The following is a 461,373-nucleotide window of genomic DNA, read 5'->3' as shown; positions in this document are numbered from 1 at the left end:
TATAACTAGAGAGTAAACAAAATACAATGTCCCCACATGTCCGTCAAACTGGAATAACGCCGCCACAAGCATAAGAAAAGGCACAATAGTGGTAACCACGCTTACATTTTGCATGTCTTTAGCCACTACTGTTTTACGCGCGAAAAATGTGAATATAAACATCATAGGCGACAACACTATAGACGCGCCCAAACTTACATTAATAACAAAATCACTCTTGGCTTCCAATATAAACGCCAGCAGCACCCACGCCGCCATTATGGCATAGGCGTACAGCCAGCCTTTATAACCGTATTTTATAGCGTTAAATATGCCCATTGCCGCAAGTACAAACAGAAATGGCAGAACAGTAAATACATTATTGCCAAGCATAAATGTGGCTATTGATATCATAAATAAGAAAGGTACGGCAAGCGCCACTTTATTACCGTTTTTAAACGCTTCGTCTGTTTTAGGAAACAGGTAAGAAATGCCTACGTTTATTATTGTAAAAATAAGATAACTGGTAAGCGCAAGTACTGCCTGCCCCGCCTGCGGCGTCCACAACATAAGTATAGCGGCCGAGGCGCCGGTGGCAATCTGGAACGGTGTGGCGTTTTCTTTTGGTCTATGCACAAACAACGCGGCCATAAGCACATTTATAAGCAAAGTAAAAAGTAATATTTCCACTATATTTACATTACTTATAGCGCCTATATTAGTAAGCACCGCCATAAGCGGGAAGGAGAGGTTTGCCAACACATAAGCGTTGCCCCCCTTAACTTTAAACCTGTAAGAAGCCAGGCCTACTACCGTCACATATACGGCAAAAATACACACCATGGTAACTGTTTTGGCAAGTGTATAGTGCTCCAGCATCCAGCCAAACTGCATAAGAAAAGTAGCGCCAAGACAAAATTGTATAAGCCTGCTCCAGCCATTTTTAACACCGGTGGCAAAAGCGGCTATGTTAACAATGCCCAGAAAGCCGAACAACACAAAAGGCCTGTCCACACCCGTGCTTAAAAGTATCGGCGCGAGGAAGGCTATTACCACGCCCAAGTAACCTATATACTTAACGTCCTTTTTGACAGCAACATAGAATGAGGATACGGAGATAACGCCCATTATTACGAATGCCGCGCTTACGGGTATAAGATTATAAAAACTGTGCGCGGCGTAAGCGGCGGCGTACATTATGGCAAGGCCGCTGCCGCAGAATGTATCGGCTGTAATTTTGTACTTTTCGCCTTTCATTATAAACCCGGCGGCAAGCAGGGCGGCGCCTAAAAGGCCGCTGGAAATTACGCGCATTGTTTCGCTTATAAGGTTGTTTTCTATAGAATATTTAACAAAAAATACCATGCCTAAAAATAAGGCAAAGCCGCCTGTCCAGGCGAATATTTTGGCAAGGTTAAGAGGCTCTTTTTTTACCGGTTCCGCCACGGACGTTGCCTTAACGGCCGCAATAGCTGGTTTGGGGGCCGCTGCGGCAGCAACAGGTACAGGTTTAACTTCAGCGGGTTTTGGCTCAGGCTGTGGCTGCGGGGCCGGCTGGGTTTGCTGCGCCGCAGGCGCAGCTTGTTTTGGCTGAGCGGCTGGCATAGTTTTAACAGCCTGCTTAGGCACAGGGGCGCCAATTGCGTTTAAACGCTCTTCTAAGGTTTTTACTTTTCCCCTTAAATCCGCTATAGACACAAACAGCGCTATAAAAACCGCCGCCAGTATAAATAACGGCACCAACAATACTATGCCAATAAAAGTAGCCATACACTCTCCCTAATATTAAAGCGTCTTTATAAATAAAATTGTAGTATAGTTTAGTTTACCTGTCAACTATTTTTTAAATCTGGGTCTTAAGACCTATTTGCTTATGGGTCTAAAGACCCTGGATGATATTTTACATATTTAATAGAATATACTTGAAGCTAATTTTAAAGCTAATTTGAGAAGGAGACTCAAAATGAAAAAAACAATCGCATTACTTACAGTATTTACCCTCGGCGCGGCTATGCAGGCGTCCGCGTTGTCATTAGAACAGGTCAAACAGACCGCGCAGCAAAAAGCTTCTAAACAAGAAGTAAAAGCCGCAACATCAGCTGAAGAACTCAGCTATATAAAAGAAGAATACAGAAAAATCGGTTTAGCTATCCTTAATATTAAAAATCCTTCATACGCGGGTAAGCTCAAATCAGTAAAAACATTTGCCACAAATATCAATGTTGCAATCATCAAATCAAAATCTGGTGATCTTGACAGCAAAATTGAATCGGCTATTATCGCTACCATGGCTAATGATTTATTAAAAGAAATTGAAGCCATCCCCACAGTAACAGCCGCCCAAAACCAAGCTTTTTTGAAACAAATTATAGCACAGGCAGATGTGGATATGGCAAGAGGCCTCTCTAAAGAACAAATTGTAAATAACGCGTTCAATACCGTTGCGCAGAAATACGAAGACAACCTTACGGTTATAAACAACAACTACAAGAAAGCTCTTGGCGAATTTGAACCCGGCGACCTTGCCGACCATATGTTACGCGTTTACCAGGCCGAAAATGAAACTTTATTCAAAGCTTCAGTAGTGACTGTCCTTGCCGGCAAAGGTATTACCGCAAGCAAAACCGCCGAGCCTCAGATAATCGGCATTGACCCTATGTTCCAATAAAATATTTTAAGCCACACAAAATCCCCGGTTTCTACCGGGGATTTTCTTTTTTATCTTCTGAGAAATTTACATTTTATACTTTTTCACGTCGTAAAAAATATTTTTACCCCTTGATTTTTTAATATTTTACATTTATATTAATAATAAGCATTAGCAAGGAGGCGGTATGAAACGTGTATTCATTGTTATGACGGCCGTGGTTGTTGCCTTACTTGCATTAACTGTTGTGGGATGTAAAGGCAGAGGCCCCGGTTACGATATAGAACAAGAAGCGGCTTACCTGACGGAAGCGCAAAGCATTTTAAACGCGCTTAACTCTTCCGTCGCAAGATACTATTTTAAAAATGGGGACAAATGTCCCACCGCGCTAAAAGATTTAGACTTAAGCCCCCCCGAGGGCTTTCAAAACCCGATATCATATACCTCAGAAAGGTTTAATATCTCTCTTACGGCAAATAACAGCGCCGGGCCCTGTAAAATGATTTTAATAAAAAGGCTAAACCCAAAGTTAGAATATTATTTGTGGTATGACTTTGAAGATATGCAGCCAATTATGCGCTGTTGGGCAAAATGTCCGCACGCGGAAGCGTTTTGCAAAGAACATAAAATTGATATAGCCAAAAACCCCGCTTTTTAAAAAACTCCCCGCTTTTAGCGGGGAGTTTTTTTATATTTACACAGGTCTTTTTTATACTTTACAAGGCCATAAAAATTTGCGACTATTACTTTAGACCGTAAATGTATATATAAGAGAGGTAAGTATAATGAACATACCGGCAGAGATTTTACCTGAAGTTACCTTCGCGTGCGGCCCCAGCCAGGGCCACCCTGAAATAAGAAACACTCCCCTTTGTGAAACATTGTTTGAACGCTCCCACCGCGCGGGCGACGTTGCCCAAAACGGCCTTTATAAAGAAGCTACAGACAATATTAAAAAACTCTTACAAATACCGGACGATTACATACTTATCTTTTACCACGGCGGCGCAACAACAGCTATGGACGCTGTGGCCTGGAATTTAACTAAAGACTCTATTTCAGGCCTGGCGTTTGGCTCATTTTCTAAACTCTGGTGTAAAAAAATAGGCGGCGCTTTACCAAAAAATATTAAAAAAGATTTTAAATCACCCGCCGAGGGTGAGTACTTCCCTAAAGACTTGCCGGACTTTAACGCCAGCCTTGTTATGTTAACCCCTAACGAAACCTCCATGGGCGTGCAAATATCGGACGAATACCTGGAAAACGCCTGGAAATCTAAAGGGCCCGATACCTTAATAGCGTGGGACTGCACGTCATGCGCGGGCGGGCGCGATTTACCGGTGGGCAAGTTTGACGTAATGTTATTTTCTATGCAAAAGTGTTTTGGCACAGGCGGCGGGTCAAGCGTGCTTATTTTAAGCCCCCGCGCCGTAGCCCGCGCGGCGGAAGTAGCCGCAAGCGGCAGAGAAATACCTTACATATTGCAATTTGCCGAAGCGGTGGAAAAGGTAAAAAAATACCAAACGGTTAACACCCCCTCCACTACTAATATTTGGATGGCCAACGCCGCCGCCAAATGGATGCTGGCCAACGGCGGTATTAAAGGCATGGACGCCCTTTGCCGTAAACACGCGCAGTATCTTATAGACTTTGCCGCCAAAACAGATTACCTGGAGCCTTTAATTAAAAACGAGGGCAACCGCTCTTACGTTACCTTAACGCTTAGAGTGACTGACTCTAAACTTAAAGACGCGGATATTTCTAACGCCATTAAACAAAGCGGCAAAGCCTGCCTGAAAGACGGCATAAGCAAATATTCCGGCGTGGAAGATAACTCGCTCAGGATAGCGTGCTTCCCGTTTGTTGACATTAACGGCACGGGTGAGTTTGAAAAACTGGCCAAAACAATAGACTACGTTGTTAAAGAGTTAAGAAAAGGGGTATAAAAGTGAAAATATTAATAGCGGATAAGTTTCCCGACAAAAAAATAACGGTGTTAAAAGAACAGGGACATGAGGTGGCCTGCAACCCTTCTTTAGACGAAACAACTTTGAGTGAGGAAGCCAAAACTTACCAGCCTGATATTATTATAGTAAGAAGCACCAAGGTAAACGCCGCCACCATAGACGCAAGCGCCGCGCTTAAAATGGTAATACGCGCCGGCGCAGGCTATGATACTATAGACACCGCCCACGCTTCTTCTAAAGGCGTCGCCGTGTGCAACTGCCCGGGCACCAATTCTATAGCGGTGGCCGAGCTTGCCATGGGCCTTATACTGGCGCTTGACCGCCGTATTTACGACAATGTGGCCGACCTGCGCGCGGGCAAATGGAACAAAACCAAATACAGCAAAGCCAAAGGTATTTACGGCAGAACAATAGGTATAATAGGCCTGGGTAATATTGGCAAAGAAGTTGCCAAAAGGGCCAAAGCGTTTGGCCTTAACATAATAGGGTTTGACCGTTCTATGACGGCGGAAACAGCTAAAGAATACGGTATTACACTTTACAATGATGTATACAAAATAGCGGCAGAAGCGGACATTATTACCCTGCACATACCAAACACGCCTGAAACCAAAGGGTTTTATAACAAAAAATTCTTTGACCTCATGAAGCCGGGGGCGTATATTATTAACACTTCCCGCGGCGGGCTTATTGTGGAGGGCGACCTTATTGCCGCCTGTAAAGAAAAGGGCATTATGGCGGGCCTGGACGTGTATGAACACGAGCCCAAGGCCGACGCTTTGGAATTTAAAGACCCAATTTGCCAAGAACCCAATATTTACGGCACACATCATATAGGCGCGTCTACAGACCAGGCGCAGGACAGCGTGTCTGACCTTGCGCTTTTTATAATAGACAAGTTTGTTAAAGAAAAAGTGTTTTTACACCAGGTGAACAAATGATTACGGTAAAAGCTTTTAAAGCGTTACGCCCCGCGGGAGACCCGGCCAAAACAGCCGCCTTACCCTATGACGTAATGAGCACGCAAGAAGCCCTGGCTATGGCTAAGGATAACCCCGCGTCGTTCTTACATATAGACAAACCGGAAATTGACCTGCCTGAAGGCACAGACCTTTACGACGACAAAGTCTATGCCAAAGGTAAAGAAAACTTTAAACGGTTTATAGACCAGGGTATTTTTACCAAAGAAGATAAACCCTGCTTTTATGTTTACGCGCAAACCATGAACGGCCGCACGCAGTACGGCTTTGTGGCGGCGGCCAGCACGGCTGAATATGGCGCGGGTAAAATAAAAAAGCATGAGTTTACCAGAAAAGATAAAGAAGCTGACCGTACCCGCCACGTAAACACACTCAACGCCACCACAGGGCCTATTTTCCTGGCTTACAAGCATAATGAGCCGCTGGACAAAATATTGCAGGAAACAGCAAAAACAACGCCTTTATATGATTTTACAGCGGAAGACGGCGTAAGACACACTGTTTGGCGCATAACGGATGAAGCGGAAATTAAGAAAATTGAGGGCGAGTTTTTAAAAGTAGACGCTTTATATATAGCCGACGGCCACCATAGGGCCGCCAGCGCTTATAACGTGTCACAAGAGCGCATGAAAGCCAATATGTCGCATACAGGGCTGGAAAGCTACAATTTTTTCTTATCGGTTATATTTCCCGCTGACCAGCTTTATATTATGGACTATAACCGCGCGGTTAAAGATTTAAACGGTATGACGGAGGAGTCCTTTTTGGCAAAAATGTCAGAGCATTTTGACGTTGAAAAAACTGACGTTAAAAACCCGTCAGGCCGCCATGAGTTTGGTATGTATCTTAAAGGCCAGTGGTATAAGCTTGCCGCAAAGCCGGGTATTGTGCACGAGGATGACCCTATAAAAAGGTTGGATGTAAGCATTTTGCAGGAAAATGTGCTTGCCCCCCTCCTGGGCATAGGTGACCCCAGGACAGACAAACGCATAGACTTTATAGGCGGCATACGCGGCACGGCTGAGCTGGAAAAATATGTGGACACACTTGGTTATGCCGTGGCATTCTCAATGTACCCCACTTCCATGGAGGAACTTATGAAAGTGGCGGATGCGGGCCTGGTAATGCCCCCCAAAAGCACATGGTTTGAGCCAAAGCTGAGAAGCGGGCTTTTGATATATCAGTATTAAGCAAAAAATAAAAAGCGGCCCTCTTAACAAAAGAGGGCCGCTTTTTATTGTAAAAATTTACCTGCCTGTTTTAGTACCGTAAGAAGAAAACTTATCTCTCATTGGATTAAAGGTAATTTCCTTTTTAGCGGCCTCATATTCTTTGCGGTAGGCTTCTTTTTGCTCTTCTGTACCTATGGCTATTTCATGACGGGTGTCCAAAATAGCTTTAATAACCGCTGCAAACTCTTTGTCTTTTTCTATAACAGCTATAGTATGGTCATCTGCCTCAAAAATTAAATTGAAATTATTTGTTATTCTTTCAATTTTTTGTGAGGTGGCCGCGTCCGCGCTGACAGCCACGGTAAGCAACGCGCCCACTATAAAAAACCTTTTAAAAAGTCTGTAAAACTTAACCTTTGCCGGGGTAACACTCTTTAATGTATTTAACTCATATTTGATCACGCGTTCATTAATATATGCATCAAACAAAGCTTCCGGGCCGGCTTTACCGGCGTGGTTATATATAAACCGCCTTATTCGGTATGTTTCACTCGGGTTTAATATGCCTGCCGTCTCTAATATCATATAAGCTGATTCTTTAGCGGCAGTATTAATTTTGCCGGAAGGAAGCTCTCTAATAATTTCTCTAAGTTTCCCGGTTTCTCTTAGATAACTAAAAAAACCATAAAAGTTTCCTATGGTTTTGTCAGCCATAAAAGCATCCGCCATTTCTATATTCCTCTTAATTTCAAAAGCCTCTACCGCCGCAATCGTTGTGGTGTAAGAAGCGTTGTTTTTCTGCAAGGAAGATAGAAGTCTGTAAAGCTCTTTATCATTTTTTAAAGCGTACTCCATAGCCTCTTTATTAAATTGCGCGCTGAGTTTAACATAATTATCAGCCGCACAGGCATTTTCAGCAAAAGCGTCTAGCTTTGCCAGCAGCTTAGGCCCGCCAAGCCTGACAGCAACGCCAAGGGCTATACCTGTTGCCACAATAGCGCCACTGTTGTTGTTGCCGGCAAGCATAACATTATCTTGCTTACCTCTTTCTATATATTCTTTTAAGGTGTGGGGCTTTTTAACATTTTGCCCATGTCCACCCGCATGTAAAAAGGTGTTACCCAACATTGTAATAGTTAGAAAACAAACACAAATTTTATTTAATTTCACAATAAACGCTCCATTTTAAGTTAAGTAGATTATAACATTAACTTATCTTCCGCTTTTAACACCGGCGGATGTAAATTTGTTATTTCTGGTGTTGAAATTTATTTGCTTCTTTTTATTTTCAAATTCTTTTTTATACTCAGCCTGCTCCGCGGCGGTGGCCAGCGCCGCTTCGTGGTGCTCGTCAAAAATTACTTTTATAAGTTCTGTAAGTTCTTTTTTCTGTTCGATAGCTTTTATAGTGGCGTCGTCAGCTTGAAATATTAAAGAAAAGTTATTTTCTATTCTGTTAATTTTTCCCTCAGTGGCGGCGTCCGCCGATACGACGGCTGTTAACAAAATGCCCACTAAAAGAAATTTGTTAAGATTTTTTAATATTTTTATTCTGCGTGATGAATATTTCTTTAAAAACTTTTGTTCAAAACTTAAAATTTCTTGATCCAAATAAGCGTTTACCACCCTGCCGCCCGGCGTTTTGTTGGCGTGGTTAAAAACAGCGCTTCTCAACCTTAATATATTAGCGCCATACCCCGTAGTTTTAAGTTCGGCGTAAAGGGCTTCTTTTTCTCTCAGCATTTCCACGGTAACTTTACCGCTGTAAAACTCGTTTTTTAACCTTTCCAGTTTAATAATACAATTTTTAAAAATGCGAAAACTGTTTTCAGGCATGTTTTTAAAAGCAAGCGGTTCCGCTTTTTTTAAAGCGTTAATATTTCTGCCCAACTCTTCATCTTCTAAAAGTGAAAGAAGCCCGCTGTAACTTACTTTCTCTTTGGATCCATACCATTGCAGCAGGTTACGCAGTTCTATATCCTTAACCGAGACAGTGTAATCCAACGCCTCTTTAATAAGCTCTTTTGTAGCGTGCACGTCTTTCTGCCACATAAGCGCGTCCGGGGTTAAAGTCTTTTTTAAATAGTAAGACAGCCCCTCTTTGACAATAAACCTTGTGGCTAACGCTGTAATTGTTACCGCGAAAAAAAGTTCTGCGGAAAAATCTCCGCCGGCAGTTTGTAATTTAATATTATCTTGTTTTGCCCTTTCTACATACTGTTTTAATGTTTTAGGCTTTTGCGTATCAGCGCTTTGCGCGTAAATAAAATTATTTGATAACAATAAAACTGACAAGACAATAGTTACTATTTTTTTCATGTTAATCCTCATTATTTGCCGGTTTTTGCGCCGGAAGATGAAAACTTATTATTTCTTGTGGTGAAGTTTATCTGCTTCTTTTTAGTCTCAAATTCTTTCTTATACTCAGCTTGTTTATCTGCTGTGCCTACAGCCGCTTCATGGTGGTTATCAAGCAGCAGTTTTATAATATCGGCAAGTTCTTTGTTTTTTTCTATCAGTAAAATTGTCTGGTCGTCCGCGTCTAAAATAAGCTCCACGTTATTTGTTATCCTTTCCACACGTTGCTGTTGGGCGGAAGCGGAGGTTACGGCCACTAGCAAAACCGCGGCTATAAAAAATTTATTTAACAGCCTAAACGCCTTCATTCTGGCGGGATTTATTTTGCTTATAACAGTCTTTTCCGCCGCCAGCAAGTCTTTGTTGATATAAACACGTGTAGCGCGGATGGCGGTGCCTGAGTTAGCGGTATTAAATATTTCCCTGCGCAGCCTTATTGGGCTGGCGGACTTTAACTCTTTGGTCATATCTATTACTTTATAAATTGCTTCTTTTTGCACAAGCAAAACGTCTGTAAGGCGCCCGGCTTTAAGCTCCATCACAATCCACTCCAACTCCATAATACTTTTGTTTAACAAAGCGTACGCCTGGGCATAGTCATTGCCGGGAATAGCCTTTAATAAATTTTTCATGGTGTTTAATGTGGCAAGATTCTTTTTTATTTCAAAAACTTCAATAGCGCTTAAGGTGTGGATATATGTGCCGGGGGCGGAGTTTTTCATACCGACAAGCAGGTTGCGCAGTTCGCTATCCCCGGTTTCCGTGGCGTAAATAGCCGCGTCCTGCAGTAAGTTTTGCGAGGCGGCCATATTACTTTGCAGCAGCGCCATTTCCGCCTTAACCCCTTTGCCAAAAACCGCTTTTAGCGCGTAAGAAGAAACCAGTGTAATAATACCGGCGGAAAGCAAGCCTCTGCCGTCAATACCCTTTTTTTCAAATGTCACATTATCCCGCTTTGCCCGTTCTACGTACCCTTTTAAAGTTTTAGGCTGCGCGGCATTTTGGGCGTAAAGCGTGTTGCCGCACAACATTGTTAGTATAAGTATAAGCGAGATGATTTTGTTTAACTCTTTCATTAATATCCCCAAAAATAAATATTTGATAACAACTATCCTTTTTATATTAGTAATATTCCCCCCTGCTCCGCATGGGCCAAAAGGCCTATTTTTTGTATAGGCCCACCAAACATTATCTGCACAGGCGCGAAAAGTAAAAATTTGTTAAAATATTGAAAATATATAAAGGCGGTTTTATGAAGAAAACCAAAAAAGTAAACAGAATCCTGCTCAAACTTTCCGGAGAAGCCTTAGTAGAAGAGGGTAAAAGAGGTATTACCCCCTTTGCTCTTAAAGATATAGCCAAAGAACTTGCCTCAGCACTTAAAGCGGCGCCCAACTGCCAGCTTGCCATTGTAATTGGCGGCGGCAACATATGGCGCGGCGTACGTGACGGCGGCGGCATTATAGACCGCGTGAACTCAGACAATATGGGTATGCTGGCCACGGTTATCAACGCTCTTGCCCTTCAGTCGGCCTTAGAAGACGTCGGCCTGCCTACAAGAGTTTTAACATCTATTAATATTTATGAACTGGCCGAAGCGTTTATCCGCCGCAAAGCTATACGCCACCTTGAAAAGGGGCGTGTTGTTATTTTTGCGGGCGGCACGGGCAACCCGTTCTTTACTACAGACTCAGCCGCCGCGCTGCGCGCCAGCGAAATTGGCGCAAACCTGCTGCTTAAGGCCACACAGGTTGACGGCGTGTATGACTCTGACCCGCGCAAAAACCCCAAGGCCAAGCTTATTAAAGAAATTACGTACGGCGAGGCTATTTCCAAAGGCCTGCAGTTTATGGACACCGCGGCCCTGGCGCTTTGTATGGAAAATACTTTACCAATACAGGTATTCAATTTACATAAAAAGGGCAATATAAAACTAGCCCTGCAAGGCAAAAAGATAGGAACTACAATATATTAGTGAGGAAATTATGGAAGGCATAAACGCTTTAATATCCAAATCAAAAACAACAATGACGGAACATGTGGAAAGACTTAAAAGAGATTTGTCCACAATCAGAACAGGCCGCGCCAGCGCGCAGTTAATTGAAAACATACGCGTAGACTATTACGGCACGCCCACACCGCTTAAGCAAATGGCCATGATTAACGTGCTTGACGCTAAAACATTAGAAGTACAGCCGTGGGATATATCCGCCCTTGGCGAGATTGACAAAACCTTACAAAAGGCCGACCTTGGCGCCAGCCCGGTTAACGACGGCAAAGTCATACGCATAGTTTTACCCTCTATGACGGAAGACAGACGCAAACTGCTTGTTAAAAACGTTTCTAAAATGAGCGAAGACTTTAAAGTTTCTGTACGCAACGAGCGCCGCGATATTATTGAAAAAGTAAAAAAAGCGCAGAAGGCAAGTGAAATTACAGAAGACGACGTTAAACGCTATGAAGGCGATATACAAAAGTCTACAGACGCCGCCATCGCTTTAATAGACAAAACAATAGCGGACAAAGAAGCCGAAATCATGAAAATATAGTTTTGGTTTTATAGATAGTTTTATAACAGAAGCCCCAGTTACACTGGGGGCTTCTGTTGTTGCAAGTTTAAATTACGTCTTTTACTTCCCAATCTTCTTCCTCAACTAAATCTGCGGGGGGTCCTGCTCATCTCCCGTCGTATCCATTGCGCTCTGCATTTTTTCGAACTCTTTAATAAGATATTTTAAATGCCCTGCGTCAGCAGGTGACAGATCGACCGCTTTTTTATAATCCGCTATAGCAGCGCTGTAAATGGACATTTTAGAGTAAACTTCCCCTCTTCTTATATAAGCGTCTTTAAAATCGGGTTTAAGTAAAATTACCTTTGAAAACAACCCCAGCGCCATACCCATGTGGGCGTATTTAGCCGCCATAAGCGGGCCTGAAAGCAAAACACCGCCGCTGCCTTGCGTATTATAATTAATACCGTCGGCCAGCATAGCACTGTGTACGCCTGAAACATAATACCAAAAGTAGTCGTCCGGCGCGGCGTTTGTCTTACGCTCCATTACATCTTTAAACTCTTTTGTATCAGCAATTTCAACAATAGTCTCTTTGTACATATCAACATCCGCCTTTAAGGCGTCAATCTGCTGGCCTTGTTTATACATTTGATAAAAACACAAGGCAAACCCCGCCGCTACCGCTACAAATATAAATATCCTGATAACTTTTCTCATTATTTTTTATCCTTTTGCTGGGCTTTCAGTCCTTCTAAAAAAGACTGTTTAATAGTGTCGCTTACAGTGCGCCAAAAGTCTTCCGTTTCGGTTTCCTTTTGTTTAATAAGCGCCCTTGTTTCAACCAGCTTTTCCTCGCATAAGGCACACTGCGGGTTTAACCTTAACGCTTCTTTCAAATCATATTCCGCCATGCCGGTAAAAGTAGCGGCTTCTTCGGTTTCCGAGGGCATTATCCCCCTTACGTCAAAGGTGGTTTTGGCAAACTCCATATAAGCCACGCCTCTATAATAGTGCCAGCGGTAATTGCCGGGGTACTCTTTAACTTTTTCGTCTAACATACGTAAAAGGCGCGTTGCGGGGCGGCCTTTTAAAAGTTCCGTTACCAAGACTTCATGCTCTGCCAAGTCACGCTGCTGCTGCGTAGAGGACTGTGCCGTCCTGTCGTTTGCCGCGCGCATATTGTTAATCAAGTTTTCTTGCGCGTTTAAACGTAAATAGAAGTATAACGCCGCCGCGCATATAGCGCACAGCGGGATTATTAATAAAATACATTTTAAAATTTTTTTGGACATAAATTTATTCTACAAAATAAGCTAAAATTAAATATGGCAAAAAATAATCTACCCGCGCACGTAGCGTTTATTATGGACGGCAACGGCCGCTGGGCTAAGGCCAAAGGTTTAAACAGAAACCAAGGGCACGAGGCCGGCGCAAAGGCTGTTAACACCGTTATAGATTACGCTTCACAAAAGGGTATTAAATATATTACGCTTTACGCTTTCTCCACAGAAAACTGGTCCCGCCCCAAGCTGGAAATTAAAGGCCTTATGGACCTGCTTATGAAAACGCTGGAAGATTACGAGACAAACTCCGCCAAAAACAATGCCAAGCTTATAGTAAGCGGGCGCCGCAGCGGGCTGCCGTCAAATGTGGTTAAAAAGATTGATGATGTTATAGCCAAGACAGCTAAAAATACAGGATTGGTTGTAAATATAGCGCTTAACTACGGCGCCAGGCAGGAGATTACCGACGCTGTTAACAAACTTATCGCTCAAGGCAAAAAAGCAGTAACAGAGGCCGACATTACCGCAGCACTCTACAACCCCATACCGGACCCTGACCTTATTATAAGAACATCGGGCGAATATAGATTATCTAACTTTTTACTTTGGCAGGGCGCGTACAGCGAACTATATTTTACCGACGCGCTGTGGCCTGATTTTGATGAAAAAGAATTTGATAAAGCCTTAGAATCCTACGCCGACAGAGACCGCCGCTACGGCGGGATATAGGAAAAATCCCTCGCCCTATTAGGGGAGAGGGAAGCGAGCGAAGTGAGCAGGGTGAGGGTGAGGTACACAAATATAATGCAGTAAAGCTTAAATTGAAATTCTCATTTTATAACAACAAAAATACCCTCACCTGCTTTTTTGCATGCTGCTACGCAGCAAACAACGCAAAAAAACTTCCTCCACATCTTGATATATGCATGCTACGCTATCCCCTAAAAGGGAGAAGAAATAAAAAAACACTCTAGCTTGCTTCTACAATAAAACTTTTACTATTCCGTTATCTCAGGGTAACCTAAATCTACAGTAAATATTTTTACAATATCTTCAAATTTAGCAACGCTGTTTACCGCGCTGGCGCAGAACGGGCCGCCGTAACGCATATTAAACTTCATCATAGTCGCTATTTTGGGCGAGACCTTGACAAGGTATTCCTCAGGGTTTTTGACGCCGAGCACAAGCATTTTTTGCCCATGTATATCAATACGTCTTACATGCGTAACATCAGCCCTGTTAATAATTGTTGTATGGAATGGCCCCGGGAAAATGATTTCTTCGTCATTAATAATAAGCGTAAACTTTGGCCCATATGCAAGCTGATATATAAACATACCTATACCGGCAAAACCTAAAAGAATTCCGGCAATAGCGAAAAGCTTAATAACAATCGTGCTTTTTTCAGGCTCAATATAAAAGATACCAAAGTAAGCCCCGGCGATAAAAATTATCGCGGCAATAATAAAAAAGAAATTTTTAACTTTACTTACCCTTATTTTAATATCAGTCATTATTTCTTCTTAAGCCTGCTCATATGACCTGTTGTATCGGGCACCGCTCTGTCGTATTCCGTGCCAAACAGCGGGGAAGATATTATAAAGTCCGCGCTGGCCCTGTTAGACGCCGTGGGTATATTCCATAGTACCGCAAGGCGCAGGAGTGCCTTTATATCAGGGTCATGCGGCTGCTGCGAAAGCGGGTCCCAAAAGAATATCAGCAGGTCTATTTCCCCCTGCGAAATTTTAGCGCCTATCTGCTGGTCTCCGCCGTAAGGGCCGCTTTGCAAAAGACGCACCTTCATGTCCAGCGCTTCTTCTATCAGCCCGCCGGTGGTGCCCGTGGCTATAAGGCTGTGCTTGGAAAGGGAATCTTTATTAAACATAACCCATTCCAACAAATCTTTTTTCCTGTTATCATGCGCCACAAGGGCGATTGTTTTTCTTGCGGGTAATTTGGCTCTTATTGTCATAAATTTTCCTATAATATAGTCATGAGAAAATATTTTCTTACTTTTATTATACTTAGTTTTAGCGGTATTTGTTTTTGTGAAGTAAAAGTACCGCTGGACAGTCCCCATTTGCAAAATACCTCATACTCCTTTTACGCCAAATATATTAACGGGGAAGAAATTATAAGCATCAACCCCCGCCTGCGCCTTACCCCCGCCAGCACAATAAAACTATTTACCACAGCCACCGCCGTTGCCGCGCTGGACGCCGACAAAACCTTTGAAACTAAAATTTATTATGACGGCGTAATAAACTTTTGGGACACGCTTAACGGTAATATTTATATACAAGGCGGCGGGGACCCCGCGCTTGGCTCTGACAGAATAAAAGACAACGCAGACATGCGCACAGTGCTTGACCGCTGGACGGCGGAAATAAAAGCCCTTGGCGTCAAAAAAATAAACGGCAATATTTATGCCGACACCTCACTATTTGGCGGTCTCAGCCTGCCCCCCAAAACCCCGTGGGAAGATATGGGCAACTATTACGGCGCTACGGCCGACGCGCTTAGCATAAACGACAACTCTTTCACCATCTACCTTAAACCGCAGCCAATTGAGGGCGCTATTGTGGAGATAGACACAATTACCCCGGCTGTTGACGGCCTGCAGGTCAGCAGTATGATTACGGCTTCCGCACCGTCAGAACCTGCCAGCGTATACGCCTTTGGCGCGCCAAACCAGTTTAATGTTATGCTTTACGGTACCATACCCGCCGGCAAAGCCGACTACCTGGCAGCCTCTCTGCCTAACCCGCCGTTGTTTGCCGCGCAAGAATTAAAAAAGGCTTTAAAAGCGGCAGGGGTAAAAGTAACGGGGAACACCAAGCTTATTACCTTACCCGTCAGCTATGAGGGCAAAAACCTGCTTTTGACGCAAACCTCCCCCACCGTTGGCCAAATTATAAATATTATTAATAAAAAAAGCTTTAACCTCTATTCAGAAGTTATGCTCAAGCAACTTGGCGCAATTTTGGGCAAAGAAGGTTCCACCAAAGAAGGTATAGAAGTAATAAAAGTATTTCTTGAAGCCAATCAGATAAGCGCGGAAGACTTTTTGATTTACGACGGCAGCGGCCTGGCGCGGGATAATTTTACCAATACATACACAGTGGTATCACTGCTGGAGGCCATGCACAGCCATGAGGATTTTGAAGTATTTTATAATTCACTTATTATCCCCGGCCTAGATGAGGATGAAAAACGCTTTACCCGTGTATTTGCCGGTACCGCGGCCGATAAAAACCTGCACCTTAAAACAGGTTACATGTCATCAGTACGGGCGTACAGCGGCTATATTAATGATAAAAACGGGCGTATGATAGCGTTCTCATTTATAGTTAACAACTACACGTCCAAAACAGCAGAGATTAACAATATTTTTAACAAACTTATAATAGCCCTAGCCAACTTACAAGAAACGAAAACAACAAAACCGGCAATAAAAAATGCCGCTAAAAATTAGCGGCATTAAGTTATTTATTAAAACAAAAAATTAATAATCAAACATCAATATATACTCGCCGTCCGCCTCACTTACGTAATGGGCGCCAAGGTCTTCGCAGAAGAAAGACGCCTTCTCCGTCAAAGCATGGCACATGCGCGGGGCGGAACCGTCTAAAGGAATAGTAAAATAATACTGCGCTATATCCTTATCACAACGCTCACGCCAAACAACAAGGTTCATAAGATTATCATAAGAATACGAAAACCGCCCGGAGTGAAAGCATCCGCCGTGGTTACAATTACCACCTTCTCTATACGAGGAATCCTCTTTCATTTTAAGAGTAAGGTTTTTAAACTGCGGCGTATAGGCGCCGTAATTTTCCATCCTTATACGCTGCTGTTCAAGCACTTCCTCTATATTAGCGTTAGCCTCACGCACCGCAAGACGTTCCGCGATATGCACTGTTATTGGATAACCTATCCACACAACAAGCACCGCAATAGCAATGATACAAACCCATTTTTTTAGATCCGCGTTTCTTTTCTTTTTGGCCATTATAAGGCCGGCTACTTCAGTCGCCATTTCATTATTCATATTAATTAGTTAATCATTTTTTTTAGTATCTTTACAAGCAAAATATAATCAGCCAGGGCTATTTCCTGCGCTCTGGCGGCCGGGTTTACGGCGGCGGCGTTAAGCGCGGCGGTAAAAATATCTTTATCCACGTCCATTCCTTCCGTCAGAGAATTAATAATATTTTTTCTTTTATACGCAAAAGCCGCGCGGGTAACATTATCAAAAAGCGGTAGCAGGTTTTCTTCTATTTTTAAGTTTTTACTAAAAGCAAGCACTTCGCTTTCCACTTTTGGCGGCGGGTTAAAGCTGCCGGGGCTTACCCTGGTTACGCTTGTAATATCCGCGCGGACCTGGCTTTGCAGGCTTATTGGGCCGTAAAATTCACTATTTTGCGCCGCCGTAATACGCCTGGCCTGCTCACGCTGGAACATGTATACGGCCGCTTTAAAATATTTATAGCAAAGCGTTTTACGCAAAATTTCCGCCGCCCATATATAAGGCAGGTTGCTTATAAAAACAGTATCTTCCGCGGGCAAGTCTTCTGTAGGAAACTTTAAAAAGTCTTCATTAATTATTTTTACCCCCGCTTCGGCGGGCAAAGCGGAAGAAAGAAAATTAACCATCTCTGAGTCAATTTCCACAAGGGTAAAATTTTTAAAACCATGTTTGATAAGCGCAAACGTAAGAGCGCCTTTGCCGGGGCCTATTTCCACCACTCTGGCACCTTCAGAAACGGCAACTGCGGCGGTGACTATTTTATTTATAATCCCCTCATTAACCAGAAAATTTTGGCCGTATTGCTGCCTCATTTTTTCCCCTTTTCTATATATTCTAAGTTGGCGGCGGCTATTTTGTTCTTGGGGTTAAGTGTCAGCACTTGTTTATAAATCTCAGCGGCGCCGTCCTCGTCACCTATAACTATAAGCGCGGTGCCTTTGCCAAGCAAGGCTATTTCGTCTTCAGGGGCAAGCGTAAGCGCGTTATTAAAGGCAGCCTTAGCCTCCGCGCCTTTACCCACGGTAAGAGCGCCAAGGCCAAATAAAATGTAGTCCATCGCCTGCGCCTGTTTGCCGGCGGCCTCAGCGTCTTCTATACGGTCCTCAATATCCTCCATAACGTCCACTATCAGCATTACCCAAGAGCGGCCCATTTTCCACACACCCATATCATTGCCCACCGTCCTGGGGTTGTAGGCGGTGGCCTGGTCAGACTGTGTCATTTTTGGCTGGCTGTCTATAATATCGGTTTTTATATTAAGGTTAACTTCTTTACCATCAGGGGCGGTGTCTAACACTTTTTGCAAAGCGGCGGTAAGGGTTTGTATTTGTACGGCACGCTCGTCCTCTTCAGAGGCGCTTAAAATAAATGTGCGTGACATGGCGGGTAAAGACTGCAGTTCTTTTTCGGCCGCGCGCATGCGCATTTCACGCTCAAGCGCGGTCATTTCTTTGGTATTGGACATTAAATTTTTTGATTGGTAAGAAACTTCAGTCTCTATTCTTACCTCGGTCCCAGCAGGCAGGCGTGAGAGAGAGTTTTTAAGCGTTTCTAACTGCGGCGCAAGCTTGGCCTGCGACTGGGCGGGCTTTTTAACACCGCTGTAGGCCAAATTAAGCGCAAGCCCTTTACCTTCTGAACTTGTTATGGCAAACGCTTTTACCAGCACTTCACGCGCCTCTTTAGTTTTGCCTGTAACCGCCAGCAGGTTGGCGTAACGCAGGCGGGCAACAAAGTCGCCGGGTTTGGTGCGTACGGCTTTTTTGTACCAGGTAAGGGCGTCTTTATCCTCGCTGCGTTTTTCATATAACGCGCCAAGTGAGAGCATTGCGTCCTCGTAATAAGGGTAAAGTTTTATTGCTTTTTTAAAAGCTTCCTCGGCCGAAAGGTCACGCCCCATAACATCGCTTATAAGCCCCTGCTGGTAAAAAAGCAGCGGGTCTCTGGGGGATAGTGCGGTACCCATGCGTATATTATCAAGCGCTTTTTCATACTCTTTAAAAGCCATGTAAACGGAACTTAAATTTAATTTAATGTCAGAACGTTTGGGGTTAAGTTCGTCGGCTTTTTCAAAAAGCTCGGCCGCTTTGGTGGTGTCGCCCTTCCAGCCGTAGGCTATGCCAAGCAGCTGGTAAGCATCGGCGTTTTTTTTGTCCATTTTTATGGCGGTGTTGTACTCGTTAATAGCGGCGTCTATTTTACCGCTCCAGTACAGCCCCATGCCAAGGTAAAGGTAAACGTTTGGGTCTTTTGGGTTTTTTATGACTGCTTTGGCAAAGGAGTTTACGGCCTCGTCATATTTATACATGGCCATGTATTGAAAGCCGCTGCGCACGTCGCTGTAAGACTGGCGTTCCATTACGCTGTCCCACACGCTTTTGGAGTAGTCTGGGTTAACGCTTTGCTTGTATTTGCCAAGCAGTCCGGCCGCGCCTAACGGCGCGGCAAGCATGCTTATTAAAATTAAAGTAATAACCCTTTTTAAAGCCATATCAAATTTTATATTTTTTAACGGGGTATGTGTATATTTATAAGGTATTTTTATAAGGCTAAAACGTATTAAGATATTATTTCACCCTTTCGTAAAGGGAGAAAGAACGGCATATTAACTAGGGAATTTAACATAAATATTATTCGCCGCATAATACTCCTATTCACCCTCTCCTGCTTTTATTTGTGCATACGCCCAAATAAAAACTTCCTCTCCCGTCAAACAAAGGAGAGGAGTAATTAATAATGCTTTTATTAGGATAAAATTATTCGGTTTTTAAAAGCCCCTCATTAATAAGCTTCTTTTTCATATCATCAATTTTAGAATCTTTTACTTTATCAGGACAGCCGATAATTGTACCTTTAACTGTCATAAATTCCCAACAATCGCTTAATGGTATATTCTGCGCCACGCTGCAATTGCCGGTGCCGGATTTTTCCCTAAGGCCGCAAGCCTGCGCAAGAGCTTTTTGAGCGTCATTATAGGACTCGCACAAGGTTTCAACCACATTTTTAGATGCGTTCCATGCACTTGACCCCCGGCATCCCCAAAAGCCGCACTGCGGGTGTATGTTATCATTATAAAGCTGCTGCACCGCTGTATTGATAGAATCTAACAAAGTTTTTATCTGCGGCTCATACGCCTGGCGGGCCTGCCTGCAAATATTAATTCTGTCTTCTTGCGACATAAAGTCGTCTTTGTCAGACGCTATGGCGCCCTGGTCCAGCGTAATATTACTGTCGCCTTTGCTTAAAATTACGTCGTCTGGCAGTTCGCTGCCGTCAAAGGCGGCGCGGGCAAGCAGTTTTTTACTCTCGTACACTTTGGCCCTGTTGGCGGCGCGGCTAAGCACCCAGGCGTTGCCCGTTTGGTTAATAGGTTCATTACCGTTAAACCTGATATCGCCTATACGCACCCAACCGCGGCGGTAGTTGCCCTTGGGGTCAACAAAAGCGTCTACTTTGCCGCCCTTGGCTTTACCCAGGCCCCAGTCTTCAATATCTTTAGAGGCAACGTCCGGCCCGTCTTTATTTACAAAAAATTTTTTATTACCCATGGGTTTAACAAAGCCGCTTTCCGAAGGGTCGCCCATGTCATACTGAGACAGCAAAAGTTCAGTGTCATAAATTGTGTTTTGCAGTGAGTTATAGGCGTTAGGGTCAAGGTTATAGTCAGAAGGTAAAAACCCTGCGTCCGGCATGGGGCTAATAATACTGTTTACGCCTGAAAATTTGGAACCCTCTCTAAGCATTTGCTGACGCATTAAACGCGCGTTAAGCAGACGGTCACCCGTCATATCCTCATAAGACACAGGCTGTACAGAAGTAAGCATAGAGTTTAAATTACTATTCGCGCCGTAGCCGCTGCCGCCGTATACGCCCGCGTTACGCACAAAAAAACCGGTAGCGTCTTTAGACACTATGCCCGCGCTCTCGGCAAGCAGCCTAAATAATGAGGCCGGCCCCCTGTTAACCACGTCCTCCATACCTAACGCAATTAATAAGTGGGTAACACCCGGTATTTTATTAACAGGCACGGTGGAACCAAAGAGCAAAAACAAAAGCAGCAACAAAAGATAAGGCCATTTTTTACCTTTCTTTTTTTGCCCGCCTATTTTAACATTGTTCACTCTTTTAATAATTTGCGCCATAATTTAACCTGTACTGTATGAATATCATATATATTATAAATATAAAAGGAACATTTGCAAGGTATATTTAATATTTTTTATCCTCTCCCTTTTAGGGGATAGCGTAGCATGCATATATCCAGTATGTGGAGGAAGCGAGTATATATGAGCAGGTGAGGGTGATGTGCACAAATATATGCCGTTATAAAACAAAATACTTTTGAGAAGCAGAAGCATCACCCTCACCTATTTTTTTGCAGCTGCTACGCAGCAAACAACGCAAAAAAACTTCCTCTCCCCTAAGAGGGAGAGGATAATTTCAATTTGACAGGTATAACCAAAATGTGCTATTAAATAAATAGGAGCGGCCGTCAATAACACCAGTTATTGCGCGGCCGCTGCTTTTTTGTGCCCCGCTAACTTACCATAAAAAATGAACCTAATTGAAAAAATCACAAAATCATTCAGAAGTAAAAGCGGTGAGGAAAAGTCTTTTGTCTCACCTACGGTAGTGGAACTTACGGGCGGCGCGGGCCGCTTGCCCTCCCCCTCCGGCCACAACTACGCGCCATACGTGGAAGCGTACGCCGACAAGCCCTGGGTATACGCCTGTGTTAACGTAATATCAGAAACAGTTTCCGCCACAGACTTTCAGCTTAAAAACGCTGCGGGCGATATTATTACAAAACACCCTGTGCTTGACCTGCTGTACAAACCGAATACGTTTATGACGGGCAGACAGTTAAGGCAGTGGATATCGGCCAGCCTGGAACTGACGGGCAACGCCTATATTTTAAAAGACGCTCCCGCCGCCAACGGCGCACCCAGGGAGCTATTCCCCCTGCTTAGCCACTTGGTGGAAATTGTGCCCGGCAACACCAGCGCCGAGCCTGTGCAGGGCTACAAATACCGCGCGGGCGGCAAAACGGCGTATTACAGAGCGAAAGACGTTATACATATAAAATATTTTAACCCCTTCGACTTTTTTTACGGCCTTTCGCCTTTAGCGGCCGCCAGAAGCGCGGCGGACTCTTACGAAGCGGCGGAAACGTACAACCGCGCTTTCTTTGACAACTCCGCCACACTCTCAGGCATACTCTCTACCGAGGGCAGACTGGACGACGCTGCCCGCGCCCGTATTATAAAAGGGTGGACGGACAAATATTCATCCGCCGCCAAGGCGCATAAAGTAGCCTTGCTAGAAGGCGGCCTTAAGTGGCAGAACATTGGCATGAGCCAGAGAGATATGGACTTTATAAGCGGCCTTAAGGTTAGCAGAGAAACCATACTTTCTATCTTCCACGTTCCCCCCGCGCTTGTAGGTATATTTGACCACGCGCCGCAGTATAATACGCGTGAACAGCAGCGCATTTTCTACCAAACCTGCGTACTGCCAAAGTTTACGCATATCCTTGAAACTTTAACGGAGTTTTTAGTACCGGACTTTGACAGAAAGCGTGAGCTGTATTTAACGCCTGACATTTCCGGCGTCTCCGTACTGAAAGACGACGAGGCCACCCGCGCCCAAGTTGCCAAGCTTTACCTAGACATGGGTTTTGAACGTGACGAAGTTGTTACCGCGCTTGGCCTGCCCTTTGGTGTTGGCATCGCTAAAAAATCTAAAAGGAGAATTTATGAAAACCGTTAAAGGAAATAAAAATAACCCCGCCGTAAAACTGCTGGCTATAGAAGATGTTAAGATAACCGAGACAGAACAGGGCTTAGTATACCTGCAAGGTTACGCCAATACCAAAAACGCGGCCGACCGTTACGGCGATATCCCCACCATATACCACAAAAAAAGAGATTACGTGTACGAGCTTAAAAACTTTGCCAAAAACCCTGTTTTGTTAATAGACCATGTTAACAGGATAGATCATTTGGCGGGCTCGGTAGTAAATATAAGGGAGGATGAAAAGGGCTTGTATTTTAAAGCTTTATTTTCCACCTCCAACCACCCCGTGGTAGCGCACGCGCGCCATATTTATAAAGAGGGGCACGCCAAAGCTGTAAGCATTGCGGGCAAGTTTCATTACGAAGACCCGGCTAACCCCAGCCACTTAACATTGGCTGAGATTTTTGAAATCAGCCTTGTAGCTGTACCCGCCGACCCTGACAGCCTGGTGGAAGCTGTGGAAAAATCTATAAAAGAAATGCAGGACGCCGGCGACATTAAAAAAATAAGCGAAGCCGCGCTGCAAGCGGAAATAGACTCCTGGATAACCGCGCTTAAAAAATAATTCGCATAAACAAAACAATCCCCGTCATATGACGGGGATTATTTTATTTAATAAGCGTTACAATATCAGTTTTCCTTTTAGGCACGGGCATTTCCGCGGTGTCCTGCGGGTAGCCAACCGCTATTGAGTAGAAGGGTAAATAACCCTTAGGCACGCCGAGTTTTTGTAAATAAAACTCCCTTTCTTCCGTACCCATTAAAAAGCCCATACCAGCTATAAAGCAGGTGCCCGCGCCTATAGAGTGCGCGGCAAGCATCATATTCTCCGCCGCAAGCGCGCAGTCCACATAAGCAAAAGAAGAGGTTTCTTCCCCGCATATAAGTATGACTGACGGCGCGTTAAAAAAAGTGTGAAACCCCGGGGCAGAAGCGTGCGTATATTTTTTTGCCTGCATAACCTTGGCTATGTCTTTACCCATTTCGTCTATAATAGTTTTGTTTTGCACCACTGTAAAATGCCATGGCTGCAAGTTCATTGCGCTGGGCGCCAGGCGGCCGGCCTCAAGTATAATTTTTAAATCTTCTTCTTTTAACTGCTCGGCCTTATACTTACGTATGCTGCGTCTTGTAAGAATATTTTTCATTACCTCATTCATATTACCCCCGTTACGCCTGTTTAATCTTGTTTAAGAGTTATGGTGCATGTGCCGTTGTCTATATATTTTTGTATGGAAACAGTATCGGCAATCTTTGGCTCAGTGCTGAACTGTATGGACAGCGGGTCCAGCGCGGACGCTTTGCGGTAAACATCGGCAACCGCCGGCAGCTCACGCTGGGCAAAGCGGCATGTCATAAGGCCGCTTTCAGGCATTTGCTCTCTGTAAAGGCACCTTTTATTTTTATCTAAGCCTGAAATGTTACGCAGCATGCTTTCACCCGTCATAGGGTGTTTAAAGTTACATTTAAACGGGGTGCAGTTTGTCATATACGCCGGGAAGTTTGCGCATGGGTCAGCCGCTTTGGGCTGCGGGTCGGCAAGTAAATCCGCCTGGGCGGCTTGCGCCTGGGCTTCTTTTTCTTGCGGTGTAATGGGGTTATTAACCCTTGTCTTTTTTACTTCGGGCGCTTTCTCGTTTACCTTAGAAACACGGGTTGCCTTAACCTCTGGCGCTATCTCATTTACTTTAACAACTTCTGTCTTTTTAGTTTCGGATACCTCATATGTATCGCTGGATTTGTTTACTCTTGTTTTTTTAGGTTCATTTGCCTGCGCGGACAAAACTGCGCTTATAGTTAAAACTGTTAAAAATATAATTGTTTTTTTCATATTAATACCCTCTGAAAGAATAATAGTATTTTTTACCTTAAAAATCTACATAAAATTATAACTTTATTGTAATTGGCCAATATTTTTTGTATTCTATAAACATGGTTAATTTAAATACAGTTACAACATCCAATAAGAAAAACTCCGAGAAACTTCCTCAGGGGATCTTGTAATTTTGTATAAAACAAATTTTAAAGTCCCCTGGTAAAAACTAAGGGGGCTTTTTTTATGCAGTATATATAAGGAGTAATATATGTTCCACCATGAAGACGGTATTTTAAAAGTAGAAGAAACGTCCGTAGAGACCATAGCCAAAGCGGTAGGCACGCCTTTTTACGCGTATTCAAGCGCGGTGCTTAAAAAGAATTTTAAAGATTTTGACACAGCCTTAAGCAAATTTAAAAACACAATATGCTACTCCATCAAAGCAAACAATAATTTGGCCATAGTTAAAACCATTGCCGAAATGGGCGGCGGCGCCGACGTAGTAAGCGCCGGCGAAATGTATGTGGCTATTAAAGCCGGCATACCCGCAAATAAAATAGTATTTTCTGGCCTGGGCAAAACAAGGGCGGAACTTAAAGAAGCTATTAAAAACCAAATTTTACAAATCAACGCCGAAAGTGAGGCTGAGGTAGATACCATTAATGAAATAGCCTTAGCACTTGGCATTAAGGCCAACCTCGCCCTGCGCGTCAACCCTGACGTGGACGCCAAAACACACGTAAAAATTACCACAGGCAAAAGAGAAAATAAATTTGGTGTGGATTGGGAAGAAGCTAAAGACCTTTACATAAAGGCCGCCAAACTGCCGGGCGTAAATGTAGTGGGTATAGCCATGCACATAGGCTCGCAGCTTTTAGACCTGGACCCTTTCCGCCTTGCTTTTACAAAAATGGCTGTTATGCTTGAGGAACTGGAAGCGGAAGGCATTACCCTGCAAAACCTGGACCTTGGCGGCGGCCTTGGCATTAACTATAACGTAGAGCTTGCCCCCACCAAAGCAGACTACGCCCAGGTTATAGAGGAAACACTTGGTAAATTTAATAAACATATTATTATAGAACCGGGCCGCGCCATGATAGGCGAGGCGGGTATTTTGGTAACCGAAGTTATTTACACCAAACAGTCGGGCGACAAACACTATATAATAGTAGACGCCGGCATGAACGACCTTATGAGACCCGCCATGTATGACGCCTGGCACACTATTGTGCCCGTGCATAAACGCGGCGCGGCGCCTATAACGGCCGATATTGTGGGCCCTATATGCGAGTCCAGCGACGTTTTTGCCAAAGACCGCATTATCGAGCCTGTTAAACAAGACGAACTGCTTGCCATGATGTCTGCGGGCGCGTATGGTTCGTCCATGTCATCTATTTATAACTTCAGGCCGCTGGTGCCCGAGATACTTGTAAACGGCAAAGAGTTTGCAGTAGTTAGAAAAAGAACATCTTACGAACAAATGCTGGACGGCCAGGAAATACCCAAATGGCTTTAATTTAACATAAAGGACAAACTATGAGCGCGAAACGGAAAAAAGGAAAATTGGACTGGTACTTTAAAACAAGCCTGTTAACACGTATTATGACAGCACTTGTCTTGGGCGCGGTTACAGGTATATTTTTTGCCCATGTAAATATTTTCGGCATGGAACTGTGGCAGGTAGTGGCGCCGCTGGGCACAATATTTATAAGACTGCTTAGAATGGTTGTTGTTCCCATTGTTCTGTTCTCACTCATAGTCGGCACCGCCAGCATAGAGCCAAGCAGGCTTGGCCGTATAGGCACCAAAATTATGATGTTCTACATTGGCAGTACGGTGGTAGCGGGCGCAATGGGCCTGTTGTTTGCCAACTTCTTTAATATATCAGGCAGCATCAGCCTTAAAGCCGGCACGGATACAGGTGTAATAACAGCCGTAGAAGCAAAACCGCTTTCCACAATGCTGATGGAAATTATACCCACCAATATTTTTGATTCACTTAACAATATTAACATGCTGCAAATAATATTTTTTGCCATGGCGTTTGGCTTAGCTTTAGCGTTTTTAAAAGACAGCAAAAAAGAAAACCTTAAAGAAATGGGCAACCTTGTGTTTAAGTTTTTCAGCGGTGCGGCTGAAACAATGTACATACTTGTACGCTGGATTATGCAGTACGCCCCTATAGGCGTGTTCGCGCTTATCACAGGCGTTTTTGCCGAGAACGGTATATCAGCGCTTAAACCGCTTTTTAAATACATAGGCGTATTATATTTAGCGTTTATCACACACTTTATTTTACGGCGGCGCGTTAGCGGCTGTAAGAATAAAACTTACCAAGTTTGTCAGCCTGGCAAAAACAGCCATTATTACAGCTTTTGCCAGCCGCAGCAGCAACGGCACATTACCCGTAAGCCTTGAAACGGCCGAACACCAAATGGGCATTAACCGCAGCGTGGCCTCATTCACACTGCCGCTGGGCGCTACAATTAACATGAACGGCGTAACCATACAACAATGTATGAGCGTGCTTTTTATAGCGGGCGCGGCGGGCATGTCGCTGGGGCTTAGCCAGCAGTTATTTTTACTTTTAGTAACGGTACTTGCGTCTATAGGCGCGGCCGGCGTGCCAAGCGGGTGTATGATAATGCTGCTGGTGGTGCTGGAATCTATGGGTATGCCCGCAACAGAAGGCACCGTGGTAGCGGCTGCGTACGCCATGCTGTTAAGCGTAGATCCTATACTTGATATGGGCCAAACGGCGTTAAACGTATCTGGCGATTTAGTTGGCACAACAATAGTAGCCAAAACAGAACCCGGCGAAATGGATTTATCTAAATGGAAATAATAAACAATATAATAACAGCTATAAACGATAACTTTTTAGGTTATATTCTAATGTTTTCGCTTGTGGGCGCGGGTATATACTTTACGCTTATTACACGCGGCGTACAATTTACAAATATACGTGAAATGATGCGCCTGCTTGTAGCTAGTGAGGAAGAAGCTACCAAGCACCACATTTCCCCCTTTCAGGCGTTCGCCATAAGCACGGCGGCGCGCGTTGGCACTGGTAATATAGCGGGCGTGGCAATAGCCATTACCACGGCCGGCCCAGGCGCCATATTTTGGATGTGGGCTATAGCTGTTGTAAGCTCGGCCTCGGCGTTTGTAGAAAGTACTTTGGCGCAGATTTACAAGGTAAAAGACGGCAAACATTTTCGCGGCGGCCCCGCGTATTATATGCAGTACGGGCTGGGTAAAAGATGGCTGGGCGTAGCGTTTGCTGTTATAATATCTCTTACTTTCGGCTTTGTATTTAACTCTGTGCAGTCAAACACAATATCGCAGGCGTTTTGCTCTTCCTTTTCTGTAAGCACATGGGTAAGCGGAATAATTGTGTGTATTATTACGGCTATAATTATATTTGGCGGGCTTAAAAGAATAGCGCATTTTACACAAGTGATAGTGCCGTTTTTCGCTATTACCTATATACTGCTTACGCTGGTTGTGGTTATCATAAATATTGATAAACTGCCCGCTGTAATAGCGGATATTTTTACACAGGCGTTCAGCCTGCGCAATATAGCCGGCGGTACGCTTGGCGCCACTATAATGATGGGCGCGCGCAGAGGTTTATTTTCTAACGAAGCCGGCATGGGCTCCGCCCCAAATGCGGCAGCCACGGCCAAGGTTTCGCACCCGGTTAAACAAGGCTATGTGCAAGCCTTAAGCGTGTTTGTTGACACTCTTATAATTTGTTCCTGTACAGCTTTTATTGTGCTGCTCTCAGACTACCAGAGTTCAGACGCCGTGGGTATTGCTTTAACGCAGTTTTCGCTCACACAGTCTATAGGCGCGGCGGGCGGATACTTTATAACTTTTTGTTTATTTTTATTTGCTTTTACTTCTATAATAGGCAACTATTATTACGGGCAAAGCAATATACAGTTTATTACGCAAAATAAAAACGTTATGCTGGCGTTTCGTGTTTTAGTTATAGGCATGGTAATGTTTGGCGCGTTGACAGAAGTTGCCGTAGTGTGGAACCTGGCCGACTTATTTATGGCTGTAATGGCTATAATGAACATAGTCAGCATAATACTGCTGGGCAAGTTTGCCGTGGCAGCGCTGCAAGACTATTTAGCGCAAAAAAAGAACGGCATTAAAGAGCCGGTTTTTAACCCCGCCAATATAAAAGGCCTTACCAACACACAAGTGTGGAAAAAATAATATTTACTTATAAAAAAACCCCCACTCTTTTGAGCGGGGGTTTTTATATTTTTACTATCTGTATTCACAGAAAGCAGTTGAAGCTTTGTAGTACGGTTTTTTATCACAGGTATACGTAAAAGCACCTACGTTTACATATGAACTGAAATCAACCTCAAAAAACACTTTACACTGCGCTCTTGTGGCTCCCGCGGCATACGTAGCGTCTTCACAAGGGTCTGTTTGAAAATGATTTCTTATCTGCGCGGGGGTAGGCATAGGGCCGCCCGTCCACACAACCCATGAGTCATCGCCGCAAGCGCCGTATGCTTTGGGGTTAGATTTTATCTGGTCTCTTCTTTCATAAGACATAACGTTCCCTTCGCTGCCGCCGTTGTCAAACGGCCACTCGGGCCCGCTGGCGCTGTAAACCCAGTCTAAGTCTGAATGTGAGTCCACATACACGTCTATGTGATAGCCGGGAGTGCTGAAAGATGAACCGTTAGCCGGGAACCAAGCCCCGCTGCTAAAGTAATCAGGTTCGTTAATAGTGTAATCATTATAACCGTCCTGGTCCTCACACTGGGGCAGCAATTCACCCAAACCGCAGTCTTTAACCGTTATAGAATGGTCATACTTACACATAAGTAGTTCTTCTCCGCCAACGTTTGACCCTGCCGGCGGTGTATATTCATCGCAGCAGCTTACCATTCTTAATTTTATTGTGTCAGGTAACTGTAAGGTTGTCGGGCACATTATGTTGTGCATTCTGGCGCAAAGCTGTCTTTCGTACTCTGTAGGGCGCGATGCACAGCCCTGCCAGTATTCACACGGCAATACTGCCTGTATACCGCCGCCGCCCGGGCCTATTTCAAGTTCTACACCCGGAGGGAACTGCGTATAGCCGCCCGCTCTAAGTTGAGGTGTGGTAGACCCTGTGCCAGAGCTGGTGGACGCAGCCGCTGACCTTTTGCCCGGAGTATAGGGCAATGCTATACCCTGGAAGCCGTTAAACGGTATCCAGTTCCATTCCCCGGTCTCCGCCGTTAAATCTACTGTGCCGCCGGGTACTGACATTACGTCTATACATCTTTTCGGTTCAAGAGTTTCGCAGGTGTATAACACTTCCTCGTTATCATCGCAAAGGTTTGCTTCTATTAAAGCTTCGCAGTATCTGAAGGTTTCGTCTATAACATCAACGTCGTCCGTTACAAAAATATCAGACGGTACGGGATAACCTAAAAACTGGCAGGCCGCCACTACTTCTATTTCGTATTGGCTTATTTCTTCAGTTGCGCCGTATGGAACAGCGTAAGCGTGTTCAGAACAGGTGTTTTCCACGTCTATAACTAAGAACTTGCCTTTCTTCTTTTTACCGTCCAGCCCTTTAAAGGTAATTTCTTTCCAGGATAAAGTTTCAGCGGACGGAACAGCCGCTTTAGCGTATGGAAATACCTTGCCGCCAAAATCTATGGTGTCAACTATATGCGCCTGCGCGGCTTCAATATTATTTGCTTCTAAATCAGCGTTAAGCCTTATTTTAGACGCTTTTAATTTACCGCCGGATGTGCTTGCCGCCGGGCCAACTCTAAGAGTTCTGGCCTTAAGCTGCGTAACATTATCAGCAGTTAAAGAACCGCCAACTTCCAACGTGGTAACATTAAGGTTTTGTGTGGCCAGCGCGCCGCCGCCGCTCTCTGTGCCTATGTTAGTTTCCCCCACAGTTACTGTCGAATACGACGCGTACGGCGTGGGGTAATAGGTTGTCATCTTCATCGGCTCTGCCGCTTGCACCACATATGCAACGGCTAAAGCTACAAAGAAAAAGACAACTTTTCTTTTTGTGTTCATTGGGTGTCTCCCTTTGATTAAATTAAGACCTATAATTATTATTATAATAATATTCATACTTTTGTAAAGGGGTATTTAAAGGTTATGCGGGACGCCACTATACGTAAAATGCAATTTTTAGTAGAATTATAATATGTTACTTCCCAGAATTATTACAGCCGTTATAGGCATACCTTTAATTATCGCCGCCATACATATGGGCGGTCTTGTTTACATGGCTTTTGTTGGCTGTGTTATCGCCCTTTGTCTTTATGAGTACGGGCTTATCATGAAAGCGGGGCGTAAGCCGGTGCACCTGTTTTCACTGGTATTTTTTGGCATTATAATGGCCGCTGTGGCTATTGTGGGCAGGGGCGTAGTGCCGGTTGCTCTGCCTGATAACCTGTACCCTTTTACAATCAGCGTGGTAATACTGGGAATAATGTTTGTTGAGGTTATTACGCCCAACCGCTCGCTTGAAAGAGTGGCTTTCACATTTTTTGGCGTATTTTTTGTGCCGTGGACGCTGGCGCATTTAATTAACATACGCGACATACCAACCTACGGTGAATATCTTACCCTTTTTATGCTTATAACAGTATGGATTTGCGATTCTATGGCATATTTTGTAGGCCGCGCTATTGGCAAACATAAAATGAACAAAGAAGTCAGCCCAAAAAAATCTTGGGAAGGCGCAGTGGGCGGCACATTGTTTGCCGTGTTGGCGGCCATAGGGTTAAGAGCTTTATTTTTACCTACTCTTATGACCGTATGGCAGGCCGCGGTTTTAGGGCTTATTATAGCCATAGTGGGCCAGGTGTCTGACCTTTCGGAAAGTATTATTAAACGCAGCACGGGCGTAAAAGATTCTTCTAACTTACTTCCCGGCCACGGCGGTTTTTTAGACAGGTTTGACTCTTACCTTCTTCTTGCCCCTGTATTTTATTACACGGTATTATTTTTTATATGAAAAATATAGTTGTTTTAGGCTCAACCGGTTCTATAGGCGTAAGCGCGCTGGACGTTATCAGCCGCCTGGGGCCTGAGTACAGCGTACTTGCAATTACAGCCAACGCAAACGCCAAACTGCTTACAGAGCAAATGCTTAAATTTAAGCCCCGTTTTGTTGTGGCTATGAATGAGGACTCATACCAGCAGGTTAAAGAACATGTCCCCCCGGGCACCAAACTTTTGCCGCCGGACGCGGACTCTTTAATATTTTTATCATCACTGCCAAGCGCTGATTTAATTATAAATGGCCTTGTGGGCGCGGCGGGCTTTATGCCGCTGGTAACAGCTATTAAAAACGGCAAAACCATAGCGCTGGCCAACAAAGAACCTATTGTTATGGCCGGCCAAAGCATTATGGAAGAATGCCACCGCTGGAACGCCACAATTTTGCCGGTAGACTCTGAACCAAGCGCCATTTTCCAGGCTTTGCAAGGTACCCCGGCAGGCAGGAAAGAGGAAGACATTTCAAAAGTTTTATTAACAGCTTCCGGCGGGCCGTTCTTTAAAAGAAAAGGCGCTTTAAGCCGTGTTACGCCTGCTGATGCGCTGGCGCACCCGCGCTGGGTAATGGGCAAAAAAATTACTATAGACTCCGCCACTTTAATGAACAAAGGCTTTGAGGCTATTGAAATAATGCATCTTTTCAATTTGCCGCTTGAAAAAATACAGATTGTTATTCACCCGCAGTCAATCATACACTCGGCGGTAGAGTTTAACGACGGCAGTATAATTGCGCAAATGTCGCTGCCCGACATGCGTTTGCCCATACAGTACGCTATTACGTACCCCAAACGCCTGCCAAGCCCCGTGCCAAAAATGAGTGTGGCTGATATGGCCAAACTTGAATTTGCCGAGCCTGACTTTAAGCGTTTCCCCTGCCTTGAAATGGCTATGTGGTGCGCGCAAAAAGGCGGCGGTTTACCGGCGGCGTTAAGCGCGGCGGACGAAATAGCGGTAGACGCCTTTTTAAAAGAAAAGATTTTATTTACGGACATACCCAAACTTATTTACAGCGTGCTTAAAGTATGCAAAACGCCCACAGGCAAAATAAGCCTGATGGAAGCGCTGGAAATAGACGGCTGGGCGCGCGAAAAAGCAAAGGAATTATTAGACAACAAGTTATACAAAAAAACTATTGTTTAAATAAGTTCTCCTCTCCCTCTTAGGGGAGAGGAAGCGAGCAATGCGAGCAGGTGAGGGTGATATATGGGCGAATCAGAATTTATTTCAAACATCATAAAGTATAACCGCCGCAATATGACCCCTGCTGAAAGAAAACTGTGGAACATGTTAAAAGCTGCCCAAACAGGTCATAAATTCAGAAGACAGCATTTAATAAAGAAGTATAATTACATAGCTGATTTTATTTGTATAGAAAAACGTCTTATTTTAGAAATAGACGGTGGGCAGCATTGCGAAAATATAAAAGACAAACAAAGAGATTTGAATTTAAAACTGGAAAACTATAAGGTTTTAAGATTTTGGAATAATGAGGTTTTAAAAAATCCAGAAGCAGTTTATGAAGTAATATTAAATCAGTTAAGGTAGTTATATTCTTATCAGTCTTTACCTCTCCCTCTTAGGGGAGAGGGCAGGGAGAGGGTGATATACACAAATATTTTGTTGTAAGCTAATTCACCTTATAACAGCAAAAAATACCCTCACCTGCTTTGCCGCAAGCTGCTACGCAGCAAACAAAGCGGCAAAACTTCCTCTCCCCTAAAAGGGCGAGGAAATAATAACAAGTCAATTTTTTCTCTTATAAAAGCAGGGAGAGAAAAAAGTTTTTTAAATTAATAGTCTAAGGAGTCATTATCAATATGTTTTCATCAATATCAAGCGGGGTAATTACGCTTATAGCCGTACTTGTAGCGCTCAGCCCCATAGTGCTTATACACGAGTTTGGCCACTACATTGTCTGCCGTATGGTAGGCATAAGAGTGTATGAATTTTCTTTCGGCTTCGGCCGCCTGTTATGGTCAAAAAAAGTAGGGCATACACAGTATTCACTGCGCGCGATACCCTTTGGCGGCTACGTCAACCCGGCGGGCGAAATGTTTGTGGATAAAGACAAAGAAACGCCTAAAGATTATGAGTTTGCCTCTAAAGCCTGGTGGAAAAAACTTTTAATGGTGCTAAGCGGCGCTATTATGAACTATGTGCTGGCGTTTATTGTGTTTACGCTTTTGGTTATAATTATGGGCACGCCGGAAACTGATATCAACAAAATCCCCCCCGTGGTAGGCGCAGTAGTACAGGGCCACCCCGCCGCAATACACGGCATGAAAGAGGGCGACAAAATTTTAACAATTAACGCTACCGCAGTAACAACATGGGCTCAAATGACAGACGCTATTACGGCTAACAAAACCGACATGAAATTAACCTATCAGCGCGGTGAGGAAATTACCGCCGTAACAATCCCATTAAAAGATTTTGACGGTAAAGCTGTGCTGGGTATACAAATGATGCAGGTATACAAAAAAGCCACCCCTTTAGGCGCAATCAGAGACGGCGCTTACCAGTGTTATTACTGGACGCATATGTCGCTTTCGTCCATATACAAAAGCTTCGCCGCTAAAAAAGCGCCGGATTTGGCCGGCCCGGTTGGCATCATAAATATTATCCACACCGCCGTGCATACTGACCTTATGTACTTTTTGTGGCTGATAGGCCTGCTCAGTTTAGCGGTAGGCATGTTTAACCTTTTTCCTATACCGATACTTGACGGCGGTTACGCCTTGGTATTTATCTGGGAAGGCATTACAGGTAAAATACCGTCTGAAAAAGCTATAAATAAAGCTTTAAATGTTGGTTTTACACTAATTATAATTTTAGTTCTATACGCTACTTTTGGCGACGTAAAAAGAATATTTTTTAAAGCGTCGGCTGAAAAGCCGGCCGCTGTAGAAACCGTGGAAACAGGTAAATAATATGGAAGAAAACACCGAGGAAACTAAGTATTCCCCCGCTTGCGAAAAGTTTCAAGAAGATGCTCTTATTAACATAAAGGCCAACTGTTATAATAACGCTATGTCAATACTTGTTGACGGCATAGATAACGCTAATTACCACGGCCTGACTGATGAAGAAAAAGAATATCTTACCGCTTTGCACGCGCATGTTATGGAAAAGAAAAAACAGCGCGACGGCTGGGGTTTAACCGATGGGCAGGCGCTAACACCCGTAAAATCAGCCCCACCAATGTTTACGTGGAATGGGATAGGCACAAAAGTTTACGGCAATACGTTATATCTTGTGCTTATATATATTCCGGTATTGCCAATTGGCAGGTACGCGGTAGAGAAAGAGGGCTACAATTCTTATTATTTCCACGGTAAATTAAAACTTACAAAAGCGCAAAAAATATGGCTGTGGGTTGGATTAGCGGCGTTATTTATTGCACTTTTACCTATTTTAAAAGCGATGGTTACGGGTATAGGTTCGGCCATTATAAGCAAATTTTAATATGATAAAAAACACAAGAGAAGTTAAAGTAGGCAAATGGACGTTAGGCGGCAAAAACCTAGTCCGCGTGCAATCTATGTGCAACACTGACACACGTGACGCCGAGGCCACCATAGCGCAAATTTTACGCCTTGAAGCTGCCGGCTGCGAGATTAACCGTGTAGCGGTGCCCGATATAGCGGCCGCACAGGCGCTTGGGCAAATTAAAAAAGCTATTAACACGCCTCTTGTGGCGGATATTCACTTTGATTACAAACTGGCGCTGGAAGCGATAAAGCAAGGCGTTGATAAGGTGCGCATTAATCCCGGCAATATCGGCGGGATAGACAATGTTAAAGCAGTTGTAAAAGCAGCGCAGGATAACGGCGTAGCCATAAGAATAGGCGTTAACTCAGGCTCGCTCAAATACCTTAAAAGCTTTGAGGGTAAACCTAATTTGACCACCCAAGAATGGGCTAAAATTATGGTTGACGAAGCGTTGGAGCAGGTTAACACCCTTGAGCAGCTTAATTTTAAAAATGTTTTAGTATCGCTTAAAGCGGACGATATGCCCCGCACAATTGCCGCTAATGAGCTTTTTGCATCACAATCTGACGTGCCGCTGCATATTGGCCTGACGGAAGCGGGCAGCTTTTTGGCGGGTACTGTTAAAAGCAGCATCGCCCTTGGCACGCTGCTTAGCAAGGGCATTGGCGCTACAATACGCGTTTCTCTGACGGAAGACCCTGCCATGCAGGTACGCACCGCCTATGAAATTTTAAAGGCTGTAGGACTGCGTGAATTTGGGCCGGAAATTATTTCCTGCCCCACCTGCGGCCGCTGCCAGGTTAATATTGGCGCAACAGTAAAAGAACTTGAACAAATAATATATTCTGACGCTGACCTGCTTAAAAAGGCAACAGGCCTTAAAATAGCCGTAATGGGCTGCGTGGTAAACGGCCCCGGCGAGGCGCGCGACGCTGATTTTGGCATAGCCGGCGGCATTGGCGAGGGCCTGTGGTTTGAGCAAGGCGCGGCGGCGGGCAAAATACCGCAAGCCAAATGGATAGAAACCATAATAAACAAAATAAAAGAAAGGAAATAATTTTATATCCTCTCCCTCTTAGGGGAGAGGAAGCGAGCGCAGCGAGCAGGTGAGGGTGAGATATGGGCGCACCAGAATTTATTTTAAACATAAAAAAATATAACCGCGCATATATGACTCCGGCAGAAACAAAACTTTGGAATTTATTAAAAGGCAACAAAACAGGTCTAAAATTTAGAAGACAGCATTTTATAAAAAAGTACAATTATATAGTTGATTTTATTTGCATAGATAAACGTTTGATTGTTGAAGTTGATGGCGGTCAACACTGTGAAAGTGAAAAAGACAAACAACGGGATTTGAATTTACAATCAGAGAATTATAAAATCTTAAGATTTTGGAATAATGATGTATTAAAAAATCCAGAAGCAGTTTATGAGAAAATATTAAAAGAAGTAGAATAATACCCTCACCTGCTTTGCCGCAACCGCGATGCGGTAAACGACGCGGCAAAACTTCCTCTCCCCTAAAAGGGCGAGGAAATAACAAAATTTTTTAAATAATAAAAAGGAACCAATGAATATGAAACTCTCTAACTACTACTTACCCACTTTAAAAGAAGCGCCTAAAGACGCTGATACGCTATCGGCCAAGCTTATGATACGCGCCGGGCTTATACGCAAAACCGCCAGCGGTATTTTTGAATGGCTGCCGCTGGGCCTGCGCGTGCTTAAAAAAGTAGAACAGATTGTACGTGAGGAAATGGACGCCGCCAACTCTAACGAGGTCTGGCTTCCCCTCATACAACCCAAAGAACTTTGGGAAGAAAGCGGCCGCTGGACATTCTACGGTAAAGAACTGCTGAGAATAAAAGACAGAAAAGGCGCCGAGTTCTGCTTTGCCCCCACCGCCGAGGAAGTTATTACAGACATGGTACGCAGAGACGTAAGCTCTTACAAGCAATTGCCCGTATCGCTCTACCAGTTTGCCAGCAAATTTAGGGACGAAATACGCCCCCGTTTTGGCGTTATGAGAGCAAGAGAGTTTTACATGAAAGACGGCTACTCTTTCCACGCCACGGAAGATTCTATTAACGAATACTACCTGAGAATCTACGAGGCCTACAGCAAAATTTTTACACGCTGCGGTTTTAACTTTAAAGCAGTTGAGGCTGACACAGGCACGATAGGCGGCAACTTCTCGCACGAGTTTATGGTACTTGCCGACACCGGCGAAAACGAAATTGCCGACTGCCCCAAATGCGGTTACGCCGCCAATACCGAAAAGGCCGAAATAGCAGTGCCTAAGTATGACGCCCCCAAAGCGGAAGATTTAAAAGCTATGGAAAACGTGTCAACACCTAACGCAACAACTATTGAAGACGTGGCAAAAATGCTTGGCCAAACCGCCGATAAATTTATAAAGCTGCTTGTATTTATGGCCGACGGCAAACCGCTTGTCGCGTTAGTCCGCGGCGATCATGAACTTAACGAGCACAAATTAAAAGCGCTCCTTAAAATAACAGAACTTGAAAAAGCTAACGAGGAAACTTACACCAAAGTCACAGGCTCTTTTGTAGGCTACGCAGGTCCCATGGGGCTTAAAGAAAAGAACAAAGATATTAAACTAGTCGCGGACCACCACGTTCAAGGCATTATCAACGGCATTGCGGGCGGCAATGAGAAAGACACGCACACAATTAACGTTAACCCCGGCCGTGATTTTACACCTGATATGTACGCCGACCTTAAAGTAGCTGTAGCCGGCGACCATTGCGGCAAATGCGGCACGCAGTTTAACTTTACACGCGGCATTGAAGTGGGCCACACATTTAAACTGGGTACCAAATATTCCACAGCCATGCAAGCCACTTTCTTAGACGAAAACCAGCAGGCAAAACCGTTTATTATGGGCTGCTACGGCATAGGCATCAGCCGTGTGGTGGCAGCAGCCATTGAGCAAAGCCACGACAATAATGGCATTATCTGGCCCGCGCCCATCGCGCCGTTTGACTTCTATTTAGTTTCTATTGACGCTGACATTAATGAGGCCGTTAAAACCAAAACCGACGAAGTTTACGCAAAGCTTACGGAACTTGGCTTCAGCGTTTTATTAGACGACCGTAACGACCGCCCGGGCGTTAAATTTAAAGACGCTGACCTTATAGGCCTGCCGCACCGCCTGGTAATAAGCAGCCGCACAATAGAAGCCAACCAGTGCGAATACAAAGCCCGCACATCTAAAGAGGCCGTGCGTTGGAACCTGGCTGAGTTAGACGCAAAACTAAAAGAACTTAAAAAGTAATAGAGAAAAAAGTATTTGTAGGGGCGGAGCTAGTCTCCGCCCTTTATCTATTAATTAAAAAAGTGCCGCTCCCTCAGCGAGGTACGGGCGTGAGGGTCTCAAGCAAAAAATTGTAATATACGCCTGCCCTAAGCAAGTTTTAAAGACAACAGTACTAATTTAAAAGGTAGTTTTACTTCTGAGATTGCAATAAATTAAGTTTTTTTGATATAATATATTATCACGTCACCGTAGCTCAGCTGGTCAGAGCGGGCGTTTCATAAGCGCCAGGTCGGTGGTTCGAGCCCACCCGGTGACACCAGATTTGATATGCAAAAAGCCGCCTTTTTAAAGGCGGCTTTTTGTGATATAATTAGTTATCATTTTATATGGAGGAAGTTATGAGGAAAATATTTTTAGCAATATTTACACTTACTATTTTTTCTTACTTTAATCTATATGCAGGATCATATGAAAATTATATCTCTGCCCTAAAAGACCCTGCAACCAGCAAATACTATAATCTTTCTTCTGATGAAGCTATGAACAAAATCTGTGAAATCAGAAAAAAAATTATAAACACATTAGAAAAACAATATTTAAAAGAATTTAAAAAAGATAAAAATATAACTAAAGAAAATATTGAGGCCAAACAGATTCTTACTACTTTTGCAGAAGAATCTTCTTCTAATGCTATTGATGGTCTTTCTAAAAACGTACTTAAACCTTTAACCATTTCTGACAATTTTATTGAATCTTTTGAAAAAATAATAGCAGCGGATTCTTCTTCAGCACTTTCTGGTTCCTTAAAAAGTATTCTCAAAAGCGTATGGAAGACCATTCCAAAAACAGACTCTGCCCGTATATATGATTTAAACTCTGTGTGGATATACGAACAAATTATAAATGATTACAAAGAGCCTAAAAATAAAATTCAAACATTGCAGATATTAGCAGCTCTTGAAGTTTTTCTTGAAAAAACAAAAAAAATCGATACAACAGACCAATATAAAAGAACAGCCGAAATATCCAAAATACAAAAGGACCTTAACGATACGGCAAAGCAGTACCGCCGTTAAGCTGCCTAAAATGACAATATATATGTTTTAATTTCAAAGCCCCGCAAATGCGGGGCTTTTTAGATTGTTCCTGCTATTGTAATCTTATTGAGGATTTTTTGTTTTACAAAAAATAAAAAACACAGTAGTAAAATGTGTGAAAAAAATGTAATAATATGGGTAATATTATTTTACCCTAACGGGGACCTTAAAATCCCCCCTCACAGGAGAGTTATGAAAAAGTTTATTTTGCTGCTGTCTATGTTTGCCTTAACAGCGTCCGCGCATGCGTTTATTATGGAGCCGTCCGTAAAAGGCGCCGCTTTAGGTTCGGCCTATATAGCGGGGTTTGAGGATGATATTTTTGCCGCCTCATACAACCCGGCGTCACAGGTTTCCAGCCAGGGCCAAGTTGGCGGCGCATGGCACAAACGCGAACACGCGGAGCAAATTTACTCTCTCGGTTTAGGCTATAACTTTAACTACGGTATAGCGGTGCAAGGTTTTGGCAACTACCTTTACGACTCTGACGCGGACGCCAAAAACGGCGAGGCCAAAATAGGCGCCAGCATATCACTTTTAAAAGCGGGTATAAACGTGCCGGTAACCTTCGGCGTAAACTTAAAGCAAGGCTGGTACAATGTAGGCGACGATAAAGAAAACGCCCTTGTAGGCGACGTGGGTATGATTATCCGCCCCGTGGGCAACCTTACCATAGGCGCCGTTTACTCCAACATCGGCGGTAAAAAGAATTTATATACGGACGACACTTACGGCGCGGGCGTATCTTACGTAATCAACATGGACCGTAAAAACGCCTTCGACCTGCGCTTTGACATAGGCAAAGAGGACGACCACACCAGATGGGGCGCGGGTATAGAATACGCGCTTAGAAATATTTTCGCTTTAAGACTGGGCTACATAGACACAAACTATACAGACAACTTTACCTTTGGCGCGGGCGTAAACCTGGGCCAATGGGGCCGTATAGACGGCGCCTACCTGCCCTATGACCATGGCAACAAAACATACAAACTTGCCTTTGTTATCCCCTTTGGCGTAAGCGGCAAGCAGGTTACCTACGGTGGTGATTTTGAACAGGAAGAGTACAAACCGGCAAGACCCGTTGTGCAGGAAGTTAAACAACAGCCCGCGGACACGGTAACCTACAACCAGCCCGCTACAATAACGGACTCTGACAATGCCTACCGCCCTTATTCCTCAGGCCCGGTTGATACCACTTACACAACCCAGCCAACATATAACACAACATATGTCCCCACAGCAGCCACCGGGACCACGGTAAACACATCAGGCAATGTTACAAACTCTAAATACCCGTACCAGCGCCCGCAACGCTGGATGAAATAATTTGCTACTATAAAGAGGGATTAAACTATGACAATGGTAAAAAATTTCTTAAATAATTACTTTTTAATGCCTTATAAAACACGCAATGTTTTTTGGGCTACGCTTGATGTGCTTTTCAAGCTGGTTATGACCGGCCTGTGGCTGGTGGTAATGCGTATAATAGGCTCTTTTGTATACTACGCTTTCGCCGTAGAGCCCAGCCCTAAGGCAAAAGCCTGGTGGCTGTGTTACTGTCTGGTGCTGTTTATAGGCACATCGCTGCTATCTTACACCGGCGTTTTTGTAAGAAAAGATTACTAAAATTTAAATCCGGGTTTTTCTTTAGCCCGGATTTTTTTATAAATTATGAATAAAAAAATATGCGCTTGGGCCACCACGCCGGAATATATAAAATACCACGACAGCGAGTGGGGCAAGCCGCTGCATGACGACAGAGAACTGTTTGAAATGCTTATACTTGAGGGCATGCAGGCGGGGCTTAGCTGGATTACTATTTTAAATAAGCGCGAGCACATGCGTAAAGTGTTTGATAACTTTGACGCCGTAAAAATATCCAAATATACCCCGGCTAAAATAGAAAAGCTGCTGCTTGACCCCGGCATTATAAGAAACCGCCTTAAACTTAACTCAATGATAACCAACGCCAAGGCCTACCTTAAAATACAAAAAGAGTACGGCACCTTTGACAAGTTTATTTGGCAGTTTACCGGCGGCAAGCAGATTGTAAACCACTTTACAGACATGCGTGAAATTCCCGCCAAAACCGCTGTTTCAGATACAATGAGCAAAACCTTGCTGGCTAACGGGTTTAAATTTGTAGGTTCCACCATATGCTACGCCTTCATGCAGGCTACAGGCATGGTTAACGACCACATGACCTGGTGCCCGCAGCATAAAAAATCTAAAAAACGTTGATTTTACCCACTTAAAAAGCCTGCCAAATTACTTTGGCAGGCTTTTATTTTGTGTTAATTAAAATATTTTATATAAAATAAAGTCATCCTGAATTTTTGCGCCAACGCAAAAATGTAAGGATCTACTTTATAAAAAATAACTATAGTTTCAAAGCGGTAGATGTCTACGTCGGCGCGTTGACGCGCCTCCTCAACATGACCTTATTTTATAACAGTACTAATTTAATGCGCTCGTACCTCGCTCATTAAATCCCTCCACTGCTTTGCAGGTACTCCCTTTACGAAAGGGAGAAATTATATGAATTTTATATTTTTACCGCTTTGGCGGCGGCGCGGGCGTCTGTGCCAAGCTGTTTGATAAGGGCGGGTAAACCGTTAAACTTTTTCTCCCCTCTTATTTTAGAAACAAAATTTATAGTTAGCGTTTTACCATAAATATCACGGTTAAAGTTAAGTATATTAACCTCCACCAACGGCACATTGGAGTGTATGGGGTTTACTGTAGGGCGGTAACCTATATTTGCCATTGCTTTAAACTTTTCTTTGCCAATCACGGCCTCTACGGCAAATACGCCAAGCGGCAGTATTTTATATATGCCGATATCCAGGTTTGCCGTGGGGTAGCCCAGCTGGCGGCCAAGCTGCTTGCCCTTTACCACAATGCCGCTAACGCTGTATGGGCGGCCGAGGTATTTATTAGCGGTTTTCACATCCCCCTCCGCCAAAGTCTTGCGTATGAGAGAAGAGGATATTTTGTGCCCGTCGGTTTTTGCGGTTTTAAAAAAGTCTTCCACTTCCAGCACTATACCCGCCTTAGCGCAGGCTTTGCGTAAAAAATCTATATGCCCCTTTCTGTCTTTACCAAAAGCAAAGTCACGCCCCACAAGCAGGCCGCCCATATTATAAGTTTTAAGCAAAATATCAAAGTAGTTTTCACGGCTGATGTTTTTACAGGCTTTAAAATTAAGCGCGTCCGCATAGTCAGGCTTAGCCTGTTTGATTAAAGCTAATTTTTCGTCAGGCAGAGTAAGTACGGTAAGCTCCGGCACGGGTGACATAAGCGTTTTGGGCGGCAGCGGAAAGTACAAAACCATGGAGTTCATTTTATGCTTTTTAGCCAAAGTTTTTAGGCGGGCAAACAGCATGCCGTGCCCTTTATGTACCCCGTCAAATGTGCCTATTGTTATAAAATTTTTTTTCATAAGCCTGTATTAAAATTTTACAGTATTTTTATGTGTTTAAACAGCTCTTCCTGCGGGGCGGTACGCAAATATTCCACGGTTATAGCGTCCCCCACATTATAGTCGCCAACAGTTGTCCTTCTAAGTTCAGATAAATGCGCCACTGTATCAAGAGCACGGCCAAGCATGTAAGCCAGTGAGCGTACATAGGTACCGCTGGATACGTTTACGCTAAAATTTATTTTATCCCCGTCCACGGCAATATCTTCCCATTTATATACGGTTATAACTGCCTTTTTCTCGTCCAGCTCCATTTTACCCTCGCGCATGTGGCGGTGCATGGGCTTGCCAAATACTTTTTTTGCGCTGTAAAAGGGCACTATGTGCTCAAATGTACCTGTGAGTTTAAGCGCCTCAGCCTGTGCCTGTTCAAGAGTAACGGGCGGAGGTATAGTTTCCGACAATGTCGCCCCGTGCGCGTCCCAAGTCTCGGTCTCTATGCCTAGGTGGGCCTGCGCTTTATATGATTTGGGGAATTTGAAAAAATCGCTTTGAAGTTTGGTTGCCTGACGTCCTACAAGGAGCACCAACAGCCCCGTGGCCATAGGGTCCAGCGTGCCCGCGTGGCCTATTTTACGAAGCCCAAGCGCGCGGCGCGCCACGGCGATAACGTCGTGCGACGTCCAATCTGCCGGTTTATCTATAAGTAAAATACCGTTGGGACAAGGATTATCTGCAGTTAAGGTTGTTTCAGTCGACATTTTCTATAACCGCTTTAGCGGCGGCGATAAGTTTATCCGTAAGATCAGCAAGGTTTGCGCCTTCCGCCTTAAAACCGGCGGCTCTGGCATGCCCGCCGCCGCCAAACTGCGCGGCAAGGGCGCTTACATCCACATTACCTTTAGAACGAAGATTGACGGAAACACGGGTCTTTTCTTCTTTAATTAAAAGAGATACTTCCACCCCGGGTATCATGGTAGGCTGGCTGACTATGCCTTGTGTAAAAGACGGCTCCGCGCCAAACATAGTAAAATCTTCCTGCGTCAGCACTATTACGGCCAGACGTTTGTCAGACAAAAGCTCCATCTTCTCAAGCGCGCGGCCAAGAAGCTTGGTTTCCACGTAAGAACGTGTAAAATATAAAATCTGGTTAATTGTTTTAACATCAGCCCCGGCGGCAAGCAGGCAAGAACCCACGCGCAAAGCCTCTGAGCTGGTGTTGGAGTGTAAAAACCTGGCGGTATCTGTAACTAAACCTGTATAAAGGCAGGTGGCTTCGTCTGGGTTAACGTAAACCTGCATGATTTCAAACATTTGCCATATAATTTCAGCGGTGGAGGAGGCTGTAGGGTCTATATAATTATAGTCGCCGTAAGTATCACTGGTTAAGTGGTGGTCAATATTAATAATTGTTTTGGCGGCAGCCAATACATCGTCCAGTTCCCCGCCGCGCGCAGTGTCGGAACATTCAAGTAAAATTACTGTGTCTATTTTGCTTATATCTTTAGGTTTTTGGCCAATATGCACGGTGGAAAGCATAGGCAGAAATTCAAGGTCTTTACCGGGGGCATTGTCCGCGTAAGAGTAAACGTGTTTACCCAGGCGGCGCAGTACTGAACTTACCGCAAGCGTGGAACCAAGCGAGTCCCCGTCTGGGTTTTGGTGCCCCGCCACAAAAAAGCTGACGCCGTTTTTAATGGCAGAAATAATTTCCGGTAAAGTATTCTGCATTTTACTTGTCATTATTTTTCTCTTTTTCTATTACTGAAAATATAGATTCAACCTTAGAGGCCTTTTCCGGCGTAGAATCATAATGAAATGAAAACGACGGAATACGCTTAAGATGCAGGCGGTGGCGCAGCATGGCGCCTATTTCACTGCGTAAAATGGAAAGTGTGTTTGCGGCGTGCTCACGCTCCGCCTCGCTGCCAAATACCGAGTAGTTTACGCGGGCGGTTCTCAAATCTTTGGAAACTTTGACACCTGTAACGGTAATAAACCCCTTAAAACTGCCGGTGCTTATCATTTTGCTTATTATAGCGCTGATTTCTTCTAAAAAAAGTGCCTCTAGGCGTTTAATTCTATCTATCATATTCCTATTATATCAAATATGGAAATATGTGTCTGACGCGGATTTTATTATTTAGTAACATATATATGTTATGCATTCTAAATACAGAGCGGATATTGACGGCCTGCGCGCCATAGCGGTTTTAGCGGTAATAGTTTTTCATCTTAATCCATCCTGGCTGCACGGCGGGTTTATAGGGGTGGATATATTTTTTGTCATATCAGGCTATCTTATTACCAGAATAATCTTTGCTGACGTTACAGCAAACTCTTTCAGCTTTAAAACATTCTACCAGAGAAGAATTAACCGTATACTGCCAGTATTCTTTTTTACCGGGTTTATAACTATGTTAGCCGCGTGGTTTATAATGTTGCCGGAAGACTTTGACTTTACTTTAAAATCATTTAAAACCACAGTTTACTTCTGGCAAAATATGTTTTTTGCCGCCAATACAGGTGGCTACTTTGACGCCGCGGCCGAAACACTGCCCATGCTGCACACCTGGTCACTGGCGGTGGAAGAGCAGTTTTATATATTCCTGCCGCCCTTAATACTGGCGCTGCATAAAATGGGGTTTTCGGTTAAAAAAGTTATTATAACCTTAGCCGTTATAGCGGCCGTGTCTTTTACACTGGCGCAACTCTCACCCAAAAGTATGTTTTTGGCTAAATATAACTATTATTCTCTTTTTACCGGCAGGGCCGGAGAGCTGATGATAGGCAGTATAGCTGGCATAATATCTTTGTATAAAAGAAAAACTTTTTCATTTTTAACTAACAATATTATACTGTCTGCCGCCATGCTTGGGATAGCGCTTTCTTATATTTTTATTTCCAAGAAAACACTTTTCCCCTCTTTTATTACTTTACTGCCGGCGCTATCGGCGGGAGTAATAGTTTACTTTGGCAGTACAGATAATTATATTTCGCGCTTCCTCTCACTAAAGCCGCTTGTTTTTACAGGTAAGATGTCCTATTCACTCTACCTATGGCATTGGCCGCTTATAGTGTTGGCTAAAGAGTATTTTTTAATAACCAAAATATCAACTTTACAGGCGGTTGCATTTACGGCGGTAATGTTCGCACTCTCCGCTTTTTCATATTTTTTTATAGAAACGCCGTGCAGAAAAAAGAAAAGAAGTTTTTTATCCTCCTTTCTCCTTTTTTATTTGCTGCCCGCATTACTGCTGACAGGCGTTTACTATACGCATAAAAAGACGGATTTTTTAAATAAAATAAGAGCCTCAGGCATACAGGAAAAACAAAAAATACTTGACCTGCAGGCAGGCTTTCTTTTACCGGACAGCGCCGCCAAACAATGTTTTGGCAATATAAAAGGCGACTGTGTATTTGGCGACGTATCTAAAAAGCCTGAAATACTGCTGATGGGCGACTCGCACGCCGCGCATTATATACCATATCTTGATATTGCCGGGCAAAAGTACGGGTTCTCCTTTAGAGCAGTAACGTCCAGCCAATGTACTTTTATACCTAAGCAGTATGAAACTATAACAATAACCAACCCCAGTTTGGTTACCTGTCAGAAAAACATAGCGGCCCATATTGGAGAAATAGAAGATTACGGCATAATAATTATGGCTTCGCAATGGACAGGCACTATGAACGGCCAGATTGTAAGCAGGCCCGCGTTTTTAAATATGCTTGAAGAACGCATAAAAGAATTAAAATCTAAAAATAAAAAAGTAATATTACTAGCCCAGGCGCCGCAGGTATGGCCAGAACACCTAAATTCCTGCAAAAAAAGATTTTTACGCGGCCTGCCCTGCGCCACAGAGCAAATACTCTCCCATTTTGAACAAAAAGCTAATGAGCAAATGCTTCAAATAACGCAAAAGACCGGCGCTGTATTCCTGGACCCTATCGGCGCTTTAAATGAAAGCAGCCGCAAAAAATGGCCGTTATATAAAGGGGTTATAGTTAATTCAGACTTTCACCATATAAACGAATACGCCACACGCCTTTGGGCGCAGGAAGCGGCGGCAAACCAAAAAGATATTTGGCAAAAAATATTACATCCGTAGTTACAACCTTTTATTACCGTCTAATACAAAGGACCTACCCGTAAAATAGGCCTTTTGGCCCTGGACGAAAACTTACAAAACAATTAAAATATAACTAAGAAGTTTAAAGGAGAATAAAATGAAAAAGATAATTTCTTTAACCGCACTAATGATGATATTGGGTACAAATTTATTTGCCGTGGATGAACTTTTTACAATTAACCAAAATGAAAAAGTTCAAATATTCCCGGGCAGGGGTACGACAATGCACTATGAGGTTTGCTTTGATAAATATGTAACGCCTGTAAAAGATAAACAAACTTATAACGTGTCGGAATTTTATTCTGCCATAACGGGCCCCGCGCTTGAAGGGCAAATTGATTTTAACATAACCTCTAACGGTAAATGTCTGAGCATAGAAACTAAAATTGCAGACAAACGCTATCTTGAACAAACAGACATTGTAGTAACTACAGAAAAAGATAATGTTAAAATGCAGCTTACAATGAAAGGCAACCAGGCGGACCCTACTTTAACAGCGCACAAAGATTATACATTAGCAAAATTGTCAGACTCATATGAAGTAACATATGAAAAAAATAAAACATACTTTCATGAATTAACAAATGAAAACCTTATACTTAAACAAAAACATGGCAGGTATGTAGTGTCTGACCATTACAGCGTAAGCATGGGCAACCAATTTGCAGGCGAGCTTGAATTTAACTTTAACATAGCCGCCCAAAACGGTAAAAAATATTTGGTTATCAATACAAAAGAACTTAATGATGACGGTATAAACTACTCCAAAACATTCTTAAGAGTTAGTGAAAATGATAAAGGCGTGTTTGTGTCTTTCATCATGGCGGGCAACCAGGCCGACGCAAGAGCTACGTCTGAAACATTTAACCCGCTTGCCAGACCCGGCGCCTCAAGACCCGGTGCAGTTGCCGTGCGCGCGGCCGACATGGCTACCGCCAGAGACCGTGTAGCAGTGTTTGCGCCGGCGGCAATCAAAGTTCCTGCGGCGTCAGCGGCACCTAAAACAAAATAGTTAAAAGATTTAATAAACACAAAAGCCCCGCCAAACGGCGGGGCTTTTGTATATCCCTTATAACAACACAAAGCATTTCTATCAAAATACTAATGTGCTATACTTTAAAAAGAGCGCAAACTTGAAGAGGTTTTATGAAAAAATTTCAATCGCGTCGTAGTATCTTAGACCGCGGCATAACACAACGAAGACGGGTAGCGAAGACGAACGGCTTCACTTTAATTGAACTGCTGGTGGTAGTGTTAATAATAGGTATTTTAGCCGCCATTGCCCTGCCCCAGTACCAGGCCGCTGTTATAAAAAGCCGCACCGCCGCCGTTATACCTAATTTAAAAGCGCTTGCGCTGGCGGAGGAAAGGTATTTCCTTACAAACGGCAGCTACACCAATAACTTTGCGGATTTGGACATTGAACTCAACTCCTCCTGCTCCGGCGAGCGCTGTATTATTAATAACAATGAATATTACCTAAACACAGGCGGCGGGTATGTTGTAGCATATCCCAACGGTACTTTTGCCACCGCCGCCAGCACTATTACAATAACACTTACCTTTGACGAAACCAAACAGTCTGACCTGCAAAAAAACGCGATAGCTTGCATAGACCGCAACAAAGCAATTTTTACAAAAGTATGTAAATCACTTGGCGGCAAAACGCAAGTCACCTTTAACGGCACCGGCAAAATGTGGCTGCTGCAATAATAGGTTTAATATAAATTCAAATAAAAACCCCCGCTCTAAAACGCGGGGGTTTTTACAATTGCTGGGTAAAATTAACTTTTTATTACTTTGGTGCCGGTCCTTTCGTTTTCAATTAAATACTGATTATAACCGGACGGGTTAATAGAGGCCCCCTCTCCGCTGTCCACAGCTTTTTTAAGAGCGTTGCTTGTGTTATCTGTGTATATGATTGTTACGTAGTACTTCCAAAATGTAGCGGGTCTGCCTTTGCTTACTCTGGGCGGATTAATGCCGCTTTTTTTCTTCTCAGGATAAATATTTTTGGTGTATTTTTTCTTTTTAACCGAAATGTTCTTTACAACACGGCCATTATGTTTAAATTGCCACATATCGCTGCTTTTAAACATTTCTGTGTTATTATTAAAAAATGTGGTTACACTGTCTGATGTAGTGTAAAGAAATGTGTGAAATTCTTCAGGTTCAATCAAGGTATATCTTATATCTTCAACTGCTTCATCCAGCCCTTTAGCGGCTACGCTAAGCTTGTTTTTTAAGCTGCTTTTCCAGCCCTGGGCATTTGCGCTGCCTGCGCATACAAATAATATTAATGCGGTTAAAACAGCAGTAGTTGTCTTTACATTCATTTTCATTTTCTTCTCCGGTTTTGGGTAAATTAAAGGTAATTTTTTATATGTTAGTTTTGGTTAACAAGTATATTATACCTTATTTTTGTTAGGCTTAACTATCTTTTTTCACAAAAAAATTTGACTTTCTCAGAGGTGACAAAACTTAGCGCTGCCTAACTATATATATAATTTACAAATATTTTAAAAACCGCACATGGGCCAAAAGACCTATTTTTAGCGTAGGTCCTATGTACCTTTTTTAATTATTTTTTGTTATCATCCTTATGTATAGAACATATAACAGGAGGAGCATAATGAACAAAAAAATAATACTGACTGTTTTAGCAGCAATGTTGCTAAACCCATTGTTCGCCTTAACTACAAATGAACTTGATGATGTTTTTAAAGAGCGTCTTGCCATAGCGCAAAAACAAGAGACTACCCAACAAAATTCCCCCACAGAGCATAAATTCTCAAAAGTATTGCCAGGCGGAAAAATAAAAGAAGTCCTTGCCTCGCAACAACTTGCCAAAGCAAAAAACAATATAAAGGCAAATGGAGAAAGCGTGCTTCTTTTTACTATGCCTGAAGTAAAATTTGAACATGCTATAAGACCTTGGGGTGGTTATGATAATATTAAAACAAATATTACATATTACAAATATCAGGTGCATGCAAATAAAGATTTTAATAAATATGCATGGGATAGTTTTATGCAAACCATGGCTAATTTTTATAAAAATGAAATTTCTTCAGAACCTTCAGAACTTACAAAAGAAATTCTTTTAGAACCTTATGACAAAACTAAACATATTGCTTATGCTATAAATAAATATCATCAAACTGCCGGAAATGAAAAGTATCTTTACGCATTTAAGATTTTACTTAGTTTTCAGGAGGATCTTATAAAAGCGCAGAAAACAGAAGCACAGACAAAACGCAACCGGGATAAATATCCCGGGATATATGAAGCGATATCAAAACTTCTGAGAGAAACGTCATCAGATTACTATATACATATTTATGACAGCGCTGATGTAGACATATTATATACAAGACATCATAAAAACGCACCAATAATAAATAATATCAATATAGAATATTCCAAACAGAGTGAAATGTTTTCCTTAACAAACCAGTACCCGTTAATTGGCGCTAATCATATCTTTCCCGCTGCAAATATTAACACAATTCCTGAAATGACATTTGTTAGCCAAACATTTCCCAAAAAGAATAGAGAATACTCAGAAAAATATATTTTTGCCGGTTTTACTTGGGTAACATTACTATCTGACGTAAAATATTTCTACGATATATCAACATCACATATATATAACTTGTACAATTATTAATACTATGGTTCTACAAAAAGCCCCGCTCTAAAGAGCGGGGCTTTTTATCTGCATATATTCTTGCGTATTATTCACAGGGGCCCCGAAGATTTGGGGATAAAAAAGCCCGGTTAAAACCGGGCTTTTTTGTTTACATTGTTATGCGGCGGGTAATGGTGTCTTTACGGAATGTCTCGACAACGTCCCCCTCTTTAACCGCTCTGTATCCTTCCAGCAGGATACCGCATTCATAACCTTTTTCTACTTCTCTCACGTCTTCCTTGAAGCGTTTAAGGCCGCCTATTTTGCCCTTAAACACAACCTCGGCGCCGCGCATTACTTTACACTCGCTGCCTCTTGTGATTGTGCCAAACTCAACCATTGACCCCGCGATAATGCCGGAGCTAAGGTTAAATACCTGGCGCACAATGGCGCGGCCTGTAACAACTTCCACCACGTCGGGCTCAAGTAAGCCTTCCATAGCGGCGCGGATGTCTTCGAGAAGTTCAAATATTATTTGGTACTGGCGTATTTCTATGCCCTCACGTTCCGCTTCCGTAGCCGCGGCGGACTCAACGTCTACGTTAAACGCTATAACAACAGCGTTGCTGGCCTTGGCAAGCAGGATGTCGCTCTCGTTAACGTTACCGGCGGCGGAGTGGATGATTTGCACTTCCACTTCATCTGAGGGTATGCGGCCCATAGAGTCTTTAATAGCCTCAATAGAGCCCTGCACGTCACCCTTAAGTACGATTTGCAGTTTTTTAATTTTGTTCTGGTCAACTTCGCTCTTAAGACTCATAAGAGATATATGTTTCTTATGCGCAAAGCTGTCTTCTTTATGGGCAAGCTTACGTTTTTCGGCTAAATACTTAGCTTCACGTTCAGACTCGGCCACATAAAACGCCTCACCCACGTGCGGCGGTTCGCCGTTGATACCAAGTATCTCTGCGGGTGTGCTGGGGCCTATGCTTTGGTGTCTTACAGTGTTTTCGTCAATAAGCGCGCGTACTTTACCCCATGTTGTGCCTACCAGGAAAGGGTCGCCCACTTTCACGGTACCTTTCTGCACAAGCACAGTGGCCACTACGCCGCGTTTATTATCCCTTTTACTTTCCAGGATAACGCCCACGCCTAAGCGGTTGGGGTTGGCCTTTAACTCAAGCATTTCCGCCTGAAGTGAAACCATTTCCAACAGTTTATCTATATTAATACGTTTTTTAGCTGAGATTTCCACGTAAATAGTGCTGCCCTGCCATTCCTCAGGTATTAAACCTCTGGACGCAAGTTCCTGTTTGACTTTTTCAGGATCGGCGCCTGGCAAGTCAATTTTGTTAACAGCCACAATTATAGGCGCGCCGGCCGCTTTAGCGTGGTCCATAGCTTCTATAGTCTGGGGCATTATGCCGTCTGTGGCGGATACTACCAATATAACGATATCGGTAGCTTGCGCGCCGCGGGCGCGCATGGCTGTGAAAGCCTCGTGGCCCGGTGTGTCTAAAAAGGTAATATAACCTTTGCTTGTTTTAACGCGGTACGCGCCGATATGCTGCGTAATCGCGCCCGCCTCGCCCTCTACAACGTTGGACTTTCTTATAGCGTCAAGCAAGCTGGTTTTACCGTGGTCCACGTGGCCCATGATGGTAACAACAGGGGCTCTTGGTTTAAGGTCTTCGGGTTTATCCCCCTCTTCGGCCTGGGTGCTTATTGCGTCTTTGGCAAATTCTTGCGCCATTTCCGCCTTAAAGCCGCACTCCGCTACCACCAGTTCTATAATTTCAGGTTCTAAACGCTGGTTAATGGTGGCGAATATGCCAAGGCCCATGAGTTTTTTAATAAAATCACCAATTTTAATTTCCATCTTTTCAGCAAGTTCTTTAACCGTAGGCGTACCCACAATCTTAATAACCTTTTCTGCCGGCTGCGTTGGCACTGCTTCAACCGGTTTAGGTGCCGGAGCGGGCTGCGGTTTGGGTTGCGGTTTATGCTGGGGTTTTTGCTGATGCTGCGGCGGACGCTGTTGCTGCGGGCGCGGATAATGCTGCTGCGCCGGGCGCGGCGTCTGCTGCGGGCGTTGTTGTTGCGGCTGCTGCGGCTGTTGTACCTGCGGGCGCGGGGCCTGGGCAGGCTGCGGCTGGGCAGCGGGCTGCTGCACAGGGCGCGGCGCGGGCGCCGGTTGTTGAACTGGTTTAGGCGCTTCTACAGGGCGTTGGGCCGGGGCAGGCTGTACCACAGGTTTAGGTTGCGGCGCGGGCTGTACCGGCGCTGGTTTAACCACAGGCGCGGCAGCTGGCTGAACCGGGGCCGGGGCAGGCTGTGCTGCAGGCTGGGGCGCTTCTACCGGTTTTTCTTCCGGTACGGGCGCGGGCCTTACTACCTGCGACGCCGGTGTAAAAAATGATTTACGCTGAGGGGCCTCCTCCTCTTCTTCCTCTACCGCTTTCTTTTTGGTAGACGGTTTTTTTACGGCAGGCTTTTTAACGGGTGTTTTGGCCGTTTTTTTAGCTGTAGGCTTTTTGTCGTCCGTTTTTTTAGCCGCCGGCTTTTTAGCCGCGGTTGTTTTTTTGGTTTTGGAGGTTTCCTTATCGTCTTCTTTATTAGTTGTTTTCTTGGTTGGTGTCATCTGTAACCTCCTGCTCTGAAACACTGCTGTTTTGAGCTTCTAAATATTTTTTGGCGCCCTCAATAATCTTAGCGGCTGACTTTTCGCCAATGCCTTGTACTGTTTCTAAATGTTCGGGTGAGAGAGCTGCAATTTTTTCTACGCTGTTAAACCCGGCTTTTACCAGGGTTTCAGCGGTTTTGGGGCCGATGCCTTCTACTGAGGCTAAAATGCTTTCAAGAGCGTCTGTAACCTGCTGGCCCTCTTCCGCTTTTTGAGACTCGCTCTTTACTTCAATTTCCCAGCCTGTAAGCTTAGAGGCCAGTTTAATATTCTGCCAGTCTTTACCAATGGCTATGGCCAGCTGGTCGTCGGGCACAATAATAAGAGCTTTCTTTTCTTCGGCGCTGATAAGCTTAACTGAAGAGGCTTTAGCCGGGGCGATAGAGTTCATAAGCATGGTAGAAACGTCTTCGCTGTAGGCAATAAGGTCAATGCGTTCGCCGCTGAGTTCGTTCATTACGGCGCGTATTCTTATGCCGCGCATACCCACGCAGGTGCCGATAGGGTCCACTTTGTTATCATAGCTGGTTACCATGATTTTGGCCCTGTACCCCGGGTCGCGCACTATGTTTTTAATTTCAACAATCCCCTCGCCTATTTCGGGTACTTCTACTTTAAAAAGGTCTTCTAAAAATTCCGGGCTGGTGCGGGAAAGTATAACGTATGGCCCGCGCTGGCCTTTGTCCATTTTAAAAGCGGCGCTTTTGTAGCGGCCCATAACCGGGTCGTCGCCAATGGTAATTAAATCCTGCTGTGAAAGCACTTTTGTGATAATGGCTTTAATGCGGGAACCGTTGGAATAGCGTTCTTTTTTAATTTGCTCGGAGTAGGGTAAAATTGCTTCTACTTTACCAAGGTCAACCACAATGTCTCTGTCAGAAAATCTGCGTACTGAACCTGTGATAACTTCGCCCTCTCTGGGTTTAAATTCTTTGTAGGTGTTTTCGCGCTCAATGCCGCGTACTTTTTGTATTAAAACCTGTTTGGCTATCTGGGCCGCTATGCGGGAAAAATCTTCTACTTCCAAAATATTGGTGATTGTGCCGCCCACTTCTGAGCGTTTATCCATTTTTTTGGCTTCTTCTAAAGAAATTTCCATCTCAGGGTTTACAACCTCTTCCACAATGTTAAGCACCTGAAACGCCCTTACCGTGCCCTCTTCCAGGTCAATTTTGGCGCTGATTTGCGCTGTTTTACCAAGGTTTTTGCGAAGCGCGGAAACTAAAGCGTCTTCAATAGTTTTAATAATGTCTTCTCTTTTAATGTTTTTTTCTCTTTCTAAGCTTTCTAAAGCTAAAAGTAAATCTTTGGGGTTGCCTTCCATATTTCTGTCCTCTCTTTTTATTTTGGCTCGCTTCGCGCAGCTTTGCGCGCGAATCATGTTTAAATTTTTAAATTAAAACTCCAGCACAGGGTCTAAGTTTGCTTTTTTAATATCTTCGTATTTGAAGGTAAATTGCGTGGTGCCGTCGTCCAACACTATTTGCTTATCATCGGCCGAAGCTATAACGCCTGTAAAGTTGGCGCGGTTTTCTATGGGCGCCTTGGTCATTACCTTAGCGCGTTCACCTATAAACTTTTTAAAATGTTCAGGGCGTTTAAGCACGCGTTTAATACCGGGGGACGAAACCTCCAGTATATAAGCGCCGTCAATAATGTTTTCCATTTCCAGCACGCTGTCAATAAGGCGGGACGCTTTTTCACAATCGTCCAAATTAATGCCGCCCTCTTTGTCCACAAAAAACTGTAAGAGTTTTTTGCTGCCCTGGTTTTGTATGATTAAGTCAACCACTTCAAAGCCTGAGGCGGACACATGTTTGGCCACTACTTCTTCTATCTTGCTAATGTCTTTCATTTTACCTTCCTTAAGAGCATAAAACCAAGGCCACAATCATGACTTGGCATTATACTCTTGAAATTCTTAATAAAAGAGCGACTTGGAATGCCAAGTCGCTCTCAGTAAGAGTGTGTTTCTATGTATTTATTATAGCACAACGGCACCTTATAGTCAACCTGCAGAGGCGCATTAGTTGGCACCCGCTATAAGAGGGTCTGCCTTTTGCGCCGCCTTTTTGGCTATGCGCAGGTTTTTAAAGTATTTTTTATGTTTGGCGACAACCTTTTGCAGGGGTATCTCACGCACGGTGCCGTCCTCTAAGCTTATTTTAAAAACGCCTTTTGTGTCATTTTCCATATAATCAAGAAAAGTTTTAATGGTTTCAAGGTTTACGGCGTGGCTGTTGGTTTTATCGTTATAAGTACCGGCATGCATACCCACCAAATAACCTTTTTCGTCAACCAGCGACGCGCCGCAATACCCTACACTGCCGTTGGCCATAACGGGAGTGGTTACAACTCTGGAAGCGGTTTTACCAAGTACTGTGCGTAAAATGGCGCGGCCCTCAAAATCGTTGACTCTTACATATCCGTAAGAATAAAGTTCATCCCCCTCCTTAGGGTCTGTATCGGAGAGTTCTATAGGCGTAAAAGCGGCCTCAGCCTCCGGGCTGAGCGCTAAAATGGTAACATCGGGCGCACCGGGCAGCCAAAATCTGTTTTTACCTGCGGCTATTATTTGCGCGGCGTACTCGTTGCCATTACTATCCGCTATTTTTACAGTTTTACCTACGCGGTTGTCGCAGTGGGCTGTCATCAAACCGTAAATAGTGCCGTTATATTTAATAACAGTACCGCTAGCTCTTACAGGTTTGTAGAAGAAAGCCGAGGCGGCGTGCCTAGCGTTATCACCGTCAAGCATAAGAGACTTTTTGTCTGACTTTATAACAGGTCTGTTTTCTTTAGGAATTTTAAAAAATTTTCTATAGGCTTTTCTGGCAATCCTTTCAAGACGGTTTGAAACTCTAAGAGTAATGGTTTCGGGATGATTAAAAAAATCGTTAAAAAACAACTTCAAATAACCGTTATGATGGACATTGCGTAAGGCTATTTGAGGTACGGTAAAAGTTAACTTATTTGTAATAGCGTTACGCCCGTAGTTTATTTCCAGCACGTCGCCGGGTTGAATATCAAGAGTATTGGCCAGGTTCTCATAATCTAAAAGTTCTTTGTTCACAGTAACGACATAACTGTCCACTTCAGAATTTTCGCGGAACACTCTGGCTTGGTAAATGGTAAAGTCATAGGGTAAGTCTAAAATTTTTAAATTGTTAACCATTACGGGGTATGTTTCTTTAACGCCTGAAATAACCTCTTCAAGAAACTTCTCTATAATTTCCGCGCGGATAACATAACTTTGATCTTTTTCAAACTGTGTACCCGTATTAAGACCAACCACGCGGTATAGGCCGTTATCGTCATTATAAGAAGGATTTAGGGGGTCAAGCGCGAACGGCTTGGCGCTAAGCACAGGACCGCCGCAAAGGCCGCTTTTACCGCTTCTTACATGGCTGGTGGCAAACTGCATCGATTTTACATGCTCAACATTACGTTTTTCCACAACATAATTAGTTTTATCCGAAACCCCCACGGTAAAAACCTCGTCGCCCACCTCTATAGCGTCGGAAGAACCCAGAAGAAGCGGCTTAAATTGCTTTTCATCCTCTTTATTTAAAAACTTAACCAACGCCACGTTAGTGGAATAAGTGCCGCCAAAAGGTGTGTAGGCGCCGCTGCTTATAACGCCAACCTTATACTCTCTCCAATCAGTGTCATATACGTTAAAAATATTTCCTTTTGCCACGCCTATACGCGCGTTTGTAACGCCGTATACCTGCCCTTTATATTTAATAACATAGCCTGTGCCATATGTATGCCCAAAGGTAAAAACCGAGTCCCTGTAAAAGTGCGGATTGAAAGGTATTTGGCTTAATTCAACTACAAGTGTCTTTTTTACAAATTGGCTAAGACCTAATAATTTTAACACCAGGCCGCGTGTTGTGGCAGCAAGAACGGAGAGGTCTTTATATAAAGCCTTTGCTACGCTTATAAGCCCCTGCAGAGTAATGCCGTTATAATGCAAAGTATCGCCGCGCAGGCCCCTGCTAATGGCAAGCTCAATATCCTGCTTATAGCGGCCTACGGCGCCGTTATCTGAAATATGGTTCTCTTTTAGCCAGGCAAGGTCTTTAAGGCGCTGTTCAACATCAAATATAAGACTTTCAGCTTCCTCTGTACCGTCTTCATCTTTGTTAATTTTCATTGATTTAAAAAAGCGTGAGCCTAGAACCTCAGGCACTAAAAACGCCGCCGCGCCCACAAGCGCTACAGCTGGCACCACAAGCCCTGTGGTGACAGAATCAAACATTGTGGAAACCTGCCCCATTATGGGCGAGATTACCGCCCCGCCAAGAAGAGTAAGGCCTATTGTCTGCCCTACAAGGTTTCTTATTTGCATAGGATTACGGCTGAGAACGATGTTCTGCAATTGTGAGAAAAAGTTGGACGTGCCTATAACGTTAAGCACTATACCGGTAAGACCAAGCGGGGTAACACCCTCTGATATATACATACCAAGACCAAGGCCTGAGAATGTAATAGCCAAAAACACTACGTCTTCAGAAGATAACCAGCCTTTTAGCATCCATTTTTTAACGGTAGAGCGCACCATGATAGCGGGTAAATAACTGACCGAGGCAACCGTAACCAACGCCACATTATCTACGGAAAGAGACTGCTTAACAATCTCCGGCATCCATGAAAAAGCGGGGTGGTTAAAAAGCGTTTCATGGTTAAGCCCTTTAAAGAAGCCTCTTATTAAAGAACTTGCGCTGGAACGCGTGGCTATTTCTGAACCTGTAAAAAGGAAGCTGGCGGCAAACAGCCTTCTTACCAGCTTATTATTTTTAAGCAGAGCCCCCATTTCTTTAGCGCCGCCAAGACCTATACCCACAACGCTGTCTGCGGGTATAACACGGGCTATTTTTTTGCCTTCCAGAGACACCAGCTGCGCCAAACGCTCCTCACTTATAACGTTTCTAATATTAGACCTTTCCAGCATTACTATAGTAAGACCTGTAAGACCAAGGAATAAGAAATATGAAACAGTAAAATCTATACTGGAAACATACGGTAAATCTAAAGCGTTAAATAGCAAGTTACTGCCAAAGCTGAGCGCCACAGGTATGAGAAGGAACGCCACCGCGCCAAGCGAACGGTACAACTGCAACCCCGCCATACGGCTGCCGGAAACGTCGGCGTTTTCAGATATTTCGCGCACGAGTGAACTGCTTACGCCGCTGTTAAGCGTGCCGCCAAGGCCAAGCACAAACAGTGAGCCCGCCACAACGGCCTTTTTAATTAAAGTAGGTTCAAAACCCATTACCCCGCCGTAAGCCACCAGGCCAGACATAGCGGCGTAAGATGCGAACGTAAGGTATTGCCCAACCTTAAGTACCTTTACTTTGCCGTAACGCTCAACAAACGGGTTAACAAAAATTGAGAATAAAGCGGAAATATAACTGAAAAACGGTATCATCTGCGCCAGGTTTTCGGGCAGCATAAAAAGCCCTTTTAAAAAACCCAACACGCCGATAGACGGGTTAGAGGTATCGGCCGCGGCAAACTCTATGGGCAGTACTTTGTTATAGTTGGAACGGATACGCATTTGCATATCGCCGGTTTTATTAGGAGTGGTTGAAAACACTTTTGCCCAGTGTTTTATTTCCTCTTTGCGCAGCCTTATGTCAAAAGCCGGCACAACTCTGGTGGCGCCGTTATATTCCTGCACAACAAGGCTGCCGTCTTCTAAAAGTATAAGCTTTTGCGCAGCGGAAACTTCTATTTTATTATCTACAAGAAATTTGATATTGGGCAGAATATTATTTTCTGTTTTATAATAAACAGTTCTTTCCGTTCTGCCTATCTCTCTTCTGAACAAACGGCCGTTGTGGTAACCGTCACGGTCTATTTTAACTACAAAAGGCTCGTCAAATTTTTGGTTAGCTTCCAAAACGCTGTCAACTATTCTGAGTAAATTGCTACCGAATGTTTGTATGTAAAAATAACCCAAGGTATGGTTTTTCTTACCGTTTTTAATATATAGGTTAGAGTCTTTAGCGTCTATAACAAGACGTTCGTTTTCTTTTATTTTAATGCTGGTGGCCAGCGATACCTGTAAAGGCAGTCTTACTTCGCCAAAAGCCGTGTCTTGAAATACTTCGACATTATGTTTGTAGCCGTCTTCTTCATAATGGTGAGAAACATAGTTTTCGTCCTTCATGGCGGCTTGCGCCGGGGCGGTTATTTTGACGTCATCATATGTTTTGTTTAACGTGTCTACAATTATCCGGTTAATAGCTTGGGGCAGGTTGGCCTCTCTAAGCGCTCTTACAAGATTAACTGTCAAAAGCTCTTTAAATTTAGCGTTGCTATTTTTTCTTGTCTCACCTGTTAACATGGGTTTTATTGAGGCAAAAACCCCTTTAAAGCTATCTTTTTTATACTCAAAATACTGTTTAACCGCATTATCATAACCCGCTGAAATGGTGTTTTTAACAACGGCTTTTTCCGCGTCGGTAGCGGAATTTTTCATATTATAAAGCGCGGAAGATATTATCATCTCCGCCGCTTTATCCGCGCTTACGTTTTTAGAGGTTAAATCTATAAGCGCCTTACCCCCGCCCTTTGTAAAATATTTTGGAGTAAAGAAAAGGAATGAGAGGTTAAGAGTGTCGCCTTTGCCAAATTGGTTTTTAAATATTTTGGCAAGCGGCGCGCCAACATATTTTTTAACAGGCGCGGTTACAGGTCTTATAAAGCTGCCAAAAGCGGCTTGCAACTCGTCTTTTTTAATAAAAACACGTTCCACAAAGCGTAAAAATTTACCGGGTTCTTTTTCCTGGTGCAAAGCGCCGCTCTTAAGTTTTACGCCAAAATTCATAAGCATAAAAGCAAAGCCCACAGGCAGCACAAAAACAAAGCTTATGGAATCAAAAGTATACGCCAGCAAAGCGGAAGCCGTGGGAAATATTAGATTACCTACCGTACCGGAACCTAAAATACCAGATACCTTAGCCGCGGCGTTAGTTCTCTTTTCTCTTACATACCCCTCGGATGTATAGGCTATATTAGCCACGCCCCAACCGGTTGTTCCTATACCCACCGCTTTTACAATAATCTCCGGCAGAGTATCAAAAGAAAGCAGCGTATCGCCAATAGTCACATTTAAGTTATTTATTTCAGGTACAGGCAACAAAAGTCCTGCCAAAACTATGCTAAGCCCCAAAACAACAGTTTTGGAATCTTTAATAATAGTATTAGCTGTTTCAACGTCAGAACCTTTGCCTTTTTTAAATTCTCTTGTCAGTCTCTTTACAAACATGGGCAGCGAATATATTGCCGCAGTTATCCCCATAGCCAGGCCGGCGCTGGGTTTTCCCCCAAATACCAGTTCCATAGAGTTAATCATAATCCTGTTAAAAAACAAGCCTACCGTGCCCATAAGGCCCATATATGACACTGTTGTAAGCCAGCCGTTTCTTACCAAGCGGTCTCTGGTTAAAAGCTCCCACGATTTTATGCTCTCGCCCTTTTGGTCTGCAATTGTCTGATTTTCCTTAGCTTTAAAAACATTTAATGTTCTTATATTCGGCTTAAAACCGTTGTAAAAAATAGCGCCTAAAAATGTGAGTCCCGCGTACATAGGAAACAACATGCTCATATCCAAACCAAAAAATTGTTCCCCTATCAAAACGCTCCCATTGCCAATAATTATGCCAAACATCTGCTTAAACCATGATGTTCTGTCATAATTTGTTCTAAACTTGCCCTCGGTAGAACTTTCCTGCATTATAGGCCCGGAAGTAACGCTCACCATAGTGGCGCCCAAGCCGAGCGGCACCATTGAAATTAACAAAATATCAAGCATTTGCGGGGTTATAGTGCCAAGCCTGCCGTACATACCATTAAGCATAGGTATTGTCAAAGCACCTATTATTAAAGTAAATCCTAAATTGACTAAAACTTTTCTGCTGAAATGTGTTTTAGCAAGCCCGGCTATCGGAATAGAAAGAAATGTGGGCAGTAAATAACCCATAGCCTGTATAAGAGCGCCCTCAACCTCGCTTAGGCCAAGTGGTTTTACCGCCATACTGGCGACAGCCGTAGCAATACCGCTAAACCCGGCTATTACGGAAACACCGTACACTGGCCACAGTTTTTGCCCTATAAGCCCCACGCCTTCTTTAAGCTCATTAGCAAATGTTTTATTGGCTGATATTCTGCCGTTATCACTTACTATAAGGCTAGTGGTAAGTAAAACTTTTTCTCTGGTTTCACCGTTTTTTATTGTTTTTTGTACAAGAAAAGCCTTTTCCACCCCGTCGCGTTCATCAAACGCGTAGTTTATATAAATCTCGTCCCCGGCACTTTCGTTTATTTTTATGGGGGTTTTGGTTTTAAGGGTTATTACCCTTGTTTTATTTATAGACGGGGCTACTATTTCAATATTAGTAATATATTTGCCGCTGCCTAATACGGTGTTATCCTCTACCCACATTCTGCTGGAGTCTATTATCCCCGTTTCTTCCACGTTAATAACAATATTATCCGGGCTTTCCACCATCATTGTCGGCGTACCGTTTTTCTTAACTGTGGCAAGCAGCCTTTTCTTTTGGTTTCTGGTAAGAATATCGGCTGGCTTTAAAGATACTCTTCCTTCTGCCGCCTCCACAAAAGTTTTATTTAAAACTTTAGCCACTTCTCTTACAATAATATGCTTATTACTCTGTAAAATTACATTACTAATAGATATTTTGTTAATAAGAGATTCTATTATTAAATCCTGAACAGCGGGATCATTAAGAATGTTTGTATTAAGCGCTTGGCCCGGGTGCTCTTTGTTAAATTTAAGCACGGCCTGTTTTTCCACGGCTTTGGCTATTTTACGTAACGCTGCCCTCTCTCTGCCGGGTATGGCTAAATCATTCATAATATAAGAGGTAAAAGGCACGCCGGAAAATAGTAACGGGCCCTTTTTATTCCTATTTATATTATCCACTGCCTTGTCTGTTAGGGTGGAAAGCGACTTTAAGGTTTTTGCGTTACCCGCGGCAACAGGCGCGGCAAAAACCGCAGGGCCTATGGCTTGCAATATTGTTTCTTTACTCTGGGCAGGCAGCCTGCTGGAACGTATTATATTATCCAGTTCAGCTTCTACAATATTTTTAAATTCAGCGTTACCCGGCTCCGCTTCAATAGTTTTGCCTGTTTTTTGCACGTAGGCCGCCTCAGCGTTAGCGTAACCCACCTTTAATAGGGCGGCAACCATTTGTTTTTCAGTATCAGAAATGGCTGCGGCTACTGAAATTTGCTCTATTCTTTGCGCCATGGACAGTGGCGCGGCTTCATTTCTTGCGGGAAGTAAATTAACTATAAATGTTTTAAATTTCTTGAAAGAATTTATCAATATCTGCGGGTTAAGGCCGGAGTTTAGCGTATTTGCGGTTTGCTCTTGCGCGGGTGTACGGGTAAAAAACTTTACATATCCTTCTTGGTTAGAATTATGACTTGACGCGGTTGCGGTAGCGGGAGTTTCTTCTATAAAATTTATTGGAGTTGTTTTTTGCGCGGTTTGGTAGCCCGCTTTTATTAACGGGACTTGGCCGTCAGCTAACGCTACGTTGGTTTCTTCCCACGCGTAGTTTACCACCGGTCTGCCGCTGAGAGGTTTAATTGTTTCTGTTTCGTTAACCGCGTATGGGCGGGCTAGTGATAAATCTTCTTTCGGCATTACAACAGGCCTCGCGGCGGACGCGTAAAGTGCACTCGGGCGTGACATTACCGGCAGGTCTTGGTGTGATATTGTTGGCGCCATAGGTGTGGTTATTTGGGGGCGGGGGGTGGTGGGATTGGACGCTGTGGTCTGGTTTTTTACTTCTCTGGGTTGTACGCCCGTAAAGTAATTGTTGTTTAGGTGCGTTATCGCTTCTTGCCCCGATTGCGTGTATTGCTTTTGCCAAACGCCGCTTTCTTTATTTAATACCCAATGCTGGTTGTTACCCTCTATATCATTTATATAACCTTTGACAGCGCGCGTTTCGCCAACTGTCAGCATTCCTTCTCTGCCAGAGGCTTTCGCGTTTTGGTAAATTGCATCTATCGCCGCTACGCTGCGGGCAAGGCGCGTTTCTCTGGACACATTATATTGTTGGTCTACACTTCTTGTAAAACCGTCCGCCTTTGTTTTATTACTTAATCTTTGCGCTGCGTACCTTAGCCCCATCTTAGCGCCGTTGGCCAAGTTGCCCGCTAAATTATCCGCCTTTACTATCTGACCGCCTACTTCTTTGGCAAACGGGTTCATCGCTTTTAATAAATATTCAAAATCACTTATACCTTTATCTTCTTCCGCAGTTCGCCCTTGCATAGGCGTGCGGATGTCGCGCCCGATTATCCTCGGCGCGCCTAACGATAAGCCCGCGCTCGCCCCGGCGCTTACAGGTATATTTAATTTGCCCAACGCTTTGTTTATACCGCTGTTTTCCCCCACTAAACCATTTAACGTCTTGGCCGCCGAACTTACAGGACTTGCCGTTGTTACTTTTGTTACAGGCGCTGTTTTGCTTACACTGCCAACACCTCTTATCGCCGTGGGCGCGCCTGACTCCGACAATATGCTTGCTGAGGGCATACCACTCTTCATAGACTGCATTACCGAGAACTCCGCCGTCGCAGCCCCCTGCGTGCTTACAGCTTGACCCGCAGGCGTTATTAACGACGCCGCTACATACTTCTTGTTGCTCCCCTGCAAACCGTAGCCTATATTGTCTTTTAATATCTCTAAACTTAAACTTAACTCTCGGCTCCTATCAAGAAGGTTCTGGCGCCAGCCTGACGCCTCGCCATAACTCTTTCCTCCCAATATCCTGCGCTCTATAAAATTGTTTCCCGTCTCACTGCCCAACCTGCTAAACTTCTTCCCCTCCAAACCTTCCACGCTAACCTTATTCCCTCCCGATGCCAAGGTCTTACTTATATTTGGGTCTACCTTGCCTATCTTTTTACCGCTTATTTGGTTTAATTGCTGCTCCCTTGCCAACGACCTCTCTATACTTAACTTCTCGCCGGCCAGCTGCTTCGCCCGCGCGTCTACCTTCGCGCGGCCTATACTCGTCCTCAAATGCTCACGAGTTAAAATGTTCAACGGGTTCGCCGCGTTGTTCGCCTTAAACTGACTGCCGCTAAACGCCTTAAAATTACTACCACGCCCTGCTCTCGTCGCTTGCGATAAGTTCTTATACATCGCGTAATGCCTTAGGTTCTTTATACCGTTCGTTCCCTTCCTGCCCACCTGCGTCAAACGGTACATCTTTAAACCTATCTGTCCGCTCTGACGTACTAAACTTACACCCATTCGACCTATAAAAAATACCGCCAGCGCTACATCCGCGCTGCCCGCAAACGTCGTCATTATACCCGTCTGGCTTACCTCACTCCCCTTCCATAACTCACCCTCTCGATTAATTACCGCGTGCTTCGTTACGTTCTTCTTCAACGCAGCACTGCTCTCTGTCCTTAATAAATAATTGTATATCCTCTTATCCAACTTCCCCTCATCTACCTCGTTCATATCTCCAAAACTCGCGTTCATTATATGCGCCAATAACATCCCTCGCTGGCTTAACCCCGCCGCCGCTGCCTGTCCGCTAAACTCTATACCCAAATCTACCTTAACCTTCCCGCTTAACAAACCCTCCGCTATAAACGGCATCACTCCACTACAACCCACACTCCTCGCTCCCATATACGTCCTTACTCCACACGCCCCAACACTGTACTTAGACAATATTGACAAACTCTCCGCGCTGCCTTCCGCCAACAATACATCCACAACCTGCGTCCAAGCATTACCCATGCTCGTCCTGTCTATTGGGTACGCCGCATTCACACTCTTCTTCCCCAAATACTTCCCGTGACGGTCCTTCCACTCACGCGCATACGTGCTTAATAATAATAAATCATAATCCCCGCTAACCTGCTTCCTTTCCTCCCTCGTCGCGTATCCTACAACGGTGTCCAATTCACTATACGCCCCTAACGACAACAGCGTCCCCGCGCCTGCCATCAATAACGCGCCGCTTCCCGCAATATCCATACTGTTTATTAACAAACGCCTAACATCCCCACCGTCACTCCTGCTGCCCAACATCCCTATACCCATCACCGCGTACATCTCATCCACACAACCCGCCTCCAAACAATTACCCTTCGATACTTTACTCTTATACAAACTAAGTAATTCCCTTCGCTCTCCTACATCAAACATCCCCTCAACCGTCAACAATAACGGACTCACCCTCAATACATACTTGCCATACGTATTAGGCTCACGCCTCCATAAACCAAGCAACTCACTCTTCTTCTTCGATAGCTCTCGGTGCGTCTCCCTCAATAACCTCTCCTCTACCTTCCCCCACTCTGCCTTGTATTGCGCGTACCTAGACTTGCTGTCTACTCCCAATACTACCCCCAACTCACCATGCAATTCTTTGCTCCAGGCCGATATCTCACTAGTCTTGTATCCCTCATACAACGCCAGATCCGCCGCACTCATCCCCCTCAACGAGTACTCCCTCAACTCCCCAGCCAATATCCCCTCCTGCTCTCCTACCTTGCGCGATATCTCACCTAAATACTTTACCTCCAAATCCCTTCGCTCCTTATCAAACTCCTTCTTATAAGATTCATATCCCAACGGCCCAGATTCTACCCCTTCATTTAATCCAAAATATCCCTCTATTACCTCACTCAACTCGCGCCCGCGCTTATCCGATATACTCTCCACTACCTCCTCTGCCTTCTCTCCAGGCCCCATTGGTACATACACAACTGTAGTGTTATCTCGACGCAATACTATATCTTCATTCGCTTTTGCAGCCGCCTGTGATTTGATCTCTTCTATACTAAATGTTTTTAACTTGCTCAAATCATATTTTGATAAAGAGGCATTCGATAAATCTTCCCCCAAACTAGAAGAAGAACTTATAGGAGTGGTTGTTGATTTTTGGTTAGAATTGGAAACGGTGCCGGAACCTCTGTTTACCCTCTTGCTGGAAACCTGCGCGTATACGTCGGCAGGAAGCAAAGATGACAGTAAACTGGCTATGAGTGTTACGCTGATTATTTTAATTAAAGTTTGGCTGAGGTTCATTGTTGTCCTTTATATTAAATCAGTATATTTATATATTATATTTATACCGTCAGAAAAAACAGGGCCAAAAGACCTACGCGTAAGTAGGTCTTTTGGCCCATAAAAAACGTAAAAAAACACCCGCTATATAGCCGGTGTTTGAAATATTTTGAGGCAGCCTTGGTGTAAAAAAATGCGAATAAGCTGTTTTTCCTATACAATCCGGAAAATACTGCTTATAGTTGTGAGCGCACAATGTTACAAAGCGGGACATTTTCTCTCCACAAATTACACTAATAAAGCCAACGGCAGAGGCCTGCGTTGGGAAACTGCGGAACTGCTGAAAATTTGAAGTGAAACTTACTGCGGATAACCCTTAAACCCTTAAAAGTTATTAAACCTTACTTAGATATTTTATTTTTTTTGAAGACAGAAAGCAAATCTTTATAATTTCTCTTCTGAGCAATTTGATACGGGGTCACCCCTTCTTTTGTTTTTAAGGCCGGGTTTGCCTTAAGCAAAAGCAACTGGTTAACAGATTTAACCATATTATTAGCGCTGGCCCAGTAAAGCGCGGTTTCACCTTTTTTATTCTGCGCGTCTATATTGGCGCCTTTATCAAGCAAAAGCTCTACTACCTGCGGTTTTTTATACCTTGCCGCGCCTATTAACGCGGTGGAACCGTCCGACGCCGCTGCGTTAATATTTGCCCTGTAAGAAAGCAGCCACTGCACCATCTCCGCCTCGCCAAGGCTGGCCGCCATATAAAGCGGCGTAAAACCAGAGTTATTGGTAACATTTGGGCTGATACCGCTTTTGAGCATAGCCGTTACGCCCACAACGTTCTTTTTGGTTATAAAATAGAATAAATTATCAGTCTTAGCCCCGGCAATGGCGCCGCGCGCTATAAGGCGCTCCACTATAGAGTTGTTTTTGACTTCCGCGGCTAACAAGAGCGGCGTTCTGCCATAGTTATTGGTAGCGTTAACATCCGCGCCCGCTATGAGCAAAAGCTCCGTCATATACTCGTCATTTTTATTAATGGCTACCATAAGCGCGGTATCACCGGTGTAGGGGTTAGATTTATTGATGTCGGCGTTACGGCTGAGAAGCAGCTGCACAATATCAAGATTGCCGTAACCAACCGCAGCTATCATAAGAGTGTTGCCCTTAGCGTTGGTGGCGTTAATATCTTTGACCTCCGCCTTAAGACGGTCGTCAAAGGTTTCGTAATCATTTTCTTTAATTAAGGGGATAAGTTCGTTAATAATTTCCTGCTGGGATTTGAGAGAAACCTCTATAGTGCCGATGTTCTTTTTCTGAGGGTCTTTACCCTCGTTAATACCGCTAAAAGTGTAAGCCAAAACAAGAATTAGTGGAAGTGTGACAAAGAGCAGCGCAACAACAATCATGTTTTTGCGCAAAAAAACCGCTAGTTTTTCTAGTATATCTGAAATTTTACCCATATTTTACCTACTAGTATTTTAGCATTTTATAATGCAGATTGTAAGAGGGAAATAGAAAATACAGAGTAAAACATAGCCAGCTAAACAATAGCTTTTCACCCTTTAAAAATATAGCACCCTCACCTGCTTTTTTGCAGCCGCTTTGCGGCAAACAACGCAAAAAAACTTCCTCTCCCCTAAGAGGGAGAGGAAATATAATTAAAATATAAAATAAAGTCTCTTTAAGAAGGTTATTTTATACTTTCTAAAGCGGCTTTGGCGGCGGCTTGTTCGGCCAGTTTTTTGTTGGTACCTTTCCCCTTGCCAAGCACCTTTTTACCGGAACTGACTTCTACGGTAAAAACTTTTTCATGCTCAGGGCCTACCGTCTGGATAACTTCATATGAGGGAACTGTTTTATATTTTTTCTGCACCATTTCCTGCAAGGTGCTTTTATAGTCCGCCGTGACTTCAACCACGCTTTGCGTGACAACCCATGCGTCTATTATAGCTTTGGCGGCGTTGTAGCCGCCGTCTAAGTAAACGGCGCCTAACACGGCTTCCATAGCGTTTGAGAGTATGCTATCTCTGGTTCTACCGCCGGTGGAGGCCTCGCCCGCGCCAAGCAGCATGTATTTACCCAAATCAAGCTTACTTGCCCATAAATATAAATTATGGCGCGAAACTAAACCAGATTTAATTTTAGAAAGCACCCCCTCTTCCACGTCGGGGTAATTGGTGTAGATATAATCCGCCACCACGCTCCCAAGTACGCTGTCTCCAAGAAACTCCAGCCTTTCGTTATGCTTAACGGACTTTCGTTCACCTGTGTAAGACTTATGAGTGAGTGCTTCCTTAATTAATTCTTTATTAACAAACCTGTAACCTATTAGATTTTCAATATCGCCTAACACGGTTTATTTCTTTGCGTTTGCTTTAATGTGGTCGATAGCTTCGCCAACAGTTTTGATTTTTTCGGCTTTTTCGTCGGGAATTTCGATATCGAATTCTTCTTCTAAAGCCATAATAAGCTCAACTGTGTCTAAGGAATCTGCGCCAAGGTCATTGACAAACTGGGCTTCAGGTTTAACCTGGTCAGCTTCAACGCCTAACTGTTCCATAATAATATTTTTTACTCTTTCTTCAACATTTTCTACAGCCATTGTAGACCTCCGTTTATATATACAAACCACCATTTACTGCTAAAATCTGCCCCGTTATATAGGAAGCATCTTCGCTGGCCAAAAACAATATTGCTTTGGCGATATCATTTACATTTGCAAATCTCTTTAAAGGGATTGCCTCAAGCAAACTATCTTTTACTTCTTCTTTAAATTCACCCGTCATCTCCGTCATTACAAAGCCCGGCGCGACGGCGTTTACTCTTACGCCCCTGCTGGCAAACTCTTTGGCTAACGTTTTGGTTATGCCTATTAAGCCAGCCTTGGAAGCGCTGTAGTTTACTTGCCCGGCATTCCCGCTCTGCCCTACAATAGAGGTCAGATTAATGATACTCCCGCTGCGGGCCTTCATCATGTGCTTAAGCACAGCTTTGGACATAAAAAACGCGCCTTTCAAATTAACGTCGAGTACGGCGTCCCAGTCCTCTTCAGTCAGCCTAACGGCAAGGTTATCTCTAGTTATACCGGCATTGTTGACAAGTACGTCCACACTGCCCAGAAACTTAACTGCGTTATCAACAAATTTTAGTGTTTCTTCCACTATGCTTACGTTAACAACTTCCGCGTATACTTTTACGCCGTAAGACTCTAGTTTTTCTTTGGCCGGAGCAAGTGACTTTTCAGACGTGGCGCATATTGCAACATTGGCGCCCTTAGCGGCAAACATTTCTGCCGTGCCCAGCCCGATACCCCTGCTGGCGCCTGTTATGATAACATTTTTTCCTTTCATTGTATCTGTCATTTTGCTTCCAGTTTGTCAAAAATCTCTTTGTATTCGGCTATATGGTGCTTAATAGCGTCCACATATCTGCTGTCTACCAGCTTTTTAGCGGCTTTAAGCGCGTTGAAAATAGCCGTCTCGCTCGATTTACCGTGTGAAACCATGGCTACCCCATCTATACCAAGCAGCGGCGCACCGCCGGCTGTGTCAGGGTCGGTAATTTTTTTGACGGAGGCGAAAGCGCCTTTTGAAAGTAACGCGCCGGCCATGGCAAGCGGGTTCTTTTTAATTTCCATCTTAATCATTGTAAATAATGCCTTGGCCAAACCTTCTTCTAATTTAAGAACTATATTGCCGGTAAAACCGTCCGTCACTACAACATCCGTAGTGCCAAAGGGGATATCCCTCCCCTCAACATTGCCAAAAAAGTTTAAGCCCAAATTTTTCAAATAAGGAAATGTAGCTTTTACAAGCTCATTACCTTTACCCTCTTCTTCCCCTATGGAAAGAAGCCCTACCTTGGGGTTTTTAGCGCCCCAAATTTTGTGCGTGTAAATAGAGCCCATTACCGCGAACTGCATTAAATGCTGCGGTTTACACTCTGTATTGGCGCCCGCGTCCAACAGTAAACAAAAACCTTTTACCGTGGGTAACGGCGCGCCTATAGCCGGGCGCAAAACGCCGTCTATACGGCCCATTTTCATAAGCGCGGCTACCATTGTAGCGCCGGAGTTGCCGGCTGATACAAAGGCGTCCGCCTTTTTTTCTTTAACCAGGCCCGCAGCCACTACTACGCTTGCGTGCTTTTTGGCGCGCACTTCTTTGGCCGGGTCCGCGTCCATATCAATAATATCTGGCGCGTGCTCTACTGTAAGACCTTTTAAATCAGAAAGGCCCAAGACGGACAGTTTTTCTTTAAGAACCGCTTCGTCCCCTACGAGAACCACGTCACAACCAAGTTCACGTACGGCACGGGCTGCGCCTAAAATATTAGGCTCGGCTCCAAAGTCTCCACCTGCGGCGTCTAGGGCTATTCTCATAAAAACTCTTATTTTTCTTCAGCTTTGTCTGCTTTCTTAGCGACGGCTACGACAACTTTGTCCTTGTAAAAACCACAAGCAGGGCAAATGTTGTGCGGAAGTCTCTTAGAGCCGCAATTTGAGCATGAAACTAACTGAGCTACTTCAAGCTTGGAATTCTGGCTCCTTCTAAGATCTCTTCTTGAACGAGTATGTTTTCTCTTTGGATTAGGCATTTTTACAACTCCTTAATAATTAACTAAATCAATTAAATAAATTATTTCTTGTCCTTTAATACGGCAAACGGTGAGTAAGATTCTTTCACACATTTACAAGGCTCTGTATTTTTGTTTTTACCGCACATATCGCACAGACCCTTACAGGTATCCTTACAAACAAATGTAATATTTTCTGTAAGCGCCAGTGTTTGGACAACTTGATACATTATATCAATTATTTCTAACTTAGTGCTATATGTTTCAATAAATTCATCGTGAAAACCGGTGTCAAAAAACTCTAAACATCTGCCGCACTGCAGGTGCAACGTACCATCCACCTCGCCCTGCACAAGTATCTCTTTTTGGTTGAGTGAAAAGCTAAGTTTAACTGTGGCCGAGGTTATATAGTTAGGCTCGTTTAAAATATTTTCAAAGTCTTTAGGCGCAAGTTTAACAGTGCACTTAAGGCCCTTCATTCTTACTATATCTATAGTTCTAAAAATTAAATCTGAGGGCACATCATAATCAATATATTTCATATTTATATTTTACTATTTTTTAAGTTAACTTAACATAACAAAAACCAAACAACTATTAAATAAAAACACGTTTGTCCGCCTAACAAAAGATATGTCCCGCGCCATTATGGCGCGGGACGCTATAAAATTAGTCCAGCTGGCCGTTTGCCGCGGCACGGTATTCTTTATATGTTCTAAAAATGGCCTGGGCTGTCTTATCATAGGCTCTGCTGGTTTTAAATAAATACTGCCTTACAGGCAAGGTATAGTCTTCTTCTGCAAGTTTGCAGCAGGTTTTTTCGTTATCATAATACCAGTTGGCAAGTTCTTTTTTAACGGCTTTGTCAGTAATGGAATCAGAAAAAACTATTTCTTTTATTTTGCTATTGTATAAAACCCAGAACCCCTCGTAAGCCTGGCTAAGATTAAGCTTTACGGCTTCCATATTCTCGTCCTGCGCTTTATAATCAGCTTTGGGCATAAGCATTTGCAATTTATTTAAACTTATATTATAAACAGTATAGGCCCGGGCAAAGGCGTTAAGCGATTTTGTTTCCACCATCACTTTAAGCTGCGCTTTAGCGTCTTTAATGTTGGCGGAGCAAGAATTTAAATTTGCCTGATTTTCCGCAAAAGAGGTTTGGCAAAGCGCCGCGATAGAATTGAGAGACACGTCAAGATTTTTTACATACTCACGAGCGGCGCCGATATAACCCTGGTATATTTTAGCATACGGCCCGCTTAGCTCAACCGTTTTTACCGCCGCGTTCTGCGCCACAGCGCTGACTTTTTTATTAAAACTGGTATTTATCCCGCCATGGGCAACCGCGCCCGCAACTAAACTTACCACAAACAACAACCCTATTTTTTTCATAATATCCTCTAATAATCTCATTTTAAACAAAGATAAAGAAGCTTCCGGCATTTGCCTGAGCTTTGGTATGATAATCAACTATTTATATTTTTTGTTTCACAAAAATAAAAAAGTCTTTTCACTGCGTTCAAAACAACTGACTTTTTTATCTTATTAATACAGCCGTCCGGTTGGGCGGCTTTTGGGTAGTTTGAAGCAGTTACTGCAGCCGCTGTAAAAACAAAAACCCTTAATAATCTTTTTCATATCTTTTATCTGTATATATTTTACTATTTATGAGGATAAAATTCAAAATTATTTGGCGGCGGCTTCCAACGCGTCCAGGTATGAGTTTACCCTTTGGGCAATTTTATCGTAATTTTCTTGGTGGACTGAAGTTTTAAATACGTCGCGCATATTTTTACTATACCCGCCGTTAAAAATCTTTTTAAATTTTGACACGCTGTCCAGCACTGTGTCCGCATCCGGGTTAGAGCGCATATTGGTAAGCAGCTGCTTAAGCATTTGTGTTTCCGTCTCAAGTATTTTACCTGTGTTGGAATATCTGTCATAGGTAAGAGAATAGCTTACGCGGGCGTCTAAAAGCGGAAACTCCTCCTCCAACTTTTTAAAAAATTCTTGATCCTTGGCGGAAAGTTTTTTAATTTGTTTTTGGGCGTTTTTTTGTTTTTGTTTATAGTTTTTAATTTTTTCCAAAACAACAGTATCAAAATTATTAGAGGAAAACGCCGGTACTGCTAAAAAAGTAATAGTTAAAATTAATAAAATCTTTTTCATATTCACATCCTTAAGCAAGTTATATATAAATTTTAATAAATACCCCACCGGGGGCGAAAGGGCCAAAAGACCTATTTTTAGTGTGGGCCCCATAATCTAAAAAACACCCCTTACAATGTGTAAGGGGTGTTTAGTTGGGGTTAAACTTATATCTTGGACGGCTGTAAATATTTGCTTACTGTTTTTTTGGCGGTTTCGGCGTTAATATCCGTTTCCGCAGCAAAAACTTGTTTCGTTTCTATGCGGTTTATACCATATTTGCCCGCTTTTACTTCTTTATCAAAGGCCCTTAACTCTGTTAAAAACATTCTTATAACAGGGTAAGAAGACGCGTTTTCTTTATTTATAAATTCCATTTTAGGGTATATCTGCGCGAATTTATAAACCATTATAACATCGCCGTATTTGGCGTTTAAATCTATAAAATCTTCCACGTCGATAATCATCTGTCTTACATATTTACCGTATTTCGCGTCTCTGCTTAAATCAAGCACAGCGTAAATATTTTCTTCGTTGCCCAAAATTCTTATAGGTTCATTTTTTAAAAGTTCCATTCTTCTGTCGAAGGTTGTGTCAGGCAGTAAAAATTCCGGCAGACTCTTAAATGAACTGCAAAATAAAAAAATGATAGTTGACCCCAATATTACAATACTACCAGCGCTAATAGCGCCCATACCAATTCTGCCCATCCACACGCCGGCGCCAAGATCTGCCCACATTGCAAGATAGAGCCCAGAAACCATCAATCCGCAAGCAGCCGTAAAAAACGCTGGGTACCCATCTTTTATATGCCTAACAACATCTGTTCTAAAGCTTTTCACATCATTAACAGCTTGAGCGATTTCTTTAGTAGTGGGCATGGCTGAAGCTGTTTTTACAGCCGCGCTGTCCGTTAGAAAAACAGCTACCTTACCGGCCAGAGTATCGTTTGCGGCCCAAGCAAAAGCTTCTTCTTCAGAAACACCTGTATCTTGGTAGCTTTTCGCGCGACTTTCTACTAGTTTTAAATCATTATCTTTTTTCTCAGCATAAGTATTATACTTTTGCTTAATAGCGCCCATGCGTTGGCGCATATTTTCTATTTCCTGCTTGTTCGGCATGTTATTATTGCCAACGGCATAAACGGCGGAAGTGTTAAACAGCATTAAAGCGCTTAAAAACAATGTTAGAATTTTGTTCATTATATCCCTCTCAACTGAAAACTATTTTTAAAGTTTAAAAATTTTACTGCCGCATGTAAAGGGCCAAAAGACCTATTTTATGTATAGGCCCAAATAAATTGCCCCCGCTTTGCGGGGGCCGTGTAAAAGAAACACAAGTTATAAATCAACCGGACAGGCCTGCGACAATTTTAATTGCGGCGCGCATTGCAGCGTTTTAAACAGGTTTTTATTATATCTGTCTTCAACATATTTTACCGTTTTAACGCTTATTTTAAGACGTTTGGCTATATCGGCGGGCTTCATATTTTTATCAAGATACAGGTGCAATATTTTATCTAAAATTGCGTAGGGCACCAGGTCGTCCTCATCCTTTTGGCCGTGCGCCAGCTCGGCGGTAGGCGGGCGGGTTATGGTACCAAGCGGGATAAGTTCTTTATCTTTATTTATATAAGCGGCAACTTTATAAACCATTTCTTTATAAAGGCCGGCTATAGGGGCGTAAGCGCCGCAGGAGTCTCCGTATAAAGTATAGTAACCGGTGGCAATCTCGCTTCGGTTGCCGGTGGCAAGCACCACGCCGCCAACCTCGCTGGACACGGCCATAAGTACGTTGGCACGCACACGGGGCTGAATATTTTGCACGGTTAAAGGTTTTAATTTTTTTGCGCCGCCAAGTTCTTTTACTATAGAATTAAAAGCATCGTCTATTTTTACTATGCGAAAATGTATATTTAAATTTTTGGCTAATTTTTTGGCTAAGGTTATACTTTCCTTAGAAGTATATTTTGTGGGCAAAGATACGCCGTATACATTTTTATTGCCAAAAACTTTTACAGCCACTGCCGCCACAACAGCGCAATCAATGCCGCCGCTTAGGCCTATTACGGCGCGCTTAACACCGTTTTGCTTGGCCCATTTTTTAAGGCCGTCCACTAACTCTTTATAAACATGCGCTTCTGTATAGTTTGTCATAATCCTCTCTCCCATCACACATATAAATTTTACAAAATTATTAGTAGGCGCTTTCAATAATAATACCCCCGCGCCGTGAGGCGCGGGGGTATATTAGTTAAGTCTTTTCAACTTGCCGTACGTCTTAACATTCTGCTATCGGCTGCCGTATAAAGTTTACAAGGCAAACCTGAGCAGCAAGCGTTAGAAACGAACGAAGCGGACGATTTTGAGGTTGAAGCCCAAATCTTTGGAACAATCCGCCAGATACTGTCTTACAGTTACTTTGTTGTCTTTAATTGTGCCTTGTTCAAGTAAGCAGTTGTCTTTGGCAAACTTTTTGATTTTGCCGGGCATCATTTTTTCAATAGAAGCTTCGTCTTTGCCTTCTTTAAGCGCAAGTTCTTTGTAAATTTCTGTTTCCTTTTCAATAACATCGGCAGGAACTTCAGATTCATCTAACCACATTGACTGCATGCCTACCGCGTGCATAGCAAGGCCGCGGGCAATTTCTTTAACTTTGTCGGAATTGCAGCAAGCGCCTTCGCCATCACAGGTAACTTCAATCATAGCGGCTTTTTTATTGTCAGAATGTACGTAGGTTTCAATTACGCCGCATTTACCGGAAACTTCCCAGTTATACGCGCCTTTGAGTGAAACGTTTTCGCCAAGTTTAGGGGCTACTTCGGCAATTATGTCTTTAATTTTCTGGTCTTCGTCATAGTTAAGACCGGGGTTATTTAAAACATATTCGCAAACGTCCTGGGCCAACTTTTTAAAGTCGTCCGTGCGGGCGACAAAGTCTGTTTCGCAGCCCAAAAAGGACATAGCGTAGTTTTTACCGTTATTTTTTACAACTACCTGCCCTTCTTTGGTTTCTCTGCCGGCTCTTTTGGCCATGCCTGCTAAACCTTTTTTGCGCAGTTCAGTTACGGCCGCGTCAATGTCGCCGTTGCAGGCGGCAAGAGCGTTCTTGCAGTCCATAAGACCGGCGCCTGTTTTTTCTCTTAAATTCTTAATATCTTCTGCTAATGACATGGTTCTCTCCTAAGATTGCCCGCGGCGCTATTAATTAACGCCGCGGCGCAGTCTAAATTAGTCTTCTTTTTTGGCTTTTGTTGGTTTTTTAACTGCGGGTTTCTTTTTGGTAGAAACAGCTTCTTTTTTGGCTTTCTTTTCTTCTCTGCCGTGAAGCTTTTCTTCGGACTCAACGTCCTCGTCACCTTCAGCTAATATTTCTTCAACAACTTCCACTGTTTTAGCGTCTTCCGCCGGGTTGTCAGCGGGTACTTCAGCGTTAAAAGCCTGTTCTAAAGCTGTAGGCATAGCCGGGGCAGCGGGTGCTGCTTCTACTGCGGCTACAACTTCTTCCTGTGTGGGCTGAACGGGGCCTTGCGCTTCTGTGCGGCCTTCAATGATAGAGTCTGCCACTGCGGCGCAGAACAATTTGATTGAGCGGGCTGCGTCGTCGTTACCCGGGATAGGGTAGTCTATCGGGTCAGGGTCGGCGTTTGTATCGCAAACCGCGACTACGGGTATGTTTAAAATTTTTGATTCTTTTACCGCGCCTTGTGTGTCAACGGGGTCGATAACAAAAACTACGTCCGGTAAAGATTTCATGTCTCTTATACCGCCCAGAAGTGTTTGTAAGCGCACCATTTCTTTGCCTAAGCGTGAGGCTTCTTTTTTAGAAATAGCTTTGAATACGCCTTCTTTTTCCCATTTTTCAAGTTCGTTAAGGCGTTCTACTGATTTTTTAACGGTTTGAAAGTTTGTTAATGTACCGCCTAACCATTTTTCACTTATTACGTAAGCGCCGCATCTTTCAGCTTCTGATTTGATAGCTTCCTGCGCTTGTTTTTTTGTGCCGACAAAAAGGAATCTTGCGCCTTTTTTGGCTTCGTCTTTAATAAATGCTGTGGCTTTTTTAAGTTCTTTTGCGGTTTTCTGTAAGTCTAAGATATGTACGCCGTTTCTTTCACCAAAAATATAGTGCCCCATTTTAGGGTTCCAGCGGCTTGTCTGGTGGCCAAAGTGCACACCGGCTTCAAGCATAGCCTTCATTGATACATTGCTCATTTTATCCTCGCAAGTCTTTGCATAAATTTGGGTTGCCCCATGGCGCAAAGTACTTGGGCAAAAAATAACTGCGCATTGAAATTTACTGACAGTTTCGCGCAGTCAAATTCTTGCTTACTAATATTATAGCATAAAAAACGCCGCCCCGTACCGTGTACGGGGCGGCGTTAAAACCATTGTTTAGAAGCGTCCGTTTACAAATACCATTATGGGTAAAAAGCCGTTTTCCGCAATGTTGAGAAAACCAAGCTGCACACCCTGGCCGATTGTTCTGGCATAGTTGACAAAGCCAAGCTGAAGGCCTGTCATGTTTTCCGCGTAGTTGGCAAAGCCAAGCTGCACGCCTTTTACGCTGTCAACCCAGTTTACCGCGGCAAACTGTATACCTGTAAAAGAACCTGTGTAGTTAACAAAACCAAACTCTACACCGGCGCCGTCATCAACCATGTTTAAAAGTGATGTTTGTAAACCTGTAAAATCACCGGCTTGGCTGATAATCCAGCCCCCCTGCCAGCCTACCATAGTCTGTGATTTCGCCCAGATTAAGTCAAACTGAATACCTTTTGTTTCAGCGTTATTACCGCCGATACCAAGTTCTAACCCGTGTACTGTTCTGTCAGAGGGAACAGCTATACCGTCCCAAAGAGAAAGTTTTACCGGTGTTACCGCCATAGCGGGAACCGTAACGGCAAATAAAGCAACTGCTAATAATAATTTTTTCATTTTCCCCTCCTAGTTAATACTACGAAATAATTGTATCAAATATATTTTACTTGGACATATTATTTTTAGGTTAGAAAATACCCAAATAAGGTCATGTTGAGGAGGTGCGTCAACGCACTGACGTGAACATCTACTGCGTTAAAACTACTGTAATTTTTATAAGGTAGATCCTCACGTTTTTGCGTTAACGCAAAAACTCAGGATGACTTTATTTATATTAATATCTATAAAAAACCGCCGCTCAAATTTGAGCGGCGGTTAAATATTAAATAATATTTTACTGCTTTTATTTCTTTACCGCGGGCCGTTTTTCAACATAATCAAATGTTGACCTGGGCGTTTCGTTCTGCGGTACTTCCACGGCTACCACACGGCGCCTTGGCTCCGACTGTTTGCGTTTAAGTTCATCCAAGTACGCTTGCTCTGCCTTAGCCTCGTCCCTCACGCCTGACACATAACAACCGTAGGCGGAGGCCACAACTATAAACACAAACAACCCTATTATAATACGATACAATGCTAGTTTCATATATAAACCTCTTTATTAAACTTATGTTCCCCTTTTGTTATGCTTAATAGCCTCTTCCAAAGCTTTTCTCTGCTCATCGGTATTAAGAAAGGCGTTAGGAATCTGGGTCATAGCCGCACCGGCCACTGTACTAAGCCCCAGCTGCATAATCCAGCTGCCGTTGGCAACTTTTCCGGCTAAGGTTTTTAACAATGTGGTAGTACCGGGTATCCAGGCCATACCTATGGCGCCTATACCTAATACAAGCATTGAAGTTAACACTATCTTACTTGTATTAGACAAGCTTACGCCATTGTCGTTATTAAAGATCTGTGTAAAGGCATAGACAACGGCTGTCAACGCCGCGGCCGTGATGGCCGCTTTGGCTATGACTTGGAATGGGTCGGTCATTGAAAGGAATGAAGCCCCAATCGCGCCGCCAACACAAGCTGTAATAGCCAATACAGCCGCGCCAAACGCTTTTTTGGTTCTGGCGTTTCTAAGGTCTTCTTCCAGTTCTCTAATATTTCTGGGGTCAAAGGTAGAACTGGTGGATTTATTAAGGTTATCCAAAGAAAGATCACTGGCTGTAGGAGCAACTGTATTGCCGCCAATACCAACAGCGTTTTGCCCGGCGTTTTGGTATGTGTCGCCGATGAATGACGCGCCCACATTTTCCCCTTTAGCGCTGGCTAAAGTTTTACGTATTGAGTAGGCCTGTTTTAAAGCGTCCGAACTGCCTTGCCCGCCGCTGCGCGCGCTGCCGTCAACGCTGGAGCTGGAGTTGTTAAATTTATCTGTCCTGCCGCCTCTGCGCGCTTTTGCCGCCGCGCTGTCAAGGCTGCTGGGGCTGTTGACCTGGCCAAGCGCCATACTTCTGACTGAAGAATCCTGGCCTGAAGATCTGTTGGCGTACTGGTTAGCGCCGCCCGATATGCTTCTGCTTTTACCGGAACCTATGCCTGAGTTACCCGCGAGGCTTTTTAAATTATCCTGCCCGGTCGCTCTGGCCTGGGCCGCCGCCTGGGTAGCGTTATCCTGAACACGTTTTACCTGTTCGTTCACACCCGCCATAATGTCAGACTGCGCCTGACTTTGCCTGGCTATACCCATGCCCTCAAGCGTGCCGCCGCTGCCGCCCGAGCTGGTAAATGAGCTGGAGGCTTCTTGCCCGCCCGCACCGCCTGAAGCGTTGCTTCTTGTTGCGGAAGCTAAACGCCCGTCTGTACTGGACCTGTAGGCTGATAATGACGCCGTGTCATTACCCAATGAGCCGCCGTACTGGTTATTTGTAACGGGGTTATAAGCCCCGCTGCCGTACTGCGCGTCCCTATAGGCTGAGGAGGACTGCGTAACTCTTGGCGCGTTCATACCGCCCTGGTTACCGCCGCCGGCCATGTTATAGACCAACGCGCCCGTAACGCCTGTTACGGCTATAAGCCCGGCGCCCATTACAACATTTTTGGCCGCCCAGCCTAAGTTATTTAATATTTTATTAAGTTTCATAATGGTACCTCCAAGTACCGTTTAACTGTAATTATATTTTCACAAAAATCTATTTATTTCTATTGCTGCCTTTTTTAATACTTTCTATCATATCATCGGCCGTAGGAGCCTTTGGTTTATATGCGTCAGGTAAAGTTACTGAGCTAGTGTCAATCTTAACAGCCTTGTCGCCAGATCCTGTAACAACGTCTGTTATCACCCCCGCGGCATTACCGTAAAGCTGCTCACAGTTACCAGGGTTTTTGGCGTCTTTCATACAATTTTTATAGTTGTCCATTAACTTGCCTTTGGCATAATCGGCACCTATGTTGGTGGCTTTATCTACCAGGCCTTTTAAAGCCTGCTGGCCAAGACATTCCCAAAAACCGTCGCAGTCTTTAGCCTCTTTGTTATTATCTTTGGTTTTAGACTCGGCGTCTTTAAGATTGTCTTCCTCGTCGTTAGTGGCGCCGGGGTCTTCACTGCCCATTTTTTCTTCCGCCTTAGCCACCATGTCTTCTAAGGTAAGAGATTCTAAAGCTTTTTCTAAATCACTGTCCAGCTCTGCAGTGCTTTTAGAGTTTTTGAAAGCGGCTATAGCGTCCGACATAGCGGCTTCGCCCGATTTATTGGAGGCGGACATTGTCTGCGCGTAAGCGTTTAACAGGTTGCGCCCGGCCTCGGTCTTTTTAAGTTTTTCCACAGATTCTTTGGTTAACCCTTTACCGCCTGTACCCGCTGCTTTGGGTACCGCGTTGCCCGGCGTCCAGGTTCTGCTACCGCCGCCACCTGACATTCTGGCCATGCCGGCACTGCTAAGGCTGCCAATAGGGGTGGTGGTGCGGGTATAACTGCCGCGGTTTGTGGAATATGACGCGGCAGCCGCGTTACGCGCGTTTCTGGCGTCAATCTCTTTTTGGGCGTCTTCGTATTCTTCATCCGGCGCGTCCGGTATGCCTACAAGAGCGTCCATTTCCTGGCGGGCTTCCTTTTCTTCAGCGGAGTAAAGCGTGCTGGTAACGGGGTTGCCGTTAATGTCATTATATCTGGCTAAAAGTTCTTGTTCGGCCTCGTCATTTACAAAGGGCAGCTGGGCAAGGTCAACCGCGCGGGATTTAAGGCCGTCAAACTGGTCCGGGTTACCCTCTTCACCGCCCATTACTGAGGCTAGTGTAGAGATAACAAATATAAAAAGTAACGCGCACGCACCCCAGGTGTATGCTGTTTTTTTATCCATGTTCTTAAGGGAAGTTCCCTTTTTAACTATAAATGCCATATTGCCCTCTGTATGATGTTATATATATAATAAATAATATTCTTTTATAAAGCAAAACATATAAAAAAATTCCTGCCCTTGTTGACCCGTACTTAAAATAAGTACGCTCAAACACAGAGCTTAAACTAAACGGCGCTCTAATGCGCCTACTACTAGTATAATAATTATTATTATAATGTCAAGGGTTTATTTAACTATTAATACTAACCCTAAAACACTTTCCCCCGCTAGTAGCCGCCTTTTTTATCTGTTATGGCCTGCAATTCGGCCGCTGTGACATATTTTTTAATACTGCGTTCTATGTCAGAAACTTGCTGGTACGGCAGTACCCTGTAAACAGTTTTAGAAGGCTCAAAAACTTCCGTCCACTTGGCAAGCGTAAGCGGGTATTTATATAAATCATAATCCAATACAAGATAGTATATATTACTTTTATCCGCCACAACAATCATGGTGGCGTCGTGGTACATCCATAAATTTTCTTTATCCGCGCCTAGAGTATAGGGCGGTGAAATAAGATTGCCTTTAAAACGTAAAGGCTCGGCATTGTTGTGCAAAGCTATTATTTTATAAACGCTAAGCAACCTGTGCCCGCTGGCCGACACGCTGCGCTGTATTAAAGACTGAGCGCACGCGCTGTATGAAGCAGGGTTACACGCCATGGCGCGGCGGCCGGCGTAATATTTGCTGTCCGGGTTAGAGTTTTTTTCATTTTGAAACATGTCCAGGTACGAATGGTTAAAGTTAAAAAGGTCAACCATAAAACTGCTCAGCTGGCGGTTAAGCGCCGGCGGTATGGTAAAATTTTTAATAGCGCCTTTTACATAAGCGCCTTTATTTTCGCCGTAGGCTCTGGACATGTTGGAAAGAAACATCATCTCAAGCTCTTGGTTATAGGGTGAATCCACGTCGTAATCTAAACCAAACTGCTCTCGGAATATTTTTCTGAGTTTGGTTCTTACGGCGGTAGTGTTTTCAGAGTAAAGTTTATTTACGTGGTCGTCCATACCCGTTATTTTATTTTCTATGATTCTGAAGGGAAACCAACGCATTTCAAGCGGGTCAAAAACGCCGGCGGATTCTAAACCTATTTCATAGTTAAGCAGTTCATTATCCACGGTGTATTCCAAAAAAGCGTTGTATAAAAATAATGCCAGCGCGTCTAAATCTTTATCTATTTTTTGGCTGACAAGCCCCCTTACACCCGTCACAGGAGTGTAAGACAAACTATAGTTCATTATGGCAGACTTATATACTTTTTTATATTCTTTAAAATTGTAGTCGCGGTAGATGCTCTGGCGTTCGTCAAAGTATTGCTTAAGCCCGGGCACAATGGAAGAGTGCTGCGCGAACAACCCCGCAGAAAAAGTAAGAAGCAAAACAAAAATAATAAATTTAAATTTAGTCATATTTATATTCTAACAAAATAGAAATTATATTAAACATTAAAGAGAAATATCTTTTTGCAAAGGGCCGGAAAGTATTTTACGCAAATGTTGTATAAACGCGTACACCGCGAACACAAAAATTACCGCGCCCACAGCGTAAAAAATATTACCTATAAGCACATCATGGTAAATAGTGCCAAAGTATTCGTGCAAGTATTCCCAGTCACTCATATTACTGTCCGCGGTAGCGTTAAGAAGCGTGATTTCAGGCAGACTGGTGGAGGCGGCGTAATTGCCCACGCTGTACATGCTAAAACCAAACCACGCAATACAAAAATCAGCCTGGCAAGGTTTGCCTTTACGCAGGAAAATTAGAAAAGCTATCCCGGGCACCAAAAGTTCGGTCAGGCCGCCGCCGGCTATACGCCAAAACTCATTACCCATTGTTATAAAACCAAAAACAGGGTGCCCAACCTCATGTATGCCGATATTAAAAAACTGCAGGAAAGAAAAAAGTGTTTTTAGCTCATCAGTAGAAATTAAGTGGTATAGAAAAAACGACAGCACGCCAAGCACAGTTAAAATAACCGCGTCATATTTTACCGTCCAGGGAGCGCAATGGTAGGGGTCAATAAAATCATGAATATCAGCTAATAAACTTTTTAAACCGGTAACCATTTTTTGGCCTCTGCCATAGCTCCGGTTTTATTTTTTATTTTGCCTTTATATTGCAATGAGCGTAAAAGCGTGTGAACCTGCGTTATTTGCGGCCCTTTAAGGCCAAGGGCGCTAAGTTCCCCGCCTGTAATAAAACTGGGTTGTAACGCGGTTTTGCGCAGCCTTGGCTGAGACAAAGTAACTATTAGACGTTCTTCTTTGGTAAGCTCTTTAAGCGGCGCCTGTTTGGAGAAAAATACTTCCCACGCGCGGTAAAGCGTTTGGTAAATTTCGCGCTTTAAACGCAATTGCTGCAAAAACTCCCCCCCGTACTTATCCAAACCGCAAGCTAAAACGCCAAGGCGTATATTTACATCCTTTGTCTTAAGTATAGAATTGAAAAATTTAATACGAGGAAAAATAAAATCTGTAAGGTCGTACTCATCCATCAGCGCGAAAATCTCTTTTACTTTAGGTTCTTCAAGTATTTTTAAAAGTTCCTGGCGCACACGCTCGCGCGAAAGCAAGTCAGGCAGTTTATCCTCCACCGCTTTTTTAAGAAGTGATGATGTGGAATCGTCCACCGTCCACCCAAAGCGGCCCGCAAAACGTAGCGCGCGGAACATGCGGGTAGGATCGTCCACAAAACTTTTATCGTGCAGTATTTTTATGTATTTGCCGTCTATAGCTTTTTGCGCTTCAAAAGGGTCAAGGTAGGTGTCAAAATCAGCGGGCAGTAAACTTAACGCCCAGGCGTTTGCGGTAAAATCACGTCTGAAAAGGTCTTCCTCAATGGTGCCGGGGCTAACTTTGGGCAGCGCGGCGGGGTGCTCGTATTCTTCTTTGCGGGCGCGGACAAAATCTATTTTTATTCCGTTTTTAAGATCCGTGCGGAAAGTGCCAAAAGTATCAAACTTTTCTTTTTTTCCGCCATATTTTTTTATAACAAAATCTACAAGTATTTCGGGGTCGCCAATTACGGTAATATCAAAATCTTTAGTAGGGCGTTTTAAATAAAAATCTCTCACCGCCCCGCCCACAATCCATACTTTAAGGTTGTGTTCTTTGGCATGCGTGCCAATGGCGCGCAGCATGGGGAGAAATCTTTTTTCTATCATAAAAATAACGCTGTCGTTTTGCCGCCTTTAAGGTCTGCCTCAAACTTTTTAAGACGCGCGGAATTAACGCCTGAGGCCAAAACCCCGTGCGCGGATTTAAGCAAATCTTCCTGCGTGTTACCAGCCTTTACGGGAACATAAAGCGGGTAACCGCTGTTGCGCGCGTACTCAGGTTTAAGCGTGGCAAGTTTATAGCCAAGCGACGCCGACGCCGCGGCGACAACTTCAGACTCTTCCACAAAATCATTTTCCTCAGCGATAAGATTTTTTAGCGCTTCCAAACCAAACACGTAAAGCGGCTCTGAGCCTATCTTCATTTCTTTAGCTATACTGTGTTTGATAAGCTCAAAATCATGATGCATTTTTTCTTTAATTTCTTTTTCGTTTTTCTTTTCTTTTTCATCAAATACAAAAACAAGCAGGCCTGTTGGCGCGTCAAAATAAATCAAATTGTTTTCATGGTAAAAATAATGCTTGCAGGTGGGGCAAGACATTAGGTTAAGCTCGCCGCCAAGCGCGGCGTCTTTAAGTTCCGGGGCGCTGGCCGCGTCTATAAGAGACCAAAACTCGCTTTCAAACTCCTCGCACCCGTGCGGGCATTTAATATTTGCACTACCTTTAATAGATTTCATAAATTCTCCTTAAATAACAACATATACTTTAGCAAATTAGCTTTATTATGGAAATTACTAATATAATAGATTTTTCTTGTCCGTAATGATTATCCGCATTACAAAAACTCCCCGGTGTTAGCCGGGGAGTTAAATAAATTTACAATCAAAACGCTTTACTGCTGCGTTTGCGGCGCGGCCCCGGCGTTATTATCATAATGCCAGCCATTGCCCCATGACGCGCCGTTTGCCCAATCCTGCGGGTTAACAGTGCGCAGGTGACGCCTTCTGGCGGCGTTAATCTCGCGCCTGCTAATGTCAAATGTCTGGCTTAACGGGCCTTGATACGCCCTTACTGTTGAAATACTCTTAATAACATTCCATATATAACCGCGCTGCCAAATTATGGGAATAGCCACCAACAACGCGGCAACCCAGCCTGATTTTAATTGCGCGATACATTTTAAAAGCATTTTAAGATTTTCATCCGCGTCTACCATTTCTACCGTAAGCCCGCGAACATCTATTTCATGAGCAAAAACTAAGGTGGCAACAATACCCACTAAGAATGTAAGCCCGCCCACACCTGCCATAAGTCTGTTAAAAAGGGCTGATATATACGGGCTGTAAAGTTTTTTAGCGTTTTCGGTTGTTTTATAAATATCCGCAAACTCGCCCTCAACCTGTCTGCCGGCTTTGGCGGCTGAAATTTCTTTATCAACAGCGCTATATATGGTTTTTTCTATAACGCCCATAGCCTGCGCCTGGTAGTTAGATAAACCAAGCGTTGCAAAAAACACAAACATTGACCCTAGCAGCGGGTTTGCCGCATAGGTTAATAAAAACCCGGGCACACCTATAGCACCTATAGGCGCGGCCATAGCTAAAACCTCGTCGTCACTAATAATTTTTTTGGTAATTAAATACTTTGCTAACATTCTGGCTAAAATAGCCGGTATCATAGTGGTGGCAATTGTAATAAACAGCCCAAACGCCCCGTCCTGCTGGTATTCCAACATTACTGTGCCCGTACCAAGTATTACTATAGACGCGTCCATAGCCTGCTGGCCGCCTATGGCTATAGTGGTATTATAAATAGTACTGCTTAATTTATTTTTAATGCCAAGCCTTTTTAACTCAGTTTTTAAATGAGCGTTTTTTAAACCATGCTCCGGCCCCAAATATTCAAGTTTCTCACCGGTAATTTTACGTTTAACAGCCGCAAACATACCTCTAAAACCGTTTGCTATACTTCCGCCCATATACCTGCGTAAAGACATGGGATTTTCCGCCTTATCCTTATACCCCGCACGGTAAACCTTATATAAAGTGCGTGCAGTAAAAAAGGTAAGTAACGGATATGTAATTGTAAAAAAGTTTGCGTCAAAAACACCATAAAAATCTATAGAGTCGCTTAAAAGATTAATATTTTCACTAAGAAAACCGCTGTCATTTAAAATCATTGTAATCAGTTTTAAACCAGCATAAGGCAACGAAACAAAAATACTGCCGTATTGCTTAAACAACTGCCATTGCGCGTTGTTAGCAGAGTTGTGCTCACTGGTTACAGAATTTTTACTTACCAAATCTTTGGTTGTTTGCTGTGTAAGAGATGAGCCCAAACCCAAACCAAGCGCAATCAAAATCATAGCCCCGACAACCCAAAACGGCGCACCCGGCTCTATAATACCTTTAAATGCCATAACGTCGGCAATTACCAGAGTTCCCAGAGTTGTTTTAAGCCCAAGCTTAAGAATTTTGTCATTACCCAAATCACGTATTAACTTTTGAAAATAACTTGCCAGAAGATTAGGCGCATACGCCGCCATAGGCAACGCTTGCACAGCCATAGGAGTAAGGTCCATACCTTTACCCACTACACCTATCATATTTCTAACTAACGAGCTCAAACTCATGGCAGACGCCCAGTTTAAAGCGTTAAGTTTGTCTCTATTGAACCTTACTAAAACATCTAACTTAGCAGCAGATGATTTGCCGTTAATAGATTTAATAAGTTTTACAAAATTGCCAAATTTATTTTTAGGCAGTCTTAACTGCGCGGAGTCTAACACAGTTTCGCTACCGTGCGCTGTTTTCATGATAATATTGTTATCATCAATAACAACCCTATACCCGTCTTTAAATTCAAATACTACGGACGGGTCTATAAGCAGGTTTGTAAGCACGTCCCCTTCCGGGGTTCTTACATAAAGAGGATATTTAGCCGTCTCGCTAGATGTAACATCCTCATGGCCTGAAATAGATTTATATGATTGCACATTAACCAGCTTTAACACATAATCATTTTTTTCATAGTCATTAGCTACTATAGCCAGTTTAGCCAACTGATACGGCGCCACTTCCATATACCACCTGGTAAGCGCGTCATACCTGCCGTTATCCATAACCTGCAAAATATATTTATCTTTTTCCCATTTCCAAAAAAGCTTGTCTGACTTTACTTTTAAACGCGGGTCTACAAAAAAGTTTACATTTTTAAGGTCCGCATCCTCTGAAGAATCCATTATTCTCAGTGGTTTAGGCTTACCCATTTGTTTTTTATCCGCCAATTTATGGTATTTTCCTTTTACGCCTTTTATAAGTTTGTCAGCCTTTACCTTAGGCGCTTTAAAGGCAATATTTTGCGTCTCATGCATTATTTGGTTTAAAATAGAAAGTTTAACAGAGCGCGGCACATCTAAGTCATTAACATTTTTGTAAACAATATCTCTTAAAGTGTTATTAAACATCATATTGTTTTCTGTTCTTGTCTTGCCGGTCAGCCAGCCCAAAAAAGCTGCTATGCGTGTTTTTGCCGCCGAGGTTTTTTTGTCATTAGTATATTTTTCTAAAGCCTGCTCAACGGAAACTTTTTTAACATTTGCAAATGTATTTTGCAGAGTTTCGCCAAACGGCACGATATCGGCGTCATACGCTATGTCAAATTCAAGCGCGGAAGGACGCGCCATCTCAATAGACGGCGTAAACTGCGCCGCACGCAGGTAATCTGCCGCCGCGTTTATAACATCGTTTTTACCCTGGGTGGTAATATTAAGATTGTTAACAACGTTTTTAATATTGGTTTTTAAAATTGTTCTATAATAAAACCCCGGGTTACCCGTAACGGAACTTATAACAAAATCCACCATGTCGCGCATATGGCCCATAACCCTGTGCCCGTACCATCTGTTATCTTGCGCAATTGCGTAGCGGCCGTCAACGTGCGGTTTAACAATCTCTACCGCTTGCTTTAAAAGAATGGCAGACGACTGGTTGGTTAAATGCTGCATATTAAGCGCGGCGTCTTTCAACGCGTCCTTAGCGCCCACAATGCCGTCTTTCTTGGCGGACAAGGCGCGCAGAAATTGCACCTCAGCCACCGCTTTGGCGTTAAAGACATCCGTCGCGCCCTCAAGCATAGCCCAGTGCGAGACTTTATTACTTCTTTCTTCGGAACGTTTTTTGATAAGAGAAAATACTTCCAAATCTCTTTCATTACTTTTCTTAGCGTCGGCGGAAGATTTGAAAACGTTACGGTTCTCTTCCAATATAACGCTTGTTTCCTTCGCAAGTTTTTCAGCGGAAGCGGACATATTTCTGGCGCTGTCAATAACATCGGAGAGATTTTTATTTTCTCCGTTAAGATACGCAATTTGGCGCTCTAAATGTTGTTCTCTTTTAGAAAAATAGTCAGCGTAAGCTTTGTAATAAGCTATTCTCTGCAAAGCGTCTCTTTGCTTATCTTGAGCTACTTTTAACTCCTGGTTAACCTGTTGGCGCTCTCTTCTTATTTTCTTATAGTTTGCGTCAGCCTCTTGGTACGCGTCTCTCCCCTCAGCGTCAACAGCGGCTGCGTCTAAATCAGCCAGAACCTCTTTAGCTTTTTGTAGTTTCACTTCAAATTCGGCGACGCTCTTTTCCTTAAGATCCAATTCTTTGGTGCGGTTTTCATAAAGAATATTGTTAACTTCAATTTCGGAAACCAACGGTGAAAGCTGTCTCTTAATATCAGTCAAATCTTTTTTAAGATCTTTAACCAGCTTTTTAGAAGCAGTTACATCACCTGAGAAAGCTGATATAATTTTCTGCGCGTTTACATGCGCCGTATTAATCTGTTTTAAAATATCTTTTGTGTTAACGGCATAGCCGGCCAAAGCCATTTTCTCAAGAAGAAGGTTGTTAACCTCTTTTTGTATAGAATCCACAATTTTTGTCTTTTGGGCATTTTGCATGCCGGAGGCTAACACCTCTGCCTTAATATTATTGACAAGACTTGCAACCTCGTCCTGTGTGGTTACAATATCTGTACGGCTATTTGACAGTACTCTGGAATATTCCCTGTCAAAAATATATTTTTTTATCCTTGCGTCTTCCGTTGAAATCCTTTGGGTTTTGGCTATAATTTTACGCACGCCGCCGCGCAGCGCGGTAAATGCCTTTGTCACAAGATTCGGCGCAAAACCGTTCATTGTCAGGTAACCCGCGCCTTCAGATACAGCCGTGGCTTCTTTATCAAAAAACTTTATGAAACCTTTTTTATCTTCCTTTGCCGCCACATGCTGTTTCAAGTCAACAACGCTTACGCCCGCAGCGGTCTGCGCGGACACTAGCGCCGCGCCGCTTAATGTGGAAATTTTTTCAGGTGTGTTTAACGCCTCGGTAACTTCGGTATTGGGCGCATCACCCATAGGCATAACAGATTCTTCTAACCCTACTTTAGGCGCGGCCGAGGCTAATAAAACAATATTACCGTCAATAAGCAAATTGCTCTTTGCCGCCTTAGGCTCCTGATGGCTATAATCAACAGCAGAAGGCTTTGAGGCATTAGCCTCAGCATGGGTTATTTGGGGGCGGGGGGTGGTGGGATTGGACGCTGTGGTCTGGTTTTTTACTTCTCTGGGTTGTACGCCCGTAAAGTAATTGTTGTTTAGGTGCGTTATCGCTTCTTGCCCCGATTGCGTGTATTGCTTTTGCCAAACGCCGCTTTCTTTATTTAATACCCAATGCTGGTTGTTACCCTCTATATCATTTATATAACCTTTGACAGCGCGCGTTTCGCCAACTGTCAGCATTCCTTCTCTGCCAGAGGCTTTCGCGTTTTGGTAAATTGCATCTATCGCCGCTACGCTGCGGGCAAGGCGCGTTTCTCTGGACACATTATATTGTTGGTCTACACTTCTTGTAAAACCGTCCGCCTTTGTTTTATTACTTAATCTTTGCGCTGCGTACCTTAGCCCCATCTTAGCGCCGTTGGCCAAGTTGCCCGCTAAATTATCCGCCTTTACTATCTGACCGCCTACTTCTTTGGCAAACGGGTTCATCGCTTTTAATAAATATTCAAAATCACTTATACCTTTATCTTCTTCCGCAGTTCGCCCTTGCATAGGCGTGCGGATGTCGCGCCCGATTATCCTCGGCGCGCCTAACGATAAGCCCGCGCTCGCCCCGGCGCTTACAGGTATATTTAATTTGCCCAACGCTTTGTTTATACCGCTGTTTTCCCCCACTAAACCATTTAACGTCTTGGCCGCCGAACTTACAGGACTTGCCGTTGTTACTTTTGTTACAGGCGCTGTTTTGCTTACACTGCCAACACCTCTTATCGCCGTGGGCGCGCCTGACTCCGACAATATGCTTGCTGAGGGCATACCACTCTTCATAGACTGCATTACCGAGAACTCCGCCGTCGCAGCCCCCTGCGTGCTTACAGCTTGACCCGCAGGCGTTATTAACGACGCCGCTACATACTTCTTGTTGCTCCCCTGCAAACCGTAGCCTATATTGTCTTTTAATATCTCTAAACTTAAACTTAACTCTCGGCTCCTATCAAGAAGGTTCTGGCGCCAGCCTGACGCCTCGCCATAACTCTTTCCTCCCAATATCCTGCGCTCTATAAAATTGTTTCCCGTCTCACTGCCCAACCTGCTAAACTTCTTCCCCTCCAAACCTTCCACGCTAACCTTATTCCCTCCCGATGCCAAGGTCTTACTTATATTTGGGTCTACCTTGCCTATCTTTTTACCGCTTATTTGGTTTAATTGCTGCTCCCTTGCCAACGACCTCTCTATACTTAACTTCTCGCCGGCCAGCTGCTTCGCCCGCGCGTCTACCTTCGCGCGGCCTATACTCGTCCTCAAATGCTCACGAGTTAAAATGTTCAACGGGTTCGCCGCGTTGTTCGCCTTAAACTGACTGCCGCTAAACGCCTTAAAATTACTACCACGCCCTGCTCTCGTCGCTTGCGATAAGTTCTTATACATCGCGTAATGCCTTAGGTTCTTTATACCGTTCGTTCCCTTCCTGCCCACCTGCGTCAAACGGTACATCTTTAAACCTATCTGTCCGCTCTGACGTACTAAACTTACACCCATTCGACCTATAAAAAATACCGCCAGCGCTACATCCGCGCTGCCCGCAAACGTCGTCATTATACCCGTCTGGCTTACCTCACTCCCCTTCCATAACTCACCCTCTCGATTAATTACCGCGTGCTTCGTTACGTTCTTCTTCAACGCAGCACTGCTCTCTGTCCTTAATAAATAATTGTATATCCTCTTATCCAACTTCCCCTCATCTACCTCGTTCATATCTCCAAAACTCGCGTTCATTATATGCGCCAATAACATCCCTCGCTGGCTTAACCCCGCCGCCGCTGCCTGTCCGCTAAACTCTATACCCAAATCTACCTTAACCTTCCCGCTTAACAAACCCTCCGCTATAAACGGCATCACTCCACTACAACCCACACTCCTCGCTCCCATATACGTCCTTACTCCACACGCCCCAACACTGTACTTAGACAATATTGACAAACTCTCCGCGCTGCCTTCCGCCAACAATACATCCACAACCTGCGTCCAAGCATTACCCATGCTCGTCCTGTCTATTGGGTACGCCGCATTCACACTCTTCTTCCCCAAATACTTCCCGTGACGGTCCTTCCACTCACGCGCATACGTGCTTAATAATAATAAATCATAATCCCCGCTAACCTGCTTCCTTTCCTCCCTCGTCGCGTATCCTACAACGGTGTCCAATTCACTATACGCCCCTAACGACAACAGCGTCCCCGCGCCTGCCATCAATAACGCGCCGCTTCCCGCAATATCCATACTGTTTATTAACAAACGCCTAACATCCCCACCGTCACTCCTGCTGCCCAACATCCCTATACCCATCACCGCGTACATCTCATCCACACAACCCGCCTCCAAACAATTACCCTTCGATACTTTACTCTTATACAAACTAAGTAATTCCCTTCGCTCTCCTACATCAAACATCCCCTCAACCGTCAACAATAACGGACTCACCCTCAATACATACTTGCCATACGTATTAGGCTCACGCCTCCATAAACCAAGCAACTCACTCTTCTTCTTCGATAGCTCTCGGTGCGTCTCCCTCAATAACCTCTCCTCTACCTTCCCCCACTCTGCCTTGTATTGCGCGTACCTAGACTTGCTGTCTACTCCCAATACTACCCCCAACTCACCATGCAATTCTTTGCTCCAGGCCGATATCTCACTAGTCTTGTATCCCTCATACAACGCCAGATCCGCCGCACTCATCCCCCTCAACGAGTACTCCCTCAACTCCCCAGCCAATATCCCCTCCTGCTCTCCTACCTTGCGCGATATCTCACCTAAATACTTTACCTCCAAATCCCTTCGCTCCTTATCAAACTCCTTCTTATAAGATTCATATCCCAACGGCCCAGATTCTACCCCTTCATTTAATCCAAAATATCCCTCTATTACCTCACTCAACTCGCGCCCGCGCTTATCCGATATACTCTCCACTACCTCCTCTGCCTTCTCTCCAGGCCCCATTGGTACATACACAACTGTAGTGTTATCTCGACGCAATACTATATCTTCATTCGCTTTTGCAGCCGCCTGTGATTTGATCTCTTCTATACTAAATGTTTTTAACTTGCTCAAATCATATTTTGATAAAGAGGCATTCGATAAATCTTCCCCCAAACTAGAAGAAGAACTTATAGGAGTGGTTGGGGCGGGATTTCTGGAGACGGTTTTACTGCTTACTTGGGCAAGAAGGTCATGCGGCAAAGAGGAAACAATGAGACACTGGATTAAGATAACACTGATAATCTTAACCGCAGCACCAGGAAAAACGGAAATTAAGTTATAAACCATTTTTTTCATAAAGTTTCCCAAAAATAAATCTTACCAGCCGCACACATAAAAATGAAAAAGCATAATATATATATAAATATAAATAAAATACTCCCACATCAAAAGTATTGATAATTTGCCGCCAAACCACAAGGGCCAAAGGACCTATACGACACATAGGTCTTTTGGGTACTTATCGACGGTAAATTAGAAGCATATAAAAACAAAAACCCCTTTTGTAAAAAAAGAGGCTTAAACGCGCAAAAATCAATTGCCGGAATTTGTTAAAAATAAATTAAAACAATTAGCGTTAACCGTTGTTTTTAGTTGCATAACCCACCGTAAGCGTAACATAATATCATTTATATAGATATTTTATCACTTAGGACGTAAATGTCAAGCATCATAAAGGGTTATACCAAAAAAGCATAGCAAAAAACCCCCGCTTATAAAAGCGGGGGTTAAAAAAACTATTCCACAGTCAACTTACCTGTTGTATTATGGCCGAAATTTTCGGGCTCGTACATTTGGCTGGCCCATGCCGCGGGCGCGCTGTAAGTGCCTGGTAACGTGGCCTGTACAACGTATTTATAGGTGTGTTTGCCTTTGGTCAGATAATCGGCAAATACGGCTATGCGGTCGTCGTATTTTTCATTGCGCTCAAAGGTGCCCCATTTGCTGTAGTAGGAATCATAATCATCATATTCCCCCTCATCATTATTTGCAAACTGAGACTCTGTGGCAAGCGTGCTGTCCACAATCTCAAAGCCCGCGGGCAAGAAGTCTTCCACCACAACAAACTGCCTGTCTTGGTTTGTGGTAACTGTTAAGGTAACTTCCGCCTTTTGGCCGGCTTTAAACGCTGTGCCCTCACCTGACACGGGCGTTACTTTGCGCTCAATTGCAAAGCCTGCGTTTACGGGTTTATCCAGCTTAAGCGGCGCGTAAATTTGGCGCATTGTATAATAGAGTCTGCCATCGCCTTTTTTGGTTATAAGTATGTCAGACTCGCCTTTCTTATTAAACAAATTGGAGAAAGGTACTACGGCAAGTTCCGCTTTCATTTCGCGGCCTTTAAAAACGCCTGTCCATGCGGCGGCGGAATTTACTTTAAGCTCCGCCTTAAAGTCCGGCGTTACATTTTCTTTTACTGTATAGTAAGAGTTTAAAGCGCGGAATACGGCCGAGTTGTTGGCCGTTGTAGCCCAGTGCCCTTCCTGCGTGGCTTGGTTAAGCAGCCATCTTACGGCCTTTTCGTCGCCTGTAAAGCCGCCTTTGGCCTGCAGCATAGCGTCCAGCACCACAGCCGTTGTTGTAAGGTTAGAGGCATGTATCCACGGCATTTTGTTGTCCAGCTCAAAGTGCATTGTGGTGGGCGCAACTTTGGCGGTGTTCATAAGCTCGCGCGCGAGCTCTTCAACCTCGGTTGTTTTACCCAGGTTTTTGCCCGCTTTTATAAGATAGGCTTTGCCTTGCAAGCTGAGCTCCGCCCTGCCGCTGTAAGCCTTTGAAAACTGGCTGCTGCCCCCCTTTTATAGAGGCTGAGCACGTAAGCGGCGTAAGCCTGCGTGGTTTTGTTTTCCAGCCTGCTATATGGGTAGGCCCAGCGTTTTGTGTCTGAAGCAGACATAAAGCTGTCCAGCCACTTTAAAGCTTTATTACTAACGTTGTCGTCCACTTTGTAGCCCTTTTCTTTTGCTAAGTGCAAAACCTCAAGCGCGTAAAGCGTAACAAACGGGTCAGGCTGGGTTGAGTAAGCGTCCGCCCAATATTTAAACCCGCCGTCTGATGACTGATACGCGCCAATATTGCTGATAACCTCCTGCGCCGCCGCCTCCAGGTTAGAGATATTGCCAAGTTTAAAATCGCTTACAATACTCTTAGAAAGTATAACAGGCAGTATCTTTGACATTTTTTGCTCAAGACAGCCGTACGGGTAAGAAAGCATGTAAAACAAGCCTTCTTTAAGCCCAACTAAAGCCGTAGAGGCAAAGGTGAACTCCGCCCTGTTATCGGCAAACGGTACGTAACCTGTGGGGGCCTTCATGCCTTCTTTTACTTTAGACTCTGTTACGCCACTGGTGGCAAGCGTGTAATATTTTTCAATACCGTTAATGGGGATATTCCACCTAAGGCCGTCTGTGTCTTTGCCGCTGGCGGCCGTAAACTCAAATACCGCGGGTTGCGCGTTGGCGGCCTGGCAGTTCCATAAAATCTCTTTAAAACCGCCCTTTTCAATTTTGGCGTTTACGGTTGACTCGCCGCCGTACATGGCCACGCCGCCGCTGACAATACCTTTTACGGTAATGTCTTCTTTAGCGTCTTGGTTGTACACTATTACGCCGCATTTAAATATGTCGCCAAGTCTTGCGAACCTGGGCAGGCTGGGCTTTATCATAACAGGTTTATTTACAGTAATGTTTGTATCGGCCGAGCCAAACTGTTTTGTATTTAAACTTACAGCCATTACACGGAATTTGGTAAGGTTATCGGGCAACTTAAACTGTACTTTTGCTTTGCCGTCTTTATCTGTAAATACCTTCCCGTTCCAGTAGGGCGCCATGTCAAAGTTGGTACGCAGGTCAATGCCGCCAAGCTTACTGTCGTCACCGCCGCCGCCGCCTCTATTTTCGCCTTTTTCACCGAAGGAACGCTGGCCTATTACAAACGCCCTTGTGTCTACCGTGCCAACAGCAAGAGCGCGCGGGCCATAAAACTCATTAAATAAGTCAGGCGTTTTGTACGCGGTAAGTGAGAGGACACCCTCGTCCACCACAAACACAGCTACTTCTGATTCTACCGCTTTGCCGTTGACCGTATTGTGCAGGTTAATTGTTACTGTTTCACCTGGTAAATAGGTGGCTTTATCTGTGGTAAGCTTGGTAGCTATTTTTCTGGCTTCAGGCTCAACGGTTAAGTTGGCGTAGCCTACTTTAAGCTGCGGCTTGCCAAGGTCAAGGCCCTCTTTATCATAAGAGTTTTCCGCGCTGCGGCCTTTAATAAGTATTACGCTTACAAAGGCGTTGGGCAGGTAATCTTCCGTCACGGGTATTACTATACTATCCGCGCCGCCTTTAAGTTCCTGCGTAAATTTGTGCATTATTTTTTCGCGTTCAACGGTTACAAGCGCTGTAGCGTTAGCGTAGGGTGACTGCACCATAAGTTTGGCTTTGTCGCCTACCTTATAAGTGGCTTTGTCGGCGACTAATTTAATAATATCATCGTCGTTCTTAGCCCAATATGCGCGGCCTTTGCCGGCTACGCTGAAAGAGGCTGTGTTGCGCACCTCATTCCCCTTATCGTCAACAGCGGTAAAGGTAACCTTATAGGAACCCGGGGTTTTTGGGGTGTATTTAAATGCATGCGCTGTTTTACCTGTTGTAAAGGTAACTGTGTCCGTGCTTTCCACACGGTTTTCACTCACCCATTCCAGGCGGCCGTTAATGCCTGTTTTGCGTATGCTGTAGTATTGCCAGTTTTCAATTTTGGCGGTTACTTTAGCGGAAACAGCCTCGTTAGTAACGGGGTTAACTGTTAAAATATCAGCGCCGAAAGGCTTTTCTACCTCAGTATATGTTTCGCCCGTTTTTATACCTATATAGAATTCTGAAGGGTGAACGGGCGTTGATGTTCTGCTGAAAAGCTGCTGCCTGTTGGGCGCGGTTATGCCGGCCTCAACAAACATTCTGTACGGCCTGTCAAACTTGGGCAAGGCCTGTGTATAAACAAAGCGGCCGTTGTTATCAAGCTTATTTGTTTGTTCAGAATACGGATAATTTTCTGATGAATCGTCGTAAGAATTAAAAAAGTAATCAGAATACTTTGAATTTCTGTAATAGTTTTCAGTATATCTTACCGCCAGTTTAACATCCGCGCCCGCAAGCGGGCCGCCAAACATGTAAGAACCATCCACGGTAATTACGGCGTTGTCCTGAGAACGGTAGTCCGGCTTGTCAGTATTTACGTTTACTTTAAACTCAGCGGGTTTCAATGCTTCCACGCGGAAAGATTTGTATACGTTAAAATAATCAGCAGAACCTTCATCTTCTTCATTAACAAGCTCTACACTGTAAGTGCCTGTTTTATCTGCCGAGCCTATGTTAAAAGTTGTTTCAAAGGTGCCGTATTTTGTGTTAACCGGGGCGTTAACAAGCTTCCACTCGTTACCCGCCGGGTCAGACACTCTGAGCGTAACCGTGCTGATTGACGGGATTGCCCAGTCGCCCTCTTTAAGCGTTCTTAAAGCGCCTTTGAGGTTAAGCTTTTCGCCTGGTCTTAAAATGTCTCTGTCAAAAAACACAGCGGCGTTATTGGTAATTTCCTTGGGGTACCAGTCATAGCTTATGTTAAAGCGCCACGGCTCCACACCCTGCGTCCAATTGCTTGACACTATAGCGTCGCCGCCATCGGAGTACGCTATAGCGTAAACCTCCGGCCTGTCCCAGCGGCCGCCAACTACGCCAAGCTCTTTAAACCCGGGCGCCTCGGCCATGCCGTTGCCTTCCGTTTTACCGCTCCATAAAAGTTCGCCGTCGCCTGAATAAAGTTCCACGGATTTGTTTGCGACCGGTTTACCGTCACGCAGTGTGGTTACCCATATTAAAGAGTTTTCAATACCTGTTTTAAGCGTGACGCCAACGTCTGTCACGTTATCAAAAATATCTGTGCGGCAGTAGTCTCCGTTATCTCTTTTTTTAAATACCGTCAGCTTATTAAAACCTTTGGCGTTACCGTTAAATATCTTATTTAAATCAAAACCCGTTCTTAATGTTTGGTTGCGTTTTGTTTTAAAAGCATAAGAGCCGTAAGCCGGGACAGTGGTATTTTTACAATAGGTATTGCCCTCTTTATAAGCTTTAATAAATTCTTGCGCGTTATTAAGTTTTACAGAGTCTATGCCTGTGGCTTCCACGTTAATAACGTCAACAGGATGCATAATGGGCAGGTAAGATTCCAACACGCCAAAGCCTGTGCTAAAATCAACATTAGGGCAGTACTGCGGGTGTGTATAAGTTAATGTTTTCTTTTGGCCCAGTTTGTTGCCGTAAATATCTTTAAGGTTTGCATCTAAAGTGATTTTATAGGTTTTGCCTGGCTCAAATTCCGCAATGTTAAAGGGCAAAGCGTAGCCTGTGGGGCCGTTATAAATGCGGCTGCCTGTTTCATATTTCGCGCCCTCTTCAAGCGGTTTAAATTTGACTGACGGGGATATTTTTATATTATCAACAACGTCTTTAAGGTAAACGGGGTTGGTAAAGCGCAGTTCTGTATTGCCGGGCAGGCATTTGGGGGAATTGGTATCTATTACGGCAAAGTTTTCATATGTGTAAAAAAATATATTTTTCTCTTTTTGGAATCCCAACGTTCCTTGTTCGCCGGGCATCCCCTCCGCAATTTTTATGTTGTATGAGGCGGCCTGCTCAAGCTTGGCCTTAGGCATAAGCACTAACATGTTTTCAGCCTGGTAATAATTGCCGCCGTACTCTTGCTTAACAGCCTCTTTGCTTGGGCGTATTAAATCAAAACTTAGCTGCGCTGCCTCATTGCTCTTTTTAAAAGAAATATACTCGCGCGCAGTCTGCGGGTTAACCGGCTGGTTAAAAACTAAAAAAATGTTGGGGTTAAGGCCTACCCATAGTTCAGCATCAGCAGGTCTGGAGTGGGAGAAGTTAATACGCGGGGTATTAAACGTCCAGCTAAATTCTCTGCTAAGGCTGTCAGAAGAAACTTCTGATTTCAAATTGCCGTCAACGGTTACCTTATATTCTGTTGAGGGGATAAGTTTTTCAGCTTCAAAGCTTAAGGTTTGGGTGCCTGTCCAGCGGCAGTTGCCTTTAGCCGCGGGCACCAGTTTAATGGGGCAGGCGTCATTGCCAAATTGGTTGGAGTCGCCCAATCTTACAACCGGTTTATTAAAAGTTACGTTGATGTCAACATTTTCAGTGGAATATGTATTACCTTTAGGCGTGTAGGAAATTACATTTAAACCCTGCGCGCTTAAAGCGCCCGCGCAAAGCATAAATACAACAGCAAGAACTTTCTTCATAAGCTACCTCAAACATATAAATTTTATATACTTTAGTATAACATTTTCAGAAAAAGAGGACGAGATGGCCTTAGACATTTTAAAAAATATAATAAGCTTTAAAAACTACACATTGCTGTTGGAAAAGGGCAAAGGTTATGTATTTGGCTACCTGGCAGTAATATTTATAATAATGACGCTGACAGGGTGCTATGTGGCGGACAAGTATTTAGACACGCATTTACCTGCCATACTCAAATCCATACCATCTATAGAAGCTAAAGACGGCGCACTGCTTATTAATGACGGCAAAGACTATACTATTAATTTACCTTTAAACACCAAAAGCGGCGTGCAAGCGCAAACCGCCCACATATTATACAGGCCGGGCATGGAATTCCCCCCAACTAAAAGCGATTTTACAAGCGGCGCAACAGTAGCCATAGTAACCAAGACAGACATGTATTATGTTAACGGGGAAAAGGTAGTGTCTGAAAAGTTCCCCAAAGACCTTACTTTTAAAAAGCTTGAGGGCGAGGAAATTATGGCTAAATACAGCCAAATATCCTCTACTATTAAGGTAATGACATACCTTGTCACACCGGTTTTTATGCTGTTTATGCTTGCGTACTGGGTGTGCGCCAGCTTTTTGGTGGGGATGGTGGTGCAGTCGTTCATGCTGCGCGTTACGCCGCGTTTTGGCATTATGCGCCTGGCCGTTTATGTGCAGGCCCCGGTACTTGTTATTTTTATGATAAACATACTCTCGCCCTACAGAATACCGCTGTTTAATATAGCGCAGCTGTGTATAAGCGGTATGTTTATACAACAGGCTTTATCATACTTACCAAGAAGAGGACAAAAAAATGCTGCTTAAAGTTAAAAGAAAATTCAGCGCGGCCCACAGGCTGCCCAGTTACGACGGGGACTGCAATAACCTGCATGGCCACACATGGGCGGTAGAGTTTATTATAGAAGGTACGGTAAAAGAGTCCGGCATGGTGGAAGACTTTAAAATTTTAAAAAGCCTTATAGACGGCGCGTTGCCTGACCACAAATATCTTAACGATTACGTGGAAAACCCCACCGCCGAAAACCTGGTACAGTACCTTTTTGACAAAGTGTCCGCCCTGCTTAAAGAGCGCGGGCTAAAATTAAAACAAGTGGAACTTTGGGAGAACGAAAGTGCCAGCGCAATCTTACAAGCTTAACGAGATTTTCTACTCCATCCAAGGCGAAGGCGCCCACACAGGCGCGCCCGCCGTATTTGTGCGCTTAAGCGGGTGCAGCATGGGGTGCGATTTTTGCGATACGGACTTTTCGCATAAGCTTACCATGACCGCGCCTGAGGTACTGCATGAGGCCGCCAAATACCCCGTTAAAAGAGTAATTTTTACAGGCGGCGAACCGGGCGAGCAGAATATAGCCGCGTTAGCCAAGTTTTTTAAAGAACAAGGTTACGAGACGCACATAGAAACAAACGGCTCGGTATACTTTGACACAAGCAGTTTGGACCATGTGACATTATCACCAAAAGCGGCAATTGACGAGCGTATGCTTAACGCCGCCCACGTTATAAAAATAGTAGTTGGCGCGGGCACAAAAATAAAAGATTTAGAAAAATACTTCAAATACCAGTCTGCCGGCAGGCAAATATATTTACAGCCGGAAAGTAACAAACAGGAGAATATTGATTTATGCGTAAAAATAATAAAAGCAAACCCCTTTCTAAGGCTAAGCCTGCAAACACACAAGTTCGCAAACCTGCAATAACCGAGGCTAAGGCGCATCAAAATTGGCGTGAATTACTGGCATATATAGGTGAGGACCCGAACCGTGAAGGTTTACTAGAAACCCCCAAACGCATAGTAAAATCATGGGACAAACTTTTTGGCGGGTACAAACAAAAGCCCGAAAGCGTGCTAAAAACCTTTGTGGAAGGCTCTTGCGACGAGATGGTAGTACTTAAGGATATTGAGTTTTACTCTACATGCGAGCACCACTTCCAACCGTTTTTTGGCACCATCAGCATAGGCTACCTGCCAAATAAACGCGTGCTGGGCGTATCCAAACTGGCAAGACTGGTAGAAATATATTCCCGCCGCCTGCAAATACAGGAAAAGCTGTCAGCCGAAATTGCCGACAGCCTTATGAAGCACCTTAACCCGCTTGGCGTAATGGTAGTGTGCAAGGCCCGCCACATGTGCGTGTGCAGCCGCGGGGTTGAAAAGCATAACGCCGTTATGATAACCAGCGCCATAAGAGGCGTATTTAAAAAGCCCGAGGTCAGAAGCGAGTTTTTAGACTTTATACAGTAAATATAATTCTGTAAATAAAAATACCCCCGGTGTTGCCGGGGGTATTATTTTTTATTTTCGCAACTAAGACTTAATTTCTGTAACCTTTTTTAGGTAAAATTCTTTTAATATAAACATCATCATTTAAAGCAGCGTGAACTAAAGAAGCGTTTGATGTTGTACCGTCAAAAATATTAACTCTGTCCACAGTGCTTACGCTTACGCCTGATAAGTCTACACCGGCCATTCTTGCGCTTTTAATAAGTGTTGACAAAGAAGTGCACTTTGAAGAAGACTTATAATCAATATTTTGCACTTTGTCTTTAATATATTCTTTAACAGAACCCGGGTTAAGCTTTTCTATAGCCGCAAACACTTCCACAATAGGCTGTTGTATTGCAGGCACTATTTCAGAAAAATGCAAATAGTTAAATATTCCTTCTAAAAACAGCCACGAATCCAAGTCGCCTTTAGGCAAATAAAATATAGATTTTTCACCTCTTTTAACATCTTCTCTGGCTACATAGCTAAGCATTTTTAAACCGTTATCATTAACAGGCAAGTCATGCACAAGTAAAAGACTTTTTAATAAAGATGCCTGCGTTTCTATGCTGACTGTTTCAATATAGCGGTTAATATCCGAGATGCTTTTAGCCGCTATATCCCCACGCAGATTATCTATAAAACCACGCGGAAAATTAACCTCTTGCGTATTTTTGTCAGTTCTTACTTTGGCAATATTATCAAATGCCTCAAAATCGCCCTTAATAAAAGCCGCTGCCATAACTTTAGCCTGGCTATTATGAAAAAATTTCATTATTTTAGCAGAAGTTGTCTGCGCGGCAATAGTTTCGATATTAGAAACAGCGCCGTTATCAATAAGATATTTAAGCTGCTCTACAGAAGCGTTTTCCCCTTTCTGTATTTCTTTATCTAAAAGTGTGTTAAGCCTTGCCTGCTGCGCCTCTTTTTCTTTATCAATGGCGGCATATCTGGCTTTGGCTTCCAGTTCAAGCTGGGCTATTCTGTCGCTGCTGCTTTGCACCATTTTTTTTGTCACAGGGTCTTGCGCGGCGGCAAATGTGCTAAGAGTTAAAACTAATGCAAGCGTTCCTGCTATATATTTTTTATTCATGTTATTCTCCTTCCTTAAAGGCTATCTGTCATAATATAAAAGTTTTTAAGTTTTTATACCAGGGTCTAAAGACCCAGCGGCAAATAGGTCTTTAGACCTAAAAGTCTAGGCAGTATATTAGTTGATAAGTTTATAATATTTATAAAAATTGTAAAATTATAATATGAACAAACCACTTATCATGGGTATATTAAATGTAACGCCGGATTCTTTTTTTGACGGCGGCGCACACACAAACCCGGTTGCCCATGCCGCGCAATTAATTAAAGAAGGCGCGGATATTATTGATATAGGCGGCGAGTCCACCCGCCCCGGCGCGTCCGTTGTTTCCCCGGCTGATGAGGCCGCGCGCATTATACCCGTGCTTAAACAAATAAGACTTATGTGTCCCAAAATAACAATTTCCATAGATACCTACAAGGCAGCAACCGCTTTGGCCTCGGCGCAACATGGCGCGGATATCATTAACGACCCCAGCGGCCTGGCAGACCCGGAACTGGCAAAAATTGCCGCCAAGCACAACAGAAAACTTATAATAATGCACACACGCGGCACACCGCAAACCATGAACACTCTTACAAATTACACAGATATTTTGGCTGAGATAACAGAGTTTTTTAAAGAAAAAGCGGCGCTGGCCACAAACCTTGGCGTGCCGCCGGAAAATATAATTATAGACCCCGGCTTCGGCTTTGCCAAAACAAAAGAACAAAATTTATTTTTGTTGGAAAACATATCACACTTCAAAGCGCTCCAATACCCGCTGCTTATAGCGCTCTCACGCAAACGTTTTTTAAGCAGAAAAGAAGGCGACACCGCCGCAGACCGCCTGCAAGCTACGCTTGAGGCTAACGCCAAAGCAACTGCACAGGGCGCTGACATGCTGCGCGTGCACGACGTGGCCGCCACAACAGATTACCTAAAATAATTATACTCAAATACCCAAAAGACCTAGCGCCGTTTAGGTCTTTGGACCCTGGTGTGTTTTTAACCAATACTCTATCATATAGATATATTATTACTCTTTAGGAGACCCAATGAAGAAATTATTTATTTGCGCCCTTATATTAACACTGAGCACATTTTCATATGCCGAGGACGGCATTGCAAGCGCACTTCAAAAAGCTTTTAACTATAAACCCGACGCAAAACTTGCGCAAATAAGGCAAGAGGCCGCCAAACATTTACAAGAAGAAATAAACGCAAAAACTTTAGAGTCATTTACAACAGGCTCAAACGAAGAAGCGTTGAAAAAATTTTACAGAGAAGTAACCGTAAGCATACAGATAACAATACCCAAAACAGATTTTGACGGCAACGAGTACGAAGACATAATCTACTGCAGCGGCGTATATGTAGAGCCCGGGCTGGTAGTAACACATGACAACAGCCTAATGATAAGACCATATAAAAAATATGAAATAAAAATAATTTTTCATAATGGTTTAACAATACCCGCCAATCAGGTTTTTCTTACACCTACGAGGGTATCGCATTATTCATTTTTTGATTTGCAGCCTATATTTGAACTTAGGCCGGAACTTAAAAATATGAAGAAAGCTATCATAGGCTACCTAAATACAAGTGAAAGCTTTTTTAGAATTATTAAGACCCCCGCCCCGGTAAAAGTTAATTATGTTTATACCGATAAAAATGATTTTAAGGTGCTCATGAACCGCTCTATACAAGATGATGAAGAATTTGGCGACAGAGGCAGATTTTTACTTGATATCAGACAACAAAAAACAACAGGAGACCCTGTGTTTTACGGTAAGCTATTAATAGGTATGAACAGAACAGGCAACGGCGGCAGCGCTTTTGACTTTGGTATTACGGGTATAGAACGCCCTGAAATAGCCTCCTTTAACAGTCATACACTTTCTTCTCTGCGAAAGTCCGGCCTCAACCCCGTTATGTACAAAATATACCAATAAACACTTAAATATACATGAGAAAACCCTAGGGCCCCAAGAGCCGTAGGGTTTTCTTTTAAAGGTACGGTACCCTTTTACCCCCCGTCTTATATTGCAAGTATACTTATCAACTAATATAACTACTTTGAGCTAGTTTTCAATATGTAAAAAAGTCCCATATAAAATATGAGATAGGCGTTATGTAATTTAAGGTAAAACAAAAAACATCCCCCCTCCCGCTTCCGATGGGGAGGGCATAAAAAAGCCCCGCCGTTTGGCGGGGCTTTAAAATCACATTTACTTAACAGGCATCCGGTTAATATGCTGCGGCAAACTGCCAGACTGCGCAGTTTCAATATCTAACTGCATCTTGTCCGTATTGCCCATTTGCTCATGCACGGCGGCGCGCGCGGCGTATGCGGAAACTGACGGCTTTAAAATAACCACCATATCATAATCAGCCAAAGCCGCCGGATAGTTACCCATGGCAAAGTGTATGCTGCCGCGGCTCATAAGCGCCTCGGCGCTTTCGGGGTTCATCATGATTGTATAGGAGACAAACTTAAGCGCGTCTTCATACCTCTGCATGCCGGCCAAAGCCGCGCCCAGCGCGGAGTAGGCGGCAATATTTGTAGGATTATTTTCTACCACTACAATAAAGTCATTGGCGGCCTCTTCATATTTAGCCATGTAAAAATACGCCGCGCCTCTTGATGCGTACGCGTCCACATTGTTGGGGTTAATTTTTAAGGCTTTATCATATTGCTTTACGGCCTGCTCGGGCTTGCCGTCTTTATGGTAGCCTTCCCCCCTTGCTATATATTCGGAGGAAGTCGGCAGAGGCATTAATGTTGTACACGCGCACATTGTTAGCGCCGCAAATATTATTGGGAGTTTAAAAATATTTTTCATAGCGTTTTTCCTTTAAAACTGCGGTATTATAGTTTCAAGTAAAGCCTTAAACTTGCCTTCAATCTTTTTAGTTTCGGACAATGTTTCGCTGTGTGAAAGCGGTGTTTTGCTAAGGCCGGCGGCCAGGTTGGTAACGGTGGCCAGGCCGCACACTCTTATACCCGCCTGTCTTGCCGCTATAACCTCGTGCACCATAGACATGCCTACCAAATCCCCGCCCATTGTGCGAAAGGCTTTTATTTCAGCCGGGGTTTCAAAGTTAGGGCCCGTCACGGCAAAGTATATGCCGCTGCCATGTTTTATTTTTAATTTTTTAAGCGCGTCTAACGCTATTTTGGAAAGTTTTTTATCATAAGCTTCGCTCATGTCTATAAACATAGGCCCAAACGCCATGTCGTAGTTGCCTATAAGCGGGTTAGTAGCCATAAAGTTAATATGGTCGCTTACCACCACAATAGCGCCCGGCGTAAATTTAGCGTTTATAGAGCCTACGGCGGCCGATACTATTAAACTTTTTACGCCCAGCATACCCATAACGCGCGGCGCCAAGGCTATGTTTTTAATATCATGCCCTTCATAGTAGTGAAACCTGCCCTGCATAACCATAACTTTTTTACCTTTATAGGTGCCAAAAATAAGGTTGCCGCTGTGGCCGCTTACAGTGCTTTTTAAAAACCCGGGTATAGTTTTGTAAGGCAGCACAATTTTATCTTTAAGCTCCGGCACACTGCCCGACAGGCCAGAACCTGTGATAAAAGCCACTTCCGGTTTAAAATTTTTTGTTTTCTTATTTATATACGCCGTAATCTTTTTAACTGCCGCAAGCTGTGTCATACTGCCTCCTATAATGTCGTCCTTGCGGGCGCGAAAGCGCCCTCTATATGGTTGATGTCACTACCTAAAACTGTTATTACGTCAAACCTTATACTATCAAATTTTGGCTGTTTTTCTTTAATATAATTAGTTGCGGCTAATGCTACTTTATGCTGTTTGCTTTTGGTTACCGCGCCAAGCGGCCCGCCAAAAGCGCTGTAAGCGCGGGCTTTTACCTCTGTAAAAACAAGGGTTTTACCGTGAATGGCAATAATATCAACTTCCCCTTCTTTTACACGGTAGTTGCGGGCGAGTATTTTATATTTTTTGCCTTCCAAATATTTAGCGGCGGCATCTTCCCCGGCGGAACCAAGATTGTTCATAACATTACCCCGTGAGTATGCTTTAGCGGGGCAAAAGTCATGCGGTGTTCACGGCACGGGCCGTGCGTGTTAATACATTCTATATGAGTTTTACTGCCGTAACCTTTGTGCCCCTCAAAGCCGTAAGCCGGGTGCAGAGCTGCGGCAATTTTCATATATCTGTCACGGTTAACTTTGGCTATAACGCTGGCCATGGCTATACAAAATGACTTGGCGTCGCCGTCTATAACTTCTTGCTGCGGTAAAGGGAAATCTTTTATTTTATGGTTGCCGTCCACAAGGGTTAGAATATCATTAATATCGTAAAATTTTTGCGCGGCGCGGCGCATGGCCAGGAACGTGGCCTGTAAAATATTTATGCGGTCTATTTCATACGCGCTGGCGTAGCCAACGGCAAAAGGAATGCGGTGCTCAAGTATGCGGGCGTAAATTTTTTCACGTTTAACTTCGGTTAATTTCTTGCTGTCGTTAACGTCCTCAAAAATGGTGTACATGTCCGGCGTTACGCAAACGGCGGCGGCCACTACGGGGCCCGCCAGCGGGCCGCGGCCCGCCTCGTCTATGCCAAGTAAAACGCAGTTTTTGGCGGTAATAAGCGTGTTATCATATTGTTGCAGTTCATTCATACCACATGATATAAAATTTTGTTTAAAAGATTTTAATTTCTCCCTTTCGTAAAGGGAGTGGCCTGGCAAGGCCGAGGGATTTATCACGCTGCGTAGCAGCTTACTACAAGATGCCGTTATAAAATAAAGACAACAACAATATTAAATCCCTCCCCCCTACGGGGTACTCCCTTTACAAAAGGGAGAAATAAAAAAAATACCATTTATATTCTGCCCTTCGGTGCAAAGTTATTAATACGGGAAGTAAGCTTACTTCCCTTTACAAAAGGGAGAAAACGGCTGTTCATCTATTTTCCAATTTGTTCACGAAATTTTGTTAAAATTTTTTAAAATGATAAAATCATTATATGCAGAAAAAATTTTTACTTATCCGCACTGACCGCATAGGCGACCTTATTTCTATTACGCCCGCAATATCTGTATTAAGGCGTAACTTCCCGCACGCCTATATCGCCGTGCTGGTATCGCGCTACGCCGCCGATGTGGTTAAGAACAACCCTGAAATTGACGAAGTTATTATAAAAGAATCCTTTTTTAAAACACTTAGTATTATAAGAAGTAAAAAGTTTAATACCGCCGTAATATTTTTTCTGGACGCATACGCCGCGCTGCTTACGTTTTTCGCGCGCATACCGCTGCGCATAGGCCCCGTATCCAAAATTTGGGCAATATTTTTAAACAAAGGCATACGCCAAAACCGCTCTAAAGTTACCAGGCACGAGGCTGACTTTAACATGGAACTTTTAAAGCCGTTATTTGTTTACTTCCACCCGGCAAAACCCAAAATTTATGTACCTAAAAAAGACGATATCAGGGCCAAAAATTACCTTAAAGATAATTTTGCCATAGACCGCTTTGACACGCTTATTATGGTGCACCCCGGGTCAAAAGGTTCGGCGCAAAACTGGCCGTCATCCAATTACGCGCAGTTAATCAGGCGCATTATGCAAAATTGTCCTGAAGTTAAGGTTATGCTTACAGGCTCCCCGCAGGAACAGCCCATGCTGGAGGCCATAGCGGCTGATGCCGCACCATATAAACCTATGATTTTAAAGGATTCTGTAGAGTTGTCTGATTTTATAGCGTTGATAAACCAGTGCACGTTTTTTGTGTCAAACTCCACAGGTCCGCTGCATATAGCGGTGGCGCTTGGTAAGAAAACATTGTCTTTCTACCCTAACCTAAAAGGCTGCCTGCCCACCCGCTGGGGCCCGTACGGCAAAGGCCACCAGGTGCTTATGCCTGAGGCCGTGTGCCAATCTAAAGAGGACGTTTCCCACATGTCACTAATTACCGTTGACCAGGCTTTTGACGGTATTACAACACTTATTAAAGAGCGCAAATAAATGACCACTTATATTTTAGCCGCGGCCGCCGTGGCCGTAATACTTGTATTAATCCGTTACCCGTTTTGGCGCCCCGCGCGTACAGGCGTGACCGTGCTGGCTTACCACCACGTGGGGGTACCGCCTAAAAATTCTAAATTAAAAAGAAACTGGGTTTCCCCCCAGGCGTTTGCCAGACAAATGGATTATGTTGTAAGCCAAGGTTTTACAACTTTAACATTGGACGATTTGGCCAAAATTTCCGAAGGCAAGGCGGATATGCCGGCAAAACCTTTATTAATAACTTTTGACGACGGTTATAAAAACAATTACCTTAACGCTTTACCAATATTAAAAGAACGCAACTTAAAAGCAAACATATTTTTTGTGTACGACGCCATAGGCCACCACAATATGTGGCACGCGCCCGCCAAGGAAACCTGGCAGGATATGATGACGGTGGAGCAAATTAAAGAAGTTTTAGCGGGTAAAAATATAGGCTATGGCTCACATACATTAACCCACAAAAATCTGGATAGGATAGCTGCGGCCGATGCTAAATATGAAATAGAAGAATCTAAATTCCGCCTGGAAGCGCTGCTTGGTACGCAGTGTACCTCGTTTACATACACTTACCGCGGCGGGAAGAATGCTGAAATTAATAAAATAATAAAAGAAGCAGGTTACAAATTTGCTTTCAGTATGTATAATGGTATAAATACGCCGCCATTTAACGCGGACAAACCGCTTAACAGAATTTTTATTAAGCGCTGCCACAATATGTGGGATTTTAAAATTAAACTTAACAGGAGGTAACTTATGAAAAAAGGTTTTACATTAATCGAGTTACTGGTAGTAGTATTAATCATAGGCATTTTGGCCGCCATCGCGCTGCCGCAATACACCAAGGCTGTGGAGAAATCAAGAATAGCGGAGGCTGACACAATACTTAAAAGCATACAAACAGGCTGCGCTATTTTACACATGCAAAGCGGAGACCATTGTTTTTTTGACAATATTGATTTAGATTTTTCACTTACTGCAATATCCGCAACACTGACAGGCGACGATGGCGTAGCACACCAATATGCCAAACAAGGCAAATATTTTTCTTATAACATGGAAGAGTCTGGCAGTATGGTATATGCCTGCCGAGAATCATCTTTTTCAGATAGCGGCGCATCTGCTGGAGACTACTGCATAGTATATGAATGGGCCGGCGGAAACCCCTCCGCTTTAATAAGCCGATATTGCGCGCCCAATACAGACAAAGGCACAAGTGTTTGCAAATCCATAGGCAAACTGTCAAACGGCGTTTACGAATATTAATTTACAACAATAAAGGAGATAGTATGAAGAAGGGTTTTACACTTATAGAGTTACTGGTAGTAGTATTAATCATAGGTATTTTAGCCGCCATAGCGTTGCCGCAATACACAAAGGCTGTAGAAAAATCAAGAATAGCGGAGGCCGACACAATACTTAAAAGTATGCAAACCGGCTGCGCGATATTAAAATTGCAGGAACCTGACGCCTGGTGCACATTTGAAAATATTGACCTGGACTTCCCCCTTGGTTCCACGGCAAACAATGAATGGGCCAGACAAGGCAAATACTTTTCTTACTCCATGGAAGAATCCGGCGACTTTATAGCCGCGTGCAGAGAAACATCTTTTTCAGACGAATCACACTCTGCGGGTGACTATTGTATTATATACCATTGGGAAAGCGAAAACCCCTCTGCCCTTACAATGCGCGCGTGTAAACCTAACACAGACAAGGGGACAAGCGTATGCAAAGGCATGGGTAAACAAAAAACAGGCACCGCATATGGCACGGTGTACGAATATTAATATATAAATTACCACAAAAAGCCCCGCCTAACGTTAGGCGGGGCTTTTGCATAAATAACAGGGTTAATACATAATATTATTTTCTTGTAATAATTTTCTTAATTTTTTCACATGCTTATTGCTTGAATCTTTTTTTGCCTCAACTGCTTTAATAAGCGCGTCTTTTTGGGCTTTATCCATTTTGCTAAAGTCCATGTATTGTGCAACATTAAAAAAATTAGCAAACAAATTATCCACTCCTTTGTTGGCCCGGAAAGTGTCATGAATATATACGTCAAAGTAGTCATATTCCTCTATAATGTTGGTATTTAATAAGTTTATTATACCTGTAATAACTGCGGCTTGAAAAGAGTCCCTACTTTCCCAAGCGCGGCTGCCTTTATGGTCTTGAAACAATTTTGCATAAATAATAATCGTTTTATCTACCTTATACATATCATTAACACCCAAATTTTTTGTAATAGTATTAAGATGCCCGCGGCTCATAATGTTAGACAGTTCATTATAAGTAATAAGAACTTCGTCAATATCTGTTTTCTTACTTTTTTCTATCCTAGATTTATTAAAAATATTTAAACCAAAATCTTGGTATTTTTCAGGGGTAAAAGAACCTTTCATCTGGAAAAATTCTTTTAAATAATAAGTATAGAAAGCATATGTCATAACTTTACTGAATTGGAATTTTTCTCCAGCGGCCTGATAGGTAGAATTCTTTAAAGCCTCTTCCACCATAATAAGAGCGGTGTTTGTAAGAGAAGGAGGATTAATAAAATGTTCCGGGTCAGATGACATATACTTAGCGTCAAAATCACGTGCGCTCATTTTGGCAAAATCTTTTACAAATTGCGCTTTTTCTATCTCAGGTTGCATTAAAGCAAGGCTGGCCTTTGCCTCTTGTATCTTAGGATATTCATCAATAAAAGCGTCAAGAGATCCGTCAATAATTTTTACCACACGATTACTCTCGCCGCTTGTTATATTTTTAACAACAAAAGCAGTGGCAATATTATCTAATATTCTTGTTTTTTCAATATTCATGTCATTAATTATGTTTTTTTCAACATTTTTTAAACTGTCTAATTTTCTTTCAGCGGCGGTAGTATTTTGAGCAATGGCTGTTGCCGCGCAAAATACTGCTACTGTCAACGCTATAATTTTTTTCATATATGGCTCCTTTTTAAACCAGATAATACAATGATAAATAAAAATACAAATATATACATGAGTCAAAAGACCCAGGAACATGTAGGTCTTTTGACCTATATTCGCTATTATAAATATCCGGTTTAAGATACAATATTATTTTCTTGTAATAATTTTTTTAATTTTTTTACATATTTACTGCCGGATTTTTCTTTGGCGACTACTGCTTTAATCAGCCTGTCTTTTTGGTCTTTATCCATTTTGCTAAAGTCCATGTGTTGTGCCGCATCAAAAAAACGGTCATAGACATCGTCTAACACATAACTTTCTATAACAACATCTGCCGCACTTGTGGTACAACGCAAAGATCCCGATAGCGTATTGGTATTTAATAAATTTATTATGCCGTTAATAACTGCCGCCTGAAAATGCTCTCTATTCTCCCAAGCGCGGCTGCCCTTATGGTTGGTAAATAATTTTTGATAAACAAAGGTCGCTTTGTATACTTTATCCATATCATTAACACCCAAATTTTTTGTAAGAGTATTAAGATGTCCACGGCTCATGATATTGGATAGTTCATTATAAGCAAGAATGACTTCCTCCGTATCCACCGCCTTAGATCTTGCTATACTTAGCCTGTTAGAAATGTTCAAATTAAAATCTTGATATCTATCAGGAGTAAAAGAACCTTTCATATGAAAAAATTCTTTTAAATAATAGGTGTAAAAAGCATATGTCATAACTTTACTGAAGTGGAATTTTTCTCCCGCGGCCTGGTAGGTAGAATTTTTTAACGCCTCTTCCACCATGATAAGAGCGGCATTTGTGAGAGAAGGAGGGTTAATAAAATAATTCGGGTCACTAGACATATATTTAGCGTCAAACTCGTGGGAACTCATTTTGGCAAAATCTTTAATTAACTGTGTTTGCCCTATATTCGCCTGTGTTGAAGCAAGACTGGCTTTAGCCTCTTGAATTTTAGGATATTTATTAATATAAATATCAAGTTGTTCACCAAAATCTTTTACTTTATTAGCATCTATTACAATTGGAATAAAGGTAGTTGCGCTAACATTATCCAATATTCTGCTTGTTTCAGAGTCAATTTCTTTTTTTATATTTTTTTCAACATTTTGTAAGCTGTCCAATCTATTTTCAAGTTTAGAAATATTTTGCGCAACACCTGTGACAGCGCAAAATACCGCTACAGACAAGGCTATAATTTTTTTCATATATGGCTCCTTTTAAAACCAGATAATACAATGATAAATAAAAATACAAATATACACATGAGTCAAAAGACCCAGGAACATGTAGGTCTTTTGACCTATACTCGCTATTATAGACAGATAACAAAAATGCCCCGCCGCATGGCGGGGCATTTTTTTATTTTAAAACCTATATATAAAAGAATTCAGGTTCTTTTCTTATTTTTGTAAGTTTGGATTCCATCTTTTTTATTGCCAGCCAAAACGCCAAGGACTTCATGCCGCGTGTATGCCGCGGGCACGCTTTAACGCAGGCGTAACAGGCAATGCATTTGGCGGCGTCCGTCACTCTTGGGGTTTCCTTTTCTATAGCCTGTACGGGGCAAATTTTGACGCATGTGCCGCAAGAGTCGCACTTGCCGCCGCCTTTAGGGGCAAACGGTATTTTGGAATGCTCACGGTACGGTAAAGTGCCGTTAACTTTAATAAACTTTGTTAAAAAATCGTCCGCTTCCAGTGTTTCCTTTACTTTATCCGCAAAATCAGATAGTGCGGTAATGTCCGCCTCATCAGGGCGACCGGCCGCTATTTTGACTGAGAACGAATGCGGCGCAACCACGGCCGCCGCGCCAACAGCGTGAAAACCACGTTTTTCGCACTCATTTTTAAGCTCTAACAATGCGTCTTCATACTCTCTGTTGCCGTAGGTAACCATAAAAACGGCTGGTGAGTTGTGCGCGTCCAAATTTTTAAATAGTCCCCCGTCCACAGCGGGCAAACGGCCCGCGTATACAGGCGCGGCTATGACAACCAGCTCATCGGCGTCAAAGGTAAAATGGCGCGTTCTGGTATTATAGTCCGCTAAATTAATTTCTCTGTATTTTTTGTGGAACATTTGCGCCAGGTGTTTGGCGTAATCTTTAGTACCGCCCGTAGCGCTGAAATATACTGCTGTAACCTTATTTATCTTCATATTTTTATTATAGCAGTTATGAAATTTTTTGAATACCAAAAATTTTATTTACGGCGCGGCACACCGTCGTGTCAACCTTTTCATGATTACATGTGTTTTAATAAAAAGACACATTTAATATCTTATTTTTAAACAGCAATTGCTTGGCACCCTCACGCTTCGCTGAGAGAGCGGCACTTTGCTTATATAACGCCGCCTTACTTATGCGTCCTTCATATAAAAAGCCCCGCGCCGTAGGCGTGGGGCTTTTTTTGTAAATCACTTCAAATTAATTTTGCGGCTCTTGCGCCTGGGGCGGAGCAGGCATTAGGTTAACGTCAACCTCGGCGGGAGCGTTTTGCTTGGCAAGTTCCGCCAGTTCACCCTGGCCGTCGCCAAAGTAAACTTCTCTATTCATATAATACAGCACAAACGGCACGTCCATATAGCAGTAGGGTATTAACATGATGAGGAAAGATATTATTACAGATACCGCCACAAATATTACCGACAGCACCGGTATACTCTGCGTAGCGGCGGCAAGCAGGCCAAATATTGCCTGTGTAATGCCGTTAACTATGCTTAGGCCTATCATAAGAGCGAATGCTATAGCCATGATTAAAAACATAAAACCCATTGTCGGCCAATAGGTGGGTTTAACAAGCTTAACGCAATACTTTAAAGCGTCAATAAGACTTTTGCCTTTAAGCACCACCACCTGCACCAGCGGTATAAAGAAGAATACGCCAAAAAATAAGGCTATAAACCATACAAATATAAGCAGGCCCATAAGTTCTTTGGCCACACTGCCGGCAAGAATGATTAATATTATAGGAGCATAAAGTATAATAAGAAAAACCACCGCTGTTATAAACAGCGACCACGCGCGGGGCAGGCCGCGTTTAAAAGCGTCCAATATAGTAATTTCTCTGCCTAAAATTCTTTCCTGCAAATAAATAGAAACAGCCGCTTTCTGTACCAGGGCAAATACCACATAGGCCAACATAGCCACCACCAAATACACTATCATGGCAGGCGAGAACATTTGTTTAAACAAGGCTTCTGCGGCGGCAGGGTCCATAGCTTGGGGGTTGTTAAAGTCTAGCCCGCTGGTTAAAAATACGCCAAAAAAGGAGTATAAGTACGGTATGCTCATTATCATAACCGCTACCATAAGCAGCAACTGTATTATGTAAAGGCCTTTAAGGTTTTTCCAGAAAGCGTTAAATGATTCGGTAAGAATATCTAACACAGGATACTTCTTTTTCAATATGTCCATTAGACTCTCCTATTTGTTTTGTTCTTTATCTTTGCCATCTTGATAAGCGTTATTTAAATTTGGCGGCAGCGGCGGCATACTGACAACCTTCAGCCTGGGGCGCACCGGCACGTCCTGCGGTAAAGGCCCGCGGGCCTCTTCCTCTTTTTTGCCTACGGGAAATTCGGTATCTTCTCTCTCAGGCAGAAACTCAGTGTTTTCAAGGTTAACTTCAATACCGCTTTCCCCGTCGGAAAGGGTGATTGTGTCCTCACGCTGGTCACGCTCCGCCCTTTGCGCGGCCTCAATCATACGGCGCTTTTGTATAAGCTGCTCTACGGTGGAATCATTTTTTAAATCCACTATAAGCGTGGGCATTTCTCCGGGGGAAATATCCTCCCCGTCTTTTTTATTAAATATACTTTTATAAAATTTTTCCGAGTCTGTAAGGTTAGCCTCGTCAGGTATAGGCCCCTGGGCATCTTGTGTGTCGGGTAAGGCTTTGGTTTCAAGTTCAAAATCGTTTGTTGTCTTGCCGCCTATTTCTTCCTCTACCTTTGACTCAAGTTTAAGGAAAAGCACCGTAAAGGCTGACATAATAAACGTGGTATAGTAGTTTTGCACCAAAATTGACACTATTAGAAACGCAACCGTGCCGGCCAATGTTAACACCAGCATACCACCGCTAAGCGTGCTTGCGCCGCCAAACAACGCCGTGGCAAACCCCATTCCCACGCCCGCAATCAATGTCATAATAATAGAAAACATTATAACCATAGCAAAATAAATAACTGTTGCCAGTACAAGGTAACCAAGCGTGCTCCAGTAGTTTTTGTAAACCATGTAAAAGCTGTATTTAAAACCTTCTACAAGCCCCTGCTTTCTTATAATAATAGCCATTGGCGTAAAAACCAAATATACAAGCAAAAACATATTAATAATATTGTAAATAACAGCGGGAATATAGTTTTGCAGTCCGCCAAAATAATACAGCCCTAAGCTTATTAAACTAACCGGCACAGACATAAGCACGCAGGCAAACATAGCGGTAAAAAGTTCAAATTTAGTAGAGGTAACGGCCTCGCTTATGCCTATAAGTACGCCGTCGGCTTTGCTTTTAATTATTTTAATCATAGCGGCAAAGTATAACGCGCCCAAAGTAATAAAAGCAAATAATGTTATAGCCACTGAAAGATAAGGGTTAACATAAGTAAACCCAAGCAAAAAACCAAGTACAAAACCTATAACAGCAAAGATAATAGACATTAAAAGGACAGGCACAAAGCTGGCCCCTGTAACTTTAAATACAGCGCCGATATACTTGGGTAAATCCATACCCTTATAATTTAATTGTTTAAGTTTTGTGTTCATTTTTTACTTTTTTCTTTTTCCTTAAGTTTACTAAATTTAGGATAAAGCACCTCTGTAAAAATATCAAACTCTTTCTTGCCTTTAATTTCCATATTTACTGAAAGTACATACACGTTCTTTTTAAAAATATCACGCCAAGACGCAGGCAGTTTAATAAAATCTTTAAACGTTGTTATAAGCGGCGTGTCGCCTGCTAAATCAACAAAGGTTTTAAGGTCTGCGTCGGTATACTTCCTGTGGTCCGGGTAGCGCCAAACTTTGGTTAAGTTTAGGCCCAGTGATTTTAAAGTATCTTCAAAATTGCCCGGCTCGCCAATGGCTGAGAACGCGCCCGCGTCCCCTTTCACAGCGTCCAGCTTAACCTTTGAGGAATTGCATATATCATAATACTCCTGCGGTTTATGCATAGAGTCCAGTATCTCAACGTCTTCGTTAATTAAGCGTATTTGGTCCCTAATATCTTCAAGCTTACGGGCGGGTACCTGGTTGCTGTGCGTTATTAAAATTAAATTAGCTCTTTTAAGGGCGGTGACAGGCTCCCTAAGTTCCCCATACGGCTGTAAATGGCCGCCGCCAAAGGGGTTACGCGCGTCTATAAGCACAATGTTAGCGTCTCGCTTAAGCCTGAAATGTTGGAACCCGTCGTCCAGTAAAATAACCTGGCTTTTAAATCTTTTTAAGGCCTCAGTCGCGGCAAGATAGCGGTTTTCGTGCACAACTATGGGCACTTTAACGTCGGCCAAGGCGCGGCTCATCATAAAAGGCTCGTCGCCGGCGCTGGCCCAGTTGTTTTCCAACTCATCATCAAAAAGTACAACGGGGTTTTTATCTTCTTTGCTTCTTTTGTACCCGCGCGATACTATAGACACTCTTATACCCGCCGCGGCCAATGTCCTGGCCGCGAGCAGCACGGCTGTAGTTTTGCCCGTACCGCCGGACGTTATATTGCCTATACAAACCACGCGTGTATTAACGCTGTAACTCTTGCGCCAGCCGTGGTCAAACAAAAATTTATTAAGCGCCGCGCCCGCCCCGTACCCCTGCGAAGCCAGCCACAATACGCCCCTGCCTACAACATTACCCTTAAAACTGCTTTTAACTTTTTCCAAATCCATAATTATCCCTAAATATAAATATCATTAACAATTTTACATAATTTATGTGAATTTTAGACATTTTTCACATAACTATAAACAAAAATTATAAAATAAAGATATGAAAAAAATCATCCTGCTTACTGTGCTTATTATTATTGTTTTATGCGTTTGCGTGTGGATATTTAAGAACTTTAACCTAAACCGCAACCATAAACCAGGTGACATAGTTGATAATTTAGACGGGGTAAACGTATACTATAACGGCGGGGTAAGCCATACTGAAGGGCGCAACCTAACAGCGGACGGCTACAACCTGGGCATAAAATACCAATGTGTTGAATTTATTAAAAGGTATTATTACGAGCACTACAACCATAAAATGCCCGATACTTACGGCAACGCAAAAGATTTTTTTAGAAAGGGCATAAAAGAAATGAAGCTTAACGATGCCCGCGGCCTTATACAACTGCACAACCCCGGCGGCGTAAAACCGCAAAAGGGTGACATTGTAGTATTTTCCCCCACAATATTTAACCGTTTTGGCCACGTGGCCATAATATCAGAAGTAACAGACAGCACCATACAAATTGTGCAGCAAAACCCGGGGCCCTTTGGCGCCAGCAGGGAAGTTTTCCCCCTGGAACACAAAGATAATAAATGGAAAATAAAAAACCGCAGGATAATGGGCAGCTTACGCATGCCATAAGGAGGAAGTTAATGAAAAGCACCAACCCTATATTTAACGAGGAAGCGTTTGAAAAAACCAGAGACTCTATGCAGGTCTCCGGCGGTATAATGACGCTGCAGGGCACTATAAATAAATCTTTAGCCCTTATTTTTATAACAATGATAGGCTTCATGATATCATGGGCCAGCGTTTATACTGTAGCCAACTTGCTTTGGCCTGCCTCAATAGCCGCCCTTATAGTAGGATTCATAGTTATTTTTAAGAAAAATACAGCGCCGTTTTTAGCACCGGTATACGCGTTTTTACAAGGTATAGTAATGGGCGCTATTTCTTTTATGTTTGAGGCGCAGTTCGCGGGTATAGTATTAAACGCTGTGGGTATAACAGTGGTAGTATTTTTTACAATGCTGCTGCTTTATAAACTTAGAATTATAAAAGTAACGCATACTTTCCGCTCCGTCATAATTGGCGCGACATTGGCTGTGTGTGTATTTTACCTTATAGCTTTAGTTATGAACCTGTTTGGCTCGCCTTTAAACTTTATGTACAGCTCAAGCCCGCTAAGCATAGGCATAAGCGTTATCATATGCGGTGTAGCGGCATTAAACCTGATGCTGGACTTTGACTTTATAGAACACGCCACAATGTCAGGCGCCATGCCCAAATACATGGAATGGTACGCCGGCTTTGGCCTGTTAGTTACCTTAATCTGGTTATATTTAGAAATTTTAAAGCTACTAGGCAAACTTAACAGAAGATAAGCTTTATTTCTCCCTTTTGTAAAGGGAGTACGGCAAGGCCGGGAGGGATTTAATAAAGCGAGGTACGAGCGCATTATTAAATGCCGTTATAAAATAAGATTACAACTTTAAAACAACAACAAATCCCTCCCCCTTTCAGGGTACTCCCTTTACAAAGGGAGAAAACAGATATAAGTAAGGTTCTTCTAAATTTTGTAGAATATATTTAATAAAAAGTAACACACATGGAGGAAGTATATTTATGGCAATAAAAGTTGGTATTAACGGCTTTGGCCGTATCGGCAGATTAGTTTTTAGAGCTGCGATGAAACGCAACGACATTGAAATCGTGGGTATTAACGATTTAGGCTCAGTTGATTATTTAGCTTACATGCTTAAATATGACACAGTTCACGGCAGATTTGACGGCACCATTGAAGTAGACATGGCCGCCAGCAAACTTATCGTAAACGGCAAAACAATCAGAGTAACAGCTGAAAAAGACCCCGCCAACCTCAAATGGGGTGATGTAGGCGCGGAATATGTAATGGAATGCACAGGGTTATTCCTTTCCAAAGACAAAGTTGAAGCGCACGTTAAAGCAGGCGCCAAATACGTAGTAATGTCAGGCCCGTCCAAAGACGATACACCGATGTTTGTTACCGGCGTAAACGATGACAAATACGTAAAAGGCACACAGTTTGTTTCCAACGCTTCCTGCACAACAAACTGCTTAGCGCCCATCGCCAAAATTTTGAACGACAAATGGGGCATTAAAGACGGTTTAATGACCACAGTACACGCCACAACAGCCACACAGAAAACTGTTGACGGCCCGTCAGCCAAAGACTGGAGAGGCGGCAGAGCTGCCAGCGGCAACATCATCCCCTCATCCACAGGGGCAGCCAAAGCGGTGGGCAAAGTTATACCTGAGCTTAACGGCAAATTAACAGGTATGTCAATGCGCGTTCCTACCTTGGACGTTTCAGTAGTTGACCTTACCGTTAACCTGGCCAAACCCGCCACATACGCTGAAATCTGCGCTGAAATGAAACGCGCTTCAGAAGCTGAAATGAAAGGCATCCTCGGTTACACGGAAGACGCCGTAGTTTCATCTGACTTCATTGGCGACCCCAGAACATCCATATTTGACGCTAAAGCCGGTATCGCTTTAACAGACACATTTGTTAAAGTTGTGTCATGGTATGATAACGAAATGGGCTACTCAACAAAATGTTTAGACCTTATCGCTAAAATGAACGAAATTAACAGCAAATAAGTTTAGCTTAAACAAAAAGGCGGCCCCAAAAGGGCCGCCTTTTTTACGTCTTAGTTGCCAAACACAACTGTACAAAAAACAGCCCTCCGCTTTGCGGAGGGCTGTTAACTTTGTGTATATTTATTTAGTAGTTTAAAAGCTTATATTTCACAAGTTCGTTTTTTAATTTTTTGGCGTTATTAGACAGCTTACCTTGTTTGCCTTTTTCATATTTTTCAAAAGCGTCCACCAAAGCGCTGAGTTTAACGGCGCCAATATGATCAGACGCTTTAAGATGTTTTACCACAGCCGCGGCATACTCGCCTATTCTGCTGTCCACATAGTCACGTTCAAGCATATGTATCATATGCTTTAATACAGAATCCTGTACATAATGCGCATTTTGCTTCAAGCGTGTATAATGAGGCAAACCTACAGCAAGAGTATAAAACCCAAATACTTCAATACTATAGTCAGAGTCAACTCCGCCGTCATAAAAACCAAGAGTCTGGTTCATTTTATTAAGCTGGGGCAGGGCAAAAGCGCTGAGCTCCTCATAAACAACCCTTTGCGCATTAATATGATTATATTCAAGTAAAATATAAGGGAAGTCGATATGAGAGTATTTTAACATTGAAAAATCATCTTCATACCCCCACATTGTTTTAAGATAATAATCAAACAACGCGGCTAACATACCGGGGTTATATTTATACTTTTCATATACCGCGCCGAAAGATCCCGTTGAAACAACTTCTTTTTCCACAATAGCAATAGCCGCTTTATGAAGGTAATTTTCCGTTATGCGCCCAATATAACTGTAATAATATTTTTGGGTAAAAGTATATGCGTCCATCTTTTCTAAATCTTTTTTAAAGATTTCAATTTGTTTATTCACAAGCGCGGCCTGCCTGCTTTGCTCAAGGGCGGTTTTATTTTTATTTTCAGCGGCTTTAAGGTTTTCTATCTCATTGTCAACAGCGTTAATATTTTTGTTAAGCGCCTCTAATTCTTTATTTAAGCGGGCCTGGGCTGCGTTAAGCTGCTGCTGCTTACCTAACAAAGCTTTTTTCTTCCCCGCTATTTTAACGGAGTCATTTTTAAGCGACGCGCTTTGCGCGCTTAAACCTGCGGCGCAGCACATGGCTATAATAATGGTTAATAATTTTTTCATGTTAATCTCCTCTGCAACATTCCTTAAATAATATTCTATGTTAGCAAGCAAAAAATTACATGGGCCCAAAGGCCTACAAACGCGTAGGCCCTAAGACCTATAGATCTAGACCAGCGGCACAGGGTTTATTTTGTATAATTACAGTGGTATTTTTAAAAAATGGAGTCTGCATGAAAAAAGGTTTTACACTTATAGAGCTTTTGGTAGTAGTACTTATAATAGGTATACTTGCCGCAATTGCCCTACCGCAATACAACAAAGCGGTGGAAAAGTCCCGCGCGATGGAAGCGCTTACTGCAATAAAAGCTATTGCAACCGGCATTGAGGTATACCATATGCAAACAGGCGAAAACCCGCCCAGCTTTGCTTCTATGGATATTGATATACAGGGCGACCATCAGTCTGACACCAAAGTAGTAATTTCCAAAAACTGGTATATATTAATGTTCCCGGCCGACGGCTCCGCAACCGCTTACAGAATAGGTAAAACAGACCAGGAACCTAAAATAGCGTACTCTAACCGTAAGTCATTAGATAAAAAATTATTTTTATGTGTAAGCGGCGCGGACAACACTTACGCTAAACAGTTATGCCAGTCACTGGGCGCCAAAGAATACAACCCGCCCATAACATACTGTGGCTGGCAGCATGGAGATTCCTGCCTGGTGTTTTAAAACAACATTATTGCAAACTTAAAAAGGCTGCCCGGGCGGGCAGCCTTTTTTCGCTAAAAGTTGTAATAGCAATATAATTTCTTTAAAGCTTTGGCTTAAGTTATCTTCCTCATTTTTGTATAATAATATTATATTCACTTAATTAACTAAAGAGGTAAAAAATGCAATTAGAAAATATTAAGAAGCTGCAGGACTTAGACGTTAAAAACAAAACAGTTTTAGTCCGCGTGGACTACAATGTCCCTTTAAAAGACGGCAAAGTTGATAACAATAAACGTATTGTCGCCTCAGAGCGTACAGTTAAATATTTACTTGAAAACAACGCTAAAGTTGTTTTAATGTCACACTTGGGCAGACCTAAGGGTAAAGTCGCCCCGGAATTCTCTTTGAGTCCAGTAGCTGCTGAAGTACAAAGCGTATTTGGCGTACCGGTACATTTTGCCTCTGACTGCATAGGCGCCCCGGCGGCCGAGGCTATTGCCGCGGCTAAAAACGGCGAAATTGTGCTTTTAGAAAACCTCCGCTTCCACCCCGAAGAAGAAAAGAACGACGAAGCCTTTGCTAAAGAACTTGCTAAAAACGGTGAAGTTTTTGTGCAGGAAGCCTTTGGCACAGTGCACAGAGCGCACGCTTCTACCAGCGCTATTACCAAGTTTTTACCGGGCGGCATCGGTTACCTCGTGCAAAAAGAAGTACAGTTTTTAGGCGACGCTTTGGCCAAACCTAACAGACCTTTCGCAGCCATCATAGGCGGTGCTAAAGTATCTGACAAAATTATGGTGCTTAACTCACTTTTAGAAAAGGTTAACGTACTGGTAATAGGCGGCGGCATGGCTTACACCTTCTTAAAAGCCCAGGGCTTTACCACAGGCAAATCACTGCTTGAAGAGGACAAAGTGGAAGAAGCCAAAAAAATTATGGCCACCGCTAAAGAAAAAGGCGTTGAAATTTTATTACCCATAGACCACGTTTGCAGCACAGAGTTTTCTAACGAAACCCCTGTAATGACAACCGAGGACGCTAATATACCGGACGGCCAAATGGGCTTAGACATCGGCCCCAAAACAATTGCCTTGTTTGACAAAAAGCTCTTAGAATGCAAAACAATATTTTGGAACGGCCCTGTGGGCGTTTTTGAAATGAGCAATTTTGAGGCGGGCAGCTTCTCCATAGCCAACACATTAGTGGAAGCCACCAAACTCGGCGCCACCACAATTATTGGCGGGGGCGACTCACTTAACGTGCTTAAGAAAGCCAAAATCAAAACAGACCTGCTCAGCCACTGCTCCACAGGCGGCGGCGCCAGCATGGAGTTTGTTGAAGGCAAAGAACTGCCGGGCTTAACAGCCTTAGCAAAATAAGTTTAAATTTAAACTTTAATCCCCGCCCCAAAAGGGCGGGTATTTTATTGTCTATTTTAAAACCACCCGTTATATAGCTGGTTTTCAATGGCATGCAGAAAGCCCCGCTCAAATGAGTGGGGCTTTTGTTTTAAAATCTATTAATAATTACAAAGGCAGAGTATAAATTTTGGCCTCGCCATCGTTTGCTTGCGGCTGCCCGTTCATGGCCTGGCACAGCGCGTCGGCCTCTTTTGTTTTAGCGGCACATGTGAGCGCGGCCGGGCTTTTTTTGGTCCTTTTAATATAAAACCTGACGCTGCCATCTAACGCGGTAATAGCGGTTTCATATTCTTCAGGGTCACCGCCGTATACCATATATTCATAAGCGTCGTCCTGCAGGCAAGTTTTTACTTTAGGGATATTTATATAATCAAGACACGGCTTAGCTTCCGCCCCTTTTACAGTTACGCCCAAATGCCAAAATGAACCGCCGTAAACCTTGTAAGATTTGAGATACTGCGTTTGCGCGTCGGCAACGGTTTTCATTAAATCAATAAGCCCTAACTGCCGTTCCGTAAGCACAATGGGCGGCTCGGGCGCGGGTTTAGGTTTGGCAAACGCAATTTTATATACAGCAAACCCGGCTATAGCCGCCGCTATTAATACCACAGTTATAATAATTGCAATTTTTTTCATAAAGCGCTGCTCCTTGAAATCAAACAAAATCAGCAAGATATTTAGAGAGAATATTTTATTTTAAAAGACTTAAAACGCATTGCATATATCCAATAATCAATTTATATAATTAGTCTTTGTCTCCATATTAACATATTATTTCTGTTAAAAACAATTAAATTTTTGATGTTTTTTAAATGTTTGTTTATCTCCGGTAAATTTAGTATAGTGCAAATATACCAGTATTTTTTACCATTATAAATTTATGAAAAAATCAAAATACAAAAATATACCAAGCATAATTTTAGAAAATGATTTTATTTATACAGAGTTTCTGCCATCTTACGGTTGTAAAATGGTCAGCCTGAAAAACAAAAAAACAGATAAAGAATTTTTGTTTCAGCAAAATACCGACACGCTTGAAGTTCCCCCTTACGGCGCGCCCTTTAATAAATATGATTCCAGCGGATATGACGAGGTTTTCCCCTCCATAGACCGCGCCCCGTATCCTGACGGGCAATATGAGGGCGTTATAATACCAGACCACGGGGAAATATGGGCAATGCCGTGGACAATATCAGAGGAAAGCGACTACGGTTTTACCGCCACGGTCAAAAGCAAAACCCTCCCCTACATTTTCACCAGAACAATAGTCTTAAAAAATAATGAAGTACACTTCAATTACACAGTAAAAAACACCTCTCTTACAGAACCTTTCAAATTTATTTGGGCCTTACACGCGTTACTTGCCTGCAGCCCCAAAACCAAAATTTTAACGCCTGACACACTTAACCAAATTATGACTGTTGAACACGGCACACAGACGCTTGGCCCGTGGGGCACATTACACAGTTACCCGCTTACAACCTCAGTCACAGGCAAAACTGTAGACATGTCCGCAGTAGAACCTAAAGAGGCAAACAACTGCGAAAAATTTTATTTTACCGCCCAAAATGTTGACGGCGTATGCGGCGTTTTACATGCGGACACAGGCGATAAACTTACCTATAAATATGACGCCCTGCAAGTGCCTTACCTTGGCGTATGGAAAACCCAGGGCGGCTACCGCGGGGACTATAACATAGCGTTAGAACCCTGCACAGGCGTTTATGACGACATTTATACAGCAAATAAAATAAAAAAGATTTCATGGGTTAACCCCGGCGGGGCGTACTCATGGTATTTACATATGTGTGTAGAATAAGTAGTCTTAGTTGCGACAATTAAAATTAAGGAGATCATATGGTATTAACAATAACTACGTTTATTGGCTTTACTCTTTTGGTACTTGGTATTTCTTACCACAAATCCAGAAAGTTAAGCAATAAAAGTGACGAGGGGTACTTCCTTGCCGGCAGAGGGCTGACAGGCTGGGTAATAGCCGCCTCACTCATGCTTACCAACTTGTCTACGGAGCAAATGGTAGGTTTAAACGGCCAAGGCTTCGCGTTTAACATGTCTGTAATGGGTTGGGAAGTGGGCGCGTCGCTGGCGCTTATTATAGTGGCGTTATACTTTTTACCCAGATATCTTAGAAAAGGTTACACAACAATACCTGAGTTTGTAGGTGAAAGGTACGACGACACTACCAAACTTTTGGTAAACGGCCTTTTTCTTTTAGGTTATGTATTTATTCTTTGCCCTATAGTGCTGTATTCAGGCGCCGTGGGTATGGGCGGTATATTTGACCTTATGGGCACATTTAACATAAGCTACATGACAACAATATGGATAGTGGTTTTCGCCATAGGTTTACTGGGCTGCGTGTACACCGTATGCGGCGGGCTGCGCATTATGGCATGGGCGGATACCGTTAATGGTATTGGCTTATTATTCGGCGGTTTGATGATACCTATCCTTGGTCTTTTTGCAATAGGCGACGGCAACATTATCGCAGGTATCACTACACTTGTTACCGAACATCCCGAAAAATTTAACGCCATAGGCAAAACTACCGACCCTGTGCCCTTTGCCACAATGTTCACGGGCATGTTTTTGGTTAACCTTTTTTACTGGGGTACAAACCAGGTTATTATACAGAGGGCTTTGGCCGCTAAAAACCTTAAAGAAGGGCAAAAAGGCTTACTGCTTGCCGCCATTTTTAAGTTATTCGGGCCGTTGTTCCTTATTATTCCCGGTATAATAGCGTTTCATATGTTTGGCACATTGGCCAACCAGGATCTTGCGTATCCTGAAGTGGTTAAAGCAATATTACCAACATACTTCCTGGGCTTCTTTGCGGCTGTGCTGTTTGGCGCGATATTAAGCTCTTTCAACGCTGCCTTAAACTCAACTTCAACGTTGTTTATGATGAACATTTACAAGCCTTACATTAACCCGCAAGCCACGGAAAAATCTATGGTAAGCAAAGGTAAAATTGTTGCGGTTATTTTGGCCGTGTTCTCCATGCTGGTAGCGCCTATGATTGCCAAGGCGCCCCAAGGTCTGTTTACTTATCTGCAGACGGCAAACGGCCTTTACAATGTGCCTATATTTACATTAATCATGGTAGGTATGTTTAATAAAAAAGCGCCCGCGTGGGCCGCTAAAGCCGCGCTGGTGTTCTTCATTATAGCGTACGGTTTAACACAAACTGTATTTGCAAGCAAAATGGCGGAAATGCATATGCACTTCCTGCATATTTTGGCGATACTCTTTGTAATCTGCGGCAGCTTTATGATTTTGATGGGCCACTTATACCCCGCCAAACATAAATACGAGGCCGACGTCGACCGCAAAATTGTCGATACTAAACCTTGGAGCAAGGCTTACATTGTCAGCGGCATAATAGCGCTGGCCGTGGTAGGTTTATATGTATTATTTTCACCTTTAGGTATAGCAAAATAAAATTGTGTACCGCGGCGTGTTACTACGCGCCGCGGTATTTTTATGACAGGGGCACTTAACTTATGCAAGACAAAATTAAACAGATTTTTGAAACCATTTTTAAGACGCAGGCGGACGCGGTGTTTTTCGCGCCCGGCAGAGTAAATTTAATAGGCGAACATATTGACTATAACGGCGGGCACGTATTTCCGTGCGCGTTATCGCTGGGTACATACGCCGCCGCTAAAAAAAGAACTGATACTAAATTAAGATTTTACTCAGAAAACTTCCCGCAAATAGGCGTAATAGAATTAGATTTAGCCGACATTAAATTTCAAAAAGAACATGACTGGACAAATTACCCAAAAGGCGTAATAGATATTTTCAGGAAAGAAGGTTATCAAATACCCACGGGCTTTGACGTGGCTTTCATAGGCAATATACCTAACGGGGCGGGGCTGTCGTCTTCAGCGTCTATAGAGGTTTGCACAGGCGTTTTGCTTAATGACTTTTTTGGCCTTAACATTGACCTTATACATATAGCAAAAATGGGCCAGAGGACAGAGAACGAATTTATAGGCCTTAACTCCGGCATTATGGACCAGTTTGCCTCCGCCATGGGCCGCAAAGACCACGCCATACTTTTAAACACAAACACCATGGCCTACAAACATGTACCGGTTATACTTAAAGACGCCAGCATAGTTATAGCCAACACAAACAAAAGGCGCGAACTGGCGGGCTCAAAGTATAACGAGCGCCGCGCAGAGTGTGAGACCGCGCTAAATATGCTTAACAAAGAGTTAAACATAAAAGACCTTTGCGTACTTACACCTGAAGAATTTGAGCAGCACAAGCATTTAATTACAGACCCTATTGCACTAAAACGCGCAAAGCACGCCGTGTACGAAAACTTCCGCACGCTTGCCGCCGTCGGGCTGCTGGAAGAGGGCGATCTGTCAGGTTTTGGCAAGCTTATGGACGAATCACACAACTCTTTGCGTGACGACTATGAGGTTACCGTAATGGAGCTGGATACTATAGTTGACCTGGCCAGAGCGCAAAAAGGCGTAATAGGCTCACGCATGACCGGCGCGGGCTTTGGCGGCTGCGCGGTTTACATAGTTAAAAATGACTGTATAGATGACCTTATTAAAAACGTAGGCCCCGCTTACAAAGAGAAAACAGGCCTTACGGCGGATTTTTACGTAGCGCAAATAGGCCAAGGCGCCTGCAAATTGCCGTAACAAACTGCTAAAATATAAAAGTAGTATACTCTCCCTTTTACGGGAGAGGGCAGGGTGAGGGTACTGTACACAAACATACTTCTGTAAAGCTTAAGCTAAATATTTAAATTTATAAAAACATAAGCACCCTCACCTGCTTTGCCGCAACTGCTACGCAGTAAAAAACGCGGCAAAACTTCCTCAGCATACCGGATATATGCATGCTACGCTATCCCCTAAAAGGGCGAGGAAATTAAAAAAGTGCAGTTTATGCTGTTATAGAAACAATAAAAGAAGCTAATCAAGCTTCATTTATCATTCGTTTTCAGTTTTGAGTGGATTTTGCATTTTCTCCCGGCCGACCAAGTACTTAGGGCGAAGCGTACGGTGAGGCCGGGAAAAAGGCAAAATACGCCAAAAATGGAAACTTAGAACTATTGGAATAAGGAACTAATACATTATGAAAAATATTTTGGTTGTTGGGGGCGCGGGGTACATTGGCTCACACACAGCGCGTGTGCTGGCCGCCCAGGGCTACACCCCTATAATTTACGATAACTTATCTAAAGGCCACAAAAAATCAGTAAAAGGGTTCACCTTTATTAAAGGCGACCTTGGCGATAAAAAGAAATTAGCCAAAGTTTTTACCGAACATAAAATTGACGCCGTAATGCACTTTGCCGCATTTATAGAAGTGGGTGAGAGCGTAACCGAACCCGCCAAATATTACGAGAACAACGTGGCAAAAGTACTGCGCCTTTTAGACAGCATGATAGAGCACAATGTTAAGTATTTTGTGTTCTCCTCCACCGCAGCCACCTTCGGCAACCCGCAGGCGGAAAAAATAGACGAGTCTCACCCGCAAACCCCCATCAACCCCTATGGCCAAAGTAAATTAATGGTAGAAAAGATTTTAAAAGATTATGATAACGCCTACGGCCTTAAAAGCGTATGCCTGCGTTACTTTAACGCCTGCGGCTGCGCGCCGGACGGCAAAATAGGGGAGTCACACCACCCGGAATCACACCTTATACCAATAATATTCCAGGCCGCCTTTGGCAGACGCGAGAGCATAAAAATATTTGGCACAGATTACCCTACGCCGGACGGCACCTGCGTACGTGATTACGTGCACGTTAACGACCTGGCGGACGCCCATATTTTGGCGCTGGAAAAAATGCAGGCGGACAATGCCAGCGCCCAGTACAACCTTGGCAACGGCCTTGGCTACAGCGTAAAAGAAATTATAGACATGGTTAAAAAAGTAACCAAGCTTGATTTTAATGTAGAATACGGCCCCCGCCGCGCAGGCGACCCCGCCGTGCTTATAGCCAATCCCGCTAAAGCCGAAAGAGTGTTAAACTGGAAAACAAAATTTAATTTAGAACAAATTATACAAACGGTTTACCGTTGGGAAAAGAAGAGGAAATTTTAATGGCGGATATTAACCATCACATACAGCATCTTACGGATTACGCCGTAAAAACCGGCCTTATAACTAAAGAAGACAGCATATGGGCCGTCAATACAGTCCTAAGCAAGCTTGGGCTGGACAGTTTTGCGCCAAGCATAATAAAAACGCCTTTGCCAAAGTACCCCAGCGCTATTTTAGCCGCCATTTCAGACTGGGCGGTTAAGCAGGGTAAAATAGAAGATTTAGCCGTTAAACGTGAAATGCTGGAGACTGATATTATGGGCGTATTTACAGCGCGCCCGTCTGACTTTATAGCCAAATTTAACCAAATAGCGCAAACCAAAGGTGTAGCCGCCGCCACAAAATGGATGTACCGCAAACAGGAAGAGGCGGATTACATTAAAACAGAAAGAGTACAAAAAAACCTCTCCTGGCAAACAAAAACCGTATATGGCAACTTAGACATAACCATAAATTTATCCAAGCCGGAAAAAGACCCCAAAGAAATTGCTTTACTTAAAACGCTTGGCGCCGGCGCGCTTAAAACTCAAGTCTACCCGAAATGTTTTTTATGTGTTGAGAATGAGGGTTACGCCGGCCGTTTAAATCACCCCGCCAGGCAAAATATACGCCTGATCCCCCTAAAGCTGGCAAACGAAAAATGGTATTTTCAGTACTCGCCTTACGTCTATTACAATGAGCATTGCATAATACTTAGCCATAAGCATGAGAACATGCTTATAAACAACAAAACATTTAAGCGTCTGGCTGAATTTTTGGAAATGGTACCGCATTACTTTATAGGTTCTAACGCAGATTTACCCATAGTAGGCGGTTCAATTTTAAACCATGACCATTACCAGGGCGGCAACTATACTTTCCCCATGCACAAGGCCGCGGCCCGCTGTAATTTTAAACTTAAAAAATGGCCCAAACTTAAATGCAGCGTGCTTAACTGGCCGCTTAGCGTAATAAGGCTGACGGGAAGTAAAAAAGACGTGCTGGCGGCGTCCGAGCATATTTTTAATAAGTGGGTTAACTATAATGACACTGACGCTGACATTGCGTCACACAGCGGTACCACACGCCACAACACAATTACGCCTATGGCAAAAATGGCCGGTAAAAACTTTCAGTTTGATTTGGCGCTTAGAAACAACGCAACATCAAAGGAATTCCCGGACGGTATTTTCCACTCGCGCCCGCAGTACCACCATATTAAGCGTGAGAACATAGGCCTGATAGAAGTGATGGGCATGGCAATATTGCCGGGCCGCCTGAAAGCGGAACTTAAAGAGGTTGGAGAGCATTTAGTTAAAGGTAATTTAGCCGCGGTTAAAAACTCCCCCGCCGCCGCCAAACATTACGCCTGGGCAAAAGAACTGGCGGCAAAACATAAGTTTACCTCTAAAAACGTAAGTAAAATTTTAGAGGATGAAACGGGTCAAGTATTTGCCAAAGTGCTTGAGTGCTGCGGCGTATTTAAGGATAACGCGGACGGCGAAAAGGCATTACAAAGATTCTTAAAAGTTATAAATAAATAAAAATTTGCACAAAAAATCCCGGGCGGGCTGCCCGGGATTTTTATTTTAATAAATAATTAATATTCGTAAACTTCGCCCCAATCAGCGTCGTTTACTTTTTTACCTATTGATTTACAAATATTGGTAGTCTTATCATCTTCCGCCTGGCAGAAGCGTCTTTTTATTTGAGACGGGTGGTTTTCTTCCCAGGTTATATAAAGCCAATACGCCGCGCCGTCATCGTCCCAACCGCCTCGTTTAGCTCTTACAAGGGTTGAGCTCTCTTCTAAAGTATATGCAAAGGATTTACCTTGCTTTGCAAAACTGTCAGAAGCATCTTTAAAAGGAAAGTCTAAGTCCAAATCATCCCAAGAGCATCCGTTTTCCAACGCGCCGCCGTCTTGCATTTCTACAATGGCGCAGGCTTTTTGTATGGAACCAAGTATTGTGTTAGCCTCTGCCATTCTGGATTTCTCCACAGCTTTAGTATACTGCGGCAAAGCGATTGCGGCCAAAATACCTATAATTAAAACTACTACCAATAACTCTATTAATGTAAAACCTTCCTTCATAAAAGCTCCTAAATATAATTTATTCTATTATTATACAAAAGATATCTTTAAAAACAGAGCTCCGCTCAAATCCGGGGTAAAAAACAATCTCAAAGGTTTGGGAACAGCGGTCTCTTTTTGTAACAGAAATTATTCCCGTTACAAAAAAGGACCGCTGTAGTAGGGTTTAGACTACAGCGGTTGGGGTTTAAAGGATACGGGAATATATTGGTTAAATTTGTTTGCGTCTAATTTACGGCCTGGGTTATCCTTTGTTATTTATATGATAAATAAATTTTGTTTTTTCAACCAGGGTCTTTAGACCTACTTACACCTAGGTCTAAAGACCTACGCCCTAAGCGTAAAAATGTTAGAATATTTATAACGTATGAAGAAGATAAAAAAACTGGGTAAAGAAACCCTTGTATACGGCACCTCCACCGTCATAGCAAGACTGCTTAACTTTTGTCTTGTACCCTTTTACACATATTACCTGGCCGCGGCGGACTATGGTGTGGTTGCCACGGTGTTTTCTTTTCTGGCGTTGTTTAACGTAATTTACCAGTACGGTATGGACCAGGCTTATTTGCGTTTTACATCAGAGGCAGGGCAGGACAAAGAAGAAAGTTTTTCCACAGGTTTTCTTTCCGTATTGTGCACGTCAACCATACTTTCAATAATAATTTACTTTACCGCAGCACCGTGGGCGGGGCTATTAGGCATAGGCAAAGAGTGGGCGTACCTTATACAACTTTCCTGCGCGGTGCTTTTTATAGATTCTCTTACCGTAATACCTTTTGCTAAGTTACGTTTACAGCATAGAGCGTGGCGTTTTGTGGGCGTGCGCACCATATCTATAGTTATTAACGTAGCGGCGAACATATTCTTTTTGGCAAAAATGAATCTTGGCATTAAAGGTATTTTTTACGCGTCTATACTGGCATCGGCCACTGCGTTTGTACTTTTAATACCTGTAATACTTGAAGACCTGCGCCCAAAATTTTCTAAAACGCTTTATAAAAGTATGCTTAAATTTGCCTGGCCGTTTGTACCCTCAGGCATGGCAAGTATTTTGGTAAATGTTATTGATAAACCGCTGCTTGTTTATTTAGCGGGGCTGCATATGGTGGGCGTATACCAGGCCAACTTTAAGGTAGGCGTGTTTATGATGCTGGTAGTGTCTATGTTTGACCAAGCGTGGCGGCCGTTTTTCCTGCAGCACGCTAAAGATGAAAACGCCAAATTCATATTTTCTACCGTACTCAGTTATTTTACAGCGTTTGCTTTATGGGCGGCGCTGGGCCTGGGTATGTTGATGCCTGTTATTATACAAACACCTATTTTTGGCAAATATTTTATTAACCCCAACTATTGGGAAGGCATTAAAATTATACCATACGTACTGGCCGGATACTTTTTTTACGGTATATATATCAACCTTATGGTCGCCCCGGTGCTAACAAAAAAAACCAAAATACTTATGTTTGCCACGCTGCTTGGCGCGGCCGTAAGCATAACCACAAATATTTTACTTGTGCCCCGCATAGGCATAACAGGCGCGGGCATAGCAATAATGCTTAGCTATATAAGCATGGTAATATGTATGTTTATATTCTCACAGCGTGTATATCCTATAAAATACGAGTATAAAAAGCTGGCCGCGCTGGCGCTGCTGGCCGCGCTGGCCATATGCGGCAATATATATTTTGACACGCTTGCCGCTAAAATAATTATTCTTATTTTGTTTCCGCTGGCGGCTTTCAAAATTGTTTACAATCCTGCTTCTAACAATATGCTAAAATAGTTATATAAATCTAACCTACCGGGAAGTAAAAAATGTTAGCGAATATACTGCTTGGGATATTGGTGCTTATTGTGCTGGTTCTCCCCCTAACAATTCATAAGGTTGAAGAAAACCTTGAAATATTTTTACTGGGCGCTGGCATATTAGCCGCGTCAATTTCCGGCGTGTGGAATGTGCAGCTGGTTCAGCACGCTCTTACAGAACCTTTACACATTTCAATAGCTGTTTTTATAGTGGGCCTGCTGTTTAAAAAATTTCACACCTATACCTGCGATATATTAAATAAAGCCATACACAAACTTTCGCTGCCCGTAACATTATTTTTAATTGTAGTGGGCCTCGGCCTTGCTTCCAGCATAATTACGGCTATTGTGGCGGCGTTAATACTGTCAGAAATTGTTACCAGCCTTTCGCTGGACAGGCGTGACAGGCTAAAGCTTGTTGTTTACACCTGTTTTGCCATAAGCATGGGCGCGGTGCTCACACCTATCGGCGAGCCGCTTGGCACAATAGTAATAGGCAAACTTAAGGGCCCGCCGCATTACGCCGATTCCATGTTCATATTCAAACTGCTTTGGCCTTACATAGTATCGGGCAATATTATACTGGGGCTGATGGCTGCCTCACTTGCCAGACGCAGCGTACATACGCAAACCTGCTCTACAGAAGCGTTTCAGTCTTTCGGTGATATTGTGGTAAGAACGCTTAAGGTTTACATTTTTGTAACCGCTCTTACTTTACTTGGCGAGGGTTTAAAACCGCTGGCGTATAAAACAATTTTCAATCTTAAGGCGCCAGTGCTATACTGGGTAAACTTAGTGTCAGCCGCGCTAGATAACGCCACGCTTGCCGCCATAGAAGTAGTACCTGAAATGAGCGTAGTAACCTTAGAATACCTGCTAGTCAGCTTAATTATGTGCGGCGGCATGCTGATACCCGCCAACATACCAAACATAATATCCTCGTCAAAATTAGGATTTAAAAGTAAAGAATGGGCAATGATAGGCATACCCGTGGGCATGATACTGATGGTAGTATACTTTGCTGCGTTGATGATTTTTGTTCCAGCGTCTTAAAAAATAGTTTTTTAAATAATGGGCGTTCAAGTTAAACCTTGAACGCCCATTATTATATATTGTGTTTTTTATTCCCACATATTAAAAAGCGCGGCTACTTTCTCCCTTTCGTAAAGGGAGTACCGGCAAAGCCGGGGAGGGATTTAATGAGCGAGGTACGAGCGCATAACTAAAGTGCCATTGTACAAATAAGGCGCCGTCCCCTCAGCAAAGCGTGAGGGTCCCAAGCAAGTGCTGTTATTAAATTAATTTAAAATTTACACTCATTAAATCCCTCCCCCTGCGGGTACTCCCTTTACAAAAGGGAGAAAATGGCATGGTATTCACACTTAATCGCCCTCACTTCTATATAAACAAACTTCCCCTCTCCTAAAAGATAGAGGGGAAGTTTAATATAGGAAAAACTTTTATGCTAGCTAAGATTTATTAAGTTAATAGCCTCTATCGCCGCCTTAGCGCCGTTGCCTGCCGCTATAATAGCCTGGCGGAAATACGGGTCCGCACAGTCGCCGGCGGCAAAAATACCCTCAATATTTGTATGGCACTTTTCATCAACTTTAACTTGACCTGTCTCATGCAGTTCAACGCCGCTGCCGGCTAAAAAATCCGTCTGTGGTATGCCGCCAACAGCCATAAATACGCCGTTACACTTAAGTTCTTTAACAGCGCCCGTGTTAACGTCTTTAACATTAACATGTGTTACGCCAAGCACGTCGCCTTCTATAGAGTCAATCACGTGCGAAAGCACAAATTCCACCTTAGGTTCGGCCTTTACAATTTCCACCGTTTTATGCGCCGCCCTAAAGCCCTCGCGCCTGTGCACCAAATAAACTTTATTACAAATTTTGCTTAAAAACAAAGCGTCCTCAAATGCGGTGTTACCGCCGCCAACCACAACAACATCTTTGCCTTTATAAAAGAATCCGTCGCACGTAGCGCACGCGGTTACTCCGCGTCCTTTGTATTTGTCTTCACCGGGGGTGCCCAGCCAGCGCGTGCGCGAGCCTGTTGCTATTATCACAGCCTTAGCCGCGTACTCAGCGCCGTTATTATCGGTTACAATAAAAGGGCGTTTGGAAGAGTCTATTTTTACAATATCCCCCTCCACAAATTTTATGCCTAAACGCACGGCCTGCTTGTGCATAGTGTCCATAAGTTCAAAGCCGCTTACAGGCTCTATAAAGCCGGGGTAATTTTCAATATCGTTAGTAACAATCAGCTGCCCGCCGCCGCTGGGGCCTTTAAACAAGGTTACGTCCAGCCCCGCGCGTACGCCGTAAATGCCAGCGGTTATGCCCGCAGGCCCGGCGCCTATTACAAGTAAATCTGTATTAACCATAAACTACCTCTTATTAAAATCTTTCATCATAGCGGTAAAAAGTTCCACCGGCATGCCTACCACATTTGTCCTGCTGCCCACTATACGTTCTATTAAAACATCGTCATTATCCTGCACGGCGTAGGCGCCGGCTTTGTCCATATGCTTGCCCGCAAGCGCTTCTAACTGCGACGCACTAAGATTTCTGGCTTTACACTTGGTAGCGGCGAAACCTGTAAAAAGCTTCTTTTTTTCCACGTTTACTATAGCCACGCCAGTGTACACCGTCTGCCAGGAGTTATTTAAAATTTTAAGTATTCTAAGCGCGTCCGCCTTATCTTTAGGCTTGCCTATTACTTTGCCCTTGCAGTAAACAAGAGTGTCGGCGCCTATTACCGTGCTGGCGGGGTATTTTCGTGCCACTTCAAAAGCCTTTTTAAGCGCCAAGTCACGCACTTGCATACTTGGGCGTTTAAAATGCGTTTGTTCGTCACGCTGGGCGGGGATAACTTCAAATTTATAACCCTGCTCGGTCAAAATATCAATACGCCTGGGTGAGCGGGACGCTAAAATAAGTTCCATATTATTTTTTCACAAATTTTGTGACTATAAAGTAAGCGGCTATCAGGCCGATAAGGCCCGACACCGTTATATTAAGCGAAAGCGGGTGCACGCCTATGCCGCCGTAAACTCTTACAAAAAATAAAAGCCCCTGGCCTGTTAAAATTGCCTCGGCAACTTTTTCAATTACAATGCCCAGCACACCGCCAAGCACCACTACCAAAACAAAAAATATCACGCCTCTCATATTATCTCCTAACTCTAAATATTATTTTTTGAAAATTTTTCTTAACATAAAATAAGAAGGCAGCAACCCAATTATTCCCGCTAAATATATATTTATAGGCGGCGGGGCGCAAATACAGCCAAACATCTTACTATAAATATTATCCGCAAACTCCGTAGCTAAAACAAAATCTCCGGTAACCTTAATAATAAAACCAAATATTGCGCCAAAGACAATAACAAGAATATAAAATAAAATTTTTCTTATATATTTCATAAGAGCACCAGACTATGTATAAATTTCCAAGTATGTGTTTAAATTTTCTTCTTTAGCGCGCTCTACAGCCGCAAAGTATTTTTCTTTGGCCGTATCGGCGTGGCCCATGGCGTAAAGCACTTGCGCCAGGCTTAGCTGTGTAAGTATCTGCCCGCGTTTTTCGTCGGACCCTTCAAACAATTTTTCAGCGGCCTTAAGGTCAACTAACGCCTCATCTAATTTGCCAAAACGCTTAAGCACATCCGCGCGACCCCATTTAACAAAACCCAGGTCCACACGGTCGCCTATAAGGCTGTAAAGCTCGTCGGCTTTTACATAACGCTTAAGCGCGGTTTTATAGTCGCCCATCTGCCTAAGGCCGTTGGCCATGCCGCAGTTGGTGTAGGCTTTGCCAAAAGTATCTTCCGTGCGGGCAAAAATTTTGTCGGCCATTTTGTAGTAATTTACGCAGCCTTTAACGTCGCCCGCTATGCGGCTGATACCGGCTAAACCGCAGTAGGCGTAGGCCTCGTTTATTTTATCTTTAGCTTTTTTGGCCTGTGACACAGCGTCTTTATAGGATTTTATCCCCTCTTTAAATTTACCCTGCAGGCGGAAAATGCCACCCTTGGCCCACAATACGTAGCTGACGGCGCTGTAATCGCGCTCACTTATGTAATGCGCCAGAACCTCGTTTAAACATTCCAAAGATTCTTCCAGCTTGCCCCACGCGCGCAGACTCATACCCATTTCTAACAGGGCGGAAATACGCTCGTCTTCAAATTCCATACCCTCGGCAAGTATATGCACGGCGGCGGCGGTTTTGTAGGCCTCCTCGGCATTACCAAGCGTGCGCTCACAGGCGGCTAAAGAAAGTAAAATTTGTATTTTAAGTTCGGCTTCCGGGTTAGCTTTATCGGCCTTTGTGTAGGTTTTTATGGCTGTGTCAAACTGGCCTATCATGCGCTGGGCCTCGCCAAGTAAAAATAAAGTTTTGGCGTCGCGCCCTTTATAATTTTTAAATTTTTTTATAACTTCAGACGGTTTGTCCGCCTCAAGCAAAGCTTCTATTTTTTCAACGTTCATTTTGTGTCCTTGGGTAAGTATTTTAAAATTTCTTCTACTGTTTGCTGCATGTTGTAGGGCTTATCCACAAAATGGTCCGCGCCCGCTTCTATAGCTTTTTGCTTGTTCTCAGGGTCGGTGAGTGTGGACATTATTATTATGGGTATGCGCCAGGTAGAGTCGTCCGTCTTAAGCAGGCGGCATACTTCAAACCCGCTGATGCGCGGCAACATAAGATCCAGCAAAATAAGAACAGGCTTTTCACGCTTGGCCATTTCCACGCCTTCTATGCCGTTTTTTGCCCACACGGTTTCCACGCCTTTTAATTTAAGCGCGCCCATTAACGCGGGGCTATTACTTTAGAATCTTCTATAAGTAAAACTTTGCCCATAGTTACACTTCCTCGGCGTGCTGCTTGTAAAGCTCTTTAAGCTGTACGTATTCGGCGCCGTTTTTCATAATACCGTTTACTTCGTCTTCTGTCAGCTGGCGGATAATTTTTGCCGGGGTACCCATTACCAGGCTGCCCGGCGGTATTTTTTTACCGGCGGTAAGTACGCTGCCGGCGCCTATTATGCAGTTGTCGCCAATTTCACTTTCCAGCACAACGGCGTTCATGCCTATAAGGCAGTTTGCGCCTATTTCAGAGCCGTGTACAACAACCCCGTGCCCAAGCGTGGTACCTTTGCCTATAATGGCCGGGCGGTCGTGGTTAACGTGTATAACGGCGTTATCCTGCACGTTGGCGTTATCAGCTATTGTTATGCCCGCTATGTCGCCGCGAAGTACGGCGCAGGGCCAAATAGAAACATTTTCGCCTATTTTAACATTGCCTATGATAACAGCTGTTTTGTGAATATAAGCCGTGGGCGCGGTTACTGGCATTAAATCTTTAATTCTTTCTTTCATCTTCCCCCCCTTCCTGGCCTTCCATAAGCATACTCTTGCTGCGGCGCCTGTAATGCGCGAAACGCTTTTGGTTTTTATGGTCAGTCAATTGCAAAACCCAGTATACAAATATGCTTACAAGCCCCGGTATTATGTAATACATAAACCTGTAAATAAGACAAACGGTAAGCGCGTTTTCCCACGGTATGCCGGCATTGGCGTAAACGGCCGTCATAGCAAGTTCCATAGCGCCTATGCCGCCGGGCAGCACAGGTATAAGCGTGGTTGCCATACCTACGGCAAAACCCGTTACTAACAGGCCCGCCGATATATGTATACCAACCGCTAAAAACGCGAAATATAAAATTAAAATAGTGGCCAGCCAGTCCAAACAAACATAAACAATAGCCCTGGTAAGGCGGCCCTTTTTCTGTTGGATAAAGTTGATACCCGTCTCAAGCTGCAAGACAAAAATATCAAAGCGGTATTTGGGAATAATAAGCGTAAACAGTTTATAAGAAACTTTGTTAATAAGCTTAAATACTTTTCTTACAAAGGAAGCGCGGATATCATTATGAAATAAGAAAACTATAATCAACGCACACACGCCCGCCATAGCAATAATTAAAAGCAGATTTTGTAATACCTGAGTGGTGGTAGGGTTGGAGTGGAACAGCATTAGTATTGAACCCAAAAATATAATAATTACCAGTACCAGGTAAATGACAACCGTTAACACAATACTTGCAGTAACGCTCACGCCAAGCGGCACGCCCCGGCGGCCCAAAAGATGCGCGCGCAGCGCGAACCCGCTTACGCCAAAAGATGAAACCAAATAATTAACCGTGGTGGAAACCAACGCTATGGCTATAGCGGTAAATACGTTTATTCTCTTGCCCATAGCCTTAAGCACTTCCCACAGCGATAACCCCATGGAAATATATATAGTAACGGCGGAAATACCGCTTAAAATGAGGTATTTTACCTTAACTTCACGCCAAATTTTTATAAATTCTTCTTTGCTGTAATTAAACAGGAAAACAACCAGGGCGATGGAAACGATGCCCAGCAAGGTATAAATGGTATATTTGTTGAAAATCTTTTTAAACACACTTTTCATATTATTATTATATAAATTTTAATGTTATATTACAGCCGTAAAATAGAAGCGTTTCCCTCTCCCTCTTAGGGGAGAGGGCGTGAGCGTAGCGAGCGGGTGAGGGTGATGTACACAAATATGCGCTTTTATAAAAAATGCCTTTTCGACAAAAATAGAAATACCCTCACCTGCCTTGCCGCAGCCGCTGTGCGGCAAACAACGCGGCAAAACTTCCTCTCCCCTAAGAGGGAGAGGAAACAAGCTAATTGACACGCTCGACAGGCATGTCTCACTTTCCTAAGAGGGAGAGGAAATAAAATCACCCAGCCCCCAACTATTGACAAAAATTATATAATTATAGTGTAGCCGTTTTGGGGGTAAGAAGTTAAAAACCAAAGGCTGCCAACCCAACCAACAATCAAACAAAACTCAAGAGAATACACCTTATGGAATCTATAAAAATCAAAGGTGCGAAAACGCACAACTTAAAAAACATAGACGTAGAATTACCCAGAAATAAAATGGTAGTGGTAACGGGGCTGTCGGGCTCGGGCAAGAGCTCGCTGGCTTTTGACACTATTTACGCCGAGGGGCAGCGCAGGTATGTGGAATCAATGTCCGCATACGCACGCCAATTTTTAGAACTTATGGAAAAGCCAGACGTAGAGCACATTGAGGGCCTTTCCCCCGCTATATCCATAGAACAGCGCAACCCAAGCAAAAACCCGCGCTCAACGGTATCCACCGTTACAGAAATTTACGACTACATGCGCCTGTTATACGCCCGCGTAGGCCACCGCCATTGCCCCCAGTGCGGCAGAGCGGTAGAAGCATGGAGCGTGCAAGCCATTGTTAATGATATTTTAAAAAAATACGACGGCCGCACCCTATTCTTGCTTTCCCCGGTAGTGCAAGGCAAAACAGGCACCTATGAGGAGCTTTTAAAAAAATTACAGAAAGAGGGTTACGCCAAAATACGTGTAAACGGCATTATCACAGCACTAGCCAACCCGCCAACATTGGAACGTTATAAAAAACATACTATTGAAATTGTAATAGACGAAATTTACGTGGAAGAAGCCGACAAAGAACGCTTAACAGACTCCGTAGAATCAGCCGTGCGCTATTCTAAAGGTTTAGTAACCGTCTTAGACACTGAGAAAAAGGAGCCCTTTACCTATAGCGAAAACTACGCCTGCGCCCACTGCGGCATAGGCTTTAGCGAGCTTGAACCCAGGTTGTTTTCCTTCAACACCCCCTACGGCGCGTGCCCGGAGTGTAACGGCCTTGGCATAAAAGTAGAAATAGCCGAGGACCTTGTAGTACAGGACCCTACGCTTACCCTTAACGAGGGCGCAATTTCCGCCTGGGACACACCAGTTACCACCCGCACCCACCGCTGGACAAACAGCTGGGCCGGCTATTATTACGGCATACTAAAACAGGTTTGTAAGCAAAACAAAATATCCATGACTACGCCGTGGAACAAACTGCCCAAAGCGCAGCGCAGCCTGCTTTTATACGGCGGCAACGGCGCAACATACAAAGCCGCCTGGGCCAATAATGAAAGCGAGTTTGAGGGCGTAATAAACAACCTTAAACGCCGCCACGCGGAAACAGAATCTGAATTTGTGCGTGAAGAAATTTACAATAAATACATGCGTGAGAACGTGTGCCCCGTATGCCACGGCGCGCGCCTAAAACCCGAGGCACTTGCCGTTACCGTAGGCGGCATAAACATAGCCAAAGCGGCAGCCATGCAGGTGGGCGACGCGGTAAAGTTCTTCTCCGCCATTAAATTTAATGAGCGTGAACAAATGATATCCAAGGAAGTCATCAAAGAAATTAAAGGCCGCCTGGGCTTTTTGGACAGCGTGGGCCTAAGCTACCTTACGCTTGACCGCAAGAGCCAAACGCTATCTGGCGGCGAGGCGCAGCGCATACACTTGGCCACGCAAATAGGCAGCGGCCTGACAGGCGTGCTGTACGTATTGGACGAACCGACAATAGGCCTGCACAGCCGTGATAATGACCGCCTGATTGAAACGCTTAAAAACCTGCGTGACCTTGATAACACCCTTATCATAGTAGAGCATGACAAAGACACCATTTTGGCCGCTGACTACATTGTAGAAATGGGCCCCAGGGCGGGCGAGCACGGCGGCAAGGTAATAGCGTCTGAGCCGCTGGATAAGTTTTTAAAAGACCCTAACGCCATTACCGCCAAATACCTTAACGGCACGCTTAGCATTAACCATAACCCCAACCCCAAAGCGCCCGAGGGCAAATGGATAGAAATATTAGGCGCCAAGCAGTTTAACCTTAAGAATGTTGACGTTAAAATACCTTTAGGGCTGTTTGTGTGCGTGACGGGTGTTTCGGGCTCGGGCAAGTCAACGTTGATACACCAAATTTTGTACAAGGCGCTGGCGCACAAGTTTTACCACGCCAAGGACCTGCCGGGCGAGCATAAGGCCGTAAAAGGGCTGGAACACATAGACAAAGTAGTTATTGTGGACCAAAGCCCCATTGGCAAAACGCCGCGCTCTAACCCCGCTACCTATACCGGCGTGTTTGGGCATATACGTGACCTGTTTGCCGAAATGCCCGAGGCTAAACGCAGGGGCTACGGGCCGGGCAGGTTCTCCTTCAACGTAAAGGGCGGCAGGTGCGAGAAGTGCGAGGGCGACGGTATTTTAAAAATACAAATGCAGTTTTTGCCCGATATTTACGTGCGCTGCGAGGAATGTAACGGCAAAAGGTTTAACGAGGACACGCTGTCAGTACACTTTAAAGGCAAAAGCATTGCCGACGTGCTGGACATGAGCGTTAGCCAAGCGGTAGAGTTTTTTGACGCTATACCTAAAATTAAAAAAATTATGCAAACGCTGGACGACGTTGGCCTGGGCTACATTAAACTGGGGCAGAGCGCTACCACACTGTCCGGCGGCGAGGCGCAGCGTGTAAAGCTGTCGCACGAGCTCAGCCGCCGCGCTACCGGCAAAACGCTGTATATCTTGGACGAGCCTACCACAGGCCTCCACATAGCCGATATTGATAAACTGCTTGACGTGCTGCACAGACTGTCCGACACAGGCAATACCGTGCTGATTATTGAGCACAACCTGGATATTATCAAAACCTCTGACTGGGTGATAGACCTGGGGCCTGAGGGCGGCGATAAGGGCGGCTACGTTGTAGGCGCGGGCACGCCGAGAGATATTGCCAAGATAGACGGCTCCTACACCGGCAAATACCTCCGCGCCGAGTTTGCGGAAATGGACGCCCGGGCTAAGGCTAACAGCGGGAAAAGCAACAGCAGCAACATAAACGGCAACGGCAGCATGATTGTGAGCAGCACCCTCACCCCAACCCTCTCCCCTAAGAGGGCGAGGGAGAACGGCGGAGAAAAAGCGGTTGCGGGTAAAGGTACGGCTGCAAAAATAAAAAAGAAAAAATAATATAGAGATACAGATAAAAAACAATATAAAAAAGCCCCCAGTAGGGGGCTTTTTTATTGTAGTTAACAAAAATTATACTAGTGTACGGGAATTGGCAATTTGTCTGACTGATAGTATTGCTCTTGCATATTATTAATCTTACCATAAAAGTCAGAAAAGAATTCCTTATCCTCTGCGACACTGGAACTTCCACAATAACCTCTTATACTCCAAGCCATTTTATATACATCTTTACCATGTTCAGAAGCATAAATTTTATACAAATCATTTTTATATTTTTCTTTGGGAAATTTTGTGTAATCTAACAAGGCTTTTACATCAGCGTTAAAAGAGTTCTCGCTTTTTGATCTTAAATCCTTATTCCAAATTTTAATCTTTTCGCCAAGAGCAAGCAACCTGGATAGACTTCCGTAAATTTCTGATTTATTATTTATAGTCACAAGACCTTCCATGTTTATTAACTCATGCGCTATTCCATATTCTACTGATCCTAAATAAAAATCATAAGAATCTACTGCTCCTTGAAAATCAGCACGATATCTTGAAAGAATCATATATTTTACAACTTCAGAAAATGTGTGAATTCCAATACAGTCTGTTTCCAGTTCTGTGCACATGTTCAAGCCTATAAGAAAATCAACTTCTTTTTTTATGGCAGCAAGGTCTTTGTCTATTTCTGGCCTATGTTTTAAAAATATTTCCTGATATGGGTTGTTATTCTTTACAATGGGGGCCGCAGACGCTGCTTTTTTTATAGCAACATCTTTTTTTTCATTAAAAGAAGACTGTAAACGCTCTGATAACGGTGCGCTGAAAGTTGTGCTTGCTACGGCAAGTAATATTAAGGCTATTAATAATTTTTTCATATTTTCTCCTGTTATAAAGACCTTAAAAGTCTATTGCTTCTCTATAAAGTTTATAGAGATCACTACTTAAGTTTTTATAAAAATCTTCAGTTTTAGTATCTGCCATTCTTTTTTCATAAAGATAGCTTGATACTGGATACGCAAGGCTGTTCTCTTTGTAATATAAGTTATAAAGATCCTCTTTCACTTTAGACTCAGGAAATACTGTTTTTTCAAGTAAAGATATTACTTTTGATAAATAGATTGCCTCTCTGGCAGAATACATCTCGTTTTCAATTTTAAAAATATCTCTGCTTATTAATACAGATTTAGATATCCTTAAATAGGTTTCTGATTCTTTTTCCCATTGTTGGTCTGTTGAGTTTGCAATATATAGCAATAATATTTCCTTGTAAGCAGATAGTGCGCTGTCATAGCTATGCCAAGCTATAGCAATGTCGCCAAAAGTTTTTGCATTTTTTAAATCATTCACAGAAGTTCTCATCTCAGAAGTTTTCTCCTGGCAAAGGGGAAGGCCTTTTTCATCTTCAAACAAAATCTTACATGTATCTGAATAAAAAAAAGCATCTTTAGCAAGCATTGGAATATATTTTGCCATTTTAGAACTATAGTTTAAAAACACATCGCCATATGTGTTCAGTTTCTTATTCTGTGCAGTCTCTGCTTCAAGAGCAGCATTCTTTTTTTGATTGAATGAAGATTGCAGTTGTTCTGTTAAGGATGCGGCGGAGCAGGTTGTGGCGGCTGTGATTAGTATTACTGCGTATATTAGGTTTTTCACAATAAAACCTCCTGGTTTTTTATAGTATATTACTACTATATTATTTTAGTATATTAAAAGTAATATTGCAACACTAATATGTTACTTAACAATATTAATAAAAATATAAATTCCACTATATAGAGAACAAAAAACAAGATAATCTAAAAAAATTAAAGTGTAACACTTGCACAAACAAAAAACCCCGGCGATTCATCGCCGGGGGTTTAACAAACTATTTTAGCTTACATTTTTACAATTGGAAGAGGGAATGCTTTGTATATAGCCCCTTCCGGCTCGACATCAAGGTTAAGCTTATCATCTACAAGTATCATCAACCTTCTACAATCATTATAGTCCTTGCCACCTGAAGGAGTAGGTGATGTTCCAGTAAGTTTCTTAAACGGCTTACCTGTTGCAAGATTTATCCTATTAGTATCTACAAATACTGTACCGCTGGGTGCCATTTCTGAACAATAGTCCGGCCCCTCACCACGTTGTACAGATTTTGCAACCGCAGTTGAAACTCTATCAATAGCCGCTTTTACACGCTCTTGATCTTCAGCAGATAAAGAGTTTACTATCGATTGCAATTCGTTACTTGTAAGATAATTCTGCATAACAACAACACCTGTTTTAGCTCTGGCAAGTGCTAAAGAGTCCGGATTAGAATCTCTCTTCTTAGTTTTCCTATCTGGTTGCATTGTCAATTTATTGTAGTTATATTTACCAGACCAGTCTGTATGTCCCTCTACTGTTAACTCAAGATTATATTCAGGTTCTTGGGCCAATTTAACAATAAGAGCGTTAACAAACTTATGCAAGTCTTCTTTACCACGGTTTATTCTATTTGCCTCATATTGGTCAACATCGAATAATACCACGATAGCAGAGCTAATTGTGCTCTTTTTGTAAGGGCAGATATCGTTTTCCTGACCTTTACATAAACCAGGTATATTAGACTCAGCCGTTAACTCATATGCAGTACCGTCAATTGTTAACTTAACTACGTTAGTGTCTTTATCTTTACAGCAGGTACCTTTAGGCGTTACAACACCGGGCTCCTCTCTGACAAAGGTTATTCTTGTAATGTTGTTAACAACTGTTCTTGTATAGTAGATAATACCTGACAGAATAGTATTCATATTCTTCTTATCTACTAATACATAACCTTCAGAACCGCATTTTGTTAACAGCGGATCACCAATTTTCATAGAGCACGCTTTTTCAGATATATCATCCTCAGATATCTCATAATCTGTAATAAGAGGCTGCCCTGTGGAATCTTTTACTGTTAAGTAAACTTTTCCACCTGTTACACAGCAAGTACCTTTGTTAAGCGTTTTTGGGTCATCGCCCGGTTTTATGAAGACGTAAGGATCAGGCCTTACAGAAAGGTCTTCAATTTTGACCGGTGTACCATTGTCTAACAATGCACCCGTAAAGACATGGTATAACTTATAGTTAAGCGACTGCTTATCACATTTATTGGCAGGTGTTTCTGTGGCGCAAACCTGCTTAATTAATGTGCCCTCGGTTTTTCTGTTAAGGAATCTGGGACCCAATAATATTGTACCGTTGGGGGTTTCCACGGTGAATTTAATAGCTTCTTCACCCATGGTGCAGCATTTGCCAATGTTTTTAGACGGGCCTGTGCCGCTAACAATATTCTTTAACGGATCCGGTAAGGAAAGGTTAATTTTCCAGAAAGTCTTCGGATCTTCTTCCGGGTAAAACTCTATGTCATTGGCGCATCTGCCTGTTACCGTAATGGTAGACGCTGCCGCTTTTTTAACTTCTGCAGGAACAGGTTCACCCTTTACAGGCGCTTCTGCCGTGCCAACGTTATAGTACCAGTCATCCTTTTCATCCAAACAGTAGTCATTAGGATTATACAGGCCTAAGAACTTGTTGTATTCGCACATGTTGGATGTTATTACCTGGCTGTCCTTTCTGGTAACGTTAGTTACTGTGGAAACAGTTTTTCTGTAATCGTTACCAACCTGTTTAAGGTACTTATTGCTGAAGTCTGCCCATGTAATGGCAAGCTCAGGTATGTAAGAATCTCTAACAGGCTTGTGATTGGCAGGGTTAATATCCTTTCTGTCAACGGCCAAGGGCTGTTCCATAGCTACCGCGCCGACGTACTTGACAAATATTTTGCCCAAGTGGTCGTGGCAGGAGTTATTGTTCTTGGTAAAGTTAGTCCTGTTTTTCTGCGCTTCCGTTGTTGAACGGTTGCGGCCGTCGGACACTTTATTATCGTTAGCCGTGGTATCAATTTCCGCTTCAGGCTGGCAGCCATATATACCGGGTAATATATTGTTGACTAAATGCTGCCTTATCATATATTCCCTAAATATTCTGCCCTGGTCAGACTGGTTAGACGTCTGGTATCTGCCTAAGAACGAATTGTTTACAGTATGGCGGCCGCCGCGTACAAACATTACGCAGTCTCTAGGAGATTTAGCTTCCATATTCGCCGCAGGAGCTCTGCTGCCCGCCATGTAGGCCTTGTGTGATTCCTGGCCAGCACCGCCCTTTGCAGGCGCAGCGTTTTTATCTTTTTTAGCGTCGCCTTTTCTTTCAACTTCAGTAGCGCTGATTATGCTCTTCTCGCTATTTGTTCTAACGTCGTTAGCGGAGTCTAAGTAATCGCCGTCGCTGCTGTCGCTGTTTGCGCCGCTGGCGTCAGGCGCCATAACTACGGAGTGGCCGCATAACAATTTACCGTCACTTGTTACGCTGTTTACCACTACGTATTGGTATATATTCCACTTTTCCGCCTTGCCTTTAGGCTGGGCGTATGTATAAATTTCTGAGTCAATTTTACCTTTTTCGTCGTTACAGTCAAGTTCTAACTGTGCTGCTCCCGCACCTTCCCAACCAAAGCAGTCTCTGAACCTAACTTGGAAGAAGTTAGAGTCATTGGTAGCCGCTTTGGGACTATCATACTGAATATCTTGAGCATCAGTATATCCCCAAGCTCTTTTACATTTAGGTTTGCTAGAAGGAAATTTTTCTTCAGTAGGACAAGGTTGTGAAGCCTTACCACTCTTACAATCTGTAACCAATGTCTTCCACTCATCGCCCTCTTTCACACCTCTACACATACCCGGTGTGGCTTCACCTTTTTTGGTGCCCCACATTTTATCTACTTCACAATCGTCCTGGCCGGTAAGAATACAGCAAGCGAACTTGGGAACAAAATCGTCCACAATCTTTTTGAGCGGATCGCCCCAAAGTTTGAACCAGTATTCCCACTTTTTCATATGCTTCTGCATTTCCATGTCCCACCACCACGGTTTTTGGCCTTTAAAGCCCCACTTATTATCCGCGGCGCCGCCACCGCCACCCATAGGGTTGCGTGAACCGGTAAGGCCGCCCATGCGGGCGACATTTTGCGGTGTCATTTGAGCGTCTCTAATAGCTTCACGCGCGTTTTGTTTGTTTAAAGCGGCAAGTGAGCGTCTGGCCTCCGCGGCGGCAGCTTCACCCGTTATCGGGCGGTCTGACCTGCCTGCAAAGTTAAGCGGCTGCAGTGAAACAGGTTTAGCCGGGTTTCTAACAGCGCCCGCGCCCGCTTCAGCGGCTTTGGCTGATATAGGGGACCAATTACCGCCCACACGGCCCCTTGCGGTGGCCATTTCAGCGGAACCTAAACGGCCAACAACCGTTGGCGGCCTTACGGCTGCGCCACGGACAATGTTAGGCGTTTGTTCCCTTACCGTGCTTATATAAGAAGGTTCATTGTAAGTTGTTTCTGAGGGTGCGTAAGCGTTATAACCGGGGGACTCTACTATAGGCGCAGGTTCCGGCCCGCCGAGTGAATCCCTCAGCCAGTCAATGGAGCTTCTGGATGAAAGCGGCATGGTACAGCCGTCAATGTAGCTGCCGTTAGCGTCAAGGCAGTCGTCATATATGACGGGCTCGTCCCCGCTTATGGGCCTGTAAGCGCCGACTAAGTTGCCCGGTTCCACTGCGGGCCCGGTGAACTTAATAAACAGCGGCAGCAGTAAAAGCACCACTAACGCGGCAATAAAGAAAGGAGCGTCTCTTTTTGTCCTTTCAAAGAAAGTTTTTTTAGGCTTTCCGTCCGTCCCCACTTTGGAGGAGGAGAAACGCTTAGAGAAAGGCACCGGGGCAGGTTTGCTGTCCTTTAGCTTATCACTAAACGTAAAGCTGTCTTTTTTCTCGGCCATAATAGCCTCCTGTAACTATTTACTGAAATTTAAACACAACAACTAATTCAACTAAGCTTAAACATATAACAAAAAACTTTGGCTCTTGCTGACCCGGATTTCAAAATCGTCTTTTCAGACGTAAAATCCGCTCAAACACAGAGCTTAATTCCAGTGCGCATATTTTTGCGCTACTTAAAGTATAGTTGTAACTACACTGTTTGTCAAGGGGTTTCTTGGATACTTCTTATATAAATATTATTATAATAACTATTATAAGCGCTTTTAGAGTAAAAGGCAAGGGGATATTGTATTCCCTCTACCTCTTAGGGGATAGCGTAGCATGCATATATCAAGTATGTAGAGGGCGTGAGCGCAAAGCAGTGCGCTTTTTGCACTGCGTATTAATAAGTAAATTTGCGCACGTTTTAGTGAACAAAGTTCACAGCGCAAATTCTCACGCTTTAGCGTGAGCGGGTGAGGGTGATATACACAAATATGCGCCGTTATAAAATAAAATGACCTTTTGACAAATAAAATCAGCACCCTCACCTGTTTTTCTGCAGCCGCTATGCGGCAAACAACGCAGAAAAACTTCCTCTCCCCTAAGAGGGAGAGGAAATAAGCGTCATATCAAGCAGCTAATACACAGCCAGAATTTGCTATTATGTATATATGAACAAAACTATCACTTTAAACGGCATTAAAATTTCCAATTCCTCCCCCTTGGTTTACATTGGGGGCACCTGCATAATAGAGTCAGAAAAACATTACTCTGATTCAGCCAAAGAAATAAAAAAAATAGTAAACTCCTTTGGCAGAAATTTTATATTAAAAGCCTCGTTTGACAAAGCTAACCGCACGTCTATATGCTCCTTCCGCGGGCCGGGCATGCACGACGGGCTGAAAATACTTGCTAAAGTGAAAAAGGCTTTAAACGTGCCAGTATCCGTTGACGTGCACGAACCCTGGCAGGCCGAGACTGTGGCCGAGGTTGCCGATATTTTACAAATACCCGCCTTTCTTTCCCGCCAGACGGACCTGCTGCTTGCGTGTGGCGAAACGGGCAAAATAGTTAACGTAAAAAAAGGCCAGTTTTTAGCACCTGAGGGCATGGGCAATATTATTAAAAAAATTGAATCCACTGGTAACAAAAAAATTATGCTTACGGAGCGCGGATTTTCCTTTGGCTACGGCGATTTAATTGTAGACATGCGCTCACTGGCTATAATGAAACAGTTTGGCTACCCGGTTATTTTAGACGCTACGCACTCCGTGCAAAAGCCCGGCGGGCTTGGCAGCGCGACGGGCGGGGACTCTAAGTTCGCCCCTATTTTGGCCAAATCCGCGGCCGCTATCGGCATAGCGGGTATATTTTTTGAAGCGCACCCTAACCCGGCTAAAGCGCTTTCAGACGGCCCCAATTCGCTTAATTACGCGGAACTTAAAAAAATGGTTAAAGAAACCGCCGCAATAGACGCTTTAGTTAAAAAATTTAAATAAGAGATTACTTATGCCTAAACAAGAAAAAACCGACATCAAAAAAATTGCCTCTGAAGTAATAAAAATAGAAAGCGCGGAGCTTGCCAACGCCTACAAAAGTATAGACGCTAACTTTTTAGCGGCGGTTGACGCTATAGCAAAAAGCAAAGGCAGAGTAGTGGTTTTGGGCATAGGCAAAAGCGGTATTATAGGGCGAAAAATAGCGGCTACGTTAGCCTCCACAGGCACGCCTGCCTTGTTCATGCACCCGGTTGAAGCGCTGCACGGTGACCTGGGCATGATAACAAACGGCGACGTTGTGTTGGCGCTTTCATATTCAGGCAATACTGAAGAAATAGGAAAACTTCTCCCCTCTCTTAACAAACTTAAACTTACCGTAATTTCTATGACGGGCAACAAGAATTCTAAACTTGCCAAACTTTCTGACATACACATAGAAATGCACGTGTGCAAAGAGGCCTGCCCATACAATTTGGCGCCGTCATCTTCCACCACGGTAATGCTTGTACTGGGCGACGCTTTGGCTATTTCTTTAATGAAACTTAAAAAATTTGAAAAAGAAGATTTTGCCGTTTTCCACCCGGGCGGCTCGCTTGGCAAGCTGCTTACAAATAACGTGGAAGATATTATGAGCAAAGGCAGCAAAAACCCCGTTACACCCAAAACCGCTTTAATAAAAGACGCGCTTGTTGTTATGACCAAAACCAAAGCCGGCGCCACCAGCGTGGTAGACGCCAAAGGCAAATTAATAGGCTTTTTTACAGACGGTGACTTAAGAAGAGCTTTACAGAAGGACGGCAATATTTTAAATAAAAAAATAGTTGACCTAATGACTAAAAACCCAACTACCGTAACCGCCGACACCCCGGCCATAGAAGCGGCAAAAATTATTAACGCCCGCCACATAGACAACGTACCTGTGGTGGATAAAAATAAAAAAGTTGTGGGTATTTTAGACAAAAGTGATTTAACGGAATTTTTGGACCTTATAGATAAAAAATGAAGAAACTGATTTTACTTTTACCTTTGGTTTTTATGCTGGCATGTTCCGGCAACAGCGGTGTTGACGACGGGGACGAGCCCGGCGTACAAATAGTGCAAAACGCCGTTATGTACGAGGCTAAGGGCGGCCGCCACAGCTGGATATTAAACGCGGATACAGTTAAATTTTATGAAGACAGAGAAGCGGCTGATTTAGTAAAACCCAACCTTACTTTTAAAGATAAAGACGACGCCGTAAGCACTATTAAAGGCGACACCGGGCAAATATCCATGAAAGAGCAAAGCATTGTGCTGCGCGGCAACGTGCAGGGCAAATCAGTAACGGAAAACGCCACGCTCAGAACAAGCGTTCTTTATTATAATATTGAAACAAAAAAGATTTGGACGGACAGAACAGTACATATTAAACGCAACGGCGTTACCGTTAAAGCCGCCGGCATGAAAGCCAACGGCGACTTTAGCGAAATAGAACTGGAAAACCAAACCACGGTAATACCGGAAAATGAAAAGGATATTTAGTTTAATTTTAGCGTCCGCACTTGTTACCCCCCTAGCAGCGCAGCAATTGCCGCCGGGGCTTTTGGGCGGCATGCTTAAGAGCGATAAGTGGATAGTAAAGCGTGATAAGCAGCAGGAAGAATTTATAGGCAACGTAAGTTACCAAAGTAAATTTTATAAATTAAAAGCGGACAGGGCGGTATCGGACAGGGCAAAAGACACTTTTACAATATTTGGCAACACATACCTGATGAACAAAGACGCCGACGGTAAAATGGTAGAAATGTACTCAGACAACGCCAAGTTTACTAACTTTGATAGGAAAGCGTATGCCGAAGGCGGCGACAGTATGGTAAATATTATTTACACTGTCCCCGGCGAGTATAAAATAGACGCTAAAGGCAAGCACGCATACTCAAACACAACCGTAAATTCCCTAAAATTATGGGAAAACGCTACTATGACATATACTACCGAAGACGATTTTATAGTGGCGTTCGCGGATTCTTTTTATGTTAACCAAACGGGTAAGGTAATATTTTTAGAGGGTAATGTTGAGCTGGACAATAAAAACTATACAGCCTTTGCTGATTATATGTCTTACAATGGTTTTAAACAATTAATAACGGCGGAAAAAAATTATCCGCTTTTTCTTATGGACAATGAAGATATGTCCGGCGCCCTACAGGCCGACTATGTTGAAGTAAAAACAAACACCAAATTTGTGCGCGCCACCGGCCGCGTGAGAGGGTGGGTTACCCCCAAAGAATAATTTAGTTTTACGGAGAAACAATGAAACTGAGGTCACAGGGAATAGAAAAAGTTTATAAACAAAGGCGCGTGGTAAAGGGCGTGGATATACACGTTTCTTCAGGCGAGATTGTAGGCCTTTTGGGGCCCAACGGCGCGGGCAAGACCACAAGTTTTTATATGCTGGTGGGTTTTATTGAGCCAAGCGCAGGCAAAGTGTTTATGGATGGTATTGACGTGACAGAACAGCCTATGTTTGAACGCGCCCGCCACGGCCTTGGCTATTTGGCGCAAGAACCTACTATTTTCAAAGGCCTTACCGTAGAAGAAAATTTACTCGCCGTGCTTGAGCGCATTGAGCCTAATAAAAATAAACGCAAACAGCGTGTGGAAAGCCTGCTTGAAGAGTTTGGCCTGACAAAGCTTACCAAGCAAAAAGCGTGGACGCTTTCCGGCGGAGAAAAGCGCCGTATGGAAATAGCCCGCTGTATGATAAGCGACCCTAAAATTATTTTGCTGGACGAACCTTTTGTAGGTATTGACCCTATAACCGTGGCCGACCTTAGACAGATGATTTTTAAGCTTAAAGACAAAGGCATAGGCGTACTTATAACTGACCACAACGTGCGTGAAACGCTGCCGCTGACTGAACGCGCCTATTTAATTTACGACGGCCAAATACTTGTGGAAGGCGACCAGGACACGCTGCTTAACGACACTAATGCCCGCAAGCTATACTTAGGCGAAGATTTTAAGATGTAGAATAAAAACAAACAAAAGCCCCACTCATATGAGCGGGGCTTTTTATATTAATGCAGTTAAAAATATTTACCATAACAGAAGTGTGCCGCACTTCATTTATCCACCGCTTTCAATTTTGAAGTGATTTTTTATTTTCCAGCCCGCAGACAGTACAACCTCGTACGGCAAGGGCTGGAAAATAAAAAAGCGCTCAAAATTGGAAGCTAGGGCGCCGTGGAATAAGGAATAGAAATTACTCTATCTGCCTGTGCCGTGTTGTATGAATCTGGTTTGGCCCATGCGTTTTACCGGGGTGGATTTAGGCGCGGAAATCTGCTTCATCTTTAAACTCCTGTACCAAACCCAAAACCTAGACTCAAAGTCATCGATATTGGCAAACCCGTAGGCACGCTGCAAAGCCTGATCAACCGTTAACTTCTGATATACCGTCCTGCCTCTTGAGTCCTTAATAGGCATAAGCGTGCGGGGGTTCAGTTTAGGTTCCCCCTCCTTAAGCAATTGCAAAAAACGCTGGAACTGCATTTTATTTTCAGGTATCTGCGCGTTATAGGGCTTCCATAAAAAGCGCAGCATGGCGTACGCCTGCAGGTACCAGTCCTGCACACGGTTTTCTTTGGTAAATTTGTCTATGGAACTGTCTTTCATAAAATCCACAAATCTTTCAAAATAAATCACATTAGCGGGCTGCGCGCCTATGCCCTTTTGTTTTTGCGCGCGTATATCATATATAAGCAGGTCATTGGCCCAGGCGCCGCCGGAGTAAGTGTCCGCAATATCTTCCATATTCACAGCCATGCCTTCGTCTAACCACAACGGCGATATCATACCTTTGCCGCCGGGGTTAAAATAGTCGTCGTTAAGCATGTGGGTATATTCGTGCATAAACACCCTTTTAAGGGCGGCGGTGTCACCGTTATTATTATAAAGAACTATTGTAGACTTACCTAAAATAAACACAGCCTCAGACCATTGAAACGGTTTAAACTCGCCGTTCAAATAGTCCTCTTTGCTTTTATAAACGTAAACATTTGTTTTTGAGGGGTTGATGTTGGGCATGTTCATAATCATGGTGGCGTGCGCGTTTTCAAGCACCAAGTTCAGGCCCGCGGTATAAATGCCCTGCCTGGTATTATCTATAAAAATATTAAAGTTGTTTGTATAAGAGCGGCTCCAGCCTTTGCCGGGGTTAGAATAATCACGTCCGGCGGGTTTGGGGGCCTCCTGCGCCACTTTTACCGGTACGGGGCTGGCGGGAAGGTCTGGCGTTTTAGGCTCAAGAGCCTCGTCTGATGGCAATATAATTTGTGCAGTATCAACTTTAGGCTGCGCGGTACCCGATGATTTAATTAAAGAAAATGTTGTACCGCCCGGAACCTCTGTTTTTGGCTGCACACTCTGCGTAGCGGTTACAACAGGACGCGCGCTTTTTACAGGCTCAATTTGGGGCGGCTGGTTTACTACAGGGCGTGCTGAAACAGATGCTGAGGGCAACTCAGGCAAAGTTGTGGGAAACTCCATTTCCTGCGCTTTTTGGGCCTTTTGCTCCTCAGTAAGGGCGGAATCAGGCAAAGCGGGTATAACGCTGTTTGAAAAGTCTTCAGCTTCCGCCTTATTGCCTGTCATGGTTACAACAGCGTCTATGTATTCCTTGGGGATAGTATTTTTATTTTTGGCGTTGGCAGGCTGCGCGGAGTTTTGCGCGTACGCGCCCTGCGCCGCTAAAAGTAGCACCGTAAATAAAAATAATTTTTTCATAACATTTAATATAGCAATTTTACGGGCGCCGTTACAAAATATAAATTAACTATTGAGGGGACAGGCTTTCAAAAGCCCGTGTAAAATAGTGCGCCAATAAAATAAACCCCCGCCTAGCAGGCGGGGGTTTTGTAAAGTTAAAGCTAAAGCAAACTCATGTAATCAGAATCTATTTCAAAAGTAATTTCTTGTATTGTTATATTTTGCCCGTCTTCTACAATAGACTTATTTTGTGAATTAACTTTTATCACAATACCGTCTATAGTGCATGAGCTGGGCAATGCGCCGCCCACAGAACGAATGGCGTGCACCTGTGAGTTGCACGCTTCCATAAGGCTTTTAGCGTGCAGCTGTCTCATAGTGTTTGCCGCGGTTGTAGTCCTGGATAAGTTAAGACGTAAAATAAACGTGGCTATTGTGGCTACGATAACCGTAACCAACAGCACCTGCATTAAAGCTGAACCTCTGTTATTAAACATATAAATCTCCTTAAAATCCCGTATTGCCAGCTAAAAAGTTAAACGTCTTATCAAACTTAAGAGTAACGGGACGTTTATTTCTACCTACCTTGGTTGAAGTTTCAAAACTATAGCTTATAAGATTGCCGGACCCGCTGGCCACAGGCGCCTGTGAAATCTTACCTACCAGGAAATCCGTACTTTTTGAGGTGTCCGTATCTTCGCAAAAGCAACTAAGCTTGTTAAATGTTTCCGAACAGTTTATTGTATAAACGGTTCTGTTAATCTGTTTAGTATTTGCGTTATAACAATATTCTATAGCCTCCGCTTTTTGGGAACTTAACGTAGCGCCCACAACACAGCGCGGCGTAGTAAGAGAGGCGGATGGGAACATATAGTTTTTATATATTCTTATAGTAGACTGCGACGTCCCGCCGCAGGCTTGTGACGCGGTGTCCACCACGGTAGCCTCGGAAATATCTTTCTGTATTCTGTTAGACGCCACTGAAAACGCGTTTTTAAATAAAATTTCTTCCCTTGAAGACGACGCAAAGTTAGAGGTAGACACCCATATCCCCACTAACCCAGCCATAACAAGACCCGTCAAAAATAAAGCCACCAAAATTTCTACTAATGTAAAACCTTTGTTGTTATTTATCATACGGCCTCCCCGTTACATTCCAGTTGGAAAGATATGGTTCGGTTACCGTAAGAGTCCGGTGTTACGTTGTAGAAAAACACCCCGTCCGGGCAACCCTGCGGGAGCATACAGTCAATATGGTAGTCTATACCCGGCGTCCAGGGGTTACGCACATCGGAAATAATATCTGTGCCGGCCTCTTTAGAATCCGCGTTAGGCAAAACTTTATTGCACATATCATACTGTGTTCTATTATTTAAAATTTGGTCAATTATATTAGAAGAATTAGGAACGGTAAAAACCGGCTGGCCGCCTACAATACCGTAATAGTCCGCCCAGGCTGGGGTACCGCAGATATATTTATATTCCTGGGTAAGCTCGTCAAAGTAGCGGTTTGGGGTATGACAGTCCACGTCATAAAGCCTGCACGCCGTCCCGTCAGCGTTAAGCTCACGGCAAAAAACATCTTGCTGGATATTGCTTTTAAGCCTGGCCGTAACCTGCTCTATGGCAAACGCCATGTCTTCGCGCATTTCAGGCTTTTTAGCGGAGCGGACGGAGGTCATAATAACACCGTATATACCCATGGTAACTATAGCCAGCAGCATCATTGATATTACAGCTTCAGCTATAGTCAACCCTTTTTTATTTAATATCATAAAATACCTTCCTTTAAACTATAAATCAAACTAAAGATTAACACCTATAAATTGAAGTTCCGCGCTTTTATCTATATAATAGCACTTGTTTTTATCATAATACATACCGGCGTAACGGCCCTTAGCGCAGCAGCTGCCTGTGGGAAAAGATGTCGCCTTTGGGTTGCAAACGTAAATATCAAAATAAGAGTTATCCCAATTTTCTTTATTTAAATAACCGCACTGGGTAAAAACAGAACTTTGCCTGCTTGCATAGTCCGCCGGGTTACAATCTTTATTTGTATGCACTTTATTTGTATTGGCGTTTGTTATTTTTTGTGTTATACCGTAGTTGGGGTAATCTCTTAAAAAAGTTGCGTTAGCCTCCCCCACTTTTTTTAAAATCATCTGCGCCTCGGCAATTCTGCTTTCTTTAAGGGAATTCATGTAAGACGGGATAGCCACAAAAGCTAAAGCGGAAATAATAAAAACTACCGCCAAAAGTTCAACCAAAGTAAACCCTTTTCTATTTAACATAAAAACTCCTTAATTTATTCCTTTTATACCGACGTTTTCCTCGTAAGCGTACTCTTTGTCAGCGTATCTGCCCGCGCTGGCCTTGCCTTTCATACAAGCTAGGTATTTGCCTTTGTAACAGCAGGTTCCATTTGAACCCGGGTTAGCGTTTGAGCAAAGATAGAACGAAAAATCCTGCTGGTCCCAATCTCTGTTTTTTAAATAACCGCATGTTACAACAGTACTGTTTGCTATATAAACTTTATTGCTTGGGTTAGACGGTCTGTTTATAATACAGCCCGTAGTGCCTGTAGTTTTGGCCACAGCTGATGTATGTGTAACCATTACATAAGGATAATCCGTCTGCAAGCGCTGCACTGCGGTAGCGACTTCTTCCAAAACAACTTTTGCGCGGTCCAGGTTAGAGTCTTCCACAGAGCGGCGGTAAGTTACTATAGCAATCTGCGCCAGCACCGCCACCAATATAAATATTACCAGCAGCTCCATCATGGTAAAACCCAGTTTATTAAATTTATTTTTCATAATTTAACCTTATATCTCAGAGCTTAAATCATAGTTATGTTTAAGTTCGCCCATTTTTGTAATCCAGGCGCATTTAGTTTTAATAAAACGGCCGGACTCTTTATTACTCTGCATAGCCACAAGAGCATTGTTGCAGCAGCCTTTTTGCGTTAAATTGGTACATATCTGAAACTGGTACCCGTTATAATAGTTTGTTGTGTCCGCGTCCCAGTTTATGGGTTTTAATAAACCGGCATATGCCAAACAATCTAAATTAGTTTCGTCTACTGCGCCGCAGCTGGGTGTGGAAGGAAAATGTTTTTTGTCCAAGTACCCTGCCACAGTCTTACCGCCGCCTGTTGCCTTATAATTTTGCACAGCGCCCGCTATGTCTATAAGCAAGGCTTGCGCGCGTTGGTTTTTGCTGTTTTCCTGCGCGTTCCTAAAGGAAGGCACGGCAACAACAACCACCAACGTCACTATAACTACAACTATTAAAAGCTCTACAAGCGTAAATCCTTTCTTCATAATTTCCCCTATTACATATTGTTGCCGATTTGGGACATCTTAAATATTGGCATAAATATGGACATAACAACTATACCGATAATGATACCCACGCCTACAATCAGTATCGGGTCAATAACCGCGGAGAAACGCGCGATAAACTGGTTAACATGGTCGTTATAAAACTTAGACAGAGTATCAATAATATTAGGCAGTCTGCCTGATTCTTCGCCCATTCTCATCATTTCCGTCATAATAGGCGGGAACACGCCGGTGTCTTTAAATGAGTCTGAAATAGATTTACCTTCAGACACGTCTCTTCTGGCTTCTTTAAGCGCGTTGCGTATAATAACGTTGCCGCCAAAGGCTTCTTCCAACACAGCTATAGAGTTAAGAATTGTCACACCACTCTTAAGAAGTGTGGAAAGTGTGGAAAGCAAACGTTCAAAATACATATTTTGCAAAAAGTTGCCCACCAAAGGCATATGCAACAGAAAACTATGCCATGATCTTTTGCCCGCGTCGCCGCGTATATAAACGTTGAACAACACCGTGCCGCCAATTAAAAACGTTAAAATCCAACCTAAACGCTTTGTAATAAGGTCTGATATTAAGAGCACAGCCTGCGTTATAGCGGGCAGTTCCATGCCGGATTCATTAAAAATTGTGGCGAACGTAGGCACGATGCCGACGATAAAGTAAATCAACACGCCCACTGACATAACAAACAAAATAGCGGGGTAAGTTACAGCGGTAATAATCTTACTTTTAACCGCGTCTTGTGATTTAATGTAATTGGCTATCTGCATCAAGGTGCCAGACAACTGGCCGCCCACTTCACCCGCCTGAACAAGTGAAAGCCAAATATGGTTAAATGTTCTGGGATGTTTTTCCAACGCGGAGTGAAATGACGACCCCGCCGCAATGTCTCTGGAAACCTGCACAAGCACGTGACCCAAGTTAGGGTCGGAAGCGTACTCGCCCAGCAGCGCTATGGCGCGCACCAGCGGCACACCGCCGGAAATAAGTGTGGAAAGCTGTTCGGCAAAAAACGCTAAAACGTGTGATTTAACTTTGGTTGAGCTGCTTTTACCTGTTTTAGCTTTGCCTGAGAATAAGGCGCCCTTACCGCCGGATTCTTTAACTTCCAAAATAATATAACCGTTAGCCTGTAAAGACGCTACCACCTTGTCTCTGCCCTCGGCGGTCATACTGCCTTTGTAGGTTTTTCCGTTATGGTCCTGCACTACATATGTGTATTTATTAGCCATAGATTTCCCTTTTATTATTCATCTAATGTTGTTACTGAGAGTATTTCTTCGTACGTTGTTAAACCCTTAACAACCTTTCTCCAGCCGCTTGCGCGTAAGTTCCACGCGCCCGTATTATTGGCGGCTTTTTTAAGGTCTATCAAGTCTTGCGTTTTATAAACGATGTTACGCATTTCTTCATTTACTTTATAAACTTCGTATATAGCCATACGGCCCAGATAACCTGTTTCACTGCATTTGGGGCAGCCTACTTTGGTATAGAATGTCCAGGTGTCTTTGTCGCCTGGCGGCAAAGCGGACTCTCTTATAGCCTGGTCAATAATATCCTGCGGAGGAGTATGCGGGCGCTTACAATGCGGGCACAACTGCCTGATAAGACGCTGGGCCGCCACTAAAGCAAGTGAACTGGATAAGAGGAAAGGCTCCATCCCCATGTCAATAAGACGCGGGATAGCGCCTATAGCCTCGTTAGTATGCAGAGTGGAAAGCACTAAGTGGCCTGTTAAAGCCGCTTTAAGACAAGATTCAGCCGTCTCATTGTCGCGGACTTCACCCACCAGAATAACGTCAGGATCTTGACGTAAGAACGAACGCAGACCGGCGGCGAATGTTAAACCTATTTGCGGTTTAACCTGCACCTGGCTGATACCCTGCAGTTTGTATTCCACAGGATCTTCAAGCGTCATAAAGTTAAGCTCAGGCGTTTTAATGGTGCTTAAAACCGCGTTAAGAGTGGTTGATTTACCCGAACCTGTAGGCCCGGTAAGAAAGATAAGGCCGTGCGGCATGTTAGCCGCGTCAAGAAAATCTTCCCTTTGTTTAGGTTCAAAACCCAAACGGTCAATGGTAAGCATGCTGGAACCTTTGTCCAAAATACGAAGCACCAGCTTTTCGCCAAACACAGTGGGACAGACTGATACACGGATTTCGATGGTTCTGTTCTGGTATTTAATACCAAAACTGCCGTCCTGCGGCAGACGCTTTTCAGAAATGTCTAACTTTGACAGAATTTTAATACGGGAAATAATAGCCGCGACGCTTTCCTTTGGCGGCGGGGTGCGCTCGTAAAGGGAACCGTCGATTCTGAAGCGCAAACTGACCATTTCGTCAAACATTTCCAAGTGAATGTCAGACGTTCTCTCGCCGATGGCCTGCTTTAAAATAGCGTTAACCAGCTTAATATAGTGCGAGCCGGAACCTTTTACAGCGTCCAAGTCCAGCTTGCCCTCTACGGAAACAACTTCAACGTCATCGTTGTTTTGCTCTTCCGGGGTTTGCTGCGCGCCGCCTACCACTATTTCTTCAATTAAGTCTTTACCGCCGTAAAAAACGTCAATAGCGGTTAAAATCTGTGATTTACTGGCTATAAAGGGCTGCACCTCAAAACCGGTTACCATCTTAATATTATCAAGTAAAAATACGTTAGACGGCTCGTACATGGCAACGGCAAGTACGCCGTCTTCTAAGAACAGCGGCAAGACCATGTTTTCTCTGGCAAATTTTTCTGTAATTACGGCCTGCAGGTCCTGCTCGCGTTCCGGGATTAAAATGTTGTTTTCCCTGGAAGCGTAGGGGACTGAAAAGTGTTTAGACAATGCTACAGTTATCTGCTCTTCGGTAGCGTAACCAAGTTTGATGGTGGCGTCGCCAAGAGGCACACTGTTTTGGTTGCTGTATAAAGTGGCTTTTTTTAATTGTTCCGCGCTTATTATGCCGGAAGAAACTAAAATATCGCCTAATTTTTTATTCATATAATCCCCTGCTAAATATTAAAAATAATTTTTAATTTTCCCAAAAAAGAAAAACAAAAAATTATTTTTTTTGGCGCTTGCAGCTAGTGTTTACCTTAACCTTTGACTAACATCATTTCAGAAAGCTCTATTTTGGCCCTTGCTGTTTTTATTGGCCGCATTTGTTGGGTTTGCCTTACTCTTTTTAAATGCCGTTCCTTATTGCGCTTTTTACTTACATTAAATCCGGGGAAATTTCTCCCTTCTATTGACATCATTTATATTAAAGCAAAGTTTTTAACAAAATTACATCTTTTTGCGGGGCGCTTTTGGGCGCCCCGCAAAGTAAAACTAGTCCGCTAAGATTGTAGGCGTTACAAAAATTACCATGTCCGTAGTGCTCTTGCTTGTTGATCTTTGTGTGAACAACCAGCCGATTAACGGAATGTCGCCAAGTAACGGTACCTTTCTGTCTTCAAGAGTTTCCGTTGAAGAAAGCAGGCCGCCAAGCACAACTGTTTGGCCGTTTTTAACACGAACAAGCGTTTGCGCGCTGCGGTTAACGGTATCTTTAGTGCCGTCCGCCACCGCGGATGCGACAATGTCTGAGTAAGAAGGTTCTACTAACAATGTAATATAGCCCTCTCTGTTAACCTGCGGGGTAACTTTAAGCGTGAGACCAACTGTTTTTCTTTCAGCTGTTTGGCTGATAACGTTGGAAGAATCACTGCCGGAGTTAGAAGCTAAGTTGCTGGCGAAACCTACTGCCGCGTCTCTTGTTGATTCAATAACCGCGGGCTGGTTGTTAAGCGTGACAACTTTAGGTTTGCCTAAATATTTAGCTTCGCCTCTTGTTAAGAGTGATTTAAGAATGATTGAGAAGGAGCTGAAATCTAAGAAGCCGTTCTGCGGGGAATTGCCGCTGTCTGAGCTGGAAGAGCTGGAACCCGAGGAACCTGTGCTGCTGCTGACAGAATCAGCATCCGGGAAAATATAACCCCATCCGCTTACGCCTTTGCCTTTCATGTAGTTAAGGTCAATGTCTCTGCTGGGGCCGGTAAGTGAGAATATTGTACCGTCTGTAGAGCCGTAGCTTAAACCAAGTGAAAGACCGCTTGTTTTGTTAACTTCAACAATCTGCGCTTCAATTAAAACCTGCGGCGGTTTAATATCAAGTTCGGCAAGAAGGTTTTCAAGCTGCGGGAAAACTTCGGGCACGTCTGTGACGATAAGTTTATTTGTTCTGGGGTCAAGAGCAAGTTTACCCTGGTTTGACATAACACTCTGGATAATAGCCAATACGTCAGAACCTGTGGCGCCTTTATTAGCCTGGGATGTAAGCGCGTCAATCGCGCCCATATCAAGGCCGCCGGCTAAGCTGCTTTTTGTTGTGGGCGTGCTGTTGCTGCTGCTGGCAAATGTTGACCTTGTGCCGCCGCCGGAATTGCTGCCGTCAAGGCTGTTGCCCTGCAACGAAATATAGTTTAAGGTATAAACTTTTGTAATCGTATTAGGTGTAGCGCTGGAACGTTTTGTGACTATATAAGAGTTACTCTTACCCACGCGCTGGTACGTTAACCCGTTTACGCTGAGCAATGTGTCTAAGGCTTCTTTAACTGTAACGTTGCTTAGTGAGGCGGTAACCTTTTTGCTCACAAATTCTTCACCCATTATAAAGTTAATTTTTGCCTGGGCTGAAATGCTGTTAAGAAAGGTTGATATCGGCACGCTCTGCACCCTTATGGTAACCTTTCTGTCCAGCGGGCTGGAGGTTTCCTGTTCTCTGTAGAGGGATGTTTCCTCCTGGGAACGGGCAAACCCGCCTGAGGGCGCCGCTACGGCGTCATCACTGGGTAATTCTAAGTTAACATCCTGAGCAGCCAGAGAGCCGCCGGCTAAACACACCGCGCTGACCGCCGCCCATAAGACTAATAAACTCCTTTTCATCACTTCCTCCTGTACTATTTTATGTCAATTTTTTTAGTAAATCTCTGACCTTTGAAACTAAAAATCACGGCGTCGTCCGTCACGCTCACAATGGTGGCGCCAAGCACGGTGTCGCCGACTGTCTTTATCTGTCCGTTAATAAAAACTTCCTGCCCCACCAAACCTTCTATCTTAATCTGGTTTCTTATTAAGCGGCTGGGGTCTCTTAACAGGGCGAGTCTTTCCGCTTCTTCACGTTCGCGTTTAAGCCTGGCCTGTCTTTCTCTTTCTTCTTTTTCTTTTTTGGCGCGTTCTTCGGCACGCTGGCGCTCAATCCTGTTTCTTTCCGCTATGGCAATGTCTTCTGTGGAAAGAGTAGGGTCCTGGTTAGGTAAAAGAGCAAACTTTAAATCTATTTTACCGGAAAGCATTTCTTCTTCCGTTACCGGCTTATCTATAGATACGGTTTCTATTGTATCAACAGCAAGTGCGGCGGCAGCGGGGCCGGCGGCGTCTCTCTGCGCCACAAATTTAGCCGGCTGCTGAGGCTCTGAAATACGCTCCTGCGAGGGCTGGTCTTCCTGCCCCTCTGCGGGCGCTGTTTCGCCCTCTTCCGTATTAACCGCGGAACCGCCAAAACTCATTTCTGAAATAGAAGTGGATCTGGTTACAGGTATACGGTCTACTTCTTTCTGTTTTTCTTCAGCAATGCTGCGGCGGTCCTGTTTGCGCTGCCCTTCAACCCAATAAGAGTATCCAAACCAAGCGCCGCCCGCTAAAATAACCACAACTAAAATAATGATAATCTTTTTATTCATATTATCTCGCACCCCTGGCAGCCTTACCGGCGCCGGCTTCCGCGCTGCCGGACAACCTTTCCTTAGGAAACACGGTACCCACTTTTATTGTATATTTATTGGTGCCTATTTGCTGCTCGTCCTTTTGCACGGAAATATCATATATCTTAAAATATTTGTTGCGTGTTTCAAGCGCGGCTATTATTTTGCCCGCGTCAGCATAAGAACCTGAAAAGCTTACACCGATAGAAGTAGCTATAAAAGTATCGTTCTGTTCCTCAATCTGTGAACCTGTAAAAGAATAAGGCATATTGTTTTTGCTGAATGTTTCAATAACTTCCGTTACCAGCCATTCGTTTTTACCAACTATTTCAGGAAAATATTTTTCCACTTCGGTAACTCTTTCTTTATTCTTTTCGTAACCCACCATCTTTTCACGCTGTGTGCGTTCAGAGCGGATTTCGGCGTTTGTTTTGTTTATAATAGCGTCATTGCCGCCGTTATAATAGTATAAGCCGCCGCAAATAGCCGCCATAACTATAATAGGTTTAAGCAAAATTTTAAAGTTGCCTTCCGCTATTACCATATTAACGTTTTGAAAACCTGTTTTAAGAGAGTCTAAAAGTTTTTTCATTATTTTTTACCCCCTTCCCTGCATCTTAGTATAAACCTGGTGCCTTTCTTAGCCTTGGCAGATGTAGAGGTGGTTTCCACGGGAAATGTAATTTCGGCCCCTTTAGACGCGGCGTTAGGTTTGCAAAAAGGCGCGAACATAGGGTCATCGCTTAAAGCTTCCCTAAATTTGTTACCCATATCAATATCCGCCTTCCACTCGCCTTTAGGCGAGTTAACGTAGCCTTCCATTTCTATAGTAGGTACGGAGAACCCTGCGGCCACAGAATAACCCTCATTATACGTAAACTTTGTTAGCCACATACCTTCAGGCATGATTTTGCCTAAAGCAAGCAATGTTGGCGTAAGAGTATAAGAGTTTAATAATTTGTCATAATTACTTTTTTTATTTTCCATATTACCGGACATGCTTAAAATTCTATCAGCAGAAAGACCCGCAAAGTCCGCTATGCGCACGGCACTGGTCTTTTCTTTTCTTAATTGCTGTTGAACCTGCGTAACCTGGTATTTGCCCCACAGGTTGAGACCCACAAAGGCAAGTACCGCTACCACGGCAAGTTTCCACATTGTCATAATTGCGGAAATTTCCTGCCTGGTAACGCGTTTGCGCCCGCTCATATCAACATCAGGCAATGTTTCGTCCACAAACTTAGAGCACGCGCCTATGGCGCAAAGTTCGCCAACGTTTCTGGGATCAAAGCCTAAAGACTCTTTTAAATTCCAATAACGCACCGGCTTTCTGGCGTCAGCCTAAAGCACAGGCGTCCACTCGTCAATGTTCTGCCCCATAAGAACAACTTCTTCAAAAGGGTCTTTTTCAAGCTGTTTAGATATAAAGTCCGTATAGTTGCCTATTTCAAGACGGCGCCTTTCAATAGGCAGCGGGCTGGAAAGGTCCAGGTCGCGCAGTAACAACGGCACATTATTATTAACAAAAACAAGCTCTGAGTTTTCCGCGCCAAAAAATGAGTATATTCTGCCCTCGCCGGCCACAGCCTCTTTATCTAAAGAAGCAAAAGCCCTTGTGACGGAAAATGAAGACAACTCTATAGCCAGCACCTCATAACCCATAGATTTAAGGCCTTCCACTATAGTCTCCACAATTTTTTTACCCGTCATGGCAAAAACAACGCCAAGCTTTTTCTGCTTGGTTACGGCTGTCTCTAAATCATATATATAATAGGAATACTGGCCCTTTTCAAAAGGATAGTGAATATACTTTCTGGCTTGCAGCGGTATAGACTGCTTCCAATACTTTCTTTCCACCGCCGGCATGACAAAGTGCCTGAGTATAGAGAAATTGGAAGAAAGCGACACCACAACCTTATTTGTTTTCCACTTTTTCTTTTCCATAGCTTTTTTAAGCGGCGCCAGCCAATTGTCAGGCGAGGTAAAAAAGCCTTCGTTAAGGTCCAAAGGTTTTAAGAGTGATTTGTCCATAGCCGGCACAGGCACTCTTATAAGCCCTTCTATATTAATACCGTTGGACTTTTTAGTGGTTTGGGAAAGGTACATGTCTGTAGGGCCTATGTACAGGCCTAAACAGTCAGCTACCTTTTCTTGCTCCGTTCCTAATATTTTTTTTATAAGTTTTGACATTTAAAACCCTGCGTTAATAAGATTAATATTCATATTCGTATTCGCCGTAATCGTCTGTATAGCCGTACGGGTCTGTTGTGCCTGAAGGCTCACCCGTGCCAAACTCGTCTTGCGGCTGTTCATAAGGATACTGCGTTGTAGGCGTTTCCTGTGCTGTTTCCACAGGCTGTTGGGCGGCGGCCACAGGCGCCATATTTGACCTTCCAGGTCTTGTCCACAAGCGTTTTGCTTTGTAGTTAAGTTTGCTGGCGGCGGTGGTTTTTGTCGTGGTTTTAGTAACAGTGTCGCCCGCTGTAATTTCCATTTTGCGTCTTAAAACTTTTAACTCGCCGGCCGAGTCCGTGGCGGAAAGTATGGCGGTGTAAGAACCTACGGGCAGCTTTTCACCAAAGAAGTTTCTTCTGCCGTTCCAGAATGTCTGGTTATAAATAGGCCCCGTGCCCTCAACCTGCCTTATAATGTAATACTTTTTATCAGAGGCGTGCTCTATAATTTGCAGCTGCCATCTGGCTATAGGGTTTTTGGTTTCTATTACGGAATAATCCATAAGCATACCGCCCTCTGCATCATACGCCATTTTATGGCCGGGGGCACTATTGCTAAACTCATTAAAGGCAGTTTTTCGCCGGAGTCTTTCATAACCAGCTCGGGTGTGGCGTCGTAATCAAAAACTACAGACAAACCGTCCAAATTGCTGAATTTAGCCGGCGGCTGTTCATTATATAAGCCCATATTATAGGAAATTTTGGCAGGTGAAATACCGCTGTAGACCATATATGAACTTAATGATATAGCCTGTTTGACGCCGGAAAGACTGACGTTATCGGTATAAGAACCGGCCGGCAGTATAACAAAAGACGGCTTGGGGCTAAGCACCATTAATGTGTAAAGATTTTCTAAAACAGTTTTATTGGATAATTTAAAGTTTGACGCGCTGTCAAATAAAACTTCAGAATCCATATCAATAGCGTCAACATCGTTATTTCTGAAGTAAACTTTAACGCCTTTTGTGTTTATTAAATTATCTATGGCGGCCTGTCTTAACGTGGCTAATGTTGTGGCGGTAAGCTGTTCTCTTTTCGCGCTGGCTTCGTAACTGTTAGGGTCAAGGTTGGCGTAATAGGCGTACTCATCATAAACAGCCTGCTGGGCCGCTGTTGCGGCTGAAGTTGCCGCGGCTGTTGTAGCTGCCGCCGTGGCGGCCGCTGATGATGTGGCCGCAGTGGCCGCTGTTTGCGCGTTTTGCGCACCTTGTTGTAATGAGGCGTTGTAGTCCGCTACGGCTTTTTCTGCATTTGCTCTTGCAGCGGCCGCGTCCGCCTGGGCCTGGTCATAAGCGCTTTGGGCGTTTTGTTGGGCTGCCTGGGCTTGCTGTTCGGCCGATGTTCTTATAGCTTCAGCATCCGCTTGGGCCTGCGCTACAATGGCGTCCGCTTCCGCTTTCGCTTTAGCTCTGGCTTCCGCAACGGGGTCAACATCGGGTATAAATTTGGCTTCGGAAACGTTGCCTATTTGATTATGAATTCTGTTAATGTACTGGTTGGCTTCCGCAAATTCTTTGGGGGTGCCGCTCATCATAACATCTATAAAGTTTGCCCTGGCGTCGTCGTAGTTTCCTTCCGCGAACTGTTTTTTACCAAGTTCAAGTTTTTTGGCCGACGCCGCACTTGACCATGCGAAAGAATTAAATAGTAAAACAAAAACTGCTAATAAAAGAATCACTCTCTTTTTAAGCATGCTTCGCTCCTGTACAAATAATTTTAAAATACAAAAACCCTGCGGACGTACTTACCCGCTTTTTAGATTATATTAATTTATACATATTTTTATTCATATTTGCAAACAATAAATAAATATTATGTGTTCTTAATTAAATAAAGTTTTGTGCTTACTCTAATTATTTTATAAAATATATACATCAGTTTTTCAGACAACTTTCAAACACTCTGCAACACTGCAATCCAAAATTAGAACAGGTATTTATGCAAAACTATAGGAAGGACGTAAGAAATATAGCCATTATAGCCCACGTGGACCATGGCAAAACCACTATTGTGGACTCGATGTTAAAATTAACAGGTGAATTTAACGTAAAAGAAGACGCAGCCCAAGACACTGTGCTGGACTCTAACCCTCTTGAACGCGAAAGAGGCATTACAATTTTAGCCAAATGCACATCTGTGCCATATAAAGACCACATAGTAAACATTGTTGACACCCCCGGCCACGCTGATTTTGGCAGTGAAGTAGAACGCGTATTACAAATGGTAGACGGCGCCATATTAATGGTAGACGCTGTGGACGGCCCTATGCCGCAAACAAGGTTCGTGTTACGCAAAGCCTTAGCGCTTGGCATACGCCCTATTGTAGTAATCAATAAAATGGATAGAATTAACGCAGACCCGCACCGTGTTGTGGACGAAGTATTTAACCTTTTTATAGACCTGGGCGCAACGGACGAACAGTTGGACTTCCCGATATTATACGCTTCAGGCAAAGAGGGCTGGGCGACGGAAAACGCCGCTATCAGAGGCACCGATATCACACCGCTATTTGAGTGTATTTTAAAAAACGTCCCCCGCCGGTGGCACACTTAGATAAACCTTTGCAAATGCAAATAACCATGCTTGACTACAGCAATTTTTTGGGCAGCATAGGCATAGGCCGCATATTCAGCGGCAAGGTAAGCAAAGGGCAAAGCTTGGTTTTGGTTAAACCTAACGGTGAAGCCCGCTCCGTAAAAGCTGTAAAAATTGAACGTTTTATGGGCCTTATACACCAGGAAGTTGAAACAGCTATGGCCGGCGACATTGTATCTATAGCAGGGTTAGAGGGCGTAAACGTTGGCGACACACTTTGCCAGCCGGAATCCCCCTTACCGTTACCGGGTCTTTCTATTGACGAGCCTACCATATCTATGGACTTTTTTGTTAACGACTCTCCTTTCGCGGGCCGTGAGGGCAAATTTTTAACCAGCAGGCATTTAAAAGCCCGACTGGAAAAAGAAGCCCACACAAACGTAGGCCTTGTTGTGGAGCAAATGGAGGGCGAAGGCCGCTTTAAAGTATCGGGCCGCGGCGAACTGCATCTTACAATTTTAATTGAAACTATGAGGCGCGAAGGCTTTGAGCTGTCGGTTTCTTCCCCCGAAGTTATTTATAAAGAAGAAAACGGCGTTATGATGGAGCCTATGGAATATTTGATTTTAGATATTACCTCAGAATTTCAGGGCGGCGTATTTGAGTTAGTAGGCCAGCGCCAGGGCAGACTTGAAAACATGATAAGCGAAGGCGAAAACAGATTAAGACTGGAATATTTAATAGCCTCACGCGCTTTAATAGGTTTTAAAAACGAGTTTTTAACCATGACGAGGGGCAAGGGCATAATGCACCACAGCTTCCACGGTTATTACCCCAAAACAAACCTTAACCCGCTTAGACACAACGGCGTGTTTATAGCCAAAGAACCAGGTGAGACAACGGCGTACGCTATATTCGCTTTATCAAGCGGCGGCTTGTTTTTTGTAGGCCCCGGTGAAAAGGTTTACGAGGGCATGATAGTGGGCCAAAACTCCCGCGATAACGACCTGGTTGTTAACCCGTGTAAAGCCAAAAAGCTCAGCAACATGCGCTCTAAGGCAACGGACGAAGCTTACACATTACAGCCCAAACGCGAGTTTACGCTTGAACAGGCTATTGAGTACATTGCGCCTGACGAGTTGGTGGAAATTACCCCCACATCGCTGCGTATGCGCAAGAAAATACTTAACTTCCACGACCGCAAACGTGTAGAAAAAGCCGAGGAGTTAGCCGAAGAAGCGGCGGATTAAAAAAGTTAAAATCTTAAGTAAAATGTTTGTTTTTATTCCTCTCCCTTCTCTGACGGGAGAGGAAGCGAACAAAGTGAGCAGGTGAGGGTGAATGCCAACGCCACAAGACAACAAATTATCAGAATTTGCAAAAAACAACCGCAAGATCCCTACAATGGCCGAAAACAAATTGTGGCAGATATTGCGAAATCGCAGTTTGGAAAGTAAGTTTCGCAGGCAGCAAAAAATAGGCCCTTATATTGTCGATTTTGTTTGTTTTCATAAGACCTTAATAATTGAATGTGACGGCGGGCAACACTCAAAAGAAGTTGATAGTGAAAGAACAAAATATTTAGAATCTGAAGGCTATAAAATACTCCGTTTTTGGAATAATGAAATTTTAAGTAATATTGAAGCAGTATGGACAGTTATAAAAAAAGAAATTGATTAAAATATTCACCCTCACCCTACCCTCTACATCTGGATATATGCATGCTACGCTATCCCGTCAGAGGAGGGAGAGGGATTTATTTATATATAAAATAAAGGGGCCCCAAAGATTTGGGGAGCAACAATGATAGACATTAAAAATCTTTCTTACAGTATTGGGTTACGCACGTTACTTGACGGGGCGGACTTGTTTATTGCCCAGGGCCAAAAGGTTGGCTTGGTGGGGCTGAACGGCTGCGGAAAGACAACGCTGTTTAATCTTATCATGGGTAAACTTACGCCTGAAAGCGGCGGCATAAATATAAACCCGGAGTACCGTGTAGCCACCGTAAAACAGGAAATAGAAGACACAAACATCCCGCTGATAGAAATGATTTTAAATTCAGACACGCGCATAAAAGCCCTACAAACTATGCTTGAACATGAAACGGACGGGCACAAAATAGCGGAAATACATGATACGTTAAACACGCTTGGCGTGCACAGCGCCACGGCGCGCGCGGCCGCTATTTTAACAGGCCTCGGCTTTAGCAACGATGACTTCAACCGTAACGTAAAAGAGTTTTCCGGTGGGTGGCGTATGCGCGCGGCCTTGGCTTCCACATTGTTCGCCCCGTCTGATATTTTACTGTTGGACGAACCTACAAACCACTTGGACTTAGAAACAACCATCTGGCTGGAAAACTATTTGGAAAAAATGGACAGAACCATTTTGCTTATCAGCCATGACCGCAATATTTTAAATAAACTTTGCAACCGCATTGTGTTTATGGATGAGTCCAAATTAAAATCTTACAACGGCAACTATGACATATTTGAACGCACCAGAGCCATAGAAAAAGAAAACGCCGCCGCCGCCGCAAAACAGCATGAAATTCAGCGTGCGCATTTACAATCTTTTGTGGACCGCTTCCGCTACAAGGCAAGCAAAGCTTCTCAGGCGCAAAGCAGAATAAAAATGTTAGAACGCCTGGGCGACGCGCCGCCAGTACCGGTGGACGCGGAAGTACGCTTTATGTTCCCCCAGCCTGAACAATTACCGCCCTATTTAATAAGTATTGAAGACGGCGTGGCCGGTTATTCTCTTAATACGCCGCCTTATACCGATACCGTGGTGCTTAATAATTTAAACATTACCATCAGCCAAGATGACCGCATCGCGCTATTAGGCGCAAACGGTAACGGCAAATCAACCTTAGCCAAAGTATTGGCGGAAAGACTGTTACTATTAAGTGGTAAAACCAAAAAATCACGCAAGCTGCGCATAGCTTATTTTGCCCAACACCAGACGGAAGAGTTGGCGCTGGACAGAACACCTTTTGACGTTATGAGCGACGCTATGGGCTACCTTGTGCCCATGACAAAGGTGTACACGCACCTTGGCGGTTTTGGTTTAAATAAAAATAAATCGGACACCAAAATAGGTAAGCTTTCCGGCGGTGAAAAGGCGCGCCTGATGCTTGCGCTTATTACTAAAGACAAGCCGCACATTCTTATTTTGGACGAACCTACAAACCACTTAGACATAGTATCCAGAAGCGCTTTATTAGACGCGCTTAACCAGTATGAGGGCGCAATAATACTTATTACGCACGACCTGCACATGATAGAACTGGTTTGCGACCGGCTGTGGTTAGTGGCGGGCGGCAAAGTAAGCCACTTTAACGGCGACGTGGCCGATTATAAACAAAAAGTTTTAAACGGCACAATAGAGTTTGGCAACGCGGCGACAGCTGTCAAAGACGAAGCGCAGCATACTAAAGAACAGCAGCGCAGGCTGGCCGCGCAGAGACGTATGGAAATTGCCCCGCTTAGAAAAGAATTAAAAACTCTTGAGCGTGACATTGCCGACATGCAGCGCGAACGCGGTGTTTTAGAAGAAGAACTTATTAAAAAGTTTGAACAGCAAAAAAGTAAAGAGCTGGCCTATAAAATAAAAGACATTGAACGCGCCGAAGAACGCTGGCTTGAGCTGGAAGCGGAAATAGAAAAAATGTCCGCGTAACAATATAAAAAAGCCCCGCCAATTAGCGGGGCTTTTTAAATCTAATTAACACGGCTGTCCAGTTGGGCAGCCTTTTACCCCGCCTATCGGCTGGGCTTTTTATTAAAAGTTAAAAAATTAAAGCAAAAAGTTATCTTTCAGCGTCTTCCATAGTATAGCCGTTTGAAACAAGCTGTTTGCATATGCCCCGGCCCACTGTTGTTTTATTTGTATAACAAATAGAATCTTCTACATCCGCGGTGGAAGATATTGATGTTTCAATTTGATACAACTCCTCCTCCCCGCGCACTCTTTTTGTATCTATAGTACAACCGTATTGTGAACAAGCAAAAACATAATTAAAGTTTTTTGTTATATAACTAACGCCATCCCATGTGCCGCTATTTAAATCTATATCCAAAGATTCAATCAATTCTTTCCCCGATATACTTGCGGCAGGGGGTTGGGCCAATTGCAGGCGTTGCATAGCGTCCAATATATTTTTGGTAATAAGCTGCGCTTCTGCAAGACGGCTTTTCTCCACCGCTTTTGTATACTGCGGCAACGCTATGGCTGCAAGTATACCTATGATTAAAACTACAACTAATAATTCTATTAATGTAAAACCCTTTTTCATTTGCTCTCCTTAAATTTGAATTATTTCTATGATATCAAAAAACCCCGGCTTATGACAGCTGGGGTTTTACTTAATATTTTATTAACGCCTACACTTGTATATAATTTTTTATGATATTTGCCGGCACAACAGGCAATATTCTAAAAAGATTCATCAATATTGATATAACCGTTGCTGGCCAGTTGCTTACAAATAGCTTTACCTGTGTCTGATTCGTTTGTATAACACTTTCTTTCAGGCGTTTGTGAATCAGCCGCAATTAAAACATCTAAAACATAGGGGGTTTCACTACCTCTTATTCTATTAGCGGTTACCCCGCAGCCGGTATTAGGCAGACTACAAAACATTGTATATTCAAAGTTTTTTGTAAAATACGCGGTGTCACTTTCCCATGTGCCGCCGGAAATATCTATATCTAAAGCTTCCACAAGCTCTTCTCCGCTTAAAGAAACGTTTGTAGCAAGCATATAACGCTGCATTGCGTCTGTAAGGTTCTTATTCATAAGCAACGCTTCTGTCACGCGGGACTTTTCCACCGCTTTGGTATACTGCGGCAACGCTATGGCGGCAAGTATGCCTATGATTAATACTACAACCAACAACTCAATTAACGTAAAACCCTTTTTCATATTTTCTCCTTTAAATTAAAAATGTTCACTATATAATACAAAATAATACAAAAAAAAACGCCCCACAGTTGTGGGGCGCGTATAAGTGCTAATGTTTAAAACAAATATAGTCTTACAGCCGCCATACCTTCAAGCCCGGTAAAATCTCTGTACATGCCGTGTGACTTTACTTTAGCGTCAAAGTTATAAGTAAGGTCTATGCCAATACCTATAAGCTCTATAATCCTCCACTCAATCCCCGCCGCGGCGTGCGGGAAAATCTGCGATTCGGTATCGTTAACATCCTTAATATCATCCTGAAATTTAAGCGACGCCCACGTAGCGCCCGCGCCTATCCACAAATGCACGCCGGTATCTTTAGGCGCGTATTTATAATAAACGGTTAATGGCACAGAAAGCGTGTTTTTAAGCACAAGGTCTTTATCTATGCTTTTATCTTCAGAGTCAATTTTACCGTAACTGTTAAGCCCGGCTTTAAGGCCAAACCTGTGTTTGGAGTCCCCGTGCGTTTCTATACCCGCTTCCGCGCCAATTATAGATTTGCTGTCAGAATAGGAATAGTTGTTAGAAACAATATCCTTAAGGTTGTCTTCCTGTTCCCCCACACCGCCTTTCACGCCCAAAAATATATCCGCGTGCGCCGCGCCCGCCAGCATAAATACGGCAAACATTATTGCGACAAGTTTTTTCATATACCCCTCCTATAGTTTACATCTACTCCAAATCTATAATAATTAATTTTCAAAGTCAATTATCCGCCGCGCTTAACAAAAACGCCCCGGGTTAAACCCGGGGCGTTTTAAGTTAAAACGGCAGTTCCTCATCGTAAATTGTATAGCCGTTGGAAGCAAGTTGTTTACATATTACATCCCCTTCTTTTGTTTCTGCGGTGTAGCAGCGTTTTTCAAGAAAATTAGGGGCAATTATAGCGTCATCCAGCGCATAAATGCCACTACCGCCTCTGTTTCTAATCGCCCTTACAAGGCATCCCGCGGAACCGCACTCCATTGTATAGTTAAAATTTTTTGTAGAGTAGATACGTGATGTGGCGGCGTCCCAACTGCCGCCGCTTATATCAATATCTAAATTATCAATAACAGCCTTTCCGTATATAGGCGTGGCGGGGTAATCTTGCGCCAGAACATAACGCTCCATGGCGTCCAAAATATTTTTATTATTAAGCACCGCTTCAGCACTGCGGGATTTTTCCACCGCTTTTGTGTATTGCGGTAAAGCGATTGCGGCAAGTATGCCTATGATTAATACTACAACCAACAGCTCAATGAGCGTAAACCCTTTTTTCATATACATCTCCTTATTTAACTCTTACACCGAATTTATAATAATTAACCTTTAAAGTCAATTAGATTAATATATAAAAAACACCCCGGGAGTTAAGCCCCGGGGTGTTTGAAGTTTAAATTAATATTCTTCGTCGTAAGTTGTGTAAGCGTTAGAAACAAGCTGTTTACAAATGCCTTGGCCAATGTCGGTTTCGTAGGTGTAGCACCGTTTGTCAAACGTGCCGTCGGAATTTATACTATCCTCAATCATATAAATATTTTGTCCGCCACGGCTTCTAAAAGCAGACACCCCGCAACCCCCGGATGAGCAAGACATAGTGTAGTAAAAATTTTTGGTGGTATATAGAGAAGAATTGTCGCTATCCCAGCTGCCGCCGCTTATATCTATATCCAAATTGTCTACCATAGCTTTGCCGTGTGTATTTGTAGAAGGCAAGCCTTGCGCCAGAACATAACGCTGCATAGCGTCCAAAATATTTTTATTATTAAGCAAAGCCTCCGCCACGCGTGACTTTTCCACCGCTTTGGTGTACTGCGGTAAAGCGATTGCGGCAAGTATGCCTATGATTAATACTACTACCAATAATTCAATTAATGTAAAACCCTTTTTCATATTATCTCCTTTAAATTTAAAATATCCGTTATATGATACAAAAAAAACAGATTAATTAGCATTTCTAATTAATCTGTTTAAAAACATCGGGGCGACTGGATTTGAACCAGCGACCTCACCGTCCCGAACGGTGCGCGCTACCAGCTGCGCTACGCCCCGGTAAAATTCAATTGGTTCTTTTACCGCTTAATATAAAATCAAATTTTTCGAGTATTTTTGAGTAAATTTTTATTTTTGCGTTGTGAGGTATACCTGCATGCAAAGCGCGAAGCGCTTTTCGTATCCGAACATAAGCAAAAATAAAAATTTGCCAAAAAGACGAAGAAAAATGGTCGGGGAAGGGGGAATTGAACCCCCGATCTCTCGCACCCCAAGCGAGCGCTTTACCACTAAGCCACTCCCCGTTAAATCTATTTGCTTCTGTTTACCCTCTAAGGCTTAGTGGCTCTAATTTGATACGCAAAGTAAACTTTGCTTTGGGCCACTCCCCTAGGTAAACCTGTTACTGTTTTTATTGCTTTTGTAGGATTAGTGGCTTTTATTTTATCCGCAAAGCTAAAGCTTTGCTTTAGGCCACTACCCGTAAGTTGGCTTGCTCAATATTTATTTATTTTTTACTAAAGAAAAAAGAATTTAAATATTTGCAACATATATATTTTACCATTCTTTTAAAATTTGTGAAAGGGTTTCGTGAATTTCTTTTAAAATTCTCGTGTCAGACTTGGCTGTTTCACTCCCCCCTTTAGCGCGTGAAGAAAGAGTTTTTTTTGCACCTTCCAGCGTCATTTTTTGGCGGTAAATTAAATCTTTTATTTTTAAAATTGTTTCAATATCTGCCCTGGTATAGCGCCTGTGGCCGCTGGCTTTGCGCACGGGTTTTATAAGGCCGAACTCGGCCTCCCAGTAGCGCACGGAATACTCCGGCACGCCGCAAATTCTTTTAACGTCGCCGATAGTAAAGTATTCTTTTTCCTGCAATTCTTCCAGTCCCATGTGTTTATTTTAGCAAAAATCGCGCCCTTATAATTTGTATAATTTATAAATATCATTTATAGCGAGACTTTATGAAATTAAACATAAAAGATTTTAAAGACCCTAACGTTTTTATCCGCAGCTACAAACGCATTTGGCCTTATGCCAAAAAATACTGGTTCAGGTGTATTTTAGCGCTGTTCATAGCCATACCTGTCGGCGCTATGGACGCTATTATTGCAAAATTTTTACAACCCTATGTAGACAGAGTGCTGCTTGGCAAAGACGCCACGTTCGCCGTATTAATACCCGCTCTTATAGTAGCTTTTACCACCGTGCAAGGTATATTGCTGTACGCATCCACATATATCAACACATGGCTGGGCAACAAAATTTCTACCAACATCGGCAGAGACCTATACAAAAAACTGCTTACGCTTGACTCCGCTTACTTTGACCAAACTGACTCCGGCACCATAGTACAGCGTTTTTGTAACGACGCCTTTGTAGCCAGCAGCTCCTTAATATCCAACCTTAGGATGTTTATTTCCAAAATATTCTCTTCCGTAGCGCTTATTTACGTCATGATTATCAGCTCCAAACATTTAACAATTATCGCCATAATAGCGCTTGTGGTGGCGTTTATACCGCTGCGTTTCGTCCGTAAAAAAATGAAAGGCGTTGTGGATAAAACAGTATCGGCCAACGCCAGCGCCGTTACCGCCAATAATGAAACCTCCGGCGGCAACAAAATTATAGCCGCTTACAATCTGCAAGATTACCAGAATAAAAAGTACGATGGTATTATGGACAAAACTTTTACCTTGTCCGTTAAAATGGTGCAGTACACAAACTGGGTTTCCCCCGTAATGCACTTTGTACTATCTATAGGTATAGCGGGCGTGTTTTGGTATAGCAACTCACTTGTTCTTAACGGTGTAATAACCAGCGGCGACTTTGTCGCTTTTATGGGCGCTATGCTGTTGCTTTACACTCCGCTTAAAACAATAGGCAACAACGTTATTGATATACAGCGCGCGTTTATGGCTATTGATAGAATTTTTGAAATCTTCGCCCTTGAGCCTAAAATCAAAAATAAACGCGACGCCAAAATACTTACAGGCGTAAATAAAGAGATTTCTTTTGATAACGTTACCTTCAGCTATGTACCGCACAAACCTGTGCTTAAAGATATTAATATCAAAGTTGATGTAGGCCAAACAATAGCCTTGGTGGGCAACTCTGGCGGCGGCAAAAGTACTTTTGTTAACCTTATCCCCCGTTTTTATGACGTGCAAAAAGGCGCGGTAAAAATAGACGGCGTTGATGTAAAAGATTTAGACATAGCCTCACTTCGCAGTCAAATAGCCATAGTGTTTCAAGATAACTTCCTTTTTGGCGGCACAATCCGCGAAAATATCCTGCTTGGCAAACTTGACGCTACGGAAGAAGAAGTGGCCTACGCCGTTAAATCAGCCCATTTAGACAGTTTTATATCCACATTGCCCGACGGTCTTAACACTATTATAGGCGAGCGCGGCACTACCTTAAGCGGCGGCCAAAAACAGCGTGTGGCCATAGCAAGAGCGTTTATTAAAAACGCGCCTATTGTTATACTGGACGAAGCCACCAGCGCGCTGGACAACAAGTCAGAAGCCGTTGTGCAAAAAGCTATAGAAAACCTGATGAAGAACAGAACGGTTTTTGTTATAGCGCACAGGCTTTCCACCGTGCAAAACGCCGACAAAATTGTAGTAATTAACGAGGGGCACATTATGGAAACCGGCTCCCACAAAGAGCTGCTTAAAAATATTGACGGCCCATACCACACGCTTTACAACGCGCAGTTTAAAAATAAAGAAGACTAACTAAAAATAAAAGGCCCCGCTAAAAAGCGGGGCCTTTTAAAACATTAAATTACATTTCAGAATCAACATATGTATAGCCGTTTGCTTCCATAGCCTTACACATTGTCTTTCCGTTTGCAGTGGCCTGAGTTACACACTGTTTGTCAAAAACTCCATTAATAAAAGTTATATAAAGACTATAATTGTTAGCTTCATTAATTCTATAAGTTGTCAGCACGCAGTTATTGGAATTACCACACTGCACGTCATAGCGGAAATTCTTTGTATTGTAGGTCATATCGTCTTCCCATTCGCCGCCTGTAAGTTCCAACTCGCCAATATTCTGCCCGTTTGTCTCACCGTCAATATTTTGCGCCAAATGCACCATTTGAAAAGCCCTTTCTATGGCGGCGACATTGGTCAAAAGTTCCGCGCTGCGGCTTTTTTCCACCGCTTTGGTATATTGCGGCAGGGCAATGGCTGCTAATATACCTATTATTAGAACCACTACCAACAACTCAATTAATGTAAAACCTTTTTTCATAAAATTCTCCTTAATTATTGTTACAGAATAACATTTTTTTAATATGCTGTAAAATCTTATAAATTAATCATAAATCACTATGTTCTATACCCTAAGGGCCTACATATGGCCTAGGCCTTAAGACCCTGGCGTCTTCCCCCCTATACATTTACAATTAAGATATAAATATTAACGTTCGTTATGGCTACTATGAAAAAAATAATTTCTCTTCTGCTTATAAACAGCATTTTAATCACAGCCTTGCCGCTGCCCTCCTTAGCGCAAAGCAGAAAATCTAATAATACCCTTATATACCTAAATAAAGAAGACATAAAAAAGCAAGCGCGGCAATCTTCAGTAGCTGTTAGCGAATCCACCCGTCAAGCGGGTGCGGAGCGTCTAATAACTTTAAAGAACGAAGAGTTTGCGGGTGCTATAGCCAAGTTTAAAAATTTAAAAAACATCAATGTAACTCCGGGGCAGCTTGAACTTAACGAGACCGGTGAAGCTTACCGTTACTTTAGCTTGGTCGGCAAATCCGCCAGAAGCGGCTCCGCCGCGCACGGTAAAATCATCAGCGAATATTACCACATATTACGCGATTACGAGTATTTGAAGGCGGACGCGACTGGCCGTGAAGTATGGACGGCGCCGGGGCGCGGGCACAAAGACATGTACATAACGGTAAAAAACGCCGACGGCAGTGTAAAAATGGCGGTAACATTTAACGCGTTGAACAAAGGTTTTTTAAAAGCTTTCGCGAAGTCATTTGAGAAGGTAACGGACCGCGAGACAGCCTTGCATTACAGTGAGCAGGTTTACAAAATAATGTTAAAGACGGACGGTGTGGACTATGACACGAACCACGTTTTAGCCGCGTATTTTAAAAAAGGTTTAGAGTTAAAATGGGTTTGCGATGAAGTAAGCGGTATGGAGATCCGCGAAGATTGGGCGATAGCGCGCAACAAAAAAGACCGTCTGTGTCCTAACGCCGTGACAAGCATGTTGGCGTTGGGATATTTGGGCCAGGGCGAACAAAACGTATACGAATTTTTAAACCACAATTACATGGGGCGTAACGCGCACGCGGTGTTAAAAGGCGGGGCGAACGCGCTGATGTTAATGGACAGCGAGGCGTCGTACGAAGCGCTAAAAAAAGTAATAAAAAACAGCGTAAAAAAAGCGACCCCCACCAACGTTTTTAAGATAGCGTTAAACGCGTTTTTCGATTTAATCTGGGTGACTAGTTATGTAGAAAGAGGTTACAAATATTTTAAAGGAGTATACAATAACGAGGTCACAATACGCTTTGAATACCCTGACGTAAAACACATAAAAAAGTTTGGTCTTCCAAGCACGGCAGGCAAGTGTACGCCGTTCTCAAGCACGCGTGATTGTGTGATGATGCCGACGAGGAACGTATGGGAGGACATAGGTTCAGAGTTAATATTATTTGGCGGAGCGAGGGGTAAAAAGTTAGTAAGTGAGTTGGTATCGGAAGAACCCAATTTACACAAACCGTTCACTATCGGCGCTGCTATTTATTCGGACTACAACCAAAAACTGTATTACGCGTACAAAGCCGGCAGCGCGTACGCAGACATGCCTGAAGGCACCAGACGCAGAATAGAACTTGAATTAGGCAGAGGCAGCGCAATCAATGAGAACCACATAGGCATGGTAACGGAGTACCGCAAAGCGATGTCCGGAGCGAGAGGATTTGACCAAATAATGGGCGGGGTATATATGGTAGCCTTGGTGGTAAGTTTACCAAGTTTTATGGAGTTCGTGGCAAGCATCCCGCAGTGGGCCAGAGGCAGCAGGATAGGGCGCTACTTTAGCGCAAGCCGCGGCGCGCAGGCCGGCAAAGCCGCCCCCAGCGAAGCTATAGGCTCTAATTTAAAACCGCAAGTAGAAGTAAACAAACAAATAGGATTAGATTTAATAAAAGAGTACAATGAAGCGTTTGGGCTCAAAACGCCCAGGAACCCGGGCACAACACCGGGCACAAATATTTATACGCCGCCAAACACTAAAGTACCTGTATTTAACAGTGGCAGACCGGGCGGCGCAAGGCCGCAAGTGGGCGGCGGTAATGTTGACGTATTAACCAAACCCAGACCGCAGCCGCAAACAAGCGGGCCGATATTAAACACGCTTACCAACGAGGTAAAAACTTTATATAAACCCAGACCGCAGGTATCGGAGGTTGAGGTAATAACCCAGCCGCAGGTTCAGCCCATCACAAACATATTAGAAACACTGACGCAAAATTACGTCAAAGCGGAAGAAGCCTTATCAACTTTAAACAAAGGCAAAGGCGCCAATGTAATAAGCGATATCACAGGCACCCCGGCGCAGCTCCCCGCGCAAACGCCAAACATAACAAAAGGTTTTAGTTATATAACAACCTTAGCGGGAACCCTATTTAACAATAAAACAGAAGTAATAACGCAGCCGCAAACCAAAACCGTGAAAACGGAGGCAATACCTCAGCCCGCACAAGTAAACATGCTTGAACGAATCATAACAAACACAACGGACAGCGCAGCGCATCCATCAGCCATAATGCAAAACCCCGGCGAAGAAACACCAAAAATGCCTGAGACAGAACGTGTGGACCACGGCAGATTAGAGCGCGAGTTAAACAACGCGAAGAACGGTTATATCAGCCAATACTTAATGAACAATTTTTTTAGTTTAACGCAAGAGCAGCAAAAAGAGTTAGATAAAATATTAACAGAAACCGCCAAACGCCCCAAAACAGACCTACACCAAATTAATCCGTTAATTGAAACAGCTTATAACGGCGAGCCTTACACATTTGAAACCGTAGAAAAAAACATAATGGACGCTACTTTCTACGTAAAAAGTAATGTTGACGGTAAATTTCTTGGCAGCGGCACATTTATAGAACGTGAGGAAAACGGTAAAAAGAAAATTTACGGTATAACAGCGTTCCACTTTACCCCCTTTGAACTTGGGGAAAAGATGACAATATCTTTATATAACGGCGGACACCGTAAAGTGGTACACGGCACATTTGTAGCCATGGGTAATGATTATGGTAAGTTTGAAGATACGGCCGATATCGCGCTTATAGACTTTAACCAAAATGACCTGGCAGGGGTATTCCCCCTAAAAGTAGCGTCTAAAACCATCCGCGAAGGGGACGTTTCAGTTTCTTACGGATACGAAATGAAGAATTTTGCAAAAAGCAACCCAAGACAAACGCTTAAGGTAACCCCGTTAAAAATAACAACAAGCTGGCCATACACACAAAACCCTAATGGCGCATGCGGCAGCCCCTTGTTAGACAGCAGAGGCTATGTGGTTGGTATGCAAAACGGCAAGGAGCACGATAATTCCGCCGCATACGCGGCTAACGCGCAGTATATTAACCGTCTGTTTGACATCTACCATAATGAAGGCGGCGTGGAAAAGCTGCCGCTTATATATGAAGGTATAAAAATAGGGCAAATGGCCTCTAACAGACGTCCGGAACACGCCGTCATCACCAATCCCGCAGGCGGCACATTTTCATTTACATTCAGCGGTTTTGGCCTGGTAAACACTTCTAAGCTGGAAGATTATTTTGACCTTGAAGAGGGCGACGTTCTTACCCTAACTTTAAACGGACTTATGGACCCCGAAACCGGAGCCGAACCGAAAAGGGAAACAATAACATACAAGCATAAAGAGTCCGCGCCGTATAATTTGGAAACGGTGGAAGAAAATATACTTAACGCCACCTTCTCTATACACGCCCCCATATCAGGCGGCATGCTTGGCACGGGGACGTTGGTGGAATTTGAACATAACGGGGAAAAGAAAATTTTGGGCCTGTCCGCGTATCATTTAATGAAATTGGACCAGGACGGCATGCTCACAACAGCCATTTATAATAACGGCGAATATAAAAAAATAAAAAGTAAAGTTTTGGCATACGGCCACGGCGGCATAAACGGGCCGGATTTTATGGTTATAGAAATACCGCAAAGCGCGCTTACAAATGCTTATCCGTTAAAAATAGCGGATAATGTGGATTTAGGCGATTTTTTAACATCTTACGGTTTTGCCGGTTTTAAATTTGGCAAAATACCATATAGAATAGTAACAGGCATTGACCAGTTAAAAATAAGAACCACAAGCAATTTTAACATGCATAACGCCTCCGGCGTATGCGGCAGCCCGCTGGTAAATAACGAGGGTAAACTGGTAGCCATACACATGAAAGGCAAGAGCGATTTCTCGCCCAGCTACGCCGTTAATATAAACCTGCTTGCTGACTTTATGCAAGCTTATTATAACGGCGGAAAGATGGAGTACCCGCTTATAATAAACGGTCAAAAAATAGGCGCGATAAACCCCGTGGAAACAGGAAACGGAACCGGCGAAAAATTGAACGCCGTCACAATATCCGCCCCGGGCCAGGACCCCATTGTAAAAGAATGGAATGATTATGCCGAAAATATTGACTACGCCCACCTTGAAAACAGTATAAAACTGCTGCCAGGCCAAACTTTAAAGTTTACAATTACATCTGGCAACGGCCAAGTAAGATTTATAACCCATACCATACCCGCAGAGCAAAAAACTGAAAAAGAAGTTAAAAGCGGCGCCTTGGCTAACGCCACCGTAAACGTACGCAGCGACAACTCAGGAGATTTACTTTACAACGCTTACACTTTTACAAGTGAAATAAACGGAAGTATAGAAACACTGGGCATAACCAAATCAAACGCGGGAAAAATTTCTTTCCGTTTATATTCGCCAAAAGAGCAGCAGATAATAAATTTTAGCGTCCCGCTTATGGATATGGGTAATGGGCTGGCATTATTTAAAGTGCCGCAAAATATATCCGAAAAAATTAAACCTTTAAAACTTTCTAACACCAAAGAAAGTTTTACGCCCGAAGGCGCAAACCACCCGTTTGCCGCGCTGTTAGACGCCGAGGGCAAACTTAGCGCCGTAAGCTTTTCCGGCATAACAGTACCCATAACTGAAGAATACGTGGAAGATTTTATAAACAATAACGGGTACAGATTAAAAAAACAGCTCACTTATTTTAACAGACCCATAGCGCAGTTTGCCGAAGAGGACATACTTACCGCGGTGGAAATATGGAAAGACGGCGGTAAAATAAAAGAGATTCCGCAAAATCCCAACGGCACACAACATATAAAATTGGACAAAATACATTTCCCGGCTATTGGTGAAGAGATTGTGTTTAAAATTAAATCCCCGGCGGGCGATACCTACGAAATAATATATAATCCCTTCAAAAACATGAGATAATAAATCATTAAAAATCCCGCTCTAAAGAGCGGGATTATTTAATTTTCTATATTTTTCATTTTTTCTAAATCTTCTATTAGGCTGACCAAGGTCGGCTGCAACTTTTTAATATACTCTTCTTCAAAGGTATTTAAGCGCGACTCCAGGCGGGCCACGGCTTTTAACAGTTCTGTTGAGCGGTTGTCGCTAAGCAGGCGCAGCTCCTCGTTGCGGTAGTGCATGTCTTTTAATTTTTCTTTTAAATCTTCTATTTCCAAACTCATTGAGCTGTACGGGCCGCCCATGCTGGCGCGCTTTATAGTAGCGGCTATAGAGGCGGGCGTCTTCTCGTCGCCTGTAATTACCTGCGGGGAATCTTCCGTGACAAAGGTGCCTTCGTCCGCGGCGGCTTCCCTGTATTTTGCCGTAAAGTAAAAAAGCAAAATAAAAGTAATGGTAAAACCTGAAGCTGCTAAAATAAAATGTATGCTCATATTTTGTATATTATAATTTTTACTAAAAGTTAACAAGTAAAAACTATCTTATTGAGATTAATTCCAAATTAAGGTCAACTTCCGCAAAAGAATCTTTATAGTAAATACTATAAGGCAGCTGCTGTGTTGCGTAAGGCTCGTAGTTTGAGTACGCTATTGTTATACTGCCGGAAGTTGCGCTGCCAGGGAAAGAGGCCCCGTCAGTATACACATAGGTTGTTGTGCCGTTGACATGCTCTTTTCTTAGTTCAAGGGTGCCATCCTTTTTAAATTTGGCTTTCTTCACTTTACCGGGCGGCACAAGCAACGCAAAAATACACTTTTCAAATCTGCTTTTTATAACGCCTGTGTTAATATCAGGCAGCACATAATCATAACTAACCTTGCCGTTAATAAGCGCCGCGTCTACTATCTTAGTGCCCATAGGGCCCATTATTTTAACGCTGTAGTCGCCGCCATCAAGGCTCTTTATTATAAGCACACCCTCTAAATTTATGTCTCTTATTACAGATGTTGTTTTAAAAGCTACAGCTGTTTCCCCATTGCTAAAATACGACGGTGTACCCCTGCCGGCCGCCATTTGGCTGTAATCTTTCTTAGCGCCAAATGTCGCGCAGGCGTTAAGCAGTAAAACAACCGCTGATAAAGCTAAAATTTTCTTAAACATTACTCCCCCATAAAGCCTTTCTTATTTTATATATTATATATATTATGCAAAATTTGTTAAATTACGTGCTGTGTTTTCTGGCGGCATTCTTAATATCATCCTTTGTATGCGCTGTTTTATTACGCTTTTTGGGCACACGTTTTGTTGACGTGCCTGCGGGAATTAAAACGCACAGCGGCAGCGTACCGTTAGTTGGCGGCACGGCAATAGCGGCGGGTTTCTTTTTCAGCCTTATAATAATGCGTTTTATTACGGATTTCCCCACAGGCACACTGCACAGCCTGCGCGGCATATTTGCCGGCGGCGCTATCATTTATATATGCGGGCTTATAGACGATATTAAAAAACCAAAAGGCCTTGGCACCGGCATTAAACTGCTGGCGCAGGCGGCGGCCGCGTACGCGCTTATACACTACGGCATTAAAATAAATTTCATACAAAATACTTTTATTTCTTACGCTTTAACAATGTTGTGGGTAATAGGCGTAACTAACGCTTTTAATCTGCTTGATATTGCCGACTCTTTTGCCGTCAGCCAAGCTTGCGTAGCGGCACTATTTTTTATAATTGTGGCGTTGCCTTCGGAACATATTTATGTTAACTTTGCCGCCGCCGCACTCTTAGGCGGGGCATTGGCGTTTTGGCCGTTTAACGTAAGCAAAACTTTCAAATCTTTTATGGGCGACGGCGGCAGCATGCTGCTGGGTTTTGTGCTATCGGCCGTTGCTATGGGCGCGGAGTATACTATGAAAAGCCCGCTGGCTGTTTTTGCCCCCATACTTATTTTGGCGGTACCGCTGTGGGATACGGCGTTTGTTTTTATTGTCAGAATGATACAGGGTAAAAACCCGCTAAAAGGCTCGCCTGATCACATGCTTATAATACTTAAAGAGTATGGCGTTTCGCCCGTTGCAACTGTTACCATAATGATGTTGGCCTCCTTATTTTATGGCGCAATGGCGCTGTGCGTGGTTAATTTAAAACCTGTCTGGTCATACATAATTTTACTTGTGTGCGCGGCGGACATGCTGTTAGCCGGATACTACATATATAAACTAAAAAAATGAAAGTAAAAACACTTATTATAGGCGCGGGCATAACAGGCCTAAGCGCCGCCTACCACCTTAACAAACTTGGCAAAAAAGATTATGCCGTGGTTGAGGCCGCCGCATACCCGGGCGGGCTTTGCACCAGTATAGAACATAAGGGGTTTACCTTTGATTACAGCGGCCACGTTATACACACGCAGCAGGCGTACACACGTGACTTTCTTAAAAAAATGCTTGGCAAAAACACGCTTATAGTTAAAAGAAAAGCTTTTGTTTATTGCCATGACACCATGGTCCCGTTCCCGTTTCAGGCTAATTTATCTTACCTGCCACAGGAAATTGTGTCCGAGTGTGTAACCGCGCTTATGGCGGCCGCTAAAAATAAAAAAAAGAATTTTGACAGCTTTGCCGCCTGGGCAATGGCAACTTACGGCGAGGGTATTTGCAAACATTTCATGTTCCCCTACAACCAAAAAATTTGGCAAACCGATTTGAACCAGCTTACTACAGACTGGTGCAATACCTTTGTACCCAAAACAAACCTAGAAGATATTGTAAAAGGCGCCTACTTTAAAACCCGCGCCTCCTACGGTTACAACACACACTTTTTTTACCCAAAAACAGGCGGCATAGGCGCGCTGGCTGACGCTATTGCCGCAAAAACACCAAACATACTTTATAATACAACACTGCTAAGCGTGGACGTAAAAAATAAAACAGCTAAAACATCTGAGGGCGATATTGAATTTGAAAACCTTATAAACACAATGCCGCTGGATAAATTTACCGCCATATGCAAAGGCATAGCCCCCGCCGCCAAAGCGGATGCTAAAAAACTAAAACATACTAAAGTCTACGTGCTTAACCTGGGCGTGGACAGAGTGATAGACAACTTAAGCTGGGCCTATTTTCCGGAAGATAAATTTAAGTTTTACCGTGTGGGGGTGCAAAGCTCGTTTTCTCCCGCTGTGGCCCCGGCCGGCGCAAGCGCGCTTTACGTAGAAGTAGCGGCCGGGCAAAACGCGAAAGAGCCTGATTTTAAAGCGTTAGAAAAAGAAATTTTGACTAGTCTTTACAGCACAGGTATAATAAATAAGGAAGATAAAATTTTAGCCAAGCTTTGGCTTACCGTTAACCCCGCTTACGCCGTTTATAACCACGACAGGGCGGCAAGCGTGCAAAGCATATTGGCAGAGTTAAAAACCCACAATATTACCGGCATAGGCCGTTACGGCGGCTGGGAATATTCTTTTATAGAGCGCAATATTTTAGACGGCAAAGAAGCCGCGCAAAAAATTTAAAAATTTATACATTTGGAGAAGTAGATGAAAGTTCTGTTATTTGGCGGAAGTTTTGACCCTGTACACAAAGGCCACAAAGCATTGCTGGCCAGCGCCGTGCGTGAAATTAAGCCCGACGCTGTGCACATAGTACCCGCGTACCATTCCCCCTTTAAAGAGCGTTCAAACACGCCCTTTAAACTGCGTATGGAAATGGCCCGCCGCGCTTTTGCCGACATCAACGCCAACATTATTTACGACGATTTTGAAGACCGCAGAAAAAAGAAAACCTACGCCTGGGAAGTAGTGTCGCACCTTATGGCAGCCTACGCCAAAGCGCAAATTTTTATGCTTGTGGGTACAGACGCTTTAAATGAAATAGCCCAATGGGCCAACCCGCAGTTTTTATTTAAAAACACCACTATTGTGGCCGGCAAACGCGTGGGGCTGGCGGCTAAAGAAAAGCTGCCGTTTAAGTACCACACTCTTAAGGCTAGACTGCCTAAAATGTCATCTTCACAGCTGCGCCTGGAAATGATGATAGCCGGCAACGCTTACGCTAACTTGACCGAGATACAGGATATTATTACAAAAAACAGGCTTTACTTTTTAAACCTACATGACTGGCTGAAAAAGAATCTTAAAGAAAACCGCTACCTGCATACACGCGCTGTGGCGTCACTTGCCGCGCACTTGGCGCTTACTAACGAGGTTTACCCCGAGAGGGCCGCGCTGTCCGCCCTGCTGCACGACGCGGGCAAAAGCATGAACGGCAAGCAGCTTATAGAATACAGCAAAAAATATAAAATAAGGCCGCCTTATTATAAAGAAATATGCCAACACTCGCCTGAGCTTTTGCACTCTTTTGTGTCGGCGCATATAGCCAAAAAACTTTTTAAAATAACAGACGCCGAAATTTTAAAAGCGGTGGAAGACCACACGCTGGGCGCGGTGGACATGAGCATGAACTCCAAAATCTTATATGTGGCAGACATAGCCTCTAAAGACCGCAAATACAAAGGCGCGTTTACCATACGCGACCTGGCGCTTAAAGACATTGACCACGCCCATGTGGCCGCCACGCGTATGAAACTTATTTTTACTATAGAGGGCGGCAAATGGCTGTGCCCGCAAGGAATTTCTGTATGGAACCAACTGGCCGCAAAATAATTAATTATTTAATTATATTCCTATTTTTACTTATAATGCTGGGCAGTTACGCTTTGCAGGAGCGCAGCTTTGTGGCTAAACTTTACACGGGCAAAGCGCAGGACAGTTTTACCCTTGCCATACTTACGGAGCCTGCGGTTCTAATAACCCACAACCCAGCTGATAAAGCAACTAACGTAGTCAACGCCACTTTACCAAAACCAAAAAAAAGCAAAACCCCGCCGCCGGAGCTTTCTTATAAAGAGAAAACCGACAAATTGCTTGAAACAAAAAAAATAAATTCCAAACACGTCAGGTTTTATGTGCCACAAAACGCCGACAGCAATGTTATGTGGGATGATTTTAAAAATACGCTTAATTCATGGCGTTTTATTCCTGTACTTTGCGTAAAATACATTTACTCATACACAAAAGCCTTGGCGCAAAAAAGAACAAATATTATGCCGCATGAGTTTATACTCTTATCACTAGGTGCCATAAACATGGACAGCACGGATTTTACCGTATTTATAGAAGCGCAGCAAAAAGGCCGTACCCCGGCCAAAGCCAAAACGGCCGAGCCCGCTGGCGGCAACTCACCCTTAACGGCTGAAGACAGGCCGCTTATTGTGGAAATTTACAATGCTTCAGGCAAAAAGGGCGCCGCGCTTGAGCTTACCCAATATCTGCGCGGGCTTAATGAGAAAGGTTTTATAAAAATAGACGTACTTCAGTACGACAACCACTCAAGCACGCAGGAAGCCACCCAAATAGTGGACCACAGCGGCAGAGTAAAAGAGCTTAAACAGCTAAGCCTGGCGCTTGGCCTGAGAGACACCGCTTTTTATACGGACCATAACCCCGCGGCGTTCTGCGACGCTAAAATAATAATAGGCACTAATTTCAAAATGCCAAAATAAAATCCTTATATTTCTCCCTTTTGTAAAGGGAGTACGGCAACGCCGGGAGGGATTTAATAAAGCGAGGTACGAGCTTTGCCGCGTCGTAGCAAAGCGAAGACGGGCGCCATTGATAAATGTTGTCATAAAATAAAAGTATTTTACTTTACACTCATTTCAATATTAAATCCCTCCCCCGCTTTGCGGGTACTCCCTTTACAAAAGGGAGAAAACAGCCTCTCACGCTGCCAGCAATTCTTCACCGCGGCAAAATCACCTGGTTTTTACCTTTAAAAATTATATAATTGTATATATAAGTTTAAAGGGGACAGTATGAATACAAAAGAATTAGTGCTTTTAGCCGCTAACTACGCCGACGATAAGAAGGCGGAAAATATAGACGTAATAGATTTAAAAGGCCTTTCTTCATTATGTGACTATGTTATTATAGCCACGGTAACATCACGCCCCCATTTAGAAGCGGTGGAAGAAGAAGTAACCAAACAGCTTAAACAGCTTGGCGTATACAAAAGCAACCGCGACGGGTCTGACTCCAACTCCTGGAGAGTATCAGACTACGGCAATTTTATGCTGCACCTTATGACTAAAGACGCAAGAGAATTTTACGCCTTAGACAAAGTATTCAGCTTTGGCGACCATGTAAGATGGCAAAAAACACCGGAACCTAAAGCGCCTGCCGCTAAGAAATCCTCTGCCAAAAAACCTGCGGCTAAAAAAGCTCCTGTCAAAAAAGCTGCTGCCAAAAAAGTTCCCGCCAAAAAAGCGGCAGTTAAAACAACCAAAAAAACTGCGGCCAAAAAGACTGCCGTTAAAAAAGTTGCTAAAAAAGCAGCAGTAAAAAAGGTTGCCGCCAAAAAGCCCGCAGTTAAAAAGACTATCACAAAAAAAGTTGTAGCAAAAAAGACTGCCGTTAAAAAAACAGCGGTAAAAAAGGCTCCCGCTAAAAAGACTGTTGCTAAAAAGCCCGCCGCCAAAACAACTAAAAAACCTGCGGCTAAAGCAAAAAAGAAATAAGGGAATAATTTAATTAATTTATGGCGCGCAGTAGCGCGCCATAAACATTTACAAATATATGTTATATAAACTAAAAGCAGAAATAGAAAGAAAAATACAAGGCAGCACCTACTTTGAGGGCTATACTTTGCCCCCTATCGAGGTTACCCCGGCCCCCGCGCACACAGGCGCGGACTTATCTTTAAACTGGGCCATGGCAGCAGCTAAAATAATGAAGAAGAACCCGCTTGAAATTGCCAAAGCCACCGCTAAAATAGTTAGCGAGGTTACAGGCGTAAACGCGGCAACTTACGTAGCGCCCGGTTTTATAAATATTACTTTAGACAACGCGTTTATTTTAGGCGCCGCCACAGACCGCCGCCTAAAAGACCGCAGCGCGGGTGAAAATAAAGAACGTGTTTTAATAGAATTTGTTTCAGCCAATCCAACAGGCCCGTTACACGTGGCCAGCGGGCGCGGCGCCAGCCTGGGCGACAGCATGGTGCGTATTTTTAACGCCGTCGGCATTAACTGCGACAGCGAATATTATGTAAATGACTCTGGCAACCAGGCATTAATGTTGGGCGAGTCACTTAAAGCCCGTGTTGAAGGCAAAGAACCGCCCGAAAACGGCTACCACGGCTCTTACCTTATAGACATGGCGGCGGAACTTAAAGACAGTAAAGACTGGACGGTAGAACAGTACTCTAACTACGCCATTGAACACCTTATCAAAACGCATAAGGCGGATATGGAAGCGTTTAACGTCAATTTTACCCGCTGGTTTAGAGAGTCCGAACTTTATAAAGAAGACCTGCCTAACAAAGCTTTGCAGTATTTAAAAGACAAAGGCCTTGCCTATGATAACGACGGCGCGGTATGGTTTGGCTCGTCACAAGACGAAGATGATAAAGACAGAGTGCTGGTGCGTAAAGACGGCCGCCCGACATACTTTTTGGCCGATATTTCTTACCACAAAAGCAAATATGACAGGGGCTACACCAAACTTATTGATATTTTAGGCGCAGACCACCACGGCTACGTGCCCCGCATGAAAGCCGCTATCAAAGCAATAGGGCGTGAAGAAGATTCTTTTGTGCCCGTTATACACCAGCTTGTACATTTGGTTGAAAACGGCGAAAAGGTTAAAATGTCTAAACGCTCCGGCCGCTTTATCACGCTGCGCGAGCTTATTGATGAAGTAGGTACGGACGTATGCCGCTTTTTCTTCGCGGGCAGAACGCCTGACGTTCACATGACCTTTGATATCGATCTGGCCAAAAAGAAAACCAATGAAAACCCGGTTTTTTACGTACAGTACGTACACGCCCGCGCCTCATCCATAGCCAGAATGGCTAAAGAAAAGGGCCTAAAAACGGCCGAAAGCATGCTTGATTATGAGATGGCGCCGCAAGAGCGCGCGCTGCTTAGCAAACTGCTTTGGTTAAAACCGTCTTTAAAAGCGTGTATTAGGGATTTATCCCCCCACCACGTTACCACGTATTTAATAGAGCTGGCCAGTTTGTTCCACTCTTTCTACGACGCCTGCAGAGTTGTGGACGAGGCGAACCCGGAAACAACCGCTTACCGCTTGCTTATATGTGAAAGAGTAAGAGAACGCATTAACAAAGGGCTAGAGCTTATAGGAGTATCGGCCCCGGAAGAAATGTAAAAAGCTTTTTAAATGTACCCAAAACGCCCTTTCCAGCATTATCCAAGGAAAGGGCGTTTTTTATTAGTCGTAAAAACCTTTTCATATACCCCCACAAAGTGATTAAAATTTATTATGCTTATGGTATGGCGTTTTGACGTTACAACGCCAATGCAATAATTATCATAAAGAGGGAATATGAAAAAGATACTTTCCGTACTAGCAGCAGCATTTTTTGCTTTAACATCAGCGCAGGGGCAAGACCTGCAAAGCGCCAATAGTGATTTTGACAAAGGCCTTTACACTACAGCCTTAACCAAGTATGAAGCGCTGGTTAACGCGGCCGACCAAGAAACCGCTTTCGCCGCCCGTATAAAAGAAGCGCAAACGCTTTTAGCCCTTGCCAAATATGATACCGCGGCACAAAAAATTTATTCCTACCCGCTGCCTGAAGACAATATATGGAAAGCCAGATTTTTACTCTACCGCTCTTTCGTAGCGTCAGAAGTTACCAAAACCTACGGCCGTTACATGAGCACGGACGAGCAAGAAAATGCCGACGGCACCCAGCTTACCAAAGCCCAGTGGGAAGAGAAAATAGAGCAGGACTATAACGCCCTTTGGGCACTCCGCAGCCAGCTTATCAACGCCGACATTTTAGAAGAAAGCTTAATTTTAAACACAAAAGATATTGACTCAGAAAGAATACCCACCCTCTACGACTTTCTGGTTACCCGCCTGGAATCTTACATATTAGACAAAGTAAACCAGTCAGACATAGTCCCCCTCAAGGCCGAAACTATTATGGGCGATAAATATAAGCAGGCCGCCTCCACAGACTGGAACATTGTGCGCCTTGCCAATATTTATGAGGAATCTTACCAATTTAGAAACAACAGCCTGCGTGAATCCGCCAGAGAGTTTTGGCGTGTGGACAGGGTAATGCTGCCCATAAAGTACCCCCGCTATTTTACTTTCTCTGACGAAGCCGCCGCAAAAAAAGAAGCCGCCGGTTTATTAGCCTCTTGGGCGGAATACGCTAAAACTATAGAAAAGCCCTCTTTCTTTGCCCGTATAGCGGCCACATTCTCGCGCACGTCACATTTTACGCCATACGCCAAGTCTTATGCAGCGCATAACGCTGGTAATATTTATAACGGTATTGAAGAATACGAACAGGCATTTGATGTTTACTCATATTGTTCAACATTAGACAAACAGTCTTACAGCTCGCTTTGCGCGCAAGCCGCGCAAAACATAGCGGCCGAAGTGCTTAACATAGGCAGCACAGAAGCCGCCCCCAACCCTGAGGACATCAACCTGCCGCTTACGCTGCGCAATGTGCCCACAGTATACGGCCGTGTATATAAAACGACCGAGGCCGAACTTAAAAAACTTAACCCCAACTACAGAAGCGACAAAAACTACGGCTACCTCACCGGCATAGACACATACCAAAAAGACGCCGAGCTGGCGGCTATTTTAGCCAAGCAGCCCTACCTCTCTTTTGAGCAGGATTTTGTGTATGACAAAAAGTACGGCTTTTTAAAAGAAGCTAAACTTAAAGTACCGCAGCTTAGTGACCGTGGGTTTTATATTGTGGCGGTATCCACAGACAACGCCTTTGACCCTGCCAATTCCACTATCAAGTTGGGCGTGGTTAATATTACAAACGTAATGCTGGTATCTGTAAAAGGTATACAGGATAACCCGCAAAAATATATTTTTGACTTTGAAAAACCATCGCAAACATATAAGGCGGACTACTTTAAACTCTACACCTTAAACCCCGTTACGGGCGAACCTGTAAAAGGCGCCGATGTAAATTATTACCTGAGAACAAATAGTACAACAACATCCTCTTCCAAACGTACGGACGCTGACGGTGTTGCTAACATAGGCTCAACCTTTAAGCTTGGCAGACATAATGACCTTTACGCCAACTTAAGCCCGCTGGTAAAATATAATGACGCTTACGCGCTGTTAAATTACTCAGATTACTTTAGCCATTACCAGCAGTCCCCCATAAATATTTATATAGAAACTGACCGCGCTATTTACCGCCCGGGGCAAGAAGTTAAAATAAAAGTTATCGCTTTAGAGCGCACCCCAAGAGGCGTGAGAACATACTCCCGCCCCTACCCCGTAAAAATAGAAGTGCGCGACGCTAACTATAAAACAGTCGCCACTCATACGGTTAAGTTAAACAACTTCGGCTCCGCGGTTTATACATATAAAACGCCGGAAACAGGCCTGCTTGGCAACTACGGCATTAACGCTATTATTGACGACAAAGCCTGGGAAGCTAGCGGTTACATCAACTTCTCGGTAGAAGAATATAAACGCCCGGAGTTTGAAGTATCGCTTAAAAACGCCGAGGCTCCCTGGCAGTACAACAGTACGGTAAAAGTGGAGGGCCAGGCAAAATATTATTTTGGCACGGGCGTACAAAACGCCAGAGTTGAGTACAAAGTTCAAAGGCAGGATTATATACCCTACTTCTGGTGGTGGTACCGCTGGATGAACCCGAACTCAGGCACGGAAGAAGTGCTGCAAGGCAAAACAAACGGCGACGCAAGCGGCAACTTCTCGTTCACATTTACACCTGTGGAAAAGCAGTCCAAATACCCCTCCGTCCGCGCTTTACCCTCACGCTATATTGTAACGGTAAACGTATTTGACGACGGCGGCCGCACAATAACCTCAAGCAAAAACTACCTTGCGTCCAAAGACTCACACATGTTTAAGGTAGACATGCCCACAGGCTTCGCCACAGAAAACCAGGAGTATAAATTTGACCTCAGCCTTGTTGACATTAACGAGGGCGTTTACGAAGGCACAGGCACGGTTGAAGTCTACTCTTTAAACAAAGAGTACGACAAAACCAAGTCATCTTTAGAAGAAGCTTTCGCGGACACAAAAGACGCCGCAAAAGTACACAACGCTACGGTTGCTTTTAATAAAACAAAACCCACGCAGGTTACATTGCCCGGTATGAAAGAAGGCGTGTACCGCATAAAAATAAAAGACAGCAAAACACCTGCCGAGCAAACGGTACTGCTTGTTGTAGCGTCCGCCAACCCGCAGCTGCAACTGCCCGCCGTAACCATAGCGGAGCGCAGCACCTATTACCCCGGCGAAACAGCCAAGGTGCTTATAGGTACAGACGCTATAAAAGTGGCTAAACACGCCCATGTAATGCAGGGCAACTTTATGCTAACGGCTACTGCGCTTGGCGCGGGTACCGCTATTTACCAAATACCCGTTACCACGCAGCACAGAGACGGCCTTACACTGCAATGGTTTGGCGTAAGCGATTACAAAACATATACAGGTAAGGTGGACCTTAATGTACCGCATAATGATAAAGAACTTGACGTTAAGTTAACCGCGCCCGAATCCATTGAACCGGGTAAAAACATTAAGCTTACGCTTAGCGCCAAAGACTATCAGGGCAAAGCGGTTAACGCCGAAGCCCTTGTAAAAGTTTATGACCGCTCTTTAGACTATTACGCCACCAATTCATCTGGCTTGTCTACGCAGTCGTTATACCCAAAAATGTCAAATTACAATAACCCGGCGTCATCGTTCTTTAATACATACTACGCTAACTTTACAAATAAAAAGACGCCGCACACGCCATACGTATCGCCCAAACCGCTGCCTGTGTTTGTAATGGAATACGGCTACCGCCATATTTACCCAATGTACGGCGCGGTAATGGAAACTGCCTCTATGGATATGGCCGCGCCTATGATGGCACGCAATACAGCCTCAGTAAAAAGCTCCGCCAGAATGATGAAACAGGAATCAGCGGCAAATGATGACGCTTACCTTGCTGAACCTGAAATGGCGTTTGGCGGCGCGGTTGCAACCGCAGCTGCCGGAGCGGCAGAAAGAGGCGGCGAAGCCAGTGCCGTAAGAACGGACATGTCTGAAACAGCCTACTTTGGCCCGCAGACAGCGGTTACCAATGGCAAAGCGGACATTACATTTAAAATGCCTGAGCGTCTTACCTCATGGCAAATGTCAGCCGTTGTGCTTACGCAAAACGCTTTACTTGGCACGGCCAAAGCGCAGACGGTAACTAAAAAAGACCTTATGGTCCGCCTGGAAATGCCCCGCTTCTTTAGAGAGGGCGACAAAGGGCAGATAAGGGCTATTTTAAGCAATGAAACAAACCAGGATAAGAATGTGGATGTACTGCTTATAGTAAAAGACGGCGGCGACACCGCCATACATAAACTTGGTTTGACCGAGGCAAAAAAGACGGTGCTTGTAAGGGCAAACGCGCAAGCCACTGCTATTTGGGAAACGGAAATAAAAGCCCAGCCCACAACGCTTGGCATTACCGCTACGGCAACATCAGGCAGTCTTAAAGACGGCGAATATAAAGAGCTGCCCATACTGCCCAGCCGCGAACGTCTGGCAGACACCCGTGTAACCGCGCTTAAACAGGGCGACAACACGCTTGAACTGGCCATGCTTAAACACCCTGACCCAACCAGAAGCTATGACTCTATAGCCCTGCAGGTTGACCCTAACCTTATACTGCCGGTGCTTAATTCCATGCCCATGCTGGTGCAGTACCCGTATGAGAACCTGGATTCTTTAATCACCAAATACGTGCCGCTGGCTATTATTAATAAGTTCTATAACAACTACCCGGAACTTAAAAAAGCTGTAGCCAAAATACCTAAGCGTGACACCATTACCCCCCCGTGGGATAATGATAACCCAAGCCGCCTTATGATGTTGTCCGAAACACCGTGGTTATACGAGGCCGAGGGCAGAAAGGTTGAGTACGGCAATATTATTGACCTTTTTGAACCTAAGCTTGTAAACTCTATGGAAAAGAAAACCGTTAAGCGTATAGAAACTTACCAAAATTCAGACGGCGGTTTCCCGTGGTTTAACGGCGGCAAAAGCAGCACCTATATTACACTTTACGTGTTAGACTCACTCTCACACGCGGCTAACTTTGACGTAGCCATACCTGAAAAAATGACCAAGCGCGCAATGACCTATGTATATAACGATATACAAAACGTCATAAAAGATACAGACAACGTCGGCACGCATCAGGTTGTACTCAGCTTGTACGCGGCTTACGTGCTTACCTCTTTCCCGTCAGAATGGAAAGAAACGCAGCAAATACTTAAAGATGTCAAAACCTGGGTAGACTACGCCGCGCAGTACAGGCAGTTTATGACGCCGCTTGGCAAAATATACGCCGCCAATATTTACCACAGGCTTGGCGACAAAGAAAAGTCTGACCAGTACCTTGACGCCGTGCTTGATATCATGACTATAGACGAAACCACAGGCGCGTATTTTACGCCTGAAGAAAGGTCTTGGTTATGGTACAGCGACACACTTGAAAAGCACGCTATCACACTGCAGACGCTGCTTAAGTTAAGGCCGGAAGATAAACGCATTGACGACATGGTTAAATGGATGATGTTTAACCGCAAAGGCACGTCCTGGAGGTCCACCAAAGCGACGGCAAGCGCCGTATACACACTGCTTGACGTTATGCAAAAACGCGGCGCGTTTAAAGAGGACGCCACCTACCAAGTCACCTGGAGCGCCGTCTCTGACAAGCAGACATTTAAGCCCTTTGACTTTGTGGAAAAACCTTTAAGGTATGTAAAAACCGGCCTGGAAGCTAACGACACCTACCTCACGGCGCATGTTAACAAAACAGGCCCGTCGGTAGACTTTGCCTCGCTTACGGCGGTATACTCCACAGACGGCAAAGTGGAAGAGTCCGAGGCAGGCCTGCTTAACGTAAGCAGAAAATATTTCATACGCAAAAAAGAGGGTGACGTGTACAAACTTTTTGACGTCGCCAACGGCCACAAAATAAACGTGGGCGATGAGATAGAGGTGCACCTCACGGTTAAAACAAGCTCACAGTTTGAGTACGTTTTAATTAAAGACGCGCGCCCGGCGGGCTTTGAGGCCGAGACGCTTACCAGCGGCTGGAAATGGGGTACCGACCTTACCAGGTACGAAGAACCCAGAGACTCTATGACAAACTTCTTTGTCAATTGGCTGCCGCACGGCACTTACGTGCTTAAGTACAAACTGCGCCCCACGCTGCCCGGCACCTATAAGGTAGGCGCGGCACAAATACAAAGCATGATGGCGCCGGAGTTTGCCGCGCACTCAGACAACTTTGTGATAACGGTTGAAAAGTAAATTTAACAAAAACACCCCGCTTATTCTGGCGGGGTGTTTTTATTTGCAACAAGATTTTTTATTTAACTTCAGGTATTACCGGGGTAAATTTAGTTATGTCAGGCACGCTAAACCCGGCCGGAAAACCGGCACTGTCAAAGCGTTTCCAGGTTTGGTTTCTGCCAAAGGGTCCTATTTTACCTCTTACTATAAGTTCCCCGTTATCCAGCCACATTTCGGAACTGTAAATTTTACCTTCGGGCGGGTTTAATATTTTGCCGCCTTTGGCTTTGCCGTTTTTGTCTATGGTCATGTTCCATATCATGTCCAGCCCGCAAAAGTACGGGTCGCCTTTTACTTTATCGGCCTTGGTTTGGGGCGCGGCAACGGTTTCTTTTATTGTTTTACCGTCTTCCCGGTAGGTCATAATAATGCGGCCATATAATTTGCCGTCGTTTTCATATACGGCTACTACAGATTTAGGCAGTTTTGTTTTATCGTCTATAGTCTGCCAAAACCCGGTCATTTCCGCCGCGCTTAACGTAACTGCAGTTAACGTAAGCATGGCGGCAAGTATTGTCTTTTTCATGTAGATCTCCTTAATATTAAGCAACCTAGATATTTTACTAAATACATCAGCTTTATCCCCCTCCCACTTTCGAGAGGCCCCAAAGATTTGGCGACGCAAGAGCGGCGGCGTATTTTGTATAATATTTATATGAAACTTGGTAAACGCATATCTTTTTTATCATCCTACCTAGGGCTTAAGACGTTAAAAGCTCTTTTCATCATCCTCCCCTGGAACGCCGCTATTAAACTTGGCATGTTTGGCTGCGCTATAGCCGCCAAAGTCATGGATAAACGCTTTAGAAAAAATATGCAAAGCATCGCTCTAGCTTTTCCCGAGAAGTCTGAACAGGAAGTATATGACATTTGCTACGCCTCATGGCAAAACATGGGCCGCCTGGCCGCAGAGTTTGTAAAATGCGCCGCCATGAGAAAAGAAAATTTACTTAAAAAAGTAGTATTTAAAAACATTCATTATTTAAAAGAGCAAGAAGCTAAAGGCAAAGCCGCCATTATACACACAGGCCACTTTAGCAACTGGGAAATTTTTGGCATCGGCGTAAGCGCTTTGGGCGTTAAAAAGTCCGTCATAGCCGCCGGCGTTAAAAACCCTTATATAGACAAAGAAATTGAACGCATGCGCTGTATGTACGACGGCCAGGTAATTAACTCAGACGACCCGTTTTTTAAAGCGGTAAAAACCCTTAAAAAGGGCATACACCTTGGCATTTTGTCTGACCAAAGCTCTTATAAAAGCGCGGTGTTCCGCAAATTTTTTGGCCGCTACTGCGCCTGTTCCCCCCTTACGCCGCTGCTCTCACTAAAACTGCAAATTGTGGTAATACCAACCAAACTTTATAGAGAAGACGGCAAATTTGTAATTGAGTTTTTAGAACCTATCGTCCCCGCGCCCACATATTCACAGCAGGAAGTGGAAAATTTTATAGACGTGCTTAATAAATATTATGAAGACTGGATAAAAGAAGACCCCTCTGACTGGCTGTGGGCACACAACCGCTGGAAACGCGAGCATGACGCCCCAGAGTATAAGGCGGAGCAGGAGGCTAAACATGGTTAAAGCAGTCTTTTTAGACCGTGACGGCACGGTTATCCAGGAACGCCCCGGGCACTACCTGCATGACCCGGCCGATGTTAAACTTTATAAAAGCACTTTGCCCGCGCTTAAAATGCTCACAGAACTCGGCTACAAACTTTTTATAGTATCCAACCAGTCCGGCATAGGCCGCGGTTATTTTACCGAAGACAAAGTGCATAAAGTGCATGAGCGCATGGCAAAATTAATTAAGCCATATAAATTTGAAGAAATAGTTTTTTGCCCGCACGCCCCCTCTGCCCCGTGTAACTGCCGCAAGCCTAACCCCAAATTAGGCCAACAGCTTATTAAAAAATACAACATTAACCCAGCCGAATCTTTTATGATAGGCGACAAAAAGTCTGATGTTGACTTTGGTATTAACCTGGGTATGCAGAGCGTGCTTGTCAGGACGGCAAACGGCACCAAGCAAATTAAAAAGTACGCAAAAGAGCTTAAATCTGCTAAAATAGCTAATAACTTACTTGGCGCCGCCAAATATATAAAGAGCGTCTCATGAAACAAATGTCCATGGCAATTTTATTGCCAGCTATATTAATAGTAAACGGCTGCTGTTGTAACAACTGTAAACAGCAGGACATCACCCCTCTCCCCCAAAAAACAGAAGTATCAGCGCAAACAGAACCTAAAATAGAAACCCAAATATTAATAGAGTCAGCTGTAATTACAGAACTTTCCGACGGCAGTGTAATTTTAGAAGAAGCTGATGAGGTTTATGTTAATGAGGCCGAGGTTATGACCTCTTCCCCGTTACCCGTGCCCGTTGCCGCGCCTGCGGCCGAGCAAACACCCCCGCCCACAGCCCAAAAACCCGCTATCTCAGAGTCCCACATTACCGACGGCCGTTACATGCACCCTTGGGCGCAAAACCCCATAATAAAAGACGGCGAGGCAGCTTACCCCGCCCCCTGGGCTTATGAAGACATGCAGTTTGGCATACACTACACTTTTATCCGCGCGGGCACAGCCTATATACAGGCGGAGGGCATTACACAAACCTCCTACGGCCCGGCGTACCGCATAAAAACAACGGCAAACTCAGCCAAAGTTATAGACAGCGTTTTTAAGGTGCGCGACATTAACTATTCCTGGATAGGCGTTAAAGACTACAATTCTTACGGCTACTCCCAAAGCATACGCGAGGGCCGCTACGTGCGTGACGAGTGGATAACCTTTGACACCGCCGGCAAAACATACACCGGTTTTCTAAAAAAGAAAGGCGACCCCGAGGCGTTATCAGGCGAACTGCCGGGCGCGGTGCAGGACATGTTAACATCGCTTTTTTACGTGCGCACGCAGGATTTAAGCCAAGGCAAAGATTTTATATTTGACGTAGCTAATAGGGAAAAAACTTACCCCCTAATAGTAAAATTTGTAAAAAAAGAACGCGTTAAAGTGCCTGCGGGCACGTTTGACTGCGTGGTGGTAGAGCCGCAGTTTAGGGGCGAGGGCATTTTTACGCAAAAAGGCAAAAGCCTTAAAGTATGGCTGACAGATGACGAGCGCAAAATACCCGTTAAGATGGAGACAGAAGTTTTTATAGGCCACGTCAGCGCGTCGCTTGAAAAATATTCACTAAGAAAATAGGACAATGTTATGGAAAACATAAAAACACAAAGACTTGAAGAAATATTAAACGATTTCAAAGACCAGCCCGTAGTGGTGGTGGGCGACGTTATGCTAGACCACTTTATAAGAGGTTCCGTCACACGCATTTCCCCCGAGGCCCCGGTGCCTGTTGTAAACGTAAACAAAGAATATTACGTGGCCGGCGGCGCGGGCAACGTGGCCGTTAACCTGGCGGCGCTGGGTGCTAAACCTGTGCTGCTTTCCGTAGTGGGCCAGGACAGAAGCGGAGAGGACCTTATCAACTTTTTATTTTCCAAAGGCGTGGATACCAGCTTTATGGAGTCAGACACTTCCCGCCCCACAACACAAAAAATAAGAGTGTTAGCGGAGAACCAGCAGATAGTGCGCTTTGACCGCGAAAGTAAAAACTCCATCCCGGCCGCCATCGGCAAAAGCTGTATTGAGAACTTTAGGTTTTTAGCAAAAACAGCCAAGGGCGTTGTACTGTCAGACTACGGCAAAGGCATGCTCTCAGACTCTAACATTAAAACAATTATTGATATTTGTAACGAACACAACATACCTGTATGCGTGGACCCTAAAATAGAAAACTTTTTAAAATACAAAAATATTACCTGCATGACGCCAAACACCAAAGAAGCCTTTGAGGGCATGGGCGTGCCGCAGGTATCGGACGAAGAAGTGATATTAAACCTTGGCGAAAAGATACTTAAAAAATTAGACGCCGCCTCCATCCTCATAACCAGAGGCGCCGAAGGCATGAGTTTATTTGAAAAAGAAAAAGGCAAAACCAAAATTTCCACAGTACGCGCCACGGCGCAGGAAGTGTTTGACGTTACCGGCGCGGGCGATACCGTTATCTCTGTATTTACGCTGGCACTGGCTGTCAAAGCCACATTTAAAGAAGCCGCCGTACTGGCCAACTACGCCGCAGGCATAGTGGTGGGCAAAGTAGGCACGGCAACGGCGACACCTGAAGAAATTAAACAAGTTTTAGCAGGCAAAGCCTGTAAGTAAGTTGTAGTTCTCCTCTCCCTCTTAGGGGAGAGGGTAGGGTGAGGGTGATTTACACAAATATTTTGCCGTATAACCTAGGTAAAATATCTAATTTTATAAAAACATAAGCACCCTCACCTGCTCGCTTTGCTCACTTCCTCTCCCCTAAAAGGGCGAGGAAATAAAAAAAGGCAAAAGATATGAAAGACACTTTAATAGTAATACCGGCCCGTTATGGGTCCACCCGTTTAAAGGGTAAACTGCTTGAGGAAATAGACGGTAAAACCATTATAGAACATGTGTGGCGCGCGGCAGTGGCCTCGCAAGCGGGCGAAGTGCTGATTGCAACGGAATCACAGGTTATAGTAGACCTGTGCGCCAAATTCGGCGCCAAAGCCGTGCTTACCAGCGCTGAACACCAGAGCGGCACAGACCGTATTTATGAAGCAATAAAAAACCGTACAGAAGCTTTTATTATTAACGTGCAGGGTGACGAGCCTTTTGTAGACCCCATGACTATTAAAAATGTAGCCCAGGCTCTCAAAGGCAATGAGATTGTCGACATTTCCACCGCCTGCTACCCAACTTTTGACGAAGAAAAAATAAACAACCCAAACGCCGTTAAAGCTGTACTGGCTAAAAATAACAGAGCGTTGTATTTTTCCCGCTCCGCCGTGCCTTACAAAAGAGAATTAACGGCAGAAAGCAAAAAGGTGCCGTACTATATACACTGCGGTATTTACGGGTACAAAAGGTCCGCGTTGGACCGTTTTGTCAGTCTTCCCCCCAGCAATTTAGAAACGCTGGAACGCCTGGAACAGTTAAGAGCGCTTGAAGACGGCATGATTATCAAATCTATCATAATAAAAGAGGCCGGCCCGGCTATAGACACCGCGGCGGACCTGGAAGCGGCAAGAAAGTATTCTAAAAAGTAAACGTCATAACACCAAACACCGCGCACAGATGTGCGGCGGCAGATTTTATTTATTTTAAAAAGGAGAATGTATGTCAAAGTTTATTTTTGTAACAGGCGGCGTTGTAAGTTCCCTCGGTAAAGGTATAGCCGGGGCCAGTATAGGTAAATTACTGCAATTAAACGGTTTTAAGGTTAACATGATTAAGTGCGACCCGTACCTTAACGTTGACCCGGGTAATATGAGCCCGTTCCAGCACGGCGAGGTATTTGTAACATCAGACGGCGTGGAGACTGACCTTGACCTTGGTTATTATGAAAGATTTTTAGATGTGCACACCACCCGCGCCAACACTAACACAGCCGGCAATATTTATTTAACCGTGCTTGACCGTGAGAGAAAAGGCCAGTACAACGGCGCCACGGTACAGGTTATCCCGCATATTACAGACGAAATTAAAAAACGTTTTACCGCTTTTGAAAAAGACTACGACATAACCATAATAGAAATAGGCGGCACGGTTGGCGATATTGAAAGCTTGCCTTTTATTGAAGCGGCCCGCCAGCTTAAACTTGAACGCCCCGGCAAAGTGTTAAGCGCGCATTTAACGCTGGTGCCCTACATTTCTTCTTCAGACGAACTTAAAACAAAACCCACACAGCATTCTGTCATTAAACTGCGTGAGTTTGGTATTACGCCAGACATACTGTTCTGCCGCGCCGACAGACCGCTGTCAGACGATATTAAAGGCAAAATATCGCTTTTCTGCTCTGTCCCCAAAGACGCTGTTATAGAAGCGGGCAATAAATCCTCCATTTACCTGGTGCCCGAAAACTTTTACAGGCAAGGCGCAGATAAACAGATTATGAAAATGCTTGGCCTTAAGCCCAAACAGAAATTTGACACCACATGGTTCAAATTTATCAATGAAAACCTGGAACATAAAGAAACAGTTGATATAGCGTTGGTAGGCAAATATTCTGACCTTAAAGACGCTTACAAATCAGTTAATGAATCTATTTTCCTTTCCGGCATGAGCAACAAGGTTAACGTTAATCTTATCTACGTAAACGCCGAGAAAGATAATATTGAAGAATCTCTCAAAAACGTGCAAGGCATTTTAATACCGGGCGGTTTTGGCCAGCGTGGTATGGAGGGCAAAATAAAAGCGGTTGAATACGCCAGACACTCCAGAAAGCCTTTACTTGGCCTGTGCGTTGGCATGCAGTGCATTTTGCTTGAGGGCGCCAGAAGAGCGGGCCTTAAAGGTGCTGACAGCGTGGAGTTCAACCCCAAAACACCGCACCCGATAATAAGGCTTATGGAAGAATATAAAGAAGACAGGCCCCGCATAGGCAGCCACCCTATTAAAGTAACAGAGGGCAGCAAAGCCCATCAGGTCTACGGCGGCACGGATATTGACGAACGCCACCGCCACCGCTACACATTCAACACAAAATACAAAGATATTTTGGAGGGTGAAGACCTTAGCATAAGCGGCTGGAGCAAAGGCGACGTGGCGGAAATTGTGGAGATTAAAAGCCACCCGTTCTTTATAGGCGTGCAGTACCACCCGGAGTTTGGTTCACGCCCCATGAAGCCGCACCCGCTGTTTAAAGAATTTATAGCGGCAGCAAAAAAATATAAACATAAAAAATAAAATTGAACCCCGCGCAAAACGCGGGGTTTTTTATTCCCCTCGTAAATCTAAATTTTTTAACCTCAACTAATTACCCCAAAAGACCTATCCTCCGCTGGGCCTTTTGGCCCTAGTAAAGCACCGCCACCGCGCGTAAAATATTAATAGAACTTGCGGAGGCGGTTATGTTAAAAAAATTATGTACTGCAGTATTATCACTTTTTCTTATTCACGCCACGGTACCCGCCGCAGCGCAAAACTATACACAAGCACAAATAGATGAAGTAGTACAGTTAAAAAAAGACGCCAAAAATTGGAAGTTTATGAAAGAGGATTTAAAGCAACTTTCAAAAAGCGGCAAAATAGCCCTTGCCACAGGCGCGATAACAGCAGTTGACGCCGCGCTCATGGGCGAGTTACAGGCAAAAGTTTTACAGCTGGCCGATAAATATTATAAAAGAAATTTTTTGGCCGAGCTTAGCAAAACCCGCAAACCTTTAAGCTCCTTTATTAACAAATCTCTTGCGGCCGACAAAGTGTATTATGACGATGTATTTAAAATATTTGTACGCGACGGTCAAACCGCCGCCGCCAAAAACTTTAAAGAAGCGCTTAAACTTATGCCTGACGCGCAGGCATACCTTAACGCACACGCGGACTACCCCACACTTACACAAGAAAATATAGCTAAACTTAAAAAACTCTACCCCGCCAAGACAGAAATTCAAATAGCTAACGACGTAAAATATTTTATAAATATAAACAAGGCCGACGCCATTTTAACAGAAGTAAACACGGCGCAAAAGCTTAACGCTATAGCGCGCGGTTTACCAAACGGCACAACACTGCCGGCGGTTGTTAACCAGCGTGTGGGCGCGGCTTCTGAAAATATGCTTTACGCCATGCGCGCGATAGACGGCACGCCGCAGTACAGTCAATTATTTAAACTACAGGGCACCATGCATGAGCTTAAGTCTTTTCGTTATAGCAGACTTGGGCATTTAAAATCACTTACGCGCGGCCACCCATACATAATAGTGGTACCAGTAGTGGGCATAATGCTTTACGACGCTATTACAAGCGGCGTTACCAAAAATATGCCCGCAAATTTACGCGCTGAGATAGAAAAGGACGAATACTATATAATAGACCAAATGACACCGCAGCATATACTCAAATATCACCTTAAAGACATGCTTACACTGCAAGCCTTGACAGGTACTCTGTACACAGACTCGCCCGAAGCTAAGGCTGAAATTATAACAATGCTGGTTGAAGAGAATGCGCAACAAAACCACCTTGAAAAAACCAAAAAAAATATAAAAAAATATTTTTAGCTGCGATTGCAGTCCACCTCTAAACAACCCCGGCTTAAGCCGGGGTTGTTTTTATTTGATAGAATGTATATATGGCTATAAGAAAAATTGTTAAATACGGCGATGACATTTTAAAAGAAAAACTTAAACCCGTTGACTTTAAAGAACTGGAACCAATTCTCCCGGAACTTTTAAAGGATATGGAGGATACCTGCATTGCCGCCGCCGGCGCGGGCCTGGCCGCCAATCAAATTGGCCTTAGGCACCGCATAGCAATTATATTGGTACCAGAGAAAGACAAACTTAAAAAAGGCGAAATGCAAACATATAAGCGTTTTGTGCTTATTAACCCAAAAATAATTTCTAAAGCAGGTGAGATTATAGAGGAAGAAGGCTGTCTCTCTTTCCCCGGGTTATATGTGGAAGTGCCGCGCGCCAGAGAAATTACTGTAAGGTTTACCAACGAAAAGGGCCTGCCTATGGAAGCCAGAGTGGGCGGTTTTTTAGCCAAAGCATTCCAACATGAAATAGACCATTTAGACGGCAAAGTATTTATAGACCACGCCGACCCTGCCATAAAACCCGCTTTAAAAAAAGAACTTAAAACATTATCTAAAAACTGGTCGTAGAGATACGTAGACCAAAAACAAATTTAAACCGCCTTTGATGAAAATCAAAGGCGGTTTTTATAAGTGTTGTGAAAATACTATTTCCGTTTGTTAAAGTTTCTAATAGCACCCCCGCCTGCTTTGCCGCATTTTGCTTCGCAAAAAAAAACAACGCGGCAAAACTTCCTCCCCCCTAAAAGGGGGAGGAAACCATAAATGCCGTGGAGCCGTATTCCTCTGTGCCGTTATAAGTGCTGTTATATAATGGGCTGTTCCGGGGCCCCGAAGATTTGAGTGCAGTTTGGTTTTTTCTTGCTTTCAGCACACTTGCGCGAGGAGCCCAAGGGGCGGACGGGGTATGTTGAAAGCAAGAAAAAGCCAAAATGTGCCAAATATTTGGGGATTAAAAAGCCCCGCCGTTTTGGCGGGGCTTTTTAGTTAAAACATTATTTCTTTAAAGGTTTGGAACCTAAAGCGTATTTAACTGAGAGGCCTATCATATGGCTGGACGCGCCTTCATACTTCATATAAGCGCCGTTTTTGTTTTTACCGGTAAGATCGCTTATTAAAAGGTAAGAATAGGAAACGTCTATGCCCATACCGCTGTCATGGTTGTAGCCTACGCCGACGCTGAAAATGTTTCTGTCGTCCGCGGGGACTAAGGTGTCCATAAAGTCAGGGTTAATGGGAGACTGGTCATATACATAACCTGCTCTTAAATCCCAATTTTTATTAAGTGAATATTCCGCGCCTAAGCTGAAGCGGAAAACATCTTTATAGTTTTTATATTCATTTAAGTAGCCTTGTGAGAGATTGTCATAGTCAATTTTTAACTGGCTGTAAGAACTCCAGAAAATGCCCATAATATCAGCTTCTATTACCATCTTATCATTAGGTTTAAAAGCAAGGCCGAAGGCAAGCTGGTCAGGCAATGTTAAAGCAGCCTGAGCGCCGCCTGTGGGGACAGGACCGTAAGAACTGGTTACGTCGCCTGTGGCAACGTGTCTTGTTTTGGTTCTATAAGTTAAAGCGGCGGCCCATTGTTCCGCCCATGAGGGTGCGTAATGCAAGCCAAAGTTACCGCCCCATGTTATGGAGTCACCTTTAATTTTCATAGCGGGCCCGCCGAAGTATTTTTCTTCTTCGAACTTTAACATCATAATATCAAGACCCATGGCAAAAGACAAGTCGTCCGTTACCTTAACCGCTATGTTAGGGTTAAAAGAATAGGTAACAAGGTCAACCGTGTAGGCTTCGCCCTGTAACATGGCGCTTGTCCATGTTTTATGGTCTTTATACTTGCCGCCCAAGCCGTACCTGGGGAAAAGGCCTAAGCCTAAAAACACGTCGTCTCTCAGCTGTTGAGTAAAATAAAAAGTGGGTAAATAAAACGCGCCAGTTTCTAAATCTCTCTTTTGGTTGCCCGCAGGACCGCCGATAGTTGTGGAACCGTCCACAATTACAGCCGTAATACCTGCCTGCATATGTGTGCCCTCAAGCTGTGTGATAAGGGCAGGGTTGGAAGCGATGGAAGCGGGTTCCGCCTTGTTGGCCATAACCGCGCCGCCCATGGCGTTGCCTCTTGCACTGTACTCATAAAGAGCAAACCCCGCACCCTGAGCCATGCTGGCCGTAAGGAACGGGAGTAAAACAAATACTGCTTTGAACAACTTTGACATATTATCTTTTATACGCATACTTCTCCTTTTTGTTGTAGCGAAGATACACATCATACAGTTATGCTTAACCGTACTATTAAATTATACTATTTTTGCTATTTGGGCTTCCTCTATAAGATTAGTTAGATAAATTTTGATTAACAAAAAAATATCCCCCGGCTTTAACGCCGGGGGATATTTATAAAAACATTTTACTTTACAAGTTCTTTAAGTTTGTTAACGGCAAAAGTACCAAAGTAAGTCCCGGAGTACCTTGCCTCAAGTATTTTGTAATTATCTATAGCGGGCTGCTTAAGGCCGGAAAGTTCCTGGCTGAGCGCCAATGTTAAATACGCCTGGGCAACGGCAAAGTGGTTGGGATACTTTGTTATAAACTCGTTAGCGGCTTTTACAGACTGCTCGTAATTTTCCATAGCCTGGTAAGACACGGCTAAAGAAAGCTGCGCGGCGGCGGCCATGTCGATATTTTTAGAGGCGGCTACCTCTGTAAAAAGCGGCACGGCGGCGGCGTAGTCGCCCTCGCTAAACAAGCGGTCCGCCTTGTAATACTGCGCGTAAAGCGCGGCGCTTGATTTGGGAAATTTTTCTGACACAAGGTCAAGTGAGTTTATATCGCCAAACATAACGGCCATGTAAAGCTCTTTCCAGGAGTTTTCCTGTTTTACGTGGTGGCGCCATGTGCATATGCCAAAGCCGCCCCCCACAATTGCTATAACAAGCACACAAGTTAAAATAACTTTTTTATGTGCGGTAAATACACGGTAGAGTTTAACCAACAACCCTGTAATATAATCATGTTCAAAATGATTTACTGTTTCTTTTTTAAGATGTTTCTTAGCCATAGACTAATTATATATTATTTTTAATTTCATGAGGAGTTATATAAAAAATCTTACGCTTTTTCCTCATTATAAAGCTTATAATAGCACCCTCACCTGCTTTGCCGCATTTTGCTTTGCAAAAAACAACGCGGCAAAACTTCCTCTACATACTTGATATATGCATGCTACGCTATCCCCTAAAAGGGAGAGGAAAAAAATAATAAGTGCTGTTGTAGAACAAAATTTTCACAGGAGTTTGAGCGGCTTTTGAACTTTTTTACTTGCAGCACACTTGGTGCGGGAACACGGTGGGTGTGTTGCAAGTAAAAAAGTTCAAAAGCCGCCAAAATCCGAAGAAAATTTAGACCGCTGATGAAACTCAAGCGAACACAGAGAGCGAAATAGCCGGAACGCGAAGCGCAAAAAATCCCCTGCGTAATAATACGCAGGGGTATTCATACCACTTATGCTAGTGCTACTTTGGAGGAGGGTACATATGGCTGTAAGGAAGTAATCTGATAAGTAAAAGGAAGTGTTCTGATAAGTAAGTCACACTCGTGCATAAGGCTGATATCATTAAAAATGTCGGCGACGTTAACTCCGCGTGATGTTAAAACACTTCTTATTATCATGGCAAAATCATGTACCTGCGTTAAATTGTCTTTATCTTCACAATGACGCCAGAAGTCAACATAATCGTTCCCTATAAGCCGTACTCCGCTTTGCCACCACAACTGCGGCACTATTTTTTCTTTCTTATATAGCTTCGCGCATTTTAGGGAATATTTATAAGACGCCGTTTCTATAGAATGTAAAGACTCTAGCTTAGCTCTGCTGATATTTTTGACTAAAAACCATCTGGCTGTAAGATAATCCATTTAAACCCTCCACATTATTTGTTGTCGATTTTTTTTATGTCTGTTTTCCAAACTTTACCCTTTCCCGTCTTTACCGCCCAACCTCCTTTTATGCTGTAATTGCCTATAACAAAACTGGGTACGCCAGTGAAGTATTCTTTTAAAGCGGAGTCTATATCCTGAAATTCTTTTACCTTGGGCAGCAAAGCTTCCCTGCGTTTTAACAACTCATGAATAAAAAAATATAAATCCGCCCCATTACCTGCTTTCGTCTTAGTGTTTTTAATTTTTCCCCCCATTTTTTCCCTCTTTTTACGGCTTGCTGCGGGGGAGTTGGTGCCGCGTTTTAGCAGCGCTCTGAAATCTCAGAGTTTAGGAGAGCCGTCTCGCCCATATAAACCCTTTCATATGGGCATAGCCCGCAGCCGTACCGTTTTTTAATTAATACGATCTAAACTAAAATCGTATCAAATCTGATAAGATTGTATCAGATAAGATTTAAAATGTCAAGTTTTCCACGTAAAAATATGATAAAATATTGATACAATCTGATTAATAAGCCGTAAAATTCTCTATTAAAGGGGCTGATATGACACTAGGAGAAAAAATAGAGTTCCACCGTAAAAAACTTGGCCTGACCAAGGTTAAGCTGGCACAAAAAATAGGACTTAAAAACTCAAGCGCTATTTCGCAATGGGTAAAAGACCGCTGGCCCCCCAATGTGGAAAACATAGCCCGCCTGGCGGACGTATTTTCTGTACCTACCACAGAGCTTATAAGCGACGAGCCTTCCGCCGCGGAACTTCTTTACCAAAAGCATAACCAGCTTTACAGCAAAGTAAAAAATCTAAAGTTGACAGAGGGCGTGCGCGACAGCGCGGCCTCTTATTTGTCAGACAACAGCCCATACCCTCAATATACCAGCACTGTCAGGCATATATCTATAAAAGAGTCTGTAAGTGAAAACATGTTTGAGATACCTATGTATTCATACGAGGGTTACCTGCCGCTGCTTTTAGAAACTAACGAGGACATAGCCCCTTTTGCCGTAAAGGTAGGCACGGCAAGCGTTTACAGCGGCGCCCAGCCGGGGGAATACATTATTATAAGGCCGACAGATAAAGTAACAACCAACAAAACCGCTCTTGTTAAACTTAATGATAAGTACTGCATAAGACAGATAGTATTTGATAAAGAAAATGTAACCCTTAAAGACGGCAAAAAACATTCCACAGTAAAAAAAGCCGATATAGAAATAGCCGGCCAGGTAGTAGCATTTTTACGTTTGCCCTAACGGTATTTTAAATATAAAAATATAATATTCCTCTCCCTCTTAGGGGATAGCGTAGCATGCATATATCAAGTATGTAGAGGAAGTTTTTTGCGTCTTCTGCCGCACAGCGGCATGCAAAAAATAGGTGAGGGTACTGCTGTAGTTTATATAAAAAAGCACTTTATTTTATAACAACATATATTTGTGTACATTACCCTCACCCTGCTCGCATACACTCGCTTCCCTCTCCCCTAAAAGGGTGAGGGAGTACAATAAAAATCCCCTCACAAATTGTGAGGGGATTTTTTAATATAAAAAATTATCTTTGTATAAGCCAAACCTGGCCGCTATGACCCGCTATAGGGTCTGCTCCGCCTAAGGACTTACATACTTTAGTCCAAGCGGCGTCCCCTCTGTCCAAACAAACTATATCCCCCGCTTTTGCGTTTTTGTGCATTGTTCCGTCTACAAACACAATGTCTAAAGCAGCTTCATATCTAGAGGGCGCCTGCGCTCTGGTAAGGTCCATCTGCACTAACTCACCATTAGATTTATTACAGTAACCATACGGAGAGTCCAAAGTTACCGTTTTGCAGTTTAAATCTATATCAAGCTCTGAAAAGTCATTTGTAAATGCCCCGTTAGCCAGAAAATATATTTGTTGGGCTTTTTCAATAGCGTCAAGCTCCAGGATAACCCCGGCAAATCTTGATTTACGTACGGCAGCCTGATAATTAGGTAGCGCAATAGCGGCAAGAATACCAATTATAAGCACCACAACAAGCAACTCTATTAAAGTGAACCCTTTTTTCATTATTTCCTCTATTTATATAAGTTTTCAAGTGACTTTGTTTCTACCTCTTTTTTAAGAGTATTGATAAAGTCCTCAGGAGTTACACCCTCCACGTTTTTGCCGCTTCTAAGACGCAGGGTAAGAACATTGTTTTCCTGTTCTTTGGCGCCTATGACTACGGTGTAAGGTGTTTTTTGCAGGTGAGCCTCGCGTATTTTAAGGCCAAGCTTTTCAGGTCTGGCGTCTAAATGCACACGTAAGCCGGCCAGCTTCATTTTTGCCGTTAATTCTTTAGCATAATCCAACTGGTCGTCGGTCAACGTAGCCACGCAAACCTGCACCGGGGAAAGCCACAGCGGGAACAGCCCGGCGTAGTGCTCAATAAGCACGCCTAAAAACCTTTCTATAGACCCAAGCAGCGCCCTATGCACCATCAGCGGGCGCTTGCGCCCGTCGTTAGAAACGTACTCAAGGTTAAACTTCTCGGGCAGGTTAAAGTCAAACTGTATGGTGGAAAGCTGCCAAAAGCGGCCGATAGCGTCCATAACTTTTATGTCAATTTTAGGGCCGTAGAAGGCCGCTTCGCCGGCGTGCGTGGTAAAGGGGACATTGTTCTTTTTAAGCACTGCCTCCAGCGCGCCCTGTGCGGCGTGCCAGTCTTCGGCTTTGCCTGTGTAATTTTCAGGCTTGGTTTCGTCCCAGGTGGAAAGCTCTACCGAGAACTTTTCAAAACCAAAAGTTTTCATTACAAGCATGGCAAAGTTAAAGCAGTCTTCTATCTCGCCGTTCATTTGCTCCGGAGTGCAGAAAATGTGCGCGTCGTCCTGTGTAAAGCCGCGTACACGCAGCAAACCGTGCACCACTCCGCTGCGTTCATAGCGGTAAACTGTGCCAAGCTCGGCCAGTCTTACAGGCAGGTCGCGGTAGCTTCTGAGGTGCGAGTTATAAATAGCTATATGGAAAGGGCAATTCATGGGTTTAAGCTGGTACTGCTGCTCGTCCACTTCTATCGGCTTAAACATGTTTTCGCCGTAGAAACTGGCATGTCCGCTTTTTTCCCACAAGTGCAGGCGGGCAATATGCGGAGAGTAAACCATGTCATAACCATGTTTAATATTTTCGTCTTTTATCCAATCTTCCACAACCTTACGCAGCATACCGCCCTTGGGGTGCATGAGAATAAGCCCCGGGCCGATGTCTTCATTAATGCTAAAAAGGTCAAGCTCCGTACCAAGTTTACGGTGGTCGCGCTTAGCGGCCTCTTCCTGCTGTTTTATATATGCGTTAAGGGCGTCTTTAGTTTCAAACGCCAGGCCGTATATGCGCTGCAGCATAGGGCGGGTTTCATCGCCTTTCCAGTAAGCGCCTGCGATATGCGTTAGTTTAAAATTATTTATTTGGCCGGTGTGCTCCACGTGCGGGCCTTTACAAAGGTCCACAAAATCGCCGTTAGTATAAATAGAAACAGTATCGCCTTCAAGCGCGTCTATAAGTTCTATTTTAAAGTGTTCGCCGCGCTCAGTAAAAAGTTTTTTAGCTTCTTCTTTAGATAGAGTTTTGCACTCAAAAGGCTGTTTGGATTTGATGATTTCTTTCATCTTATCGCTGATAGCTTTTAAATCTTCAGGCGCGAATTTATGTTCGGACTGAAAATCATAATAAAACCCGTTGTCGATAGCGGGGCCTATCCCCAGGCGCGTGCCGGGGTAAAGCGTTTGCACGGCAGCAGCCAAAATATGTGAGAGTGAGTGTCTTGCGGTTTGTAGGTCAATATTTGCCATAAAAAATTCCTCTAAAAAGATATAATAAATTATACCAATTTTATTAAGTAAGAGGACGGCATGAAAATAGTACGGCTTATATTAGAAGACTTTTACCACTCTTTAAAATCTGATTTTAAACTTTTATTTGTACTCTCTATCCCCGGCGTTGTGCTTATACTATACGGCCTTTACCAGCTGGAAAGTTTTACCGCGGGCGCGGTTATAATAGGCGGCCTGCAAAAGTTTGCCGTTGAGTTTTTATTTTTAGCATTCTTCCTTTACCTTCTTCATTTTTTTGGCCTGCGTAATAAGTGGGCGTACAGTTTGCTGTTTTTATGTTATATAGTTGTGCTGTCGGCCGATGTTACGCTGCTTATGTATTTTAAAGAACGCTTTGGCGTAAAATATATGCAAACGCTTGAGGGCGGCGAATATAATTTTATGAGCGACTGGCGTGTAATGACATACTTATTTTTTATAGCCGCTTACTCTATAGTACCCATTCAACGCTGGATGAAAAATATTTCCAAACCGCAAGCCTTGGACAAGCTTGTAAAAACAGCCATACTTATACCTTTTACATTCATACCTTTTTATAATATATTGCCAGCATCACAAGCGTTTTTTGTCAAACACATGCTGCCCGTATCGCCTGTTTATATAATAAAGGGCGCGTTGGCCCCGCAACAAACCATGCTTACCGCGCTTACGCCGCAAACGGAACTTTTGGCTGAGAAATATAGTCTTTTTACTGATACGGCCGCCACACATAACACCCCAAAATTTGACCGTGTGATACTGTTAACTACGGAAGCCATGTCCAACAAGTTTATACGCGCTTTTAACCCCAATTTACCAGAAGACGCTTCCCCCACTTTAGACGCTTTAGCCGCCAAATACCCGCACACAATGCTGCGCCCGGGCGCGCTTTCCACTTTATACGGCCTAACCGCCATATTTACAGGCCACCCAAACGCAAAACTAAGTTATGAAAACAACTATCCTCTTTCATTTGTAAAACAACTTAAAGACAACGGCTACGCAACCGCTTTTATACGCGGAGCGGATGAAGAATATATGGACGAGCACGTCCACTTTCAAAAAGCGGGTTTTGAGCAAATTTACGGCGCCAGATACTTTGCCAAACTGCCGCAGTACAAAGACTCTGTAGCCTGGTGGGGCTTGACGGACCGTAAGCTTTTTGACTTCGCTATTGATTATCTTAAAGAGAACAAAAACAAAAAACTTTTCTTAAATATCCTTACCGTGGACACGCACGTGCCTACCGGCAGGGAAAAATACTTAGGCCAAACATACCCCCCCGCGCCAAAGCAAGCCTATTACAATGAACGCAATATGGCACGCGCGTTTTGGATGTATGATTATGACCTGGGTTTATTTATAGAACGCCTTGAAAAAGAAAATATTTTAGACGATAAAACACTGCTTATCATAACCGGGGACCACCCGTTCTACAACACAATAAGCTTTAGCAAACTTGTCAAACCTTATAAAGAAGAGTTTGACTTCCTGCCTGTTATTTTTGTTTCCAAGAGTCTTATCACAACCCCTTTAACGCAAAATTCCTACGCCTCGCAAACAGACTTGGGGCCGACTATACTTGAGCTGACGGGTTTTAATAAACCGCGCGGTATGTTTGGCAAAAGTTTGTTTGATAACGCGGACAGGACATTATTTGACGTTAAAGAGGACTACATTGTTATCAAAGACGCCAACGGCACGGTTATCACACCCATGCAGACGGCTAAGAAAAATGATATTACGGCGCTGGTTAATACTTTTTTAAAGTAAAACACGCCCTAATATGTTAAAATTTCTTTGATAATATTTATATAAGTTAAATATTTTAGGAGGTTGTAAATATGGAAAACGCAGCAGCGGGCTCGGGCATGAACATGATGTTAATGTTCTTTGCCATAGCCATACTCGTGTTTGTAATATTTTCAGGCCGCGGCGAGAAAAAACGCGCCGAAGCCATGAAACAAACTTTGGACAATTTGAAAAAAGACGACAAAGTTGTCATTATGGGCGGCATAGTAGGTACGGTTGCCGGCTTTAAAGACGATATGGTCGAAATTAAAATCTCAGAAAACAACAAGATGACAGTGCTCAAAAGCGGCATAGTCAGAGTTCTTGGTAAATAAGGAGCATTGTTAATGCCTAACAAAATACTGGTAAAATGGTCCATAATACTTATAGCTTTATTTGGATCAGCTTACTTGCTTTACCCGTGCTACGAATGGTACAGCAAGACAAACGACGAACGCAACAGGCTTGAAGCATCCGGCGACAGGCCCAAACACATTCTTAACTTAGGTTTAGACTTAAGGGGCGGCAGCAGCTTACTGTTAGAATTAGATGTAAGCAAACTGGCCGACAAAGAGAATATCAACGACGCCATGGCAAGAGCGATTGAAATTATAAGAAACCGCATTGACCAATACGGCGTGGCCGAAACCCCCATCACAAGACAGGGCGAAAAGTGGATATCCGTACAACTCCCCGGTATAGCCAACCCCGAACAGGCTGAGGCCTTAATAGGCAAAACCGCTATGTTGGAGTTTAGAATAGTAAGAACATCCACAACAGGTATTGATAAGGCTGTTACCGCGCTTGAAGAAGCCGACAACCCGTGGGACGAAGAGGGCAATTTAATACCCTCCATCGCCAAACTCTTACCGTCAGACGCTATCATTCTTAAAAACAAAGACGGCGGTTACTCTATACTTGAGAAAGAAGTTAAAGTAACAGGTGCAGATTTAGAAGACGCCAGAGTTAACGCCGCCGGTGAATATGGCATGCCTGAAGTAGCTTTCAGCTTTTCAACGGAAGGCAGCAAAAAATTCGGCGCGCTTACAGGCGCTAACATAGGCAAACAGCTTGCCATTGTGTTAGACAACACCGTTCAGTCAGCCCCCACAATACAAAGCAGAATTACAAAAGACGGCCGCATTTCAGGCAGGTTTACTATGGACGAAGCCAAAAGGCTCGCCATTACCTTACGCGCAGGCGCTTTACCAGCACCCGTTAAAATTATTGAAAAACGTGTAATAGGCCCCAGTCTGGGCGAAGACTCTATAAGAGACGGTGTTAGAGCCTCCGCTATAGCGTTAGCCATTATTTTGGCATTCATGCTTATTTACTACAAAGCGGGCGGTTTTATATCAGACATAGCATTACTGCTTAACCTGGTTTTCCTGCTTGCTTTAATGTCATATTTCTCAGCCACGCTCACGCTGCCCGGTATCGCGGGTATCATACTGTCACTGGCCATGGCCATTGACGCCAACGTTCTTATTTTAGAGCGTATGCGTGAAGAAAAGCTGGCGGGCAGGGCGCTCGACGAAATAATTTCACTGGGTTATGATAAAGCGTGGAGCGCTATTTTTGACTCCAACTTTACCACATGGATAGTAGCTATCTTCTTATTCCAGTTCGGCTCAGGGCCGGTAAAAGGCTTTGCCGTTACACTCACCCTCGGTCTTGTAGTAGGTATATTTACCTCAGTGTTTGTCACCAGAGCTATTTATGACTTACTCCTTACCTCTAACCCGAAGGAGATTAGTTTATGATGAATTTAGTACCTAAGACTAATATTGACTTCCTGAAATACAGAAAAGTGTTTTTGGGTATTGCGGCGGTTTGTATAATTGCCTCTATTATAGCTGTAGCGGTGCGCGGGCTTAACCTGGGTATCGATTTTAAGGGCGGCACCATGCTGCAAGTGCAGTTTAACCAGCCCACAACAATCGACCAAGTCAGAAACGCGCTTGATAAAATCAACCCCGAAATACAGTCCTACGTAGGTAAAAACCTTTACGCTGTTAAAGTAAAAGGCTCACAGGAAAACGTGAACGAGGTTTCAAGCAATATTGAGTCCTCACTCAAAGCCGCGGGCTTAGACTTTACGGTAGAATCCGTAGACTTCGTGGGTCCTACAGTTGGTAAAGATCTTGCTAAAAACGCCGTGCTGGCATTAGTACTGTCGCTGGTGTTTATGGTTATTTACATAGCGTTCCGCTTCCAAAATATAGTTTGGGGCTCCTCAGGCGTACTGGCGCTGGTGCACGACGCCATAATTATGGTGGGTGTTTTCGCCGTTATGTATAAAGAGGTGGACCTTATTATTGTGGCGGCCTTGCTTACGGCTATAGGTTATTCTATTAACGATAACATTGTTATTTTTGACCGCATGAGAGAAAACATTAAAAATAACCCTAAGCTTGACCTTTACACGCTTATTAACAGAAGTATTAACGAAACGCTTTCCAGAACGGTTATCACAGGCTCTACAGTGTTTGTAGCGGTAGTTATAATATACTTCTTTGGCGGCGAAGTGCTTAGAAACTTCGCGCTTATTATGATTATCGGTATTGTGGTGGGCACATATTCCACAATAGCGGTAGCTTCTATGCTTGTATATGAATGGGTAAAAAATGTTGAGGACGCTTCCCACTTAGTGGAAAACGTTAAAACAGAAAAAGTAACCCACACTGAAGCAAAAAAACAAAACAAAAGAAACAGAAGACACTAATGAACAAGATTAAAAAGTTCAAAATATCTTTAAGACGTAAAAGCATTGCAGGCCGCATCTTAAGGTCCAAGTTGGACCTTAAGGCGGCCGGCATTGCTGATGAGTTTGAACTAGACAAATTTATTGTCAGTTTATACGCCACTCTCAACCCGGGGGTTGTATATAAACTTTTTGAAGAACGCTCGCTTGAACTTGAAAATATAGGCATAAAACATGACGAAATGTTTTCCGCCTGCGTGGTAACCTTAGGCCGTGAAATAGAAGATAAAGTAAAAGAGTTTGACGGTAACGCGGACCTGCAGACAGCGGCCAATATTATACTGTTCGAATTTTTAAAAGGCGCGGTACAGTTTACCGCGGACCTTATTAAAGAACAAGCCGAGAAAGAAGAATTTGAAACCACGGGTATAGAAGTTTTATATTCCCCGGTATTTTCATATACAACGGAACCTAAATTTTTGCAGGAAGCCTACCGTATAGAACGTGAAATGGCGGACAAAGCCACCCCCGTTATATTTGAGGCGTTAAATACAGCCAAAATTAATGTATCATGTGACAACGGCCAAATAGAACCCAAGGCAACGCTGGCGTTTTTAGTCCCGTGGCAAAAGCGCAAGAGAAAAAAGAAATGAACGAACCTAAAGAGAAAAAAATTTTATTAAGACGGGTACGCACCAACAAGACATCGCTTAAGAGTCCTCACCGCTCTTTTAAGTATGTTATTGTTTCTAATCTTATTTACCTTGTAAGTGTTTTTCTTGGGTGGACAACCAGAACCAAGTTTTACAAATCCCCTGAATTTGAAGACTGGCACAACAGCGGCAAAAATTACATTTACGCCGTCTGGCATAACCAGCAAGCTTTTTTGTTGTACCCCTACAGAGGGAAAAAGGTTTGCGCTTTAATCAGTCTTAGCAAAGACGGCGAGTTTATAGCGCGAGTGCTGCCCAAATTTGGTATGAAAGCGGTGCGCGGTTCCACCAGTAAAGGCGGTTCAAACGCGCTTAGAATGCTTATGGATATTTCCCAGGCGGGTTACCACCCTATGATTACGCCCGACGGCCCGCGCGGTCCTATTTATAAAGCCAAAAACGGCGTAATATATTTGGCTAAAAAAACAGGCCTGCCCATAGTACCTGTGGGTGCCGGGCTTAGCAATAAGTTTACGGTAGGCTCTTGGGATAAAATGAGAATCCCCCTCCCCTTTGGCAAATGCGCCCTGGTATACGGCAAAATGATTTTTGTAAATGAAGAATCCGACATTGCCAAGGTTAAGCTGGAACTGGAACAGGAACTTAACGCGGCCACATTAAAAGCTGAACAACTGGTTTCTTAAAAACAATTTAAAACAAAAAATCCCCCGCCAAATGGCAGGGGATTTTTATATAAATTTAAGCGCGGCAGTTCATCAAAGCACCGCCAACTTTACAAGTATTAAAACCCAGCGCTTTGCACATAGCCTGAAGTTTCTCTCCGTTTGCGTTACTGGTATAGTAATAACAGTATAAGGCGGTGTCCGGCGTTTTGGTTAGTGTAAGCCCCTCATATTCTTCGCCTGCGTTAGGCTGTGCCATGGCCTGGTTGGAAATTGTAAATATGCTGTACGTTATCTTTTTACATCTGGCAAAAGATTTTGTAGCCACTGTGCTGATAGCGCAGTTTGAGGGCATCTCAATATCAAGGTCGTTCATTGTCGGCGCATATTCGCCCATGGCCATATAATAACGGTCTTGGGCGTCAGAAATACTTCGCACCATAAGCATGGCCTCGGCAAAGCGTGATTTGGTTACCGCTTTTTGGTACTGCGGTAAGGAGATAGCGGCAAGTATGCCTATAATTAAAACTACAACCAGTAATTCTATTAATGTAAAACCCTTTCTCATAAAATTCTCTCAAAAAACTGTTCAAATATTATACAAAAAAACGTCCTCTTTCAATTGAAAGAGGACGTTTTTATTTAAACTGATTCTATTTTATATGGTTGCAATATAAAGCAGGTTTGTATCGCCGGAGTGTCCAAACGGAATACCCGCGGTTATAACAGCTTTGTCGCCTTCTTTAGCCATGTTATGGGTTAAAGCGGCGGCACGCGCCTCTCTTAAAATATCGTCAAACGTTTCTAAGTTTTTAACTCTTACAGACGTTACGCCCCACACCAGCGCCATTTTTCTGGCCGTGTTTTTATAAGGGGTAAGCGAAAGTATGGAAACACACGGGCGCTGCTGCGCTGTCTTCATAGTCGTAGAGCCGGAGTCTGTAAAGTTAATAATCAGGTTAGCCGTTGACATAACTTTGGCTGACATGCTGGCGGCGGAAATAATGGCCGCGTCTGTGCTGCACACTTTTTCATGCGTTGTGGCGGCCATAACTTCTTTAAACCTGGAGTCCTGCTCAACAGTGGTAATAATGCGGCGCATGGTAGACACTGCCTCAACAGGGTGCTTGCCGTTGGCGGTCTCGGCCGATAACATAACAGCGTCGGCCCCGTCGTAAACTGCGGTGGCTACGTCTGACGCTTCCGCCCTTGTGGGGGTTACGTTGTTTATCATAGATTCTAACATCTGTGTTGCCACTATAACCGGTTTGCCTACTTCTCTGCAGGCGGCTACAATGCGTTTTTGTATTACGGGCACTTTTTCCGTATTCATTTCAACGCCAAGGTCACCACGGGCAACCATAACTACGTCCGAAAGCTCTATAATTTCGTTAAGGTGCTCCACGGCGCTGGGCTTTTCAATTTTAGCCACAATGCCGGCCTGTGATTTCATAAGGCTTCTGGCAAGTTTAATGTCCTCGGGGTTTTGCACAAAGGATAAAGCTATAAAGTCCGCGCCCAGCTCTTCCGCCATCACAAGGTCTTTACGGTCTTTTTCCGTTAAAGCGGAAATAGGCAGCTGCACGCCGGGCACGTTAACGCCCTTACGGTCAGACAGCGGCCCGCCGGAAACTACTGTAGTGTGTAAAGAATCAGGTGTGCAGGAATCTATATGAAGTTTAATAATACCGTCGTTAAGCAGCAGCTCGTGGCCGGGTTTCATTACTTTAAAAATTTCAGGATGCTGCAGGCCGACTCTGTTTTGATCGCCAAGTTCTTCTGAAGTATCAAGAGTAAAAGTGTCCCCCTCTTTTAATATGATACCCTCGGGGTTTTTAAATTTGCCCACACGCAGTTTGGGGCCCTGCAAGTCAAATAAAATACCTATTGAGCGGGAGTATTTTTTCTCCGCCGCGCGTATACCCGCGATTCTCTGCTGATACTCTTCAAGTGAACCGTGCGAACAGTTAAAACGGAAAACGGATACTCCGGAAAACACCAACCTGTCAATCATTTCTTCTGAACTTGTGTTGGGGCCTAAAGTTGCGACAATTTTGCAAAAACCTCTGTTATTAAGTGTAGACATTTATACCTCTAAAAAAAATACTATATTGGAATTTTTGTAAAAATAAGTTAAAATTCCACACTTATATTTTATAATTTTAAGAGAGTCTTGTCTTTTTACGTCTGAGATTTAAGTTCACAGAATGTCTTTTATCTCCCCCGGGCTAAGTTCAAAGCCCAGCGCCCAGGCCGCTTCTGACAGTATTTGCGTGGTTACAAAATTTTGGTTTGCCTCAATTTCAGATATATTATAAATGTTATCCGTTCTTATAAAATCTTCCAGCACGGTTGTGCTTTTGGTATCATACTCCACTGTAACGCCGCGCGCGTTTGTTATGGTAAAACGGAAGTTAAGCGGCCCGCCAAAATATATTTTTTTATGAAACCTTACCGCCGTGTCAAAAAAATATTGTACGGTTGAAGCAAGGTTGGCAAAACTCATGTGCCCGTCCTCATCAGCCAGCACGGTTTTGCAGTAGACAAGCCCGTAGGAGTTAAGCTCCAGCATATCGGTGCTGGCGGCGCCCAGCTTTGTTATACCGTCCTGCACGGTTTTAATCTCGCTGCCGGGGAACATGCCGTCTATAATAGGGCGCAGCTGAGGGTATTCTATCAAAACTTCGTCGGGGTAAAGCGGTATCAGAGAAAGCGACATTACGGCCTTCTGCGCGTCTATGCGCATATTTTTGGATTTTAAATAATTGTCAAAATGCCTGTCCGCTTTATCCAACAAAATATGCCGCAGACTTTCTGATTTTTTACGGTGGTTAAGCAGCCAGGGCAGTTTGTCCGGATGCACCAAAATTTCAGGCCTGGAACTTTGGCCCGTGCGTATATACGCGCGTTTCATTTTGCCAACCAGGTGCGGCGTAAGGTTGCTTTGCGGTATATTGACAACAACAAACATTTGCCCCTGGTCATTACCGCAGACATTAATATCAACAAATACTATAGGGTCAATGTAGGTTTGTATAATATCTTCTATTTTATTGCGTATTTTATATTGAAAGGGTATGCCCGTAAACGGCGGGGTGGGGCGGTCGTTCTTATCATCTTTTACACCCACTATAACCGTGCCGCCCAGCGCGTTAGCAAATGAGGCTATAGTTTTTGCAAACTTCTCATTATTTTTTGGCAAAAAATATTTGTAATCAAGCTGTTTACCCTCAGGCATGTTAAGTTCGCAAAATTTTACTACGTCGTCAAAAGTAAGTTCGTGAAATGGTTTATCAAAAAACATAGTTCCCCCTAAGAGCCTAACTTCAATGTAATAAATATTAACCTCCCGCGCAACAGAAAAACAAAGCGGGGTAAAATTAATATAATGAATATATGTACATACAGCCAAACAGCCAGATTTCCATAAACATGGCGGAAAAATTTATTGCAGCGGCCCCGCAGGCGGCGGCAAGGTTTTTTGAATCGCTTTCCACGCATGAAGCTTTGCAATATGTGGCGGGCCTTAAGGCCGAGTATATAGTTTTACTTTTGTCTAATATGACGCCCGCAAGAACCGCCGTACTGCTGCGCAGACTGCCTGTTAAACAGGCGGCGTATGTAACGTCAAGCTTTAATATTAACTTTGCGGCGCAGGTTTTAGAAGCGCTGCCCGCGCATCATAAAACTAAAATAGAATCCACTTTGCCGCAGTCTTTTAAAGCGGAGCTTAAAGCCGCTTTGGCCTACCCCCCCGGCAGCGTGGGCACCGTTATGCGCGGTGATTTTTTTACCTTTAAAACAGACGTTAAAGTAGAAGATATTGTAACCAAATTTAAAAACCTTCCGCGTAAAAAAATACCCGCGCAAATTTATATTTTAGACAAATCAGGCCGCCTTGGCGGTGTTATACGCACGCTTGAGCTGGTGTTTTTCCAACCGGACGCTATGGCGGGCTCAGTAATGCAGGCGCAGTTTCCCGCCGTTAAACCGGCGGAAACAGAAGCCAACGCGCTGCAAATTATGGCGGATAATTTTTTGCCGGAACTGCCCGTGGTAAATAAAGACGGCGTACTTGTAGGCATATTTGAAATTAACGTTAAAACTAAAAAAGAAGCAAAACCAAATAAAAAAGGCATACTTTCAATTTTTAAGGATAAATAACATGAACACTATTAAAGTAAAAAAACTTGACCCTAACGCCAAATTGCCGCACCGCGCGCACGCCACAGACTCCGGCGCGGACATGTTCGCGCTTGAGCGTACCGTGCTGCCCGCAAAAAGTATTACCAGCGTACGCACCGGCATAGCCATAGAACTGCCTGAAAATACCTCGGGTATAGTATGGGGCAAAAGTTCGGTAGAGTCAAAAGGCATTAAAGTTATGGCGGGTCTTATAGACCACCCGTACAGGGGCGAAGTTTTAATTTGTCTCTATAACCTTAACGACAAGGATTTTACTTTTGAAGCCGGGCAAAAAGTAGCCCAGCTTGTTGTACTCCCCACGCTTTACCCGGATTTTGAAGAAGCGGCGGACCTAAGCCAAACCAAACGCGGCGAAGGCCGCTTTGGCAGCAGCGGCAAGTTTTAAAAATAAAATAAAAATACCCCCGCCTTAAAGCGGGGGTATTTTTTATAAAACTTAAATATTATTAATTGTACCAAAAGCGTGTGAACCCCGCATCGGCGTCTTGCAAAACACCCTCTTTTGTACGCCGGGCAGAGAAAGACAGATATATTCATACCCTTCTTTAGCGTCACAGCAAAATTTACCTCTATGTTCATAATTGGGAAGTGTATCAGAATATTTTCTTATATAAAACAATGAATAACTGTCTTTGCCGTCTTTTTTAATAACGGTTGGGTTTCCCCCCCCAGATATAGTAAGTAAAATACTTAGACTGTGCCTGGTCAAGGTAGATATCATCAATGCTCGTAGGATATTCGTTATGTTCCATATAGTAAAACTCTACCGCTTCAGCTAACGCCCTTACTGTTATTACAGCCTGGGCGGCGCGGGATTTCTCCACCGCTTTTGTATATTGCGGTAAAGCAATCGCGGCAAGAATGCCGATGATAAGCACAACAACCAATAACTCTATCAGTGTAAAACCTTTTTTCATTATTTCTCCTAAAAGATTATAGTATGTACTGTTATATTATATTATTAATATTTCCATTTTTCAAAAAAATACTTTATTACGTATAATTTATAATAAGAACCCCCAAACCACCGCACAATCCCATAGCAGTAGTGACTATTATTTTTATATAATATTCATATATGGGACACTTTTTACTTTTTATCCTCAATTGTCTTTCCCCTTTTGGCGCCTTACTGGTGCTGGTATATTTTTTCATCTCACCAAGGCGCGGTTTGCTTAAAAAACTGAGAGAAGAACTAAGAGAACGCTTTGTACTCTACCCGTATACCGAACTCTTGCAAAACCCTATTTGGATACACTGCGCCAGCGTTGGTGAGGTTAACTCTATGCAGGGCCTTATACCCCAGCTTAAAGATTTATACAATAAACCTATCTTAATTACCACAAACACCTGGGCAGGACGCACGGCGGCTTACAAAAACCCGCACGTGGACAACGCCCTTTTAATACCCTTTGATTTTTACCCTCTAACACGCAAGTTTGTACGCCTTGTTAAACCGCACAGAATGATGATTGTAGAGGGCGAACTTTGGCCCAACAACATTATGGCATGCGTTAACAACGGCGTGCCCGTATATGTAATTAACGGCCGCATGTCAGCCAGAAGCGCCAAAAAGTATAAGTATGTTTACTCGCTTTTTAGCATGCTTCTTAAAAATGTTTCCTTTGCCGCTTTACAGAGTGAGGAGATTAAAGAGCGTTACATCGGCCTGGGCCTGCGCCCTGAAATTGCTTTTGCCCCCGGCAATGTAAAATATGACAGCCTTAAAACCAATCCCCCAAGAACGCGCGAGGTAAAAGAACTTTTTACCAAATTTGGCTGGGACGGCAAAACAATACTTGTATGCGGCAGCACGCATATTGAGGAAGAGGCGCTTATTATGTCCGCCGCGCCCGCGCTCTATAAAGAAAACATACGCATAGTTATTGCGCCCAGACACTTAGAAAGAAAGTCCGCTATAACGGAATCTTTAACAAAAAACAGCATCGAATTTAACCTTTTAAGCCACGACACCGGCGTGCGTGACCCTGAAATAATTTTGGCCGACGCCATGGGCTGGCTGACATCTTTTTACGCCGGGGCGGACATTGCCTTTGTGGGCGGCACTATAGCTAAAAAAGGCGGCCATAATTTGCTGGAGCCCGCTATACTTGCCAAGCCCGTTGTGTTTGGCCCTTACGTTTACAATACGCCTGATACTGCGGCCGCTTTGTTGGAAAATAAAGGCGGCGAAAGTGTGAGTAAAGAAAATTTTGCAGAAGTGATTATAAGGTTGTCTAAGAATAAGGACGTTTTGGCCTCAATGTCGGCTGCAGCCGCCGTGACCGCGCGTTCTTTTCAAGGGGCAACCGTAAAAATAATGGAGTTAATAACAAACCATGAAAGAAACAATTAAAGACGGCGCGTACCCAAGAATATTAGTAATACGGCTATCCTCACTGGGGGACATTGTGCTCTCCTCACCGGTATACAAAAACCTTAAGGCAAAGTGGCCTAACTCACACATAACGCTGCTTGTTAAAAAGCAATTTGCCGACGTGCTTGCCGGCCACCCTGACATAGACGAGATTATTACCCTTAAAAAAACCAATATGGAAACGGTGCATGAAATTAAAAAAAGAGGTTTTACACATTTACTTGACCTGCACTCAAACTCCAGAAGCATGATTATAAGCGCGCTTTCAGGCATACCTAATAAAGTTAAATACAATAAAAACTCCGTTGAGCGCCGCATGTTTGTAAAATACCGCAAACAAAGCCCCGCGCTGGAAAAACACACTCTTGAAAAATATTTAGACGCGCTTAAAGCGTGGGACGTGCCGATAATTTATAAAGAACCGCAGCTGGGCGACTGGGCCTATAAAAACGCCGCCGCGCCTGAAGGTAAAAAAGTCAGAAAGATTGGTATATTCCAAACTTCTTTCATCGGCGACACCGTGCTTACAACACCGCTGGTAACCAAAACGGCAAAGATGTTCCCGGACGCAAAAATAGTTGTTATAACAAGACCCGAGACAAAATCTATTTTTGAGCACATGCCCGAAGTATCTGAGATTATTTTAAACAGCAAAAAGGGCCTTAGCAAAATAACAGGCGTATTTAAAACCGCTAAAGAAATAAAAGAAAGTGGTATAGACATTCTTTTGGTACCGCACAGAAGCTTTAGAAGCGCGTTAATAGCGTGGCTGAGCAAGGTGCCTATACGTATAGGATTCTCATCAAGCGAGGGCTGGTTCTTCTACACAAAAACTGTGCCGTTCTCATGGATGATACACGACGCTGAGCGCAACCTTAACCTGCTGCACGGCATTGTAAAAGAAAACTTTCAGGCCGAAGAACTTAACCTTAAAGGCATACCCACGCCTGACGAAAATGTTGAACGCCTGATGGAAGACTACCACCTTAACGGTAAAACATTGGTTGGCGTGCACCCAGGTTCCGCCTGGCCCACAAAATGCTGGCCTGAGGAAAAATATACGCAGCTTATAGCCCGTTTACAAAATGAGCTTGGCGTAACAGCCGTTATAGTAGGCGGTGGTAAGGACGGGGAACTTGGCGAGAGAATACGCCACAGCGCCGGCGGCGACGCCGCTAACCTGGCGGGCAAAACAAGTTTGACTGACCTTATGTCTATAATGCGCCGCTTTAAACTGTTTGTTACCAATGACTCCGGCCCCATGCACATAGCAACCGCTTTCGCGGTGCCTACGCTGGCCATATTTGGCCCTACAACTAAAGAGCTGGGCTTTTTCCCCTACGGCAAAGGCCACAGGGTTATAGAGGTAAAAGGGCTGCAGTGCCGCCCCTGTGCGCTGCACGGCGGCAAAAAGTGCCCTCTTGGTCATTTTAAATGTATGAATGACATAACGGTGGACGAAGTTTTTAATAATGCCAAAGAAATGTTGGAAGAGAATGGCGTGATTGAAAAGAAATAGTTTATTGTAGTTTTTATACGCAGCTTTAAGCGGCCCCTTATTAAAGGGGCCGCTTTTTTTGTAGTATAAAAGTATTTTTACTCCATAAAAATTACGGTTTATCAAACAGCTGCCCCGTATTAGTGCCCTTTTATTTTACAAACAAGACTTCTTATCCTCCCCCTCCCGGGGGGAGGAAGTTTTGCCGCGTTGTTATGGCGCGTAGCGGCGGCGGCAAAGCAGGTGAGGGGGAATGGACATTTATACAACCGATTAAGCTGCATATTCACTTTAGCTTTACTACAACTTCCCCCTCACCCTACCCTCTCCCCCAGTGGGGCGAGGGTTTCACAAAAAAAGCTCCTATATTATCAGAACTATTTTATTTTCTTATTGCCAACACACTTTTTGTTCATCGGTGGAACATAAGCGGAACCACCTGCCTAGCGGGTGGGTTTCAAAAGCATACAAAAACCCCCGCTGTTAGGCGGGGAAAAAGGCCGCCCAACCGGACGGCCGTGTTAATTGGTTAAAATAAAAAACCCCGTCCTTTCGAACGGGGTTTTTAATTTAAGCGTTAGCTAAAATTAGAATCTGATTAACATACCTGTCTGAGCTTTGTATGTATTATCGCGTGCATGTTCGTGATATCCACCGACAGCAGCGTGGAGTTCAACGTTTTTGTTCATGGCATATTTTACCCAAAGGTCAGCTTCGTAATCCGCGCTGCCTTTAAGGTTTCTTTCTTTAAAGATAAAACCGTCAACGGAGAATGTGAATTTGTCCATTTCAGCAAATTTCATGTCTACGCCGAGGTTACCGATGAAATTATTTTCAAAATAGAAATCACCATCAAAAGCCTGGCCTTTGATTATACCGGGTCTATAATTACCAAATGATTGGAAGTTTTCACCGCGAACTATTGTCGCTCTAGGTGTAAAAGCACCAAGGTCGAGTTTGGCATCTATTTTGAGTAAGCTGCCTTTGTCATGGTCAAAAGCGCCATCATCAGGTTCGCCAACAATGTTTCTGGCATATTCAGCTGATAATGTTACCATATCAAGACCTAATGTACCTTTAGCACCATAGATGCTTGTGTATCTATGTTCGCCAGCGGCAGGAATCACATCAGCACCATCTCTAAGATTGTAGAAATAGCCCTGAACTTTGATGTTTTCTGCTACATTATATTTAAGGTCTAAACCTAATAAAGATGTATCGGAATCATCATAAGCGCCTGTATCAGCGATTTTACCATATACAAAATCCCATGAGAGCATTTCGCCGGCATGTGAAAGGACGACTGCGTCAATGGAGGATAATGTATCCTGGGCTCTTTCTGAAACATAGTGGTTAGGGCCAATATAGATGATAGCACTGTCTTCATCACCATAGAACTGACGGCCGACTTTAGCTTCTAAGCAGCAGAAAAGGTTTTTAAGAACTACGTTAGCTTCCATTATTTTAATTTCGTTCAAATAACCTGTATCTGTATTATTGCTTATAACTTTACCATCTACATCATCTGCACCCCATGCATTATAATATGCTAAGGTGAGGTTTGCTTTAACGTCTTCCGCAAGGTCAAAATTAATACCATAAATAACTCTGACATTTGTATTGCTATATTGATCATGTCTACCAGCAGGGGTAACACTATCATCAAGCATTCTGTCGCTAATTGAACCGATTACTTGTACTTCACCGTAAGATTTTACGTTTTTAAGTATATCGGCGCTAGCAGCGGGTACTAATAAGGCTAATGCAAGTGCTAAGCCTAATAATTTTCTCATCATCATTCTCCTTACTCTAGATTAAGACTACATATTTATTGTAGAAACTTTTGTCGCCCGAATGCAAGCATTTTATTAACGTATAGGCCCACAAAAATCTTGACTTAGCAATATTAATTTAATATCTTTTTTACCCCCTTTAAAAGACATGTACAAATTTTCTTTTTCTACGACGGCAAACCCAACAAACGCGCCCGCTGTCACAGACAATATTTCTATTTTAATTTTTAAAGCACGCCCCTACAGTGCAAAATTTAAATAAAAATATTTTTAGTTAGTTTTACTTTTTTATATTTAATTTGCCAAATCACCAGACACAAAGGCAAACGCCGTTACCCCGGCAAGGTAGTAGCGTACTAATTATATACGCAGTTGTAGGGGCGGACCTTGTGTCCGCCCGTTGTTAGCTAATAGAGGGCGGAGACAAGCTCCGCCCATACAAAAATTAACGGGTAAGGAATTTTTAAGACATTTATGGCAATCTCTCTCTCGCAATGTCCCCCCTCTGGCAAAGGGGAGAAATTATATTTACTTCTGCGTGAACCTCCACGGGCTTACGACTGCGGAGTGACGCTTGTTCTCTCCAACAAATAAATATCCCCCGGCAAGCGCGGGTTTTCAACAGATACAAAAAGCGGGGCCTTTAATAAAGGTCCCGCTTTAAACTTTACTTATTTGTTAGAAGTTATTTTTCTTCAGATTCGTTAAGTGAATCCTGCAGCAGCTGGCCAAGTGTCGGCCTGGGCGCTTGCTTCATGTACTGGGCGACAAACTTTTTGTTCTGTACCTGGTCGTACTTTTTAACCGAGAGGTTAACAGAGCAGTCGTCGGGGTTTATGCCTATTACCATTACGCTGATAACATCGTCAACCTTACCGTCAAAGTCTCTGCCCATTTCAAACTGGTTAATATAACCCTTGGTGTTGTTCTTACCAAGCACAACTTCAACACGGTCTTCAGATATAGCCACAATTTTACCTTTGGCTGTGCTCTTGTAAGGGTATTTGCGTCTAAGCGCGTCGGCCGGGTTTAAGAAAAGCTGTTTAAGGCCAAACTCAAGCTTGCCGGTTTCTTTATCAATTTTAAGTAACTTTGCTTTAAGACGCTGCCCGCGGCGAAATGAGGTTATCATTTTTTCCGCGTCCTGCCAGGCTACGTTATCTAAATTTACCACGCCTTCAATACCGTGGAAGCGGAGGAAAAGTCTGTCCTTGTCGGCCTTGGCTACTACTACTCTTAAAACGTCGCCTTCTTTAATAGTGCCGAGTACAGATTCTCTTCTTACGCCTTCATCTTCTTCCAATACCTGTTTGCGGGAGATGATAAGCTTGCTCTTTTCTTTTACAAATTCAACTATAACGGCTTTAACTTTGGCGCCTACGGGTAAATAATGTTTGTAGGCTGTGTGAAGCTCGGACAGTGATAACGGCATAAAACCGTTAACGCCAAAAACGTCTACAATATAGCCGCCTTTTACACACTGCAATATTGTGCCGCGCACACGTTCTTTATTATCATAAGCTTTTTTGCATATGTCCCAGCCCATTGCTTCCTGGGCTTTTTTGTGTGAAAGTACGGCGTGTCTTTCGTCCGTGCCTTTTTTAACTAAAACTGCCGGCACTTTGTCGCCCGCTTGGGGCGCGGTGCGGCCGTCAAAATCTGACAGAGGAATATAACCTTCTTTTTTGTCCCCGGTATCAACTAAAACGCTATCCTGTCCAACCTGTACTACGGTTACCTGCACTATTTCCCTTTTGTTAAGCTTGTTAAGTAAGTCTTCCTGCTCGGCAAAAAGCTGGTCCATCGTCATTTCTTGTTCCTGCACCTGCGTTTCGGGCATGTCGCACCCGCATGCTTCTTGCGTCGTATCAATTTTCTTTTCTTCTGCGTTGGTCATAATAGCTCTTGCACTTTGCTTTAAACAAAATGCGTAATCCTCCGTGTATTTAACTTTCTAAATTTATTTAATTTTGTAAATCTCGGACATTATTTTGTCCGCAAACTGCTGGTACTGCTCTTTCAGGTCTACGCCCTGTACTTCTTCAAATTTTATTGTGTGTGAGTATACTACACGTAAATTTCTTACCCACGGGAAACCGAATGTGTTAAACACCCTGCATAAAAGCACCGGCGCGTTTGTTTTGTGCGCTACAAAGCTTACACCCGCTTTTGCCTTGCCCGGCTTGCCTGTTTTGGACCTGGTGCCCTCGGGGAACATAACTATGCTTTCTTCTTTATTAAGGGCGGCTATAATAGCTTTAAAAGCGCCCATATCCCTGCCTGCCGCACGCTCTACCGGGATAAAGCCGTATCTTTTAAATAAACGGCCCAGCACCGGCAAATTCATTAAACTCTTTTTTATTATATAGCGTGAGTCTCTTACCAGCCCCGCAAAACCGCCTAAAAGCGGCGGGTCTACGTTAGACAAATGGTTGCACACTATTATCAGACGGCCCGTCTTAGGTATATTTTCCAGCCCTTCGGCTTTTGCGTTGTAAAATATTTTAAGGAACCATCTAAAAGTAAATTTTATCAAATTAAGAAGCATGTGGCTACACCTTTATAAATTATTTTTTCTCTCAGCAATTATTTCAAGCAGTTTAGCCGTAACTTGCTGCAGGTTCATGTCTGATGTATCAAGTACTACCGCGTCCGCCGCGGCTTTAAGCGGCGCTACCGCGCGGGAACTGTCCCTATGGTCGCGCTCTTCTATGCCTTTTAAAATAGCGTTAAAATCGGCGCTTTCGCCCCTGTCCGTCAGTTGTTTATAACGGCGGTTGGCGCGCTCGCGCGCGCTTGCGTCTATGTAAAACTTAACCTCAGCGTCCGGGAAAACTACCGTGCCTATGTCGCGCCCTTCCATTACCACGCCGCCCTCACGGCCAACTTCACGCTGCTTTTCAGTAAGCACGGCGCGGGCGTTTTTTAAGGCGGAGGTTTTGCTTGCGGCCTGGCCCGTGGCTTCCTCATGAAGTTTGGCGCCAAGATACTCACCGTCTACAAACATTTTAAGGCTGGCGTCGGGCTGGCGTTCAAAGGTAAATTTCATTTTTTTAGCAATTTCAGTTACCGCGGCGTCATCCGTCATATCAACGCCAAGCTGTAAAGTTTTATAACCAAGCGCGCGGTACATCTCGCCCGTGCTTAAAAAACTGTAGCCCAATTTTTCGGCAACCAGTTTGCCGGCGGAACTTTTACCCGTTCCCGCCGTACCGTCAATAGCTATAAGCATGCCTTTTTTACGCATTATAAACCTTTTTTATCCTCTGAAATACCCTTAATGGCAAGCATAAGGCCGTCCGGGCTGGTGGAGTAAGCAAGCGCTGTTTCCATTTCAATTTTACCGTCTCTGTAAAGTTGTAAGAGCGACTGGTCAAAGGTTTGCATGCCGTAGTAATCGCCGGCGGCAATATTCTTTTGAATGTCGCCTATTCTGCCCTCGGCAATAAGTTTTTTAATTTGCGGCGTGTCTACCATAACCTCAACGGCGGGCACCATGCCGCCCTTTGTGCCGGGCATGAGACGCTGCGACACTATGCCTTTAACAAGTTCGGCCAGCTGCAGTTTTACCTGGCCCTGCTGTTCATGCGGGAAAGCTTCAATAAGTCTGTTAAGCGTTTGCACCGCGTCAATAGTGTGCACGGTGGTAAGCACCAAGTGGCCTGTTTCTGCCGCCATAATAGCGGCGCGGATAACCTCAGAGTCGCGCATTTCGCCTATCATAATAACGTCCGGGTCTTCACGCATTGAGGACCTTAAAGCGGCGGTGTAAGAATGTGTGTCCACGCCCAAAGCCAACTGGCTGACTATGCAGCGTTCCTCGGGGTGCAAAAATTCCACGGGGTCTTCAATAGTTAAAATGTGCCCGCGTATTGTTCTGTTAATATAACCAAGCATGGCGGCCAGCGTGCTGCTTTTACCGGACCCTGTCATACCGTTAACAATAATAAGCCCGCGTCTGTTTTCTGCCACCTTTTCAAGCGCGTCCACAGGCAAATTAAGTTCTGCAAATGTAGGTATTTTAAGCGGAATGTGGCGGGCGGCTATACAAATTTTACCGCTTTGGCGGTATACGTTAAAACGGAACCTGCCGTGCTCTTTAGCGTCTACGGAAAAGTCTACCGTGCCGTTATCTTCAAAAAGCTTTTTTTCCCTGTCGTTCATACAGGCAAAAGCTATTTTGTGCACGTCGTCGTTGGAAAGAAAACTGTCGTCAATTTTAATAATTTGCGTATTCATGCGCAGGTAGGCAAGTGAGTTTCCCCTTAAATGGAGTCCGCTTGCTTTGTTGTCTACAACTGTTTTAAGTAATGTTCTTAACCCTACGGAATTTTTTCTTTCCTCTGCCATAAATTACCTCTTTTTCCTTCTAAGATAAGCGGGTATTAAAATATTATCCTCGCTCTCAGGTTCCTTAGCGTCAAACAATAAATTTTTGCCTGACGTTGACGGCGGCGTATCCTTTGTGTCCGACACCCTAAATACCGGGTTTCTGGCGCTGTGCAGCTTGGCGTTATCCTTAGAAAACCCTGTGGCAATAACCGTAACTTTTATTTTGCCTTCTAAACTTTTATCGTACGTATGGCCAAACATAACAATGCTTTCTTTGCTGCCGTATTGTTTAACTAAATTCATAACCTCACCCTGTTCAAGCAGCGTAAGGCCCTCGCCAGCCAAAAAGTGCACTATAAAACCTTTCGCGCCCGTAATGTCCGCGTTTTCTAATAGTGGGCTGGAAATAGCCTGGCGTACAGCTGTTAAATGCCTGCCGTGCCCGTCGCCCTCGCCTATGCCTATAAGCGCACGGCCGCTGCCTGACATTACTTTTTTTACGTCGTTAAAATCTATGTTAACCTCGCCGGGTTTTGTAATAACTTCTGATATTCCCTTAACAGCCTGTAAGAGTACGTCATCAACTTTTTTGTAAGCTTCTTTGGAGGACGTCTGCGAGTCTATTGTTTCAAAAAGTCTATCATTAGGAATAATAATCATGGAGTCCACGCATTCCTGCAGTTCTTTTATGCCCTCGTCGGCCTGCTTTTCGCGTATAAAACCCTCAAAGCTGAACGGGCGGGTAACTACGCCCACTACTAAAATATCATTGCCGTAAGTTTCTTTGGCAAGCTTGGCAAGCGTTGGCGCAACGCCTGTGCCCGTGCCGCCGCCCATACCGGCTGTAATAAATAAAAGGTCTGTGTCGGCTATGACATGTTTAAGTTTTTCGGTAGATTCTTTGGCCGCTTCTTTGCCGCGTTTAGGGTCCCCCCCTACTCCCAGGCCGCCTGTAATGCGCTCGCCAACCTGCACCAAATACGGCGCGCGGTTACGGCGTAAATCCTGCGAGTCTGTGTTAATGGCCACGAAGTCAACGTCTTCTATACCGGCCTCAACCATGTGATTAATGGCGTTACCGCCGCCGCCGCCGACGCCAACTACTTTAATTTTAGCTTTCTTTGTCTCGAACGATTGGGCCGAGGCAAAAATATCATCCATAGTCATATATGTAGCCTTATTTCAAATTTTATTCCTTCTCCCTCTTAGGGGAGAAGGCAAGGATGAGGGTGATAAACACAAAATGCACACAAACATGTGCCCTGCCCCACCGCCTAACTCTTTGCTAAACTGCGTATAAAAATTTTATTTTTATAATTTGCTTCGCAATATTAAATCCCTCCCCCTACGGGGTACTCCCTTTACAAAAGGGAGAAAAGGGCATTTAATTACCAAAAATATCTACGCCTCTGAAAATCTTGCCTATTTTGCTGAACAGGCCTGATTTTTGCTCAAAGGAAGCTTTGTTAAATTCTTCATACATACCGCGCTGCGCGGCGTACGCGACAAGCGCTAAAGCGGTGCTGTACTTAGGGTCAAAAAACTGTTCGTCGCCTATAATAGCCTCGCGCGATACTGTGCCTGTGCGCACTTCTCTTAGGCCAAGCGTGTTTACGCAAACGTTTGTTACGCCGGGCATAAGGCTGCCGCCGCCGGTAAGTACGCCCACTACGGGGAAATCTTTATAACCGCTGCGGTCAACTATCTTTTTTACTTCTTCAAACAGTTCTTCCACACGGGGCTGTATAATATCTAAAATAAAACTTTTTTTAACCTGGTGCATGGAGCGGCCGTCTAATGTAGGCACAGGGATATCACCCTCGTCCTCTAAAAATGTGGGGAACGCTACGCCGTAGCTTTCTTTAATTTCTTTAGCGCTTTGCCTGGGGGTGTGTAAAAGGCGGGCGATGTCTGACGTAATTAAATCGCACCCAAAAGGAATGTCGCGCGAAAAGCGCAATACGCCGTCTATATAAATACCCACGCTCATGGTTTCGCCGCCAAGGTCAATAAGCATAGAGCCTATTTCTTTTTCTTCCTGCGTAAGCACCATGTCTGCCAGCGGCACTAAGCCGTAAAATGTACCGTCTATACGGTAACCGGGTTTTTGTATAGCTTTGGCTAAATTGTTAAGGTGCGTGCTGGAACCTGTGGTAACGTGCACGTCAACCTCTAAAAGGGAACCTTCCATGCCCTCGGGGTTTAAAATGCCTTTTTCTTTATCAATGGCAAAACCCTGGGGTATTACGTTTACAATCTCATTATCGTTTTTTATCGGTATAGCTTTGGCGTTTTCTATGGCTAACTGCATGTCGTTAATAGTAATTTCTTTGTCTACGCGGGAAATATTATATGTGCCGTGGTTTGTAAAACTTTCTAAGTGCGACCCGCGCACGCCTACAAATAAAGCGCCTATATCTTTGCCGCATTCTTTTTCTATATTAGACAATAGCGACAGCGCGGCGCTGGAGGTTTCCCTAATATCAAGCACTACGCCCGCCCTAAGCCCACGGCACGGTATAGAATGCGCGGCCTCTACTCTTAAAGTGTTTGTTTCAAAATCTTGCGCGGCGGCGACGCAGGTCATTTTACCGCTGCCTATATCAAGCCCCGCTATAATATTTGTTTTTGCCATTTTTCCACCTAGTTAACTTCTAACGGCTTAAGATAGACTTTGCCATTAGAAAAATATTCAAAATTGATTTCATAGGGCGCTTTTACGCGCGCTTTGCTATATTCTAGTATTTTAGAAGACGTTTTGGCTTTTTTTGCCAAGTCTGTAGGTGCGCCAAAGTCAATTACGCTGTTGTCCGCCAGCAAAAGCTTGGCGTTTGTGCCGTTTTCGTCCAATACCAATGTCGTAAAATCAATACTTTTTTTAAGAGCATTTACAGCATTAACTAATTGTACAAATTCTTTACTTACTTTTTGCACGGGCGCGGCGCCCTCACCCGCCGCCGTAATAAGCACAGTGGGGTAAGAGGATAAATTTTCCTCGCCGTACACAGGGTAAATAACCCCCTCTGAGTCCAACACGTAACGCACCGATGACGACGGACCTAAAAGTATGGCGTTAATACTGCGCGGCGCGGCCGATACCCTCAGCTTGCCTGAAAACAAGCCCCTTTTTACTCTTACGTTTTTAAGTTCCGGAAATTTTAGGGCTAAGCGTTTTTGCAGTGCTTTAGCGTCCTCTGTGCTGACGCGCTGGCCTGTTTGTATATTAATGGCGGCTAAAATATCTTTTTGTTTGGTGTTGTCCACGCCGGTTATTTGCGCTGTTTTATATGTCCAGCCGGAATAACCCTCTACCTGGAAAGCGGCTATCTTGGCCTTGGCACGCGGCACAGCCTTGTAAATAAAATAACAGAAAGACAGGGCGACAGCCACAAATACCGTAAGTATAATAACGGGCCTTACAATATTTGGCTTATTGGTGCGCCTGCGTTTGCCAACGGGGCGGCGCGGTTTGCTGTAGTAAACTAAATTATTTTTCATCTGTATATAAGCGCGCGGAACTCCGCCGTGGTATTAATATTTTTAAACATCCAGCCTTTTTTGCTATCGTCGTACAGGGCCTCTGTGTCTTTAAAGTTGCGCCTTAGGGCCTGGTCTAAATTGTTAAGAGTATTCTTTTTATCTTTTTTATGCAGCCAGTAGTAGCCCGCCAAGTTCACATACGGGAACTGCTGGGTTGGGTCTAACTTAATAGCGGTTTCAAAATCTTCTTTGGCCTGTGTCCACTTTTTAAGTTTGAGGTTAACATAGCCGCGATTATTGTAGCCTATTGCCCACTTGGGGTTAAGCTCTATGGTTTTAGAGTAATCTTCCTCAGCCGCTTTAAGGTTGCCCATTTCCTCATACACCAGGCCGCGGCGGTTGTAATACAGCGGGTCCGGGTTAAGCTCTATAAGTTTGGTGTAGTCTTTAATCGCATACTCATAGTCGTTAATTTCTTTAAAAGCCGAGGCACGCAAACGGTACGCCGGCTGATAGGAAACGTCGCGGTTAACGGCCTTGCTAAAGTAAGATATGGCAACGTCGTGGTTCCCCTGGTTAAACAGTATTCTGCCTTTGTAAAAATAGCCCTCGGGGCGGTTAGGTTCAAGCTCTAAAAATTTGTCCAATTGTGCGTTGGCTTTGTCGTATTTATAAATGCCTATGTATGACACGCCAAGTTTAAGGTAGTAGTCATTATCTTTCTTTTTTCTTACGCCAAACTTTTCATAGTCTTTAACGGCAAGGTCAAACTTATCCTGCTTATAGTAAAGGTCCGCGCGTTTAAGATAAAAATCTAAAAAGTTTGATTTTAGTGAAATTGCTTTGGTAAGGTCCTCAATGGCCGAGGAATACTTTTTTTGCTCTGTATAAGCTATGGCGCGGCTGTAATATTTAAAGGCGTCTTTATCATCGTATTTAATGGCGGAGGAATAATCTTTTACCGCGCTTTGCAGGCGGCCAAGGTCTTTGTTAGCGTCGCCCCTGTAATGGTATGCCGCCGCGTATTTGGGGTTAAGCTCTATGGCTTTGTTGTAGAGTTTGACGGCTTTGTTAAGGTCGGTTTCTTTGCGGGCCTGGGTAAAGGCGCTCTGCGCCTGTTTAGCCTTAGACGTTCTTTGTCCGAAAGCAACAGGCGTTACGCATAATACCAGCAAAATAACTATTAACCTTTTTATCATCATAAAATTATTAACAGGAGTATTTGTACCCCTAAGAATATTAAACCAAATAAATAGCCAAGCGCAAGCACAAATTTTGCCACTAGTTTAAGATTAAAAAACACAGCGCCCACCAGCGCCGCCTTGCCCGCGAATATAAGGCCCAAAGAAACTTCCGCACCTGTTGCCTGTTTTACTTTACCAAACAGCACTATTCTCACGGCGTAAATAATAAAAGAAAGTATGAAAATAGAAATAGCCTTAGCGGCGGAGCTGGACTTGTTGTCCTTATAGGTTTGCACAACTTCTTTTATGCTGGCGTTTAAAATTATTTTGGCTTGTGTTTTGGGCAGCCCGTCATCCATAGAACTTACGTGGCGTTCTACCGTCGCTTTAAGCCTGTCAACAAAATCTGTTATCACCCCTTCCAACACGCCCGCTATGGCGACCAAGGTGCTAAGCCCCGCCATTAAAATACCGTACACAAAAGAAAACGGCAGATAAAAAACGCACAAAACCGCAAGCATGCAAAGCTTAAACCCGGCGGCAATTTCCAGCGGAGTAATGCCAAATTTATATACAAACATTACCCCTATAAAAAATACGCCCATAGACCCAAATATATACGGCAACACTACCGTTACCAAATGCTTGGCAAAGGTTTGTATTATCTTGTAAAACAGGTTAACTTGCGGCGCGGCCGCCTCAGTTACCGGGGTGGTGTTAAGCTTATCCATGGTTGCAGTGCCCCCCGCAAACGTGTTTGTGCGGGCATTGGCCGCCGTCGGTTTTTGCGGTTTTAGGAATATCTGCCGATACCTTTACCACTTTGCCTGTTTTTGGGTCAAATTTATATGTGCCTGTAGACGAATCTTTCATAGTCAGATTATAGCTTTTTTGGGGAGATAGAAAAAGGCCGCCCAACCGGACGGCCGTATTAATTAGGGAGATTTTGAAAGCAGTTGTTTTAGCAAAGCTAAAATATTCAAAATCCTTTTTGCAAAGCAAAAAGGCCGCCCAACCGGACGGCCGTATTAATTAGGGAGATTTTGAAAGCAGTTGTTTTAGCAAAGCTAAAATATTCAAAATCCTTTTTGCAAAGCAAAAAGGTCGCCCAACCGGACGGCCGTATTAATTAGGGTGATTTTGAAAAGCAGTTGTTTTAGCAAAGCTAAAATATTCAAAATCTTTTTTGTGAAACAAAAAAAACTCCTCTGTGTTTGATAGCAAGGGAGTTTTATTAAAAAACAAATTCTGGTTAAAACTCGTCATCTACATAAGTATAATCTGTAGCGCTTTTGCATACCGCGCGGCCGGCGTCAGTATTAAAAGTTGCGCAGTTTTTTATATCGCCGCTATACATATACGCTGTTCCATAAAGAACATCGTTGCCTCGTCTTCTAAGTGTATCCATTTGACATCCGTCAGAAGTGCAAGAACCGTTATATGTAAAATTTTTTGTTGTGTATTCTCCGCCGTCGGTGTCCCATGTTCCGCCGGTAAGGTCAATATCCAACACGTCTCTAAGCAAAACTCTTGATGACGGGTTACCGTTTGCCAGCAAATATCTTTGCATAGCGTCATAAACAGTTTTGTTTGTAAGAAACATTTCTGCCGAGCGGGATTTTTCAACCGCTTTAGTATACTGTGGTAAGGCGATTGCGGCCAGTATACCTATGATTAACACTACAACCAACAACTCTATTAATGTAAAACCCTTTTTCATAATTGTCTCCTTTTTTAAATAACGTTATAATCATAACATTTTTTACGCGCCTCTTTCAATAAACGGCGAAAATTGCTAAAATAGATTAAAGTAATTTTACTTTGCCGAGATAGCTCAGCTGGTAGAGCAACCGCTTCGTAAGCGGTAGGTCGTGGGTTCGACTCCCATTCTCGGCTACTTTACTATACAAGCCCTTTTTCGTTATAAAAAGGGCTTTTTTATTAATTCTAAGACGGTATTAAAAGTCTATTAAAACTTTTTAGAACTGCTAAGTATTAACAAACCCAAAGCAAAAGGCTACATAAAAGCTACATTCATTTTGACCTAAAATCTTCTTTTATTTCTTGTCTTTTTTATCTTAAATTATATCAATAGCAACTTCTTTAGCAAAACCATACCTAATGCAATGCACCCGGCCAAAGCTAAATAAAATCTAATCTTGGTCCAAGCTATCTGTGCTTTTAGGCTCGCTACCTCTTTCCCGTGAGACTCCTCTAAGTCTTTCAATGTATTCTCCAAGCCAGTTATTGTTGTGTTGTAATCGGTCAAGGTCTGAGATACTTTCTCCTGCGATTTGTTCAACTCCGCCTGAGTAGCTTTCAACTGTGCTTGCAAAGTTTGCGAGTTTTCCGTTAAGGTATTCATTTTCACTTTCAAGCCGCTGATTATAGAGTCTGAGTCTGTTAATATCTGTTTGTACTGAGGCGGCTGTTCTGACTGTTGGGCAGCAACCGCCGCTGATAAGCATAGCACAAACAATAAAAAGTTTAATAATTTTTTCATTCATTTTTATTCCTTTTTAGAAGTTTTGAGTTCACCAAAAACAGACACGCCAAAGCAACCGCCAGCTATAATTAAAAACAGTTCTATTATACTGTAAACATCTTTATTGCTGGAAGAAAAAATATAGGCAAAGGCCAATGCTATGGCGGAAACACTAAGCAGCCAGCCTAAGTGTAAACGGCTTGACGGTGCGCCCGTGCTGTCTGATAAAAGTCTTTTAATATAATTTTTTGCTGTTTGTAGCATATTTATTTACCTCTTGACTTGTGTATATTTACCGTCTAAGTATATTAACACCATGTTTTGACGTTCTTTAGACCTGTTGCCCGGCATGGATATGTGTACCCATTCTTTTATACCCGCACGTTCTAATATGAGTTGGCCAAATTGTAAGTTGCTGCCCCTGATAAGGTCAAAAGCTTCTGCAACACTCATATTTTTAGGAATAAAATCAATGGCTTCCCATAAAAAATGCTGGCTTGTTGGGCTGCCGTTTATAGCTTTGTTTAGTTCTGGGCAGCGGCCCCCGGAAGTTACTATCATAGGTACGCCTAGAATAGACCTTACCTGCTCAGCGAAGTGCGCCAGAGAGACAACTTTGTCCATATTTTCAAAGCCATACTGTCTGTTTTTTTCTAAATAATCAGTATTTGCCGTTGTGGTTAACTCATAAAAAGAGAAGTGTTTAGTAATTTGCTTGTTTTCAATCATTGTTTCCTCCATTCTGCACAGGCTAAAAGAAAGGCGTTTGTGTCCGGGTACTTGTTTTTACACTCTTCTAAGCTGCCGCAGTTGCCACAAAGTCTTATTTTTTTACCATTCTTATGTTTGGTTTTCATCTGGGCTTGTCCTCCAAGATTTTAAGAACCCGGCCCATATTTTGGTTTATAAGCGCAATATCTTTAGCGGTTTCAAACTCTAGTTTGACTATTCTTTCTTTATTTTCAGTTGCTAAAATTTGTGTTTTTTGGGCCATTAGCACTGTATGGTTATGGTCAAAGTATGTCCTAAAACTAAAAAGTAGTATGGCGCCTAAAATACCTAAAAGCGTAAAAGAAGATATAACAGTTGAAAGAGTTGGCTTATTTTGCATTTTTCTTTCCAAACGTCTTATATACTTATCCTTTACATATAAAGCATGGTCTTTTTCATTGCATGAGTGGCACATAAGTTATTCCTTTATAATTGACTTCTTAAAAGTTGTATTTCTGCTTCGATAGCTTCAAGTTGAGCAATATCTTCTTCCAGCCCTAAAGCTGCGCCACGCAGCATTCTAGGTGTTTGCTTTAATTCTAAAGCTTGTATTTGTTCTAAAATTGTAGGTTTTGGTACTACATATTTTTCACAGTAATAATATTCTGGGTTATCATCTTTTATTATGTAGCCTTTTTCATTACACCACATGGCAAACTTAGCGTATTGTTTTTGAGTTTCTTCAGTTATTGGTTTTTTTATTTGAGTATTTTTCATATAAATATCCTTTTAATAGCCTGCTGCATAATAAGTTACGTGCTGGTTCAATCCGTCCGTTGAGCCTATTCTTGTAAAGCCTGTTGTGCTTTTGGTGCCTGCGCCATAAAAACCACTCATATAATTTATTGTGGCTTGGCTACCTACAGTACTTCCACCCACATTGTTTGCCGCTACGGTGTATAGTGTATCGCTAAAAGTTACGGGCCAGGTTACAGCTGTTGTTCCTGCGCCTACAGCAACACCACATTCTTTAAACCCGCTGTTCCATATCCTATACCAGTAATTTGTTGTTGTGCTGTAGGAGGTAACATAATCTTTAGCTAAACCACCCGAACCAGCAGTAAGGAATTCTGCCCTTACCCCCACAGTTCTTTTTCCAACGCTGCCGTCTGGTCCGATGTAAAGACCCGTGGTCAAGCCGTCTACTAAAAAATCTAAGAAGCCGTTTCCGCCCTCTTGCAAGCGGATGCTTTTATTGGCTTGCATAAAAAAAGTTATTTTACTCGCCAGGACAGCCGGAAATGTAAGAGTGCCCATCATGCCATCACCAGCTTTTTTTAAAAAGATATCTGCAAAGGTATCAGCCAAGCCGCCCCATGAAGTTGTATCTGAAGCGGGGTTATTACCTAAATTTTCATTAATCTTGGAATAGTACAAAGCGGGCAGACCTGTTGTCTGATTGGAGATAGAAACCATTGAACCCATATAATAGGTTGTATTTGCGTCATATTCTGCTATACCTTGTTGGAATAAATATGACAACTGGTAAAAAGCCAAGTAAAAAAGAGCGTTCATATCTTCCATAGTCGGGTTTTTATCACCAACAATGGCCTCAAGCCAGCCGTTTAAAAAAGCATCCAGGCTTTGAATTTCATCAGGGTTATTGCTGAAAGCGGGATTTTGGGCTGCCAGGGAGCCGAATACTGCAATATTGTCTATAGGGTTAGCGGCCCCGGCAAATTGTTTTTGATTTTTTCTGTCTATTTTGGGCATAATTTTTTTATCTCCTTTATCCTATCTGAACTGAATAGCTTACCCCCATAGGGACGGGCAGCATATCATAGGCTAAAATTACGGGTAAAACGTCAATTAAGTCTTCTGAAACTGTGTATGTGTATGTCATATTTCTGTTGTCTGTTAATTTGATTGAGTCACCAAAAACGTTGTATAGCTGTGTTTTTATTTCTGAGGTTATTGCGCTGCCGTTATTTATTATTGATTTGAGTTTTAGCATTACTCTAAGGTCGCTGTCGCCAAGCGGGTAATCTTGTGAATCAAAGTCGCTATACTTCATCCACGCTTGCCTGATTAGGCCCTGTTGGTAGGTGTTAAACCCGTTAATTGCGGTTATGTTGGGGCCGACGTTAAATTTAAAGAAGTTTTTTACTACAAGCGTGGAAATAAACCTGCTAAAACCTATATATTTGCCCAAAACGTCAAGTTGCTTACCCTCTGCGGTATCTACGGTGTAAGCGTCTCTTATTTTAATAGGAAGCATATCCGCCAGTATTTGCCTGGCAAACGCTTTTATGGTATTTATTGCCTTTGGTTTATTGCGGTATTGGATTATTAAAAGGTTGGCGTAATATTCCAACAAATTTTCTATTGTATCAGTCATATTAACTTACCACCGTAATATTGATATTATCAGCGGAAACTACAAATTTATGCTGTTTTGTAAGGGTTGCCGCTGTTAGGCCAAAAGTAGTGTTGTCATTAGAAACAGTTGAATTTACTGCAATATTAGGCATGATATCTAGCGTCAAACAGTTTATAGTGCCAGCGTCAGCCGTTTGGGCAACTTTATAGCTTAATCTTGAAACAAGCTGTGATTTAATATAGTCCTGCGGCACAGCTTGGCCGTCTATGCCTTTAATGTTTAGGTTTATATAAAGCGGCTGTGTTATAGGACGGTCAAAACTGTAGGTGTCATAACTGCTGTCAGTTTGTAAAACAGGGATAGAAACAGACCCTTTCATAGGGTTGCCGCCGCCCATTTTAGCATCCATAATATCTGCAATGGCTTCATCTGTGCCGCCGTCAACAATAGCCCAGATGCCATGTGCGGGTATGCCGTCAGCGTCTTCAGAAGTGCCCCTGTTATTGTAAACCTGTGCGCTGGCAACGTCCTCTAGGGCATTTAAAGCAGACCTGAGGTTATCTAAAAAGCCTTTGCCGCCTAAAGAAACGGCAATACTTCTTCTTGCTCTAAGTTGAGAATCTGTTTCCTCATTAGTACCAGTTGTAACGGCTGGGCCTGTGTTATTTAAAGAAAGAACGCCTAATACTATAGTTACTGCGGTAGTTATAGTGTTGGGCAGAACTTCTACTTGGCCTATTTCTTTAGCCCTGAAACTTTGAATAGATGTTCCGGCATCTAAAGAAACTGTGCTTTCTAAAATAAACTGATTGCCCTCATTGTCGCTGATAGTAAAAGCTTCCTCTTCGCTTGACGTATTTAGCCCTGTCAAATTTAAAGACCTGTCACAAACTATTGCTATATTGACATGGGTATAAGTACCGACTCTTCTTTGTATGCCGTTTATGGCGCAGCGTTGGTCTAATATTCTGCCGACAGCTAAATCAGGGTCAAAAGATGTGCACACTTCTTGAATTAACTCAAGGTTGTCCTCTGCCGCTTGGGCAAAAATGTTAACTACCTGCCCATCTGGTGAGTTAGAGTCTAAATTAATATCCTGCCCGTAAATTTCACGCAAATCAGCAGAAATTTCATCTTTAATTTCTGATAAGGTTTTAATTTGCAGTCCGTTAGCGTCTAAAGTGTTAGGCATATTTAATAATCTCCGTTGTGTCTGTATCAATGTCGCCGTTTACGGTTTTAATGGAATAGGTGACGGATAAAGTTCTATCCTGTGAAAACGTACTATCAAAAGACTCTATGCTAGATACCCCGTAACTGTCCGCAATAACAGACCTTATTTGAAATAAAAGTGTTTCTTTCTTTTTACTGCCTAAAAGATTCCACCAGTCAACGCCAGCGTCTAGGTCAAAAAAACAGTCATTACGGAATGACAACAGCCTGGTTTTGATATTAAGCATGATTGCCTCTGTACTTCTGGTGTAGCTGTTTCTGCCTTTACCAAAAACCCAGTCGCCGTTAGCGTCTAAACTTCTGTGAATCATACTACCCCTCCTGTATTGCCGGGGCCGCTTTGTACACCGCTATGCTGATGTTCAGGCCCTATTGCTTTACCCTGTACCGTAAATATTGTCTGCACAGCTAATGCCAGTGCGTTTACCATACCGTTTAAATTGATAATGGCAGAGTTGATATCTGTTTGTGGTGCTTCCACTGTGGCTATTTGGGACGTGGTAGCTTTTATGCCTGTAGCGTCCATAACAATAGTTGACCCTGCGCCGTTATCAAAGGTAACGGTAGCACCGTCCAGCGTAGCAGTGGCCGTACCGTTTGTTATATAGGCTAATGAGTCTTTTAACTGAATGGTTGTGTCGCCATATTTAAGTTCTGTGCCGTCGGTCAAATAGTCTAAGATAGCGTTTTGTTTGTTTCTAAAACCTACAACCCCCAAAGCATCAGCAATGCTGTGCTTGCGGGTTGAGTTTGGCGGCATTGTTTGGCCGGAAACAAACCAGTTGTCTATATCCCTGTCATTAAAAAGAATCAGGCAAGGGTCGCCTTTTTCTATAGGGAAAGTAAGCCTGCCTTTGCCGCCGGAAAGTACTAATACCGGGCAATCCACTAGCAGCGGGTATTCCCTAAGTTCGCCATTTAATACCCTTTTCATTTTTATTTCTATTTCCGCAGTGGGGCCGTCCGGGTTAAAAGAAGCAATTTCGCCCACTTGATGGCAGTTTAGGTCATGAAAAATCTCTTCCTTTAAGAGTTGCAGTACCATTCTTAAGGTAGGGTTTGTTGCGTATTCTATAGATTTGGGTAATGGCATAATTATTTCCTTACAACTAACTGTTTTGTGCCATAATAAAGACTGACGTTTGTTGTGCAGTTGCCGCTTACTACGGGTGATATTGTGCCGCTGTGTGTAAAGGCGATTACTTTATAAAGCCCGTTAAAATGTTTTTCTGTTTCACTCACAAGTTCAACTATTTGGCCTATTAAAACACGGGGTTCAAAGATTATTCTGAAAGTTAAAAGAGTTTCTTCTCTCTGAGGTGAACCTAAAAGGCCTGATTCACTTGAAATTACCTGCACGTTACCCACAAAACACTCTTCTTCTTTAAGGCAGTAGGCTTTTTCATTATCAATAAAGAAATTACCCTCGGTCATAGTTTGTAAAAGGTCTGTAGTGGGGCCTGAAAAAGCGTTACCACGAAGTGTTTTGTTGTTAAAATCACCTACAATACCTTTATTTACGCCCGGCAAAGTTTTAATAAGACTGTCTAATACTTGGTTTGTTGGCGTGCCAGCATTAAAAGACTGCGCCGTATAACCGTTTAAAAAAGCAAAACCGCCGTCATAGGCCTCTATCCTGGTTTCATATTCAGTGCCTACTCTTTCGTTATAGGCTTGTTTGATATTGCCTTTAAATATTAAGGGCAGCGTTTTAACATCTTCCCCATAGCCGGCCCGGAGTTCTATACCTTTGTATTGCAGGGTGGTGTGCTTGTCTTTATAAATCTTTCTGCGGGTATCCTCGCTTAAATTTAACAGCGTTATTCTGGCGGTATTAGCGGTAGCGGCGGCGTTCCTTTCAATGCTAAAAGACATGGTAAAGGGTAAGCTTATTTCAATTTGTTCCCTGCCGGGCGCAGTAAGCAGTTTTGAAAGAAGTTCAGTTTCGCCCGCTGCGGTAGCGGCGGCAATTTCTTCTTCTTGCGCTTTACTGAGGACCTGTATCGTCAGGTGGTAGTTTCTGTTAAGCTTTCGCATCTGCTAATAACCCCGCTATAGTGTTTACTTCTTCTTGCGTTAATATTGAAAGTGTGGCACGACCTACTAAAAAATCTTCTACAGACAGCGGTTCTTGGTTACCGTCACACTCACACATAAGACCAAAAGGTATTAAGCTATGCCACTGCCAAAGAAAATTTAAAGAAGTTGCTACCCTGATGCCACGTAAAACAAAGTCATTGTAAGTGATGTCTATATACCAGCCTAATTGCGTGGGCCTGTATATAAGTTCTAAAACAACATCATCACCTGTTTCTATAGTGATAGTGTGTTTTTGAGAGGCTTCATTAGATATGTCTTCAATAATTTGCATATTAACTGCCTCCCATCCATTTATCTAAAACATCAGCAGTACCTCTAGAGCCTTGAAAAAGAGTACTTTGTTTATATTTTTTAACACCCTTATCTACTTGTTTCTGGGATTGCACTTTAGCCCTACCTTGTATTTTTAAGGAAGTGTTTGTAATAGCTTCTGCCCAACGAATTTTTTTAAAGGTAATTTCAAAAGAAGAAATCATTTTAGTATCCTCATCTTGTTTAGCCCGGAGGTTTAAAATTGCCATTTGTGTAAATACGCCCCAGGGGGTATGAATAGTAAAAAGCTGCCTAGATTGCCAAGAAGTATAAAAGAATAGAAAAGCGTCCCTCTGGCTGGTTATAGCGGCATCCCCTTGTATACTTCTGCCTGCTAACAGCTTTTGAAAAGAATCCCATGTATTATTAACAGACTCATTGGCTTTTTGATATACACGGTATTGACGTTCTGTTTCATTATAAATAGCCTGCGCCTGGGTAGTAAGTTGCGGCAGAAAAGGTGTTAAGGTTTGCAGCTTTTCAACTTCTTGAGAGATAAACTCAAGGCCTGGGGGCGGCGTATTTTTTAACTCCGCTACGTAACCTGTTAGAGTGATAGTTTCTGGCTTTAGGGCAATATGGTCTTGCATTGCGCTGTTATTTTCAACGTAATGGTCTGTAATATCACTGTTAAGGTCAATAAATTCTTCACCTTTGATGTCAAATAAAAAGCCATTAACGCCATCTGATAAACCTGAGTCAGTTTCAGGCTGGACTAAGTATTTATCAAGGAAAGTAGAAGCAAAATCAGTAAACTCAACAAGGTTGCTGATTTTATTGGCAAGCGGGTTATTAAGTATTCTGGCTAAATCAATCATCTGCCACCCCCGCCGCCAGCACCGTAAGTTAGGGCTGGGCTTTGTCCGATGGCATTACTTACCTCATCACCTATAATTCTGCCTGTTTCTCTGGGACTGTCTCCACCTTGAGTGTAGACATTTACACTATTATTAGTTGTGTTATTGTTTGATGTAGAAGTATTGTTACTGCTGGGCATACTGGGTATGGCAGATTCAGAGGGCGTTTTGAATGTATCTACAAAGCCTTTAATGCCGCCTTTAACATCTGAAAAGCTAAACATACCGGGTAGTTTGAAATTGGCAAGTTTGTCCGATAACCCAATATCATCAGATAATTCTTTTATAAGCTTCCAACCCTCTATAGCTTTTTCTATAATTGACCAAATGCCAGCTAAAACAGCTTTAACCTGTATAAACGCTTCTTTAAGAGTATCCGACGCATTTACCCACTCAACTATTTTGCCTGTAACGCTGTCACCGCCCTCAAAATAGACAAAAATGTCTTCAATAATTAACAATACTGCCGCCAGCGCAGCATACCACGGTGCAAATACAACCGCCAGCACTGCGCCTAAAGCAATGACAGCTATTTTTAGGTTTTCATTAGCTTGTATAAGGCTGTACAGATACCTGCTAAACTCAGACAGAGCTGTAACCACCCTAAGTACTACTTGCAATACTTTGGTTTGGAATATTGAACTGAGCGCCATTGCCTGAGCTGAAAGCTGTTTAATGGTAAACCAAAACTTTTTCCACTCAGCGTTAAGCTTTACTAAGTCTTCCCTCTGTTTTCTGGTAAGTACATATCTCTGGTTAAGTTTTTCAAACTCATCACCTGATTTTGACAACATATAAAACAGGTTGTCTGAAATGCCCAGTTCTGAGGTAATGGTCTTGGCTACTTCCGGCGGGAGTTCTTTTATTTTACTTCTAAGCTGGTTAAGCATCTCAACAGGGTCTTCATTAGGGTCTATGCCCAGCAGTACAAATGCGCCGGGCATACCTTTGCCTAATAAAACATCTGTTTTAATTTTTTGCAGGTTTTGAATGGTGCCGCTAACCTCTTCCATAGATACGTTAGCCTGGGCGGCCTCATAAGAAAGGGCTTGCAGTTCCTCAGCGGACTTGCCTGTAATAGCTTCATACTTATCAAGATTTACAGCTAACTCTCTGGCGGCTTCTGTCATTTCATGAAAAGCATAGACAACGGCAACAAGCGCAGCTTTAGCGGCCATAGAAGAACTTACCAGGCCTTTCATTGTCATGATAGCCGGACCGCCCCCTTTTATGCCTATTTCCGCAAACAAATCTGCTATTTTCATTACTTGCCTCTGTTTAAGTTGTAATATGCCTTTTCGTAATCACTTATAAATCTTTCGTAATTAAGTGCTTGTAAAACCTCTCTGGAAGTCATTTTGCGGACTTCGGAAAGAGGGCCGTAACCCGCTTTGACCAGCTTGAGTAAAGCTACAAGGCTGTCATGCGCTATTTTGACTGTGGGGAGCGTTCTTTCATTCTCGCCATTGCCACCTGGAATACTGGTTGTAATTTTGTAAAAAGATTGCTCATAAAAGGGGCTAGGTTAAACCTAGACACCTCCCAGCAGACAGGTAAATAGTCCGCCCTCATTTTTACATCATCAAAGAATGACCAGTCTTGTATCTTTTTGCCGTTATAAGAACATCTTTTGAGGCATAGCAAGATACTGTCTTTTACATCTTTGCTGGTAATGCACTCTAAAAAAGCGTTTTTTAAAGCGTTGATATGGTCTTCAATGTTCTCAAGGTCTTTATTAGCGTCAATCTTTACGCTTTTTAGACACTCCGCCACTGAGGTAAAAAGCTTATTGCCCTCTTCAAAAGGGGCCAGCGTCATATCTATTTCAGCGTTGCTGGGCAAGGTTACTTTTTGGTTATTTGAAAGTTCCATTATAAGCCCCCTTAACCTAATGTCCTGTCACTGTTTGCAAATCTTATTGTGTAGATTGATACTGACTGCTCAGTATCGCCCTCAGCGGAAGATTTAGCGTCAACTTTTCTTAAGAAAGTGCCGCCGGAAGTTAGGTAAGTGTCCGAGGTAATATTACCTGCGCCGTCACCCACGTTTTTAACAAACTCACCCGTGATAAGCACAAACCTTGCAAAGTCTTGTGACATATTGTTAAGCCTGTTTAAAAGGTATTTATCATCTGCGCTGCCACGCAGCACTCTTATAACCAAGTCTGCCTGATGGCCAGTTTCATTAAGCGCATAGATAGAGTTTCTGTTTTTACCTGTTTTTACCGCTGTAAGTTCATTGACATAGGTAAGGGTGGCCGCGTCGCTGTCAGCTAAATCAGCCAAAATCCTGTCATCAATTTTTATGGTATCGCTACCTGTTAAGCTAACTGAATACATTTTGTTTCTCCTTATGCGTTAACGTATATCATGACGTTAGATTTATGCAGTGCGCCCGCCTGTTTAATAGCAATTTGCACTAAAGGGGCGATACGCTGCTCTCTGTCAGTCTGTGCCTGTAAGTTAACAGGGTCAGAATATATGTAATATCCTGTCTCTTCAATATTTCTAAGCATGGCCTCAACATCGCCAAACCTGTCAGGGCTGTTCCATGCGCCGGGCGCAATATACTGGTTTCTTACCGCCCGCTGGCAAACAAGCCTGTAATTGCCTTTTAACAATGTCATGCCCTCTTCAGTCTGCGGCACTTTTGTTGATGTTGTGGCTAAAGTGTTAAAGCCAGCCACTTCAATAGCGTTGATAAACCAGCAAATGTTGTAGACTTCGTCAAAAAATTCATTTGCGCCAGAGGTAAACACCTTGGCAACGCCAGCTATATTTACATAACAGTCAACCCCTGCCGCCTGGCATTGGTTAAGCTGTGTTTGCGTCATTTGCGGGTCAGGCAATATGGTAAGCAAGTCTTTGAGGTGCATTGTCTGTGTAGTGTTAGAACCGCTGAAGTTTGTTGATAAGGCCCGGCCCGCATATGCCGCCGCCATCCTCTTAGCGTCTGTCGTGTTGTCGGACAGGTAAGAAAGACAACGGGTGTGAGTGTTGCTTGCCTGTCTAATAAGGTCAAAAGTTCCCTCCGGCGCAAAATACGCAGGATCATTAGAGACGGCAAATAAAACTTTGTTTATTGATTGCACATAGTTAGAAGCTTCTGTAAGTTCTTCAGCCTCTATATCTTTAGTTGTAATAATGCCAAAGAACTGAACTAAACTTGACGCTCTTATAATGGCGTTAACAAGGGTTTCTGATTCTTCTAATAAAAGAACTACTAAATAGCCGTTGCCATTAAGAAAGTTAGGTGTTTGGGAAAATGCGGCGACACCCATTTTGTAAGTGTCACTGTCTGTGCCAAAATCAACAGCCATTTCTCTGGGGTTTAAATAAATTTTATAGCCTGCTGTGCCAAAAGAATCTGCGTGCGTTTCATCTGTAAATATACCAACGGTGTCAACATTGTCTTCACTTATACCTTTAGGAGAAGCGGAAAGACTGACGTTGACCACGTTTGTTTTGTCTAATTGGTTGGACATTTAAGCCTCCGTTTGTGGGTCTGTATAGACCACTGCTTTTTGAAATTTATCGTAGTAGTCTACGAGTTTGCTTTTTTCTTTTTTAAAAGTGATGTTAAAACTTAAGTTAAATCTGTATGGGATTCTGGTTTCTTCTACGTCGCTTATGTCTATTAAGTCTGAGGGCAAGCGGCCTATTGAAAAAGAGTATTTTTCTTGCATTTGCTGGGCGTATGTACTTTCAAGTGCCATGATAATTTCATGCCGTCTTACTCTAGCGTCGTCATTTCTGCTTAAAATATCTATCATTACCCGGGAGAGAAGATTAATGCTTTGGTGTTCCATAAGGCCCTCGGCAACACTCTCATACTTTCTTTTACTGCCGATTGGTGTTTCAGATATAATTCTTACCACTACAAAGGGTCCCAAGGTGTTGGGGATATCTCTTTTTTGGTCGTAAATCCAAATTTGCTGGTCTGTCAGTGCCATCTCGGCCTGAATAATGTCACAAACAAGCTTAATTATTTCTCTATCCTCAGCCATTTGTTGTAGTCTCCGCTATGTGATATTCCAGATAGCCGTATTCCGCCCAGTTAAGTTTTTGCATAACCCTGTAAGGCACATTGTTAAATATGACAATGTCATCAGGTTTTAGGGTAACCTCAGGTGAACAGTGCATTGTTTCCCACCTCCAGGCACGCTGCCCCTCTGGCTTTATTAATAACTGCTGCGCTGTAAATGGCTGTCTTACGCCTTGTGTTTCTATAGTGATAGTGTCTTCTTTTGTTTGATAATCAACCTGAGTTTTTGTTACAAGTTCAAAGGTCATAGGCTGGAACCAACTGAGAATAACCTCTCCCATTTGCGGGAGGTTAGAAAAAGAACTGCCTATAAGCTTGTCTTTACCGTTGGTTATTGCCATATATTTGCCTGTTATGTATGTTTATTAACTTCACTTGTAACAGCTTCTCTTAACTGTGCTGAATCAATAAGCGGGCTGTCACTGCCTTTTATAGCTATTGTTATGGGTGAGTTTGGTGCCCATACACCCCAGCCTCTTGTTTCAAAAGCACTTTGTATTGTTTCTTCAGCCACGAAACCTACTCTTTTCATGAAAGAAACAATGTTGCCTGTTTCTAAGGCCCTCTCAAATGCTTTTTGCGTGGTGCTTTTTCTGCCCCGCAATCTATCTTTAAAATGTTTAGAGGTTAAGGGATAGATAATAAAACTTCTTCTGGGCTTTCTGTTTTTGCCTGATATTACACCAAATTCATTTTCATAGCCTATTTCAGAGTTGGTTTTTAAAGAACTGGCCTTTAATTTTTTTACTCTTATGTTGCCTTTGTTTTTGCCGCTTTTTACTTCGTTATGTTCGACTGCACGTCTGCCGTTTTTCTCACCCAATATGCCCACTTTAACCTTAGGTACGCCTTTTGTTAATATGGAAACCAGATTTTGCAGCTTGCCTATTTCAAGTTTTACCTTTCTATTAGCGTCGGCCAGGTTTGCCATAATTTAACTCCTACGGCGACGTTGCGCCTTTCACAATGCCAAAATTACCTACTGTCTGGCTGACAATTAAGCTAAGGTATTTAATACCGTAAACTGTTTGCCCCAGCATTGAATAAATAGGATTATCAAGAATCCACTGCGGTATCTGATAACCTGCGCTTACTGAGCCTACAGACTTACTTGTCATATAACCTTGAAACCTGCCCGCCAGGCCGCTGGTACTGTTTGAAATATCAACTACAAGATAGTGCGCGGCGAGATATAAAAACGCTCTTTTAATATCATCTGGGCAGGAAAATAAAGACTCATTAAAATTCATTTGGGCTTCACCAAACGCTTTTTGGATATCTTTATTCCTGATTTGCGTCATGTCTGACTCATCGGAGGCATAAGGAAAATCCCTATCAAAGTAATCTTTGAACTCTTCAACCGTTACTGGTATTGGTGTAGGACAAGTCATTTCTTATGCCTCCTTTGGTATATTTATTAAGCGACGTTCTTTTTTGCTTTAGGCCCGGGTTTAGCTTTTGCTTTAGGCTTTTCTTCGCCCTCTTCGATGACAACTTCATCTACTACTGTAGCGTCAGCCGGGATATCCTTTTTTTCTACTTCTTCAACTTTCACGATATCCGCCTCTTTAACTTTCACTACTTTTTTTTCAGTGTCAGCTATGATGGTAAGTTCCGGGTACATCTTAATCAGCTTCTGGGCCGTTTCTTCATCTATCCTCATTTCTGTTCTGGGGCGTATTACTGCGCCCTTGATGATAAAGGAACGTTGACCTTTATTGCTTAAAATTACTGTTGTAGCCATATGTTTTGTATCTCCTTGTTTAGTTGGCGAAGTCAAAGTAAAGGACTTCTTTAGGCCTGTAGGCTTTTACTGTGGAGAACTGGCCATAGGCGGCGTTTTCCCAGTTAAAACCGTTTATGCTGTTGGCAAGGGTTGAGGTATAGTCAACAGGAATGTTGAAAGCAAGCGTGTCAGGATTTTTGTTAAGCATTACGTATCTGTTTAAACCTAAAGAGTTTCTGTTCTGGTCGCAGTATACAAGCGGTTTAATATTTACTTTTACTAAACCTAAGTCGCTCATAACTTTTCTCAGGTATTCAATCTTAGAAGTAAGAGGGAACTCTGCACTTAAAGATGCGCCTAAGCCCATATAGTCGCTTTCAGGAATGTAGAAGTCCGTAGGCATTGTGGTGTATTCACAGTTTTCTCTATATTTGCCGATGATTGTAGCCACAAAGGTGTTGTATTCGGCAGGGGTCATTTGAGAAATAGGCTTGGTGATAGTTGTAAGGTCAGAGTTGACGTTATCAAGGTTAAGTAAACCTCTTCTGTTGGTGTCATTTTCAGACCCTAAGAAAGAATGTTTTTGTATACCTAAATCCCAGTTTTTCTTTCTTGATTTTTCTTTTTCTGTAATTAAATCCCAGTTGCCTGTTTTGGCCGCTGTCTGAACTTCATACAAGTTCCAGCTAAGACCTTTGGCCCACGGGAATAATTTGACAGGCACGCCCTCAACCGCAGCATCAGCCTGGGCAAGCTTGCTGTTAGCTGTACCTTGGTGAATTACGCCCTCTTCAAAATCACCGCCAGTGTTGTAGGATAAGTATTTTAAGAGGTCTGTAGAGAAAGAACCCTCACCAACAATAACAGGCATATAGTCAGCCGGAGCAACCTCATAAAACTTTTGCTCTGAGATAGATTTTATGACTGTTGTCAGCGTGGTTATAGGTATTTCAATACCTAAAGCGTTAAGCATTTCTGCGTTTTGGTATTCAAGGGCACGGGCGACTCTTTCTTCTTTAGCGTTGAGCCTTACCTGCTCCCCTTTACTGTTTAAAATTTGATATTCCATTGTGTTTATCTCCTTATGATGTTTCAATTAGAAAGCAGATTTGATTTTGACTCTTATCAAATCACCTACGGCGGAAGCGGTGTCTACCGCAATACCGACCATGTTGGCATCAGCAGCGGCAACGCCTACATAACCGTTGTCCGGGTTATACTGTACTTTTGACTTGGCGGGGGTAGCTGCGCCCGCAATCATATACATAAAGCCGCCCGTAAACAGCATTTCGCATCTGTCATTACCCGTAAACTCATTTTTAACAGGGTTAAACATGATAAAGCCGTCGGCAACGTCATCTACTGCGGTTGTAGGTATAACTTTAGGCAGGCCTTTTGAAGTAGCGACAATCTTTACAGCGTCGCCGCTTTTAAGCGTGGCTGTAACGCTAGCGTCAATCATTACAGATATGGCGGGGTTTGCGCCGTTTAAAAGGGCTACCTGGCCCCTCTCTGCGGTTTGTGAAAATTGGTTAATGCTCTGTGTCATATATTATTTTCTCCTTAAATTTATTTCTCAGAACCGTATCTTTCCTGGCCACGGGCCAACTTACGGTCTACAGTGTCAATGACTATGCCGTCTTTCTTGGCGTTATGCTTTTCAGCGGCGTTTAAAAGAGCGTCAAAGTGGGAAAGCTTAGAGTTCTTTTTGTCTTTTTTCTCGTCTTCCTCTTTTTCTTCTTCTTTGTCAGTGTTTTTCTTATCTTTTTTGACTACAACTTCCTCTTCTTCAACTTCTTCTTCGTTTTCCATGGAAGCTTCGTAGCAGTCGATAAGTTCTTTAACGGTTATTTCTTCGCCGTTAACTTTGATTTTTTTAGACAAGACTTCTTCTTCGTTTTTCTTATCTTCTTTTTCTTTCTCTTCTTCTTTTTTTGTCTCTTCAACTGCGTTGATAATCTCTTTTATACTCATGGTCTTGCCGTCTTTAAGCTCAACCATAGCTTCAGAGAGTTCTTCGCTGTTGGTTACTTCCTTTCTTGTGAACAGCTTGAATGGATTTGCCATACTCTTTTTCTCCTTTGCGTCATCTTTTGAGTTTTGCAGCTGGTTGAGCTGCGCTCTTTTGGCTTCTTTATAAGCCTTAAAATCTTCTGGTGTCATTATTTCCGCCTCTTCATAGCGGGGGTTAGCTACTAAAGCCAGGTGGGTGTAATAGCCGTCTGTTATTTCCCGGTTATATTTAATGTTGTGCCACTCGCCGCCTACGCCAAATGACTCAGGTATATAAGCGTTAGATACAGCAAAACCTTTGTCTACAGCCTCATGCCCTTTATCGCTTACAACAATGAACTTGGCCCAATGGCAGCCGTCTTCCGGTAGAAAGAAGCTTTCAGCTACATAACCGTCAGCGTCCTGCTGTAAGGTTTCAAGTTGTACTTTTTGGTGGTCAACATATACAGGTTTGCCCGCAAAAGTGGCGTCCATTTTTTTAAGCGTGTCATTGGTTATTAAGATAGTTTCATCTTCATAGCCGCACACACCTGCCGCAATATGTTTGCAGTAGTATACTTTGGGTTCCTGTTTGGCGTTATTGAATAGTTTTCTTGTTGTCATGTTATTTTGCTTCTCTGATTAAAATTCTTACATCGCCCTCTGAAAAAGAGGCATAAGAAAATTTCTTTTTAAGGGCCTGGGTTATTTGAGTAATATCGGAGGTTTCTGTTAAGAGAGACTTAAGGAAGCTTTTTATATCGTTATATCCGTCATTCTTCTTTTCTTTTTTGTTTTCAATAATCTGTTCGTAATAGTTTTTTGAGTTTTCTTTTACTTTCTTAAGTTCTCCTAAGCCATGACTTAAAGGAACGCCACTATTCCCATCCCATTTAACCCTTACGGCAGAGTCACTTATGATTTCAACCACAGTACCTATGGCTGAAGTCCCTCTAGGTCTTGTTGACTTTACCCTATCTCCGACTTTGAACATTGCATTTCTTTTTTCTTGTTTCTTATTGATAATTTCTTCGTAGTAATTCATTTCTTTCTCCTCTTTTGCGGCTTGGGCATAGGCATAGAGACCTCTACTGAAGTAAGCACTGTCCAGAGGGCGGCGGATAAAAATTTAATCATGCTTAAAACGCTGGGTCTGTAGATAATTGTTAGTTGTTTTTTCTTTTTGTTTCTGACTTCTTTTATCTCGTCTTTGATAATATTCATTGATTCTTTCTCCTAGGGCACCATCGGTATGCCTACACATCTGCACAGCCAATCTTGGCCCGGGTGAACTTTTGGCATGGCTTTTGTTCTTTTAAGCCATTTGCCCGCTTCTGCGTCTTCCATACTTTTGGCGTATACTGTGGGGTCGTCCCAGTTGCAAAATAGACCTTGCATTATCCAGTGGTTAGAGGTTTTGCCCGGGTGGTCTTTTATATAGTCATAGTTCTTGCCCGCTGGGTTGCCTCTTACTCTCACGTCCATTGACGTGCTCCACCTGTAAATATTTAACCCGGCCTCACAGTAGCGGCTTTGCCTGAATGTGGACATTAGAAGCGATGTTTCCTGTCTGGCTAAAAACTTTGCTTTGTTTTGTGATAGACCATAGTCATTTTGCAAAGCACTAACCAGACTTTCACTTCTATAGCCTTTAAATGTATTGTCAATTACTACCTGGCGCAGCCTTTCTATAGACTCTTCAGTCCATTTGTTTATATAGAGGTTCATATTCTTTGAATATTCTGAAGAAATTGCCTCTATGTTCTTTTGCGTCAGTTCCGGCGTTACTGTTATTGCGCTAACACTTTCCTGAAAAGTCCTTTCGTTATTGACAATCATTTTTCCAAACAGGCCATTAAACGCAAATAAATCTTCTTCTTTTACCGTTTCAACAAGTTCTTTTAATTCATCTAGGAACTGGTTTATTCTAAACCCGGTCTTTTTTATCTTGTCTTCCCTAAGGCCTATGGCAACTGTTACAGAATAGGGCAGGTCACCATACCTAAGAAAAAAACCTCTTCTGTTATTGCTCCACTTTGCACCAAGGGCTTTTAACTCCCTGGATATTGCACTGTTAAAAGAACCTTTAAACCAACCGTCAGCATACTGCACACTGCCGCTTTCTATTGCCTGTACAAGCCCCGCCTTTGCGTTTTTTAAGACTTTTACATCAACGCCTAAACCATCTTTGACAATCTTTATTATTGGTGCGTATATGACCTCTAGAAAGATTGCTTCAAGGGTGTCTTTAAGAGGTTCATAATTCTGCGGCTTGTTTCTTAAAGGTGTAAGCTGTTTCATTTCGCCCCTTGAAAATCGTCAAAATTTTGCTATACTATTAATAACACCAGCAACCAATTTGCGACGACTAAACATAGGCGCAAGTTGTGTAGAAATGGAGTGAGCACTAACCTCCCCATTCTCAACTGGTGTTTTTTTATTGCGTTCTATTCTGTAGCCTGTTAACAGCCAAGTTTTCTTTTGGCCGTGTTCATCTAAGGAAAGTATTGCCTCGTAGCCGTTCTTCTCTAGGTGTACTGTCTTTTTGGCTCTTACAAATTTGCTTACATCGCCATCTACAAGCACTTCTATAACTTTGGACACAACTTCCTGCCCGTGCTTTTCAGCTATATGCTTAAGGCCATAGCCTTTGTTGTCTGCGTCATTCTCACCCCATTTAAGGGCGACATCATTAGACCCGCCGTACTGTTCAAGGTCGTCCCTAAGGTCTTTAACAATCTCCTCGGGGCTGCCTGACGCTATTTTCTTTAAAGCTTCTTTTACTTTTGACTTCTTAGAGGTTAAACTCTTAGTAGTTTTACCTGTGCTACCACCACTGGTAAACTTGCCGTCACCGTCTCTGGGGTGTTCATCTTCTTTAAATGCGTTTACCCTTTCTTTAAGCTTTTCCCATAGAGATTTCTTCTCATTGTTGTATCTCGGCTTTGTTAAAGTGATACCGGGCACGTTTTTAGACAGTTCTTCTGCGTTTGCTTCAGGTATTTCAACAAGGTCATCTTCTTCTTGTATTTTGATAGGTAACAGGTTTTCTCTGTTAATGGCTTGTTTAGCTTCTTTAGGGGTCATAATGCCGGACTGTACTGCGGCAGATACTCTTTGAAACTGCTGGTTCTTTACTTCTTCCTGTTGTTGTGCTGAAAGTATACGCAATGGTTTAAATTCAATCTTAAGGTCATCAGGTATAAAGCCAAATAAATGCTGGCAGCAAATTTCTAGTATTGTTAACAGGTCATACTTACATTTAGAGCGTATTTCGCTCTCAATCATAGCGTTGTAGTTTTCAATATCATCTTCACCACTGTTAAATCCGGTGGCGGAGATACCAAATAACTTAGTGAGCGGCATTTTTAAATCAGAGGCTATTTGCATTCTGATTTCCCTTAATATTTCCGCAATGCCCGAGAATGTTAAGTGTTTGCTTTCAAAAGTATCTGTAGTATCCTTGATAAGGGCATTCTGGTAATTCTTAAGCATATTGCTCATTTGAATACGCTTAACAATAGCGTTAGAACCTTTTGCTGTGGCGATTGCGGCGTTAAGGCCTTGTATACCGTAAATATCTACTTTAAACTCGTCTAATACTTCAAAAGTTAAGTTAACTGATTTAAGATACTGGTTATAAGAACGTACAACGGATTCTAATACTGAGAACCCCCAGCCTCTTAACCTTGGCCTTACTAAACTGGGGGCTACTTTACCCTCCATTCTTATAACTCTGGACTTGTGAATCTTGTGCCCGTAATAATTATAAAAATCAGGTTCTCTAAGAGTTTCCCCGGGAAAATCACTGTCGATGTTGCTAGTGCCATAGTAAAGTTCCCACAAATCAACAGCTTTAAAAGCTAATCTGCCGCCTTTTTTTATTTTTGAGATATCTAACTCAGTATCTGGCTTTTGGTCTGTTATTATAATTAAACCGCCGCCGCCAAATAAGCGTGCCCATTTAAGCCCCTGGGCAAAGGTTAAAAGTATTTTGTTTCTTTCAAGAAATGTTTTAAGCTCGTCTATTTGGTCTTCATCAAGTTGTTCAGTTTTAGCGTCTATGCCGCCCCTAAAAGCGTCATCTACAGGCGTATCAACCAAGGTTTGTACTATGCCGTGCTCTACATATATCTCAGAAAGAACCTGCCGCATATTGGAAATAAAATACCAGCGGTTATTTTTAAAGAATGTATCTACCTGTGATACCTGTGTAGAACCAAAAGCGGTGCCCATCCCGTACCCACCACCGGTAACAAGGCCATTAATTACATCAGAAAGAGAGTTTTTAACCTCTAATGCTGTGTCTAAATTTATTGGTTGCTGCGCGGCTTCTTTTGTCATTATTTTTAACCTATGTTGTCTAAGATAGAGGGTTTGTTCATATGTACTATCTTGCAACCGTCTATAAACGCATCTACAAAATCATCATGTTTCCCTTTAGGGAAGTTTAAGGCTTCACTTATACATTCATTTACCAACTCTTCGTCTATTTCTTCGTTGATAATTACTTTGTTGTAAGCCAGAAAAGGCATTACTGCGTTAAGCCTTTGCACTTTATCTGTGCGCCTGTCTTTAAAAAATTCCGCTATTTCTTCAGGCCCGGGCATTGGTACGCCTAGTTTGGGTAACTTCTGGTTTAAATAAATACCATGCCCTTTGTCTTCAATGTAAGCACCCCTGAAACCGTAAAAATTTGCCCTTTCGATAAAAGGCACTGCGTACTGCTCTACCATGTCACTAGTTACTAACTGCTTCCAAATTGCTCTGATATACGCCTGACCGTTTCTTACGCCCCATGAAATAAATGTATTGGGGTCATTTTGCTGCTTTTCTTTATAAGATGTATCCGCTGTAACAAAGCCATAGTCAAACTCTGCTGGTAATGGGCCACGCTCAAGCATTCTTCTCTTGATTATGTTGCCGCCCTTGGTTATAGGGTTTTGCTGGTATTGGGAATTGTAAAGAGTAGGGTTTTCTACACTCATTTTTACCAGCTTTTCAGTGCTTATTTTCTCCGGCCAGTAGCTTTTACCGTTTATGTGGGCCTTGATAGTAACTACGTCATAATCTTTTTTTTCGTTCTTTAAGATATAAGCGGGTAAATCATCAACCGCTATTCTTTGCGCTATTATGATTATGGGGGTGTTATTAGCCCTTAACCTGGTTTTGAGTTTGTCAGTGTATATCCTGATAACCTCTTCTTTTACTACCTCAGAGTTAGCGTCTCCAACGTCCAAAGGGTCGTCGATAATAAGTGCGCCGCCAAATTCATCTTCATCCACGTTAGGGTTGCCAGCGTCAATACCAGTAATAGCCCCACCCATAGAACTGGCGGACAAGCCTGACCTGCTGCCACCACCGTCAAAAGAATACTGCGTTTTGCTTTTTTCATCTTTCTTTATCTCATGACCAAAAAGACTGCGCCATTCTGCGCTTTCAACTATCTCTTTGGTTTCCCTTGAAAGTTTGGATATAAGGTCAGCCGAGTGGGATATATAACAAAACTTGCTGTTAACACTACGGGCAAAACACCAGGTAATAAATAACTCAACTATTAGCGATTTGCCGCTGCCTACTGGCAGGTTAAGCATTAAATTGGGCTTTTTAGCACGCTTTTCCGCAATGGTTTGCAGTTTGTCTATTACCGTGTTATGAAAGTCTTTAAAGGTAAAGGGTGTCCTGTTAATTGCAAAAAATATGACTTTAATATATGTCTTAAAATCTGCCAGGCACGCTAAACCTAAAGCTGTACGGGTGCTTTCATTTTCAAAGAGCTTGTCAAACCTATCCTGCAAGGACTCCATACTATAAGTCCTTTAAAATCGGTGTTATTTCCTTAATGGCTTTTTTTAGTTCTTCTTTATCGAACTTGTTGGTATTACTCATAGAACCGCTGATTTCTTGCTTTTCAATGGGCTTTTCCCCGGCGGTGTCTCTTATAATCTCAAAGGCCCTGGGGTTGCCCTTAGCCGCCTGCTCCATTTGGGTTTGCAATAAAGCCATTCTGTAATCTAGTTCTTGCTCGTCTAGCTTAGGGTCAAATTCTTTTAGCCTGTCTATAATCTCTGCCGGAGGCTTACGGTCAAGCAACATTTGTGTTAACTGCTTAAATGTTTTTTTAACCCTGTGAACATCCCGTGATTTCCTGCCGCCACGTCTGGCAAGTTCCCTCATTTCATCTTCCGGCAGCGTGGTAAAAGGGATTAGGTTTTTGTTGCTTATTTTGCGGGACTCAGCTTTATCTTTTTTAGGTTTAGCCATTTTGCTGCCCCCTGGTTAACCTATTGGTTAATAAATAGATATGACGCAGCCGTTTTCCGGCTACATCAGCTAAGGCGTTTTTAAGACCCTCATGTTCTGTTACTTTGATTTCTTGGTTTATAAGGCGATCAGCTTCTTGTTCAAGCTGTAAAAGGTAGTCAAACATCTCATTAATATTGGTGGTAAGCGGTATAGGTTCAAGCAGGGCAAATGCCCCTGAAAGGGTGTTTACTGCGTGTGATATTTCCGGCATGGTAGCCATTACAAGTTCTTTAAGTCTGTCTATGTCAGCGTCAATATCTTCACGCATTTTGTCAGCAAGCAGGTGGTCACCGTAATCTTTAAAATTAAGGTGTATCTGGTGTGCGTATGTTTTGATAGCCAACAAAATATCAGTAATTTTTTTCATCGATTGATTTGTTTTTAGGGAGGCGTTTAGGACAATAAAAAAAGAGCGCCTACCGTATAAGGTATCGCTCTTTTGTTTAGGTTGGTTTACTGCTTATTTACACATAAAAAAATGTGTGACATTTCCAAGAGAAATTAATCTCCAGCAAATATCACACACCTATATTATAATGATTTTTAAAAAAATTGCAAGTGGTTTTTTATTTCAAATTACACAAATCATCTTCTATATGAAGTCGCCTATCTTTTGTTGATTTTTTTCTCTCTCCGGGAAGTATTTCATATTCCAAAAATTTAACATCAACTGAAAGTTGATAAATATCATAATCTTTGTATAAAACTCCCATCTCATAAAGAAGTGGAAGTGTTGCCTCCGCTATAGAAACAGATGACTTGCAAAAATGTTTTAATATTTCTTCTTCTCTTTTCTTTTTCCTATCTTTCAATATATTTATTATTTCATTTTTAATGAAAGACTCAAAACTTAAAATAGTTCCTCTAAATACTGAGGTTTGTTTAACAAATACTTCTCCTTTAATTTTTTCTTCGAATTTTTTACATTTGGGTAAAACATCTCTCAAAAAATATTGTTTAACAAAAAAAGATTTGTTTAACCAGTTTAATTTAGATATTTCATCAACGGTTAACATTCCCCTGTCAAACAATCTGTGATGTGAGGGGCATAAGAAAAATGTGTTTTCCAATGAAGCCGTCCCTCCTAAACGTCTAGGTATAATATGGCAAATATCAATAACTCTGTTTTCTTTACAAATTTCACACGGGGTATTTCTATTGGGAATAAAAATTTCACTTCCAGGAGCTAACGGAGGAATACAAAAAGGACGGTTGTCCAAATTTTTACAAAATATATGTTTGGCAATTTTTAAAATCTCATGCTGTATTCCCAGTGATGCAGGGTGTGGGTCTTTGGAGTGTTTTTTACATATTTCTTCTAATCTTAGCTCATACTCACGAAACTTCCTATCAAATAGTTCTTGATTTTTAAGTATTTCTCTAAAAATTTTTAATTCTACCTCATCTAAAGGGATACCATGCTTTTCTAGCTCCTCTTCAAACAATACATTAGAATCCTCTTTTGCTTTCATAATCAAACCATTAAAACTACTTTACTTCTTTTTCTATAAGATAAATATAATCTAAAGCCATTTTGCCCTTATCAACATTTGAATAATAGGTTTTTGGATAAAAAAACATTTTTGAAAATTGTTTTTCATACTTTTCAAAAGGAATAAATTTATATCCTAAAACTGTTTTGGTGGAACCCATAACACTGGTGTATTGATAATTTTTATCATACTTTACAAAACCATATTTGGTGTCAAAGGTTTGATTGTCTACAAAATCTTTTTTATCGGTAAAAACAAATGCAGTATTGTTTGACAAAAGTTTTGTGCTGCCAATTAAAAGGCCGTCCTTTGTAACTTGCAACACTTTCATGTTAGCTAACCCATACACCAGATTTTTATTATTAGGGTCGCCAAAACCTGTTCCCGAGCTAAATTTGGTTATCTCATTATCCAAGTTAAGAACTTCATCAAAATCAAACCCGGCGTTTGCAACTTTAAATTTCTCCTTTTCATAATCATATGAAGACTCAAAGATAGCATCTTCAAGAGAATCTAATTTGTTGTATTTTTCATAATTAGGGTTATCTTCCAGCCATGATTTTGCGACCTGAATATCCTCGTATACTAAATAATTCCACCCCATATTTGTTTTAGTGGGCTTAACTACTTTCACAGTCTGAGAAAGCTTTTTTGATTTTTGAACAGAAGAAACCTCATCTCTCATATGTTCATAGGTCAAATTTAAAATAGTATCTATGTTTACGTTTTTATCAAGTAAATTTATTTTTTTGTTACAGTCCCATAAGAGTATCAATGAACCACTTTCCTCACAATCTACTTCTGTGGAAAAAGAATTAACGGGAAAAGAAAAAGTTAATATAGTGAATAATAAGAAAAGATATGATATTTTTTTCATATGCCCCCACATAAATTTTTAATTGTTTTTGATTATTATATTATAATAAATTTGCAGGTGTACGACTATTCCAATGGTAACGGCACCTGCTACTTTTATTTAATGAGCAGTATGATTGTTGTAACAGTCATAAGATATGCTATACAAAACCACAACGCTCCTTTTTCTATTTTTGTCATGTAACCCTCTCTATTCTTCAGGAATATAACGTCCTAGTATTACAGAAATTATTTCATACTTGGGGGTAGGCTTATCAAGCTTCATAATAAAATAACTTCCGGCGGCATCTTTAACAATAAACTTCTTGTTTTCATAGCCTTTTATGGTATTTACTGCCATACAATGCAATAAATCACCTTTTTTATACGGCGGTAACTTATCGTCGCCAACTTCCATGTCGAACTCTTTTTTCACGTCAACATCCTCCTTTTTGGGGACGCTTGTTGATGGAACAAAAAGAGCTTCCTTATCCTTTACAATCCCCAAAGTCGGGATGTCAATTTTAACATTTATAGGGTTTACGTTTGATTTATTTTCTGATGTGTTGTCTTCGTAGAAATACTTGTAGTCTTTACCGAGGGCCTTAGCTAACTTTTCTATATTTTTTTTGGAAATGCCACCTTTGTTAGCTTCCCATTTGGCTAATGTAGGCTGCGCTATTTTTGCTAAATCGGCAAGTTGTCTTTGTGTTAAATTAAGTTCATTTCTTGCCTTTCTTATTTTATCTCCGATATTCATTCTTCTTTCCTTTTTTAAAAATTCATGAAAGTTGAGACGTTAAAAATAACCCCTTGACAAACATATATCTTATTGTTATACTTTCATTATCAAAGCGTTATCAAAAAGAAATCAACGCTTTATAAAATCCTTATAATAAGGGTCTTTATAAAAAGATAAGAACCTATTTTAATAAGGTGAAGCCGCAAAAAGCGGTGTGTGTTATATTAAGCGAATAAAAATTGGGCAACAAGTTTACAGGGATATCGCTTATTCCTGTTTAGCAGCAAATATAACACACGCCGATAGTTAGCAGATTAAAACCTGCGTCCTCCCAAAAAGAGACTATCGGCTTTTATTTTACCAAATTTGACCAAAGTAAACATTATAAAGAGGAGTGAATATGACTAGCGAATTAAAAAGTGATTGGGATGTAAAAGTAGCGGAATATCAGAAGAAGTCAAAAATAATAGTTAGAAGAGGCGTTACCTTTATTAATACTTTTGAGGTTGCTATCAGACTGGGGGAGGATGTTAAGAGTATTCAATGGAAAGCGGCCTATGGAAGTTTAAAAAATTTGGCCAAACGCTGGGGTAGGCCGTATTGGTTTAAAGAAACAGAGATAGACAGGCTGTTAGGAATATAGGAGTTTTGACAATTTGGCAAGGTAGAACGCTTTGGATGCGTATCGGACTGTAAACCCGATTCACTGTGTTGACGACTGGGTTCGATTCCCAGCCTTGCCACCAAATTTGAGTGCGGTTGACGGCTCTCCTAAGTGTTCCGTAAAGAATACTAAACCAAACCCCGCACTCATCCATCTAGCCGGAAAGAAAGTTCCGGCACCGGGGCGGCATTCATTAGCACTTCTCCTCAAGGTACAAACCTCCCGCCCCGCTAAATATAACGCCCCTTTTATGGAGGGGAAGCCCAAGGGGCGGAATTAAACCCTACCGCCCCTAATATTTGAAGTAAATGGAGAATGATATGAATAAGGAATTTATTAAAGAGTTAGCAGGTGCGGTGTGCCTTTTTACGGCACTGGGTGTTACTGGCTGGGTATTTTTAGCCATAAACTGCGGCGGGTATATGTACCAGTGGGGATTTTAGTATGGCAACAAAACTTAGCAGAACTTGCCCTGAATGCGGCAGCAGTAAAAGATTTATGGAGGACAGGGATGATACCACCCTTTGCACCTGTGATAACTGCGGTGAATGGTATTACTGGGTACCTTAATATGATTTTACAGGAATATAAAAGTGTAGAGGACGCTATTGAAAACGCTTTACATTGGATAAGAAACACGGCGCAGGAGTATGAAGTGAGGGGACACTATTTAAAGGCGCAGGGGTTAAAAGAAGCAATTAAATGTTTGGAAGCGCATTTAAGCATGGTTAAGGAATAGATTGAGAATTAAAAGGAGATTTTTATGGACACAACAAGAGCATTTGCCATGGGACAAGCAAACAGGGATAAAGAAACAATGGTTTTTGACTGGGACAAAGCAGCCCAATTAATAAAAGAACATAAAGCAATTTACGCTTCAGCAGGCTTGCAGGGTGACTGGGAATATACAGGCGGGTATATTTATAAGGATGGCAAGCCAACAATGGATGAATACACATATCTGGCCTCTACTTGGGCTACGCCAGAAATAGATATAGATGGTGAAATATTTGAGTGCTATAAAATGCAATCACAAGCACCCAAATGGGGCCCTCAAACAAAATGGCCCAAATCAGCATTAAAAATATTGAAAAAGAGATAGTTTTAACAATTTGGGAGTGTGGCGGAATAAGACGCAGGTAAGGCTTAAATGCTCATATTAGAACCAACGTAAGCTACCGTGTCGTGGGCTACGAGGTACCTCTAAGGACCCTGAAAAGATAGAAAGGATAGAAAATTCCTTGTAACGGCGTGCAGAGTGAAATTCTCTGCCACTCCCACCAATTTAAGAAATACATAAAAACAAAGGAGAAATACTATGACAAAAGAAGAAATGAAAGAAGAAAAAAGCTTCACGGAAACCATGAAAGAACTGATGGCTGATGAAAAGATGCTAAAAGCCACAAAAGACCAGTTTGCTGTAAAAGTAGAAGCTGGCACAACAAAACACGGCGAAGTTGTTATTAATATGAAGTTTTCTAACAGAAAAATTGCTGAAAAAATGGCTGAAGAACGGGCAAAGGAGTTTTCAGAATTTTTAAAAGGATTGGCAACGCATATAGAAGAGGAAACCAAAGAAAAACAAGTAAAAACGCCGTCAGCCAAAACATCTAAGAAAGCTAAAAAATAAGAAGCATATAAAAGGAGAATGAAAATGTTTGGTAAAAAATCAAAAAAAGAGAAGTTTTACATATTAAGAACATGCAATTCTGACATGTCGGCACATGGCGGGTTTATTTGGCCCACAAAAGGTAAAGTTGTGTGCCCTGACTGGAAAGATAATAAAGATTGCGGTAACGGTCTGCATGGTCTTTTAGAGGGCAAAGGTGATGCTGGCTATTTAAGTAGTAATACAGATGCTAAATGGCTGGTAGTTTCAACAACAGAATTTAATGACTTGACTGATAAGGTCAAATTTAAAGAATGTATTGTTGAATTCTGCGGTGAAAAAGATGAAGCGATTAGCTTCATCACAAAAAAATTAAAAGAACAAAAAAAAACCTATGAGGGTTGTTTTGCTTCCGCCACGCAGGGTTATCGCAGTTCCGCCACGCAGGGTTATCGCAGTTCCGCCACGCAGGGTGATAGCAGTTCCGCCACGCAGGGTTCATACAGTTCCGCCACGCAGGGTTATCGCAGTTCCGCCACGCAGGGTTCATACAGTTCCGCCACGCAGGGTTATCGCAGTTCACGCAGGGTGATAGCAGTTCCGCCACGCAGGGTGATAGCAGTTCCGCCACGCAGGGTTATACAGTTCCGCCACGCAGGGTTATCGCAGTTCCGCCACGCAGGGTGATAGCAGTTCCGCCACGCAGGGTTATCGCAGTTCCGCCACGCAGGGTTATCGCAGTTCCGCCACGCAGGGTGATATCAGTTCCGCCACGCAGGGTTATCGCAGTTCCGCCACGCAGGGTTATCGCAGTTCCGCCACGCAGGGTGATAGCAGTTCCGCCACGCAGGGTTATCGCAGTTCCGCCACGCAGGGTTATCGCAGTTCCGCCACGCAGGGTTATCGCAGTTCCGCCACGCAGGGTGATAGCAGTTCCGCCACGCAGGGTGATAGCAGTTCCGCCACGCAGGGTTCATACAGTTCCGCCACGCAGGGTTCATACAGTTCCGCCACGCAGGGTTCATACAGTTCCGCCACGCAGGGTAAAATGTCTGTTATTCTTTGCGGTCTAAACTCTTGCTTTAAAGGCCCGGTTGATAACGTGGTAATCTATCAGGATTATGAAAAAGAAAAGCAAAAGGTTTTCCAGATAGGCCACAAATCAATAAAAGCTAACGTCTGGTACAAGATTGTAAAGTCCAACCAGAAAATCAGAACTATTCTTTGCAAAAACATCCATTACGTCAAAGGCAATCTGCTTGAAGATAAAGCCGAACTTCTTGTTAACGCAGTTAACCCCATTGGCATGATGGGCGGAGGCATAGCCAAAGCCTTTGCAGATAAATTCCCCCAGATGGAATCCTCTTATAAAGAGTTTTGCAAAAGAGACGGCTACAAAGAGTACTACACATACTTTTACAACTCTCAGAAGCCTACTGTCTGCAATCTGCTTACAGTAGATAAAAACATTCAGGCTCATTACTCATATATATCTGCCGGACTTAATGAACTCAAAAACTACATTCTTAACAATGGCGTAAAATCCGTTGCTATACCGCTTTTAGGCTGCGGTATCGGCAAGCTGAACTCCGCCAAAGTCAAAGAAATGATTGAGGTTGCTCTCGTGGCAACCGGCGCAGAAATATACATCTATGACAATGAAGAAAAATAAATAAACGAAAAGGAGAATGAAAATGACACAGCAATTAGGAGTTTATAAGGCCATTATAAATATTATGGCTGAGTTGGCAAAAAGCGGTATATCTAAAGACCGTAAAAACCAACAGCAGGGTTATGTTTTCCGTGGTGTTGATGATATGTATAACAAGCTTGCGCCATTGTTAAGCAAAAATAACCTTTGCATATTGCCCACGGTACTTGACAGACACACAACAGAAAGACAAACACAAAAAGGCGGCGTTTTATTTTATACAACGGTAAAAACAAAATTTACATTTGTTTGTGCGGAAGACGGCAGCACCCAGGAAGTTACTTTCGACGGTGAAGCTATGGACACAGCGGATAAATCAACAAACAAGGCTATGAGTGCCGCTTATAAATATATGTGTATGCAGACTTTCTGTATACCTACTAAGGGTGACAATGACCCAGATGCTACAACGCCAGACCCTTTAAAGCCGATATTTGACCAAGGTAAAGCTAAGCCAGCGGCAAAACAAAGCCATGCTGCCTCTACGCCACCTGCGCCAGCAATACTGCCCGATGAAATAATAGAAAAGCTTTATGAAGCCAAAAGCAAAGAAGATTTGAAAAACCTCTGTGTTAACATAGGCAATAAAAACCCAGAGTATAAAAACCTTTTAAATGGCTTTTACATAGCTAACAGGGAGAAGATGTTTCAAGGGGAGGGCAACTAAATGGACTTTTTAATAAAACACCAAGATTTACAACCCATTGAGGTTAATTTAGAGGATATTAGAAAGTATGTATCTGAAATAACTTCAACATATGCCAATGCCGTTTATACAGATGAGCAAATGAAACTGGCAAAGGAAGACCATGCCGAACTGGCACGCCTTAAAAAACAAATTGAGGATAAAAGAAAAGAAGTAAAAGCTAAGTGGAACACTCCATATTTGGAGTTTGAATTAAAAATCAAAGAAATAGTTTCACTTATTGATACCCCGGCATTGTTAATCAACAAACAAATAAAAGACTACGATGCCCGCAGGAAAGCCCAGAGACGGGAGATTTTAGAAGTCTTTTTTAACAAATGGAATACCTTAGGTGAAATGATAAAGTTTGACACTATCTTAGAAGATAAAATGCTTGGCCTGTCAATAACAGACAAGAAAGCAACAGGTCTGTTAGCTGTTAAGCTGGAGGCTATTACCAAAGACCTGTCTACATTAGAAAGCCAGATTGACAATGAGTTTAGAACACCTTGCTTAACGGTTTATTGCCAAACATTAGATATAAATGCCGCATTTAGCCATAACACCCTATTGGAAAACCAGAAGAAAATACAGGATGAAGTGTTAGGCACAGTAGTTGAAACACCTAAAGAAGAAATATTACAGCCAACAGTTATTGCCCCGGCTGAAGAAAATATTTTTTCCCCTGAAGAACTGGGCAAGCCTGAACCTGCTGAAACACGCCGCTTTATGATAACAGCAACTGCGGCGCAGTTTAAAGAGTTGAAAAGGTTTTGCGATAACAACAGTATTAAATTAAGAGAGGTTTTTTAATATGTCCACACAAACAAAAATACCTGAAATTAACATAGTTATGCTCTCTGGCAGACTTACTAAAGACGCTAACATAGCATACACCCAAAAAGGTGCCGCTGTGTGCCGCTTTGACATAGCCGTTAACCGCCGTTATATGGACGCTTCACAGGTATGGCAAGATGAAGTTACTTTTGTGCCTGTAACCCTTTGGGGGCCGGCAGCGGAAAGAGCCAAAGACAGGCTGGTAAAAGGTGCGCCTGTGCTTATTGAGGGCCGTTTGGTTCTTAATGAATACACAGATGCACAAGGAAAAAACCACAAAAGACTACAAGTAAATTGTAAAAGAGTACAAATTTTACAGTCTACAGGCGGTGGTGGGCCAGTCTCTTCAAAAGAAGAGTCTGTTGAAGAATCCCCGGCAATAGATGATGATATTCCCTTTTAACTTATGGCACAGAAATATACTCTAACACACTGGATTGAACTTAACAGCCTTTACCTACTTATTCGCAAAGCGTTAAACAAGGGTTTACAGGTAGTGGTTGAGGTTAAAAGTTCAAAAGATAAAAAGACATTAGAGCAGTTAGGGTACTGGTTTGGCGTTATATGCCCTACCATTCAAGCCTGGTACAGAGAAAATGGGGACATTAAAAGCATTGATGAGGTACACAAGATATTAAAACTAGACCATTACTATGAAGAGATTTACTCAAAAGCTACAGACACTTTTCATAGAGAGGGTAAAAGTTTGGTGGGCATAAGCAAAGAGAGGATGTCACAGCTTATTGATGAGGTTATAACAGCCTACTCATTAATGGGAGTGGAAATAGAGCCCCCGCCCGAAAAACTTAGATGGGCGCAGGTATAAGGCCCGGCGCAGGGGGCCTCATTCTCCTCCCTGCGCTTAATAGGAGAGTTTTATGTTTTTTGGAATTCTACGGGATTTGTTTTTTAAAGATAAGTGCAGATGTGGCCGTAAGAAAGAAAAGAAAGCTTTAGTTTGTAAGACTTGTGCAGGGAAAATATAGAGACAAGAGAGGAAACTTATGAAACAAAGAATAATAATTAAAAAAATTGTCCGTGAAGTATATGAGTTTAAAGGTAAAAACCTTATGGAAGCTGCTGAGGCTATTAAAAAACAAAAGCCTACATCTATAACAAAATGGTCAACCATGAGGCTGGGCTAGGATGCTTAAAGAAAGCGTGCTTCAGGCTCATGTACTACAAGAACTTACACTCCTTGAAAACTGCGGCTTACTATTGGTTGAAAGAACCAATAATTTTAAGGGCACAATTATGCGCCGGACTAAAAAAGGGACTTCAACGGGATTTTTAAAAACTGGAAAAAAAGGCTCTACCGATATTAAGGTTTACCTCCCAAAAGGCATTACATTGCATTTAGAAGCTAAAAAAGAGGATGGTAAACAAAACCCGGCGCAAATTGAATGGCAGCACAAATTAGAGAAGTTGGACCATATTTACAGGATAGTAAGGAGTGTGGAGGAGTTAAAGGTTATTTTGGCAGAACTCTGCCCTGATGTATTTAAAAGTGTTTATCAAATGAATTAAGGTGAGCAACATGGCTAAAAGGTTTTTTGAAAGCGGAAAGTTTAGGGATTCTTGGTATAGAAATTTAACACCTAAAGAAAAATGTATTTGGGAGTTTATGTTATGTGAATGTAATGCGGGCGGCATATTGGACATTGATTTTAAAAGTATGACCTTTCATATAGGAGTTAATGTAACTAAAAAAGACTTACAGCCTTTTGAAAGCCGCATTGTTTGGATTAGAGAAAGTAAAGTTTTTATACCAAAATTTATTGACTTTCAATATCCTGGCGGCCTTAATCCGGCAAACCGTGCCCATAAAAATATACTTCCCATGCTTAAACAATATTTGGAATTTGATGAAGAACAAGGGGCTTGGAAGCCCCTTGCAAGGGCCTTGCAAGGCCCTAAGGAAAAAGAACAAGTACAAGAAACAGAACAAGAACAGGTAACAGAAAAAGAAACAGAACAAAATGATAAACAGGACAAAGCAGTAAAAGCCGAAACTAAACCTGTTGACAACCCTGATGGCGGCACTTTTAGGGCTGTATTGCCTGAAGATGCGCCCATTAACCAGCGTTTTGCGGCATGGTTTATTAAAACAGTTTCCCCGGAACATTATGCAACCTGTGATAAAGAAGATACAAACAAGTGGTATGTGGAACACGGCAGTGCTTTAAGCAGGGTGGTTAAAAAGGGAAATAAAGATATGGGGTTTCTAAGGGATATAACAACAGTGGGCATGAGGGATATGGCAGAGTTTTCCCGGGATAAGCCTATTCCCATACCCCTAAGCCTTGAAACAATGTTGCGTAACTGGCCAAAATATTTACCGCTTGCTTTAAAAGAAAAAAAGAAGAGAGAAATAGCAGAACAGGCGGCAGAAATGGAACGCAGGGAAAGTGAAGCAAAACGAAAGCAGGAACAGATTGAAGAAAAACGTAGGGCCGCTATTGTAATAACCCCGGAAGATGAAGCAAAGGTACGGCAGTGGGCCAAGGATAATAAATATGACTTAAGCGAAATAGATTTAAGGGAAACTTACCTCTATTTGAAAGAAACTGAAGTGATTTAAGGAGATATAAAAAACTATGAAGTGTGAATGTATTTTTTGCGATATAGACATGAATTTTAGAAAAACCACAGGTATTTATAATGAGTTCACCTGCCCGCAGTGTGGGCATAGCAGCTTAAGACCTGTGGCAGATGAAAAAGAGGAAAACAATGTCGACATGGAACAGAAATAGTTGTAAATACTGCGGCGGCTGGGCCGGAAGAGACGGAATGTGCTACAACTGCCGCAGTAAAAAGCCCGGCAAAAGAAAGAAAAGCGGGCACATATTTTAAGAAGTTAATTGCCATATTTCAGAAGAACAAATAATAAGAAGAGGAAGAAAAATCCTTACTATTATAGACGCTTTGGAAAGAAACAATATAAGAACGCAGGTAGAGGGTGTGTTTCACTCTTCCCACTATAATGGTGTTAAATACATTGTAAAAGTGCGCTTAAAAGACTTTAGTGAGAAATTAAGCTTAGAATCTTTAAACTTTGCGATATGCCACCCGTCTTTCTTTAGAAGATTTACATTGGCACATTTAGAGAAGAACCCTGTTGAGTTAAGAAGCAGCCTTAGTGTTACTGTGGATGGCGGATATGGCCGCTCAGAAGAAAGCATATCTGCATATTGCAAAACCCCAGAAGAGGGCGACAAGGTGCTGATATTTAACAATCATGATTTTAATGATGAGGCTATAAATAAAGAAGTACAGCAAATTATAGATTTTGACCAGGAGAAAGCAAAATGAAAATACAAAGTCTATCTATAGTAGTACCCAATAAAAAGTGTATTAATAACTGCGCTTTTTGCGTGTCAAAAATGCACACTGAGGACTACAAAAATCAGCTTGAGGATAATAACAGGTTTTTTGACCTTTATATTGATGACTATAAAAAACGCTTATTATTTGCCCGTGACAACGGCTGTAATACCGTAATCCTTACGGGCGACACCGAGCCACAGCAAAATAAAGAGTTTCTAAAGCTCTTTGGCACACTTAATGACAGTCTGCCGCAACCGTTTAGAAAAGTTGAATTGCAGACAACTGGGGTAGTATTGGATGACGCTTATTTAAGGTTTTTAAGGAATCATGTAGGCGTTAGCACTATCTCAGTATCAATGTCTAATATCTTTGATAGCAGGGCTAACGCTAAGATTAATGGCACACCTAAGGCCCTACAGGTTGATATAGACAAATTGTGCGCTGAAATTAAACGCTATGACTTTAACCTGCGTGTATCAGTAAATATGACTAGTTTTTATGACAACAAACACCCATTTGCAATTATGAGCAGGTTGAAAGAATTAGGGGCTGACCAGGTTACATTTAGAAAGCTTTATACTGCCGGGAAAAACACCCCACAGGCTAAATGGATAGCTGAAAATAAGCCAGCCAAATCTACCCTTACTGGCATTACCAGCTTTATACAAAGCACTGGCAAGCCTATTAGGCTGCTTGAATATGGGCAGACGTTATATTCAGTAATGGATATGGCTACGGTTGTAGACAATGACTGTATGGCAAAAGAGGTTAAAGAAGAACTTAAATATGTCATTTTGCGCCCCGATTGCAAACTTTACTCCCAATGGGATGATAAGGCCAGTTTAATATTTTAGAGCGAGGTTAAAATGTCAAAAACCATTATCAAGAATGTGGGCCCCTGGGCAACTCAAGCGGAAGTATTAACAGCCTTTATGTTTGGTGTAGCTGAATTGCTAGAGATAAATTTAACTATACAACAAACACCTTGTGACCCTGTTGGCTCTTGGAAGTTGATACTTAAAAAGGAGGGGTTTATCAAATGAGTTTAGAATTTAAAGTTAAATTTTTAGAATTTATGGTTTATGCAGGCTTACCTATCATAGGTTGCCTTTGGTTCGCTTTTTTATGTTGGCTTTTTTTCTGGCTTATGGAACTTCTAGTAGTCAGACCTAGTATGACAGAAAGTAGAGAGGAGTGATTATGTTGAAATTGGGCGGCAAGGATATTAAATATTTTGCTTTTGAATTCATGTTAGCAAGGTTTTTGAATAAACATGATTTTTGGAGATTATATCTCTTATATTTTTACAAATTAAGACCAGTTGTATTGGGAGAATGATTTATGGAAAAAAGATATGTGATTGTAGAAATAGATTTTATAGATGATGCTATGGTGTTTTTAAATAGCATTTACCCTTGCTTACCACCAAGAGGTGTGAGAATAGGCACAGATATTTATAACAAGTTAAAGGAATTAAGGCAAAAAGCTAAAACTTTGCCGGAAATGAGTATTAAAGGTGGCGAAGCTATACAAAATGAACTTGGTCCTATTTCCTACCGAGATATTGGGGTTGATGATATTGCCAGATTGGCGTTATTGCCCTTAATCCCGCAGGAGGAGAAATGAGCGATATAAAAGTGTTTTTTGAGGTGTTTAGCTGGGGCGTGGATTACGGACAGCTTCTAATGGAAAAAGAAAGAGACAGCGAAGATTTATTTGACGCATTTAATTGTTACAGAGTGGCCCGCAAAACCGCTATGCCCTCAAATCCAACGCCCCGTCGTATGCCGCATAGTGAAAAATGGCGTAATGCTAAAAGAGAAAGCTATATAAAATTTCTTGATTTTTTAGCAGAGCAAGCAAGTAAAAAGGAGTCCACCCATGATAGCGATTAAAGATTTTGAAATGCCGAAACAAATTCAAGAATGCAAGTTTAGAACAAATACATACTGGCTATGTAGAGATATCTGTTTTATAACAAAAGAGGAATGCAAGGTATCAGACCTTTTAGGGGAAGCACGTCCCACATGGTGCCCGCTTGTGGAAATATAAGGAGGTAGAAAAGTGAGGGTATTGAATCTTTGTGCAGGTATAGGCGGCAATAGAAAACTTTGGACTGACTGTAAAGTTACAGCGGTTGAACTTATCCCGGCTATAGCAGAGGTTTACCAACAAATTAACTCTAATGATGAAGTTGTTATTGGAGACGCAAATAAGTATTTAGAAGACAACTATCAAAACTTTGACTTTATATGGAGCAGCCCACCATGCCAAAGTCATGGGCAGTATAGACACAATGTCGGTGTTTTAGGAAAGGGATTTAAACCCATAATGCCGGATATGAGCCTTTATTCTCAAATTGTATTTTTGCAGACATATTTTAAAGGAAAGTTTTGTATTGAAAACACAGTGCCTTATTATGGCCCACTTGTTAAACCAACAGCAATACTGCAACGACACCTATTTTGGGCTAATTTTGAAATACCTTTTAAGTTGTTTGAGAAAGACGCTATAAGAACAAAAAATAAAATATCAGATTTTGAGGGTTGGGAAATAGTAGCAAATAGCAAAATAGAAAACAAAAGGCAGGTCTTAAGAAATTGTGTATTACCAGAATTAGGTAAATATATCTTTGATTGTGCCAATATTAACCCCCGAGAGGAGAACGAGAGATGAAAATAAAGTGTGATGTTTGCGGCAAGGTATGCAGTATTCCTTGGGCGGAGTGGTTAAATATTGTTGGAGATTATATATGTAAAAAATGTTTCAGCAAGTTAAATAAAGGAGCCTAATTTATGCAAAACACAGAGATAAAACCGATATTGGATGCTATTATAGCGGAGCGTGAAAGACAAGATAAGAAGTGGGGCAAGCAACATTACGAAAACCCACTTTATTGGTTGGGCATCTTGACTGAGGAAGTTGGCGAATATGCCGAAGCAGTGAACGAAACAGTCTTTAATAATGCTGATAAAAAACACTTAGGTGGTATTGAAAATATGCGTCGAGAACTGATACAAATAGTGGCGGTTGCGGTTGCAGCGTTGGAGGATTTATGCCAAAAGAAATAAGGGCTTACAAATGTAATTTTTGTCGACGGGTTTTTGTTACTCCTCCAGCGGCAAGATTGCATGAACATTATTGCTACAAGAACAAGGAAAAATACGGGGACTGCCGAGCATGTGTTCATTACGCTACAAAACAAAGTGAATTTGACGACCGCTGGCACTATTACTGTAAAAAACGAGATATGTGGATATTGTCGCCAAAGGCAGCAAAAAATGCATTAGATTATAACGCTCGCCACTACGGCAAATTTAGTGCACCGCCTCTTAATTGCAAAGATAGAGAGCGTCTTATTTTTCCATTACAAAAAATACCAATATAAGGGAGATGGTATGCACACAATAAACATAAATGGTGTAGAGTTGGGCAGACATGAGGTAGTAGTTAGAATCGGGCAAGCATTTAAAAAACACAAAATCCCATGTCCTAGGCTATGTGCTGACACTATAGTATGGATTTTGGAAAACATGGCTAAATGCCGTAAAGAGAACTTAGAAAAACAACAAAAGGTTATAGGAGCAGATAGTATGAAAATTTGGAGTGTCTATATAGAAAGAGAATTCTCGGAAGAAAATGAATTCCTTTTACTTAAACGTAAGCAAAAACCCACAAAAGAAGAGGTTATAAAAATTCTTAGAGATGAACATTACATTGAAGATGACCCAAATACTATGCGTATTACAATAACGGAGAGCAATTTATGAGTGAAAAAATAAAATATATACCATTTGTGCATATACCCAAACAATATTCGTTACCTACTGGTGACCAAGGTTTACCTATTAAAGAAATAATTGAGCGTGGGGCTAAAGCTTTATATAAGAAAAATTATGAACAGGCAAAGAAAAATCCCGAAAACATTATATTGCCTTGGAAAATTGCGCCAAAAACAGTAAAAGAGGCTTTTAGAGAGTTGTCCCGCGCGTTCGTGGAGGAGTTTTTGAAATGAAAGATAAAACTTTAATAAAAGTAGGCCAAGATATGAACAATACAGCTATTTTTGGAGACGTACAAATGGAAGTAGACGGAGGTGTTTGTATAGAAAGCACAGAAGAAGGGCTTTTTGTGGCTCTTAATTTAAAAGAGGCAAACATAGAGGTCGGAGAGCGTCGAGAATTAAAAATAAAAACAATTAGCCCCATCAAAGAGCGTCTGTATACTTTTTGGAAAGCTGAACTAAAAGAGAAATTTGATATTTCGCATATTTTTAAGATGATAGCGGATACATCTAAAAAACCTTCTGCCCGCTATGGGGAGATTAGAGACTTATGACCAATAAAACGCAAATAACCATAACAGTAAAAGGCGAGGCGGGACGTGATTTTTTCGCTAATTATGATGGCGGGGATAGAAAAACAGAAAAAACTCACACGCTAGAATTCAACATGGCTATAGATAAAATAATAGTCGCTATTGCCAAAATTGACAAGACATACGAAAAAGGTGAACTTATTGGTGGCCTTAGAATGTGTCAAGCCCGAGCGGCATTAAATGCTATCTTGCCGGAGGTGAAATAAATATGTTCTTTAATAAACTAATAAAAGACATGGAAGATATTGAGGAAGATATGGAGACAATTAGCAAGGGTATCAGAGAAGTAGAAGATGACATAAAAAATATTGAAAAAAGCTTTTTAAAATATCAAGAAATGGTTGATAGATATATAGAACAACAGAAAAATAAAAATACTGATGTTAGGAGCGAAAAATGAAACTAAGTGTTAATTTTACTGTTGAATTTGAAAGAAGAAAACCAAAATCTAAGCTAAAAACAGAAAAAAGTGTAGAAATAAAAGGATTCAAAACTTAACCTATTTCAAATATTTAACAAAAACAAAGTAAACCCATAAAAGCCCGAACTTTTAAAAGACATTTTTAAACGCCTTAGCAGTAGCTTTGTCTAATTTTGGAGGAGAAATGAGATATTTCAAGGGAGAAACATACAAGGTAGCAGGATATAAATACGGTGAAAGAGGACAGATAAATGTGGAAGGAATTAGAAAGTATAAATACTTTAAATACAAAGACAAAAATGGGAACAAGGTTGACATAAGGGAGGCGTGTCGCAAGTGGCAAGAATCAGAATGGCTTAAGCAATCTAAAAATGATTCTGACAGTGTTGCATGGCTTTTCTTTAGAGAAAAATGGAATGAGTGGGCCAAAGTTTCAAAGCAAGAGCTATCACATAGGACGATAACCGATTACAACTATGCTTTTGATCGCATAGAAAAACATATAGCCCCTATATTTCTTAATGATATAACACTCAAAAAATTGCGTCTAATGATTTCTGACCTGGAAGAAGAAGCTATAAAAAATAAAAAAGATAATCACGGCGTAAATAAAGTTATTAAATGTATCAGGAAAGCATTAAAATGGGCTATGGGTAAGGGTTATATGGACGATTTTCCTATAGAAAATCTAGCATTTCTTGAGGTCAATAAACTTGTAGTAAAGACAAATGATATTAGAGAAGTTGAATTGTTGTTAAAATACGGCACTCCTATGGAACGGGCAGCAGTATTGTTTGGTTTTGATTGTTCATGCCGCCCGGAGGAAATATGTAATATGCGATGGGAGAAACTTGACCTTGAAAATCGCTTTGGCTGGATTTCCCCCAATCCTGATGGGTGGAAGCCCAAAGGCAACAAAAAAAGGCAAATACGCTTAACTGAGAGACTTATTACAGAACTCAATAAAATGCCAAAAGTATCTGATTATGTTTTTACAAATCAGTATACCAAGCGATATAGCAATGGGGGCTTTTGTGTGTTTTACAAGAACTTTAGGACAAGGGTCAATGAAGAAATAAAAATAAAAGAGCCAAACCAAATACTAATAACTGGAACGTGCAAAACCCTTCGCAAAGATTATGCAACGTCAAGACAGGCCTGCGGGGCTGACCAGAAAAAGGTTTCATTAAGTATGGGGCACAGTGATACAAAAGTTACAAAACAACATTATACTAATGACCAAAATGAAGAGCTGAAAAAACTCAAAGAAGAAAAAGAAAGAAATCTACTCATAGAGTTAGACAAATATGAAGTTCCACTTAATTATTAGTGCTACTTAAAAGCTACATTTGTTAGACGAGGGGATAAGGCCCATTCTCGGCTTTTTTTTGCGTCAGATTTTGGCCATTTTTGCATTTTTCCTTATGCTCGAATACAAAAAGCGCTACGCGCTTTGCGTTGCAAGTATACCTCGCAACAGAAAAATGCAAAAATGACTCAAAATCTTTGCAAAAACCGCGTTAAAAAAATTACAAATAAAATTTAAAAATTTTAGCTTCACCAAAATAACAACTTTCAAAATTTACTTATTTATACAGCCGTCCAATGGGACGGCTTTTTTCATTTCATGAAAAAAGATTTTGAATATTTTGATTTTATCTAACTATAAACAAAAAAACTCCCCGTAATATTACGGGGAGTTTTTGTTTAATAAAAGTTGTTTTTAATAGCGGTCGTATGAGAAAGATGTGCTGGGCTGGTAACCGTTAACGTCAAACACACCGTCGCTGCTGATGTAGTATTTAAGCGTTTCCACCTTGTTGCCTTTGCGGGCTTTTACTTCAAAAGAAGTTAGCTTGTTTATGACTTTAAGGTCTGTACCGCTCTGTATTATATAGATAGCTTTTTCATCTTTAATATCAGAAACTTCCAAAGAATCGCACATATAGCTGCCCATATCCCGCTGGTCAGAAAAAACAAAAAGACTTACTTTCTCATAATCCGTGGCCACTACCCTGTAACCGGTTTCTTTATTTTCTTTGGCGGAAAGCTTTACGTTTTGCATAGCAACATCAATATTAAAATCACAGTTGGCGCCCTCAACATTAATATAACCGTATCTTACCTTAGGCGTTGTATTGTATACGCCGCCGCCTATATAAGCGCCCGCGCTAAGATTGCTTAAAACCTCTTTCTGTTCCTGCGGGTATAAATGCGGCCTTATCAGATAAGCGTATTTTGTAAAAAATGTTTGAATATCCGCCGCGAAATCTTTTTGAAATATTTTGGATGAGGAGGAAACGTCCGCGCTCTTCTGCGCGTGCACAGTTTGCGACACACCGCTAACCGCGCCGCCTACCGCGCCAGCTAATATAGCATGATTCATAGCGGCAACGCCCGCTGAGATAACGGCGATTTCTTCCGCCTTGGCCTGCTGCTCCGGCGTTACTTTTTTATTAAGAGTGTCAAAGTACGTGTTAAGGGCATTTGCAAATGACATTGTGCCCGGGGTACTGCGCGTATTTTTATTGGCCTGTTTTTTTACAGAATCATGATAAAGTTTTTGCGCGTCAGAATATGTGGGGATAGTGTTTTTTTGCGCTATAGCGCCCACGCTAAAAAGTGAGAGAAGGGTAAGTACTGTGATTGTTTTTTTCATAAAATTTCCTCATTAAAGGTTGAATCTACTATTATTGTAAAGAAATTGTGACAACCAAACCAGGGCCTAAAGACCTATTTTAAACATAGGCCCAAATTACCCTCTCTAATCTTAAGAGACTAGAGCTATCTTCTAACATGTTTTCGCAGTAGCTGGGTGTGGAGAGGTGGGAGAGTTTTATTAAATTAGCGGAATATCTTTTTTATAAAAACAACTTCCCCCTCACCCGCTCGCTTTGCTCACGCCCTCTCCCCCAGTGGGGCGAGGGGAACTAATTGATACGCTCACAAGGCTTTGCTCTCTCTCCCCAGGTAGAGGGCCACAAAAAACTTTCTATTTTAAAACAATCTATTATTGCTTTTTGACACTCTAAATATTTTTATTTTTGATCATCTGTAAAGGCTTTACAGAACCACGCGCAAGCGCGTGGTTTTATAAAAAAAGCCCTGCTCATTAGAGCAGGGCTTTTTATTATTTTTTATATTCTTTTCTTTTTTGGTAATGGTTGTGCAGCAGGTGATGCGCCTTATCTCCAAGCGGCTCACCGATAAAGTCTTTATAAACCTGCTGTACGGACGGGTTGAGATGTGAGCAGCGCAGCTTATGCTGCACGTCATCTTTATAAAGGCCCGCGGCGCGTTTTTTGCGCAACTCGTTGTTAACGCCGTACGGCTGGCCGCCGCCGCCTATACAACCGCCTTCGCACGCCATAACTTCTATAAAGTCATATGGCATAGGTTTGCCGTCTGCTTTAAGCTGTTTAATATGTTTAAGCAATGTGTCAACATTAGCTAAACCGTGGGCTATGGCAACTCTTACTTTTGTGCCGTTGACGTCAATCTCAGCGTCTCTTATACCTTTAAAACCGCGCACAGCCCTAAAGTCAACTTCAGCAAGTTCCGCGCCTGTAATATAGTGGTAAGCCGTTCTTAAAGCCGCTTCCATAACGCCGCCGGTTACGCCAAATATAGTGCCCGCGCCTGTGTAGTCCGCCAGCAGAGAGTCGCCTTCAGCGTCGCCCAAATTCTTAAAGTCTATGCCGCTCTGTTTAATCATGCGGGCAAGTTCGCGCGTGGTGAGTGAGACGTCCACGTCCTGATAGCCTGAGGAAGACATATCCTGCGACCTTGAAATCTCATACTTTTTAGCCGTGCAAGGCATGATGGAAACCATATGCATTTTAGCCGGGTCAACATTATGTTTGGCCGCGTAATATGTTTTGGCAAGAACGCCAACCATTTCATGCGGGCTTTTGCAAGATGAAAAATGTTCAATCATGTCGGGGTGGAATTTCTCAAGGAAATCAACCCACGCGGGGCAACAGGATGTGATTAACGGAAGACTCTGCTTAGATGTAAATTTCTTTACAAACTCGCTGGCTTCTTCAATAATTGTCATGTCGGCGCCCATGTTTGTGTCAAACACTGCGTCAAAACCTATTTTTTTAAGAGCGTTGATAAGTTTGCCCGTTAAATTAGCGCCCACGGGGAAGCCGAACGCCTCGCCTATGGCAACCCTTACGGCGGGAGCAATTTGCACCACTGTGTAGGTTTCAGGGTCGCGTATAGCGTCCCACACTTTTTGGGTTTCGTCATGTTCGACAATCGCGCCTACGGGGCAGTGGTTGGAGCACTGGCCGCATCTTACGCAAGGGGACTCACTCAGTTCAATTTCACCGGCCGGTGACAAAACCGTATCAATACCTCTGCCTAAGAATGAAAGCGCCCAAACGTTCTGCTTTTTCTGGCAAACCTGTACACAGCGGCCGCACAGTATACATTTGGAACCGTCTATAGTAATTGTTTTGGTAGAATCATCATGTTTATGTTTTCTTCTGCCCACAATATCAGGATAATAGGCTTCTCTTATACCAAACTCAGCGGAAAGGCGCTGCAGTTCGCAGTCATTGTTTCTGGCACAAACTAAACAGTCTTTGGGGTGGTTGGATAAAATTAACTCAAGTACGTTTTTACGTACTGTAACAATTTCCGGGTCATGGGTAATAATTTCCATACCCTCGGCAAGTTCCGTGCAGCAAGCTCTTAACATTTTACCCGAGCCTTTTACTTTTACCACGCAGATACCGCAGCCGGCGCCGGCAAGCAAGTCCTGGTGCTTACAAAGCACGGGGATATTTACGCTTACCTCTTTGGCGGCGTCTAAAATGCTTGTTCCCGCGGGAACGTTAACTTCTGTATTATTAATAATAGCTTTTACCATAAAATTTAGTCCTTTTTAATCGCGTTAAATTTGCAGGCTGTGAAGCATGCGCCGCACTTTACACATTTATCCTGGTGGATAAAATGCTTCTGTTTAACTTCACCGGTTATTGCGGCAACCGGGCAAGCGCGCTTACAGGCTGTACAGCCTATACATTTATCTTCAATAATTGTATAGCGTACCAGGTTGGAACATTTGCCTGTGTCACAGTGTTTGTTTTTAACGTGTTCTTCATATTCATGTTTAAACCATTTTAAGGTTGAAAGCACCGGGTTAGGCGCTGTCTGCCCAAGGGCGCAGAGCGAGGCTTTCTGCATGGTATGGGCGATGTTTTTAATTTTTTCCTCATAATCACCCGCGTCTTTACCGTCTGTAATATCCCTTAAGATTTTTAACATCTGGTAACCGCCTATTCTGCATGGCACGCATTTACCGCAGGATTCTTCCACACAAAACTCAAGGTAGAATTTAGCAATGTCTACCATACAGTCCGTGTTATCCATAACGATAAGCCCGCCCGAACCCATCATAGAACCAGCTTCTATAAGAGATTCATAGGTTATAGGCATGTCAAATTTATCCGCGGTAATAATACCGCCGCTGGGGCCGCCTGTTTGCACGGCTTTAATGGTGCGGCCGTCGTAAGCGCCTTCGCCTCTACAACTTCCTTTATGCTTATGCCCATGGGCACTTCAATAAGGCCGGAGGATTTAACTTTACCCGTCATGGCGAAAACTTTGGTACCCGTGCTCTTGCCGGAACCTATGGAAGAAAACCAATCACTGCCGTTACGTATAATTAAAGGTATATTAGCCAGCGTTTCCACGTTGTTAATAGATGTAGGGTGGCCCCACAAACCTTTAACTGACGGGAACGGCGGCTTTGGCGTAGGTGTGCCGCGCTGGCCCTCAATAGAGCGCATTAAAGCGGTTTCCTCGCCGCAGACAAACGCGCCCGCGCCGTAACGTATATCTAAATCATAGTCAAAACCGCTGCCTAAAATGTTTTTACCTAAAAAGCCCATTTTATAGGCCGCGTCTATGGCTGTTTGCACGCGCTCAATGGCTAAGGGGTATTCCGCCCTTATGTAAAATAAACCTGTGTTTGCGCCCGTGCAGTAACCGCCTATAAGCATGCCCTCAATAATAGCGTGCGGGTTACCTTCTAAAAGAGAGCGGTCCATATAAGCGCCCGGGTCGCCTTCATCGCCGTTACAAATCATATATTTTTGGGAATCTTTGCTTTTGGCTGTAAGCTCCCACTTTAAACCTGTCGGGAAGCCGCCGCCGCCTCTGCCTCTAAGACCGCTTTTTTTAATTTCTTCAATGGTGCCCGTCTCTTTAAGTTCCTTAAGACATTTTTCTATGGCTTTATAACCGCCGTGGGCAATGTATTCGTTAATATCGTCGGGGTTAATTTTACCGCAGTCTTTAAGTAAAATTCTGTGCTGTTTTTTGTAAAAAGGCACGTCTGCTAAAGTTTTGCATTTTTGGCCGTGGGTAGGGTCCGTATATAAAAGGCGCTCAACAACTTCGCCCGCCACAACTGTTTTCTCAACAATTTCAGCTACGTCTTCTTCTCTTACTTTTGTATAAAAAATATCGCCAACGCTAACCAGCGGGCCGGCGGCGCAAAAACCCTGGCAGCCGCTCTTACTTATATATGTGCCGCGGCAGCCGTCCGTAATTTCTGTGCACCAGTCAAGTTTGCGGTCTTTAAGTTCTTTCTTAAAAGCCTCTAATACTTTTAATGAACCGCCGGCTATACAGCCTGTGCCGCCGCAAATGATAATGCGTCTATCAATGTTTTTGTAGTTTTTATTATATGTGTCAGCAATTTGCTCAATATTAACTTTAGACATTATTTGCTCCCGTTAAATTCTTCAACAATTTTCTTTACGTCGGCCGGTTTTACCGCGCCAAAAATTTTACCGTTAACAGACACAACCGGGGCCAAACCGCAGCAACCCACGCAACGCACGCCGGTAAGGGAAAAGTTTGAATCTTTAGTCTGTTCCCCCTCTTTAATGCCCAAAATTTTATTAAATTCTTTTAATATTTCAGGCGCGCCTTTAAGGTAGCAGGCCGTGCCCGTGCAAACAGAAATCTGGTGCCTGGCGGGCGGCGTTAATTTGAAGAAGTGGTAAAAAGAAAGTACTTCATAAATTTGCGCTAAAGGAATACCGATAAGCTTAGAAAGGTCTAAAGAAATTTCCCTGGGTACGTAACCCATGGTGTTTTGTATTTCATGCAGTATCATTATTAAACTGCCGTCTTTGCCTTTCCATTTATCGGCAATTTTGTTTAAGTCCAGTTTTTCTTTTGTTGTGCTGTTTTCCAACATATGAAACTCCCGAGGTTATATATTTGTCAGCCCTGCGTATTCTGACATTCTAACATTTAAAACTAAAAAAAATGAAATCTTAGGCATGCCTAAAAAAAAGCCCCCTTTCGGGGGCTTCAATTAAAACTTTTTGCTTTGGTAAATTGTAACCGGGTACGGCACATCGCCAAGCGGCGTGGCAAAATACATTGTGCCCTTGACTTTATAGTCCACAGATACGCTGCCCATGGTTACCAGACCCGTAAGCGTTTTGCCAAGGCTGGCAAAAGGTATTTCCAGGCTGGATTTTACGGCCTCTGTACTGCCGGCCGGCACGCGCACGTCTTTTAAGGTGAACTTGCTTACATTGGTGTCGTTAATGTAAAGGTCACCCTCAAAACGGCTTAAGGCCGCGTCCGTGGTTCTGCTTACATTATTTATGGCGATAATTATATTCATATTAATACTGCTTGGGTTAATATCCGCCATTTCTACGCGGGTGATATCATACTTACAGTTAACCATGTTATAGTTCTCCTGTAATGTTGCGCACCCGAAAAGTGAAAGAAAAAGTACTGCGCCTAAAATTATTTTTTTATTCATGCAAACATTATACAAAAAATAATTTATAATAAGTCTAAAGGAGATATTATGAATATTAAACAAGCTATTTTAGACCGTTTTTTATCTTATGTAAAAGTAGAAACAACATCTGATGACAACTCACAAACAGTACCCTCCACCCCCACACAGTACGCTTTCGCAAAGACGCTTGAGCAGGAAATGAAGAATATAGGCGTGGAAAACGTTATCCTTACAGACAAAGGCTACCTTATGGGTATTGTCCCCTCTAATATAGAGGAACATGTGCCCGCCATAGGCTTTATAGCGCATATGGATACTTACCACGAATTTAACGGCAAAGACGTTACCCCAATAGTACACAAAAATTATGATGGTAAAAAAATACCTTTAAAAAATAAAGTTACCATTGACCCCGCCTCTGACAAACAGCTGTTACAGTGTATAGGAGACACTATTATAACCACCGACGGCACCACAGTACTTGGCGGGGATGACAAGTCAGGCATAGCAATTATAATGACACTGGCTGAATATTTGATTAAAAACCCGGGCATTAAGCACGGTAAAATCTGTATAGGTTTTACCCCTGATGAAGAAATAGGCCGCGGCTCGGACCATTTTGACGTAAAAGCTTTTGGCGCGGATTTTGCCTATACTGTTGACGGCGACGCTTTTGACAGCGTGGAAAACGGCAATTTTAACGGGGATGGGTTTACAATTAAAATAACAGGCGTCAGCTGCCACCCCGGTTCCGCCAAAGACGTTATGGTAAACCCTGTTAGAGTAGCTGCTGATATTATATCTTCATGGCCTACATCAAAACTGCCTGAAACTACAGACGGTACCGACGGATTTATATTTTTTACCACAATAAAAGGAAGTATTGAATCAGCTGAAGTACACGGCGCAGTAAGAGAGCATAGTATTGACAAACTGCATATGCTAGAAGATACTTTGAGACAAATTGTAGAAGATAAAAAGAAATTCTACAAAAATGCAAATATAGAACTTACAATTAAAGACCAATATAGAAACATGAAAGATGTTATCTTGGAGCACCCGCAAGCTATGGAAAAGCTGGCTGACGCGCTTAAAGAGCTGGGCTTTAAATACACCGTACGCCAGGTACGCGGCGGCACAGACGGGGCCAGGCTTTCTTTTATGGGTTTGCCCACGCCAAATATTTTCGCTGGCTACTCACAGCCGCACGGGCCTTATGAATGGGCGTCGCTTGAGTATATGGAAAAAGCGTTTAAAGTTATTAAAACAATAGCTGAAGTAAAATAAATAAGGGACAGCGGCGGCAGACCGCATGTCCGGGGACAAAAGGATGAGAATAATAGAATGCGTTCCCAATATTTCAGAGGGACGAAACAAAAAGATAATAGACGCCATTGTGGATATGGCGGCAAAAACAGGCGTTAAAATATTAGACGTTGACATGGGTTACGACGCCAACCGCACCGTGCTTACCATGGCAGGCACGCCTGAGCAAATCATAAAGGCCGCCTACTCCGTAATATACGCGGCGCATAAACTTATAGATATGACGCAGCACAAAGGCACACACCCGCGCTTGGGCGCGGTGGACGTATGCCCGTTTATCCCGCTTGAGGGCGCTACTATGTCTGACTGTATAAAAATAGCCAGGCATTTGGGCCAGAAGGTAGCCAAAAACTTTGGCATACCCGTTTACCTTTACGAAAACGCCGCCTCCAACCCTAAAAGGCGCGACCTTGCCTATATAAGGAAAGGCCAGTACGAAAGCCTGGAACAAAAACTTAAAGAGCTTCACCCTGACTTCGGCCCCGTGGAAATGAACGATGTTGTCCGCCATAGCGGCGCGATAACAATAGGCGCCAGAAAGCTGCTGCTGGCCTACAATATCTCTCTAAGCACAGACGACGTTAAACACGCAAGTTATATAGCCAAACGCATAAGAGAAAGCGGCGACAAGCACAAACTTAAAGGCGTTAAAGCCATAGGCTGGTTTTTACCGCAGTATAAATTCGCGCAAGTATCGTGCAATATAACGGACTTTAATATTACCCCCCTTCATAAAGTATTTGATACCTGCAAAGAAGAAGCGCAGGACCTTGGTCTTGAAATAGAAGAAAGCGAGATTGTAGGCTTGATACCGCGCGACGCTATTATGGCGGCGGCGGACTTTTACAGCAGCAGCTACTGCGGCGGTTTACCGGAAGAGGAAATGCTGCAAATAGCAATAAAAGTTATGCGCCTGGATATGCGTAAAAATTTTGACCCCGCCAAAAAGATACTGGAAAACAGACTAAAAAACCCTATAAAATAAACCTTTCATTCCTCCCCCTTGTTGGATGGGGGAGGAAGTTTTGCCGCGTTGTTGACCGCGCAGCGTTTGCGGCAAAGCAGGTAAGGGCGGCTAAATTATTTTAGCCGGCCAATCAACTATTACAAAGCAATAATAATTCAAAAAAATAAATGTTGCGTAAATAAAAAAAATGTTATAAGATATTAATAAAGTTAGCCATAACAAACATATTTAAGCTAACCTAGCACCGTTTTAAAACTGTTTTTATCCCGCAACTAAGTACTCCTCTAAAAATAAAGTACTAAGACCCCCGGTTACTGCCCGGGGGTTTTGTTTTTGGTGTTTCTCCGTCGTGATTTTTAAGTGTTGACACCGGGGGCACCTTTTGTTAGACTAAGGTCACCACAATATCCCGGAGGATTTATGGAAATCAAAAGATACATTGACCAGCTTATGGCGGATGTTATTGCCAAAAACCCGGAACAAATAGTTTTTCACCAAGCAGTAGAAGAAGTTTGCTACTCTCTTATCCCCGTACTTAAAGATAAACCGCAATATATCAAATATAAAATACTTGAAAGAATTGTAGAACCTGAACGCGTAATTATGTTCAGAGTGCCCTGGCAGGATGACAAAGGCGAAGTGCACGTTAACAGAGGCATAAGAGTACAATTCAACAGCGCTTTGGGCCCCTACAAAGGCGGCATGAGATTTAGAGAAAACGTATCACTTGGCATGATAAAATTTTTAGGATTTGAACAAACATTTAAAAACGCTTTAACCACGCTGCCCTTAGGCGGCGGTAAAGGCGGCAGCGATTTTGAAACAAAAGGCCGCAGCGACGCGGAAGTTATGAGGTTTTGCCAAAGCTATATGAATGAGCTTTACCGCCACATAGGTTCAGATACGGATATCCCGGCGGGCGACCTGGGTGTAGGCCCCAGAGAAGTCGGCTTTATGTACGGCCAGTATAAAAAACTTAGAAATGAATTTACAGGTACATTCACAGGTAAAGGCCACGCGTGGGGCGGCAGCTTAATCAGGCCCGAGGCCACAGGTTACGGCCTGGTGTATTTCGCGGAAGAAATGTTAGCCACAAAAGGTGACAGTCTTAGAGGTAAAAACTGCGTAATATCAGGCACCGGCAACGTGGGTATTTACACTATAGAAAAGATTAACAAGCTGGGCGGCAAGGTAACGGCGTTTGCAACTATCGACGGTTCCATACATGACCCCGAAGGCGTAGATAAAGAAAAACTGGAATTCCTTAAAGACCTTATTTTTGTAAGAAGAGAACCTGTTACAGAATACCTTAAAAAATTTAAAAAGGCGGAACTGCTGCCCGCAAACAAGAAAACATGGTCCATACCGTGCGACGTCGCTTTCCCCACGGCGGCGGAAAACGAACTTGACGCCAGCGACGCTAAAACGCTTATTAAAAACGGCTGCATCTGCGTGGCGGAAGGTTCTAATATGCCTTCCACTGCCGACGCGGTGGGCGTATTCCAAGCGGCAAAAATACTTTACGGCCCCAGCAAAGCGGCCAACGCGGGCGGCGTGTCCGTATCCGGCCTGGAAATGGCGCAGAACAGCATGCACATGTACTGGACTAAAGACCAGGTGGACGCAGAACTTAGAAAGATTATGAAAAATATTCACGCGGCCTGCCTGCACACAGCCAACCAATACGGCGCCGAAAGAGATTATGTTACAGGCGCCAATATAACAGGCTTTAACAAAGTGGCCTCGGCCATGATGGACCAAGGGCTTGTTTAAAATATCAAAACAAAAATCCCCGCACAACAATTGTGCGGGGATTTTATTTTAATATTAAAATTATTTCTTTTTCTTAGTTACTTGCCCTTTAACAAACTTAGTAAGTTTTTCAAAAGTTTCTTTACTTATAGTGTGCTCCATTTTGCAAGCGTCAATATCGGCAGTGGTTTTAGAGACACCCAATATATCTGTCAAAAACGCGCTTAATAAAGCATGCCTTTGTTTAATATCTTCAGCCGCTTTTAAACCCTTGGGGGTAAGTTCCACATAACCATATTTTTCATGCACAACATAACCCTGCGCGGCAAGCACCGTAAGCGCGCCGGTAACGCTGGGGGTTTTAACATTCATTAAATCCCTTATATCTTTTACCCTTGCTACGCCGTATTGTTTAGCGGCTATAGAAATAGCCTCTAAATAATCTTCCATACTTGTAGATAATTTGTTTTCCATAAGTTCAGTAAACCTAACTTTTTAAGCTTTGTCAAGTAAAAGTTAACCATCCTAATTTTATGAGCACATTCCACGCCATAAAATGTAAAATATCTCTATGGCAAAAAAAGACACAGGCGTTCTGGTGGCCGCCACAAACCGTAAGGCTTACCACAACTACCATATATTAGATACATACGAAGCCGGCCTAGAACTGCTGGGCAGCGAGGTTAAGTCTATCCGCCAAAAAGAAATAGGCCTTGACGGCGCTTTTGTGCGTGTAGAGGGCGGTCAGGCATATGTATACAACATGCATATAAACCCCTATAAATATAATACGGTAACAGAGGTTGAGCCGCTGCGCCCCCGCAGGCTTTTGTTAAATAAAAAAGAAATAAATAAACTGCAGGGCCACGCGGAAATAAAAGGGCACACCATCATCCCGCTGGAAGTATACTTTAAAAACGGCTGGGCCAAAATTAAAGTGGGCCTTGGCAAAGGCAAACAGCTTTTTGACAAGCGCGAAACAATTAAAAAGCGCGACCTTAACAGAGAAATGGAACAAAGCTTTAAAAACAGAATAAAATTTTAGCTTACCTGTAAGTTAAAAGTTTTATTATAATATTAGTAAACACTATTAGGAGAATGAACATGAAAAAAATATCAATACTAGCAGTACTTGCCGCAGTAGGTTTACTTGCCGCCTGCGCCTCTACAGACACAACAACAACCACAACAGCCCCCACAGCGGCGGAACTCCAACAGAAATCCGCTGAACTCAGAGGCAAAGTTGAAGATGCTAAATCTACTTACAATACAGCTAAAGAAACCGCTTCAACATCATCCAGCACATCTTCTTCCAGCTCTGTAAAACAGTCCGCCCAAGAAGCCGCTGACAAAGCTAAAGCTGACGCTAAAGCTAAAGCCGACGCCGCCAAAAAACAGGCCCAAGACGAAAAAGACGCCTGGAAAAGCGCCCTTGATTGGTAATTGGTTTAACAAACGCTAATTAAAAAATTAATTATTTCCTCTCCCTCTTAGGGGAGAGGAAGTTTTTATTTAGGTTAAGCCTAAATAAAAGCAGGTGAGGGTGCTATGCAGTTATAAATTTTTGAATGATCAGATATTCTGCAATAGAAAGCCAGTATTTTGTATCCTATATATATGCTATATATAGTCCCAACCCCAATAGGCAACTTGGCCGACATCACTATGCGCGCTTTAGACACATTAAAAGCGGCGGATATTATCTTAGCCGAGGACACCCGCCGCACCAAAACGCTTTTAGCACACTTTCTTATAGATAAACCCGTTGTGCGTTATAATGAGAACGACCCGCACAGCGTCTCGCACTGCCTTAATTTAGCGCAAAATAAAACCGCCGCGCTTGTATGCGACGGCGGCACACCGTGTATTTCTGACCCAGGGTGGAAACTGGTAAAAGAATGCGCCGTAAAAAATATTAAAGTTATCCCCCTGCCGGGCCCAAGTGCGCTGACATGCGCCCTTTCTGGCGCAGGCGTAACGGGCGGGGCGTTTACATTTTTGGGGTTTATGCCGCGCAAGGCGGGTAAAATAACCAGAATGATTACCGCCGCTTACGCCTTAGAAAAACCTGTTGTAGTGTATGAGTCCCCCTACCGCGTAGTAAAACTGCTGGAAATTATTTCAGCCGCGCTGGGCCCGGACACACCGCTTGTTGTAGCGCGCGAGCTTACAAAAGTATTTGAAGAGTGGACAAGAGGCACAGTAACAGAAGTTATAGAAAATTTTAAAAAGAGAAACAAAATACTTGGGGAATTTGTAATTATTATAGACCGCCCCGCCGCCACGGAAGAAGAAAACGATGACCAAGATTTTTAAAGTTAAAGATTTAACAGCAGAAAATATTACAGAAGTCGCCGCCGCCTTAAACAACGGCGCGGTAGTTATTATGCCGACAGACACAGTGTACGGCATAGTGGCCAACGCCGCCGATGACGCCGCGGTAGCACGCATGTGCGAAACAAAGCAAAAACCTTTTAACGTACCGCTGCAATATTTGGTAAAAAATGTACATACGGCAAAAGAAATTTCCGCTCTTTCAGAAAAAGCTAATAAAATAGCGGACACCTACTGGCCCGGCCCGCTTACCATGATAGTGCCGCCCTCCAAAAAAGGCAGGCCGTACCTGCGCGGGTTTGACACGCTTGGCATAAGAGTGCCGGATCATGAACTTACGGTAAAAATACTTAACACCTTCGGCGGTATTTTGGCCGCCAGCAGCGCCAATATGCACGGCACGGGCCTGGTAAACAGCGAAGAGGGCATTTTAAAACAGTTCGACGGAAGAGTTGATTATATTTTACTTGACGGCGAACTTAAAGGCATGGCGTCCACCATACTCACCCCCGAGCCGCTTGTTGTAATAAGAGAGGGCGCGGTTACCGAGAAAGAAGTTTTAGAACTCATAAAATAAAAATGTTGGTATAATAAAACTATGCTAGAACAAGAATATATAATGTTAGTCCCGCTTATAGCAATACTGATAGGTCTTGCCGTGCTGCTTGCCGTACTGCTTACTAAAAGGTTCGCGCTTAAAAAAATGCAGCGCACTATTATGAAGGCCGAGCATAGTTACCAACAGCAAATAGGCAATTTGCAGGGCCAGCTTTCGGGCAAAGTAGAAATGCTGGAAAACATTGTAGAAAAGCTGACCCTTTCCAACCAGGAACTTAACAGGCTTAACGAAATTAAATCCAAATTTATGTCGGTAGTAGCGCATGACCTGCGCCAGCCTTTGTCATCTATCCAAGGGTTAACTTCGGTACTTATGATGGACGGCGTGGCGGGCGGCGGCGTGGGCGACCAGCAGGCTTTAAACAATATTTTAAAAGCAACTGATAACATGAACCTGCTAATGAGCGACCTTGTTGATATCAGCATGATTGAGGCCGGCAAATTTAAAATGGATTTTAAAGAGTTTGACCTTAACGCTCTTTTAAATGACGTTTACGCGTTGCAAATAGTAAACGCGCAAAAACGCGGCATTAATATTATGGTGTATGAATATCCCGACGCCATTACGGTATCGGCCGACAGGTTTAGAATATCGCAGGTGCTTAACAATATTATTAATAACGCTGTTAAATTTACACCGCAGGGCGGCCGTGTTGAAATAAGATATTTTGTAGAGGGCGAGTTTGCCAAAGTTTTTATTAAAGACAATGGCCCGGGCATACAACACTCTGACCTTGAACGCATTTTCCAAAAATTCCACCAAAGCGAGGCGCTTGATAAACGCGCCAGAAAGCAGGGCTGGGGACTGGGGCTGTCCATATCTTATGAAGTTATCCGCGCCCACAAAGGGCTGATAGGCGCCTTAAGCAGCGGCCTGGGGCAGGGGTCAACATTCTGGTTCCAAATACCGCTTAAAAAGCCGGGCAAAGCGCCGCCGCCGGTAGTAGCCCCGTAATATTATGAAAAAATTTTTAAACATAGTGGTGTTGGCATTATTTTTATTTATAATGCCATTTGTATTTTTTGCGGTATTAACTTTTTTCTTTCCTGAATTAACCGCCGCCGGCATATAAAGCCATATCAGAAAATTACTGATTATCCTTGACAACACATTGCTTTAGACTTTCGTGCTTTGCTAAGGAAACTGCGCTTTATTTATACAACAGCACTTAATTAACGCGCCCATACCTCGCTCATTAAATCCCTCCCCCGCTATGCGGGTACTCCCTTTACAAAAGGGAGAAAGTATTTTGTATGTGCAATGCACTGCACAATCTCTCCAATTTGTATAATATATTTAACAGCTAAGAAGCCGCGGCACCTGGTGCTGAGGAACTTCCGGACTCCGCAGGGTACTGCGCCGTTTGAAAAGACGGGGGTTTGGGCCAAAATCCAAACCATGGAAAGTGCAACAGAAAGTATACCGCCTTAAGTTCGCTTAGGGTAAGGGTGAAATGGTGCGGTAAGAGCGCACCGCGCGTATGGCAACATACGCGGCATGGTAAACCCCGCAGGGAGCAAGGCCAAACTTGCGCATACGTGACCCGCGTCAGACGCAGAGTAGGCCGCTTAGAGTAATGGCTTCTATACGCATAGCGTAACAGAATCCGGGGTATTGCTGTTAAAAGTCTTCCTATAGGACGACAACATAAAAAATCCGCCTTTTTAGGCGGATTTTTTATTAATTAATATTTAGTTTAACAAATTTTTAATTTGTTCCCCGGCATCTTCTTTTGACAAAGACGGCGGACGGTTTTTTATAAAATCCTGCAGGCTTATATATTGTTTACCGTTAACCTTCATACCCTTTTTCAAGTTTTCTTCAATGTCCTCTTTATTATCAAGAAGCATTTGGCGTAAGGCGTAGTATGCTTTAAAATTGGCGGGGTCTTCCCTAAGCACGGCTTCATATAAACCGCCCTCTGTCCAAAGTATGGCGGACTCTAAAATATTTTTTGGTTTTGGCGGGTGGACAGTTTCAAAATATGTTTTAAAAGCGGCCATTTCACTTTCCATATTCTCTATAATTTCAGAATGTTTTTCAGCGCATCTGGCGCTGAAAAAAGCATAGTACGGGTGGGCCTCGTTATGATAATCACCAAGCACAAATTCTTCCACGGTGTTAATATACCCTATTAGCCTGTGCTTTTTTACTCCGCCCTCAAACAGATCTTCCTTTGAGAGCTGCGCAAAAATAGATGTTGCCACAAAAAGTAAAGCTAAAACTGAAATTAATTTTTTCATAATAATCTCCTGTTAATATAATTTTAATTCTATTACCCAAATAAAAACAGGGCCAAAAGACCCATTTTCATTTAGGTCCTTTGGCCCTTACAGTTAATACAAATTATTTATATTTACTTATAACTTCTTCTTTAAGCTGTGTAAAAGTGCCGTTCTTTATGCTCTCTCTCACGCGCTCCATAAGGTTAACAAGAAATCTTATGTTATGTATAGATATCAGCCTGTGACTGGTCAACTCGCCCGCCCTGTATAAGTGTGACAGGTACGCGCGGCTGTAACGCTGGCATACCATACAATCGCAGTTTTTATCCAATGGTTCTTCACTTGTGCGGTGCTCGTTATTTTTTATATTTACCTTACCCTCGCTTGTCATGGCCTGGCCGTTGCGGGCAACGCGCGTGGGCCACACACAGTCAAACATATCCACGCCGCGCTCAATGCAGTTTAAAATTTCTATCGGCGTGCCAAGGCCCATTAAGTACCTTGGTTTACCCTCGGGCAAGTGGGGTATGGTGGCCTCAACAGCCGTGTTCATTTCTTCAAGAGTTTCACCAACGCTTAGGCCGCCTATGCAGTAGCCGTGCGTTTCTAACCCCGCCATATGCCGGGCGGCTTCGGCACGTAAATCAGGGTAAATAGAACCTTGTATAATACCAAACAGTAAGCTGTTGCCGACTTTAAATGACCCGTCCGCTTGCTCAGTAATATCCTGCTCGGGCACGACTTTTTGGTAATGCGCCGCGGCGCGTTCTGCCCAGCGTTTGGTGGTGGCCAGGGCGCCCCTTAAATCAGACTTTTCGGCTGAGTTGGGCATAAGCACGTCAAGGCATGTCCATATGTCAGAACCTATTGCAGCCTCGGACTCTATTACATTTTCAGGCGTAAAAAAGTGTTTGCTGCCGTCGTGGTGTGACTTAAACCATACGCCGTCCTCGGTAATTTTACGCATATGCGCCAGGCTGTGCACCTGAAACCCGCCTGAATCTGTAAGTATACTTCCACTCCAGTTCATAAATTTATGCAGGCCGCCCATTTGCTTAAGCGTTTGGGTACCCGGGCGCAGGTATAAGTGATATGTGTTTGAAAGCAAGCACTCCACACCTATAGATTCCAGGTCCAGCTCATTAAGCGCTTTTACACTAGCCTGCGTGGCCACTGGCATAAAAACAGGCGTATGCACCGCACCGTGTTTGGTATATAAAATACCTGTGCGGGCTTTAGAATGTTTGTCTTTAGCTATAATTTTAAAAGGCGGTGTTAGTTTTTTTGTCATAATTAAGTTTTGTTTCCTGTTTTGTTCTACCATACGCGTTAACACAGCGAGTTAGGCTTGCTGTACGGCACATGTTTGTGTATATTTTGTGTTTAGCACCCTCACCTTTGTCCTCTCCCCTAAAAGGGAGAGGAGAGGAAAAAGGAAATACGGCTACAATATCATCATTGAATCTCCAAAAGAATAAAAGCGGTAATTATTGGCCACCGCCTCAGAATATGCCTTAAAAATAAAATCTTCCGTAGCAAACGTGCTTGCCATGCACAACGGCGTTGAATCGGGAAAATGAAAGTTTGTTATCAGCGCGTCTATACCTTTAAATTTATAGCCGGGGTATACAAACAGGTCCGTCCATTTACTGCCCGCCTGCGTTATGCCGTTTTCCGTAAAGCTTTCCAGCGTTCTTGTGCTGGTTGTACCTACGCCAAACACTCTGCCGCCGTTTGCGCGCGCGGCGTTAATTTTGGCCGCAGCTTCCGGCGTTACCTCGGCCAGCTCCGGCAGCATTTTATGCTGGGTAGGGTCGGTCTTTAAAGGTTTAAATGTACCCCAGCCCACGTGTAAAGTTATGTGTACAACGCTTACGCCTTTATCCTCAATTTTACGCAACAGCTCAGGCGTAAAATGGAAGCCCGCCGTAGGCGCGGCTATAGAGCCTTCGTGCTCAGCGTAAACTGTTTGATAGCGGGCTTTATCGGTAGCAATACTGGCGCTCATACCATCATGCTTACGGGCTTTTTCAATATATTGCGGCAGCGGCATAAGGCCGTGCGTGTGCGCGTAGCCAAGCACGTCGTCATTATTAAATTTTAAAATAGCCTCGCCATTCTCATTGTGCCCGGTCATGGTCGCGGTAAGGCCGCCGTCAAATATTATTTCGCCCCCCTCTTTATAGTCACGCATAAGGGCAGTCCATTCAGCCGGGTTTTGCAATGGGCGCACAAGCAGTACTTCAATTTTACCGCCGGTAGTTTTGTGGCCAAGTAGTTTAGCGGGAAATACTTTAGTATCGTTTATAACCAGGCAGTCGCCGGGGTTAAAGTAGTCTGCTATATCACGGAAAACTTTATTTTCTATGGTTTGGGTACTGCGGTTAAGCACCATAAGTTTGGCGCTGTCGCGCGGTTCGGCCGGGGTACGTGCAATATTAATAGCTAAATCTCTAAATCTCTCAAACATTTTTACTCACAATTATAACTTTGAAATTTTGGCGCCGGGGTAGAATGTGGCTAAAATATCTTTGTATTTCTCGCCCTTTTTGGCCATGCCGTGCGCGCCGTCTTGGCACATGCCGGTACCGTGGCCGTAACCGCGGCCGCTAAACTCGTACCCGCCTGAAACTTTTTTAATACTTGTAATATGGCAGCTTTTAAATCTGGTGGAACCGATGGCGATTCTAAAATCATTACAGGCAATTTTTTTAGTGCCGCCGGCCGATGATTTTATTTGCAGCTGTGTGGCGCGGCCGTTGGATGTCTTTTTACTTATGGTTACGCCGCTGAGTGTGCCTTTTACACCTTGTTTTGCGCCCGCTTTTACTATTTGGTCATTAGTAAAAGTTCTCTTCCAGGTAACGTTTGCGCTGTGCCCGCAGGAGTTACATGTCGCGCCTTTTAAAGGTTTAATATCCGCCGCCGCGCCGCCCCAGGGCAGCGGGTCTGTATGGCCACCGCAGTTGGCATGGTAATAAGTGTAAAAAAGTTTACCGTCATGTTTCAACACTTCGTTCTTAGTATCATCCACCGCTTCTTTTACGGACGGATATACTTTGGCCGAACCTTTATACATCTGGCTTCTTACATCTGCGTATAAATCAAAGTTTTTATTAACGGGTGTTTCCAGCGTTTTTGCGGTATATGTTCTGGCGGCGACAGCTTGCGCTTTAAGCGCTTCTATGTGCCAGGAGTGGCTCATCTCATACGGTAAAACGCCGTAGAGGTATTGTTCCATTTTAGTTTCTTCTATAACATTAAATTTTGTTTTACCGGGGGACAAAATAATATCGCCCGTATACCCGTTGCCGCCAATAGTAAAAATGGTTTTTTTGCGGGGTTTTATAATAATATTACCATCAGCCTTTACTGTGCCTGCTTTAATAGTACCGCCGCTTATAGTAACATCAAATGTGCCGCCCTGTTTAAGCTTATATTTTTTGCCTGTTTTGGCTACGGTTATTATAAAAGGGCCGCTGGCTTTAATTTCCTGCTTGGAAGAGTTTTCAACAATTAATATTTTAAGCGCGAAAGAGTTTGCGCTTAAAAAAACTACGGTTAAGGTTAAAATTATTTTTTTAATCATTTTATAAAGTCTTCCTTATATTTTCTCCCTTTCGTAAAGGGAGTGGCAGTAATGCCGAGGGATTTATCACGCTGCGTAGCAGCTTACTATAAAATGCCGTTATGAAATAAGGGTGGTTACAAACTCAAACCCCTCCCCCGCTTGGCGGGTACTCCCCTTTTAAAAGGGGAGAAATAATATGCCAGCCTGTTACCTTGACGGCGTGCTACATTAAATCCCTCCTCCCTCCGGGGTACTTCCTTTACAAAAGGGAGAAAACGGCAAAAATACCCTCACCTGCTTTGCCGCAGGCTGCTATGCAGCCGAACAACGCGGCAAAACTTCCTCTCCCCTAAGAAGGAGAGGATAAATATTTAAAACAGCATGCCCTCGGGTGAGCGTTTGCCCAGGTGGTCATACGCCTTTTTACTGGCTACTCTGCCGCGCGGCGTGCGTGCTATAAAGCCGGCTTTAATTAAATATGGTTCAATAACGTCGGTCAAGGTATCAACACTCTCGCTTACGGCTATGGCCAGGTTATCTACGCCTACGGGGCCGCCGCCAAATTTATCTATAAGCGCCTCAAGTATACGCTTGTCCATTGTGTCTAAGCCCTCGGCGTCTATGTCTAAAGACTGCATGGCGATGTCGGCAATGTCAGAGGTAATTATACCGTTGCCTTTGACCTGCGCAAAGTCACGCGCGCGCCTGAGCAAACGGTTTGCCACACGCGGGGTACCGCGTGAACGTGCGGCTATAGCCTCCAGGCCTCCGCGCTCGGCGCTTATGTTCAGCAGGCGCGCGCTGCGTTCAAGAATATCGGCTATCTCTTTTATCTCATAAAAATTAAGGTTAAAAACTATGCCAAAGCGGTCACGCAGCGGCCCGGTCAACAGACCCGAACGTGTTGTCGCGCCAACAAGCGTAAAACGGGGAACAGAAAGTTTAAGCGTGGTTGAGCCCGCGCCTTTGCCTGTATTAATAAAAAAGTTAAAGTCTTCCATAGCCGGGTAAAGCGCTTCTTCTACGGCCGGGTTAAGGCGGTGTATTTCGTCTACAAACAAAATATCACCCTCTGAAATTTCTGTAGTGAGCATGGCGGCAAGGTCGCCCGGGCGTGACAGAACGGGGCCGGAAGTTGTTTTAATATTAACGCCCATCTCTTTAGACAAAATATTTGCAAGCGTTGTTTTGCCAAGGCCCGGCGGGGAATAAAACAAAGTATGGTCCAGCGCCTCTTTACGTTTTTTGGCGGCGGTAAGAAAGATGTGCAGGTTGTCTTTTAAAGACTGCTGGCCCACAAACTCGCTAAGCGAGGTGGGGCGCAGGGCGGCATCTAAACTGTTTTTTTCATCTGTGCTTGGGTTTAAATCCAAGACTTCATTGTAGCTGCTCATTTTTTAAGTATCCTCAGCGCTTCGCGCACATTATGTTCTACGCTTTCTTTACTAAGACCTTGGGTAACCAGCGCCTCAAGCGCTTTTCTGCTTTCCTGCGGCGAGTAGCCAAGCGCCGTTAGCGCGGCCATAACCTCGCTCATATACGGCACATCGTCCGCCAGTTTTATTTTGGGTGTGCCCGCTATGGTAACGGCGTCCATTTTGCCGTCGAGTGAATGGATAAGTTTTTCGGCCGTTTTGGCGGTAAAACCAAATATAGCGGTTAAAATTTTAGGGTCTTTTTTGACGATAGCATTATGAAAGTCCGCCACGCTTCTAAGCGCTTTGTTAAGGTATTCCAGCGCCTTTTTTGCGCCTGTATTGGGTATAGACGCGCGGAAAAGCGACCACAGCTCTTTATCCTCTTTAGTTAAAAAGCCGTACAGTACAGTGCCGTCGTATGGGGAAATAGACTCCGCTATATAAAGCGCGGTTTGCCCCCCTCCTCTAAAGAGGTGGCGGACACCGGGGCGCAGTTAACTTCATACCCCACGCCGTTAACCAGCAGAATAAGACTGTCTTCTTTAAGGGTTAAAATGTCCCCTTTTAAATAAGCTATCATACCTCATTTTACATTTTTTTATGGGGGATGTCTTAGCTTAAATTAATGGTTTTACATGGCTTACATATAGGGCATTTATAATGCGCTCGTACCTAGCTTCATTAATCTCCTCCCCTTTTTGCTAAAGCAAAAAAGTACTCCTCTTACGAAGAGGAGAAAAAACTGCTCATCTTGAAGTTAGAATTAAAGCGCATAAAAAATTACCAGTTTAGGTTTTCTATTATGGGTTTTACGTTTCTTTTGGCTTCTTGGTACATGGCGCTACGGGTGTCGCCGTTTATTATGCCTATGCCGTAATAGTACCAGAACAACATTGTAAAATCATACACTACAATATTAAAGTTGCCGGCAAAGTTTTCTAACCTCATGAGCGGGGTATAAAAACTTTTTGTTGAGTCTATATTAAATTGCACTCTGTAACCAAAATCGGTTGTTTCCAGGTTAGGGTCATCTACGGGTTCTAATTTGCCGGGGCCGTACTGCGGCACAAAGGTTTTGCCTTTCTCAGGCATTATACCCACAACACCGTTTGCTTTATTGCCCATAAGCTGGCTGATTACGCTTTCTATAAGGCCCCTGTTAAGCGCGACTTGCTCGTACCTGTTAGAGACGGTAACGGTGGATGTGTCGTTAATAATACCGTAAAGTTTGTTTATAAGATAGTCAACCTGCTCAGCCTTATACGCCGGTACGCCTTTTATTTTAAGTGTGTAGTGCGTGCTCATGCCTTTTCTTACATGGTTGGTGTAGTGGGGCGTCATTTCATATTTATAGTCGGGATAATCTCTGTTTAGCCTGCTTGCGAAAACAGCGGCGTAGTTAATAAGCGCGGCGTACTTTACGCTTGGCGTGTAGTAGGAGGAATGAGGCTGAAGCTCGCTATATTTTCTAAGCGCGGCATTTGATTTGCCGTAGGCGTTTTTGGACAGCATATTAAGTATAGTCATAGCCCTGCCTATAAGCACATAACCGGGCTGAAAAAAGCTGCCAGCGCGCTCTTCAAACGCCGTATCATAAGTATTTTCCCTGCGCTGTTTAGCGGCCAGACGCATGATAGCGGCGTCTATAGCGTCCACACGCTGGGCGGCTGTTTGCTGGTTAACAAGTATGGCCTCCAACACCAAAAATCCCCTTATGGTATTAACATGGTCATTGCCGTATTCGCCCTCAAGCTCGCTGAGTAAATTGTTTATGGTGACAACAGGTTGTATAGTGGTGGTACCGTTAAAGCGGTTTTTTACAATTTCCACACGGTCAATAAGCGCCAGATTATATGTGGCCAGCCCGGCTATAAGGCAGGTGGAACCCGCGCTGCCTATATTTTCCTCTATGTTCAGGCGGAAGTTGCCCCTGTCTTTAGGTGTTAAAAGCATATGCTCAATAACGCTAAATACCGACCCGCCGCCTGTAATGTTATTTTGCGAAATATCAAGGTAGTCGGCTGTTTGTCTGCCGGATTTTTCCAATACATTATAATTGTTGCTGTGGCGGCGGTGCGCTATGTTAACGTAGCGGCTGGTAGGGTAATTGTGAACGCCGCCCGGTTTTCTGGCGGTAAAGCTGTAATCGCACTGCCTTATGGCACGCAGTTTTTTAAGTTCAGACACAATTTTATTTTTGTTTTCCCCCGTTGTAAGCGCGGCCATGTAACTGCCTATGTCACGCATAACGCCGCTGCCTAAAATATAACGGCCCTCATCGTAACCTTCATCAAACATAAGCGTGTAAAGTGAGGCCAAGACAAACACAACATCGTCGGTGTCGCCCTGCTGCAAGGCTTCAATAGCTATGCGGGCGTACTCGTTAGCTATTTGTTTAAGCTTTTTGGCTTGCATAGGGTCATTGTCACGCGCCAGAACTTTGGCAAATTGTTCAATCTCAATTTTAAGCATGACTATATATGGCAAAGCGTGATAGTGATACGCCAGGTTGTATAAAATATGGTTGCTTACAATAAGCCTGTCCTGCCCGCGGTAACCAGCCAGTTGGCCGTCTATAAGAAATGCGCCGTCGCCTAAATTTTGCACAACAATATCGCCATATTTACCCAGGCCTATGCCGTTGGCGCCAAAAGAAAACTGCGGCAGATCTGATTGTAGTTTTTCTGCAATGGTCGGTGGTAAAAGTTCCTCTGTAATGTTTTCTTTTTTAACACGGGCGTTTACTTCTTTAGAGGCCTTTTGGGCGGCGGCTTTAATGCGGGCGTTTTTATTAAAGTATTCATGCGTGCCTACAGGGTCATTTTTCATATCAATTTTAAATGTAGGCAGCTGTGATGCGGGAATTTTAATAGCGTCCGTCTGTACCGTAATATCTTTTTTAGGGTCATAGGCGGGCACTTTGAGTTTGCTCCAATCCGTAGTTTGGGCAAAAAGATTGGCGCACATTGATGTTAGTATAAACAGCGTTGTTGTTTTATTTAATATTCCCATGCTTAAATATTAAGCAAATATGACGGCGGCAGCCAGGGCCAAAAGACCCAAAGGCGTCTGGGCCCTTTGGCCCAGCCAAGACTAAGCTATTTGGGTAAGATACCCAGCCAAGTATTTCTAATAGGACCCTCACCTGCTTTGCCGCATTTTGCTTCGCAAAAAAACAACGCTGCAAAACTTCCTCCGCATCCTTTTATATATGCATGCTACGCTACCCCTAAAAGGGAGAGGATATCATTAGTGCCGTGAAGCCGTATTCCGGTTTGTAGTTATAGGTGCCGTTATGAAAGTGAATTTTTAAAATGGGTATTTACTAAATCTGCACATCCAGGGGCCCCGAAGATTTGAGTGGATTTTTTACTTTTCCATGTTTCGGGCACACTTGTCCGTAGCGAGCAAAGCGAGTGAAGTGTGTGTCCAAACATGGAAAAGTAAAAAATCCGCCAAAGCTTTGGGGATTGTTCTTGCCCGAAGGGCAAGAACAAAAAAGCCGGCGTCTAAAAGACGCCGGCTTTACGTAAAAGTTTCCGGACTAGGATTCGAACCTAGAATGAGCGGACCAAAACCGCTAGTGATACCATTTCACCATCCGGAAGTAAAAGGACTAAGGCTAAGCATCAGACTGGGAAGATTTCCCGCCGTTTTTTAATTCTTCTTCATATGCTTTAAGCACATTAGTTTCCAGATACTCCCTGAACTCCTGGTTTATCGGGTGGACCATGTCTTTGTGTGAGCCGTCGGGCAGCTTTCTTGAAGGCATGCATAAAAATACCCCTTTGGTGCCTTCCACAATCTTCATGTTCCTTACCACAAAAGAATCATCAAACGTAACGCTTGCGAATGCCTTTAAGCGGTCTTCCCCCATGAGATGAATCCTGATTTCCGTTATTTTCATTTTAAACCCTCCCAGAGTTGCGTAAGAAATACTACACTTCCCCGATTTTTCAGTTCCATGGTTAATTTTACTGCATCTTGCTCTAAGTCAAACAGAGCAAAAACTGTTGAACCTGAGCCGGACATCATAGCTGCCGGCGCAGCTTGGGTGTTCATAAAAACTTTCAAATCAAGTACTTCTCTCTGGGCGGGAAAAACTACTTCTTCAAGTCTATTATATATCAAATCTTTCCATGCGGAAATTTGTTTTCCCTCGCTTAAGGCAAATATAATTTTATCAAGCTTAACAACGCTTGTCAACACTTCTTCTTCTTTAGGAAGAGAAAGCCCCGCGAACACATTCTTGGTGGGAATGTGCACATTGGGGTAACTAAGCACTACGTGCGGCATGGCGCCGGCAACTTTAACGGGGGTCAATTTGTCGCCGATACCCTCCCCTTTTAGCACGGCCTCGTCATATAAAAATAACGGTACGTCCGCGCCAAGCTTGGCGGCCAAGGGGATGATATTTTTAAAATCTATTTTATAATGATTACAAAGCGTTCTAAGTAGGCACCCCGCGTCCGAAGAGCCGCCGCCAAGCCCCGCACCTGTAGGTACCTGCTTATCCAGCGTGATATCACATTTGGCGGTTATATTAGCGTACTCAAAAAACCTTTGCGCGGCTTTATAAACCAAGTTATCAGGCCCCGCGGTTATAACGCCCGCGTAAGGGCCTGTAAGGGTAACATTAATTTCTGTTTTGGTATTTGGGGTAAGAGTAAGTGAAATATTGTCGCCAAATTTAAGCTTGGCAAACAGGGTGGCTAACTCGTGGTAGCCGTCCGGCCGGCGGCCGGTAACTTCTAAAAACAAATTTATTTTAGCGGGGCAAAAAATATTGTAAGAAACTTCACTCATCACACCGCCCCTCTCTTTCTTACTTTTTCGCCAAATTTGTAATGCTCTTGCAGTACTATCTCACCGCTTTTATCGTAAACCGTTTTTTCGCCCTCTAAAAGGCCGTGCTGGTAATGCTCTTTAAGGTACAGCTCGCCGCCGGGATAGTAGGCCAACCTGTCCCCCTCAAGCTGCGCGTTTACGTACATTTCTTTATACCAAACCCCGCCGCTGGGATAGTAGAAAATCCTGGCGCCGTTATAAAGGCCTTTTTTGTAGTTTTCTTCTATGCTCAAGATGCCGCTTTCAAAAAACACTTCTCTTTTACCGTCCAGCTTGCCTCCGTCATAGTGTTCCACCACGCGCTCTTTGCCGCTGGGGTAATACCCCACTCTGCGGCCTTCAAGACGGCCATTTTTATAAAGAGAAGTTTCTTTAGATTTTTCATTATTTAAATAGTTGTAATATATGGCGCTGCCGTCCACACGGCCATTGACATAATTTTCCTTTACAACCAGCCTGCCAAACTCATCGTATCTGGAGAACGGGCCTTCCATCACGCCGTCTTTATAGGTGGCCTCTGTCCTTATAATGCCGTTCTCGTGAAATTCTTTAATTATGCCGTCCGGTATTTTACCCGATATTAGGGCGCCGTCCATTAAGGCACAACGGGCGACCTCGTCACCCTCGTTAAAAAATATTAAACAATCTTTTTCTTTAGTATAAACCAAACCGTGTTTAAGGTATTCTTTATCTTCTTCCTGTTCTGCGGCGGCTTTGTCAGATTCTTTGGGGGCTTCAATAATACTTTGCAGCTCACCGTCTTTATACTCTTCCGTTATATTTACGGTACCGGTATTAACATTTATTACCTGCAGGCGGCCGTCAAGTTTGCCGTCCCTGTAATGTTTTACGGTTTCTATAGTGTCTAAAATTTCTATAACTTCACCGTCTGGGATGCGGCCGTCCGTATGCACAACAAAACCGTTATCGTCCAGAAACTCCTGGGCTATGGGTAAGGCTCTGTAATAAATTTTTTTATCTTTGGTTGCTACTGATATTATTTTCTCGTTCATATGAGTATTATAATAAAAAAGGCGGCACTTTAAGCCGCCTTTTTATTAAATTTAATTAGCGCGCCCCATCTACAATTTCTACCGAGTAAAGGTCCGGCACCATCGCGCAGACATTTTTGCCTGTAGCGTTGTCATTGTTATAGCAATAGTTGGTCGTAGCATTTGTGTTTGTTACTTCCTGCAGTTCCAGTTCGTACAGCGTTTCGCTGCCTCTATCTCTGGTAACGTCAACACCGCAAACCTCACCGTCACAGTAGAAACTATAATTAAAGTTTTTAGTTTTATAAATATTTGCGCTTGTCCAGGTGCCGCCGGTAAGGTCAATATCCATAGCGTCGGCTATGGTTTCGCCGTCTTTTGGCACCGCGCCGGCCAGTTCCATTCTGTCAACGGCGTCTCTGTAAGATTTTAAAACCAAAAACATTTCCGCCGCTCTAGACTTTTCCACAGCCTTTGTATACTGCGGCAAAGCGATAGCGGCCAGTATGCCAATGATTAAAACAACAACTAAAAGCTCAATTAAAGTAAAACCCTTTTTCATATTATCTCCTTTTTACTATAAATATTATAGTAAAAAACAATAAGTACCGTTAAGCATCATTCCATTTTGCCGTTATAAATGCCGTTCTAAGGGGCCCCGAAGATTTGAGTGGCTTTTTGACTTTTCCACGTTTCGGGCACACTTGCCCGCAGCGAGCGCAAGCGAGTGAAGTGTGTGTCCAAACGTGGAAAAGTCAAAAAGCCGCCAAAGATTTGGGGAATAATAATTAAAAACCCCTGCTGGTTGGCAGGGGTTTTAATTATTATAAGCTGGAAACTTCCATTTGTTTTAGGAAGTCTTTGTTTGACTTACTGGCAACTATCTTGTCTCTAAACAGCGTCATAGCGTCGACTGCTGTGAGCGGGGCAAGAACTTTGCGGATGATCCACACTTTGTTAAGCTCATCTTCAGTAAGCAACAAATCTTCTTTTCTGGTGGAGGAGCGGTTAAGGTCAATAGCGGGGAATACTCTGCGGTCGGAAAGTTTTCTTTCCAGGCAGATTTCGCTGTTGCCGGTACCTTTAAATTCTTCAAAAATAACTTCGTCCATACGGCTGCCGGTTTCCACAAGCGCGGTGGCTATAATGGTGAGAGAGCCGCCCTCTTCCATATTTCTGGCGGCGCCCAAAAACCTTTTGGGGCGCTGGAGCGAGGTGGCCTCTAAGCCGCCTGTAAGCACACGGCCGCTGGACGGCGTAACCGTGTTGTAAGCGCGGGCCAAGCGGGTGATAGAGTCTAACAATATTACTACGTCTATGCCTTGCTCTACCAGCCTTTTGGCGCGTTCTAAAACCATCTCGGCCACTTGTACGTGGCGCTCGGGCGCTTCGTCAAAGGTGGAGGCTATAACTTCGCCTTTAACGCTGCGGCTCATGTCGGTTACTTCCTCAGGGCGTTCGTCAATTAACAGCACCATAAGTTTAGCATCTTTATAATTGGTAGTGATAGAGTTTGCTATAGACTGCATCATCATGGTTTTACCCGTTTTGGGCGGGGCCACAATAAGCGCGCGCTGCCCGCGGCCTATGGGGGCCATAAGGTCTATGATGCGCTGAGTAACGTCGTTTTTATCAAGCTCAAGCGTAAACCTTTTGTTAGGGTGAAGCGGTGTTAAGTTGTCAAAGAAAGGGCGGTTGTAAATTTTTTCCACTTCCATATCGTTAACTTTTTGCACCTGCAGCATGGCAAAAAATCTTTCGCCTTCTTTAGGCGGGCGTATAAGGCCCTCAATATTGTCGCCTTTTCTAAGGCCAAAGCGTTTTATTTGCGAGGGTGAGACGTAAATATCCTCAGGTCCCGCCAGGTAGTTGTTATCCTCTGAGCGTAAAAAGCCAAAACCGTCCGGTAAAATTTCCAGCACGCCGCCGCCATATATAGAGCCATTTTGCTTGGCCTGTATGGCTATGATTTTGCCTATGAGCGCCTGCTTTCTAAGGCCGGAAATTTCCTCAATATTTAAGTTGGTGGCAAGTTTGGTAAGCTCGGCTATGCTGAGTTTGTTTAACTCTCTGGCGTCCATAACTTTGGCGCCGTTTGGCGTGCGCTGCACGCTGTTGCCATTGCCGTTACCGTTAGAACCGTTGTTGTTGGGGCGGGAGAAATTTTTTCTGTCTTTAAAATCTTTATTCTCTCTTACTTCTTTTTGGTCCTTAACTTCTTTTTCTTCCTTAGGGGCCTCTTTAACTTCTTTTGTTTCTTTAACTTCTTTGGCCTCTTTGGGTTCTTTTACTTCAACTTTTTCTTCTTGAGATTTACCTGTCATAACACTCCACTCGTAACTACTTTTTTAATATTTTATACAGCCTTTTTATTTTTACTTCTAAATCTTTTACCGTGCCGTTATTATAAACAACGATATCGGCCCTGCTCATTTTTTTGGCGCCGCTTAACTGCGCCGCGCTACGCGCGGCAAAATCTTTTTTAGTCATACCGCGTGATTTGATACGCTTTTCAAGCGTTTTTTCATCCGCCGCCATACATAAAATAATGTCAAAATATTTTTCCACGCCGCCCTCAAAAAGTACGGGCGCTTCCAAGACAATTATTTTTTTATCGGTTAATTTTACCAGGCGCGACGCCTCCCTCATAACCATGGGGTGCAAAAGCGCTTCAAGCTTTTTCCTTTTAGCGGGCGTTGTAAACGCCTGCGCGGCAATTTCGGCTTTGTCTGTTGTTTTAAAAATTTTGAAAATTTGTTTTTGTACTGCCGGGCGGGACTGCAACTCATGCACTATAGCGTCTGAACTCATAGTATAGGCGCCAAGTGCCTCAAATATTTTAAGCGCGGTGCTTTTGCCGCTTAGTATGGTGCCTGTTAAACCTATTTTTATTTTGGCTGTCATAGTTTTAACTTCTCCATTTCATACCAGTTGGGGCCGGCCTTGGCTTCCGCCAGTAACGGCACGTGCAATGTGACGGCGTTTTCCATCATGTGTTTAATAACTTTGGCCTCAGCCTCCAGCATATCAGCGGGCATTTCAAATATAAGTTCGTCGTGCACCTGTAAAAGTAATTTTACTTTAGTGCCCAGGTAGTGATTGTAAATATCTAACATCGCTTTTTTAATAACATCCGCGCTGCCGCCCTGCACTATTGTGTTAATAGCCGCGCGTTGGGCAAAAGATGACATTTGCGCACTGCCCATTTTAAACTCAGGTAAATATCTTATGTGACCCATTAAAGTTTTTACGTAACCGTGCTCACGTGAAAGGGCTATATTTTTATCTATCCATTCACGCACAACTTTGTAGGCGGCAAAATAACTGTCTATATATTCCTTAGCTTCACGCATAGGTATGTTAAGCACCTGGCTAAGCCCCATGGGGCCCTGGCCGTAGATAATACCAAAGTTAATAGCCTTGGCCGATGAGCGCATTTCAGGCGACACCATCTCACACATTACGCCAAAAACCTCGGCCGCTGTTTTGGTGTGAATATCGCCCCCTCTCTAAGCGCGTTTACAAGCACAGGGTCTTGCGACTCATGCGCCAACAGCCTTAAATCTATTTGTGAATAGTCCACGCTCAGCAGCACATTGCCAGGGTCGGCCGAGAAAGCGCGGCGCAGCATACGGCCCTTGGGCGTGCGTATGGGAATATTTTGTAAATTGGGGCTGGAGCTGGACAAGCGGCCCGTAACGGTACCCGTCTGGTCAAGGTAAGTATGCACACGGGAGTGCTCGTCCGCCAAAGCTATAAGGTTGTCTACGTAAGTTGATTTAAGTTTAGCGTTGGCGCGGTATTCTAAAATTTTGGGTACTATGGGGTGCAAGTTGATAAGCTGCTGCAGGCTTTCTTCGTCAGTGGAATAACCTGTTTTTGTCTTTTTTATTGAAGGCAGGTTAAACTGCTCAAACAAAAGCACGCCAAGCTGTTTTGGCGAGTTAACGTTAATTTCTTTACCGGCAAGTTTATTAATATCGGTCTGCGTTACAAGTATCTCGCTTTCAAGGGTTTTTGAAAATCTTTCCAGCCACGGCACGTCAACCAAAACGCCCAGCTCTTCCATAGATAGCAGTACGGAGGCCAACGGCATTTCCATCTCTGTATATACCTTATATTGGTCGGCCTCTTTTAGGTCTTCTGTAAGAATGTTTTTAAGGCTCCAGGCAAAATTATTTTGCGCTATTAAAAACTGCGCTTCGCCCTCGGGTTCTATGTTGGCGTCCAAAAATCTGGCGCAGAGGTTTTTAAAGCTGATGTCGGCCCCGGGGTCCATACAATAAGCCGCAAGGCGCAGGTCAAAACAGTTTATTATACCGTCCGGCATTATGCCTATGGCACGCAGCGTGAATTTCATGTCATAGCTTATTTTTAAAATGTTTTTGTCTTGGCAAAGCTTGTCGATTAATTTAAGTTCGACGTCAGACAGAGAATCTAAATCTTTAAGAGAAAATGTTTTATCGTCCGCGCCTATTATAACGTAGTTTTCTTCCGTCTGTATAAACATGCTTTCTTTTATTTTAGCGGCTACGCTTTCAAGCGGCTCGCTATCAGGCATGGAGGCAAACAGCACCCCGTCATCTTTTTGCTGCGGGGCTGGCGCGGGTATGCCGGGGCCAAAGGCGGCCTGCATGTTTTTAAATTCATATTTGGCAAATAAATCAGCCAGCACTTTAGCGTCGGGCGCGGTGACTGCTGTGTCTTCTATTTTAAAAGGAATTGTTAAGGTTTCGTCTAAGGTTACTAACTCTTTGGAAAGTAAAGCTACGTCTTTTGAAGCTAAAATCTTTTTTTGCGCGGCAGGTTTAATTTGCGGGTTGTTTTCCTCGGCACTAGCAATAATATTTTCCAGCGAACCAAAGGTGTTAATAAGATCCGCCGCTGTTTTGGGTCCCAGGCCCGCTATGCCCGGCACATTGTCTGAACTGTCGCCCACTATGGCAAGGTAATCTGTAAGATATTTTTGTTCAACGCCAAATTTTTCTTTAACATATTCCGGGCCTCTAAGCGGCTCTTTGGCGGAGCCTTGCGGCCATAGTTTAATGTGCTCGTTAAGTAATTGGTAAGAGTCTTTGTCTGAGGTGGCGATAACGGCGTCGCCGTTTTCGGCTTCAGTTTGTTTGGCCACGTAGCCTATAATATCGTCCGCTTCAATACCGCTTTCGGCGTAAACTTTAAAACCCATTTTTTCTACCAATTCTCTTGCCAGGCCAAGCTGCGTGATAAGCGCGTCGTCAGGTTTTTTGCGGTGCGCTTTATAGTCCGCGAAAAGCGCTTTTCTTTTTGTGCTGCCGCCGGCCGAGTCAAAACATACCGCCGCGTACTGTGCGTTTTTATCTTGTTTAAGTTTAAGCAGCCAGCGGGCAAAACCGTACAGCGCCCCTACCTCTAACCCCTGAGAGTTTGAGAGCTTAGGAAGTGCGTGGTAATTTCTGTGCAGGAAATTATGCGCGTCTACAATGTATACAGTTTTTCTGTCTTGTGACATAATTATATTGTTATTGGATTTTGATACGGGGTAAAGTTTGGTATATTTTACCGGCCTGCCCAAACAGGCCGGTAACATGCTTATATAAGTATAGTATTAGAATTAAAGAAGAGCGTCAAGCTGTTTTTTTACTTCTTCTTTTGTTTGCAGGCCTACCATTTGCCCAACGGGCTGGCCGTTTTTAAAGAATATTACTGTAGGTATTGATGAAATGCGGTAATCATTACAAACTTTGGCGCCTTCATCAGTATTAAGTTTACAAATCTTAGCTTTGCCTTCGTATTCTTTTGCTATCTCAGCCACTGTGGGGCCGAACATTTTGCAAGGGCCGCACCAGGTTGCCCAAAAATCTACCATAGCAACGCCGGAATATTTTAAAACTTCAGCTTCAAAGTTGTCATCTGTCAAATTAATTTCGCTCATAGAGCCCCCTTAATCATATTGTACAAGGGTCCGCCAAAACAGCGGACCCTCACAGAATACCAGAACTTAGCAAAATTGTCAAATGCAAAATTTCCACGCTATTGTTTGAATAGTATTTATAAAGCTGTAGGGGCGGAACTTGTCTCCGCCCGCATAAAGCGGTAGATGTCTACGTCGACGCGTTGGCGCGTCTCCTCAACATGACTTTATTTATAAAAATATTACAGCCGGCTATTATTTAGCCGTAATATCTATGCGGCGCCACCTGCCACGGAGGAAACGCGCCAACATTATTATAGCCGTTATCAAAGCGTAGAAAGTAAGCCACAGCCATACTGTAAGAACTTCTTTTTTAAGCACGTACACTATATAATACGTACCCGGCACCAACAATACCCAGCCGCACAGCGCCATTACAATCATGTGGAACTTAGTGTCGCCGGCGCCGCGTATAGCGTCGCCAAATATTAGGTAAGTGCAGTCAAACAATACAAACATTGACACTATGTTCATAAGCGGCATGGCCAGGCGGGTAATTTGCTCGGCGTTTTGCGCGTTTTCAGGCAAAAAGAAGCCGATAAAAAACCTGGGGATAAAGAAGAACAGCAGCCCCAAAACACCCGCGTAAACAAAGCCCATCTTGCTGGCGTTTTTAACAACTTCCACAACCTGGTCGGGCCGTTTCATGCCCATATAACGGCCTACTACCACCTGCACGCCAAGCCCCAGGCCCAGTATAGGCATAAACGAAAGGCTTTGCATAGACATAACAATATTGCTTGCCGCCAACGACATCATATCCAAGTGGCCCACCATAAATGTGAACATGCTAAATGAAAGAATGTCCATAAAAAAGCCGAAGCCGTTGGGTATGCCATAGCGTATAAGACGCAAGAAAGCAGGTTTATAAAAGCCCGCCAAACGGGTAACCTTAAACTGTTTTTTATTTTTTTGCGTGAATATAAATACAGAGTAACACGCTATCATAGCCACGTTAGCCATAACGGTGCCCACGGCCGCGCCGCCAATGCCTAACTGCGGCATGCCGAATTTACCAAAAATTAAAATATAGCTGAGTACAAGGTTAACCACGTTACCCACAAGGCTGACAGCCATGGGAACGGTAGTTTTACCACGGCCTATAAAGAAAGCGGCCAAAGCGCTGTTTAAAATAACAAACCCGCCAAAGGAGTTTAATATGGCAAAGTAAGTCTTTTCAAACGCTACAACCTCAGGCGCGTGTTTAAAGGCGTCTATAAGCATAAAGCCCAGCGGGGTAAAGCCCGCTATAAGCACGCCTGACACTACGGACACTATAATCCCCTGCCATAGTGAAATAGAAATATTGGCGCGTTTCTTTTTGCCGTCGTACTGCGCCACAAAAACACCTGTGTATGACGCTATGCCCATAAACAGGGCCGTAAACGTAAACGCGAGAGAGCCGCCCGGTACGCACGCGGCAAGCGCCTCCGGTGAATACCAAGACAAGAATACTCTGTCTGTAAATTGCATTATTACTGCGCAAGCGTTAGTGATGATAAGGGGGTAGGATACTAGCCACAACTCTTTAATACTGGTTTTTTGCTTCAATTAATTTTCCTCTTTACGGAGTCAGCTCCGTGAAGTCAGTTTAGAAAAAAGAGCCCCAGCTGCGTAGCAGCCCGGGACTCTAAGAGTCTGTCGACGCGATTTATACGCTTGCGCTGCTAAGATTTTTAATAAATTTTAATTTTCTTTATGACAAGCATAGCCAAAGCTATGTACGGAATAAAAAAATTAAAATTTATTAAAAAGCTGCCGCAGCCCGTAGGGTTGTTTCAAAATTAGCTTATTTTTCATTTTTTTTGCTGGAATATAGCTTATGCTATACCCACACGCAAAAGAAAATGTAAAATAAGCTAATTTTGGAACAACGCAAACGTATAAATCGCGTCGACAGACTCTCGGAAAAAAGTCAAATTATTTTCTAACGTTGACGGCTTTGGGACCTTTGTCAGATTCCACAATGTCGAACTCAACATCTTGACCTTCAGCTAAGGTTTTAAAACCGTCGCCTTGGATTTCCTGATAGTGAACAAAGAGGTCTTTAGAGCCATCTTCGGGGGTTACGAAGCCGTAACCTTTTTGGTCGTTAAACCATTTTACTTTTCCTTTTGCCATTTACAATTACTTCCTTTTTACGTTGATATAGGTTTTATTCAAACCTTACTAAATTGTACCATAAAAAAATTAATTTTAAACGCTTCTTTTAAAAACAAGCGCACCGCGTTCAAAGTACCATTCTTCCAGCACATGCCCGTCCTCACTGTACTTTTTGGCGGTACCGTTTGCCTTACCGTCACTATAGGGGGAGATAAGCGCTATTGTGCCGTTTTTGTGGTAAATAATTTTATCTCCCACCAGCTTATCTTTTTTGTAAAAACTCTGGGAGTGTATAAACCCGTTTTCAAGGTAGGTTACGCTGCGCCCGTCCAAAAAGCCCTCGCTGTATTCCGACATTTCCAGCAGCGCGCCGTTGGAGTAATACTTTTTTTGTTTGCCTGTCTGTATGTCTTCCCTATAGGCAAGCTCTTTTTGCAACAGGCCGCCCGGGTAATACACGCGCACTACGCCGTGCAGCAGGCCGTCTTTATATTCCTTTTCCAAATGTATTACGCCGCTTTCAAGGCGGGTGCGGCTCATGCCGTTGCGTTTGCCGCTTTTATAGGGGCACTCAAAAAACACTTTGCCGTTGTCATAAAATTCTTTAACCGTACCGTCGGGTATTTTGCCGTCAAATTCAAGGGTGTCCATGGTCTCGTTCAGTATCTCTGTAGCTACTTTCTTTTTGCCCACAAAATACTCGCGCCGGTAACCTTTTTTACCCGCGCCTAGAGATTCCAGTTTTCTTACTATTACCTTTTCCTCATCCATCATAAAAGAATACTCCTCGCACAAAGGTGCCCGCAGCCAAAAGCGAAATGTAAGTTCATGCCGCCGCTTTTAGCGTCCGCGTCCAGCATTTCCCCTAAAATATAAAGTCCCGGTACTTTGGCGGACTGCAGCGTAGCGCAGTCAACTTCCGTACCCGGCACGCCGCCTGCCGCGGCGTAAGCGTCAGCCCAAGAAACCGTTGGGGCGCATATGGCGGGCCAGGCCTGCATTGTTTCTATAATATTAGCAAAATTTTCATCTTTTATACGCCCTGTAATAATGTTTTTATTTATACCTAAATAGTCCAACAGTACTTCCGCCACATTTTCATGCAGCAGACCTATAAAAAAGTCTTTTATCTTTCTTTGCGGGTGATATTTTTGGCGTTTGTACATCATACTTTTAAAATCCCCCGGTTTTGCGCCCGGAAAAAGGTTAACCGTAATCTCATGGTTATTAGAAATGTCGCCGTTTATAAGGCGGCTTAAGTTAAGCGCGGGTATACCGCTGAGCCCCTTGGCGGTAAACATAACTTCCCCCTCTTCCTTATATATACGCCCGTTAAAGCGCAGAGTTAGATGGCAGTCCTGCCTGACGCCGTGCATTTTGGCAAAAGGGTTTTGCTTTAAAGCGATTGGCGTAAGAGCGGGAGAAACAGTAGTAATTGTATGGCCCAAACTTTTGGCCAAAGCGTAACCCGCGTCGGTACCGCTTGCCTGCGGGAAAGCGGGCGAGCCGCACGCCAGCACAACCTTTGCGGCGTGGTAAGTTTTATCCCCCGCTTTTACGGTAAAGATATCTTGCTTGGTAATAGAGTCAACTTTAACACCTGTAAAAATCTGCCCCCCTGCCTCAGTCACGGCGTACTCAAGCGCATTGGCCACGGCAGTGGCTTTACCTGTGGCGGCAAAATAACGGCCGTCGCTTTCTTTTTTAAGCACAACGCCTATACGCATGAGAAATTCAACAGCGTCTTTCGCGTTAAATTTTTTAAGCACCTCCGCCACCAGGTCTTTATCGCCGTAATAATCGGCAAGTTTTACGTTTTCGTTGGTGGCGTTACAGCGGCCGTTGCCGCTGACAAGTATTTTGCGCCCAACCTGCTCACGCGCTTCCAAAATGGCAACCTTGCGCCCGCCGCGCGCCAGCAGTACGCCGCAGGTTAACCCCGCCGCGCCGCCGCCAACAATAATTACGTCAAAAGTGTTTTTTGTCATGTTATGCCTGTAAAGAAATTGCCGCTAAAAAGTAGTCTTGCGAGGTAAGTTCCAAAGGCTCCGTTATCTCTTGCGACACAGCAAAATCTTTTTGGAACAAACGCTCATTAAGCTCCTCAACAAACTTAGGGTCGTCCACGCCAAGGCTCATCTCGCCGTTAACAAACAAACTGTATTTATCAAAATTGGCCGAGCCCACGCAAGCCCACCCGTCATAAATTGCAGCCTTAACGTGCGACATAGTGGGGTAATAGTACACCCTTATACCGTTAGCCAGCATGATATTGGTTTTTACCCTGTTATTGGCGTCCATCATACCTATATCATTTTTAGAGGGCAATATCACGCGTACGTCCACGCCGCGCTGGCGGGCGTTGATAAGTTCTTTTACTATTCTGTTGTCAGAGAAGTAAGCGTTTTGAATATAAATTCTTTTTTTAGCGCGTTTAATGGCTTCTAACTGCGCGGTAAAAATATCGGGCCTGCTAGGTTTGGTGTAAAGCGGCCGCACGTCTATCATATCATCTTCATAGTCATGCTTAAAACACTCGTTACAATCCTCACTGGCCATAACGGCCGCTTGGGCAAAATCGCCGCCGGGCCCGGAAAAAGCCCAGGCGCGTTCAAAATCATTTTTCAGTTTGGTTACTATGGGGCCCTCCAAAGATATCATCATATCATGCCAGGTGTAGCGGTACTCTTCGCCAAAGTTCATGCCGCCGGTATAGGCAAGGCGTTCGTCTATAACTATAACTTTGCTGTGGTCAACGCTGGCTAAAATATTGGGGCGTGTGCGTACCTTAACTTCGGATTCTTCTTTAAGATATTGTTTAATGCCGGGCATAACATAATCTTTAGAGTGCGGCATTTCGGGCGCTTTTGTCCAGTTAAGTACTGTGTTAATTTCGTCAATAAGCACTCTTGTTTTAATATCGTGGTTAGAGGCGTTTTTAAGCACATCGGCTATGCTAAGGCTGTAAGGGTCTGTTTTAAAAATATAGATTCTTACGTCCACAGACTCTTTGGCCTTTTGCACCTCTTCTATAAAATCAGGAAAAAACTCCTCCCCGCCTATTAATAACTTAGCTCTGGCTTTGTAGGTTTCTTTACGGGTTTTTCTGTCAAGAACTTTTGAGAATTCTTCCAAATCCATCATCTGGTCCCCGTCATATAAGGGTGGTACATCGTAACTTAAATTTTTTATCCCCGGCGATAATGTGGCGTACATAAAAAAGTATCCGCTGGAAAGCAAATTATGCACAGAAGTAAACGGCGCTTTAACTACGCCTATAAAATTGCTTTTAATAAAAAAAGAGTACAGCATATCCACAGAAAATCCTACCGGCGAAATCTTTTTTTGTACTTTATAAAAATCCGGCAGTTCAATGGCGGACACAAACTCGCGCTCGGCGTCTACATATATATAAGGGATTTGCGCGGCCACACGGTCTATGGGGATAACAAATTTTGTAACGCCGGGGTAGTCGGCTTTTAAGATTTCTGTAAAATATTTATTAACGCCTTGTCGCAGTTCTTTCTGTTTCTTTTTGCCCAGGATTGTTATGTTAAGCGGCACCTGGCCGGGTTCGTTAAGTTTAATTTCGCCGTTTGTATCACGGTATAAAACAACATCTCTTAAATCTGTAACCAGCAGGTATCCCGTGCCGTGGTCTTGCGGCGCCATTTCCGTCATCTGGCGGCGTACAGCCTGTTCAAACACGTCACCCAGCATATAAACTTTTTCTTTTTTTGCGGCGTCCATTTCAGGCAGGGTTTTTACGGCTTTGGCCTCTATGGTGGCGTTTTTCTTTTTAAGTTCTTTACCCTCTTTAGGCAGTTTTGCTATAAGCGCGAAATCTACCCCGCTGTAAGTATATGTAAAATACAAAGCCCCCTCATATACAAAAACTTCTTTAGGCTCAATACTGGCGCTTTCTAAAGACTGCACGGTATCTTGCTTTTTATAAACGCTGTGGCAGGCGCTAAGCAGCGCCACCAGCAAAAAACATGTGATTATTTTAAATACTCTTCTATACATAAATATATTCTAGTTAAAATTTCCCCCGTTGAGAAGTATTATTAAATTACTGCCGTTATATTCAGGGGCCCCAAAGATTTGCGTGGATTTTTGACTTTTCCGCGTTTCGGGCACACTTGTCCGCAGCGAACTGTGCGGGTGAAGTGTGTGTCCAAACGCGGAAAAGTCAAAAATCCGCCAAAGATTTGGGGATAAAAAAGCCCGCTTAAGCGGGCTTTTTTAAATTACTTTTCTTGCTCAGTCGCGTATTTTTCTACTTCTACGGCTGCCTGTATCTTATTTTTAATAACATCAGGCCCGCCGACGCAGCCGCCAAGGCAGCTCATAACCTCAATAAAGTTATGGGGGCAGGAGCCCTTGCAGTAGGCTTTGAGTTTGAAGATAGTTTTTTCGTCAACGCCGTTGATAATCTCGGCATTTATGCCAAGGGGCCCGCGCGCGGCTTCACGCACGGCTTTGGTAACGCCGCCGGCTAACGGGAACCTTAAGGACGCCGCGTTAGGACGTTTGTCCAGCTTAGCTTCCTCAATAGTTTCAAAGTTAACATCTTTGGCGGTGAATATGGCGTAAAGCTCTTCAAAGTTAAGCACGTAATCCACCAACGGGTCTACCTGGCCTTCCTTACGTTTGGAAAGGCAGGGGCCCACAAATACGGTAACGGCCTCAGGCATTTCTTTTTTAACAAGTTCGGCCGTGTAGTGCATAGGTGTGGCGGTATGCGAGACAAAAGGTTTAAGCTCAGGTATATGCTTTTGCACAAGCCTTAGGTAAGCGAAACAGCAGGAGCTTGTCATAAACTTTTCGCCCTTTTCTATAACTCTTTCTTTAAATTCTTTGGCCTCGTTAGCGGCGGTAATTTCCGCGCCGTAGGCAACTTCATACACAGAGTCAAACCCAACGGCTTTAAGCGCGGAGGTAAGTTTGCCCATGCTTACGCCAAACTGGCCCGCTATTGCTGGGGCTATCATGGCGACAACAGGCTTTTTGTCTTTAAAAGAGCGCAGTACGTTAAGCAGCTGGCTGCGTTCCATAACGGCGCCAAACGGGCAGGACTTCATGCAGCGCCCGCAGCTTATGCAGATAGAATGGTCTATTACGGCGTGGCCCTTTTCGTCTTTCTTAATAGCTTTTACGGGGCAGGCGTCTTCGCACGGTACATTAAGTTTTAATATAGCGCCGTAGGGGCAAGCGTTTTTACACTTGCCGCAGTTTTTGCATTTGTCAGGGTCAATCCTGGAACGGCCGTTAACCATGCTTACGGCGCCGAAGGGGCACTCTGAAATACACGGCCTGGCTAAGCAGCCTTGACAGACTTCCGTTACTAAATATTGTGATTTTACGCACGCCTGGCATGCGGACCTTAAAATTATAAGCAGTTTGCCCTCGCCGTTTTTGAGATCCTGCTGCTCTGACACGTACTCGTTAAGATGGCGGGACTCGTCTACTTCATTTATAGAATACCCCATAGCGGCCAGCACGCGCGACGACAAAATAGCGCGCTCTTTAAAAACGCAGCATCTAAACTGCGCTTCGGAGCCGGAGGGGATTATGTTAAACGGAATTTTGTGGATATCTCTTTCCAGGGTACCGTTAAAAAACATCTTGGAAATTTCCACCAGAACTTCTCTCTTAAAATGTTCTGAATTATTAGCTTTTCTTTTTATCATATGTATATATTATAGCTTTTTGGAAGTAAATTTTAAAGGCGCCGGCGGCGCAAATATTATAATATAGCGGTATGAAAACAGAAAAAGAAAAAATGCTGGCCGGGCAAGCATATACCGCCAATGACCACGAACTTAAAACACTACTTAAGCACGCGCGCGAACTTACGCGCAAGTATAACCAAACGCTTGAGGGCGACCTTGTAACCAGGCGTGAGATTTTAGAAAGCCTGTTTGGCGCCGTGGGTAAAAACGTTTATGTGGAACCGTCTTTTAAATGCGACTACGGCTTTAATATTTTTATAGGGGATAATTTTTACGCCAACTTTGACTGCACCATACTTGACGTATGCAAAGTGGAAATTGGCCACAACTGCCTGCTTGCCCCCGGTGTGCATATTTATACCGCAACGCACCCATTAAACTCAGCCGACAGGGCGGCTGGCGTTGAGTTTGGCAAGCCGGTAAAGATAGGCAATAATGTGTGGCTTGGCGGCAAGGTAATAGTTAACCCGGGCGTTACGATAGGGGACAATGTTGTGGCGGCGTCGGGCGCGGTAATAGTAAAAGACGTTCCAAGCAATGTACTTGTAGCGGGCAACCCCGCCAAGATTATAAAAACTTTGGAGTAAATATGGAAACAATAGTTTACGCCTTTTCAGGCACAGGCAACAGTTTGTACGCCGCCAAACGCGTGGCAAGCGCACTTGACGCTAAAGTTAAATATATTGTTCATGAAGCTAAAGAGGGGCATTATAAATGCGAGGCCGGGCGTGTTATCTTTGTGTTCCCGGTATACGCCTGGGGCCCGCCGGCAGTTGTAAAATATTTTATGGAAAAACTTGATCTTAGCCAGGCTTCTTATATATCCGCGCTGGCAACGGCGGCCAGCTCCACAGGCGCTACATTTGGCATAGTTGCGGATATTTTGGCCGCCAAAGGCAAACCTTTAAACTACGCTTGCACCATAATGATGCCTACAAATTACTTACCGTTATTTACAGTAAAACCGGCGGGTAAATGTGCAAAAAAATTAGAAAAAGCGGATAAAAAAATAAGCAAGTATCTTGAAGATATAAAAGCCGCCGTTACCGCGCGGCCATATAAAGCAGGTTTTTTAGCTAAAAAATTTTATAGTTTTGTTTATGATAAAAATTCTAAAAAAGACAAAAACTTTTTTGTAGACCCTGTGTGCATAAAATGCGGCGTATGCGCCAAAGTCTGCCCCGCTCATGACATAGAAATTACAGACGCCGGCCCCGTGTGGCAGGGCAAATGTATGCAATGCATGGCCTGCGCCAATTACTGCCCTACAAAGGTTATACAAATTAAACGCGCGTTTACATCACGGCAAGGCAGGTACCACCATCCCGGTGTAACAGATATTGATATAGCGGCGCAAAAATAAATTTAAAGCCCCGGTTAACCGGGGCTTTTTTATTTATTATAATTAAGTTATGCAAAATATTCCTAAAATACAAGATATTAAAAACCTGCTGATACTGCGCGGCGAGGGCTCGCTTGGCGACGCTATTTTATCTTCTTGCTGTTACAGGGAATATAAAAAAGTTAACCCAAACCTTAAAATATCGGTAGTATGTTTTGGCAGCGCCACTGCCTACCTTAAAACAAATAAGTATATAGACAAACTTTACGTGCTGCCCATACCACGCGTACTGCGCCCCAACCAGCGCTGGCCAAGCCTTATATATTATGGGCTTAAAATGCGGGCAAAAAAATTTGATCTGGTTATTGATACCTGCAAAAAAGATTTTAAAAACTGGCGTTTGTTCCGTTGGTTATGCGGCAAAGATATGATAGCGGACCATCTTTCACTGGCTATAGATATACACCGTCCGCCGCTGCACGCAAGCGAGGCCGAAGGTAAAATAGTAAGCGTACTTACGGGTAACGACACAATAGACGCCTCCTATGACCTTACCGTACCAGAGGAAACTAAAGAGCGTGTGCGGCAGTTTCTCACGCAGCATAATATTGGCTGTTACACTTTATTAAACCCGTTTGCTTCCGTGGTGCAGCGCACTTTAAATAACGATACCGTCAGCAGAATGTGCAACTTTTTAAATGATAAATATCCCAGTAAAAATATAATAATACCCGCTATGCCCAGCCAGGTTGCGGCCGTGCAGGGAATAATAAAACAAAACCCCGCCTTTAATATTATTATGTTTGAAACCAAGTCTTTGTTTGATATGTTTGAGCTGGTCAACCGCAGCGGCTTTGTTATAACGCCGGATACGGCTATAGCGCACGTGGCCTCGGGCTTTGAGCGTAAGTCTATAATTTTTTACAACACATTTTCAGAATACAACGCGCCCAACAACCCCGCCGCGGCGGTTATTAAAACCGACCCCGGTGACATAAATAAATTTAACTGGCAAGATTTTGAACAAGCTTTTAAATAAAATACCCCCGGACAAGTTGTCCGGGGGTATTTATTAGTGCTGTATGCTGTAAAAACAAATGTTGTTATAGAAGAAAATTTTCACAGGAGTTTTTACCCTCTCCCCTAAGAGGGAGAGGAAAAGAAAATTAAAACAACACCAAGCTTATTGCCATTACCAGCATGCCGGCTATCACGCCAAGTATCTCTTTATGCCCGTCGCCATACTCATTAGCCGTTGGCAACAATTCGTCAAAAGAAATATAAATCATAATACCCGCCACCAGCGCGAACACCACGCCAAAAGTAACAGGCCCTAAAAAGCGTGACAAAAACGCCCACCCAATTAGTGCCCCCACAGGCTCCGCCATGCCCGATAGCCCAGAATATAACAAAGCCGACTTTCTGCTGCCGGTAGCGTTATAGATAGGCACCGCCACCGCTATGCCTTCCGGTATATTATGTATGGCAACGGCAATAGCTATGCTGATACCTAACTGCGGGGAGTTAATGGCGCTCATAAAAGTGGCCAGCCCCTCGGGGAAGTTGTGCACGGCCAAAGCAAGCGCGGTAAATAAACCTATTCTTCTTATTTTTTGTATATGGGCGTCACGGAAAGATGGTTCAAACTCTTTATTTTCCAAATGGTGCTGCGGTATCAGCTGGTCTATTATACCGGCTATTAATATACCGCCAAAAAACGCGCCGATAGTCGCCCACCCGGCCGCCTTTTGCGACATTACTAAAGCTAAGTTTTCTGTAGCCGTGGGCAGCATTTCCATAAAGGAAACATATATCATTACGCCTGCGGAAAAGCCCATGCCTATGGAAAATATTTTAAGGTCATCACGTTTGACAAAAAAGGACACAAACCCGCCCAACAGCGTTGCGCTGCCGGCAAGAAAACTTAAAAGTAAAGCAAGTAAAACTGTGCTATCCATAACTCACCTAAAAACTTTTTTTAAGCCCCTCTTCAAGCGTGGTAAACTGCTGGCCTGTAAGAGTGACCCACTTTTTGCTTGAGCATACCCAGTGGCCGGGTATGGCGGCCTCGCGCACTTTGTCATAATTAAGCGCGGGGGCAAAGCCAAAAAACCTAGCAAGCGTCTCGTAAACAAACGCCACTATTTTAAGCACCCATAAAGGCGCGGTAAACATAAAAGGCTTTTTTACTTTCATGGCGGCGGCCATAGTTTCTATAAAATAACGCCAGGTATACACCCTGTCTTCACACACGTAAAAAGTTTGCCCGTAAGCGCCCGGCAGGCTGACAGAACGCACTAACGCTTCTACCAAATCGTCCACGTAAATAAAGTTAAAATAAGCGTCGCCCTTAGAGGTATTTACCATTACACCCCTTTTTACCCAGGCGGCAATCTTAGAAACGCCGGAATCGTTTTTGCCATAAACTATAGGCGCGCGGAAAATGATTGTTTTAATATTAGCGGGCAGCGCACGCACATACTCTTCCCCGCCAAGTTTTGTGCGGCCGTAGTCTGATGACGGCGCGGGCGCGTCGGCCTCGCACCTGGGGTTTTTGTAATCCACGCTGTAACCGCCGGCGGCCTGGCTGGACATGTATACAAAAAACTCAAGCCCCGGCACCTTTGCCGCGGCCTCTGTTAAATTTTTAGTTGTGGTAATATTAGCGCGTTCAAACCCGCTATAGTTGTAAGCGAAAATAGCCGCCGCTAAGTGGTACACGCCGTAGCAGCCATCAAGCGCTTTTACTAAGGAGTCGCCGTCCATATAATCCGCTTTTAGGTAAGTTATTTTAGGGTTGGCGGACTTGCGCTCCGTCCTGCTTAGTATTCTTACGCTATGCCCTTGGTCAAGCAGGGCCTTGGTTAAAATACCGCCGATAAACCCGCCCCCGCCGGTAACAGCGAATGTTTTAGCGGTATCAGTCATTTAAACTCTCCATCGCTTTATCGGCGCGTTTTTGAAAGTCGTTCATTTTTTTGGCGGTTTCTTTTGTGTTGTCCACCCAATCTTTGGCCGAGCCTATTTTTATGCCGAAGGCGGAAAGGCCCTTTTCAACGTCGCTTTTAGTAGGAAAATCGCCGTAAGCAAGCCTTTTTAAAGGAGTAACTTTTGATTCCTGCGGGAAACGCTGCAGCGTAAACCACGCGCACACGCATATAAGCGCAAGCGTGATAAGCAGGTTAACCCTGCGCCAGTTTTCCATACCCAGCACCGTAATGACAAGACCCACCAGTATAGCCGCTATAGACCACACTATGGCCGACATTACGCCGTACGAAAACCCGCCCATGCCGTAATGCGGAAAGCAAACCATCACAAAAAAATGTATTAACAAGATAAAAAATATTCTTCTTATTGTCATATAAATAATCTCCTATGCTTCGTCTTTAAACTCTACCGTTACCGTCAAGGTATCTTTACCAAAATCTTTTGGCAGCGGCGGGAAAGGCGCCGCGCCCTCTACGCTGGACTTGGCGGAGTAATCATACCCCGCGTTGCCGGACTCGCTTACTACTTTTACATCCGTTATACTGCCGTTGGCCTGTATGGCAAATGATACCGAACACGCCAGTACGGCGTTTTTGGGTTTACGTTTTTCCCACTCTGTCCAGAGCGAGTTTCTTACCTGTGTTATATACCACGGGTATGGGAAATTAGAAAAATCTGTCTTTATACCGCCGCCGGGGCCGCCGGAACCCGCGCCTGTTTTTGCAGCGTCGGCCGGTTTAGCTTCCGCCTTTTTATTTTCGGTTTCCGCCAAAATGCTGGGGGTGCCTAAAACTATTTTTTTGGGTTTGGCGGGGGCCGGTTTTTTGGTTATTTCCTGCTTGGCGGCGTAGGCTTTTTTATCGGCCGGGGGCGGGGTTATAGGTTTGGCCTCTTCTTTAGGGGTTTCTTTTACTTCCGCTTTAGACGCGTCTTCCGCCTTGGGGCCAACTTCATCCTGCGGGGCTGTTACGGGGCCCTGAAATGACTGACCAAGAAAATCTATAGTATAGGTAGCGATAGGTTTTTTGGCGGCAGGGGCTATAGACAAGAGTAAAAACCCCGCCAATAACACATGCAACCCACCAGAAACCACATAATACCTATTCATTCTTTTTTAGCGCTTGCTACTCCTGTTTGCCTTACCCTTTGTACTGCCGTTACTTCAGAATGTTCTATTTTTGGCTCTTGCTACTTTAGTTTGCCTTACCCTTTATACTGCCATTACTTCAGAATGTTCTATTTTGGCGCTTGCTATATTATTTGCCGGATTTTTCCAGTACGCCTATACCCAGCTTGGCGGCGCCAAGTTCTTTGGCTATGTCAAAAACATTTACTACCATTTGCACGGGCACGTCTTTATCGGCCTGAACAAGTATGGCTTTTTTGCTGGCTTTGCCCATTCTAAGCGTAAGCTCACGCTGCAGGCCGTCCATGGGCACAACAGTGCCCTGCACGGTAATAGTGCCGTTCTTTTGTATTTCCACCCTTATAAGGTCGTCCTCAACCACGGCGTTAACGGTGCTGCTTTTGGGCAGGTCAACGTTAAGCTGCATTTGCACAAGGTACGGCGTCATAACCATAAAAATAATAAGCAGGATTAGCACAATGTCTATAAAAGGCACCATGTTAATCTCGCCAATTGGTTTTCTTACTCTAGTTACCATTTATAATCTCGCTGGCTATGTTTTCAAGTTCACGTTCAAAAAAGTTTATCTGGCTGACAAAATAGTTGTACGCTATAACCGCCGGTACAGCCACAAATAAACCCGCCGCCGTGTTAATAAGCGCCTCGGCAATACCTTTGGCCACTACGGACGGGCCGGCAGTAGCGGCTGTCATAGAAGCTAAGTCAGCAAAAGCGTGCATAACGCCCAAAATAGTACCAAACAAACCTATAAACGGTGTTGTACTGCCAAGCGTGGCTAAGATAGGCAGTTTTTTGTGCAGCTGTGTAATTTCCCAGTCTATAGAAGCTTCTGAAATAGCTTTAAGCGCGTCGCCGCGGCGGCCGCTGGTAAGCATGGCGTTTATCAGCTTGCCCGCCGGGGTGTTTTTGGCAATGTCGCGTTTGGTAGCGTCTATCGCTTTGTCCGTGTTGCCTGTTTTAATTTGGTATTTAACGTAAGCAATAAGCTTGCGGCTCATGTTTATTTGCTTTCTTAAAGTAAAAAATCTTTCTAAAATTACCGCCAGCGAAAATACTGAAAGAACTAAAAGCACTATAAGTACCGGGCCGCCCGCGCTAAGAAGCTCCCTAACATTAGTCATATTTGAAAAGTCCATCATCGTCTCCTTTTATTACTCCCTCACCCCTTTTGGAAAATTGAGCCAAACTTGCCGAGGGTATTAATTAGTTCTCCCTCGCCCCTCTTGGGGTGAGGGTTGGGGTGAGGGGCTTGCAAGCCGTTTCCTTTCTTCAACCATGTTCTGCAAAGAAAGATAAACACCCTCTTCATTTTTTAAAATTTCATTGTTCCAAAACCTTATTACTTTATAACCTAAAGAATTAAGAAAACCTGTTCTCAGCTTATCTTTTTCTTTATCATCATCGTGCTGCCCACCGTCACATTCTATTACAAGCTTTAAGTCAATGCATACAAAATCTACAATATAACGGTCTATTTGGAATTGCCTTTTAAACTTTACGCCAAACTGGTTATTTCTAAGCATTTTCCAAACTGTTAATTCTGCGGGGGTTGAGTTTTTTCTGTTTACTATTGCAAAAGATTTTAAGTTTCTATCTTTGGCCATATTAGCATTCCCCCTCTCCCTAGCCCTCCCCCCAAGATGTGGGAGGGTACTTTAATTTTTAAAATCCTCTGGTGTCCCAAAAGTATAGGACAATCAGTAATATCCATACGCATATGTTTGCTACTATGCCGCTGGCTACGTCGTCCAGCACTATGCTGGCCGGGGTTTTCATTTTATCCAGCTTTTTTATGGGGCCGGGTTTAAGCCAGTCAAAAAGCCTGAATAAAATAAACGCCGCGCCGTAAAAAAGTATATTTTTGGGCATAAACGCTAAAGCAAAAAAGTAACCCGCTATTTCATCAATAACAATCTTGGGGTTATCATGCCCTTCAAAGGTGGCGTTCTTTGTTACCCATATGGAAAACACCATAAAAGCTAATAAAAATATTATTTGCGCCCACCAAACTTCCGGCATAAAAAACCACGCTAACGGCACCGCCACCAACGTGCCCAGTAAACCGGCCCCGGTATTTTTGTGACCCTTAAGCAGCGTCGCGGGCAGCAGGCTTACGTAAAAGCCAGACGCTAAAAAGTTAAAAATCTTATTTTTCATTTTTATCTTTTCTCTTTATAGGTAAGCTCCAGGCTTTTTCAAGCATCTTCCAATTATTGTTTAAGTATGACGCCATGCTAAGCCATGTTATAACAGCGGCTATCACCGTAATAACATAATCTAAGTTGCGAAATGTGCGGTAGGTAATTCTAAAAATATCTTGTAGAACTCCGTCTGTAATTTGTGACAGATGGTATACGTTAAGCACAAAAAATATTAGACCCACGGCGGACATTTGTATAACTGTTTTAACTTTGCCCCAGCGTTCCGCCGCCAACACACTGCCTTCAAGCGCGGCTATAACGCGCAGTGTTGATACCGTAAGCTCGCGCAGTATTATCAAAAATACCGCCCATACCGGAACGTTTAACTGCGGTATCGCGGTGAATGCGAACAACGCCGAACAAACTAAAATCTTATCCACAAAAGGGTCCACAATAGCGCCGAAAGGCGTGTATGTGTTGGTAGCCCTTGCTATGCGCCCGTCTACCCAGTCTGTGGCGGCGGCTACTATAAAAATAAGTGTGGCTAAAGCGCGGGCAGAATAGTCCGGTATTAAAATGGCAAAGAACATTACCATAGAAAGCCCGGCTCTTGAAAGCGTTATTTTATTGGCAAGCGTCATTTCCGTTTTGCTCATATTATATTCCTTTAAAAACTTCCCCTAATTTAATATTTTTTTGTGTGGCGGTAAGAGTGGCTGTTGTGGTAAGATCGTCAACAACAAGCGATATTTCCTGCGGGAAATAGTCCTGGCTGCCAAGCGTTATGTAAAGCGTGTGCCCCTTCTCACCTTTTGGCGCCAGAGTTAAAACTACAGTGCCGTTTTTGTCTTCTTTAAAATCTGTAACGTCGTGCTCGTTAATAAGCGCCGTGTAATTGCCAAAGTCAAACAGCGCTTTGTTTGTCTGGCTGCTTAACCAATCGCTCCACTTAAGCGTGGTGGTTTCGGTCATGTCAGGGGCAAAAATTTTGATTTGTTTTTTATCTGTTACCGCTACTTGCGTTAATGCGCCGCCAGTGTTGTGCTGGTCAAGGCGCAGCTTGTTGGGCTTAGCGTAGTAAAGCTCCCCGCCGGATTTTGATATAACCACACCGTCGTAAATAGTTGCCTGTTCAAATTTTGTTTTTAATGTGGAAAGTTTTTTGTCCCATTCAATCAAACGGGCAACGGCGATATCTTTAGGTTGCGCTTTGGCCGCTGGCTGCACTGTTGTTGCGGCGGGCTTTGCAGCGGTGGGCGGTGTAACCACAAGTTTAACTTCTTCCTTAACTTCAGGCGTTGCCGTAAGTTCTTCTACTACAACAGTTTCTGTAGTTTTAAACTGCTCTTCCGTTTTTTTAGATTTAGCGTCAGACGCGCAGGCGCACATGGCTAAAGTAAGAATCATTAAAAATTTTATTTTGTTCATAATCACCTATTTGTAGCGTTATTAGCTTTATTTAAACAACTTGCTCCGCAAAATTAAATCCCTCCCCCTCTGGGGTACTCCCTTTACGAAAGGGAGAAAAATAAATATGTCTATCTAGAGTATCTCTCTCCACAACCTATTTGTACACGGTTTCGTAGTTAGGTTTCGAAGAGGAATTTTTGCTTTTAAGTTCCGCTAAGCCGGACTCTATTAAATCAAAATGTATCTCCCACCTGTTGGAACCCTCGGGCTTGGTAATATAGCCTTTCATCTCAAGCACGCTTAAAATATTAGTTGCGCGCGCGCTGGAGCCAAAGTGCGCTTTAAGCAAATCCTGCGACACTCTGCGGCGTTCTAAAATTAATGAAAGCGCCTGTATCATTTCTTCCGCGCTGGCGCCCAGGCCGTCCTCGGGCCTGCCGCCGTTTGCGCCCTGCTCAGACATAATTTGCAGCGGGTAATCCGGCCCGCCCTGCTCACGCAGAAAGTCGGCCACTGCGGCAATTTCATTTTCAGACACGTACGCGCCCTGTATACGGTGTGGCTTTTGGTCTGACGTGCCCTGGTAAAGCATGTCGCCCTTACCAAGCAAAGCGTCTGCCCCAAGAGCGTCTAAAATAACACGGGAATCTGTTTTGGAAGCCACCTGCAGCGCAATGCGCGAGGGCAAGTTGGCCTTAATAACACCCGTAATAACGTTAACAGACGGGCGCTGGGTGCACAATACCAAATGTATGCCAACGGCGCGGGCCATTTGCGCTAAACGCTGTATAGAATCTTCTATAGCGGCGCGTGTTTGCAGCATAAGGTCGGCCAGTTCGTCTATTACTACTACTACGTAAAACATTTTGTCTTCGCCGTTTTGCTCGGCCCATTTATTGTAGCCGTCAATGTTTTTAACTTTGGCAAGCTCCATAATTTTGGTACGCTTTTCCATCACTTTTACCAAAGTCTGCAGTGACTTTACCGCCCCTTGCGCGTCTGTAATAACGTTAACGTCCTCACAGGTTGTTTTAGGGTCGTACAGGTGCGGTATTCCCTCGTAAAGCGTAAGCTCCAGGCGTTTAGGATCTATCATTAAAAATTTAACTTCGTCCGGTTTGGCTTTATATAAAACGGACATTATTATGGAATGCAGACAAATACTTTTGCCGGAGTTTGTAGCGCCCGCTATAAGTAAATGCGGCGTGCGCTCCAGCGCCATGGTGGCGGGCAGGCCGTCGGCGTAGCGGCCAAGCGCTATGGGCATAACAGCCTTGGAGTGCGTGAAAGTATTGTCCTGTAAAATTTCTTTTATGGTAACCATCATGGCGTGTTCGTTAGGTATTTCAAAGCCTATGGCGTCTTTGCCCGGGATGGGCGCTTCCACACGTATGCCGCGCGCCTTCATGGCAAGGGCGATATCGTTAGAAATTGCCACAATATTGCTGATTCTTACGCCGGGGTCAGGCTTAATTTCATAGCGTGTTACCACAGGCCCCGGGGATACGCCGGTAACCGTTGCGCCTATTTCAAAACTTTTTAAAGTGTTTTCAAGGAGAGCTGTTGCCATGGCAATTTCTTCATCTGTTGGGCCTAGTATGCCCTCGTTCTTAGGGTCTTGCAAAAGGTCTAAGGGCGGTAATTTAAAATTGGCAATGTCCACCTTTTTGCCAGGTTCGGCAGGTTCGGTGGCAACGGGGGCGGCCTTTTTAGGGGTTTCCGCTCTGTTGGGTGCCTTGATAATTTCAGCCACGGGGCGGCGTATTTCTGGCTTGGAGCGGATTTCGTTAATCTGCTCGGCCACCGGGCCGGCGGGCCTTGCTACGGGAACTTCCGCTTTGGCGGGCGCCTCAACCTTGGCTTCTTCTATTTTGGTTTTAAGTTCTGCCTTGGCCTCGTGCCAGGCGTAGTAGTCTTGCTTGATAAGGTCAATTAAATACCTAAACGTGCTTACCCACGGTATGGCAAACAAAAGGTGAATACCCGTAAATAACAGCGCGAGTGAAAATAGCGTAGCCCCGGCAGTGCCTACTAAACTTTGCATAAAAACAAACATCTCACGCCCTATTGTACCGCCCTCAATGTAAGAGCCTTTAAATATAAAACGCAGGCACGCAAGCACGCTTGCTATGGCGGAAAGTGATATACCCATGCCCACTAAAAACACAAAAATATTGGCCGCCCTATGTTTGACCGAGCGCACCAGCCAGTAAAAAAAGAACAGCGGCATAAGGTAAGAGGCGTGGCCTAAATAGTTAAAAAAGAAATTGGAAACAGCTTCCCCGTACGGGCCTTTTGAGACGTTAAACCATTGTATAAAAAACAGCCAGGCGCACAAAGCAAACGCCAGCGCCCAAAATAAAAATACCAAAGCGTTAGAGCTGGAACCCTTTTTCTTAAGTTTCTTAGATTTTTTCTTGCCCTTATAGAGATAATAATTATTATTACGCATATGTAAATATTTTAACATTTATGCGCCGGGTTTGAATAGATGAATTTACATAAAAATCCCCGCTGTAAAGCGGGGATAGGAAAGAGGTACTAATTTTTAGCGGGAACGTCGGCGGTTATCCAACTGTTGCCGGGGATTACCGCGCCGCGGCCTACCGTGATATTGCCAAGCACGGTAGCGTTGGCATATATTGTCACGTTGTCCTGCACTGTGGGGTGGCGCTGAATGCCTTTAATTGGGTTGCCGTTTTCGTCAAGCGGAAAACTCTTGGCGCCAAGCGTTACACCCTGGTAAACTTTAACATTGTCGCCTATTACCGTGGTCTCGCCTATTACAACGCCGGTACCGTGGTCTATAAAAAAGCTATGTCCTATTTGGGCGCCCGGGTGAATATCAATGCCTGTTTTGGAGTGGGCGTACTCTGTTAAAATACGCGGTATTATGCGCACGCCTTTTTTATATAAAAAATGAGCCATACGCTGGTAAGACAACGCACGCAGCCCGGGGTAACAAAGCAAAATTTGGTACGGGTCAGAGGCTGCCGGGTCGCCGTTATAAGCGGCGCGGATGTCTGTAAGCAGAATTTCTTGTATATGAGGAAGTTCGCGCACAAAATCCGCGGTTATTGCCAGCGCAGGGTCTTCTGTGCATTTACAAAATTCATTGTTATCAGTAAAAAGGCAAATTGTATTTTGTATCTCACACACAAGCATATGCGCGGCTTCCAAAATTAAACTTTCCGCGCGGGCGTCAACCTCGGCGGCGGTCATTCTTTTATGGGCAAAAACATTTATAAACAAGGCTTCTTTAAATTTTCTAAAAGCGTCTATAATGTTTTTGTGGGACGGAAAAAAGCAGCCTTTCCCCTCCGGAATATAAAGCGGACTGTTAGGGTCAAAAATATTTTTGCGCAAAGTTTGCGCTGTTTTTTTTATATCTGTCATACTCTTCCAAACGGTGATATGGCGCGAAGTTTTTCTATAATACCCGGCAGCACCTCTATCACTTTATCTAATTCTTCTTTGGCAGTCTCTTCGCTAAGAGAAAACCTGATGGAGCCGTGTGCGAAGTGAAAATCCACACACATGGCGCGCAGCACGTGGCTGGGCTCTAAACTGCCGGACGTACAGGCCGAGCCTGACGATGCGCAAATGCCGTAATCGTCTAAATGCATTAAAATAGATTCCCCCTCCACATAACCAAAACTGATGTTGGTGGTGTTGGGTACTCTCGCGTCTACGTCGCCGTTTATTTTGGCGTGCGCTATTTTGGTAGTAAGCTCGCGCTCTAAATAATCACGTAAAGATTTTAACTTTGAAGTATCTTTTAAAGCTTCCATGGCCATTTCGCACGCTTTGCCAAAGCCTATTACGCCGGGCACATTTTCGGTGCCGGCCCTTTTGCCCTTTTCCTGGTGGCCGCCTATTAAGTAAGGCAAAAACCTTGTGCCCCTTTTTACATAGAGTGCGCCTATACCTTTCGGCCCGTGTATTTTGTGGGCTGAGAAAGAGAGCATGTCTATATTAGTGCCCGCTACATTTACGGGTATTTTACCAACAGCCTGCACAGCGTCCGTATGAAAAAGCGCGCCGTTCTCTTTAGCTATTTTTGCTATTTCTTCTATGGGGAAAATGGTGCCTGTCTCGCTGTTGGCCCACATTACGGAAACTAAAGCGGTGCCGTCGTTAATGGCGGCCTTGTACTGGTCCATATTAAAACGGCCGCTTGCGTCAACGCCTATATAATCAACTTTGTAACCCTTGGACTGCAGGTGTTTAAACACCTCCATAACGGCGGGGTGCTCTACAGCTGAGGTGATGATATGTTTTTTATCCGGGTAGCAGTTAACGGCAGAAAATATGGCCGTGTTATCTGCCTCCGTGCCGCCGGCGGTTATGATAATTTCGTCGTCATATTCCGCGCCTATCATGGCGGCGATATGTTTTCTTGCTTTGGTTATTTCGCCTTTAACATTGGCGCCAAAACTGTGCATGCTGGACGGGTTGCCGTATTTCTCACTAAAATATGGCAGCATGGCCTGCACAACCTCCGGCCATGTTTTTGTAGTGGCGTTGTTATCTAAATAAATAGGTTTCATACTAAACCCCTTCCACCTTTATGTTAGGTGAAATTTTATCCTGAAGCGTTTTTTCTATAAGAATTTTAAGCGTGTTTTGCGCGCCCATACAGCCCTGGCACGCGCCAAGTAAACGCACTTTAATTACGTCGCCGGCAATGTCTACTAATTCTACCGAGCCGCCGTCCATGTTAAGCTTGGGGCGGACGTCAGCTTCCAACACTGCCTCAACTGTTTTTATTTTGGCGACAATTGTCATATCTTCAAATTTAGCTTCGGTTTTGGCGGGAGCGGGGACCTCGCAGGAATACACTTTATCTATTACACGCTGTATATCACCCTTGCACTTGCCGCAGGCGCCGCCGGCTTTGGTAAAGTGGGTTACGTCTTCCACCGTTTTTAAATTGTTGTTGCGCACAGCCTTGATAATGGTTTCTTCCGTCACGTTAAAACACTTGCATATGACGTGCTGCGTTTCGTCCTCTTCAAATACAACAGGCTCGCCGCCTTGGCGGTAAGATTTAATCGCAGCTTCCAGCGCTTCCATACCCATGACGGAGCAGTGCATTTTTTCTTCCGGCAGAGAGCCAAGCTCGTTGGCAATGTCTGCGTTGGTAATTTTGGCCGCTTCTTCAAGCGTTTTGCCTTTTACCATTTCCGTTAAAATTGAAGACGACGCAATGGCGCTGGCGCAGCCGAATGTTTGAAATTTTGCGTCTAAAATTGTTTCCGTGTCTTTATCTACCTTTAACGTAAGTTTTAAAGCGTCACCGCAAACCATACTGCCTACCTGGCCGGTGCCGTCGGCGTTATCCACCGCGCCTACGTTTTTAGGGTTTTTAAAATATTCTTTTACTTTATCTGTGTAATCCCACATACTTAGCCCCCTCTAATTGGCTGGGCGAGTTGATGCATCAACTCACTTTATAAATTATAGCATGTTGGCAAAACTATTTCAACAGTTATCGAACTATTGGCATATTCCCGTATACAATTGCTATAATTATTTGACATTTTAATAGGAGGGCACATGCCTGAAACTAAAAAAACAATAAACTTTGTAGAGCTATTTACAGACACAGCAAATGTATTTAAAGTAATTTTCCCTAAAATTTGGGCCCTGCTGTTTTTATTGGTAACAGTGCCTACGGCATTATCAATATCTTTTTTCTACGGCAGGCCGGAGTCTACGGCGTTCTCTATGCTTGGCTCTTTATCTTCCATAGTTGTATTTGCTTTTGTGCTTTATTTCGCGCAGGCCGCATTAAACGGGCAGGCAATAACAGTTAAAGAAGCATGGCAAAAATTTATTAAAAATATTGTGCCGCTTATTACAACATTTGTAATTATGTTGGTAGGCATAATAATATACAGCGTGCTTATGGTAATAAGCATTTTTATAATATTATTTTTTATAGGTATACCGCAGCAAGGGGCCGCGCAGTCTGAAGTGATGATAAAAGTATTTATAGCCGCCGCACCCGCGCTTATAGTTATGATGTATTTTATTACAAGAATTTTCTTTGCGTTTAACTACGTGTATCTGGACGGGCTAGCCTGGTTTGAACCTTTTAAAAAGTCTTGGGCTTTATCTTCAGGGCACGTGCTTAAAATAATAGCTTTGTTTTTACTGTCTGCCGTGGTTGGGTCAATAAGCACAATATCGCTTGTCTTTAATATACCGGCGGTTACATTTTTGATTACCTTGCTGTTATTCCCGGTTACGTTTTATTTTTCAACGCTGTACTGCGTGCTGTTTTTAAAACTATACACCCCGCCGCAAGCTTAAAATTTAAAAATAAACCACCCCGCTCAGTTGAGCGGGGTGGTTTATTTATAAAGTGCCGTTATATAAGACTATTTATCAGGGGCCCCGAAGATTTGAGTGAATTTTTGAGTTTTCCCCGTTTCGGGCACACTTGCCCGCAGCGAGCCATGCGAGTGAAGTGTATGTCCAAACGGGGAAAAGTCAAAAATTCGCCAAAGATTTGGGGATAAAACCGCGCAGCGGTTTTATTTCTTAGAGTGTGCTACGGACATCATTAGTTTTATGCGGTTAAGCTGGTTAACCTCGCTGGCGCCGGGGTCATAATCTATGGCAACCATGTTGAGGTCTTTGTATCTTTTTTTAAGTTCTTTGGTTACGCCTTTGCCTGTAATATGGTTGGGCAAACAGCCAAAGGGCTGCACGCAAACTATATTATTGGCGCCTTCTTCCATAAGTTCAAGCATCTCGGCCGTTAACAGCCAACCCTCGCCGGTTTGGTTGCAGACGGACACAATGTCCGCCACTTTTTTAGCCAGTTTTTTTACGGGTTCATAGGAGTGGAAACGCTTGCTCTTTTTAAGCAGCTTTCTAAGCGGCTTACGTAAAAATTCTATATACGCCGCTATAGCGTTAGACACTATTCTATTAATAAGCTTGCCTGACAAATATTTATGCCTGTACGTGTCATCAAGCAGACAATAAAGCAAAAAGTCCATAAGGTCGGGCACAACGGCCTCGCCGCCCTCGCTCTCAATAACGTCTACTAAACGGTTGTTAGCGTCAGGGTGGAACTTTACCAGAATCTCACCCACTATACCAACGCGCGGTCTGCGTTTGGTATCTTTTATAGGAAATGAATCAAACCTCTTTACAGCTTTTTTAGCCTCTTTATAAAGTATTACAGGGCCGGGCAGTTTGCTGTCCAACCTAAGCGCGAAGTCAGAAAGTGTAGCGTCCACCAGTTTATCCACGTCGCCTTTATTAATTTCGTACGGGTGCAGGCGGTGCGACATTCTCATAACAAGGTCGCCAAATAAAAACGCGCAGACAATGTCTCTAAACATACCAAACGTAATTTCAAAGCCCGGGTGCTTTTCACCGCCGAACGCAAACGGTATAACGGGCACATTTTTAAAGCCCGCCTTTGCCGCGGCGGCGCGCAGGAAACTGACGTAGTTTGTAGCGCGGCAGCCGCCGCCTGTTTGTGAAATAATTAAAGCTGTTTTGCTTGTGTCATACTTGCCGGACTTAAGCGCGTTAATAAGCTGGCCCACCACCACTATGGCGGGGTAACAGGCGTCGTTATTAACATACTTAAGGCCCTCTTCTATATCTTCCTGCGATACGGTGGGCAGCACTTCCAGGTTATAGCCAAAGCGCTTCATAACTTTAGACAACAGAGTAAAGTGTATGGGCGACATTTGCGGGCAGAGTATGGTGTAATCTTTACGCATCTCGGTAGTAAAAACAGGGTGCTTATGCGCCACCACGGCGGAACTGTCAAAGTGTACACCCTCGCGCTCTTTTACGGCGGCAAGCAGAGAGCGTATTCTTATTTTAATAGTGCCAAGGTTAGAGCCCTCGTCAATTTTAAGTACGGAATACACTTTGCCCGCGCTGCTTAAAATTTCTTCCACTTGCTCTGTGGTAATAGCGTCCAGCCCGCAGCCAAACGAGTTTAACTGTACCAACTCAAGCCCTTTAATACTGTTAGCTAAATGCGCCGCGCGGTACAACCTGCTGTGATACGTCCACTGGTCTATAACATTAAGCACACGCGGCAGCAGCCCGCCCATGTGGGCCACGCTGTCTTCCGTCAGTACGGCGACGCCGCTGGCGGCTATAAACTCAGGTATGCCATGGTTAATTGCGGGGTCTAAGTGATAGGGGCGGCCGGCTAAAATTATGCCCGCCCCAGAGTTATTTTTAATTTCGTTAACAATCTCGGCACCGCGTTTGCGTATGTCTTTTTTAAATAAATTTTGCGCCCCGCGCGCGTGTTTTAGGGCGCGGTTAACTTCCTTTTTGCCTACGTTAAAGTCCGCCAGTTCTTTAATTAATCTTTTTTCAAGGCGGCCTAAATTATCTATAGGTAAAAACGGCTGTAAAAATTTAATATTCTCACGTTCCAGCACGTCCATATTAAGGCGCACTACCTCGGGGTACGAGCCTACCACAGGGCAGTTATAATGGTTGTCCGCGTCGGCAAATTCTTTTTGCTCAAAGGGTAAACACGGGTAGAATATTGTTTTAACGCCCTTTTTGGTCAGGTTGATAATATGCCCGTGCACCATTTTGGCGGGGTAACACACCGTCTGTGACGGTATAGTGTCCAGACCTGAGTTAAATATTTTTATGGTCGATTCATCCGACAGTACCACCCTAAAACCAAGTTCCGTAAACAACGTAAACCAGAACGGGTAGTTCTCGTAAATATTAAGTACGCGCGGTATGCCTATTTCCCCCCTGGGCGCTTTGTCAGCGTCCAGCGGTTTGTAGTGGTTAAACAGCCTGTTATATTTATAGGCGTACATATTTTTGGCCGTGGTTTTTTGCCCGGCGTCCATACCCAGGCCCTTTTCACAACGGTTGCCGGAAATAAAAGTTTTGCCGCTGTCAAACTTATTAATAGTAAGCAGGCAGTTATTAGAACAGCCTTTACAGCGGGCGTTTTTGGTAGTGTAGGTAAACTTTTCTAAACCTTCTTTTGATATAAGGCTGGTTTTATCTTTAGAAGCTTCTTCTTTGGCAATTAAGGCCGCGCCAAACGCGCCCATTATGCCCGAAATTGTGGGGCGCACAACACTGCCGCTTACAAGCAGCTGTGTGGCACGCAAAACGGCGTTATTAAAAAACGTGCCGCCCTGCACTACAACATTGTCGCCAAGGTCTTCGGGCGATTTTACTTTTATAACTTTATATAAAGCGTTTCTTATAACGGAGTATGACAGGCCGGCGGAAATATCGGCCGCGCTGCTGCCCTCTTTAAGCGCCTGTTTAACCTTAGAGTTCATAAACACTGTACATCTTGACCCCAGGTCAACGGGCTTTTTGGAATGTAAGGCCGCCTCGGCAAAATCCTGCACCGTGCTGCCAAGCGATAAGGCAAAGTTTTCTATAAAAGAGCCGCAGCCGCTCGAACATGCCTCGTTAAGCACAATTTTGTCTATTACGCCGTCTTTAACGTAAATACACTTCATGTCCTGCCCGCCGATGTCTAAAATAAAAGAGACTTTTGGCACAAAAAATTTAGCCGCTTTATAGTGCGCTATTGTCTCTACCTCGCCATAGTCAAAACCTAAGGCGGATTTTAACAATGCCTCGCCGTAGCCTGTAACACAGGCGTCTTTTATAACAGCTTTGGCGGGCAGCCTTGAGTAAACGTCTTTTAAAACGCTTACGGCTGATTCCAGCGGGTTACCGCCGTTAGAGCCGTAGTGCGTGTATAAAATATTGTCGTTAGCGTCTATAAGCACGGCTTTGGTAGTGGTGGAGCCTGCGTCCATACCAAAATATACATCGCCCTGCGCTTCCTCTATGGGTAAATATTTAGGGGAGTACTTTGAGTGCTCTTCTTTGAATGCCGCAATGTCTTCTTCATTTTTAAATAATGGCGGCAGGAAGGACGACTCTTCCGCGCTGTGCGTGGTGGTGTAGGTTGTAATACGGTCGTAAATTTCCTGGAAAGTAAATTGTTTATCTTTTGCGCTGAGCGCCGCGCCGAGCGCGACAAAAAAGTGCGGGTTTTCCGGGAAGACAATGTTTTCCTCAGGTAATTTTAAGGTTTCTATAAAACGCTTTCTAAGTTCAGAGAAAAAGTATAAAGGCCCGCCTAAAAAGGCCACGTTACCCTTAATTGTTCTGCCGCAGGCCAGGCCGCCTATGGTCTGGTTAACAACGCTTTGTAAAATGCTGGCGGCTATGTCCTCACGCGGGGCGCCGTCGTTAAGCAGCGGCATAACGTCCGTCTTGGCAAATACGCCGCAGCGGGCCGCAATGGGGTAAATGGTTTGGTAATTTTTGGCAAGCTCGTTAAGGCCCGGCGCGTCTACGCGCAGCACGGCGGCCATTTGGTCAATAAACGCGCCTGTACCGCCGGCGCAGGTCTCGTTCATGCGCTGCTCTACAGATGAGTCGAAAAAGGTTATTTTGGCGTCTTCGCCGCCTATTTCTATGGCAACTTCCGTTTGGGGTATGCGGGTTTTAATGGCAAGCGTACATGCCACAACTTCTTGCACAAAGTCAAAGCCGGCTTCTTGGCTCATTTTAATAGCGCCGGAGCCTGTGATGGCAATGTTTACTTTAGCGTCAGGAAATTTGGCCATGGCCTTGCTAACCAGCGCTAAAATAGTTTTGCCCAGTTCAAGGTGGTGGCGTTTATAATCTGAATGTAAAATGTTGTTACCAGCGTCAATAACAACTATTTTTGCCGTGGTAGAACCTATGTCCAGGCCCGCCCTAAGAAGTTTTTCCATTATACTATTACCTATTTATATACCGCTTTGCGGTAAAAATCCTTATATATATTTTATCATAATAAAAGCGGGAACACACGCTCAATTAGTTTACCAGTAAACTAATTATAGCATATATCCCCGCAAAAGTTTGCGATCACCTACCTAAGATAACGGAAAAGATTTGAACTATTTATAATAATTAAGAAATCCAATGCCAAATTATTATTTTCCTGTAAGGTAAAGCGCCTGGCAGCGCGATACTTTTCTATTTGATTTTTATCCAATCGTTCAGAAGCTGGCAATAATGGTACAGCAAAAGTATAGCCTGTCTCATCTATTTTAATTGTAATTTGAGCGGATTGCCCGGCATGCATTAATGTAACATTATACGGTTTTCTATTAGGAACATTTACCATTTTTACTTCAATATTATTTTTAGAAATATTACAAAAAGGAATTCCGTCCCCCCATTCCTTTGCTTCTTTATCAACGGAAGAATAAGCTGATGTCGGAGTTCTCTTTATTGTAAGGTTTTTATCCATGTAATCTAAAAAGGAAAATGAGCCTATATAAGCCTCCATAACCACATCGGCATATATAATGCTGTTATCACAATGCATAGAACTATCGGCCATAGAACGTATAAAATGTGTTTTGCATACATCTTTTCCGTTTTTATCCTGAAAGCGCAACAAAAAAGCTTCTATATAGTCATATTCATAATATTTTTGAGTTTGGTCAAAACAAACGCCGTTGTAATTCTTTTTAGCTGTTTCAAGCGCTTTATGTGAATTAGGCTAATCCACTTTCACTCTTACTAAATTATTTCTTAAGAGTGAAACATTTATCCCCGCCGCACTGTCTGCAGAAGCGGGCTTTTGTTTTTCTTTCTCCGGCAAACGTGCTGACTCCTCCAAAGTAGTACTTTTTACAGGTTCAGCAATAAAATTCGTTCCCTTAAATTTAGCTTCCCACTGAGCAGCTTTGTTTAAATCAACATCAGTAAATATTCCTTTTCTGTATGACCGCGACAGCATAAGCATAGCCTGTTCATTACCTGTTTGCGCGGCAGCCAAAGCGTATTTAAAAGCTTTACTTTTATCTTGTTTTGTAAAACCGTTTTTTGACGCGAAAGACTGCACCAGCACTAGCATGGAGTAAATATCTCCCTTGTCAGCAGCTATAGTAAACCAATATTCAGCCCCTTTATTAGACTGCCGGCCAATTTCACCCGTAAGATAGAATTTTGCCAGTTTCACTATAGAATCCAATATTCCCGCTTGCGCTGACTTGGGCAGCCATATCCAGCACTTATCCTTGTCTATATCTGCGCCACAAAATAGACTTACAAGATAATTAACAGCTTCCAACTCGCCTTCCTCGGCCGCTTTTTCATACCACTCATTGGCCGTTGCAATATTTTTAAGTTCTTTATAAAAATGCGCAAGGTCAAGCATGGCTTTAACGTTGCCATTATTTGCTGATAAAGTCATATAGGTTTCGTATCTTTTCAAATTTTTTGTAACGCCCTTGGCGTTTTTATATGCTATGGCTAGCTCATGCTGCGCGTCGGAGTGGTTTTGCGCTACAGCTTTTTCTATCCAGTAAAAACCTTTTTTATAATCTTTAGTTACGCCAGTCTCTCCATAAAAATAGGCTTTACCCATTTTATACTGCGCGTCAGAATCTCCCGCTTTTGCCAGTTGTAATATCGGCGCCATAGCGGCGGGTAAATTTTTATCCGCCTCCACGCTAAAGTTATTAACATAAAACCACGCCGCCAACAGCGCCGCCGCAGCCAGCGCCGCCGTTGTTACAACTATTAAAAACTTTTTCATAGTGCTCCTTTTAGCGAAATATTTACCTACCTAAGATAACGGAAAATGTTGTTGTTGTCTCGGGCCAGGGCGTAACCTAAAACTGCCAGTCTGTCGTTTTCAAAAGGCTTAAAAGCGTATAGCTCCGACGGCATATTTATGGTATAGTCCGCCTGGTCTATTTTTATTTTGAGCCCGGCCGACTGGCCTAAATATATTGTTAAACCTTCTGAAGACTGCTCGTTGCCGCGCCTGGCAAGCGCTACATCAACATCGCTCCTTTTGATAGTGCAGTAAGGCAGCTTTTTGGCGTCTTTTTCTTTATAGTCTGAAATTTCGTCGCCGTGCGCGTTAAGGTTTTTTTCAAGGTGGTCCAGCACCTCAAATTTACCGGCGTAGCCCTCCATAAGTTTGTTTGCCCTTATGGTATTTTTTACGCCGTTTGCGCTGTTGCATTCAATATAGTCGTTTATAAAAGAGCGTGTTACCGCTATTTTACATACAGGCGTGCCGGCAGTGTTTTTAACCGCCAGAAAGTAGGTTACGTATTCATACTCGCTATATTTTTCCGGCTTGCAGGTGCCTTTAAATGTTGCCCTGGCATTGTCCAGGCTGTTGGCCGGGTCAGGGTAGCGGGCTACAAAACCTACAAGGTTATTTCTTACCTGTGAAATTGTTACGCCTGCTTTTACCGCCGCCTGCGGCTTGGGCGCTTCCTCCGTAGAGGAGTAATCGTACATAGGGTCAATGGCTTGTTTTTCTTTAGGGTCGGCGCTGAAAACTGTTTGTTTTAGTTTTGCGTCCCACTGCGCGGCCTTGGCGGGGCTGACTTCTGTAAAAACACCCCTTTTGTAGGAGTTAGACAGCATGCTCATAGCCTGCACATTTCCCTCCTGGGCGGCGGCAAGGGCGTATTTAAATGCTTTAGCTTTATTATTTTTTGTAAAACCGTTTTTGGCGGCGTAGGAGCGGGCCAGTATTAACATAGAGTCAACGTCGCCGTTGTCGGCCGCTATGGTGTAGTAGTGTTCGGCCTGCGGGTGAGACTGGCGGCCTATCTCGCCACTAAGATAGTAGCCCGCCATTTTTTTAATTGAGCTTAATACGCCTGCCTCGGCTGATTTTGGCAGCCACTTCCAACAATTGTCTTTGTCGGGCCGGGCGCCGCAGTATAGGCGCACCTGGTAGTTTACGGCCTCGGGCTCGCCAGCCTCGGCCGCTTTTAAAAACCATTCCTGCGCGGCGGAAGTCTTTTTCATATCCTTATAAAAATTGGCCAGGTGCAGCATGGCGGCGGGGTTGCCGTTGTTAGCGGCAAGCGTCATATAGTCGGAATATTTTTTAAAATCTCTTGTTACGCCTTTGGCGTTTTGGTAGGCAAGCGCCATCTCGTACTGCGCGCCGGCATTATTTTGTTTGAGGGCCTTTTTTGTCCAGTACAAACCTTTTTCATAATCATGCTTTAGGCCGTCTTCGCCGTTTAAATAGGCTTTACCCATTTTGTACTGCGCGTCGGCGCCGCCTTTTTTGGCCAGTTTTAGGGTGGGTTCCATAGCTGCGGGCAGGCTTCTGTCAACGGCTTCTCTGTCCGGGCTTATTGAGTATAAACCTATCATAAATAACCCCGCCATTACAGCAACCGCCGCTACAACTATTAAAAACTTTTTCACGTTCTACTCCTAAAGCAATCAATTTTTTAAATGATATAATATTATTATACTGATTTTAAGGAGTGTTCTAATGAACCCTTTGGCCGCTTTATGGCTGTGCTGGGTGATAACGGCTTTCTCACCCATTATCGGCAAATACGCAATGCCGGTTATTCACCCCGTTTTACTTGTGCTTTTTGGTATTATTTGCGCTTTGGCGTACTTTACGCCGTCCATGACCAAAAAAGGCCTTTGGAAAGAGCTCTTTAACAAAAAAACTGTTGTGCCGTACCTTATTATGGGTACATTTGGTACAGCGTTGCCGTTTTCCGTAATGCTGTTTGCCCTTAACTACACCACGCCGGCCAACGCAGCCATACTTAACCAGACGGAAATTATTTATTCTCTTATTCTTACATCAATCATTTTAAAAGAACGCCCCACGCTGGGCCAGCTTGGCGGCAGTTTACTGGTAATACTGGGCGTAGGCGCGATACTTTTAAACGAAAAATTTACCCCCCGCTGGACGGGCGACCTTATAGTAATAGGCAGCGTATGGTTGTTTCAAATCAGCCATATAGCGGCAAAAAAACTGCCCAAAGGGTTGGACTACACGCTCATAGCCACAGCAAGAAGCTTTTGGGCTTTACCCGCTACCATAATACTTATTTTGGTTTTACTGCCCACAGGCAAACTTTACTTTACGCCTAACTTACAAAGCGCGGCCGTTATAGCCGCTACCGGTTTCTTTAAATACGGCATAGCCATGATACTGTGGTACATAGCAATTAGAAACATAGATTTAAGCAAAGTCACAGCCATTATATTATCTTATCCCGCGTTATCTTTTATACTATCGGTAGCACTCGGGTTTGAGACTCCGCACATTTACCAGGTTGTCGGCCTTATACTTACTTTTGGCGGCGCGTACTGGGTAACCAAAGTTGTTAAAAAACAGAATGAAAAAGCCTCCGTGCCTGACGAGGTCGCCTAACATATGTCACCCATAGCCGCGCTTTGGACAAACTGGTTTGCCACGGGCCTTTGGCCTATAGCGGGCGGCGAGGGCGGCAAACTTATGACGCCTGTGCTTATGGTGTTTTTGTCCTGTCTGTTTGCCATGCTTTATTACGGCCCGGCGTTTACCAAACAAAAACTTTGGGGCAAACTTTTTGACCGTAAACTTTGGCCGTACCTCTTAGTGGTAGGTTTATTTGGCACGGCGTTACCATTTACCACAATGTTTATAGCTTTGCAGTATACCACGCCCGCCAACGCCGCCATACTTAACCAGGTGGAAATACTTTACTCATTAATTTTGGCCTTTATTTTCCTGCGTGAAAAACCTACTCTCGGCCAACTTGGCGGCAGTTTATTAGTGGTAGCGGGCGTAGTGATAATTTTATTTAATGAGCAGTTTTCCCCCCGCTGGAAAGGCGACATTATAGTACTGCTTACGCCGTGGATGTTCCAGGTCAGCCACATAGCGGCTAAAAAATTACCGGCCGATATTTCCCCTGTGTTTATAGCGGGCGCCAGGGTAATTTACGCGGGCATAACAATAATACCGCTGTTAATATTTTTTGCTTTAAAGGGCGGCTTGCAATTTACCGCCGCGCCAAAAACATTTTTAGTTTTATTTTTTATCGGCACTATTTACTACGGCGTTACGCAGCCGCTGTGGTACAGGGCCATAAGGGGGATGGATTTAGCTAAAGCAACTGCTATAATATTATCTTACCCTATACTCACTTTAATAGTATCCGCCGCGCTTGGCGTGGAAAAAATACATTTGTACCAAACAGTAGGTTTGGCGTTAGCATTTGGCGGAGCTTTATGGATTACAATGATTGTCAGGAGAGAAAAAGATAATGAAAAAATTAGTAATGTTTGATTTAGACGGCACCTTAGTATGCAGCGGCATGTGCGGTAAAGACGGCTTAGACAAAGCCATTTTTAACCTGTTTGGCAAAAAGCCCAGCTACGACATTTCCCTAATCAGCGGCAATACGGACAGCAAAAACTTTCCTATAGTATTTGAGCAAACCATGGGCCGCAAAATCAAACCGGCCGAACTTAAAAAACTTAAAGAAGAATATTTAAAAGTTTTACCCGGCGTAGTAGCCGCAAAAGTAAAAAGCAAAGCATATAAAAATGTTAAAGGTGTAGAAAAGTTTTTAACCGCGCTTGCTAAGCAAAAAGACGTTTGCGTTGCGCTTGGCACAGGCAATTTTGAAGATGCCGCTTACATAAAACTTAAACCCGCAAAACTTGACAAACACTTTAAAACAGGCGGCTTTGGCGAGACGGGCGCGGACCGCGCCAAAATGTTAGCCGCAGGCGTAAAAAGGGCGGAGAAAGATTTTAAAACCAAGTTCCCCGCTGAAAATGTTTACATAATAGGCGATACATATAAAGACGTTTTAGCCGCCAAAGAAAACGGCTACCACAGCGCCGTAATACTTAGCGGAGAGGGCGACCAGAAAAAATTACAGCGCGCCGCCGCAGAGGTGGAAGTAAAAGATTTTACCGATATGGACACCTTGTTTGTATGGCTGGATATTAAAAACGACCCTAAAGGCGTAAAACGCGGCAATTATATTATGCCCGCCAGCGCCATAGAACACGTATTTTTCAGCCGCACAGGCATAGACGAGGACAGACTAAAAATGTTCCGCATTAAAAAATACGAAAACCTGCCATCGGGCAAATTGTTTTAAAAAAAGTAAATACCCCCCCGCCAAAAGCGGGGGTATTTATTTTTACTTTCCTCGCCCCACAGGGCGAGAGTTTTACAAAAAAACGGAACTTATTAATTAGTGCTGTTAAGTTTTTATAAAAGGGGCCCCGAAGATTTGAGTGGATTTTGGAGTTTTCAGCGTTTCGGGCACACTTGTCCGCAGCGAGCTATGCGAGTGAAGTGTGTGTCCAAACGCTGAAAACTCCAAAATCCGCCAAAGATTTGGGGTTATTGAAAAGCCCCGGTCCTTTGGGGTTTTTCAATAATATTTGCTAGAATTGCTATATGATTATATTTAAGAACATCGCTTTGTATTATAACCGGGAAAAACAGCACAACCTTAAAGTAGCTAAAGACGTTGCCGCTTACCTAGAGTCACAAGGCGTAAAAACTAAAATATATGAAGACATACAGTCAACCAAGCTGGACGCGGGCACACAGGTAATTATATCTATAGGCGGCGACGGCACGGTGCTGCACTGCGCGCGCGCGGTAGCGCACCAAAAGGTAAAACTATTTGGCATTAACGCGGGCAACCTTGGCTTTCTTACCAGCGCGGACTTAAAAAATTATAAAGAAATTTTATACAAAATTATACGCGGCAAATATACCGGGCATGACTTAAGCCTGCTTGCCGTAAGCATTTTTAAAGACGGCAAATATATACTTAAAGAGGCCCCCGCCTTTAACGACTGTGTTATTAAAACAGGCGGCGCGAGGGCGTTTACGCTGGAAATGACGTCCACAGGCAAACATGTGCAAAAGTATTTTGGCGACGGCGTTATAGTAGCCACGCCCACGGGCTCTACCGCTTATTCACTGGCGGCGGGCGGTCCTATTGTGGTGCCGGAGGTTGACGTTATGCTGCTTACCCCTGTTTGCCCGCACACGCTCACGCAGCGCCCGGTAGTGGTACCGGGTAAATATAAAATGATTTTTACGCCGTACTTTAAACGCGAGGAAGACTACGCCACCGTCAATCTGGACGGGCAGATAACCTATATTATAGGCTCGGGCGATTCTGTACTTATAACTGGCGGCACGCATAAGATAAAGCTGCTGCAGGCCGAAAATTACGATTTTTTTGAAACTTTAAACTACAAGTTTAAATGGGGCAACCGTTAATGCTTAAAAATTTAACCATACACAACTTTGCTATTTTAGACGATATTAACCTGAGCTTTGCCCCGGGCTTAAACGTGTTTAGCGGCGAAACAGGCGCGGGCAAATCTATTATTATAGAGGCGCTGGGTTTTGTATTAGGTTCACGCGGCGGGCTAAGCCTGCTTAAAGAAGGGGCGGAAAAGATGAGTGTAAGCGCGGTGTTTGAATCTTCCGCCTTACCTAAACCCGTGTTGCAGGAATACGGCATAGAAAAAGATTCCTTTACTCTTATGCGCGAGTTAGACTCTAAAGGCAAAAGCAAAGGTTTTGTAAATAATATTACAGTGTCGGCCAGCGCGCTGGCAAACATAGGCAGCTATTTGGTTGACTTTCACGGCCAGCACGACCACCACACATTACTGCGAACGTCCGAACATTTAGACCTGTTGGACAAATACGCCAAAACGCATAAAGACGTTGCGGGCGTGGCCGAGCTGTACGGCAAAATGCAGACGATACTTTCAAAGATAGAAGCCTTGCACCTGAGCCAGGCGGAAAAAGACAGACTGTTGGATTTATATAATTTTCAATACAAAGAAATATCAGAAGCCAACGTTAAACCAGGCGAAGATATAGAACTGGAAGCAAATTTACCCAAGCTTAAACACTCCGGCAAATTAAAAGAACTGGCGGAAAAGGTGTACGAACTTTTATACGAAAGCGAGTCCGCCGCCGTTGACCTGGGCTCAAAAGCCGCCAAGTATTTAGGCGAAATGAGCGAGCTCGACGTGTCGCTTAACCCGGTGCTTGAAGAGTTGGAATCCGCCTTAAGAAACTTTGAGGACGCCGCCCAAACAATTTACCATTATAAAGAAAACATAGCCGCCGACCCGGATACGCTTGACGATATGCTGGGCCGGCAGCAAAAAATAAACAAACTTAAGCTTAAATACGGCCCCGAGATTACAGATATTATAGCCAACGGCGAAAAACTGGAAGACCAGATTGCCAGCTTGTCCTCCTCTGAAGAAAAAGAACACGATTTACAAAAAGAACTGGCTGAAGTAAAAGAAATTTTAATGCGCGGCGCCATGGTGCTGCACGAAAAACGCTTACTGGCGGCTAAAAAAATGGACGCCATGATAAGGGCGGAGCTTATGCCGCTGGGTTTTAACGAAGTTAAATTTGAAACCGACGTTGTTTTTGAAGAAGAAGCGTTAAACGCCAAAGGGGCTGACAGCGTGGAATTTTTATTTTCACCCAACCCGGGGCAGAGTTTAAAGCCGCTTAAAAGCATAGCCTCCGGCGGCGAGATGAGCCGCGTTATGCTTGGCCTTAAAACAGTGTTGGCGGGGAAAATACCAACAATGGTGTTTGACGAGATTGACGCAGGCATCGGCGGGCATACGGGCCTAAAAGTAGGTGAGAAGCTTAGAAAAGTTGCCTTTGGCCGCCAGGTTTTATGCGTTACACATTTGGCGCAGGTGGCGGTATACGGCGCGGCGCATTATAATGTAACTAAAAAGAGCGACAAAAACTCTACCAAAGTTATCTTAGCCCGTTTAGAAGGCGAGGCAAAGACCGCAGAAATTGCTAGAATGTTAGGTAGTACAAGCGGCAAAAACTCCGCGGGGTTTAAACACGCGCAGGAACTTATAGAATTTAGTAATAACAATATAAATTAAAGGAGATTTTATGTCAGAAGAAAAGAAAGATAAAAAAGGCTGCTGCTGCTCAAAAGACGGCAAAGCCTGTTGCAAATTTAAAAAGTTTTTCCCCCACAACTGGTTAAAACTCAAAGGTTTAAGCGTACTTTTTACAATCCTTTTTTACGCGGCCATAATTGGCTTCATATATATGTGCGTACAGTCATTTACGGTAGTTAAATACGCCAAAATAGGGTTAGTAAGCCCAGACAACGTACCGCCGGTGCTTATGCTTACGGTATCAGCTTTCCTTTCCTCAGTATTCTTTTTAACTTTTGCCAAAGTAACAAAAGCTTTAGCTAAAATTAAACACATACTTAAAGCCAGCTGCGGCTGCGAAAGCAAAAAATAACTATATTATGCCCGGGGCACAGTGCCCCGGGCGATACAATTTAATTTAATATGAAAAAAAGAACCTTAATTATAATAACCGTTTTATCACTTCTCAGCGCCAGCGCGTGGGCAGAGGGCATACGCCTGAGAAACGGCACTATTGTAACTGGTTCAATATTAGAACAAACACAATACACTCTTAATTTGCAAACAAAATACGGCGTTATCACTATAGCGCAAAGGGAAATTGTGGAAATTTTGCCCGACAAACACCGCGTTGTTTTAAAAGGCGGCGGCGAAGTCGTTGGCACTATTGAAGACATAGACGAATTTAACGTGCGCGTAAAAACGGACGACGCTTACGTAAATATAGACATGCCCCGCGTATCCTCCATAGAAGTGTACGACTATGAACAGGCCGAAACACAAAAAAAGTTTGTAGAAAAACAGATTCAACAGGCCCAGCAGCAGGAAACCCGCTCAACCAAAGAACAAAACCTGACGGGCTTAGTTTTTGACGAAGAACTGGACAAATCCTTCGCCGCTAAAACCGCCACTGCCGCCGCCCCGCTTGAATATACAATAGTACGCGACAGAACAACCCCCGCGTCCACCGCAACCATAACGGCGGGGTCCACGCAAGACGTGTACAAAGCCCCTGTAATGAAAGATGAATTTCAAAACCCGCAGCCTGCCGCCGCTAAAGCGGTAAAAGAAGATCCTGAAAAAAAGGCTAAAGAAGAAAAAAAGAACAAGAGTACCTTAATATCAAAACCCCCGTAAAACAAAACCTTGAGGAAAAGCAGGCAAAACGCTATTTCTACGTAGGCATCGGCGGCATAGACAATAAATTAAAATTTATGGATGAAGAGATTGGCGGCATGGGCATAGGCGCTACAATAACGCATTTATGGCGTATTAAAAAGTCTAACCTATGGTTAGGCCCCAGCGTCACGCTTTCCACAATACCTAAAGAAACTTTGGACTTCCGCGCTGTAGATAATACTGAAATTGAAACCAGCGGTTACGCATTTCATTTTAACCTTATGGCAAATTATTATCTTACGCCTAACTCTAAATTTCAAACCTATGTTTCCGCCACGGCGGGTTATGAAAGTTTATCTGTAGATATTAAAAAAGATAACTTTAACGTAGCTCCAGGGTCATCACCCATACACACAACATCGAGCGAATCTTCCTCAGGCTTTATAGGCTCACTGGGTTTAGGCGTGGAGAGGAAGTTTGGCGACACCGCCATAGGCCTGGAGGCACGCGTACACAACGCCAGCCGCGGCGACGCTCTTAAAGACTCTAACAAAACCTTCTACTCCGCTTTACTAAAATTCAGCTGGAAAATTTAATGAAAACCCTTATTTTGGCAAACGCTTTTAAAGGCTCTTTAACAGCTTTAAAAGCGGGTAAAATTATACAGCGCCACACCCACGGCGCGGCGCGGCTGCGTTTAATAGCCGACGGCGGCGACGGCATTATAGAAGTTTTTTTCTCCGCGTACCCCAAAGCAAAAATAGTTAAACACCGCGTGCAAAACGCCTACGGCGTTTACCACACCGCCCCCGCGTTTATACTGCCGGGCGGCAAAACAGCTATTGTGGAAACCGCCAAAATATGCGGTTTGGGCAGTATAGAAAAAAAAGATTTAAACCCCTTGATTTCCACATCTTACGGCGTTGGCGAGATGATAAAACTTCTTGCCGCTAAAGGCGTTAAAAACTTTTACATAGGCCTTGGCGGCGTGGCGTGCAACGACGGCGGCGCGGGCATGGCAAGCGCCATGGGCGTACAATTTTTAGATAAAAAAAATAACCCTCTGCCCAACACAACCGCCGCATTATTAAAGCTTAACAGTATTAACCCGGCCGCGCTTAATTTAAAAGGGCTTAAGTTTTACGCTCTTACTGATGTAACTAACCCTATTCTTGGCCGCAATGGCTCCGCCGCCGTATTCGGCCCGCAAAAAAGCAAAACCAAAGCGCAGGTAGCAGTTATTGATAAAGCGCTTACCAACTACGTAAAAATAATAAAAAATGATTTGGGCCAGGACATAGCCAAAACCCCCGGCACAGGCGCGGCCGGCGCTATAGCTACGGGGCTGTTGGTATTTTTCAACGCTAAGTTTATAAGCGGCGCCGAGTATATTTTTGAGAAATTAAATATAGAAGCCGCCATAAAAAAAGCGCAACGTGTCATAATAACGGAGGGCCGCCTGGACGCGCAAACATTTATGGGCAAAGCCCCCGGCCTTGCCGTAAAGCTGGCAAAAAAGCACGGTAAAGAAGTGCTGTTTATCTGCGGGCAAAACAAACTGGCGGGCTACAAAAAATACGGCATAAATAATGTGCAGGAAATATCGGCCATTGCCGCAAACCAAAACGAAGCCATAAAAAAAGCGGAGGTTCTTCTCCCCCGCCTTTTAAAAAACTCTCCAAACATCTAGTTTAGAAAATTATATGCAGCACAACCAAAACAACAATAAATATTAAAATTGTAAATAAAGACTGTTTAATATCATTTTTAACTTGCGGCGTTCTCTTTTTAAGCAAAAGCACCAATGTATATATAAAAAAACCTATTATACCTAAAACCAAGCCGTACTCCGCACCGCGCACCATTATGTCCATGTTAAAACCTCTCAAATAGGAGTAAATAAACCCCCGGTATTGTAACGGGGGTTTAGTTCATTAGTGTACTCATTATGACTCCATCTTGTTTTTTACTGTTCTTCCTAACGGGTCTTATGCTATAATTTAGCGCATCCGCTAAACTTACGGCAACCGGCTAAGATAGAACTCAGTTTAGGCGTTACCGCCTATGTCTTTAGCTCCTTAGGAGCTGTAACTATAGTATAAGCGCTTTAACAATACTGTCAAGGCCTAAAAAAGACTTAATGCCGTGGATTGCTTTTCACGTCTGAGAAATCTTATTTTTACAACAAAAAGTCCTATTTATGCTATAATAATATTGCGGGGTAGAGAAGCCCGGTATCTCGCAAGGCCCATAACCTTGAGACCACAGGTTCAAATCCTGTCCCCGCAATGTTTTTTTATAATTTATGACTTAGTTTTATGCCGAGGTAGCTCAGCTGGTAGAGCAACGGTTTTGTAAACCGTAGGTCGTGGGTTCGACCCCCATCCTCGGCTTTTTTTGCGTCAGATTTTGGCCATTTTTACATTTTTCCTTATGCTCGGATACGAAAAGCGCTACGCGCTTTGCATTGCAAGTATACCTCGCAACAGAAAAATGCAAAAATGACTCAAAATCTTCGCAAAAACCGTGTTATAAATACATTAAAATATTTTTTTCAAAATTAACTTATTAATACGGTCGTCCGGTTGGATTTTCTTTTTTATATATGAATATAACTAAAAAAATATTAACTATTGTTAAAATACTTATCTTCTCCGTTATAAACCCCTATACTAACAGTGTTGCCATAATTCTAAGACAGCTTAAAATATTTGATAATGAAATTATTATTTCACTATTAGCTTTTACCTCGCTGCCTATTTTCCTTTACAGCCTCTACCATAAAACCAATAACGCCTACGCTGGTAAATTCTTTTTATTTTTAAATACCGCTGTAAGCAACCGCACGTTTTTTGTGCAGTTATCATTTGTACTGTTTGCCTTTATTATACTTGCCATTTTATATATTACCGACGGATACGCCGTGTTTTTTGGTAAAATACCGCTGGTAATATTAATTATTTACGCTGTGTCCCCGTTAATAGTTGGCTATATTCTTATGCATAAAGACTCCGTCAAAACCTTACACGCGGCCAGGCCCCCGCAAGACAAAACCGCCCTTTAGAATCACTTTTATATTGCTATAATTTAGATAACATGACAAAGGAGATTATTATGAAACAGGGGTTTACATTAATTGAATTACTGGTAGTGGTCTTAATTATAGGTATTTTGGCCGCTATAGCACTGCCGCAATATACTAAAGCGGTGGAAAAATCACGCTCCGCGGAGGTGCTTAGCAACGCCGCCGCTATAGAAAGAGCATTCCAAATGGTGCACCTGGCGCAACATATTACAGAAGAAACAATAGGCACTGACGTAGTGGGAATTACAGGCGGCACAACGGATGAGGAAGGCAACTATGTAACAAAAAATTTTAAATACTGGATAGCCTGCTACAACAGTAATGAATGCATTCTTGAAACTTACAGAAACAATACCTCCTCAAACTACAGTATTGTTATTGCTATGAATAACGGCACCACAACAAGATACTGCTATACGCAAAAAACCGCCACAGGCCAATCTATATGCAAAGGATTGGAATCTTTAGGTTACACATATAGCGATAATGAATATTAATATTTTGCTAACAAAAAAGCCCCTTGGCATAGGCCAAGGGGCTTTTTATTTACATTCAAATTACATACTGTCTTTAATTGTGGCGGCCAAGCGTTTAATGCCCTCGCGTATCTCATCATGCGTGGCGTACGAGAAGTTAAGGCGCATATTATTTTTAACATTACCGTCGTAGTAAAAGGCCGAGCCTATCACATATGCCACCTTATTTTTAATGGCCGTGGGAAACATTTTTTCAGTATCAATATTCGCGGGCACTTCTACCCACAAAAACAACCCGCCCTGCGGGCGCGTCCACTTTACACCCTTTGGCATATATTCTTCAAGGCATCCCAGCATAATACCCAACTTTTCTTTATATATGGCAACAACGTGATTTATGTGTGTTTTAAGGTAACCCTTTTCCATATATTTTGCCGTGGCAAGCTGCAGCACTTCAGGCGTGCAAAGGTCCATAGACTGTTTTAAGATAGTAAACTGCCTTATCACATTCTCATCGCCCGCAACGTAGCCAAGCCTAAAGCCCGGCACAAATGTTTTGGAGAATGTAAACAGTGTAATTACATTGCCCTCACCCTTATCAAGTTTATAAAAAGTGTCCGGCGCGGTCCCTTCAAAACGTACCTGCCTGTAGGGCGAGTCTTCTATTAAAATGGTGTTATACTTTTTAATAATCTCAAGTATTTTTACCCTGCGGTCCTGCCCGATAGTGGTGCCGGTTGGGTTTTGAAAATCAGGTATAAGGTAAACAAATTTACATACTTTCCCCTCCGCCTTTAACTTGGCCAGGCAGGCCTCTAAACTTTCGGGGATAACGCCGTCATCGTCGGTGTCGGCGCCTACCATAGCGGCGGCGCAGGAGTTAAACGCCTGCAAAGCGCCCAGGTAAGACGGGTTGGTTACCACAATATGGTCGCCGGGGTTAATAAATATGCGGCCCACCATATCCAGCGCCTGCTGAGAGGCTGAGGTTATAATAATATTTTTATCTTCTAAATCTATATCTTCTTCAGCTTTTAGCCATTTTACCAGCTGCGCTTTAAGCTTGTGGCTGCCCTCTGTCGCGCCGTATTGCAGTGCGCGTTTGCCGTCGTTTTTTAAAACTTCGCAAAATACTTCCTGTACTTTTTCATAGGGGAATGCGGTAGGGTCCGGCAGGCCGCCGGCAAAAGAAATTATTTCAGGGTCGCCCGTCATTTTTAAAAGTTCTCTTATTACAGAGGCTTTAGCGCGTTTCACCACATCCGAGTATAAGTGTGAATAGTCTTTCATGCTTTCTCCTCCTATTTACTGTTATTTGTACTTTGTAATTTTAAGGCTTAAGTCTTTAGCGGGGACAGAGTGTGTGAGAGCACCCACTGATATTACCGGGGCGCCCGCTTTGCAGTAATCCTCTAAGTTAGTTCTGTTAACGCCGCCGGAAACTTCCGCTATGGCCGCGCCGTTTATTACTTTAACGGCCTCGGTTATTTGCGCCGGGGTCATGTTGTCTAACATTATTATATCAGCTTTGCATGCCAAAGCTTCTTTTACTTCATCTAAATTGGTTGTTTCCACTTCTATTTTAGGGGTGTGGCCTATGCGGTCTTTTATACGGGTAACGGCCGCTGTTATAGAACCTGCGGCGGCTATGTGGTTATCTTTTATTAACACGCTGTCAGACAAGCTCATGCGGTGGTTTCTGGCGCCGCCTGTGCGTACGGCGTACTTATCTAACTTACGCATACCGGGCAAACTTTTGCGGGTATCCACCACCATAACATTGTATTTTTTTGCGATGCCCGCAAATTCTTTAGACGCTGTGGCAATGCCGCTCATGCGCTGCATAAAGTTAAGCGCCACTCTTTCCGCGCGAAGTATGCTAAGCGTTTTGCCGTCCAGCTCCAGCACGCGCTCGCCTTTTTTTACAAGGTCGCCGTCTTTTTTTAAGGGGATAAATTTTAAGGTTGGGTCCACATAATTAAATGTGTCTTTGGCTACGTCCATGCCGCAGAGCACAAGGTCTTCTTTAGCTATAATCTCAGCCAGCGCTTCGTCGTTAGCGGTAAAAATATTGTCTGACGTTATGTCGCCTAGGCCTAAGTCTTCTTCTAAGGCAAGTACTATAAGTTTATCTATCATAAAAACCTCTATTTTGTCATTTCAAACATTTTGTCTATGCAGGCCGCCGCTTTTTTGGCAATGTCGGCGGGCACTTCCACAATTTGCTGCGGGGTGGGCGCCTTAAGCGCGGTAAGCGTGTTTACCAGCGTGTTCCTCTTCATATAAGCGCAGGTGCCTTGGTTCCATATAAAAGTTTTACCGGGGTTGTCATGCTCCAGCCTGTTTACCAGGCCAACTTCCGTAAGCAGGCCAAAAACTTTATCCTCAGAGTTTGCCACATATTTTAGCATGCCGCCGGTACCGCCCACATAGTCGCACAGTTCACACACTTCTATTTTGGCCTCGGGGTGTATCATTACTTTTATGCCGGGGTAATTGTCACGCAAATATTTAACGTGCTGGGCCGTGTATTTATCGTGCACACAGCAAGAGCCGCCTGTAGAAATAATTTCTTTTTTTACGCCGCGGCGGTTAAGCTCAGCCTGTAAATTTTCCGCCATTAACATGTCGGGCACAAAAATAAGTTTATCGCCGGGCATTTTGGCCGCGATATCGTAAACATTGGCTGAGGTTACGCAGACATCGCTCTCGGCCTTAACATCGGCCGAGCTGTTTATATAACACATTACCGGTACGCCGGGGTACGCAGCTTTAAATTTTACCAGGTCTTCGCCAGTCATAGCGTCGGCCAGTGTGCAGCCGGCGTGGCCGGCGGGTATAAAAACATTTTTATTGGGGCTGATAATTTTGGCGGTTTCAGCCATGAACCAGACGCCCGCAAAGATAATATTATCTTCTTTAGCCTCGGCCGCCGCCATGCTTAAAGCGTAAGAATCGCCAATAATATCGGCAACGCCGTACATAATTTCGGGGTTGGTGTAGGAATGAGCGAGAATGATGGAATTGGTTTCTTTTTTAAGACGGTTAATTTCTAAGGTGTACGGGGCAATGGCGGCGCAGTCTTGCGCGGCCCATTTAACGCCCGGGCGTATAGAGATATTTTTCAGTTCCCCGTACAGGCGGTCTGATTCTTTTTTAATATCCTCGGTTGTCATTATTTGCTCTTTTTGGTGGTTTTGCCTTTGGTACCTTTTACAAATGTGCCCGACGACTTAAGCTGCGCTTCGTAGCTTACATCTGTGTCATAGTCCATTTTAGGCGCTTCGACCCTGTCAAATTCCTGGTCTACCACCAAAGGCTGGTATTTATTGTTGTTGGAGGACGTCTCGCTGCTGCTGCCGGAACAAGCTGCCAAAGCTAAAACTGCCGCACTTAATACTAAAAATTTTTTCATAACATCCTCCCTGTGTAATATACTCAGTGTAAACTTTACAAACATAAAAAGCAATAGCTTATAAAACTGTTATTTTGTAATCCAAACCTTGCTGGGTAATATCTATTTTACCCTCGGCCGCTAAAGCGCCTAAGGCTAAATAAAGCATAGAACTTGAAAAACGGAAATGCAGCTTAATATCCCACGCCGTGGCGGCGCCTCTTTCTTTTACAAAAGACAGTATGTTAGCCGCGTTTTCTTTAATATTTTCTGTCATAATTAAATCTTTTCTATGGCAAACAGCGGGTCGCCCGCTTTAATGGGCTTGCCGTTTTCTACCAAAACTTTTTTGATTACACAGTCAGAATCAGCCTTAACTTCGTTAAATACTTTCATGGCTTCTATTAAGCACACAACGTCGCCTGCTTTAACTGACTGGCCTTCTCTTATAAAAGGCGCCGCGCTTGGGGTTGACCCTCTAAAAAATATACCCATTAATGGGGATTTGATTACCTGTTTATATTCAGGTGTGGCTACGCTGCAGGCCTGCGCCGTGCCTGTGGCCTGGCCGCCTACCGCAACGGGCACCGCAACTTGGGCAGGGGCCGCGCGTACTATTTTAATTTGCACGCCTTTCTGTTCATAAGAAAGTGTGCCTAAATTTTCGTTCTGCATAAACGCGTACAGCTGTTTTACTTCTTTAAGAATGGGGGAATCATTGGCGGCAGTTTTTACCGTTTTAACGGGTTTGGTTTGTTTCTTTACTGCTTTTTTAACTGCGCTTTTTTTAGTTTTTTTCATAAAAACAGAAACCTCTTTTTATTAAAAAGTTTATTTAATATATTTTACATTTTTTACGGCACGATTTTCACTAAATTTAATATTTACTTTTTTAGGCTGCTGGGGCGGTCAACAATATTTTTAGAAAACGGTATCATAAAAAGCAAACTGCCCGACATAGAAATTATGCCTACAAATAAATAAGTACAGTGAAAAGAGTGCATTATATGGCTGGACTCTATATCGGCGTTATGCCCGCCGAAAAACGCCAAAGCCGCCGTTGCCAGCCCTACGCCAAGGCTCATGGCCACCTGCATTACAGCAGACAGCAGGCTGTTAGCCTGGCTAAGGTCGCGGTTAGGCACGGTAATAAGCGTAAGAGTATTAAGCGCGGTAAACTGCATGGAGTTAAACACGCCCAGCACTGCCAGCGCCAGCAGTATAACAACATAAGGCGTACCGCCGCCCACAAGCGCAAACGAGCATATGATAAAGCCTATAATAAAAGTATTGTAAATCATAAAACGCTTGTAGCCAAACATGTTTAAAGCGCGTTCCACAATAGTTTTGGCCAGTATTGAGGTAATACCCATGGGTATTAAAGTAAGGCCTGACTTTAAGGCGGAATAGCCGAGCGCCGTTTGAAAAAATAGCGGCATTAAAAACGGTATGGCCCCGCCGCCAAAGCGTATAAAAACGTTAGCTATTATACCAACGGTAAAGCTTCGGCCAAAAAACAGCCTCGGTTTAAAAAGTGATTTCCACGGGTTGGCAATGGCGCTACGCGCGTAAGCAAGCAGAAAAAACGCGCCTATTATAAACATAATTGCCGCCGTCTGCGGGCCCACGTTTGCCCCCTCCACGCTGCCAAGAGAAAGCGATATTAATACCACTGCCCCGCTAAAAAGCAAATACCCTATCCAGTCAAAACGCGGGCGGGTGTCAATCTTAACCTTAGGCATGGTAAAGTATGTAAAAAATATACATATTAAACCAATTGGAATATTGATAAGAAATATCCAGTGCCAACCCACGTAATAAACAATTATACCGCCCAGCGTAGGGCCCACAACCGGGCCTATTAAACCGGGGATAGTAATAAAATTTAAAGCCTTAACCAGTTGGTCTTTAGGGTATACACGCATTACGGCCAGGCGGCCCACCGGCACCATAAGCGCGCCGCCAACGCCCTGCACAATACGCGCGGCAACCAGCTGCCACAAAGTTTGTGACAGAGCGCAAAAAAGCGAACCCAAAGTAAAAATAAAAATGGCGCCTATAAACACGCGTTTGGCGCCAAAAAAATCCGCCAGCCAGCCTGATATGGGTATAAGGAAAGCGACGGTTAACATGTAGGAAATTACTACGGACTGCATGCGCAGCGGGTTCTCGCCCATAGAATCAGCTATGGCGGGCAGGGCGGTATTAAGAATGGTCCCGTCCAGCATCTGCATAAAAAAAGATACCGCAACCAGCCATGACAGAGCGCGCGCGGAACCTTGCAATTTTGTTTTAAGAGATGTCATACTTTTACTTCCAAAATTATTACCCTGTTATAAACCCAAAGCTATGCGGTCTATAAGACGCTGCGGAAAGTTCTTTTCCGCCATTTTACGCTGAGTTTCTTTTACGTCATACTCAGCCCTAATAAGCTTAAAAGTGTTTTTGTCAGAGTCAAAAATGCCGGCGCTGGCGCGCGGGTTCTCGTCCCTGGGTTGGCCTACGGAGCCAGGGTTAATCATGTAGCGGGAATCGTCGTAAAGCTGAACCTCGGTATCGCTGTTAGACGGAAACAGCTCTATTTTAGCCGGGCCGCCGTTTTGTGAGCGCATAATAAAAGGTATGTGGCTGTGCCCCACAAAACAAACATTGCCGGGCCATTTGGCGGCATTGTCTTTAAACTGGCGCGGGGTTAAAAGGTATTCTTTGTAAGGGTCAAAAAATGTGCCGTGTACTATGCTGAACTCCGTGCCTAAATATTTCTCGGGCAAGGTGGACATAAACTTAAAATTCTCAGAAGTCATTTCTCTATTGGCCAGCATTATAGGTATAATAGAATCCGGCGTGAAAAAAGTGATTATTGCAGGGTCCGTCAACGCCTTGTCATGGTTGCCCATAACTATGGCCAGATTAGGAAGTTTTTTAACAGTTTGCACACATGCCTGCGGGCTGGGGCCGTAGCCCACAAGATCGCCGCAGAAAATGTATCCTTCAACATTTTCTTCTCTAAATTTATCCAGCACCACCCTCAAAGCCTGATAGTTGGCGTGCAGGTCAGAAAAAACACCGTATCTCATATTATCCTTATAACTAAGCTGCTGCGAACTCGTCTATTTTTTCTTGTTCTTCTTTAAAATTTACGGACATAACTTTAGAAACGCCGCTTTCCTCCATGGTAATACCGTACAACATTTTGGCGGCCTCCATGGTGCGTTTGTTATGGGTGACAACAATGAATTGCGTTGTTTTGGAAAATTCTCTTATAAGGTTAACAAAGCGTTCAACATTAGCTTCGTCCAGCGCGGCGTCCGCCTCGTCCATAATACAGAAAGGCGACGGGTTATGCGTGAAGAAAGAGAACAGCAGCGACAGCGCCGTAAGCGTCTTCTCACCACCGGACATTGAACTTATGTTAAGCAGTTTTTTACCGGGGGGCTGGGCGTAAATTTCTATACCTGTTTCAAGCAGGTTTTCAGGATCTGTAAGAACAAGGTCCGCCTCGCCGCCTCTAAAAAGCGTTTGGTAAATATTTTTAAAATGACTGCGCACATGGTCAAAAGTATATTTAAAGTTTTCTTTTGTTGTGGCGTTAATTTTGGCAATGGCCGCCTTAAGGTCGCGCTTGGCATTGTCAAGGTCCTCAATTTGTTTTTTGAGGAATGTGTTACGTTCGTTAAGCGCGTCGTACTCTTCGGGCGCGGTCATGTTAATGGCACCCATGTTTTCAATACGCTTACGCATCATTTTAACGCGTTCTTGGTCTATCTCTTTTACCTCAAACTTCATGGCCGCCTCTTCGGGCGTAATGTTCCAGGATTCCATTAAATGGTTAACAATGGTGGTGCGCTGGCGCCTGTAGTTGGTGAGAGAGTTTTCAAGATTATTAACTTTAATCTGCAAGTCAGAATGTTTCTTTTTATACTCGTTAAGTTTGGCCGTTTTTTCGTCAAAATCTTTTTTGAGCACCTGCAGTTCCGCCGCAAGTTTGGTCTGGTCAATTTCTAACGCGGCAAGCGCCTCGCGGTTGGTGGAAAGTTCGGCCTGGGATTTTAGTTTTTCTTCGGCCAAGGTTTTTATTCTTTCATTACCCGCGGTAATTTGCTCCTGCCTTTTTTTGTCCGCTTCTAAAATGTTGTTGTACTCAATCTCCGTGCCTTTAAGGTCAACCTCAATATTGTTTTTCTTGATTTTGACCTCGTAGAGCGATGCGTTGATAGAGCCTATTTCATTACGTAGAGCTTCGCCCTCAGACACCAGTTTTATTCTGGCGTTTTTGGCGGTTTCTATTTCCGCTTTGACACTGTCTTGTGAGGTTTTAATCTCGGCAAGCTTTTCTCTAAGTTCACGCTCGGTATTTTTGCGCTGTTCAACTTTGCTTAGCAGGTTTTCTTTATTTTTAGAAATTACGTTAAGTGAGTCTTCTATATTTTTAATTTCACGCTGTCTTGCCGCAAGATCGTTTTTAAGAGAGTTAAGCGCTATGCTTTCTTCCTGAAACTTAGTGCGCAGGTTTTTAAGCGTGTTTTCCGCGTTGGTAATATCGGTTGAGTTTTGCGTTATTTTGGCGGTTACGCCGGTTTCCTTTTCAGTGGCGGCGGCAATTTCTTCTTTTACCGTTTCTTCCTCGCCCCAGTACGCTTCGGGAGCTTTAATATTGTCTGCCCCGCCGGAAATCCAGAAAGAACCTTTAACGGTAGAACCGTTTACGTCCGCGCCGCTGCAAAGGTGTGAAATTAAATTTTCAAGTTCGGCCGGGTATTTAATTAAATCTTTCAGGCCACCTGTTGATTGCCCGGCCGGTACGGCGCTAAGCACTATAAACTTGCTTCTGGCATTGCCTTTGTTTTTAAGCGTTTCAAGCGCTTTGCCGGCGGTTTCAAAGGTGTCGCATATTACGGAATCTAAATATTTGCCAAACGCTTCCTCTATAAGAAGGTTGTTTTTGGCGTCAAATTTAATGTTTTTTCTGAGTGTGCCTTTTACGCCGGAGATGCCGGCTTCACTCACTGTTTTGGCGCCTACCCAGTACGGGTCCTGCTGGCCTTGGCTTTGTATCATTTCCAGGCGGGCGTTAAGCGCGGCGCGCTGCGCCTTGGCGGCGCTAAGTTCGTCTGACAAAACAGTCCTGTTGCGGGTAAGAGAACGCATATTTTCTTCGGCGTTACCCAACTGTGATTTAACAGATTCCAACGCCGCTGTGCCCGCGTTAATTTTATCTGTAATCGTTATAAGCGTGTTTCTAAGATTATCTAAATTGGCATTGCTGCCCTGGCCGCTCTTTTCAAGCGTGACCAAGTTTTCCTGCTCATGCGCGGCTGAGGACTGCTCAAACGCTATTTTGTTAGAGCACTCCATCTCCGCCTGTACGGCTGACATTAAGCGGGAGTTTAACTGCTGCGTGTTGGCGTCGGCGGTTTTTATGGCGGCTTCGTTGGCGGCGACTAGGTTATACTTTTCATTATAAGCGTTTTGCAGCGGCAGCATTTCTGTGGCCACGGCGTTAAGTTTTTCTTTAAGGTTTTCTATTATGGGCGAAAGTTCTTTAAGTCTGCTTTGCCCTCTTTCCCCCTCGCCGGCGGAATATTTAAGCTGGGCGGAAAGCTCTGTTGTAAGGTTCTCGCAGTTTTTTACCGCACCCTCAAGCACGCCTATTTGATAACGTACGGTGGAAATTTTCTCGTTAAACTCGCTAAGCTGCTTTTGCTTATGCGTGAGGTTAAGGTCCAGCGCGGCGGCCGCGCCTTCTACGGAGGATACGTTGTTGCCCAGGTCTTCAATCTGCGTGACCAAAGGCTCAAGTTCTGCCGAGTCTTTTTGTATGCTAAAGTCAAATTCATTTATGGATTGCAGAGAAATTGCTATCTCGCTTTCTTTAAGTTCTTCTCTGTATTTTTGATAGAGCCTGGCTTTTTTAGCTTCAGAGTCCAGCTTTTTAATTTGCTCGTCTAAGAGAGCGACTGTGTCAGAGAGTCTGGCTATGTCAAGGTCAACACGTTCAAGCCTTCTTATAGCCTCTTCACGTTTGGCTTTATATTTGGACACGCCGGCGACTTCTTCAAACATCTCACGCCTTTGCTCGGGGCTTGCGCTGAGCACGGTGTCAACGCCGCCTTGGTCGATAATGGCGTAACCCTCGCCGCCGATGCCGGTATCTAAAAATAAATCTCTAATGTCGCGCAGGCGGCACTGCACTTTATTTAAAAAGTATTCGCTCTCGCCTGAGCGGAAAATTTTGCGCGATACCGTAATCTCATTAAAATCTAAAGGAAGCTTACGGCTTGCGTTATCAAAAATCATGTTAACTTGGGCCATATTTAAAGGGGCGCGTTTTGCGGTGCCGTTAAAGATAATGTCAATCATCGAAGCAGAACGCAGGCTTTTCCAGCTCATCTCGCCAATGGCCCAGCGTACGGAATCCACCACGTTGGATTTACCGCAGCCGTTGGGGCCCACTACGCAAGTTATGCCTTGTTCAAAATCAAGTCTCTGCCTGTCCGCGAAAGATTTAAAACCGATGATCTCAATAGCCTTTAAATACATATAAGTCCTTAAAATGGGATATATTTCATTATAACATTTAGTCTTGTCCAAATAAATATGCTGTTCCCCTCTCCCTCTTAGGGGAGAGGATGGGTGAGGGTGATATACACAAATATATAGTTGTTGTAAAACAAGTGCCCTTATTAATAAAATCCATATCACCCTCACCCGGATTCGCTACGCTCATCTCGACCTCTACAGCTTGATATCTGCATGCTACGCTATCCCCTAAGAGGGAGAGGTAAAAAATTTATTTTTTAAAATACGCTTTGGAGAACATATCATACATTATGATAGAGGCCGCGCTGGCGGCGTTTAAGCTGTCCACACTGTCACCCGCCTGCGGTATGCTTACAACCTCGTCGCAGTGCTCCAATGTTTTCGCTCTTAACCCCGTACCTTCCGCGCCTATAACAAGCACTGCGGGGTAGGAATAGTCAACCTTAGGCAGCGCTTTTCCTTCCATATCGGCGCCGTATACCCAGAATCCTTCGTCCTGCAGGTCAAGTAAAGCTGTGTTAAGGTTGGCAACTTCTACTATTTTTACCTTTTCAACCGCGCCGCTGGCTACTTTATATACGGTGGCGTTAAGGCCAACGGTGCGCCTGGCGGGCAGTAAAATTGTGCTAAAGCCCAGGCAGGCCGCGCTGCGGATAATGGCGCCCAGGTTCTGCGGGTCGGTCATTTCGTCTATAGCCAGCCAAAGTTCTTTTTTATTGTCGCGCGCTTCTGATATGGCGCTGGTCAGGCGCATAATTTTAACGGGCTCTACCCTGGCTATAATACCCTGGTGGTTAGCTTTTTTGGTAATGGCGTCCATTTGTTTGGTGTCCATACGGTCAATTTTTACATTGGCCCTTTTGGCTAAAACTATGGCCAGCTCCACGCCCTTGTGCCCGGCTTTGCCGTCAAGTACGTAAACCTGTACAACACGCCTTTTTTTGCTTCTTAAAACTTCTGTTACAGCGTGTACGCCGTATACCAATTCCAAATTGTCTGCCATTATATTACCTCTTAATTTATTTTATTTCTGTAGAGCCGAAGCTGGTGCCTATTTCTAATGCGGCGGTTACTTCTTGCCCGCGCGGGTCAACCAATTTAAGTTTGGAAACCGCGTCTTTAATAAGTACGTCTTTAATTTCTGTGCCTTGTAATGAAACCATGTTAGCGTGTTTGCCTTCTAAAATAAGGTCAAGCGCCTTTGCGCCGTACCTGGTGGACAACCAGCGGTCATACGCCGTGGGCGTGCCGCCGCGCTGTACGTGGCCCAAAATACAAACACGTGATTCTATTTTGGTTATATCCTCAATAGTATTGCTTATAACCTGGCTTACGCCGCCCAGTCTTATAGCGTCTGTAGAGCCGGCTATAGTTTTGGCTATAGTCATTTCGCCTTTTTCATTTTTGGCTCCCTCGGAGGCTACGATTATGCTAAAGTTTCTGCCTCTTGAGCGTCTTTCTTCAATAGCTTCTATAATAACGTCCATGTTATACGGTATTTCAGGTATTAAAATAATATCGCCGCCGCCCGCTATACCCGCGCGCAAAGCTAACCAGCCCGCGTAGCGGCCCATGGTCTCTATAATCATAACACGGTGGTGCGATTGGGCGGTGGTATGTATTCTGTCAACTGCCTCGGTAGCTATGGCTAGGGCGGAGTCAAAACCAAAAGTCTGGTCTGTGGCGGAAAGGTCGTTATCAATAGTTTTGGGTACGCCTACTACGGGCAGCCCCATTTCCACAAAACGCTGTGACATGCTGAGCGTGCCGTCGCCGCCAATGGTTACAAGGGCGTCAACTTTATTTTTTTCAACGTTATGCATGGCCACGCTTGACATATCGGCCGGTTTCTCGGGTGAACCGTAAGGCGCAAGCGTATAGTTAAAAGGGTTGGCTATATTGCTGGTGCCAAGTATGGTGCCGCCCAGCGTTAATATGCCCGACACAATATCATTATCTATAGGCATGGTTTCGTTTTTTACTACCCCGTCAAAACCATTTTTAAAACCTACTACTTCTATACCGTTTCTTAAGGCGTTTTTAGAAACCGCGCGTACAACGGCGTTAAGCCCAGGGCAGTCCCCGCCTGCCGTTAAAATACCTATTTTTCTAATTTTTTTTGTCATATTATATAAACCTGGCTAAAAAACTTAATACAGCCATTATAAAAAATTGGCCGTCTACCAGTGTTTCCTCCATTACGTTTCTGGGTTTGCGTTGGCGGTAATAATATACCGCTATACATATTATATAAACATTACTCAAAAGAAGCATGCTTACAAGCTTAACCTTCCAGCCCATTGCTATAAGCGATATAAGCACACCGTTTACAATTACTATAACGGCGGTAATAGCGATTCTGGTAATATTAAGGCCGAACGCTTTGTAAAAACTCTCGCGCCCTATCATAATATCTTTATGCGCCGCGCCTATGCCAAGTATAACCGAACGCATAAACACCAGCATAGCCGCGTAAAAAACCGCCAAATAGTTGGCCTTGGTAAAAGCTATACCGTGCACAACAGCGGGCAAATAGGCGCATACAAACGCCCAGCCAAGCGCGGTAAAAATATCTTTAGTGGCTGGGATAGAGGTAAAACGTTTAACCTGTAACATATACCTGAACGGGTAAACAATGCCGGAAAACCAGAAAAATAATGTAGCCCAAAATATAGGCATGCTAAGCGTAAAAGCTATGCTCATGGCCGCTACGCCGGCCGCTACGCCAATTATAACAGGCATCCTCTTTTCAACTTCTTTACCTTTGCTTACGCCCCTGTTAATAACGGTTAAACTAAAAACAAACAGCCATGATAAAGCCAGCAAAGCGGGGTTAAAGCGCACGCCCTGCAATTTCATACAAACATAAGTAAGCGCCAACGCCGCAAAAGCGGTATATAAAGAGCTGTTAATAACAAACGCCCACAGCGTGCCAAGTATGCCCACAACGCTGCGTTTGCGTCTGGCGTCTTTTACGGCGGCGGTAACTTTGTCTATAACCCAGTTGGGCGTAGACGCGCCGGCTGTAATAAAAATTTTTTTGGGGCTGATAATATCTTCACCCTCTAAATCTTTTTGCGTTTCAACATGCAAAACTTTTGGCGCCAGCTCAGAACACAGCAAAGCCAAGCGGGCCGTATTGGCCGAGTTTTTGCCCCCCACCACTATCACCATATCAGCATTTTTGGCCAAGGCCATAGTTTCGTTTTGTCTTTGTTTGGTAGGCTCGCAAATGGTGTTAGACACAACGGCCTCAGCCGCTTTTGTTTTAATAATTTCAGCTATTTTGTAAAAAGATTCTTCCTTTTGAGTGGTTTGGGCAACGATATTAACCTTGTCCATTTGCGGCAAGGCGTTGGCCTCGGCCTCGTTAGCTACAACGTAGCCGCGGCCTTGGGTGTAACCCTGCAGGCCTATAACCTCGGCGTGGCCGCCGTCGCCTATAATAACGGTGGTGTACCCCTGGTCTGCGTATTTAGAAATAATATTGTGCACGTGTTTTACAAGCGGGCAGGTGGCGTCCACCACTTCGTGGCCTGTCGCCACAACTTCCTGCTGAAATTTTGGCGTGATACCGTGCGCGCGTATGACAAGCACACCGGCGGGGTCTTTGATTTCCGTAAGTTTGTCTATAGATGTTATGCCTTTGGCTTCAAGTGTTTCTATAACCTGCTTATTGTGTATTAACGGGCCGAGCGTATAGATAGGTTTTTTGCCGGAGCTTTCCAGTTCAAGCACTTTATCTATAGCCTTTTTAACCCCCGGGCAGAACCCGGCGGATTTGGCAACCGTAACACCGTAGTCTTTTTCAGTCATACTTAATTATATCCTAATAGTAGATACATTCCCATAGCAAAAAACACTGCGGCGACCATAAAATATTTTGACGGCAGTTTGCGCTCGAACAAACATTCAAAAAACGCGGCGAATAAAACGCCTGTTAACGCTATGGATGATAACGACGCCAAATGCCCCGTTTTAATAGCCGTCAAATAAAATAAAAGGCATAAAAATGTGCCTACAAAGCAGCCTGCACCGGCAAGACTGAACTGCTTGCCTGTCATGGATTTTAACTTCTTAAAAAAGTTTACTTTAAAAATACTGCATACAATAATAAAACTTACAAGTGCGCCAGCCGTGCGGTAAAAGTTACCCTCCATGGGTAAAGCGTTGGACCCGTCAAAGGAGTAGCGGGTTATTAAAATGCCCACAGCGTCCATAAACATAGCGCCGAACGCTATTAACATAGAAAGCAAACTCCAGTGCCCGTGTCTCCTGTAGCTTTCCAGCGCGAAAACAAACATACATATTATAAAAAATATTATGCTGACAAACTTAACGGCGTTTACGGTTTGCCCGAATAAAAAGTAACTCATAACGCCAAGTATAAGGGGCTGGAAGGCAAACAACATCATTGTGCGGCCGGGGCCCATGTCGGCAAACGCCTTTAACATAAGCATGTCGCCAAAGCCAAAAGCCAAAAAGCCCGAGAGCATAAAGGTAAGCATGTAGCGCAGTTCTATGGCGTGGAATCCGCCCGTTAAAAGTATGGCCGCGCCAAAAAATACAAACGCCGCCGCGCCCTTAAACACTGTCATCCATACAGGCGACATCATACGGGAGAACTTGGTAAAAACCTGGGCGCCCAGGCCAAAACAAAAGTTAGACGCTAAAGCGTAAAGATAAGGTGACATATATTATTATAAAAGCCGCACCACAAGGGTGCGGCTTAATCTGTCTAATTAAAATTAAAAAAAAGTGGACCCGAACGGGATCGAACCGATGACCTCCTGCATGCCATGCAGGCGCTCTCCCAGCTGAGCTACGGGCCCTTCAAACTACTTATATATTATACAACAATTTTTTAAAAAATAAAATTCTCAGACGTTAAAAGCCTGTAAAAAGTTTTCTTAAAAACAGCGCGAAGTCTTGCTGGCGGCGTTGTTTGTGGCCGCGCTGGGCGCTGCTGCGCATGTCGTTAATTTTGCTGATATCGGCTTGCGCGCCATCATAATTGCCCATGGCGGCCCTGGTGGCGGCGCGGGCTTTTAAAATTTCGGCGTCGCCCGGGTTGGCGGCCAGGGCTTTGTCGTGGTAAGTAAGCGCGGTGTTATAGTCCCCCATGCCATAATTTGCCACGGCGACGGTGTCGTATATATGGCCGATATTATCGTCGGCGGGGGCAAGCTGGATGGCTATCAACCCGTCTTTAAGCGCGGCTTTAAAATGGCCCATTTTTACTTTGGCCCAGGCGCGGTTATTATAATACTCGTGGTTTCTGGTAATTTTTAACGCTTCATCTAAATTTTTGATAACACCGCTAAAATCATTAATTCTAAATTTTAAATCCGCCAGTTCAAAATATGGCAAACCTAAAGGCAGGTATTTTTTGTTGTTTTCTTCTATTTCTTTGTGTAATTCACCCTCCCTTTTTGCCATATAATTGGGAAAATCACAGGGATATTTGGTGTATTTTTTGTAAATTTCGCACGCCTCTTCAAAATCCCCGCCCGCCATAAAAACATTAGCCAGGTCAGTGGCGGCGCCGGTGTGGTTGGGGTAAAGTTCCAGTTCTTTATTAAAACTTATTATTGCCCCCGCGTAGTCCCCGCTATAATACAGCGCTTTCCCCATAGAACGGTACAAATTGCGGTATTTTGGCGCTATTTGGGCCAGGTTTTCAAAAGCGGCGACGGCCCCGTCAAAATCCCCGCTGTTTGACTTTGCCGCGCCAATGTTAAAAAGCGCGTTTTGGTCCTTAGGGTCAATGTCCAAAGCCAGGTTATAAGACTCTATCGCCCCCCTATGATCCCCCAAATGTTCCCGCGCGTTCCCCAGGTTTGTGTAGGCATTAACATAGTTTGGGTTAATTTCTATTGCTTTTTGGCAGTATTCCATAGCCTCCGTCATTTTACCCTGCGAGGTTTTTATAGAACACATATTATTGTAAGGCCAGGTGAATTTAGGGTCCTTTTTTATAGCAAGTTTGCAGTATTTTTCGGCTTTTTCGTAATTTTGCTTGCCCAGGTTCTCATAACATATAAGGTTACAGCTCTGCCCGTCTTTACACGGCGACACTACTTTATAATGCACCAAAGCCACAGCCGCCAATACAAGCGCTATAATAAACCAACCCCTTATAAGAGGTTTCTTTCTTTCCATAAATACCCCATGCAATAAAAATGTATCCAACTGCGTTAATAAATAGTATCATAAAAAAAGGGGTTAGACCCTTTTAAAATTGAGAGGTATAGTACATGAAAAAATTAATCGCAGCATTAGTTTTAGTAACAGCGGTAGCCACAGTAGCCGCTGCCCAGACAACACTTTCAGACAGCATAAAAGCTTCCTCTGAGAACACAAGAAAATCAATCTCCGCCGACAAAGACGCGGCCAAAAAGAAAATGGAAGCTTCTAAAAAAGAATCTGAAGCTAAATCCGCCAAGCAAAAAGCCGACGCTGATAAAGCTAAAGCAGATTTAAAAGCTAAAGCCGACGCCCAGAAAGCAAAGGCCAAAACAGCCGACGCTGACGCCAAAGCCAAATTAAAACAGCAAAAAGCGGACGCAGACAAAAAAGCTAAAGAAACAGAAGCCGCCAACAAAGCTAAAAAAGCTGAAGCAGAAAAAAAAGCTAAAGACGCTAAAGCAAACGCTAAAAAAGCCGGCAAAGATACAAAAAAAGCTTTAAAAAATGAAGCTGACGCTTGGAAAAACGTCACAAAGTAAATTTATTTTACAACCAAAAAGCCCGCGGTAATACGCGGGCTTTTTTGTTGCTATCAGTACCATTTGTCAGCAGCGTTGTAAACGTAGAATTCACAGTATTTTGAAAGAATGTGAAACGCAAAAACAGGTTATCCCCACCCCCAAGCATAAAACGTACCTATTTACTATAATTTAGTATATGCTTAGACCTAAACTTTATAATCTTATTAAAAGTAATCCGGAAGAATTTAAACCCAAACGCCTGCTAAAGGATATCAGCGCGGGCCTGGTGGTGGCGTTTATAGCGCTGCCGCTTTCAATTGCGCTTGCCATAGCCAGCGGCGTTACGCCGGAAAAGGGGCTTGTCACTGCCGTTGTGGCGGGCTTTTTTATCTCGCTTCTGGGCGGCAGCAGGGTGCAAATCGGCGGCCCTACGGCGGCGTTTGTAATAATAGTGCTGGGCATTATAGCAGAGTACGGCACTGCCGGCCTTATAGCGGCTACGGCAATGGCGGGCATAATACTTATAATAATGGGGCTGCTGCGTTTGGGCACCTTTATTAAATATGTACCGTACCCGGTTACAACCGGTTTTACCAGCGGTATAGCGGTTGTACTATTTTCCACGCAGATTAATGATTTTTTAGGGCTTAATTTAGCCAGTGTTCCATCTGATTTTTTTGCAAAATGGTCCGTCTACTTCAGCAATTTGCATAATGTAAATCTTACTACGCTTGGCATAGGTATTTTAGCGCTTGGCATAATAGTGCTGTGGCCTAAAAAATGGAAAGCCGTGCCCGGCACCTTGGTCGCGCTTTTACTAACTACACTAATAGTAAAATTCGCGGGGTTGGAGGTAGAAACCATTTACTCGCGCTTTGGCGTGATAGAAGCCGCTTTACCCCGCCCGCAGCTGCCATCACTTTCCTGGGAAATGATTAAAAATTTAATACAGCCGGCTATAATTATAGCTATACTCGCGGCGGTGGAATCGCTGCTTTCGGCCGTTGTGTCCGACGGCATGATAGGCAAACGCCACAACTCTAACGTGGAGCTTATAGCGCAAGGCGTGGCAAACACGGCCTCGGCCCTTTTTGGCGGCTTACCCGCCACAGGCGCTATCGCGCGCACCACGGCTAACGTGGAAAACGGCGGCCGCACACCCGTGGCCGGCATATCGCACGCTATATTTATTTTTATATTTATGATGTTGTTTATGCCATACATCAGCCTGGTACCCATGGCCACGCTGGCGGCGATATTATTTGCCGTTGCATACCGCATGAGTGAGTGGAGAAGCTTTGTAACTTTATTCAAAGCGCCAAAAAGCGACGTACTTGTTTTGCTTACCACATTCACTCTTACCGTGGTTAAAGACCTTGTAATAGCCATTGAAGTAGGCATGGTGCTGGCCGCGATACTCTTTATGAAACGTATGAGCGACGTTTACAATGTTTCACTTATGGACGGCGAGGATTTAGAAGTTGAAATGAAAGATAAGTCTGACATAGACAAAAAGAAAATCGCGGACCACGTGCGCGTATATGAAATTAACGGCCCGTTCTTTTTTGGCGCTACAAACACATTTTTGGAAACGCTTGAACAGATTAAAGACTGCAAAGTATTAATCCTGCGCATGCGCGCCGTACCCGCTATGGACGCTACCGCCTACCACGCTTTAAACAAAATATACTTAAGATGTAAACACGATAATATACAACTGATACTATCAGAAGTGCAAAACCAGCCTTACCAAACATTAAAGCAATACAACTTTGTATTTACGCTAGGCAAAGAGTTTGTATGCAGAACTATAGACACCGCGCTTAAAAAAGCCACCGCGATAATAAAAACCGAAGAAAAAGAAAATAAGTAAATTTAAAACCCCCTCGCTAAACTTGAGGGGTTTTTTATATTGTCATAAGTGCTGTAGTATAAGTGAATTTCACAAGCTTTTGATAAGCGCAAAAAAAGAGGACATAATGTCCTCTTTTTTTTAAACTGTTCTTATATACTTTTTAACTTCCCGCCTTAGAAAGTAAAAGGCTAAAGTAAATACCGTAATATCAGACACCGGCGAAGCTATAAAAATACCGTTAAGCCCCATAAAAGCAGGCAGCACAATTATTAGAGGAAGCAGTATTAATATTTGCCTGGCTAAAGTTAAGATAATAGCTTTAACCGGTTTAGCCGTAGCCTGAAAAAACGTACTGGCTATAACCTGAAAGCCCACCAAAGGCACGCCTATATTAAATACGCGCAAAGCATAGGACGACAGGTCCAAAAGCACTTGGTTGTCATTATTAAATATTCTTACAATATAGGTGGAAAACAACATTATCAAAATAAAAGACGCCGTTGTAATAGCGGTGGACCATACTATTGCCTTTTTTAAAAACTGCAGCATACGCGCGTAGTATTTGGCGCCGTAATAGTAGCCTATAATAGGCTGCACGCCTTGCGCTATGCCTATAACAGGCATTATTAAAAGAGTGTTTACACTAGTCACTATACCCATGGCCGATATTGCCAAATCACCGCCGTAACCAACCAGCGTCAGGTTAAGCACGATGTTTAACACGCACGAGGCCGAGTTCATAATAAACTGTGACGAACCTATGGACATTATTGATTTAATAATTTTAAAGTCCGGCTTCATGCATTTAAGGCGCAAACGGTACTGCGCTTTTTTACCGACAAAATGCGCCATTACCCAAACCGCGGAAACTAATTGCGAAATTATAACGCCAAGCGCCGCGCCTTCCATACCCCATTTAAAAACAAATATAAATAAAGGCCCGAGTATGCAGTTAATTATGGCGCCTATAATCATGGTAACCATGGCCATTTTGGGGTTGCCGGTCGCGCGTAAATAATTGTTCATACCCATGCCGATAGCCTGCACCGGCGCGCCTATAAGCAGTATTTTCATATAGTCTCTGGCGTAGGGCAGCACCGTCTCACTCGCGCCAAGCAGAGTGAGAAAAAAGTCCATAGTGAAAATCCAAAATATTGACAGCGCGCTTATTACAACTATAAGCGCGATAACGGTGTTACCCATAACACGCTCGGCCTTTTTATAATCTTTTTTGCCCAGGTTTATGGAAAACAAAACACTGCCGCCCACACCAAACATTATGGAGCACGCCATAACAAATATTGTCAATGGGAACCCCACCGTAATACCCGCTATGCCGTCCGGCCCCAAAGCGTGCCCGATAAACGCCCTGTCAGCCACGTTATACATGGCATTAACCAAAATGCCTATAACCGCCGGGGCAGAGAATTTAAAAAGTACCGCTTGTAAGCTTTTACCTTTGAAAGGATTACGTTCTTTTTCAAGACCGTCTTGTACTGAAGAGATTGCGTTAATTGTCATACTATCCTTAACAGGGTGATTTATGCGTCATAAGCCCTGCTATATAGTCAGTTAACTTAATATTATTATGTTTATCAGTTTTGATTTTTGAAAAATTTTAATTTTCTTTGTGACGCGCATAGCCAAAGTTATGTAAGGAACAAAAAAATTAAAATTTTTCAAAAAGCACAATTTGAGAAATATGATAAGATTAAGTTAACTGACTATAATAGTATTATATGAAATTAAGAGGAAACCATTGTGGTTTTATTTATTTTTTGTTATAAATAATTTTATACAGGAGTTTTTATGCAAGAACTAACCCAGCCCGCCGCAGCCCAGCAAGAAGTTACCATAGCGCCTATCTCAGAGCGTATAGTGGCGTTTGTCTTAGACATTTTTCCTTTTTATATTGTGCCGCTGCTTACGTTTTTGTTCCTTACAAATTTTACTTCTTACGCTTTTACATCCGCAACATTATCACTGCTATTTTTGGGGCCGTTGGCGCTGTTCTTTTTTTACGCCGCAATTTTTAACTCCGGCGGCAGAGTAACGCTTGGCAAATGGCTTATGGGCATTAAAGTAGTAAGCGCTAAAGAAGGCAATATAAATATTGTAAAAGGCATTATACGCGCTGTAGGATATTATGCCGGGTTTTTCTTCTGGTTCGCGGGGTTCGCGCTGGCGGCGGTTACCAAACGCAAACGCGCTTTGCATGATTTTATGGCCGGTAGCATGGTTATAAGCACGCGTGAAAAGACGGAAGGCGAGTCCATTGTAATAATGTTCCTTTCCGCAATACTTTTAGGCGCCATACTTTCACTTTCTATTTTTGCCGCTGTAAAAATGCCGTCGCCCTACAGCAAACAACAGGTACGCGTGGCCGAGGGGCAAATAGCAAAACTGGCGTACTTGCAAGAAGTGCACAAAAAGCAGTATGGCGGCTATACTTCAGACATAGTGCGCCTTGGCTTAATCAGCGGCGACCCGGTGCAGTTTAACCGCGACATGCAGCGCAGCCTGCGCCGCAAAGGTTTTAAAATGGGCGCCACAAGAGACAGATACAAAATAACCGCCGTGGCTAAAGATTCCAGACAGACCAAAGTTACCATAGAAAAGTAATAATTTAAATTTAATAACCGCCCGGTAATGCGGGCGGTAAAGGTGTCATATAGTTATGAAATTAAAAACAGTTTTCATGTGCCAGAACTGCGGCTTTAAAGCCCCTAAATGGATGGGGCAGTGCCCGGATTGTTCCGAGTGGAACTCTCTAGTGGAAGAAGTGGTGCAGGAGGAGACTAAAACCAAGTCAAAATCCCGCGCGTTTACGGAGTTTTCCTCAGAAATTATAAAACTGGCCGACACACAAAATTTAAAAGAAGAGCGCGAACTCTCAGGCATAGCTGAGCTGGACAGGCTGCTTGGCGGCGGCCTGGTAAAAGGCCAGCTTATACTGCTGGCGGGCGCGCCGGGCATAGGTAAATCAACTTTAATGCTGCAAACGGCGGCGTCAATATCTAAGGGTAAAAAAGTTTTATATATATCGGGCGAAGAGAGCCTAAACCAAATATCTTCCCGCGCGCACAGGCTTGGCCTGGACGGCACAAATATCTTCTTACTATCGGAAACAAATATAGAAAATATTATTGCCGCGCTTAAAGAAGTGGAGCCCGAAGTGCTTATTATAGACTCTATACAAACGGTTTACCACCCGGCGTTTTCATCGTCACCGGGCACAATAGGCCAGGTGCGCGAGTGTGCGGCTGAGTTGCTGCGCCTGTGTAAACCCAAGGGCACCATCCTTTTTATACTCGGCCACGTAACAAAAGACGGCGAACTGGCGGGGCCAAAAGTGCTGGAACATATGGTAGACACCGTGCTTTATTTTGACACGGAAAAAGATAATATTTTACGCCTGCTGCGCCCGCATAAAAACAGGTTTGGCTCTACCCATGAAATAGGCTTGTTTGAAATGACGCAAAAGGGCCTGTTGCCTGTAGAAGACGCCAGTACGTTTTTTACCGAAAGTTCCCGCAGTAAACCGCTTATAGGCCGCGCTTACTCTATAGCATTAGAAGGCACGCGCCCGATTTTAGTGGAAGTGCAGGCGCTGGTAACGCCCACCAGGTACCCCTTCCCCCGCCGTGTGGCTACGGGGTTGGACTTTAACAGATGCCAGGTGCTGCTAGCCTCTATAGAAAAAAACGCCGGCGTAAGCCTGGACAGTAAAGACGTTTACATAAGTTTAGCCGGCGGCGTGAAAATAAAAGACCCTGCCTTAGATTTAGCGTTGTGCGCCGCTGTAATAAGCTCGGCCAAAGATATACCGCTGTCCAACACAGACGTTTTTGTGGCGGAGGTTGGCATACTGGGCCCGCTGGCTAAAGTGCCGCTGCTGGACAGGCGCATTGCCGAGGCCGCCAGACTTGGTTTTAAGCGTGTTATAACGTCCTCACTTACTAAAGACGAGGCCAAAACCGCCGGAGTAAGCGTAGCCCAGACGGAAGGCATTGCAGACCTGCTGCCAAAATTAGGGAAAAATTAAATATTTGCTATACTGTCTTAAATATAGAGCAGTACAGAAGGAGATGTTATGGAGAAGTATTATTTAAGCCGCAAAAATTACGAAAAATTAAGAGACGACCTGGCCGCCTTAAAAGAAATTAAGGCCAAATTGTCACAGGAAATAGGCGAAGCCGCCCAGCAGGGGGATTTAAAAGAAAACGCTGAGTACGCCGCCGCCAAATCCAGACAAGAAGAAACTCTTATTAAAATACAAGATTTGGAAATTAAACTGCGCCACGCCGAAATAACGGACGACCTGCAGGTAGACAAAACCGAGGCCCGCATAGGCGCCACCGTCACATTGCGTGACGTAGCGGCAAATTTTGATTTTACCTATACGCTGGTAGGTTCTTTAGAGTCTAACCCGGAAAAGGGTTTGCTTTCGGTACAGTCACCGCTGGCGGCCGCGGTACTTGGCAAAAAAGAGGGTGAGGAGTTTGACGCCACGCTGCCCAAAGGCGTAAAAAAGTACAAACTTGTTAAACTTGAGTATAAATAAGTTTTAAGCAAAAAGCCCCGCCAAACGGCGGGGCTTTTTATTGTCAATCTACCTCTTAGGAGTGAGAGTGATGAATAAATTCATACTACTGTAAAGTTTAAGTTGAATATCTAATATCATAACAACACTTAATTAATGCGTTCGTACCTCTCTCATTAAATCCCTCCCGGCTGCGCCGTACTCCCTTTACAAAAGGGAGAAATTAATACATTTGGGGAAACTATATGCAAATCTTCAAAAGCCCTGGAGCGGAAACTTGTTTTAAAAGAGAACTGTTATTAACCTTTGTTGGGGCGGAGCTAGTCTCCGCCCGTTCCCAAGCGAGATACGAGCGTGAGTGTCCCAAGCCAAAAAACAACAAGGGGCGGAGACTAGCTCCGCCCCTACAAAACTTATTAATAGCTTACAACTTAATTGTTTATTCTTCCGTAATTTTGGGTATGCTGCTGACGGATTTTTCCAGCGACGGCGCTATTTCTTTGTCAGATACTTTTAACTCGTTAAACCTGCGCGCGCTTACCAGTACGCGCGACTCAAAAGAGCTTAAAGTGTTGTTATAGTTTTTTACCGCCGTTTCTAAACTGCCGCCAACCTTATAAAAATGGTCCGTCATAACAGCCAAGCGTTCGTAAAGTTCTTTGCCAAGCGCGGTAATGGCTTTGGCGTTTTCTTCCACAGCCACATTGCGCCAGCCGTACGCTACAGCCTTAAGCAAGCTTATTAAAGTGGTAGGCGTGGCTACAATAACCTTCTCACGCACGGCCTGCTCTATCAAAGCCGGCTCAGCCTCAAGCGCGGCGGCAAAGTAGGATTCGCCCGGTATAAACAATACCACAAAATCAGGCGTGGGCGAAAACTGCTCCCAATAGCTTTTGCTGCTTAAACTTTTAATATGTTCTTTTATCTGCCCGGCGAATTCTTTAAATTTTGCCTGACGCAGCGCGGGGTCTTTAATTTCCACCGCTTCTATATATTTGCTGACGGGGGCTTTACTGTCCACCACAATATTGCTGCCGCCGGGCAGCTTTACAATAAGGTCAGGGCGCAGGCGGCCGTCGGCAGTGTTAACGGATTCCTGCACCGTAAAATCGGCGTAGTTAACCATGCCGGCAAGCTCTACAATTTTTTTAAGCTGTATTTCCCCCCAGCGGCCGCGGGCGGAAGATGATGTTAACGCGTTAGACAATGTTTGTGTAGTGCCCATAAGCATGTGCACTTGCTCACGCAGGCCCTCGTAGGCGCCTTTTCTTTCTTTTTCAATTTCGCCAAGCTTTACTTCAAATTTGCCAAGAGTTTCTTTAACGGGTTCTACCATATTGTTAATAGCCTGTTGGCGTTTTTCCAGGTCGCCTTTGGCGCCCTCCTGGTACTTCTCAAGTGTGGCTTTGGCCAGTTCTAAAAATGATTTATTGTTGGTATTTAACGCCTCGGCAGACATGGCTTTGAATGTGGTAAGCACACGCTCTTCGTTTTTGGTTTGCTCTTCCAGTTTAGTTTCCAGCACCGCTACTTTAGCCGCGCCTTTACGGTCCGCCAGTACGTAGCCAAGCGCGCCGCATACGGCGGCCACAGCTACTACTAATATTACCCAAAATATTGTTGTCATTATTTAGCCTCTTTTTTGGCGCGTTCAAGCGCTACTTTTATGCCGTAAATTACAAGGTCCGGCAGGTATTGGTCAAAAATCTTTTCATCCTCATACATCCTGGCCATGCCGCCCGTACCAAGCACTTTTACTTTGGCGCCTTTAAAACATTCATTCTGCAGCCTGGCAACAAACTCTTTTATCGCGCCAAGGTTACCATAGTACATGCCTGATTGTAACTGTGTGGCGGTTGTTAAGCCCCCGGCGGCGCCCGGGTTTAAAATTTCCACCTTAGAAAGCTGGGCGGTATTTTGTGTTAAAGCGTTGAGCGAAGTGGCTATACCTATTTGTATAGCCCCGCCCAAATACTCACCTTTGGCCGAGATAGCGCAGTAGGTATTGGCGGTGCCAAAATCTATTATTATAAGGTCTTCCCCGGGGTGTAACGCCATTGCGCCCACGGCGTTGGCCACACGGTCCGCCCCCAGGCCGTCAAGCGGGCGGCCCTGGTAGGTCAAAGTTTTTTCGGTCTGGGAGGATATTATAAAAGGGTCTATATTAAAATATTTGCCGCAGCAGTTAACAATTGTTCTAAGCAGGTCAGGCACGACCGAAGATATGCCAATGTCTTTAATATCCTCTGGTTTTACGCCGTTTTCACGCAGGACTTGTTTTAAAAATATGCCAAGCTCGTCCGAGGTTAAAACCCCGGCAGAGGTTTTTCTAAAGCGCAGTTTTACTTCTTCCCCGTCAAAAACGCCGCCAAAAATTTGTGTATTGCCAACATCTAAGGTTAAAATCATAGATTATACTCCTAGCCATCAATTATTGCCAGTGCCGTTTTCCCATCTCCCTTTTACGGGAGAGGACGAGACGAGCGTAGCGAGTCCGGGTGAGGGTATTATAGTTGTTATTAATAGGATTTCCAACTTTATAAAGGCAGTATATTTGTGTATAGCACCCTCACCCTGCCCTCTCCCGTAAAAGGGAGAGGATAAAATAATATACTATTATTTTACAAAACTATTGCCCCTTAACTTAATATAGCAATATATGATAAAGTTTATTTATGTTAAACACCAAAAACATTATTATAGCGCTGTGCGCTTTAGGGGTAGTATATTTTTTATACGGCAAACTGGGCGCCGTGGAGATAGTTAACATGAACAACAACGGCGTAAGTATAGTTTGCTTGGGGGACTCTCTTACATATGGTTACGGGGCTGGCAAGGGGGCTAGCTTTCCGGATTTGCTGGCAAAAAAGGTAGATTTAAAAGTAGTTAACCTTGGCGTAAACGGCGACAAAAGTACAGACGGCCTGCGCAGGATTAATAGCGTGTTTGAGCACGACCCTTACATGGTGCTCATTGAGTTTGGCGGCAATGACTTTATGAAGCAAACAAGCTTTGAAGAAACCATTTCCGCCGTAGGCCAAATGGTAGACATTGTACAGCAGCACGGCGCTATTGCCGTAGTTGTAGACACCGGCGGCAACCTGTTTATGAACAAGTATTCCAAAGCTTACAAAAAACTGGCTAAAGAAAAGGGCGCCGTTTTTGTACCCGCCATACTTAAAAATATTTTAAACGACCCAAAGCTGAAAGCCGACCAAATACACCCCAACGCCGAGGGCTACAAAATAGTGGCGGACCGTGTATATAAAGGCATAGAAAAATATTTAAGGCAGTATTAATTCCCTATATTACGACGGTAAGATTGCAACATGAATCTTTTTTTGATAGAATTATACGGTAGCATTTGAAAATTTGTCGCAAACTCCCTCTATTACCGGTTATGCTAACCGGCAATAATACAAGATTTACGCGCAGGTGGCGGAACTGGTATACGCGTGCGTTTGAGGGGCGCATGCCTCACGGCTTGAGGGTTCGAGTCCCTCTCTGCGCATATTTTTACTTATAAGCTTGTGCTTCTTGGAGTTTTCTCCCGGCACAAGCTTTTTTTATTATAATAACCAATATATGATGACAACAAACCTGATTTTTATTTTAATCGCTTTACTGCTTATTTTATTTAACGCTTTTATGAGCGCGGCGGAGTTTTCTTTAATAAGAGTACGCAAAACCCGCCTTAAAGAACTGGCCGAAAAAGGCGACGGCAAAGCCAAAACAGCCCTTTACGCCAGTGAACATATAGACGACTACCTTTCTTCAATACAGCTTGCCATTACCATGACCAGCCTCGCGCTTGGCTGGGTGGGCGAGCCGTCGGTAGGCAGAATATTAGACCACTTGCTGCCCACAATTTTCCCAAAACTGCCGGCCACGGTGCAAAGCGGTATTTCTTTTACAATAGCGTTTGCAATAATAACATCATTACACGTTATTTTTGGCGAGCAAGTGCCCAAGCTTATCGCCGTTAAATTCCCCGACAAAATAGCTATGTTTACAGCATACCCGCTTTCAATTTTTTACAAAATTACATACTTTTTTAAAAATATTTTGGTATGGTGCGCTTATGCCGTGCTTAAATTAATAGGCATAGACCCCGGCAAAAAAGAGGACACCCCGTCTGAAGAAGAAATAAGAATGATTTTTGACGAGTCGCAAGACAGCGGGCAGTTCTCGCTAAGCAGAAGCTTGATGTTTGAAAACCTGTTTGACTTTAAAGGCGAAACCGCCAAAAAAATTATGACGCCCCGCCAAAACATTGTGGCGCTTAAAGAAGATTCTAACTGGGCTGAAAAATTTGCCGTAATTAAATCAAGAAAGTTCTCCCGCTACCCTATAATACATGACTCTATAGACGACGCTAAAGAATATGTAATGGTAAAAGAAATTTCGCTGGACTTTCTTACAGAATCAGCCAGGCCTGAAATTGAAAAATATAAATACCCGCTTTTAGTGCTTAAAGAAGACACGCCCGTAGAAGTTGCGCTGCGCGAGTTTCAAAACCGCAGGATACACCAGGCGCTTGTAAAAAATAAAGAAAACGTAGTCGTCGGCCTGTTAACCATGGAAGACGTGCTTGAGGAACTTGTAGGCGAAATACGCGACGAGAACGAGGCCACGCCAAACATACAGCTGGGCAATGTACTGCTGCCCGCCGCCTGCCTTACCAATATAGAGGCCGAAGATAAATTTGCCGTGTACGACGCTATGATAGAGCAAATGCACAGCGTGCTGCCCACATTTCAAAAAGGCGAAGTACGTGACCTTATTTTCAGCCGTGAGCGCATGCTTACCTATTATATAGGTAAAGGCGTGGCTATACCGCATGTAAGGTTAAAGTCTATCAACACACCTGTAATTTCCTTTGGCCTGTGCCGCAAAGGCGTGCCGTTTGCCGATGAAAAGCAGAACGTAAAATTTTTCTTTTTAATACTCTCCCCCGCTAAAGACCACGGCGTACAGCTAAAACTGCTGGCGCAGATATCGTCTTTCGTATCCAACAAAACAGTACACTCCCGCCTGCTAAAAGCCAAAACAGGGCGCGACGTGGCGGAAATTATACTGGCTTTTGAACATACTATTGCATTATAATGTAATTATGAAGAAGCTTACAGCCGTACTACTACTAACAACCATGCTTATGGCGTGCGCGACGGTGCCGGGCACCGGGCGCAGGCAGTTTATGATGTACTCCGCCGCAGAAGAAGCCGCCATGGGCGCCCAGGCTTTTAACGAAATCAAATCAAAATCTAAAATTATAACCACAGGCACTCAAGCCGCGCAGGTTAAGCGCGTGGGGCAGAACCTGGCCAAACATGCAGGCGTAAATTACAACTGGGAGTTTATACTTATTAACGCCTCAGACGTAAACGCGTTTTGTTTACCCGGCGGCAAAGTTGCCGTATACGCGGGAATACTGCCCATAGCACAGACGGACACAGGCCTTGCCGTGGTTATGGGGCATGAGATAGCGCACGCTTTAGCCCGCCACGGGGCTGAACGCATGAGCCAGAATTCTGTTGTAAACATGGGCGGGCAGCTGCTTGGCATAGGTACGGGCAACTCAAATATTTTATCAGCTTACGGCGCGGCGGTTAACCTTGGCGTGCTGCTGCCCTACAGCCGCAAACATGAGTCCGAGGCCGACTATATGGGCCTTATGCTTATGGCAAGGGCGGGGTATGACCCAAGAGAAGCGGTAAACTTTTGGCAACGCATGAGCGCCGCGTCATCAGGCAAAACAACAGAGTTTTTGTCCACCCATCCTTCTGACGCCAAAAGAATAGCCGACATACAAAAAAACCTTACCCAGGCTATGCAGTACTACATTGGCGCGGGCGGCAAGTATTAATTAATCTATACCTTTATAAGTGCTATAGTTGAGACGCAAAGCGAAAAAAATATTATCTCTTCCGAGGCAATCCATCTAACACTTTTTAATGTTGACAATTATTATTTTTATTACTACACTAGTTATGTGGTAGCATATACCACAAACATTAATTACCCTTAGGAGGGGATATTATGAATAAAAGAGGTTTCACATTAATTGAGCTCTTAGTAGTAGTGCTCATTATTGGTATTCTGGCCGCCATCGCGTTGCCGCAATACTTCAAAGCAGTTGAAAAATCCAGAGCCGCTGAAGCTGAAACAGTTATCGGCAATGCTATCTTAGCTGAACAGAGATACTTTATGGCTACAGGCAAGTACACAACAAACTGGAAGAGACTTGATACAGTTCCTCCGGGCGTTGATTCAACAGATACATCCCTGTTGCTCACAAAGACATCTAACGGCTTTGCCGTTAAGCTCTTCACAGCTTCAGACAACCTTTCCGGTCATATCTGGGCTGAAAGAATGAACGGTTCTTACCCGTACTTTATTGGTAAATCTTTTACCGGTACAGGCAAACCGTGGTGCTACACAGGCGAATCCGCTGACACAAAAGCGCACGATATCTGCATAGAATTCAACGACGATGACGATCCGACAACATTCTCTGCTGATTCTGGCTTAACAGAAGCGCCTACAACATTCAAACCGTAATTTTGCATTGTTTGAAAGCCCCGCGAAAGCGGGGCTTTTTTTGTTATACAAAAAAATATTTTGACAATTTTAATTTCTCCCTTTTGTAAAGGGAGTACCTGCAAAGCAGGGGAGGGATTTAACCACGTGAGGTACGAATGCATATAAAAGAAAATTTACCAACCAAAAATCCCTCCCCCCTACGGGTACTCCCTTTACAAAAGGGAGAATACTTATTATTAGATTTTTTTCTATCTACGCCACCCCGCTCATAATTTAATATACTGTAATTGGTAAGTTCCAACACATATTCACAGGAGTTTGATTTTATGTCTAAAAAAATAATTACCTCCCCCTTAGCGCCTAAAGTTATAGGGCCTTATTCACAAGCGGTTGAAACAAAAGGGTTTGTTTTTATCTCCGGCGCGGTACCGTTAGACCCCGTTACAAACGAGCTTGTAGGCGGCGATGTAAAAACCCAAACAGAAGTTGTGCTTAGAAATATAGAAAACATTCTTAAAGGCGCCAAAATGGAACTTAAGCACGTGTTAAAAACCACCGTCTATATGACTGATCTTACTTTTTTTGCCGATATGAACGAAGTTTACGGCCAGTTTTTTAAAGAAAACCCGCCCGCCAGAACAACCGTGCAGGTAACCGGCCTGCCCAAGAGCGCGCTTATTGAGATAGAAGTAACCGCTTATAAATAATTTTATGACCCAGATTTTAGACAAAAAATCCGCCGGCGTACTCATGCCTATGTTTGCCATGCGCAGCACGCGTGACTGGGGTGTGGGCGATTTTAGTTCACTGCAAAACTGGGTCAATTATTTTGCCTCCACAGGCACCGGCGTAGTGCAAATACTGCCTATTAACGAGATGGCCCCCGGCCAAAACTGCCCGTATAACGCCTTAACCTCTTTCGCTATCGACCCTGTTTACATAGCCGTGCATGAAGTGGAAGACGTGCAAAACTGCCAAGCCGCGCAAGATTTTATTATCAGCATACAGCCGCTTATAGACCTGTGGCACAAATCTGACCGTGTGTTTTATGTAACCATAAGAGACGCCAAACTAAAAACACTTTGGCAGGCTTTTAACTATTTCTTAAAAGAACATGTGCAAAAGAATACCCCCCGCGCCGAAAAATTTAAAAACTACCAGGAAAGAAGCGCCCACTGGCTGGACAACTACGCCTTGTTTAGAGCATTGAAAGATTATTTTAAATGGCAAACCTGGACACAGTGGCCAGACGGCCTTAAAAACAGAGAGCCGCAGGCCATAAAAGAATTTACGGATAAATACACCGTCAACATACTCTTTTACAAATACATGCAGTGGATATGCGACGAACAAATTAAAACCGTCACGCAGCTCTCCGCCCAAAACAATGTAAAAATATTTGGCGATATCCCATTTGGCATAAACCTAGACAGCGCCGACGTATGGGCAGAAAGAGACAACTTTAACCCCGCGCTTGAAGTAGGCGCGCCGCCGGACCAGTTTTCTACCGAGGGCCAGCGCTGGGGCCTGCCCGAGTATGACTGGGTAAAAATGTATGAGAACAACTTTAATTACTGGCGCAGAAAGGTTACCCGCGCGTGTGAGTTGTACGATATTTTCCGCCTAGACCATCTTGTAGGATTTTTTAGAACATTTGTTTATGACTCGCCTGAGTCGCGCGGTTTTTTTGATTGGATTGGCGACGACGCGCAGCGTAAGCGCGGACATGATTTTTTAACCATAGTCAAATCACTTTCCAACAACAAGCAGCCCGTTGGTGAGGACCTTGGCGTTATACCTAACTTTACCCGCGAAGTTATGACAGAACTGCAGATACCCGGCTACAAAATTATGCGCTGGGAACGTGAGGACGACGGTTACTACAGAGAACCTAAAAACTATCCGCAAATATCAGTAGCCGCGCTTTCCACCCACGATACCGAAACCTTAAGAGACTGGTGGGAAACAATGCCCTTAGAAGAGCGCTCTAATATTTGGGAAATGATTTCCACACAAAAAACAAACGGCCTTGTGCCTTTTACGCCCGAAGTGCAGGAAATTGTACTTAGGCGTATACTTAACTCAGGCTCCGCCATTGTCATGCTTTCCGTGCAGGATATAGCGGGAACGGTGGACAGGATAAACGTGCCGGGGTTGGTGTCTGAACAAAACTGGTCTTTCCGCTTCAAATCCACACCAGAGACGATAGAACAGGACTACCCCGCTGAAATGTCCGTTTACAAAAGGCTTCTATTGGAGACAAACAGGTCCACCAATCCCCTTAACAACCAATAAAGTCATGTTGTAGACATCTACCGCTTTACATGGGCGGAGACAAGCTCCGCCCCTACAGTTTTTTATATTAACGTTATCCCCATAGCTCTACTACTCCAAATAAGATAAAATATAGATATGACCAAATTAGTTAGAGGATTTAGAGACATTTTGACCCCGCAGTCAAATTATTTTACCGAGCTTGAACGCACGGCCCGCTTTATTTTTAATTTAGCCGGCGCCAAAGAAATACGCATACCTACGGTAGAACTCAAAGAACTTTTTATAAAAGCCACAGGCGATACCACAGACATAGTACAAAAAGAAATGTACGCTTTTGAAGACGCCGGCGGCCGCACACTCGCGCTGCGCCCCGAGGGCACGCCCGGCACTATACGCGCTTACATTGAAAACAACTTCGCGCAAACAGCCCCCGTGCAAAAACTTTTTTACATCGGCAACATGTTCCGCGCGGAACGCCCCCAGGCCGGCCGTTACAGAGAATTTGAACAAATAGGTTTAGAATACGTAGGCAACGCGGCCCCGGCGGCAGACGCTGAAGTTATTTTAATTATTAAAGATATCGTAACCGCTTTCGGCGTAAAAAACTACAGCGTGAAAATAAACTCGTTAGGCTGCCCCGAGTGCAGACCGCAGTATAAAGCCGAGCTTATAGAATATCTTAAAAAAGATTTTGACTCGCTTTGCGACAAATGCAAAGAACGCCTGGAAAAGAACCCGTTAAGAGTATTAGACTGTAAAATTGACGGCCCCAGATTTAAAGAGAACGCACCCAAACAAAAACTTTGCGGCGAGTGCCAAACACATTTTGACGAAGTAAAATCACTTTTAGACGGCCGTATCGATTACGTCATAGACCAAAACCTTGTAAGAGGCTTGGACTATTATACAAGAACGGTGTTTGAATTTCAGGCGGGCGACTCCGCGCAAAACGCGATAGCGGGCGGCGGCAGGTATGACAGCCTGGTTAAATCTATGGGCGGGGCGGACATGCCGGCCGTAGGTTTTGCCATGGGCGTGGAACGCACTATAGCCGCAGTGTCCGAACTGACGGAAGATAAACCTAAAAAGTTTTTTGTAGTTTCTTTAGACAAAACCTGCAACGCAAAAGCGTTTGAAATTATGACGGAACTGCGCAAAGCGGAGTTTATATGCGACGGCGGGTTGTTTGACAAAAACCTAAAAGCGCAAATGAAACAGGCCGACAGAGCGGCGTCCACACACGCGATACTCTTGGGTACCGACGAGCTGGCTAAAGGCGTAGCCACCATGCGCGACCTTGCCACAGGCACACAGAAAGAAATTAAATTTGATGACATACTAATCGAGGTTGGTAACATATAATGATGAGAACAAATTATTGCGGGCAAGTAACAAAGGACCTTGCCGGCACAGTACAAATACTTTGCGGCTGGGTGCACAGCTACCGCAACCACGGCGGCCTTTTATTTTTAGATTTAAGAGACAGAACAGGCATAGTGCAAATAGTGGTAGACCCGTCTAACAAAAACGCTTTTGAAATTGCCGAGACACTACGCAGTGAGTATGTGGTTAAAATTACAGGCGAGGTACGCGCCAGACTGCCCGAGCATGTAAACAAAGAAACCCCCTCCGGAGAGATTGAAATTGCCGCTAAAGAAATAGAAATTCTTAACACATGTATTGCGTTACCCTTTGAGGTCGACACAAACAAAAACATCAGCGAGGAAACCCGCCTTAAATACCGCTATATTGACCTTAGAAGCAAACGCATGGTGCGTAACATTACCACACGTCACCACATCATGCAAACAGTGCGCAAATATTTTGACACAAACGGTTTTATAGAAGTAGAAACGCCTATTTTAACCCGCTCCACCCCAGAGGGTGCAAGAGACTACTTGGTGCCCTCACGCGTGCACCACGGCAGCTTTTACGCTTTACCGCAGTCCCCCCAAATGTTTAAACAAACACTAATGGCCAGCGGCATAGACAGATATTTTCAAATAGCCCGCGCCTTTAGAGATGAGGACTTACGCAGCGACCGCCAGCCTGAACATACTCAGATTGACATAGAAATGTCTTTTGTAAACCTGCAGGATATATTTTCCACCGCAGAAGCTATGATGAAAGAAGTTTTTGCTGTTGCGGGCGAAGATTTTACCGCGCCTTTTGCGCAAATGGAATTTAATGAAGTTATGGCCAAGTACGGTTCTGACAAGCCGGACCTTCGCTATAATATTTTTATACAGGACGTTACCAATATTTTTACACAAACCGCGTTTAAAGTGTTCGCTGACAATATTGCCGCAGGCGGTGTAGTACGCGCTATAAAAGGCTTTGGCGGCGCGGCGCTTACACGCTCAACCATAGATAAACTGACGGACATGGCCAAAGCAAACGGCGCAAAAGGTTTGGTATGGCTTAAATATAACGCCGGTAAATTTGAAGGCCCCAGCGCAAAGTTTTTTAGCGAAGAGGAACTGCAAACCTTAGCCTCATCAACCTCTATGGAAGAAAACGATATTCTATTTATCGCTTCAGACAAAGAAAAGGTTGTATGTAATGTACTTGGCGCTTTAAGAAAAGAACTTATTAAACTGCTTAACCTTAAACCGTGCAAAAAGTGGGAATTTTTGTGGGTAAAGCACTTCCCGCTGCTTGAATATGTTGAAGAAGAAGGCCGCTGGGACGCCGCGCACAACCCCTTTACAGCCCCGCTGGAAGAGGACATCCCACTGCTGGACACAGACCCGGGCAAAATACGTTCCTACCAGTTTGACCTGGTGCTTAACGGCGTGGAACTTGCGTCAGGCTCCATACGCAACCACAGGCGTGACTTGCAGGAAAAAATACTTTCACTCATGAAGCACAGCAAAGAGCAATCCGCCTTGCGTTTTGGAATGTTACTTAACGCGTTAGAAGCGGGCGCCCCGCCGCACGGCGGTTTTGGCATGGGCTTAGACAGGCTGACGGCGCTTATTTGCGGCGAGGAATCTATAAGAGAAGTTATAGCCTTCCCCAAAACAGCGGCGGCATATTGCCCGCTGACAGAGTCCCCCAACACAGTGGACGACTCGCAGCTAAAAGAGCTTCACATAAAAATTACAGAGTAAGCTATACAAAAAAGGCCGTGCAACGCCTCGGCCGTATTAATAAGAAAAAAGTCAGTTGTTTTGAACGAAGTGAATAGACTTTTTATTTTTTACGAAGTAAAAAACTGCCCCCGGCTACGCCGGGGGCAGTTTTTTATTTAAAATATTTATTCGCTTAGTACGCTTGGCAACGGCAGTTCCTCAATTTCTACGGGGACTGCGTTTATCGGGGTAAAAGTATCTTCCACTCTTACCTGCGGGCCATCTGTTGCTTCTGTGCCAAGTTTAATATTAACACCTTTTGTTTCTGTCGCGGGTTTTACTGTGGTTGTGTCCGCCGCGGCGTCCTGCGCTGTTGCGCCGGTGTATTTACCGCTTGGGTCCCACCATTGCGGCGGTGTTTCTGTGCATCCTGCAAAAATTGTTAATACTGCGAAAATAAATGTAAATTTTTTCATATATATAAATTTTACATTATTTATAGCGCCATTATAGCGGCCCTTTTGTAAAGCTCACCGGCCTTATAAGAGCTTCTTACAAGCGGCCCGGCGGCGATGCCCTTAAAGCCTATGCTCATGCCGTATTCTTCCAGCCTTTTATACTCGTCAGGCTCCGGGTAACGCTTAACCAGGTTATGCGCGTTTGACGGGGCTAAATACTGGCCCAGCGTAAGAAGGTCGCAGCCGTTATCAATCAAATCTTGCATGGTGGCTTTTAATTCGTCCTCAGTCTCCCCCAGGCCCAGCATAATACCGCTTTTGGTAAAAATGTGCGGGGCAATGGTTTTGCTCTGCTTAATTAAATTTAAAGTTCTCTGGTAGTCCGCGCCTACTCTTACCGTGCTGTATAGCGACGGCACGGTTTCTATATTATGCGCCAGCACATCTGGCCCGGCGGCTAAAACTGTTTTTAATGCTTCAATATTTCCGCCAAAGTCCGGCACCAGCGGCTCCACTTTTACGCCGGGGTTAACGGCCTTAATCTCACGTATTACGGCCGCAAAGTGCGCCGCGCCGCCGTCTTCCAGGTCGTCCCGGGTGGGAGAAGTAAGCACTACATATTTCAAATTCATTTGTTTGACGCTGGCGGCCACACGGGCGGGCTCCGTCGCGTCAACAGGTGCGGGAATACCGCGGCCTACGGCGCAAAATTTACAGCCGCGTGTGCAAATGTCGCCCAGTATCATGATGGTGGTTTCGCCTTTGCTAAAGCATTCGCCCCGGTTGGGGCAGCGGGCCTCGTGGCAGACAGTGTGCAGGTGTGCGCCGTCAAGCGTGGCGTCTACGGCGGCGGTGCTGCCGTTATGCAGCGCGGCTTTGCTGGCGCCGATCATTTTTTTTAACCAAAGGGGGACTTGTGTGTTCATATTAAGTACAATTATATTAAATAGGTAAGCCGATGAAAAAAATATTAATAACTATACTACTCTCCCTCCCCTAGCGCTTGGCGCGCAGGACACTATTCAAACACGCCTTGACGCCGCCAAAAAGCTTTACTTTGCCAACAAACATGAAGAGGCGCTTACCGCCTATAACGCTATATCTAAAGATAATTCCAACAAAGACGCCTTTTTAAACGCCGCCTTTATAGCTATGGAACTGGGCAAACCTAAAAACAGCGTGGACATTATGACCGCCGCTCTCAAGGCGCACTCCGGCGACCCGCTGGTGCTGGAGTTCTTGGGCGAGGCCTACCTTGCCGACGGGCAATTTATTAATGCCGAAAAAATATTTTCGCTTCTATTAGACAACAACCAAAAAAAAGATTTATTTTACATCAACCTTGCCAGAGCGCAAATGGGCATGGGCGAAAATAAATTGGCCGAAGAAAACTTTAAAATGGCCGCGCAGGGCGAGTCTCTTACTGCCTACTCCAACTATATGCTTGGCGTGCTTTATGAGGATAGGAAAGACTGGAAGAACGCCGCCCTGCACCTTGAACGCGCGGTAAATTACGACAACCAATTTATTGAGGCACGCCTGCACTACGCAACAGCGCTTGAAAAACTGAAAGATTATAACGAAGCCTGGCGCCAGTACCGCATAGTATACTCAGCCGAGAAAAACAATTCCGCCGCCGAAAAGGGTGCGCAGAGAATGGCCCCCAAACTTACCAAAACTAAAAAAGAAATTATGCCGCCCAAAGAGCTTGCCGGGCACACATTTGTAAAACAAGTTATTTCTACCGACGGGCAGCTGCCTGTACTTAAAGTAGGCCTTGGCGCAAAAGGCGACGGCAGCCCCGCTATAAGAAACTCCATCACCTTCATACCCAGCCACGATTTTAGAATTGTTAATACCAAAACAAACGCCCTTGTGGCCAACGGCAAAGCCAAAGAAACCTGGCGCGCGGAAATTAAAGACGGCAAAACATATGTGGTATCGCCAAAAAATAAAAGAACATTATTTAGCGGCAGCGTTACCATAAAACAAAACGCCACCATAGAGGCCGGGCAAACCACTATACTTAAAAAAATTATGACAGGCGCCGGCATGACCTGGGCCAGCGAGGACGACAAAGAATTTCGCGGCGACATAGAAATACTTTATAACACGCAGTTAAAAACTTTAATACCCATAAACCACGTTAATATAGAAGAATATGTTTTTGGCGTAATAGCGTCAGAAATGCCCACCAATTTTCCGCTGGACGCGTTAAGAGCGCAAGCCATTTTGGCACGCACCTACGCATTAAAACAGCGCGGCCGCCATAAAAAGTGGGGCTATGACGTGTGTGACACACAGCACTGCCAGGTTTACGGCGGCGTACCGGCCGAGACTGAAAAGGGCAACGCTGCCGTGGAGTCCACCATGGGCCAGGCTTTAACTTATAACGGCAAACCTATTGAGGCCGTATTCTCGTCAAACTGCGGCGGCTTTACGCAAAGCTCAAAAAGCGCGGGCTGGTTTGACCACCCTTATTTAGTTTCCCGTACTGACTATAGAGATATAGAGTTAGACAATTTACAAATTTACCAGTTTAAAGAACTTTTGCAACACCCTCAAGACGCTTACGGCAAGTATGACAGACACGTCAGCAAGGCCGCTTTCCGCTGGGTGCGCGTAGTGGACGCTAAAGAACTTAGAGAGATAGTAAAAAAACAAAGAAAGGATATTGGCGAAATAGTTTCTATAATACCTATAGACAGGCATGAAAGCGGCTACGTAAGCCAGGTAAAAATAGTGGGTAAAACGGGCAGCATTGTGTTAAATAAAGAAAATACTATTAAGCGTTATTTATCGCTTGGTATGCTGCGCAGCGCGTACTTTATAGTGCAGCCTGTTTATATTAAAAAAGAGTTAAAAGAATTTGTATTTTTTGGCGGCGGCTGGGGGCATGGCGTAGGATTTTGCCAGACAGGCTCGGCCGGACGCGCGGAAGCGGGGCAGAGTTATGACGATATAATACTGCACTACTACCCCGGCACCAAACTGCAGGATATTCGTACTAAATAGGAGACAATATGTTAAAAAAACTGTTGTGCGCGGGAGCGGCGTTACTACTGCTGGCGCCTGCCTTTGCTCAAGATAATGAACTGCAAGAATACAGCCTGACGGTTGACGGCGTTGCCGCGCCGGCGCTTTTAAAGTATTCCGCCAAGGTTGATATTCTGTGCCGTTACACTAATGACGACGGGCAGGAAATTGCCGCTACAATTTTGCAAAACATATGGGCGGTAAAGGCGGAAAGAAATGACGCTCAGTCGTCTACTGTTACTCTTCTGTTAGACGCCAAAACAATAGACGCCCTTAAAACATTTAAAAAAGATAATCTTAAGTTTTATTTCACCCTGCGTAATGAAAATGACGTTATTACACCGGCGCTGCCCAGCGCGTCTTTTAGCAATTTATTTAGTTGAGTAAATTATGAAAAATATAAAAATATTATTAATAACTATTTTAATAGCTATGCCGTTATTTACCCACGCTTACGATAAAGTAACCGCAACCAGAAACATAGAAAAAGGTGAAATGTTTAGCGCGGATATGGTAAAAATTGAACACTCCGCCGCCAAACCCGCTGATGAGGAAATGTGCGACGCGTTTTGCGTACGCGCCTTTAACGCTAAATACGCCAGGCAGAGTATTAAGCAAGGCGAGACTCTCTACAAAAACCACTTTCTGCCCAAAACGCCCGCCGCAGTAAAAAGACCCGACCGCCGCGGTGAGAAGCTGTTTTCAACTTCAGTTCCCACAATGTGGCGCGGTTACGCCTTAGAAACTGACGCGGCTACCTTTGAAATACTGTTCGCCGGAAGCTGGGTGGATATTTTAGCCAAGATTAAAGCGACAATTAAACAAACCCAAAAAGAAGAAACCGTTGTATTTACACTGTTGCAAAAAATAAAAGTACTTGACCGTGTAGAAGCTGACGGTAAATACTATATTTTATTAGCGCTTGACCCTAGAGACGCACAGTATTTGATACTGATTGATAAAGAAGATATTAAAATTACTTTACGTAATCATGCGGATACATATATAATTCCCATACCAATAACGGCAAATAAAATTTTTGAAGGAGGTAATAACTAATGAAAAAATTAATATTACCCGTTTTATTTTTATTGGCCGCGGCGGCCTGTTATGCGCAGTCCGCATACGTAATTAAAGCGGCGCATGATATAAAAAAAGGCGAGACTATAGCCAATGTTAATGTGGAACAAATGCCACAGAACGACATGCAAAAAGGCGCCTTTATTAACACGTCTAAAGACGCTAAAAAATTTATCGATATCAAATACAAAGCGCTTATAGATATACCAAAAAACTCGCAGATAACAAAAAATATTGTTACCGCAAATGATGAAGCGGACATTACCGTTACGCCAAGACAGCGCGGCTACGCGCTGGAAGTAAACGCGCAAATGTATGAGCTGGCGGCAGAAGGCAACTTTCTAAGCATAAACGTATTTTACGGCGGGAGAATAATGGAACTGGCGAATTCGCGCGTAGCGGGCAAAAAAGAAGCCGGCGGTAAATATTACCTTATCGCGGCTGTCCGCCCAGACCAGGCGCAGTATTTATACTTTATGGAGGCAAACCACGTGCCGCTGCATATAGTGGTACTTAAAACCCCTATTTTGGAGACAAGCCATGCTAAATAAAATCTTAAACAATAAAGGCGAAGTAACATTTAAAATATTTTTAATAGTTGTTGCCGTTGCTGTTATTGTAGGCATACTTTTATTTGCCATGCCCAAAGGCTCGCCGGAAAGCAAGCAGCTTAAAAACACTTACGTCGTTGCGGCGCTAGCAGACATTCCGGCAAACACGCCCATAACACACGGCATGCTTACACGTAAAAATATAACTCTATCAGAGCCGGGCGCCATAAAAGCGGAAGATATGGTAACTATAGATAACAACTACGTTACCGCCGTGGCAATACCCAAAGGCGACCAGGTTACAAGAAGTATGATAATACCTATTGCCCAGGCGCCTGCAAACGCCCGTCTGTTACCGTCACAAGCGGCTTACATTATACGTACCGACGCCCCCCTTACCAAGGGCACGCAAGCGACGGTAACCTATAAAGGGAAAAACATGCCCGTGACAGTTGCCGACATAAAAGACGGCGAGGCAACATTATTTTTTGACAAGAAATTTGCCTATGACATAATAGAAGCCGCCATTACAAACAAACTTGAAATTAAATAAAAAACAAAAAAAGCCCCGCTGTTTAGCGGGGCTTTTTTTGATATGTATTACAAACAAGACGCCTGTTTTTTATTCCTCGCCCCACCGGGGGATAGCGTAGCATGCATATATCCGATGCGGAGGAAGCCACTTCGTAGCGTAGCGAAGATGGGCAGGCGAGGGGGAATGTGCTGTTATTAAATTAGATTTTCCGCTTTAGCTTTACTACAACTTCCCCCTCACCCCGCCCTCTCCCCCGGTGGGGCGAGGGAATACTTATTGATACGCTCGCAAGGCGTTGCTCGCTTTCCCGGTGGGGCGAGGGAATAAAACTATATTCTGCCGTCCATTTCGTTTAGTGCGGCTATGCGCTCGGCTATCGGCGGGTGGGTGGCTGTCAGGCCGCTTAAGGAACTAAACAAGCCGTCACGCTCCAGCGGGCTTTCTATACACATAGACGCCATGGCGTCCATCTTTTTAAGGCTTTCCACTTTACTGTTGCCCGAAATCTTTTCAAGCGCGCTGGCAAGGCCGCGCGGGTTACGCGTTAACAGCGCCGCTGTAGCGTCTGCCTGAAATTCGCGCCTGCGTGATAACGCCAGCCTGATAAGTGGCGCAACAAAATAACCGTAAATCATAAGCACAAGGCCTAATACTAAAAATATAAGCCCCTCTTTCTTTTTAGAGCGGCTGGCCATACGCAACACAATTTGCCCGGCAAGCGTAAAAAACGATATACCCGCCACCGTTATAAGCATAAGCCTGATGTCACGGTTTTGCACGTGGCAAAGCTCGTGCGCTATAACGCCCTCAAGCTCCTGGCGGTTTAACACTTTTACTATGCCTGTGGTAAGCGCGATGGAGGCGTGCTCAGGGTCCCGCCCCGTGGCAAAAGCGTTTAAAGAATTATCTTCTATCAAATACACTCTTGGCGTGGGCAAACCGGCGGCTATGCAAAGTGTGTCTACCATATTAAAAATTTCGGGCTGGCTGCGGCGGTCTATTTCAATGGCGTCCGCGCTGTTAAGCAGCAGCTTGTCGCCGGTAAAATAACTTATTACTACCCACAGTATGGCAAGCACGGCAATAGCGGGCATCACATACATGGCGGTGGAAGCGGTGGCCTGCACCATTTGCACGGTGGTAACTTCGGTACCTGAATACTGAAAGAAGTAAAGCAAAAACAATGTTATCCCCACCAGCACCGTTAAGCTCAGCGGGAATAAAAGAATTATAAGAATGGTCCTTTTTTTGTTTTCGTCTATATGATCGTAACTTGTTCTCATGGTTATCCTATATAAAAACGCCGCGGTTTTGCGTGCGCAAAGCAGCAAAACCGCGGGCGTTTAAAAACATTAAAACTTAACTTGTACTGCCTGCCTGGCCGCGGCTTCGCCCTCGGCAAGTTCAAAGAATTTTTCTTTTACAAAACCAAACATGCCCGCGATTATATTGCTGGGGAAGTGTTCGATTTTTGTATTCAGGCTCATTACATTGCCGTTATAAAACCTGCGGGCGGCCTGTATGCGGTCTTCGGTATCTCTAAGCTCGTCCTGTAATTTTAAAAAGTTTTGGTTGGCCTTAAGGTCAGGGTAAGCTTCTTTTAAAGCAAACAAACTTTTAAGAGTGCCGGATAAAACATTTTCGTTTTTAGCTATGGATTCTATATCCTGCGGGCCCGTCATGGCCATGTTACGCGCTTTGATAACGTTATCAAGCGTTTCTTTCTCATGGCTGGCATAGCCTTTAACTGTTTCCACCAGGTTGGGGATAAGGTCATAGCGCCTTTTCATTTGTACTTCAATATCGCTCCACGCCTCTTTAACGCGGTTGCGCAGCGTTACCAAACCGTTGTAGGTTGTGGCTACGTAAACCATAACTAAAAGCACTACTACTAAAAATGCTACTGCTATTATCATTTTTTGACCTCCCTCTTTGGGTTGTTGTACAGCATATATCTGGACGTTTCATATATGCCCATTGCCATATCTTGCATATTTGTAAAAAGTTTAGGGTCTGTGGTTGCCAGGTTTATATTATAGTCATTCCCCTTAAACTTGTAAAGCCCTTTTTCCCCGCCGGACGCGTCGTAGTACATATAGTCGCCCGATACATAAGAAATTGTAGGCGGATATACTGACCAGCCAAATATAAGCGCACCTTGTTTATTAAAATATTTAGGGTCAAACAAATCACGTCCCAAGGCTGATGTGCGGTAACCCGCGCCAACCAAACTGGCTGCCGTGGGCATAATGTCCACCTGGCTTGCCGTGCGGTCTATAACGGCGGGTTTTAACAAAGCGGGCGCGTGTATGATTAATGGCACATGGTGGTTCATCAAATTATATTCCACATATCCGCGCGGCATGTTTACTGACTTTGGCGCGCTTAAGCCATGGTCGCCAAAGATAATAAACACGGTGTCTTTATAATACGGGCTTTGCTTGGCTAACCTGAAAAACTCGCCCAGCGCGTAGTCTGAAAAGCGCAGTGAGTTAACGTCTTCCAACCCGCCAAAACTGTGGTCCGTCATTTCTTCCTGCGTTAAATCTTTAAGCGGGACAAAGCCGCCGTTATTCTTAGGTATTGTGTAAGGCCTGTGGTAACCCGCCGTCTGTATAACGGCAAAGAAAGGTTTGTCCTGCTTGGCCAGCACTTTGTCCGATTCATGAAATAAATCCCAGTCTGATATGCCCCAAACGTCCGTACGGGGCGAGGCGTAGTCCTCCTCCTCATACATATGCAAGCCGTCTATATTATGCGAGAGTATGCCCCTAATATTGCCCCAGCTTGCGCTGCCGCCTATAAAGAAGAACTTTTCATAACCGGCAAGCTCGTTAGCTATAAGATGCTGGTTAACAATAAGCGGGTTGCGGGAGCTGGTTTTAAAAGAAGTTACGTCAGGTATGGCCGACACACCGGCAAACACCGCGCGCGCGGTGGCCGAGGTGGGCGTATAAAACTGTGTAAATAATACCGATTCTTCGGCCAGTTTTTTGGCAAAAGGCGTTGTATCAAACTTGCCTGTATTTGAAAAAGAACTTTTGTTCCAGGCAAAGCTTTCCATATAAATTACAACTATATTGTATTTTTTACCTAAATTTTTAGGCGCTACGGTGCGCTCAAAGTTAAGTGTTTCCACATCTGGTTTATCCACGCCTAAAAAGTCCGCCATTATGGGATAGTACTTTTTAACGGCGTCGATATTAAAAGACTCTTCTTTAGCGAATTTAAAGGTGTCAAAAATATTTAAAATAGGATTAAGCGTGAAGTTAGACACAAAATTATTGCTGCTAAAATAAGCGTTGCTCCAGCGCAGCGGGTACTGGTTAACCTGCCCGTAACCGGCGGCAAAGCTGAGCACGAACAAAACCATAAACCAAATTGTCTTCTTTTTCCAGCCGTCTTTTTTGCGGGGCTCGCCCATGTTAATAAAGAACATGGCAAATTTATAAGCCAGCAAAAATACAAAAATCAAACCTATTGTGGCCCATACCACGGGGTATGTCTGCCACACCATTTCTATAGAGATTAAAGCGTTTTCAAGGTATTTAAATAAAGAAGCGTTAACACGTATGGACAGGTAAGAATAATGCCCAAAATCGCCGGCGTAAGTAAGCGCGACGCCTGAGAGTACTATAGAGTAAAACCCGGCCAGTATTTTTTTACATATTTTGGGGATAGAGGGAAATATGCTTTTAAAGAAAACAAATAGCCCCAGCGGCACCGCTATAAACATGGCCAGCCTGGCGTCAAACTTAGCGCCCACGTAAAAAGCCTTTGGCAAATTATTTACAACTTCCGCGGTAATGCCCGCGCGGTAAACAAATAAAAATAGAAAACGCATTAAAAACATAGCGCCCCAGCAAGCGGCAAAGAAAGATACGTAAGATACTACCCACCTGGGGATATTGGCAAATTTTTTACCCAAAGACATACTTCCTCCATTTTCTTTATATACATACATGATATCAATTTGTGACGCCGCTATAAACAAAAATATCCTCTTTGATTTTACAGCACATTCCCCCTCACCCGCTCGCTTAGCTCACACCCTCTCCCCCGGTGGGGCGAGGGAATAGTGGTTGGTACGTTCGAATTCCCGGCAAGACAAAAAAATGGCGTAAAACTTTATGTTTTACGCCATTTAATATATTTAGAATAGTTTATACTTTATAACAGTCGTAATCATTGTCAAAAGCGCAGGTGACAGCGGTATCGCGCCCCGTTATGATTCTGCAGTATTTATGGCCGCCGTCAGCGCCTGTTTTTTGCGCTACACAAAACATAGCGCCGTAATAGGACTGGTTTATAGGGCCGGAATCTGTAAACTTAACTATACTGTAAACTTTGTTAGGTTCGTCGTCATATCTTCTTTCCGCCTGAATATAGCAAGAACCGCTTTTATTAGTGGAATAAGTAAAAAACTCTGTGGATAGAAAAACATTACCGCCGGACTCCTGCTTTAAGACATAAGGAATATCCATTTGCAGTTGGTCTATATTTTTATTACAGTTAGAAAACTCCGCGTACTGCGCGTCTTGCAGCTTGCTGTAACCACCCACTATAGACATAGCCTCTATAGCCTTAGAGCGTTCAACAGACGTAGCGTACTGCGGCAAGCCTATAGCCGCCAATATGCCTATTATAATAACCACTACCATAATCTCAGTAAGAGTAAAACCGGCGCTGCCACTATGCGCCGTCCTGAGGGAAATTTTCCTGTAAAGTTCCCGTGGGGACCTCATCAACTTTCTCATGCTTCCTCCTATTTACACGCGCTCCAGGCTTTTTTAAAATCTGCCGGGGGCAAAACTTTATACTCAACTACTTTACCCGTAAAAGGGTGTTTAAATTTAGCGCTTTTGGCGTGCAGCATAAGGCGCGGCGCCGTGGCGCCCTTGTACAGCCAGTCGCCCAACACAGGGTAACCCAGCCAGCTCATATGCACGCGCAGCTGGTTTGTGCGGCCTGTTATAGGGTGCAGCTGCATTAATGTAAAATTTTCTTTGCGGCTTATTACTTTATATTCTGTAATAGCCTCGCGCCCAAGCTCGCTTGCTTTTATTTTGCCGCCTGTTATGCGGCCTATGGGTACATTTATTATACCTTTATCGTCCGCCACTACGCCGCAGCAAATGGCGTTGTAAGTTTTGGTAATTTCTCTGTTTTGAAACATAGCAACAAGCGCGTTTTGCATTTTTGTGTTTTTTGCTATTACCATAACGCCGCTGGTGTCTTTATCTAACCTGTGCACCAGGCCCGCGCGGGTAATGCCCTGTTCAAAATTTTTAGGCGGGTTGGCAAGTATGAGCGAGACCAAAGTTTCTTCCCCCACAAAAGCAGCCTGCGGGTTTTCTTCCCACACGGGGCTTTGCGGGTGCACCAGCATGCCGCTGGGTTTGTTAACCACAAAAACATTTTTATCTTCAAAAATTATTAAGTCTTTAAGGTCCGTTTTTTTAGACACGGCGGGCCAGGCAATAGAGACCTCGTCGCCCTCTTCAAGCGGCCAGGCCGGCTTGCGTACTTTACCGTTTACGGTAACGTCACCCTGCTTAATAAGCGTTTGTATAATACCGCGGGAATACTGGGGCGCGTTTTCCGTAAGGTAAACGTCCAGCCTTCTTGTAATACCCTCAAAGGTTAAAATTTGTTTATTTGGCATTTTGTCTTCTTCTCATAATATAATAAAACACACCCGCGCCCACAATTATACCAATGGAAACCAACTGCGAAGGGGACAGGCCCAGCATACCCGCGCCGCGTTCATCCGCTCTAAAAAACTCTACAATAAACCTGAGCGTGCCGTAAAGCAAAGCGTAAAGCGAAATTATGGCGCCGTCAATATGTTTGCGCCTGTAGGCAAAGTGCATTATGGCAAATATAATAAAGTTGCCAACCACTTCATAAAGCTGTGTGGGGTGCAGCCCAACGCCGTGCAAATGGTGCGGCACTAAACTGTGCGGATCCGTAAAATGTACAGCCCAGGGGCCGTCCCACGGTTTGCCGTAGCAGCAGCCTACCAAAAAGCAGCCTATGCGCCCTATGGCGTGGCCCAGCGGTATGCCCAGTATAATAAAGTCGCCCGTTTTAACAATAGGCAGCTTTTTCTTTTTAAGATAAATTATCAAGGCTGTAATACCCGTTAAAAACCCGCCAAAGAATGTAAAGCCGTACCTAAATGTGCTTAAAACATTTTTAATTTTTTCTGTAAGAGTGTCGCCCATCTCAGCCCAAGGCACTTCTACCACTAGGTGGAACAGCTTGCCGCCTATCATGGCCGCCAGTATGGAAATAAACATCATGTTCCAAAGAGTGTCTTTATCTATGCCTATTTTTTCACGGTAGTGTATAAGGTAAAATATGGCCAAAAGATAGCCTATCATGTTCATAAGGCCAAAGGTTGAAAGGCTGAAACCGCCTATCTCAAAAAGTACTGGGTGCATAGTTAATTAACTCCTGATAATGTTTTCTACTTCTTTAAATGATAAAAGTTCTCTTGCCGGTATATCTTGCTGCCTGCATTTTTCCAGCAAATGCCCGGCGGCAAACACAATGTCCGCGGCAGCGGCGGCGCGTATATCCGTGTGCCCATCGCCGCAGAAAATAACAGTGTAACCAAGCTCTTTAAACTTAATAACGTGCGCGGCTTTAAAGTCTTCCAGGTCAAGGCCGTTAAAATCCTCAAAATCCAGCTCTATACCCTCAGATGTAAAAGTACCTTTAGCACAAAAAAGCGGCAGACCGGCTATCGCCTGCTTAAGCAAAAATGGCTTTATATAAAGGTCTACCCCGCCGCTGACAATTTCTATAGGCACGTTACACTCAAAACACGCTTTAACAAGGTCAAGCAGCCCTTCTCTGGGGGCGGCGGTGCTGAGTACAAAATTTTCAAAATCTTCTTGGCTTACTTTAACGCTTTTCATCTGGCGGCTCATCCACTCTTTGCCGTCCTCTTTTACACCGTCGGCGTACGGGTTGGGGGCGGGGGCGCCGCTGTAATGCTCAACAATGCGGTGCGCCATGTCAAAGGTAGTTATTGTACCGTCAAAATCCGTTATTATCGCGTACATAATTAAATGATAGCAAATGTGGAGATTTATTTTCTAAGAGCGTCTCTGATGGAATTAACCATATAAATATTGTGCTCGCGCTCGTAACCTATGATGGAGGTAGAGCCGCCGTCCTCGCCATAGCCGTGCCCGGCGTAAATTTTGGTTTCGGGCGGAAGCTGGGAAAGACGGTAAAGGCTTTGCCTCATTTTGCGCGGGTTAGAATGCGGCAGGTCAACACGGCCGCAGGCGCCCGGGAACAAGGTGTCGCCGGTAAAGAGGTTGCCGCCTATTTTAACGCATACGCTGCCCTCGCTGTGGCCCGGCGTGCTTAGCACTTCTATATCAAAGCCGTCTATTTGCAGGTTTTTATCGCCTGTAAAAGGCTGTAAAATATCTAAAGGTAATTGGCTGACTTGCACGTCGTTTTGTTCTATATATGCCTTTATGTCGTAACTTCTTAAAAACGGGGCGACGTCTTTAACATGGTCAAAATGCCCGTGGGTAAAAAATATTGCGCTAAGGTGCAGCCCTTTTAGGTGCATTTCTATTTCCTCCATGTCCCAAGAAGGGTCTACAAGAACGGCGTTGCCGTTTTGCTCTATAATATAAGTGCAGTTGCCCATGGGGCCAAGGACTAGGGTTTTAACTATCATTTTTTATCTTCCGTTATTATTCTAAATTCTATTTCGCCGGGTTTGCTTAGGTGGTATTTGGTGCGGGCGACGTCTTCTAAATATTTAAGGTCCCCCCGCGCAGTTTTTTAAGTTCTTCTTCTAGGTTTTTAAATTCCTGGTCCAGCTCAATATTTCTTTTTTTGAGTTTGGACAGTTCCATACGGTTATGTATTAAATTATAAAGACTGCCGTTAAACAACGCGAACAGCACCATACCGGCAATTATAAGATAAGGCAGTTTTATATTTTGTGTTATTTTTTTAAACATCTTAAACCTCAAAGGAGTGTTTGGAGAAGTCGCCAAACACTCCTTTAAAATAATTAACTTGCAAGTTTATTTAAAGACTTTGTTTTTGGCGTACGTCGCTTTTTTGCCAAGTTCCTGCTCAATCTGTAAAAGTCTGTTATATTTGGCGTTGCGTTCGCTTCTGCAAGGCGCGCCTGTTTTAATGGCGCCGGCATTGGTGGCTACGGCAAGGTCAGATATAAAGGCGTCTTCAGTTTCACCCGAACGGTGTGAAATAATGCAGTTATAACCGGCCTTGTGGGCCATGTTAATAACGTCTATTGTTTCAGACACGCTGCCAATCTGGTTAAGTTTAATTAAGATTGCGTTGGCCACTTTCTTCTCAATACCCTCTTCCAATCTTTCGGGGTTGGTTACAAAAAGGTCGTCGCCTACTAATCTTATTTTTTTGCCTAAAGCTTTTGTCATTACTTCCCAGCCGGCCCAGTCGTCTTCATGCAGCGGGTCTTCTATAGACACTATGGGGTATTTGCTTACCCATTTGGCGTAAACTTTTACCATGTCTTTGTTAGAAAGCTTTTTCTTTTCAAAGGTATATTTACCGCCTTTGTAAAACTCGCTCGCCGCGCAGTCTAAGGCAAGCTTAAAGTTTTTGTAACCGGCAACTTTGCAGGCGTTCATAATTGTTTTAAGCACGTCTTCATGCTTAGTAATATGCGGGGCAAAGCCGCCCTCGTCGCCTACTGAGGTAACCATGCCTTTCTTTTTTAAAATATTTTTAAGCGTGTGATAAACTTCAGACGCTTCCTGCAACGCTACGGTAAAGCTTTTCTGATAATTGGGCACAATCATAAATTCCTGCACGTCCAGGCCGGAATCGGCGTGCTGTCCGCCGTTGATAATGTTGAGTATCGGCACAGGCAGCATGTAACCCTTTTCTTTAAGATTGTATACTTTGCGCAGGTAGTCATAAAGCGGCATTTTTTTATCTTCAGCGCCCGCTCTGAGCACAGCCATTGAAACGGCCAAAATAGCGTTAGCGCCAAGTTTGCCTTTGTTTTTGGTGCCGTCAAGCGCTATCATTGTGTCATCAATAAGTCTGATATCGTCGGCTTCCATGCCTGTAATGGCCTTGGCTATTTTGCTGACATTGGCTACGGCTTTTAAAACGCCTTTACCCATGTATCTTTTGCCGCCGTCTCTAAGTTCCACCGCTTCGTGCGTGCCTGTAGACGCGCCGCTGGGTACCGAGCCGCGGCCCATAACGCCGCTTGAGAGCGTAACGTCAACTTGTACGGTAGGAAACCCGCGTGAATCTAAAATTTCTCTTGCTACTACTGTTTTAATTTTTGACATACTTTACCCACTCCTATGCAGTAATACTATCTATGATTTTTTTACCCTCGGCCACAAGCGCGGCGGGCACCTTTTCATTCTTACTTTCGGCGTATAACCTTATAATACGCTCTGTGCTTGACGCTCTTATAGCCAGCCAGCTGCCGTCTCTTAATATAAACTTAAAGCCGTCCGTCTGGTCTATACGCCAGACAGAGGTCTTGTTTATTGACAAAGGCGGGTTGATATCCAATTTTTCTAAAATAGTGTTAATTTCAAGTTCGGTTTTTGGAAAGCTGACCTTCTTGTCATAATACATATTATACTTCTTATAAAAGTCCTTAAATAGGGCTTTCAAATTTTTACCCTCAACAGCCAGCAGCTCTACCATAAGAAAGCAGGTAAGCAGGCCGTCTTTATCGGGCAGATGCTCGGCAAACGCTATGCCGCCGGACTCTTCGGCGCCCATAAGGTACTGGCCTGTCATCATAAGTTCGGCAATGTATTTAAAGCCGACGGGCGTTTCACGCACAAGCAGGTTGTGCGCCTTGGCCACTTCGTCTATAAGGGCGGAGGTTATAACGCTGCGCGCCACGCGGCCGCCTTTATTTCTGTTTTTAACCAAATGTTCTAAAAGCAGCGCGGCGATTTCGTTGGGGGAAACCCAGTTGCCCTCGCCATCAATTATGCCAAACTTGTCGCAGTCCGGGTTACAGGCGATGCCAAGGTCAAGCTTTTTAGACACAACCAGCTTGCTAAGTTCCTGTAAAGACACGGGGCCGGCGTTTGGCGTTTTGCCGCCAAACAGCGGGTCGCACTCTTCATGCAGCGCAAAAACCTGTACGCCATTCTTTTCAAGAAACGCCCTAAAGTAGTTGGAAGCAGTGCCAAAAAGCGGGTCTATACCTATTTTAAGTTTGGCTTTTTTTATGGCTTTGGTGTCAAAGTTTTCATCTAAATGCGCAAGGTACTCATCTTTGAAATTATACTCGGACACTACGCTGTTAAGGTAATCATATTCCGTAGAGGACATTTTAAGCGCGTTAGAAGACGCGCCCGGCACGCGTTTTTCAATATCGGCCGTGACCTCGTTATTAGCGATACTGCCGTAGAAAGGTATCCACTTAAGGCCGTTTACGTAGTACTCGGCCTCGCTGGCGGTAATAACCACCGCGCCCACGGCGCCGTGTTTAATAACGGCCCATTCCGCCACAGGCGTGGGTAAAGTGTTTTTGGCAAAGCGCACCGTAATGCCGTTAGCGCTTAAAGCGTTGGCCGCTATTTTGGCGAACTGAGAGGATAAAAATCTTGTGTCGTGGCCTACAATTACCAAAGGTTTTTTGTGTTTTATGCCTTTTTCTTTAAGCGAACGCTGGTAGCCCTCGCCCTCAAAACCATAATAGTTATTTTCAAATATATGGTCGCATATGCCATAAACTAATCTTTGCAAGTTTATAGCGGTTAATCCCTCGGCTGTGACAGCCCTAAAACCTGATGTGCTAAACTTTATTTCTTCATTCATAGTGATTGCATTATACAAAAATTTAATAGAATAAGTCACCCTTAAGGTTTATACTCTAAGTGCCGCTATACTAATTAAATATAGCGGTGAGGGCCTCGGGCAGTTTAACCATAGCGCCCTTACTGGTGCATACATATGAGGCGACCTCGTTGGCGCTTGCGCCTATAAGGTCAAAGTCCGCCCCTTTTAAAAACCCGTGCGAGAACGTAGCGGCAAAAGAGTCGCCGGCGCCTACAGTATCTTCCAGGTTGTCCACAAGAGTGCCGTCGTGGCGGTGCTCCGTATCGTGTGTTATTATAATACTGCCGTCGTAAGACTTGGTGAGAATTACTATGGCTAAATTATACTTTTGCAGGATTTGGCGGCAAAGTTCCACCTCTTCCCCCTGCATTTCAAGCATGTCGGCCACTACGGGCAGCTCTTCTGAACTTATTTTTAAAATATTAGCCTGCGCTAAAGAATCCTCTATAATGCCTTTAGAAAAAAAGCTCTGCCTAAGGTTAATATCAAATATTTTAACAGCGTCCTTTTTGGCCGCGGCCAATATAGAGTCTATAGTAGCCTTTGTAACAGGGCTGCGCTGGGCAAGCGTGCCAAAACAAATTACATCGGCCTCCGCCGCCAATGCCGCCACTTCGGGCGTAAACTCAATATGGTCCCACGCCACATTTTCAGCTATGGCGTACCTGGGCCCAAGGTTGCTGTTAAGCGTAACTTTTACCGTGCCGGTGGGGTATTTGTCCAGCTTCTGTATCATAGACGTGCCCATACCCATATCTTTAAGCTCACGCATTATTCTTGCGCCGTTGTCATCACTCCCCACGGCGGAAACTATATATGACTCGTACCCGTACTGGCTGCAGTACCACGCGTAGTTAGCGGGCGCGCCCCCAAGCTTGGCCCCCACGGGGAAGATGTCTAAAAGCACTTCCCCCACTGATAATATTTTTGTCATACGCTTACCCCTACTTTATAATTTCGCTTACTATCCCCTCTTTGGCGGGCGCTTTGGCCTGCACTTTAACGGCGGACATAAACAGCGCCGCCCCTTCTTTAAGTTTTGCTTTGTCAGACGAATAGATATGGGCTATTATGTCGCCTTTTTTAACGGCGTCGCCGTATTTTTTGTCCAGCCATATGCCGGCGCCGTAGTCTATTTTATCTTCCATTTTGTTTCTGCCCGCGCCTAACATAACCGCCGCGCGGCCCGCTGTTTTAGCGTCCATCTCGCCAATATAGCCGTTTTTGTCGGCCTTGAAAATATATTCCAGCTTGGCGTTTTTAAGGTATTTTTGCGGGTTATCCACCACGTCAGCGTTGCCGCCCTGCCACTTTATAATTTCTTTAAACTTTTTGGCGGCGGTGCCGTCGGTTATAAAGCCTTCCAGCAGTTTACGCGCGGCTTCTATGGTTTTAGCTTTTTTGCTTATGACAAGCATTTGCGCGCCTGTTTCTACAAGCAGTTCATAAAAATCAGGCGCCAAAGTTTTGTCGCCCTTTAATATAAGTATGCTTTGCAGCATTTCATTACTGTTGCCTATGGCACGGCCAAGGGGGCGGCGCATATCGGTAATCATAGCGCGGCAGTTTAGGCCCATAAGTTTGGCGGTGGCTACAATAGTTTTGGCAAGTTTTTTGCTGTCTTCATACTTTTGCATAAACGCGCCCGAGCCGTACTTAACGTCCATAAGTAAACTGCTTACGCCCTCGGCGTATTTTTTGGAAAGTATGCTGGCGGTAATAAGCGGGCGGGACTCTACGGTGCCCGTGGCGTCACGCAGTGAATAAAGCTTTTTATCGGCGGGAGCAAGGTCGGCCGTTTGGCCAAACATGCATACGCCTATGGCCTTAACCTGTTTGTAAATATCTTTTACAGGCGTTCTGACGTCAAAGTTTTTTATGGATTCCAGCTTATCAAGCGTACCGCCCGTATGACCGAGGCCTCTGCCAGACATCATAGGCACGGCCACGCCCGCGCACGCCACCAGCGGCGCTAAAGCTATAGACACGCCGTCGCCCACGCCGCCTGTGGAATGTTTGTCTACCTTAGGTATTTTTATAAAAGAAAAATCTAAACGGTCGCCGGAGTCGGCCATGGCTTTGGTAAACATTGCGGTTTCTTTGTCTGTAAGCGGGTTTAAAAAAGCGGCCATAAGAAAAGCTGAAAGTTGGTAATCAGGCACGGTACCCTTAGCCGCGCCCTGCGCTACAAAATTAAATTCCTCCTGCGATAAAACTGCCCCGTTCCTCTTTTTTATAATAATGTCTATCATTCTCATAAATGCGTCCTCCCGTATGCCGTAGACCAGCACTATAACATTTATTTTTAAATTTTAAAAGGGGTAAAATAAAAAATCCCGCCGCTTATAAAACGGAGGGATTTTGGCTTTAGAAAAGTTAGTTAGTTTTCTTTTACCCAGGCGGAAAACTCCTCCACCGTGGAAAATACCTTGACAGCCCCTGCGGCAAGCAGTTCTTCTCTGGTGGCGTTTTTATACCAGTTGGCGCCAAGCGGGTTTACGCCGGCGGCTAAAGAGTCCTTTGCGTCATGGGGGATATCGCCTATATAATAAGTGTCCCGCGGGTTTTGGCCCCAAGCGGCAAGAACCTCTTGCATACACTTTGTTTTAATGCTTTCCAGCACGGAACCTGTTTTAACATAATCAAAATATTTTCTGATATCCGTGCGTCTTAAAATAATCTCCGTGGTCACCGGGCCGCGGCCTGTGACAAGCGCCATTTTTATACCGTTAGCCTTAAGATAATCAAAAATTTCAATCATGCCCGGGAACACTACGCCACGGTCTGTGCGTTCTTCAAAATACTTTGCGTAGCAGTCAACCCCCTGCTGCCATTTATCGCCGCAGTACTGTTTAAAAACGGCCTCTTCGGTCTTGCCAAAATATTTGGTAATCTCCTCTGAGGAGTACGCTATGCCGGAAACTTCTTTAATAGCGTCTTTAGAGCCTTGCACCGCAAGGTCAAAAGTGTTGGTAATAGTACCGTCTAAATCAAAAATTATAGCTTGTTTATTGTTCATAGCTACATTGTATAACAAAATAGAATATAAAACAAAAATAGGGCGGCTTGGCATTTTTTAAATTATTACAATGTGCTATACTTTAAAAAATATATTTAAAAGAGGTTTTATGAAAAATTTGCAATCGCGCCGAAGCTTAGCGAATGCGGAAGGGTTTACTTTAATAGAACTGCTGGTTGTTGTATTAATCATCGGCATTCTTGCCGCTATCGCGCTGCCGCAATACCAGAAAGCCGTATTAAAAAGCAGAGCTACCGAGGCAATACTCTTTGGCACCACACTTATGAACGCCGAGGAGCGTTACTTCCTGCAAAATGACAGCTATACCGTAGACCCGGACAACCTTGACATAAGTTACCCTATAGTATCATCCCAAGCTTTTGAAGGTGACGCGCAGAGGTCTGTAACATTTCAAAAATTTACAGTGTCTTTTAGAGATTACGGCTCACAGGTGGTTGTAATATCCTACCCGGCGCCCTACTATGAAATACGCGTTAAAAAAGACAGTATAATATGCGTGTCTAACGACGTGGCCAAAGGCAACGCTTTGTGTAAAAGTTTGGGCGGCGTATCAGCCACGCCTGACGTAGCCTGGGCGGAATTTAAAATAAAATAATATATTTAAGTTTACCTTAAAGTAAACCCTTCCGTATTAATGAGGTTGCGGCGCGATTGTAAATTTTTCATAGCAAAATCCTATACAAGTGTTTATTTTGCGCCTTGCGCTTGTAGGTATTTTATAACATCATCTATATAATTTTTTCCCATGCCCATTTCTTTTACTTGTTTTGCTTGTGATAAGGCGCTGTCACCCTCTGTGGTTTTAGCGTTTATATCCGCGCCTTTTTCAAGTAAATATTTAATTATATCTATATCTCTGGTTACTATAATCGGCGTGTAACCCTCATCATTACGCGCGTTAACATCCGCGCCGTTTTCTACCAAATATTTTACAATCTCAAGCTCCCCCCTATTGGCGGCGGCTATAATGGCGTAATCGTTATCATTTGTGGGTATGCTTACGCCGGCACCGTTTTCTACTAACAGTTTAAAAACTTCCAGCCGTCTTTCAAGGTTTTCTTTACCGCCGCTGGATATAACATATCTGGCGGCCATATATACCGGGGTATACCCCGCGTTATTTTTTGCGTTAACATCCGCGCCGGCTTTAATAAGAAAATCTACCATTTCCACCTTAGACCCCATGATAGCGCTAAATATAGGCAATTGTTTATATTGTGGGTCCAAATTTACCAAAGCGCCCTTAGAAACCAGATATTTTACAATTTCCAGATTATTGGCGTGATTGCTCATACAAGCGCTGCTTGTAAACGCGGACATAGAGTCAAAATCCTTGGTTTTATTCATGTCCGCGCCATGCTCCACCAAGTATTTTACAACCTCAAGGCTGCCGCCGCCTATAGCCTCACGCAAAGGGTTTTCATTTTTACTGTTAACATCCGCGCCTTTTTTTACCAAATATTTTACCACGTCTAAATGCTTGTTTCTGGCGGCAAGTGAGAGCGGGGTATCAAACTTACTTTCCTCATTAACGCTTACGCCTTGTTTTACAAAATACTTAACCACATTTAACCGCCCGTTTCTGGCCGCTTGTATTATTGGCGTATCATTAGAATATCTCCCCACGGGTTTAGATAAATCTATTTGTTCCTGCGCCATAAAATATTTTACGCTTTCCAGGTTACCCTCAGAGATAGCGGCGCTGAAATTTTTAGACTGCGGCGCAGGAGCCGTCGCGCAGCCCGCCGCAATGGCCAATGCTAAAATTAATAATATTCTTTTCATATATAATACTCCCGTAAAAATTTAATTTAATACGTACTAATCCCAACCGTCAACGCTTAATTCATATTTCCCGCCGGCGTCTTTACATATAGTATCGCCGCCCTGTAAGCTGTTGTCCAGGCAAAAAACACAATATTCCTTATGGTGTGTTTCAGGGCAGCGTATATAGCCGGGGTGGTGCATGCCCATAATACCTTTATACCGCGGGTTAACAAATATATTATATTTTTCGGTTCCGCCCCATTTTAGGATAATCCCGCCAAGCAAATGATTGGCGAAGGGTGGTTTGCCGCCGGGTAACCGCGCGGGAGCGTAATGTCCAGCTCGTCCTGGTCCACATACATATAATCCGCGTAAGTAAAGGGGCCCTTTTGCTGTACAAGCCTTTCTATAGACGCGCCTAAAGCGTTGCCCACGGCAAGCGCTTCCTGTATTTTGGCCTTCCTGACAATTTTTCTATACTGCGGCAACGCAATGGCCGCCAGAATGCCGACGATTAACACAACTACCAAAAGTTCTATAAAGTAAACCCTTTCACCTTACTATGGCTATGGCGTGATTGCAAATTTTTCATAGTGGTATTATAACAAAAAAGACCTCTCAAAAATTGAAAAGTCTTTTCTATATACATTTTTATACGCTGCCCGGTAAGACACGGTATTAAAAAATATTTATTTTTATAAATATTTCCTATAAACAACAACAAACCCATTTGTGTTATCACAAAGCGTAAAGCCGTTTTTTTCATACATAGCCGTAGGGCCTGTGTATGCTTTATTTTTGTCATGGACAAACGGGTAGGCCTCAACATAATCATAGCCGTCAGCCGCCGCGTCTGCGCATACTTTTTCTAAAATGCGAGTCGCTATACCTTTGCCCTGCATAGCGGGAGTTATGCAAAAACATGTTATAGATTTTATCTTTTTCCCCTTTTCAGATTCTTCCCAAGGCAAAGTAAAAAATACGCTGTCGTAAACCTGTTTGTCATTGACGTTGCACCAGCCTATAACCTTACCCTCATAATACGCCAGGTACCCCTGCATTATTCCTTTTTTTATAAATTCTTGCGAGAGATTGCGGTTGCGCTTTGCGCCATCGGCGGAGTATTCCCATTCCTTTTCGTTTTGCAACTCCGCGCCCCAGTGCGACGCCATACAATAACACCCCGTCCACTCGTTATTACCGTGGAAGGCGGTATTGTCAAAAAAATACAGCCAATCATCAAGCAAATCCGCGCTTAACTTTTTAATTTCAATATTCATTGTGTCCCCCGCCATAACTATATAACGGAATTATAACAAAAAGACTTTCCAATCACATTGGAAAGTCTTTAAAATGGCGCCCCCTAGGAGAGGCACCTTTGCCAAGGCAAAGGCGCAAAATCTAAATTACGCTTTGCGTAAAAACGACAGATTTTGCTCTTATTAATGCCGCTTCCTCGCTACCGCTCGTTGCGCGGCGGGAGAGTTCAACACAAACCTAAAAGGCTAAAATAAAAAGACCCGGACATAAAGTCCAGGTCATTATATTTTCGCCCCCTAGGAGAGTCGAACTCCTCTTTTCGGATTGAAAATCCGACGTCCTAACCGATAGACGAAGGGGGCTTAAAACTATTACTTATATTATATCAAATTTTGTCTGCCCAAAAAGCTTTTAACAACTATTAAAGCCTAATGTCTTTTTCTTTGGAGTTTGAGTGGAGTTTGCGTTTTTTGCGCAGTGAGGTATATCTGTAAGGAACGCGCGAAGCGCGGCCATATCCGAACGAAGCAAAAAACGTAAAATCCGCCAAAGACCGAAGAACAAAGCGTGGCAAACCTGCCGCGCGTATTAATAAGGAGGATTTTGAAAAGTTGTTATTTTGATGAAATCAAAATATTCAAAATCCACTTTTTGCGAAGCAAAAAGTGCGCCCTGTGAGACTCGAACTCACGGCCCCCCGCTTAAAAGGCGGATGCTCTACCACTGAGCTAAGGGCGCTTAAACCAAAATTATTGTCAAAAAAATATCAGGGGATACATTAACTCAGGCATCCCTGACATAAATATTTTAGCAAAAAGTTTTTTGTGTGTCTACTTTTTTATTTTTTTAAGACGGTAGTTTTTTGCCGTTGCTTAAAACAAAAGTAAATACCTTAGCGCAAAAATATCTTAATTTCTATTAATATTATAAGAAATTAATAACTTCATTGCAAATGATTGTATTATTTTATATTGTTTTAATATGTACGAAAGCCAAATTAAAGCGCTTATTAATTTAATCAAATCAGAAGACGGTGATAACGCAGAAGTTCTTAAACGTGAACTTGCGGGTATCATCGGGCGCAGCCCCGCTACGTTTAAGCATGTTCTAAGGGCGGATTTTAAGGACGGCACGCCTGATTTTGTACGCGGCGTTCTTGAAAACATGGCTTTTAACAGGCTTAAAAACAGTTTTAAATCTTTCGCCGGTAAAATTAACCCGGATTTGCAGGAAGCGCTGGAGCTTTGCTCAAAGATTGTAAACCCGCTTTCTAACCCGGCCAATATAATGGCGCATATTGATGATATTGTGGCAAAATTACGCCCGTTTATTATCAACTGCGCCGACGGGTACGACGCGGCCGAGGCCATGCAAATATTATTTTTTGACACATTTAAATTTAAAGTAGCCACCGCCAACCTGCGCCCGGACTATATGTCTTTTGAAAAATTTTTAAACGCGCGCGTAGGTTCCGGCCTGATGATGGCGGCCTTATACAGCGTTATAGGGCAACGTTTTAATATAGAGGTAGACATTGTAGATTTTGCCGGCCGTCTGCTGGTGCAGTTTAAAGACCCTGTGTCCGGCGCGCACTTTTTTATAGATACTTTTGACAAAGGCAAGCTTATAACGCTGCGTGAGTGTATGGAGTTTATTTCCGCGCGTAATATAGAGTGGAACGACAATTATTTGCGCCCCCTTTCCACACACGCAATTACGCGCCGCGCGCTTGCCAACTTAATTTTTGTTTACAGGAAAATTAAGGACGAAAAAAAGCTTTCTTATTTAAGAAATTACTTAAACTTAATTGAAATATAGGAGGTGCAGTTATGTCCATGCCCATATACTATTGGTGGATAATTATAGGTATCATTTTAATAATAGGCGAAATTTTTACCTTAGATTTCGCGCTTTCGTGCTTTGGCATAGCTTTTCTGGCTGCCGCGGTACCGGCGTATTTTGGCGCGTCATTTTTCTGGCAGGCTATTTGTTTTGCGGTGGTGGCGGTAACGCTGTTTTTTACCCTCAGGCCTTTTGCCTTAAAATACCTTAACAAAGGCGCAAAATTAAAAACAGGCGCGGACGCGCTTATAGACAGAAAAGGCGTAGTAACAGAGGAAATCAACGAAGCCGCCGGCACCGGCCGCGTACAGATTGACGGTGACTTTTGGAAAGCGGTTTCATCTGAAACAGTAGCCAAAGGCGCGGAAGTAAAGGTAGCAAAAATTGACGGTATAATTTTAACAGTAAATAAAATATAGGAGGGCACACTAATGGGTCTTATATATGTAGCAATATGTTTAATACTTCTTGTAATCTTCATGATTTCAAAGGGTATTAAAATTGTACGACAGGCGGAAGTTATGGTTATTGAACGCTTGGGTAAATATCACACTACGCTTACTTCAGGCGTAAACTTGATCATCCCTTTCTTTGATAATCCCAGAAAAATAGAATGGAAACGCAGCACGGAAATAGGCGGCAGGCAGGTGTCTTACATGGAAATGTTAGAACGCATTGACCTGCGTGAAACCGTGTATGACTTTCCGCGCCAAAGCGTTATCACCAGCGACAACGTCAGCATAGAAATTAACGCCTTAATTTATTTTCAGGTAATGGACCCGCTTAGAGTAACTTACGAGATTACCTCTCTGCCCGTAGCCATTGAAAAACTGACGCAGACAACACTGCGTAACGTTATAGGCGAGCTTTCTTTGGATGAAACCTTAACATCGCGCGAAACAATTAACTCTAAACTGCGCCATATCTTGGACGACGCGTCCAACAAATGGGGCGTAAAAGTTAACCGCGTTGAACTGCAGGATATTATCCCCCCAGGGAAATTAAAGAAGCCATGGAAAAGCAGATGAGAGCGGAACGCGACAAACGCGCCGCCATCTTAGAAGCCGAAGGTTTAAAGCAGGCGCAAATTTTAAAAGCGGAAGGTTTTAAAGAGTCCGAAATTAAACGTGCGGAAGGCTCACGCCAGGCGCAAATACTTGAGGCCGACGGCCAAGCGCAGGCCCGCGTAAAAGTAGCGGAAGGCGAAGCCACCGCCGTTAAAACCGTCAGCGATACAGTGGCCAACCACACTAACCCGGCAAACTACCTTATCAGCTTAAAATATATTGAGGCGTTGCAGACAATGACCTCAGGCAAAGACAATAAACTTGTTTACATGCCGTTTGAAGCCACAGGTATTTTGGGCGCGGTAGGCGCGGTAAAAGAACTTGTTTCAACACAAGGCGCAGCTAAAAAATAATTATTCAGTATAAACTAACCCGGGGCAAATGCCCCGGGTTTTTTATGTCTATTTTTGCTAGAATTTTTCTAACGTATATAAAAGAGGTTAGCAATGAGTAAAAAGCATATAATCTGGGCGGTAATTTTTTTAGTCATTTTCGCGGCGCTTAAAGTAAGCAGCTATTCGCCGCAAAATACGCCCTCTTTTATCCCGCCTGAAGATAAGCCCGAGCAAAGCACCTTACCCCAAACAATAGTAAGGCCCGGCATAATTAACACTGTGGCCGGCATAGGCAGCCCGGGTTTTAGCGGTGACGACGGCCTCTACGCCAACCAAGCCCAACTCAACTACCCATGCGCCGTTAAGGTGGACCATGCGGGCAATATAAACATTTTAGACTGCGGCAACAACCGCGTACGCAGGGTTTACCCGGACGGCACCATCACCACAATAGCGGGCAACGGTAAAAAAGATTTTTTTATGCAAAACATACAGGCGGAAAGATTTAGCTTTAAACAAGTTTCCGCCATAGTTGCCGATAACAATAATAATATTTACGTGGCTGATGAGGGTTATAACAGAATTTTTAAAATAGACCGCTCCCGCACGCTTACCGTATACGCCGGCAACGGCAAAGACGGCCGCGCGGGCGACGGCAAACAGGCCGCAAGCGCCGCCATAGGCGCACCCAGCGGGCTGGCTATAGATAACCAGGGCAACATTTATGTCTCCCAGCGTAAAGATCATGTGATAAGAAAAATTACCCTAAACGGCGTTATATCCACGCTGGCGGGAACGGGCGAACCGGGTTACAGCGGCGACGGCGGGCAAGCGGCACTGGCGCAGTTTAACGCCCCTGCCTGCATAGACATTACCACAACAGGCGTTTTGCTGGTGGCTGACCTGGGCAACCAAGCCATAAGAAGAATAAACAATGATAATACCATAACAACAATTTTAGATAATAAAAAAATGAAAGAAGCTTACGTAGGCGCAAACACGGGGGACATAGAACTACAGGGCATATACAACCTGGCGGCGGATAACAACGGTAACCTTTTAATATCCGACGCTTACTCTAACCGTATTTTTAAAATGTCGCCGGACGGTAAAGTAGCCACAATAGCAGGCAGCGGCACCGCCGGTTACAGCGGCGACGGCGGCAAAGCGCTTGCCGCTAAACTTAACGGCCCGCAGGGCATAAATGTGGATAGCAATGGTAATTTATTTATAGCGGACGCTAAAAATAATGTGGTAAGGCAGGTTTACTTTCCGCCTCAGCCTGAATAGTCCAAAATTTAGTCGGTGTAGCCGAATTTCTTTAACATCTTGCCGTTTTCACGCCAGCCTTCAGCCACGTCAACTTCAAGCTCCAGGCGGTATTTGCGGCCCAAAAATTCCTGTATTCTGGCTTGCGCGGCTTTTCTCAGTTCGCCGATAGCTTTGCCGCCTTTGCCTATTATAATGGGCTTTTGAGACTCGCGCTCAACATATATTTTGGCGTGTATAAAGTTTTTGTCGCCAAGGTCTTCTGTAAACTTTTCCACTTCAACGTATGTTGAATACGGCACTTCTTTATCATACAGCATAAAAATTTGCTCTCTAATAAACTCGGCCACGTAAAACCTTTCCCACCTGTCCGTCCACTGCCCCTCGGGAAAATATGGCGGGTTGTTGGGCAACAAATCTACTACGGTGTTTTTAAGCTCGGTTACGCCCTCGGCCTTTTTGGCCGAGATAAAAAATGTTTGCTTAACCGCGGGCAAATCTTTTTTTATTTTTTCTTCAAATTCCGCCAGCGCTTCTTTGGTTTGCGTGTCAATTTTGTTTATAACCAGGAGTATCGGGCACGCGGCGTCTTTAATTTTGTTTATTACTTTTGTGTGCAGCGAATAGTTTTGCGTAGGGTCAAAAACAAAGAGTATAATGTCGGCGTCTTCGTCCACAGCCTGCCTTAGCGCGTTAGACATAGTATGCTGTAATTTATATTTAGCCTCTAAAAATCCGGGGGTGTCCACAAAAATAATTTGGTAGTTTTCGCCCTCGCTAACGGCTAAAATATTTTGCCTGGTGGTTTGCGGTTTGGGCGATATAGCGGACAGCAGCCCGCCCGCAAACGCGTTAAGTAAAGTTGATTTCCCGGCATTGGGCAGCCCGGCCATTACGGCAAAGCCGCTTTTAAAGTTTGTTTCTTGCATTAAGCACGCTCTCTTTATTTTAATATTTTAAATTATAGCATTTACTAAAATAAAAACACTCGCTTTAAATGCTTTGCCTACCTTTCTTTTTCCGGCAAAGCCATATGCAAGGCCGCCTTAATTTCAGAGGAATTTACCATAATGCACGGCGCTGGCAAGGCATCATACTTACACTTCCAATCACATGTAAAACAAGGCATTTGTTTAGACAATGTAATACATTGCGGGCGGAACCAGCCGTTGTGCCCCCCGCCGTAAAACATAATAACCGCCTTGCCCATTATCCATGCAAGGTGCGTAAGGCCGGACTCGTTGCCCACAACCACTTGCGCGCCGCTTATTATAGAGATCATCTCCTTTAATGCAGTACGTCCTGTAAGATTTATTATATTTTCATCCTCTTCAATCTCTACTGAACGCACGGCGGTAACAACCAGAGAAAGATTGTTTTGCGCGGCAAAATTTTTAAGCACGGGTAAGGCCAAATGGGGCGGATATTCCCGCAAGGGCCCGCCAGCGTCGGCCAAATAAAGCAAATATTTTATTTCGGTAAGCGGAGTATATTTTTCAGCAGGAACATCAAGCTTGGGGATAATTTCTTCTTCTGTTACCGTTTTACCTGCAATGCCGGAAAGGTAGTGCGCCAAGTGGTCCAAAATACTGCGGCACAAAAGCTCGTTTATTTTATAGTCTAAAGATTTAACAATATTTGTAGCGGCTCTAAGACGCATTTTTTCTTTAAAGCTGTTATTGCGTTTGTAAGCCCAACGTACCCGCGCCCCGCAATTTGCCAGTATGTCTATATTAACAGAAGAATGCAAAATAGAACTTACCGCAACCGCAAAACCCATTTCTCTTATTTTATTTAGAAAATTTAGACGGTACCTTATAGTGTTGCGGTATAAATAGGGGTTTAGGCCTATTACCTGCGCCCCGGCTAAAACCGCGCCCACATCCCGCAACTCCTCACGTACAATAAGCCATACATCATAGTTATGCTTTTTTAAATAATTTATAAACCCTGCTATAACAACAACATCGCCTATATTATCATCCCAAATAATTAACATTTTATTTTTATTAACACAGGTATGTTTTTTCAAAAATAAGCCAAGCGGTATATGCATTTTTTGTTTAGATAAGCTTTTCATTGTTTTGTCCTAAAGTATCATAAAAGATACTTTTTGTAAGCATTTAATATATAAGAATTATACATTAAATGTCACATAAACGTAACACACAAAGACAAAACAAAGCAGAGGCGCCTTGCGTCTCTGCTAAAAACATAAATAATTTTTAATCTTAAATAAACATTTCAGGGAAGAATGACGGGATTATTATGGCAAATATAAATATATTAATAATAAGCGGCCCGGTAAAAATAATTAAATAAGTTTTAAAGCCAAGCTTTCTCTTTTCCCTTTGCCAAAAAAGATATACGGCCAGCATATGCGCGCCCGCTATAAGCGCCGCCGTCAAAATACCGGCAATAAGCAGACCTGCGTATGGCACCAGCTTGCTTGCCAGCGCGAATAGTATAAATGATGCTACAGCCAACGGCAGCGTCATAGCGGCGCTGCGGCTAATAATATCTTTGTGCCCCAGCAAACGGGCCACGGCGGGCGGCCAGGCAAACTGCACCCCCAGGTAAAGCCCCGCCAAAAGCAAAACTAAAAGTATAACAGCCATAATCCCCCCTTACAACAGTAACTACCCCTTACCATCATAATACAAAAATCACGGCCGCCAAACTCTGTTATTTAATCAATTAACGCCAAAGCTTTAGCTTATCCACCGTATAAAATATTCTTTGCGCGAACACGGCGTAGCCGGTGTCGTTGGGGTGCAGATAATCCGCCTTCAGGCTGTCATCGTCAAAAAAGCCGTCATATATACCTGGTACAAAAACGGAGTCTGTTTCTTTGGCTATTTTTTTGTAGGCGTCGTTATACTTACGCATAAACGGCGCGTCGCCAACAGCCACCACAACCGCTACCGCGCCGTGCTGCTGGGTGGCGGTGACCATGGTTCGAATTGCTTTTAGCGTTTCGTTAAACGGCACGCCTTGCAACACGTCATTGCCGCCAAACTCTATTATTACAATGTATGGGTTATGCTCAAAAACGCTGTCCAGCCTTTTTAATGCCTGGACGGCAGTCTCGCTGTTAACGCCAAGGTTAACTACGGGGGAATCTATTTTACCCGCTAAAACATCAGGGTAAGAATTACCCTCGGAGGAGCCTTTGCCGTAAGTCAAAGAGTCCCCGAAACACACCACGCTTGTCCCGCCGGGAACAACAACAGCGTTTTCTTTTTTAACGGCGGGCGCGGCGCAAGCGCACAGGCTTGCCGCAAACAACAAAACAATAATTTTTTTCATACCAATATTATAACATGTTTACTAGGAAATAGTTAACCATTCAATTATAATTAAATATGGGACAAGCTTTACAGCAGAAGTTTAAAGTATTAGAAAGCGTTTGTAAATGTATTACATACTGTCCCTACTTTAGCCACCCTCACCTGCTTTGCCACAGCAGCTACGCAGCAAACAGCGTGGCAAAACTTCCTCTCCCATCCAACAAGGGAGAGGATGGATTTATTGACACGCTCGGCAGGCTTACCTTTCTTTTCATCCAACAAGAGAGAGGAAATACGATAGGTGCCTTAGAGTGAATTTCACAGGATTTTTTTAAACCTGCTTAAAGGGGCCCCGAAGATTTGAGATTAGTTTTGATAGGCTGCGTACAGGGGCCCCAAGATTTTGGAGTGATTTTTCATTTTTATTTTGTTTGGCGCACTTGCGCGAGGAGCCGTAGGCGGACGGGGCGCGTCAAATAAAAAGAGAGCAAAGCCTTGCGAACGTATTAATAAGGTAATTTTAGACACGTTGTATTTTTGACAAAGTCAAAAAAGTCTAAAATTATTTTTTGCAAAGCAAAAAATGAAAAAGCGCCCAAAAGCTTGGGGAGCCCTTGTCTGAAAGACAAGGGCATAAAAAAGCGGCCCTCGAATTTTCGAGGGCCGCTTTTTTATATTTGTTTACACCCAAAGTTGTAATTTGGTTACTTTGTCTTCTTTTCTTACCTTTGGTTCGCCTACAAGTTCTTGTATAAACATTTCGGCGGTAAAGATTTTGGTACCTATGGTAAGGCGGCCGCCTTTAAGGTTGCCGGCTTTATCAGATAAAAGCATGTTAGCGTTGATAAACGGTCTGTTATCTTTAATACTGACGTTGCCTACCAAAGAAATAATTTCGCACGGTTCGCTTACGGTTACTTTGTCGTATTTCTTTTTGGCTTGGTCATAGTGGCTGAGCGTAGCGTTTTCTACCGCGCCCACGCCGTTTATAACACCGCATTTTATTTGATTATCATGGCAAAAAGAAGTAATAGAGTCTAATAAATCTTTTCCTTTAGGTAACCTGAAAATATATGTTCTGCCTGTTAAATATGGTTTTTCTTCAGCCATTTCACACCTCTCACTTACTGTTGTTTTTATTCTTAAAATGTCCTATTTTATCTCACTTATGTAAGATAGTATAGCAGATATTTGGCCCTCTGCGTCAAGCCCCGCCTCTTTATAAAGCGTAGCGGGTTTGCCGCTGCCAAGGTACTTGCCGTTTTTGTGCGGCCAAATAGCGTGCTTTTTGCCAATATCAGAGCAAAGCAGATCAGCAATAGTCGGCAAAGTAAAGTCTGTTATCGCCATGGCGCGCTGCCTAATGGCAAAAGGTAAAATTTCCTCTTTTTTAGCGTCGTCAAGCAAATCAAAAAGCTCGCGGCTGGTAACATAGTATACGTTTACCTTAAGGCCTTTTTCTTGCAGCTTAGGCAGTACGCCTTCTACAAAAATTCTTGCTACGCCGGAACCTTGTATAATAATGTCACCGTCAGACTTTTTGCCGTCGCCATACAATTTATAAATACCCTGCACCGCCGATTCAGCGGGGCCAAAGTTAAGCGCGGCGCGGTCTATAAACTTGTCGCTGGGCCTTATAACAAACGGCGCCAATACCGCCGGGCGTTTGTTAAGGGCGTAGGTAACCAGCGGCCAAACCTCGTCCACTTCAAAAGGCGTCAGGCATATGGCCAACCCTTTTGGGAAGTTTTGCTGTAAAAGCTGCAGAGACTGCGGGTCAGCATGTGTAGGCCCGTCCTCACCTGTAGGTACACCGGCGTGGCCGTTAAACATGATGACTGTATTAAGCGGTTCGCCAAAAGCGTCGTGTTTAGATTCCTGCCCAATAGCGTGTAAGCGCATGGCCACATGGCCAAAGCTGGCAAACGCCGCGTAGGAAGCGGCCAAACCCAAGTGCGAACCATAGGCGGAAATACCCGTGGCTACGGCGTTAAGCGCGTCCTCGCAAATACCGCCGTCCGCTACCGTTCTGCTTTCGGGGTTAGAAACTTTGCTGTAAAAACCAGCCGGGAAAGGTTTGGACACGTTGCCCGCGTTGGTTGAGCCGTACAAATCGGCCGAGCCTACCAAAATTGTGCCGCCGGTATCTTTGTTAAGGTAGCCAAGCACATCGCCAAGCGCCCCCCTTAATGTATAGCCTTTGCCGGGCTCAAACACAAATTCTTTAGGCGGGGCTTTGTAATCGTACTTATAAATTTTTTCAACATTGCCAAGCCACGGGCTGGCAACGGGGTTTTTAAGTTTTAATCTCTCGGCGCCGTCAGCCACTTTAGCGGAAATAAACTCGGCCACGTCCGGGTGCGCTTTAAGCGCGGCGCGGAAAGCTTCTAAGCAGTTCCAAAAACAGTCTTCCACGCCCTGCGCGTTTTGCTCACCGCAGAAATGCGGCATTTTAACGCCAAAAACAGTTTCAAATTCCTGCAATGTATGGTAAAACTCAGGCGAGCAAAACTTGTGGCCCGATCCGTGCGAGCTTTTACCCTCCAACCCGTACTTCCACCCTTTTACAGTGCGGTATACGATGGCGGTAGGCTGGCCGTTTTTAATGTTAAAGGCCAGTTTTTGCGCTGCGTAAATTTGCTCGTAATTATGCCCCTCGGGCACAAAAACAACGTTCCAGTCGTTTATATAAAAAAGTTCAACAGGCGTCCACTGTACATAGTCGCCTGGCTTGCTGCCGTCTGAGGTTACGTTGTTGGAATCTATAGAAGCCTGGTTCCAGTCAAGGTGGACAACCACGTTATCCAAATTAGCCGTGGCCGCCATGGCAATAGCTTCACTGCATCTGCCCGCCGTCAAGCCTCCTTCCCCCTCAACTATATGTACCATAGGGGTATTTTTGTGGTAAGCGTCCGCCGCGCCAAAGCCCATACCTATAGCGCTGCCCATGCCCACGCCGCTTGCGCCGGTGCTGGTTTTAACAAACGGTACCAAAGGTTCCGGGTGGCCGCCAAGCGGTTTGGAGTTAAACTGTTTAAAATATTTTGTAGGTGTTATTTTGTTACGCCTAAAGCCAAGCAGGTCTTCTAACCTCATTTGGTCTTTAATTTCTTTAGCTAAAAGTTTGGGGTTGGACTGAGCAACGCACTCATTGCGTAACGCCCACATGGCGTAAAGGCCAAGCGCCTTGTGCCCGGCGGCGTAGGAAATTATATCAGCCTTATTATCATGTGGCTGAGAGAGAGTGTAGGCAAGTTCATTATATATAAGGTTTTGCACAAACCTGCCTGATGATATACTGCCCCCCGGGTGACCCGAGAGCGGTGCGAAGTTATATAAAATAGCGCAAAGGCTGCGGTACATGACATCAAACTTTTCAAAATTAGCTTTTTCTTCTTTGGGCATTTGGTAGGTTGCCGTTACGTCACCGCTGCCCGCGTTAAAGTACTTGCCTCTTTTTTTGCCTAAAATTAGATTTTCCATTTAATGTCCTCTCAATTTAATTAAAAATCAAAGCTGTGTTTGCAGCATTCCTCAATAAACGCTACCGTAAGGTCTATGGCCGCGTCAATGTCCGCCTTTGAGGAGGTTTCTATACTGGAATGAATGTAGCGGGCCGGCAGTGAAAGTATGCCCGTGGGTACGCCGCTTTTGGTTTTATGTATGGCGCCCGCGTCGTTGCCGCCCTTGGCGGAAATTTTAAACTGGTGCCTGATATCCCTTTTTTTAGCTAAGGCCGTAAGCGTTTTAACTATTTGCGGGTTGGCGATTGTAGAAGAGTCTATAATAGTAATAGCTACGCCTTTACCAACCTGGCAGTTAAATTCCTGCGGGGGTGTGGCGGGCAGGTCATTGGCGGCGGTAGCGTCTACCACCAGGCCGATGTCAGGGTCTATACCATAGGTGGATGTTACCGCCCCTCTGAGGCCCACCTCTTCCTGCACGTTAATAGCGGCGTAAATATCGCAGTCAAATTTTTTAACCCTGTTAAGCGCTTCATATAATATGTAAACACCTACACGGTCGTCTATGGACTTGGAGTTTATAAAGCCATCGCCAAACTCTACGGCGGCGCGCTCTAATGATACCGTGTCGCCGACTGATACCAAGGCGCGGGCCTTATCGGCCGGCATGCCTATATCTATAAAAAGGTTTTTAAGGCTGATAGCTTTGGCGGCTTCCCCGGCATCAAGCAAATGCACGGGCTTGGTGCCTATAACGCCCGTTACGGGGCCTTTAGCTGTGTGGACTGTCACCCTTTGGGCCATAAGCGTCCTGGGGTCTATGCCGCCTATTGTTATAAAGCGCAGGAACCCACCGTCGTCTATATGATTAACCATTAGGCCTATTTCGTCCATATGGGCGGCAAGGAGCAGTTTTCTTACGCCTTTGCCTTTTTTGTAAGCTATTATGCTGCCCATAGTGTCAACACGCACTTCGTCGGCGCATGTCTTGAAGAGTTTAAGAAGTTCAGCCCTGACAACTTCTTCCCTGCCTGAAACGCCCGGCAGTTCCGCTATTTTCTTAAATAATTTGAAGTCCATGCCTGATTCTATCATAAAAAACAAATATACACAAACCCTCGCAAATTGATAGAATGTAGGCAGATATAATATATAAATTGGAGGAGTTAAAATGACAGTTTCTTATAAAGAACTCGGTTTTGTAAACACAACCGAAATGTTCAAAGACGCTATGAAAGAAGGTTACGCTGTACCCGCCTACAACTTTAACAATATGGAACAGATACAGGCCATTATTACAGCCTGCGTAGAATCAGGTTCCCCGGTAATTTTACAGGTATCAAGCGGCGCGCGCAAATACGCCAACGCAACATTACTGCGCTGGATGGGCCGCGGCGCGGTGGAAATGATGAAAGATTTGGGTAAACCTGTGCCGGTAGCCTTACACTTAGACCACGGCGATTCCTTTGAACTGTGCAAAGACTGCATTGATTCCGGCTTTTCCTCAGTCATGATTGACGGTTCACACTTACCTTACGAAGAAAACGTAGCCGTAACCAAAAAAGTAGTAGACTACGCGCACGAACACGGCGTAACCGTAGAGGGTGAGCTTGGCGTTTTAGCAGGTATTGAAGACGAAGTTTCAGCCGAACACCACACATATACAGACCCTGAACAGGTTGAAGACTTTGTAAAAAGAACAGGCGTTGACTCACTGGCCATCTCCATAGGCACAAGCCACGGCGCTTACAAGTTTAAAGTAAAACCGGGCGAATCTGTTCCCCCGCTGCGCTTTGACATTCTTGACGAAGTTTCCAAAAGACTTCCCGGCTTCCCGATAGTTTTACACGGCGCTTCCAGCGTAGACCAGGCCGCGGTTGCCACAATTAACCAGTACGGCGGCAAGCTTGATAACGCCGTAGGCATACCTGAAGACCAGCTTAGAAAAGCCGCTAAATCAGCCGTATGCAAAATCAACGTAGACTCTGACGGCAGACTGGTAATGACAGCCGCTATCAGAAGAGTATTCGCCACCAAACCCGAAGAGTTTGACCCGCGCAAATACTTAGGCCCGGCCAGAACAGACCTCATTGCTATGTACAAAGAAAAAAATGAGAAAGTGCTTGGTTCCGCAGGCAGAGTAAAATAAGTTTAAACAAAAAGCCCCGCTATACGGCGGGGCGTATCAATAAGAAAAATTTTAAACAAGTAGTATTTTTGGCAAAGCCAAAAAGTTTAAAATTGCTTTTTAAGAAGTAAAAAGCCGCCCTTAAGGGCGGCTTTTTTTATTCCCGGCTTGTAAATAATATTCGTATATTCTTGAGTAACAACAAAAAGTTCCGCTCTTTGGGAGCGGGCTTCTTTTTGTACCGGCAAAAAGAAGCCAAAAACCTCGCCACACAAAGCCCGGCAAGGTGTTTTTAAGGGTTTTTGAATAACTCACAAAAAATTTTGCCGAAATAAAACAACTTATAAAATTTTTCATTCAAACAGAATTCAAAAAATACCCTTAAAACTTTATAATTTGCCGCTCCTAAAAGTGTGGCAGCCTGCAAAACGCACTAATTAGTATTCCCTCTCCCTTCTTTGATGGGAGAGGGGGCGAACAGAGTGAGCGGGGTGAGGGTGAATATGAGTGCTATATCTACTTGCAAAACTTCTGTTTAATTCTACGGCACATATTGTAAAAATATTAACCGGAGATATAAAAATAAACACAATTGCCCAAATAACAATCATATTCACCCTCACCTGCTTTTTTGCAGCCGCTATGCGGCAAACAACGCAAAAAAACTTCCGCTACATACTTGATATATGCATGCTACGCTATCCCCTAAGAGGGAGAGGAAATATTAATTGGAATAAGGAATTAATTACTTATAAAACTTTGACATTGTTTTTAGGGCCTCGCCTATGGCTTTGGGGTTAACCGTTCCGTCTATCTTCTTATAGTTATCATCATAAGAATCTAAAGAACCGTAATTATTAAGTACAGACACCTTGTCATCCACAACAATCGCCTTATTTGTATAACTTATAACTAAAGAATATCCCCTTGGAGTAGTGTCAAATAAATTCATACCTATACTATAGTCGCCCGCCGGGTTAGTACAGCCCAGCGCATCCTGCATAATAGTAGGCACTATGTCATAATGCGAAGTTCTGTAACTTACCTCGGCCCCTTTTTTGCCGGGCCAAAAAATGACAAGCGGCGTCTTGGTCTGATACTTGGTAAAGTTGCTGTTATGGCCCCAAAAACTGTTGCCCGTATCGTTAATTTCCTGCCCATGGTCGCCTGTTATAATAATAACTGTGTTTTTGTCTAAACCTTTAACCTCAAGCGCGGCAAAAAGCTCGCCCAGTTTACTGTCTATAAAGTGTACGGAATTTTTGTACCTATTCATATAAGGCGTTGGGTCAGTAGACGCGGTAAGAGTAAGGTAGTTTAAATCTTTAGACGGGATAAACTTTTCGGTAAAACCCGGCGGATAGGTAAAGCCGTGGGCGGAATCATAAAATAAAAAGCCAAAGAACGGTTTTTTACCGTCTCTATTTAAAATAAAGTTAGTAAAGTCACGCTGCATATCAATGTCTCTGTCGTACTTGTCAGGACCTTGTGATTCTATCCTTAAGTTTTTAATATCAGAGAATATATTTTTATGAAATTCCGGGCTGTTAAGCTTGCCGCTGGAATATATGGCCATGTCATAACCTTGTGCCATAAACTCAGTCATTAATACAGGCGGTTTATGTTCGGAGGTAAACTCGTTCCAGTAAGTTGACGGCAAAGCGTAAAAGAGTGAAAACACGCCCGCCTGCGTGGCGTTGCCGCCGCTTAAATTATTGGCAAAATATATGCCGTTATCTTTAACAAACCTGTTAAAGGTATTTGGCATTACACTCTCATTAAAAACGTCAAAACGTAATGAATCTACCAAAATTAAAAGCACATTTAAATTGCTAGTATTCTTGCAAGTCAGCGGCGCAAGCGGGTAGTTAAGCGTGCCAGACTCCTGCACAACATAAGGCCTGTCTTTAGGTTCTATACCCATTTTACGCAGTTTACTGTTAAGGCTGACGGGGTTGGCCCACGGCAAGTACGACACCTGGCCCGTAACCGACGGCACCGCCATAAACCTGCCCCAGGCAAAAATACCGTTAAATAAAAGTACGGCAAGTACAGTAAGCACGCTTACCGTGATAACAGCTTTCTTACCCCAGTTAATACGGTTTGCCAGCACAGTTAAACCAAACTGCCCGGCTACCAAGAGTAAACCAAATACGCCCATAACCGCGTACATACTGGCGGGAAATACAAAAATTTCCCCCCCGGCAGGGCCAAAGAAAAGCTCCAGCATAGCCATGCTTATATGAAAGCGGTATTGAGAGTAAACCGAAATATCGATAATGAAAAACAATGTAAACAGCGTGCCAAATATAACGCAAGCCGCGCGCGCGGCGCGCGGCCCAATAGCACGCGCCAAAAATGTAAGCGCCAACAACCCCGCCGCGAACATAGCCAAGTGGCCGGGTATGGCGGCCGCCATAAAAGCAAGACCCCAGAAATCAGCAAAAAAGCCGCTTGTAGTATAATACTTAAGGCTTAACAAGCACCATAAAATATAATTTAAAATTGTAAACCAAAAAATGTTTTTTAATCTCATATACATATATTTTATTAAATTAGAATTACCTTGTACAATTAAAAACCTACCGAGCGGTAAATTTTGTACAATATTTATATGAAGAAAATATTTATATTATTAACCCTGCTTTTGGCATCAACCGCGCTTAGCGCCCAGGATAAAAAGGATTATGACTTTTATTCCAAATTTAACGGTAAAACCGTTGAACGCATAAATATTACCACCACCCACATTAAACCAAACATTGTCAAAAACAAATTTTTAATGAAAGAGGGCGACACTTTTTACTACAACAACTTTAACTACGCCAGGCGCGCCCTGCACGACATGAAAGTGTTTAAAAAAGTTAACTGCGATATTAAGGAACTGGACAACGGCAACCTGGAGGTTAACATTAACGGAGAGGACGGGCACTATATATTCCCCATACTGCTGGCCATGGGCGGCAGCAAAACTACCGTGGCTGGCGGCCTGCTGGAGGCCAACACATTTAAACACGGCGAGCTTGCCATGCTGCTGGCGGCGGGTAATTCCGACGGATTTATGACTGTGGGTAATTTATCAATGTCAGACAATTCTTTTACCGTAATGTATAACAAATTTGATTATGACGAAAAACGTTATGACAACGGTTCTTACAACTCCTCGGGCCTGTTCAGCGCGGATGATGACGACGACGACAACCTGGTTAATGAATATAAAGTAAAAAGAGAAAAGCTGGTACTTATGTACGGTAAATCTTTTAAAGAAAGGTTTTCTTTCGGCATAGGCTACGCCTTTGATGACGTTAAGTACCGCAACCGCGCAAACACCACGGCATTACCGGGGGACGAAGGCTCGCACAATATTGTTTTTGCCGATATTAAGGCTTATAAAAATATAAAGCCGTCTAAAGGTATGGCGGGGGCGTTTGGCTCAATATTCGGCCTGGGCACCTCCAGCATAGAAGAAGAAATAGCGGATCTGCCTTACGTAAAACCCGGCTACTATGCGCAGTTGGAATACAAAAACGGCGGCTCGCACACAGGGGCGGACTACACGATATCGGGCCTGTCGGCCTCATTGCTTGGAAGTTTGGAACTTAAAAAAAGGCATATTTTATCGGCCAGTGTTAACGCGGCGCAAACATTTGAGGGCGGGTTTCATGATATGACAGCGTCTGAAGACCTTATGACCCGCGGCAAATACGGCAAAGAAATCAGGGGCGAAAAGGGCTGGGGCGCGGGAGCAAGCGCGGCACTATACTTAATGAGAAACAAAACAGGCGTAATGGTGCTGGAACCGTTTGTGGAAACATCCTACCTGTTTGACAACCACACCCGCTACAACCAAACCGGCGCGGGGGCTAACCTTACATTTATGTTCTGGCGTTTTCAGTTCCCGCTGGGCATTAACTATACAAAAAATACTGTTGACGGGGAGCACAACATTTCTTTCATGCTAGGCGGCGGTTTCTAGAACCGCAATAATTATGTATTATGTTTCTAACGGGGGTATTATGCATAAAGATATAATTATAAAGTTAGATAAAAACGAAGCGCTGGTGCTGCTGGAGTGGCTACGTAATACAACCGATGGCAACTCAATTAATTTAGAAGATAAGGCTGATAAAAAGGTAGTTTGGGCGCTTAAAGACAGCCTGGAAAAACAATTACCCCAAAAAGATGACGCCGGTTATGATATATTGGTAGGAAAAGCGCGTGAAGCCGTAAAAAATTTAGAAATTTATGAAGATGAAGTTTCACTTTAACTGGATTAAAAGGAGATTAATATGAAAAAAGGGTTTACTCTTATTGAAATGCTGGTAGTGGTTTTAATTATAGGCATACTTTCAGCCATTGCTTTGCCGCAATATACTAAAGCGGTTGACAGAGCAAGATTGTCAGAAGCCGTGATTAACGTAAAAAATATAACAGACGCTTTGCAGCTTAAACTGTTAGAAAACGGCTGGAACGTGCCATCTGCAATGAAGGCCCAAACAGACCTTAACATAGACCTTACAGGCGGCACATGGACAACAAACGGTAAAGAATACGAAACTAAATATTTTTACTACACAATAGGCTGTTCCGGCGGCAGCTGTGATGTTATGGTGGAGTCAGCCAAAGGTTATGAATTTATGTTTAAAGTGGTTATAACCAAAAAAGCCACAACTAAAACATGTACAACAGCTCTGACAGAAAGGGGCCAAAATATATGTAAACAACTTGAGTCACAAGGTTATACATACCAAGACGGCGACTATTAATTTAAAACACAAAAGCCCGCGTATAATGCGCGGGCTTTTTTATATTTCATAAAAATTACAACATTCCAAAATTATCTTATTAATACAGCCGTGTGGTTGCGCGGCTTTTTTAATTTAGCCCCAATAGTCTGGGGCGATAAAAAACTATTAAAAAACACCCCGGCAATTAATTGCCGGGGTGTTTTAAAGTGAGTCTTATGCTACGGCTTGTTTTGCTACGTCAACAAGTTTTTTGAATGACAACGGGTCATTGATAGCTAACTCAGACAACATTTTTCTGTTAAGTGTAATGTTGGCTTTGTTAAGACCGTTGATAAACTTGGAATAGCTAAGGCCGTCTTCACGCACAGCGGCGTTAATGCGCTGTATCCAGAGCTGCCTGTACTGTGTTTTTTTGTCTTTTCTGCCTGTGTAAGCGTGTACCAGTGATTTATCTACCTGTTGGGTAGCCATTCTTAAACGGCGTGATTTATCACCATAATAACCGCTGGCTCTTTTTAATACTTTTTTCTTTCTTGCATGTCTTGCGACGCTAAATTTGATTCTCATATAAATTTATCTCCAAACTCCGGGACTTAGTCCATCGGTAAATATTTTTTAAGCAATTTGCCTTCGGCAGATTCAGGCACAATAATACCTGTCTGTCTCATTTCTCTTTTGCGTGAACCAGATTGGGGCGTAAGCAAATGCTTTCTGCCTGCTTTTCTGCGTTTATATTTACCTGTCGCGGTTTTGGCAAATCTCTTTTTTGCGCCGCTATGGTTTTTTAATTTTGGCATAACTATCCTCTTATATTTTAATGTATAAATTGACCGCCGCCCGGCAATGCCGGAGTGCAGTTTAACTTAAAACGAAACCTTTGCGCCCTATAACCAATTAGTTTTTAGGAACAAATGTCATAGACATTCTGTTGCCGGCGGTTTGTATGCCGCCCTCAACATTGGCCAACTCAGACAACTGCGCGGCAACGTCTTTCAACATTTTCTCGCCTATGTCTCTGTGCTGGTTTTCACGCCCGTGAAATACCACCACAAGCCTGACCATGTCTTTCCTTTTAAGAAAGTCTTCAATATGCTTAATCTTAACTTCCAAGTCGTGGGACGCAATTCTGGATTTGATTCTCAGTTCTTTAAGTTCGGTTTTGGCCGCTTTCTTTTTAGCGTCTTTCTGTTTTTTGCCCTGCTCGTAAAGATATTTGCTGTAATCTAATATCTTACACACAGGAGGCTCGGCGGTTGGTGAAATTTCCACCAGATCAAGCTCTTGCTGTCTTGCCAGGTATAAGGCTTCCGTAACGGATTTTACACCCAGCATAGTTCCGTCGGAATCAATAAGTCTTACCTGGGGAACTCTGATTTGTTCGTTTTTACGAACGAAATCTTTTTTTTCTTGTTTTTCGTATCTAGCCATTTATCTTCTTTTACTAAGTTCTAATTTAAGAACATATAAATTATATCAATATCTCAAAGTAGTGTCAATTTAATTAAAGTAATACTGGTTGTCCGCCGCTTTTTTAGCGCCAAGCCCGGTGCACACTTTAGCATCGTCGGAAGAACATAAAATACTATTTTCTAAACCGGCGTCAGGGTCAGCGGATGTTTGCAGGGTATATACACTCTCCGTCCCTTTTCTTCTTTCCGCGCCAAGGTACTGCCCGTCAAAAAAGTAGCTAAAGCTTTTTGTGTCATAACAAACGGCGCCGTTGCAATTGTCAGTTTGTTTTACGCCGGGCATATCTATATCCCAAGCGTCTAACAAACTTTGCTCATTACACTGGTTTAAATCGCCGTAAGCAAGATGGCAGCGTTGCTGCGCGTCTCTCATATTTCTAAGAAGTATTAAAGCTTCCGCCACGCGGGATTTTTCCACCGCTTTGGTGTATTGCGGCAAAGCTATGGCGGCAAGTATGCCGATGATTAAGACTACAACTAAAAGCTCAATTAATGTAAAACCCTTTTTCATGTTTTCTCCTATAATACCCTTAAAACAATACTTTTTAATTATACATTTTATTAATATTCTTAACACTCGCATTTTACACGCTAATAATAGATGTTTTGGCAATAAAAAACCACACGCCGTTTGGCGTGTGGTTTTTGTTTTTAAATTTACTTCTTTTTAGCTTGTTTTGCTACGGCTTGGGCCGCGGCAAGTCTGGCTACAGGTACTCTGAACGGTGAGCATGAAACGTAGTTAAACGCTTCTCTGTGGCAGAACTCAACACTGGGGGCGTCGCCGCCGTGTTCGCCGCAAATACCAATTTTAAGGTTGGTTTTGGCGCTTCTGCCCGCTTTAACGGAGTGTTTAATTAAGAAGCCCACGCCGTCCTGGTCAAGCGTTTGGAACGGGTCGTTCTTCAAAATACCTTTATCAAGGTAAGCGCCCATGAAACCGCCTATGTCGTCGCGTGAAAAGCCAAAGGTCATCTGCGTTAAGTCATTGGTGCCGAAGGAGAAGAAGTCCGCGTGCTCAGCAATTTTATCTGACATAATCGCCGCACGGGGAATTTCTATCATTGTGCCTACTGAAAGGGGCAGTTTTTTAACGCCTGTTTTGGCAACTACTTCTTTGTAAACACGTTCAATAATAGCTCTCTGGTCAATCAGCTCATTTTCATGGCAGACAACCGGGACCATAACCTCAGGCATAGCTTTTACGCCTTCTTTTATAAGTTCGGCAGAGGCCTCAAAAATAGCTCTGGCCTGCATCTCGGTAATTTCCGGGTATGTTACGCCAAGGCGCACGCCGCGGTGGCCCATCATCGGGTTAACTTCGTGCAAGGCTGCCGCGCGTGAGTCAAACTCCGCCAATGTTATGTTCATGGCTTTGCAAACTGTTTCTTTTACTTCTTTCTGCTGGGGGATGAACTCGTGCAGCGGCGGGTCCATAAGACGTATTGTTACGCCGTAGCCTTCCATGGCTTTAATGGTGCCTTTGATAGATTTTTTCATGAAAGGGAAAAGTTCGTTAACGGCTTTTGTTCTTTCCTCAGTTGTTTTGGAAACTATCATTTTTCTTAAAATGAACAACGGCTTTTCCGCGTTTGAACCGTAGAACATGTGTTCTATACGGAACAGGCCTATACCTTTAGCGCCAAACTTTCTGGCTTTAGCGGCGTCTTCGGGTGTGTCGGCGTTTGTGCGGACGTCAAGGCGTTTTATTTTGTCGCAGAGCGTGAGGAAGGCGTCAAGGTTCTTATTACCCTCGCCGGCGGCTAACATGGCCAACGCGCCCTGGTATACGTAACCTTTGGTGCCGTTAAGTGTAATATCGTCACCTTTTTTAAATGTTACGCCGCCAAGGGTGGCTGTTTTATTTTTCATATCAATATGAAGCTCGCCGCAGCCTACTATGCAGCATTTGCCCCAGCCGCGGGCTACCAACGCCGCGTGCGAGGTCATACCGCCGCGCTGTGTTAAAATAGCTTCGGCCGCTCTCATACCTTCAACGTCTTCGGGGTTGGTTTCTTCTCTTACTAATATTGTTTTAATGCCTTTGTCTCTATATTCCATGGCTTCTTCTGAGGTAAACACTACTTTACCTGTGGCGCCGCCAGGGCCGGCCGGCAAACCTTTGCCTATTACTTTGGCTGAGGCTTCGGCCTTAGGGTCGATAGAGGGGTGCAGAAGTTCGTCTAACTGGATAGGCGATACTCTGAGCACGGCTTCTGTCTGGCTGATAAGTTTTTCTTTTAACATGTCTAAGGCCATCTGCACGGCGGCTGTACCGTTGCGTTTGCCTACGCGGCATTGCAACATCCACAGTCTGCCCTTTTCAATGGTGAACTCTATGTCTAACATGTCTCTGAAATGTTTTTCAAGGCGTTTTTGTATAGCGTCAAGCTCTTTATAAGCTTTGGGCATAATCTGTTCTAAGGTAGGAAGATGTTCTGAATGGGTATTTTTGGACCATTTGTTCATGGGGCTGGGTGTTCTGATACCGGCCACAACGTCTTCACCCTGGGCGTTTACAAGGTATTCGCCGTAAAAGTGTGAATCACCGTTGCCAGGGTTTCTGGAGAAAGCTACGCCTGTGGCGCAATCGTCGCCCATGTTGCCAAATACCATGGCCTGCACGTTAACGGCTGTGCCCCAATCGTGCGGGATTTTTTCAATATTTCTGTAAGCTATGGCTCTTTTACCGTTCCAGCTGGCAAATACCGCGCCTACCGCGCCCCACATCTGTTCCATCGGGTTATCGGGGAACTCTTTGCCTAAAACTTTTTTAACTGTTACTTTAAAATCGGCGCAAAGCTTTTTTAAGTCAGCGGCTGTTAAGGCTGTGTCGTCTTTTACGCCTTTTTTAGCTTTAAGGTCATGCAATTGGCCGTCTAAAACTTTGCGTATGCCTTTGTCGTCTTTAGGTTCAATGCCGGCGGCCTTTTCCATAACAACGTCTGAGTACATCATAATAAGACGTCTGTAAGCGTCGTACACAAACCTTTCGTTATTGGTTTTTTTGATCATGCCGGGAATTGTTTTTTCCGTCAGACCAATGTTTAAAATTGTTTCCATCATGCCGGGCATAGAGGCCTTGGCGCCGGAGCGTACTGAAAGAAGAAGCGGGTTATCAACTGAACCAAAAACTTTTTTTGTTTCTTTTTCAACTTTTTTAAGATTGGCTTCAACTTCAGCTTTTAAGGTTTTGGGGTAGGATTTTTTGTTATCCCAATAATAGGTGCAAACTTCTGTAGTAATAGTAAAACCCGGGGGCACGGGCAGCTTCATAAGACCGGCCATCTCAGCCAGGTTAGCGCCTTTACCGCCTAAAAGATCTTTCATTGTGCCTTTGCCGTCAGCTTTGCCGCCGCCAAAGTAGTAAACGTTTTTTGTTGATTTTTTAGCAACTGTTTTTGTTGCTTTTTTCATTATTTTCTTTGCCATTGTACAACTCCTGTTTAGCAACTAATTAACCGCGCGATTAATTACATTTAACGCGCAAGTTTCTATTTATATTTCTTTACTCTAAGATTATAGTATAAAAACCGTCACAAACACAAAAAGCGGCAAAAAAACGCGTTTTAACTGTTATAATTAAGTATGCACAGCAATATTATATCCCATAACCCTTACTCTCCCAAAGAAGAGTTAATGCACACCCTAACCCACTGGATAGGCACTATTTTTGTAAGCCTTGGGGCCGGGTGTCTGATTACGCTGGCCGCTATAACGGGCGACCCGTGGAAAATAACGTCCGTATCCATATTTTCCGCTTCTATGATAACGCTTTACGTAGCCTCTACCCTATATCACGCGGCGGTAAGCCCCGTGGCAAAAGCCAGGCTGAAAATATTTGACCATGTTTCCATTTACATATTAATAGCGGGTACATACACTCCGTTTTTACTTGTTAACCTGCGCGGCACCGCCGGGTGGGTTATGTTTGGCATTGTGTGGGCGCTGGCGTTTGGCGGCACTATAATGAAGCTGTTTTTAACGGGCAAGTATAAAAAGCTTTCCGTAGCTATTTACCTGGGCATGGGGTGGATAGCGTTATTCGCCATAAAACCTTTTATTCAAAATATTCCCACGGTGGGGCTGGTGTTTATAGTAATAGGCGGCCTGCTATATTCCGGCGGGGTCTACTTTTACGTGAGAAAAGACAAAGCGTTTTTCCACGGCATCTGGCACCTGTTTGTGCTGGCAGGCACCATAATGCACTTTTTTGCGGTACTGTTTGGCAGTGTTTTGTACTATGGTTAAAAATATTTAATATATATATATATAAAGGTTGTAAAAGTTTTGAAATAAAAAAACCCCCGGTTTAACCGGGGGTTTTTTTATTTAAGAGCTATATTCTTAGGGTGGTTATTTTTGATGAACGTGCCGTTATCCAGCTCCTCAAAAGCGTTTTGCAGCTCTTCACGGGTGTTCATAACTATCGGGCCGCCCCAGGCAACATCTTCTTTAAGCGGTTTGGCCGCCAGCAGTACAAACCTGGCGCCTTTGTCGCCCGCTTTTACATACATATTATCGCCATACGTCATTAAAACGGCGGTTTTGGCGGGGATGTATTGGGTAGAAGATTCCTCCTCAAACACAGCGTCGCCCTGTAAAAGATAGACAAATACTGTCTCATCAGGGTTTGTGTCAATTTCCCAAAGGGCGTTTGACTCAAGTTTAACGTCAAGATACGTGGCTTTAACATAATCGCCTTTTGTCGCGCCTTTTTTACCTTTGTATTCACCCGCTATTACTCTTATTACCGCGCCGTCTTCTTTAATTACGGGTATCATTTCGCTTCTGATATCGCGGTAAGCGGGTGCGGTCATTTTGTCTTTTTTAGGCAAATTTATCCATAACTGCAGGCCCAGCATATGCGGCGCGGGCTTGGGCATTTCTTGGTGTATTATGCCGCTGCCGGCCGTCATCCATTGGCAGCAGCCGTCGTTAATACTGCCTTTGTTGCCCATAGAGTCGCCGTGTTCAATATCCCCCTCTACAAGATAGGTAACGGTTTCTATACCCCTGTGCGGGTGCCACGGAAAACCTTTTGTATAGTCATCCGGGTTTTTAGAGTCAAAAGCGTCCAGCATTAAAAACGGGTCAAAATCCTTAACATCAGGCCTGCTGAGCACCCTGGTAAGTTTAACACCCGCCCCGTCCTGCGTGGCGGTACCCGTGACAAGTTTAGCAACTTTTCTTTTTTTCATATACCCTCCCACCAACTAATTAAAATAAACATGTAAAAAAATATATATATTTTAGTATACTTTAATTAATTGGCTATGTTAGCAATTAGTTGTTTATACAAATTTGAACCTGTTTTTGGAGTCTTACATAAAAGTAAGGCAAGCTTTTGTTAAAACAAAGGCGTAATTGACCACCAAAAGCAGTCGTTTTAGGCGCGAAATATCTTGGCTGATCCCCTTGGTGTTTTGCGCCGAGTGTTTCCCGCCTTGTGCGGGAAACCACGGCTGTTACTGCTTGGGTTAGGTCAATTAGCTCAAATATAACAGCCGTTTTTACTTATACCCACGCACTTATGCTATTATGTATAATGATATGTATATACATATGTCATAATTACAATTTGGAGTGAATACTGATGAAAATAGTACTTCTTGCAGGCGGCTTTGGCACAAGGATAAGCGAAGAGTCTGAATTAAAACCAAAACCTATGATAGAAATAGGCGGCAAACCCGTCTTATGGCATATAATGAAAATCTATTCTCAATACGGTTTTAACGAGTTTATTGTACTGTGCGGCTACAAAAGCTATATCATTAAAGAATACTTTAGCAACTATTTCATGCACCAGTCAGATTTTACTATAGACATGAACAATAACTCGGTAAAATATCACAACTGCAACGCCGAGAAATGGAAAATAACAGTTTTAGACACAGGCCTTAACACCATGACAGGCGGCCGTGTAAAAAGAGCGCAGGACTATATAGGCAACGAGCCTTTTATGCTTACCTACGGCGACGGCGTGGCCGATATTGACATAAACAAACTGCTTGAACACCATAAGTCCAGCAAAAAACTTGCCACCGTTACCGCCGTACAGCCCATGGGCAGGTTTGGCGCGTTAAATATAACGGACGATAACACTGTAACTTCTTTTATGGAAAAGCCCGTTGGCGACGGTAACTGGATAAACGGCGGCTTTTTTGTTTTACAGCCCGAAGTTTTTGACTATATAGCGGGCGATACCACCATACTTGAAAGAGAACCGTTGGAGTCTATAGCCGCAAAGGGCCAGCTTACGGCCTACAAACACCACGGCTTCTGGCGCCCTATGGACGCTCTTAGGGACAAAAAAGACCTTGAGGCGCTGTGGGACAGCGGCAACCCGCCATGGAAAATTTGGAAGTAAGTTATACTATGAAGACAATATTAGAAACTTATAAAAATAAGAAAGTTTTTGTCACGGGCCATACGGGTTTTAAAGGCTCTTGGCTGACAATGTGGCTTAAAGAGCTTGGGGCTGACGTGTGCGGCTATTCTTTGGAGCCAGACACAGACCCCGCTTTATTTAACCAGCTTGGCCTGGCAAAAGATATCAAACACATTATTGCAGACGTACGCGACCTTGAACGCCTTACCAAAGAAATTAAAGCTTTTTCCCCCGATATTGTGCTGCACCTGGCTGCACAGCCGCTAGTTAAACTTTCATATAAAGAACCCGTTTTAACTTACCAAACCAACGTAATGGGCACAGTAAATTTACTTGAAGCATGCAGACAGCACGGCGGCATCAAGTCCATAGTAAACGTAACAACAGACAAGTGCTATGAGAACAAAGAAACAGATTACGCCTATAAAGAAACCGACCCTTTTGGCGGGTACGACCCGTACAGCAATTCCAAAGGCTGCTCCGAACTGGTTACAGCCTGTTATAGAAACTCCTATTTTAACCCGCAGGATTACGGCGCCAAACACAACACAGCCTTGGCCTCCGCCCGCGCGGGCAATGTAATTGGCGGCGGCGATTACTCGGCCGACAGATTACTGCCTGATTTTATTAAGGCCATACGCGCAAACCAAGACATTTTTATAAGAAGCCCCAAGGCCACCCGCCCGTGGCAGTTTGTACTGGAGCCGCTTTCCGGTTATTTAGTGCTGGGCGCAAGGCTGTTTAACGGCGATATAAATTTAGCAAGCGGCTGGAACTTTGGCCCCTATGACAGCAGTATTTTAACTGTTGAAGAAGTGGTAAAAGAAGCTATTAAAGATTACGGCCAAGGCTCTTACAGTATAGACAAAAACGCACACCCGCACGAGGCCACGCTTTTAAAGCTGGACATTACCAAGGCGGAAACCCAGCTTGACTGGCACCCCGTTTACACAGCCCAGCAAGCCATTGCCGCCACTATAGAGTGGTACAAAGGCTGGTACGAGGGCAAAGACGTTTTAGCACTTACACATAAACAACTTAAGGAATACTCAGACAAACTTTAATATGAAAAAACTACTTATATCTACTTTAAGAAGCACAATTAAATCTTTAGGCGGCCTTTACTACAGTTTAGCCAAGCCAGACGTTAAAACAGGCAAGTATGTGGCCGTTTCCGGCAAGGTGCTGGGCAAGCAGGAACTTAAAAATATGCTGGACGCCTCTTTAGATATGTGGCTTACCACAGGCAGGTTTAACGATAAATTTGAACGTGACTTTGCCGCCTTCTTGGGCGCAAAATACGCGCTATCTACCAACTCAGGCTCCAGCGCCAACTTATTGGCTATGTCAGCCTTAACATCACATAAACTTGGCGAACGCAGGCTTAAACCCGGCGACGAAGTTATAACCGTAGCGGCTGGCTTTCCCACAACGGTTAACCCTATTATCCAAAACGGGCTTATACCCGTATTTGTAGACGTAGAACTTGGCGACTACAACATAGCCGTTAACCAGATAGAAGAGGCTCTCTCCCCCAGAACAAAGGCAGTTTTTGTTGCGCACACTCTTGGCAATGTTTTTGATTTAGACCAGCTAAAAGCGCTTTGCGACAAGCACAACCTTTGGCTTATTGAGGACTCTTGCGACGCTTTAGGCTCCAAATATAACGGCAAATTTACGGGTACGGTGGGGCACATAGGTACGTTCAGCTTTTACCCCGCGCACCATATTACTATGGGCGAGGGCGGCGCCGTCTGCACCAGCGACCCTGCGCTTTACCGCATAATAATGTCCTTTAGAGATTGGGGCAGAGACTGTTGGTGCCCGCCGGGTAAAGACGACACCTGCAAAAACCGCTTTAACATGCAGTTAGGCAATTTACCCTTTGGTTATGACCATAAATACACATACTCACACCTGGGCTACAACCTTAAAATTACAGACTGGCAGGCTGCAGTCGGCGTAGCGCAGTTAGAAAGGCTGACAGGTTTTATTGACAAGAGAAACGAGAACTTTAATTACCTTTACAAAGAACTTTCGCAGTTTTCTAAGTATTTAATGCTGCCAAAACTGTCCGACAAAGTTACCCCCTCATGGTTTGGCTTTACCATAACCGTTTTGCCTAACGATAAATTTAACAAAATTGACCTGGTTAAATTCTTAGAAGACAACAATATAGGCACCAGGCAGTTATTTGCCGGAAACTTGCTGCGCCAGCCAGTATTTGTGGACAATTCTTTTAAGATAAGAATACGCAACTCAGGCATTCTTAACTCTAACGAGCTTAACGACACGCACTATGCCCAGCTGCCTAATACGGACACCGTTATGAACGCCACTTTTTGGATAGGCGTGTGGCCCGGCCTGCGCCGTGACCAGCTGGAATATATAGTAGCCAAATTTAAAGAGTTTATAGACGCGTAATGAAGACAAAAATACTGCTTACCGGCGGCAACGGTTTTATAGGTAAAAACATTTTAGAAAGCCATTTGGCCGCTAAATATGACATTACCGCCCCGCGCAGTTTTGAGCTTAATTTGGCCGACACAGAAGCGGCTGATAATTTTTTTAAAGATAAACAATTTGACGTTGTACTGCACAGCGCCACCAAGCCCGGGCACCGCAACGCTAAAGATTTGTCTAACCTTTTTTACACAAACGTACGTATGTTTGAAAATTTGGAAAGGAACAAAGCGCACTTTGGCAAGTTAATTAATTTTGGCTCCGGCGCGGTGTACGACGTATCAACAAATATTACTGACGCTAGAGAAGAAAGCATTTTTAACAAAATGCCTAAAGACGAACACGGCTTTTGTAAGTATGTAGTGGCAAAGCAAATAGAAAAGCTGGATAACTTTATTGACTTGAACATCTTTGGCATATTTGGCAAACATGAGGACTACGCCATCAGGTTTATATCCAACGCCGTGTGCAAAGCTATTAAAGGCTTGCCCATAACTTTGCGCCAAAACCGCAGGTTCAGCTATTTATTTGTAGAAGATTTAATACCTGTACTAGAGTTTTTAATTGAAAACAAAGCAAAGTACAACTCTTATAACATTGTGCCGGACGAAAAGGCCGAGCTTTTAGCTTTAGCCCAGGCGGTAAAAGAACTTGCAGGCGGCAATATAGAAATAAAAGTAGCCGCGCCCGGTTACGGCCTGGATTACACGGGTAACAATGACAGAATTAAAAAAGAAATACCCGGCCTTAAATTTACGCCTATGCGTGACGCCGTGGCAAAGCTTTACAATTTTTATAAATCTAACGAGGGCATTATTAATACTAACGCCCTTAAAGAGGATAAATAAACATGAAAACTGTTTTTTTAACAGGCGGCAGGGGCGACATAGGCGCAGCTATAAAAGCGCAGTTTGAGGCGGCGGGTTATACCGTACTGGCGCCATCCAGCGCGGAGCTTAACCTGGAAGATTTAGAAGGCGTAACAAAATATTTTACACAAAATACTATTGAGGCCGACATTTTTGTGCACTGCGCGGGCTTTAATACGCCCAAAGAAGTGAGCGACGTTACCGCCGGGGATATGCTAAAAACAGCGAAGATAAACTACATTTCTTTTGTAGAAATTGTTAAAGCGCTTGCGCCATACATGAGCGCTAAAAAATACGGCAGAATTTTGGCAATATCATCACTTTACGGCACAATATCACGCAGCGGCAGGCTACCCTACAGCACCTCTAAGCACGCCTTAAACGGCGCGGTAAGAACGCTGTCGTGCGAGCTTGCGCCGCATAATATTTTGGTTAACGCGCTGTCACCGGGCTTTGTAGACACCGTGATGACAAGAAAGAATAATACGCCAGAGCGTATAGCCCAGCTTACCAAAAAAATACCGCTTGGCCGCATGGCCAGTGTGGAAGATATAGCAAACACAGCTTTTTACCTCTGCTCTGATAACAACAGTTATATTTCCGGGCAGAACATTATTGTAGACGGCGGCTTTATGGCCGAGGGAGGGCAGAACTAATGAGTGTAGATTTTTTAATAGAAGGTAAAACATTTAAAATGCCGGACAACTTTAACGCGCTGGACACTTTTACCGTTAACTCCGTGCCCCGCCCTTATAACGTAAGCATAAAGTATGACGGCGCCCCGGTTAAAGAACTGCAAGCTTTAATGGACGCCAACAAAAATAATCTCCTGCTTATAGACGCCAACGTTTATAACCTTTACTACAAAGACTTAAAAGTAGACGCTAAAAGAATTTTTATTGCTGACGCCACGGAAGAATTTAAGACTTTAGACGGTGTAACCAAAGTAATAGCGTTTTTAGAAGAAAATGACTTTACCAAAACCGAAAAGCTTTACGTAATAGGCGGCGGCATTATAGAGGACGTAGGCGCTTTTGTGGGCGCTGTGTATAAACGCGGCATAAAATGGGTTTACTACCCAACCACCTTGCTTTCTATGTGCGACTCCTGCATAGGCGGCAAAACTGGCATTAACCATAACAAAGCTAAAAACCAGCTGGCGTTATTCTCGGCCCCGGCTGAAGTTATTATTAACACCGCCTTCCTCAAAACCCTTACGGATTACCACATAAAATCCGGCATGGGCGAGATTTTAAAACTTTTAGTAACCGGCGGCGCAAAACCGCTGCAGGTTTATATTGATAGCGTGGAAAACGGCAAAGCTAAAACCTTTGACGCTTACAAAACGCTTATCATGAGCTCTTTGGCCGTCAAAAGGGCCGTGGTGGAAGAGGACGAGTTTGAACTTAACCACAGGCGCAGCCTTAACTACGGGCACACCGTTGGCCACGCTATAGAAGTGCTGTCAAATTACGAAATACCGCACGGCCAGGCTGTTATTATAGGCATGGTAATTGTGAACAAACTTTCTAAAAACCGCAATATTTTAAATGACGCTGACTATGAACTTACTCAGCGTTTATCTAAAGAGCTTTTGGGGCCGTCGCTGGTAAAACAGGTATCTTTAGACGGCCTTAACAAGTTGCTTAAAAAAGATAAAAAGACCGAGGGTAACCTGGTAAATTTTGTAATAATTTCAAAACTGGGCGACACGCAGTTTTTAAAATTACCGTTAGACGAAAATTTATTTAACGAGATTTCAGAAGCTATACAAAAGGAGTTTTAATGCCAAAGCCGGCATTGCTTATAGATTTTGGCGCATCCAGGATAAAGGCCGCTTTACTGCTTAACGGTGTGGTTACCCGTGTAAACAGTTATCCGTCTGTAACGCCAAAAGTTAACGCCGGAAAACGCTTTGAAACCAGCCTTGAAAAAGTTAAAAATACTTTTTTAGCCATAGTTAAAGAATATTATTACGCGGTTACTACTTTTGACAGTGTTTATATATGCTCAGAAATGCACGGCTTTGCCCTTTTGGATGACAACAATAAACCGCTATCTGAATATATAAGCTGGAAAGATGAACGCTCTTTGGAAGATAACAGTTTTGAAGTTTTAAAAGCTGAGCTAGGCAATAGTTTTTTTGAAAAAACAGGCATGCAGCCCCGCCCGTGTTACCCGTTGTTTAATATAAACGCCATGGTAAAACGGGGCGAAATTAAAAAGGCCAAGGTTGTATCACTGCCCGAATGGCTGTGCGCATGCGGCGGCAGCAGTCTTAATATAGCGCATGATACCATGAGCGCCGGCCTGGGGTTTTACAATATTTACACAAAGTCCTTTGACGCGGATTTAATTAATGCGGCGGGCAATGCTGAACTCAGTTTCAACAAAGTATCGCATGATATAGTGCCCGGCGGTTATATAGAACTTAACGGCAAACAAATTGCAATTTACACCGGCGTGGGCGACCACCAGTGCGCGCTGTTAGGCGCGGGGGTTGACGATACTTCAATATCGGTTAACCTTGGTACAGGTTCGCAGGTATCTATGCTGGGGTTGGATAATAAAGCGGTGCAAAAGCGTCCGTTTTTTAACGACGAGCTGCTGTCTGTTATAACGCATATTCCGTCCGGCCGTGCGCTTAACGCCTATAAAGAAGCGTTTGACGCCGCCAGACCGGGCGAAGACTTTTGGGCGGGGATAACCGCCGTTACGCTTGAAGACATAAAAAATGCCGACACAGACATTAATTTAGCGGTGTTTGAGTCCGCCTGGGGTTACACTGGCCCGGTACAAATTACCGTGCCGCAGGGCAGCCTAAAAAACTGGTTTGCGTCTATACTTAAAAGTTACGTAACGCAATACAAAACGGCTATAGACCGCATGCAACCGGGTAAACAATTTAACAAGATAATATTAAGCGGCGGAGTGTCCGCCAAACTGCCTGTTGTGGCAGAGTATTTGCAGATGATTACAAATTACGCTGTCCGCCAGGCAAACTGTAAGTATGACGAGACGTTTTGCGGTTTACAGAGGCTGGCATTGGGTAACAACCCCAAATAATAACAAAGGAGAGTTTTACAATGAAAAACAATATTTTCCAAGATTTGTTTGTGTTAGAGATAGCCAACAACCATTGGGGAGATTACGACCGCGCCGTAAAAATTATTACATCTTTCGCCCAGATAGTTAAGTTCAATAATATCCGCGCGGCCATAAAGATGCAGTTTAGAGATGTGGACACCTTTATACATAAAGATTTTAAAAACCGCGACGACATACGCTACATCAGCAAAACCATGAAAACCAAAATGAGCTGTGACAACTACGCCGCCTTAGTAGACGTAGTTAAAAAATCCGGCTGCGTAACAATGTCCACCCCGTTTGATGAAGCCTCCGTTGATTTATGCGTAAATTTAGGCGTAGAAATTATAAAAATAGCCAGCTCTGACATTAACGACTGGGTGCTTATCGAAAAAATTGCAAAAACAAGAAAGCCTGTTATTGTTTCCACCGGCGGCTCATCGCTTAAAGACATTGATGACCTGGTAAAGTTTTTTACCAAGCGCGAAATACCGTTGGCCGTTAACCACTGCGTATCGCTCTACCCATCTGAAAAATCTGACCTGGAACTTAACCAGATTGACTTCCTTAAAAACCGCTACCCTGAGTTGGTTATCGGATTCTCTACACACGAATATAATGACGATATAGAATCCCCCATGCTTATGGCCTACGCCAAAGGCGCCAGAACATTTGAACGCCACGTAGACATTGAGTACAACGGCGAAAAGCCGTCCCCGTACTGCTCTACCCCCTCTGACTTTGACAGGTGGGTAAAAGCGTACCACAAAGCGGTTGCCATATGCGGCAGCTCCGGCGATACTAAGCGCAACCCGCCTAAGCAGGAAGTTGAGTATTTAGACGCGCTTGTACGCGGCGTTTACGCTAAGAGAGATTTACAACCCGGCGACGTTATTACCGAGGATGAAATTTATCTTGCCATACCGCTGCAGCAGGGCCAGATTTCCTGCAGAGAGCTTATCTTTGGCGAAAAGGTTATAGCCCCCATAGCTAAAGACGCTCCTATAAAAATAGACGGCATAGACTCCCCCTATGCTTACGACGAGAAATTAAAAGAAAAAATTTATAAAAGAGGCCTGGCTGTATAACAGCGTTATAATATGATTAAACTTTCTGACTACATTGCCGCAAGACTGCGTAACCAGCACCACGTTAAGGATGTGTTTTTAATATCCGGCGGCGGCGCCATGCACCTTAACAACGCGTTTGGACAGCAGAAAGGTATTACATATTACACTAACCATAATGAGCAGGCCACAGCTATAGCAGCAGAGGGTTACGCCCGCCTTAACCAAGACCTTGCGGTAGCAAACGTTACCACAGGCCCCGGCGGGCTTAACGCGCTTAACGGCGTTTTTGGCGCGTGGACGGACAGCGCGCCCATACTCTTTATATCAGGCCAGGTAAAGTTTGAAACTACCATAGCCTCTTGCCCAAGCATACCTTTAAGGCAGCTTGGTGACCAGGAAGTGGACATTATAAGTGTAGTTAAACCGCTTACCAAGTACGCTGTTATGGTAACAGACCCTAACACAATCAAGTACCACCTGGACAAGGCAGTATACCTTGCCACGCACGGACGCAAGGGCCCCGTATGGCTGGACATACCCATGAACGTGCAGGCGGCAATGATTGACGAGAAAAAACTAAAATCCTACAACCCGAAAGAAGACGAAGTAAAGCTGCCCGTAACCAAAAAAGCGGTAGCGGACACCATTAAAAAGCTTTCTGCCGCCAAGCGCCCTGTTATAGTTGCCGGCCACGGCATAAGGCTGGCAAAAGCGGAAGAGAAATTTTTAAAACTTCTTACCCAAATCAATATTCCCGTGCTCACGTCTTTTAACGGCATGGACATACTGAGCGACGATAACAAAAACTATATAGGCCGCATAGGTACCATTGGCCAGCGCGCGGGCAACTTTACGCTGCAAAACGCCGACGTTATTTTATTTTTAGGCACGCGCAATAATATAAGGCAAGTCAGTTACAACTGGGAAAACTTTGCAAAGAACGCATTTAAAATAGCTGTAGACATAGATAAGGCGGAACTGGACAAACCCACGGTAAAACCGGACATAAAAATAAACGCAGACGCCGGGGATTTTATAACTGCCCTGCTAAAAACAAAAAAGAAAATTGACGCCGGAAAGTGGCTAAAGTGGTGCGCCAACCTTAAACGTAAATATGCATTTGGCTCCTATACGGACCATACGGACAAAGCCAAAACCATAAACCCGTATTTTTTTGTGCATGAGTTAACCTCACAACTTAAAGCAAACGTACCGATGGTAACCGCAAACGGCACCGCGTGCGTGACGCCGCTGCAAAGCGCGGTTGTAAAAAAAGGGCAGAGAATATTTTATAACTCAGGCAACGCCTCTATGGGTTATGACCTGCCGGCGGCCATAGGCGCGTGCATAGCTAACGGGCGCAAGGAAACAGTGTGCCTGTCCGGTGACGGCAGTATTATGATGAACTTGCAGGAACTGCAAACAATACGCCATTATAATTTGCCTATAAAAATATTTATTATAAACAACTCCGGCTACAGTTCAATAAAGCAAACGCAGAAAAACTTTTTTAACGGCCATCTTACGGGCGCCTGCCCAAACAGCGGCGTAACCACGCCGGACTTTAGCAAAGTGGCCAAAGCCTTTGCCCTGCCGTCAATGAAAATAAGTTCTAAGACTGGTATGGCCAGCCAGATTAAGGCCGCGCTTAACGCCAAGGGCCCCATGGTTATTGATGTTATAACAGAACGCGACTATATATTTGTACCCAAACTTTCCGCCAAAAAACTGCCGGACGGCACCATGGTTTCCCCTACTCTTGAAGATATGTTCCCCTTCTTGGACAGAGAGGAATTTGAGGAGAATATTTTAAAATAATTATGAGAAAACTGCTTACACTTTCTAAAAAGTTTATGAGGAGCAACAATAAAGTCGCTTTGACTTTATTTTTGCTGTTCTTTATAAGTTTGCTATCAATACTGCAAGACGCGGCGATGTTATTTGTAAAAACATCCAGCATGAAAGTGTTAGAGGGTGTAATTTATTATATACCTGATACAAGAAAGCATTTGTTTTGGTACATAATATCGGTGCCTTTTATATTTGCTTACGCGCTATCAGGCCTGGCGTACCGCACGGTACTGTGGGGCAAAGTAGAGGCGTTTTTCAGAAGGCTGAGAAGAACGCATTTTATGTCTTTGTTTATTATAGCTATGTTTATAATAAACATTTTTATACTGCGCTTTAACATAGCTACGGAGATTGGCTGGGGTTTTATTGTTCTTATATGGCTATTTGCCTATCTTACACCGGTTATATTTGGCACGCATTTAGACTTGGAGTTTGATTTTCTTAAAAGTAAATTCGCCAAGAAAACGCTTTACGTTATAGTTTTGGTTTGCTCAATACTTTATTTGGGCTGGATGTTAAAGCCGTTTATATACAACAAGCTTGTGCTGATGAACGAATACTGGGACATACCCACAACGCCTAAAAACAGCAGTTTAAATTCTAACGATATAGTTAACAAATACAAACTGCTTACATTTCATAAAAAGTACGACATTCTTAACCCCATAGACAACTACAAAGGACATTGCTTAGACGTACCCAAAACACCTGAAGTTGAAAAATATATTGAGTTTTTGGCGGAAAGAGATAAGATGTTTACCACTTTTGCCTATGAGGACGGCAAAGGCCTATGTTTTGCTTTCCCGCCGGCGCAGTATGACAGAGACATGCTTGTATCGTTGTTCTACCCCGCCACACATTTGGAAAAGCATTTCCTCAGGCTTGACATAGCCAACGCCTCGGTCGCGCTGGAAAGGAAGGAAATCTTCCGAAAAACGCCGCAGTTTAAGTTTATAAGAAACAACGGCCTTCAGTTTCAACAGCAAATTTTAAACCGTTGGTATATACACCACCACAACCATCTTTTAGGCGCCGTTAATGAGCTGCACCTGGGCAGGCCTATAAAAGATATTTTTATGCAGTACGGACTGCTCAACGCGGTTTTATTTGAAAAGGTTATGTCCGCCGCCAACTCACTTAACTACGGCACCTACCACAGAATACTGTACAGCTTTTATATAGTTTACTTTGCCATGTTTCTGGCGCTTATTTGGTATATCACGCGTAAAATACAATACCCGGCTATAGCTATGATGGTGTCGCTCACCGGGTTCAACATGCTTACGTACCAATATTTTTATTTAGGCCCCGGCCTTAACCCCGTTAGAAGGCTGTTTGATTTACCGCTTTTCTTTACCTGGTATAAGTATATACAAACGGGCAAAAAATCATTTTTTATAACGTCGCTGCTGCTATGCGTGGTGGCGGTGCTTAATAATACGGAATTTGGGCTTATGCTGACAATCGCGCTTATGGGCAGCGTGTTTGCCAACAATGTTAAAAACTTCCGTACAAAAATTTTTAATTTTGAGACAACGTGCGCTTTGGCAACATTTATATTGATAGCCGCCCTGGTCGTGGTGCTGCAGTACGGCTCGGTCAAAATAACCATGGGCTTTTTGTCCGGCTTATTAGCATTCCCCATACCCGCGCCTGTGATTATAGCGTCTATAATAACCATATTCGCCGCGTACTTTATATTTATGTTTATAAAAAAACAAGATAAAGCGCTGGCGCATTTGTTCCTGCTGGTACTGCTTTATACGCAAGGGCTTTTGATATTCTGGTTTAGAAGTTACGCGCCTTACCACGCTATGCCGTTTATCATGATTTATATGATACTCTTTGTAATAGCGGTAAAAGCGTTTTTTGACAAATATCCAAGGCATGAGACAAAAGCGCTTTTCGCCGTTACCGTGCTTACTATTATCACTTTTGTGTCTTCTATTTACGACTATACTAAGACTATGCGCGCGTTTAACAGGGTTATTAAAAACAACGTAACTTACGAATGGACTTTGCCGGGCACAAACTTTATTTCAACCATGAACCCGGCTTATTTTGAGGACTCGGCCAAACTTATACAAAAGTATACTCCTAATGAAAAAGGCATTTATATAGTGTCTAAATATGACAACTTTATCCCGCTGATATCAGGCCGCTACAGCGCGCTGCCTGTTATTGACCTGCAGTGGTATTTAATAACCCCGCAGGATATGAAAGACGTGGAAGACGCCATAAATAAAGCAAACCCCAAATATGTTTTTGCCGACAAAGACTTTGCTTTCAGGCGTTTTGAGTACGACGCCGTGCACGCAGAATCACCTTTTGGCGCTTTTAATGAGGAGTCCATGTGGAGAGTGCAGCGCCTTAACCAAATGAAAAAACTGTTTAAAAAGGTAACGGCCTGCTACACCCCGGTGGAAAGCAGCACCCTGTTAACGGTATATGAGAAAAAAGATTCTTGCGTTAACTAAATTTAAGTTTTTCAGGTTCATGTGCGTAGGCGTGCTTAACACAATGTTTGGCTACGGTATGTACGCGCTGTTCATATTTTTGGGCATGCATTACACGCTGGCGGTATTGTGTTCCACTTTTTTAGGAATACTGTTTAACTTTAAGACTATCGGCGTATTAGTATTTAAAAACGGGGACAACCGTTTGATATTCAGGTTTTTTGCCGTTTACGGTTTAATATACGCTATAAACGTGTTTTGCTTGAAACTTCTTAAATTACAAGGTTTTCAAAACATGTATATTAACGGCCTCGTACTTGTAATACCTTTGGCTTTACTGTCGTTTACTCTAAATAAATTCTTTGTTTTTGAAAGAGGAAAAAATGAAAATATCTGTAGTAAGCAGCGCTTATAATGAGGAAGAGAACGTTGAGGAACTTTACCAAAGAGTAAAGGAACAGTTTGATAAACTCGGCAAGTACGAATATGAGCAAATTGTGGTTGATAACGCCTCTACAGACGGCACGGCTGACAAACTGCGTGAAATAGCCGCCAAAGACAAAAACTTTAAAGTTATTTTAAACACAAGAAACTTCGGACACATACGTTCACCTTTTTACGCCATACTGCAAGGCAGCGGCGACGCTGTTATTTATATGGTGTCTGACCTGCAGGACCCGCCCGAACTTATACCCCAGTTTATAGAAAAGTGGGAGCAAGGCAACAAAATAGTGCTGGCGCAAAAAACAGAGAGCGAAGAGGGCTTTTTCTTCTCCAAGGTGCGAAAACTTTACTATAAACTTTTAAACATGCTTAATGACTCCGGCGCGGAGCTTACCAAAAACTGCACAGGTTTTGGATTATACGACAAAATAGTAATACAAAAATTCCGCGATATCGAAGACCCTTACCCATATGCCAGGGGTTTGGTGGGCGAGTTTGGTTACCAAAAAGCGCTTATCCCCTTTAAACAGCCGCTTAGAAAACGCGGTTTTACCAAAAATAATTTTTACACGCTTTACGATAACGCCATGATAGGCTTTATCAACCACTCCAAGGTACCGTTAAGATTGGCGGTGTTTCTCGGGTTTGCGCTGGCGGGGTTCAGCTTTGTTATAGGGTGCATTTATTTGGTAGTCAAAATACTGTGGTGGGATATATTCCCCGCGGGCACAGCGCCTATACTTATAGGAGTGTTCTTCCTGGGGTCACTGCAGCTGCTGTTCTTAGGTATTATAGGCGAATATGTGGGCATGATACTGACACAGGTGCTTAAACGCCCGCTGGTAATAGAAAAGGAAAGGATTAATTTTTAATTTTCTTTATAGCAGTTGTACTTCTTTTCGTAATGTTTTCTTCTAAACAGACGCGCTATCTCTATGCGTATAAGCGCTGTAAGCATAACTATCTTTTGGCGCCAGTTAAACATTAAAAACATACTGCCGATTGTTGGCGGATAAAAGCCCAGGCCAAAGCGGCTTTTTTTAAGTTCCCCGCTGATTTGGTGGTAGAAAGAACCGCCGGTGTAGGAAAGCTTGTCAATAAACTCACGTCTTAATTTCTTATCGTTTATCAGCATTATGCTTTGCATATAACCGCCCAGCCAGTGCGTGCTGCAGCGCGGTATGGAAACATCTGAACTGCGGCGGCACACGTCGCTGATTAAATTATCATCCCCCCTTTTAATAAGAGGTTTATCAAGCACCACTATTTTACCTTTATGGTTAATAACCGCGGCAAAGGCGCCCATATGCGGGAATATGCTGCCAATATGCGCTAAAATATTGCACAGCACCTCTTCGTTAATATGCGAGCGCTTGTAGATATTAACCGGCAGGAAAACGGTATTGTGCATTAAATTTGGCAGGTCATCGGCAAACTTAAAGTCGTCCCCCGCTACTATAAGGTCCGCCCCGTCCGCACACGCCTCTTCCAACTGCGGCCAAGACGTCCAGTCATATTTATCATCGTCCGCCAGTACCCACAGGTACTCGTGCGTGCCAACCTCAAAAGACCTGGCAATATTGCCGTTACCGCCAATGTTGCGGGTGTTTCTTATGTATTTGATGTTGGGATATTTGTCCGCGTATTTTTTGCAAACTTCCGGGGTAGAATCTTTGCTGGCATTGTCTAAAATTGTTACGTAAATATCGCGCACGCCCTCGGGGCCGTTTACTATGTATTCCAAAGTTTCTTCTAAATATTTAGCGCGGTTGTAGGTGGGTATTACTATTTCTAAATCTATTTTAGGCATTTTGGCCCCCCAAATACTCTTTAACTTTATTAAATGTTGTTTGCGGAAGTATAGACGACATACAGTCCTTATCACCCAGCTCAAGCGGGCAGGTTTGCATCCAGGTTTTTTTGCTCCACACGCAATCGCCGCAAACTTCTGACTTTATATTTATGTTTGTTTTATAACCCCAGTACTCAATTGTTGTTGGGCCAAACATTACCACGGCTTTTGTGCCTACGTTAAACGCTATGTGCACAATGCCGCTCTCGCTGTCTACGTGCAGCATACTTTTGGCTAAAATATAAGGCAGGTCAGCCACTTTGGTTTGGTTAACTAAAGATACATCCACAAAATCATATTTTACGCTGTTGCCGCCGCCTATTTGTACTACTAAAATATCCGGGAACTCGGCCTTAAACATTTTTACAAATTCACGCCAATGCTCGCGCGGCCACATTCTGGACGGGCGGCCCATCATAACGGTGTCCGTATTCATACCGTCGTGTATTGTGATATATTTTTTGCCCTCAAGGCCTACGCTTTTAAGTATTTCAAAATTTTCTTCTTTTAAGGTTATGGGCGACGGGTTAGCCTGGCTTACGTCCAGCCCCGTGCTCAGCCCCATAGAGCCAAACCTATCCATACCCATGCTCACGCACCAGCGGGCCATAGCACCGTCTAAGTACGGGGTGTTTATTACAACAGGTTCCAGCACTTTTTGCGCGGCAAGGCCTTTGTTTAAAATTGTCTCAAACTCCGGCGCGACGGCTTTTATTCTTTCTAAATTATAATAGTCGTAGTTAAATGTATAACAGCCGCTTATAACAACATCGTAGTGTTTAAGAATGTATTTTCTGCCTATTATCTCGTCAACAAGTTTATCACCGCCATAAACCATTTGCGCTACACCTATATGTTCATGCGCGTAAGTTATATGGGCGGATGGCACGGCGTTGCGCAGCGCAGCCACAAAAATGCGCGACATTATAACGTCGCCTATTCCCCCGCGCACGTGTACAAGCGCACGCAGCTGCGGGCCAAACTGCGGCGCTTTGGCCTTAAGACCCCAGGTAAATTGTTTAAATTTATTTTTAAAATCTTTACGGGCTTTGCTGGCACGCACCGCCGCCCTTATCAGGCGCGAGTTGCGGCCCGAAGACTCCATAAAGCCCTGTAATTTTAAAAAATCTAATCTGAATTTGTTGTCCTGTGCGCTCATTGCTGACTCTCCGTTATGTTATAATCTATGATACAAAATAAGAGGCGTTTATCACATGACCACCTGGAACCCATGGCACGGCTGCCAAAAGCTTAGCGAAGGCTGTAAAAACTGTTATGTTTACCGTATAGACGCGTACCACGGTAAAGATGCCTCCGTAGTGGCCAAAACCCAAATGTTTAACCTGCCGGTAAAAAGAACACGCTCACGCGAGTATAAAGTGCTGTCGGGGACCCTGGTATACACCTGTTTCACGTCAGACTTTTTTTTGCCGCAGGCGGACCAGTGGCGTAAAGAAGCGTGGGAAATGATAAAAATAAGACGTGACCTTCAATTCTTTATGATAACCAAACGCATAGACCGCCTGCACGTTAACCTGCCGGCCGACTGGGGCGATGGCTACGACAATGTAACAATAGCCTGCACCGTAGAAAACCAACAAATGGCCGACTACCGCATTCCCATATACCGGGCCGCCCCCATAAAAACAAAGGTGCTTGTATGCGCGCCGCTGCTGGGCCCCATAGACCTGCGCCCGTATTTGGGCGACTGGCTGGAGGAAGTATCCGTAGGCGGAGAGTCCGGCAAAAGGGCCAGAACATGTAATTTTGAATGGGTGCTGGATATAAGGCAGCAGTGTGTGGACGCGGGCATACCTTTTGGTTTTAGGCAGACGGGAACATCCTTTTTAAAAGACGGCAAGACTTATACTATCCCCAAAAAGCTGGAACATATACAGGCCAAAAAAGCGGGGATAGACTTTGAGTAGTTATTTAATTTCTTTAAGTTGTTTACTTATTTCCAACCACAGTTTTATAATATCGTCACTGCCTACATTGTTGGGCTGAAACACCAGGTAATCTGCGGGGCGGTTGGCATATGCGCCGGCGCCGCCTTGCCCTTGCGGTACTATTTTTAACACAGCGGTTTTATCTGTTGTATATTTATTGTAAAGGTAATTTTCAAAATACAGCGTTTTAGAATTATCTTCCTCACTTACAAAATGTCTGGGCGGCGCTACCGATATATCCACTTCTTTATCGGTCTTACGGTTATACCACTTGCCGCCGTGGTTAATAACGCTTACAATTTTTTTATCAGGCATAAAAGCGGCGGCAATATCGGTAAGAGTGACGGAAGACACTACGTTGCCGTACGCCACATGCATGGCCCCGCCAAAAAATACCGCTTTACTCTTTTTAGGCATTTTAGATTTTATTTCTTTAAAAATTGCTTTATTTCTTATCGTCATACCTTCTGGGGAGGTAGTGCAAAAATCGGTCCCCGCGACACATCTGGTAAGTTTGCCGTTAATCTTTTTTTCAGTAACGCCAAGGTCAACGGCTTTTACTATAACACCGTCACTCATCAGGTCGCATATTATAAAGCCCATGGCCTCGTTTTTGCCCATCTTTTTTTCAATATAACGGCGGCAAATGCGCTCACGCTGAGCGTCGCTAAAAGCGAGGTCAAGCATTTCTTCCATATTATCTAAAGCTTCTTTATTTTCTGTTTTGTCAAACTCGTAAAATATGTGGGTGACTTTGGGTTTTTTGTTTTTCTCCGCCCAGCGGTTGTACATTTTTATATGCAGCATGGCGGCGTAGGGGCCGGCCTTAAAAGAGTGGTCTTCGCCAAAAAAGATAAGGTCGTGCTGTTCTATAAGGTTAATATAAAACTTTGCTTCCTGCGCTAAATCAACATGCACGGCGTTAGCGTCAAAATAATTTTTCACCTCGTCCTCAGCGCCAAAATACCATGGCTGCGCACTGGCCGGGATGGCAATTGGCACGGCGGCGGGCGCGGCTGACGCGGCCGATATTTTTTGTTTAACAATATCGTCCAGGTTTTGGGCCTGGCACAGTGACGCCGCCCCAAACAAAATAGCTAATATGCCCACAAAGTGTTTCATATACTTGCTATATTAACGCAAAGTAACCCATAATGCCAGGGCCATAAGACCTATATTGGCGCTGGGCCCTATGGTCCCGGGGGCTATTTTGTATAAAGAGACAGAATTTAGTAAAATATATTATCGCAGTAAAAATAACACAATTTTTGGAGAGATGGCCGAGTGGTTTAAGGCGCTTGTCTTGAAAACAAGTGTAGGGGAGACTCTACCGTGGGTTCGAATCCCACTCTCTCCGTTTTTTCTTCGGATTTTGAGCGTCTTTGAATTTTTCCCTACGCTCGGATATTCGGGCTCCCGCCGCTCACGATATACCTCACTCCGGGAAAAATTCAAATCCATCTCAAAATCCTGTGAAAAAGTATTCATAGAATATTGCTGTCATAACTACGCACACCGCCAGATTTAAAACGCTATTCACTTTTTACAAAAATCCCCGGCGAACAAATTGTCCGCCGGGGATTTTTTATTTATGTAAGTTAGTATTAAACGGTACTAATTCATTATGTAATACACTTTGCCGTCGCCGCCGGTAAAATCTATGTTGCTGCTGAATGTTTTACAGACAGACGTGCCCATCTTATTTGTTTGAGGGTGCGCCACGCACCATTGTTTATTACTGAAACCCTGAAATTCCTGTGAACGCAGATGGAACTCAAACTCCGGCCAGGAAGAGTTGCTTATCTCGGCGTGGCATGTTCTTTGTCCGCCGCAGCGGTAGCGGTAATTTTTAGCTTTCTGCGCGTCGCTCATGTGTTCCCATAACCTGTTTTCAGGTATGGTTATATCCAAATCTTCCAAATTATCCGTGTATTCATCATTGGCAAGATAGTACCTTTCCTGGGCGTCAACTATGGCCTTTAGCATTGTAACGGCTTCCGCCGCCCTTGACTTGGCCACCACGCGCTGGTACTGCGGCAGCGCTATAGCGGCTAAAATGCCTATAATCAGAACAACTACCAACAATTCTATTAATGTAAAACCTTTTCTCATATTTATATAGTATATAAAACTAGAAAAAGTGTCTATACTTATATTTACCCGCAGCCCTTTAACACCAATATAATTTGCAAATTAAAAGATATTTAGGTATAGTTAATATTGTTAGACAATACTAACATTGTACATCTAAATAAGTGTTTTTGCAAACAAGGAGAGCTTACATGAGTAAAGTATCAATTATATATTGGAGCGGCACGGGTAATACGGAAATTATGGCAAACAGCATTGCCGAGGGCGCCAAACAAGCCGGGGCCGATGTAAAAATTTCTAAGGTAGCCGACGCGGCGCCTGACTTTATTACAAGTGACGTTATTGTACTCGGCTGCCCGTCCATGGGGTCCGAGGTGCTGGAAGAAAGTGAGATGGAACCCTTTATGGCTATGCTGGAGCCTAATTTAGCAGGTAAAAAAGTAGCGTTGTTTGGCTCTTATGACTGGGGTGACGGACAGTGGATGAGAGACTGGCAGGACAGAATTAAGGCCGCCGGGGCAACACTTATGGAAGACGGGCTTACCATCAACATGACGCCGGACGGCGACGGTATGGCTAAATGTCAAGAATACGGCAAAAGAATAGCGGCGTTTTAATAATGCCGCCCAGCCGTACGGCCGCATTAATAAGATGAATTTTGAAAGTAGTTATTTTAATAAAGTAAAAATATTCAAAATTCTTTTATGTGAAAAAATCCCCCGGCATAACCGGGGGATTTTTATTTTATATTGCTAAACTAATTTTTTTATGTTTTCTATTCTGTCACCCTCAAGCAAAGTTACAAGCGGCAGGTCTATAACGGTGTAGGCGCCCGGGGGCATGCGCAGCGCGGCGCGCGCGCAGGCAACCATAACATAAGCTGTGGTCTGCGGGTTATTTACCGTCATAACAAACTTGGCTTTTGTGTCCCCCTCTTCCATTTCCACCATGCCGCCGTGGTTGGCGTTTTTATACGGGGCAATATCCTCTACAACTTCAACTTCCAGCTCATCATGGGCAAAGTATTTGTCCGCTTTCATATTTGTGTAAACTTGTTCTTTTGTTTGCGTACCGTCCAGCACAACATAAACATGGCGCTTATGCTTACCCATGCCAAGCGGCAAGGTAATGGAAACCGCGTCCGCCACGCCTTTAACGCCGCGCGCTACAACGCTGTGCCCCATGGACATGCCCGGGCCAAAGCTGGTGTAAATCTTTGCCCTTGGGTTTAAAGCTGTAAATATCGTGCGAATCATACTATCTGACCCGGGGTCCCACCCGGCAGAAACAACGCAAGCCGCGTTGTTTGATTTTGCTACAGGGTCCAGCATTTCCACAGCGTCCGCAATCTGGTCATGTATATCAAAACTGTCCGCCACGCTTATGCCACGCTCAAGATAAAACTTGGCGGTTTCAGGCATTATTTTAGAAGGTACGCATAAAATGACCACATCGGGCTTAACGGGCAACTGTTCAAGGCCGGCATATTGTTTAACGCCCTCAAAATCCCCCGCCGCCTCTCTCCTTATAATACCCACGCATTCAAAATCCGTAGACTGTTGTAACGCGCGCACTGTATATTTGCCTGTATTACCCAGGCCCACAACGGCTGCTTTCTTTTTCATAGAAATTCCTTTAATTAAATTTATAATTAATTTTAGCAAAAATGAATATAATAGACGTAGGGGGATTATAATGGGTAAAAACAGACGGGAGTTATTTAAAAAAATTGTGCCGACGGTTTCACACATGGTGCTTTATTTTTTTATGTACTCAATAATAGGCTGGCTGTGGGAAACGGTGTACTGCTCAATGAGTGACGGGCAGTTTGTTTTCCGCGGTTTTTTATACGGACCGTATTGCCCTGTGTACGGGGTTGGAGTATTGTCGGTGCTATATTTTTTACAGCCTTATGTAACCAAAAATGTCTTTGTTTTATTTTTACTTTCCGCTTTTATAGTCAGCGTGTTGGAATATTATACCGGCTGGGGGCTGGAGAAATTTTTTCATTTAAGGCTGTGGGATTACAGCAGGTATTTTTTAAATATAGACGGGTTGGTATGCCTGCCCGTTTCCACTTTTTGGGGCGTGTGCTGCGTGATAATTGTTAAATTTATCCACCCAAAGGTTGCGGCGGCGGTTAACGCGCTTTACGCAAAATTCGGTCCCGGTGTGAGCACATTTATAATTTTTATGATGGGCACCGACCTGGCGTTAAGCGTGCTAAAAGCTTTAGAAAATATGGGCAAAATAAAAGCCTCTTTTTAGGAGGCTTTTATTTTTAAACTGTTTTCTTTTCCACTAAATATTTATTAAGCTTTTCAAACATAGCCTCTATATTTATGGGTTTACCCAGGTGGTCGTTCATACCGGCGGCGATACACTTTTCTATATCTTCCACAAATACGTTTGCCGTCATGGCTATTATGGGTATAGTACCGGCCTCAGGCACGCTTAAAGAACGTATTATTCTAGTGGCGGTAAAACCATCCATCTCAGGCATTTGAATATCCATAATAATAGCGTCATATTTAGCCGGCGCATCGGTAAACATTTCCACCGCTTCCACGCCGTTTACGGCAAAGTCTATTTTAACGTGCGTTTCCTCTAGCAGCGCTTCTATAATTTCCCTGTTAATGTCCACGTCTTCGGCTATAAGCAGGCGCACGCCGGTAAGGTCGGGCGCTTGCTGCGCGGTGTCGGCCGCTTTTTTATGTGAATCTTTAACAATGCCAGAAAGACGCTCATTAATAGCGTTAATAAGCGCGGAGGGGAACAGCGGCTTGGGCACAAAGCCAGCCACACCGGCCTTTTTGGCTTGTTCTTCAATCTCACTCCAGGCCGACATTGATATCATGATAACGACAGGCTTGTTTTCATCCTCAAGATCTTTTATTTTTTTGGTAAGTTCTATGCCGTCCATGCCGGGCATCATCCAATCTACAAATATTATGTTGTATGGAGTGCTTTTGTTTTTCTCTATAAGTTCAAGCGCCTCGGCGCCGCTGGCCGCGACGTCGCACTTAATAGAAAAAAGCTCCATTATATTGGTAAAATATTCTCTTATTTCCTCAGCGTCGTCCACCGCCAGTATGCGCAGGTTGTCAATATTAATATCCTCGTTTAACTTAGCTACGGCGTGGCTTTTGCCTTTGCCGGCTTTAATTGTAAAAATAAATTCAGAACCTTTTGCATACTCTGAACGCACCTCAATATTGCCGTCCATAAGCTCAACAATGCGTTTAGAAATTACCAGCCCTAAACCAGTGCCGCCAAATTTGCGCGATATGCTGCCGTCCGCCTGCTCAAACGAGCGGAACAGCTTGGCGCTTTGCTCCGGCGTAAGGCCTATGCCGGAATCTTTAACTGATACCTGCAATGTAATCTTGTTATCTTCGTCCGCTATTTTTCTTACATTAAGCTCAATACTGCCGTTTTCAGGAGTAAATTTGGACGCGTTGGTAAGTAAATTAAGCACAACTTGTTTAAGACGCATTTCGTCGCTGATAATTGTCTGCGGCACGCTGCGGTCTATTCTTAACACAAAGTTTTGTTTTTTCTCGTCTATGCGGAAGTTGACCACGTTGGTAACGTCAAAAAGCATCTTTTCAATATCAAATTCCTCATTAGAAAGTTCCAGTTTGTTTGCTTCAATTTTTGACACGTCTAAAATGTCGTTAATAATACCAAGCAAATGTGTGGAGGCGGTGTCTATTTTCTCAAGGCAATAGTCTTTCTTTTCTATATCCTTAGAAGCCTTTGCTATGCTGGACATACCCATAACCGCGTTTATCGGCGTGCGGATCTCATGGCTCATGCGTGAGAGAAAATCCCCTTTGGCCGAACTTGCCTGTTCGGCCGTTTCTTTGGCTTTTCTAAGTTCTTCTTCCATTTGTTTGGCTTTGGTAATGTCTGTGG

General features: G+C 43.7%; 441 protein-coding genes, 12 tRNA genes, 1 other RNA gene and 5 pseudogenes (2 of these 459 cut by a window edge). 194 read left to right on the top strand and 265 right to left on the bottom strand.

Annotated features, from left to right (window positions below; all coding sequences use genetic code 11):
- On the bottom strand, window positions 1-1,749 hold the 5' portion of the coding sequence (locus tag AAIR98_RS05685) for a DUF2339 domain-containing protein (RefSeq protein ID WP_423971236.1). It extends 1,062 nt beyond the left edge of the window; only the first 1,749 of its 2,811 coding nucleotides appear in the window; the start codon lies at window positions 1,747-1,749; its stop codon lies off the left edge, out of view.
- Window positions 1,750-1,942: 193 nt separating this feature from the next.
- On the opposite strand from AAIR98_RS05685, the gene AAIR98_RS05680 reads away from it, so the two are divergent.
- From AAIR98_RS05680 to AAIR98_RS05660, 5 genes are all read left to right on the top strand, one after another.
- On the top strand, window positions 1,943-2,647 hold the full coding sequence (locus AAIR98_RS05680; RefSeq protein ID WP_423971235.1) for a hypothetical protein: 705 nt from the start codon (window positions 1,943-1,945) through the stop codon (window positions 2,645-2,647).
- A gap of 166 nt (window positions 2,648-2,813) precedes the next feature.
- A complete protein-coding gene (locus tag AAIR98_RS05675; RefSeq protein ID WP_423971234.1) occupies window positions 2,814-3,284 on the top strand; it encodes a hypothetical protein in 471 nt (156 codons plus the stop codon).
- Between the two features lie 127 nt (window positions 3,285-3,411).
- The gene (locus tag AAIR98_RS05670; RefSeq protein WP_423971233.1) at window positions 3,412-4,572 is read left to right on the top strand and encodes an aminotransferase class V-fold PLP-dependent enzyme; all 1,161 of its coding nucleotides are present in this window, start codon (window positions 3,412-3,414) and stop codon (window positions 4,570-4,572) included.
- 2 nt (window positions 4,573-4,574) lie between these two features.
- Window positions 4,575-5,534 (top strand): NAD(P)-dependent oxidoreductase, encoded by a 960-nt coding sequence (locus AAIR98_RS05665; protein ID WP_423971232.1) that lies wholly within the window; start codon window positions 4,575-4,577, stop codon window positions 5,532-5,534.
- Entirely contained in the window at window positions 5,531-6,763 is a 1,233-nt protein-coding gene (locus tag AAIR98_RS05660) for a DUF1015 domain-containing protein (protein ID WP_423971231.1), read from the top strand. Before AAIR98_RS05665 ends, AAIR98_RS05660 begins: the two co-directional genes overlap by 4 nt.
- A gap of 57 nt (window positions 6,764-6,820) precedes the next feature.
- Here AAIR98_RS05660 and AAIR98_RS05655 read toward each other — a convergent pair whose 3' ends face one another.
- From AAIR98_RS05655 to AAIR98_RS05645, 3 genes are all read right to left on the bottom strand, one after another.
- Window positions 6,821-7,873, bottom strand: a complete 1,053-nt coding sequence (locus AAIR98_RS05655; RefSeq protein ID WP_423971230.1) for a hypothetical protein — start codon at window positions 7,871-7,873, stop codon at window positions 6,821-6,823.
- Window positions 7,874-7,957: 84 nt separating this feature from the next.
- Window positions 7,958-9,064 (bottom strand): hypothetical protein, encoded by a 1,107-nt coding sequence (locus AAIR98_RS05650; RefSeq protein WP_423971229.1) that lies wholly within the window; start codon window positions 9,062-9,064, stop codon window positions 7,958-7,960.
- Between the two features lie 11 nt (window positions 9,065-9,075).
- Window positions 9,076-10,179: a hypothetical protein gene (locus AAIR98_RS05645; RefSeq protein WP_423971228.1), complete on the bottom strand. Its 1,104-nt coding sequence runs from the start codon at window positions 10,177-10,179 to the stop codon at window positions 9,076-9,078.
- Between the two features lie 176 nt (window positions 10,180-10,355).
- Here AAIR98_RS05645 and pyrH point away from each other — a divergent pair, with 176 nt between their 5' ends.
- Window positions 10,356-11,078: a UMP kinase gene (pyrH, locus tag AAIR98_RS05640; RefSeq protein WP_423971227.1), complete on the top strand. Its 723-nt coding sequence runs from the start codon at window positions 10,356-10,358 to the stop codon at window positions 11,076-11,078.
- A gap of 10 nt (window positions 11,079-11,088) precedes the next feature.
- A complete protein-coding gene (frr, locus tag AAIR98_RS05635) occupies window positions 11,089-11,652 on the top strand; it encodes a ribosome recycling factor (RefSeq protein ID WP_423971226.1) in 564 nt (187 codons plus the stop codon).
- A gap of 105 nt (window positions 11,653-11,757) precedes the next feature.
- On the opposite strand, the gene AAIR98_RS05630 is transcribed toward frr, so the two are convergent.
- Both AAIR98_RS05630 and AAIR98_RS05625 read right to left on the bottom strand, forming a co-directional pair.
- The gene (locus tag AAIR98_RS05630; protein ID WP_423971225.1) at window positions 11,758-12,333 is read right to left on the bottom strand and encodes a hypothetical protein; all 576 of its coding nucleotides are present in this window, start codon (window positions 12,331-12,333) and stop codon (window positions 11,758-11,760) included.
- Window positions 12,333-12,908 (bottom strand): hypothetical protein, encoded by a 576-nt coding sequence (locus AAIR98_RS05625; protein ID WP_423971224.1) that lies wholly within the window; start codon window positions 12,906-12,908, stop codon window positions 12,333-12,335. The genes AAIR98_RS05630 and AAIR98_RS05625 overlap by 1 nt, the downstream gene beginning before the upstream one ends.
- 33 nt (window positions 12,909-12,941) lie before the next feature.
- Between AAIR98_RS05625 and uppS the strand changes: the two genes are divergently transcribed.
- Window positions 12,942-13,628 (top strand): polyprenyl diphosphate synthase, encoded by a 687-nt coding sequence (gene uppS, locus AAIR98_RS05620; protein ID WP_423971223.1) that lies wholly within the window; start codon window positions 12,942-12,944, stop codon window positions 13,626-13,628.
- A gap of 269 nt (window positions 13,629-13,897) precedes the next feature.
- Here uppS and AAIR98_RS05615 read toward each other — a convergent pair whose 3' ends face one another.
- Complete coding sequence (locus AAIR98_RS05615) at window positions 13,898-14,413, bottom strand: STM3941 family protein (RefSeq protein ID WP_423971222.1); 516 nt, start codon at window positions 14,411-14,413, stop codon at window positions 13,898-13,900.
- Complete coding sequence (locus AAIR98_RS05610) at window positions 14,413-14,871, bottom strand: methylglyoxal synthase (protein WP_423971221.1); 459 nt, start codon at window positions 14,869-14,871, stop codon at window positions 14,413-14,415. Before AAIR98_RS05610 ends, AAIR98_RS05615 begins: the two co-directional genes overlap by 1 nt.
- 21 nt (window positions 14,872-14,892) lie before the next feature.
- On the opposite strand from AAIR98_RS05610, the gene dacB reads away from it, so the two are divergent.
- Window positions 14,893-16,374, top strand: coding sequence for a D-alanyl-D-alanine carboxypeptidase/D-alanyl-D-alanine endopeptidase (gene dacB, locus AAIR98_RS05605; RefSeq protein ID WP_423971220.1), 1,482 nt, complete (start codon window positions 14,893-14,895; stop codon window positions 16,372-16,374).
- A 30-nt stretch (window positions 16,375-16,404) separates the two neighbouring features.
- On the opposite strand, the gene AAIR98_RS05600 is transcribed toward dacB, so the two are convergent.
- The 4 genes from AAIR98_RS05600 to AAIR98_RS05585 all read right to left on the bottom strand — a co-directional run bounded on the left by AAIR98_RS05600 (window position 16,405) and on the right by AAIR98_RS05585 (window position 21,071).
- The gene (locus AAIR98_RS05600; protein WP_423971219.1) at window positions 16,405-16,950 is read right to left on the bottom strand and encodes a hypothetical protein; all 546 of its coding nucleotides are present in this window, start codon (window positions 16,948-16,950) and stop codon (window positions 16,405-16,407) included.
- Between the two features lie 5 nt (window positions 16,951-16,955).
- A complete protein-coding gene (gene rsmA / locus AAIR98_RS05595) occupies window positions 16,956-17,741 on the bottom strand; it encodes a 16S rRNA (adenine(1518)-N(6)/adenine(1519)-N(6))-dimethyltransferase RsmA (RefSeq protein WP_423971218.1) in 786 nt (261 codons plus the stop codon).
- The gene (locus AAIR98_RS05590) at window positions 17,738-19,420 is read right to left on the bottom strand and encodes a tetratricopeptide repeat protein (protein ID WP_423971217.1); all 1,683 of its coding nucleotides are present in this window, start codon (window positions 19,418-19,420) and stop codon (window positions 17,738-17,740) included. The genes rsmA and AAIR98_RS05590 overlap by 4 nt, the downstream gene beginning before the upstream one ends.
- Before the next feature lie 265 nt (window positions 19,421-19,685).
- Window positions 19,686-21,071, bottom strand: a complete 1,386-nt coding sequence (locus tag AAIR98_RS05585) for a hypothetical protein (RefSeq protein ID WP_423971216.1) — start codon at window positions 21,069-21,071, stop codon at window positions 19,686-19,688.
- A 412-nt stretch (window positions 21,072-21,483) separates the two neighbouring features.
- Here AAIR98_RS05585 and AAIR98_RS05580 point away from each other — a divergent pair, with 412 nt between their 5' ends.
- Together AAIR98_RS05580 and AAIR98_RS05575 are read left to right on the top strand one after the other, a co-directional pair.
- On the top strand, window positions 21,484-22,698 hold the full coding sequence (locus AAIR98_RS05580; RefSeq protein WP_423971215.1) for a phage portal protein: 1,215 nt from the start codon (window positions 21,484-21,486) through the stop codon (window positions 22,696-22,698).
- Window positions 22,685-23,290, top strand: coding sequence for an HK97 family phage prohead protease (locus AAIR98_RS05575; RefSeq protein WP_423971214.1), 606 nt, complete (start codon window positions 22,685-22,687; stop codon window positions 23,288-23,290). The genes AAIR98_RS05580 and AAIR98_RS05575 overlap by 14 nt, the downstream gene beginning before the upstream one ends.
- Before the next feature lie 43 nt (window positions 23,291-23,333).
- Here the strand turns inward: AAIR98_RS05575 and AAIR98_RS05570 are convergent, their stop codons facing one another.
- Both AAIR98_RS05570 and AAIR98_RS05565 read right to left on the bottom strand, forming a co-directional pair.
- Complete coding sequence (locus tag AAIR98_RS05570; RefSeq protein ID WP_423971213.1) at window positions 23,334-23,885, bottom strand: nitroreductase family protein; 552 nt, start codon at window positions 23,883-23,885, stop codon at window positions 23,334-23,336.
- Between the two features lie 20 nt (window positions 23,886-23,905).
- On the bottom strand, window positions 23,906-24,556 hold the full coding sequence (locus AAIR98_RS05565; RefSeq protein WP_423971212.1) for a hypothetical protein: 651 nt from the start codon (window positions 24,554-24,556) through the stop codon (window positions 23,906-23,908).
- Between the two features lie 253 nt (window positions 24,557-24,809).
- Here AAIR98_RS05565 and lysA point away from each other — a divergent pair, with 253 nt between their 5' ends.
- The 3 genes and pseudogenes from lysA (at window position 24,810) to AAIR98_RS05550 (ending at window position 28,771) form a co-directional block, all read left to right on the top strand.
- Window positions 24,810-26,057 (top strand): diaminopimelate decarboxylase, encoded by a 1,248-nt coding sequence (gene lysA, locus AAIR98_RS05560; RefSeq protein WP_423971211.1) that lies wholly within the window; start codon window positions 24,810-24,812, stop codon window positions 26,055-26,057.
- A 20-nt stretch (window positions 26,058-26,077) separates the two neighbouring features.
- Window positions 26,078-27,386, top strand: a pseudogene (locus tag AAIR98_RS05555) (dicarboxylate/amino acid:cation symporter).
- The gene (locus AAIR98_RS05550) at window positions 27,377-28,771 is read left to right on the top strand and encodes an alanine/glycine:cation symporter family protein (protein ID WP_423971210.1); all 1,395 of its coding nucleotides are present in this window, start codon (window positions 27,377-27,379) and stop codon (window positions 28,769-28,771) included. The pseudogene AAIR98_RS05555 and the gene AAIR98_RS05550 overlap by 10 nt, the downstream one beginning before the upstream one ends.
- Before the next feature lie 54 nt (window positions 28,772-28,825).
- On the opposite strand, the gene AAIR98_RS05545 is transcribed toward AAIR98_RS05550, so the two are convergent.
- Window positions 28,826-30,601: a hypothetical protein gene (locus AAIR98_RS05545; protein WP_423971209.1), complete on the bottom strand. Its 1,776-nt coding sequence runs from the start codon at window positions 30,599-30,601 to the stop codon at window positions 28,826-28,828.
- A 133-nt stretch (window positions 30,602-30,734) separates the two neighbouring features.
- On the opposite strand from AAIR98_RS05545, the gene AAIR98_RS05540 reads away from it, so the two are divergent.
- From AAIR98_RS05540 to AAIR98_RS05480, 13 genes are all read left to right on the top strand, one after another.
- Window positions 30,735-31,550 (top strand): phosphatidate cytidylyltransferase, encoded by an 816-nt coding sequence (locus AAIR98_RS05540; protein ID WP_423971208.1) that lies wholly within the window; start codon window positions 30,735-30,737, stop codon window positions 31,548-31,550.
- Window positions 31,547-32,734, top strand: coding sequence for a 1-deoxy-D-xylulose-5-phosphate reductoisomerase (gene dxr / locus AAIR98_RS05535; protein ID WP_423971207.1), 1,188 nt, complete (start codon window positions 31,547-31,549; stop codon window positions 32,732-32,734). Before AAIR98_RS05540 ends, dxr begins: the two co-directional genes overlap by 4 nt.
- 63 nt (window positions 32,735-32,797) lie before the next feature.
- The gene (locus tag AAIR98_RS05530; protein ID WP_423971206.1) at window positions 32,798-33,139 is read left to right on the top strand and encodes an endonuclease domain-containing protein; all 342 of its coding nucleotides are present in this window, start codon (window positions 32,798-32,800) and stop codon (window positions 33,137-33,139) included.
- Window positions 33,140-33,411: 272 nt separating this feature from the next.
- Complete coding sequence (locus AAIR98_RS05525) at window positions 33,412-34,524, top strand: M50 family metallopeptidase (protein ID WP_423971205.1); 1,113 nt, start codon at window positions 33,412-33,414, stop codon at window positions 34,522-34,524.
- A gap of 1 nt (window position 34,525) precedes the next feature.
- Complete coding sequence (locus tag AAIR98_RS05520) at window positions 34,526-35,059, top strand: hypothetical protein (protein ID WP_423971204.1); 534 nt, start codon at window positions 34,526-34,528, stop codon at window positions 35,057-35,059.
- Between the two features lies 1 nt (window position 35,060).
- Window positions 35,061-36,143, top strand: a complete 1,083-nt coding sequence (gene ispG / locus AAIR98_RS05515; protein ID WP_423971203.1) for a flavodoxin-dependent (E)-4-hydroxy-3-methylbut-2-enyl-diphosphate synthase — start codon at window positions 35,061-35,063, stop codon at window positions 36,141-36,143.
- A gap of 62 nt (window positions 36,144-36,205) precedes the next feature.
- Window positions 36,206-36,547 (top strand): endonuclease domain-containing protein, encoded by a 342-nt coding sequence (locus AAIR98_RS05510; protein ID WP_423971202.1) that lies wholly within the window; start codon window positions 36,206-36,208, stop codon window positions 36,545-36,547.
- Between the two features lie 118 nt (window positions 36,548-36,665).
- The gene (locus AAIR98_RS05505; protein WP_423972037.1) at window positions 36,666-38,387 is read left to right on the top strand and encodes a proline--tRNA ligase; all 1,722 of its coding nucleotides are present in this window, start codon (window positions 36,666-36,668) and stop codon (window positions 38,385-38,387) included.
- Window positions 38,388-38,611: 224 nt separating this feature from the next.
- Window positions 38,612-38,688 (top strand) — tRNA-Met (locus tag AAIR98_RS05500).
- A gap of 79 nt (window positions 38,689-38,767) precedes the next feature.
- Entirely contained in the window at window positions 38,768-39,445 is a 678-nt protein-coding gene (locus tag AAIR98_RS05495) for a hypothetical protein (protein WP_423971201.1), read from the top strand.
- A gap of 213 nt (window positions 39,446-39,658) precedes the next feature.
- Entirely contained in the window at window positions 39,659-40,795 is a 1,137-nt protein-coding gene (locus tag AAIR98_RS05490) for a PorV/PorQ family protein (RefSeq protein ID WP_423971200.1), read from the top strand.
- A gap of 27 nt (window positions 40,796-40,822) precedes the next feature.
- Window positions 40,823-41,095, top strand: coding sequence for a hypothetical protein (locus AAIR98_RS05485; RefSeq protein ID WP_423971199.1), 273 nt, complete (start codon window positions 40,823-40,825; stop codon window positions 41,093-41,095).
- Window positions 41,096-41,140: 45 nt separating this feature from the next.
- Window positions 41,141-41,710 carry a DNA-3-methyladenine glycosylase I gene (locus tag AAIR98_RS05480; protein WP_423971198.1) on the top strand — a complete coding sequence of 190 codons (570 nt, stop codon included), beginning with the start codon at window positions 41,141-41,143 and terminating at the stop codon, window positions 41,708-41,710.
- A 304-nt stretch (window positions 41,711-42,014) separates the two neighbouring features.
- On the opposite strand, the gene ribF is transcribed toward AAIR98_RS05480, so the two are convergent.
- From ribF to rbfA, 4 genes are read right to left on the bottom strand one after another with little or no spacing between them, the layout of a single operon-like run.
- A complete protein-coding gene (gene ribF / locus AAIR98_RS05475) occupies window positions 42,015-42,911 on the bottom strand; it encodes a riboflavin biosynthesis protein RibF (RefSeq protein ID WP_423971197.1) in 897 nt (298 codons plus the stop codon).
- A gap of 17 nt (window positions 42,912-42,928) precedes the next feature.
- On the bottom strand, window positions 42,929-43,651 hold the full coding sequence (gene truB / locus AAIR98_RS05470) for a tRNA pseudouridine(55) synthase TruB (protein WP_423971196.1): 723 nt from the start codon (window positions 43,649-43,651) through the stop codon (window positions 42,929-42,931).
- Window positions 43,641-44,633: a DHH family phosphoesterase gene (locus tag AAIR98_RS05465; protein WP_423971195.1), complete on the bottom strand. Its 993-nt coding sequence runs from the start codon at window positions 44,631-44,633 to the stop codon at window positions 43,641-43,643. Before AAIR98_RS05465 ends, truB begins: the two co-directional genes overlap by 11 nt.
- Window positions 44,623-44,982, bottom strand: a complete 360-nt coding sequence (gene rbfA, locus AAIR98_RS05460) for a 30S ribosome-binding factor RbfA (RefSeq protein ID WP_423971194.1) — start codon at window positions 44,980-44,982, stop codon at window positions 44,623-44,625. Before rbfA ends, AAIR98_RS05465 begins: the two co-directional genes overlap by 11 nt.
- Window positions 44,983-45,052: 70 nt before the next feature.
- On the opposite strand from rbfA, the gene AAIR98_RS05455 reads away from it, so the two are divergent.
- From AAIR98_RS05455 to AAIR98_RS05445, 3 genes are all read left to right on the top strand, one after another.
- Window positions 45,053-47,002 (top strand): acyltransferase family protein, encoded by a 1,950-nt coding sequence (locus AAIR98_RS05455; RefSeq protein ID WP_423971193.1) that lies wholly within the window; start codon window positions 45,053-45,055, stop codon window positions 47,000-47,002.
- Window positions 47,003-47,120: 118 nt separating this feature from the next.
- On the top strand, window positions 47,121-48,035 hold the full coding sequence (locus AAIR98_RS05450; protein ID WP_423971192.1) for a hypothetical protein: 915 nt from the start codon (window positions 47,121-47,123) through the stop codon (window positions 48,033-48,035).
- A 134-nt stretch (window positions 48,036-48,169) separates the two neighbouring features.
- Window positions 48,170-48,736: a type IV pilin protein gene (locus tag AAIR98_RS05445; RefSeq protein WP_423971191.1), complete on the top strand. Its 567-nt coding sequence runs from the start codon at window positions 48,170-48,172 to the stop codon at window positions 48,734-48,736.
- Window positions 48,737-48,807: 71 nt separating this feature from the next.
- On the opposite strand, the gene AAIR98_RS05440 is transcribed toward AAIR98_RS05445, so the two are convergent.
- Window positions 48,808-49,365 carry a hypothetical protein gene (locus tag AAIR98_RS05440; RefSeq protein ID WP_423971190.1) on the bottom strand — a complete coding sequence of 186 codons (558 nt, stop codon included), beginning with the start codon at window positions 49,363-49,365 and terminating at the stop codon, window positions 48,808-48,810.
- 290 nt (window positions 49,366-49,655) lie between these two features.
- Here AAIR98_RS05440 and AAIR98_RS05435 point away from each other — a divergent pair, with 290 nt between their 5' ends.
- The gene (locus tag AAIR98_RS05435) at window positions 49,656-50,693 is read left to right on the top strand and encodes a hypothetical protein (RefSeq protein WP_423971189.1); all 1,038 of its coding nucleotides are present in this window, start codon (window positions 49,656-49,658) and stop codon (window positions 50,691-50,693) included.
- Between the two features lie 130 nt (window positions 50,694-50,823).
- On the opposite strand, the gene infB is transcribed toward AAIR98_RS05435, so the two are convergent.
- The 28 genes from infB to AAIR98_RS05295 all read right to left on the bottom strand — a co-directional run bounded on the left by infB (window position 50,824) and on the right by AAIR98_RS05295 (window position 99,320).
- The gene (infB, locus tag AAIR98_RS05430; RefSeq protein ID WP_423971188.1) at window positions 50,824-53,295 is read right to left on the bottom strand and encodes a translation initiation factor IF-2; all 2,472 of its coding nucleotides are present in this window, start codon (window positions 53,293-53,295) and stop codon (window positions 50,824-50,826) included.
- Entirely contained in the window at window positions 53,270-54,718 is a 1,449-nt protein-coding gene (nusA, locus tag AAIR98_RS05425; protein ID WP_423971187.1) for a transcription termination/antitermination protein NusA, read from the bottom strand. The genes infB and nusA overlap by 26 nt, the downstream gene beginning before the upstream one ends.
- Before the next feature lie 15 nt (window positions 54,719-54,733).
- A complete protein-coding gene (locus tag AAIR98_RS05420) occupies window positions 54,734-55,192 on the bottom strand; it encodes a ribosome maturation factor RimP (protein ID WP_423971186.1) in 459 nt (152 codons plus the stop codon).
- A 171-nt stretch (window positions 55,193-55,363) separates the two neighbouring features.
- Window positions 55,364-66,445 carry a trypsin-like peptidase domain-containing protein gene (locus AAIR98_RS05415; RefSeq protein ID WP_423971185.1) on the bottom strand — a complete coding sequence of 3,694 codons (11,082 nt, stop codon included), beginning with the start codon at window positions 66,443-66,445 and terminating at the stop codon, window positions 55,364-55,366.
- Between the two features lie 380 nt (window positions 66,446-66,825).
- Window positions 66,826-67,890: an ankyrin repeat domain-containing protein gene (locus tag AAIR98_RS05410; protein ID WP_423971184.1), complete on the bottom strand. Its 1,065-nt coding sequence runs from the start codon at window positions 67,888-67,890 to the stop codon at window positions 66,826-66,828.
- A 230-nt stretch (window positions 67,891-68,120) separates the two neighbouring features.
- Entirely contained in the window at window positions 68,121-68,783 is a 663-nt protein-coding gene (gene rnc, locus AAIR98_RS05405) for a ribonuclease III (protein WP_423971183.1), read from the bottom strand.
- A gap of 3 nt (window positions 68,784-68,786) precedes the next feature.
- Entirely contained in the window at window positions 68,787-69,032 is a 246-nt protein-coding gene (gene acpP, locus AAIR98_RS05400; RefSeq protein ID WP_423971182.1) for an acyl carrier protein, read from the bottom strand.
- Between the two features lie 13 nt (window positions 69,033-69,045).
- Window positions 69,046-69,792, bottom strand: a complete 747-nt coding sequence (gene fabG / locus AAIR98_RS05395; protein WP_423971181.1) for a 3-oxoacyl-[acyl-carrier-protein] reductase — start codon at window positions 69,790-69,792, stop codon at window positions 69,046-69,048.
- Window positions 69,789-70,811, bottom strand: coding sequence for a phosphate acyltransferase PlsX (plsX, locus tag AAIR98_RS05390; protein ID WP_423971180.1), 1,023 nt, complete (start codon window positions 70,809-70,811; stop codon window positions 69,789-69,791). Before plsX ends, fabG begins: the two co-directional genes overlap by 4 nt.
- Window positions 70,812-70,819: 8 nt before the next feature.
- Entirely contained in the window at window positions 70,820-71,026 is a 207-nt protein-coding gene (gene rpmF / locus AAIR98_RS05385; RefSeq protein ID WP_423971179.1) for a 50S ribosomal protein L32, read from the bottom strand.
- 41 nt (window positions 71,027-71,067) lie between these two features.
- Complete coding sequence (locus AAIR98_RS05380) at window positions 71,068-71,547, bottom strand: YceD family protein (RefSeq protein ID WP_423971178.1); 480 nt, start codon at window positions 71,545-71,547, stop codon at window positions 71,068-71,070.
- A gap of 127 nt (window positions 71,548-71,674) precedes the next feature.
- Complete coding sequence (locus AAIR98_RS05375; protein ID WP_423971177.1) at window positions 71,675-72,400, bottom strand: hypothetical protein; 726 nt, start codon at window positions 72,398-72,400, stop codon at window positions 71,675-71,677.
- 294 nt (window positions 72,401-72,694) lie between these two features.
- Window positions 72,695-73,177 carry a hypothetical protein gene (locus tag AAIR98_RS05370; protein WP_423971176.1) on the bottom strand — a complete coding sequence of 161 codons (483 nt, stop codon included), beginning with the start codon at window positions 73,175-73,177 and terminating at the stop codon, window positions 72,695-72,697.
- 146 nt (window positions 73,178-73,323) lie between these two features.
- A complete protein-coding gene (locus AAIR98_RS05365; protein WP_423971175.1) occupies window positions 73,324-74,358 on the bottom strand; it encodes a hypothetical protein in 1,035 nt (344 codons plus the stop codon).
- Window positions 74,359-74,496: 138 nt separating this feature from the next.
- Window positions 74,497-75,312, bottom strand: coding sequence for an NAD(+) synthase (gene nadE, locus AAIR98_RS05360; RefSeq protein WP_423971174.1), 816 nt, complete (start codon window positions 75,310-75,312; stop codon window positions 74,497-74,499).
- A 183-nt stretch (window positions 75,313-75,495) separates the two neighbouring features.
- Window positions 75,496-76,329, bottom strand: coding sequence for a translation elongation factor Ts (tsf, locus tag AAIR98_RS05355; protein ID WP_423971173.1), 834 nt, complete (start codon window positions 76,327-76,329; stop codon window positions 75,496-75,498).
- Window positions 76,330-76,386: 57 nt separating this feature from the next.
- On the bottom strand, window positions 76,387-77,370 hold the full coding sequence (rpsB, locus tag AAIR98_RS05350) for a 30S ribosomal protein S2 (protein ID WP_423971172.1): 984 nt from the start codon (window positions 77,368-77,370) through the stop codon (window positions 76,387-76,389).
- A 180-nt stretch (window positions 77,371-77,550) separates the two neighbouring features.
- On the bottom strand, window positions 77,551-78,093 hold the full coding sequence (locus AAIR98_RS05345; protein ID WP_423971171.1) for an LA_2272 family surface repeat-containing protein: 543 nt from the start codon (window positions 78,091-78,093) through the stop codon (window positions 77,551-77,553).
- 286 nt (window positions 78,094-78,379) lie between these two features.
- The gene (locus AAIR98_RS05340; protein WP_423971170.1) at window positions 78,380-78,622 is read right to left on the bottom strand and encodes a hypothetical protein; all 243 of its coding nucleotides are present in this window, start codon (window positions 78,620-78,622) and stop codon (window positions 78,380-78,382) included.
- A 21-nt stretch (window positions 78,623-78,643) separates the two neighbouring features.
- Entirely contained in the window at window positions 78,644-80,107 is a 1,464-nt protein-coding gene (locus AAIR98_RS05335) for a hypothetical protein (RefSeq protein WP_423971169.1), read from the bottom strand.
- Window positions 80,108-80,156: 49 nt separating this feature from the next.
- Window positions 80,157-81,362, bottom strand: coding sequence for a hypothetical protein (locus AAIR98_RS05330; RefSeq protein ID WP_423971168.1), 1,206 nt, complete (start codon window positions 81,360-81,362; stop codon window positions 80,157-80,159).
- Window positions 81,363-81,589: 227 nt separating this feature from the next.
- Complete coding sequence (locus tag AAIR98_RS05325) at window positions 81,590-82,771, bottom strand: hypothetical protein (protein ID WP_423971167.1); 1,182 nt, start codon at window positions 82,769-82,771, stop codon at window positions 81,590-81,592.
- A 36-nt stretch (window positions 82,772-82,807) separates the two neighbouring features.
- Entirely contained in the window at window positions 82,808-83,428 is a 621-nt protein-coding gene (locus tag AAIR98_RS05320) for a hypothetical protein (protein WP_423971166.1), read from the bottom strand.
- Window positions 83,413-84,525 (bottom strand): tRNA nucleotidyltransferase/poly(A) polymerase-related protein, encoded by a 1,113-nt coding sequence (locus AAIR98_RS05315; RefSeq protein ID WP_423971165.1) that lies wholly within the window; start codon window positions 84,523-84,525, stop codon window positions 83,413-83,415. The genes AAIR98_RS05320 and AAIR98_RS05315 overlap by 16 nt, the downstream gene beginning before the upstream one ends.
- Window positions 84,522-85,157, bottom strand: a complete 636-nt coding sequence (locus tag AAIR98_RS05310; protein ID WP_423971164.1) for a CpXC domain-containing protein — start codon at window positions 85,155-85,157, stop codon at window positions 84,522-84,524. Before AAIR98_RS05310 ends, AAIR98_RS05315 begins: the two co-directional genes overlap by 4 nt.
- 155 nt (window positions 85,158-85,312) lie before the next feature.
- The gene (locus AAIR98_RS05305; protein ID WP_423971163.1) at window positions 85,313-93,304 is read right to left on the bottom strand and encodes a hypothetical protein; all 7,992 of its coding nucleotides are present in this window, start codon (window positions 93,302-93,304) and stop codon (window positions 85,313-85,315) included.
- Window positions 93,305-93,744: 440 nt separating this feature from the next.
- Complete coding sequence (locus AAIR98_RS05300) at window positions 93,745-94,752, bottom strand: alpha-2-macroglobulin family protein (protein ID WP_423971162.1); 1,008 nt, start codon at window positions 94,750-94,752, stop codon at window positions 93,745-93,747.
- Window positions 94,728-99,320, bottom strand: coding sequence for an alpha-2-macroglobulin family protein (locus tag AAIR98_RS05295; protein ID WP_423971161.1), 4,593 nt, complete (start codon window positions 99,318-99,320; stop codon window positions 94,728-94,730). Before AAIR98_RS05295 ends, AAIR98_RS05300 begins: the two co-directional genes overlap by 25 nt.
- A gap of 64 nt (window positions 99,321-99,384) precedes the next feature.
- Between AAIR98_RS05295 and AAIR98_RS05290 the strand changes: the two genes are divergently transcribed.
- Genes AAIR98_RS05290 through folE form a run of 4 tightly spaced genes read left to right on the top strand, consistent with a single transcriptional unit; the run spans window position 99,385 to window position 101,617 of the window.
- Entirely contained in the window at window positions 99,385-100,176 is a 792-nt protein-coding gene (locus AAIR98_RS05290) for a DUF1189 family protein (protein ID WP_423971160.1), read from the top strand.
- Window positions 100,166-100,510 carry a 6-pyruvoyl trahydropterin synthase family protein gene (locus AAIR98_RS05285; RefSeq protein WP_423971159.1) on the top strand — a complete coding sequence of 115 codons (345 nt, stop codon included), beginning with the start codon at window positions 100,166-100,168 and terminating at the stop codon, window positions 100,508-100,510. The genes AAIR98_RS05290 and AAIR98_RS05285 overlap by 11 nt, the downstream gene beginning before the upstream one ends.
- Window positions 100,485-101,072, top strand: coding sequence for a 7-carboxy-7-deazaguanine synthase QueE (locus tag AAIR98_RS05280; protein WP_423971158.1), 588 nt, complete (start codon window positions 100,485-100,487; stop codon window positions 101,070-101,072). Before AAIR98_RS05285 ends, AAIR98_RS05280 begins: the two co-directional genes overlap by 26 nt.
- Entirely contained in the window at window positions 100,997-101,617 is a 621-nt protein-coding gene (folE, locus tag AAIR98_RS05275; protein ID WP_423971157.1) for a GTP cyclohydrolase I FolE, read from the top strand. The genes AAIR98_RS05280 and folE overlap by 76 nt, the downstream gene beginning before the upstream one ends.
- Window positions 101,618-101,687: 70 nt before the next feature.
- Here the strand turns inward: folE and AAIR98_RS05270 are convergent, their stop codons facing one another.
- Window positions 101,688-102,731, bottom strand: coding sequence for a hypothetical protein (locus AAIR98_RS05270; RefSeq protein ID WP_423971156.1), 1,044 nt, complete (start codon window positions 102,729-102,731; stop codon window positions 101,688-101,690).
- Window positions 102,732-102,894: 163 nt separating this feature from the next.
- On the opposite strand from AAIR98_RS05270, the gene folP reads away from it, so the two are divergent.
- Window positions 102,895-103,659 carry a dihydropteroate synthase gene (folP, locus tag AAIR98_RS05265; protein ID WP_423971155.1) on the top strand — a complete coding sequence of 255 codons (765 nt, stop codon included), beginning with the start codon at window positions 102,895-102,897 and terminating at the stop codon, window positions 103,657-103,659.
- 109 nt (window positions 103,660-103,768) lie between these two features.
- Window positions 103,769-104,665, top strand: a complete 897-nt coding sequence (locus tag AAIR98_RS05260) for a hypothetical protein (protein ID WP_423971154.1) — start codon at window positions 103,769-103,771, stop codon at window positions 104,663-104,665.
- A gap of 276 nt (window positions 104,666-104,941) precedes the next feature.
- Here the strand turns inward: AAIR98_RS05260 and AAIR98_RS05255 are convergent, their stop codons facing one another.
- The 4 genes from AAIR98_RS05255 to AAIR98_RS05240 are packed head-to-tail and all read right to left on the bottom strand — an operon-like array spanning window position 104,942 to window position 107,378.
- Window positions 104,942-105,556: a tetratricopeptide repeat protein gene (locus AAIR98_RS05255; protein WP_423971153.1), complete on the bottom strand. Its 615-nt coding sequence runs from the start codon at window positions 105,554-105,556 to the stop codon at window positions 104,942-104,944.
- Between the two features lie 12 nt (window positions 105,557-105,568).
- Window positions 105,569-106,390 (bottom strand): purine-nucleoside phosphorylase, encoded by an 822-nt coding sequence (locus tag AAIR98_RS05250; protein ID WP_423971152.1) that lies wholly within the window; start codon window positions 106,388-106,390, stop codon window positions 105,569-105,571.
- Window positions 106,391-106,398: 8 nt separating this feature from the next.
- Complete coding sequence (locus tag AAIR98_RS05245) at window positions 106,399-106,752, bottom strand: YraN family protein (protein ID WP_423971151.1); 354 nt, start codon at window positions 106,750-106,752, stop codon at window positions 106,399-106,401.
- Window positions 106,749-107,378, bottom strand: a complete 630-nt coding sequence (locus AAIR98_RS05240) for a ribonuclease HII (RefSeq protein WP_423971150.1) — start codon at window positions 107,376-107,378, stop codon at window positions 106,749-106,751. The genes AAIR98_RS05245 and AAIR98_RS05240 overlap by 4 nt, the downstream gene beginning before the upstream one ends.
- A 347-nt stretch (window positions 107,379-107,725) precedes the next feature.
- On the opposite strand from AAIR98_RS05240, the gene AAIR98_RS05235 reads away from it, so the two are divergent.
- Genes AAIR98_RS05235 through AAIR98_RS05220 form a run of 4 tightly spaced genes read left to right on the top strand, consistent with a single transcriptional unit; the run spans window position 107,726 to window position 110,556 of the window.
- Entirely contained in the window at window positions 107,726-108,724 is a 999-nt protein-coding gene (locus AAIR98_RS05235; RefSeq protein WP_423971149.1) for a glycosyltransferase family 9 protein, read from the top strand.
- Window positions 108,725-109,519 carry a polysaccharide deacetylase family protein gene (locus tag AAIR98_RS05230; protein ID WP_423971148.1) on the top strand — a complete coding sequence of 265 codons (795 nt, stop codon included), beginning with the start codon at window positions 108,725-108,727 and terminating at the stop codon, window positions 109,517-109,519.
- A gap of 3 nt (window positions 109,520-109,522) precedes the next feature.
- On the top strand, window positions 109,523-110,032 hold the full coding sequence (locus tag AAIR98_RS05225) for a type IV pilin protein (protein ID WP_423971147.1): 510 nt from the start codon (window positions 109,523-109,525) through the stop codon (window positions 110,030-110,032).
- Between the two features lie 23 nt (window positions 110,033-110,055).
- On the top strand, window positions 110,056-110,556 hold the full coding sequence (locus tag AAIR98_RS05220) for a type IV pilin protein (RefSeq protein WP_423971146.1): 501 nt from the start codon (window positions 110,056-110,058) through the stop codon (window positions 110,554-110,556).
- 63 nt (window positions 110,557-110,619) lie between these two features.
- Here AAIR98_RS05220 and AAIR98_RS05215 read toward each other — a convergent pair whose 3' ends face one another.
- The 6 genes from AAIR98_RS05215 to lpxK form a co-directional block, all read right to left on the bottom strand.
- Window positions 110,620-111,720 (bottom strand): hypothetical protein, encoded by a 1,101-nt coding sequence (locus AAIR98_RS05215; protein ID WP_423971145.1) that lies wholly within the window; start codon window positions 111,718-111,720, stop codon window positions 110,620-110,622.
- A gap of 122 nt (window positions 111,721-111,842) precedes the next feature.
- On the bottom strand, window positions 111,843-112,934 hold the full coding sequence (locus AAIR98_RS05210) for a hypothetical protein (RefSeq protein ID WP_423971144.1): 1,092 nt from the start codon (window positions 112,932-112,934) through the stop codon (window positions 111,843-111,845).
- A gap of 166 nt (window positions 112,935-113,100) precedes the next feature.
- Window positions 113,101-113,883: an EFR1 family ferrodoxin gene (locus tag AAIR98_RS05205; protein ID WP_423971143.1), complete on the bottom strand. Its 783-nt coding sequence runs from the start codon at window positions 113,881-113,883 to the stop codon at window positions 113,101-113,103.
- Window positions 113,884-114,151: 268 nt separating this feature from the next.
- A complete protein-coding gene (locus tag AAIR98_RS05200; protein WP_423971142.1) occupies window positions 114,152-115,141 on the bottom strand; it encodes a hypothetical protein in 990 nt (329 codons plus the stop codon).
- A 9-nt stretch (window positions 115,142-115,150) separates the two neighbouring features.
- Window positions 115,151-116,491: a hypothetical protein gene (locus tag AAIR98_RS05195; RefSeq protein WP_423971141.1), complete on the bottom strand. Its 1,341-nt coding sequence runs from the start codon at window positions 116,489-116,491 to the stop codon at window positions 115,151-115,153.
- Window positions 116,488-117,606 carry a tetraacyldisaccharide 4'-kinase gene (lpxK, locus tag AAIR98_RS05190; protein WP_423971140.1) on the bottom strand — a complete coding sequence of 373 codons (1,119 nt, stop codon included), beginning with the start codon at window positions 117,604-117,606 and terminating at the stop codon, window positions 116,488-116,490. Before lpxK ends, AAIR98_RS05195 begins: the two co-directional genes overlap by 4 nt.
- A gap of 100 nt (window positions 117,607-117,706) precedes the next feature.
- Here lpxK and AAIR98_RS05185 point away from each other — a divergent pair, with 100 nt between their 5' ends.
- From AAIR98_RS05185 to gap, 3 genes are all read left to right on the top strand, one after another.
- Window positions 117,707-118,294 (top strand): CHAP domain-containing protein, encoded by a 588-nt coding sequence (locus tag AAIR98_RS05185; protein WP_423971139.1) that lies wholly within the window; start codon window positions 117,707-117,709, stop codon window positions 118,292-118,294.
- An 11-nt stretch (window positions 118,295-118,305) separates the two neighbouring features.
- Entirely contained in the window at window positions 118,306-119,037 is a 732-nt protein-coding gene (locus AAIR98_RS05180; RefSeq protein WP_423971138.1) for a Bax inhibitor-1/YccA family protein, read from the top strand.
- Between the two features lie 241 nt (window positions 119,038-119,278).
- Entirely contained in the window at window positions 119,279-120,295 is a 1,017-nt protein-coding gene (gene gap, locus AAIR98_RS05175) for a type I glyceraldehyde-3-phosphate dehydrogenase (protein ID WP_423971137.1), read from the top strand.
- A 124-nt stretch (window positions 120,296-120,419) separates the two neighbouring features.
- Here gap and AAIR98_RS05170 read toward each other — a convergent pair whose 3' ends face one another.
- A complete protein-coding gene (locus tag AAIR98_RS05170; RefSeq protein ID WP_423971136.1) occupies window positions 120,420-121,448 on the bottom strand; it encodes a hypothetical protein in 1,029 nt (342 codons plus the stop codon).
- Window positions 121,449-121,618: 170 nt separating this feature from the next.
- Here AAIR98_RS05170 and AAIR98_RS05165 point away from each other — a divergent pair, with 170 nt between their 5' ends.
- Together AAIR98_RS05165 and AAIR98_RS05160 are read left to right on the top strand one after the other, a co-directional pair.
- Entirely contained in the window at window positions 121,619-122,122 is a 504-nt protein-coding gene (locus AAIR98_RS05165; protein ID WP_423971135.1) for a type IV pilin protein, read from the top strand.
- Between the two features lie 161 nt (window positions 122,123-122,283).
- A complete protein-coding gene (locus AAIR98_RS05160) occupies window positions 122,284-123,483 on the top strand; it encodes a phosphoglycerate kinase (RefSeq protein ID WP_423971134.1) in 1,200 nt (399 codons plus the stop codon).
- Between the two features lie 147 nt (window positions 123,484-123,630).
- On the opposite strand, the gene AAIR98_RS05155 is transcribed toward AAIR98_RS05160, so the two are convergent.
- The gene (locus tag AAIR98_RS05155; RefSeq protein WP_423971133.1) at window positions 123,631-124,161 is read right to left on the bottom strand and encodes a hypothetical protein; all 531 of its coding nucleotides are present in this window, start codon (window positions 124,159-124,161) and stop codon (window positions 123,631-123,633) included.
- A 244-nt stretch (window positions 124,162-124,405) separates the two neighbouring features.
- Between AAIR98_RS05155 and AAIR98_RS05150 the strand changes: the two genes are divergently transcribed.
- The 5 genes from AAIR98_RS05150 to AAIR98_RS05130 all read left to right on the top strand — a co-directional run bounded on the left by AAIR98_RS05150 (window position 124,406) and on the right by AAIR98_RS05130 (window position 131,150).
- Entirely contained in the window at window positions 124,406-125,344 is a 939-nt protein-coding gene (locus AAIR98_RS05150; RefSeq protein ID WP_423971132.1) for an aldose epimerase family protein, read from the top strand.
- Window positions 125,345-125,382: 38 nt separating this feature from the next.
- Complete coding sequence (locus AAIR98_RS05145; protein WP_423971131.1) at window positions 125,383-126,987, top strand: solute:sodium symporter family transporter; 1,605 nt, start codon at window positions 125,383-125,385, stop codon at window positions 126,985-126,987.
- Between the two features lie 62 nt (window positions 126,988-127,049).
- Window positions 127,050-128,213: a galactokinase gene (locus tag AAIR98_RS05140; protein WP_423971130.1), complete on the top strand. Its 1,164-nt coding sequence runs from the start codon at window positions 127,050-127,052 to the stop codon at window positions 128,211-128,213.
- A 439-nt stretch (window positions 128,214-128,652) separates the two neighbouring features.
- Window positions 128,653-129,627 (top strand): UDP-glucose 4-epimerase GalE, encoded by a 975-nt coding sequence (galE, locus tag AAIR98_RS05135; protein ID WP_423971129.1) that lies wholly within the window; start codon window positions 128,653-128,655, stop codon window positions 129,625-129,627.
- On the top strand, window positions 129,627-131,150 hold the full coding sequence (locus tag AAIR98_RS05130) for a UDP-glucose--hexose-1-phosphate uridylyltransferase (RefSeq protein WP_423971128.1): 1,524 nt from the start codon (window positions 129,627-129,629) through the stop codon (window positions 131,148-131,150). Before galE ends, AAIR98_RS05130 begins: the two co-directional genes overlap by 1 nt.
- Before the next feature lie 56 nt (window positions 131,151-131,206).
- Here the strand turns inward: AAIR98_RS05130 and AAIR98_RS05125 are convergent, their stop codons facing one another.
- Entirely contained in the window at window positions 131,207-131,701 is a 495-nt protein-coding gene (locus tag AAIR98_RS05125; RefSeq protein ID WP_423971127.1) for a prepilin-type N-terminal cleavage/methylation domain-containing protein, read from the bottom strand.
- A gap of 367 nt (window positions 131,702-132,068) precedes the next feature.
- On the opposite strand from AAIR98_RS05125, the gene AAIR98_RS05120 reads away from it, so the two are divergent.
- Together AAIR98_RS05120 and AAIR98_RS05115 are read left to right on the top strand one after the other, a co-directional pair.
- Window positions 132,069-133,484: a lipopolysaccharide biosynthesis protein gene (locus AAIR98_RS05120; protein ID WP_423971126.1), complete on the top strand. Its 1,416-nt coding sequence runs from the start codon at window positions 132,069-132,071 to the stop codon at window positions 133,482-133,484.
- 32 nt (window positions 133,485-133,516) lie between these two features.
- Window positions 133,517-134,560: a DUF1646 family protein gene (locus AAIR98_RS05115; protein ID WP_423971125.1), complete on the top strand. Its 1,044-nt coding sequence runs from the start codon at window positions 133,517-133,519 to the stop codon at window positions 134,558-134,560.
- A gap of 412 nt (window positions 134,561-134,972) precedes the next feature.
- Here AAIR98_RS05115 and trxB read toward each other — a convergent pair whose 3' ends face one another.
- The 7 genes from trxB to AAIR98_RS05080 all read right to left on the bottom strand — a co-directional run bounded on the left by trxB (window position 134,973) and on the right by AAIR98_RS05080 (window position 139,993).
- Complete coding sequence (gene trxB, locus AAIR98_RS05110; RefSeq protein ID WP_423971124.1) at window positions 134,973-135,899, bottom strand: thioredoxin-disulfide reductase; 927 nt, start codon at window positions 135,897-135,899, stop codon at window positions 134,973-134,975.
- Window positions 135,900-135,902: 3 nt separating this feature from the next.
- A complete protein-coding gene (locus tag AAIR98_RS05105) occupies window positions 135,903-136,460 on the bottom strand; it encodes a Maf family protein (RefSeq protein ID WP_423971123.1) in 558 nt (185 codons plus the stop codon).
- 1 nt (window position 136,461) lies between these two features.
- Window positions 136,462-136,686: a hypothetical protein gene (locus tag AAIR98_RS05100; RefSeq protein ID WP_423971122.1), complete on the bottom strand. Its 225-nt coding sequence runs from the start codon at window positions 136,684-136,686 to the stop codon at window positions 136,462-136,464.
- Between the two features lie 267 nt (window positions 136,687-136,953).
- The gene (locus tag AAIR98_RS05095; RefSeq protein WP_423971121.1) at window positions 136,954-138,006 is read right to left on the bottom strand and encodes a tetratricopeptide repeat protein; all 1,053 of its coding nucleotides are present in this window, start codon (window positions 138,004-138,006) and stop codon (window positions 136,954-136,956) included.
- Window positions 138,003-138,326, bottom strand: coding sequence for a response regulator (locus tag AAIR98_RS05090; RefSeq protein WP_423971120.1), 324 nt, complete (start codon window positions 138,324-138,326; stop codon window positions 138,003-138,005). Before AAIR98_RS05090 ends, AAIR98_RS05095 begins: the two co-directional genes overlap by 4 nt.
- A gap of 52 nt (window positions 138,327-138,378) precedes the next feature.
- Window positions 138,379-138,894 carry a gamma carbonic anhydrase family protein gene (locus AAIR98_RS05085; RefSeq protein WP_423971119.1) on the bottom strand — a complete coding sequence of 172 codons (516 nt, stop codon included), beginning with the start codon at window positions 138,892-138,894 and terminating at the stop codon, window positions 138,379-138,381.
- Window positions 138,878-139,993 carry a lysylphosphatidylglycerol synthase transmembrane domain-containing protein gene (locus AAIR98_RS05080; RefSeq protein ID WP_423971118.1) on the bottom strand — a complete coding sequence of 372 codons (1,116 nt, stop codon included), beginning with the start codon at window positions 139,991-139,993 and terminating at the stop codon, window positions 138,878-138,880. Before AAIR98_RS05080 ends, AAIR98_RS05085 begins: the two co-directional genes overlap by 17 nt.
- 425 nt (window positions 139,994-140,418) lie before the next feature.
- On the opposite strand from AAIR98_RS05080, the gene uvrA reads away from it, so the two are divergent.
- Window positions 140,419-143,433, top strand: coding sequence for an excinuclease ABC subunit UvrA (gene uvrA, locus AAIR98_RS05075; protein WP_423971117.1), 3,015 nt, complete (start codon window positions 140,419-140,421; stop codon window positions 143,431-143,433).
- 77 nt (window positions 143,434-143,510) lie between these two features.
- Here the strand turns inward: uvrA and AAIR98_RS05070 are convergent, their stop codons facing one another.
- From AAIR98_RS05070 to AAIR98_RS05060, 3 genes are all read right to left on the bottom strand, one after another.
- Entirely contained in the window at window positions 143,511-144,299 is a 789-nt protein-coding gene (locus AAIR98_RS05070; protein ID WP_423971116.1) for a hypothetical protein, read from the bottom strand.
- Between the two features lie 22 nt (window positions 144,300-144,321).
- A complete protein-coding gene (locus AAIR98_RS05065; protein WP_423971115.1) occupies window positions 144,322-145,080 on the bottom strand; it encodes a hypothetical protein in 759 nt (252 codons plus the stop codon).
- A gap of 224 nt (window positions 145,081-145,304) precedes the next feature.
- Window positions 145,305-149,261: an OmpA family protein gene (locus tag AAIR98_RS05060; RefSeq protein ID WP_423971114.1), complete on the bottom strand. Its 3,957-nt coding sequence runs from the start codon at window positions 149,259-149,261 to the stop codon at window positions 145,305-145,307.
- Between the two features lie 654 nt (window positions 149,262-149,915).
- On the opposite strand from AAIR98_RS05060, the gene kdsA reads away from it, so the two are divergent.
- The 5 genes from kdsA to lptB are packed head-to-tail and all read left to right on the top strand — an operon-like array spanning window position 149,916 to window position 153,755.
- Window positions 149,916-150,743 carry a 3-deoxy-8-phosphooctulonate synthase gene (kdsA, locus tag AAIR98_RS05055; protein ID WP_423971113.1) on the top strand — a complete coding sequence of 276 codons (828 nt, stop codon included), beginning with the start codon at window positions 149,916-149,918 and terminating at the stop codon, window positions 150,741-150,743.
- A gap of 10 nt (window positions 150,744-150,753) precedes the next feature.
- Window positions 150,754-151,746 carry a KpsF/GutQ family sugar-phosphate isomerase gene (locus tag AAIR98_RS05050; RefSeq protein WP_423971112.1) on the top strand — a complete coding sequence of 331 codons (993 nt, stop codon included), beginning with the start codon at window positions 150,754-150,756 and terminating at the stop codon, window positions 151,744-151,746.
- Window positions 151,743-152,264 carry an LPS export ABC transporter periplasmic protein LptC gene (gene lptC / locus AAIR98_RS05045; RefSeq protein ID WP_423971111.1) on the top strand — a complete coding sequence of 174 codons (522 nt, stop codon included), beginning with the start codon at window positions 151,743-151,745 and terminating at the stop codon, window positions 152,262-152,264. Before AAIR98_RS05050 ends, lptC begins: the two co-directional genes overlap by 4 nt.
- The gene (locus tag AAIR98_RS05040) at window positions 152,248-153,015 is read left to right on the top strand and encodes a hypothetical protein (RefSeq protein ID WP_423971110.1); all 768 of its coding nucleotides are present in this window, start codon (window positions 152,248-152,250) and stop codon (window positions 153,013-153,015) included. Before lptC ends, AAIR98_RS05040 begins: the two co-directional genes overlap by 17 nt.
- Before the next feature lie 20 nt (window positions 153,016-153,035).
- Window positions 153,036-153,755, top strand: coding sequence for an LPS export ABC transporter ATP-binding protein (gene lptB, locus AAIR98_RS05035; protein WP_423971109.1), 720 nt, complete (start codon window positions 153,036-153,038; stop codon window positions 153,753-153,755).
- 237 nt (window positions 153,756-153,992) lie between these two features.
- Here the strand turns inward: lptB and AAIR98_RS05030 are convergent, their stop codons facing one another.
- The 16 genes from AAIR98_RS05030 to AAIR98_RS04955 form a co-directional block, all read right to left on the bottom strand.
- Window positions 153,993-155,510, bottom strand: coding sequence for a hypothetical protein (locus AAIR98_RS05030; RefSeq protein ID WP_423971108.1), 1,518 nt, complete (start codon window positions 155,508-155,510; stop codon window positions 153,993-153,995).
- Between the two features lie 143 nt (window positions 155,511-155,653).
- Entirely contained in the window at window positions 155,654-155,989 is a 336-nt protein-coding gene (locus AAIR98_RS05025) for a hypothetical protein (protein WP_423971107.1), read from the bottom strand.
- 10 nt (window positions 155,990-155,999) lie between these two features.
- Window positions 156,000-156,629 (bottom strand): PulJ/GspJ family protein, encoded by a 630-nt coding sequence (locus AAIR98_RS05020; protein WP_423971106.1) that lies wholly within the window; start codon window positions 156,627-156,629, stop codon window positions 156,000-156,002.
- A complete protein-coding gene (locus AAIR98_RS05015; protein WP_423971105.1) occupies window positions 156,626-157,267 on the bottom strand; it encodes a type IV pilus modification PilV family protein in 642 nt (213 codons plus the stop codon). The genes AAIR98_RS05020 and AAIR98_RS05015 overlap by 4 nt, the downstream gene beginning before the upstream one ends.
- A gap of 30 nt (window positions 157,268-157,297) precedes the next feature.
- Window positions 157,298-157,783, bottom strand: coding sequence for a type IV pilin protein (locus AAIR98_RS05010; protein ID WP_423971104.1), 486 nt, complete (start codon window positions 157,781-157,783; stop codon window positions 157,298-157,300).
- A 9-nt stretch (window positions 157,784-157,792) separates the two neighbouring features.
- On the bottom strand, window positions 157,793-158,305 hold the full coding sequence (locus AAIR98_RS05005) for a type IV pilin protein (protein WP_423971103.1): 513 nt from the start codon (window positions 158,303-158,305) through the stop codon (window positions 157,793-157,795).
- Between the two features lie 9 nt (window positions 158,306-158,314).
- Window positions 158,315-158,812: a prepilin-type N-terminal cleavage/methylation domain-containing protein gene (locus AAIR98_RS05000; RefSeq protein ID WP_423971102.1), complete on the bottom strand. Its 498-nt coding sequence runs from the start codon at window positions 158,810-158,812 to the stop codon at window positions 158,315-158,317.
- 11 nt (window positions 158,813-158,823) lie between these two features.
- Window positions 158,824-160,062: a type II secretion system F family protein gene (locus AAIR98_RS04995; RefSeq protein ID WP_423971101.1), complete on the bottom strand. Its 1,239-nt coding sequence runs from the start codon at window positions 160,060-160,062 to the stop codon at window positions 158,824-158,826.
- A 14-nt stretch (window positions 160,063-160,076) separates the two neighbouring features.
- Window positions 160,077-161,813, bottom strand: coding sequence for a GspE/PulE family protein (locus tag AAIR98_RS04990; protein WP_423971100.1), 1,737 nt, complete (start codon window positions 161,811-161,813; stop codon window positions 160,077-160,079).
- A gap of 330 nt (window positions 161,814-162,143) precedes the next feature.
- Window positions 162,144-163,739, bottom strand: coding sequence for a secretin N-terminal domain-containing protein (locus tag AAIR98_RS04985; protein WP_423971099.1), 1,596 nt, complete (start codon window positions 163,737-163,739; stop codon window positions 162,144-162,146).
- Window positions 163,740-163,753: 14 nt separating this feature from the next.
- Window positions 163,754-164,536, bottom strand: coding sequence for a hypothetical protein (locus AAIR98_RS04980; protein ID WP_423971098.1), 783 nt, complete (start codon window positions 164,534-164,536; stop codon window positions 163,754-163,756).
- A 1-nt stretch (window position 164,537) separates the two neighbouring features.
- Entirely contained in the window at window positions 164,538-165,149 is a 612-nt protein-coding gene (locus tag AAIR98_RS04975) for a hypothetical protein (RefSeq protein ID WP_423971097.1), read from the bottom strand.
- The gene (locus AAIR98_RS04970) at window positions 165,149-165,880 is read right to left on the bottom strand and encodes a hypothetical protein (RefSeq protein ID WP_423971096.1); all 732 of its coding nucleotides are present in this window, start codon (window positions 165,878-165,880) and stop codon (window positions 165,149-165,151) included. The genes AAIR98_RS04975 and AAIR98_RS04970 overlap by 1 nt, the downstream gene beginning before the upstream one ends.
- Before the next feature lie 18 nt (window positions 165,881-165,898).
- Window positions 165,899-166,747: a hypothetical protein gene (locus tag AAIR98_RS04965; protein WP_423971095.1), complete on the bottom strand. Its 849-nt coding sequence runs from the start codon at window positions 166,745-166,747 to the stop codon at window positions 165,899-165,901.
- A gap of 22 nt (window positions 166,748-166,769) precedes the next feature.
- Complete coding sequence (locus AAIR98_RS04960; RefSeq protein ID WP_423971094.1) at window positions 166,770-167,300, bottom strand: hypothetical protein; 531 nt, start codon at window positions 167,298-167,300, stop codon at window positions 166,770-166,772.
- Window positions 167,279-168,484: a hypothetical protein gene (locus tag AAIR98_RS04955; protein WP_423971093.1), complete on the bottom strand. Its 1,206-nt coding sequence runs from the start codon at window positions 168,482-168,484 to the stop codon at window positions 167,279-167,281. Before AAIR98_RS04955 ends, AAIR98_RS04960 begins: the two co-directional genes overlap by 22 nt.
- Window positions 168,485-168,729: 245 nt before the next feature.
- On the opposite strand from AAIR98_RS04955, the pseudogene typA reads away from it, so the two are divergent.
- The 3 genes and pseudogenes from typA to AAIR98_RS04940 all read left to right on the top strand — a co-directional run bounded on the left by typA (window position 168,730) and on the right by AAIR98_RS04940 (window position 173,010).
- Window positions 168,730-170,576 (top strand): annotated as a pseudogene (gene typA, locus AAIR98_RS04950) (translational GTPase TypA).
- A 91-nt stretch (window positions 170,577-170,667) separates the two neighbouring features.
- Window positions 170,668-171,006 carry an endonuclease domain-containing protein gene (locus AAIR98_RS04945; RefSeq protein WP_423971092.1) on the top strand — a complete coding sequence of 113 codons (339 nt, stop codon included), beginning with the start codon at window positions 170,668-170,670 and terminating at the stop codon, window positions 171,004-171,006.
- A 123-nt stretch (window positions 171,007-171,129) separates the two neighbouring features.
- Window positions 171,130-173,010: an ABC-F family ATP-binding cassette domain-containing protein gene (locus tag AAIR98_RS04940; protein WP_423971091.1), complete on the top strand. Its 1,881-nt coding sequence runs from the start codon at window positions 171,130-171,132 to the stop codon at window positions 173,008-173,010.
- Window positions 173,011-173,140: 130 nt separating this feature from the next.
- On the opposite strand, the gene AAIR98_RS04935 is transcribed toward AAIR98_RS04940, so the two are convergent.
- The 8 genes from AAIR98_RS04935 to AAIR98_RS04900 all read right to left on the bottom strand — a co-directional run bounded on the left by AAIR98_RS04935 (window position 173,141) and on the right by AAIR98_RS04900 (window position 177,165).
- Window positions 173,141-173,626: a type IV pilin protein gene (locus AAIR98_RS04935; protein WP_423971090.1), complete on the bottom strand. Its 486-nt coding sequence runs from the start codon at window positions 173,624-173,626 to the stop codon at window positions 173,141-173,143.
- A gap of 140 nt (window positions 173,627-173,766) precedes the next feature.
- Window positions 173,767-174,255: a type IV pilin protein gene (locus AAIR98_RS04930; RefSeq protein WP_423971089.1), complete on the bottom strand. Its 489-nt coding sequence runs from the start codon at window positions 174,253-174,255 to the stop codon at window positions 173,767-173,769.
- A 95-nt stretch (window positions 174,256-174,350) separates the two neighbouring features.
- The gene (locus tag AAIR98_RS04925) at window positions 174,351-174,947 is read right to left on the bottom strand and encodes an outer membrane beta-barrel protein (protein ID WP_423971088.1); all 597 of its coding nucleotides are present in this window, start codon (window positions 174,945-174,947) and stop codon (window positions 174,351-174,353) included.
- 112 nt (window positions 174,948-175,059) lie between these two features.
- On the bottom strand, window positions 175,060-175,560 hold the full coding sequence (locus tag AAIR98_RS04920; protein ID WP_423971087.1) for a type IV pilin protein: 501 nt from the start codon (window positions 175,558-175,560) through the stop codon (window positions 175,060-175,062).
- A 117-nt stretch (window positions 175,561-175,677) separates the two neighbouring features.
- Window positions 175,678-176,172 carry a type IV pilin protein gene (locus AAIR98_RS04915; RefSeq protein ID WP_423971086.1) on the bottom strand — a complete coding sequence of 165 codons (495 nt, stop codon included), beginning with the start codon at window positions 176,170-176,172 and terminating at the stop codon, window positions 175,678-175,680.
- A gap of 86 nt (window positions 176,173-176,258) precedes the next feature.
- A tRNA-Pro gene (locus tag AAIR98_RS04910) sits at window positions 176,259-176,331 on the bottom strand.
- Between the two features lie 170 nt (window positions 176,332-176,501).
- Window positions 176,502-176,576, bottom strand: a tRNA-Pro gene (locus AAIR98_RS04905).
- Window positions 176,577-176,829: 253 nt separating this feature from the next.
- A complete protein-coding gene (locus tag AAIR98_RS04900; RefSeq protein WP_423971085.1) occupies window positions 176,830-177,165 on the bottom strand; it encodes a MerR family transcriptional regulator in 336 nt (111 codons plus the stop codon).
- 71 nt (window positions 177,166-177,236) lie between these two features.
- Here AAIR98_RS04900 and AAIR98_RS04895 point away from each other — a divergent pair, with 71 nt between their 5' ends.
- The gene (locus tag AAIR98_RS04895; RefSeq protein WP_423971084.1) at window positions 177,237-179,012 is read left to right on the top strand and encodes an ABC transporter ATP-binding protein; all 1,776 of its coding nucleotides are present in this window, start codon (window positions 177,237-177,239) and stop codon (window positions 179,010-179,012) included.
- A 49-nt stretch (window positions 179,013-179,061) separates the two neighbouring features.
- On the opposite strand, the gene AAIR98_RS04890 is transcribed toward AAIR98_RS04895, so the two are convergent.
- Window positions 179,062-179,535 carry a type IV pilin protein gene (locus tag AAIR98_RS04890; protein ID WP_423971083.1) on the bottom strand — a complete coding sequence of 158 codons (474 nt, stop codon included), beginning with the start codon at window positions 179,533-179,535 and terminating at the stop codon, window positions 179,062-179,064.
- A 189-nt stretch (window positions 179,536-179,724) separates the two neighbouring features.
- Here AAIR98_RS04890 and AAIR98_RS04885 point away from each other — a divergent pair, with 189 nt between their 5' ends.
- Window positions 179,725-184,812: a S1 family serine peptidase gene (locus AAIR98_RS04885; RefSeq protein ID WP_423971082.1), complete on the top strand. Its 5,088-nt coding sequence runs from the start codon at window positions 179,725-179,727 to the stop codon at window positions 184,810-184,812.
- Between the two features lie 38 nt (window positions 184,813-184,850).
- Here the strand turns inward: AAIR98_RS04885 and AAIR98_RS04880 are convergent, their stop codons facing one another.
- Both AAIR98_RS04880 and AAIR98_RS04875 read right to left on the bottom strand, forming a co-directional pair.
- Window positions 184,851-185,285: a hypothetical protein gene (locus tag AAIR98_RS04880; protein ID WP_423971081.1), complete on the bottom strand. Its 435-nt coding sequence runs from the start codon at window positions 185,283-185,285 to the stop codon at window positions 184,851-184,853.
- A gap of 43 nt (window positions 185,286-185,328) precedes the next feature.
- Entirely contained in the window at window positions 185,329-185,952 is a 624-nt protein-coding gene (locus AAIR98_RS04875; protein WP_423971080.1) for a hypothetical protein, read from the bottom strand.
- Between the two features lie 44 nt (window positions 185,953-185,996).
- Here AAIR98_RS04875 and AAIR98_RS04870 point away from each other — a divergent pair, with 44 nt between their 5' ends.
- The 7 genes from AAIR98_RS04870 to AAIR98_RS04840 all read left to right on the top strand — a co-directional run bounded on the left by AAIR98_RS04870 (window position 185,997) and on the right by AAIR98_RS04840 (window position 199,198).
- Window positions 185,997-187,019: an MraY family glycosyltransferase gene (locus tag AAIR98_RS04870; protein WP_423971079.1), complete on the top strand. Its 1,023-nt coding sequence runs from the start codon at window positions 185,997-185,999 to the stop codon at window positions 187,017-187,019.
- Complete coding sequence (locus AAIR98_RS04865; RefSeq protein ID WP_423971078.1) at window positions 187,016-188,302, top strand: protoporphyrinogen/coproporphyrinogen oxidase; 1,287 nt, start codon at window positions 187,016-187,018, stop codon at window positions 188,300-188,302. The genes AAIR98_RS04870 and AAIR98_RS04865 overlap by 4 nt, the downstream gene beginning before the upstream one ends.
- 24 nt (window positions 188,303-188,326) lie before the next feature.
- On the top strand, window positions 188,327-189,451 hold the full coding sequence (locus AAIR98_RS04860; RefSeq protein ID WP_423971077.1) for a nicotinate-nucleotide adenylyltransferase: 1,125 nt from the start codon (window positions 188,327-188,329) through the stop codon (window positions 189,449-189,451).
- Window positions 189,427-190,350 carry a LytR C-terminal domain-containing protein gene (locus AAIR98_RS04855; RefSeq protein ID WP_423971076.1) on the top strand — a complete coding sequence of 308 codons (924 nt, stop codon included), beginning with the start codon at window positions 189,427-189,429 and terminating at the stop codon, window positions 190,348-190,350. Before AAIR98_RS04860 ends, AAIR98_RS04855 begins: the two co-directional genes overlap by 25 nt.
- Window positions 190,351-190,662: 312 nt before the next feature.
- Window positions 190,663-191,364 (top strand): ribosome silencing factor, encoded by a 702-nt coding sequence (gene rsfS / locus AAIR98_RS04850; protein ID WP_423971075.1) that lies wholly within the window; start codon window positions 190,663-190,665, stop codon window positions 191,362-191,364.
- A 58-nt stretch (window positions 191,365-191,422) separates the two neighbouring features.
- Window positions 191,423-193,015 carry an arginine--tRNA ligase gene (gene argS / locus AAIR98_RS04845; RefSeq protein ID WP_423971074.1) on the top strand — a complete coding sequence of 531 codons (1,593 nt, stop codon included), beginning with the start codon at window positions 191,423-191,425 and terminating at the stop codon, window positions 193,013-193,015.
- Window positions 193,016-193,192: 177 nt separating this feature from the next.
- Window positions 193,193-199,198: an alpha-2-macroglobulin family protein gene (locus AAIR98_RS04840; RefSeq protein ID WP_423971073.1), complete on the top strand. Its 6,006-nt coding sequence runs from the start codon at window positions 193,193-193,195 to the stop codon at window positions 199,196-199,198.
- A 58-nt stretch (window positions 199,199-199,256) separates the two neighbouring features.
- Here the strand turns inward: AAIR98_RS04840 and AAIR98_RS04835 are convergent, their stop codons facing one another.
- On the bottom strand, window positions 199,257-199,766 hold the full coding sequence (locus tag AAIR98_RS04835; protein ID WP_423971072.1) for a DUF2147 domain-containing protein: 510 nt from the start codon (window positions 199,764-199,766) through the stop codon (window positions 199,257-199,259).
- A gap of 129 nt (window positions 199,767-199,895) precedes the next feature.
- Here AAIR98_RS04835 and AAIR98_RS04830 point away from each other — a divergent pair, with 129 nt between their 5' ends.
- The 8 genes from AAIR98_RS04830 (at window position 199,896) to def (ending at window position 207,942) form a co-directional block, all read left to right on the top strand.
- Complete coding sequence (locus AAIR98_RS04830) at window positions 199,896-200,822, top strand: lysophospholipid acyltransferase family protein (RefSeq protein ID WP_423971071.1); 927 nt, start codon at window positions 199,896-199,898, stop codon at window positions 200,820-200,822.
- Entirely contained in the window at window positions 200,815-201,357 is a 543-nt protein-coding gene (locus AAIR98_RS04825) for a D-glycero-alpha-D-manno-heptose-1,7-bisphosphate 7-phosphatase (RefSeq protein WP_423971070.1), read from the top strand. The genes AAIR98_RS04830 and AAIR98_RS04825 overlap by 8 nt, the downstream gene beginning before the upstream one ends.
- Window positions 201,354-202,445 (top strand): DUF3108 domain-containing protein, encoded by a 1,092-nt coding sequence (locus AAIR98_RS04820; protein ID WP_423971069.1) that lies wholly within the window; start codon window positions 201,354-201,356, stop codon window positions 202,443-202,445. The genes AAIR98_RS04825 and AAIR98_RS04820 overlap by 4 nt, the downstream gene beginning before the upstream one ends.
- 9 nt (window positions 202,446-202,454) lie before the next feature.
- Window positions 202,455-203,465, top strand: a complete 1,011-nt coding sequence (gene rfaE1, locus AAIR98_RS04815) for a D-glycero-beta-D-manno-heptose-7-phosphate kinase (RefSeq protein ID WP_423971068.1) — start codon at window positions 202,455-202,457, stop codon at window positions 203,463-203,465.
- Window positions 203,466-203,644: 179 nt separating this feature from the next.
- Window positions 203,645-204,379 carry a 3-deoxy-manno-octulosonate cytidylyltransferase gene (gene kdsB / locus AAIR98_RS04810; protein WP_423971067.1) on the top strand — a complete coding sequence of 245 codons (735 nt, stop codon included), beginning with the start codon at window positions 203,645-203,647 and terminating at the stop codon, window positions 204,377-204,379.
- Window positions 204,380-204,449: 70 nt separating this feature from the next.
- Window positions 204,450-206,018, top strand: a complete 1,569-nt coding sequence (locus tag AAIR98_RS04805; protein ID WP_423971066.1) for a CTP synthase — start codon at window positions 204,450-204,452, stop codon at window positions 206,016-206,018.
- A gap of 164 nt (window positions 206,019-206,182) precedes the next feature.
- Window positions 206,183-207,334 (top strand): hypothetical protein, encoded by a 1,152-nt coding sequence (locus tag AAIR98_RS04800; RefSeq protein WP_423971065.1) that lies wholly within the window; start codon window positions 206,183-206,185, stop codon window positions 207,332-207,334.
- A 71-nt stretch (window positions 207,335-207,405) separates the two neighbouring features.
- Window positions 207,406-207,942 (top strand): peptide deformylase, encoded by a 537-nt coding sequence (gene def / locus AAIR98_RS04795; protein WP_423971064.1) that lies wholly within the window; start codon window positions 207,406-207,408, stop codon window positions 207,940-207,942.
- 425 nt (window positions 207,943-208,367) lie between these two features.
- On the opposite strand, the gene AAIR98_RS04790 is transcribed toward def, so the two are convergent.
- The 4 genes from AAIR98_RS04790 to AAIR98_RS04775 form a co-directional block, all read right to left on the bottom strand.
- Window positions 208,368-209,618 (bottom strand): OmpP1/FadL family transporter, encoded by a 1,251-nt coding sequence (locus tag AAIR98_RS04790; RefSeq protein ID WP_423971063.1) that lies wholly within the window; start codon window positions 209,616-209,618, stop codon window positions 208,368-208,370.
- 173 nt (window positions 209,619-209,791) lie between these two features.
- A complete protein-coding gene (locus AAIR98_RS04785; RefSeq protein WP_423971062.1) occupies window positions 209,792-210,442 on the bottom strand; it encodes a tetratricopeptide repeat protein in 651 nt (216 codons plus the stop codon).
- Between the two features lie 443 nt (window positions 210,443-210,885).
- Complete coding sequence (locus AAIR98_RS04780) at window positions 210,886-211,299, bottom strand: hypothetical protein (RefSeq protein WP_423971061.1); 414 nt, start codon at window positions 211,297-211,299, stop codon at window positions 210,886-210,888.
- 14 nt (window positions 211,300-211,313) lie between these two features.
- Window positions 211,314-211,577 carry a hypothetical protein gene (locus tag AAIR98_RS04775; protein ID WP_423971060.1) on the bottom strand — a complete coding sequence of 88 codons (264 nt, stop codon included), beginning with the start codon at window positions 211,575-211,577 and terminating at the stop codon, window positions 211,314-211,316.
- A gap of 290 nt (window positions 211,578-211,867) precedes the next feature.
- Between AAIR98_RS04775 and AAIR98_RS04770 the strand changes: the two genes are divergently transcribed.
- Complete coding sequence (locus AAIR98_RS04770) at window positions 211,868-212,572, top strand: helix-turn-helix domain-containing protein (RefSeq protein ID WP_423971059.1); 705 nt, start codon at window positions 211,868-211,870, stop codon at window positions 212,570-212,572.
- 298 nt (window positions 212,573-212,870) lie between these two features.
- Here AAIR98_RS04770 and AAIR98_RS04765 read toward each other — a convergent pair whose 3' ends face one another.
- Together AAIR98_RS04765 and thrS are read right to left on the bottom strand one after the other, a co-directional pair.
- The gene (locus AAIR98_RS04765; RefSeq protein ID WP_423971058.1) at window positions 212,871-213,365 is read right to left on the bottom strand and encodes a type IV pilin protein; all 495 of its coding nucleotides are present in this window, start codon (window positions 213,363-213,365) and stop codon (window positions 212,871-212,873) included.
- Between the two features lie 8 nt (window positions 213,366-213,373).
- The gene (gene thrS, locus AAIR98_RS04760; RefSeq protein ID WP_423971057.1) at window positions 213,374-215,125 is read right to left on the bottom strand and encodes a threonine--tRNA ligase; all 1,752 of its coding nucleotides are present in this window, start codon (window positions 215,123-215,125) and stop codon (window positions 213,374-213,376) included.
- A 60-nt stretch (window positions 215,126-215,185) separates the two neighbouring features.
- On the opposite strand from thrS, the gene AAIR98_RS04755 reads away from it, so the two are divergent.
- The 6 genes from AAIR98_RS04755 (at window position 215,186) to AAIR98_RS04730 (ending at window position 220,998) form a co-directional block, all read left to right on the top strand.
- On the top strand, window positions 215,186-216,919 hold the full coding sequence (locus tag AAIR98_RS04755; protein WP_423971056.1) for an LTA synthase family protein: 1,734 nt from the start codon (window positions 215,186-215,188) through the stop codon (window positions 216,917-216,919).
- 71 nt (window positions 216,920-216,990) lie between these two features.
- Complete coding sequence (gene yajC / locus AAIR98_RS04750) at window positions 216,991-217,272, top strand: preprotein translocase subunit YajC (protein WP_423971055.1); 282 nt, start codon at window positions 216,991-216,993, stop codon at window positions 217,270-217,272.
- A 12-nt stretch (window positions 217,273-217,284) separates the two neighbouring features.
- Window positions 217,285-218,700: a protein translocase subunit SecD gene (gene secD, locus AAIR98_RS04745; protein ID WP_423971054.1), complete on the top strand. Its 1,416-nt coding sequence runs from the start codon at window positions 217,285-217,287 to the stop codon at window positions 218,698-218,700.
- Window positions 218,697-219,662, top strand: coding sequence for a protein translocase subunit SecF (secF, locus tag AAIR98_RS04740; protein ID WP_423971053.1), 966 nt, complete (start codon window positions 218,697-218,699; stop codon window positions 219,660-219,662). Before secD ends, secF begins: the two co-directional genes overlap by 4 nt.
- On the top strand, window positions 219,662-220,294 hold the full coding sequence (locus tag AAIR98_RS04735) for a hypothetical protein (protein WP_423971052.1): 633 nt from the start codon (window positions 219,662-219,664) through the stop codon (window positions 220,292-220,294). The genes secF and AAIR98_RS04735 overlap by 1 nt, the downstream gene beginning before the upstream one ends.
- Entirely contained in the window at window positions 220,291-220,998 is a 708-nt protein-coding gene (locus tag AAIR98_RS04730) for a lysophospholipid acyltransferase family protein (RefSeq protein ID WP_423971051.1), read from the top strand. Before AAIR98_RS04735 ends, AAIR98_RS04730 begins: the two co-directional genes overlap by 4 nt.
- 55 nt (window positions 220,999-221,053) lie before the next feature.
- On the opposite strand, the gene AAIR98_RS04725 is transcribed toward AAIR98_RS04730, so the two are convergent.
- The 3 genes from AAIR98_RS04725 to AAIR98_RS04715 all read right to left on the bottom strand — a co-directional run bounded on the left by AAIR98_RS04725 (window position 221,054) and on the right by AAIR98_RS04715 (window position 224,281).
- The gene (locus AAIR98_RS04725; RefSeq protein WP_423971050.1) at window positions 221,054-221,545 is read right to left on the bottom strand and encodes a type IV pilin protein; all 492 of its coding nucleotides are present in this window, start codon (window positions 221,543-221,545) and stop codon (window positions 221,054-221,056) included.
- A gap of 90 nt (window positions 221,546-221,635) precedes the next feature.
- A complete protein-coding gene (gene pyk, locus AAIR98_RS04720) occupies window positions 221,636-223,063 on the bottom strand; it encodes a pyruvate kinase (RefSeq protein ID WP_423971049.1) in 1,428 nt (475 codons plus the stop codon).
- 114 nt (window positions 223,064-223,177) lie between these two features.
- Window positions 223,178-224,281, bottom strand: a complete 1,104-nt coding sequence (locus AAIR98_RS04715) for an AlbA family DNA-binding domain-containing protein (RefSeq protein ID WP_423971048.1) — start codon at window positions 224,279-224,281, stop codon at window positions 223,178-223,180.
- Window positions 224,282-224,373: 92 nt separating this feature from the next.
- Between AAIR98_RS04715 and AAIR98_RS04710 the strand changes: the two genes are divergently transcribed.
- Together AAIR98_RS04710 and dut are read left to right on the top strand one after the other, a co-directional pair.
- Window positions 224,374-225,141: a magnesium transporter MgtE N-terminal domain-containing protein gene (locus tag AAIR98_RS04710; protein ID WP_423971047.1), complete on the top strand. Its 768-nt coding sequence runs from the start codon at window positions 224,374-224,376 to the stop codon at window positions 225,139-225,141.
- 1 nt (window position 225,142) lies between these two features.
- Entirely contained in the window at window positions 225,143-225,568 is a 426-nt protein-coding gene (gene dut, locus AAIR98_RS04705; protein WP_423971046.1) for a dUTP diphosphatase, read from the top strand.
- Between the two features lie 259 nt (window positions 225,569-225,827).
- Here the strand turns inward: dut and AAIR98_RS04700 are convergent, their stop codons facing one another.
- Window positions 225,828-226,100, bottom strand: coding sequence for a type IV pilin protein (locus AAIR98_RS04700; protein ID WP_423971045.1), 273 nt, complete (start codon window positions 226,098-226,100; stop codon window positions 225,828-225,830).
- Window positions 226,101-226,261: 161 nt separating this feature from the next.
- Here AAIR98_RS04700 and AAIR98_RS04695 point away from each other — a divergent pair, with 161 nt between their 5' ends.
- Together AAIR98_RS04695 and waaF are read left to right on the top strand one after the other, a co-directional pair.
- Window positions 226,262-227,539 (top strand): 3-deoxy-D-manno-octulosonic acid transferase, encoded by a 1,278-nt coding sequence (locus tag AAIR98_RS04695; RefSeq protein WP_423971044.1) that lies wholly within the window; start codon window positions 226,262-226,264, stop codon window positions 227,537-227,539.
- Window positions 227,523-229,079 carry a lipopolysaccharide heptosyltransferase II gene (waaF, locus tag AAIR98_RS04690; protein ID WP_423971043.1) on the top strand — a complete coding sequence of 519 codons (1,557 nt, stop codon included), beginning with the start codon at window positions 227,523-227,525 and terminating at the stop codon, window positions 229,077-229,079. The genes AAIR98_RS04695 and waaF overlap by 17 nt, the downstream gene beginning before the upstream one ends.
- Before the next feature lie 566 nt (window positions 229,080-229,645).
- Here waaF and AAIR98_RS04685 read toward each other — a convergent pair.
- From AAIR98_RS04685 to AAIR98_RS04630, 12 genes are all read right to left on the bottom strand, one after another.
- The gene (locus AAIR98_RS04685; protein ID WP_423971042.1) at window positions 229,646-230,851 is read right to left on the bottom strand and encodes a hypothetical protein; all 1,206 of its coding nucleotides are present in this window, start codon (window positions 230,849-230,851) and stop codon (window positions 229,646-229,648) included.
- Between the two features lie 685 nt (window positions 230,852-231,536).
- Complete coding sequence (locus tag AAIR98_RS04680) at window positions 231,537-232,748, bottom strand: S1 RNA-binding domain-containing protein (RefSeq protein WP_423971041.1); 1,212 nt, start codon at window positions 232,746-232,748, stop codon at window positions 231,537-231,539.
- Window positions 232,749-232,811: 63 nt separating this feature from the next.
- Window positions 232,812-233,399 carry a lysophospholipid acyltransferase family protein gene (locus AAIR98_RS04675; RefSeq protein WP_423971040.1) on the bottom strand — a complete coding sequence of 196 codons (588 nt, stop codon included), beginning with the start codon at window positions 233,397-233,399 and terminating at the stop codon, window positions 232,812-232,814.
- A gap of 12 nt (window positions 233,400-233,411) precedes the next feature.
- The gene (gene cmk, locus AAIR98_RS04670) at window positions 233,412-234,098 is read right to left on the bottom strand and encodes a (d)CMP kinase (protein WP_423971039.1); all 687 of its coding nucleotides are present in this window, start codon (window positions 234,096-234,098) and stop codon (window positions 233,412-233,414) included.
- Window positions 234,098-235,201, bottom strand: coding sequence for a type IV pilus twitching motility protein PilT (locus AAIR98_RS04665; protein ID WP_423971038.1), 1,104 nt, complete (start codon window positions 235,199-235,201; stop codon window positions 234,098-234,100). The genes cmk and AAIR98_RS04665 overlap by 1 nt, the downstream gene beginning before the upstream one ends.
- Window positions 235,202-235,204: 3 nt before the next feature.
- Complete coding sequence (ftsZ, locus tag AAIR98_RS04660; protein ID WP_423971037.1) at window positions 235,205-236,344, bottom strand: cell division protein FtsZ; 1,140 nt, start codon at window positions 236,342-236,344, stop codon at window positions 235,205-235,207.
- Between the two features lie 223 nt (window positions 236,345-236,567).
- Window positions 236,568-237,818 (bottom strand): cell division protein FtsA, encoded by a 1,251-nt coding sequence (ftsA, locus tag AAIR98_RS04655; protein ID WP_423971036.1) that lies wholly within the window; start codon window positions 237,816-237,818, stop codon window positions 236,568-236,570.
- Window positions 237,819-237,826: 8 nt separating this feature from the next.
- Window positions 237,827-238,681, bottom strand: a complete 855-nt coding sequence (locus AAIR98_RS04650) for an FtsQ-type POTRA domain-containing protein (RefSeq protein ID WP_423971035.1) — start codon at window positions 238,679-238,681, stop codon at window positions 237,827-237,829.
- Window positions 238,678-239,862 carry a tetratricopeptide repeat protein gene (locus tag AAIR98_RS04645; RefSeq protein WP_423971034.1) on the bottom strand — a complete coding sequence of 395 codons (1,185 nt, stop codon included), beginning with the start codon at window positions 239,860-239,862 and terminating at the stop codon, window positions 238,678-238,680. The genes AAIR98_RS04650 and AAIR98_RS04645 overlap by 4 nt, the downstream gene beginning before the upstream one ends.
- The gene (locus AAIR98_RS04640) at window positions 239,862-240,578 is read right to left on the bottom strand and encodes a hypothetical protein (protein ID WP_423971033.1); all 717 of its coding nucleotides are present in this window, start codon (window positions 240,576-240,578) and stop codon (window positions 239,862-239,864) included. Before AAIR98_RS04640 ends, AAIR98_RS04645 begins: the two co-directional genes overlap by 1 nt.
- On the bottom strand, window positions 240,571-240,720 hold the full coding sequence (locus AAIR98_RS04635; protein WP_423971032.1) for a hypothetical protein: 150 nt from the start codon (window positions 240,718-240,720) through the stop codon (window positions 240,571-240,573). The genes AAIR98_RS04640 and AAIR98_RS04635 overlap by 8 nt, the downstream gene beginning before the upstream one ends.
- A gap of 379 nt (window positions 240,721-241,099) precedes the next feature.
- Window positions 241,100-241,567 (bottom strand): type IV pilin protein, encoded by a 468-nt coding sequence (locus AAIR98_RS04630; protein ID WP_423971031.1) that lies wholly within the window; start codon window positions 241,565-241,567, stop codon window positions 241,100-241,102.
- Window positions 241,568-241,670: 103 nt separating this feature from the next.
- Between AAIR98_RS04630 and AAIR98_RS04625 the strand changes: the two genes are divergently transcribed.
- A tRNA-Thr gene (locus AAIR98_RS04625) sits at window positions 241,671-241,743 on the top strand.
- 187 nt (window positions 241,744-241,930) lie between these two features.
- Here AAIR98_RS04625 and AAIR98_RS04620 read toward each other — a convergent pair.
- The 34 genes from AAIR98_RS04620 to AAIR98_RS04455 form a co-directional block, all read right to left on the bottom strand.
- Window positions 241,931-242,350, bottom strand: coding sequence for a hypothetical protein (locus AAIR98_RS04620; RefSeq protein WP_423970286.1), 420 nt, complete (start codon window positions 242,348-242,350; stop codon window positions 241,931-241,933).
- Between the two features lie 6 nt (window positions 242,351-242,356).
- Complete coding sequence (locus AAIR98_RS04615; protein WP_423970285.1) at window positions 242,357-242,596, bottom strand: hypothetical protein; 240 nt, start codon at window positions 242,594-242,596, stop codon at window positions 242,357-242,359.
- Between the two features lie 6 nt (window positions 242,597-242,602).
- Window positions 242,603-243,061 (bottom strand): D-Ala-D-Ala carboxypeptidase family metallohydrolase, encoded by a 459-nt coding sequence (locus tag AAIR98_RS04610; RefSeq protein ID WP_423970284.1) that lies wholly within the window; start codon window positions 243,059-243,061, stop codon window positions 242,603-242,605.
- 124 nt (window positions 243,062-243,185) lie between these two features.
- Window positions 243,186-243,518 (bottom strand): hypothetical protein, encoded by a 333-nt coding sequence (locus tag AAIR98_RS04605; protein ID WP_423970283.1) that lies wholly within the window; start codon window positions 243,516-243,518, stop codon window positions 243,186-243,188.
- 11 nt (window positions 243,519-243,529) lie between these two features.
- Window positions 243,530-243,820 carry a hypothetical protein gene (locus AAIR98_RS04600; protein WP_423970282.1) on the bottom strand — a complete coding sequence of 97 codons (291 nt, stop codon included), beginning with the start codon at window positions 243,818-243,820 and terminating at the stop codon, window positions 243,530-243,532.
- A 12-nt stretch (window positions 243,821-243,832) separates the two neighbouring features.
- On the bottom strand, window positions 243,833-244,816 hold the full coding sequence (locus tag AAIR98_RS04595) for a hypothetical protein (protein ID WP_423970281.1): 984 nt from the start codon (window positions 244,814-244,816) through the stop codon (window positions 243,833-243,835).
- Between the two features lie 16 nt (window positions 244,817-244,832).
- Window positions 244,833-245,441, bottom strand: coding sequence for a baseplate wedge 1 family protein (locus tag AAIR98_RS04590; RefSeq protein WP_423970280.1), 609 nt, complete (start codon window positions 245,439-245,441; stop codon window positions 244,833-244,835).
- Window position 245,442: 1 nt separating this feature from the next.
- A complete protein-coding gene (locus AAIR98_RS04585; protein WP_423970279.1) occupies window positions 245,443-246,615 on the bottom strand; it encodes a baseplate J/gp47 family protein in 1,173 nt (390 codons plus the stop codon).
- A complete protein-coding gene (locus AAIR98_RS04580) occupies window positions 246,608-246,967 on the bottom strand; it encodes a contractile injection system sheath initiator (RefSeq protein ID WP_423970278.1) in 360 nt (119 codons plus the stop codon). Before AAIR98_RS04580 ends, AAIR98_RS04585 begins: the two co-directional genes overlap by 8 nt.
- Window positions 246,964-247,749: a Gp138 family membrane-puncturing spike protein gene (locus AAIR98_RS04575; protein WP_423970277.1), complete on the bottom strand. Its 786-nt coding sequence runs from the start codon at window positions 247,747-247,749 to the stop codon at window positions 246,964-246,966. Before AAIR98_RS04575 ends, AAIR98_RS04580 begins: the two co-directional genes overlap by 4 nt.
- Window positions 247,750-247,751: 2 nt before the next feature.
- Window positions 247,752-248,693, bottom strand: a complete 942-nt coding sequence (locus AAIR98_RS04570) for a baseplate hub protein (RefSeq protein WP_423970276.1) — start codon at window positions 248,691-248,693, stop codon at window positions 247,752-247,754.
- Window positions 248,680-249,027 carry a phage baseplate plug family protein gene (locus AAIR98_RS04565; RefSeq protein WP_423970275.1) on the bottom strand — a complete coding sequence of 116 codons (348 nt, stop codon included), beginning with the start codon at window positions 249,025-249,027 and terminating at the stop codon, window positions 248,680-248,682. Before AAIR98_RS04565 ends, AAIR98_RS04570 begins: the two co-directional genes overlap by 14 nt.
- A gap of 1 nt (window position 249,028) precedes the next feature.
- Window positions 249,029-249,886: a phage baseplate protein gene (locus AAIR98_RS04560; RefSeq protein WP_423970274.1), complete on the bottom strand. Its 858-nt coding sequence runs from the start codon at window positions 249,884-249,886 to the stop codon at window positions 249,029-249,031.
- Window positions 249,883-251,190: a hypothetical protein gene (locus tag AAIR98_RS04555; RefSeq protein ID WP_423970273.1), complete on the bottom strand. Its 1,308-nt coding sequence runs from the start codon at window positions 251,188-251,190 to the stop codon at window positions 249,883-249,885. The genes AAIR98_RS04560 and AAIR98_RS04555 overlap by 4 nt, the downstream gene beginning before the upstream one ends.
- A gap of 163 nt (window positions 251,191-251,353) precedes the next feature.
- On the bottom strand, window positions 251,354-251,797 hold the full coding sequence (locus AAIR98_RS04550) for a phage tail assembly chaperone (RefSeq protein WP_423970272.1): 444 nt from the start codon (window positions 251,795-251,797) through the stop codon (window positions 251,354-251,356).
- Between the two features lie 11 nt (window positions 251,798-251,808).
- Window positions 251,809-252,264 (bottom strand): hypothetical protein, encoded by a 456-nt coding sequence (locus AAIR98_RS04545; protein WP_423970271.1) that lies wholly within the window; start codon window positions 252,262-252,264, stop codon window positions 251,809-251,811.
- Window positions 252,265-252,275: 11 nt separating this feature from the next.
- Entirely contained in the window at window positions 252,276-253,409 is a 1,134-nt protein-coding gene (locus tag AAIR98_RS04540; RefSeq protein WP_423970270.1) for a DUF3383 family protein, read from the bottom strand.
- Window positions 253,410-253,931 carry a hypothetical protein gene (locus AAIR98_RS04535; protein WP_423971030.1) on the bottom strand — a complete coding sequence of 174 codons (522 nt, stop codon included), beginning with the start codon at window positions 253,929-253,931 and terminating at the stop codon, window positions 253,410-253,412.
- Window positions 253,924-254,310, bottom strand: coding sequence for a hypothetical protein (locus AAIR98_RS04530; RefSeq protein WP_423971029.1), 387 nt, complete (start codon window positions 254,308-254,310; stop codon window positions 253,924-253,926). The genes AAIR98_RS04535 and AAIR98_RS04530 overlap by 8 nt, the downstream gene beginning before the upstream one ends.
- An 11-nt stretch (window positions 254,311-254,321) precedes the next feature.
- On the bottom strand, window positions 254,322-254,900 hold the full coding sequence (locus AAIR98_RS04525) for a hypothetical protein (RefSeq protein ID WP_423971028.1): 579 nt from the start codon (window positions 254,898-254,900) through the stop codon (window positions 254,322-254,324).
- 10 nt (window positions 254,901-254,910) lie between these two features.
- A complete protein-coding gene (locus tag AAIR98_RS04520) occupies window positions 254,911-255,360 on the bottom strand; it encodes a DUF4054 domain-containing protein (RefSeq protein ID WP_423970263.1) in 450 nt (149 codons plus the stop codon).
- A 26-nt stretch (window positions 255,361-255,386) separates the two neighbouring features.
- Window positions 255,387-255,713 carry a hypothetical protein gene (locus tag AAIR98_RS04515; RefSeq protein ID WP_423971027.1) on the bottom strand — a complete coding sequence of 109 codons (327 nt, stop codon included), beginning with the start codon at window positions 255,711-255,713 and terminating at the stop codon, window positions 255,387-255,389.
- Between the two features lie 19 nt (window positions 255,714-255,732).
- Window positions 255,733-256,764 carry a major capsid family protein gene (locus AAIR98_RS04510; RefSeq protein WP_423971026.1) on the bottom strand — a complete coding sequence of 344 codons (1,032 nt, stop codon included), beginning with the start codon at window positions 256,762-256,764 and terminating at the stop codon, window positions 255,733-255,735.
- 27 nt (window positions 256,765-256,791) lie between these two features.
- The gene (locus AAIR98_RS04505) at window positions 256,792-257,244 is read right to left on the bottom strand and encodes a hypothetical protein (RefSeq protein WP_423971025.1); all 453 of its coding nucleotides are present in this window, start codon (window positions 257,242-257,244) and stop codon (window positions 256,792-256,794) included.
- 20 nt (window positions 257,245-257,264) lie between these two features.
- The gene (locus AAIR98_RS04500) at window positions 257,265-258,311 is read right to left on the bottom strand and encodes a hypothetical protein (RefSeq protein ID WP_423971024.1); all 1,047 of its coding nucleotides are present in this window, start codon (window positions 258,309-258,311) and stop codon (window positions 257,265-257,267) included.
- Between the two features lies 1 nt (window position 258,312).
- Complete coding sequence (locus AAIR98_RS04495; protein WP_423971023.1) at window positions 258,313-258,732, bottom strand: hypothetical protein; 420 nt, start codon at window positions 258,730-258,732, stop codon at window positions 258,313-258,315.
- Window positions 258,729-258,911 carry a hypothetical protein gene (locus tag AAIR98_RS04490; RefSeq protein ID WP_423971022.1) on the bottom strand — a complete coding sequence of 61 codons (183 nt, stop codon included), beginning with the start codon at window positions 258,909-258,911 and terminating at the stop codon, window positions 258,729-258,731. The genes AAIR98_RS04495 and AAIR98_RS04490 overlap by 4 nt, the downstream gene beginning before the upstream one ends.
- 12 nt (window positions 258,912-258,923) lie before the next feature.
- Window positions 258,924-259,988, bottom strand: a complete 1,065-nt coding sequence (locus AAIR98_RS04485; protein WP_423971021.1) for a hypothetical protein — start codon at window positions 259,986-259,988, stop codon at window positions 258,924-258,926.
- Window positions 259,989-260,006: 18 nt separating this feature from the next.
- Complete coding sequence (locus AAIR98_RS04480; RefSeq protein ID WP_423971020.1) at window positions 260,007-262,031, bottom strand: phage portal protein; 2,025 nt, start codon at window positions 262,029-262,031, stop codon at window positions 260,007-260,009.
- Window positions 262,032-262,036: 5 nt separating this feature from the next.
- Entirely contained in the window at window positions 262,037-263,494 is a 1,458-nt protein-coding gene (locus AAIR98_RS04475) for a DEAD/DEAH box helicase family protein (RefSeq protein ID WP_423971019.1), read from the bottom strand.
- A 1-nt stretch (window position 263,495) separates the two neighbouring features.
- Window positions 263,496-263,951: a hypothetical protein gene (locus AAIR98_RS04470; RefSeq protein ID WP_423971018.1), complete on the bottom strand. Its 456-nt coding sequence runs from the start codon at window positions 263,949-263,951 to the stop codon at window positions 263,496-263,498.
- Window positions 263,944-264,360 (bottom strand): hypothetical protein, encoded by a 417-nt coding sequence (locus AAIR98_RS04465; RefSeq protein ID WP_423971017.1) that lies wholly within the window; start codon window positions 264,358-264,360, stop codon window positions 263,944-263,946. Before AAIR98_RS04465 ends, AAIR98_RS04470 begins: the two co-directional genes overlap by 8 nt.
- A 199-nt stretch (window positions 264,361-264,559) precedes the next feature.
- Window positions 264,560-265,465: an HNH endonuclease gene (locus AAIR98_RS04460; protein ID WP_423970319.1), complete on the bottom strand. Its 906-nt coding sequence runs from the start codon at window positions 265,463-265,465 to the stop codon at window positions 264,560-264,562.
- A 16-nt stretch (window positions 265,466-265,481) separates the two neighbouring features.
- Window positions 265,482-266,363: a hypothetical protein gene (locus tag AAIR98_RS04455; RefSeq protein WP_423971016.1), complete on the bottom strand. Its 882-nt coding sequence runs from the start codon at window positions 266,361-266,363 to the stop codon at window positions 265,482-265,484.
- Here AAIR98_RS04455 and AAIR98_RS04450 point away from each other — a divergent pair, their 5' ends adjacent.
- Window positions 266,364-266,546: a hypothetical protein gene (locus tag AAIR98_RS04450; protein WP_423970317.1), complete on the top strand. Its 183-nt coding sequence runs from the start codon at window positions 266,364-266,366 to the stop codon at window positions 266,544-266,546. It begins immediately after the preceding gene.
- A 6-nt stretch (window positions 266,547-266,552) separates the two neighbouring features.
- Here AAIR98_RS04450 and AAIR98_RS04445 read toward each other — a convergent pair whose 3' ends face one another.
- The gene (locus AAIR98_RS04445; protein ID WP_423971015.1) at window positions 266,553-267,101 is read right to left on the bottom strand and encodes a helix-turn-helix domain-containing protein; all 549 of its coding nucleotides are present in this window, start codon (window positions 267,099-267,101) and stop codon (window positions 266,553-266,555) included.
- A 382-nt stretch (window positions 267,102-267,483) separates the two neighbouring features.
- Between AAIR98_RS04445 and AAIR98_RS04440 the strand changes: the two genes are divergently transcribed.
- The 8 genes from AAIR98_RS04440 (at window position 267,484) to AAIR98_RS04405 (ending at window position 270,043) form a co-directional block, all read left to right on the top strand.
- On the top strand, window positions 267,484-267,726 hold the full coding sequence (locus AAIR98_RS04440; RefSeq protein ID WP_423970314.1) for a hypothetical protein: 243 nt from the start codon (window positions 267,484-267,486) through the stop codon (window positions 267,724-267,726).
- A 15-nt stretch (window positions 267,727-267,741) separates the two neighbouring features.
- Window positions 267,742-267,829, top strand: a tRNA-Tyr gene (locus AAIR98_RS04435).
- Window positions 267,830-268,067: 238 nt separating this feature from the next.
- Window positions 268,068-268,190 carry a hypothetical protein gene (locus tag AAIR98_RS04430; RefSeq protein WP_423970313.1) on the top strand — a complete coding sequence of 41 codons (123 nt, stop codon included), beginning with the start codon at window positions 268,068-268,070 and terminating at the stop codon, window positions 268,188-268,190.
- Between the two features lies 1 nt (window position 268,191).
- Window positions 268,192-268,317, top strand: a complete 126-nt coding sequence (locus AAIR98_RS04425; RefSeq protein WP_423970312.1) for a hypothetical protein — start codon at window positions 268,192-268,194, stop codon at window positions 268,315-268,317.
- 1 nt (window position 268,318) lies between these two features.
- Window positions 268,319-268,486, top strand: a complete 168-nt coding sequence (locus tag AAIR98_RS04420) for a hypothetical protein (RefSeq protein WP_423970311.1) — start codon at window positions 268,319-268,321, stop codon at window positions 268,484-268,486.
- Window positions 268,487-268,510: 24 nt separating this feature from the next.
- Window positions 268,511-268,849 (top strand): hypothetical protein, encoded by a 339-nt coding sequence (locus tag AAIR98_RS04415; RefSeq protein ID WP_423970310.1) that lies wholly within the window; start codon window positions 268,511-268,513, stop codon window positions 268,847-268,849.
- A 216-nt stretch (window positions 268,850-269,065) separates the two neighbouring features.
- Entirely contained in the window at window positions 269,066-269,377 is a 312-nt protein-coding gene (locus AAIR98_RS04410; RefSeq protein ID WP_423970309.1) for a hypothetical protein, read from the top strand.
- 18 nt (window positions 269,378-269,395) lie between these two features.
- Window positions 269,396-270,043 carry a DUF7666 domain-containing protein gene (locus AAIR98_RS04405; RefSeq protein ID WP_423971014.1) on the top strand — a complete coding sequence of 216 codons (648 nt, stop codon included), beginning with the start codon at window positions 269,396-269,398 and terminating at the stop codon, window positions 270,041-270,043.
- Window positions 270,044-270,256: 213 nt separating this feature from the next.
- On the opposite strand, the gene AAIR98_RS04400 is transcribed toward AAIR98_RS04405, so the two are convergent.
- Window positions 270,257-270,394 (bottom strand): hypothetical protein, encoded by a 138-nt coding sequence (locus AAIR98_RS04400; protein ID WP_423971013.1) that lies wholly within the window; start codon window positions 270,392-270,394, stop codon window positions 270,257-270,259.
- A 10-nt stretch (window positions 270,395-270,404) separates the two neighbouring features.
- Between AAIR98_RS04400 and AAIR98_RS04395 the strand changes: the two genes are divergently transcribed.
- The 23 genes from AAIR98_RS04395 to AAIR98_RS04285 all read left to right on the top strand — a co-directional run bounded on the left by AAIR98_RS04395 (window position 270,405) and on the right by AAIR98_RS04285 (window position 282,044).
- Window positions 270,405-271,028 (top strand): macro domain-containing protein, encoded by a 624-nt coding sequence (locus AAIR98_RS04395; protein ID WP_423971012.1) that lies wholly within the window; start codon window positions 270,405-270,407, stop codon window positions 271,026-271,028.
- A gap of 22 nt (window positions 271,029-271,050) precedes the next feature.
- The gene (locus AAIR98_RS04390; protein ID WP_423970307.1) at window positions 271,051-271,734 is read left to right on the top strand and encodes an ERF family protein; all 684 of its coding nucleotides are present in this window, start codon (window positions 271,051-271,053) and stop codon (window positions 271,732-271,734) included.
- A complete protein-coding gene (locus tag AAIR98_RS04385; RefSeq protein ID WP_423970306.1) occupies window positions 271,735-272,565 on the top strand; it encodes a DUF1351 domain-containing protein in 831 nt (276 codons plus the stop codon). It begins immediately after the preceding gene.
- A 1-nt stretch (window position 272,566) separates the two neighbouring features.
- Window positions 272,567-272,992 (top strand): single-stranded DNA-binding protein, encoded by a 426-nt coding sequence (locus AAIR98_RS04380; RefSeq protein WP_423970305.1) that lies wholly within the window; start codon window positions 272,567-272,569, stop codon window positions 272,990-272,992.
- A gap of 3 nt (window positions 272,993-272,995) precedes the next feature.
- Window positions 272,996-273,415 carry a hypothetical protein gene (locus AAIR98_RS04375; protein ID WP_423970304.1) on the top strand — a complete coding sequence of 140 codons (420 nt, stop codon included), beginning with the start codon at window positions 272,996-272,998 and terminating at the stop codon, window positions 273,413-273,415.
- Between the two features lie 178 nt (window positions 273,416-273,593).
- Window positions 273,594-273,734: a hypothetical protein gene (locus AAIR98_RS04370; protein WP_423970303.1), complete on the top strand. Its 141-nt coding sequence runs from the start codon at window positions 273,594-273,596 to the stop codon at window positions 273,732-273,734.
- Window position 273,735: 1 nt separating this feature from the next.
- Window positions 273,736-274,116, top strand: coding sequence for a PDDEXK family nuclease (locus AAIR98_RS04365; protein ID WP_423970302.1), 381 nt, complete (start codon window positions 273,736-273,738; stop codon window positions 274,114-274,116).
- Window positions 274,117-274,126: 10 nt separating this feature from the next.
- Window positions 274,127-275,170, top strand: coding sequence for a hypothetical protein (locus AAIR98_RS04360; RefSeq protein ID WP_423971011.1), 1,044 nt, complete (start codon window positions 274,127-274,129; stop codon window positions 275,168-275,170).
- 16 nt (window positions 275,171-275,186) lie between these two features.
- Window positions 275,187-275,342: a hypothetical protein gene (locus AAIR98_RS04355; RefSeq protein ID WP_423970300.1), complete on the top strand. Its 156-nt coding sequence runs from the start codon at window positions 275,187-275,189 to the stop codon at window positions 275,340-275,342.
- Between the two features lie 115 nt (window positions 275,343-275,457).
- Window positions 275,458-275,901 (top strand): DUF7192 family protein, encoded by a 444-nt coding sequence (locus AAIR98_RS04350; RefSeq protein WP_423970330.1) that lies wholly within the window; start codon window positions 275,458-275,460, stop codon window positions 275,899-275,901.
- Window positions 275,898-276,770, top strand: coding sequence for a radical SAM family protein (locus AAIR98_RS04345; protein WP_423970299.1), 873 nt, complete (start codon window positions 275,898-275,900; stop codon window positions 276,768-276,770). Before AAIR98_RS04350 ends, AAIR98_RS04345 begins: the two co-directional genes overlap by 4 nt.
- A gap of 12 nt (window positions 276,771-276,782) precedes the next feature.
- Complete coding sequence (locus AAIR98_RS04340; RefSeq protein ID WP_423970298.1) at window positions 276,783-276,959, top strand: hypothetical protein; 177 nt, start codon at window positions 276,783-276,785, stop codon at window positions 276,957-276,959.
- A 298-nt stretch (window positions 276,960-277,257) separates the two neighbouring features.
- The gene (locus AAIR98_RS04335; protein ID WP_423970297.1) at window positions 277,258-277,542 is read left to right on the top strand and encodes a hypothetical protein; all 285 of its coding nucleotides are present in this window, start codon (window positions 277,258-277,260) and stop codon (window positions 277,540-277,542) included.
- Window positions 277,539-277,811, top strand: a complete 273-nt coding sequence (locus AAIR98_RS04330; protein WP_423970296.1) for a hypothetical protein — start codon at window positions 277,539-277,541, stop codon at window positions 277,809-277,811. The genes AAIR98_RS04335 and AAIR98_RS04330 overlap by 4 nt, the downstream gene beginning before the upstream one ends.
- Window positions 277,812-277,980: 169 nt before the next feature.
- Entirely contained in the window at window positions 277,981-278,592 is a 612-nt protein-coding gene (locus AAIR98_RS04325; RefSeq protein WP_423970295.1) for a DNA cytosine methyltransferase, read from the top strand.
- A gap of 119 nt (window positions 278,593-278,711) precedes the next feature.
- Window positions 278,712-278,987 (top strand): nucleoside triphosphate pyrophosphohydrolase family protein, encoded by a 276-nt coding sequence (locus tag AAIR98_RS04320; protein WP_423970294.1) that lies wholly within the window; start codon window positions 278,712-278,714, stop codon window positions 278,985-278,987.
- A complete protein-coding gene (locus AAIR98_RS04315) occupies window positions 278,972-279,304 on the top strand; it encodes a hypothetical protein (RefSeq protein WP_423970293.1) in 333 nt (110 codons plus the stop codon). Before AAIR98_RS04320 ends, AAIR98_RS04315 begins: the two co-directional genes overlap by 16 nt.
- Before the next feature lie 10 nt (window positions 279,305-279,314).
- Window positions 279,315-279,686: a hypothetical protein gene (locus tag AAIR98_RS04310; RefSeq protein WP_423970292.1), complete on the top strand. Its 372-nt coding sequence runs from the start codon at window positions 279,315-279,317 to the stop codon at window positions 279,684-279,686.
- The gene (locus tag AAIR98_RS04305; RefSeq protein ID WP_423970291.1) at window positions 279,683-279,931 is read left to right on the top strand and encodes a hypothetical protein; all 249 of its coding nucleotides are present in this window, start codon (window positions 279,683-279,685) and stop codon (window positions 279,929-279,931) included. The genes AAIR98_RS04310 and AAIR98_RS04305 overlap by 4 nt, the downstream gene beginning before the upstream one ends.
- On the top strand, window positions 279,928-280,254 hold the full coding sequence (locus AAIR98_RS04300) for a hypothetical protein (RefSeq protein ID WP_423970290.1): 327 nt from the start codon (window positions 279,928-279,930) through the stop codon (window positions 280,252-280,254). The genes AAIR98_RS04305 and AAIR98_RS04300 overlap by 4 nt, the downstream gene beginning before the upstream one ends.
- Window positions 280,251-280,499 carry a hypothetical protein gene (locus AAIR98_RS04295; RefSeq protein WP_423970289.1) on the top strand — a complete coding sequence of 83 codons (249 nt, stop codon included), beginning with the start codon at window positions 280,251-280,253 and terminating at the stop codon, window positions 280,497-280,499. The genes AAIR98_RS04300 and AAIR98_RS04295 overlap by 4 nt, the downstream gene beginning before the upstream one ends.
- 2 nt (window positions 280,500-280,501) lie before the next feature.
- Entirely contained in the window at window positions 280,502-280,693 is a 192-nt protein-coding gene (locus tag AAIR98_RS04290) for a hypothetical protein (protein ID WP_423970288.1), read from the top strand.
- Window positions 280,694-280,898: 205 nt separating this feature from the next.
- Window positions 280,899-282,044, top strand: a complete 1,146-nt coding sequence (locus AAIR98_RS04285) for a tyrosine-type recombinase/integrase (protein ID WP_423970287.1) — start codon at window positions 280,899-280,901, stop codon at window positions 282,042-282,044.
- 393 nt (window positions 282,045-282,437) lie between these two features.
- Here AAIR98_RS04285 and AAIR98_RS04280 read toward each other — a convergent pair whose 3' ends face one another.
- The 5 genes and pseudogenes from AAIR98_RS04280 to AAIR98_RS04260 all read right to left on the bottom strand — a co-directional run bounded on the left by AAIR98_RS04280 (window position 282,438) and on the right by AAIR98_RS04260 (window position 288,518).
- A complete protein-coding gene (locus AAIR98_RS04280) occupies window positions 282,438-283,373 on the bottom strand; it encodes a hypothetical protein (protein ID WP_423971010.1) in 936 nt (311 codons plus the stop codon).
- A 471-nt stretch (window positions 283,374-283,844) separates the two neighbouring features.
- On the bottom strand, window positions 283,845-285,593 hold the full coding sequence (locus tag AAIR98_RS04275; protein ID WP_423971009.1) for an NADH-dependent [FeFe] hydrogenase, group A6: 1,749 nt from the start codon (window positions 285,591-285,593) through the stop codon (window positions 283,845-283,847).
- Between the two features lie 5 nt (window positions 285,594-285,598).
- A pseudogene (locus AAIR98_RS04270) lies at window positions 285,599-287,454 on the bottom strand (NADH-ubiquinone oxidoreductase-F iron-sulfur binding region domain-containing protein).
- Entirely contained in the window at window positions 287,454-287,936 is a 483-nt protein-coding gene (locus tag AAIR98_RS04265; protein WP_423971008.1) for an NADH-quinone oxidoreductase subunit NuoE family protein, read from the bottom strand. The pseudogene AAIR98_RS04270 and the gene AAIR98_RS04265 overlap by 1 nt, the downstream one beginning before the upstream one ends.
- 120 nt (window positions 287,937-288,056) lie before the next feature.
- Window positions 288,057-288,518: an LEA type 2 family protein gene (locus AAIR98_RS04260; RefSeq protein WP_423971007.1), complete on the bottom strand. Its 462-nt coding sequence runs from the start codon at window positions 288,516-288,518 to the stop codon at window positions 288,057-288,059.
- A 48-nt stretch (window positions 288,519-288,566) separates the two neighbouring features.
- Between AAIR98_RS04260 and pepT the strand changes: the two genes are divergently transcribed.
- The 3 genes from pepT to gdhA all read left to right on the top strand — a co-directional run bounded on the left by pepT (window position 288,567) and on the right by gdhA (window position 292,566).
- On the top strand, window positions 288,567-289,787 hold the full coding sequence (pepT, locus tag AAIR98_RS04255) for a peptidase T (RefSeq protein ID WP_423971006.1): 1,221 nt from the start codon (window positions 288,567-288,569) through the stop codon (window positions 289,785-289,787).
- Between the two features lie 43 nt (window positions 289,788-289,830).
- Window positions 289,831-290,811, top strand: a complete 981-nt coding sequence (gene ftcD, locus AAIR98_RS04250; protein WP_423971005.1) for a glutamate formimidoyltransferase — start codon at window positions 289,831-289,833, stop codon at window positions 290,809-290,811.
- Between the two features lie 402 nt (window positions 290,812-291,213).
- Window positions 291,214-292,566: an NADP-specific glutamate dehydrogenase gene (gene gdhA, locus AAIR98_RS04245; RefSeq protein WP_423971004.1), complete on the top strand. Its 1,353-nt coding sequence runs from the start codon at window positions 291,214-291,216 to the stop codon at window positions 292,564-292,566.
- Between the two features lie 60 nt (window positions 292,567-292,626).
- On the opposite strand, the gene AAIR98_RS04240 is transcribed toward gdhA, so the two are convergent.
- The gene (locus tag AAIR98_RS04240; protein WP_423971003.1) at window positions 292,627-293,019 is read right to left on the bottom strand and encodes a metal-dependent transcriptional regulator; all 393 of its coding nucleotides are present in this window, start codon (window positions 293,017-293,019) and stop codon (window positions 292,627-292,629) included.
- 97 nt (window positions 293,020-293,116) lie between these two features.
- Here AAIR98_RS04240 and smpB point away from each other — a divergent pair, with 97 nt between their 5' ends.
- The 6 genes from smpB (at window position 293,117) to rnpB (ending at window position 297,127) form a co-directional block, all read left to right on the top strand.
- Window positions 293,117-293,590 carry an SsrA-binding protein SmpB gene (smpB, locus tag AAIR98_RS04235; protein WP_423971002.1) on the top strand — a complete coding sequence of 158 codons (474 nt, stop codon included), beginning with the start codon at window positions 293,117-293,119 and terminating at the stop codon, window positions 293,588-293,590.
- A 59-nt stretch (window positions 293,591-293,649) separates the two neighbouring features.
- Window positions 293,650-293,988 (top strand): hypothetical protein, encoded by a 339-nt coding sequence (locus AAIR98_RS04230; RefSeq protein WP_423971001.1) that lies wholly within the window; start codon window positions 293,650-293,652, stop codon window positions 293,986-293,988.
- A gap of 174 nt (window positions 293,989-294,162) precedes the next feature.
- Window positions 294,163-294,861 carry a 16S rRNA (cytidine(1402)-2'-O)-methyltransferase gene (rsmI, locus tag AAIR98_RS04225; RefSeq protein WP_423971000.1) on the top strand — a complete coding sequence of 233 codons (699 nt, stop codon included), beginning with the start codon at window positions 294,163-294,165 and terminating at the stop codon, window positions 294,859-294,861.
- Window positions 294,845-295,456, top strand: a complete 612-nt coding sequence (locus tag AAIR98_RS04220; protein WP_423970999.1) for an L-threonylcarbamoyladenylate synthase — start codon at window positions 294,845-294,847, stop codon at window positions 295,454-295,456. The genes rsmI and AAIR98_RS04220 overlap by 17 nt, the downstream gene beginning before the upstream one ends.
- A gap of 21 nt (window positions 295,457-295,477) precedes the next feature.
- Window positions 295,478-296,452 (top strand): sensor histidine kinase, encoded by a 975-nt coding sequence (locus AAIR98_RS04215; RefSeq protein WP_423970998.1) that lies wholly within the window; start codon window positions 295,478-295,480, stop codon window positions 296,450-296,452.
- Between the two features lie 341 nt (window positions 296,453-296,793).
- Window positions 296,794-297,127: RNase P RNA component class A (gene rnpB, locus AAIR98_RS04210), an RNA gene on the top strand.
- Between the two features lie 62 nt (window positions 297,128-297,189).
- Here rnpB and AAIR98_RS04205 read toward each other — a convergent pair.
- From AAIR98_RS04205 to AAIR98_RS04100, 22 genes and pseudogenes are all read right to left on the bottom strand, one after another.
- Complete coding sequence (locus AAIR98_RS04205; RefSeq protein WP_423970997.1) at window positions 297,190-297,741, bottom strand: hypothetical protein; 552 nt, start codon at window positions 297,739-297,741, stop codon at window positions 297,190-297,192.
- 103 nt (window positions 297,742-297,844) lie between these two features.
- Complete coding sequence (gene tgt, locus AAIR98_RS04200; protein WP_423970996.1) at window positions 297,845-299,014, bottom strand: tRNA guanosine(34) transglycosylase Tgt; 1,170 nt, start codon at window positions 299,012-299,014, stop codon at window positions 297,845-297,847.
- 153 nt (window positions 299,015-299,167) lie between these two features.
- Window positions 299,168-300,193, bottom strand: a complete 1,026-nt coding sequence (gene queA, locus AAIR98_RS04195; protein WP_423970995.1) for a tRNA preQ1(34) S-adenosylmethionine ribosyltransferase-isomerase QueA — start codon at window positions 300,191-300,193, stop codon at window positions 299,168-299,170.
- Between the two features lie 12 nt (window positions 300,194-300,205).
- On the bottom strand, window positions 300,206-301,312 hold the full coding sequence (locus tag AAIR98_RS04190) for a SpoIID/LytB domain-containing protein (protein WP_423970994.1): 1,107 nt from the start codon (window positions 301,310-301,312) through the stop codon (window positions 300,206-300,208).
- Between the two features lie 353 nt (window positions 301,313-301,665).
- Window positions 301,666-302,688, bottom strand: a complete 1,023-nt coding sequence (gene ruvB, locus AAIR98_RS04185) for a Holliday junction branch migration DNA helicase RuvB (RefSeq protein WP_423970993.1) — start codon at window positions 302,686-302,688, stop codon at window positions 301,666-301,668.
- Entirely contained in the window at window positions 302,685-303,116 is a 432-nt protein-coding gene (locus tag AAIR98_RS04180; RefSeq protein WP_423972036.1) for a helix-hairpin-helix domain-containing protein, read from the bottom strand. The genes ruvB and AAIR98_RS04180 overlap by 4 nt, the downstream gene beginning before the upstream one ends.
- A 32-nt stretch (window positions 303,117-303,148) precedes the next feature.
- The gene (locus AAIR98_RS04175; RefSeq protein WP_423970992.1) at window positions 303,149-303,292 is read right to left on the bottom strand and encodes an OB-fold domain-containing protein; all 144 of its coding nucleotides are present in this window, start codon (window positions 303,290-303,292) and stop codon (window positions 303,149-303,151) included.
- A 200-nt stretch (window positions 303,293-303,492) separates the two neighbouring features.
- On the bottom strand, window positions 303,493-305,724 hold the full coding sequence (locus AAIR98_RS04170) for a hypothetical protein (RefSeq protein WP_423970991.1): 2,232 nt from the start codon (window positions 305,722-305,724) through the stop codon (window positions 303,493-303,495).
- A gap of 610 nt (window positions 305,725-306,334) precedes the next feature.
- Complete coding sequence (locus tag AAIR98_RS04165; protein ID WP_423970990.1) at window positions 306,335-306,619, bottom strand: SpoVG family protein; 285 nt, start codon at window positions 306,617-306,619, stop codon at window positions 306,335-306,337.
- Entirely contained in the window at window positions 306,616-307,518 is a 903-nt protein-coding gene (gene ispE, locus AAIR98_RS04160; RefSeq protein ID WP_423970989.1) for a 4-(cytidine 5'-diphospho)-2-C-methyl-D-erythritol kinase, read from the bottom strand. Before ispE ends, AAIR98_RS04165 begins: the two co-directional genes overlap by 4 nt.
- A complete protein-coding gene (locus tag AAIR98_RS04155) occupies window positions 307,518-308,573 on the bottom strand; it encodes a toxin-antitoxin system YwqK family antitoxin (RefSeq protein WP_423970988.1) in 1,056 nt (351 codons plus the stop codon). The genes ispE and AAIR98_RS04155 overlap by 1 nt, the downstream gene beginning before the upstream one ends.
- A 55-nt stretch (window positions 308,574-308,628) precedes the next feature.
- A complete protein-coding gene (locus AAIR98_RS04150; protein WP_423970987.1) occupies window positions 308,629-309,114 on the bottom strand; it encodes a prepilin-type N-terminal cleavage/methylation domain-containing protein in 486 nt (161 codons plus the stop codon).
- Between the two features lie 262 nt (window positions 309,115-309,376).
- Entirely contained in the window at window positions 309,377-310,633 is a 1,257-nt protein-coding gene (gene rho / locus AAIR98_RS04145) for a transcription termination factor Rho (RefSeq protein WP_423972035.1), read from the bottom strand.
- A 259-nt stretch (window positions 310,634-310,892) separates the two neighbouring features.
- Window positions 310,893-311,456, bottom strand: coding sequence for a dephospho-CoA kinase (gene coaE / locus AAIR98_RS04140; protein ID WP_423970986.1), 564 nt, complete (start codon window positions 311,454-311,456; stop codon window positions 310,893-310,895).
- Window positions 311,453-314,043 (bottom strand): annotated as a pseudogene (gene polA / locus AAIR98_RS04135) (DNA polymerase I). The gene coaE and the pseudogene polA overlap by 4 nt, the downstream one beginning before the upstream one ends.
- A 102-nt stretch (window positions 314,044-314,145) precedes the next feature.
- Complete coding sequence (gene trxA / locus AAIR98_RS04130; protein ID WP_423970985.1) at window positions 314,146-314,466, bottom strand: thioredoxin; 321 nt, start codon at window positions 314,464-314,466, stop codon at window positions 314,146-314,148.
- Window positions 314,467-314,700: 234 nt separating this feature from the next.
- Window positions 314,701-316,029 carry an MATE family efflux transporter gene (locus AAIR98_RS04125; RefSeq protein ID WP_423972034.1) on the bottom strand — a complete coding sequence of 443 codons (1,329 nt, stop codon included), beginning with the start codon at window positions 316,027-316,029 and terminating at the stop codon, window positions 314,701-314,703.
- A 396-nt stretch (window positions 316,030-316,425) separates the two neighbouring features.
- A complete protein-coding gene (locus tag AAIR98_RS04120) occupies window positions 316,426-316,626 on the bottom strand; it encodes a cold shock domain-containing protein (protein ID WP_423970984.1) in 201 nt (66 codons plus the stop codon).
- Between the two features lie 75 nt (window positions 316,627-316,701).
- Entirely contained in the window at window positions 316,702-317,382 is a 681-nt protein-coding gene (locus AAIR98_RS04115; RefSeq protein ID WP_423970983.1) for a toxin-antitoxin system YwqK family antitoxin, read from the bottom strand.
- Window positions 317,379-318,596, bottom strand: coding sequence for an aminoacetone oxidase family FAD-binding enzyme (locus tag AAIR98_RS04110; protein WP_423970982.1), 1,218 nt, complete (start codon window positions 318,594-318,596; stop codon window positions 317,379-317,381). The genes AAIR98_RS04115 and AAIR98_RS04110 overlap by 4 nt, the downstream gene beginning before the upstream one ends.
- 1 nt (window position 318,597) lies before the next feature.
- Window positions 318,598-320,634, bottom strand: coding sequence for a phospholipase D-like domain-containing protein (locus AAIR98_RS04105; protein WP_423970981.1), 2,037 nt, complete (start codon window positions 320,632-320,634; stop codon window positions 318,598-318,600).
- 224 nt (window positions 320,635-320,858) lie between these two features.
- On the bottom strand, window positions 320,859-322,301 hold the full coding sequence (locus AAIR98_RS04100; protein ID WP_423970980.1) for a 4Fe-4S dicluster domain-containing protein: 1,443 nt from the start codon (window positions 322,299-322,301) through the stop codon (window positions 320,859-320,861).
- Between the two features lie 71 nt (window positions 322,302-322,372).
- Here AAIR98_RS04100 and AAIR98_RS04095 point away from each other — a divergent pair, with 71 nt between their 5' ends.
- The 3 genes from AAIR98_RS04095 to AAIR98_RS04085 are packed head-to-tail and all read left to right on the top strand — an operon-like array spanning window position 322,373 to window position 324,724.
- Window positions 322,373-322,930, top strand: a complete 558-nt coding sequence (locus AAIR98_RS04095) for a maltose acetyltransferase domain-containing protein (RefSeq protein WP_423970979.1) — start codon at window positions 322,373-322,375, stop codon at window positions 322,928-322,930.
- A 2-nt stretch (window positions 322,931-322,932) separates the two neighbouring features.
- A complete protein-coding gene (locus AAIR98_RS04090; protein ID WP_423970978.1) occupies window positions 322,933-323,706 on the top strand; it encodes an EFR1 family ferrodoxin in 774 nt (257 codons plus the stop codon).
- Between the two features lie 49 nt (window positions 323,707-323,755).
- Window positions 323,756-324,724 carry a glycosyltransferase family 9 protein gene (locus AAIR98_RS04085; protein WP_423970977.1) on the top strand — a complete coding sequence of 323 codons (969 nt, stop codon included), beginning with the start codon at window positions 323,756-323,758 and terminating at the stop codon, window positions 324,722-324,724.
- A 127-nt stretch (window positions 324,725-324,851) separates the two neighbouring features.
- Here AAIR98_RS04085 and zupT read toward each other — a convergent pair whose 3' ends face one another.
- The 14 genes from zupT to nifU all read right to left on the bottom strand — a co-directional run bounded on the left by zupT (window position 324,852) and on the right by nifU (window position 336,780).
- Complete coding sequence (zupT, locus tag AAIR98_RS04080) at window positions 324,852-325,643, bottom strand: zinc transporter ZupT (protein WP_423970976.1); 792 nt, start codon at window positions 325,641-325,643, stop codon at window positions 324,852-324,854.
- Between the two features lie 7 nt (window positions 325,644-325,650).
- On the bottom strand, window positions 325,651-326,613 hold the full coding sequence (locus AAIR98_RS04075) for an NAD-dependent epimerase/dehydratase family protein (RefSeq protein WP_423970975.1): 963 nt from the start codon (window positions 326,611-326,613) through the stop codon (window positions 325,651-325,653).
- Window positions 326,606-327,049 (bottom strand): hypothetical protein, encoded by a 444-nt coding sequence (locus AAIR98_RS04070; RefSeq protein WP_423970974.1) that lies wholly within the window; start codon window positions 327,047-327,049, stop codon window positions 326,606-326,608. The genes AAIR98_RS04075 and AAIR98_RS04070 overlap by 8 nt, the downstream gene beginning before the upstream one ends.
- A 12-nt stretch (window positions 327,050-327,061) precedes the next feature.
- A complete protein-coding gene (locus AAIR98_RS04065; RefSeq protein ID WP_423970973.1) occupies window positions 327,062-327,784 on the bottom strand; it encodes an energy transducer TonB in 723 nt (240 codons plus the stop codon).
- A 148-nt stretch (window positions 327,785-327,932) separates the two neighbouring features.
- Window positions 327,933-328,340, bottom strand: a complete 408-nt coding sequence (locus tag AAIR98_RS04060) for an ExbD/TolR family protein (protein ID WP_423970972.1) — start codon at window positions 328,338-328,340, stop codon at window positions 327,933-327,935.
- On the bottom strand, window positions 328,330-328,959 hold the full coding sequence (locus tag AAIR98_RS04055; RefSeq protein WP_423970971.1) for a MotA/TolQ/ExbB proton channel family protein: 630 nt from the start codon (window positions 328,957-328,959) through the stop codon (window positions 328,330-328,332). The genes AAIR98_RS04060 and AAIR98_RS04055 overlap by 11 nt, the downstream gene beginning before the upstream one ends.
- A gap of 63 nt (window positions 328,960-329,022) precedes the next feature.
- Window positions 329,023-329,427, bottom strand: a complete 405-nt coding sequence (locus AAIR98_RS04050; protein ID WP_423970970.1) for an endonuclease domain-containing protein — start codon at window positions 329,425-329,427, stop codon at window positions 329,023-329,025.
- 58 nt (window positions 329,428-329,485) lie between these two features.
- A complete protein-coding gene (locus AAIR98_RS04045) occupies window positions 329,486-329,980 on the bottom strand; it encodes a phosphatidylglycerophosphatase A family protein (protein WP_423970969.1) in 495 nt (164 codons plus the stop codon).
- A complete protein-coding gene (gene pgsA, locus AAIR98_RS04040; protein ID WP_423970968.1) occupies window positions 329,970-330,620 on the bottom strand; it encodes a CDP-diacylglycerol--glycerol-3-phosphate 3-phosphatidyltransferase in 651 nt (216 codons plus the stop codon). The genes AAIR98_RS04045 and pgsA overlap by 11 nt, the downstream gene beginning before the upstream one ends.
- A gap of 1 nt (window position 330,621) precedes the next feature.
- On the bottom strand, window positions 330,622-331,392 hold the full coding sequence (locus AAIR98_RS04035) for a LolA family protein (RefSeq protein ID WP_423970967.1): 771 nt from the start codon (window positions 331,390-331,392) through the stop codon (window positions 330,622-330,624).
- 136 nt (window positions 331,393-331,528) lie between these two features.
- On the bottom strand, window positions 331,529-333,826 hold the full coding sequence (locus tag AAIR98_RS04030; RefSeq protein WP_423970966.1) for an FtsK/SpoIIIE family DNA translocase: 2,298 nt from the start codon (window positions 333,824-333,826) through the stop codon (window positions 331,529-331,531).
- A gap of 89 nt (window positions 333,827-333,915) precedes the next feature.
- On the bottom strand, window positions 333,916-334,770 hold the full coding sequence (epsC, locus tag AAIR98_RS04025) for a serine O-acetyltransferase EpsC (RefSeq protein ID WP_423970965.1): 855 nt from the start codon (window positions 334,768-334,770) through the stop codon (window positions 333,916-333,918).
- Window positions 334,767-335,924: a cysteine desulfurase NifS gene (gene nifS / locus AAIR98_RS04020; RefSeq protein ID WP_423970964.1), complete on the bottom strand. Its 1,158-nt coding sequence runs from the start codon at window positions 335,922-335,924 to the stop codon at window positions 334,767-334,769. Before nifS ends, epsC begins: the two co-directional genes overlap by 4 nt.
- Before the next feature lies 1 nt (window position 335,925).
- A complete protein-coding gene (gene nifU, locus AAIR98_RS04015; RefSeq protein WP_423970963.1) occupies window positions 335,926-336,780 on the bottom strand; it encodes a Fe-S cluster assembly protein NifU in 855 nt (284 codons plus the stop codon).
- 153 nt (window positions 336,781-336,933) lie between these two features.
- On the opposite strand from nifU, the gene AAIR98_RS04010 reads away from it, so the two are divergent.
- Complete coding sequence (locus tag AAIR98_RS04010; RefSeq protein WP_423970962.1) at window positions 336,934-337,692, top strand: hypothetical protein; 759 nt, start codon at window positions 336,934-336,936, stop codon at window positions 337,690-337,692.
- 224 nt (window positions 337,693-337,916) lie between these two features.
- On the opposite strand, the gene AAIR98_RS04005 is transcribed toward AAIR98_RS04010, so the two are convergent.
- The 4 genes from AAIR98_RS04005 to AAIR98_RS03990 form a co-directional block, all read right to left on the bottom strand.
- Window positions 337,917-342,146: an acyl-CoA dehydratase activase-related protein gene (locus tag AAIR98_RS04005; protein WP_423970961.1), complete on the bottom strand. Its 4,230-nt coding sequence runs from the start codon at window positions 342,144-342,146 to the stop codon at window positions 337,917-337,919.
- A gap of 140 nt (window positions 342,147-342,286) precedes the next feature.
- Complete coding sequence (locus AAIR98_RS04000; RefSeq protein ID WP_423970960.1) at window positions 342,287-342,748, bottom strand: hypothetical protein; 462 nt, start codon at window positions 342,746-342,748, stop codon at window positions 342,287-342,289.
- Between the two features lie 177 nt (window positions 342,749-342,925).
- The gene (locus AAIR98_RS03995; protein WP_423970959.1) at window positions 342,926-343,966 is read right to left on the bottom strand and encodes a tetratricopeptide repeat protein; all 1,041 of its coding nucleotides are present in this window, start codon (window positions 343,964-343,966) and stop codon (window positions 342,926-342,928) included.
- Window positions 343,967-343,992: 26 nt separating this feature from the next.
- Window positions 343,993-345,615 carry a tetratricopeptide repeat protein gene (locus tag AAIR98_RS03990; protein ID WP_423970958.1) on the bottom strand — a complete coding sequence of 541 codons (1,623 nt, stop codon included), beginning with the start codon at window positions 345,613-345,615 and terminating at the stop codon, window positions 343,993-343,995.
- Between the two features lie 70 nt (window positions 345,616-345,685).
- Between AAIR98_RS03990 and AAIR98_RS03985 the strand changes: the two genes are divergently transcribed.
- The 9 genes from AAIR98_RS03985 to AAIR98_RS03945 all read left to right on the top strand — a co-directional run bounded on the left by AAIR98_RS03985 (window position 345,686) and on the right by AAIR98_RS03945 (window position 353,932).
- Window positions 345,686-346,588 (top strand): DMT family transporter, encoded by a 903-nt coding sequence (locus AAIR98_RS03985; protein WP_423970957.1) that lies wholly within the window; start codon window positions 345,686-345,688, stop codon window positions 346,586-346,588.
- 3 nt (window positions 346,589-346,591) lie between these two features.
- Entirely contained in the window at window positions 346,592-347,488 is an 897-nt protein-coding gene (locus tag AAIR98_RS03980) for a DMT family transporter (RefSeq protein ID WP_423970956.1), read from the top strand.
- Window positions 347,466-348,314, top strand: a complete 849-nt coding sequence (locus tag AAIR98_RS03975) for an HAD family hydrolase (protein WP_423970955.1) — start codon at window positions 347,466-347,468, stop codon at window positions 348,312-348,314. The genes AAIR98_RS03980 and AAIR98_RS03975 overlap by 23 nt, the downstream gene beginning before the upstream one ends.
- Before the next feature lie 305 nt (window positions 348,315-348,619).
- Window positions 348,620-349,459 (top strand): NAD(+)/NADH kinase, encoded by an 840-nt coding sequence (locus AAIR98_RS03970; RefSeq protein WP_423970954.1) that lies wholly within the window; start codon window positions 348,620-348,622, stop codon window positions 349,457-349,459.
- Window positions 349,459-351,123 (top strand): DNA repair protein RecN, encoded by a 1,665-nt coding sequence (gene recN, locus AAIR98_RS03965; protein ID WP_423970953.1) that lies wholly within the window; start codon window positions 349,459-349,461, stop codon window positions 351,121-351,123. Before AAIR98_RS03970 ends, recN begins: the two co-directional genes overlap by 1 nt.
- Window positions 351,124-351,133: 10 nt before the next feature.
- Window positions 351,134-351,496, top strand: coding sequence for a hypothetical protein (locus AAIR98_RS03960; RefSeq protein WP_423970952.1), 363 nt, complete (start codon window positions 351,134-351,136; stop codon window positions 351,494-351,496).
- 50 nt (window positions 351,497-351,546) lie between these two features.
- Entirely contained in the window at window positions 351,547-352,260 is a 714-nt protein-coding gene (locus AAIR98_RS03955) for a hypothetical protein (RefSeq protein ID WP_423970951.1), read from the top strand.
- Between the two features lie 77 nt (window positions 352,261-352,337).
- Complete coding sequence (locus AAIR98_RS03950; protein ID WP_423970950.1) at window positions 352,338-352,838, top strand: hypothetical protein; 501 nt, start codon at window positions 352,338-352,340, stop codon at window positions 352,836-352,838.
- Complete coding sequence (locus AAIR98_RS03945) at window positions 352,838-353,932, top strand: glycerate kinase (RefSeq protein WP_423970949.1); 1,095 nt, start codon at window positions 352,838-352,840, stop codon at window positions 353,930-353,932. The genes AAIR98_RS03950 and AAIR98_RS03945 overlap by 1 nt, the downstream gene beginning before the upstream one ends.
- A gap of 1 nt (window position 353,933) precedes the next feature.
- On the opposite strand, the gene AAIR98_RS03940 is transcribed toward AAIR98_RS03945, so the two are convergent.
- Window positions 353,934-354,116, bottom strand: a complete 183-nt coding sequence (locus tag AAIR98_RS03940) for a hypothetical protein (RefSeq protein ID WP_423970948.1) — start codon at window positions 354,114-354,116, stop codon at window positions 353,934-353,936.
- A gap of 341 nt (window positions 354,117-354,457) precedes the next feature.
- Here AAIR98_RS03940 and AAIR98_RS03935 point away from each other — a divergent pair.
- The 4 genes from AAIR98_RS03935 (at window position 354,458) to AAIR98_RS03920 (ending at window position 355,824) form a co-directional block, all read left to right on the top strand.
- Window positions 354,458-354,531 (top strand) — tRNA-Met (locus tag AAIR98_RS03935).
- 31 nt (window positions 354,532-354,562) lie between these two features.
- Window positions 354,563-354,635, top strand: a tRNA-Thr gene (locus AAIR98_RS03930).
- Window positions 354,636-354,847: 212 nt separating this feature from the next.
- Entirely contained in the window at window positions 354,848-355,306 is a 459-nt protein-coding gene (locus AAIR98_RS03925) for a hypothetical protein (RefSeq protein ID WP_423970947.1), read from the top strand.
- A gap of 50 nt (window positions 355,307-355,356) precedes the next feature.
- Window positions 355,357-355,824 (top strand): type IV pilin protein, encoded by a 468-nt coding sequence (locus tag AAIR98_RS03920; protein WP_423970946.1) that lies wholly within the window; start codon window positions 355,357-355,359, stop codon window positions 355,822-355,824.
- A gap of 60 nt (window positions 355,825-355,884) precedes the next feature.
- Here AAIR98_RS03920 and AAIR98_RS03915 read toward each other — a convergent pair whose 3' ends face one another.
- From AAIR98_RS03915 to AAIR98_RS03845, 15 genes are all read right to left on the bottom strand, one after another.
- Window positions 355,885-357,093 (bottom strand): aminotransferase-like domain-containing protein, encoded by a 1,209-nt coding sequence (locus AAIR98_RS03915; protein ID WP_423970945.1) that lies wholly within the window; start codon window positions 357,091-357,093, stop codon window positions 355,885-355,887.
- A 21-nt stretch (window positions 357,094-357,114) separates the two neighbouring features.
- The gene (nadC, locus tag AAIR98_RS03910) at window positions 357,115-357,942 is read right to left on the bottom strand and encodes a carboxylating nicotinate-nucleotide diphosphorylase (protein ID WP_423970944.1); all 828 of its coding nucleotides are present in this window, start codon (window positions 357,940-357,942) and stop codon (window positions 357,115-357,117) included.
- An 8-nt stretch (window positions 357,943-357,950) separates the two neighbouring features.
- Complete coding sequence (gene nadA / locus AAIR98_RS03905) at window positions 357,951-358,979, bottom strand: quinolinate synthase NadA (protein WP_423970943.1); 1,029 nt, start codon at window positions 358,977-358,979, stop codon at window positions 357,951-357,953.
- Window positions 358,979-359,218, bottom strand: coding sequence for a hypothetical protein (locus AAIR98_RS03900; RefSeq protein ID WP_423970942.1), 240 nt, complete (start codon window positions 359,216-359,218; stop codon window positions 358,979-358,981). Before AAIR98_RS03900 ends, nadA begins: the two co-directional genes overlap by 1 nt.
- Before the next feature lie 58 nt (window positions 359,219-359,276).
- On the bottom strand, window positions 359,277-359,474 hold the full coding sequence (locus tag AAIR98_RS03895) for a winged helix-turn-helix domain-containing protein (protein WP_423970941.1): 198 nt from the start codon (window positions 359,472-359,474) through the stop codon (window positions 359,277-359,279).
- 2 nt (window positions 359,475-359,476) lie between these two features.
- Window positions 359,477-359,998 carry an acetyl-CoA carboxylase biotin carboxyl carrier protein gene (locus AAIR98_RS03890; protein ID WP_423970940.1) on the bottom strand — a complete coding sequence of 174 codons (522 nt, stop codon included), beginning with the start codon at window positions 359,996-359,998 and terminating at the stop codon, window positions 359,477-359,479.
- Between the two features lie 83 nt (window positions 359,999-360,081).
- Window positions 360,082-361,503, bottom strand: coding sequence for a DHA2 family efflux MFS transporter permease subunit (locus AAIR98_RS03885; protein WP_423970939.1), 1,422 nt, complete (start codon window positions 361,501-361,503; stop codon window positions 360,082-360,084).
- Between the two features lie 27 nt (window positions 361,504-361,530).
- Window positions 361,531-362,274, bottom strand: a complete 744-nt coding sequence (locus AAIR98_RS03880) for a metallophosphoesterase family protein (RefSeq protein ID WP_423970938.1) — start codon at window positions 362,272-362,274, stop codon at window positions 361,531-361,533.
- A 13-nt stretch (window positions 362,275-362,287) separates the two neighbouring features.
- Window positions 362,288-365,737 (bottom strand): chromosome segregation protein SMC, encoded by a 3,450-nt coding sequence (gene smc, locus AAIR98_RS03875; RefSeq protein ID WP_423970937.1) that lies wholly within the window; start codon window positions 365,735-365,737, stop codon window positions 362,288-362,290.
- A 250-nt stretch (window positions 365,738-365,987) separates the two neighbouring features.
- Window positions 365,988-366,740, bottom strand: coding sequence for a 23S rRNA (guanosine(2251)-2'-O)-methyltransferase RlmB (rlmB, locus tag AAIR98_RS03870; protein WP_423970936.1), 753 nt, complete (start codon window positions 366,738-366,740; stop codon window positions 365,988-365,990).
- A 16-nt stretch (window positions 366,741-366,756) separates the two neighbouring features.
- A complete protein-coding gene (locus AAIR98_RS03865; RefSeq protein WP_423970935.1) occupies window positions 366,757-367,863 on the bottom strand; it encodes a 6-phosphofructokinase in 1,107 nt (368 codons plus the stop codon).
- Between the two features lies 1 nt (window position 367,864).
- The gene (gene ispH, locus AAIR98_RS03860; RefSeq protein ID WP_423970934.1) at window positions 367,865-369,553 is read right to left on the bottom strand and encodes a 4-hydroxy-3-methylbut-2-enyl diphosphate reductase; all 1,689 of its coding nucleotides are present in this window, start codon (window positions 369,551-369,553) and stop codon (window positions 367,865-367,867) included.
- A 2-nt stretch (window positions 369,554-369,555) separates the two neighbouring features.
- Complete coding sequence (locus tag AAIR98_RS03855) at window positions 369,556-370,431, bottom strand: EamA family transporter (RefSeq protein ID WP_423970933.1); 876 nt, start codon at window positions 370,429-370,431, stop codon at window positions 369,556-369,558.
- A 65-nt stretch (window positions 370,432-370,496) separates the two neighbouring features.
- Window positions 370,497-370,569: transfer RNA gene (locus AAIR98_RS03850), tRNA-Ala, on the bottom strand.
- Between the two features lie 55 nt (window positions 370,570-370,624).
- Window positions 370,625-371,899, bottom strand: coding sequence for a tetratricopeptide repeat protein (locus AAIR98_RS03845; RefSeq protein WP_423970932.1), 1,275 nt, complete (start codon window positions 371,897-371,899; stop codon window positions 370,625-370,627).
- Window positions 371,900-371,994: 95 nt separating this feature from the next.
- Here AAIR98_RS03845 and AAIR98_RS03840 point away from each other — a divergent pair, with 95 nt between their 5' ends.
- A complete protein-coding gene (locus tag AAIR98_RS03840) occupies window positions 371,995-372,465 on the top strand; it encodes a hypothetical protein (RefSeq protein WP_423970931.1) in 471 nt (156 codons plus the stop codon).
- A gap of 178 nt (window positions 372,466-372,643) precedes the next feature.
- Window positions 372,644-374,320, top strand: coding sequence for a SulP family inorganic anion transporter (locus AAIR98_RS03835; protein ID WP_423970930.1), 1,677 nt, complete (start codon window positions 372,644-372,646; stop codon window positions 374,318-374,320).
- A 120-nt stretch (window positions 374,321-374,440) separates the two neighbouring features.
- Here the strand turns inward: AAIR98_RS03835 and AAIR98_RS03830 are convergent, their stop codons facing one another.
- Entirely contained in the window at window positions 374,441-375,823 is a 1,383-nt protein-coding gene (locus tag AAIR98_RS03830; RefSeq protein ID WP_423970929.1) for an MATE family efflux transporter, read from the bottom strand.
- A 288-nt stretch (window positions 375,824-376,111) separates the two neighbouring features.
- Between AAIR98_RS03830 and AAIR98_RS03825 the strand changes: the two genes are divergently transcribed.
- The 3 genes from AAIR98_RS03825 to AAIR98_RS03815 are packed head-to-tail and all read left to right on the top strand — an operon-like array spanning window position 376,112 to window position 378,866.
- Window positions 376,112-376,924, top strand: coding sequence for an RDD family protein (locus AAIR98_RS03825; RefSeq protein WP_423970928.1), 813 nt, complete (start codon window positions 376,112-376,114; stop codon window positions 376,922-376,924).
- Window positions 376,925-376,979: 55 nt separating this feature from the next.
- On the top strand, window positions 376,980-378,347 hold the full coding sequence (radA, locus tag AAIR98_RS03820; protein ID WP_423970927.1) for a DNA repair protein RadA: 1,368 nt from the start codon (window positions 376,980-376,982) through the stop codon (window positions 378,345-378,347).
- Between the two features lie 48 nt (window positions 378,348-378,395).
- Window positions 378,396-378,866, top strand: coding sequence for a GreA/GreB family elongation factor (locus AAIR98_RS03815; RefSeq protein ID WP_423970926.1), 471 nt, complete (start codon window positions 378,396-378,398; stop codon window positions 378,864-378,866).
- 418 nt (window positions 378,867-379,284) lie between these two features.
- Here AAIR98_RS03815 and AAIR98_RS03810 read toward each other — a convergent pair whose 3' ends face one another.
- The gene (locus AAIR98_RS03810; protein ID WP_423970925.1) at window positions 379,285-380,472 is read right to left on the bottom strand and encodes a DNA recombination protein RmuC; all 1,188 of its coding nucleotides are present in this window, start codon (window positions 380,470-380,472) and stop codon (window positions 379,285-379,287) included.
- A complete protein-coding gene (locus AAIR98_RS03805; RefSeq protein WP_423970924.1) occupies window positions 380,472-381,254 on the bottom strand; it encodes a type III pantothenate kinase in 783 nt (260 codons plus the stop codon). The genes AAIR98_RS03810 and AAIR98_RS03805 overlap by 1 nt, the downstream gene beginning before the upstream one ends.
- Before the next feature lie 266 nt (window positions 381,255-381,520).
- On the opposite strand from AAIR98_RS03805, the gene AAIR98_RS03800 reads away from it, so the two are divergent.
- The 9 genes from AAIR98_RS03800 (at window position 381,521) to aspS (ending at window position 390,778) form a co-directional block, all read left to right on the top strand.
- The gene (locus AAIR98_RS03800) at window positions 381,521-382,144 is read left to right on the top strand and encodes a GDSL-type esterase/lipase family protein (protein ID WP_423970923.1); all 624 of its coding nucleotides are present in this window, start codon (window positions 381,521-381,523) and stop codon (window positions 382,142-382,144) included.
- A 130-nt stretch (window positions 382,145-382,274) separates the two neighbouring features.
- Window positions 382,275-382,356, top strand: a tRNA-Leu gene (locus AAIR98_RS03795).
- A gap of 74 nt (window positions 382,357-382,430) precedes the next feature.
- Complete coding sequence (locus AAIR98_RS03790; protein WP_423970922.1) at window positions 382,431-383,951, top strand: CNNM domain-containing protein; 1,521 nt, start codon at window positions 382,431-382,433, stop codon at window positions 383,949-383,951.
- Between the two features lie 7 nt (window positions 383,952-383,958).
- Window positions 383,959-384,711, top strand: coding sequence for a M48 family metallopeptidase (locus AAIR98_RS03785; protein ID WP_423970921.1), 753 nt, complete (start codon window positions 383,959-383,961; stop codon window positions 384,709-384,711).
- 173 nt (window positions 384,712-384,884) lie between these two features.
- The gene (locus AAIR98_RS03780; RefSeq protein ID WP_423970920.1) at window positions 384,885-385,406 is read left to right on the top strand and encodes a type IV pilin protein; all 522 of its coding nucleotides are present in this window, start codon (window positions 384,885-384,887) and stop codon (window positions 385,404-385,406) included.
- 308 nt (window positions 385,407-385,714) lie between these two features.
- Window positions 385,715-386,095, top strand: a complete 381-nt coding sequence (locus AAIR98_RS03775; RefSeq protein WP_423970919.1) for a RidA family protein — start codon at window positions 385,715-385,717, stop codon at window positions 386,093-386,095.
- A 4-nt stretch (window positions 386,096-386,099) separates the two neighbouring features.
- Window positions 386,100-387,683, top strand: coding sequence for a 4-alpha-glucanotransferase (locus AAIR98_RS03770; protein WP_423970918.1), 1,584 nt, complete (start codon window positions 386,100-386,102; stop codon window positions 387,681-387,683).
- Between the two features lie 117 nt (window positions 387,684-387,800).
- Window positions 387,801-389,027: a histidine--tRNA ligase gene (gene hisS, locus AAIR98_RS03765; RefSeq protein ID WP_423970917.1), complete on the top strand. Its 1,227-nt coding sequence runs from the start codon at window positions 387,801-387,803 to the stop codon at window positions 389,025-389,027.
- Window positions 389,027-390,778: an aspartate--tRNA ligase gene (gene aspS / locus AAIR98_RS03760; RefSeq protein WP_423970916.1), complete on the top strand. Its 1,752-nt coding sequence runs from the start codon at window positions 389,027-389,029 to the stop codon at window positions 390,776-390,778. Before hisS ends, aspS begins: the two co-directional genes overlap by 1 nt.
- Before the next feature lie 146 nt (window positions 390,779-390,924).
- Here the strand turns inward: aspS and AAIR98_RS03755 are convergent, their stop codons facing one another.
- Window positions 390,925-391,215 (bottom strand): hypothetical protein, encoded by a 291-nt coding sequence (locus tag AAIR98_RS03755; protein ID WP_423970915.1) that lies wholly within the window; start codon window positions 391,213-391,215, stop codon window positions 390,925-390,927.
- A gap of 20 nt (window positions 391,216-391,235) precedes the next feature.
- The gene (lipA, locus tag AAIR98_RS03750; RefSeq protein ID WP_423970914.1) at window positions 391,236-392,123 is read right to left on the bottom strand and encodes a lipoyl synthase; all 888 of its coding nucleotides are present in this window, start codon (window positions 392,121-392,123) and stop codon (window positions 391,236-391,238) included.
- A gap of 43 nt (window positions 392,124-392,166) precedes the next feature.
- Here lipA and AAIR98_RS03745 point away from each other — a divergent pair, with 43 nt between their 5' ends.
- Genes AAIR98_RS03745 through AAIR98_RS03725 form a run of 5 tightly spaced genes read left to right on the top strand, consistent with a single transcriptional unit; the run spans window position 392,167 to window position 396,417 of the window.
- On the top strand, window positions 392,167-394,212 hold the full coding sequence (locus AAIR98_RS03745; RefSeq protein ID WP_423972033.1) for a SpoIID/LytB domain-containing protein: 2,046 nt from the start codon (window positions 392,167-392,169) through the stop codon (window positions 394,210-394,212).
- A gap of 8 nt (window positions 394,213-394,220) precedes the next feature.
- The gene (locus tag AAIR98_RS03740; RefSeq protein ID WP_423970913.1) at window positions 394,221-394,616 is read left to right on the top strand and encodes a CpaB family protein; all 396 of its coding nucleotides are present in this window, start codon (window positions 394,221-394,223) and stop codon (window positions 394,614-394,616) included.
- 7 nt (window positions 394,617-394,623) lie between these two features.
- Complete coding sequence (locus AAIR98_RS03735) at window positions 394,624-395,292, top strand: CpaB family protein (RefSeq protein ID WP_423970912.1); 669 nt, start codon at window positions 394,624-394,626, stop codon at window positions 395,290-395,292.
- Window positions 395,292-395,864, top strand: coding sequence for a hypothetical protein (locus tag AAIR98_RS03730; RefSeq protein WP_423970911.1), 573 nt, complete (start codon window positions 395,292-395,294; stop codon window positions 395,862-395,864). The genes AAIR98_RS03735 and AAIR98_RS03730 overlap by 1 nt, the downstream gene beginning before the upstream one ends.
- Complete coding sequence (locus AAIR98_RS03725; RefSeq protein ID WP_423970910.1) at window positions 395,854-396,417, top strand: SAF domain-containing protein; 564 nt, start codon at window positions 395,854-395,856, stop codon at window positions 396,415-396,417. Before AAIR98_RS03730 ends, AAIR98_RS03725 begins: the two co-directional genes overlap by 11 nt.
- 311 nt (window positions 396,418-396,728) lie before the next feature.
- On the opposite strand, the gene AAIR98_RS03720 is transcribed toward AAIR98_RS03725, so the two are convergent.
- The 14 genes from AAIR98_RS03720 to AAIR98_RS03655 form a co-directional block, all read right to left on the bottom strand.
- A complete protein-coding gene (locus AAIR98_RS03720; protein ID WP_423970909.1) occupies window positions 396,729-397,682 on the bottom strand; it encodes a M48 family metallopeptidase in 954 nt (317 codons plus the stop codon).
- Window positions 397,683-397,751: 69 nt separating this feature from the next.
- Window positions 397,752-398,315: a LemA family protein gene (locus AAIR98_RS03715; protein ID WP_423970908.1), complete on the bottom strand. Its 564-nt coding sequence runs from the start codon at window positions 398,313-398,315 to the stop codon at window positions 397,752-397,754.
- Window positions 398,312-400,333, bottom strand: a complete 2,022-nt coding sequence (locus tag AAIR98_RS03710; protein WP_423970907.1) for an LTA synthase family protein — start codon at window positions 400,331-400,333, stop codon at window positions 398,312-398,314. The genes AAIR98_RS03715 and AAIR98_RS03710 overlap by 4 nt, the downstream gene beginning before the upstream one ends.
- A 229-nt stretch (window positions 400,334-400,562) precedes the next feature.
- Entirely contained in the window at window positions 400,563-401,156 is a 594-nt protein-coding gene (locus AAIR98_RS03705) for a prepilin-type N-terminal cleavage/methylation domain-containing protein (protein ID WP_423970906.1), read from the bottom strand.
- 8 nt (window positions 401,157-401,164) lie between these two features.
- Entirely contained in the window at window positions 401,165-402,064 is a 900-nt protein-coding gene (locus tag AAIR98_RS03700) for an RluA family pseudouridine synthase (protein WP_423970905.1), read from the bottom strand.
- Window positions 402,054-402,845: a prolipoprotein diacylglyceryl transferase gene (gene lgt, locus AAIR98_RS03695; RefSeq protein WP_423970904.1), complete on the bottom strand. Its 792-nt coding sequence runs from the start codon at window positions 402,843-402,845 to the stop codon at window positions 402,054-402,056. The genes AAIR98_RS03700 and lgt overlap by 11 nt, the downstream gene beginning before the upstream one ends.
- 6 nt (window positions 402,846-402,851) lie before the next feature.
- Entirely contained in the window at window positions 402,852-403,472 is a 621-nt protein-coding gene (locus AAIR98_RS03690) for an HAD-IB family phosphatase (protein WP_423970903.1), read from the bottom strand.
- A 26-nt stretch (window positions 403,473-403,498) separates the two neighbouring features.
- On the bottom strand, window positions 403,499-404,107 hold the full coding sequence (locus AAIR98_RS03685) for an MBL fold metallo-hydrolase (protein WP_423970902.1): 609 nt from the start codon (window positions 404,105-404,107) through the stop codon (window positions 403,499-403,501).
- A gap of 76 nt (window positions 404,108-404,183) precedes the next feature.
- The gene (locus tag AAIR98_RS03680) at window positions 404,184-404,396 is read right to left on the bottom strand and encodes a hypothetical protein (protein WP_423970901.1); all 213 of its coding nucleotides are present in this window, start codon (window positions 404,394-404,396) and stop codon (window positions 404,184-404,186) included.
- A 66-nt stretch (window positions 404,397-404,462) separates the two neighbouring features.
- Window positions 404,463-405,731, bottom strand: coding sequence for a phosphopyruvate hydratase (gene eno / locus AAIR98_RS03675; RefSeq protein WP_423970900.1), 1,269 nt, complete (start codon window positions 405,729-405,731; stop codon window positions 404,463-404,465).
- A 13-nt stretch (window positions 405,732-405,744) separates the two neighbouring features.
- Window positions 405,745-407,232: a phosphohexomutase domain-containing protein gene (locus AAIR98_RS03670; protein ID WP_423970899.1), complete on the bottom strand. Its 1,488-nt coding sequence runs from the start codon at window positions 407,230-407,232 to the stop codon at window positions 405,745-405,747.
- Window positions 407,233-407,302: 70 nt separating this feature from the next.
- Window positions 407,303-408,187 (bottom strand): carbohydrate kinase family protein, encoded by an 885-nt coding sequence (locus AAIR98_RS03665; RefSeq protein WP_423970898.1) that lies wholly within the window; start codon window positions 408,185-408,187, stop codon window positions 407,303-407,305.
- 10 nt (window positions 408,188-408,197) lie between these two features.
- Complete coding sequence (locus AAIR98_RS03660) at window positions 408,198-409,511, bottom strand: thymidine phosphorylase (RefSeq protein WP_423970897.1); 1,314 nt, start codon at window positions 409,509-409,511, stop codon at window positions 408,198-408,200.
- A 122-nt stretch (window positions 409,512-409,633) separates the two neighbouring features.
- Complete coding sequence (locus tag AAIR98_RS03655; protein ID WP_423970896.1) at window positions 409,634-410,272, bottom strand: HAD family hydrolase; 639 nt, start codon at window positions 410,270-410,272, stop codon at window positions 409,634-409,636.
- Window positions 410,273-410,381: 109 nt separating this feature from the next.
- On the opposite strand from AAIR98_RS03655, the gene AAIR98_RS03650 reads away from it, so the two are divergent.
- A complete protein-coding gene (locus AAIR98_RS03650) occupies window positions 410,382-410,888 on the top strand; it encodes a type IV pilin protein (RefSeq protein ID WP_423970895.1) in 507 nt (168 codons plus the stop codon).
- 92 nt (window positions 410,889-410,980) lie between these two features.
- Here AAIR98_RS03650 and AAIR98_RS03645 read toward each other — a convergent pair whose 3' ends face one another.
- The 6 genes from AAIR98_RS03645 to AAIR98_RS03620 form a co-directional block, all read right to left on the bottom strand.
- Complete coding sequence (locus tag AAIR98_RS03645) at window positions 410,981-412,078, bottom strand: ankyrin repeat domain-containing protein (RefSeq protein WP_423970894.1); 1,098 nt, start codon at window positions 412,076-412,078, stop codon at window positions 410,981-410,983.
- A gap of 36 nt (window positions 412,079-412,114) precedes the next feature.
- Entirely contained in the window at window positions 412,115-412,267 is a 153-nt protein-coding gene (locus AAIR98_RS03640; protein WP_423970893.1) for a hypothetical protein, read from the bottom strand.
- A gap of 56 nt (window positions 412,268-412,323) precedes the next feature.
- Window positions 412,324-412,590, bottom strand: coding sequence for a type IV pilin protein (locus AAIR98_RS03635; protein ID WP_423970892.1), 267 nt, complete (start codon window positions 412,588-412,590; stop codon window positions 412,324-412,326).
- Between the two features lie 165 nt (window positions 412,591-412,755).
- The gene (locus tag AAIR98_RS03630; RefSeq protein WP_423970891.1) at window positions 412,756-413,340 is read right to left on the bottom strand and encodes a GNAT family N-acetyltransferase; all 585 of its coding nucleotides are present in this window, start codon (window positions 413,338-413,340) and stop codon (window positions 412,756-412,758) included.
- A 270-nt stretch (window positions 413,341-413,610) separates the two neighbouring features.
- A tRNA-Glu gene (locus AAIR98_RS03625) sits at window positions 413,611-413,682 on the bottom strand.
- A gap of 304 nt (window positions 413,683-413,986) precedes the next feature.
- Window positions 413,987-414,058: transfer RNA gene (locus AAIR98_RS03620), tRNA-Lys, on the bottom strand.
- A 243-nt stretch (window positions 414,059-414,301) separates the two neighbouring features.
- Here AAIR98_RS03620 and AAIR98_RS03615 point away from each other — a divergent pair.
- The 4 genes and pseudogenes from AAIR98_RS03615 to AAIR98_RS03600 all read left to right on the top strand — a co-directional run bounded on the left by AAIR98_RS03615 (window position 414,302) and on the right by AAIR98_RS03600 (window position 417,854).
- Window positions 414,302-415,138, top strand: coding sequence for a transglutaminase family protein (locus tag AAIR98_RS03615; protein ID WP_423970890.1), 837 nt, complete (start codon window positions 414,302-414,304; stop codon window positions 415,136-415,138).
- Window positions 415,139-415,149: 11 nt separating this feature from the next.
- On the top strand, window positions 415,150-415,581 hold the full coding sequence (locus AAIR98_RS03610; protein WP_423970889.1) for an NfeD family protein: 432 nt from the start codon (window positions 415,150-415,152) through the stop codon (window positions 415,579-415,581).
- Between the two features lie 12 nt (window positions 415,582-415,593).
- Window positions 415,594-416,582: pseudogene (locus AAIR98_RS03605) on the top strand (SPFH domain-containing protein).
- 93 nt (window positions 416,583-416,675) lie between these two features.
- Window positions 416,676-417,854 carry an NHL domain-containing protein gene (locus tag AAIR98_RS03600; RefSeq protein ID WP_423970888.1) on the top strand — a complete coding sequence of 393 codons (1,179 nt, stop codon included), beginning with the start codon at window positions 416,676-416,678 and terminating at the stop codon, window positions 417,852-417,854.
- Window positions 417,855-417,862: 8 nt separating this feature from the next.
- On the opposite strand, the gene era is transcribed toward AAIR98_RS03600, so the two are convergent.
- From era to AAIR98_RS03565, 7 genes are all read right to left on the bottom strand, one after another.
- Window positions 417,863-418,762: a GTPase Era gene (gene era, locus AAIR98_RS03595; RefSeq protein ID WP_423970887.1), complete on the bottom strand. Its 900-nt coding sequence runs from the start codon at window positions 418,760-418,762 to the stop codon at window positions 417,863-417,865.
- Between the two features lie 77 nt (window positions 418,763-418,839).
- Window positions 418,840-419,913, bottom strand: coding sequence for a glycosyltransferase family 9 protein (locus AAIR98_RS03590; RefSeq protein WP_423970886.1), 1,074 nt, complete (start codon window positions 419,911-419,913; stop codon window positions 418,840-418,842).
- A gap of 151 nt (window positions 419,914-420,064) precedes the next feature.
- Complete coding sequence (locus AAIR98_RS03585; RefSeq protein ID WP_423970885.1) at window positions 420,065-420,451, bottom strand: hypothetical protein; 387 nt, start codon at window positions 420,449-420,451, stop codon at window positions 420,065-420,067.
- Between the two features lie 79 nt (window positions 420,452-420,530).
- Window positions 420,531-421,142 (bottom strand): SGNH/GDSL hydrolase family protein, encoded by a 612-nt coding sequence (locus tag AAIR98_RS03580; RefSeq protein WP_423970884.1) that lies wholly within the window; start codon window positions 421,140-421,142, stop codon window positions 420,531-420,533.
- Window positions 421,143-421,804: 662 nt separating this feature from the next.
- Window positions 421,805-422,233, bottom strand: coding sequence for a PPC domain-containing DNA-binding protein (locus tag AAIR98_RS03575; protein ID WP_423970883.1), 429 nt, complete (start codon window positions 422,231-422,233; stop codon window positions 421,805-421,807).
- Window positions 422,234-422,275: 42 nt separating this feature from the next.
- Entirely contained in the window at window positions 422,276-424,606 is a 2,331-nt protein-coding gene (locus AAIR98_RS03570; protein WP_423970882.1) for a transketolase family protein, read from the bottom strand.
- A 20-nt stretch (window positions 424,607-424,626) separates the two neighbouring features.
- Window positions 424,627-425,682 carry a M42 family metallopeptidase gene (locus AAIR98_RS03565; protein WP_423970881.1) on the bottom strand — a complete coding sequence of 352 codons (1,056 nt, stop codon included), beginning with the start codon at window positions 425,680-425,682 and terminating at the stop codon, window positions 424,627-424,629.
- Between the two features lie 76 nt (window positions 425,683-425,758).
- Here AAIR98_RS03565 and AAIR98_RS03560 point away from each other — a divergent pair, with 76 nt between their 5' ends.
- The gene (locus AAIR98_RS03560) at window positions 425,759-426,736 is read left to right on the top strand and encodes a class II fructose-bisphosphate aldolase (protein ID WP_423970880.1); all 978 of its coding nucleotides are present in this window, start codon (window positions 425,759-425,761) and stop codon (window positions 426,734-426,736) included.
- A 724-nt stretch (window positions 426,737-427,460) separates the two neighbouring features.
- Here the strand turns inward: AAIR98_RS03560 and AAIR98_RS03555 are convergent.
- Window positions 427,461-429,251 (bottom strand): sulfatase-like hydrolase/transferase, encoded by a 1,791-nt coding sequence (locus AAIR98_RS03555; protein ID WP_423970879.1) that lies wholly within the window; start codon window positions 429,249-429,251, stop codon window positions 427,461-427,463.
- Window positions 429,252-429,329: 78 nt separating this feature from the next.
- Here AAIR98_RS03555 and AAIR98_RS03550 point away from each other — a divergent pair, with 78 nt between their 5' ends.
- Genes AAIR98_RS03550 through AAIR98_RS03540 form a run of 3 tightly spaced genes read left to right on the top strand, consistent with a single transcriptional unit; the run spans window position 429,330 to window position 431,481 of the window.
- Window positions 429,330-430,691 (top strand): BamA/TamA family outer membrane protein, encoded by a 1,362-nt coding sequence (locus tag AAIR98_RS03550; RefSeq protein WP_423970878.1) that lies wholly within the window; start codon window positions 429,330-429,332, stop codon window positions 430,689-430,691.
- A gap of 40 nt (window positions 430,692-430,731) precedes the next feature.
- Window positions 430,732-430,983 carry a hypothetical protein gene (locus tag AAIR98_RS03545; protein ID WP_423970877.1) on the top strand — a complete coding sequence of 84 codons (252 nt, stop codon included), beginning with the start codon at window positions 430,732-430,734 and terminating at the stop codon, window positions 430,981-430,983.
- Window positions 430,984-431,004: 21 nt separating this feature from the next.
- Window positions 431,005-431,481, top strand: a complete 477-nt coding sequence (locus AAIR98_RS03540) for a type IV pilin protein (RefSeq protein ID WP_423970876.1) — start codon at window positions 431,005-431,007, stop codon at window positions 431,479-431,481.
- A 195-nt stretch (window positions 431,482-431,676) separates the two neighbouring features.
- Here the strand turns inward: AAIR98_RS03540 and rplT are convergent, their stop codons facing one another.
- The 5 genes from rplT to ppdK form a co-directional block, all read right to left on the bottom strand.
- Window positions 431,677-432,030: a 50S ribosomal protein L20 gene (rplT, locus tag AAIR98_RS03535; protein ID WP_423970875.1), complete on the bottom strand. Its 354-nt coding sequence runs from the start codon at window positions 432,028-432,030 to the stop codon at window positions 431,677-431,679.
- Between the two features lie 26 nt (window positions 432,031-432,056).
- The gene (rpmI, locus tag AAIR98_RS03530) at window positions 432,057-432,260 is read right to left on the bottom strand and encodes a 50S ribosomal protein L35 (protein ID WP_423970874.1); all 204 of its coding nucleotides are present in this window, start codon (window positions 432,258-432,260) and stop codon (window positions 432,057-432,059) included.
- Window positions 432,261-432,357: 97 nt separating this feature from the next.
- Entirely contained in the window at window positions 432,358-432,891 is a 534-nt protein-coding gene (infC, locus tag AAIR98_RS03525) for a translation initiation factor IF-3 (protein WP_423970873.1), read from the bottom strand.
- 69 nt (window positions 432,892-432,960) lie between these two features.
- The gene (locus tag AAIR98_RS03520; protein ID WP_423970872.1) at window positions 432,961-433,443 is read right to left on the bottom strand and encodes a prepilin-type N-terminal cleavage/methylation domain-containing protein; all 483 of its coding nucleotides are present in this window, start codon (window positions 433,441-433,443) and stop codon (window positions 432,961-432,963) included.
- Window positions 433,444-433,589: 146 nt separating this feature from the next.
- A complete protein-coding gene (gene ppdK, locus AAIR98_RS03515; RefSeq protein ID WP_423970871.1) occupies window positions 433,590-436,364 on the bottom strand; it encodes a pyruvate, phosphate dikinase in 2,775 nt (924 codons plus the stop codon).
- A 156-nt stretch (window positions 436,365-436,520) separates the two neighbouring features.
- On the opposite strand from ppdK, the gene trhA reads away from it, so the two are divergent.
- Window positions 436,521-437,183, top strand: coding sequence for a PAQR family membrane homeostasis protein TrhA (gene trhA, locus AAIR98_RS03510; RefSeq protein ID WP_423970870.1), 663 nt, complete (start codon window positions 436,521-436,523; stop codon window positions 437,181-437,183).
- Window positions 437,184-437,260: 77 nt separating this feature from the next.
- Here trhA and AAIR98_RS03505 read toward each other — a convergent pair whose 3' ends face one another.
- Window positions 437,261-438,133, bottom strand: coding sequence for a pirin family protein (locus AAIR98_RS03505; protein WP_423970869.1), 873 nt, complete (start codon window positions 438,131-438,133; stop codon window positions 437,261-437,263).
- Window positions 438,134-438,528: 395 nt separating this feature from the next.
- On the opposite strand from AAIR98_RS03505, the gene rfbF reads away from it, so the two are divergent.
- The 12 genes from rfbF to AAIR98_RS03445 are packed head-to-tail and all read left to right on the top strand — an operon-like array spanning window position 438,529 to window position 452,435.
- Window positions 438,529-439,302 carry a glucose-1-phosphate cytidylyltransferase gene (gene rfbF / locus AAIR98_RS03500; RefSeq protein ID WP_423970868.1) on the top strand — a complete coding sequence of 258 codons (774 nt, stop codon included), beginning with the start codon at window positions 438,529-438,531 and terminating at the stop codon, window positions 439,300-439,302.
- A gap of 8 nt (window positions 439,303-439,310) precedes the next feature.
- A complete protein-coding gene (rfbG, locus tag AAIR98_RS03495; RefSeq protein WP_423970867.1) occupies window positions 439,311-440,387 on the top strand; it encodes a CDP-glucose 4,6-dehydratase in 1,077 nt (358 codons plus the stop codon).
- A gap of 1 nt (window position 440,388) precedes the next feature.
- The gene (gene rfbH, locus AAIR98_RS03490) at window positions 440,389-441,747 is read left to right on the top strand and encodes a lipopolysaccharide biosynthesis protein RfbH (RefSeq protein WP_423970866.1); all 1,359 of its coding nucleotides are present in this window, start codon (window positions 440,389-440,391) and stop codon (window positions 441,745-441,747) included.
- A complete protein-coding gene (locus AAIR98_RS03485) occupies window positions 441,747-442,634 on the top strand; it encodes an NAD-dependent epimerase/dehydratase family protein (protein WP_423970865.1) in 888 nt (295 codons plus the stop codon). The genes rfbH and AAIR98_RS03485 overlap by 1 nt, the downstream gene beginning before the upstream one ends.
- Before the next feature lie 2 nt (window positions 442,635-442,636).
- Entirely contained in the window at window positions 442,637-443,311 is a 675-nt protein-coding gene (locus AAIR98_RS03480; protein ID WP_423970864.1) for an SDR family NAD(P)-dependent oxidoreductase, read from the top strand.
- The gene (locus AAIR98_RS03475) at window positions 443,311-444,441 is read left to right on the top strand and encodes a 3-dehydroquinate synthase (protein ID WP_423970863.1); all 1,131 of its coding nucleotides are present in this window, start codon (window positions 443,311-443,313) and stop codon (window positions 444,439-444,441) included. The genes AAIR98_RS03480 and AAIR98_RS03475 overlap by 1 nt, the downstream gene beginning before the upstream one ends.
- Window positions 444,441-445,721 carry an FGGY family carbohydrate kinase gene (locus AAIR98_RS03470; RefSeq protein ID WP_423970862.1) on the top strand — a complete coding sequence of 427 codons (1,281 nt, stop codon included), beginning with the start codon at window positions 444,441-444,443 and terminating at the stop codon, window positions 445,719-445,721. The genes AAIR98_RS03475 and AAIR98_RS03470 overlap by 1 nt, the downstream gene beginning before the upstream one ends.
- A 20-nt stretch (window positions 445,722-445,741) precedes the next feature.
- On the top strand, window positions 445,742-446,830 hold the full coding sequence (locus AAIR98_RS03465) for an N-acetylneuraminate synthase family protein (protein ID WP_423970861.1): 1,089 nt from the start codon (window positions 445,742-445,744) through the stop codon (window positions 446,828-446,830).
- A gap of 12 nt (window positions 446,831-446,842) precedes the next feature.
- Window positions 446,843-448,630, top strand: a complete 1,788-nt coding sequence (locus AAIR98_RS03460) for a thiamine pyrophosphate-binding protein (RefSeq protein ID WP_423970860.1) — start codon at window positions 446,843-446,845, stop codon at window positions 448,628-448,630.
- 2 nt (window positions 448,631-448,632) lie between these two features.
- The gene (locus AAIR98_RS03455) at window positions 448,633-451,140 is read left to right on the top strand and encodes a hypothetical protein (RefSeq protein WP_423970859.1); all 2,508 of its coding nucleotides are present in this window, start codon (window positions 448,633-448,635) and stop codon (window positions 451,138-451,140) included.
- The gene (locus tag AAIR98_RS03450) at window positions 451,112-451,534 is read left to right on the top strand and encodes a GtrA family protein (protein ID WP_423970858.1); all 423 of its coding nucleotides are present in this window, start codon (window positions 451,112-451,114) and stop codon (window positions 451,532-451,534) included. Before AAIR98_RS03455 ends, AAIR98_RS03450 begins: the two co-directional genes overlap by 29 nt.
- Window positions 451,503-452,435, top strand: a complete 933-nt coding sequence (locus tag AAIR98_RS03445) for a glycosyltransferase family 2 protein (protein ID WP_423970857.1) — start codon at window positions 451,503-451,505, stop codon at window positions 452,433-452,435. The genes AAIR98_RS03450 and AAIR98_RS03445 overlap by 32 nt, the downstream gene beginning before the upstream one ends.
- On the opposite strand, the gene AAIR98_RS03440 is transcribed toward AAIR98_RS03445, so the two are convergent.
- Window positions 452,432-453,373, bottom strand: coding sequence for a glycosyltransferase family 2 protein (locus AAIR98_RS03440; protein ID WP_423970856.1), 942 nt, complete (start codon window positions 453,371-453,373; stop codon window positions 452,432-452,434). The genes AAIR98_RS03445 and AAIR98_RS03440 overlap by 4 nt on opposite strands.
- Complete coding sequence (locus tag AAIR98_RS03435; RefSeq protein ID WP_423970855.1) at window positions 453,366-454,574, bottom strand: glycosyltransferase family 9 protein; 1,209 nt, start codon at window positions 454,572-454,574, stop codon at window positions 453,366-453,368. The genes AAIR98_RS03440 and AAIR98_RS03435 overlap by 8 nt, the downstream gene beginning before the upstream one ends.
- 55 nt (window positions 454,575-454,629) lie before the next feature.
- Between AAIR98_RS03435 and AAIR98_RS03430 the strand changes: the two genes are divergently transcribed.
- Complete coding sequence (locus tag AAIR98_RS03430; RefSeq protein ID WP_423970854.1) at window positions 454,630-455,343, top strand: DUF5131 family protein; 714 nt, start codon at window positions 454,630-454,632, stop codon at window positions 455,341-455,343.
- On the opposite strand, the gene AAIR98_RS03425 is transcribed toward AAIR98_RS03430, so the two are convergent.
- Complete coding sequence (locus tag AAIR98_RS03425) at window positions 455,344-456,486, bottom strand: hypothetical protein (RefSeq protein ID WP_423970853.1); 1,143 nt, start codon at window positions 456,484-456,486, stop codon at window positions 455,344-455,346.
- Between the two features lie 148 nt (window positions 456,487-456,634).
- On the opposite strand from AAIR98_RS03425, the gene AAIR98_RS03420 reads away from it, so the two are divergent.
- Window positions 456,635-456,721: transfer RNA gene (locus AAIR98_RS03420), tRNA-Ser, on the top strand.
- Window positions 456,722-456,978: 257 nt separating this feature from the next.
- Here the strand turns inward: AAIR98_RS03420 and AAIR98_RS03415 are convergent.
- Entirely contained in the window at window positions 456,979-457,476 is a 498-nt protein-coding gene (locus tag AAIR98_RS03415) for a type IV pilin protein (protein ID WP_423970852.1), read from the bottom strand.
- Window positions 457,477-457,646: 170 nt separating this feature from the next.
- On the opposite strand from AAIR98_RS03415, the gene AAIR98_RS03410 reads away from it, so the two are divergent.
- Window positions 457,647-458,072 (top strand): flavodoxin, encoded by a 426-nt coding sequence (locus AAIR98_RS03410; RefSeq protein WP_423970851.1) that lies wholly within the window; start codon window positions 457,647-457,649, stop codon window positions 458,070-458,072.
- A 135-nt stretch (window positions 458,073-458,207) separates the two neighbouring features.
- Here the strand turns inward: AAIR98_RS03410 and AAIR98_RS03405 are convergent, their stop codons facing one another.
- Window positions 458,208-459,080 (bottom strand): diaminopimelate dehydrogenase, encoded by an 873-nt coding sequence (locus AAIR98_RS03405; protein ID WP_423970850.1) that lies wholly within the window; start codon window positions 459,078-459,080, stop codon window positions 458,208-458,210.
- A 70-nt stretch (window positions 459,081-459,150) separates the two neighbouring features.
- Between AAIR98_RS03405 and AAIR98_RS03400 the strand changes: the two genes are divergently transcribed.
- The gene (locus tag AAIR98_RS03400; RefSeq protein WP_423970849.1) at window positions 459,151-459,723 is read left to right on the top strand and encodes a putative ABC transporter permease; all 573 of its coding nucleotides are present in this window, start codon (window positions 459,151-459,153) and stop codon (window positions 459,721-459,723) included.
- Window positions 459,724-459,736: 13 nt separating this feature from the next.
- Here the strand turns inward: AAIR98_RS03400 and AAIR98_RS03395 are convergent, their stop codons facing one another.
- On the bottom strand, window positions 459,737-461,373 hold the 3' portion of the coding sequence (locus AAIR98_RS03395) for a response regulator (RefSeq protein WP_423970848.1). It continues 1,459 nt past the right edge of the window; 1,637 of the gene's 3,096 nt are visible here — the last part of the coding sequence; its start codon lies off the right edge, out of view; it ends in the stop codon at window positions 459,737-459,739.

The organism is Elusimicrobium simillimum (genome assembly GCF_049639735.1).
GTDB lineage: Bacteria > Elusimicrobiota > Elusimicrobia > Elusimicrobiales > Elusimicrobiaceae > Elusimicrobium > Elusimicrobium simillimum.
This window is presented reverse-complemented; position numbering and strand designations above follow the sequence as displayed.

Excerpts from the sequence above, each read along its gene's own strand:
- AAIR98_RS03770 (WP_423970918.1), top strand. The coding sequence starts at position 386,100 with ATGACCCAGATTTTAGACAAAAAATCCGCCGGCGTACTCATGCCTATG.
- era (WP_423970887.1), bottom strand. The coding sequence starts at position 418,762 with ATGCAAGAAACAAACTTTAAAAGCGGCTTTGCCGTAATGGCCGGGCTG.
- AAIR98_RS04355 (WP_423970300.1), top strand. The coding sequence starts at position 275,187 with ATGAAGTGTGAATGTATTTTTTGCGATATAGACATGAATTTTAGAAAA.
- pepT (WP_423971006.1), top strand. The coding sequence starts at position 288,567 with ATGAATATTAAACAAGCTATTTTAGACCGTTTTTTATCTTATGTAAAA.
- AAIR98_RS03460 (WP_423970860.1), top strand. The coding sequence starts at position 446,843 with ATGATTAAACTTTCTGACTACATTGCCGCAAGACTGCGTAACCAGCAC.
- AAIR98_RS05095 (WP_423971121.1), bottom strand. The coding sequence starts at position 138,006 with ATGAACGTTGAAAAAATAGAAGCTTTGCTTGAGGCGGACAAACCGTCT.
- AAIR98_RS03405 (WP_423970850.1), bottom strand. The coding sequence starts at position 459,080 with ATGAAAAAGAAAGCAGCCGTTGTGGGCCTGGGTAATACAGGCAAATAT.
- rpmI (WP_423970874.1), bottom strand. The coding sequence starts at position 432,260 with ATGCCAAAATTAAAAAACCATAGCGGCGCAAAAAAGAGATTTGCCAAA.
- uppS (WP_423971223.1), top strand. The coding sequence starts at position 12,942 with ATGGCAAAAAATAATCTACCCGCGCACGTAGCGTTTATTATGGACGGC.
- AAIR98_RS05235 (WP_423971149.1), top strand. The coding sequence starts at position 107,726 with ATGCAGAAAAAATTTTTACTTATCCGCACTGACCGCATAGGCGACCTT.
- AAIR98_RS03400 (WP_423970849.1), top strand. The coding sequence starts at position 459,151 with ATGGGTAAAAACAGACGGGAGTTATTTAAAAAAATTGTGCCGACGGTT.
- plsX (WP_423971180.1), bottom strand. The coding sequence starts at position 70,811 with ATGAGAATAGCCCTAGACGCCGCAGGTGGAGACTTTGGAGCCGAGCCT.
- AAIR98_RS03920 (WP_423970946.1), top strand. The coding sequence starts at position 355,357 with ATGAAACAGGGGTTTACATTAATTGAATTACTGGTAGTGGTCTTAATT.
- AAIR98_RS05330 (WP_423971168.1), bottom strand. The coding sequence starts at position 81,362 with ATGGCATTTATAGTTAAAAAGGGAACTTCCCTTAAGAACATGGATAAA.
- AAIR98_RS05315 (WP_423971165.1), bottom strand. The coding sequence starts at position 84,525 with ATGATAGAAAAAAGATTTCTCCCCATGCTGCGCGCCATTGGCACGCAT.
- tsf (WP_423971173.1), bottom strand. The coding sequence starts at position 76,329 with ATGTCATTAGCAGAAGATATTAAGAATTTAAGAGAAAAAACAGGCGCC.
- AAIR98_RS04240 (WP_423971003.1), bottom strand. The coding sequence starts at position 293,019 with ATGGAAAACAAATTATCTACAAGTATGGAAGATTATTTAGAGGCTATT.
- AAIR98_RS04615 (WP_423970285.1), bottom strand. The coding sequence starts at position 242,596 with ATGCTACAAACAGCAAAAAATTATATTAAAAGACTTTTATCAGACAGC.
- AAIR98_RS04265 (WP_423971008.1), bottom strand. The coding sequence starts at position 287,936 with ATGTTGGAAAACAGCACAACAAAAGAAAAACTGGACTTAAACAAAATT.
- kdsA (WP_423971113.1), top strand. The coding sequence starts at position 149,916 with ATGAACAAAACTATCACTTTAAACGGCATTAAAATTTCCAATTCCTCC.
- fabG (WP_423971181.1), bottom strand. The coding sequence starts at position 69,792 with ATGACAGATACAATGAAAGGAAAAAATGTTATCATAACAGGCGCCAGC.
- AAIR98_RS03520 (WP_423970872.1), bottom strand. The coding sequence starts at position 433,443 with ATGAAAAAGGGTTTTACATTAATTGAGCTTTTAGTTGTAGTCTTAATC.
- AAIR98_RS04335 (WP_423970297.1), top strand. The coding sequence starts at position 277,258 with ATGGAAAAAAGATATGTGATTGTAGAAATAGATTTTATAGATGATGCT.
- AAIR98_RS05575 (WP_423971214.1), top strand. The coding sequence starts at position 22,685 with ATGAAAACCGTTAAAGGAAATAAAAATAACCCCGCCGTAAAACTGCTG.
- queA (WP_423970995.1), bottom strand. The coding sequence starts at position 300,193 with ATGTTTGAGAGATTTAGAGATTTAGCTATTAATATTGCACGTACCCCG.
- AAIR98_RS05125 (WP_423971127.1), bottom strand. The coding sequence starts at position 131,701 with ATGAAGGAAGGTTTTACATTAATAGAGTTATTGGTAGTAGTTTTAATT.
- AAIR98_RS04230 (WP_423971001.1), top strand. The coding sequence starts at position 293,650 with ATGAAAAAAATATCAATACTAGCAGTACTTGCCGCAGTAGGTTTACTT.
- AAIR98_RS04555 (WP_423970273.1), bottom strand. The coding sequence starts at position 251,190 with ATGAAAATAGCAGATTTGTTTGCGGAAATAGGCATAAAAGGGGGCGGT.
- AAIR98_RS04975 (WP_423971097.1), bottom strand. The coding sequence starts at position 165,149 with ATGAAAAAACTTTTAGACTCTCTTAAAACAGGTTTTCAAAACGTTAAT.
- AAIR98_RS03425 (WP_423970853.1), bottom strand. The coding sequence starts at position 456,486 with ATGAAACACTTTGTGGGCATATTAGCTATTTTGTTTGGGGCGGCGTCA.
- AAIR98_RS04880 (WP_423971081.1), bottom strand. The coding sequence starts at position 185,285 with ATGAGCATACATTTTATTTTAGCAGCTTCAGGTTTTACCATTACTTTT.
- AAIR98_RS03730 (WP_423970911.1), top strand. The coding sequence starts at position 395,292 with ATGAAAAAATTAATATTACCCGTTTTATTTTTATTGGCCGCGGCGGCC.
- AAIR98_RS05180 (WP_423971138.1), top strand. The coding sequence starts at position 118,306 with ATGAAAAGCACCAACCCTATATTTAACGAGGAAGCGTTTGAAAAAACC.
- AAIR98_RS03775 (WP_423970919.1), top strand. The coding sequence starts at position 385,715 with ATGTCTAAAAAAATAATTACCTCCCCCTTAGCGCCTAAAGTTATAGGG.
- AAIR98_RS05415 (WP_423971185.1), bottom strand. The coding sequence starts at position 66,445 with ATGAACCTCAGCCAAACTTTAATTAAAATAATCAGCGTAACACTCATA.
- AAIR98_RS05660 (WP_423971231.1), top strand. The coding sequence starts at position 5,531 with ATGATTACGGTAAAAGCTTTTAAAGCGTTACGCCCCGCGGGAGACCCG.
- AAIR98_RS04100 (WP_423970980.1), bottom strand. The coding sequence starts at position 322,301 with ATGATAAAAAGAAAAGCTAATAATTCAGAACATTTTAAGAGAGAAGTT.
- AAIR98_RS04405 (WP_423971014.1), top strand. The coding sequence starts at position 269,396 with ATGAAAATGTTTGGTAAAAAATCAAAAAAAGAGAAGTTTTACATATTA.
- AAIR98_RS04685 (WP_423971042.1), bottom strand. The coding sequence starts at position 230,851 with ATGAGAAAATTATTAGGCTTAGCACTTGCATTAGCCTTATTAGTACCC.
- rfaE1 (WP_423971068.1), top strand. The coding sequence starts at position 202,455 with ATGGAAAACATAAAAACACAAAGACTTGAAGAAATATTAAACGATTTC.
- AAIR98_RS03785 (WP_423970921.1), top strand. The coding sequence starts at position 383,959 with ATGAAGAAGCTTACAGCCGTACTACTACTAACAACCATGCTTATGGCG.
- AAIR98_RS04945 (WP_423971092.1), top strand. The coding sequence starts at position 170,668 with ATGCCAACGCCACAAGACAACAAATTATCAGAATTTGCAAAAAACAAC.
- AAIR98_RS05375 (WP_423971177.1), bottom strand. The coding sequence starts at position 72,400 with ATGAAAAAAATAGGGTTGTTGTTTGTGGTAAGTTTAGTTGCGGGCGCG.
- AAIR98_RS03735 (WP_423970912.1), top strand. The coding sequence starts at position 394,624 with ATGAAAAATATAAAAATATTATTAATAACTATTTTAATAGCTATGCCG.
- coaE (WP_423970986.1), bottom strand. The coding sequence starts at position 311,456 with ATGACAGCCAAAATAAAAATAGGTTTAACAGGCACCATACTAAGCGGC.
- AAIR98_RS05480 (WP_423971198.1), top strand. The coding sequence starts at position 41,141 with ATGAATAAAAAAATATGCGCTTGGGCCACCACGCCGGAATATATAAAA.
- uvrA (WP_423971117.1), top strand. The coding sequence starts at position 140,419 with ATGGAATCTATAAAAATCAAAGGTGCGAAAACGCACAACTTAAAAAAC.
- AAIR98_RS03835 (WP_423970930.1), top strand. The coding sequence starts at position 372,644 with ATGCTTAGACCTAAACTTTATAATCTTATTAAAAGTAATCCGGAAGAA.
- AAIR98_RS04320 (WP_423970294.1), top strand. The coding sequence starts at position 278,712 with ATGCAAAACACAGAGATAAAACCGATATTGGATGCTATTATAGCGGAG.
- AAIR98_RS03715 (WP_423970908.1), bottom strand. The coding sequence starts at position 398,315 with ATGATAATAGCAGTAGCATTTTTAGTAGTAGTGCTTTTAGTTATGGTT.
- AAIR98_RS03485 (WP_423970865.1), top strand. The coding sequence starts at position 441,747 with ATGAAGACAAAAATACTGCTTACCGGCGGCAACGGTTTTATAGGTAAA.
- dacB (WP_423971220.1), top strand. The coding sequence starts at position 14,893 with ATGAGAAAATATTTTCTTACTTTTATTATACTTAGTTTTAGCGGTATT.
- AAIR98_RS04475 (WP_423971019.1), bottom strand. The coding sequence starts at position 263,494 with ATGGAGTCCTTGCAGGATAGGTTTGACAAGCTCTTTGAAAATGAAAGC.
- nadE (WP_423971174.1), bottom strand. The coding sequence starts at position 75,312 with ATGACAAACTATACAGAAGCGCATGTTTATAAAGAGTTAGTGGACGGC.
- AAIR98_RS05550 (WP_423971210.1), top strand. The coding sequence starts at position 27,377 with ATGGAAATAATAAACAATATAATAACAGCTATAAACGATAACTTTTTA.
- AAIR98_RS03455 (WP_423970859.1), top strand. The coding sequence starts at position 448,633 with ATGAGAAAACTGCTTACACTTTCTAAAAAGTTTATGAGGAGCAACAAT.
- AAIR98_RS03855 (WP_423970933.1), bottom strand. The coding sequence starts at position 370,431 with ATGTCACCTTATCTTTACGCTTTAGCGTCTAACTTTTGTTTTGGCCTG.
- rpmF (WP_423971179.1), bottom strand. The coding sequence starts at position 71,026 with ATGCCTAATCCAAAGAGAAAACATACTCGTTCAAGAAGAGATCTTAGA.
- AAIR98_RS05285 (WP_423971159.1), top strand. The coding sequence starts at position 100,166 with ATGCTGCTTAAAGTTAAAAGAAAATTCAGCGCGGCCCACAGGCTGCCC.
- AAIR98_RS04585 (WP_423970279.1), bottom strand. The coding sequence starts at position 246,615 with ATGCCTAACACTTTAGACGCTAACGGACTGCAAATTAAAACCTTATCA.
- lptB (WP_423971109.1), top strand. The coding sequence starts at position 153,036 with ATGAAACTGAGGTCACAGGGAATAGAAAAAGTTTATAAACAAAGGCGC.
- AAIR98_RS03545 (WP_423970877.1), top strand. The coding sequence starts at position 430,732 with ATGCATAAAGATATAATTATAAAGTTAGATAAAAACGAAGCGCTGGTG.
- AAIR98_RS04785 (WP_423971062.1), bottom strand. The coding sequence starts at position 210,442 with ATGGCTAAGAAACATCTTAAAAAAGAAACAGTAAATCATTTTGAACAT.
- AAIR98_RS05310 (WP_423971164.1), bottom strand. The coding sequence starts at position 85,157 with ATGAAATCTATTAAAGGTAGTGCAAATATTAAATGCCCGCACGGGTGC.
- AAIR98_RS04340 (WP_423970298.1), top strand. The coding sequence starts at position 276,783 with ATGTCAAAAACCATTATCAAGAATGTGGGCCCCTGGGCAACTCAAGCG.
- AAIR98_RS04800 (WP_423971065.1), top strand. The coding sequence starts at position 206,183 with ATGTTAAAAAAATTATGTACTGCAGTATTATCACTTTTTCTTATTCAC.
- AAIR98_RS05215 (WP_423971145.1), bottom strand. The coding sequence starts at position 111,720 with ATGAAAAAAATTATAGCGTTGACAGTAGCAGTATTTTGCGCGGCAACA.
- AAIR98_RS05490 (WP_423971200.1), top strand. The coding sequence starts at position 39,659 with ATGAAAAAGTTTATTTTGCTGCTGTCTATGTTTGCCTTAACAGCGTCC.
- AAIR98_RS04620 (WP_423970286.1), bottom strand. The coding sequence starts at position 242,350 with ATGAAAAAATTATTAAACTTTTTATTGTTTGTGCTATGCTTATCAGCG.
- rho (WP_423972035.1), bottom strand. The coding sequence starts at position 310,633 with ATGGACGCCAGAGAGTTAAACAAACTCAGCATAGCCGAGCTTACCAAA.
- AAIR98_RS04885 (WP_423971082.1), top strand. The coding sequence starts at position 179,725 with ATGAAAAAAATAATTTCTCTTCTGCTTATAAACAGCATTTTAATCACA.
- AAIR98_RS04360 (WP_423971011.1), top strand. The coding sequence starts at position 274,127 with ATGGCTAAAAGGTTTTTTGAAAGCGGAAAGTTTAGGGATTCTTGGTAT.
- tgt (WP_423970996.1), bottom strand. The coding sequence starts at position 299,014 with ATGACAAAAAAACTAACACCGCCTTTTAAAATTATAGCTAAAGACAAA.
- AAIR98_RS03665 (WP_423970898.1), bottom strand. The coding sequence starts at position 408,187 with ATGACAAAAATATTATCAGTGGGGGAAGTGCTTTTAGACATCTTCCCC.
- AAIR98_RS04770 (WP_423971059.1), top strand. The coding sequence starts at position 211,868 with ATGACACTAGGAGAAAAAATAGAGTTCCACCGTAAAAAACTTGGCCTG.
- AAIR98_RS05545 (WP_423971209.1), bottom strand. The coding sequence starts at position 30,601 with ATGAACACAAAAAGAAAAGTTGTCTTTTTCTTTGTAGCTTTAGCCGTT.
- frr (WP_423971226.1), top strand. The coding sequence starts at position 11,089 with ATGGAAGGCATAAACGCTTTAATATCCAAATCAAAAACAACAATGACG.
- AAIR98_RS04735 (WP_423971052.1), top strand. The coding sequence starts at position 219,662 with ATGAACAAGATTAAAAAGTTCAAAATATCTTTAAGACGTAAAAGCATT.
- AAIR98_RS04205 (WP_423970997.1), bottom strand. The coding sequence starts at position 297,741 with ATGAAAAAATTAATTTCAGTTTTAGCTTTACTTTTTGTGGCAACATCT.
- AAIR98_RS04900 (WP_423971085.1), bottom strand. The coding sequence starts at position 177,165 with ATGGGACTGGAAGAATTGCAGGAAAAAGAATACTTTACTATCGGCGAC.
- AAIR98_RS05420 (WP_423971186.1), bottom strand. The coding sequence starts at position 55,192 with ATGAAAGACATTAGCAAGATAGAAGAAGTAGTGGCCAAACATGTGTCC.
- AAIR98_RS03465 (WP_423970861.1), top strand. The coding sequence starts at position 445,742 with ATGAAAAACAATATTTTCCAAGATTTGTTTGTGTTAGAGATAGCCAAC.
- rsmI (WP_423971000.1), top strand. The coding sequence starts at position 294,163 with ATGCTATATATAGTCCCAACCCCAATAGGCAACTTGGCCGACATCACT.
- AAIR98_RS04480 (WP_423971020.1), bottom strand. The coding sequence starts at position 262,031 with ATGACAAAAGAAGCCGCGCAGCAACCAATAAATTTAGACACAGCATTA.
- zupT (WP_423970976.1), bottom strand. The coding sequence starts at position 325,643 with ATGGATAGCACAGTTTTACTTGCTTTACTTTTAAGTTTTCTTGCCGGC.
- AAIR98_RS04980 (WP_423971098.1), bottom strand. The coding sequence starts at position 164,536 with ATGAATAAAAAGATTATCATTATTTTAGTTGTGGTTATTTTAGCGGGC.
- trxA (WP_423970985.1), bottom strand. The coding sequence starts at position 314,466 with ATGAGCGAAATTAATTTGACAGATGACAACTTTGAAGCTGAAGTTTTA.
- AAIR98_RS04830 (WP_423971071.1), top strand. The coding sequence starts at position 199,896 with ATGAAACTTGGTAAACGCATATCTTTTTTATCATCCTACCTAGGGCTT.
- AAIR98_RS03660 (WP_423970897.1), bottom strand. The coding sequence starts at position 409,511 with ATGAGAATGATAGACATTATTATAAAAAAGAGGAACGGGGCAGTTTTA.
- AAIR98_RS05675 (WP_423971234.1), top strand. The coding sequence starts at position 2,814 with ATGAAACGTGTATTCATTGTTATGACGGCCGTGGTTGTTGCCTTACTT.
- AAIR98_RS05465 (WP_423971195.1), bottom strand. The coding sequence starts at position 44,633 with ATGACAAGTAAAATGCAGAATACTTTACCGGAAATTATTTCTGCCATT.
- rbfA (WP_423971194.1), bottom strand. The coding sequence starts at position 44,982 with ATGATAGATAGAATTAAACGCCTAGAGGCACTTTTTTTAGAAGAAATC.
- AAIR98_RS05210 (WP_423971144.1), bottom strand. The coding sequence starts at position 112,934 with ATGAAAAAAATTATAGCCTTGTCTGTAGCGGTATTTTGCGCTGTCACA.
- AAIR98_RS04460 (WP_423970319.1), bottom strand. The coding sequence starts at position 265,465 with ATGAAAGCAAAAGAGGATTCTAATGTATTGTTTGAAGAGGAGCTAGAA.
- AAIR98_RS05130 (WP_423971128.1), top strand. The coding sequence starts at position 129,627 with ATGGCGGATATTAACCATCACATACAGCATCTTACGGATTACGCCGTA.
- acpP (WP_423971182.1), bottom strand. The coding sequence starts at position 69,032 with ATGGCTGTAGAAAATGTTGAAGAAAGAGTAAAAAATATTATTATGGAA.
- AAIR98_RS04995 (WP_423971101.1), bottom strand. The coding sequence starts at position 160,062 with ATGGCTAATAAATACACATATGTAGTGCAGGACCATAACGGAAAAACC.
- AAIR98_RS05140 (WP_423971130.1), top strand. The coding sequence starts at position 127,050 with ATGCAAGACAAAATTAAACAGATTTTTGAAACCATTTTTAAGACGCAG.
- AAIR98_RS05105 (WP_423971123.1), bottom strand. The coding sequence starts at position 136,460 with ATGGAACTTATTTTAGCGTCCCGCTCACCCAGGCGTATTGATATTTTG.
- AAIR98_RS05060 (WP_423971114.1), bottom strand. The coding sequence starts at position 149,261 with ATGGCCGAGAAAAAAGACAGCTTTACGTTTAGTGATAAGCTAAAGGAC.
- AAIR98_RS03995 (WP_423970959.1), bottom strand. The coding sequence starts at position 343,966 with ATGAAAAAGTTTTTAATAGTTGTAACAACGGCGGCGCTGGCTGCGGCG.
- AAIR98_RS03630 (WP_423970891.1), bottom strand. The coding sequence starts at position 413,340 with ATGAATATTGAAATTAAAAAGTTAAGCGCGGATTTGCTTGATGATTGG.
- AAIR98_RS05000 (WP_423971102.1), bottom strand. The coding sequence starts at position 158,812 with ATGAAGAAAGGATTTACGCTTGTAGAGCTTTTAATAGTTGTAGTTATA.
- AAIR98_RS04370 (WP_423970303.1), top strand. The coding sequence starts at position 273,594 with ATGAAACAAAGAATAATAATTAAAAAAATTGTCCGTGAAGTATATGAG.
- AAIR98_RS04985 (WP_423971099.1), bottom strand. The coding sequence starts at position 163,739 with ATGAAAAGGAGTTTATTAGTCTTATGGGCGGCGGTCAGCGCGGTGTGT.
- AAIR98_RS05645 (WP_423971228.1), bottom strand. The coding sequence starts at position 10,179 with ATGAAAGAGTTAAACAAAATCATCTCGCTTATACTTATACTAACAATG.
- AAIR98_RS04730 (WP_423971051.1), top strand. The coding sequence starts at position 220,291 with ATGAACGAACCTAAAGAGAAAAAAATTTTATTAAGACGGGTACGCACC.
- AAIR98_RS03440 (WP_423970856.1), bottom strand. The coding sequence starts at position 453,373 with ATGCCTAAAATAGATTTAGAAATAGTAATACCCACCTACAACCGCGCT.
- AAIR98_RS04030 (WP_423970966.1), bottom strand. The coding sequence starts at position 333,826 with ATGCGTAATAATAATTATTATCTCTATAAGGGCAAGAAAAAATCTAAG.
- AAIR98_RS04060 (WP_423970972.1), bottom strand. The coding sequence starts at position 328,340 with ATGGTAACTAGAGTAAGAAAACCAATTGGCGAGATTAACATGGTGCCT.
- AAIR98_RS03955 (WP_423970951.1), top strand. The coding sequence starts at position 351,547 with ATGAAAAAAAGAACCTTAATTATAATAACCGTTTTATCACTTCTCAGC.
- AAIR98_RS03705 (WP_423970906.1), bottom strand. The coding sequence starts at position 401,156 with ATGAGAAAGTTGATGAGGTCCCCACGGGAACTTTACAGGAAAATTTCC.
- AAIR98_RS03645 (WP_423970894.1), bottom strand. The coding sequence starts at position 412,078 with ATGAAAAGAATATTATTAATTTTAGCATTGGCCATTGCGGCGGGCTGC.
- AAIR98_RS04960 (WP_423971094.1), bottom strand. The coding sequence starts at position 167,300 with ATGCTTATGGATTATTCCGTAATAGAAACCAAAAACCCTATAGCCAGA.
- AAIR98_RS03980 (WP_423970956.1), top strand. The coding sequence starts at position 346,592 with ATGTCACCCATAGCCGCGCTTTGGACAAACTGGTTTGCCACGGGCCTT.
- AAIR98_RS05250 (WP_423971152.1), bottom strand. The coding sequence starts at position 106,390 with ATGACACAGCTTGCGGCAGTTAAAAAGATTACGGCGTATATAAATAAG.
- AAIR98_RS03540 (WP_423970876.1), top strand. The coding sequence starts at position 431,005 with ATGAAAAAAGGGTTTACTCTTATTGAAATGCTGGTAGTGGTTTTAATT.
- AAIR98_RS05485 (WP_423971199.1), top strand. The coding sequence starts at position 40,823 with ATGACAATGGTAAAAAATTTCTTAAATAATTACTTTTTAATGCCTTAT.
- AAIR98_RS04500 (WP_423971024.1), bottom strand. The coding sequence starts at position 258,311 with ATGACAACAAGAAAACTATTCAATAACGCCAAACAGGAACCCAAAGTA.
- AAIR98_RS03555 (WP_423970879.1), bottom strand. The coding sequence starts at position 429,251 with ATGAGATTAAAAAACATTTTTTGGTTTACAATTTTAAATTATATTTTA.
- AAIR98_RS05165 (WP_423971135.1), top strand. The coding sequence starts at position 121,619 with ATGAAAAAAGGTTTTACACTTATAGAGCTTTTGGTAGTAGTACTTATA.
- AAIR98_RS04565 (WP_423970275.1), bottom strand. The coding sequence starts at position 249,027 with ATGCAAATTATTGAAGACATATCTAATGAAGCCTCTCAAAAACACACT.
- AAIR98_RS04990 (WP_423971100.1), bottom strand. The coding sequence starts at position 161,813 with ATGAATAAAAAATTAGGCGATATTTTAGTTTCTTCCGGCATAATAAGC.
- AAIR98_RS05455 (WP_423971193.1), top strand. The coding sequence starts at position 45,053 with ATGCATTCTAAATACAGAGCGGATATTGACGGCCTGCGCGCCATAGCG.
- AAIR98_RS05020 (WP_423971106.1), bottom strand. The coding sequence starts at position 156,629 with ATGATAAATAACAACAAAGGTTTTACATTAGTAGAAATTTTGGTGGCT.
- dut (WP_423971046.1), top strand. The coding sequence starts at position 225,143 with ATGAACACTATTAAAGTAAAAAAACTTGACCCTAACGCCAAATTGCCG.
- AAIR98_RS03945 (WP_423970949.1), top strand. The coding sequence starts at position 352,838 with ATGAAAACCCTTATTTTGGCAAACGCTTTTAAAGGCTCTTTAACAGCT.
- AAIR98_RS04700 (WP_423971045.1), bottom strand. The coding sequence starts at position 226,100 with ATGAAAAAAGGTTTTACACTGATAGAGTTATTGGTTGTTGTGCTTATC.
- AAIR98_RS03970 (WP_423970954.1), top strand. The coding sequence starts at position 348,620 with ATGATTATATTTAAGAACATCGCTTTGTATTATAACCGGGAAAAACAG.
- AAIR98_RS05510 (WP_423971202.1), top strand. The coding sequence starts at position 36,206 with ATGGGCGCACCAGAATTTATTTTAAACATAAAAAAATATAACCGCGCA.
- AAIR98_RS03445 (WP_423970857.1), top strand. The coding sequence starts at position 451,503 with ATGAAAATATCTGTAGTAAGCAGCGCTTATAATGAGGAAGAGAACGTT.
- folE (WP_423971157.1), top strand. The coding sequence starts at position 100,997 with ATGCGTAAAAATAATAAAAGCAAACCCCTTTCTAAGGCTAAGCCTGCA.
- AAIR98_RS04490 (WP_423971022.1), bottom strand. The coding sequence starts at position 258,911 with ATGAATATTATCAAAGACGAGATAAAAGAAGTCAGAAACAAAAAGAAA.
- AAIR98_RS03415 (WP_423970852.1), bottom strand. The coding sequence starts at position 457,476 with ATGAGAAAAGGTTTTACATTAATAGAATTGTTGGTAGTTGTTCTGATT.
- AAIR98_RS03430 (WP_423970854.1), top strand. The coding sequence starts at position 454,630 with ATGACCACCTGGAACCCATGGCACGGCTGCCAAAAGCTTAGCGAAGGC.
- AAIR98_RS04065 (WP_423970973.1), bottom strand. The coding sequence starts at position 327,784 with ATGAATAGGTATTATGTGGTTTCTGGTGGGTTGCATGTGTTATTGGCG.
- AAIR98_RS03685 (WP_423970902.1), bottom strand. The coding sequence starts at position 404,107 with ATGATAGTTAAAACCCTAGTCCTTGGCCCCATGGGCAACTGCACTTAT.
- AAIR98_RS04920 (WP_423971087.1), bottom strand. The coding sequence starts at position 175,560 with ATGAAAAAAGGGTTTACGCTCATTGAGCTGTTGGTTGTAGTATTAATC.
- AAIR98_RS04295 (WP_423970289.1), top strand. The coding sequence starts at position 280,251 with ATGACCAATAAAACGCAAATAACCATAACAGTAAAAGGCGAGGCGGGA.
- AAIR98_RS03580 (WP_423970884.1), bottom strand. The coding sequence starts at position 421,142 with ATGAAAAAAATTATTGTTTTGTTGTTTGCGGCAAGCCTGTGCGCTTGC.
- lysA (WP_423971211.1), top strand. The coding sequence starts at position 24,810 with ATGTTCCACCATGAAGACGGTATTTTAAAAGTAGAAGAAACGTCCGTA.
- AAIR98_RS04965 (WP_423971095.1), bottom strand. The coding sequence starts at position 166,747 with ATGTCAAAACTTATAAAAAAAATATTAGGAACGGAGCAAGAAAAGGTA.
- AAIR98_RS04385 (WP_423970306.1), top strand. The coding sequence starts at position 271,735 with ATGGACTTTTTAATAAAACACCAAGATTTACAACCCATTGAGGTTAAT.
- AAIR98_RS03700 (WP_423970905.1), bottom strand. The coding sequence starts at position 402,064 with ATGCCAAATAAACAAATTTTAACCTTTGAGGGTATTACAAGAAGGCTG.
- AAIR98_RS04870 (WP_423971079.1), top strand. The coding sequence starts at position 185,997 with ATGCAAAATTTGTTAAATTACGTGCTGTGTTTTCTGGCGGCATTCTTA.
- eno (WP_423970900.1), bottom strand. The coding sequence starts at position 405,731 with ATGTCAAAAATTAAAACAGTAGTAGCAAGAGAAATTTTAGATTCACGC.
- AAIR98_RS04440 (WP_423970314.1), top strand. The coding sequence starts at position 267,484 with ATGACTAGCGAATTAAAAAGTGATTGGGATGTAAAAGTAGCGGAATAT.
- lipA (WP_423970914.1), bottom strand. The coding sequence starts at position 392,123 with ATGAACACACAAGTCCCCCTTTGGTTAAAAAAAATGATCGGCGCCAGC.
- AAIR98_RS03825 (WP_423970928.1), top strand. The coding sequence starts at position 376,112 with ATGCAAGAACTAACCCAGCCCGCCGCAGCCCAGCAAGAAGTTACCATA.
- AAIR98_RS03805 (WP_423970924.1), bottom strand. The coding sequence starts at position 381,254 with ATGATTTTAACCTTAGATGTTGGCAATACACAAATTTTTGGCGGCGTT.
- AAIR98_RS04290 (WP_423970288.1), top strand. The coding sequence starts at position 280,502 with ATGTTCTTTAATAAACTAATAAAAGACATGGAAGATATTGAGGAAGAT.
- AAIR98_RS04505 (WP_423971025.1), bottom strand. The coding sequence starts at position 257,244 with ATGACACAGAGCATTAACCAATTTTCACAAACCGCAGAGAGGGGCCAG.
- AAIR98_RS04410 (WP_423970309.1), top strand. The coding sequence starts at position 269,066 with ATGACAAAAGAAGAAATGAAAGAAGAAAAAAGCTTCACGGAAACCATG.
- AAIR98_RS05290 (WP_423971160.1), top strand. The coding sequence starts at position 99,385 with ATGGCCTTAGACATTTTAAAAAATATAATAAGCTTTAAAAACTACACA.
- ftsA (WP_423971036.1), bottom strand. The coding sequence starts at position 237,818 with ATGGCAAAAACAAATATTATAGCGGGGCTTGATATAGGCAGCGGTAAA.
- AAIR98_RS04570 (WP_423970276.1), bottom strand. The coding sequence starts at position 248,693 with ATGCGAAAGCTTAACAGAAACTACCACCTGACGATACAGGTCCTCAGT.
- AAIR98_RS04575 (WP_423970277.1), bottom strand. The coding sequence starts at position 247,749 with ATGCCATTACCCAAATCTATAGAATACGCAACAAACCCTACCTTAAGA.
- AAIR98_RS04105 (WP_423970981.1), bottom strand. The coding sequence starts at position 320,634 with ATGTATAGAAGAGTATTTAAAATAATCACATGTTTTTTGCTGGTGGCG.
- AAIR98_RS03740 (WP_423970913.1), top strand. The coding sequence starts at position 394,221 with ATGTTAAAAAAACTGTTGTGCGCGGGAGCGGCGTTACTACTGCTGGCG.
- AAIR98_RS05225 (WP_423971147.1), top strand. The coding sequence starts at position 109,523 with ATGAAAAAAGGTTTTACATTAATCGAGTTACTGGTAGTAGTATTAATC.
- AAIR98_RS04725 (WP_423971050.1), bottom strand. The coding sequence starts at position 221,545 with ATGAGAAAGGGTTTTACATTAATAGAATTACTGGTTGTAGTTTTAATT.
- AAIR98_RS04285 (WP_423970287.1), top strand. The coding sequence starts at position 280,899 with ATGAGATATTTCAAGGGAGAAACATACAAGGTAGCAGGATATAAATAC.
- ruvB (WP_423970993.1), bottom strand. The coding sequence starts at position 302,688 with ATGAGCAGCTACAATGAAGTCTTGGATTTAAACCCAAGCACAGATGAA.
- rsfS (WP_423971075.1), top strand. The coding sequence starts at position 190,663 with ATGAATACAAAAGAATTAGTGCTTTTAGCCGCTAACTACGCCGACGAT.
- AAIR98_RS04175 (WP_423970992.1), bottom strand. The coding sequence starts at position 303,292 with ATGATAGCTTATTTAAAAGGGGACATTTTAACCCTTAAAGAAGACAGT.
- AAIR98_RS03865 (WP_423970935.1), bottom strand. The coding sequence starts at position 367,863 with ATGACAAAAAAAATTAGAAAAATAGGTATTTTAACGGCAGGCGGGGAC.
- AAIR98_RS05335 (WP_423971169.1), bottom strand. The coding sequence starts at position 80,107 with ATGAAACTTAATAAAATATTAAATAACTTAGGCTGGGCGGCCAAAAAT.
- AAIR98_RS03950 (WP_423970950.1), top strand. The coding sequence starts at position 352,338 with ATGGATGAAGAGATTGGCGGCATGGGCATAGGCGCTACAATAACGCAT.
- AAIR98_RS04330 (WP_423970296.1), top strand. The coding sequence starts at position 277,539 with ATGAGCGATATAAAAGTGTTTTTTGAGGTGTTTAGCTGGGGCGTGGAT.
- AAIR98_RS03615 (WP_423970890.1), top strand. The coding sequence starts at position 414,302 with ATGTACGAAAGCCAAATTAAAGCGCTTATTAATTTAATCAAATCAGAA.
- smpB (WP_423971002.1), top strand. The coding sequence starts at position 293,117 with ATGGCAAAAAAAGACACAGGCGTTCTGGTGGCCGCCACAAACCGTAAG.
- AAIR98_RS05410 (WP_423971184.1), bottom strand. The coding sequence starts at position 67,890 with ATGGGTAAAATTTCAGATATACTAGAAAAACTAGCGGTTTTTTTGCGC.
- AAIR98_RS04710 (WP_423971047.1), top strand. The coding sequence starts at position 224,374 with ATGTACATACAGCCAAACAGCCAGATTTCCATAAACATGGCGGAAAAA.
- trhA (WP_423970870.1), top strand. The coding sequence starts at position 436,521 with ATGCACAGCAATATTATATCCCATAACCCTTACTCTCCCAAAGAAGAG.
- AAIR98_RS04430 (WP_423970313.1), top strand. The coding sequence starts at position 268,068 with ATGAATAAGGAATTTATTAAAGAGTTAGCAGGTGCGGTGTGCCTTTTT.
- AAIR98_RS03975 (WP_423970955.1), top strand. The coding sequence starts at position 347,466 with ATGAAAAAATTAGTAATGTTTGATTTAGACGGCACCTTAGTATGCAGC.
- AAIR98_RS04805 (WP_423971066.1), top strand. The coding sequence starts at position 204,450 with ATGTCAAAGTTTATTTTTGTAACAGGCGGCGTTGTAAGTTCCCTCGGT.
- AAIR98_RS05630 (WP_423971225.1), bottom strand. The coding sequence starts at position 12,333 with ATGAGAAAAGTTATCAGGATATTTATATTTGTAGCGGTAGCGGCGGGG.
- AAIR98_RS03565 (WP_423970881.1), bottom strand. The coding sequence starts at position 425,682 with ATGATAGAATCAGGCATGGACTTCAAATTATTTAAGAAAATAGCGGAA.
- nadA (WP_423970943.1), bottom strand. The coding sequence starts at position 358,979 with ATGACAACCGAGGATATTAAAAAAGAATCAGACCGCCTGTACGGGGAA.
- argS (WP_423971074.1), top strand. The coding sequence starts at position 191,423 with ATGTTATATAAACTAAAAGCAGAAATAGAAAGAAAAATACAAGGCAGC.
- AAIR98_RS04000 (WP_423970960.1), bottom strand. The coding sequence starts at position 342,748 with ATGCATTGTGATAACAGCATTATATATGCCGATGTGGTTATGGAGGCT.
- galE (WP_423971129.1), top strand. The coding sequence starts at position 128,653 with ATGAAAAATATTTTGGTTGTTGGGGGCGCGGGGTACATTGGCTCACAC.
- AAIR98_RS04120 (WP_423970984.1), bottom strand. The coding sequence starts at position 316,626 with ATGGCAAAAGGAAAAGTAAAATGGTTTAACGACCAAAAAGGTTACGGC.
- AAIR98_RS04095 (WP_423970979.1), top strand. The coding sequence starts at position 322,373 with ATGAAAACAGAAAAAGAAAAAATGCTGGCCGGGCAAGCATATACCGCC.
- AAIR98_RS05520 (WP_423971204.1), top strand. The coding sequence starts at position 34,526 with ATGGAAGAAAACACCGAGGAAACTAAGTATTCCCCCGCTTGCGAAAAG.
- AAIR98_RS05590 (WP_423971217.1), bottom strand. The coding sequence starts at position 19,420 with ATGGCTTTAAAAAGGGTTATTACTTTAATTTTAATAAGCATGCTTGCC.
- AAIR98_RS04470 (WP_423971018.1), bottom strand. The coding sequence starts at position 263,951 with ATGGCTAAACCTAAAAAAGATAAAGCTGAGTCCCGCAAAATAAGCAAC.
- AAIR98_RS05585 (WP_423971216.1), bottom strand. The coding sequence starts at position 21,071 with ATGGCGCAAATTATTAAAAGAGTGAACAATGTTAAAATAGGCGGGCAA.
- AAIR98_RS04790 (WP_423971063.1), bottom strand. The coding sequence starts at position 209,618 with ATGCGTATAAAAGATAATATGTCAAAGTTGTTCAAAGCAGTATTTGTT.
- AAIR98_RS04450 (WP_423970317.1), top strand. The coding sequence starts at position 266,364 with ATGCCCCCACATAAATTTTTAATTGTTTTTGATTATTATATTATAATA.
- AAIR98_RS03475 (WP_423970863.1), top strand. The coding sequence starts at position 443,311 with ATGAGTGTAGATTTTTTAATAGAAGGTAAAACATTTAAAATGCCGGAC.
- ftsZ (WP_423971037.1), bottom strand. The coding sequence starts at position 236,344 with ATGGATGATATTTTTGCCTCGGCCCAATCGTTCGAGACAAAGAAAGCT.
- AAIR98_RS04300 (WP_423970290.1), top strand. The coding sequence starts at position 279,928 with ATGAAAGATAAAACTTTAATAAAAGTAGGCCAAGATATGAACAATACA.
- AAIR98_RS04545 (WP_423970271.1), bottom strand. The coding sequence starts at position 252,264 with ATGTATTCAGTTAGCTTAACAGGTAGCGATACCATAAAAATTGATGAC.
- AAIR98_RS05540 (WP_423971208.1), top strand. The coding sequence starts at position 30,735 with ATGTTACTTCCCAGAATTATTACAGCCGTTATAGGCATACCTTTAATT.
- AAIR98_RS04085 (WP_423970977.1), top strand. The coding sequence starts at position 323,756 with ATGCAAAATATTCCTAAAATACAAGATATTAAAAACCTGCTGATACTG.
- AAIR98_RS03505 (WP_423970869.1), bottom strand. The coding sequence starts at position 438,133 with ATGAAAAAAAGAAAAGTTGCTAAACTTGTCACGGGTACCGCCACGCAG.
- AAIR98_RS05650 (WP_423971229.1), bottom strand. The coding sequence starts at position 9,064 with ATGAAAAAAATAGTAACTATTGTCTTGTCAGTTTTATTGTTATCAAAT.
- AAIR98_RS04560 (WP_423970274.1), bottom strand. The coding sequence starts at position 249,886 with ATGATTGATTTAGCCAGAATACTTAATAACCCGCTTGCCAATAAAATC.
- AAIR98_RS03880 (WP_423970938.1), bottom strand. The coding sequence starts at position 362,274 with ATGAGATACGGTGTTTTTTCTGACCTGCACGCCAACTATCAGGCTTTG.
- trxB (WP_423971124.1), bottom strand. The coding sequence starts at position 135,899 with ATGGTTAATACAGATTTACTTGTAATAGGCGCCGGGCCTGCGGGCATA.
- AAIR98_RS05030 (WP_423971108.1), bottom strand. The coding sequence starts at position 155,510 with ATGAAAAAATTATTTTTATTTACGGTGCTACTTTTAGCGGCGCAGGGC.
- AAIR98_RS03925 (WP_423970947.1), top strand. The coding sequence starts at position 354,848 with ATGAATATAACTAAAAAAATATTAACTATTGTTAAAATACTTATCTTC.
- AAIR98_RS04260 (WP_423971007.1), bottom strand. The coding sequence starts at position 288,518 with ATGAATAAAAAAATAATTTTAGGCGCAGTACTTTTTCTTTCACTTTTC.
- AAIR98_RS05195 (WP_423971141.1), bottom strand. The coding sequence starts at position 116,491 with ATGAACACAAAACTTAAACAATTAAATTATAAGGGTATGGATTTACCC.
- AAIR98_RS03725 (WP_423970910.1), top strand. The coding sequence starts at position 395,854 with ATGCTAAATAAAATCTTAAACAATAAAGGCGAAGTAACATTTAAAATA.
- AAIR98_RS04955 (WP_423971093.1), bottom strand. The coding sequence starts at position 168,484 with ATGCTTAAAAAGAGAGTGATTCTTTTATTAGCAGTTTTTGTTTTACTA.
- AAIR98_RS04495 (WP_423971023.1), bottom strand. The coding sequence starts at position 258,732 with ATGAATTACTACGAAGAAATTATCAATAAGAAACAAGAAAAAAGAAAT.
- AAIR98_RS03610 (WP_423970889.1), top strand. The coding sequence starts at position 415,150 with ATGTCCATGCCCATATACTATTGGTGGATAATTATAGGTATCATTTTA.
- AAIR98_RS03690 (WP_423970903.1), bottom strand. The coding sequence starts at position 403,472 with ATGTACGCGATAATAACGGATTTTGACGGTACAATAACTACCTTTGAC.
- AAIR98_RS05230 (WP_423971148.1), top strand. The coding sequence starts at position 108,725 with ATGACCACTTATATTTTAGCCGCGGCCGCCGTGGCCGTAATACTTGTA.
- rpsB (WP_423971172.1), bottom strand. The coding sequence starts at position 77,370 with ATGAGCAATGTATCAATGAAGGCTATGCTTGAAGCCGGTGTGCACTTT.
- nifS (WP_423970964.1), bottom strand. The coding sequence starts at position 335,924 with ATGAAACCTATTTATTTAGATAACAACGCCACTACAAAAACATGGCCG.
- rlmB (WP_423970936.1), bottom strand. The coding sequence starts at position 366,740 with ATGGCAGACAATTTGGAATTGGTATACGGCGTACACGCTGTAACAGAA.
- pyrH (WP_423971227.1), top strand. The coding sequence starts at position 10,356 with ATGAAGAAAACCAAAAAAGTAAACAGAATCCTGCTCAAACTTTCCGGA.
- AAIR98_RS03640 (WP_423970893.1), bottom strand. The coding sequence starts at position 412,267 with ATGGGCATGCACCACCCCGGCTATATACGCTGCCCTGAAACACACCAT.
- rsmA (WP_423971218.1), bottom strand. The coding sequence starts at position 17,741 with ATGAGGCAGCAATACGGCCAAAATTTTCTGGTTAATGAGGGGATTATA.
- AAIR98_RS04345 (WP_423970299.1), top strand. The coding sequence starts at position 275,898 with ATGAAAATACAAAGTCTATCTATAGTAGTACCCAATAAAAAGTGTATT.
- AAIR98_RS03900 (WP_423970942.1), bottom strand. The coding sequence starts at position 359,218 with ATGAAAAAATTTTTAGTATTAAGTGCGGCAGTTTTAGCTTTGGCAGCT.
- AAIR98_RS05240 (WP_423971150.1), bottom strand. The coding sequence starts at position 107,378 with ATGAATGAACTGCAACAATATGATAACACGCTTATTACCGCCAAAAAC.
- AAIR98_RS04610 (WP_423970284.1), bottom strand. The coding sequence starts at position 243,061 with ATGATTGAAAACAAGCAAATTACTAAACACTTCTCTTTTTATGAGTTA.
- AAIR98_RS05070 (WP_423971116.1), bottom strand. The coding sequence starts at position 144,299 with ATGAAAAAATTATTAATAGCCTTAATATTACTTGCCGTAGCAAGCACA.
- ribF (WP_423971197.1), bottom strand. The coding sequence starts at position 42,911 with ATGAAAAAAAATTTTATAACAATAGGCACATTTGACGGGGTACATAAA.
- AAIR98_RS04155 (WP_423970988.1), bottom strand. The coding sequence starts at position 308,573 with ATGAACGAGAAAATAATATCAGTAGCAACCAAAGATAAAAAAATTTAT.
- AAIR98_RS04935 (WP_423971090.1), bottom strand. The coding sequence starts at position 173,626 with ATGAAAAAGGGTTTTACATTAATAGAATTATTAGTTGTAGTTTTAATC.
- AAIR98_RS05100 (WP_423971122.1), bottom strand. The coding sequence starts at position 136,686 with ATGAGAGGCGTGATATTTTTTGTTTTGGTAGTGGTGCTTGGCGGTGTG.
- AAIR98_RS05115 (WP_423971125.1), top strand. The coding sequence starts at position 133,517 with ATGTTAGCGAATATACTGCTTGGGATATTGGTGCTTATTGTGCTGGTT.
- AAIR98_RS05170 (WP_423971136.1), bottom strand. The coding sequence starts at position 121,448 with ATGAAAAAATTATTAACCATTATTATAGCCATGTGCTGCGCCGCAGGT.
- AAIR98_RS04045 (WP_423970969.1), bottom strand. The coding sequence starts at position 329,980 with ATGAAAAATAAGATTTTTAACTTTTTAGCGTCTGGCTTTTACGTAAGC.
- AAIR98_RS03720 (WP_423970909.1), bottom strand. The coding sequence starts at position 397,682 with ATGAGAACAAGTTACGATCATATAGACGAAAACAAAAAAAGGACCATT.
- AAIR98_RS04695 (WP_423971044.1), top strand. The coding sequence starts at position 226,262 with ATGGGACACTTTTTACTTTTTATCCTCAATTGTCTTTCCCCTTTTGGC.
- AAIR98_RS04540 (WP_423970270.1), bottom strand. The coding sequence starts at position 253,409 with ATGTCCAACCAATTAGACAAAACAAACGTGGTCAACGTCAGTCTTTCC.
- AAIR98_RS04315 (WP_423970293.1), top strand. The coding sequence starts at position 278,972 with ATGCCAAAAGAAATAAGGGCTTACAAATGTAATTTTTGTCGACGGGTT.
- AAIR98_RS04890 (WP_423971083.1), bottom strand. The coding sequence starts at position 179,535 with ATGAAAAAAGGTTTTACATTAATTGAGTTGTTGGTAGTGGTTCTAATA.
- ftcD (WP_423971005.1), top strand. The coding sequence starts at position 289,831 with ATGAGAATAATAGAATGCGTTCCCAATATTTCAGAGGGACGAAACAAA.
- infB (WP_423971188.1), bottom strand. The coding sequence starts at position 53,295 with ATGACACCAACCAAGAAAACAACTAATAAAGAAGACGATAAGGAAACC.
- AAIR98_RS04650 (WP_423971035.1), bottom strand. The coding sequence starts at position 238,681 with ATGAAAAATAATTTAGTTTACTACAGCAAACCGCGCCGCCCCGTTGGC.
- AAIR98_RS04110 (WP_423970982.1), bottom strand. The coding sequence starts at position 318,596 with ATGACAAAAAACACTTTTGACGTAATTATTGTTGGCGGCGGCGCGGCG.
- AAIR98_RS03885 (WP_423970939.1), bottom strand. The coding sequence starts at position 361,503 with ATGACATCTCTTAAAACAAAATTGCAAGGTTCCGCGCGCGCTCTGTCA.
- AAIR98_RS04190 (WP_423970994.1), bottom strand. The coding sequence starts at position 301,312 with ATGATTAAAAAAATAATTTTAACCTTAACCGTAGTTTTTTTAAGCGCA.
- AAIR98_RS05340 (WP_423971170.1), bottom strand. The coding sequence starts at position 78,622 with ATGAAACTAGCATTGTATCGTATTATAATAGGGTTGTTTGTGTTTATA.
- AAIR98_RS05380 (WP_423971178.1), bottom strand. The coding sequence starts at position 71,547 with ATGAAATATATTGATTATGATGTGCCCTCAGATTTAATTTTTAGAACT.
- AAIR98_RS05260 (WP_423971154.1), top strand. The coding sequence starts at position 103,769 with ATGAAGAAATTATTTATTTGCGCCCTTATATTAACACTGAGCACATTT.
- AAIR98_RS04220 (WP_423970999.1), top strand. The coding sequence starts at position 294,845 with ATGACCAAGATTTTTAAAGTTAAAGATTTAACAGCAGAAAATATTACA.
- AAIR98_RS05680 (WP_423971235.1), top strand. The coding sequence starts at position 1,943 with ATGAAAAAAACAATCGCATTACTTACAGTATTTACCCTCGGCGCGGCT.
- truB (WP_423971196.1), bottom strand. The coding sequence starts at position 43,651 with ATGTCGACTGAAACAACCTTAACTGCAGATAATCCTTGTCCCAACGGT.
- AAIR98_RS04280 (WP_423971010.1), bottom strand. The coding sequence starts at position 283,373 with ATGAAAAAAACAATCACAGTACTTACCCTTCTCTCACTTTTTAGCGTG.
- AAIR98_RS05365 (WP_423971175.1), bottom strand. The coding sequence starts at position 74,358 with ATGAACAAAATTCTAACATTGTTTTTAAGCGCTTTAATGCTGTTTAAC.
- AAIR98_RS05565 (WP_423971212.1), bottom strand. The coding sequence starts at position 24,556 with ATGAAAAAAACAATTATATTTTTAACAGTTTTAACTATAAGCGCAGTT.
- AAIR98_RS04775 (WP_423971060.1), bottom strand. The coding sequence starts at position 211,577 with ATGGGGGGAAAAATTAAAAACACTAAGACGAAAGCAGGTAATGGGGCG.
- AAIR98_RS04395 (WP_423971012.1), top strand. The coding sequence starts at position 270,405 with ATGTCTGTTATTCTTTGCGGTCTAAACTCTTGCTTTAAAGGCCCGGTT.
- dxr (WP_423971207.1), top strand. The coding sequence starts at position 31,547 with ATGAAAAATATAGTTGTTTTAGGCTCAACCGGTTCTATAGGCGTAAGC.
- nifU (WP_423970963.1), bottom strand. The coding sequence starts at position 336,780 with ATGTGGGATTACACAGATAAAGTAAAAGAATATTTTAAAAACCCTAAA.
- AAIR98_RS05345 (WP_423971171.1), bottom strand. The coding sequence starts at position 78,093 with ATGAAAAAATTATTATTAGCAGTTGCTTTATTTGCCGTTACGGTTCCC.
- AAIR98_RS04445 (WP_423971015.1), bottom strand. The coding sequence starts at position 267,101 with ATGAATATCGGAGATAAAATAAGAAAGGCAAGAAATGAACTTAATTTA.
- ispG (WP_423971203.1), top strand. The coding sequence starts at position 35,061 with ATGATAAAAAACACAAGAGAAGTTAAAGTAGGCAAATGGACGTTAGGC.
- AAIR98_RS04390 (WP_423970307.1), top strand. The coding sequence starts at position 271,051 with ATGACACAGCAATTAGGAGTTTATAAGGCCATTATAAATATTATGGCT.
- AAIR98_RS03585 (WP_423970885.1), bottom strand. The coding sequence starts at position 420,451 with ATGGCTGTTATACTTTTAGTTTTGCTTTTGGCGGGGCTTTACCTGGGG.
- AAIR98_RS04035 (WP_423970967.1), bottom strand. The coding sequence starts at position 331,392 with ATGAACAAAATAAAATTTTTAATGATTCTTACTTTAGCCATGTGCGCC.
- AAIR98_RS04675 (WP_423971040.1), bottom strand. The coding sequence starts at position 233,399 with ATGCTTCTTAATTTGATAAAATTTACTTTTAGATGGTTCCTTAAAATA.
- kdsB (WP_423971067.1), top strand. The coding sequence starts at position 203,645 with ATGAAAGACACTTTAATAGTAATACCGGCCCGTTATGGGTCCACCCGT.
- AAIR98_RS04525 (WP_423971028.1), bottom strand. The coding sequence starts at position 254,900 with ATGGCAAACCTGGCCGACGCTAATAGAAAGGTAAAACTTGAAATAGGC.
- AAIR98_RS03890 (WP_423970940.1), bottom strand. The coding sequence starts at position 359,998 with ATGAAAAAAACTAAAAAAAGCGCAGTTAAAAAAGCAGTAAAGAAACAA.
- AAIR98_RS05005 (WP_423971103.1), bottom strand. The coding sequence starts at position 158,305 with ATGAAAAATAAATTTAATAAACTGGGTTTTACCATGATGGAGCTGCTG.
- AAIR98_RS03680 (WP_423970901.1), bottom strand. The coding sequence starts at position 404,396 with ATGTTTAAAAAAATAACACAAAATATAAAACTGCCTTATCTTATAATT.
- AAIR98_RS03810 (WP_423970925.1), bottom strand. The coding sequence starts at position 380,472 with ATGACAACAATATTTTGGGTAATATTAGTAGTAGCTGTGGCCGCCGTA.
- AAIR98_RS04275 (WP_423971009.1), bottom strand. The coding sequence starts at position 285,593 with ATGGTAAAAGCTATTATTAATAATACAGAAGTTAACGTTCCCGCGGGA.
- ppdK (WP_423970871.1), bottom strand. The coding sequence starts at position 436,364 with ATGGCAAAGAAAATAATGAAAAAAGCAACAAAAACAGTTGCTAAAAAA.
- AAIR98_RS05040 (WP_423971110.1), top strand. The coding sequence starts at position 152,248 with ATGAAAAGGATATTTAGTTTAATTTTAGCGTCCGCACTTGTTACCCCC.
- nusA (WP_423971187.1), bottom strand. The coding sequence starts at position 54,718 with ATGATTCGCGCGCAAAGCTGCGCGAAGCGAGCCAAAATAAAAAGAGAG.
- AAIR98_RS05090 (WP_423971120.1), bottom strand. The coding sequence starts at position 138,326 with ATGGGCGCGCTTAAATTAAAAGGCGTGGAAACCGTGTGGGCAAAAAAC.
- AAIR98_RS04535 (WP_423971030.1), bottom strand. The coding sequence starts at position 253,931 with ATGGCTGAGGATAGAGAAATAATTAAGCTTGTTTGTGACATTATTCAG.
- AAIR98_RS04425 (WP_423970312.1), top strand. The coding sequence starts at position 268,192 with ATGGCAACAAAACTTAGCAGAACTTGCCCTGAATGCGGCAGCAGTAAA.
- AAIR98_RS04635 (WP_423971032.1), bottom strand. The coding sequence starts at position 240,720 with ATGAAAGATTCGTCTACAGGCACATATAAATTTGACCCAAAAACAGGC.
- rfbF (WP_423970868.1), top strand. The coding sequence starts at position 438,529 with ATGAAAATAGTACTTCTTGCAGGCGGCTTTGGCACAAGGATAAGCGAA.
- thrS (WP_423971057.1), bottom strand. The coding sequence starts at position 215,125 with ATGGCAAATATTGACCTACAAACCGCAAGACACTCACTCTCACATATT.
- AAIR98_RS05670 (WP_423971233.1), top strand. The coding sequence starts at position 3,412 with ATGAACATACCGGCAGAGATTTTACCTGAAGTTACCTTCGCGTGCGGC.
- AAIR98_RS04840 (WP_423971073.1), top strand. The coding sequence starts at position 193,193 with ATGAAAAAGATACTTTCCGTACTAGCAGCAGCATTTTTTGCTTTAACA.
- AAIR98_RS03570 (WP_423970882.1), bottom strand. The coding sequence starts at position 424,606 with ATGGAAAATCTAATTTTAGGCAAAAAAAGAGGCAAGTACTTTAACGCG.
- AAIR98_RS05255 (WP_423971153.1), bottom strand. The coding sequence starts at position 105,556 with ATGAAAAATATTTTTAAACTCCCAATAATATTTGCGGCGCTAACAATG.
- AAIR98_RS04375 (WP_423970304.1), top strand. The coding sequence starts at position 272,996 with ATGGCACAGAAATATACTCTAACACACTGGATTGAACTTAACAGCCTT.
- AAIR98_RS03575 (WP_423970883.1), bottom strand. The coding sequence starts at position 422,233 with ATGGCTGAAGAAAAACCATATTTAACAGGCAGAACATATATTTTCAGG.
- AAIR98_RS04755 (WP_423971056.1), top strand. The coding sequence starts at position 215,186 with ATGAAAATAGTACGGCTTATATTAGAAGACTTTTACCACTCTTTAAAA.
- gap (WP_423971137.1), top strand. The coding sequence starts at position 119,279 with ATGGCAATAAAAGTTGGTATTAACGGCTTTGGCCGTATCGGCAGATTA.
- AAIR98_RS04860 (WP_423971077.1), top strand. The coding sequence starts at position 188,327 with ATGAAAGTTCTGTTATTTGGCGGAAGTTTTGACCCTGTACACAAAGGC.
- AAIR98_RS05160 (WP_423971134.1), top strand. The coding sequence starts at position 122,284 with ATGCAATTAGAAAATATTAAGAAGCTGCAGGACTTAGACGTTAAAAAC.
- AAIR98_RS05615 (WP_423971222.1), bottom strand. The coding sequence starts at position 14,413 with ATGACTGATATTAAAATAAGGGTAAGTAAAGTTAAAAATTTCTTTTTT.
- AAIR98_RS03435 (WP_423970855.1), bottom strand. The coding sequence starts at position 454,574 with ATGAGCGCACAGGACAACAAATTCAGATTAGATTTTTTAAAATTACAG.
- AAIR98_RS04645 (WP_423971034.1), bottom strand. The coding sequence starts at position 239,862 with ATGATAAAAAGGTTAATAGTTATTTTGCTGGTATTATGCGTAACGCCT.
- AAIR98_RS05610 (WP_423971221.1), bottom strand. The coding sequence starts at position 14,871 with ATGACAATAAGAGCCAAATTACCCGCAAGAAAAACAATCGCCCTTGTG.
- AAIR98_RS03940 (WP_423970948.1), bottom strand. The coding sequence starts at position 354,116 with ATGGACATAATGGTGCGCGGTGCGGAGTACGGCTTGGTTTTAGGTATA.
- AAIR98_RS05495 (WP_423971201.1), top strand. The coding sequence starts at position 38,768 with ATGAGGAAAATATTTTTAGCAATATTTACACTTACTATTTTTTCTTAC.
- AAIR98_RS04640 (WP_423971033.1), bottom strand. The coding sequence starts at position 240,578 with ATGGATAAGCTTAACACCACCCCGGTAACTGAGGCGGCCGCGCCGCAA.
- AAIR98_RS05205 (WP_423971143.1), bottom strand. The coding sequence starts at position 113,883 with ATGAAGATAAATAAGGTTACAGCAGTATATTTCAGCGCTACGGGCGGT.
- AAIR98_RS04465 (WP_423971017.1), bottom strand. The coding sequence starts at position 264,360 with ATGAAAAAAATTACTGATATTTTGTTGGCTATCAAAACATACGCACAC.
- AAIR98_RS05600 (WP_423971219.1), bottom strand. The coding sequence starts at position 16,950 with ATGAATAATGAAATGGCGACTGAAGTAGCCGGCCTTATAATGGCCAAA.
- AAIR98_RS04090 (WP_423970978.1), top strand. The coding sequence starts at position 322,933 with ATGGAAACAATAGTTTACGCCTTTTCAGGCACAGGCAACAGTTTGTAC.
- AAIR98_RS04605 (WP_423970283.1), bottom strand. The coding sequence starts at position 243,518 with ATGTGCCACTCATGCAATGAAAAAGACCATGCTTTATATGTAAAGGAT.
- AAIR98_RS04915 (WP_423971086.1), bottom strand. The coding sequence starts at position 176,172 with ATGAAAAAGGGTTTTACATTAATTGAATTATTGGTAGTAGTATTAATC.
- yajC (WP_423971055.1), top strand. The coding sequence starts at position 216,991 with ATGGAAAACGCAGCAGCGGGCTCGGGCATGAACATGATGTTAATGTTC.
- AAIR98_RS04055 (WP_423970971.1), bottom strand. The coding sequence starts at position 328,959 with ATGGACTTTTCAAATATGACTAATGTTAGGGAGCTTCTTAGCGCGGGC.
- AAIR98_RS04455 (WP_423971016.1), bottom strand. The coding sequence starts at position 266,363 with ATGAAAAAAATATCATATCTTTTCTTATTATTCACTATATTAACTTTT.
- AAIR98_RS03600 (WP_423970888.1), top strand. The coding sequence starts at position 416,676 with ATGAGTAAAAAGCATATAATCTGGGCGGTAATTTTTTTAGTCATTTTC.
- AAIR98_RS04005 (WP_423970961.1), bottom strand. The coding sequence starts at position 342,146 with ATGGAAAAACTTCTTAGGGCGGGCCTGGACATAGGTTCTACCACGGCA.
- cmk (WP_423971039.1), bottom strand. The coding sequence starts at position 234,098 with ATGCGTAAAAAAGGCATGCTTATAGCTATTGACGGTACGGCGGGAACG.
- AAIR98_RS03560 (WP_423970880.1), top strand. The coding sequence starts at position 425,759 with ATGACAGTTTCTTATAAAGAACTCGGTTTTGTAAACACAACCGAAATG.
- AAIR98_RS05185 (WP_423971139.1), top strand. The coding sequence starts at position 117,707 with ATGAAAAAAATCATCCTGCTTACTGTGCTTATTATTATTGTTTTATGC.
- AAIR98_RS04895 (WP_423971084.1), top strand. The coding sequence starts at position 177,237 with ATGAAATTAAACATAAAAGATTTTAAAGACCCTAACGTTTTTATCCGC.
- AAIR98_RS04510 (WP_423971026.1), bottom strand. The coding sequence starts at position 256,764 with ATGGAATATCAAATTTTAAACAGTAAAGGGGAGCAGGTAAGGCTCAAC.
- AAIR98_RS05440 (WP_423971190.1), bottom strand. The coding sequence starts at position 49,365 with ATGAAAATGAATGTAAAGACAACTACTGCTGTTTTAACCGCATTAATA.
- smc (WP_423970937.1), bottom strand. The coding sequence starts at position 365,737 with ATGTATTTAAAGGCTATTGAGATCATCGGTTTTAAATCTTTCGCGGAC.
- AAIR98_RS04215 (WP_423970998.1), top strand. The coding sequence starts at position 295,478 with ATGCTAGAACAAGAATATATAATGTTAGTCCCGCTTATAGCAATACTG.
- AAIR98_RS03755 (WP_423970915.1), bottom strand. The coding sequence starts at position 391,215 with ATGAAAAAATTTACATTTATTTTCGCAGTATTAACAATTTTTGCAGGA.
- AAIR98_RS04070 (WP_423970974.1), bottom strand. The coding sequence starts at position 327,049 with ATGACAATAAGAAGAATATTTTTTATCTTGTTAATACATTTTTTTGTG.
- AAIR98_RS03830 (WP_423970929.1), bottom strand. The coding sequence starts at position 375,823 with ATGACAATTAACGCAATCTCTTCAGTACAAGACGGTCTTGAAAAAGAA.
- AAIR98_RS04600 (WP_423970282.1), bottom strand. The coding sequence starts at position 243,820 with ATGAAAAATACTCAAATAAAAAAACCAATAACTGAAGAAACTCAAAAA.
- AAIR98_RS04835 (WP_423971072.1), bottom strand. The coding sequence starts at position 199,766 with ATGAAAAAGACAATACTTGCCGCCATGCTTACGTTAACTGCAGTTACG.
- gdhA (WP_423971004.1), top strand. The coding sequence starts at position 291,214 with ATGGAAATCAAAAGATACATTGACCAGCTTATGGCGGATGTTATTGCC.
- AAIR98_RS04150 (WP_423970987.1), bottom strand. The coding sequence starts at position 309,114 with ATGAAAAAGGGTTTTACTTTAATTGAGCTTTTAGTTGTTGTTTTAATC.
- AAIR98_RS05450 (WP_423971192.1), top strand. The coding sequence starts at position 47,121 with ATGAAAAAGATAATTTCTTTAACCGCACTAATGATGATATTGGGTACA.
- secF (WP_423971053.1), top strand. The coding sequence starts at position 218,697 with ATGATGAATTTAGTACCTAAGACTAATATTGACTTCCTGAAATACAGA.
- AAIR98_RS03650 (WP_423970895.1), top strand. The coding sequence starts at position 410,382 with ATGAAAAATTTGCAATCGCGCCGAAGCTTAGCGAATGCGGAAGGGTTT.
- AAIR98_RS04420 (WP_423970311.1), top strand. The coding sequence starts at position 268,319 with ATGATTTTACAGGAATATAAAAGTGTAGAGGACGCTATTGAAAACGCT.
- AAIR98_RS04820 (WP_423971069.1), top strand. The coding sequence starts at position 201,354 with ATGAAACAAATGTCCATGGCAATTTTATTGCCAGCTATATTAATAGTA.
- AAIR98_RS05025 (WP_423971107.1), bottom strand. The coding sequence starts at position 155,989 with ATGTTTAATAACAGAGGTTCAGCTTTAATGCAGGTGCTGTTGGTTACG.
- def (WP_423971064.1), top strand. The coding sequence starts at position 207,406 with ATGGCTATAAGAAAAATTGTTAAATACGGCGATGACATTTTAAAAGAA.
- AAIR98_RS04590 (WP_423970280.1), bottom strand. The coding sequence starts at position 245,441 with ATGACTGATACAATAGAAAATTTGTTGGAATATTACGCCAACCTTTTA.
- AAIR98_RS05505 (WP_423972037.1), top strand. The coding sequence starts at position 36,666 with ATGAAACTCTCTAACTACTACTTACCCACTTTAAAAGAAGCGCCTAAA.
- AAIR98_RS04680 (WP_423971041.1), bottom strand. The coding sequence starts at position 232,748 with ATGACCAACGCAGAAGAAAAGAAAATTGATACGACGCAAGAAGCATGC.
- AAIR98_RS04485 (WP_423971021.1), bottom strand. The coding sequence starts at position 259,988 with ATGAAACAGCTTACACCTTTAAGAAACAAGCCGCAGAATTATGAACCT.
- AAIR98_RS04630 (WP_423971031.1), bottom strand. The coding sequence starts at position 241,567 with ATGAAAAAGGGTTTTACATTAATAGAGTTGTTGGTTGTAGTGTTAATC.
- AAIR98_RS05625 (WP_423971224.1), bottom strand. The coding sequence starts at position 12,908 with ATGTCCAAAAAAATTTTAAAATGTATTTTATTAATAATCCCGCTGTGC.
- pyk (WP_423971049.1), bottom strand. The coding sequence starts at position 223,063 with ATGTCTACACTTAATAACAGAGGTTTTTGCAAAATTGTCGCAACTTTA.
- epsC (WP_423970965.1), bottom strand. The coding sequence starts at position 334,770 with ATGACAGATATAAAAAAAACAGCGCAAACTTTGCGCAAAAATATTTTT.
- AAIR98_RS05530 (WP_423971206.1), top strand. The coding sequence starts at position 32,798 with ATGGGCGAATCAGAATTTATTTCAAACATCATAAAGTATAACCGCCGC.
- AAIR98_RS03815 (WP_423970926.1), top strand. The coding sequence starts at position 378,396 with ATGGAGAAGTATTATTTAAGCCGCAAAAATTACGAAAAATTAAGAGAC.
- AAIR98_RS03550 (WP_423970878.1), top strand. The coding sequence starts at position 429,330 with ATGAAGAAAATATTTATATTATTAACCCTGCTTTTGGCATCAACCGCG.
- AAIR98_RS04050 (WP_423970970.1), bottom strand. The coding sequence starts at position 329,427 with ATGGCCAAAGATAGAAACTTAAAATCTTTTGCAATAGTAAACAGAAAA.
- AAIR98_RS04925 (WP_423971088.1), bottom strand. The coding sequence starts at position 174,947 with ATGAAAAAACTTGTCGCAATAATGTTTGCCGTATTTATGCTGGCGGGC.
- AAIR98_RS04665 (WP_423971038.1), bottom strand. The coding sequence starts at position 235,201 with ATGGCAGAGGAAAGAAAAAATTCCGTAGGGTTAAGAACATTACTTAAA.
- AAIR98_RS05155 (WP_423971133.1), bottom strand. The coding sequence starts at position 124,161 with ATGAAAAAAATTGCAATTATTATAACTGTGGTATTAATAGCGGCGGCT.
- AAIR98_RS03960 (WP_423970952.1), top strand. The coding sequence starts at position 351,134 with ATGTCAGAAGAAAAGAAAGATAAAAAAGGCTGCTGCTGCTCAAAAGAC.
- AAIR98_RS04595 (WP_423970281.1), bottom strand. The coding sequence starts at position 244,816 with ATGCCCAAAATAGACAGAAAAAATCAAAAACAATTTGCCGGGGCCGCT.
- AAIR98_RS05245 (WP_423971151.1), bottom strand. The coding sequence starts at position 106,752 with ATGAACAATCTTGGTTCCGCCGGGGAAGATGCCGCCGCTAAATATTTG.
- AAIR98_RS04170 (WP_423970991.1), bottom strand. The coding sequence starts at position 305,724 with ATGGGAATATTAAATAAAACAACAACGCTGTTTATACTAACATCAATG.
- AAIR98_RS05305 (WP_423971163.1), bottom strand. The coding sequence starts at position 93,304 with ATGAAAAAAATGGTTTATAACTTAATTTCCGTTTTTCCTGGTGCTGCG.
- waaF (WP_423971043.1), top strand. The coding sequence starts at position 227,523 with ATGAAAGAAACAATTAAAGACGGCGCGTACCCAAGAATATTAGTAATA.
- AAIR98_RS05570 (WP_423971213.1), bottom strand. The coding sequence starts at position 23,885 with ATGAATGAGGTAATGAAAAATATTCTTACAAGACGCAGCATACGTAAG.
- hisS (WP_423970917.1), top strand. The coding sequence starts at position 387,801 with ATGACCAAATTAGTTAGAGGATTTAGAGACATTTTGACCCCGCAGTCA.
- AAIR98_RS04310 (WP_423970292.1), top strand. The coding sequence starts at position 279,315 with ATGCACACAATAAACATAAATGGTGTAGAGTTGGGCAGACATGAGGTA.
- AAIR98_RS04415 (WP_423970310.1), top strand. The coding sequence starts at position 268,511 with ATGGACACAACAAGAGCATTTGCCATGGGACAAGCAAACAGGGATAAA.
- AAIR98_RS05525 (WP_423971205.1), top strand. The coding sequence starts at position 33,412 with ATGTTTTCATCAATATCAAGCGGGGTAATTACGCTTATAGCCGTACTT.
- AAIR98_RS05200 (WP_423971142.1), bottom strand. The coding sequence starts at position 115,141 with ATGGACATATTGAAAAAGAAGTATCCTGTGTTAGATATTCTTACCGAA.
- infC (WP_423970873.1), bottom strand. The coding sequence starts at position 432,891 with ATGGCTAGATACGAAAAACAAGAAAAAAAAGATTTCGTTCGTAAAAAC.
- AAIR98_RS05655 (WP_423971230.1), bottom strand. The coding sequence starts at position 7,873 with ATGTTGGGTAACACCTTTTTACATGCGGGTGGACATGGGCAAAATGTT.
- AAIR98_RS03895 (WP_423970941.1), bottom strand. The coding sequence starts at position 359,474 with ATGACAGAAAATATTAAAGAAAACGCGGCTAACATACTGTCTTTTGTA.
- AAIR98_RS03790 (WP_423970922.1), top strand. The coding sequence starts at position 382,431 with ATGATGACAACAAACCTGATTTTTATTTTAATCGCTTTACTGCTTATT.
- AAIR98_RS05120 (WP_423971126.1), top strand. The coding sequence starts at position 132,069 with ATGAAGAAGATAAAAAAACTGGGTAAAGAAACCCTTGTATACGGCACC.
- ispH (WP_423970934.1), bottom strand. The coding sequence starts at position 369,553 with ATGACTGAAAAAGACTACGGTGTTACGGTTGCCAAATCCGCCGGGTTC.
- nadC (WP_423970944.1), bottom strand. The coding sequence starts at position 357,942 with ATGATAGATAAACTTATAGTACTTGCCTTAGAAGAAGACTTAGGCCTA.
- AAIR98_RS03590 (WP_423970886.1), bottom strand. The coding sequence starts at position 419,913 with ATGAAAAGCTTATCTAAACAAAAAATGCATATACCGCTTGGCTTATTT.
- aspS (WP_423970916.1), top strand. The coding sequence starts at position 389,027 with ATGATGAGAACAAATTATTGCGGGCAAGTAACAAAGGACCTTGCCGGC.
- AAIR98_RS03915 (WP_423970945.1), bottom strand. The coding sequence starts at position 357,093 with ATGAAAGACTATTCACACTTATACTCGGATGTGGTGAAACGCGCTAAA.
- AAIR98_RS04930 (WP_423971089.1), bottom strand. The coding sequence starts at position 174,255 with ATGAAAAAGGGTTTTACGTTAATTGAGTTGTTGGTTGTAGTATTAATC.
- AAIR98_RS04115 (WP_423970983.1), bottom strand. The coding sequence starts at position 317,382 with ATGATGGATGAGGAAAAGGTAATAGTAAGAAAACTGGAATCTCTAGGC.
- AAIR98_RS03450 (WP_423970858.1), top strand. The coding sequence starts at position 451,112 with ATGAGAAAAAAGATTCTTGCGTTAACTAAATTTAAGTTTTTCAGGTTC.
- AAIR98_RS05085 (WP_423971119.1), bottom strand. The coding sequence starts at position 138,894 with ATGAAAGAAAGAATTAAAGATTTAATGCCAGTAACCGCGCCCACGGCT.
- AAIR98_RS04520 (WP_423970263.1), bottom strand. The coding sequence starts at position 255,360 with ATGACTTGTCCTACACCAATACCAGTAACGGTTGAAGAGTTCAAAGAT.
- AAIR98_RS03655 (WP_423970896.1), bottom strand. The coding sequence starts at position 410,272 with ATGAACAATAAACAAGCTATAATTTTTGATTTAGACGGTACTATTACC.
- AAIR98_RS03985 (WP_423970957.1), top strand. The coding sequence starts at position 345,686 with ATGAACCCTTTGGCCGCTTTATGGCTGTGCTGGGTGATAACGGCTTTC.
- AAIR98_RS03840 (WP_423970931.1), top strand. The coding sequence starts at position 371,995 with ATGAAAAAATTAATCGCAGCATTAGTTTTAGTAACAGCGGTAGCCACA.
- pgsA (WP_423970968.1), bottom strand. The coding sequence starts at position 330,620 with ATGAGCAAAACGGAAATGACGCTTGCCAATAAAATAACGCTTTCAAGA.
- AAIR98_RS04515 (WP_423971027.1), bottom strand. The coding sequence starts at position 255,713 with ATGGCTACAACAGTAATTTTAAGCAATAAAGGTCAACGTTCCTTTATC.
- AAIR98_RS04380 (WP_423970305.1), top strand. The coding sequence starts at position 272,567 with ATGTCCACACAAACAAAAATACCTGAAATTAACATAGTTATGCTCTCT.
- AAIR98_RS05320 (WP_423971166.1), bottom strand. The coding sequence starts at position 83,428 with ATGGTTACCGGTTTAAAAAGTTTATTAGCTGATATTCATGATTTTATT.
- AAIR98_RS03670 (WP_423970899.1), bottom strand. The coding sequence starts at position 407,232 with ATGAATGAAGAAATAAAGTTTAGCACATCAGGTTTTAGGGCTGTCACA.
- AAIR98_RS04530 (WP_423971029.1), bottom strand. The coding sequence starts at position 254,310 with ATGGCAATAACCAACGGTAAAGACAAGCTTATAGGCAGTTCTTTTTCT.
- AAIR98_RS03780 (WP_423970920.1), top strand. The coding sequence starts at position 384,885 with ATGAATAAAAGAGGTTTCACATTAATTGAGCTCTTAGTAGTAGTGCTC.
- AAIR98_RS05445 (WP_423971191.1), top strand. The coding sequence starts at position 48,170 with ATGAAAAAATTTCAATCGCGTCGTAGTATCTTAGACCGCGGCATAACA.
- AAIR98_RS05295 (WP_423971161.1), bottom strand. The coding sequence starts at position 99,320 with ATGAAGAAAGTTCTTGCTGTTGTATTTATGCTTTGCGCGGGCGCTTTA.
- lptC (WP_423971111.1), top strand. The coding sequence starts at position 151,743 with ATGAAGAAACTGATTTTACTTTTACCTTTGGTTTTTATGCTGGCATGT.
- AAIR98_RS04875 (WP_423971080.1), bottom strand. The coding sequence starts at position 185,952 with ATGTTTAAGAAAATTTTAGCTTTATCAGCGGTTGTTTTACTGCTTAAC.
- radA (WP_423970927.1), top strand. The coding sequence starts at position 376,980 with ATGAAATTAAAAACAGTTTTCATGTGCCAGAACTGCGGCTTTAAAGCC.
- AAIR98_RS04855 (WP_423971076.1), top strand. The coding sequence starts at position 189,427 with ATGGAACCAACTGGCCGCAAAATAATTAATTATTTAATTATATTCCTA.
- AAIR98_RS05325 (WP_423971167.1), bottom strand. The coding sequence starts at position 82,771 with ATGACTAAATTTAAATTTATTATTTTTGTTTTGCTTCTTACTTTTTCT.
- AAIR98_RS03480 (WP_423970864.1), top strand. The coding sequence starts at position 442,637 with ATGAAAACTGTTTTTTTAACAGGCGGCAGGGGCGACATAGGCGCAGCT.
- AAIR98_RS03470 (WP_423970862.1), top strand. The coding sequence starts at position 444,441 with ATGCCAAAGCCGGCATTGCTTATAGATTTTGGCGCATCCAGGATAAAG.
- AAIR98_RS05145 (WP_423971131.1), top strand. The coding sequence starts at position 125,383 with ATGGTATTAACAATAACTACGTTTATTGGCTTTACTCTTTTGGTACTT.
- lpxK (WP_423971140.1), bottom strand. The coding sequence starts at position 117,606 with ATGGATTTGGAAAAAGTTAAAAGCAGTTTTAAGGGTAATGTTGTAGGC.
- AAIR98_RS03845 (WP_423970932.1), bottom strand. The coding sequence starts at position 371,899 with ATGGAAAGAAAGAAACCTCTTATAAGGGGTTGGTTTATTATAGCGCTT.
- AAIR98_RS04715 (WP_423971048.1), bottom strand. The coding sequence starts at position 224,281 with ATGTTTTTTGATAAACCATTTCACGAACTTACTTTTGACGACGTAGTA.
- AAIR98_RS04825 (WP_423971070.1), top strand. The coding sequence starts at position 200,815 with ATGGTTAAAGCAGTCTTTTTAGACCGTGACGGCACGGTTATCCAGGAA.
- AAIR98_RS04580 (WP_423970278.1), bottom strand. The coding sequence starts at position 246,967 with ATGATTCACAGAAGTTTAGACGCTAACGGCGACTGGGTTTTTGGTAAA.
- AAIR98_RS04305 (WP_423970291.1), top strand. The coding sequence starts at position 279,683 with ATGAGTGAAAAAATAAAATATATACCATTTGTGCATATACCCAAACAA.
- recN (WP_423970953.1), top strand. The coding sequence starts at position 349,459 with ATGCTTAAAAATTTAACCATACACAACTTTGCTATTTTAGACGATATT.
- AAIR98_RS05050 (WP_423971112.1), top strand. The coding sequence starts at position 150,754 with ATGCCTAAACAAGAAAAAACCGACATCAAAAAAATTGCCTCTGAAGTA.
- AAIR98_RS03800 (WP_423970923.1), top strand. The coding sequence starts at position 381,521 with ATGTTAAACACCAAAAACATTATTATAGCGCTGTGCGCTTTAGGGGTA.
- AAIR98_RS05080 (WP_423971118.1), bottom strand. The coding sequence starts at position 139,993 with ATGAAAAGTGTGTTTAAAAAGATTTTCAACAAATATACCATTTATACC.
- AAIR98_RS05220 (WP_423971146.1), top strand. The coding sequence starts at position 110,056 with ATGAAGAAGGGTTTTACACTTATAGAGTTACTGGTAGTAGTATTAATC.
- AAIR98_RS03710 (WP_423970907.1), bottom strand. The coding sequence starts at position 400,333 with ATGTCTTTGGGTAAAAAATTTGCCAATATCCCCAGGTGGGTAGTATCT.
- AAIR98_RS04765 (WP_423971058.1), bottom strand. The coding sequence starts at position 213,365 with ATGAAAAAAGGGTTCACTTTAATAGAGTTGCTTGTTGTGGTGCTTATA.
- AAIR98_RS04865 (WP_423971078.1), top strand. The coding sequence starts at position 187,016 with ATGAAAGTAAAAACACTTATTATAGGCGCGGGCATAACAGGCCTAAGC.
- AAIR98_RS05370 (WP_423971176.1), bottom strand. The coding sequence starts at position 73,177 with ATGAAAAAGATTTTATTAATTTTAACTATTACTTTTTTAGCAGTACCG.
- AAIR98_RS04010 (WP_423970962.1), top strand. The coding sequence starts at position 336,934 with ATGCCTGAAACTAAAAAAACAATAAACTTTGTAGAGCTATTTACAGAC.
- rfbG (WP_423970867.1), top strand. The coding sequence starts at position 439,311 with ATGAAGACAATATTAGAAACTTATAAAAATAAGAAAGTTTTTGTCACG.
- folP (WP_423971155.1), top strand. The coding sequence starts at position 102,895 with ATGAACAAACCACTTATCATGGGTATATTAAATGTAACGCCGGATTCT.
- AAIR98_RS04550 (WP_423970272.1), bottom strand. The coding sequence starts at position 251,797 with ATGGAACTTTCAAATAACCAAAAAGTAACCTTGCCCAGCAACGCTGAA.
- AAIR98_RS04940 (WP_423971091.1), top strand. The coding sequence starts at position 171,130 with ATGATAGACATTAAAAATCTTTCTTACAGTATTGGGTTACGCACGTTA.
- AAIR98_RS04780 (WP_423971061.1), bottom strand. The coding sequence starts at position 211,299 with ATGGATTATCTTACAGCCAGATGGTTTTTAGTCAAAAATATCAGCAGA.
- AAIR98_RS05015 (WP_423971105.1), bottom strand. The coding sequence starts at position 157,267 with ATGATATTAAATAAAAAAGGGTTGACTATAGCTGAAGCTGTAATATCA.
- AAIR98_RS04165 (WP_423970990.1), bottom strand. The coding sequence starts at position 306,619 with ATGAAAATAACGGAAATCAGGATTCATCTCATGGGGGAAGACCGCTTA.
- AAIR98_RS05150 (WP_423971132.1), top strand. The coding sequence starts at position 124,406 with ATGAAAAAATCAAAATACAAAAATATACCAAGCATAATTTTAGAAAAT.
- AAIR98_RS04075 (WP_423970975.1), bottom strand. The coding sequence starts at position 326,613 with ATGACTGATACCGCTAAAACATTCGCTGTTACCGGCGGGGGCGGGTTT.
- rplT (WP_423970875.1), bottom strand. The coding sequence starts at position 432,030 with ATGAGAATCAAATTTAGCGTCGCAAGACATGCAAGAAAGAAAAAAGTA.
- ispE (WP_423970989.1), bottom strand. The coding sequence starts at position 307,518 with ATGAGTGAAGTTTCTTACAATATTTTTTGCCCCGCTAAAATAAATTTG.
- AAIR98_RS03410 (WP_423970851.1), top strand. The coding sequence starts at position 457,647 with ATGAGTAAAGTATCAATTATATATTGGAGCGGCACGGGTAATACGGAA.
- AAIR98_RS05580 (WP_423971215.1), top strand. The coding sequence starts at position 21,484 with ATGAACCTAATTGAAAAAATCACAAAATCATTCAGAAGTAAAAGCGGT.
- secD (WP_423971054.1), top strand. The coding sequence starts at position 217,285 with ATGCCTAACAAAATACTGGTAAAATGGTCCATAATACTTATAGCTTTA.
- lgt (WP_423970904.1), bottom strand. The coding sequence starts at position 402,845 with ATGCACCCAGTACTTTTTGAGATAGGCGGTTTCAGCCTTTCAACCTTT.
- rfbH (WP_423970866.1), top strand. The coding sequence starts at position 440,389 with ATGAAAAAACTACTTATATCTACTTTAAGAAGCACAATTAAATCTTTA.
- AAIR98_RS04365 (WP_423970302.1), top strand. The coding sequence starts at position 273,736 with ATGCTTAAAGAAAGCGTGCTTCAGGCTCATGTACTACAAGAACTTACA.
- AAIR98_RS05010 (WP_423971104.1), bottom strand. The coding sequence starts at position 157,783 with ATGTTAAATAGAAAAGGGTTTACTTTGGTTGAACTTTTGGCGGTAGTT.
- AAIR98_RS05435 (WP_423971189.1), top strand. The coding sequence starts at position 49,656 with ATGAACAAAAAAATAATACTGACTGTTTTAGCAGCAATGTTGCTAAAC.
- AAIR98_RS05270 (WP_423971156.1), bottom strand. The coding sequence starts at position 102,731 with ATGAATAAAAAATATATAGCAGGAACGCTTGCATTAGTTTTAACTCTT.